Origin of the sequence: Plantibacter sp. CFBP 8798, assembly GCF_014841195.1 — a bacterium.
Taxonomy (GTDB): domain Bacteria; phylum Actinomycetota; class Actinomycetes; order Actinomycetales; family Microbacteriaceae; genus Plantibacter; species Plantibacter auratus.
Genome location: NZ_JACYTS010000003.1, coordinates 112,413 through 573,785 on the forward strand (window position 1 = coordinate 112,413; position 461,373 = coordinate 573,785).

At 67.1% G+C, this 461,373-nt stretch carries 392 protein-coding genes, 3 tRNA genes, 1 other RNA gene and 2 pseudogenes (1 of these 398 cut by a window edge); 216 read left to right on the forward strand and 182 right to left on the reverse strand.

The annotated features are described in order from the left end of the window. Positions 1-613: 613 nt before the first annotated feature. The 5 genes from IFU30_RS20450 to IFU30_RS13265 all read left to right on the forward strand — a co-directional run bounded on the left by IFU30_RS20450 (position 614) and on the right by IFU30_RS13265 (position 11,140). Positions 614-1,909 carry a hypothetical protein gene (locus IFU30_RS20450; RefSeq protein WP_137243548.1) on the forward strand — a complete coding sequence of 432 codons (1,296 nt, stop codon included), beginning with the start codon at positions 614-616 and terminating at the stop codon, positions 1,907-1,909. After that, positions 1,909-4,440 carry a DUF7507 domain-containing protein gene (locus tag IFU30_RS13250; RefSeq protein ID WP_137243549.1) on the forward strand — a complete coding sequence of 844 codons (2,532 nt, stop codon included), beginning with the start codon at positions 1,909-1,911 and terminating at the stop codon, positions 4,438-4,440. The genes IFU30_RS20450 and IFU30_RS13250 overlap by 1 nt, the downstream gene beginning before the upstream one ends. Before the next feature lie 1,241 nt (positions 4,441-5,681). Next, a complete protein-coding gene (locus IFU30_RS20700) occupies positions 5,682-8,126 on the forward strand; it encodes a helix-turn-helix transcriptional regulator (protein ID WP_274598632.1) in 2,445 nt (814 codons plus the stop codon). Positions 8,127-8,488: 362 nt separating this feature from the next. Next, positions 8,489-10,057 carry a SpaH/EbpB family LPXTG-anchored major pilin gene (locus IFU30_RS13260; protein ID WP_137243550.1) on the forward strand — a complete coding sequence of 523 codons (1,569 nt, stop codon included), beginning with the start codon at positions 8,489-8,491 and terminating at the stop codon, positions 10,055-10,057. A gap of 165 nt (positions 10,058-10,222) precedes the next feature. Beyond that, on the forward strand, positions 10,223-11,140 hold the full coding sequence (locus tag IFU30_RS13265) for a class C sortase (protein ID WP_161578622.1): 918 nt from the start codon (positions 10,223-10,225) through the stop codon (positions 11,138-11,140). A gap of 268 nt (positions 11,141-11,408) precedes the next feature. On the opposite strand, the gene IFU30_RS13270 is transcribed toward IFU30_RS13265, so the two are convergent. From IFU30_RS13270 to IFU30_RS13295, 6 genes are all read right to left on the reverse strand, one after another. Next, positions 11,409-11,888 (reverse strand): hypothetical protein, encoded by a 480-nt coding sequence (locus IFU30_RS13270; protein WP_137243552.1) that lies wholly within the window; start codon positions 11,886-11,888, stop codon positions 11,409-11,411. Positions 11,889-11,935: 47 nt separating this feature from the next. After that, positions 11,936-13,795, reverse strand: a complete 1,860-nt coding sequence (locus tag IFU30_RS13275) for a SpaA isopeptide-forming pilin-related protein (protein WP_161578623.1) — start codon at positions 13,793-13,795, stop codon at positions 11,936-11,938. A 998-nt stretch (positions 13,796-14,793) separates the two neighbouring features. Further along, complete coding sequence (locus tag IFU30_RS13280; protein WP_137243554.1) at positions 14,794-15,519, reverse strand: DsbA family protein; 726 nt, start codon at positions 15,517-15,519, stop codon at positions 14,794-14,796. Between the two features lie 163 nt (positions 15,520-15,682). Continuing rightward, a complete protein-coding gene (locus IFU30_RS13285) occupies positions 15,683-16,240 on the reverse strand; it encodes a PepSY domain-containing protein (RefSeq protein WP_137243555.1) in 558 nt (185 codons plus the stop codon). After that, positions 16,233-16,919 carry a hypothetical protein gene (locus tag IFU30_RS13290; protein ID WP_137243556.1) on the reverse strand — a complete coding sequence of 229 codons (687 nt, stop codon included), beginning with the start codon at positions 16,917-16,919 and terminating at the stop codon, positions 16,233-16,235. The genes IFU30_RS13285 and IFU30_RS13290 overlap by 8 nt, the downstream gene beginning before the upstream one ends. A gap of 144 nt (positions 16,920-17,063) precedes the next feature. Then, positions 17,064-17,513 (reverse strand): hypothetical protein, encoded by a 450-nt coding sequence (locus tag IFU30_RS13295; protein ID WP_137243557.1) that lies wholly within the window; start codon positions 17,511-17,513, stop codon positions 17,064-17,066. Between the two features lie 757 nt (positions 17,514-18,270). Here IFU30_RS13295 and IFU30_RS13300 point away from each other — a divergent pair. Together IFU30_RS13300 and IFU30_RS13305 are read left to right on the forward strand one after the other, a co-directional pair. Next, positions 18,271-19,239, forward strand: a complete 969-nt coding sequence (locus tag IFU30_RS13300; protein WP_161578624.1) for a DUF2599 domain-containing protein — start codon at positions 18,271-18,273, stop codon at positions 19,237-19,239. Continuing rightward, positions 19,239-19,514 carry a hypothetical protein gene (locus IFU30_RS13305; protein ID WP_137243559.1) on the forward strand — a complete coding sequence of 92 codons (276 nt, stop codon included), beginning with the start codon at positions 19,239-19,241 and terminating at the stop codon, positions 19,512-19,514. The genes IFU30_RS13300 and IFU30_RS13305 overlap by 1 nt, the downstream gene beginning before the upstream one ends. Positions 19,515-19,816: 302 nt before the next feature. On the opposite strand, the gene IFU30_RS21035 is transcribed toward IFU30_RS13305, so the two are convergent. The 3 genes from IFU30_RS21035 to IFU30_RS13320 form a co-directional block, all read right to left on the reverse strand. Continuing rightward, positions 19,817-20,110 (reverse strand): GNAT family N-acetyltransferase, encoded by a 294-nt coding sequence (locus tag IFU30_RS21035; protein WP_137243560.1) that lies wholly within the window; start codon positions 20,108-20,110, stop codon positions 19,817-19,819. Positions 20,111-20,131: 21 nt separating this feature from the next. After that, entirely contained in the window at positions 20,132-20,944 is an 813-nt protein-coding gene (locus IFU30_RS13315) for a hypothetical protein (protein ID WP_137243561.1), read from the reverse strand. A 232-nt stretch (positions 20,945-21,176) separates the two neighbouring features. Continuing rightward, positions 21,177-21,848 (reverse strand): hypothetical protein, encoded by a 672-nt coding sequence (locus IFU30_RS13320; RefSeq protein ID WP_137243562.1) that lies wholly within the window; start codon positions 21,846-21,848, stop codon positions 21,177-21,179. A 213-nt stretch (positions 21,849-22,061) separates the two neighbouring features. On the opposite strand from IFU30_RS13320, the gene IFU30_RS13325 reads away from it, so the two are divergent. Beyond that, positions 22,062-22,412: a hypothetical protein gene (locus IFU30_RS13325; RefSeq protein ID WP_137243563.1), complete on the forward strand. Its 351-nt coding sequence runs from the start codon at positions 22,062-22,064 to the stop codon at positions 22,410-22,412. Positions 22,413-23,183: 771 nt separating this feature from the next. Here the strand turns inward: IFU30_RS13325 and IFU30_RS13330 are convergent. Next, positions 23,184-23,753: a hypothetical protein gene (locus IFU30_RS13330; RefSeq protein ID WP_137243564.1), complete on the reverse strand. Its 570-nt coding sequence runs from the start codon at positions 23,751-23,753 to the stop codon at positions 23,184-23,186. A 35-nt stretch (positions 23,754-23,788) separates the two neighbouring features. Beyond that, positions 23,789-24,166, reverse strand: coding sequence for a histone-like nucleoid-structuring protein Lsr2 (locus IFU30_RS20915; RefSeq protein WP_342450869.1), 378 nt, complete (start codon positions 24,164-24,166; stop codon positions 23,789-23,791). A gap of 108 nt (positions 24,167-24,274) precedes the next feature. Here IFU30_RS20915 and IFU30_RS20130 point away from each other — a divergent pair, with 108 nt between their 5' ends. From IFU30_RS20130 to IFU30_RS13350, 5 genes and pseudogenes are all read left to right on the forward strand, one after another. Continuing rightward, positions 24,275-24,469, forward strand: coding sequence for a hypothetical protein (locus IFU30_RS20130; RefSeq protein ID WP_137243566.1), 195 nt, complete (start codon positions 24,275-24,277; stop codon positions 24,467-24,469). Positions 24,470-24,609: 140 nt separating this feature from the next. Continuing rightward, positions 24,610-24,810, forward strand: coding sequence for a hypothetical protein (locus tag IFU30_RS13340; protein WP_137243567.1), 201 nt, complete (start codon positions 24,610-24,612; stop codon positions 24,808-24,810). A gap of 802 nt (positions 24,811-25,612) precedes the next feature. Beyond that, complete coding sequence (locus IFU30_RS13345) at positions 25,613-26,308, forward strand: hypothetical protein (protein WP_137243568.1); 696 nt, start codon at positions 25,613-25,615, stop codon at positions 26,306-26,308. A 19-nt stretch (positions 26,309-26,327) separates the two neighbouring features. Next, a pseudogene (locus IFU30_RS21040) lies at positions 26,328-26,452 on the forward strand (recombinase family protein); the annotation flags it as partial. 436 nt (positions 26,453-26,888) lie between these two features. Next, positions 26,889-27,137, forward strand: coding sequence for a hypothetical protein (locus IFU30_RS13350; protein ID WP_137243569.1), 249 nt, complete (start codon positions 26,889-26,891; stop codon positions 27,135-27,137). A gap of 82 nt (positions 27,138-27,219) precedes the next feature. Here the strand turns inward: IFU30_RS13350 and IFU30_RS13355 are convergent, their stop codons facing one another. The 5 genes from IFU30_RS13355 to IFU30_RS13375 form a co-directional block, all read right to left on the reverse strand. Continuing rightward, entirely contained in the window at positions 27,220-27,774 is a 555-nt protein-coding gene (locus tag IFU30_RS13355; RefSeq protein ID WP_192005570.1) for an HXXEE domain-containing protein, read from the reverse strand. Beyond that, positions 27,771-28,070: a hypothetical protein gene (locus IFU30_RS13360; protein ID WP_161578627.1), complete on the reverse strand. Its 300-nt coding sequence runs from the start codon at positions 28,068-28,070 to the stop codon at positions 27,771-27,773. Before IFU30_RS13360 ends, IFU30_RS13355 begins: the two co-directional genes overlap by 4 nt. Further along, on the reverse strand, positions 28,067-28,537 hold the full coding sequence (locus tag IFU30_RS13365; protein ID WP_137243571.1) for a hypothetical protein: 471 nt from the start codon (positions 28,535-28,537) through the stop codon (positions 28,067-28,069). The genes IFU30_RS13360 and IFU30_RS13365 overlap by 4 nt, the downstream gene beginning before the upstream one ends. Beyond that, positions 28,534-28,944, reverse strand: coding sequence for a hypothetical protein (locus tag IFU30_RS13370; RefSeq protein WP_137243572.1), 411 nt, complete (start codon positions 28,942-28,944; stop codon positions 28,534-28,536). Before IFU30_RS13370 ends, IFU30_RS13365 begins: the two co-directional genes overlap by 4 nt. Positions 28,945-29,225: 281 nt before the next feature. Then, on the reverse strand, positions 29,226-29,837 hold the full coding sequence (locus IFU30_RS13375; protein WP_137243573.1) for a hypothetical protein: 612 nt from the start codon (positions 29,835-29,837) through the stop codon (positions 29,226-29,228). A 490-nt stretch (positions 29,838-30,327) separates the two neighbouring features. On the opposite strand from IFU30_RS13375, the gene IFU30_RS13380 reads away from it, so the two are divergent. After that, positions 30,328-30,531, forward strand: coding sequence for a hypothetical protein (locus IFU30_RS13380; protein ID WP_137243574.1), 204 nt, complete (start codon positions 30,328-30,330; stop codon positions 30,529-30,531). A gap of 109 nt (positions 30,532-30,640) precedes the next feature. Here IFU30_RS13380 and IFU30_RS13385 read toward each other — a convergent pair whose 3' ends face one another. Then, positions 30,641-31,456 (reverse strand): TetR/AcrR family transcriptional regulator, encoded by an 816-nt coding sequence (locus IFU30_RS13385; RefSeq protein WP_240044054.1) that lies wholly within the window; start codon positions 31,454-31,456, stop codon positions 30,641-30,643. An 18-nt stretch (positions 31,457-31,474) separates the two neighbouring features. Here IFU30_RS13385 and IFU30_RS13390 point away from each other — a divergent pair, with 18 nt between their 5' ends. The 14 genes from IFU30_RS13390 to IFU30_RS20105 all read left to right on the forward strand — a co-directional run bounded on the left by IFU30_RS13390 (position 31,475) and on the right by IFU30_RS20105 (position 48,778). After that, positions 31,475-33,235, forward strand: coding sequence for an ABC transporter ATP-binding protein (locus IFU30_RS13390; protein WP_137243575.1), 1,761 nt, complete (start codon positions 31,475-31,477; stop codon positions 33,233-33,235). A gap of 8 nt (positions 33,236-33,243) precedes the next feature. Next, a complete protein-coding gene (locus IFU30_RS13395) occupies positions 33,244-35,007 on the forward strand; it encodes an ABC transporter ATP-binding protein (RefSeq protein WP_249404859.1) in 1,764 nt (587 codons plus the stop codon). After that, the gene (locus IFU30_RS13400) at positions 35,004-35,651 is read left to right on the forward strand and encodes an MptD family putative ECF transporter S component (protein ID WP_137243577.1); all 648 of its coding nucleotides are present in this window, start codon (positions 35,004-35,006) and stop codon (positions 35,649-35,651) included. The genes IFU30_RS13395 and IFU30_RS13400 overlap by 4 nt, the downstream gene beginning before the upstream one ends. Continuing rightward, positions 35,648-36,418: an energy-coupling factor transporter transmembrane component T gene (locus tag IFU30_RS13405; RefSeq protein WP_137243578.1), complete on the forward strand. Its 771-nt coding sequence runs from the start codon at positions 35,648-35,650 to the stop codon at positions 36,416-36,418. Before IFU30_RS13400 ends, IFU30_RS13405 begins: the two co-directional genes overlap by 4 nt. After that, a complete protein-coding gene (locus tag IFU30_RS13410; RefSeq protein WP_137243579.1) occupies positions 36,415-37,890 on the forward strand; it encodes an ATP-binding cassette domain-containing protein in 1,476 nt (491 codons plus the stop codon). The genes IFU30_RS13405 and IFU30_RS13410 overlap by 4 nt, the downstream gene beginning before the upstream one ends. A 1-nt stretch (position 37,891) precedes the next feature. Beyond that, on the forward strand, positions 37,892-39,229 hold the full coding sequence (locus IFU30_RS13415) for an MFS transporter (RefSeq protein WP_197977579.1): 1,338 nt from the start codon (positions 37,892-37,894) through the stop codon (positions 39,227-39,229). 14 nt (positions 39,230-39,243) lie between these two features. Beyond that, the gene (locus tag IFU30_RS21045; protein ID WP_428844508.1) at positions 39,244-39,546 is read left to right on the forward strand and encodes a hypothetical protein; all 303 of its coding nucleotides are present in this window, start codon (positions 39,244-39,246) and stop codon (positions 39,544-39,546) included. Between the two features lie 1,024 nt (positions 39,547-40,570). After that, positions 40,571-41,293, forward strand: a complete 723-nt coding sequence (locus tag IFU30_RS13425; protein WP_191941592.1) for a response regulator transcription factor — start codon at positions 40,571-40,573, stop codon at positions 41,291-41,293. Then, a complete protein-coding gene (locus IFU30_RS13430) occupies positions 41,283-42,755 on the forward strand; it encodes a sensor histidine kinase (protein WP_137243580.1) in 1,473 nt (490 codons plus the stop codon). Before IFU30_RS13425 ends, IFU30_RS13430 begins: the two co-directional genes overlap by 11 nt. Before the next feature lie 35 nt (positions 42,756-42,790). After that, a complete protein-coding gene (locus IFU30_RS13435; RefSeq protein WP_192005571.1) occupies positions 42,791-44,002 on the forward strand; it encodes an efflux RND transporter periplasmic adaptor subunit in 1,212 nt (403 codons plus the stop codon). Next, the gene (locus IFU30_RS13440; RefSeq protein WP_137243582.1) at positions 43,999-44,697 is read left to right on the forward strand and encodes an ABC transporter ATP-binding protein; all 699 of its coding nucleotides are present in this window, start codon (positions 43,999-44,001) and stop codon (positions 44,695-44,697) included. The genes IFU30_RS13435 and IFU30_RS13440 overlap by 4 nt, the downstream gene beginning before the upstream one ends. Next, a complete protein-coding gene (locus tag IFU30_RS13445) occupies positions 44,694-45,884 on the forward strand; it encodes an ABC transporter permease (RefSeq protein ID WP_137243583.1) in 1,191 nt (396 codons plus the stop codon). The genes IFU30_RS13440 and IFU30_RS13445 overlap by 4 nt, the downstream gene beginning before the upstream one ends. 62 nt (positions 45,885-45,946) lie before the next feature. Further along, a complete protein-coding gene (locus tag IFU30_RS20705) occupies positions 45,947-46,072 on the forward strand; it encodes a hypothetical protein (RefSeq protein WP_256431135.1) in 126 nt (41 codons plus the stop codon). A gap of 1,983 nt (positions 46,073-48,055) precedes the next feature. After that, the gene (locus IFU30_RS20105) at positions 48,056-48,778 is read left to right on the forward strand and encodes an arginase family protein (protein ID WP_197977580.1); all 723 of its coding nucleotides are present in this window, start codon (positions 48,056-48,058) and stop codon (positions 48,776-48,778) included. Positions 48,779-48,796: 18 nt separating this feature from the next. Here IFU30_RS20105 and IFU30_RS13455 read toward each other — a convergent pair whose 3' ends face one another. Continuing rightward, complete coding sequence (locus IFU30_RS13455; RefSeq protein WP_192005572.1) at positions 48,797-49,270, reverse strand: hypothetical protein; 474 nt, start codon at positions 49,268-49,270, stop codon at positions 48,797-48,799. A 540-nt stretch (positions 49,271-49,810) separates the two neighbouring features. On the opposite strand from IFU30_RS13455, the gene IFU30_RS13460 reads away from it, so the two are divergent. From IFU30_RS13460 to IFU30_RS13475, 4 genes are all read left to right on the forward strand, one after another. Next, positions 49,811-50,344 (forward strand): hypothetical protein, encoded by a 534-nt coding sequence (locus tag IFU30_RS13460; RefSeq protein ID WP_137243585.1) that lies wholly within the window; start codon positions 49,811-49,813, stop codon positions 50,342-50,344. A gap of 366 nt (positions 50,345-50,710) precedes the next feature. Continuing rightward, positions 50,711-51,451, forward strand: a complete 741-nt coding sequence (gene lepB, locus IFU30_RS13465; protein WP_137243586.1) for a signal peptidase I — start codon at positions 50,711-50,713, stop codon at positions 51,449-51,451. 127 nt (positions 51,452-51,578) lie between these two features. After that, positions 51,579-57,146: a DUF7507 domain-containing protein gene (locus IFU30_RS13470; RefSeq protein ID WP_137243587.1), complete on the forward strand. Its 5,568-nt coding sequence runs from the start codon at positions 51,579-51,581 to the stop codon at positions 57,144-57,146. A gap of 219 nt (positions 57,147-57,365) precedes the next feature. Beyond that, positions 57,366-57,983: a flavin reductase family protein gene (locus IFU30_RS13475; RefSeq protein WP_137243588.1), complete on the forward strand. Its 618-nt coding sequence runs from the start codon at positions 57,366-57,368 to the stop codon at positions 57,981-57,983. Between the two features lie 950 nt (positions 57,984-58,933). On the opposite strand, the gene IFU30_RS13480 is transcribed toward IFU30_RS13475, so the two are convergent. From IFU30_RS13480 to IFU30_RS13500, 5 genes are all read right to left on the reverse strand, one after another. Continuing rightward, positions 58,934-59,389 (reverse strand): hypothetical protein, encoded by a 456-nt coding sequence (locus tag IFU30_RS13480; RefSeq protein ID WP_137243589.1) that lies wholly within the window; start codon positions 59,387-59,389, stop codon positions 58,934-58,936. Further along, entirely contained in the window at positions 59,386-59,796 is a 411-nt protein-coding gene (locus IFU30_RS13485; protein WP_192005573.1) for a hypothetical protein, read from the reverse strand. Before IFU30_RS13485 ends, IFU30_RS13480 begins: the two co-directional genes overlap by 4 nt. A 47-nt stretch (positions 59,797-59,843) precedes the next feature. Next, positions 59,844-59,999 carry a hypothetical protein gene (locus IFU30_RS13490; RefSeq protein ID WP_161578629.1) on the reverse strand — a complete coding sequence of 52 codons (156 nt, stop codon included), beginning with the start codon at positions 59,997-59,999 and terminating at the stop codon, positions 59,844-59,846. Between the two features lie 251 nt (positions 60,000-60,250). Beyond that, a complete protein-coding gene (locus IFU30_RS13495; RefSeq protein WP_137243591.1) occupies positions 60,251-64,009 on the reverse strand; it encodes a DUF7507 domain-containing protein in 3,759 nt (1,252 codons plus the stop codon). A gap of 377 nt (positions 64,010-64,386) precedes the next feature. Continuing rightward, positions 64,387-65,892 carry a LuxR C-terminal-related transcriptional regulator gene (locus IFU30_RS13500; protein ID WP_137243592.1) on the reverse strand — a complete coding sequence of 502 codons (1,506 nt, stop codon included), beginning with the start codon at positions 65,890-65,892 and terminating at the stop codon, positions 64,387-64,389. Positions 65,893-67,285: 1,393 nt separating this feature from the next. Here IFU30_RS13500 and IFU30_RS13505 point away from each other — a divergent pair. From IFU30_RS13505 to IFU30_RS13530, 6 genes are all read left to right on the forward strand, one after another. Beyond that, entirely contained in the window at positions 67,286-67,504 is a 219-nt protein-coding gene (locus tag IFU30_RS13505) for a hypothetical protein (protein WP_137243593.1), read from the forward strand. A gap of 88 nt (positions 67,505-67,592) precedes the next feature. Further along, entirely contained in the window at positions 67,593-68,006 is a 414-nt protein-coding gene (locus tag IFU30_RS13510) for a hypothetical protein (protein ID WP_137243594.1), read from the forward strand. Positions 68,007-68,218: 212 nt separating this feature from the next. Then, complete coding sequence (locus IFU30_RS13515) at positions 68,219-68,467, forward strand: hypothetical protein (protein WP_137243595.1); 249 nt, start codon at positions 68,219-68,221, stop codon at positions 68,465-68,467. 251 nt (positions 68,468-68,718) lie between these two features. Next, entirely contained in the window at positions 68,719-69,435 is a 717-nt protein-coding gene (locus IFU30_RS13520; protein WP_137243596.1) for a hypothetical protein, read from the forward strand. Between the two features lie 9 nt (positions 69,436-69,444). Beyond that, a complete protein-coding gene (locus IFU30_RS13525; protein WP_137243597.1) occupies positions 69,445-69,933 on the forward strand; it encodes a hypothetical protein in 489 nt (162 codons plus the stop codon). A gap of 158 nt (positions 69,934-70,091) precedes the next feature. Next, a complete protein-coding gene (locus IFU30_RS13530; protein WP_161578630.1) occupies positions 70,092-71,429 on the forward strand; it encodes an O-antigen ligase family protein in 1,338 nt (445 codons plus the stop codon). On the opposite strand, the gene IFU30_RS13535 is transcribed toward IFU30_RS13530, so the two are convergent. Together IFU30_RS13535 and IFU30_RS21050 are read right to left on the reverse strand one after the other, a co-directional pair. Then, positions 71,389-71,718: a hypothetical protein gene (locus IFU30_RS13535; RefSeq protein WP_137243599.1), complete on the reverse strand. Its 330-nt coding sequence runs from the start codon at positions 71,716-71,718 to the stop codon at positions 71,389-71,391. The two genes, IFU30_RS13530 and IFU30_RS13535, sit on opposite strands and share 41 nt — an antisense overlap. 1,157 nt (positions 71,719-72,875) lie before the next feature. Further along, positions 72,876-73,412, reverse strand: coding sequence for a helix-turn-helix domain-containing protein (locus IFU30_RS21050; protein ID WP_137243601.1), 537 nt, complete (start codon positions 73,410-73,412; stop codon positions 72,876-72,878). An 81-nt stretch (positions 73,413-73,493) separates the two neighbouring features. Here IFU30_RS21050 and IFU30_RS13550 point away from each other — a divergent pair, with 81 nt between their 5' ends. From IFU30_RS13550 to IFU30_RS13565, 4 genes are all read left to right on the forward strand, one after another. Further along, positions 73,494-73,742, forward strand: coding sequence for a hypothetical protein (locus IFU30_RS13550; RefSeq protein ID WP_137243602.1), 249 nt, complete (start codon positions 73,494-73,496; stop codon positions 73,740-73,742). Positions 73,743-73,761: 19 nt separating this feature from the next. After that, positions 73,762-74,751 carry a hypothetical protein gene (locus IFU30_RS13555; RefSeq protein WP_137243603.1) on the forward strand — a complete coding sequence of 330 codons (990 nt, stop codon included), beginning with the start codon at positions 73,762-73,764 and terminating at the stop codon, positions 74,749-74,751. Positions 74,752-74,929: 178 nt separating this feature from the next. Beyond that, positions 74,930-75,559 carry a hypothetical protein gene (locus tag IFU30_RS13560; protein ID WP_192005575.1) on the forward strand — a complete coding sequence of 210 codons (630 nt, stop codon included), beginning with the start codon at positions 74,930-74,932 and terminating at the stop codon, positions 75,557-75,559. Further along, positions 75,559-76,713, forward strand: coding sequence for a hypothetical protein (locus tag IFU30_RS13565; RefSeq protein WP_137243605.1), 1,155 nt, complete (start codon positions 75,559-75,561; stop codon positions 76,711-76,713). The genes IFU30_RS13560 and IFU30_RS13565 overlap by 1 nt, the downstream gene beginning before the upstream one ends. Positions 76,714-76,743: 30 nt before the next feature. On the opposite strand, the gene IFU30_RS13570 is transcribed toward IFU30_RS13565, so the two are convergent. Further along, a complete protein-coding gene (locus IFU30_RS13570) occupies positions 76,744-77,085 on the reverse strand; it encodes a histone-like nucleoid-structuring protein Lsr2 (protein ID WP_137243606.1) in 342 nt (113 codons plus the stop codon). Positions 77,086-77,503: 418 nt separating this feature from the next. On the opposite strand from IFU30_RS13570, the gene IFU30_RS13575 reads away from it, so the two are divergent. The 16 genes from IFU30_RS13575 (at position 77,504) to IFU30_RS13650 (ending at position 90,499) form a co-directional block, all read left to right on the forward strand. After that, positions 77,504-77,860 (forward strand): hypothetical protein, encoded by a 357-nt coding sequence (locus IFU30_RS13575; protein ID WP_137243607.1) that lies wholly within the window; start codon positions 77,504-77,506, stop codon positions 77,858-77,860. Positions 77,861-78,522: 662 nt separating this feature from the next. Then, on the forward strand, positions 78,523-78,861 hold the full coding sequence (locus IFU30_RS13580; protein ID WP_161578632.1) for a helix-turn-helix domain-containing protein: 339 nt from the start codon (positions 78,523-78,525) through the stop codon (positions 78,859-78,861). 86 nt (positions 78,862-78,947) lie between these two features. After that, on the forward strand, positions 78,948-79,256 hold the full coding sequence (locus IFU30_RS13585) for a hypothetical protein (RefSeq protein ID WP_137243609.1): 309 nt from the start codon (positions 78,948-78,950) through the stop codon (positions 79,254-79,256). Positions 79,257-79,330: 74 nt separating this feature from the next. Continuing rightward, positions 79,331-79,936: a hypothetical protein gene (locus tag IFU30_RS13590; RefSeq protein ID WP_137243610.1), complete on the forward strand. Its 606-nt coding sequence runs from the start codon at positions 79,331-79,333 to the stop codon at positions 79,934-79,936. 5 nt (positions 79,937-79,941) lie between these two features. Then, positions 79,942-80,265 carry a hypothetical protein gene (locus IFU30_RS13595; RefSeq protein ID WP_137243611.1) on the forward strand — a complete coding sequence of 108 codons (324 nt, stop codon included), beginning with the start codon at positions 79,942-79,944 and terminating at the stop codon, positions 80,263-80,265. A gap of 65 nt (positions 80,266-80,330) precedes the next feature. Next, the gene (locus IFU30_RS13600; protein ID WP_137243612.1) at positions 80,331-81,254 is read left to right on the forward strand and encodes a hypothetical protein; all 924 of its coding nucleotides are present in this window, start codon (positions 80,331-80,333) and stop codon (positions 81,252-81,254) included. Then, the gene (locus tag IFU30_RS20920; protein ID WP_137243613.1) at positions 81,251-82,756 is read left to right on the forward strand and encodes an SCO6880 family protein; all 1,506 of its coding nucleotides are present in this window, start codon (positions 81,251-81,253) and stop codon (positions 82,754-82,756) included. The genes IFU30_RS13600 and IFU30_RS20920 overlap by 4 nt, the downstream gene beginning before the upstream one ends. Before the next feature lie 80 nt (positions 82,757-82,836). Then, on the forward strand, positions 82,837-84,153 hold the full coding sequence (locus tag IFU30_RS13610) for a helicase HerA domain-containing protein (protein ID WP_161578634.1): 1,317 nt from the start codon (positions 82,837-82,839) through the stop codon (positions 84,151-84,153). Beyond that, complete coding sequence (locus IFU30_RS13615) at positions 84,150-85,928, forward strand: type IV secretory system conjugative DNA transfer family protein (RefSeq protein WP_240044055.1); 1,779 nt, start codon at positions 84,150-84,152, stop codon at positions 85,926-85,928. Before IFU30_RS13610 ends, IFU30_RS13615 begins: the two co-directional genes overlap by 4 nt. After that, the gene (locus IFU30_RS13620) at positions 85,921-86,433 is read left to right on the forward strand and encodes a hypothetical protein (RefSeq protein WP_137243615.1); all 513 of its coding nucleotides are present in this window, start codon (positions 85,921-85,923) and stop codon (positions 86,431-86,433) included. The genes IFU30_RS13615 and IFU30_RS13620 overlap by 8 nt, the downstream gene beginning before the upstream one ends. Then, positions 86,433-87,137 (forward strand): hypothetical protein, encoded by a 705-nt coding sequence (locus IFU30_RS13625; RefSeq protein WP_137243616.1) that lies wholly within the window; start codon positions 86,433-86,435, stop codon positions 87,135-87,137. Before IFU30_RS13620 ends, IFU30_RS13625 begins: the two co-directional genes overlap by 1 nt. Positions 87,138-87,245: 108 nt before the next feature. Further along, positions 87,246-87,548: a hypothetical protein gene (locus IFU30_RS13630; protein WP_137243617.1), complete on the forward strand. Its 303-nt coding sequence runs from the start codon at positions 87,246-87,248 to the stop codon at positions 87,546-87,548. 118 nt (positions 87,549-87,666) lie between these two features. Further along, positions 87,667-88,443 (forward strand): ParA family protein, encoded by a 777-nt coding sequence (locus IFU30_RS13635; protein WP_137243618.1) that lies wholly within the window; start codon positions 87,667-87,669, stop codon positions 88,441-88,443. 149 nt (positions 88,444-88,592) lie between these two features. Next, complete coding sequence (locus IFU30_RS20710; protein ID WP_274598633.1) at positions 88,593-88,727, forward strand: hypothetical protein; 135 nt, start codon at positions 88,593-88,595, stop codon at positions 88,725-88,727. A gap of 70 nt (positions 88,728-88,797) precedes the next feature. Next, positions 88,798-89,496 carry a DUF3800 domain-containing protein gene (locus IFU30_RS13645; protein WP_137243620.1) on the forward strand — a complete coding sequence of 233 codons (699 nt, stop codon included), beginning with the start codon at positions 88,798-88,800 and terminating at the stop codon, positions 89,494-89,496. Positions 89,497-89,707: 211 nt separating this feature from the next. Further along, positions 89,708-90,499, forward strand: a complete 792-nt coding sequence (locus tag IFU30_RS13650; protein WP_137243621.1) for a hypothetical protein — start codon at positions 89,708-89,710, stop codon at positions 90,497-90,499. A 53-nt stretch (positions 90,500-90,552) separates the two neighbouring features. On the opposite strand, the gene dnaE is transcribed toward IFU30_RS13650, so the two are convergent. Both dnaE and IFU30_RS13660 read right to left on the reverse strand, forming a co-directional pair. Beyond that, positions 90,553-93,849: a DNA polymerase III subunit alpha gene (dnaE, locus tag IFU30_RS13655; RefSeq protein WP_191941598.1), complete on the reverse strand. Its 3,297-nt coding sequence runs from the start codon at positions 93,847-93,849 to the stop codon at positions 90,553-90,555. Next, positions 93,846-94,118 carry a hypothetical protein gene (locus IFU30_RS13660; RefSeq protein WP_137243623.1) on the reverse strand — a complete coding sequence of 91 codons (273 nt, stop codon included), beginning with the start codon at positions 94,116-94,118 and terminating at the stop codon, positions 93,846-93,848. Before IFU30_RS13660 ends, dnaE begins: the two co-directional genes overlap by 4 nt. A 271-nt stretch (positions 94,119-94,389) precedes the next feature. On the opposite strand from IFU30_RS13660, the gene IFU30_RS13665 reads away from it, so the two are divergent. Next, the gene (locus IFU30_RS13665) at positions 94,390-94,866 is read left to right on the forward strand and encodes an ABC transporter permease (protein ID WP_137243624.1); all 477 of its coding nucleotides are present in this window, start codon (positions 94,390-94,392) and stop codon (positions 94,864-94,866) included. Between the two features lie 258 nt (positions 94,867-95,124). Here the strand turns inward: IFU30_RS13665 and IFU30_RS20715 are convergent. Continuing rightward, positions 95,125-95,313: pseudogene (locus IFU30_RS20715) on the reverse strand (DUF1349 domain-containing protein); the annotation flags it as partial. Further along, positions 95,312-95,482, reverse strand: coding sequence for a DUF1349 domain-containing protein (locus tag IFU30_RS20720; protein WP_274598635.1), 171 nt, complete (start codon positions 95,480-95,482; stop codon positions 95,312-95,314). The pseudogene IFU30_RS20715 and the gene IFU30_RS20720, both read right to left, overlap by 2 nt. 414 nt (positions 95,483-95,896) lie before the next feature. Here IFU30_RS20720 and IFU30_RS13675 point away from each other — a divergent pair, with 414 nt between their 5' ends. From IFU30_RS13675 to IFU30_RS13685, 3 genes are all read left to right on the forward strand, one after another. Beyond that, positions 95,897-96,382, forward strand: a complete 486-nt coding sequence (locus tag IFU30_RS13675) for a TIR domain-containing protein (protein WP_137243625.1) — start codon at positions 95,897-95,899, stop codon at positions 96,380-96,382. 97 nt (positions 96,383-96,479) lie between these two features. After that, complete coding sequence (locus IFU30_RS13680; RefSeq protein ID WP_137243626.1) at positions 96,480-97,055, forward strand: toll/interleukin-1 receptor domain-containing protein; 576 nt, start codon at positions 96,480-96,482, stop codon at positions 97,053-97,055. Then, a complete protein-coding gene (locus IFU30_RS13685) occupies positions 97,052-97,549 on the forward strand; it encodes a hypothetical protein (RefSeq protein ID WP_137243627.1) in 498 nt (165 codons plus the stop codon). The genes IFU30_RS13680 and IFU30_RS13685 overlap by 4 nt, the downstream gene beginning before the upstream one ends. Before the next feature lie 23 nt (positions 97,550-97,572). On the opposite strand, the gene IFU30_RS13690 is transcribed toward IFU30_RS13685, so the two are convergent. Together IFU30_RS13690 and IFU30_RS13695 are read right to left on the reverse strand one after the other, a co-directional pair. After that, positions 97,573-98,001 carry an HIT family protein gene (locus IFU30_RS13690; RefSeq protein WP_161578636.1) on the reverse strand — a complete coding sequence of 143 codons (429 nt, stop codon included), beginning with the start codon at positions 97,999-98,001 and terminating at the stop codon, positions 97,573-97,575. A gap of 619 nt (positions 98,002-98,620) precedes the next feature. Further along, positions 98,621-101,311, reverse strand: a complete 2,691-nt coding sequence (locus tag IFU30_RS13695; RefSeq protein ID WP_161578637.1) for an AAA family ATPase — start codon at positions 101,309-101,311, stop codon at positions 98,621-98,623. Between the two features lie 459 nt (positions 101,312-101,770). On the opposite strand from IFU30_RS13695, the gene IFU30_RS13700 reads away from it, so the two are divergent. From IFU30_RS13700 to IFU30_RS13710, 3 genes are all read left to right on the forward strand, one after another. Then, positions 101,771-102,481, forward strand: a complete 711-nt coding sequence (locus IFU30_RS13700) for a hypothetical protein (RefSeq protein WP_137243631.1) — start codon at positions 101,771-101,773, stop codon at positions 102,479-102,481. A 170-nt stretch (positions 102,482-102,651) separates the two neighbouring features. Further along, positions 102,652-104,301, forward strand: a complete 1,650-nt coding sequence (locus tag IFU30_RS13705) for a hypothetical protein (protein WP_137243632.1) — start codon at positions 102,652-102,654, stop codon at positions 104,299-104,301. Next, the gene (locus tag IFU30_RS13710; RefSeq protein WP_124769838.1) at positions 104,298-105,038 is read left to right on the forward strand and encodes a hypothetical protein; all 741 of its coding nucleotides are present in this window, start codon (positions 104,298-104,300) and stop codon (positions 105,036-105,038) included. Before IFU30_RS13705 ends, IFU30_RS13710 begins: the two co-directional genes overlap by 4 nt. Positions 105,039-105,115: 77 nt before the next feature. On the opposite strand, the gene IFU30_RS13715 is transcribed toward IFU30_RS13710, so the two are convergent. Next, the gene (locus tag IFU30_RS13715; protein ID WP_124769839.1) at positions 105,116-105,562 is read right to left on the reverse strand and encodes a MerR family transcriptional regulator; all 447 of its coding nucleotides are present in this window, start codon (positions 105,560-105,562) and stop codon (positions 105,116-105,118) included. 67 nt (positions 105,563-105,629) lie between these two features. Here IFU30_RS13715 and IFU30_RS13720 point away from each other — a divergent pair, with 67 nt between their 5' ends. Beyond that, on the forward strand, positions 105,630-106,628 hold the full coding sequence (locus tag IFU30_RS13720) for an arsenic resistance protein (protein WP_240044056.1): 999 nt from the start codon (positions 105,630-105,632) through the stop codon (positions 106,626-106,628). A 459-nt stretch (positions 106,629-107,087) separates the two neighbouring features. On the opposite strand, the gene IFU30_RS13725 is transcribed toward IFU30_RS13720, so the two are convergent. Both IFU30_RS13725 and IFU30_RS20470 read right to left on the reverse strand, forming a co-directional pair. Next, positions 107,088-107,651, reverse strand: coding sequence for a class I SAM-dependent methyltransferase (locus IFU30_RS13725; protein ID WP_192005576.1), 564 nt, complete (start codon positions 107,649-107,651; stop codon positions 107,088-107,090). A gap of 1,008 nt (positions 107,652-108,659) precedes the next feature. Next, positions 108,660-109,766 (reverse strand): TetR/AcrR family transcriptional regulator, encoded by a 1,107-nt coding sequence (locus IFU30_RS20470; protein WP_240044057.1) that lies wholly within the window; start codon positions 109,764-109,766, stop codon positions 108,660-108,662. Between the two features lie 184 nt (positions 109,767-109,950). Between IFU30_RS20470 and IFU30_RS13735 the strand changes: the two genes are divergently transcribed. The 7 genes from IFU30_RS13735 to IFU30_RS13765 all read left to right on the forward strand — a co-directional run bounded on the left by IFU30_RS13735 (position 109,951) and on the right by IFU30_RS13765 (position 118,439). Then, the gene (locus IFU30_RS13735) at positions 109,951-111,225 is read left to right on the forward strand and encodes an MFS transporter (protein ID WP_124769843.1); all 1,275 of its coding nucleotides are present in this window, start codon (positions 109,951-109,953) and stop codon (positions 111,223-111,225) included. Beyond that, positions 111,225-113,042 (forward strand): glycoside hydrolase family 3 protein, encoded by a 1,818-nt coding sequence (locus tag IFU30_RS13740; protein ID WP_137243633.1) that lies wholly within the window; start codon positions 111,225-111,227, stop codon positions 113,040-113,042. The genes IFU30_RS13735 and IFU30_RS13740 overlap by 1 nt, the downstream gene beginning before the upstream one ends. Positions 113,043-113,090: 48 nt before the next feature. Continuing rightward, positions 113,091-114,431: an aspartate aminotransferase family protein gene (locus IFU30_RS13745; RefSeq protein WP_137243634.1), complete on the forward strand. Its 1,341-nt coding sequence runs from the start codon at positions 113,091-113,093 to the stop codon at positions 114,429-114,431. A 432-nt stretch (positions 114,432-114,863) separates the two neighbouring features. Next, positions 114,864-115,697, forward strand: a complete 834-nt coding sequence (locus IFU30_RS13750) for an ABC transporter substrate-binding protein (RefSeq protein ID WP_161578639.1) — start codon at positions 114,864-114,866, stop codon at positions 115,695-115,697. Between the two features lie 56 nt (positions 115,698-115,753). Continuing rightward, a complete protein-coding gene (locus IFU30_RS13755; protein ID WP_240044058.1) occupies positions 115,754-116,761 on the forward strand; it encodes a FecCD family ABC transporter permease in 1,008 nt (335 codons plus the stop codon). Next, positions 116,758-117,537, forward strand: a complete 780-nt coding sequence (locus IFU30_RS13760) for an ABC transporter ATP-binding protein (RefSeq protein ID WP_137243636.1) — start codon at positions 116,758-116,760, stop codon at positions 117,535-117,537. The genes IFU30_RS13755 and IFU30_RS13760 overlap by 4 nt, the downstream gene beginning before the upstream one ends. A 59-nt stretch (positions 117,538-117,596) precedes the next feature. Next, complete coding sequence (locus IFU30_RS13765) at positions 117,597-118,439, forward strand: DJ-1/PfpI family protein (protein WP_137243637.1); 843 nt, start codon at positions 117,597-117,599, stop codon at positions 118,437-118,439. Between the two features lie 277 nt (positions 118,440-118,716). On the opposite strand, the gene IFU30_RS13770 is transcribed toward IFU30_RS13765, so the two are convergent. Then, a complete protein-coding gene (locus IFU30_RS13770) occupies positions 118,717-119,124 on the reverse strand; it encodes a nuclear transport factor 2 family protein (RefSeq protein WP_191941600.1) in 408 nt (135 codons plus the stop codon). Positions 119,125-119,210: 86 nt separating this feature from the next. Here IFU30_RS13770 and IFU30_RS13775 point away from each other — a divergent pair, with 86 nt between their 5' ends. The 18 genes from IFU30_RS13775 to IFU30_RS20930 all read left to right on the forward strand — a co-directional run bounded on the left by IFU30_RS13775 (position 119,211) and on the right by IFU30_RS20930 (position 132,828). Next, positions 119,211-119,624: a winged helix-turn-helix transcriptional regulator gene (locus IFU30_RS13775; RefSeq protein WP_137243638.1), complete on the forward strand. Its 414-nt coding sequence runs from the start codon at positions 119,211-119,213 to the stop codon at positions 119,622-119,624. Between the two features lie 235 nt (positions 119,625-119,859). Continuing rightward, positions 119,860-121,227: an ABC transporter substrate-binding protein gene (locus IFU30_RS13780; RefSeq protein WP_137243639.1), complete on the forward strand. Its 1,368-nt coding sequence runs from the start codon at positions 119,860-119,862 to the stop codon at positions 121,225-121,227. A gap of 104 nt (positions 121,228-121,331) precedes the next feature. Beyond that, positions 121,332-122,213 (forward strand): carbohydrate ABC transporter permease, encoded by an 882-nt coding sequence (locus IFU30_RS13785; protein ID WP_137243640.1) that lies wholly within the window; start codon positions 121,332-121,334, stop codon positions 122,211-122,213. Next, positions 122,200-123,150: a carbohydrate ABC transporter permease gene (locus IFU30_RS13790; RefSeq protein ID WP_162852300.1), complete on the forward strand. Its 951-nt coding sequence runs from the start codon at positions 122,200-122,202 to the stop codon at positions 123,148-123,150. The genes IFU30_RS13785 and IFU30_RS13790 overlap by 14 nt, the downstream gene beginning before the upstream one ends. Next, the gene (locus tag IFU30_RS13795; RefSeq protein ID WP_137243641.1) at positions 123,147-123,494 is read left to right on the forward strand and encodes an L-rhamnose mutarotase; all 348 of its coding nucleotides are present in this window, start codon (positions 123,147-123,149) and stop codon (positions 123,492-123,494) included. Before IFU30_RS13790 ends, IFU30_RS13795 begins: the two co-directional genes overlap by 4 nt. Positions 123,495-123,578: 84 nt before the next feature. Then, entirely contained in the window at positions 123,579-124,541 is a 963-nt protein-coding gene (locus IFU30_RS13800; RefSeq protein WP_137243642.1) for an aldo/keto reductase, read from the forward strand. Beyond that, positions 124,538-125,383, forward strand: coding sequence for an amidohydrolase family protein (locus IFU30_RS13805; protein ID WP_161578640.1), 846 nt, complete (start codon positions 124,538-124,540; stop codon positions 125,381-125,383). The genes IFU30_RS13800 and IFU30_RS13805 overlap by 4 nt, the downstream gene beginning before the upstream one ends. Then, a complete protein-coding gene (locus IFU30_RS13810) occupies positions 125,380-126,231 on the forward strand; it encodes a fumarylacetoacetate hydrolase family protein (RefSeq protein WP_137243644.1) in 852 nt (283 codons plus the stop codon). The genes IFU30_RS13805 and IFU30_RS13810 overlap by 4 nt, the downstream gene beginning before the upstream one ends. After that, a complete protein-coding gene (locus IFU30_RS13815) occupies positions 126,228-127,001 on the forward strand; it encodes an SDR family NAD(P)-dependent oxidoreductase (protein WP_137243645.1) in 774 nt (257 codons plus the stop codon). The genes IFU30_RS13810 and IFU30_RS13815 overlap by 4 nt, the downstream gene beginning before the upstream one ends. Positions 127,002-127,089: 88 nt before the next feature. Further along, positions 127,090-128,280 (forward strand): mandelate racemase/muconate lactonizing enzyme family protein, encoded by a 1,191-nt coding sequence (locus IFU30_RS13820; protein WP_137243646.1) that lies wholly within the window; start codon positions 127,090-127,092, stop codon positions 128,278-128,280. Positions 128,281-128,362: 82 nt separating this feature from the next. Next, positions 128,363-129,037, forward strand: coding sequence for a FadR/GntR family transcriptional regulator (locus IFU30_RS13825; RefSeq protein WP_240044059.1), 675 nt, complete (start codon positions 128,363-128,365; stop codon positions 129,035-129,037). A gap of 83 nt (positions 129,038-129,120) precedes the next feature. Beyond that, complete coding sequence (locus tag IFU30_RS13830; protein WP_240044060.1) at positions 129,121-129,540, forward strand: MarR family winged helix-turn-helix transcriptional regulator; 420 nt, start codon at positions 129,121-129,123, stop codon at positions 129,538-129,540. Positions 129,541-129,583: 43 nt separating this feature from the next. Further along, on the forward strand, positions 129,584-130,087 hold the full coding sequence (locus IFU30_RS13835; RefSeq protein WP_137243648.1) for a hypothetical protein: 504 nt from the start codon (positions 129,584-129,586) through the stop codon (positions 130,085-130,087). After that, entirely contained in the window at positions 130,084-130,440 is a 357-nt protein-coding gene (locus tag IFU30_RS13840) for a hypothetical protein (protein ID WP_197977581.1), read from the forward strand. Before IFU30_RS13835 ends, IFU30_RS13840 begins: the two co-directional genes overlap by 4 nt. After that, positions 130,437-131,090: a DJ-1/PfpI family protein gene (locus tag IFU30_RS13845; RefSeq protein ID WP_137243649.1), complete on the forward strand. Its 654-nt coding sequence runs from the start codon at positions 130,437-130,439 to the stop codon at positions 131,088-131,090. Before IFU30_RS13840 ends, IFU30_RS13845 begins: the two co-directional genes overlap by 4 nt. 60 nt (positions 131,091-131,150) lie before the next feature. After that, a complete protein-coding gene (locus IFU30_RS13850; RefSeq protein ID WP_137243650.1) occupies positions 131,151-131,468 on the forward strand; it encodes a hypothetical protein in 318 nt (105 codons plus the stop codon). 253 nt (positions 131,469-131,721) lie between these two features. Continuing rightward, positions 131,722-132,330, forward strand: coding sequence for an aminotransferase class I/II-fold pyridoxal phosphate-dependent enzyme (locus IFU30_RS20925; protein ID WP_342365718.1), 609 nt, complete (start codon positions 131,722-131,724; stop codon positions 132,328-132,330). A 78-nt stretch (positions 132,331-132,408) separates the two neighbouring features. Further along, positions 132,409-132,828: a hypothetical protein gene (locus IFU30_RS20930; protein WP_342365719.1), complete on the forward strand. Its 420-nt coding sequence runs from the start codon at positions 132,409-132,411 to the stop codon at positions 132,826-132,828. Positions 132,829-132,871: 43 nt separating this feature from the next. Here the strand turns inward: IFU30_RS20930 and IFU30_RS13860 are convergent, their stop codons facing one another. Continuing rightward, positions 132,872-134,638, reverse strand: a complete 1,767-nt coding sequence (locus IFU30_RS13860) for a hypothetical protein (RefSeq protein WP_137243651.1) — start codon at positions 134,636-134,638, stop codon at positions 132,872-132,874. Between the two features lie 346 nt (positions 134,639-134,984). Between IFU30_RS13860 and IFU30_RS13865 the strand changes: the two genes are divergently transcribed. The 4 genes from IFU30_RS13865 to IFU30_RS13880 all read left to right on the forward strand — a co-directional run bounded on the left by IFU30_RS13865 (position 134,985) and on the right by IFU30_RS13880 (position 139,400). Continuing rightward, complete coding sequence (locus tag IFU30_RS13865; RefSeq protein WP_161578641.1) at positions 134,985-135,974, forward strand: LacI family DNA-binding transcriptional regulator; 990 nt, start codon at positions 134,985-134,987, stop codon at positions 135,972-135,974. 251 nt (positions 135,975-136,225) lie between these two features. Next, the gene (locus tag IFU30_RS13870; protein WP_161578642.1) at positions 136,226-137,590 is read left to right on the forward strand and encodes an ABC transporter substrate-binding protein; all 1,365 of its coding nucleotides are present in this window, start codon (positions 136,226-136,228) and stop codon (positions 137,588-137,590) included. Between the two features lie 83 nt (positions 137,591-137,673). Then, positions 137,674-138,471, forward strand: a complete 798-nt coding sequence (locus IFU30_RS13875; protein ID WP_161578643.1) for a carbohydrate ABC transporter permease — start codon at positions 137,674-137,676, stop codon at positions 138,469-138,471. Positions 138,472-138,584: 113 nt separating this feature from the next. Further along, complete coding sequence (locus tag IFU30_RS13880; protein ID WP_192005577.1) at positions 138,585-139,400, forward strand: carbohydrate ABC transporter permease; 816 nt, start codon at positions 138,585-138,587, stop codon at positions 139,398-139,400. Positions 139,401-139,425: 25 nt separating this feature from the next. Here IFU30_RS13880 and IFU30_RS13885 read toward each other — a convergent pair whose 3' ends face one another. Continuing rightward, positions 139,426-139,893 (reverse strand): winged helix-turn-helix transcriptional regulator, encoded by a 468-nt coding sequence (locus tag IFU30_RS13885; RefSeq protein WP_137243656.1) that lies wholly within the window; start codon positions 139,891-139,893, stop codon positions 139,426-139,428. Between the two features lie 65 nt (positions 139,894-139,958). Between IFU30_RS13885 and IFU30_RS13890 the strand changes: the two genes are divergently transcribed. From IFU30_RS13890 to IFU30_RS13900, 3 genes are all read left to right on the forward strand, one after another. Then, positions 139,959-140,807: an SDR family oxidoreductase gene (locus IFU30_RS13890; protein ID WP_137243657.1), complete on the forward strand. Its 849-nt coding sequence runs from the start codon at positions 139,959-139,961 to the stop codon at positions 140,805-140,807. 163 nt (positions 140,808-140,970) lie between these two features. Beyond that, the gene (locus tag IFU30_RS13895) at positions 140,971-141,576 is read left to right on the forward strand and encodes a TetR/AcrR family transcriptional regulator (RefSeq protein ID WP_137243658.1); all 606 of its coding nucleotides are present in this window, start codon (positions 140,971-140,973) and stop codon (positions 141,574-141,576) included. Between the two features lie 58 nt (positions 141,577-141,634). After that, the gene (locus IFU30_RS13900; protein WP_240044062.1) at positions 141,635-144,211 is read left to right on the forward strand and encodes an ATP-binding cassette domain-containing protein; all 2,577 of its coding nucleotides are present in this window, start codon (positions 141,635-141,637) and stop codon (positions 144,209-144,211) included. Between the two features lie 28 nt (positions 144,212-144,239). On the opposite strand, the gene IFU30_RS13905 is transcribed toward IFU30_RS13900, so the two are convergent. The 6 genes from IFU30_RS13905 to IFU30_RS13925 form a co-directional block, all read right to left on the reverse strand. Then, entirely contained in the window at positions 144,240-145,004 is a 765-nt protein-coding gene (locus tag IFU30_RS13905) for an ABC transporter ATP-binding protein (RefSeq protein ID WP_124769860.1), read from the reverse strand. After that, entirely contained in the window at positions 145,001-145,975 is a 975-nt protein-coding gene (locus IFU30_RS13910) for a FecCD family ABC transporter permease (RefSeq protein ID WP_342450870.1), read from the reverse strand. The genes IFU30_RS13905 and IFU30_RS13910 overlap by 4 nt, the downstream gene beginning before the upstream one ends. Positions 145,976-146,054: 79 nt before the next feature. After that, complete coding sequence (locus IFU30_RS20475) at positions 146,055-147,143, reverse strand: ABC transporter substrate-binding protein (RefSeq protein WP_137243660.1); 1,089 nt, start codon at positions 147,141-147,143, stop codon at positions 146,055-146,057. A gap of 351 nt (positions 147,144-147,494) precedes the next feature. Then, the gene (locus IFU30_RS13915) at positions 147,495-148,376 is read right to left on the reverse strand and encodes an SDR family oxidoreductase (RefSeq protein ID WP_137243661.1); all 882 of its coding nucleotides are present in this window, start codon (positions 148,374-148,376) and stop codon (positions 147,495-147,497) included. A 25-nt stretch (positions 148,377-148,401) separates the two neighbouring features. After that, positions 148,402-148,983, reverse strand: coding sequence for a DUF5134 domain-containing protein (locus IFU30_RS13920; protein ID WP_137243662.1), 582 nt, complete (start codon positions 148,981-148,983; stop codon positions 148,402-148,404). Between the two features lie 104 nt (positions 148,984-149,087). Continuing rightward, entirely contained in the window at positions 149,088-150,572 is a 1,485-nt protein-coding gene (locus IFU30_RS13925) for a PepSY-associated TM helix domain-containing protein (protein WP_137243663.1), read from the reverse strand. Between the two features lie 174 nt (positions 150,573-150,746). Between IFU30_RS13925 and IFU30_RS13930 the strand changes: the two genes are divergently transcribed. The 6 genes from IFU30_RS13930 to IFU30_RS13955 are packed head-to-tail and all read left to right on the forward strand — an operon-like array spanning position 150,747 to position 156,888. Continuing rightward, positions 150,747-150,971 (forward strand): heavy-metal-associated domain-containing protein, encoded by a 225-nt coding sequence (locus tag IFU30_RS13930; protein WP_192005578.1) that lies wholly within the window; start codon positions 150,747-150,749, stop codon positions 150,969-150,971. Positions 150,972-150,980: 9 nt separating this feature from the next. Further along, a complete protein-coding gene (locus tag IFU30_RS20935) occupies positions 150,981-153,032 on the forward strand; it encodes a cytochrome c oxidase assembly protein (protein WP_137243664.1) in 2,052 nt (683 codons plus the stop codon). Then, positions 153,029-155,317, forward strand: a complete 2,289-nt coding sequence (locus IFU30_RS13940) for a heavy metal translocating P-type ATPase (RefSeq protein ID WP_275068422.1) — start codon at positions 153,029-153,031, stop codon at positions 155,315-155,317. Before IFU30_RS20935 ends, IFU30_RS13940 begins: the two co-directional genes overlap by 4 nt. Positions 155,318-155,365: 48 nt before the next feature. After that, on the forward strand, positions 155,366-155,785 hold the full coding sequence (locus IFU30_RS13945; protein WP_191941604.1) for a BlaI/MecI/CopY family transcriptional regulator: 420 nt from the start codon (positions 155,366-155,368) through the stop codon (positions 155,783-155,785). 3 nt (positions 155,786-155,788) lie between these two features. Then, the gene (locus IFU30_RS13950; RefSeq protein ID WP_137243666.1) at positions 155,789-156,622 is read left to right on the forward strand and encodes a M56 family metallopeptidase; all 834 of its coding nucleotides are present in this window, start codon (positions 155,789-155,791) and stop codon (positions 156,620-156,622) included. A 44-nt stretch (positions 156,623-156,666) separates the two neighbouring features. After that, entirely contained in the window at positions 156,667-156,888 is a 222-nt protein-coding gene (locus IFU30_RS13955; protein WP_137243667.1) for a hypothetical protein, read from the forward strand. A 119-nt stretch (positions 156,889-157,007) separates the two neighbouring features. Here the strand turns inward: IFU30_RS13955 and IFU30_RS20940 are convergent, their stop codons facing one another. From IFU30_RS20940 to IFU30_RS13970, 3 genes are all read right to left on the reverse strand, one after another. Then, a complete protein-coding gene (locus IFU30_RS20940; RefSeq protein WP_197977582.1) occupies positions 157,008-158,117 on the reverse strand; it encodes an AbfB domain-containing protein in 1,110 nt (369 codons plus the stop codon). A 436-nt stretch (positions 158,118-158,553) separates the two neighbouring features. Further along, positions 158,554-160,041: a family 43 glycosylhydrolase gene (locus IFU30_RS13965; RefSeq protein WP_197977583.1), complete on the reverse strand. Its 1,488-nt coding sequence runs from the start codon at positions 160,039-160,041 to the stop codon at positions 158,554-158,556. Between the two features lie 43 nt (positions 160,042-160,084). After that, the gene (locus IFU30_RS13970) at positions 160,085-161,989 is read right to left on the reverse strand and encodes an RICIN domain-containing protein (protein ID WP_197977584.1); all 1,905 of its coding nucleotides are present in this window, start codon (positions 161,987-161,989) and stop codon (positions 160,085-160,087) included. 469 nt (positions 161,990-162,458) lie between these two features. Here IFU30_RS13970 and arfA (IFU30_RS13975) point away from each other — a divergent pair, with 469 nt between their 5' ends. From arfA (IFU30_RS13975) to IFU30_RS13985, 3 genes are all read left to right on the forward strand, one after another. Continuing rightward, on the forward strand, positions 162,459-163,979 hold the full coding sequence (gene arfA, locus IFU30_RS13975) for an arabinosylfuranosidase ArfA (RefSeq protein ID WP_137243670.1): 1,521 nt from the start codon (positions 162,459-162,461) through the stop codon (positions 163,977-163,979). 37 nt (positions 163,980-164,016) lie between these two features. Further along, positions 164,017-164,940 carry a sugar-binding transcriptional regulator gene (locus IFU30_RS13980; RefSeq protein ID WP_137243671.1) on the forward strand — a complete coding sequence of 308 codons (924 nt, stop codon included), beginning with the start codon at positions 164,017-164,019 and terminating at the stop codon, positions 164,938-164,940. An 82-nt stretch (positions 164,941-165,022) separates the two neighbouring features. Beyond that, positions 165,023-166,081: an NAD(P)-dependent alcohol dehydrogenase gene (locus IFU30_RS13985; RefSeq protein WP_137243672.1), complete on the forward strand. Its 1,059-nt coding sequence runs from the start codon at positions 165,023-165,025 to the stop codon at positions 166,079-166,081. A 48-nt stretch (positions 166,082-166,129) separates the two neighbouring features. Here IFU30_RS13985 and IFU30_RS13990 read toward each other — a convergent pair whose 3' ends face one another. Continuing rightward, positions 166,130-167,203 (reverse strand): LacI family DNA-binding transcriptional regulator, encoded by a 1,074-nt coding sequence (locus IFU30_RS13990; protein WP_161578646.1) that lies wholly within the window; start codon positions 167,201-167,203, stop codon positions 166,130-166,132. On the opposite strand from IFU30_RS13990, the gene IFU30_RS13995 reads away from it, so the two are divergent. From IFU30_RS13995 to IFU30_RS14015, 5 genes are all read left to right on the forward strand, one after another. Next, on the forward strand, positions 167,202-168,929 hold the full coding sequence (locus tag IFU30_RS13995) for an alpha-L-arabinofuranosidase C-terminal domain-containing protein (RefSeq protein WP_197977585.1): 1,728 nt from the start codon (positions 167,202-167,204) through the stop codon (positions 168,927-168,929). The two genes, IFU30_RS13990 and IFU30_RS13995, sit on opposite strands and share 2 nt — an antisense overlap. Beyond that, on the forward strand, positions 168,844-170,289 hold the full coding sequence (locus IFU30_RS14000; RefSeq protein ID WP_197977586.1) for an ABC transporter substrate-binding protein: 1,446 nt from the start codon (positions 168,844-168,846) through the stop codon (positions 170,287-170,289). The genes IFU30_RS13995 and IFU30_RS14000 overlap by 86 nt, the downstream gene beginning before the upstream one ends. A gap of 104 nt (positions 170,290-170,393) precedes the next feature. Continuing rightward, entirely contained in the window at positions 170,394-171,221 is an 828-nt protein-coding gene (locus IFU30_RS14005) for a carbohydrate ABC transporter permease (RefSeq protein ID WP_137243674.1), read from the forward strand. 140 nt (positions 171,222-171,361) lie between these two features. After that, on the forward strand, positions 171,362-172,126 hold the full coding sequence (locus IFU30_RS14010) for a carbohydrate ABC transporter permease (protein WP_197977588.1): 765 nt from the start codon (positions 171,362-171,364) through the stop codon (positions 172,124-172,126). Further along, positions 172,123-172,764: a hypothetical protein gene (locus IFU30_RS14015; protein ID WP_137243676.1), complete on the forward strand. Its 642-nt coding sequence runs from the start codon at positions 172,123-172,125 to the stop codon at positions 172,762-172,764. Before IFU30_RS14010 ends, IFU30_RS14015 begins: the two co-directional genes overlap by 4 nt. Here the strand turns inward: IFU30_RS14015 and IFU30_RS14020 are convergent. Beyond that, positions 172,754-173,680 carry an AEC family transporter gene (locus tag IFU30_RS14020; protein WP_137243677.1) on the reverse strand — a complete coding sequence of 309 codons (927 nt, stop codon included), beginning with the start codon at positions 173,678-173,680 and terminating at the stop codon, positions 172,754-172,756. The genes IFU30_RS14015 and IFU30_RS14020 overlap by 11 nt on opposite strands. A 27-nt stretch (positions 173,681-173,707) precedes the next feature. Here IFU30_RS14020 and IFU30_RS14025 point away from each other — a divergent pair, with 27 nt between their 5' ends. Together IFU30_RS14025 and IFU30_RS14030 are read left to right on the forward strand one after the other, a co-directional pair. Further along, positions 173,708-174,295: a CGNR zinc finger domain-containing protein gene (locus IFU30_RS14025; RefSeq protein ID WP_137243678.1), complete on the forward strand. Its 588-nt coding sequence runs from the start codon at positions 173,708-173,710 to the stop codon at positions 174,293-174,295. A gap of 256 nt (positions 174,296-174,551) precedes the next feature. Next, complete coding sequence (locus tag IFU30_RS14030; RefSeq protein ID WP_137243679.1) at positions 174,552-176,414, forward strand: RICIN domain-containing protein; 1,863 nt, start codon at positions 174,552-174,554, stop codon at positions 176,412-176,414. 265 nt (positions 176,415-176,679) lie between these two features. On the opposite strand, the gene IFU30_RS14035 is transcribed toward IFU30_RS14030, so the two are convergent. Next, on the reverse strand, positions 176,680-179,886 hold the full coding sequence (locus tag IFU30_RS14035) for a right-handed parallel beta-helix repeat-containing protein (RefSeq protein WP_191941605.1): 3,207 nt from the start codon (positions 179,884-179,886) through the stop codon (positions 176,680-176,682). A 553-nt stretch (positions 179,887-180,439) separates the two neighbouring features. Further along, complete coding sequence (locus tag IFU30_RS14040) at positions 180,440-181,066, reverse strand: isochorismatase family protein (RefSeq protein WP_137243680.1); 627 nt, start codon at positions 181,064-181,066, stop codon at positions 180,440-180,442. Between the two features lie 124 nt (positions 181,067-181,190). Here IFU30_RS14040 and IFU30_RS20945 point away from each other — a divergent pair, with 124 nt between their 5' ends. The 5 genes from IFU30_RS20945 (at position 181,191) to IFU30_RS14065 (ending at position 187,733) form a co-directional block, all read left to right on the forward strand. Beyond that, on the forward strand, positions 181,191-182,147 hold the full coding sequence (locus IFU30_RS20945) for a GlxA family transcriptional regulator (RefSeq protein WP_137243681.1): 957 nt from the start codon (positions 181,191-181,193) through the stop codon (positions 182,145-182,147). A 300-nt stretch (positions 182,148-182,447) separates the two neighbouring features. Beyond that, on the forward strand, positions 182,448-183,761 hold the full coding sequence (locus IFU30_RS14050; RefSeq protein ID WP_137243682.1) for an MFS transporter: 1,314 nt from the start codon (positions 182,448-182,450) through the stop codon (positions 183,759-183,761). Positions 183,762-183,821: 60 nt separating this feature from the next. Next, the gene (locus IFU30_RS14055) at positions 183,822-186,248 is read left to right on the forward strand and encodes a glycoside hydrolase family 3 protein (protein ID WP_240044064.1); all 2,427 of its coding nucleotides are present in this window, start codon (positions 183,822-183,824) and stop codon (positions 186,246-186,248) included. A 4-nt stretch (positions 186,249-186,252) separates the two neighbouring features. After that, positions 186,253-186,891 carry a TetR/AcrR family transcriptional regulator gene (locus IFU30_RS14060; RefSeq protein WP_137243683.1) on the forward strand — a complete coding sequence of 213 codons (639 nt, stop codon included), beginning with the start codon at positions 186,253-186,255 and terminating at the stop codon, positions 186,889-186,891. Positions 186,892-186,986: 95 nt separating this feature from the next. After that, positions 186,987-187,733, forward strand: coding sequence for a sulfite exporter TauE/SafE family protein (locus tag IFU30_RS14065; RefSeq protein ID WP_137243684.1), 747 nt, complete (start codon positions 186,987-186,989; stop codon positions 187,731-187,733). Positions 187,734-187,920: 187 nt separating this feature from the next. Here IFU30_RS14065 and IFU30_RS14070 read toward each other — a convergent pair whose 3' ends face one another. Continuing rightward, positions 187,921-188,994, reverse strand: a complete 1,074-nt coding sequence (locus IFU30_RS14070) for an LLM class flavin-dependent oxidoreductase (protein WP_240044065.1) — start codon at positions 188,992-188,994, stop codon at positions 187,921-187,923. Between the two features lie 92 nt (positions 188,995-189,086). Between IFU30_RS14070 and IFU30_RS14075 the strand changes: the two genes are divergently transcribed. After that, positions 189,087-189,677 (forward strand): CGNR zinc finger domain-containing protein, encoded by a 591-nt coding sequence (locus tag IFU30_RS14075; RefSeq protein ID WP_137243685.1) that lies wholly within the window; start codon positions 189,087-189,089, stop codon positions 189,675-189,677. Between the two features lie 324 nt (positions 189,678-190,001). Then, the gene (locus IFU30_RS14080; RefSeq protein WP_137243686.1) at positions 190,002-190,184 is read left to right on the forward strand and encodes a putative glycolipid-binding domain-containing protein; all 183 of its coding nucleotides are present in this window, start codon (positions 190,002-190,004) and stop codon (positions 190,182-190,184) included. A 610-nt stretch (positions 190,185-190,794) separates the two neighbouring features. On the opposite strand, the gene IFU30_RS14085 is transcribed toward IFU30_RS14080, so the two are convergent. Beyond that, complete coding sequence (locus tag IFU30_RS14085; protein WP_137243688.1) at positions 190,795-191,139, reverse strand: hypothetical protein; 345 nt, start codon at positions 191,137-191,139, stop codon at positions 190,795-190,797. A 166-nt stretch (positions 191,140-191,305) separates the two neighbouring features. On the opposite strand from IFU30_RS14085, the gene IFU30_RS14090 reads away from it, so the two are divergent. Continuing rightward, a complete protein-coding gene (locus IFU30_RS14090) occupies positions 191,306-191,935 on the forward strand; it encodes a response regulator (protein WP_205125870.1) in 630 nt (209 codons plus the stop codon). After that, complete coding sequence (locus IFU30_RS14095; protein WP_137243690.1) at positions 191,935-193,014, forward strand: sensor histidine kinase; 1,080 nt, start codon at positions 191,935-191,937, stop codon at positions 193,012-193,014. Before IFU30_RS14090 ends, IFU30_RS14095 begins: the two co-directional genes overlap by 1 nt. 65 nt (positions 193,015-193,079) lie before the next feature. On the opposite strand, the gene IFU30_RS14100 is transcribed toward IFU30_RS14095, so the two are convergent. Beyond that, positions 193,080-193,229 (reverse strand): hypothetical protein, encoded by a 150-nt coding sequence (locus IFU30_RS14100; RefSeq protein WP_161578648.1) that lies wholly within the window; start codon positions 193,227-193,229, stop codon positions 193,080-193,082. 87 nt (positions 193,230-193,316) lie between these two features. Next, positions 193,317-193,625 (reverse strand): hypothetical protein, encoded by a 309-nt coding sequence (locus IFU30_RS14105; protein ID WP_137243691.1) that lies wholly within the window; start codon positions 193,623-193,625, stop codon positions 193,317-193,319. A gap of 128 nt (positions 193,626-193,753) precedes the next feature. Here IFU30_RS14105 and IFU30_RS14110 point away from each other — a divergent pair, with 128 nt between their 5' ends. The 3 genes from IFU30_RS14110 to IFU30_RS14120 all read left to right on the forward strand — a co-directional run bounded on the left by IFU30_RS14110 (position 193,754) and on the right by IFU30_RS14120 (position 196,545). Continuing rightward, positions 193,754-194,950 carry a hypothetical protein gene (locus IFU30_RS14110; RefSeq protein ID WP_137243692.1) on the forward strand — a complete coding sequence of 399 codons (1,197 nt, stop codon included), beginning with the start codon at positions 193,754-193,756 and terminating at the stop codon, positions 194,948-194,950. A gap of 63 nt (positions 194,951-195,013) precedes the next feature. Further along, on the forward strand, positions 195,014-195,412 hold the full coding sequence (locus IFU30_RS14115) for a hypothetical protein (RefSeq protein WP_191941606.1): 399 nt from the start codon (positions 195,014-195,016) through the stop codon (positions 195,410-195,412). 467 nt (positions 195,413-195,879) lie between these two features. Beyond that, positions 195,880-196,545: a hypothetical protein gene (locus IFU30_RS14120; RefSeq protein ID WP_137243694.1), complete on the forward strand. Its 666-nt coding sequence runs from the start codon at positions 195,880-195,882 to the stop codon at positions 196,543-196,545. 89 nt (positions 196,546-196,634) lie between these two features. On the opposite strand, the gene IFU30_RS14125 is transcribed toward IFU30_RS14120, so the two are convergent. The 3 genes from IFU30_RS14125 to IFU30_RS21055 all read right to left on the reverse strand — a co-directional run bounded on the left by IFU30_RS14125 (position 196,635) and on the right by IFU30_RS21055 (position 198,775). Beyond that, positions 196,635-197,528: a DUF4231 domain-containing protein gene (locus IFU30_RS14125; protein WP_137243695.1), complete on the reverse strand. Its 894-nt coding sequence runs from the start codon at positions 197,526-197,528 to the stop codon at positions 196,635-196,637. A 91-nt stretch (positions 197,529-197,619) separates the two neighbouring features. Further along, the gene (locus tag IFU30_RS14130; protein ID WP_137243696.1) at positions 197,620-198,204 is read right to left on the reverse strand and encodes a TIR domain-containing protein; all 585 of its coding nucleotides are present in this window, start codon (positions 198,202-198,204) and stop codon (positions 197,620-197,622) included. A 280-nt stretch (positions 198,205-198,484) separates the two neighbouring features. After that, positions 198,485-198,775, reverse strand: coding sequence for a helix-turn-helix domain-containing protein (locus IFU30_RS21055; protein ID WP_428844509.1), 291 nt, complete (start codon positions 198,773-198,775; stop codon positions 198,485-198,487). Between the two features lie 283 nt (positions 198,776-199,058). On the opposite strand from IFU30_RS21055, the gene IFU30_RS14135 reads away from it, so the two are divergent. From IFU30_RS14135 to IFU30_RS14155, 5 genes are all read left to right on the forward strand, one after another. Then, complete coding sequence (locus tag IFU30_RS14135; protein WP_161578649.1) at positions 199,059-201,047, forward strand: serine hydrolase domain-containing protein; 1,989 nt, start codon at positions 199,059-199,061, stop codon at positions 201,045-201,047. 374 nt (positions 201,048-201,421) lie between these two features. After that, a complete protein-coding gene (locus IFU30_RS14140) occupies positions 201,422-202,366 on the forward strand; it encodes an L-threonylcarbamoyladenylate synthase (RefSeq protein WP_240044066.1) in 945 nt (314 codons plus the stop codon). A gap of 135 nt (positions 202,367-202,501) precedes the next feature. Further along, positions 202,502-203,020, forward strand: coding sequence for a hypothetical protein (locus IFU30_RS14145; RefSeq protein WP_124769876.1), 519 nt, complete (start codon positions 202,502-202,504; stop codon positions 203,018-203,020). 533 nt (positions 203,021-203,553) lie between these two features. Beyond that, positions 203,554-203,760 carry a helix-turn-helix domain-containing protein gene (locus IFU30_RS14150; RefSeq protein ID WP_197977590.1) on the forward strand — a complete coding sequence of 69 codons (207 nt, stop codon included), beginning with the start codon at positions 203,554-203,556 and terminating at the stop codon, positions 203,758-203,760. 71 nt (positions 203,761-203,831) lie between these two features. Beyond that, on the forward strand, positions 203,832-204,911 hold the full coding sequence (locus IFU30_RS14155) for a site-specific integrase (RefSeq protein WP_124769878.1): 1,080 nt from the start codon (positions 203,832-203,834) through the stop codon (positions 204,909-204,911). Between the two features lie 187 nt (positions 204,912-205,098). On the opposite strand, the gene IFU30_RS14160 is transcribed toward IFU30_RS14155, so the two are convergent. From IFU30_RS14160 to topA, 6 genes are all read right to left on the reverse strand, one after another. Then, positions 205,099-205,174 (reverse strand) — tRNA-Thr (locus IFU30_RS14160). 35 nt (positions 205,175-205,209) lie between these two features. Further along, complete coding sequence (locus IFU30_RS14165) at positions 205,210-205,845, reverse strand: TetR/AcrR family transcriptional regulator (RefSeq protein ID WP_175117477.1); 636 nt, start codon at positions 205,843-205,845, stop codon at positions 205,210-205,212. A 19-nt stretch (positions 205,846-205,864) separates the two neighbouring features. Next, on the reverse strand, positions 205,865-207,490 hold the full coding sequence (locus tag IFU30_RS14170; protein ID WP_192005579.1) for an alpha/beta fold hydrolase: 1,626 nt from the start codon (positions 207,488-207,490) through the stop codon (positions 205,865-205,867). Positions 207,491-207,499: 9 nt separating this feature from the next. Next, the gene (locus tag IFU30_RS14175) at positions 207,500-208,633 is read right to left on the reverse strand and encodes a DNA polymerase III subunit delta' (RefSeq protein ID WP_137243700.1); all 1,134 of its coding nucleotides are present in this window, start codon (positions 208,631-208,633) and stop codon (positions 207,500-207,502) included. A 158-nt stretch (positions 208,634-208,791) separates the two neighbouring features. Continuing rightward, positions 208,792-209,427 carry a dTMP kinase gene (gene tmk, locus IFU30_RS14180; protein ID WP_192005580.1) on the reverse strand — a complete coding sequence of 212 codons (636 nt, stop codon included), beginning with the start codon at positions 209,425-209,427 and terminating at the stop codon, positions 208,792-208,794. Beyond that, positions 209,424-212,279: a type I DNA topoisomerase gene (topA, locus tag IFU30_RS14185; RefSeq protein ID WP_159880371.1), complete on the reverse strand. Its 2,856-nt coding sequence runs from the start codon at positions 212,277-212,279 to the stop codon at positions 209,424-209,426. The genes tmk and topA overlap by 4 nt, the downstream gene beginning before the upstream one ends. 161 nt (positions 212,280-212,440) lie before the next feature. Here topA and IFU30_RS14190 point away from each other — a divergent pair, with 161 nt between their 5' ends. After that, complete coding sequence (locus IFU30_RS14190) at positions 212,441-212,686, forward strand: hypothetical protein (protein ID WP_079706888.1); 246 nt, start codon at positions 212,441-212,443, stop codon at positions 212,684-212,686. A gap of 19 nt (positions 212,687-212,705) precedes the next feature. On the opposite strand, the gene IFU30_RS14195 is transcribed toward IFU30_RS14190, so the two are convergent. From IFU30_RS14195 to IFU30_RS14205, 3 genes are read right to left on the reverse strand one after another with little or no spacing between them, the layout of a single operon-like run. Further along, on the reverse strand, positions 212,706-213,128 hold the full coding sequence (locus IFU30_RS14195) for an Rv3654c family TadE-like protein (protein ID WP_192005581.1): 423 nt from the start codon (positions 213,126-213,128) through the stop codon (positions 212,706-212,708). Then, positions 213,125-213,436: a TadE family type IV pilus minor pilin gene (locus tag IFU30_RS14200; protein ID WP_192005583.1), complete on the reverse strand. Its 312-nt coding sequence runs from the start codon at positions 213,434-213,436 to the stop codon at positions 213,125-213,127. Before IFU30_RS14200 ends, IFU30_RS14195 begins: the two co-directional genes overlap by 4 nt. 45 nt (positions 213,437-213,481) lie before the next feature. Next, the gene (locus IFU30_RS14205; protein WP_121293956.1) at positions 213,482-213,694 is read right to left on the reverse strand and encodes a DUF4244 domain-containing protein; all 213 of its coding nucleotides are present in this window, start codon (positions 213,692-213,694) and stop codon (positions 213,482-213,484) included. Between the two features lie 175 nt (positions 213,695-213,869). On the opposite strand from IFU30_RS14205, the gene IFU30_RS14210 reads away from it, so the two are divergent. Together IFU30_RS14210 and IFU30_RS14215 are read left to right on the forward strand one after the other, a co-directional pair. Continuing rightward, on the forward strand, positions 213,870-214,220 hold the full coding sequence (locus IFU30_RS14210; RefSeq protein WP_192005584.1) for a PadR family transcriptional regulator: 351 nt from the start codon (positions 213,870-213,872) through the stop codon (positions 214,218-214,220). Then, the gene (locus tag IFU30_RS14215; RefSeq protein ID WP_249404831.1) at positions 214,217-214,780 is read left to right on the forward strand and encodes a hypothetical protein; all 564 of its coding nucleotides are present in this window, start codon (positions 214,217-214,219) and stop codon (positions 214,778-214,780) included. Before IFU30_RS14210 ends, IFU30_RS14215 begins: the two co-directional genes overlap by 4 nt. Before the next feature lie 46 nt (positions 214,781-214,826). Here IFU30_RS14215 and IFU30_RS20950 read toward each other — a convergent pair whose 3' ends face one another. The 3 genes from IFU30_RS20950 to IFU30_RS14230 all read right to left on the reverse strand — a co-directional run bounded on the left by IFU30_RS20950 (position 214,827) and on the right by IFU30_RS14230 (position 218,114). After that, entirely contained in the window at positions 214,827-215,891 is a 1,065-nt protein-coding gene (locus tag IFU30_RS20950) for a type II secretion system F family protein (protein WP_192005586.1), read from the reverse strand. Beyond that, positions 215,888-216,922 (reverse strand): TadA family conjugal transfer-associated ATPase, encoded by a 1,035-nt coding sequence (locus IFU30_RS14225; protein ID WP_192005588.1) that lies wholly within the window; start codon positions 216,920-216,922, stop codon positions 215,888-215,890. Before IFU30_RS14225 ends, IFU30_RS20950 begins: the two co-directional genes overlap by 4 nt. Positions 216,923-217,034: 112 nt before the next feature. Next, a complete protein-coding gene (locus IFU30_RS14230; protein ID WP_342450871.1) occupies positions 217,035-218,114 on the reverse strand; it encodes a LacI family DNA-binding transcriptional regulator in 1,080 nt (359 codons plus the stop codon). A gap of 151 nt (positions 218,115-218,265) precedes the next feature. On the opposite strand from IFU30_RS14230, the gene uriH reads away from it, so the two are divergent. From uriH to IFU30_RS14245, 3 genes are read left to right on the forward strand one after another with little or no spacing between them, the layout of a single operon-like run. Beyond that, complete coding sequence (uriH, locus tag IFU30_RS14235; RefSeq protein WP_192005590.1) at positions 218,266-219,213, forward strand: uridine-preferring nucleoside hydrolase UriH; 948 nt, start codon at positions 218,266-218,268, stop codon at positions 219,211-219,213. After that, a complete protein-coding gene (gene uriT / locus IFU30_RS14240; RefSeq protein ID WP_441005554.1) occupies positions 219,210-220,646 on the forward strand; it encodes a uridine transporter UriT in 1,437 nt (478 codons plus the stop codon). The genes uriH and uriT overlap by 4 nt, the downstream gene beginning before the upstream one ends. Positions 220,647-220,656: 10 nt before the next feature. Then, positions 220,657-221,580, forward strand: a complete 924-nt coding sequence (locus tag IFU30_RS14245; protein ID WP_192005592.1) for a ribokinase — start codon at positions 220,657-220,659, stop codon at positions 221,578-221,580. Between the two features lie 43 nt (positions 221,581-221,623). On the opposite strand, the gene IFU30_RS14250 is transcribed toward IFU30_RS14245, so the two are convergent. Beyond that, positions 221,624-222,421 carry a hypothetical protein gene (locus IFU30_RS14250; protein ID WP_192005594.1) on the reverse strand — a complete coding sequence of 266 codons (798 nt, stop codon included), beginning with the start codon at positions 222,419-222,421 and terminating at the stop codon, positions 221,624-221,626. Next, positions 222,418-223,062 carry a SatD family protein gene (locus IFU30_RS14255; protein ID WP_192005596.1) on the reverse strand — a complete coding sequence of 215 codons (645 nt, stop codon included), beginning with the start codon at positions 223,060-223,062 and terminating at the stop codon, positions 222,418-222,420. Before IFU30_RS14255 ends, IFU30_RS14250 begins: the two co-directional genes overlap by 4 nt. 411 nt (positions 223,063-223,473) lie before the next feature. Between IFU30_RS14255 and acs the strand changes: the two genes are divergently transcribed. Continuing rightward, positions 223,474-225,465, forward strand: a complete 1,992-nt coding sequence (gene acs / locus IFU30_RS14260; protein WP_192005598.1) for an acetate--CoA ligase — start codon at positions 223,474-223,476, stop codon at positions 225,463-225,465. Positions 225,466-225,635: 170 nt separating this feature from the next. Continuing rightward, positions 225,636-226,466: an endonuclease domain-containing protein gene (locus IFU30_RS14265; protein ID WP_192005600.1), complete on the forward strand. Its 831-nt coding sequence runs from the start codon at positions 225,636-225,638 to the stop codon at positions 226,464-226,466. An 83-nt stretch (positions 226,467-226,549) separates the two neighbouring features. Here the strand turns inward: IFU30_RS14265 and IFU30_RS14270 are convergent, their stop codons facing one another. Then, positions 226,550-227,020: a RidA family protein gene (locus IFU30_RS14270; RefSeq protein WP_079706877.1), complete on the reverse strand. Its 471-nt coding sequence runs from the start codon at positions 227,018-227,020 to the stop codon at positions 226,550-226,552. A 23-nt stretch (positions 227,021-227,043) separates the two neighbouring features. Then, a complete protein-coding gene (locus tag IFU30_RS14275; RefSeq protein WP_162852301.1) occupies positions 227,044-227,199 on the reverse strand; it encodes a hypothetical protein in 156 nt (51 codons plus the stop codon). 108 nt (positions 227,200-227,307) lie between these two features. Here IFU30_RS14275 and IFU30_RS14280 point away from each other — a divergent pair, with 108 nt between their 5' ends. The 3 genes from IFU30_RS14280 (at position 227,308) to IFU30_RS14290 (ending at position 233,457) form a co-directional block, all read left to right on the forward strand. Continuing rightward, a complete protein-coding gene (locus IFU30_RS14280) occupies positions 227,308-229,659 on the forward strand; it encodes a transglycosylase domain-containing protein (RefSeq protein ID WP_192005602.1) in 2,352 nt (783 codons plus the stop codon). Positions 229,660-229,780: 121 nt separating this feature from the next. Then, on the forward strand, positions 229,781-232,333 hold the full coding sequence (locus tag IFU30_RS14285) for a transglycosylase domain-containing protein (RefSeq protein ID WP_192005606.1): 2,553 nt from the start codon (positions 229,781-229,783) through the stop codon (positions 232,331-232,333). Positions 232,334-232,482: 149 nt separating this feature from the next. Then, entirely contained in the window at positions 232,483-233,457 is a 975-nt protein-coding gene (locus IFU30_RS14290) for a metallophosphoesterase (RefSeq protein WP_249404832.1), read from the forward strand. Positions 233,458-234,018: 561 nt separating this feature from the next. Here the strand turns inward: IFU30_RS14290 and IFU30_RS14295 are convergent. The 4 genes from IFU30_RS14295 to IFU30_RS14310 form a co-directional block, all read right to left on the reverse strand. After that, positions 234,019-234,092: transfer RNA gene (locus IFU30_RS14295), tRNA-Pro, on the reverse strand. Positions 234,093-234,215: 123 nt separating this feature from the next. Continuing rightward, positions 234,216-234,755 (reverse strand): hypothetical protein, encoded by a 540-nt coding sequence (locus IFU30_RS14300; protein WP_137243715.1) that lies wholly within the window; start codon positions 234,753-234,755, stop codon positions 234,216-234,218. Positions 234,756-235,063: 308 nt separating this feature from the next. Then, on the reverse strand, positions 235,064-235,609 hold the full coding sequence (locus IFU30_RS14305; protein WP_192005608.1) for a hypothetical protein: 546 nt from the start codon (positions 235,607-235,609) through the stop codon (positions 235,064-235,066). A 123-nt stretch (positions 235,610-235,732) separates the two neighbouring features. Continuing rightward, a complete protein-coding gene (locus tag IFU30_RS14310) occupies positions 235,733-237,532 on the reverse strand; it encodes a DUF4012 domain-containing protein (RefSeq protein ID WP_192005610.1) in 1,800 nt (599 codons plus the stop codon). Positions 237,533-237,711: 179 nt separating this feature from the next. Between IFU30_RS14310 and IFU30_RS14315 the strand changes: the two genes are divergently transcribed. Further along, a complete protein-coding gene (locus IFU30_RS14315; protein WP_124769897.1) occupies positions 237,712-238,149 on the forward strand; it encodes a VanZ family protein in 438 nt (145 codons plus the stop codon). On the opposite strand, the gene IFU30_RS14320 is transcribed toward IFU30_RS14315, so the two are convergent. The 6 genes from IFU30_RS14320 to IFU30_RS14345 form a co-directional block, all read right to left on the reverse strand. Next, on the reverse strand, positions 238,125-239,435 hold the full coding sequence (locus IFU30_RS14320) for a UDP-glucose dehydrogenase family protein (protein WP_079706870.1): 1,311 nt from the start codon (positions 239,433-239,435) through the stop codon (positions 238,125-238,127). The genes IFU30_RS14315 and IFU30_RS14320 overlap by 25 nt on opposite strands. Further along, positions 239,432-240,079, reverse strand: a complete 648-nt coding sequence (locus tag IFU30_RS14325) for a thymidine kinase (RefSeq protein ID WP_192005612.1) — start codon at positions 240,077-240,079, stop codon at positions 239,432-239,434. The genes IFU30_RS14320 and IFU30_RS14325 overlap by 4 nt, the downstream gene beginning before the upstream one ends. 72 nt (positions 240,080-240,151) lie before the next feature. Further along, the gene (locus IFU30_RS14330; RefSeq protein WP_192005614.1) at positions 240,152-241,618 is read right to left on the reverse strand and encodes a malate:quinone oxidoreductase; all 1,467 of its coding nucleotides are present in this window, start codon (positions 241,616-241,618) and stop codon (positions 240,152-240,154) included. Positions 241,619-241,733: 115 nt separating this feature from the next. Further along, a complete protein-coding gene (locus IFU30_RS14335; protein WP_138945030.1) occupies positions 241,734-242,465 on the reverse strand; it encodes an SGNH/GDSL hydrolase family protein in 732 nt (243 codons plus the stop codon). A gap of 34 nt (positions 242,466-242,499) precedes the next feature. Continuing rightward, positions 242,500-243,567, reverse strand: coding sequence for an aspartate-semialdehyde dehydrogenase (locus tag IFU30_RS14340; RefSeq protein WP_192005618.1), 1,068 nt, complete (start codon positions 243,565-243,567; stop codon positions 242,500-242,502). A gap of 113 nt (positions 243,568-243,680) precedes the next feature. After that, positions 243,681-244,967: an aspartate kinase gene (locus IFU30_RS14345; RefSeq protein WP_079706865.1), complete on the reverse strand. Its 1,287-nt coding sequence runs from the start codon at positions 244,965-244,967 to the stop codon at positions 243,681-243,683. Between the two features lie 212 nt (positions 244,968-245,179). Here IFU30_RS14345 and IFU30_RS14350 point away from each other — a divergent pair, with 212 nt between their 5' ends. Continuing rightward, positions 245,180-245,932, forward strand: a complete 753-nt coding sequence (locus tag IFU30_RS14350) for a GNAT family N-acetyltransferase (RefSeq protein WP_064296091.1) — start codon at positions 245,180-245,182, stop codon at positions 245,930-245,932. 265 nt (positions 245,933-246,197) lie between these two features. Here the strand turns inward: IFU30_RS14350 and recR are convergent, their stop codons facing one another. Next, entirely contained in the window at positions 246,198-246,797 is a 600-nt protein-coding gene (recR, locus tag IFU30_RS14355; RefSeq protein WP_192005620.1) for a recombination mediator RecR, read from the reverse strand. 3 nt (positions 246,798-246,800) lie between these two features. Beyond that, entirely contained in the window at positions 246,801-249,569 is a 2,769-nt protein-coding gene (locus tag IFU30_RS14360; RefSeq protein WP_192005622.1) for a DNA polymerase III subunit gamma and tau, read from the reverse strand. A gap of 139 nt (positions 249,570-249,708) precedes the next feature. Here IFU30_RS14360 and IFU30_RS14365 point away from each other — a divergent pair, with 139 nt between their 5' ends. The 5 genes from IFU30_RS14365 to IFU30_RS14385 are packed head-to-tail and all read left to right on the forward strand — an operon-like array spanning position 249,709 to position 253,097. After that, positions 249,709-250,005, forward strand: a complete 297-nt coding sequence (locus IFU30_RS14365) for a hypothetical protein (protein ID WP_124769903.1) — start codon at positions 249,709-249,711, stop codon at positions 250,003-250,005. Further along, entirely contained in the window at positions 250,002-251,411 is a 1,410-nt protein-coding gene (locus IFU30_RS14370) for a hypothetical protein (RefSeq protein ID WP_192005624.1), read from the forward strand. Before IFU30_RS14365 ends, IFU30_RS14370 begins: the two co-directional genes overlap by 4 nt. Next, a complete protein-coding gene (locus IFU30_RS14375; RefSeq protein WP_192005626.1) occupies positions 251,408-252,013 on the forward strand; it encodes a hypothetical protein in 606 nt (201 codons plus the stop codon). The genes IFU30_RS14370 and IFU30_RS14375 overlap by 4 nt, the downstream gene beginning before the upstream one ends. Beyond that, complete coding sequence (locus IFU30_RS14380; protein WP_192005628.1) at positions 252,010-252,468, forward strand: hypothetical protein; 459 nt, start codon at positions 252,010-252,012, stop codon at positions 252,466-252,468. Before IFU30_RS14375 ends, IFU30_RS14380 begins: the two co-directional genes overlap by 4 nt. Further along, on the forward strand, positions 252,465-253,097 hold the full coding sequence (locus IFU30_RS14385) for a hypothetical protein (protein ID WP_192005630.1): 633 nt from the start codon (positions 252,465-252,467) through the stop codon (positions 253,095-253,097). Before IFU30_RS14380 ends, IFU30_RS14385 begins: the two co-directional genes overlap by 4 nt. A 65-nt stretch (positions 253,098-253,162) precedes the next feature. On the opposite strand, the gene IFU30_RS14390 is transcribed toward IFU30_RS14385, so the two are convergent. The 5 genes from IFU30_RS14390 to IFU30_RS14410 all read right to left on the reverse strand — a co-directional run bounded on the left by IFU30_RS14390 (position 253,163) and on the right by IFU30_RS14410 (position 262,561). Further along, positions 253,163-257,146, reverse strand: a complete 3,984-nt coding sequence (locus tag IFU30_RS14390; RefSeq protein ID WP_192005632.1) for a family 43 glycosylhydrolase — start codon at positions 257,144-257,146, stop codon at positions 253,163-253,165. Positions 257,147-257,391: 245 nt separating this feature from the next. After that, a complete protein-coding gene (locus IFU30_RS14395; RefSeq protein ID WP_192005634.1) occupies positions 257,392-259,149 on the reverse strand; it encodes a glycoside hydrolase family 35 protein in 1,758 nt (585 codons plus the stop codon). 117 nt (positions 259,150-259,266) lie between these two features. Further along, complete coding sequence (locus tag IFU30_RS14400) at positions 259,267-260,619, reverse strand: ABC transporter substrate-binding protein (protein WP_124769910.1); 1,353 nt, start codon at positions 260,617-260,619, stop codon at positions 259,267-259,269. 68 nt (positions 260,620-260,687) lie between these two features. Beyond that, positions 260,688-261,638, reverse strand: coding sequence for a carbohydrate ABC transporter permease (locus IFU30_RS14405; RefSeq protein WP_064296051.1), 951 nt, complete (start codon positions 261,636-261,638; stop codon positions 260,688-260,690). Then, positions 261,638-262,561, reverse strand: coding sequence for a carbohydrate ABC transporter permease (locus tag IFU30_RS14410; RefSeq protein WP_064296050.1), 924 nt, complete (start codon positions 262,559-262,561; stop codon positions 261,638-261,640). The genes IFU30_RS14405 and IFU30_RS14410 overlap by 1 nt, the downstream gene beginning before the upstream one ends. A gap of 150 nt (positions 262,562-262,711) precedes the next feature. On the opposite strand from IFU30_RS14410, the gene IFU30_RS14415 reads away from it, so the two are divergent. Together IFU30_RS14415 and IFU30_RS14420 are read left to right on the forward strand one after the other, a co-directional pair. Then, positions 262,712-263,752 (forward strand): LacI family DNA-binding transcriptional regulator, encoded by a 1,041-nt coding sequence (locus tag IFU30_RS14415; RefSeq protein ID WP_249404833.1) that lies wholly within the window; start codon positions 262,712-262,714, stop codon positions 263,750-263,752. A gap of 189 nt (positions 263,753-263,941) precedes the next feature. Next, on the forward strand, positions 263,942-267,850 hold the full coding sequence (locus tag IFU30_RS14420) for a glycoside hydrolase (protein WP_192005636.1): 3,909 nt from the start codon (positions 263,942-263,944) through the stop codon (positions 267,848-267,850). A 362-nt stretch (positions 267,851-268,212) separates the two neighbouring features. On the opposite strand, the gene IFU30_RS14425 is transcribed toward IFU30_RS14420, so the two are convergent. The 8 genes from IFU30_RS14425 to IFU30_RS14460 form a co-directional block, all read right to left on the reverse strand. Further along, positions 268,213-268,482, reverse strand: coding sequence for an HPr family phosphocarrier protein (locus tag IFU30_RS14425; protein ID WP_056014456.1), 270 nt, complete (start codon positions 268,480-268,482; stop codon positions 268,213-268,215). A 79-nt stretch (positions 268,483-268,561) separates the two neighbouring features. Continuing rightward, positions 268,562-270,604: a PTS fructose transporter subunit IIABC gene (locus IFU30_RS14430; protein ID WP_192005638.1), complete on the reverse strand. Its 2,043-nt coding sequence runs from the start codon at positions 270,602-270,604 to the stop codon at positions 268,562-268,564. Between the two features lie 99 nt (positions 270,605-270,703). Then, positions 270,704-271,705: a 1-phosphofructokinase family hexose kinase gene (locus IFU30_RS14435; protein ID WP_192005640.1), complete on the reverse strand. Its 1,002-nt coding sequence runs from the start codon at positions 271,703-271,705 to the stop codon at positions 270,704-270,706. Beyond that, positions 271,702-272,490 carry a DeoR/GlpR family DNA-binding transcription regulator gene (locus IFU30_RS14440; RefSeq protein WP_085512485.1) on the reverse strand — a complete coding sequence of 263 codons (789 nt, stop codon included), beginning with the start codon at positions 272,488-272,490 and terminating at the stop codon, positions 271,702-271,704. Before IFU30_RS14440 ends, IFU30_RS14435 begins: the two co-directional genes overlap by 4 nt. 310 nt (positions 272,491-272,800) lie before the next feature. Further along, positions 272,801-274,240 carry a phytoene desaturase family protein gene (locus IFU30_RS14445; RefSeq protein WP_192005642.1) on the reverse strand — a complete coding sequence of 480 codons (1,440 nt, stop codon included), beginning with the start codon at positions 274,238-274,240 and terminating at the stop codon, positions 272,801-272,803. A 146-nt stretch (positions 274,241-274,386) separates the two neighbouring features. After that, a complete protein-coding gene (locus IFU30_RS14450) occupies positions 274,387-275,412 on the reverse strand; it encodes an HTTM domain-containing protein (RefSeq protein WP_137243732.1) in 1,026 nt (341 codons plus the stop codon). Next, positions 275,409-276,377: a DUF5819 family protein gene (locus IFU30_RS20495; protein WP_192005644.1), complete on the reverse strand. Its 969-nt coding sequence runs from the start codon at positions 276,375-276,377 to the stop codon at positions 275,409-275,411. The genes IFU30_RS14450 and IFU30_RS20495 overlap by 4 nt, the downstream gene beginning before the upstream one ends. Before the next feature lie 116 nt (positions 276,378-276,493). After that, positions 276,494-284,647, reverse strand: a complete 8,154-nt coding sequence (locus tag IFU30_RS14460) for a choice-of-anchor G family protein (RefSeq protein ID WP_192005646.1) — start codon at positions 284,645-284,647, stop codon at positions 276,494-276,496. A gap of 514 nt (positions 284,648-285,161) precedes the next feature. Here IFU30_RS14460 and IFU30_RS20740 point away from each other — a divergent pair. From IFU30_RS20740 to IFU30_RS14485, 5 genes are all read left to right on the forward strand, one after another. Further along, a complete protein-coding gene (locus IFU30_RS20740) occupies positions 285,162-288,050 on the forward strand; it encodes a helix-turn-helix transcriptional regulator (protein ID WP_192005648.1) in 2,889 nt (962 codons plus the stop codon). A 199-nt stretch (positions 288,051-288,249) separates the two neighbouring features. Next, complete coding sequence (locus IFU30_RS14470) at positions 288,250-288,894, forward strand: SipW-dependent-type signal peptide-containing protein (RefSeq protein WP_137243736.1); 645 nt, start codon at positions 288,250-288,252, stop codon at positions 288,892-288,894. A gap of 20 nt (positions 288,895-288,914) precedes the next feature. Then, positions 288,915-289,562 (forward strand): SipW-dependent-type signal peptide-containing protein, encoded by a 648-nt coding sequence (locus IFU30_RS14475; RefSeq protein ID WP_192005650.1) that lies wholly within the window; start codon positions 288,915-288,917, stop codon positions 289,560-289,562. 10 nt (positions 289,563-289,572) lie between these two features. Then, positions 289,573-290,919, forward strand: coding sequence for a signal peptidase I (locus IFU30_RS14480; RefSeq protein WP_342450872.1), 1,347 nt, complete (start codon positions 289,573-289,575; stop codon positions 290,917-290,919). Then, the gene (locus tag IFU30_RS14485) at positions 290,900-291,421 is read left to right on the forward strand and encodes a hypothetical protein (RefSeq protein ID WP_192005652.1); all 522 of its coding nucleotides are present in this window, start codon (positions 290,900-290,902) and stop codon (positions 291,419-291,421) included. Before IFU30_RS14480 ends, IFU30_RS14485 begins: the two co-directional genes overlap by 20 nt. A gap of 13 nt (positions 291,422-291,434) precedes the next feature. Here IFU30_RS14485 and IFU30_RS14490 read toward each other — a convergent pair whose 3' ends face one another. Continuing rightward, complete coding sequence (locus tag IFU30_RS14490) at positions 291,435-292,433, reverse strand: LacI family DNA-binding transcriptional regulator (RefSeq protein WP_192005654.1); 999 nt, start codon at positions 292,431-292,433, stop codon at positions 291,435-291,437. Positions 292,434-292,654: 221 nt separating this feature from the next. Here IFU30_RS14490 and IFU30_RS14495 point away from each other — a divergent pair, with 221 nt between their 5' ends. The 5 genes from IFU30_RS14495 (at position 292,655) to IFU30_RS14515 (ending at position 299,327) form a co-directional block, all read left to right on the forward strand. Then, complete coding sequence (locus IFU30_RS14495) at positions 292,655-293,596, forward strand: carbohydrate ABC transporter permease (protein WP_192005656.1); 942 nt, start codon at positions 292,655-292,657, stop codon at positions 293,594-293,596. A 151-nt stretch (positions 293,597-293,747) separates the two neighbouring features. Continuing rightward, positions 293,748-294,518 carry a carbohydrate ABC transporter permease gene (locus IFU30_RS14500; protein ID WP_228498690.1) on the forward strand — a complete coding sequence of 257 codons (771 nt, stop codon included), beginning with the start codon at positions 293,748-293,750 and terminating at the stop codon, positions 294,516-294,518. A 77-nt stretch (positions 294,519-294,595) separates the two neighbouring features. Beyond that, positions 294,596-295,924 carry an ABC transporter substrate-binding protein gene (locus IFU30_RS14505; protein WP_192005659.1) on the forward strand — a complete coding sequence of 443 codons (1,329 nt, stop codon included), beginning with the start codon at positions 294,596-294,598 and terminating at the stop codon, positions 295,922-295,924. 37 nt (positions 295,925-295,961) lie between these two features. Then, entirely contained in the window at positions 295,962-297,290 is a 1,329-nt protein-coding gene (locus IFU30_RS14510; RefSeq protein WP_192005661.1) for an ABC transporter substrate-binding protein, read from the forward strand. Between the two features lie 174 nt (positions 297,291-297,464). Next, complete coding sequence (locus IFU30_RS14515; protein ID WP_192005663.1) at positions 297,465-299,327, forward strand: glycoside hydrolase family 2 protein; 1,863 nt, start codon at positions 297,465-297,467, stop codon at positions 299,325-299,327. Positions 299,328-299,443: 116 nt separating this feature from the next. On the opposite strand, the gene IFU30_RS14520 is transcribed toward IFU30_RS14515, so the two are convergent. Together IFU30_RS14520 and IFU30_RS14525 are read right to left on the reverse strand one after the other, a co-directional pair. Continuing rightward, a complete protein-coding gene (locus IFU30_RS14520; protein WP_192005665.1) occupies positions 299,444-300,313 on the reverse strand; it encodes a type II CAAX endopeptidase family protein in 870 nt (289 codons plus the stop codon). Next, entirely contained in the window at positions 300,310-300,744 is a 435-nt protein-coding gene (locus IFU30_RS14525; protein ID WP_079706833.1) for a hypothetical protein, read from the reverse strand. The genes IFU30_RS14520 and IFU30_RS14525 overlap by 4 nt, the downstream gene beginning before the upstream one ends. A 291-nt stretch (positions 300,745-301,035) precedes the next feature. Here IFU30_RS14525 and IFU30_RS14530 point away from each other — a divergent pair, with 291 nt between their 5' ends. Then, positions 301,036-301,215, forward strand: coding sequence for a hypothetical protein (locus IFU30_RS14530; protein WP_192005666.1), 180 nt, complete (start codon positions 301,036-301,038; stop codon positions 301,213-301,215). Positions 301,216-301,288: 73 nt separating this feature from the next. Here the strand turns inward: IFU30_RS14530 and IFU30_RS14535 are convergent, their stop codons facing one another. The 3 genes from IFU30_RS14535 to IFU30_RS14545 all read right to left on the reverse strand — a co-directional run bounded on the left by IFU30_RS14535 (position 301,289) and on the right by IFU30_RS14545 (position 304,633). Further along, positions 301,289-301,831 (reverse strand): hypothetical protein, encoded by a 543-nt coding sequence (locus tag IFU30_RS14535; protein WP_192005668.1) that lies wholly within the window; start codon positions 301,829-301,831, stop codon positions 301,289-301,291. A 142-nt stretch (positions 301,832-301,973) separates the two neighbouring features. Further along, a complete protein-coding gene (locus IFU30_RS14540; protein ID WP_192005670.1) occupies positions 301,974-303,698 on the reverse strand; it encodes a DUF4012 domain-containing protein in 1,725 nt (574 codons plus the stop codon). Between the two features lie 185 nt (positions 303,699-303,883). After that, the gene (locus tag IFU30_RS14545) at positions 303,884-304,633 is read right to left on the reverse strand and encodes a CPBP family glutamic-type intramembrane protease (RefSeq protein WP_192005672.1); all 750 of its coding nucleotides are present in this window, start codon (positions 304,631-304,633) and stop codon (positions 303,884-303,886) included. A gap of 151 nt (positions 304,634-304,784) precedes the next feature. Between IFU30_RS14545 and IFU30_RS14550 the strand changes: the two genes are divergently transcribed. From IFU30_RS14550 to IFU30_RS14605, 12 genes are all read left to right on the forward strand, one after another. Beyond that, on the forward strand, positions 304,785-306,167 hold the full coding sequence (locus IFU30_RS14550; protein ID WP_192005674.1) for a polysaccharide biosynthesis tyrosine autokinase: 1,383 nt from the start codon (positions 304,785-304,787) through the stop codon (positions 306,165-306,167). Beyond that, positions 306,164-306,763 carry an arsenate reductase/protein-tyrosine-phosphatase family protein gene (locus IFU30_RS14555; protein ID WP_192005676.1) on the forward strand — a complete coding sequence of 200 codons (600 nt, stop codon included), beginning with the start codon at positions 306,164-306,166 and terminating at the stop codon, positions 306,761-306,763. Before IFU30_RS14550 ends, IFU30_RS14555 begins: the two co-directional genes overlap by 4 nt. Continuing rightward, positions 306,760-307,746, forward strand: coding sequence for a hypothetical protein (locus tag IFU30_RS14560; RefSeq protein WP_192005678.1), 987 nt, complete (start codon positions 306,760-306,762; stop codon positions 307,744-307,746). Before IFU30_RS14555 ends, IFU30_RS14560 begins: the two co-directional genes overlap by 4 nt. 169 nt (positions 307,747-307,915) lie before the next feature. Further along, positions 307,916-309,424 carry a sugar transferase gene (locus IFU30_RS14565; protein ID WP_192005680.1) on the forward strand — a complete coding sequence of 503 codons (1,509 nt, stop codon included), beginning with the start codon at positions 307,916-307,918 and terminating at the stop codon, positions 309,422-309,424. Next, entirely contained in the window at positions 309,424-310,569 is a 1,146-nt protein-coding gene (locus IFU30_RS14570; protein WP_192005682.1) for a glycosyltransferase, read from the forward strand. Before IFU30_RS14565 ends, IFU30_RS14570 begins: the two co-directional genes overlap by 1 nt. Beyond that, the gene (locus IFU30_RS14575; RefSeq protein WP_192005684.1) at positions 310,566-311,516 is read left to right on the forward strand and encodes a glycosyltransferase family 4 protein; all 951 of its coding nucleotides are present in this window, start codon (positions 310,566-310,568) and stop codon (positions 311,514-311,516) included. The genes IFU30_RS14570 and IFU30_RS14575 overlap by 4 nt, the downstream gene beginning before the upstream one ends. After that, entirely contained in the window at positions 311,516-312,592 is a 1,077-nt protein-coding gene (locus IFU30_RS14580; protein ID WP_192005686.1) for a glycosyltransferase, read from the forward strand. Before IFU30_RS14575 ends, IFU30_RS14580 begins: the two co-directional genes overlap by 1 nt. A gap of 98 nt (positions 312,593-312,690) precedes the next feature. Continuing rightward, on the forward strand, positions 312,691-313,932 hold the full coding sequence (locus IFU30_RS14585) for an O-antigen polymerase (protein ID WP_192005688.1): 1,242 nt from the start codon (positions 312,691-312,693) through the stop codon (positions 313,930-313,932). 40 nt (positions 313,933-313,972) lie between these two features. Continuing rightward, complete coding sequence (locus IFU30_RS14590) at positions 313,973-314,971, forward strand: glycosyltransferase (protein WP_192005690.1); 999 nt, start codon at positions 313,973-313,975, stop codon at positions 314,969-314,971. Between the two features lie 54 nt (positions 314,972-315,025). Beyond that, the gene (locus IFU30_RS14595) at positions 315,026-315,922 is read left to right on the forward strand and encodes a glycosyltransferase family 2 protein (RefSeq protein WP_192005692.1); all 897 of its coding nucleotides are present in this window, start codon (positions 315,026-315,028) and stop codon (positions 315,920-315,922) included. A 170-nt stretch (positions 315,923-316,092) separates the two neighbouring features. After that, positions 316,093-317,346 carry a polysaccharide pyruvyl transferase family protein gene (locus tag IFU30_RS14600; RefSeq protein WP_192005694.1) on the forward strand — a complete coding sequence of 418 codons (1,254 nt, stop codon included), beginning with the start codon at positions 316,093-316,095 and terminating at the stop codon, positions 317,344-317,346. Next, positions 317,343-318,827, forward strand: a complete 1,485-nt coding sequence (locus IFU30_RS14605) for a lipopolysaccharide biosynthesis protein (protein ID WP_192005696.1) — start codon at positions 317,343-317,345, stop codon at positions 318,825-318,827. The genes IFU30_RS14600 and IFU30_RS14605 overlap by 4 nt, the downstream gene beginning before the upstream one ends. Positions 318,828-318,890: 63 nt before the next feature. On the opposite strand, the gene IFU30_RS14610 is transcribed toward IFU30_RS14605, so the two are convergent. Together IFU30_RS14610 and IFU30_RS14615 are read right to left on the reverse strand one after the other, a co-directional pair. Then, positions 318,891-320,156, reverse strand: a complete 1,266-nt coding sequence (locus tag IFU30_RS14610; protein ID WP_192005697.1) for an acyltransferase family protein — start codon at positions 320,154-320,156, stop codon at positions 318,891-318,893. A 121-nt stretch (positions 320,157-320,277) separates the two neighbouring features. Beyond that, on the reverse strand, positions 320,278-322,356 hold the full coding sequence (locus IFU30_RS14615; RefSeq protein WP_192005698.1) for an acyltransferase family protein: 2,079 nt from the start codon (positions 322,354-322,356) through the stop codon (positions 320,278-320,280). 419 nt (positions 322,357-322,775) lie between these two features. On the opposite strand from IFU30_RS14615, the gene IFU30_RS14620 reads away from it, so the two are divergent. Then, entirely contained in the window at positions 322,776-324,545 is a 1,770-nt protein-coding gene (locus tag IFU30_RS14620; protein ID WP_192005700.1) for an alkaline phosphatase family protein, read from the forward strand. 310 nt (positions 324,546-324,855) lie between these two features. On the opposite strand, the gene IFU30_RS14625 is transcribed toward IFU30_RS14620, so the two are convergent. Continuing rightward, entirely contained in the window at positions 324,856-325,209 is a 354-nt protein-coding gene (locus IFU30_RS14625; protein ID WP_192005702.1) for a hypothetical protein, read from the reverse strand. A 383-nt stretch (positions 325,210-325,592) separates the two neighbouring features. Here IFU30_RS14625 and IFU30_RS14630 point away from each other — a divergent pair, with 383 nt between their 5' ends. Continuing rightward, positions 325,593-327,284, forward strand: coding sequence for an HNH endonuclease signature motif containing protein (locus IFU30_RS14630; RefSeq protein WP_249404883.1), 1,692 nt, complete (start codon positions 325,593-325,595; stop codon positions 327,282-327,284). A gap of 83 nt (positions 327,285-327,367) precedes the next feature. Here IFU30_RS14630 and IFU30_RS14635 read toward each other — a convergent pair whose 3' ends face one another. From IFU30_RS14635 to pta, 3 genes are all read right to left on the reverse strand, one after another. Next, entirely contained in the window at positions 327,368-328,456 is a 1,089-nt protein-coding gene (locus IFU30_RS14635; RefSeq protein WP_192005706.1) for a hypothetical protein, read from the reverse strand. A 248-nt stretch (positions 328,457-328,704) separates the two neighbouring features. Next, complete coding sequence (locus tag IFU30_RS14640) at positions 328,705-329,928, reverse strand: acetate/propionate family kinase (RefSeq protein WP_192005708.1); 1,224 nt, start codon at positions 329,926-329,928, stop codon at positions 328,705-328,707. A 12-nt stretch (positions 329,929-329,940) separates the two neighbouring features. Further along, positions 329,941-332,109, reverse strand: coding sequence for a phosphate acetyltransferase (gene pta / locus IFU30_RS14645; protein ID WP_064296374.1), 2,169 nt, complete (start codon positions 332,107-332,109; stop codon positions 329,941-329,943). Between the two features lie 241 nt (positions 332,110-332,350). On the opposite strand from pta, the gene IFU30_RS14650 reads away from it, so the two are divergent. After that, a complete protein-coding gene (locus IFU30_RS14650) occupies positions 332,351-333,718 on the forward strand; it encodes an LPXTG cell wall anchor domain-containing protein (RefSeq protein ID WP_192005710.1) in 1,368 nt (455 codons plus the stop codon). A gap of 205 nt (positions 333,719-333,923) precedes the next feature. Here IFU30_RS14650 and ffs read toward each other — a convergent pair. Beyond that, positions 333,924-334,020, reverse strand: an RNA gene (ffs, locus tag IFU30_RS14655) — signal recognition particle sRNA small type. Between the two features lie 154 nt (positions 334,021-334,174). On the opposite strand from ffs, the gene IFU30_RS14660 reads away from it, so the two are divergent. The 8 genes from IFU30_RS14660 (at position 334,175) to IFU30_RS14695 (ending at position 343,623) form a co-directional block, all read left to right on the forward strand. After that, complete coding sequence (locus IFU30_RS14660; protein ID WP_192005712.1) at positions 334,175-334,825, forward strand: SDR family oxidoreductase; 651 nt, start codon at positions 334,175-334,177, stop codon at positions 334,823-334,825. A gap of 472 nt (positions 334,826-335,297) precedes the next feature. Beyond that, a complete protein-coding gene (locus tag IFU30_RS14665) occupies positions 335,298-335,927 on the forward strand; it encodes a hypothetical protein (RefSeq protein ID WP_192005714.1) in 630 nt (209 codons plus the stop codon). Next, positions 335,924-336,967: an AAA family ATPase gene (locus tag IFU30_RS14670; protein ID WP_086475010.1), complete on the forward strand. Its 1,044-nt coding sequence runs from the start codon at positions 335,924-335,926 to the stop codon at positions 336,965-336,967. Before IFU30_RS14665 ends, IFU30_RS14670 begins: the two co-directional genes overlap by 4 nt. 62 nt (positions 336,968-337,029) lie before the next feature. Further along, a complete protein-coding gene (locus IFU30_RS14675) occupies positions 337,030-338,424 on the forward strand; it encodes a DUF58 domain-containing protein (RefSeq protein WP_192005716.1) in 1,395 nt (464 codons plus the stop codon). After that, complete coding sequence (locus tag IFU30_RS14680; RefSeq protein ID WP_192005718.1) at positions 338,411-340,900, forward strand: transglutaminase family protein; 2,490 nt, start codon at positions 338,411-338,413, stop codon at positions 340,898-340,900. Before IFU30_RS14675 ends, IFU30_RS14680 begins: the two co-directional genes overlap by 14 nt. A 141-nt stretch (positions 340,901-341,041) precedes the next feature. Continuing rightward, positions 341,042-341,129 (forward strand) — tRNA-Ser (locus tag IFU30_RS14685). Positions 341,130-341,432: 303 nt separating this feature from the next. Then, a complete protein-coding gene (locus IFU30_RS14690; protein WP_192005720.1) occupies positions 341,433-341,876 on the forward strand; it encodes a MarR family winged helix-turn-helix transcriptional regulator in 444 nt (147 codons plus the stop codon). A 232-nt stretch (positions 341,877-342,108) separates the two neighbouring features. Next, complete coding sequence (locus tag IFU30_RS14695; RefSeq protein ID WP_192005722.1) at positions 342,109-343,623, forward strand: MATE family efflux transporter; 1,515 nt, start codon at positions 342,109-342,111, stop codon at positions 343,621-343,623. A 209-nt stretch (positions 343,624-343,832) separates the two neighbouring features. Here the strand turns inward: IFU30_RS14695 and IFU30_RS14700 are convergent, their stop codons facing one another. Together IFU30_RS14700 and IFU30_RS14705 are read right to left on the reverse strand one after the other, a co-directional pair. Next, entirely contained in the window at positions 343,833-344,333 is a 501-nt protein-coding gene (locus IFU30_RS14700) for a GNAT family N-acetyltransferase (protein ID WP_192005724.1), read from the reverse strand. 46 nt (positions 344,334-344,379) lie between these two features. Beyond that, positions 344,380-344,739 carry a hypothetical protein gene (locus IFU30_RS14705; RefSeq protein ID WP_064294966.1) on the reverse strand — a complete coding sequence of 120 codons (360 nt, stop codon included), beginning with the start codon at positions 344,737-344,739 and terminating at the stop codon, positions 344,380-344,382. Positions 344,740-344,795: 56 nt separating this feature from the next. Here IFU30_RS14705 and IFU30_RS14710 point away from each other — a divergent pair, with 56 nt between their 5' ends. Then, positions 344,796-345,560 (forward strand): DeoR/GlpR family DNA-binding transcription regulator, encoded by a 765-nt coding sequence (locus tag IFU30_RS14710; protein ID WP_192005726.1) that lies wholly within the window; start codon positions 344,796-344,798, stop codon positions 345,558-345,560. Here IFU30_RS14710 and IFU30_RS14715 read toward each other — a convergent pair. From IFU30_RS14715 to IFU30_RS14735, 5 genes are all read right to left on the reverse strand, one after another. After that, positions 345,545-346,249 carry a glycosyltransferase gene (locus IFU30_RS14715; RefSeq protein WP_342450873.1) on the reverse strand — a complete coding sequence of 235 codons (705 nt, stop codon included), beginning with the start codon at positions 346,247-346,249 and terminating at the stop codon, positions 345,545-345,547. The genes IFU30_RS14710 and IFU30_RS14715 overlap by 16 nt on opposite strands. Positions 346,250-346,272: 23 nt before the next feature. Continuing rightward, the gene (locus tag IFU30_RS14720) at positions 346,273-347,709 is read right to left on the reverse strand and encodes a bifunctional PIG-L family deacetylase/class I SAM-dependent methyltransferase (protein WP_192005730.1); all 1,437 of its coding nucleotides are present in this window, start codon (positions 347,707-347,709) and stop codon (positions 346,273-346,275) included. Continuing rightward, on the reverse strand, positions 347,709-348,731 hold the full coding sequence (locus IFU30_RS14725; RefSeq protein ID WP_192005732.1) for an acyl-CoA dehydrogenase: 1,023 nt from the start codon (positions 348,729-348,731) through the stop codon (positions 347,709-347,711). The genes IFU30_RS14720 and IFU30_RS14725 overlap by 1 nt, the downstream gene beginning before the upstream one ends. Positions 348,732-349,059: 328 nt before the next feature. Then, the gene (locus IFU30_RS14730) at positions 349,060-350,070 is read right to left on the reverse strand and encodes a 1-aminocyclopropane-1-carboxylate deaminase (RefSeq protein WP_192005734.1); all 1,011 of its coding nucleotides are present in this window, start codon (positions 350,068-350,070) and stop codon (positions 349,060-349,062) included. A gap of 66 nt (positions 350,071-350,136) precedes the next feature. After that, positions 350,137-350,805 (reverse strand): GntR family transcriptional regulator, encoded by a 669-nt coding sequence (locus IFU30_RS14735; protein WP_192005736.1) that lies wholly within the window; start codon positions 350,803-350,805, stop codon positions 350,137-350,139. Between the two features lie 203 nt (positions 350,806-351,008). Between IFU30_RS14735 and IFU30_RS14740 the strand changes: the two genes are divergently transcribed. Further along, positions 351,009-351,518, forward strand: coding sequence for a hypothetical protein (locus IFU30_RS14740; RefSeq protein ID WP_192005737.1), 510 nt, complete (start codon positions 351,009-351,011; stop codon positions 351,516-351,518). Between the two features lie 102 nt (positions 351,519-351,620). Here IFU30_RS14740 and IFU30_RS14745 read toward each other — a convergent pair whose 3' ends face one another. Next, positions 351,621-352,223, reverse strand: coding sequence for a GNAT family N-acetyltransferase (locus tag IFU30_RS14745; RefSeq protein WP_192005739.1), 603 nt, complete (start codon positions 352,221-352,223; stop codon positions 351,621-351,623). A gap of 418 nt (positions 352,224-352,641) precedes the next feature. On the opposite strand from IFU30_RS14745, the gene IFU30_RS14750 reads away from it, so the two are divergent. Further along, on the forward strand, positions 352,642-353,517 hold the full coding sequence (locus IFU30_RS14750) for an aminoglycoside phosphotransferase family protein (RefSeq protein ID WP_197977594.1): 876 nt from the start codon (positions 352,642-352,644) through the stop codon (positions 353,515-353,517). A 175-nt stretch (positions 353,518-353,692) separates the two neighbouring features. On the opposite strand, the gene IFU30_RS14755 is transcribed toward IFU30_RS14750, so the two are convergent. The 10 genes from IFU30_RS14755 to IFU30_RS14800 form a co-directional block, all read right to left on the reverse strand. After that, entirely contained in the window at positions 353,693-355,696 is a 2,004-nt protein-coding gene (locus IFU30_RS14755) for a helicase HerA-like domain-containing protein (protein WP_192005741.1), read from the reverse strand. Positions 355,697-355,763: 67 nt separating this feature from the next. Continuing rightward, on the reverse strand, positions 355,764-357,275 hold the full coding sequence (locus tag IFU30_RS14760) for a cryptochrome/photolyase family protein (RefSeq protein WP_192005743.1): 1,512 nt from the start codon (positions 357,273-357,275) through the stop codon (positions 355,764-355,766). A gap of 102 nt (positions 357,276-357,377) precedes the next feature. Then, complete coding sequence (locus IFU30_RS14765) at positions 357,378-358,541, reverse strand: Gfo/Idh/MocA family protein (protein WP_192005745.1); 1,164 nt, start codon at positions 358,539-358,541, stop codon at positions 357,378-357,380. Continuing rightward, positions 358,541-359,383, reverse strand: coding sequence for a sugar phosphate isomerase/epimerase family protein (locus tag IFU30_RS14770; RefSeq protein ID WP_192005746.1), 843 nt, complete (start codon positions 359,381-359,383; stop codon positions 358,541-358,543). Before IFU30_RS14770 ends, IFU30_RS14765 begins: the two co-directional genes overlap by 1 nt. An 88-nt stretch (positions 359,384-359,471) precedes the next feature. Continuing rightward, positions 359,472-360,833: an MFS transporter gene (locus IFU30_RS14775; protein ID WP_192005748.1), complete on the reverse strand. Its 1,362-nt coding sequence runs from the start codon at positions 360,831-360,833 to the stop codon at positions 359,472-359,474. Between the two features lie 304 nt (positions 360,834-361,137). Further along, the gene (locus IFU30_RS14780; RefSeq protein ID WP_192005750.1) at positions 361,138-361,731 is read right to left on the reverse strand and encodes a TetR/AcrR family transcriptional regulator; all 594 of its coding nucleotides are present in this window, start codon (positions 361,729-361,731) and stop codon (positions 361,138-361,140) included. Between the two features lie 195 nt (positions 361,732-361,926). After that, positions 361,927-363,435, reverse strand: coding sequence for an arabinosylfuranosidase ArfA (gene arfA, locus IFU30_RS14785; protein WP_137243781.1), 1,509 nt, complete (start codon positions 363,433-363,435; stop codon positions 361,927-361,929). A gap of 89 nt (positions 363,436-363,524) precedes the next feature. Further along, positions 363,525-364,577 (reverse strand): LacI family DNA-binding transcriptional regulator, encoded by a 1,053-nt coding sequence (locus IFU30_RS14790; RefSeq protein WP_192005752.1) that lies wholly within the window; start codon positions 364,575-364,577, stop codon positions 363,525-363,527. Positions 364,578-364,620: 43 nt separating this feature from the next. Further along, positions 364,621-365,673: a substrate-binding domain-containing protein gene (locus IFU30_RS14795; protein ID WP_192005754.1), complete on the reverse strand. Its 1,053-nt coding sequence runs from the start codon at positions 365,671-365,673 to the stop codon at positions 364,621-364,623. A 255-nt stretch (positions 365,674-365,928) separates the two neighbouring features. Beyond that, positions 365,929-366,714 (reverse strand): phosphatase PAP2 family protein, encoded by a 786-nt coding sequence (locus tag IFU30_RS14800; protein ID WP_228501947.1) that lies wholly within the window; start codon positions 366,712-366,714, stop codon positions 365,929-365,931. 152 nt (positions 366,715-366,866) lie between these two features. Here IFU30_RS14800 and IFU30_RS14805 point away from each other — a divergent pair, with 152 nt between their 5' ends. Then, positions 366,867-367,289 carry a YchJ family metal-binding protein gene (locus IFU30_RS14805; protein ID WP_192005755.1) on the forward strand — a complete coding sequence of 141 codons (423 nt, stop codon included), beginning with the start codon at positions 366,867-366,869 and terminating at the stop codon, positions 367,287-367,289. Between the two features lie 22 nt (positions 367,290-367,311). Here the strand turns inward: IFU30_RS14805 and IFU30_RS14810 are convergent, their stop codons facing one another. Next, on the reverse strand, positions 367,312-368,553 hold the full coding sequence (locus IFU30_RS14810) for a multidrug effflux MFS transporter (RefSeq protein WP_205858686.1): 1,242 nt from the start codon (positions 368,551-368,553) through the stop codon (positions 367,312-367,314). A 329-nt stretch (positions 368,554-368,882) separates the two neighbouring features. Here IFU30_RS14810 and IFU30_RS14815 point away from each other — a divergent pair, with 329 nt between their 5' ends. After that, positions 368,883-370,772, forward strand: coding sequence for an HSP90 family protein (locus IFU30_RS14815; RefSeq protein WP_192005757.1), 1,890 nt, complete (start codon positions 368,883-368,885; stop codon positions 370,770-370,772). Beyond that, complete coding sequence (locus IFU30_RS14820) at positions 370,769-373,651, forward strand: hypothetical protein (RefSeq protein ID WP_192005759.1); 2,883 nt, start codon at positions 370,769-370,771, stop codon at positions 373,649-373,651. Before IFU30_RS14815 ends, IFU30_RS14820 begins: the two co-directional genes overlap by 4 nt. Positions 373,652-373,706: 55 nt before the next feature. On the opposite strand, the gene IFU30_RS14825 is transcribed toward IFU30_RS14820, so the two are convergent. After that, complete coding sequence (locus IFU30_RS14825) at positions 373,707-374,687, reverse strand: cyclase family protein (RefSeq protein WP_192005761.1); 981 nt, start codon at positions 374,685-374,687, stop codon at positions 373,707-373,709. Between the two features lie 225 nt (positions 374,688-374,912). Between IFU30_RS14825 and IFU30_RS14830 the strand changes: the two genes are divergently transcribed. The 5 genes from IFU30_RS14830 (at position 374,913) to IFU30_RS14850 (ending at position 380,490) form a co-directional block, all read left to right on the forward strand. After that, positions 374,913-376,265, forward strand: a complete 1,353-nt coding sequence (locus tag IFU30_RS14830) for an extracellular solute-binding protein (protein ID WP_124769976.1) — start codon at positions 374,913-374,915, stop codon at positions 376,263-376,265. Next, the gene (locus tag IFU30_RS14835) at positions 376,262-377,173 is read left to right on the forward strand and encodes a carbohydrate ABC transporter permease (RefSeq protein WP_192005763.1); all 912 of its coding nucleotides are present in this window, start codon (positions 376,262-376,264) and stop codon (positions 377,171-377,173) included. The genes IFU30_RS14830 and IFU30_RS14835 overlap by 4 nt, the downstream gene beginning before the upstream one ends. Beyond that, positions 377,170-378,048 carry a carbohydrate ABC transporter permease gene (locus IFU30_RS14840; RefSeq protein WP_192005765.1) on the forward strand — a complete coding sequence of 293 codons (879 nt, stop codon included), beginning with the start codon at positions 377,170-377,172 and terminating at the stop codon, positions 378,046-378,048. Before IFU30_RS14835 ends, IFU30_RS14840 begins: the two co-directional genes overlap by 4 nt. Beyond that, positions 378,045-379,361, forward strand: coding sequence for an alpha-L-fucosidase (locus IFU30_RS14845; RefSeq protein WP_342450874.1), 1,317 nt, complete (start codon positions 378,045-378,047; stop codon positions 379,359-379,361). Before IFU30_RS14840 ends, IFU30_RS14845 begins: the two co-directional genes overlap by 4 nt. A 64-nt stretch (positions 379,362-379,425) precedes the next feature. Next, positions 379,426-380,490, forward strand: coding sequence for a hypothetical protein (locus IFU30_RS14850; RefSeq protein WP_192005769.1), 1,065 nt, complete (start codon positions 379,426-379,428; stop codon positions 380,488-380,490). Positions 380,491-380,520: 30 nt separating this feature from the next. Here IFU30_RS14850 and IFU30_RS14855 read toward each other — a convergent pair whose 3' ends face one another. The 10 genes from IFU30_RS14855 to IFU30_RS14900 form a co-directional block, all read right to left on the reverse strand. Beyond that, positions 380,521-380,841, reverse strand: a complete 321-nt coding sequence (locus tag IFU30_RS14855) for a hypothetical protein (RefSeq protein ID WP_192005771.1) — start codon at positions 380,839-380,841, stop codon at positions 380,521-380,523. Between the two features lie 93 nt (positions 380,842-380,934). Further along, the gene (gene araA / locus IFU30_RS14860) at positions 380,935-382,452 is read right to left on the reverse strand and encodes an L-arabinose isomerase (RefSeq protein WP_056014267.1); all 1,518 of its coding nucleotides are present in this window, start codon (positions 382,450-382,452) and stop codon (positions 380,935-380,937) included. Between the two features lie 115 nt (positions 382,453-382,567). Further along, positions 382,568-383,275 carry an L-ribulose-5-phosphate 4-epimerase gene (locus IFU30_RS14865; protein WP_192005772.1) on the reverse strand — a complete coding sequence of 236 codons (708 nt, stop codon included), beginning with the start codon at positions 383,273-383,275 and terminating at the stop codon, positions 382,568-382,570. Continuing rightward, on the reverse strand, positions 383,272-384,969 hold the full coding sequence (araB, locus tag IFU30_RS14870; protein ID WP_441005557.1) for a ribulokinase: 1,698 nt from the start codon (positions 384,967-384,969) through the stop codon (positions 383,272-383,274). Before araB ends, IFU30_RS14865 begins: the two co-directional genes overlap by 4 nt. A 233-nt stretch (positions 384,970-385,202) precedes the next feature. After that, complete coding sequence (locus tag IFU30_RS14875) at positions 385,203-386,939, reverse strand: hypothetical protein (RefSeq protein WP_192005774.1); 1,737 nt, start codon at positions 386,937-386,939, stop codon at positions 385,203-385,205. Positions 386,940-386,980: 41 nt separating this feature from the next. Then, on the reverse strand, positions 386,981-388,234 hold the full coding sequence (mmsB, locus tag IFU30_RS14880) for a multiple monosaccharide ABC transporter permease (RefSeq protein ID WP_085512640.1): 1,254 nt from the start codon (positions 388,232-388,234) through the stop codon (positions 386,981-386,983). A gap of 32 nt (positions 388,235-388,266) precedes the next feature. Next, positions 388,267-389,775 (reverse strand): multiple monosaccharide ABC transporter ATP-binding protein, encoded by a 1,509-nt coding sequence (gene mmsA, locus IFU30_RS14885; protein WP_064295024.1) that lies wholly within the window; start codon positions 389,773-389,775, stop codon positions 388,267-388,269. 137 nt (positions 389,776-389,912) lie between these two features. Continuing rightward, complete coding sequence (gene chvE, locus IFU30_RS14890) at positions 389,913-391,025, reverse strand: multiple monosaccharide ABC transporter substrate-binding protein (protein WP_079706775.1); 1,113 nt, start codon at positions 391,023-391,025, stop codon at positions 389,913-389,915. A gap of 107 nt (positions 391,026-391,132) precedes the next feature. Continuing rightward, the gene (locus tag IFU30_RS14895; protein WP_158596666.1) at positions 391,133-391,273 is read right to left on the reverse strand and encodes a hypothetical protein; all 141 of its coding nucleotides are present in this window, start codon (positions 391,271-391,273) and stop codon (positions 391,133-391,135) included. Positions 391,274-391,538: 265 nt separating this feature from the next. Next, positions 391,539-392,558, reverse strand: a complete 1,020-nt coding sequence (locus tag IFU30_RS14900) for a serine hydrolase domain-containing protein (protein ID WP_192005776.1) — start codon at positions 392,556-392,558, stop codon at positions 391,539-391,541. A 134-nt stretch (positions 392,559-392,692) separates the two neighbouring features. On the opposite strand from IFU30_RS14900, the gene IFU30_RS14905 reads away from it, so the two are divergent. Beyond that, a complete protein-coding gene (locus IFU30_RS14905) occupies positions 392,693-393,712 on the forward strand; it encodes a LacI family DNA-binding transcriptional regulator (protein ID WP_064294998.1) in 1,020 nt (339 codons plus the stop codon). Positions 393,713-393,935: 223 nt separating this feature from the next. On the opposite strand, the gene IFU30_RS14910 is transcribed toward IFU30_RS14905, so the two are convergent. Next, positions 393,936-395,132 carry an ROK family protein gene (locus IFU30_RS14910; protein WP_244175610.1) on the reverse strand — a complete coding sequence of 399 codons (1,197 nt, stop codon included), beginning with the start codon at positions 395,130-395,132 and terminating at the stop codon, positions 393,936-393,938. 90 nt (positions 395,133-395,222) lie between these two features. Here IFU30_RS14910 and IFU30_RS14915 point away from each other — a divergent pair, with 90 nt between their 5' ends. After that, positions 395,223-395,660 (forward strand): GNAT family N-acetyltransferase, encoded by a 438-nt coding sequence (locus IFU30_RS14915; protein WP_192005778.1) that lies wholly within the window; start codon positions 395,223-395,225, stop codon positions 395,658-395,660. A 137-nt stretch (positions 395,661-395,797) separates the two neighbouring features. Here IFU30_RS14915 and IFU30_RS14920 read toward each other — a convergent pair whose 3' ends face one another. Continuing rightward, positions 395,798-396,409: a hypothetical protein gene (locus IFU30_RS14920; protein ID WP_192005780.1), complete on the reverse strand. Its 612-nt coding sequence runs from the start codon at positions 396,407-396,409 to the stop codon at positions 395,798-395,800. Between the two features lie 217 nt (positions 396,410-396,626). On the opposite strand from IFU30_RS14920, the gene IFU30_RS14925 reads away from it, so the two are divergent. Next, positions 396,627-397,130 (forward strand): metallophosphoesterase family protein, encoded by a 504-nt coding sequence (locus IFU30_RS14925; protein WP_192005782.1) that lies wholly within the window; start codon positions 396,627-396,629, stop codon positions 397,128-397,130. A 6-nt stretch (positions 397,131-397,136) separates the two neighbouring features. On the opposite strand, the gene IFU30_RS14930 is transcribed toward IFU30_RS14925, so the two are convergent. From IFU30_RS14930 to IFU30_RS14965, 8 genes are all read right to left on the reverse strand, one after another. Next, entirely contained in the window at positions 397,137-397,781 is a 645-nt protein-coding gene (locus IFU30_RS14930; protein ID WP_192005784.1) for a hypothetical protein, read from the reverse strand. Positions 397,782-397,919: 138 nt separating this feature from the next. Continuing rightward, entirely contained in the window at positions 397,920-399,053 is a 1,134-nt protein-coding gene (locus tag IFU30_RS14935; protein WP_342450875.1) for a Gfo/Idh/MocA family protein, read from the reverse strand. 61 nt (positions 399,054-399,114) lie between these two features. Continuing rightward, positions 399,115-399,810, reverse strand: a complete 696-nt coding sequence (locus IFU30_RS14940; protein WP_064295003.1) for a ThuA domain-containing protein — start codon at positions 399,808-399,810, stop codon at positions 399,115-399,117. Positions 399,811-399,859: 49 nt separating this feature from the next. Beyond that, complete coding sequence (locus tag IFU30_RS14945) at positions 399,860-400,813, reverse strand: carbohydrate ABC transporter permease (protein WP_192005786.1); 954 nt, start codon at positions 400,811-400,813, stop codon at positions 399,860-399,862. Next, positions 400,813-401,739 (reverse strand): carbohydrate ABC transporter permease, encoded by a 927-nt coding sequence (locus tag IFU30_RS14950; protein WP_071258845.1) that lies wholly within the window; start codon positions 401,737-401,739, stop codon positions 400,813-400,815. Before IFU30_RS14950 ends, IFU30_RS14945 begins: the two co-directional genes overlap by 1 nt. Positions 401,740-401,746: 7 nt before the next feature. After that, a complete protein-coding gene (locus tag IFU30_RS14955) occupies positions 401,747-403,057 on the reverse strand; it encodes an extracellular solute-binding protein (RefSeq protein WP_192005790.1) in 1,311 nt (436 codons plus the stop codon). 50 nt (positions 403,058-403,107) lie between these two features. Next, entirely contained in the window at positions 403,108-404,298 is a 1,191-nt protein-coding gene (locus tag IFU30_RS14960; RefSeq protein WP_249404835.1) for a Gfo/Idh/MocA family protein, read from the reverse strand. 219 nt (positions 404,299-404,517) lie between these two features. Then, positions 404,518-405,564, reverse strand: a complete 1,047-nt coding sequence (locus tag IFU30_RS14965; RefSeq protein ID WP_192005792.1) for a LacI family DNA-binding transcriptional regulator — start codon at positions 405,562-405,564, stop codon at positions 404,518-404,520. 187 nt (positions 405,565-405,751) lie between these two features. Here IFU30_RS14965 and xylA point away from each other — a divergent pair, with 187 nt between their 5' ends. From xylA to IFU30_RS14980, 3 genes are all read left to right on the forward strand, one after another. After that, positions 405,752-406,942, forward strand: a complete 1,191-nt coding sequence (gene xylA / locus IFU30_RS14970) for a xylose isomerase (protein ID WP_192005794.1) — start codon at positions 405,752-405,754, stop codon at positions 406,940-406,942. A gap of 129 nt (positions 406,943-407,071) precedes the next feature. Then, complete coding sequence (gene xylB, locus IFU30_RS14975; RefSeq protein ID WP_192005796.1) at positions 407,072-408,505, forward strand: xylulokinase; 1,434 nt, start codon at positions 407,072-407,074, stop codon at positions 408,503-408,505. 365 nt (positions 408,506-408,870) lie between these two features. After that, positions 408,871-409,914: an NADPH:quinone reductase gene (locus IFU30_RS14980; RefSeq protein ID WP_192005798.1), complete on the forward strand. Its 1,044-nt coding sequence runs from the start codon at positions 408,871-408,873 to the stop codon at positions 409,912-409,914. A gap of 25 nt (positions 409,915-409,939) precedes the next feature. On the opposite strand, the gene IFU30_RS14985 is transcribed toward IFU30_RS14980, so the two are convergent. Genes IFU30_RS14985 through IFU30_RS15000 form a run of 4 tightly spaced genes read right to left on the reverse strand, consistent with a single transcriptional unit; the run spans position 409,940 to position 415,296 of the window. Beyond that, entirely contained in the window at positions 409,940-411,052 is a 1,113-nt protein-coding gene (locus IFU30_RS14985) for a glycerate kinase (protein WP_192005800.1), read from the reverse strand. A 4-nt stretch (positions 411,053-411,056) separates the two neighbouring features. Beyond that, complete coding sequence (locus IFU30_RS14990) at positions 411,057-412,109, reverse strand: M24 family metallopeptidase (RefSeq protein ID WP_197977595.1); 1,053 nt, start codon at positions 412,107-412,109, stop codon at positions 411,057-411,059. Beyond that, a complete protein-coding gene (locus IFU30_RS14995) occupies positions 412,106-413,275 on the reverse strand; it encodes a Gfo/Idh/MocA family protein (RefSeq protein WP_192005802.1) in 1,170 nt (389 codons plus the stop codon). The genes IFU30_RS14990 and IFU30_RS14995 overlap by 4 nt, the downstream gene beginning before the upstream one ends. Further along, positions 413,272-415,296 (reverse strand): DUF6807 family protein, encoded by a 2,025-nt coding sequence (locus IFU30_RS15000; protein WP_192005804.1) that lies wholly within the window; start codon positions 415,294-415,296, stop codon positions 413,272-413,274. The genes IFU30_RS14995 and IFU30_RS15000 overlap by 4 nt, the downstream gene beginning before the upstream one ends. A 126-nt stretch (positions 415,297-415,422) precedes the next feature. On the opposite strand from IFU30_RS15000, the gene IFU30_RS15005 reads away from it, so the two are divergent. The 4 genes from IFU30_RS15005 to IFU30_RS15020 all read left to right on the forward strand — a co-directional run bounded on the left by IFU30_RS15005 (position 415,423) and on the right by IFU30_RS15020 (position 420,266). After that, positions 415,423-416,391, forward strand: coding sequence for an NAD-dependent epimerase/dehydratase family protein (locus IFU30_RS15005; protein WP_192005806.1), 969 nt, complete (start codon positions 415,423-415,425; stop codon positions 416,389-416,391). A 14-nt stretch (positions 416,392-416,405) separates the two neighbouring features. Beyond that, positions 416,406-417,347, forward strand: a complete 942-nt coding sequence (locus tag IFU30_RS15010; RefSeq protein WP_086474959.1) for a 5-dehydro-4-deoxyglucarate dehydratase — start codon at positions 416,406-416,408, stop codon at positions 417,345-417,347. 2 nt (positions 417,348-417,349) lie between these two features. Continuing rightward, positions 417,350-418,444: a mandelate racemase/muconate lactonizing enzyme family protein gene (locus IFU30_RS15015; protein WP_192005808.1), complete on the forward strand. Its 1,095-nt coding sequence runs from the start codon at positions 417,350-417,352 to the stop codon at positions 418,442-418,444. An 82-nt stretch (positions 418,445-418,526) separates the two neighbouring features. After that, positions 418,527-420,266 (forward strand): aldehyde dehydrogenase (NADP(+)), encoded by a 1,740-nt coding sequence (locus IFU30_RS15020; protein WP_192005810.1) that lies wholly within the window; start codon positions 418,527-418,529, stop codon positions 420,264-420,266. A gap of 894 nt (positions 420,267-421,160) precedes the next feature. Here IFU30_RS15020 and IFU30_RS15025 read toward each other — a convergent pair. From IFU30_RS15025 to IFU30_RS15050, 6 genes are all read right to left on the reverse strand, one after another. Next, positions 421,161-422,666 carry an acetylesterase gene (locus IFU30_RS15025; protein ID WP_206757119.1) on the reverse strand — a complete coding sequence of 502 codons (1,506 nt, stop codon included), beginning with the start codon at positions 422,664-422,666 and terminating at the stop codon, positions 421,161-421,163. Beyond that, the gene (locus IFU30_RS15030) at positions 422,663-424,024 is read right to left on the reverse strand and encodes a Gfo/Idh/MocA family protein (protein ID WP_192005814.1); all 1,362 of its coding nucleotides are present in this window, start codon (positions 424,022-424,024) and stop codon (positions 422,663-422,665) included. The genes IFU30_RS15025 and IFU30_RS15030 overlap by 4 nt, the downstream gene beginning before the upstream one ends. Beyond that, positions 424,021-425,031, reverse strand: a complete 1,011-nt coding sequence (locus IFU30_RS15035) for a DUF6807 family protein (RefSeq protein ID WP_192005816.1) — start codon at positions 425,029-425,031, stop codon at positions 424,021-424,023. The genes IFU30_RS15030 and IFU30_RS15035 overlap by 4 nt, the downstream gene beginning before the upstream one ends. 95 nt (positions 425,032-425,126) lie before the next feature. Further along, positions 425,127-426,440: an ABC transporter substrate-binding protein gene (locus tag IFU30_RS15040; protein ID WP_124767322.1), complete on the reverse strand. Its 1,314-nt coding sequence runs from the start codon at positions 426,438-426,440 to the stop codon at positions 425,127-425,129. Between the two features lie 117 nt (positions 426,441-426,557). After that, a complete protein-coding gene (locus IFU30_RS15045) occupies positions 426,558-427,484 on the reverse strand; it encodes a carbohydrate ABC transporter permease (protein ID WP_079706749.1) in 927 nt (308 codons plus the stop codon). Continuing rightward, the gene (locus tag IFU30_RS15050) at positions 427,477-428,433 is read right to left on the reverse strand and encodes a carbohydrate ABC transporter permease (RefSeq protein ID WP_079706748.1); all 957 of its coding nucleotides are present in this window, start codon (positions 428,431-428,433) and stop codon (positions 427,477-427,479) included. The genes IFU30_RS15045 and IFU30_RS15050 overlap by 8 nt, the downstream gene beginning before the upstream one ends. A gap of 358 nt (positions 428,434-428,791) precedes the next feature. On the opposite strand from IFU30_RS15050, the gene IFU30_RS15055 reads away from it, so the two are divergent. The 4 genes from IFU30_RS15055 to IFU30_RS15070 all read left to right on the forward strand — a co-directional run bounded on the left by IFU30_RS15055 (position 428,792) and on the right by IFU30_RS15070 (position 433,270). Beyond that, complete coding sequence (locus tag IFU30_RS15055; protein WP_192006443.1) at positions 428,792-429,961, forward strand: Gfo/Idh/MocA family protein; 1,170 nt, start codon at positions 428,792-428,794, stop codon at positions 429,959-429,961. Continuing rightward, complete coding sequence (locus IFU30_RS15060; RefSeq protein ID WP_192005820.1) at positions 429,958-431,145, forward strand: dihydrodipicolinate synthase family protein; 1,188 nt, start codon at positions 429,958-429,960, stop codon at positions 431,143-431,145. The genes IFU30_RS15055 and IFU30_RS15060 overlap by 4 nt, the downstream gene beginning before the upstream one ends. A gap of 137 nt (positions 431,146-431,282) precedes the next feature. Then, positions 431,283-432,161, forward strand: coding sequence for a sugar phosphate isomerase/epimerase family protein (locus tag IFU30_RS15065; protein ID WP_342450876.1), 879 nt, complete (start codon positions 431,283-431,285; stop codon positions 432,159-432,161). 59 nt (positions 432,162-432,220) lie between these two features. Continuing rightward, positions 432,221-433,270 carry a LacI family DNA-binding transcriptional regulator gene (locus tag IFU30_RS15070; protein ID WP_085512707.1) on the forward strand — a complete coding sequence of 350 codons (1,050 nt, stop codon included), beginning with the start codon at positions 432,221-432,223 and terminating at the stop codon, positions 433,268-433,270. 296 nt (positions 433,271-433,566) lie between these two features. Here IFU30_RS15070 and IFU30_RS15075 read toward each other — a convergent pair whose 3' ends face one another. The 6 genes from IFU30_RS15075 to IFU30_RS15100 form a co-directional block, all read right to left on the reverse strand. After that, positions 433,567-434,454, reverse strand: coding sequence for a DarT ssDNA thymidine ADP-ribosyltransferase family protein (locus IFU30_RS15075; RefSeq protein WP_124767325.1), 888 nt, complete (start codon positions 434,452-434,454; stop codon positions 433,567-433,569). A 116-nt stretch (positions 434,455-434,570) separates the two neighbouring features. Next, on the reverse strand, positions 434,571-435,137 hold the full coding sequence (locus IFU30_RS15080) for a DUF1648 domain-containing protein (RefSeq protein WP_192005824.1): 567 nt from the start codon (positions 435,135-435,137) through the stop codon (positions 434,571-434,573). A gap of 171 nt (positions 435,138-435,308) precedes the next feature. Further along, entirely contained in the window at positions 435,309-436,769 is a 1,461-nt protein-coding gene (locus IFU30_RS15085; RefSeq protein WP_192006445.1) for an MFS transporter, read from the reverse strand. 206 nt (positions 436,770-436,975) lie between these two features. After that, positions 436,976-438,154, reverse strand: a complete 1,179-nt coding sequence (locus IFU30_RS15090) for a cystathionine gamma-synthase (protein ID WP_071258797.1) — start codon at positions 438,152-438,154, stop codon at positions 436,976-436,978. 133 nt (positions 438,155-438,287) lie between these two features. Beyond that, a complete protein-coding gene (locus IFU30_RS15095) occupies positions 438,288-439,652 on the reverse strand; it encodes a cystathionine beta-synthase (RefSeq protein WP_192005826.1) in 1,365 nt (454 codons plus the stop codon). Positions 439,653-439,847: 195 nt separating this feature from the next. Continuing rightward, on the reverse strand, positions 439,848-440,156 hold the full coding sequence (locus IFU30_RS15100; RefSeq protein ID WP_192005828.1) for a hypothetical protein: 309 nt from the start codon (positions 440,154-440,156) through the stop codon (positions 439,848-439,850). Between the two features lie 171 nt (positions 440,157-440,327). Here IFU30_RS15100 and IFU30_RS15105 point away from each other — a divergent pair, with 171 nt between their 5' ends. After that, on the forward strand, positions 440,328-441,005 hold the full coding sequence (locus tag IFU30_RS15105) for a metal-dependent transcriptional regulator (protein WP_079706739.1): 678 nt from the start codon (positions 440,328-440,330) through the stop codon (positions 441,003-441,005). Between the two features lie 51 nt (positions 441,006-441,056). Here the strand turns inward: IFU30_RS15105 and IFU30_RS15110 are convergent, their stop codons facing one another. After that, positions 441,057-442,310, reverse strand: a complete 1,254-nt coding sequence (locus IFU30_RS15110) for an Nramp family divalent metal transporter (protein ID WP_137243876.1) — start codon at positions 442,308-442,310, stop codon at positions 441,057-441,059. Positions 442,311-442,475: 165 nt separating this feature from the next. On the opposite strand from IFU30_RS15110, the gene IFU30_RS15115 reads away from it, so the two are divergent. The 3 genes from IFU30_RS15115 (at position 442,476) to IFU30_RS15125 (ending at position 444,301) form a co-directional block, all read left to right on the forward strand. Further along, a complete protein-coding gene (locus IFU30_RS15115; RefSeq protein WP_124767330.1) occupies positions 442,476-443,180 on the forward strand; it encodes a DUF3105 domain-containing protein in 705 nt (234 codons plus the stop codon). Between the two features lie 4 nt (positions 443,181-443,184). Continuing rightward, positions 443,185-443,973, forward strand: coding sequence for a DUF305 domain-containing protein (locus tag IFU30_RS15120; protein WP_249404836.1), 789 nt, complete (start codon positions 443,185-443,187; stop codon positions 443,971-443,973). Between the two features lie 118 nt (positions 443,974-444,091). Then, on the forward strand, positions 444,092-444,301 hold the full coding sequence (locus tag IFU30_RS15125; RefSeq protein ID WP_079706736.1) for an antitoxin: 210 nt from the start codon (positions 444,092-444,094) through the stop codon (positions 444,299-444,301). A 93-nt stretch (positions 444,302-444,394) separates the two neighbouring features. Here IFU30_RS15125 and IFU30_RS15130 read toward each other — a convergent pair whose 3' ends face one another. From IFU30_RS15130 to IFU30_RS15155, 6 genes are all read right to left on the reverse strand, one after another. Beyond that, on the reverse strand, positions 444,395-444,904 hold the full coding sequence (locus IFU30_RS15130) for a hypothetical protein (RefSeq protein ID WP_192005832.1): 510 nt from the start codon (positions 444,902-444,904) through the stop codon (positions 444,395-444,397). 157 nt (positions 444,905-445,061) lie between these two features. After that, positions 445,062-445,853, reverse strand: a complete 792-nt coding sequence (locus IFU30_RS15135; RefSeq protein ID WP_124767332.1) for an aquaporin — start codon at positions 445,851-445,853, stop codon at positions 445,062-445,064. Positions 445,854-445,975: 122 nt separating this feature from the next. Beyond that, positions 445,976-446,644: a GntR family transcriptional regulator gene (locus tag IFU30_RS15140; RefSeq protein ID WP_192005834.1), complete on the reverse strand. Its 669-nt coding sequence runs from the start codon at positions 446,642-446,644 to the stop codon at positions 445,976-445,978. 32 nt (positions 446,645-446,676) lie between these two features. After that, positions 446,677-448,098 carry a mechanosensitive ion channel domain-containing protein gene (locus tag IFU30_RS15145; RefSeq protein ID WP_192005836.1) on the reverse strand — a complete coding sequence of 474 codons (1,422 nt, stop codon included), beginning with the start codon at positions 448,096-448,098 and terminating at the stop codon, positions 446,677-446,679. Next, positions 448,095-450,332, reverse strand: coding sequence for an adenylate/guanylate cyclase domain-containing protein (locus IFU30_RS15150; RefSeq protein WP_197977596.1), 2,238 nt, complete (start codon positions 450,330-450,332; stop codon positions 448,095-448,097). The genes IFU30_RS15145 and IFU30_RS15150 overlap by 4 nt, the downstream gene beginning before the upstream one ends. A 192-nt stretch (positions 450,333-450,524) precedes the next feature. Further along, positions 450,525-452,414 carry an ABC transporter ATP-binding protein gene (locus IFU30_RS15155; RefSeq protein WP_192006449.1) on the reverse strand — a complete coding sequence of 630 codons (1,890 nt, stop codon included), beginning with the start codon at positions 452,412-452,414 and terminating at the stop codon, positions 450,525-450,527. Positions 452,415-452,664: 250 nt separating this feature from the next. On the opposite strand from IFU30_RS15155, the gene IFU30_RS15160 reads away from it, so the two are divergent. Continuing rightward, on the forward strand, positions 452,665-453,561 hold the full coding sequence (locus IFU30_RS15160) for a DUF559 domain-containing protein (protein WP_192005838.1): 897 nt from the start codon (positions 452,665-452,667) through the stop codon (positions 453,559-453,561). Between the two features lie 231 nt (positions 453,562-453,792). Here IFU30_RS15160 and IFU30_RS15165 read toward each other — a convergent pair whose 3' ends face one another. The 3 genes from IFU30_RS15165 to IFU30_RS15175 form a co-directional block, all read right to left on the reverse strand. After that, positions 453,793-454,767, reverse strand: a complete 975-nt coding sequence (locus tag IFU30_RS15165) for a carbohydrate ABC transporter permease (RefSeq protein WP_079706730.1) — start codon at positions 454,765-454,767, stop codon at positions 453,793-453,795. Then, complete coding sequence (locus tag IFU30_RS15170) at positions 454,764-455,897, reverse strand: carbohydrate ABC transporter permease (protein ID WP_079706729.1); 1,134 nt, start codon at positions 455,895-455,897, stop codon at positions 454,764-454,766. The genes IFU30_RS15165 and IFU30_RS15170 overlap by 4 nt, the downstream gene beginning before the upstream one ends. 127 nt (positions 455,898-456,024) lie before the next feature. Further along, positions 456,025-457,338, reverse strand: a complete 1,314-nt coding sequence (locus IFU30_RS15175) for an ABC transporter substrate-binding protein (protein WP_192005840.1) — start codon at positions 457,336-457,338, stop codon at positions 456,025-456,027. A gap of 298 nt (positions 457,339-457,636) precedes the next feature. Between IFU30_RS15175 and IFU30_RS15180 the strand changes: the two genes are divergently transcribed. Then, positions 457,637-458,686, forward strand: coding sequence for a LacI family DNA-binding transcriptional regulator (locus IFU30_RS15180; protein ID WP_192005842.1), 1,050 nt, complete (start codon positions 457,637-457,639; stop codon positions 458,684-458,686). Between the two features lie 114 nt (positions 458,687-458,800). Here the strand turns inward: IFU30_RS15180 and IFU30_RS15185 are convergent, their stop codons facing one another. The 4 genes from IFU30_RS15185 to rplL all read right to left on the reverse strand — a co-directional run. Beyond that, a complete protein-coding gene (locus IFU30_RS15185; protein ID WP_192005844.1) occupies positions 458,801-460,099 on the reverse strand; it encodes an MFS transporter in 1,299 nt (432 codons plus the stop codon). Beyond that, a complete protein-coding gene (locus IFU30_RS15190; RefSeq protein ID WP_192005846.1) occupies positions 460,096-460,557 on the reverse strand; it encodes a MarR family winged helix-turn-helix transcriptional regulator in 462 nt (153 codons plus the stop codon). The genes IFU30_RS15185 and IFU30_RS15190 overlap by 4 nt, the downstream gene beginning before the upstream one ends. Positions 460,558-460,697: 140 nt before the next feature. Then, positions 460,698-460,841, reverse strand: a complete 144-nt coding sequence (locus IFU30_RS15195; RefSeq protein WP_153303516.1) for a hypothetical protein — start codon at positions 460,839-460,841, stop codon at positions 460,698-460,700. Between the two features lie 329 nt (positions 460,842-461,170). Then, on the reverse strand, positions 461,171-461,373 hold the 3' portion of the coding sequence (gene rplL, locus IFU30_RS15200; RefSeq protein ID WP_056014124.1) for a 50S ribosomal protein L7/L12. The gene runs 181 nt beyond the window's last position; only the last 203 of its 384 coding nucleotides appear in the window; its start codon lies off the right edge, out of view; the stop codon is at positions 461,171-461,173.

The following is a 461,373-nucleotide window of genomic DNA, read 5'->3' on the forward strand; positions in this document are numbered from 1 at the left end:
CGACGAGCTCGTTCGGATCATCAACCGGCAGTATGACCAGATCACATCTGACAGCAGCACAGCGATAGTCCGGCCCAAACCCGTGGCGATGCAGAGCAATTCGGCACAGGTTTGAGTGGTCGATCGACACATCCCTCGGTCACCCGACGACGCATCACGCACGCGCGGCCACGGAGGCGAACGCCAGGCCACGGCGCGGCTCCTTGCAACCCGCCGGCGGGCGGAGTCCTCTGCGCCAAGGACGACGCGGTGTCCCACACCCGCATCCCGAATTCCTCCCCAGCGACATGGTCGGTCCACTCAATATTTCTCCCCTGGCCCAGAGGAAGAAGTTCACGCGCGACGGTCGTGACATCGAAGATCACGTTCCCGCGGACCTCGTCGCCTCCACCGCCTTGCGCGCAACAGGGACGCATAACCACTTAGAACGGGCAAAACAACCACTCTGAGTGCAACCAACAACACTCAGGACCCGTTCGGCGGGCCAAGACTTAGTAGAGCCGTCGGGGAAATGGTGGTGGGCGTTCTGTGCATTGATCAGTTCCCGGACGAGTGTGTCCGTGGGCGCCGGGAACTTCGACCAGGCGCATGTCTGATTGAGGTCTGGAAGAACATGAAGTCCAAGCAACACAACCGTTTGTTCCGAACGCTCCCGGCGGCCTTCGCTGCCGCGATTCTCGGAGCCATCGTTCTGGCCCCGACCGCGGCGACCGCCGCGGAAACTGATGCGCTGGTGATCACGAGCCGGGCCGGGAGCCTCGAGGCCTTCGCTGGGCTCAACGGCACCGTCAGTACATCGATACGCAATGCGTCCGGCGCTGACCTCGCTGACATCTTCGTCAGCTATGAGCCGACTGTCCTGGACTCGGGGATGACGCTGCCGGGCGTTGGCGAAACCTACTTCGACCCTTCGTGTGCACAAGTCGCCGGAGCCGGGACCACTGTCGTGTGCGGCCCGCTCACCATTCCAAGCGGTCAGTCCGCCAACCACAATCTTGCCTATAACCTGCCAAGTGACTTCCTCCTCGTTCATGGGGACGGACCGACCCTGTTCGGGACGACCGCTACGGTCTCGTCCGCAGCAGCGGGGTATACGTCTGCCGGCTACGTCGATCAGCAGCGTGTCCGTTCGGACATCTACCTGCAGACCACGGTGAACGTGGTCGACGAAGGGGCGGCGCCCGCAAACAGGCCGACAGCGCCACGGAATCCGCAGTTCAGCGCAACGCCGTCGCAGAACAAGGACATCCACATTGTTGTGACGCAGGGCGGACACAGCGATATCCGCGACGTTCGCCTGCGATTCGCCCTGTCTGACGGGCTCTCCCTCCGCTTTGTCCCCAACCAGTGCACCGTCGAAGGCTCCGCGGTGGATTGTGTATGGCCGCGTGCGAACGCCGGCACGTTTGCCACCTTCGTCATTCCCGTTCGCATCTCCCCCACAGCACGTCCTGGAGAGGTCATTCCATTGCTCGATCCAGCCGCGACCGTGCACAGCAGCAACGAGCCAGCCACTGTCTCTGGCGTTTGGACAGCAGCCGTTGTCGGCGGACCATTCAGCGTTCTGATATCCGCACCGACGGACCCCGTCAACCCGGCAGCACCGGTCGACCCCGCAGCACCGGTCGACCCCGCAGTACCCGTCGACCCCGCAGTACCCGTCGGCCCCGCAGCGCCGCTCGACCCCGCAGTACCGGTCGACCCCGCAGTGCCGGTCGGCCCGGTGGCTGTAGATGCAACGGCGGCGACGTCCCTCGCTCTAGCGAAGACTGGTCTGGACGCGATGATGCTGCTGACTCTTGTCGGAGTCGGTGTGCTGTCTCTCGCCGCAGGGCTCACGCTGGTGATGCGGCGGCGGCGCGCGGCGCGCCCTGCACACACGCCGAGCTCTGCTGAGAGGACCTTCTGATGCGCGCCTACACCCGAACACTGACAGCCCTTGCTGCCGCGGCAACGCTGTTCCTTTCTCTGTCGCCCGTGAGTGGCGCCAACGCCCTCAGCAGCCCCGACACCACCTTCTCGGACCTCGCTCTCCGGGGGTGCGTAGCTCAGGCCCTCGGCATCGACGCGCGCGAGCCGATCAGCTCCGAGCAAGCAGCATCTCTCCGAGAACTCAAGTGCAACGGGCACCGAATTGCCTCGCTTGAAGGCATCGAGGCACTCTCGGGCTTGAGCAAGCTCAGTTTCACTGGCGCGCCGCTGACGGCTGGCCTTGCCCCATTGAGTGGCCTGCCAGAGCTGGCATCGGTGAGCGTGACCGACGCGCAACCGCTCGACCTCACCAGTCTCGCGAGCCTGCCGATGCTCACCTCACTCTCCGTCAACCGCTCAGAAGTCCTCGACCTCACGGCACTTTCTGGGATGACGCAACTTACCGAGGTGCGACTCAACTCCGTCAAAAACAACCACATCGAACCGCTCGCAGGTCTACTCAACCTCACCACCCTGCAGTTGAACAACAACGGGATCTCCGATCTGGCTCCGTTGCAGGATCTGCGGGAACTGCAATTCTTCGAAGCGACCGCAAACCAGATCTCGGATCTCTCACCGATGTCAGGATGGACCAAGCTGCAACACGTGAATCTCCGCACCAACCAGATCACGGACGTCACTCCGCTACGAGCTCTCACGCAGCTGCGCACCATCAACCTGGAGTCCAACACGATCGCTGACGTGACGTCATGGAGCAGTCTCACCGGCGTCACCTATCTCTCCCTGGACCACAACAACATCGTCGATCTGGATTCGTTCGTCCCCATGGTCGGCTTGGAGACGCTCACGCTGAGCAACAACCGTGTTGAAGACGTCGCCCCACTCCGCGACCTCATCTTCATCGATCACCTCGACCTGTCCCGGAACCAGATTGTCTCCATCGAACCGATCCGAAACCTGTCGGCCCCGAACTATGTTCTCCTGAACGGACAACGCCTCACCCTTCCCGTCATCCTCACGGGCCACACCCAGCACAACCCGGTGCAGTTCCTCGACGGCAGCCCCCTCCCCGTTTCATCTTCGAGCGCGCGGTACGACGAGAGCACTGCCAGCTGGACGTTCGACACTGCTGGCCAGAACACGCTCACTTGGACCTCTCCTGACCTGGGCATCGGGAGCTACTCGGTGTTCTCCGGCACCATCACCCAGGAATCCGTCACGGAATCCGCATCGCTCACACTCACCAAAACAGGTGCCCTCACAAACCCGACAGCAGGACCGACAGCCGGGCAGCAAGCACACTACGCGTTCGAGCTCACCAACGCTGGAAACACGACGCTGACTCAAGCAACCATTGACGATCCGATGCCAAATCTGTCCACGATCTCCTACTCCTGGCCTGGGACCCCTGGTCAGCTGCTCCCCGGCGAGTCCGCCACCGCCACCGCCACGTACACGCTTCAGCAATCAGACGTCGATTCCGGCTCCCTCACGAACGTCGCAACTGCTGCCGCAACAACCGAAGGCGGGACGCCGGTTGCTTCCGATCCGGCGACTGCAACGATCACCCTCGATGAAGAAGCCACACTGACACTCACGAAAACAGCCGACAGCTCGAAGATTTCCGACCTCGCCAAGCCCGGAGACCTCATCTCCTACACGCTGGGCGTGGAAAACACCGGCAACGTCACGGTGACCAACGTGGCAATCGTCGACCCGCTGCAAGGGTTGTCCGCCATCTCGATCAGTTGGCCTGGTCCTGCGGGCGAGCTACGCCCCGGAGAATCCGCATCGGGTCAGGCCGTATACGCCATCACGCAGGCAGACATCGACGCAGGTGCGGTCGACAACAGCGCATGGGCGACCGGCGAAAGTCTGGCAGGCACACCCGCACAGTCGAACACCGCGTCCGTTCACACCCCCCTGCCGACTCAGGCAAGCCTCAGCCTCGTGAAGACAGCAGACGACGCAGCACTCCAAACGCCCACCCAGCCAGGCGACACGATCCGCTACCAGATCGAAGGATCAAACACCGGCACGGTGACCCTCCACGACATCATCGTCGCGGACGAGCTCGAAGGCCTCACCCCGCTGTCGTTCGACTGGCCGGGAACACCAGGCGAGCTCGCTCCTGGTGAATCCGTGTTCGTGTCGACAAGCTACAACATCCAGCCCAGCGACCTCGAATCATTGATCGTCGTGAACACCGCTATCGGCACGGCCACCTCCGCCAGCGGAACATTGCTCGAGGAGCGCGCGACGGTCACGACCACCCTCCACCAGCCCGATGCGGTCCCGCCTGTTCACCCTGACGATCCGGCTGCCGTAACACCACCCGGAAGCCCGGCAAGCGCCGATCCCACTGAATCATCGGCATCACCCGCGACCGGCCTGCTCGCGCTCACGGGTAGCACGCCAATCATTCCGCTGACGATCGCGACGGGTGTCCTCTTGCTCGGCTTCCTGCTGCGTGCACGTCGTTCCCGGAGTGCCACTTCGCCCGAATAGCCAAGCGACAATCGCCGCCCCGATGCTCACCTCGAGCACCGGGGCGTTCGCGTGGAGCGGAAGTAGGCCTGTGGCGTGGTCCATCGGCTCGGGTTGGGTGACGCACCTGAAACCTGCTCGGGGACGGTACGAGCATCGACGTCCCGGAGCCACGCATGCAACCTCCTCCTGGCCGCCTTCCCACAATCGGACCCGACCCGCTGACAGTCCTGCTGATCGGCATCGTGCTGACCGCGGCCGGCTTGATCTTCGTGCTCCGTCAGCGGCGCAACCGCGCGGCGGCCAGCGGCCCAGGTCGTTGTCTCGTCGCAGGTGGAACGATGGGCTTGGCGCTCACCACGTCCGCTTCCGCGGCCACCACGCGCGCTTGCGCCCCGGCTTTGTCCCCGACATCTGACCTGGTCGTGGGGGCGCTGCACTGGTCCGGACGGCCTCCGGTTCGCGGGAGCTTCACCGAGCTCGCACCTGGTTCACTCAGCAACGCAACGCTCCGTGACGATCCCCTTCTCGCGGTGACGATCCCGAACCAGCCACACGGTCACCGGGCCGTGAACCACAGCTAGGTCTTGCAACCTGACGAGAGCAACATCCGCCCAGACCGACCAGGATCATCACTCACTGCCCGCGTTGAACCAGACGCCGACAACCCGGAAGATCGACGACGAGCACGGCGTTCCCGGCTACTCCTCCCTCATCCTCCGCCGTGACTTGCACCTCACTCTGGCCTGCCCCGAGGAAAACGAGCGTCCAATCGACACTCACGCGGTGAGCTTGCACCACCCTAATGTGTGTGATTAGGGCACCCAGGGCTGGGGCTTCTCTACCCACATCGGCTCGGCGCAGCGCATTGTGGAACACGTGCTCTTCGCAGGTCATCGACTCAACACCACGGTAGGTTTCGGGCCCGCCTCGGTTTTCCGGCATGCAACCGGATAGTCGCGGCCTGTAAGACACGCCATGCCTCTTACCCATCTGGGCGGCATGGCACGGGCGGCGCCCTCTTTTCGGGTAGAGATGGTGCCGCCCCTTCAACTTCACACGCTGCTCGCGAATCCTTCCCCGGCGTCGCGAGTGGGGCGCGCTCTTCGATCGCGTCTGGCTCAGGTGCATCTGAGCTGCGCCCTGGAGGCACTCACCTGACTGTCTCCAGGGCGCTCAATGGAAGACCATCGTCAGCGTCCGCTGGTAGGTTGACATCCACACGAATCGAGCGGACCTCGCCAGCGGAGATGAAGGCGCCCATGTACCTGTTCAAAACGGTAACCCGCGACGTCGTCGAGCATGTCACCAGCGGCCGCAATGTGCTGCTGTTCGGGCCCCTCGGAAGCGGGAAAAGCTCAGTCCTTCGCGAAGTGACCGCGGCGCTTGAAGCACGAGGGGGACGTGTCCTGAGCGCACAGGGAGACCTGGGCGGGCGGCAACTCGGTGGGCAGATCCTTGAGCAGCTGGGATTGCTGCGCCGCTCATCTGACCGGAGCCCTGCGGCGATGTTCACCTCGGCACGACATGCCCTCCTCCAGCAAAACGACGCCGTCCTGGTGATCGATGACTACGAACAGGCAGACCCGCTATCGGTACACTTTCTGAGCTCTGTCACGTCACGGGTGAGGACGGTCCGGTCTTATACCTCGGGCGCGCTCGCGTCCCCCTCCTGGCCAGAGGTATCGATCGACCTCGAACCTCTGGACTTCGAGCAGGTCAGAGTCCTCCTCCACGAAGAACTGGAAAGTCCCGCCTCACTCGCCCTCACCGCGCGGGTGATGAGCAAATCCGGCGGGTTGCCGGAACTCGTTCGTGCGATCGCCGGGAGCAGCCGACTCGAAGGACTCATCGTGCTCGAGAATGGCGTATGGCATCTGTCCTCCTCGTCGCTGTGGAGCACCCACCTACGCTCGTTCGCCCAGCGACACTTGCACGAATTGAACGACGAAGAAACTGCACTGCTCTACCAAATTGCTCAGGGAGAGCAGACTCATGAACCGATAGCTGCTCTTGCCAGCCGACCCCCTCTGCGCTCCCTGCTGCGCCGTCAGCTCGTGCGAATGGCACCAACCAATCAGTCAGAGCCGGTCCTATACGTGTGGCCGCCGATCGTCGCCGACCTCCTCCGCCGGGAAATGCTTCCAGGTTCAAATGTCCCGGCACGTCCGACTTCCGACGCGTCAGCACCCATGGAACAGACGCTGACGGGGCGGATCTTCCAGCAGGACGCAGACGAGCTTGCGCCGCTCATGCTCCAATCCTGGGAAAAGGAGCGCACGCCGGCGCTCGCCCATGCTTATCTGCGAAAAGCAACGGGCAGCCGTTTTCAGCGCGCCGCGATCGAGCGGGTGTTCCACGAAACGGTCACGTCCGGGGTCGACCCACTGGACGCATTCCTGTTCGAATTTCAACACGCGCAATGGGTGGCGCTCGACCTCGGGGATCTCCGCGGCGCGTTGGCCGTTCTGAGAGCGTACGGCGAACAACCGTCGGCTCTGCGCCCAGCCGCCCAAGCCGCCGCGGTCCTGTTGACCGTCTTCCTCGACCGCATCCCGGAAGACTATGGCGACGGGCTCTCCGTCGAACACGACGTGACCGGCCTGACAGGGATTGTGCGGTCCATGATCTTGCTGTTTTCAGGGAAAATCGATCGGGCGCGAGACGCGGCACCGACCGCGGCTGATCAGCTGTTCTCGCCAGCCTTTCATGGCTACATTCTCCCCCTCATCAGTCTCTATGAGGGAAACCTCGAGCTGGCCGCGGAACGTGCCGACGCCTCGCGCGCCTCCGCACTCATTGCGCACGATCGACTCCATTATCTGGGTGCGTCCTACGCACTCGCGTTCACTTACGCGGGTGGCGGCCAGATAGCGTCACTGGATGCGGTGATCGGCGATGCACTGAGCACCGCGAAGGCCACGATGTTGCTCCGCCCGTTCTTCGGGGCAACGTTAGGAATCGCAGCCGTCAACGAGGCGTTCCGGACGGGCACATCAGATAGTTCAGCGGCACTCATCGCCGAGGTCGAATATTACGTTCCTCGCCCAGGTCCGTTGTATGGGATGGGAAGTGACGTCCCCGCCATCGTCGCACATCATGTTCTTGATCCGGTGTCCTTCGACCGCGACATGGCGAACGCCATTCGTCGACGTCGAGAACTCGGCTACTTCGCCGCAGCAGCCAGCCTGACCGTTGTCGCCGGCTGTGTCTATGCCGGCCCGCTCGTCTCCGCAGAAGCGACGCTTCTCGGCCAGCGCGTGCAACTCCCCCTCTACGCTCGGGCGCTCAACCTGATCCCTGCGCTTGCCCGTTCAGATTTCGCCGCAGTCCACGACATTCTGGTTGCCCCGGCAGCGGGAGATATCACGTTGCTGGAACAGATCGTGGGATCTGAGTTGCGTCGGGCTCAACGCAGCGGGGACGACGATATCGTCAGCGCGTTGCAGGGCCCCCTAGCGGAACTCCAGCGCAGGGCCACCGGCTCCTTCCAGCCGATCCGTTCGAGTCGAAGCGCTCTGAAAGTCGCAGAACTCACTCCTCGCGAACGACAGATCGCCAGTTTGGTTGCCGACCTCAAGAACGCCGAGATCGCTGAACAGCTCAACATCAGTGTCCGGACGGTGGAGAACCACATTGCCAGCGCTCTGCGCAAGACCGGCACGGCAGATCGCGTGGCACTGTCCAGACTCGTGCTGAGCAGGTAAAACCAGCCGGCCGGTACCGCGATCGGTCGCCATCGCGTGCATTGTGGACGCGGCGAAGCATTCGCTCGCTACAGGCACCTATCTCACGCTACCTGACCCCCACTTGGCGTGCTCGGCTTGCTCATTTTCGCGCTCTGCCCGCCGACAGTCGCGGCGAGCCCGCGAGCATAACACCGGCGGTTGGCAACCAAACTGCCATCACAACCATCTCGATACCGGGTGTGCTCGGGCTGAGGTGCGACCGGCAGCACGGAACTGGGCCTGTCGCAGCGCGGCCGGCCACGTCGGCCGTTGGGTGATGTCGATGGCTCCGCGGTGGGCCGGCGCTGGTTCCTTGCCATCCATCCAACATTGGAGCAAACATGACAAATCCTGCACAACGCAGGCTGCTGAGGGCAGCTGCCGCCACACTGGTCGGCGGTGCGCTGGCCCTGGGCAGCGTGGGCAGCGCGTACGCAGCGACGAGTTCGACAATCGACGCCACCCAGTCGGGATCGCTGACGATCCACAAATACGAGCAACCAAAGAGCCCCACGGATCTTCCGCACGACGGTCGGGAGCTCTCAGCTGCTGATCTGACGGAGCTCACACCGCTTCCCGGCGTTGAATTCACAGCGACGAAGGTGGCCGGCGTAGACCTCACTACCAACGCCGGATGGGAGTCGGCGCAGGCCATGACGACAACCACGGCCGCTTCCGCTGTCAGCACCGCACCCGCAGACATCCACCGGGGAGTCACCGCCGCGGACGGGACGCTCTCCCTCACCGGGTTGGACCTTGGGCTGTACTACGTGACGGAATCCAAAGCCCCAGCTGGCGTGGTCCCGAGCGCACCATTCCTCGTGACGCTGCCGCTGACCAACCCGCTCGATCAGTCGAGCTGGATGTACGACGTGCATGTGTACCCGAAGAACTTCGCGGCACACACAGAGAAGAGCGTCTCTGACAGCAGCACTGTCGCCGTGGGAGATGACGTCACCTGGACCGTTCGCTCGATCCTGCCGATCGACGGCACGGACGGTTACCAACTTACCGACACGCTCGACAAGCGCCTGACGTTCAAGTCGGCAGACGTCTCGATCAACGGCACCAAGCTTGACGCCGCGGACTACACCTCCTCATCTGTCGTGAGCAGTGTCACGGGGCGCGCGACTGTCCTCGTGAAGCTGACCGACCTTGGCCTCGCGAAGGCAAACCTTCCGGCGAACAAGGGGACCGCTATCGAGTTCGCGTTGGTCACCACGATTAAGGAGCTCGGTGACATCAAGAACGTCGCCGAGATCTACGACAACGCCGACGACATCACGAACAAGACGCCTTCGGGATACACGCCCGGCCACCCGGACGAAGAGAACCCGACGCCCCAGCCGAACGACCCGACCGATCCGAACAACCCGTTCGACCCGATCCCGGGAGACGATGCTCCGGTCACGAAGTTCGGCGAACTGACGATCAACAAGATCAGCGCTGCGGATTCCAAGGTCCTCAGCGGCGCGAAGTTCCAGGTGTACACGAGCCTTGACGCGGCCAAGGCTCAGGATCCTGCCGGCCTCGTCACCATCGGTAGTGAATCCGTGTGGACGTCCGATGCGAAGGGACGTGTTTCCATCGCCGGCCTGCGTTACTCGAACTGGGAGAACAACGCGGCAATCGCCGACCAGAACGCCTGGAAGCACTACTGGCTCGTCGAGACGGCAGCTCCTGCAGGCTTTGAGCTGCTCGCCGAACCCGTTCAGTTCGACATCACGAGCAACGACGCAACAGTCGTCGACCTTGACGTGAAGAACGTTCCCGGCAATGGCGGATTCTTCCTCCCCATCACCGGTGGCGCCGGTGGTTCGTTGCTGATGGGCGCGGGCGTGCTCCTCGTTGTGGGTGCCGTCGTGCTCACGATCCGCAACCGCCGTGCTGACGCAAAGGTCGCACAGTAGCCACATCCCCAGTACGAGGTCGGTCTGGCGCTCACGTGCCAGGCCGACCTCTCTCTGTAGTAGCGATCCATCCTGCCCCCGGAAACTCACCCGCTCGACGAGGTATCTCCCATGAAACACTCCCCCGCGAGCCGCCGGAGACACGCGTCTCGTTCCCGTTCCTCGATGAGGGCGATATTTCGCCGCATACCGGTCACGATCATTGCTCTGGCTGGGGTCGGACTTCTGCTCTACCCTGACGCGGCAAACTGGTTCGCAGCTCGAGCACACGCCACGAGTACCAACAGCTACGCCGAGAAACTCGACGACCTGTCAGCATCGGAACGAGCGGAATCGCTCGAGCGAGCGAGGACCTACAACACCCGAATCGGTGTTCAAACGCTTACGGACCCGTACACCGATGTGGCTGAAGTCGCAGCGACCTCGGATGAGTACCTGGATCAGCTCCATGTTCCAGGAAGCGATGTGATGGCCCGGATCCGGATACCCGCGATCGACATCAGCTTGCCGATCCGTCATGGCACCTCCGATGACAGCCTCCTTGAAGGTGTCGGTCACCTGCAAGGGTCGTCGCTACCGGTGGGAGGGACGAGCACCAACGCCGTGCTCACCGGACACAGTGGCCTGCCCGGCGCCGCGCTCTTCACCCCCCTGCATGACCTGGACGAAGGAGACCTGATCTTCATTGACGTGTTGGGTGAAACGCTCGCCTATCAGGCGTTCGATTTCGCGACGGTCGTTCCCACGGAAACCGATCGGTTGCGGATCGTCAACGGTGAGGACTACCTCACACTCATCACCTGCACACCTATCGGGGTCAATAGTCACCGCATCATCATTCGAGCCTCGCGCGTGGATCTCCCGGACGATACTCGACCCGAGGACACGGTCGCGCCCGACGAAATACCGTTCCCGTGGTGGGTGATCATGCTCAGTGCTGTGAGTGTTACCGCGGGGCTGTACCTGATGTGGCCCGCGATCGCGCGTGGTCGTCTCGCGCGTCGTGGTCGGCTCGCGCGTCGACACACGTTCGTCGAGGTCGACGGCCGAAGCCGCAGCAGACGCCGCCACCTGCTCAGTTAGCCTCGCTACACTGCTGGCCGTGCAACGCTCCTATAGGAGGTTGTCGCGCTGGTTGATTCGTTGCGGAAGTGGTCGGATGGTCTGCGATTGCCGGGTTCCACCTGCGGGATAGGCGGCGCGATAGGACATCGAGGACGCTCTCGGCGGTTTGGCCGATTCGTGCCACCGTAGGTGGTACGGCATGACGCGAAACAGATCGTGGATCATCCTCGGGCGGAGGCGGCTGGATCGCACGAAATCAGGCCGTACGGCGTGCTGATCACACGGCCTACTCTGCGTCGTCGACGATCGACAGGCCAACGAAGTGCATCTGTGGACGACCGTAGTAACAGGTCTGCAGGAGCACGTCGCCAGGTATTCCAACGAGCGCATCTGACGTGACTCCGTATTTGGCTGTGTCCCGGGTGCCCGCCACCCGGTACTGGCGGATGATCCCGTCAACCTCGACGTTGACCAGCTGCCCGATCTCCCACGACAGCACGATGTCTCCCCCGCAATAATTATGTGCCGCCCACAGCGGTGGAACGTCATCCCGGTGTCCGTCCACCATCTCCGAGAAGGTGCCGTCGCAACGATCGAGCAGCGTTTCTGCGCCGGACTGACCGAGCGTGACCGTTGGGATGGCATCACCGGCGAGCGAGCGCGCAACCGTGATCTTGATGTCCCCATACGTTCGTTCCACGGTTTGAGGATCCACAACAGCGATTCCGACGGTGATGAGTCCTGTCCCGATGAGGGCGACGCCCAACGTCGCGAGCGTTCTGCGCCATGCCCTTGAGGCCCAAGACGGTCTCGTCAACGAACGCCGGGCATCTCATCGTGGTGTTCCTTGCCTCGTCGACCCAACCTCCGAGAGACGAACGCAGCACAGAGCGCAAGACTGAGCAGAGTTACTCCCCCCGCGATAAGTGTCCCCGTTCCGGCACCTCCCGTGGCTGGCATGTCGAAGCGAGGGCTGTCAGTCACAACCAGCGCCCCGCTTTCGATGGTCACTTGCGAGTTCAGGGCAGGGTTTGCCAGTTCGAGCGCTCCGCCGGCGGCGACGGTGAAGGGAACTGCTTGCGCAAGGAGGACATGTCCGTCTGGCGCTTTCGATTCACGGATCCAGTAGGCACCGGGGGTGATGCCGAGTACTTCAAATGACCCGGTGGTGCCGGGCACCGCAGAGACGGTGATTCCGTTCAGCGGTTCGCCTGGTACGCCGTCGACATCGGTCAGGATCTCGAATCCGGCTCCGTCCAGTGGGGTGACCTGCCCGTTGACGGTGCCGCGCTTGAGAATCTCCATCCGTGCCGAGACGACGGTGTCGGTCTGGCAAACCGGCGCGGGAGCGGCGCCAGCCTCGCAGGTGGCAGGAGGTGTATCGCCGGTGCCGGCGACGACGTTGTGGAGAACACTGTTCCACGCGTGGTCCGCGACGGTTGCTGTGTAGGTCACCTTTGCCGGGTACCCGGCGATGAGGGTGAAGGGGGGCGTCGTAAGAACCGGTTTGCCGGGAACCGGGTCGGGGATGTTCTTGGTGACTGTCCGAGTGCCCGTGGGGACAAACCACAGGTAGGTTCTCTCTTCGTAGGTCAGCGTCGCGGAACCGGCAACAAACGCGGCGTTGTTCAACACGTTCGTGAGGTCATCGGTGAGGACAACGTTGCCGGTGTCCTCGGTGGAGCGTGCTGTGACGGTGTACGAGACGTTCTCCCCCGGTGAAACGTAGGTTCCGCCCCCAGCCACGGATGCGGCCTTGTCGATGCTCCAGACGGGCCCCTTCGCGATTGCTGTTGTCGTCGTTGACACGTTGTTGGTGTTGTTCGGGTCGCTGTCGATGCCAATCACCGTTGCGGTGTTCTCGACGGACGTACTTTGCGGGGCTGTGACCGTTCCTCGAATGATGATCGGTTCAGCAGAAGCACCAGCCTCGAGAACGACGGGGACCGCTGCGGCACGGTCCCCACCGGCAAGCACAGGGCGGTCCGGGTCGGTCTCGTCAATCGACCACCCGGTCGGCGCGGCACTGCAGGAGAGATTCGGGCCGTCAAGACGGCAGCCCTCAGGACCGGACACCAGCACAGGATCGACGACCGTGGCTGGTATCGCGTCACGGACGATGTATCCGTGCGAGGCCTGATTTGCTGAGTTGTTCGTGACATTCATCGACCATTCGATCTCATCACCGGTGCGTACGGTTGTCGGCGCCGACTTCACAACCGAGAGATCAACAGGCGAGGCCAGAAGACTCACCCCGACGAGCGGCCTCCCCACTTTGACTGCGAAGTTGTCATACGCCAGCGGACCGATGACGACCATCGCTGCATACGAGACCGTGAGCGTGACCGAATGAACGAGACCCGAGATCTGGACGACCGGGATGTTGTGCGAGGTTCCTTTCCTCTGACCGAGCAGCGGAGTGTATGTGAATGCGTTGTCAACGAACCGAACGTCCGTTCCCGGGACGGCCGCTGGATTTTCTGCGTACGTCGTCATGGCTGTGGTGTACGCGGTTGGTGATTCGCCGTTGATCGCGGAGATTCGGGTCTCGCTCCACGATGCGATCGCGCCGAGCTCTGGCAGTGTGTCTTCCGTCGTGGACAGGGAAAGGTCATAAATAGCCAAGCCTGGATTGAGCACCGGCTTGTCGTACGTGATCGTGACGGTGTTCACATCGCCGCATTCGAAACGCTTCCCTACCGCCAGCCACTCGTCCCGTGATCTAGTCCAACTGGCCGGGGGTTCAAGGCAGGCCGCTGTCAGTGGGTCGTCCGCTGTGGTCTGCGCAGAAGGCCCGCCAAGCGGGAACAGCTCGAACGATTGGGCGTAGGGGTTGGGGTTGGACTTCAACCGAAGTTGTCCTTGACCTCCCACCTGCGCACGGGCTGCCCGGTTTCCGAGCTGCATCTCAGCCATTGTGGCGTCAACGAAACTCGATGAACTGACATACGAACTCGAGTTCCCGAGAACAAGAGCAGACGAACCGGCCCCGGCCGCAGAACTGGTCGGCACGAGTCCGAGCGACAGCGTCACCACGAGTAGCGTCACGGATGCACACCACTTCGTCACGCCAGACAACGAATGGTTGCTCGACCGAGCTGTGGCAGGCCCCAACAAGCGCATGGCATCTCCAGAGAATCGACAAGGGAACAGGTACCAGTATCGGGAGCACGTCACTCGTCTCCGTGCACGCGTTGCTTCTGCCTGCCATGACGCACAACAACTCAGGGGGCAATGGGGCAATGGCTAGGTGCTGGCATGCAGCATCGTGGGTGCGTGCACCCGATGAGATCGGCTCCTGAAGGCCTCGACCGACAGGTTGGGGTTCGTGCTCGGCCAATTGTCGGAGGCGTCGAGCACCACCGGGCACGGCGAAGTGCAAGGAGGCGTCGCGATGCGATGCGATCCGAATCCGGGAGGGCGTCTGACGCTCGGTTCGGTGGGAGACAGGACGATAGCCGAAACACACTGCGGGGAGGAGGCGCTCAATCCCGGTCCTTGGTCCAATCCGGCAGCGGGCACGGTGTGAGCCGCGGTCTCGTTCGAAGGCTCCGACCGACAAGCACGGTCAACACCGGGGCACAACCACGTGCACTGCAAACCTGCGGTCGGGCCATCTCGGCTGTTGCTGCGCACGTCACAGCCTGCGGGAGGGGACGCTGGCATTGGCTTTATTGCGTCAGGGAAGCCTGGTAGAACTGTGCAAAGTGTTCAGCGTCGTCGCTGTTTCCGGAGTAGAGATGTCCGTTGACGATGGTGGTGGGAACCGCGGTCAGGGCTAGTGCTTCGCTGGTCGGGAGCGGACCCTGTAGGGCCTGGGCGGTGATGTCCCGCACCCAGGCATGATAGGTGCGGAGCGTGGTTGCGTCGCTCAACGAGACATTGAGCTGGGCGGCAATGCTCATGAGCTCCTGATCGGAGAGACCAGGAGTGTTCTCTGCGGGCTGGTTGGCGAAGACGGCAGAGAGGTAGCCGGGGAGAGCAGAGGGATGGGATGCCGCGACATCGACGATGCTGGCTGCTGCGCGAGTGGAGTAGTTGGTGCCAACCGAGAGCCGGTCAAGGAGCGCCACTGGGTGGATCCGCAGCGTTGCGCGCCCGTCGTCGACCTCGTCGAACAACAGCTGTCCATTACCGGCTTCGAAGATCTTGCAATACGGGCACAGCGGGTCCAGGTAGAGGTCGATGACTGTCGCGCCCGAACCGAGGCTGATGTACCCACCGTCGAACTCCACCGCGCCGACAACACCCGTCAGCGAAGACGTAGGGTATGAGTCCTCCTCCTCGGATGGCATGGCTTCGCTGCCGACACAGCCGCTGAGGATGATCGCACTGATGAGCGCTGCGGGGAAGACTGCACCCCGGCGTCGCCGCGGACTGAGTTGAAAGAACGCCATAAACTGCTCCTCAGGGTATGTCTGGATACTGTGGTTCTCAGGGCTGACCCCTCGTGCAGGGGCTCACGGTCGTGGACGATATGAGTGAACCAGCGAGCCGATGGGTTTGTAGCTGCCCGGTATCGTCTGCCGGACATCTGCGGATCCGTGATCGTTGCGGTGGCTAGTCATCAACGTCTGTGACTGCTCCGGTTTCACCGTCAACAGTGACGGTGATTTGTTGGCGCCCCGTCTCGAAGTCGATTTTCCAGCTTAAGAGAGCGCCTTCGTTTCGAAGATCGATGTTTGTGACGTGGACTGCTCCGCCGACCGATCGGCTGGCCTCTTCGACTGCCTGAGCTGCGGACCAGGAGAGTCCCGGGCCGGTCGCGTCACGATTCGTGTTGAGCCACAGGTCGCTGCGGTTGATCTGTGCTTTCGCGCTGACGAATGACTGCAACGTTTGTCGGAAGTCGTCATCTGCGAACCAGTTGGAGTCGGAGGAACTCGATGAGTGTGCTTCGAGATACTCACGGTATTGCTCCCGCGCGGCGAAGAACACCTCGAGATCGGATGCTGGATTCGTCGACGGTGTGGCCTCGCTGGCGGAAGTAGCGGGCGTGCTTGGGTCTGCGGCTCCGATCGGTGCGCCCGTTCCGGGCGCGGTGCACGCCGATGTCGACGCGATAACGCTCCCGACGACGAGCGCAAGCGACATCCGCCAGATGCGTTCTTTAGTCATCGAGTCTCATCTCCACAATCTGAAAGTTGGTGTCAAGGCGTAATTTGTGAACAAATCCGTCCACGAGTTCGATCCGATAGGGAGCATGTGAGGAAGCGTCCAGCTCCAATTCGGTCAAGTAACTGCCGGGGTATGCCGCCAGTGCAGCAAGAACGGCTGAGTTGATGTCCTCGATGCGCCAGGTGCCCGGGAACCTTCGGTCGTCGGAGCGTTCGGTCTCGATGATGGTGGCCTTGTCGTCGACCACGCGAACCTTGCTTTCCAGACCATCCGCCGTCTCGAAGTGAACGTGCCACGCGCCAACAGGTTCAGCCTCCACGGACCTCAGATCGCTCACATCGCCTCCGACGGCCACGTTGGCCAGGCGGATGACCTCCAACAGCTGTTCAGCGCTGTCCGTACCCTGTGGGCCGGCCGTCCGCGGCGGGTCGTTCGAATCGGGTCGGCCCGGCGTTTCAACGGTTGGACCGCTCGCAGCTGAAGGCGAGCGATCCACGAGACGGGAGCTCGCATCGGTCCTGGGCGTGGACTGGTTGCCATTGACGTTGCCGATCAACAGGCCAACGATCACGGAAGCGAGGACGACCAATGCTGCCAGGAGCGCCAGGGTGAACCAACGCCAACGACGTTTTTCCGGTCGAGGTGACCTGTCCAGATCTATCTGTTGAGAGGGCTTCACGGGGTTCAACTCGGAGTATTCGCTTTCTCAGGCGGGCCGCTGCCGCGGCGGTGGTTCTGGAATCTGGTGGCGTGTTGAGCGTCTCGCCGACCACCCATTGCTTAAAAAACGGACGCTCACGCCGATAGGACCCGGCTCGCCAGGTCACGCAACGTTTTGTCTGGTGCTCGCCGTCGGTGCCGGCGACTCACGGGCAATGACGCGGGCGAGTAAGTTCGGTCCTGATCGACTGTCCCGCACCGTGAAATGGCCGATGTGTAGACGCGTACCGGTGCGTTTAATCTCTCCGACGATCAGGTCCTCTCGTGCAGAGACGACGACAAGGCGATCGCCCTCCTGCACATTTCTGGGATCCGAGAGGGAACGATCAGCCCCCCGGTCGTCCTCGCGTGAAGACTCAGGCAGGTCGGGAACTCGTGCTGCGACCGCGGAGCTCGTCGCGGTTGTCGTGACGGCGGTACCCAGTTTTCGGCCGGCGAAGCGAGCCAGAACTTGCCATTCACCAGCCGCGATAGGAAGGTCGATGGCCCGGTGTACCGAGGTTCCTGTAGCGATGAGGTCTCGAGTGATTCCGGCGATGATCTGGTGAATCACGATGGTTGTCCTTGCGGGTAGTTGGGTTGACTCGGCACTCCGGGAAGACGACGAGGCGAGCTGGCCGCGCCGAGATATCACGCTCCCCGATGGGTCGCATCGTGGATGCTGGATGCTCGGGCCTGCTAGGACAAGTTTCGAACTGGGAGTCTGTGCTCGTTCTGACTTGACACCGTTTTGAGTACTAATCCGCATGAAAACCAGTGATCGGTGGGGTGCCATGCGTGGCTGAGGATCACCATTCAGGGGAGGGCGCGGGGCGCGACAGCGCTACCCGGCTGACGCGGAACCTCTCGATGACCTGACACGCACGATCGATCTGATCGAACTTCGCCCGCGGTGCACTTCTCACTGGGTACGTGCGATGGAGGGCGTGACATCCATCGTTGCTCAAGGAGCGTAGATGCACCTTCGCAATCATCCCCGAAGACCGGGCACAGCGCGCATGGGCGACACCAAAACGGGGCGGCTCGGAAGCCGCCCCGCCTGTGGATAACTACCCGCCTGACATGCGCGTATAACGTTCAACTATGTCAGTAGTCCTGTTTTCGTGACCCGCCGCTCGGTGTGCCATTCCCGCCACATGGCGGGTGTTCATTCCGCTGATCGTCCAAGAGGCTTCCAGCAGTGGCGTCGAGGAGCGTCACGACATCGCAGATTTCATCGGCAACTTCACTGAGGCCTGATTCCGTTCGGCCGGGGGTCGCGGATGCAGACCTTTGAGAGCGACCATGACTGCACTATCGAGGGGGAATACTTGCGCACCACCATGAAACTCGTTGCTACCGTTGGAGCCGCGCTTCTGGCCGCGGGATTGGCTGTTCCTGCTCATGCCGCAGAATCCGAACCTGACCCGTTGGCTGCCATCGCTGCGGCAGCCCCGGAGGTATTGACCGGCGTCGCGGACGCTTCGGTTGACCTTTCCGATAAGTCAGCAGTCGAAGCAAGCACCTCCGAAGCCTCCGCTACCCTTCCAACTGAGGCGGCCGACGGAGTAACACTGACCGATTCTGGAGGCACCGAGATCACTGTGGGCTTGCCGAACGCCACGAATGCGGAGAGCGCCATCGCCGAGGCAGATGGGATCGTGTCCTACGACAACAACGACGGCTCGACAACCGTCCCCGTGCTGAAAGAAGATGCCTCGGTGCAGATCACTACCGTGATTGACGGCGCCAACGCTCCGACCCGCTACGCCTACCCGCTGCAGGTACCCGCGGACGCGACAGTCACCCTGGACCCGACGAGCGGCGCTGTCGTGATCGCCGACGCAGAAGGCAAATTCCTCGCTGGAGTGGCGTCAGCTTGGGCAAAGGACGCGAACGGCACCGACATCGCTACGCACTACGAGCTCGACGGGACCACCCTCACTCAGGTGGTTGAACACGCAGAAGGTAACGCATACCCGATTGTCGCCGACCCGTGGCTCGGCATCGCCCTGGTCGACCGCACGAAATGGTCTGGCAAAACGCTGCAGGTCTATCCGTCATCCTGGGCACGAGTGAACCCATGGGCAAGCGCCGGCGTGGCCGCACGGTGGGCAGGATGGGACGAAGTCCTCAACAAGACACCGGGCAGCCGGGAGAATACCCCGTCAATGCGAGACCAGTACTACTGCCACTTCGATTTCGTTCGATTCCGCGCACCCAACAAGGTGAGCTGGAACCTCGACCTCGGCCGACCTGCGTACGACTACTGGACGCTGATCCAAAGGCAGTGCAACTGATGCGTGCCCTCGCCGGCGGGGCCGCTATCGCCTCTGCAGCCGGGGTACTCACAGCCGTTGGCACACTCATTTACCTCGGGATAACCCTCGGAGACCGCGGCCTAACAGCTGACGCCAACGGAACATCGGGCTACACCACAGCCACCGAGACCACCTTGCTCATCGGCAGCTTCATCGCGATCCCACTCCTGGTCGTTCTCGGAGCGACAAGCCTGGTGTTCTGGATCGCCCGGTACCGGGCCGACCGAACCAGCAACTCGATTACAACGCCCTAAACCAGGGCTGACGCCAACGCACAAACTCGAAGCAACTCACAGGGCCCCGGCCAGTTGGCCGAGGCCCTGTCTGCTGCAAGCGATCGCCGTCGGCAGCACCCGCCCATGCGCTTCATCGGAAGCTACATCCCCGCGTCTGGCTATTCAGTCCTCCGTCCGAGGTCTTCTCAGAAACCTACAGTTTTCCGAGACGCCCTGTCGCCTGTGTCGTATCGAAACCGACTTACGGGACGATCGGTTCGCTCGAAACTTATCGATTGCGGGACGTCGACTAGACCCGCGGTGGCGAGAGCGATGCGCGATCAGGAGACGTCGCGGAAGCGGTACATGCCATCCTCAAGTCCTTCGTCTGCCCACCCGATTGCCTCAAAGAATGCGCGCGCGCCCAGATTCGACGGATCAACAAACGCCACCCAACCCCGAGCCGGTGGGTGCCGAGGCCACGCGGTGGCTGCTGCGAGGACGGTCCGCCCCAGTCCTCGTCGGCGGGCGTGAGGTGTTACAGCAATATCCGTGATGACATGAGCGTCCCCGCTCGGATGCCCGTGCTCGACTAGCCCGCGGTTTGGCGTGTGTGCTCCGTCTGGCAAGACCACCGTTCAGCGCGTGTCTTTCCGTCAGACAGTTGCCGGGCGCCGTGGAGCGCGTTTGAGGATCGACGAGTCGGGTTGGAAGCCATCAGTAATCCAGTTACGCAGCGACTCGGTCGCCCATTCCTGCTCCAATGGGGATACGCAGTACTTCTCGACATCCGGGTGCTCGGCGATGTTTGGACACAGCACGAATCCGGCCAGACGAAGTAACAGAACCATGGCTGGATCCTTCACGAGGTCAATGGCCGCACGGAACGATCGTGCGAGAGCTTTCGTGAGGATCAGTTTGACCGCCTTCGTGAGCAGGAGGTCGTCCGCGAGCGATGCGGCCACGGACTCGGCGATGTCCTCTGCGACGTCATCGGCGAGTTCGTCCAGTTCCCCGATTAGCTTAAGGACCTCGACGCACAACGAGCACAGGAGGTGCAGATAATTGACGGCATCGGTGACCGCCTTGGCTTCTGCATAATCAAGTTCTGCCTTCGCGATCTCGGCGACGAGCGGTTCGACGATCGCTTTCAGCACATCACGGGCGTCCCGTTGCCGGTCCAGCTCGGTGGCGAAGATGAATTCATTGATCACATAGGTGACGGCGAAGTCGGTGCAGGCCTCGCCGATCAGTTCTTTCGCGGCAAGGGCCTCTCGAGCGGCCTTCTTTGCCCCACGGACCTGCGTCTGTGAATACCGCCGACGCTTTTCCGGCGCCCACACTAGCGCACGTGCCCGCTCGGTATGCGGACCACCGTGAAAGTAGCCGTCACAGATGCACTCGCACTGTTCAGCCGTCGTGCGAACCGCATCCGCGCACGTCACACTGTGCCCAGAATCGCGCCCCATGATTCCCCCTACGCGTTCGGGCCGCCCCCCGGCCCGTCCTCGCACTCTACCGGCGACGTTGGCGCGTGCCGAGCGGGACAACCCGACGTTCGGCATCGATGTACCGCCGCATCGCCCCACGCAGCGCTTCAGCATTGTCGACGCTGAACCGGATCGCCTCGCCCCTCCCCCTATGTCACACCCGCTCGAGCTCCATCAGGTGGCGGTTTAGCTCGTCCGGTCGCCCTCGTTCTCAGCAGCTTCCCTCGGTGAGCACACCAGCAGTTGACCAGGTGATTTTCGGGAGAATCTGGCGTGCACCGGCGGCGAACATTCCGACGTCGCAGGTCTGCGGCACGAAGTCGGAAGTGACTTTCACGGTGAAATTCACATAGGCAGCCGCTCGCGGCGAGTATGAACCGATGTTGATACCACCGTCGAGGATTGAATCGTCGTCGAGGAGCAGGCCCTCCGGGTTCGCCGTGTTCGCAACGTAGGTTGTCGCGGCGACGAGTTCCACACCGCGAGGCATCCACCCCTCGATACTGACGTCTTCGACGATTTCGTCAGTGAAGTTGCCATACCGCACCAACACGTCGAATGTCTTCGAGTCGTCCAGCGGAAGCCTCTCCGACCAACACGAGGCCCCGTGCGCGGAGACGCGGATTTCGACTATTTGACGGCCAGCCTCCGCCGCGCTCCACTCTTCCTCGCCCCACTCTGTCGAACAGGATGAGGTGGCACTTGGGGCCGGAGTCGGGGTCAGAGTCAACGTCGCTTCGAACTCTCTCCGCCGATCGTTCGCGAGCTCCGCGAAGAATGAGCTCGCAACGCTGACAATGATGGGCAAGAGGATCAATGTGGCGATGGCAGCCAGCGTTGCCTTCACCACTTTTGCGCGCCGGCTGCTGTTGGGGCCACTCATGCGCTCATCGTAGGGCTCCGTCAAGATGCGGGGGTAGGTGTCACCCCCTCAATCTCGCACGAATACACTTGCACAGACACAGCTGTCACGCTGTTCCCCTAGACCATCGTCGCTGCCACCGCGGCGAACGGGTAGAGGCTGGTGGCGAGTGAACGGGTCGACTCTAGGGAGAGCCCTGCGGTCCGGGCAAGGTCAGTGCACTACCGTCGATGTATGGCTACCGTCTCCGATATTCTCCGCATTAACACGCTCGCCCTCCGCTTCGCTGCCGCCGAGATCCGGATGACTCCGAGCCAGGTAGTCACACTGGCCGAAGGCTCGATTATCGAGAGCATGCTCGAAGTTGCGAAAGACAAGCACGTCGATGACCCCGGGCTGAACCGCTTCGACGCTGACACCAAGCGGCAGCTGGATGAACAGCTCGCGTCTTGGGCAAACGTCTTTGATGCCGATAAGTACGGCTTGGGCTGGAACGATCGACAGAGCGGTTGGGTTGCCTTGGCCTGGGGTATTAGTGAGCTCGTTCAAGACGATGCCGGGAGCCAGCAGCTTCGCTGGAAATAAGCATGGTGCGATCACGCCCTATCTCCGCCCGCTGAAAACGCCAGCTGGACACACGAAAGAGGTGCAGCTGCTCGAACGTGCCGGTGGTGCGCTCACCAATTGTCGATCGGGATCTGGGCCGACGGAACGAGATCCGTGAGTGCCCGGCACCGAAAACGGCTCCTGGCCAACAGGCGGGGGCGTAACAGACCAGGAGCCAGCGACAGACATGGGTCTCTCGCGAGTTCAGCGTACTGACTGCAGCCGGAGTCTCCACTACCGGAATCCGCGCCCAAGCTACGCGATTTTCCGGAGCTCAAAGGTGCTCGCGGATCCGCCTATCGATCTCGAGGCCCTCTGCCTCGAGTAGGAGCTGCCCGACCGCTGCGTCCGCGAAGACCGACTGCTCGAACTCGATTGCGTCCAGCCTCAACACTGACAGCAATCGCTTCAACTCAAGCGGCCCAACCGACGATCGCCCTAGGAACACGCGCCGCAACCGCCACGGACGGATCCGAGTCAACATCGCCACATGCGCGACGGACCACCCTAACCGCGACGCTGATGTCGACAACGCAGCACCAAGAGCTCGGTCGTAGGTCCGCGTATCCACCAAGAAGAGATCCACCCGCCCACGATACCGCCGGCCACCGGCAAAGCTCTCAGCACGCCGCAGCGATGCTACCCAGCAGGTGGCCGGTCAGCGGGCCGCGGCCCTAAGGCCCGGACCGCCCCTCGGCGATCCGCCATTCGACTCAGAGTGCCCTCAGCATCACGCACAACAGCAGAGTGTCACGGCCGCACGCCCCACCGACGCCAACGTCGCTCGCGCACGAGCTGTGCGTTCACCCGATCCGCAAGCAGCCCCCGCGCGATCGCCTCAGCGTCTCGGAAAGGCTCCGCCTCCAGTGCGTTCACGCCCTGATCTCCCTCCTCGTGCGCGATAAACGCAAAGAGATCCAACTGTTGCTCGAACGCTTCCAGGGTCGCCAGCCATCCCGCGAAGGCCTTCGCAACATCAACCGACGCGTAGGCGCTCACGATCGCCCGCGCACGAACCCGCAACGTCCTCTCCGGCTTCGCCGTCTTGCGGTGCGGCATCTCGGTGACATAGTCGTTGTCCGACGTCTCCACCAGGTCATACGTGCGGTCCACCACCCAAAGACCATGAAGCTCAATGAGCTCCATGAGCTCCAGATACATCTCCGCCCGCTTCGCCCGATCATCCCGCAACCGCTGCTGCCGCCCCGACATAGCCGGAACAACCACAGCCAGAAGCGACACCAGCAGCGCCGCAGCAGCCAGCACCAGGGCGAACGGGTCCGCCGGGGCAGCAGTACCCTCCGCCACGACCGAAAGCACTCAGCACCAACCCTTCGCGCGCACCAAGAGCCGCACTACCTGCGCCCTCGCCGAGATCTCAACGCGACATTGCGACGGCCGGCGCCCACGTATGGGGCCAACACCTCACGCAGCTCAGCCGCATTGTGATCACTGAGGTCGATCTCGTAGTCGCGACCATCGAGACCGAAGCGGACCGTCTCACCACTCCCCCGCGCCAACTCAACACCATCGAGGTCATCAATGAGCGTCGTGATCATCCGTTGTGCCATGCCGCCATCATGCCAGCCCACAGCTGACCCCCGACGACCGGCCGATCCTTCCGCATCCGGGCTGCTTGGGGTCGTCAGTAGCGCTGTCGATGGTCCGAGGGAACTCGAACCCGCGGACCTATAGAACGTGCTCGTGGATCCCCCCCCCCCCCCCCCCCCCATCAACCGTGTGCGGGTTCGGGCTCACGGGGCATTGCCCCTGCCAGCCGTTCATCTTCCCGGGCTACCGTCGCACGACCAGTGGTGAGTGACACTGCGGGAAAGGTACACATGACGCTGCACATCGACGGCCCATGGTCAGGGCGGTCCGGACACACCATCGCCCAACTCTCCGACGGCTCACTGTGGCGCCAAGAAGGGCTCTACTACGAGCACCACGACGCCGATCAGCCAGAAGTCAGGATCACTGACGGCCGCATGACCGTCGCGGGGATGCGCCGGTCAGTGCCCGTCCGACGCCTCTAGCACGACCCCCGACTCACCAGCACCACTCCCCCACCACCCCCGCCGGCGGGTGAGATTCCGGCTGACATCCCCCGCCACAGCATCACACCCGGTGAGGACCGCCGTCCCTCAGCTGACCACCACTGAGCGGAAGCCGACCCATGACCACAGCCACGCCTCTCACAGGCACTCAGCATCTCGAGATCTTCACCTCCAAACGAACCGGCGACGGCATCCACGTGCCCTGCTGGTGCTCCATCGCCCATGACCACACCTATGCTGACTGGCAGGCGGCCGGCAGCCCCGACACCAGCGGACGCCACCTGGTTTCCGAACCCGCCACAGCCCATGCAGCAGCCTGAACCGTCAGCCGGCGTCACTTACGTTGACAGCCCAATGACACCGGCCGGGCACTGGGCACTGGGCGCAGCTCGGAGCGTTCATCGGGATCCTCGCCGGCGGAATCCTGACGACCCTCATCGCCACCAGCGGCGCCCTCGCCGCCGCGGTCGCGACGACCGCGATCGCCGGCACCATCCTCATGAGCCTCATCCGCTGAACCACCGCCCCGCGCACCCAGCTCGAGTTCGAGGCGACAGAGGGTGAGATACGAGGGGAATTGTCCTTCCCGTCCACCAGAAGCTGTCAGACTTCCACCATCCGCGGCGCCCCCGCCTCCCCGACGAAGGCGCCGCGGTACCACCATCCAACGCCGATCAGACACCACTCCCCCGGCCACAGATCACAGCCGATCGGCCGCGGACGCCCACGCACGACGACGTGTCCATCACGAAACTCGAACTCGACCCAGACCGCCCGATCCGTCCACCCGAGACCAATCCCCACTCGTGATGGCGGCACTTATCGCCGCCAACAACGCGTCATTTATCAAAGCGATTCACAACGGCGGTCTTGCGGAGCTGGACCCGGGTGGTCAAAAACGATCGTTTTCCGCCGACGATATGGTCCACTCAACGCTGCACACGCAACGGCAGGAGAGGCGACATGGCTAGCGCGGAGCCATGGACGCATGGCCAGTTGCACAAAGCAGCTTCTGCGAGCAGGCGCTCGTATGAAGTCTCCCTTTTGCGAAGTTCGAGCGGCCAGCGCTGATCCTTCGGCAAGACGACTCCCCAGACCGTCGATCCTCATATACTTCAATCTATGGTGCGTAAGAATCGGAACTCTCCCACGCAGCGCGCATGGACGGACGCAGACTCAGCGCTCTGGCACACGTGCAAGTTCGTATCCCAAGTCGAAGCTCGACAATTGCCCGATCTTCAGGTCGACACGCTCTTCGCACTGAGATCAGCCGAGGTCGCCTTCGCGCGGGGGCCGTACTCACTTGATGCCTTGCGCACAGCGGGCAACGGAAGCTACTCACACAACTCGACATTCATCATGGGCAGTGGCGGTTTGGGTCTCGCTCTTGGAGCCGGCACCTTGATCGGCAGCGCAATCGGCAATTCAAACCGTCGCGCGCAGGCAACTGCGGACGCTCAGCTCGCATGGCGTCACGACAGCACCGGCCAGCTCGTCGTCACCAACCAGGGCTTCTACCTGGACACTGGCTCGAATCTTTTCGCCTGGGACTGGGGCAGCGTCGATTCAATGGAAATCATCGCTTTCAACTATGTTCAACTAAGCGGCACCTCGACCAATGGTCCGGTGACTTGGAGGATCGCATCCCCATGGGCAGAACTCGTCTTCGTACTCTGGGCAATGGGCCGACATGCCCGTCATCCACAACTCGTGCAACGAATGTGGATCCCTGCCAATTGGTCTGATTGGGCTCGCGCCCAGGGATATCCGAATCCGCTCTTGCCATCGCGGGTCCCTGTTGGAAAGCACAGCTCATAGAGAAAATGACAACACGATGAAGCTGGCCATCGTGGCCGAAGCCCGCGACGCGGCCGCACGGCAGCAGAAGCCGCCGCACTGGTCGGCTGGAGCAGAGCAACGCTCTACAGACACCAGGCCAGCATCACGGCACGAACACCCTGACGGTTCCGGGGCGGGTTGCACGCGGCAGCCGAAAACGCTCGCTGCAACCGCCAAACGGCAGATCCTTTCGGCAAGACGATGTTGACCGTTCCATTCGAGTCGGCGCCCTACGACTGAGCCTTGGGTTGGCCCGCGCTGATATCCGCGACAATGCGTTCAGTGATCTGAGCGAGGGTTTCGTGAGGGCCGATTCGGCCTTCCTGGACAAACTCGAGTGGCTGCCAGCCGTCGTACCACTCGCGCATCTTTTCGGCGGTGAAGGCGTGGCGCAGGTCCCGCACTGCATGGCGCCTGACCGTCTCATCAAAGCCGACATCGAACTGGTAGATGCGTGTCTGAGATCGTGTTCGCTCCGTCGGAGGGTGGACAGAAGATGTTCTCGAGTTCAGCCGACCGGCGGATGACTCGCCCGCCACCCGGTTTCTACGCTGGATGCATGAGCACACACATCAAGCACACGCCCAGCACCACGCGCCGCTTCCGCATCGACCCCGTCACCATGAGCGCTATGACCGGCGCCGGACTCGGTCTCGGCCTCGCAGCAGCATTCGCCGCCGCAATGCTGCTCCAAGCGCCCTTCGGCCTAGCACTCGCAATCGCACTGCCGGCCGCCATGCTCCTCGCGACCAGCACCGCAATCGCCATCAGCCGCCGACACCAGCACCCCACTACCCCACCCGCGTGAGCATCTTCAGACGCTGGAGCCGCACCTCCTCGCATTCACATCACCCAGAGGGCAGGACGGCCGCCGCCAAGACCGGCAAGGGTCACCGAGCCCTCAGCCGACGTTTGACCACCACACGAGCAATCAGGTGGCAGACGAACGCTGACGGCAACAACACGAGTGCACCCATCGCCCGATCCCGCGCCGTGATCGGCAGGCCTCTTCGGGCGAGTTCTCGTTCCGCCACGATCGCGCCCGGCAACATCACCGGCAGCGCAGACACCACACCCGCGGTGTACCCCTGAGTGAGCAAGCTCGCCAACACATGGCTCCCGGTGTGCGCACCCAACCCCGCAACGACCGCACGATACAACGGCGAGCTGCCGGCAGTGCGCACGCCACGGATACATGCGAATCCGACCAAGCAGCCCATCAAACCAACAGCCAGCCAGGACTGGCGAGCATCCATCCGGAACGCACGAATCCCCGTCCGATCAGCGAGCAGATCGCAGGTGGCCGGGAACGCCGCACCTTCCTCAATGTCGTGCAACACCCATGCAACAAACAACCAGACCGGGCCGCGGAACCGCCCGCCCTTCCTCAACCCTCGAGACGACACCACACGCTCAGTGCCTGCGCCGGTGCCTGTCCTGGTCACGACACCTCTGAACCGCGTCGACGTGCGATGCCGGACCCCAAGCGCAACGCACAGGCGAGCACGGTCGTGAGCCCGGCAGCGACCAGTACTCCGAGCTGCCATGGCCCTGCAAGGGAGAAGCCGGTTCTCAGCAATATGAGCGCGGCGATGACACCGACCGTGCTGTTCAGGAGCACCGTGCCGGCGACAAGCGCGACGATGACCGGGACGTCATGCCGCGACAACTCGAAATCTCGACGAACCGCGCGGTGAGCGTGGGGGTTGAGCTCCGCCGCGGGTTCGGGCCGCGTGGTCATGTGGCGGGTGCGTAGTCGTCGGCTCGCGGAACCGTGTCGTCGCTCCCCGCTAACGACCGGAGTGCGTATTCGACGACGTCGTTGAGCGTCAGTCCTGAGGCTTGTAGGTCCTGCAGCTGCCGCAGCGCACCCGGTTCACTGATCGATACGGTTATTGGGCGGGGACCCTGAGCTGCTTCTTGTAGTGCAAGTCTGCGGCTTGCTCGCCTGGACAGAGAGCTAGCGATCCAATCGCGGCTCGCTTGCACGTCGATGTGCCATCTGCCGTCCTGGAAGGTGCCGACGAGGTCCCCTGTCGTCACATGATATCGCACGACCGCTTGGCTGAGGTAGAGCCGCTTCGCGACGTCCGCGGGATGTGTTGGATCCGGGAAATCGTCGAGGAAATCCTGAACGACTGCCTCCTGGAGCGCACGGCGGCGTTCCAGGAGGTCGGTGGGCGTTGGGCCGGCCGGTTCGATGCTCACACGCGTCCCTCATCTTTGGCACACAGGTAGGTGACAATGTCGACGGTTCGATAGAACGGGCCTGAGTACTCGTCTGCAGGCCGGACGATCAAGGATGTTGCTCGAAGCTCCTGCTCACTCATTTCCATCAGCGCCCTCGCTGACGCGACGGTCAACCGTCCATCAACCTGCCTCCGCGCGTGGACTGAATCGACTTTCACGCCGATGATCTTGGCGACCTCGTGTGGCACGAAGCCAGCTGCGAGGACCGCACCGATGATGTAGCGGGTGTCGCGGAACGCGCCGCGCCGGTGGGTGCCCGACGCCGTGCGTTCCGCGCGACACGCGTTCTCGATCAAACGCACGAGCGCGGGCGTCAACGATCGGCGCTCCAACATGGTGCTGATCGGCGTGCCGGTCCTATTCATGGTCGCTCCTGTATCCGGTATTACTCGTCGTCGTGACCCGGGCGGCCATAGCTGGCCGGGCGGCCTGCGGCTACCCATTCGGTGAACGTGTGCGAGCGGGCGAGCGTGTACGGTCACGGCAGCCTCGTCTGCATTTCGGGTCCCGCTCTCAACTCGTGGCTACCGGCACGTATGGCCTCATCTGTGAGATGGACCGGCACCGGCATCGTGATGCGGGTGTCGGAGTACTTCACCCAACGGCGCCGTCAGAGCACTGAACTCACTAGCAGAACCGGCGACGGTCACACCGAGGCTCGCTGCGCCCTCATCCGATGCGCGGCCGACACGGGAAGGAGCCGAGACACGGACAGCGCACCACCGATGGCGAGCAGCGTGAGTGCGCAAAGACCGGTGGAGCTTCCACCGAATCCGGTCTCGGCGAGTTCTGGAGGAGCGGCAGGGACAGCCGAGGTCGCGGCAGGCGGCATCGAGGCTTCGATTGCCGGCGTGTCGATGGGTTCGACGGGCGTTTCGGGTTCCGTGACCGCCACAGAGCACAGCGTTGGATCGAGGTCGTATGACTCGATGCCGTCGCCGCTGATGAACTGGATGCTCTCAACGACGATCTCGCGAGTCGATCCATCCCCGAACAGCCAGCTCCCTTCGACGCATCGCAGCGCGACCGTGATGGAGCCAGTCGGTGCGACAGGTCCGCCAATCTCCTGGTTGAACTGGACCAGCACCTCCGCAAGATCCAATGCTTCACCCGTGACCGTGAGCGTCGCATGCCCCGCAGCGTCCGTGCCATAGAAAAAAGTCACCGGTACCGCGTTCGCCGAAGACGCTCCACCCAGAACCAGGATCCCGCCGAGCACAGCGCCGAGCACTCCAGTGAGTCTGCGGTTGGTTCCCATGTGATGTTCCCTCTGCGGTGATCGATAATGACACGAATGACGAGGAGCAGAATCCGCCAGAAACCGGAGCGCTCGACTCAGGATGCGACGCACGGGACTCTCCCAACGACCCGCGACCGTGACCTTCACCCGACATTTCACCCGTGAGGCGGCTCCACACCTCTGATACCCGTGTATCCGCGTCGACGCACGGTGATGCGCTGTACGTCAAGCGGGTGAGATTCCGGCTGACATCCGTCGCCACAGCATCACACCCGGCGAGGACCGCCGTCCCCTCAGCTGACCACCACTGAGCGGAAGCCGACCCGTGACCACAGACACGCCTCTCGGAGGCACTCAACATCTCGAGATCTTCACCTCAAAACGAACCGGCGACGGCATCCACGTCCCCGCTGATGCACCATCGCCCATGACCACACCTACGCTGACTGGCAAGCCGCCGGCTGCCCCGACACCAGCGGACACCTCTTGAGCTCCCCCGCCACAACCCATGCAGCAGCCTGAACCGACCACCGGCGTCGCTTACGTCGACAGCCCGCTAACACCGGCCGGGCTCTGGGCGCAGCTCGGAACGTTCATCGGGATCCTCGCCGGCGGCATCCTCGCGACCTTCATCGCCATCAGCGGCACCATCGCCGCGATGGTCGCGACGGCCACGATCGCCGGCACCATCCTCATGAGCCTCATCCGCTGAACCACCACCCCGCGCTCTCATCTCGAGCTCGAGGCAACAAAGGGTGAGATACGACGGAAAGCGTCCTCCCCGACCACCAGAAGCCGTCCGACTTCCACTCGGAGTGTCGTCAACACGCACCGAGCAGCGTCGCGAGCCCGGCGATCGTGGTGTCGACGACGAACCGGAAGTAGCGTTCGCGCAGCTGTTTGGCACCGGGCCCGCCCTCGGCAAAGGGCGTGAGCAGGGATGCCGCGAGTACCTCGACGCCGGGCCGGCCCAGCGCCATGCGGGCGAACTCGTCCATCATCGTCGCGTGATCGCGAGGACCGTCGTCCTCGTGGACCAGCCGGTCGTCGCCGATCGAGATGGTGAGCATCGCGTTGTTCAGGAGAGCGGCATACGCAAAGCCGGCGTCGTCTCCGAATCCTGCGCGCCGCAGAAGGGCTGTACCGGTGTCGATCACATCGAGGGTCGTGCGGAAGGTCGGTCCGTGCAGCAGCAGCCATTTCGCCACACCGGGGTAGGCCGCCACCGGACCATAGGCGGAGAGGAGGAAGGTGCGGAACCACTCATCCCACGGACTCTCGGGCGGCGGAACGCTCAACCCCTCGACGACGCGCTCGACGACGTGACGCGCGAGCAGGTCGCGGCCCCCGACGTGGTGGTATATCACCGAAGGTGAGACGCCGAGGCGTCGGGCGAGATCGCGGATCGACCAGCCCCACAGGTGCGAATCGCGCGTCAGCTCGGCGGCGGCGTCGACGACCGCGTCCGCCGTCATACCGACGTGGAATGCGGTTGCCTGGTCGTCCGTCATCGCGCCCTTCGAGCTCGACGTCCAGTCTTGTCGATAGACGCCGATATTGACAGCAAGTAAGGATGCCCTTACTAATTGGATGAATGCATTTGAACACCGTTCTATTACAGTGAGAACCGTTCTCAAAAACTTGGAGTGCGAAACATGACCGACCAGTCGACCACAGACTTTTTCGCGCCCGTGCGTGGCAGCATCTTTGGCATCGTCGCGCTCGGCGTCGTCGGCGCGGCGAGCGGCGTCGTTCCGTTCATCGCAATTGTTGAACTCGCGCGGATCCTCCTGCCTGCGCCAGGCGGCGAGCCGATCGACGAGGCTCGCGCCTGGACAGTCGTCGTCGTCGCCGTCGTCGCGCTCGTCGTGGCGGTTGGCTGCGCGTTCCTTTCCGGCCTCGAGAGCCACCTCGCAGATGCCGAGCTGCAGGTCGCGCTACGTAGGAGGATCATCCGCCACCTGCAGCAGCTGCCGCTGGGCTGGTTCGGGCAGCGCAGCTCGGGCAGCATCCGCAAGCTGGTCGAGAGCGACGTGACAGCGCTGCATCAGCTGGTGGCGCACTCCATCCAGGACGTGCTGACCGCGGTGACTGTTCCGGTCATCAGCCTGGTGTATCTGTTCGCGACGCAGTGGCAGATGGCCCTTGCCGCTCTCGTACCGCTACTCGGTGTCGCCCTTTGCTACCCGCTCATGATGCGCGGCGCAGGCGAGAAGTATCAGCAGTACGACGAGGCAACACAGTCACTGTCCGGCGCTACCGTCGAGTTCATCCACGGTATCGCGGTAGTCAAACGGTTCGGGCAGCTCGGGCGAAGCCATCGCCGGTACCGGGATGCGACAAAACGCTACGTACACTTCGTCGGCGAGTGGACGCGCGAGACGGCGATGGTATTCACCGTCGTCGAGCTCATCTGCTCCCCCGTGACGGCACTGCTGATCTTACTCGGCGCCGGCGCGTGGCTCGTGAGCGCCGGAGTGGCTACGCCAATCGACGTCCTCCCGGGTGTGGTGCTGGGGCTCGGGCTCACAGCCCCGGTTATGAAGCTGGGGGCATCGGGACAGTTCCTGCGCAACGCATCCAAGGCTCGGCAGGCGCTGGCAGCCTTTTTCGCTCTGCCGCCCCTCTCGCAGCCCACCTCGCCACGGACCACCGTGGGGACAGATGTCGTCTTCGACGACGTGTCGTTCGGTTACGACGCATCGCACCGAGTGCTCCACGACGTCGCCGCCGCGTGCGCGCCGAGCACGATGACCGCCCTGGTTGGCGCCTCCGGCTCGGGCAAATCGACGTTCGCGAAGCTGATCCCGCGGTACTACGACGTCGACACCGGCCATGTCGCCATCGGCGGCGTCGACGTGCGGGACCTCCGATCGCGCGAACTCTATCGCGACGTCGGATTTGTCTTCCAGGACGTGCAGGTGCTCCGCGCGAGTTTGCGGGAGAACATCCGGCTCAGCCGCCCCGGCGCGACGGATGCCGAGATCGAGCAGGCGGCGCGCGCGGCGCAGATCCACGACCGCATCCTCCGCTTCGAGCGCGGCTACGACGCGGTCGTCGGTGACGACGCGAACCTCTCGGGCGGCGAGGCGCAGCGCGTCACGATCGCGCGCGCCCTGCTTGCTGACGCCCCTGTGCTCGTGCTCGACGAGGCCACCGCGTTCGCGGATCCCGATTCCGAGGCCGCAATTCAGAAGGCGCTCAGCACGCTGACCGCCGATCGCACTGTGCTCGTGATTGCGCACCGGCTCCACACGATCACCGGCGCCGATCAGATCCTCGTGCTCGACGGCGGGCGCATCGTCGAGCGCGGCACCCACGCCGAACTGGTGGCAGCGAACGGCCGGTTCGCCCGTATGTGGGCGGAGTACCAGTCCAATCACGCCCGCACTCTGCCGGAAGGAGCAGCGCGATGATCCGTCGCATGCTGCACTATTCATCGGAGAGAGCGCGCAGACTCGTCTTGATCGAGCTTGCTTTTGTCGTGGCATCCGCGGTCCTCCAGGGAGTTGCATTCCTGCTACTCGTTCCCCTGCTGAGGTCACTGTTCACGGGGGAAACGTATGCCGTCGGCGGATGGCTCCTCGCCGAGGTCATCGTGGCGGTGCTGTATTTCGCTACGGCGTGGGTCGCAAGTCAGGTCGGCATGGAGGCCAGCACTGCCGTCCTAGAGTCTCTGCTCAAGCGACTAGGAGATCGTCTCGTCGACCTGCCGATCGCCTGGTTTGCTGCGGACCGGACCGGTCTCACGACGAGCATCGCAACGCAAGGCGCGATGTTCGTCTCCACCGCCCCGCACGCCGTGCTGCGGCCGATCCTGACCGGGTTCGTCACACCCGCGACGGTCCTCGTCGGGATGTACTTCTTGGATTGGCGGCTCGCCCTGGCGATGACCGTGATGGTCCCCGTCCTCGCCGTCGGGTACCGCATGATCCACACCGCGATCGGCCGTGGCGACAAAGTGCACGCCGAGGCTGCGTCGGAAGCGTCGAGCCGTATCATCGAGTTCGCCCGCGTCCAGCCGACGCTTCGCACCGCGGGAGACGGAGCGGTCGCCGACCGGCTCGTTTCGGAGGCGCTCGAGAACCAACACCACGCCTATCGTCGACTACTCTTCGGCGGCGGGGCCGGCATCGCCACCTTCGCAGGGCTTGTACAGCTCTCGATGACGGTCATCCTGGTCCTTGGGACACTCCTCGCCATCGGAGGATCGGTCGAGCCGGCGACCCTCATCGCACTGCTCGTCCTTGGCATCCGCTTCAACGAGCCGATCATGAACGCCGGCGATCTTGGCGGGGGCGTGGCCGTGGCCCGCACCACGCTCGACCACCTCGACGCGCTGTACGCCGTCGAGGCACTGCCCGAGCCGACCGCACCGGCCGTTCCCACCGACTGGAGCATCGAGTTCCGCAACGTCACCTTCGGTTACGGCGGACCGGCGGTGCTCCGCGGACTGAGTTTCACCGCCCCGGCCGGGCGCCTGACGGCCATCGTCGGTCCCTCCGGATCAGGCAAGACGACGATTACGAAGCTCATCGCCCGCTTCTACGACCCCGAGGTCGGATCGGTGTCGATCGGAGGCGTCCCCATTCCAGAACTCGGCACTGCGGTGATCGAAAACGCCGTAGCCCCGGTGTTCCAGGACGTGTATCTGTTCGACGACACGATCCTGAACAACGTCTGGGTCGGCAACCCCGGCCTGTCCCGCGACGAGGTCATAGACGCGGCGAGGCGTGCACGCGTGGACGAGATCGCCGGACGCCTTCCTGGCGGCTGGGACGCGCGCGTCGGCGAGGGGGGCTCGAACCTCTCCGGCGGCGAACGACAGCGCGTGTCCATCGCACGAGCGCTCCTCAAGGACGCACCGATCGTGCTGTTGGACGAAGCGACGTCCGCCCTCGACATCGGTAACGAGATCGCGATCGGCGATGCGATCGACCACGCACGCACGGGGCGCACGATGATCGTCGTCGCGCACCGCCTACAGACGATCATGACCGCAGACCGCATCATCATGCTCGACAGTGACGGGGGTGTTCGCGAGACCGGCACGCACGCCGATCTGCTCGCCGCGGGCGGCGCCTACGCCGACTACTGGCGGGAGCGAGTGGATGCCGCCGGCTGGCGGCTCGCCGACGCAGATTTCCCCGCGCATCCCGTGCACCCGACCCGAGAGGAACCTCAATGACTCAATCCACCGAAGCGAACGCCGCGGGCGCCGCACCTGTATCTGCACCCGCGAAGAGGTCACGGCACTTCAGTGCCCGCGACATCGTCAACGTTGCGATCTTCGCCGTCATCTACTTCGTCGTCGTGTTCGCCATGGCAATGCTCGGCGTCATCAGTCCCATGGTGATGATCGCCACGCTTTCCCTCACGCCGATCGTTGCCGGTATCCCGTACATGCTCTTCCTCACGCGTGTGCGTCACGCGGGGATGGTTTCTCTGATGGGTGCGGCACTGGCCGCCCTCGATCTGGTCATCGGTCACCCATGGCAGTCTGCGCTCCTCATTGTGGCGGTCTCACTCGCGGGCGAATTGATCATGGCTGCGGCGAACTACGGCAGCACGTGGGCCGCCATCTGGACCTACACGGTGTTCTCTGCATGGTTCATTGGACCGTGGGTGCCGTTCCTGATCGATCCTGCGGGATACCTCGCGAACTACGGCCTCGAAGCCTACGGCGAGGACTACGCCCGGGTCTTCCGCGAGCTCGTGACGGTGCCGACGATCCTGCTCATGTTCCTCGCGACCGTCATGTGTGGGTTCCTCGGCGGTCTGCTGGGCACCCGTCTGCTCGCAAAGCACTTCCGCAGGGCCGGCCTGGCATGACCCGCGTCGACACCGACAGCGCTCGTCGCACGGAAAAGCACGCCGTCGACGTCGACATCACGGACCCGCAGCCGCCCCGGGGGCTCGACCCGCGCACGGCCATCCTCCTCCTCGTTGCGACGAGTATCGCGGTCATGCAGGTCGATGGTGCGAGGTGGATGCCGGCGGCGTTCGCCGTGGGCCTCACTCTCACGGTCTGGGAGCGCGCGTGGCGCCGCGCCCTTACCCTGCTCGTCACCGTCGGCGTGCTCGCCGCTCTCGAGTCTTGGCTGCCGATCGTGTGGCCGAACGCGGTCACGACGACCGCTGGCGTCGGGGCCTCCTACCTGCTCCGCTTCGTTCTCGTCGCAGCCATCGGCGCTCACTTGATCGCCACTACCACTCCGACACGTCTGAGCGCCTCCCTGCGCGCGTGGCGGGTGCCCCGCCCGATCGCCGTGACACTCGGCGTCATGGTGCGCTTCTTCCCGGTGGTCGCCAACGAGGCGCACGCCGTCCTCGAGGCCATGCGACTGCGTGGCCTCGTCAACGCGCGCGGTGTCGCGCGGCACCCACTGCGAGCCGCCGAACAGTTCGTCGTGCCGATGATCGCCGCGAGCCTGCGCGCGAGCGATGACCTTTCAGCGGCCGCGATCCTGCGCGGCCTCGGCTCGCATCGCACGCCGGTACCGCTCGTGCCACCTCGCTTCGGGCTCGGCGACCTTCTCGTCGTGCTGTTCGCCGCAGCCCTCGCGACAACCACCCTGCTGTTGAGGGCCGTCACATGATCCCCGTCATTCGTGTTGAGGACGTCACGTGGACCTACCCGCACGCCCATGCACCGTCCCTGCGCGGGCTCGAGCTGTCGGTCCAGACGGGTGAAGTCGTCATTCTCTGCGGCGCATCTGGCTCCGGCAAGTCGACGGCGCTGCGGTTACTCAACGGGCTGGTGCCGCAGATCCACGACGACGGCGTCCTCACCGGCACCGTCACGGTCGCAGGGCTCGTTACGACCGCAGCTGAGCTCGACGCGCTGGGAGTCGTGACCGGCACCGTGCTGCAGCATCCGCGCCGGCAGTTCTTCACCGAGTCCGCCCGGGACGAGGTGTCCTTCGCGATGGAGAACCTTGGTTTCGAACGGGCACACGCGAGCGAGCGTGTGGACGCAGCGCTCGCCGTGCTGGCGCCGTTCGTGCCGCTCGGGCAGTCTCTGCAGCGGATGTCTGGCGGCGAGCAGCAGCAGGTGGCGATCGCCTCCGCCGCCACACACCAGCCTCGCGTGCTGCTGCTCGACGAGCCCTCATCCAACCTGTCGGCCGACGCCGTCGACCGGCTCGCCGCGACGCTCGGCGCGCTCAAAGCGGCCGGTATGACCATCGTCGTCGCCGAGCACCGCCTGCGCTATCTACAGGACGTGCTCGACCGTGTCGTCGTGATGCGCGACGGCGCGATCGACGTCGTCTGGACAGCGTCCGAGTTCCGCGGCATTGCCGACGAGACCTTAGCGGCGGAGGGGCTCCGCGGGGTCGTGCGAGCAGCGGCGCTTCCCGCTATCGCCGCGACCGGTGCGAGCGTCGCCGCACCCGCCGCGCCGGTGCCCGACGCAACGCTCGTGCTGGAAGACATCCGGTGCGCGTTCGACGGACGCACCGTCCTCAGCATCGACCGTGTCGCGTTCTCGGCCGGGCAGGTGACGGCTCTGCGCGGCTCAAACGGCGCAGGCAAATCCACCTTGGCCAGAATCGTGATCGGGCTGCAGCGCAGCACCGGCACCGTCCGATGGGAAGGCATGGCGCTCTCACGACGGGCGCGACAGGGGGCGAGCGCAATTGTGATGCAGGACGTGCAGCGTCAGCTGTTCACCGACAGCGTGGCGGCGGAGATCGCCCTTGCAGACACGGACGCGGCCCTGTCCGACCGTGCCGATATTCTCACCGACATGGATCTCGACCATCTCGCAGAGCGCCATCCGCTGTCGCTATCGGGTGGGCAGCAGCAACGCCTCGTCGTCGCGGCCGTACGTGTCGCCGGACGCCGCGTCGTCGTCTTCGACGAGCCGTCATCGGGAGTCGACCGCAGGCACCTGCAGTCAATCGCCACGCAGATCCGCCGCGTCGCGGCCGACGGCGCGGTCGTCCTGCTCATCAGCCACGATGAGGATCTGCTCACCTTCGCCGCGGACGCCGAACTTGTGCTCGTGCCGCCGCGTCCCGCCGCCGACCCGCGACCCGCGGCCACGTCGAACCCGTCAAGGAGGTGACATGACCTCCTCCGTTTCGGCGGGAACCACTCGGAAGCCTCAGATCCGCCTCGTCCTTGGGGCGGTGTTCGTGATCTACCTGGGACAGATGACGCTGAACCCGATCATCGCGCCACTGGCCCGCGAGGTCGGTCTCGCGGAATGGCAAGTCGGCGTCACGATCAGCACCGCCGCGCTCACCCTCGTCCTCACGAGCCAGTACTGGGGGCGTCGCTCGCAGTCGGCGGGCCGCAAACCGGTGCTCGTAATGGCCTTCGCGATAGCGACTGTCGCTACGGTGCTGTTCGCGGTCGTCGCCTGGCTCGGGATAACGGGCGCGCTGGCTGGAACCGTCCTCTTCCTGCTCTTCCTTGCACTTCGCGGCGTCGGCTTCGGTGCCGCGATCGCCGCCGTCCCGCCCACCGCGCAGGCGTACATCGCCGACGTCACGAGCGACGAGGCGGCCCGCGTCAAAGGCATGGTGGGTGTCGGCGCCGTGCAGGGGATGGCGATGATCGGCGGCGCGGCCGTCGGCGGCACGCCAGTGGGGCTCGACCTCTTGGCGCCGCTCATCGCTGTGCCGATCCTGCTTGGGGCCGGCCTTGTGCTCCTCGCACTCCGGCTGCGCCCGGAGCAGCGGCACGTACTCATCTCCGCTCCTGCCCGTGTCAGCCCGCGCGACACTCGGATCTGGCCGTTCCTCGTCGCCGGATTCGGGATGTTCACCGCCCTCGGCTTCATTCACGTGGTGATCGGATTCCTTGTGGAGGACCGGCTGGGGCTCGGCTCTGCGATGACGGGCGTGGTCACCGGCTGCGCCCTGCTCGCGGTGGGGTTCGGTCTCATCGTCGCGCAGGCGGCCATCGTGCCGCGCATCGGCTGGTCACCGGCGGCGCTCCTGCGCGTCGGGAGCATCGTCGCCCTCCTCGGCTTCGTCGTGCTGGTTCCTGACCTGGGCACCGTTCCGCTCGTCGTCGCGATCTTGCTGGTCGGCCTCGGCCTCGGGATTGCCAGCCCGGGCTACACCGCCGGGCCGTCGCTGCTCCTGCGACGGGAGGAACAGGGCGGACTGGCTGGGCTCATCGGGGGCGACCAACGGCCTCACGTTCGTCGTCGCACCCACGGCCGCTACCGTGCTCTACGGCGTGTGGCCCCCGCTCCCGGTGATCGTCGGTGCCGCGATATTGGCGATCGTCGCTGCGTTCGTAATGATCCATCCACGATTTCGCCGCGCGAGAAGTTCACCCATTTAACGCCAGCGCAAGCGAAGAGGTGCCAGCGGAAATGCGCCCCCCTCTCCTGTCGCCCTTCGTCTAGTAGCCCGAAACGGACTGGGACGACGCCCTGGCAGTCGACCTGACCGCCGCGGTACGCATGACGAAGGCCGCAACTCCGTCGCTCCAACAGACTCGAGGAACCGTCGTCAACGCCTCCTCGATCGGGGCACATCGCGTGGATGGACCGCAGCTCGCCTATAGCGTCGCGAAGACCGCCGTCACTTCTTTCGGCAGACCACGCCGACTAAGCGGCCCGGCGCTTCGCAGATTCGAACCCTATGGAAGATCAGTGGGCATTGAAACGCGCGTATTTCACTCGTCGATACTGAAAGATCAGGTCAGCAACGCGGTTACACCAAGTTCCGACAATGACGCCAAAATTACGTACCGCTGGAGGTAGCCACCCGCCGCCGTGATACAGAAAGAAGCGCTTGGATCGAATCGACACCGTACGTTTGCAAGGACTCAATCGACTCGCCTTCCTTGCTCCGGAATTCGCCACCGTGCGCCGACGCGGGCTCAACAAACGAACACGTCGTTCGCGGTCTGCTCGATGACCCTGATGATGCGGACGCCTCCGGCCTGGAAGGCGTTCTCGTCCTGGCCGAAACCCCGCCCGTCGCGGGCAGCACTAAAGCTGGCGAACAGGGCCTTCGCGGATACAATCGCCGCATTCTTCTGGCTTTCGCCTGCGTAGGTGACGAAGATGTTGTCAGCGTCGGCCCATGCAGCGGGCTGAACCGTCCGTCGGCGTCACCTACCTCGACAGCCCCACGACTCCGGCCGGGCCCTGGGCGCATCACGGGATCCTCGCCACCCTCATCGCCATCAGCGGCATGCTCGCCGCCGCGGTCGCGCCTATGGCAATCGCCGGCACCCTCCTGTGGAGTCTCCGCTTACCCATCCCACCGCGCCGTCAGCACGAACTCGAGACGACAAGGGGTGAGATTCGACGTGAAAGGTACTCCGCCGGCAACCAGGAGCTGTCAGACTCTGGTCATCCGCGGCGCCCACGCCTCCCCGACGGAGGCGCCGCGGTACCACCATCGAATTGTGTGCCCGGTTTCCGTCACCACTGAGGCCGGTTTTGTCGAACCGGTCATCGACCCCGACGTGGATCATCGCACCCGGTCCGGATGCCGATGCCTCAAGGTCTTCATCGGAAGGAACAACCGATACCGGCCCATGCGTGGCGAGTGAGGACGTTATGCTCGGCAAGGCAAAACGTGAAACCTCACCGTCTCGCTCCCGTTCGGTGAGTGAGCAAGCGCTGGAACCACCGCTCATTCCACGACGACCAGCCCGTGCCGTTCGAAGTCCTGCATACTCGTCGGGCGAGACATCAAAACCGGGCACCCCTTCGGCTACCCGGTCCGGAAGCACTCAGCTCATCGACGAAAGATGCAACGAACGGAGAGGTCCCCTTGACCGGTGCACAAGCCACCCAGATTCGCGTTCTCATCGTCGACGATGAGGAGGGCATTCGCGAACTACTCGCCGAGGTACTGACGGGGCAGGGGTGGACAGTCGAAACTGCCAGCACGGGCATGTCAGCCGTCCGTACAGCACTGACGTTCCAGCCAGATATCGCCGTGCTTGACATCGTGCTGCCCGACTTCAGCGGCCTGGACGTACTCGACCGCATACGCACGCAGTTACCCGATATCCGTGTGCTGTTCCTCACCGCGAACGACGCAGTCGAAGACCGCATTCTGGGCATTGATGCCGGTGGCGACGATTACGTCACCAAACCCTTCAGCATCGACGAAGTGGTGTCTCGACTCCGCGGTCTGCTCAGGCGCTCAAGCACCAGCGTTGGAGACAGCCAGAGCTCCGCTCTTCGTCTCGGTGATCTCGAGTTGGTCCCAGAGAGACACTGCGTGCGCCGCGCGGGGGAGGACATTCGCCTGACCGCGCGAGAATTCGCGCTGCTGCACTATCTGCTCGAGAACGCTGGTCGCGTCTTGTCAAAGGAGCAGATCTTGAACCAGGTCTGGGACTACGACTATGGCAGGGGATCAAATCTCGTCGAGCTCTACATCTCCTATCTGCGTCGCAAGATTGACGAGGGCAGACCGCCGATGATCCACACCATTCGACGCGTCGGCTACGTGATCCGAGCCGCCGAGCCGTCCGATGGCCGATAGATCGCTCGAACGCGCCCCGTTACGAGTCGCGATTGTGCGGATAATCGCAGTACTGGTTCTCGGCGCGACCACCGTCGTGACGCTGGGTTCGTTGATCGCGGTCTCTTCGACGCTCAATCGCCAGCTCGATGAGAGCATCGTTCTCGCTCTCAACACCAGTTTGGATTCGATCCACTCGCAGGTCGACGATCCCGAGGCGCTCCCGATGTACCGGTACGACGACTCTTTTCCGATCACCTCCGGTAGCTTCCGAGCCATTCTGGTCGACGACGTGGTGACGACCTCGAATATCTTCACCGGCAAGTACGTGCTGCGAACTCTCAATGCGCGGGAGAATCGGACGCTCGCCGCGAGCACTGAACCCGATGGGGGCCTTTTCACGATCAGCATTGACGGAAACCAGTACAGGTCTCTCGCGACGTACTACGACTACGACTCAAACGGTCGTGGGGCGGGTGGTGTGGTCGTCGTCGGAGTGGAGGAGACCCCGATCGTCTCCACGCTCATCACTCTCCTTGTCACCACGTGTGTGATGTCGTTGGTTGCTGCGACGGTCGCGGCAGTGTTGGGCTATCGCTCCGTTCGACGGGCGATGGTCCCGCTCGAACAGATCGTGGAGATCTCAGACGAGGTCGCGACGATGCCGCTTTCGTCCGGCGCGATCATCATCGGGCGTCGGTTGAATCCGGTAGAGCTGGGTGAGCGGACTGAGGCAGGGATGGTTGGTCTCGCGTTGAACCGCCTTCTGGACAATGTTGAGATGTCGCTCGACGCACGTTTCCAAACGGAAGAAGCGATGCGCCGCTTCGTAGCAGAAGCGAGTCATGAACTTCGTAATCCGCTGGCCTCGATTCGGGGCTACGCCGAGCACAACGCGCGGGCCTCGGACGTGCCAGACGAAGTCCGGCGCGGGCTGTCACGCATCACCTCGGAATCGATCCGCCTGTCGAGCCTGGTCGCAGACCTATTGACCCTCGCCAAACTTGACGCTGGGCGAGACCTTGCCCGATCCCCCACTGACCTTTCGCTCCTGCTCGTAGAAACTGTGGAGGACGCGCGAATTGCGTCTCCTGAACGTGTCTGGACGTTCAAGCTCCCGCCCACCCCGGTGATCGTTGAGAGCGATGAGGCTGCCATCCGCCAGGTCCTCATCAATCTCTGCGCAAACGCTCGCGAACACACCCCCGCGAAGACAGCAGTCACCGTTTCGCTGATTCCGGGCACCGAGTTCGTCGCCATCGAGGTCGCAGATCAGGGGCCGGGTATCGCCCCTGAGATCGTGCCGAGAATCTTCGACCGGTTCAGTCAGGGGCGGGTCGACTCATCGCGGCGTACCGGATCCGTCGGTCTCGGCTTAGCCATTGTCGACGCGACCGTCCAAGCACTCGGAGGCACCGTGAGTGTGCTGAGCTCCGTCGATGGCACAACCTTCCGGGTGCAGATCCCGCGCCAGCGCGCTTAAGTTAGTCCTAACTTCGACCCCTACGGTCAATGTCCATGAGGAAGAAACGCATGGTCATCGTCGTACTGGGGGCTTCGGCCATAGCTATTGCTGCAGCCAGCGTGTTTGCGTTGGGCGGATCGTTTTCGAGTCCCCCGGCCCCAACGTCGACCGTCAAGGTGACGAGGGGCGATGTCACCTCCACCGTCAGCGGCAAAGGTGCGATCTCCGCAGCGCAGACATCGAATGCTTCGTTCGCCCGCCCAGGAACCATCTCCTCCATCTCGGTGACCCTCGGACAAGCAGTCGCCGTCGGCCAGGACCTCGCCGCAGTCGATCCGGCCGACGCCGATCGTGCGTTAGAGAAGGCTCAAGAAGCTCTCTCAGCGGCGGACACCGCAGTCGTGAACGCGCGAAGCAGCTATGCCTCGGCGAAACAGAATCTGACAGACGCACGAGACACCCTCAATGCGATTGCACCAGACGCACCTGAGTATGCGTCAGCGGTGTCGTCGGTGCGCAGCCAGGAAGAATCGCTTCCCGGCCGAGACACGGATGTCGTAAACGCTGTGAAGGCTCGAGATGACGCCGCTCGAGAGATCGCTGCTGCGCAGGCGGCGCGAGACCAGACAGTACTCAAAGCACCGATCGCCGGGGTCGTGACGGCCATCAACGGGACCGTCGGTTCCGTGACCTCTGGCGGAGGCACCTCCAGCGAAGCACCCGCCGCCGACGCCGCAAAGCCGGCCGCTTCAACCGCGCTGATCACCATTTCGGACACATCCACGTTACGGGTCACTGCCCTCATCCCCGAGGCGGATATCGGCCGCGTTGCCCTCGAGCAAATCGCCAGTGTGACGCTGGCAGGTGGGCCATCCGAGGCCCCAACGTCAGGCACCATCGTCGCCGTAGCTCCAACCCCGCAGACATCCACTGACGGAGTCGTCAGCTACCCGGTGACAATCCAGCTGTCCAATCCGCCTGCGACCGTGAAACTCGGCCAGACGGGGTTCGTCGCCATCGTCACAGCCTCTCGGACAGCTGTGCTCACCCTGCCAGCTGCCGCTATCAATCAGTCGGTGCCTGGCAAGACAACGGTCATGAGAGTGCCAGCGGGCAAAAATGCGGCACCACGTTCCGTGCCGGTGACAATCGGCCTATCGGGCAACGGCATCATCGAGATTCTCGACGGTCTCGAACCAGGCGACATCATCGAGCTCCCGGCAGCAGGCAGCGCGGGGAAAGCACCAATGGGGAGCGCGCAATGACAGCCGCGATCGAGCTTCGGAGCGTCTACCGCACCTACAGCAGCGGCAATGGCGACGTGAACGCCCTGGACGGTGTCGACCTGGCTGTTCCGCAAGGCCAGTACCTAGCCATCGTCGGACCGTCCGGATCCGGGAAGTCCAGCCTGCTCAATATCCTCGGATGCCTCGACCGTCCCAGCTCGGGTTCGCTGCACATCGCCGGCACCCAGGTTGATGGACTCTCGGAACGAGAGGTTGCTCGTATCCGCAACACCGAAATCGGATACGTCTTCCAATCCTTCAATCTAATTCCCGCGCTTACCGCCATGGAGAACGTTGAACTCCCGATGGTCTATGCCGGCGTTGCACGCCGCGACCGCCGAGAACGAGCCAGGAACGCACTGCACCTGGTAGGTCTGCACGACCGCGAGCAGCATCGACCGAACCAGCTGTCGGGCGGACAACAACAACGCGTCGCAGTCGCCCGGTCCCTCGTGAACGAGCCAAGTTTCATTCTCGCCGACGAGCCAACAGGAAACCTGGACTCCCATGCAACAAACGGTGTCCTCCAGATTTTCGACGAACTCCATGAAGCAGGAGCAACCATCATCATCATCACTCACGAGGACGACGTAGCCGCTCGCGCACAACGCGTCATCACCATGCGGGACGGCTCAGTTATTCAGAACACCGAGAACGAGACGATGCGCTCATGACACTCGCTGAACTTGCCGCATCTTCTATCCGCGGCATCCGAGGAAACATCACCCGATCGGGACTCACTGTCCTCATGGTCCTCATCGGAGTCAGCTCTGTGATCACCCTGGTAGCCGTTGGCAACGGAACGACGAAACAGGTCAACGACCAAATCGCCTCCCTCGGCGCCAGTGCCATCGATCTGTTCCCCGGATACTCCCAAGACGTCGGACAATCACAGCTCACCCTCGATGACGCGACCGCGCTCTCGGAGAGCCCACTCGGCACAGACATCGACCTGGTGGCCCCCACCGCCGGCGGCTATACGAAGATCATCGCAGGCGCCGAAGCCGCCTCCGCCTCCATCATCGGAACAACCCCCGAGTACTTCACCATCAAGAACTCCCAGCTCGTCACGGGAAGAACCTTCACCCTGTCCGACGCCCTCGGCGGAGAAGCGGTCGGCGTCGTGGACCAGACACTCGCGAGCAAGCTGTTCCCCGAAGGACGCTCCGCGATCGGACAAACAATACTTGCTGGCGGCAGCCCCATCCGAGTCGTCGGAATCCTTGCACCCACCGCCGCCGACAAGAAATTCGGCACCCAAGGTGGAGATGGAACCCTCATAGCCCCAATCGACCGAATGCGCGCGACCATCAGCGGATACGGTCCCCTCGCAAGCATCACCCTTAGCGCACGTTCCCCCACCGCCGTCAACGCGGCAAAGACCCAAGCGGTCAGCATCCTTGCGGCTCGCGGAACACCATCCCCAAACATCTTCTCCTCCGACCAACTCCGCGAAACACTCGGCGGCGCCCAAGAAAGCCTGAACGGGATGCTCTCGAGCGTCGCCGCAATCAGCCTCCTCGTCGGCGGAATCGGCGTCACCAACGTCATGCTGCTGACCGTGCGCGAACGCACACGAGAAATCGGAATTCGAAAAGCTCTTGGCGCTCCAGCCCCCTCAATCGCGGGTCAGTTCGTCATCGAAGCGACCGCTCTCAGCGTGATCGGCGGAAGCCTCGGCGTCCTCACCGCGCTCATCGTCACTAGATTCCCCATCAATGGCGTCATGCCAGTCATCGATGGAACCACCGTGTTGCTGGCCGCTGGCCTTTCCGTAACAATCGGCATCTTCTTCGGAACGTACCCCGCGGTCCAAGCGGCCCGACTCAACCCGGTCGACGCCCTCCGCGTCGGCACCTAAATCAAGCGCTCCATCACACGCTCACCGAGAGGATCACCGTGAAGCATCCCAAGACAACACCCATGTCCGCCTCGTCCACCGAGCAAGAAAGTGCACAGACAACCGTGCTCATCGGAATCCTCGCCACCACGGTGATCCTTCTCGGCCTACTCCTCACACTCGCGTACACGCTCGTCTTCCTACTCTGACATCCCGTACCCTATTCTTTCCTTTCGGTCGGAAAGCACCGCAAACGGAGTACACATCAAACCAAGACCAAGATGCCTCCAATACTCTCCCCCTCCCCGAAGACTCATTCGAGGCACAGACGCGTAAACACCACAAGCGCTGGCATAGGCCGTGTCCAGCTGTCTGAAGGCGATGGATGAAGGGTGATCGCTGGTAGCCGGTGCCGACAAGAGCTCTAATTTCCCTCTAACGGTCGACGTTCGATCTGGAAGCCGTTCTCTAGAGCTGCGCGAATGAATCCACCGGCTCTGAAGCGACATGCGACGAACACTGCCCTTGGGTGCGCCCGTACGTCCTGAACGAACGGTCCCTCGAGCAGCTTAGACGCGGTCCTCGACAAGGTTGATTCGCGCACGGCACAGGAAACGAGCGTCGCCCTTGATGTTCCGCACCTGGGACGGCACCCCTGCCAAATGCAAGCGAGACCACTGAACGCCGCGAATAGCAACAGTCGCTCAACGCGATGCCCGGTATGAACCTGCCGGACTGGGACTGGGACTGGGATCAGCGCTAGCTCAGGAGAAGACCGATCCAAAGGATGGCGAGAAAGGAAGCGGACTGCAAGGGCCGGACTCATGCTCCATATCCTCGCCGTCTACCGTCAGCAGACGACCGTGAGCGTCACGCGAGCGCGACGGCCACAGGAAGACGGCCGGCGAAATCAGTAGTCTGCCGCGTCCGGACGTCGAGGTCGCGGACGACTCGGCTGAGACGTCGAGCGAGCCTCCGGTCAGATCACGGCCCTGTCGCCCATTTCAACGAGGGTCCGCCCCTGAGCGCGAGGTCGACGGCGACGGCCGTCCACCTGGAGCCCTCATTGGTCATGTTGAGTTCGTGGGGTTCGCGGCTCGCGCCCATCACTCCCCTTTCGTCGGAACGAACCCAACAACCTCACAATGAATCCGAAGTGGTCGTCTGTAAGACTGCGCGCCGCGCCGATCCCGGGAGCCGCGGCGAAGCATATTCCGGGGGCATCCCCGTGTGTTCGCTGAAGTATCACGGCGGCTGAGTGTTCGACCGCACGAGCTACGCCATCGAGCCGTTCAGAATCGTAAGAGGCGCTCAGATACAGTTGCCCGACGCCAGACTCGCCCCGTGAAACCTCCCGCATGCTCCGTTCGCTGTCCCGATCGGCAGATCCAGGGGGCAAGCGTCATGCCGTAGCTGCGAGTCTGGCGTGCGGACTGCTGGCGTACCGCGACTCTGCGGCGGCCGGAGTCGAGAGCCGGCACGTAGTGCGTTTCAGTTCCGTCGCGCTCTCGAGTTTCGTCATCCGGGTTGGGCTGCTCGATCTCCGAGACGACCCTTTCCGGCGCCCATTGCGCTCAGGGCTGACCGCCGCGGCCATTGGCTCGGCGCTCGCCACTGCTGAGGTGTCTGACGCCATCGACGCGCGACTGCACCAGATCCTTCTTCGTCGAGGATCGACCCATCCGCGCGTCGTCTTTGCTTGCGCCGCCGAGACAGTGATGGCTCTAGCTCGCTTTCCCGCTCGAAGTACTTCATCACGATCCGAACCAGACAGCCTCGCTCCGGCAGAGGCACGCACGGTCGACCTGCCAGCAGACGTCCGAACCCTAGTAGATGCCCTTCCTCCGGGTGCAGCACCTGCTATCCCGACCATCGCAACCGACATGGTGGCAAGGATCACCGCGAAACCGGCGCGCTTTTTCGTAAACAGATTGGCCCCCGATGAGTATCATCCGACAGCCTCAAGACGAACCGCAAACGGAGAATTCTCGAGGGGGTCGTGCGGGACGGCCCGATGACCAACCGACACGCTCGCTACGTCCAGGAGAGATTCAGACAACGTGCTCCCGTTAGCGCAGCTGCGCGTCAAGTTCGGCGAGTTCGTCCACGATTCGGTGCCGTTCGCACGGCGTGAACCGTCGAATCTGCATTGAAAGAACAGCGGCTGCTGCGACCGGACCCAGATCGAACGCTTGCTCAACAGCCAGCCGGAGGTCATCCACATCGCCCGAGACGGCGGCACAGGCATCGATGAGTTACCCCGGCTGATCGAGCACCGCGATATACACAAGCAGAGTGTCGCAACGCATCAGCTGATCCTGCCGATCGTCAGTCACACCACGAGTTTACCGGCGATCTCGACGCCGACGCCATGGCGCATCCAGTGGTCAACCTTCCCTGGGGCCGCGCTTGCGGCTGCCAGCAGAGTCCTGGCCTCATCGAATTCACGGCCGGACATGCTGCGCGCCGAGCCAGTTTTTCGGGCACGAAGACAGTGCGCAAGGGACATCGAACCGATGGAACACGAGCTCATCGCCGAACGCGACATCGACGTGGTCGGCGTCGAGCACGGTATGGCTGCGCATCTGCAGCACGCGCTGGCAGGGCGACCTCCATACGTGCACATCGATTGCGATGTTCTCGAGCCGGGCACGGTTCCCACGGACTATCGAGTCGCCGCTGGTCTGACCCTCGCACAGCTGACCGCGTGCGCCCACGCCATTGCACGATCCGAGGTCGTCGGGCTCCAGATCGGTGAACTCGAGACCGACGACGCGCCTTCATCCGACTCCCGACGGGACGCGCAATCGATCATGCACGCACTCGAAGCCCTCATGCTCGCGATGGAGCGCAGCACTGCCCTGGTGCCGCTGGGCGGCGGCCCGGGCACGGCTGGTGAAGCGGAGCGCCGGTGACAGCGGCCACGTCCAGAATCAACGCACGGCAGGACCTCTGCGAGGGCGACGGAGCGCTACGACTCCCAGCACCAGCATCACTGCCCCGAGCGCACCTGCCATACCCGGGTCGACCCCGGTCTCCGCCAGTCGCTCCCCCGCGACTGCAGGAGGCTCCTGAGACGGCGATTCCTGCGGGACCGGCGCTGGTGGAACAGCAGGCTCCAATCCCGGCGACGCCCCGCACTTGTCCGTGACGATGAAACCGATCCGCTCGATCGTCCAGTCGGCCGCGACCTCACTGCCGAAGGCGACCGTGAAGAACGCACGCTCGGAGGGCACGGGTTCGCCGAACATCGTCGTTCCGGAGACGGTCTGGGACAGCTCGCTCGGCGGGAGGACACGGGTCAGATCGGACGTCGCACCGGCATCCTCCCGAGTCGGATCCGGCGCGGTGAACGGCGTGACCTGCACAGCTGTCGACGCCCTGCTACCCGCAACCGTCACGGTCATGGTGAGACCGTTGACCAAACGGATGCATCCCGCCTCGGGAGCCGGCACCATCAATCCTGTGCCCGTCACCGTCGGTATCTCTGCGGTCGAGAACGCATACGGGAGAGCGATCGACCCCGGAGCGGTGAGCGGGGCCCGGTCACCCCACACAGCTGCATCCAGCGGCACAGCGATCGCACCGACGACCTCCGACGTCTCGGCTCGAGCCGCCGAAGGAACGAGCATCAGGAGGCACACGGCGATGCCGCAGCCGCTGAGGATGTTGCGCATGGAGTCGGACCTTTCAGACGGATCGGAACATGGCGGAAGCATGTGACCTCACGGGTCAACGGCCTCCTACCGGGGTAGTTTCACAGCTCGACAACCCGAATGGACGGGACGCTCGGGTGATCTTTCGGGTGACCTCTCGAGAGCCGGCCGAGCAACTCGACCAGCATGGCGAGCTGTCCACCGCGTTGGACGACTCCGGATCGGGCGCGCACATCGATATCCCCCAGATGGTCGATGGCGGTCCGGGAATCAGTTCTCTACCGTGACATCGTGACCCACGATGAGACGACGAACCAGCCGTTCCAGACAACGCCGCAGATGCCTGCCGTACGACCGATCGCCGTCCGGCGCGCACGACTCCGCCTCGCCGCTTTCCTCCTCCTCATTCAAGGCCTTGCCATGGAGGGGCTCATCACGCTCGCCCTACCAGTCATGCTCGCCCTGGGCCTGATCCCCGGGGATCTGCCACCCGGCGTCCATGTTTTCGCTCTGCCCGACCTGAACGACAACCTCGCACTGATGATGGTCATGAGCGGCATCTTCGGCGCACTCCGCACCGTCGGCGCGATCGGCGTGCTGAAGAACCGCGCCTGGGGTCTCCACCTCTCCCTGATCAACTGCACCGTCACCCTCGTGCTCATGATCTTCATGCTGCCCGCCGGCATCGTCGACGGCATCCTCTCCGGCGGCGCCCTGGTCCTCCTACTCATGGCTCGATCCGGACGCGACAGCATTCTCCCCTCGACGGACGACTCCGAGGACCGGGCCGCGCAACGGCGCACTCGTTCCGCCGGTGGTCGCTGAGGTTCTGCAGCAGGGCCGCCGAGGAGCACCCCAGGGGACAACACTGGGATGGTCTTCCTGACGAAGCTCGGCACGCCGATCGAGCAGCCAGGCTTTCTCCACGGCAGCGAGCACGTCCGTCAGGTTTTACAAACGCTTCTGCAGCTGCGGTGTCGTCGTCGGCGATGACTTGCCCGGGTCTTACTGTGGTGTTCTGGGCACCGTCTCGTCTCGATGTGACACGCTACTTCCAACCCCACCATCGATGCTCCGTATCCTGGACCACCGGTGTATCTTCGGGCCCCACCGGTGATCGCAAGCCATACGGGTCGCTCACTCCACGTCCGACCCGGAGACGTGTGGCACCGGCCCTGAAAGGGGAGGCACTTGACCGAGACAGCAGCGCCGGACGCCGCCGCCATCCCGCCCCGCAGGAAGTCTGGGTGGTTGTTCACCCGTGATCTCCTGATCATCGTCGCGATCGCCCTCCTGGCATCGGTCCTGATCAAGTCCTTCCTCGTGCGCTCGTTCTACATACCTTCGGGCTCAATGGAGAACACACTGCAGAAAGAAGACCGCGTGTTGGTGAATCAGCTCGAGCCACGGCTTCTACCCATCGAGCGAGGAGACATCGTCGTCTTCACAGATCCTGGCGGCTGGCTAGCCCCGAAACCGGAGCCCAACAAGGAGCCGGCGCAGGCGGCCCTCGACTGGGTACTGCAGGGCATCGGCCTCGCCGCCGATGACGCGAACGACCACCTCATCAAACGGGTCATCGGTCTTCCCGGCGACCACGTCGTGTGTTGCAACCCTCTCGGCCAGATCACCATCAACGACGTACCAGTCGACGAACACAGCTACATCAAACCCCACGGCGAAGGAACCGCGGCCTCCTCGATGACGTTCGACGTGATCGTTCCTCCAAACGCGCTCTGGGTGCTGGGTGACAACCGCAGCAACTCCCAAGACTCCCGCTACCACCCGACGCTGCCAGGGAAAGGCTTCGTCCCGATCGACAACGTCGTCGGGCGCGCCATCCTGACCACCTGGCCAACCAACCGATGGAGCTGGCTCGACAACCACAGCACCGTCTTCCTCGGCGTACCCTCGAGCGTCAACGACCGGTGAAACTGCCCAAGCCGTCCGTCGCGCTCTGACGACACGTCCGAAAGGGTGAACTCCGGGGTGAGTTCGCTAACTCGTTGACCTTCCAGGGCCGTGTGAACCCTAGGTTCATGCGGGGAAGGGTCCACACATGCCTAGAAGTTCACGTCGTCACGCGCGCCCGTTCACCCGTCGCGCCCGGCTCCTGCTGCCGGCGCTACTCGGTGCCGTCCTGGCGGTCGGGACGGTACCGGTCACCGCTGGCAGCGCTTCAGCGGTCGGCCCTGCCATTCTCTCGATCGAGATCACACCTGTCGATACGACGACAGGTGACGTCGTGACGACGGCGGGATTCAATCAGCAGAACAATCGTCTCGGCTACCGCATCGCATATTCCTGCTCGGTGGCGGAATGCACTGATGCGGTCGTGACTCTTCCAGCCGCAGCGCTGGATCCCACCTACGGAACCTTCCGCATCCACCGGTACGAGACGTGGACACCGCCGGCAGGTGGCGGCGCGACCATCGCGAACAGTATCACTGCGGGGGTCACCGTGCGCTTGGGTAACGTCGCAGCCGGCACATCCTCCACCTTCCTGGTGCAGTACGTGCGCGACATCGACACGAGCGCACCCGGCGTGACGGCACCTGCATACTTCCCCGACGGCTACGAGATTCAGAATTCCGCAACGATTGCGTCGCCCAATGCGGTCGCTTCAGCGACCGCCGACGCTCCATCGGTCACCTGGCAGATTAGTTTGCCGACGGCGCCAAGCATCATCAAGACGGGCCCAGCTTCGGTGCGCCCGGACGTCGACCTGACCTACCGGATCGCCATGTCGGACGGATGTTTCTCGAATCGAGGTTCGGGACGGTGGACCGCTGCCGGAAACCTGCAGTGCGCGAAGAACTACACAGTGGTGGACCGTCTTCCCGCGCGGGCACAATTCGTCAGTGCATCTGATGGCGGGACATACGACGCTGCTACGCAGACGGTGACTTGGAGCGGATCGGGTGCAACCGCTGCCGGCGGCTGGGGCGTATCGGCGTTCTCAGGTTGGAGCCAAGGGTTCGGCTACAACCCGCGCTCGGTCACGGTCCGATACCCAGCGAGCGCGTTCCCCGAGAGCGCTGGCGGGGCCGACTTCAGTGTTCCGGTCACGAACAACGCCGATGTCTCAGTGACCTACCTCGACGACGGTGCGACGACCAAGACGGCCACTACCTCGTTCACGCACGATGTAGTGCGCGTCGAGCCGTTCGGACGAGCCGACCAAAGCAAGATCTCAACCTCCGATGCGATCGTCGCTGGCGAGCGATACGTCAACGTACCCCCGAAGGTCGCCGGCCTCACCTGTCCGGTCTCCGGGCGTGACGAGTGGGGGCGGGTATGCTCGCCCGGGCAAACCCTGGCCCCTTTCAGCCAAAACAAGCAGTGGTTTGTGGAGTCCGTCAACCGGGGGAACGCCACCGGCGTCTCGACCATCGTGGACAAGGACCTCGGAGACTCTCCGGCGAGGGTTCGGCGTATCGACACCACCGCAACCAGCCCCGCCGCGAAGATCGCCTATACGGTCACCAACGGGACGACATCCACCTCGGACTCCGCCACGGGCTCATATACAGCCCCTGCCGGAAGCTGGATCACCTCAGCAACCGTGACCTCCGGCAGTCTCGCCGGCCCGAACATCGTGCAAACAGGCACAGCAGGCACGGTCTTTAGAGTCACCTACTCGTACGAAGTCCCGGTGGGAACACCGTTCGTCCAGTGGTCGAACACCGCCACCGCGACGATGACCTACCCAGACCACCCGCAGATCGAGCCGCTCGAGACGATGGCCTCGGGAACCGTGACATTCCGCGAGTGGCCGAAAGTCGTCGTTCCGGTGGCGACACCCGGTTTTTCGGCTGGTTTCGACGGGGCACCGATTGTCGAAGGGGGCGGACAGGTCGTCCCAGCCGGCAAGGTCACATTCAACGTGAGGGGTTCGACGACGAACATCCCAGCGAATCGCAGCGTCTCGCCGCAGTATGTGTTCATCGCCCCCGCTGGCTGGAAGGTACTACCGAACTCGGCGGCCTTCGCCGCGGGGGCGGTACCGCCTGGCGTCAGCTTCACCTACAAGAATGTGACTATTGGCGGTGTCACTCGTCAGGCCGTCATCGCTTCCTGGCCCACTGCAGCGACCTTCGGCATGAATGCGACGTGGCCGACGATGACCGTAGCCGCCAGCCCTACCTCGTCGGTTGTCGCCGGAACCAACAGCCAGGCGAGCGTCTGGGCAGGCGACGCTCGCAACACCTTCGAACCGAACACGACCACCTGGAGCGGCAAGATCGTCGACGCGACGGATGTCGACGGAGACGGCAATCAGACTGAGGCGTTTGCCTCTGCGAACACGAACCTCGTCGTCAGTGGCGTGGCGCGCCTGGATGTTGTCAAGGAGATCTGCTTTGTCACGCCGAAGGGCAGTTGCGATTGGATCTCGAACCCGGACGTCGTCGTCGGTGTCGATCCCGACGCGAGCGACATCCGCTATCGCGTCTCCTTCGTGAACTCCGGCAACACGGTGCTCACCAACCTCGTCGGCTACGACGTGCTCCCACACCTCGCAGACGGCCGTGGCAGCACCTTCGCAGAAACCTTGAACACGATCACCTCGAAGTCCGCGAACCTGACACTCACCTACTCCAGTTCAACCAACCCGTGCCGCGCGGAAGTCCTTCCGAGTAATCCCGGCTGCAAGACCGGGTGGGCCAGCACCGCCAGCGGAGCAAGTGCGATCCGTGCGCAGGTGACCGGCACGCTCGCCCCCGGAGGCTCCACCCGTTTCGAGTTCACGGCGAACGTCGTCCCGGGTGCTCCAGCGGGCGCCGTCGCATGCAACTCGGTCGCGATCGACAGCAGCAGCACACTGCCCGCCGAGCCGCGCCCGGTCTGCGCCACAACGCAGGAGGCAGACCTCAAGGTCTCTGTCCCCGACCGCCTACCGCTTCAAGCCGGCCGGCCGGGCACGGTTCCGTTCACGATCACGAACCTCGGCGGCTCCGCGGCAGCTCCGGCGACCGTAGACATCGCGATCCCCGCTGGCATCCGAATCACCAGCGTGACGCCCATGGGTTGGACCTGCGACGCGAGCGACGTGGCCAGCGACGGAGCAATCCTCGGCCCCGTCACCCTGACCTGCTCGCCGGTGACCGACAGCGGCGCACCCCGAACCCTGATGATCAACACACCCGACGCGTTGAACCTCCCCGCGGTCATCCCCGGCGGCGAGCTGGTCGGCGAAAAAACCTGCTTCGCCGCCACCGTCACCGGCATCATGTCGGACCCGGTCAATACGAACAACAATGACACCGCCTGTTTCGTCGTCGCCCAGGGCAAGAACCTCCTGAAGCTGACGAAAGATGATGGACGAACCAGCGTCGCGATGGGCGAAGAGTTCAGCTACACAATCGATGTCGCCAACCTGCTAACAGGTGAAACCCTCAGCGATGTCGCCGTCACAGACGAACTCCCCAGTACCCTGGCATTCGTTTCAGCGAACGCCGGTGGCACCGTCTCCAACCAGAGCGCCTCGGACAGCGATGGCCTCCGTCCCGGCGGCACCGTCACCTGGCCGGTGTCCACTCTTGCCGCAGCAGGTGTCATTCGCAACGGTGACATCGGGACCGGGGGCGCCGGTTCAACACAGGCACTGACCGTCACTGTTCGCGTCGTACAAGCGGCTGAGACGGACAACAAGATCTCCAACAGTGCACGAGCGACCGCAATCGATCCGACACTGCCGGGGGTGACCCTGTCCGCTTCAGACGACGACACGAACGAGCTCGTGCGCAGCTCCGCAATCTCACTGACAAAAACCACCGACGTCGAAACCGTTCAGGCAATCGACGACACGATCACCTACTCGTTCCTCGTCACCAACACCGGCGACGTCACGCTCAGCGATATCACCGTGGAGGAGACCCAGTTCACCGGGGCAGGCAACGCACCACAAGTCACCTGCATCGACGGCGCGGCCGCACTCGCACCCGGCGACAGTACGACCTGCACCGCCGCCTACCTCATCACGCAGGCCGATCTCGACGCAGGCTCAGTGCAGAACACCGCGACCGCATCCGGCACAGCACCGACGGGCGTGGAGACACCCACATCCAAGCCCTCCACGGCGACGGTGACCGTCGCGCAAACACCATCGATCGCCCTTGAGAAGACGGCGTTGCCAGCCACCGTCCGCGCAGCCGGCGACACCATCGAGTACACCTTCACCGTCACGAACACCGGCAATGTGTCGGTGAGTGACGTCGCGATCACCGAGACTGCATTCACCGGTACAGGTGACGACATCAAGGTGGTTTGCGACGCCACCAATGCGGCCCCGCAACAGTCAGTCGTCTGCACCGGCTCCTACAAAGTCACGCAAGCAGACGTCAACGCCGGACATATCGACAACACCGCCATCGCGACCGCAGTCGCCATCTCCGATGTGAACGTCGCCAGCGATCCGTCTTCAGTAGCGATGACCATCGTCGCTGAGCCCGGCATCTCACTGGTCAAGTCCGCAACACCGACGGACCTCGTGCTACACGACAAAGTGACCTACTCCTTCGTCATCACGAACACGGGCAACGTTTCGATACAGGACATCGCTGTGGCCGAGGGAGCGTTCACCGGAACCGGCGAGCTCTCGGCCATCGATTGCGGCGACGACAGGACACTCGACCCCGACAAGCAATTGATCTGTGAAGCCGACTACGTCATCACCCAGGACGACGTCGACGCTGGCGTCCTGTCAAACACAGCCACCGCCACCGCCACCGCGCCGACCGGCTCGATCAGCTCTGACGCATCGACCGTGGAACTATCCGTCGATCAGCTCCCACAGCTCTCGCTCTTGAAAACAGCCGACGTTGACGGGCTCACGGCTGTCGGAGAGGAGGTTGAGTACCGTTTCCGCGTCACCAACACCGGCAACGTCACACTGACGGAAATCGCAGTCCTCGAGCAGAACTTCTCGGGAACGAACCCACTCCCCTCCATCACCTGCGACGACAATCGTCTTCTGCCCGGCGAATATGTCGAATGCGTCGCACCGTACTCCGTCACCCAGGAGGACATCGACGCGGGCTCGCTAACGAACACGGCGACCGCGAACGCTAACTCGCCTGGCTCTGACCAACCGATCACAGCAGAGCCGTCCACCCTCGTGCTGCCCTTCACCGGAGCAACAGCAATCGGTCTGACGAAAACTGGAACTCCAATCGACGTCAACAGCGATAGCCGCATCACCGCGAACGACCGAATCCGTTGGTCGTTCTCCGTCACCAACGACGGGGCGGCGACGCTGACGGATCTCGCGATCTCCGACCCTATGGCCGGCACCATCACCTGCACAGCAACCGAACTGTCCCCAGGGAAACGCACAGACTGTGCCGCTACAGCGGAGTACGAGATCACAGCGGCCGACGCCACAACCGGCGAAGTGCGCAACGTTGCCACGGCGTCCGCTTCGGGCATTGGCACCGCGACTATCTCGTCGGGCGAAGCACATGCCGTAGTCCAGGTCGGCATGGTTCCACCTGCCAGCACCGGCAGCCTCTCCATTACCGGCAACGACCCACGCATCAATCTCCTCCTCGCTCTCTTCGCCCTCCTTGCCGGCACCTCAGCGATCATCGCCACACGACGCCAATCATCTGCTGGCGTCTCCCGATGAACTTGAGGAAGCCTCACCCGAATGGGGAGGCGCGACGATTCATCGCAGGCTCCCGTCACAACCAGTGCCTCTTGGTCGCCCTCGGGCCGAGTTCGCCCGAGCCGTGAGGGCTGCCCGCCTGCCGCAGAAGTGCACAACGCTGATCGAGGGGGCAGTCAGACGAGCGACATGCTTGGCGATGCCCGAATGTACCCTCCAGCGCCACCCACAAGGAGAACCATGCCTCGCACCGACTTCGACACCAAGAACACCAGTGACGACGAGTTCCACAAACTTCTCACCGCTATCGTCATCCCCCGACCCATTGCCTGGGTGTCCACGACCTCGAACGAGGGTATCGATAACCTCGCACCACACTCGTTTTTCACCGTCGCCAGCGTCAGCCCGCCGATCATCCAATTCACTTCCGTCGGCCGGAAAGACACCCTCACCCACATCGAAGCCACCCGCGAATTCGTAGTCTGCCTGACACCAGAGGTGCTACTCGAAAAGGTAAACGCGACCGGTACGAACTTCCCAGCAACAGAAAGCGAGTTCGACCGCGTCGACATTGAACGCGAACCCGCCGCGAAAGTCCTCCCGCCCCGTGTCAAGCGCTCCCCCGCAGCCCTGGAATGCACTCTGCACACGATTGTCCGAATCGGCGATTGCTTCCTCGTCATGGGACGGGTGGTCCACATCGCTCTAGACGACGACGCTCTCAGCGACGGTCGTCCCGACACCAATAAGCTCCAACCGCTCTCCCGCCTCGGGGACGACGACTGGGGCCTCACCCCTCCCGCGCGGAAGATCACCCGCATCCCCATCGAATCCTGGCCCCGGCGCCTTCAGGACTAATTGGTTCGACACGGAGCACAGGCGCTCAGCTCTCCGCCCAGTCCCGCGGGTGGCATCCGGAGCGGTGTAGGCCGCGCACTCAGCACGATCCCGAAGCCTTGTGAACACCATCAGGTTTTCGTCCCGGCTGCACCGTCGAAGGGAGCACGCATGCAGTTCTCGCAACGCACTTCGATGCTGCTCACGCCTTCAGTTCAGCCCCAACCTCCCGACGAGGTCGTCGAGATCGAGAAAACGTCGGCCCGGAGCCTCCACAGAAGCACAGTCGCCTGAGCAGCTGCCTGCCCATTGAAGTCCTGGCCCTAGATCAACGTCCTCAGCTCAGCCCTCGAACCAGAATCGCAGTACCCGTTGCGGGCGTCACCACTGTAATCACAGTCATGCCAGCCGCCGAGCACGGCGCACTCAGTGACACGATCGAAAGACTCCGCGCATCTCCGCCAATCGCGGCGGACCGGACCATCCGTCGTATTGAACCGGGTGCACTAGCCCCCTTTGATCCAGCTGCGCGATGTTGGGCAGACCTTGAACCAGCTGCTCCCGTTACTCTGGCGCGCCGTCTGAATCACTGACACAGCAGCCGAATCCTTGAGCAGGCGGTGAGCCTCATTCATGGCGGAGCGGTCCTAACGAGGCTGCCGGCTGCGCACGGTCGTCACACACGTGATTGCTGCGCCGCCGAGCGAAGCCAGACCCCATGATCAAGATGCAGGCATGCGTAATCATGAGACAAGTGGCAACCGAGGCGCCGAACTGCCACGGTTTCAGCAGATCGAACCGTGTTATTAGCGATACCAGCCCTGCGGTGACACCGATCCCACAATCAACGAGCATCGTGCCCAGAACGAGTCCGACGAATACCCAGGCGTCATGCCTCAACATCTCGTGTCTCCTAGGAATCGTCGGGTGCGCATGGGCACTGAGCTCTCGCGCGGCCTGGGACCACACGATCATGTGACAGGGGCGTAGTCGTCGGCCCGGAGCGAAGAAAGCGATTGGAGTGCGTACTCGACGACATCGCTGAGCGTCAGTCCTGAGGCTTGTAGGTCCTGCAGCTGCCGCAGCGCACCCGGTTCACTGATCGATACGGTTATTGGGCGGGGACCCTGAGCTGCTTCTTGTAGTGCAAGTCTGCGGCTTGCTCGCCTGGACAGAGAGCTAGCGATCCAATCGCGGCTCGCTTGCACGTCGATGTGCCATCTGCCGTCCTGGAAGGTGCCGACGAGGTCCCCTGTCGTCACGTGATATCGCACGACCGCTTGGCTGAGGTAGAGCCGCTTCGCGACGTCCGCGGGATGTGTTGGATCTGGGAAGTCGTCGAGGAAGTCTTGGACCACTGCCTCCTGGAGGGCACGCTGGCACTTCTGGATATCAATGGGTGTTGCTGTTCCTGGTTCGATACTCATGCGCGTTCCTCATCTGCGGTAGAAAGGTAGGCGACGACGTCAGCGGTCCGATAGAACGGTCCTGAATGCTCGTCCCCTGGATAGATGACCAACGACGTGGCAGCTAGCTGCTGTTCGCTCATCTCCATCAGCGCCTGCGCTGACGCGACGGTCAACCGTCCACCGACCTGCCTGCGGGTGATGACCGACTCGACCTGCACTCCGATGATCTTGGCGAGCTCGTGTGGCACGAAGCCAGCCTCGAGGACCGCGCCAATGATGCACCGGGTGTCGCGGAACGCGCCGCGCCGGTGAGTGCCCGACGCCGTGCGCTCGGCGCGACACGCGTTCTCGATCAAACGCACGAGCGCGGGCGTCAACGATCGGCGCTCCAACATGGTGCTGATCGGCGTGCCGGTCCTATTCATGGTCGCTCCTGTATCCGGTGTTACTCGTCGTCACGGCCCGGGCGGCCCTAGCTGGCCGGGCGGCCTGCGGCGACCCATTCGGTGAACGTGTGCGAGCGGGCGAGCTTGCACCAGCACGGCAGCCTCACGATGTCACCGAGTCGTTTCGCCGAGTAGAACTCGAAGTGACTCGATGGAGGACCGTCCTCGGTGGGTGTCTGCATGATGGGTCCCGCTCTCAACTCGTGGCTACCGGCACATACCGGCTCACCTGGGAGGTGAACCGACACCGGCCTCGTGATGCGGATGGCTGAGCACTTCACCCGTGTGTCACCCGGAGGATAAGGACGGGGCACCCGTTGTGGTGCGGGTGCCCCATCCGAGACGCCACCCGAATGGCGTCTCCTTCCGATCATCGAGGGGATGATCGGGTGCGGGGTGGACTGGGGGCGCAGCCCACCCCGGGCTTGTTCCGCTAGCTCGCGTTCCGTCGGACGCGGCGGAGGATCAGGACGATGCCTCCTGCGGCCAGCAGCAGCAACGCCAGACCGGCGCCGATCGCAGCGGTGGTTCCCGTGTGGGCGAGTCCTGCCGGGTCGACGACCGTGACCGAGGCGTCATCCTTGGCGGTGAGGGTCTCACCGAGCAGGTCCGTTCCGGTCGCGACAGCGACGTTCGTCAGGCCCGTCTGGGTCTTCTCCAACGGCAGGACCACCGTGTGGCTCTCACCCGGCAGCAGGGCACCGACCTTGATCGTCTGCTGCAACTGAGCATCCGTGACGGTCACGTCCGTGAGGGGCGCGTTGCCCGCGTTCGTGACCACGATGCGCCAGTAGGACGCCGCACCGAGCTTCACCTCGGTGGTCTCGGACCACGGACCGGTCTGGTTCGCGGACACCTGCTTCTGCACCTCCAGGCCGGATACGACGCCGAAGTACCAGGAGTCGTCCGCTGCACGCAGCTCCGTCTCCCCACCGGCAGGGTCGGCCGCGGTCGCAGTGACCGTGTTGTGGTACTGCCCCTCGATCGCCGTGCCGGTTGCGGTCAGCACCACGGACGCACCGGGCGCCAGGACGTCGATCACGTCGTTGAACACCTCTTCACCGTCGGCATCGAGGTCCACGACCGTGACGTCCTTCAGCGGAAGGGTGCCGGTGTTGGTGACCGTGTAAGCCCACTCCACGGCGCTACCCGGCTTCAGCGGAAGCCCTGGAGCACTTGTGACGTCCTCACCGTTGGTGGTCTTCGTGATCGTGAGACCCGAATCCCCCGCCAGGTACCAGGACTCGTCCGTGACCGGCGCCGGCTGCTGCGGCAACTGCACACCGGCGCTGTCGACAGCACGCCCCGTCGCGGTCGCGACGTTGTGATACTGGCCGGCGACCGCTGTCCCCGTCGCCGTGAACGTCCGCGTCTGGCCAGGCTGCAGCGGTCCGCTCTCGGTCGAGGTCGGGACGATCGTGCCGGAGCCCGCCTCGTCCGTGAACGCATCACTGATCGACACGTCCGCAAGCGGTGCATCACCGGTGTTCGTGACCTGGTACGTCCACGTCACCGCGGAACCGGTCGCAACCAGCGCACCGGGTGCCTCGGTGTAGCGGACACCGTTGGTCTGCTTCACCAGCTCGAGCGACGGCTTCGCAGCCGCACGCACCACAGCATCGTTCGACGAGAAGTTCCGAGACGAACCCTGGTACGAACCCGTCGCAGTGATGTTGTTCACCGCCTCCTGGTTGTACGACAGGCCCTCCGGAATCGTCGTCGGAGCGACCAGCGACACGTTCTGCGCGTTCGCCAGCGACGGGATCATCACCCGGAACGCCCGAGCACCAGCAGCAACCGTCGTCCACGTACCCGACGTCGCCGAGGTCGCGTTCGTCGAGTACTCGACGGACGCACCGGCCGGCAGACCAGTGACCGGGCCACTGAGCGTGACCGCGAACTCGGAACCACGCGAGTCACCGACGAACGGCAGACGATCGAACACCACGATGTCCGTCACCGTCTGCGGCAACACGTTCGACACGTACACCTGCCAGTCAGCCGCACCCGGCGACGCGGCGACCGCATCGAGGTTCCACAGCTGTGACGCATCAGCCCTCACCTGCTTCCCCAGCAACAACCCACCAGCGGTCGTCACGACCGGCGTCACCGACGACCGGGCGATCCGGTCCAGCGTCGCACTGAAGTTGTACGTGTCGGCCGAGTAGTACGGGCCGTAGAAGTCCATCCGCGTCGACGCGTGGGCGGGGTCGTTCGTGTACGCCCAGGTCGTCGCGATCGTCGTCGTGTTCGTCGCGCTGAACGCCTGCGGCAACACATTCGTCGGAATGTTGTACCGGAACCCCTGATCCTCCCAGCGCTCCTTCACGTCGCCGTTCTTTCGGAGCGACGGCAGGTCGTCGAAGGTGAACACGACCACCTGGTGCTCACCAGCCGTATCCGTGACCGTCTTCGTCGTCACCGTCACACCGTTCCCGACCGTCGGAACCGTCAGCCCCGAGGTCCGGGTCGTGGGCGTCGTCGGACTGGCTCCGATGCTGGCGTCATAGACCACGCCGACCGGCAGGACGACCTCCATCACCGAGTTCTTGTAGTCACGCCCCGCAGGATCCAGGTTCGAGATGTTCGCGGTGAACACCGCCGACGAACCGACGTTCAGCGTCGATGGTGAAGTGATCATTGTGACGATGTTCACGCGATCCTGCACCCCGATCAGCGCATCATCATCTGCGGAGTAGACGGTACCTGCGACCGTGGCGCCGGTTGCAGTTGCGGTGTTCGTCAGTGCGCCATCAGCGGCTGATCCGTCGCTGAAGGCTGCATAGGAGGCGATGTAGCTCGGCGCAACACGGACTTCAGAGCCGGACGGGATACTCGTCGCCGCTTCAGGAGACACGTGGATTCGCCACCCGGTCAGGTGCTCACCGACCGGCACATCGATGCCGGCGACGTATCCGCCCTCTGGGAAGTTCGTTGATCCTTCGGTCTGCACGACGAGCCGCACGTCTTCGGCGGTCGTCTTCCCGGCCGTGTCGTAACTCTTCCAAGCGGCCGACGCGCTGGTGGTGTACTCCAGCGTGTACGGCAACGCCGCGCTCTTGAGGGTGGGATTGAACTGAGCGAGGAACCGGTACACGTCGGCGTGGTCGAAGAACTCAGCGTTCTCCGGCGACTGCGCAGCGGAGTCCTCAATGATCAGATCACCGAGTTGGTCCGAATCGAGCTGGTTCAAGTACGAAGCCTTGACGAGATACTGCGACTGCCACGCACCGCTGGCTGTCTGCGCAGCGTTGTTCCCGCGATCATCGGCATCCTTCGTCAGGAAGATACCCTTCGTGCGACCGTCCACCAGCTCAGGCCCTTGCGTCTGCGCAGAGCTGGGACCGAAAGAACCTCCGGAGTGATCCGTGACGGTGAGATCGACGTTGTTCACCGGCGGACGCGTCCCACCAGGGAAGTTCTCCTGCGGATATTCGACCTGGATCCAGATTCGATTCCCGATGGAATCGAGCGACAGCGTCGAAGGCCCGTAGGTTCCGTCACGCTTCCACACGGCGGTCGTCGAACCGTCGCCGTTTGCAGCGGTTGTCCACTCTCCGAACCCCGTCGATTTCCCGACGATCTGTGCGCCGGCGGGAATGGTGTCGGTCAACGTCTGAGACCACGACGTGAACGTCGTCGTCGTGGAACCGGTGCCGTTGACCGTCTGCACGTCGAAGGAGTACGTCACCAACCGGTTCCCAGAACCCTCCAGGGTGGTGTTCCTCTTGAGGGGCCGGTAGTTGTTGTCACCAGTCACCGCCGTGCTTTGCTTGTCCCCGGGAGTAGCGCCCGACGGCGTCGCGGAACCCGTGATCGAGGTGTTGTAGACCGTCGACGCATCCTTGACGCTGTTGTTGACCTGCTTCACCGAATAGGTGAACGAGGTCAGCTGCTCGGCAAGATCCTTCATCACGAAGGTGACCGTCCGCGTCGCCTCGTCATACGTCACCGACGCCACCGGCGAATCAGCCCCGGTCGGAACCGAATCGAACGTCAGCCCCTCAGCCAGCACCGACGTCAACACCAGACCGGTCGTCGGCTCCCCCGCTGTCGCCTCGGTGGACACCGTCGCGGTATAGGTGAACTGGTCGTAGATCGGCACACTGTCAGGCGCGGTCAGTTCGACCGTGTATTCCCCGGAAGCAGCGAACGCAGCGCCCGCGCCGGTGAGCACGAGGAACGCTGCCATCAGGGATGCCGTCAGCGCTGTCGCGACCGATCTCAGCGCCCTGCGAACCGTGCGTGAACCCGGCGGCAACACCGGTTGTGGACGTGTGAAGAGCATGCTGTTGTGAACCTTCCAATGGATGTACAAGAGAACCGAGGCACCACTCGAGGAGGGTGCCTGTCCTCTGAAGAGACGACAGGGCACGGGTAGGATGACGCACTCAGAGGCAGACGTAGACCGTCTTCACCCGAAAGATCACCTCAGTCATCCTCGGGGGGGGCGAACCGCTCGTCGGCAGCAGAGCTCGACGATCCCGCTGCGACGACACTCCCGGGCAGGACAATGTTCGATCAGCCGGTTCCGGCTATCGGAATGCGCAATGCGATCCACCTCGGCCATCACGATCTTCGGGCTTGATCGCGTCCGAGCCAGAGAGCCTCGTCCCGGTTGTGAGCGCCAAGCTTTCGATAGAGGGTTTGAACGTGAGTCTTGGCGGTGTTGATTGACACGTGCATGGACGCGGCTACCTCTTTCAGGGTCCCGAACTCACGCAATGCTTGGAGGATTTCCCGCTCTCGTTGTGTCAGTTTGATCCGCGTTCGATACTCCCAAGGTGACGGCACCTGCTCCAGCGGTACATCGAGTGTCGGAAAGATCTGGGTTCGTAGCGCCTCCGACGCCCCCATCAGCGCCACCCGTGCACCGCTGTGAGCGACTGCGCTGACAGCGGCCTTGAATGCCCCCTCGTCCCCCTCCCCAGCTATCGCGAGTTCCGCTGAGGCGTAGAGGACGGCACCGCCCGCCCGAAAGCGGGCGGGCGTGATCGTTGCATGCGAGGCTTCGTCGCGCTGGAAGATCGATATTGCCTGATCCGGTCGCCCTAATAGCAGTGACTGCCGAGCCGTGGCCAGCAGGAGATGAGGGCAACTGCTTGGCAGCTCGGGGGAACGCAGCGTCCGCTCGGCAGCCCTCAGGTCGCTAGCAGCCTGGTAGAGGCCGGTAAGGTCCGCGCGAAGCATCGACCCAGGCAACGTCGACGGCGCATACCGCTGCTGATCTGTGACAAGACGACGGTTGATGCGGTGGATGAGCTCCCATGGTTCACTTCGCGCCAGCGCAAGACCTGCCTCGGCGTGCAATACAGCCCACCCAAGGCCGCTCTCCCGGATTGAAGCGTCGGTCTCTCGGAGAAGCACGTCCGCCGCCTGTAGATCCAAACCCCCGACGGCAACCAATAACCGCGCAACCGAACCAGCAGCCATGAAATGTTTGCTGACACCATGCGCGTGCTGCTCGTTCGACCTGGAGAGGAGCTCGGCAGCTTGCAGGAAGTCCTCGTTGAGGGCGTGGACCAGCGCAAGATGCTCCCGTCCAAAACGACCGAGCGGATGTTCAACCAAACTCATCGACCATCGAACAGACTCAGCGAAACACCCCTGCGCCCCATCAAGGTCTGAGGCAAGAAGTTTGACCTTTCCGCACACAAGCAATGCTGCTGGCATCAGATCCTCAAGACCGTCGCTCGCCTGGGGCGCCGAACGAAGCGTCGTCAGAATCACGTCTACTTCCTGCAGCGCATCCTGATACCACCCGCGCCCCAGCAACTCAAGGACACGTACCAGCCTCAGGACGAGGAGATCGGATGCCGGTGTCTCAGCTTGGCCGTCGACCCATTTCGCGAACGCCGCCACCAGCTCGGGCCGGAGGATCAGCTTCGATGCACCGGCCGCATCAAACATCGCACGCGAAATGAAATGGCGAGGATACCGCTCATACCAAGACCCAGGCAACACTGAAAACACTGAGCCAAGAAGCCCAAAGTCCTCAACCAGCAGCCTGAAAAAAGAGCCAGAGAGGATCCGGTCAATCTCATCAAAATCGTGGTCGTGCAGAGCGTCCTGCAACCGTCGTCCTGCTCTCACAAAACACCCATTTCTGCTCGGTGCCACGGGACTCACAGAAAACTACACTCACCCAAGAGCAGAACTCTGCGTCCGCAAAAACCATCCCCTTTCCCACCCTCAAACCTCTTGCAGGGAGACAAACTCACCCTCATTGAAGGGGCAAAAGCGCCGCTCATGAACCATCCGCGGCGCCCAAGCTTCCCCGGCAACGCCGCCGCGAGACCATCATCGATAGTTTCGTCCGACTAGGGACGCCACACCCGCGCCCGACGATGTGTTCCATCGCGTAGTCCGAACTCGAGCCACACTGCGCGATCCGCTCACCGACCCCGCACCGGCTCCAGGTTTTCGGCACGCGTTCTGACACAGGTCGCGGTCAACAGTGCGGTCCCGAACCGGACGCTCCATCACTAAATGGAGAACACTCCGTGCTCGCGGGTTGAACACACGGGTATTTACACGAGTAAAGCAGCCTGGTCTGTCTGGCGATTCGGAGATCAGGACGAGGGAGCGGCTCCCGGCCCCGCTAGGCAGGAGCTCGAGGGGTTCGTTGTTTGCATACCTCGGGAGTTATCCGTAAACAAACAGCGCGCGCATGTTTCAGGGGCTGGCATCCTTCTGCTTCTTCTTTCGACAGGCCTTTGGGGGAACTATGAACACGGCAGGAAAGACGCAGCTAATTTCATCGACGGCGACTCGTTCAGGAGCTGATGATCGGGCACGGACTCGGGGTCCATGGGCGCGGCGTCATCAGCGCACTGCCTTGCCTTGGGTTCTCTGCAGCAGTGGCAGTCACTGCCATCTCGTTGTTCTCAGCGCAACCTGCTTTGGCGGGCAGAAGCATCTGAGGCGGCCGCGACCGCAGGGATTCCGGCAACGTCACCGTCGGGGCTGCCTGTCGACAAGAGCGCGGTGGCGGGGTGGCGAATCGAGGGAGTCGCCACCTTCGTGAGCTACGAACTGCAAGACACTGACGCCAGTTACCGCTCATTTACCGGCGCTGACATCGATGCATCAGGAACAACTGTCTCAACCATCGATGTGGTCGGGTCCGGTGACGCACCACAAGCATGGTCGGACGGTTCGCGAGTTGACATGTCTGCGCAGACCAACGCAGCAAACTCGAGCCAGAGCAACACCGACAGTGCGGGAAGAGCATCTCCCACAACCACGCAGGACTTCTGCTGGTACCTCATTAAGTATGCTGAAGGCTTGATCGCGCTCGGCACTCGGGTCGTTGAGGTGGCGGCATCGCTGCGCTGTTCTCCGGCCCCGTGGGTGCCGCCATTGCCGCCGGGGAAGGCGTAAAAGCGCGCTCGAAGGGATGTACAAGTGGTTGATCTCGCTCTGGTGCGTGTACTAGTCAAGGACCAATCTACAAGGAGCCCAAAACATGCATAGTCTCATCCCGCGATGGCTGCGGCTACTGCTCTGGATCGTCGGAGCAGTCAACGCACACCTCGCCATTGTCAACCTGATCAGTGGAAACGGCACGACTGCGGTCTTGTTCGGGATTGCCGGGGATGTCTGCCTGGTACTAGCCGTGGCCCTTCCCCGGAACAAGGCTGGCTCGACTTCAAGCGCTGCGGCCGGGACCGGGAGCGAAGCCTGACAACCGAGGGTAAGACGGTCCAGCGCTATGGCACCCTGGTAGTCAACAACACAGTGTTCGAACAGATCTACAACTCCGCAGGAGCTGCATGACCTTCTCCCGAATGGTGACGACGACCTCAGGAATTGACGTTGTCGTCACGATCGCGCGCGAGGACGGCGCAGTGACCGCATACGCCGACGCGATCCCATCGCCCCTCACCCGGCAGCACGACGAGATCTACAGCCGAGCAACCCAGGACTACCTCGCGGCCGCAGCAACCCACGGCCCCAGCCGAGCCTTGGAGCCTCCGTTGAGCGGCGCCGAGAAGTACCTTGCTGAGATCCGAATCGCCCTCTCCGAACCGCCCGCCGATGGCGCGGAGCCAGGCATCAGGTACTTAGGTGGCGACGGAACGGAATGGCGATCGGTATGGAAGTGGTCAATGCAGCCGACGCCGACACGGTTCGAGATCCGCACACCGCTCGGCGTTAGCCCTATCGATCTGTCGACTCCAAACTAGCGGCCGGCGCGTCCTCCGAGCTCACTGCGGACGGCCACGATCACTCGTTCGCACGCGTGGCGCCCGAGGCGCCGGTGCCGGTGGATGACACCGCGCTCCTCGTTTGCGCCTGGTCGGCCAGTCGGCTCCGTCCTACGGTGGATATGCGACGAACCCGCAATTCAGCCGACCGGCGGATGCCCCCGACAAGACCTGCTTCATACGCTGGACCCATGAGCACACACGTCAATCACACGCCCCGCACCACTCGCCGCTTCCGCATCGACCCCGTCACGATGAGCGCCATGACAGGCGCCGGAATCGGCCTCGGCCTCGCCGCAGCATTCGCCGCCGCAGCGCTGCTCCACGTGCCCTTCGGTCTGGCACTCGCGATCACACTACCCGCCGCGATGCTGTTCGCAATCGGATCCGCGATGACCATCACCCACCGACGCCACCACACCACTCCCCCAAGCGCCTGAACACGGCTCCACCCAGTAGCCCAACGTCGATGTCCACCTCCGGACTCAAGCGCTCTGGGCGAAGTTCGCCTCGTGCTCTGGTCCCGCCGACAGCGGAAGTGAGACAGAACCGTCGGCGAGCGGATCGGCGGCCGTGATCGCTGGCTTTCCCCGCTGCGCCGTCAGGCGCGCGCGCCCGGTTACCCGCCACTCGGCGGGTGGTTGAAGCCTGGAAGTCCTCAATACGCTCGGAGTTTGACCGAGAGGGATTCATGAAGCTGAGGCACCGCACTTCCGTTCTGTCTATTCGCGTGCTCGTCGTCGCCGCTTTGGCCGTTCCGACAGCAGGAGCTGTGGCGGCCGAGGAGCCGCCGACCTCGGATGCCACGATCACATTCACGGTGTTGGGCGAGGTGGACGCGGAGATAGGCGACGAGGTCTCGTTGGCAGATCTGCAGGATGCTGGCGTGACGGTGGATGAGCTGGATGCGGCAGGTGTCGTGGTTGAACCTGACGGGACGCTCTCGGCCGATCCTGCGGCACCGGAACCTCAGCTGGAAGGTTCCGCGGCGCCGGCTGTCTTCGCGGCGAGACTCGCTTCCGTGCCGACGAACCGTGTCGCGCCGCGCACAGGAACGTACGGTGTGATCGCGACGTGGCGAGCAAAGGACGGCAAATCCGTCACCCTCCGTCGGGCCGCCCACGACAAGATCGTCAACAAGCACAACCTGACCACCGCGGTCGTGAAGCGCGTCACAACCTCCTACTCCTCGCGTCTCGGTGCCGGCTCCGCGACCGCATTCAACTACTTCCTGGAAGCCAAGCAGTTCACCTGCAACATGCTGACTTGCTGGGTGTCCGCTTCCGTGTGGGTGCAGTCGACGGTGGACTACCGTGCGATCACCGGTGGCACCTTCGGCGTCGTCACGACGTACTGTCAGGGCGTGACCTTATGCCCCAACTGGGTCAAGAACGCCCTCAACGTCTAGGACGGCGCCATGCATCCCATACACGCGCAAAACGCGTTCCTCGTCGAACTCGCCCGCGTCGAGAAGTCGCAGCTCGACGAAAGAATCCTCTGCACACGAATTGATTTCACGAACGCTCCCGTCGTCCTGACCACCAGCGGCGGGCGCGTCGCCGTTCCACTGGAAGCAGACTCCGAAGCACTAGCACGGTTGCTCGAGCCGGCTCTCGGGCCGCTTGACGACCCGTCAGAAGCGGCGATGAGCGTGTACCCGAGCAGCGGAACACTGAGCAGCCGGTGGGCGGAACTGCACTACGACCTCGGCCGCACCGAATTTCTCGTCCTCCTCAATGCCGCCGCCGGCACAAGCTACCAGAGCCTGCAACTCGGCGATCGAACCGCGATTCTGACCTTGGGACAGCCCTCCGGGAACCTCACGGTCGAGATCGACATCGACGACTACCCGGTTCACGCTGCCTCCGAAATCGGTGAAGCCATCGACCGCGAAGGCCAAATCTAAGTATCTACCCTTCGGCCGGCGCGGATGAGCTTCTCTCGCAGGGTCGGTAGGGTGTCGAATTCCGTCTGGGATGAACCCAGCGGCTGAAGTTGAAGTGTCGGGGGACGCACTACATGGATTTACCGAGCACTGAGCAAGACACTGGGCGATCACGGATCATGAGTCTGGCCGCGACTTGGGGGCTGTTCGTCGCGTTCGCCGGATCCGCGTGGACGAATCTCCTCACCATCTGGGGATACGGCGTTGTCGCACTCGGCTCCGTCGTTCTGCTCGCCCTGCTGTCGCACCGTTCAGGCCTCACCTTCTCTCCGCGACGTCTGCCGTGGGGGCTGGCGTGTTATCTCGGCCTCGCTGTGGTGTCGATCATCTGGTCGGCCTACCGGCTCGGTACCGTGGTGACACTGCTGGGCCTGTTGATGTGCACGGCGGTCGGAGTCTTCGTCGCACGGCACCTGAGCTGGGCCGACGTGCTGACGGCAATCCAACGGGCGGCAGGCGGTGTCCTGGGGCTGTCGTTGCTGTTTGAGGTGTTCGTTTCCCTCGTGATCCGCCATCCCGTGCTGCCGTTCTTCACTGACTACGGTGACAAGGAACCGCCGCTGCTCGCGTACTGGTCAAGAGACGTTCTCCTCGAGGGAGGCCGGATCCAGGGGCTACCTGGGAATGCGAACTTGCTGGCATTCGTGGCGGCAGTCGCCCTGATCGTCAGTGCCGCACGCCTTGCGACGGCCGCTCATCGGGCGGAGGCACTCGGAAGCGTCCTGCTAGCGCTCCTCTCGCTTTGGCTCACTCGCTCGTCCACCGTCCTCGTCGCGTTGCTCGGGGTGGGAGTAATCCTCGCCGCGATCACCGTCTTCCTCGCGTTACGCCCTGGGCGGCCAAAACAGTTCGGGGCTGCCGCGATCCTGCTCATCACAGCGAGCGGGGTCGGCGCGGCGATCATCCACTGGCGAGTGATCCTCAGCGGGTTCGGGAAGAGTGCCGACCTCACTGGACGCACTGAAATCTGGGCAAAAGTCATCGAACGAATTGCAGAACGCCCGGTCCTTGGATGGGGGTTCTCCAGCCCCTGGGCCAGCTGGGAGCCTCAGTTCTCGGAGTTCGTCATCCGCAACGGCGTCCGCCAGCTCCAAGCGCACAACGCCTGGCTCGACGTGACCATGCAGCTCGGGCTGGTCGGTGCAGTCGTCTTCCTGGCCCTCATCACCCAGACCACTCACGGGACCCTGTCGCTTCTCCCCCACCAAGTGACAAGGTCAACGTTCCGCACCTTCTTCGCGGCCGCCGCACCATTCTCACTGCTCCTGCTCCTGGTGCTGCAGAGCCTGACCGAGAGCCGCCCGCTCATCGAGTCGGGATGGGTGCTCCTGGTGATCCTCGCAATCAAGCCACGTGTGCCCGAAAGTCCGCCGGCGCGTGGACGTGCCGACGCGGAGGCGGCACGCCCACACACACTCAGCAGGCTGCGTAGCCGTTGGGCACGTACCAGTTGGTGACGTTGTTGATGATGGCGGCGCCAGGCTGAATCGTTCGACATGCCGTCGTGGAGCCACTCTGCAAGCCGGCGATCTTGAACTTGCCGTTGATGGGGTAGCTGCACTTGTTGCGCAGCGTCTGCGTGTAGGTGGGGTTCAATCCCCCACTCACGCGCGCATCGCTGTACGCGCAGCAGGACGCCGGGGCGGCGGACAACGGTGCGGCGTTTGCCGGCCCCGCGATACCGGCCATACCGACCACGACAGCCCCCAGAACGGCGAGACGAGCGAAACCAATCTTGATCTTCATGTGTCTTTCCCTTGTTCGATGGCGATTAGTGCCGCGAACAAGGTAAATAGGGCGACATTTTCAATCCAGACACCGCAGCAAGGGAGAAAGTGAGTGACGATGAGAATGGGCGACCAAGAACTGTCGCAGCGAGCACTGTACCTCGAGGCAGCCAGACGCCTTGAGGATGAAATACTCCGTTCGAACTACTGCGATAACGAACGCCTGCCCTCTGTTCTCGATATTGCGTCGAGATTGCAGATCAATCAGGCCACGGCGGCACGCGCGCTTCAGAATCGCTGCGATACCCACATCGCGTTCCGCCGGCGCGGGCTCTGTCACTTCGTCGTTCCAGGAACCTCAGACCGCCTACATGAGACCAGATCGCGCCTGTTCGCTCGAGACCTTCTCCATCCGCTGCTCGCCGAAGCTCGTCTGCTCGGCCTCATCTGCGCACTCAGCCAAGGAGGGCTGGGTAAATCCGTTCCAGACGCATGTGTCGCTGGGCGCCACCGCCCGGCATGCGTTGCCCTCAGAAACCTCGAGCAAGCCGCCACGTCCGTTTTCGACCCTTGCACCAGAAGACAGCCACACGACGACCCGCGTTCTTAGAAACCGAAAACATCGGCATCTCAACGCTCTGCTTTGAAGCAGCTCGCGCCAGCAGTCGTTCGTCCCACTAAGCAACAGGCTTATTTCTGATGGGGTCGACCCTGCGACGTCGACGGGCCGGCTGACCGAGTAGCGTCGCGAGCCCCGCGATTGTGGTGTCTACGACGAACCGGAAGTAGCGTTCGCGTAGCTGTTCGGCGCCGGACCCGCCCTCGGCAAAGAGCGTCAGAAGGGATGCGGTGAGCACATTGACACCGGGCCGGGCCATTGTCATAAACTCGGTACGTGCGTACGTCGCTCGCCACACCGGCTCGCTGCCGGTGTCAGAGCCCGGGCGCGGGCGCGGGCGAACCATGATCGAGAAATTCGAAGATGTAGGCGACGATGCGTCACACGTGATCGTTCTCCTTACTCCTGATGACGTCGGGCAGACCGCAGGAGCGCAAGCGGCGGGAAAAGATCCCAGAACACGGTCGACCAATGTTGAGGAGCTGCTGCGCCCACTCATAGAATCAGGTTGTTCGTATCCTAATATGACAGCCAGGCCGCCGCCGACGGATAGCTACTCAGGCGATGAGATTCCGAGCCGCACCAGGCATGCCGCGGTGGGGTCCGACGCGTCGCCGGGTATCACCAGAGACAGCCATGTGGGCGGGCGCTAACTCTGCGCCCAGATGGTCGGGCAGATCTCCACTCCCAGCCCCGACACTCGCGGCACTTCGTGCGGCCAGGGTGGGCGCGATTCGCGCATAGTCATGAGTACTCACCCTTCCCCGCGACCGGGCTCGAACTACGTGCCCAGGTCGCAGCTCGGGCTCCACCGAGTCGGAAGCACCGACTGCAGGGATGCCACCGGACGCAGGCATCACAGCACATAGTGTCTCTGCTGCCGCCACCACCCGATGGGCCTCCACGGACAGAGCTCCCGACAAGCCATAGAGTGCGCCGATAGGAATAGCACGTTTGCCGTTGAGGTAGCGGAGCACCGTGGTGCGCACCATCCCGGCACGCCGCGCGACTTCATCGATCGTGAGTCCTCGTGCCGCACGTTGGCGACGGAGTTCAGCGGCTACCGCGTCATTGAAGTCGAGAGCGGCGTCCATCCGGCCACCATAGCAAACAAAGATTCATGCACACAAATCTGATATTTGACAAGTCGACCGGATGATTCCTATGGTGACCAAATGGACACCATCCCCCTCTCCCAGCAGATCGCTCAACGCGTCCAACACGCGTTGCTCAACCATGGCCAGACGGATACTCAACTTGCGAACGCAGTCGGGATGCCGCCAGAACAGCTCCAACTGAAGCTCGCCGGTCAGCTCGACTTCACCGTGGCCGAACTCGACCGGATCGGCGCCGCCCTTGGGCTAAGAGGCTCTGAACTCCTGCCATCCTCTGCAGCAGCGGCCAACGGCCCCACCAGTGTCTGAGCCCGCAGAGAAGGGGCCGATGGGTCCTCGAGAGTACTCGATCACCGAGGCAGAGTTCATCCGGCCAGAGTTCGACTTCGAAAGCGAGTTTGCCCAGTTCCGGAACTGGTGGGCGCGTGATCCACGCATCGTCGGGAACGCGTTCTCCCTGATGCTCTACCTCGTCACCCATCGACGCACCTACCGGATCACGCAGTCCCGGGCCCAGCGAGACCTCGGTCTCGGAAAAGACGCCTTCAGAGCAGCTCGCCGCAAGCTCGAGGCCGCCGGATTCCTCCGCGTCGAGGAGCACCGGCATCCAGCGGGGACTGTCGACGCCGCCGGACAATCAATCGCCGGCCACCGCCGCGTACTACTGATCCTCCTGGATCCCCCGCAGCCGGAATCAACAGCCGAGGTTGGCGCTGCCGACACCTTGGCGGGTTTCCCTCCCCCGCTCTTCGACGCCTGGGACGAATCCGGCAGGTCGCCTCTGAGCGGCACAGAATCGGAGGCAGTCTGCGCTGCCGACCATGTCGGGTCTTCCTCCCAGGCCGAACCATCGACGGTTCTCCCGCCACTTAAAGAACATCAATCCCCAGAACATCAATCTTCTTCGACGTCTCCCGGCTTGGAGCTTGCTGCGCAGGCGCTGCACCCTCGACTCAGCCTCGCCGCCGTCGAGCGGTGGCTGACGAAGCACGCGCCATCGGTGGACGTGACCGCGGTCGACGTCCTGGCAGCGAGCGTCGATGCGATCCATGGTTCGTCTCGCCCGGTCGGCGACCCGATCGCATACGTCGGCCGATCCATCGCCAGAGATCCGCATCGCTGGCCCATGAACACCGGTGACTCAGACGACGGAGATCTCGCCCAGCCAGGCCCCAGGCGCATCGTCACTCGACCGCCGACGGTAGCTGAATGCAGCGCGGACGGACATCGCTTCATCGGAACCTTCCGAGAGGTGTGCGGCACCTGCGGCGAAGAGCGTCCGGGCTGGAGAAAGGACCGCGATCGTGAATCAGCATGACCTCGCACAGGCGGTGCCCGCTTCGGCAGCTGCGATCGATGCATCGCTGCTCACAGCATCGTCCGACGCGATCGATCGCATCGGGTTGGATGTCTTCCTCACCGCAGTCGAGTCCACACGTGGCTATGTGACGCGAGTGCTCAATCAGCACGCTCTCCACGGCGAGATCGATGCTGCGATGCAGGAGATCCGCGTCGTCGCATGGCGACGAGCGGAGAGCTTCGACCTGACCCGTGGATCCTTCGGTCACTACGCCCAAGGCATCGCTGCAAAGGTCGTGCTTGCGACGCGGCGCGAAGCTGCAATCCAGTGCGAACGGTTCACCGCGGAGTTCGATGCGGACCGGCCGGCAGCGGGCGGCGACCCGTTGGACCTTCTGGTGCACCGATTCGAGCAGCGCCGGCGGATTGCGTGGGTGCGGGAGACGGTGTCAGAACGGGACTGGACGATCGCCATCGAACTGATGCTCACCGACGAGGCCCGCGCCGACGTCGCGGAACGCATCGGCGTCTCACCCCGCACGATCCGCACCGCGCGGGAGAACATCGCTGCCGCTGCCTGGACCGCCAACACTGCGCTCCGCCTCGCCGACCGTGGGTACCCGAACACTCGGCAGTCCGCGATCGAGTGCATCCCCGAGACCGACGGCCTGCGAGCGATCGCTCTCTTCCAGCCGGCCATGATGCGCGACGCTGCCGCTGTCGCTCGGATCACTGGCCTGAGCAAGCACCGGGTTCACAGCCGGATTGCTCACGTCCGGAAGCTGCTGACACTCGCCGCGCGCATCCTGGATGGAGAGTCCATCTGATGGCGGCGCCGATGCTCGCGGTCAAGGTCGCTCTGGCGATCGGGCCGAAGAAGCTCTTGGGCGGGGCGCTTGCGCTGCTGCTGGGCGGGCTCGTCGCGGCTGCAGCGCTACCCGCGATCGCCATCACGCTATTCGTCCCGACAGGCAGTGCGCTGCGGCAAGCGCACTGCGCGGCGCCTGGGTCGGTGCCGGCGGAACAGCCGACCGGCCCGCTCGTGGTCGCCGAACAGGTCCTCGTATCGGCGATCGTTGACGCGGCGACGGCGATCACTCCGGAGCCGAAGGCCAAGCTGGCAGCGCTCACCGCGGCGTACGCAGCGTCGAACATGACTGCCTCGACGACCGACACGATCACCGATGACACACCACTCGGGGTGTACCGGCGCACTGTCCGCGGTGGGTGGGGAACAGCCGAGCAGCTGCAAGATACCGCCCTCGCCACCGGACTCATCCTGACCGGGGCCGGCGAGAACCGACCAGGGATCATGAGCGACCCAGCCTGGATCGACGAACCCGCTGGGTGGTGGCTGTCGATCATCGGCATTCACGCGGAAGCACCGACCATTGCTGCTGCAGAAGCGTCAGCCCGGAATGCGCTCGCCGTCGTCGAACCAGACCTCCCGGACGAACACTTGACCGTTGGTGCAGCCTGCGGCTACCTGCCGATCGACGGCGACAACCGCGAACTTGCTCTCCGACTGGTCAGTGCGATGCACGAAGGACGCTTGGTCGGGAGCGACTACCTCCAGCAGCTCCGCAACGTCGCGAACGGAACCGCGCTCGCCGACTGCGGGATCGACTCCCGCATCATGCAGATCCTGCTCGTCGCACTGAACACGTTCGAGCAGGTAGCGGTGTCCGACCTCAACCGACGCTGCACCGGCTCGCTCGAGGGAGCCGGCGAGAACTCCTCGCACTACCGCGACGGAGGCGGCATGGCCGTCGATATCTACGCACTCAACGGCAGCTCCGTGACCGGCGGTGATGGCCTGTCACTGAAGTTGTTGGCCCTCCTGGACTCCGTCGTACCGCCCGGATCACGAACCGGGCAGTCCAACTGTCGAAACAGCCCCGGATTCACTCACTTCGACGAGTTCGAGGACACGTGCAATCACGTGCACATCGACGTCGCCTATGCGAATCCGGGGCTGTAGTCCACAGAACGCGGACGGGTAGGCGACTTACTACTTGGCAGCCTCACGGAACTTCTCGAGAAGTGCAGCGGGGATGCGTCCCCGATCGGAGACGTCGTGCCCATTGGCGCGCAGCCAGCTGCGCGCAGCCGCAAGCTCTTCCTTGTTGCTCCGGCTCGAGCCAGCGGAGCTGGCCGTCTTCGATCGCGATACGGTGCGAGAGGCCTTCACATAAGGCTCGAGCGCAGCGCGCAGGCTCTTCTCGTTCTTCTCGGACAGGTCGATCTCATAGGTCGATCCTTCCAGGCCGAACGTGATGGTCTTTCCCTCGCCCTGCTTCAGCTCGGATCCGTCGAGGTCGTCGACGAGGGTGGTGATGACTTTCTGTGCCATGGGGAATCTCCTTCTTCATGTGAACGCATTCGGACCGCAACCGACGATTGTCGTATGCATATGGCCCGGCGGGGGAAGCTACGTTCAGAGCATTGACGAGGATATCGAAGAACCGAGCACTCCGTTTGGAACGGCATATCGATAGCCGCGCCAACAGAAGAGAAGCGGCGCACCCGCTGTTACGGGAGCTCCTTGCAGGCCCAGCGGTCGCACACGTTCACACCGTCTTCCGGAGCGATGGGGATACCGAACATTGGGTGGTTGTCACGGGTAGCGCGAACCGGAGCCGTCGCCTTGGCGGACCAGACAATGAACCGCTGCCGATCGATGCGCGGACCCAAACGCAGACCGAAGCGGCGTCGAGGAGCGACCGCGTTACGACCGGACATCCCCACCCTGCATGAGGCATGCTGTAGACGTGACTAGCGCGAAGCCAACGACACCTTCAAATACACTGTTGGGTGTCAGCGTGGGGCTAACTACCGGCGCCTATGTCTTGTTTCTGCTCATGTACTCGGCTGTCTGGCTTCCAGGGCTCATCCGTGGCTACCCAGGTGAAGCGGCGTACTGGTACCCCATTGTGTACCTACTTCTGCCTGTGCTCTTTGCGATGCTGATCGCGGCCATCGTCGTTGCGGTGGTCAGCATTGCCACCGCCAGGAGCAGCCGGCTGACGACGGTGTGCCTAGCACTCTCTGTGGGGCTGGTGTTGGTCTCTCTACCCCTGCTGTGGTTCGGGCTGCCGATTAGCCTCTTAGATTCAGTGACTGGGTGATGCCGCCCACTGACCAGCGCGCCCAGTCACGACCGAACGAGTACTGCGTTTTGGTGGATACGGTGCAGCCACGCACCGCGGGTTTCGAATTCTCGAACGCTAGGTAGGCTGCCGCATCGAAGTTGCCGCACATTAACCGCCGAGCTGACATCCGGTCGAACCCTGCGCGGAGCCTAGAGCCGCCGCGCTTGTGTTCCAGCGCGGATATATCCGTCACGGCAGCTCGCAACGGCGCTGGTGGGGGGCGCAAGCCTCAATGCACGGGCTCAGTGATCTGAATACTGTCAGCGATGAGTGAGACAAGGACCGCATCAGATCCTTGCGATGCCGGCGTGGCACGGAGGACGCTCAACTCTCCTCGAACAGCGACCTCAATTCCGGACCTCAACGAGCTAGCCGCCTTCGCGGTGTCAGCGGATTGGCAGATGACCTGACACCACGCAACCCGAGCTCGAACGATGAGCCCATCGTCGCTCAAAGCTCGCTGATCGTCCGCCAGCACGAACGAAACCATCGGAGACTCCACCGGGCCAGTGAGGAGGACCTCCCCATCAACGACGCCGATCACTTCAGCTCTTGCAGTCACACACCCTCGATTCATTCGAAGCTGGTTTAACCATCTGCAAATCATGGACCAGTTCGAGACCGTGCACAATGACCCCATGCCCCGCGTCGCTCGCCCCAAGCTCTCCGACGATGCGAGGAGTGCGCTCGCGACTCTCGGTGAACCGGTGAACTTCGCGATCCTGTCGAGACTGCTGGAGGAGGGTCCGCTCACGCGCGGACGGATCGCCGAGCTCGTCGAGGTGAACCGTGTCACGGTGCAGGATCACCTGGAAACGCTGCGCGAACTGGGAGTTATCGAGGCCCACCCGATCCAGGAGCCTGATGGCAAACGGCATCGGTACGAGTACGTCGTCCTCGAGCAGGTCGTTTCCGAGCGCTACCGGGATCTCGGCGTCGAACTTGGCCTGGGTCGGAATCGACCAGCGTCCAAGTAGTCGAGAAGTTATCCACAGACACCCGGCCTCGCTCGAAGCGGGGCCGCTCCCCCGCCTAACATCGACTGCATGACCTGGGCGAACCGATGAAGCTGCGCGGCTGGATGTTCCTGCTCCCGCTGCCGTTCCTGGCGATCGCGCTCGTGGTGGTGATCCTCAGCCGCTGGGGCGGCTGGATCATCAGCCAGGTCGTCGTCTCGTTGTTCGGAACCGCGGTTCTGCTGCACGACGCACATCAGGATCCCGCGACGCGTGCGTTCGTTCTCGCAATCGTGTGGGCTGCTGCTGCCGCGAACGCAACGCTCTACATCAGATACGTCGCTCGGCGGCAACGCACCGTCCAGGCGACATCGAGTACATCCTTCGACCTCACTCCCTACCGCCGCCGGAACTAAGTCCGCAGGTCTGCTCGCGTCACTTCAAGAGCGATCGAGGACGCACACGTCCTCGCGAACTCTCGGGAGGATCGATGCGGCGACCGCTGCTTGTAGGACTGCTTGCCGTCGGGGCCATCGCTCTGACCGGGTGTTTCGATGCCGACGCCGCACCCCAGTCCACAGCCTCCTCCACAGACCGAACAGACCGCTCTACCGCCGCTCCGGATCAGGAGCCAGTCGCTCGCGCTGCCACCTCAGATCTGGGCGTCGCCGTCTACGAACTCGGCAGCTACGTGACGACCCAGGACTCGGGCCTCCTCCGCCAGCCCGGTGGCACAGATCGCTTTCCGGCCGGCAGCTTCGTAATAGTCATCCAGGTTTCGCTCGACGGCTTCGTCCCGTTCGGCGAACTCGACCTCACCGGCCTCACCGTTCGGGAAACGAGCTGGGCCGGCCTCGGCGACGCGGCCGAACTAGACACTAACGAAGGACCGGACTTCGCGGCCGATGCCGGCGTCCCGTGGGGACCAGCCGGAGCTCAGGGGCGCGGGCGTGACTGGTCCCTGCCGAACCACCTGAGCACGAGCTTCGCGCTCGCATACTACGTGCCCTTCGGTGTGTCCACGCTGGACCTCGTCGTCGATGTTCCCTCCCAGCGGGACCCATTGACCCTCTCTGTCCCCCTCCACGCGGAATGAACACTGTGGGCGAACGCATCATCACGGCCATCTGGACCACGGGCCTCGGCGGGTTGGCTTCGAAGACGATCCCCGACATCACGCCGAAGGCCGGCATCGGGTCAAAGGCGATTCAGGACCTCGCGGGCAACATCCTCTTCGTCGTCCTCATCCTCTGCGGCATCGGGGTGCTCCTCGCTGCCGCCTGCATCGCGCTCGGCTGGCTCATCAAGAACGGCGCACTGAAGTCCGCCGGGATCGCGGGGGTTCTCTGCTCCGTCGCCGCTGCAGCAATCGCCGCCGGCACCACCGCACTCATCAACTTCGGCATCGGGCTGCAGATCGTATGAGCGGCTTCCGCACTGACGACTTCGGCGTGCCCCAATTCGGATGCGGGCCAGCCGACATCCCGTGCATGGCTCAGGAGGCGGCGGCCCGATTCGTCGGCGGCGGCATCATCGGCCTCGGCGACTTCATGACCGACATGCTCGCAAACGCCTTCATCGGCAGCCGTCCCGGCGAGTCCAGCTGGACCATCGCCGACGGCCAGTTCTGGTTCTGGGTCGCGACGATGGGACTCGTCATCTCCATCGTCGCCTGCTTCCAGCTCGCGCCGGCGGCGATCATGCGAGACGGCCGGCGGATCGCGCAGGTCGCAGTCGGCCTCGTTGTCGCAGTGCCGTCCAGCGTCGCCGCTGTGTACGTGATGAGGCAGTTCGTGACCTACGGCGGTGAGACGACTGATGCACTCGTCGCAACCGTCCAGGATCAGAGCCTCGGTAATGCGCTGCTGCGCATGTTCGGATACCGCGTGGTCGCTGATGTCTCCGTCCCGGCCGACGATGGCGCGATCGCCCAGGCCATGACCACCGCCAAGCTCGCCCCGAACGCAGTCATCGGCCAGTACACCGTAGTCCTGCTCATCCTCGCCATCATGGCGCTGGCCGCGCTCTTCCTCTACGTCTCGATGTCCATCCGCTCCTTCTCGCTCGTCGCCCTCGCCGCGACGGCGCCGATCGGCCTCATGATGATCGGTCAGCCGAAATTCGCCGTCTGGGCGACGAGGTGGGCGAATCTGACGATCGGCCTCGTCATCGCCGAACCGTTGGCGGCGACGATCCTGGTCCTCTCGATACAGCTGGTCACGAATTCCACCGACCTCGGCGTCGTGATCGTCGCCGCTGGGGTGGTCTTCGCCGCAGCCTTCGCTCCCCTGTGGGCGGTCCGTCTGGTGTCGTTCGCCGGCGACGAGGTCCGCAACTCCCTGCAGCCCCGGCCGCATGTCTCAGGCAAGGCCCAGAACGCCATGCGCATCCTCGGACGGATTCTCGCGAAGTGACCACTTCGCCGATTCTCCCCCACGTCCGCTTTGCACAGCGCGAGCGACGCGGCGCCTTCCTCGGTCTGAGCTGGCCCCAGCTCACCGTCATCTGTGCCACGGCTGCGGCCTCCGTCATGTGGCTCCTGATCGATTGGGACGGCTACTGGCGCATCGGGATCTGGCCTGCCGCGACTTCGATCGCCGTCGGCAGCTGGACCTGGCATCGCGAGTCCGGTCTCGCGCTCATCTGGCGCGTGCTCACGTACGCCGCTCGACGGCATCGCCTCCAGACGAGCTTCAGGCGGGACGTGTGGGACTCACGAAAGGACGAACCCATGAAGATCGGAACGAAGCGGCGCGGGGCTGAAGACCCGCGCGAGGTCCATCGCCATCGCCTCCCCGGCGCGCACGGATCGCTGCGCTTCGTCCAAGTCCCAGGTCGGGGCGGATTCATCCTCGACCCGAAACGATCGCTCGTCTCGTTCTCGGTCGACGTTCTGAGCTCCGCCTGGCCGCTCCTTGATGAAGGTGTCCAGCAAGCGGCCTACGACGGATTCGTCGGATGGATGAGCGGGCTCGAGGCGGTCCCGGGGCTAGTCGACGCGACGGCACGCATCCGCGTCGACGCCAAACCCGCCGACGAACTCGCCCGCTACGCAGCGGAACGCGATCGAACCGATCCGTCGACCGTCAGCCCAGCGGTCCGAGCGGAGTACGACACCCTGATCACCGCGGGTGCCGATCGATCGATGCAGTTCACCAACACGGTGACCGTCTCCTGCGACCTGCGCTCGCTCCGGTCGGCGATCAAGCACTCTGGCGGTGGCCTCGTGGGCATCGCTGCCATCGTGACCGACCTCGTCGAGCAGATGCGTGACTCGCTCGAAGCCATCGGCGTCGAGCTCCGGAACTGGCTCGACACCGAAGCGATCGACGAGATGCTCGCACTCGCCATGAACCCGACGAGCTTTGCAGCAGAGTCGCGGAGTGACGACCCGAACCGACTCGCTCCGGTGATGGGCATCGAGGAGCGCTGGGATCACGTGCAGATCGATGGTTCGGTCCACCGCACGTACTGGATCGCCGAGTGGCCTCGCTCCGAAATCAGCGTGGGGTTCCTGGACAAGTTGCTCTATTCAGGCGACGCGACGCGGGTGCTCATCCTCAGCGTGCGGCCGGTACCGACCCACAAGGCTCTGAGTCAGGTGGGGCGAGCGAAGGTCGACCTCGAGGTCGCACGAGGCTTGCGCCAAAGACGCGGGATGATCACCACCCGTGAGCAGGATCGCGAATACGAGGATCTCGGCGAACGCGAGGATGACATCGTCGACGGGTTCACCGACATGGAGTTCCGCGGGTTCGTGACCGTCTCAGCCGCCGACGTCGACGGCCTCACCCGCGCATCGGCCTCCATCCTGCAGGCAGCGCAGCCGGCCCGCGTCACGCTCGCTGCGATGTACTTCCAACAGGCCGCGGCGTTCATGTCGACCGCACTCCCGACTCCGGTGGGCAAGCGATGAGCCGGCGTCGATCCGGTTCTGTGTCGCGTCTGAGCGCTTGGCGCGATGCAATCGCCGAAGACGCGCTTCCGACGAGTTCGATGCCGGCCGGCGGCTGGAAAGCAACGCACAACCTTCGCGCGCGGCCGGGCGTCGTCGCGCCGGTCCACCGCGCCTCCTCACGCACCCTCGGTGCCGCGCTGCCCTTCCTTGCCGAGAGCGGCGAACCGATGGCCGGCGCGTACATCGGCCCGAACCTGCTGTCTCGGTCCACGTTCTGCTTCGACCCTTGGGAGGCCTACGCCGCGGGTGTCGTTCGCTCGCATTCAATGGCGATCTTCGGGGTGAAGGGCAGCGGCAAGTCCGTGCTCGCGAAAAGCCTCAGCACGCGCCTGTGTCGGCTAGGCAGGAAGGTCGCGGTGCCGCACGATCCGAACGGCGAGTGGACGCGCGTCGCCGCCTACGTGGGAGGTGTGACGATGCGCCTGGGCCCTGGTCAGGCCGCGCGGATCAACCCACTCGATCCGGGACCCCGCCGCGCTGACGTGAGCGATGCCGATTGGACGCAGGAAGTCCTGCAGTTCCAGCGGGCCAAGGTCCGTGCCATGGTCGCCATCCTCCGGAACACGACGGAGCTCAGCGAGATCGAGCACACGGCTATCGATCTTGCTCTTGAGCAGGTGCACCGGTCGAACTCGACCGCGCTGGTGCCGATGGTGTGGGAAGCGCTGCGTCACCCTGAGTCCCACATCGCCGAAGAGATCGGTGCGGGCGGCCAGATGCTCGCCCACACCCTTCGTCGCGTCACGGTCGGCGATCTCGCCGACCTCATGGACCGCCCGTCGACGGTTGCCTTCGACGCGAACACACCGATGCTGACCGTCGACACCTCGGGGCTCCTGCGCGCGAGTGCGGAGACGAAAGCACTTCTCCGCCTGGCGACGACCGATTGGATCGAGCGTGGCACCCCGGCCGGTCCTGGCCAGGCGCGGCTGATCGTGCACGAGGAGGCAGCCGTCGCCCTGCTCAACGAGGTCGCGGGCGGCGGCAATCTCGTCGGACGAGTGAGCGACGAGAAGACCGCTCGTCACAAGAGGCGGTCGAACTGCTACCTCATCCACCGCATCAACGACTTTGATGCGCTTGGCGATCGCGGGTCCGCCTTGCATGCTCAAGCCCTCGGGCTCCTGGCGGACTGCGACACCCGCGTCAACTACGCGCAGCACACCGGCGAACTCGAGCGCAGTTCGCAGGTCCTCGGATGGAACCGGACGCAGACCGAGCTTGTCCGCAAACTCCGCCGTGGCGAAGGCTTCTGGCAGATCGGACCGGAGCGGGTAGCCAAGGTCCGCAACGACTGCACACCTGGCGAACTTGCTGTCTTCCGCACCGACGGGCCCGGAGCGGCACCCCGATGACCGACCGACTCGTGCTCGTTCTCCTGGGCATCATCGCCATCGCGGCGACCGCAATCGGCATCGCCGGCGCCGTGGTGATGGTCTTCGTGCTGCTGACCTGCGGAGAGCTGCCGGCTGGACTCGGTCCGTTCGCCGCAGCTGGGCTGCTGGTCGCCAGCGGTTCGGTTCCCGCAACACCTGGTGGGGGCTGCATCGTCTCCACGGATGGCGCCCGTTGGACGGTCATCGGCATAGTGGTCCTGCTCACGATCGTCGCCGCGCTGTGCCTTGCCGGGTGGCTGTCGTTCCGTGAATCTGACCGCTGGTTCCGGTCGCAGCTCCTGCGGCGCAGTGGGTTGGCGGGACGCAGCGAGGTGCGGCGGCAAGTCTCCGAGCGAGCACTCCGACGCCGGGCGGGAACTCTTCGTCCGACGCTCGCGGATCCCACGGCCGATGATGTCGGCTGGCGGATCGGCACTTCTCGCGGCCTCGACGTCTACGTCTCGATAGAAGACTCTCTCCTCCTCGATGGCCCGCCCCGCTCCGGCAAAGGCTGGCGAGTCATCATCTCCGCCATCCTCGACTGGAACGGCCCGCTGGTCACGACCTCCACCCGCAACGACAACCTCGCCGCGACGATGGCACACCGCGCGCAACGCGGAACCGTCACGGTCTTCGACCCGCAGCAGCTCTCAGGCATCCGATCCGCCCTCCGGATCTCACCGGTGACCGGCTGCGCTGACCCACTCGTCGCCGAGCAACGAGCCCGGACGATCATCGCCGGCAGTGCACTCGGACGCTCCTCCACCAACCAAGAATGGGCCGGGGCATCGGGGACGCTCCTCGCCGCTCTCCTGCATGCGGCAGCGCTCAGCGGTGGTGGCACGACAGCGCTCCGCGACTGGGGCATGAGCCCGGTGTTGGCGGGGCGTGCAGTCGATGTGCTCGCGGACTCGGGTGCACCTGGATGGGCCATGGGTCTCGCGGATGTGATCGAGGGTGATGCGAAGCTGCTGGGATCGAAGTGGTTCGGCGTCGCCGAGGCGCTGCGTCCGCTCGCGATCCCATCAGTGTTCGACGCGATGAACCCTGGACACGACGAGGCGCTTGATGCCGATGAGTTTCTCGCGGGCTCGAACACGATCTATCTGATCGGCACCGGGACTGGTGCGGGAGCGGTCGGTGGATTCCTCGGCGCGGTACTGGACGACATCGTCGAGACCGCTCGCCGCAAAGCGCTAGCCTCCCCCGGGAACCGGCTCGATCCACCACTTGGGCTCATCCTCGACGAGATCGCGAACATGTTCGCCTGGCCGCAGCTGCCGACAATCCTCTCGGATGGTGGCGGTATCGGGATCTCGACAATGGTCGTGCTCCAGTCGCTATCGCAGGCAAAGTCCGCCTGGTCGGAGAGCGAGGCTGACACGATCTGGAACTCTGCCATCGCCAAGCTGATGCTCGGCGGGTCGTCCAACATCAAGCACCTGCAAGACGTGTCGAGCATGCTCGGCCAACGACAGGTGAACCGTGGGTCCGTCAGTCGCAGCGAGACGGGCACGACCCGCTCTGAGCAGCGACAGCTCGAGCCGGTACTGACGGTCGATGAACTCCGCCGACTCCCTGAAGGCATGGGCCTGCTGAGTTACCGAAACCGACGAGGCGTCCTCCTCGACGTCGAGGGATGGACCACGCGACGCGACGCTCGCGAGATCGTTGCGGGCAAGCGAGCGACGGAGGCTGCCCAGCGGCAGGTCTTCACCGAGCAGTCCGAAGCCCGGCGGAAGATGCATGGCTGAGACTGGCGGATGGCGGCAGGCAGCGGAGCGTGAGTTCCGGGCTCCGTTCGCGCTGGACGAAGCGGACGAGGTCGGCGATGGATTCGACACCTGGCCGGCACTGCCCGAGCCCGAGTACTTCGGTGTCGTCAACTGGCGGTCCTTGCCGGACGAACGCGAGCCAGAGGTCTGGCGGCTGCTCGCGGAATGGGTCTCCTGGCTCTGCACCCGGTACACGATCCCGGCCCGGCTCATCCCGGACTGCTGGTACCTCCACGACGGCATTGTGGAGGAACTCTCCGCGCTCTTCAGCAGCTGGGAGGTCTCCTTCGAAGAAGCAGACAGCGGCGGGCACGGTCCCCTCGGCTGGCACGAGCGATTTGAGTACTTCCGCTCCCGCCTTCGCCACTACAAGCCCGAGGGCTGCGCGAACGGACACCTGAAAACGGCGAGCCGAACCATGCCCGAGGACCCTGAGCTCCGCGCGCGCATCGCCCGCGCCGACCGAGACGACACGGTGCCCTGATGCTCGTCGCGGCTCCCAAGACCCTCGACTACCTGGCAGAGGCGAGGGCGTTCTTCAACGGGCTGAAGCAGGCAAGCCCCGAGCGTCTGCAAGCACTGCTAAATGAAGGCGCTTATGACGTCAAGCTCAGCTTCGTGCTGTGGGAGTCTCGCGATTGGATCGCTCGCGAGCACATCCGCGAGGCTCGGGGGCTCGGGTACGGGAGGGAGAAGGCCCTCGCGAAACAGCGCACCCAGTCGTTGCTCGGCCTCTACCGCGAGCACGCCAAGCGGAACTACGTGCCGCTACCGACGCGGGTGCTCCTTCCTCCGCCCCGACTCCACGAGACATCGCCTGCGGAACAGCGACTCGCGGAGCAGCGTGCCAGGAGCTTCTTCTCCGCGTTGAGTCGGGCAAGCCCGGCCCGGCTCGAGGCGCTCTATCAGGAGCGACGTGGTGGCGAACAACTGTGGAGGCTGCTCCATCCGGAACCAGACCGGCCGACGGCCGAGGAGCGCCGGCAGATCTTCGAGTCCCGCTCACGGATCGACCCCGCGATGCGACCCGCGCCGACGACCGGACCGTACAAGCGCGGGAAGGTCACCCCAGTCGGGATGACCCGTGCACGCGCACTCCAGCTGGCCGTCGAAGCGGAGAAGCGCCGGGAGGCCGAGCAACTCGCTCGCCGAGCCAGCCGGGGTCGGAATGGTCCGGCGATGAGCTGACGCGATCACATGGGTCGCAACGCAGAAGTTATCCACAGTCCGACACCTGTCGCCCCGCAGTAGGTGTCGCCGTCCCTACGTTCGAAGCAACGACGGACAGGACACCGAATGACTCGCTTCACCCGCATGATGCTCACCAGCTTCGACGACACCGGACTGCCATCCGAGGCAGCGGCCGAGTGGCAGTGGATCAATCTCGATCACGTCGAGCGTATTCACGAACACGTCCACGAGGAGCCCGTGCGCGAGGCTCCCGGTCGCCCTCCTGGTCAGCCCCGATACCTCGCGTTCTTCGTGCTCACGTTCTGCAGTGGCGCACTCCTCGCGCTCCCGGCAGGCAGATACGACTCAGACGACGCCGCCCTCGACGGCTTGATCCACGTCCGGCAAACACAGCTCGGCGCAGGCTGACGCGTTCGCCGCCTCGAGCACGGAGGCTCATCCCTTCAATACGTCATGACGTATTGAAGGACGGCCGCCCGTCACTCCATCCACCCGTCCGACAAACCATACGAATGGATGTCAACACATGCCCCAGATTCAAGCCATCGGCTCCCGCAAGGGCGGTGTCGGTAAGACAACGGTCCTCCTAGGCCAAGCAGACGCCCTCGCCCAAGAGGGCCGAAAGGTCCTCGTCATCGACCTCGACCCGCAGTCCGACGCGACAACCGTTCTCGGGAGACGCGGTGAGTACACCGTCTTCGATGTCCTCTACGCGGGCGACGCAGGAACGCTCGGCGCAGCGGCGGCTCCGACCGACTGGAGGAACGTCGACCTCATCGCCGGGTCCCCGGATCTCGCGCGGATCGAGTCTGAGTCACTCCTGACGCCTGAGTTGCGGCTCAAAACGTCCGCCTGGGGAAGCGCGCAACTCGACGTCTACGACGACATCCTGATCGACACGCCACCAGCGCTCGGACGGCTCACGCTCAACGCGCTGCTCTGGGCGGACAGCACCATCGTCGTCACCGACCCCACCGCCTTCGGCCTCACCGGCGTCGGACAGTACCTCGAGACGGTGGCGAAGGTGCGGGCGCTCCCGCACCTGAACCCCTCCCTGCGGTTCGCCGGTATCGTCGTCAACCGAGTCACACCCCGACTGACCTCAGAGCACCGATACCGCCTGGAAGAACTCGAGGCCATCTACGGCGAAGTCCTGCTCCGCCCCTTCCTGCCAGAACGCACGGCGATGCAAGATGCGGAGAGCCGCCGTCGGCCACTCAGCGCGTTGACGACTCCCGGTGCACTGGTGCTGACCGAGCGATTCGCTGCACTCACAGAGGCGTTGCACGGAGTGGCAGCTTGAGCGCGGCCGACCGTCACCCCGCGCTCAGGAAAGCGCCGGCGGTCGACGACCTCACAGCGTTGACCTCGCCCGCCGGTCGTCCCGGCGGCCCGTCCTATGACCTCGCATCCCGTCGGCCAGGACCGGGCCGCCCACGCGGTCGCCGCCGGATGGAACCGTTCTCATCGAAGATCGAGATCTCCCTCCGGGACGACCTCGACCGCTACCTCGCGATCCACGACATCAGCATCGTCGACTTCCTCGACGAGGCCATTCGCGACCGCCTCAACCGCAATCTGTCATGACACACGGAAAGACGCACAGACGGCCCGACGGCTATCCCACTGTCTGTCCTGATCGACAGACAGACGGCACATGCTGATCGCGTATCTCGATGAGTCCTACACACGCGACTACTACTACATCGCTGCCGTGGTCATCGATGCGGAGCACGAGGACCGGCTCCGAGAGGCGATCGTGCGCGCGGCGGGCATAGCCGAGGCGTTCGGTCTCCCCCGTGACGTCGAACTGCACGCACACGAGATGACCGCGGGCAAAGGCGCGTGGTCACCTCTCCGCGGTCGCCACCGAGCGGTCGCGACCATCTACCGTCGAGCACTCGAACTGCTCGTCGAGGTTCCTGTCGAGGTTTTCGTGCGGGGACTCGACGTTGCGCGGTTGCACGCGCGGTACCGGTATCCGCGCCGGCCGCACGAGGTCGTTCTGCAGCATATTCTCGAGGAGCTCAGCGATCACGCTGTTGCCCGAGGCACGTGGCTGACCGTCGTCGCCGATGAACTCCCCGACCAGACCGCACTACACACACTCGTCCGCCGATTCCGCGACATCGGAACCCCAGGTTATGCCTCGTCGACGCTCACCGGAATCGAGCTGCCGCTGAGCTTCCGAGCGTCGCGAGGCACTCCTGGCATCCAGGCAGCAGACCTGGTCGCCTACCTGTACCACCGGCTGGACGGGCACCCCGAAGGAGACGCACGCGCACGCCGCTCCGCCGAGCGCTTGTGGGCCGCGATCGAACCGGCGGTCGTTCACGTCTGGGTCTGGCGCCCTTAAGCACGAAAGCCCCGCGAGGCGGGGCGTCCGGCGAACAACGTTCTGGTGACCAGCCCGTCGTAGCTTCAATTCTACGGCACACCGTGCTGCCGGGGAAGACTCATGACGCGCGCAGAGCTCTCCTCAGCCGCAGAAGTTCGAGCTCCGCCCGACCACTTCATGCACACGTCTGATACTCGTTCAACCGCCCAACTAGCGCTAACGTTCGAGCATGGAACCTCACCGCAGCTCCTTTGTATCGACAAGCGTTGCAGCGAAGTTGCTTGGCCTCGACGCCGCCGTCGTCAGGGCAATGATTGAGGCCGGATCTCTACCCGAACCTCAATGGCTGAATCTTGGCCGACGACTGGAGCGGATCTACTCACTTGAATGGTTGAGGCTGGCGAGCGAGTCGGTCGACCTTCAACGGTTGCAGGGGCTGGAACTCGGCTTCGATCCGGCCCACTCAGTCGAATTCGTCCTCAGGTTCGCCAAGCCGGACTGGACACTGCCAGAGATAGCTGACCGGCTGGCCGCAATTGACGATCTATGGATTGTCTGCGCCGCAGCCCTGGATCGGGAAGAAGGCCATGTTCCGAGCCTGAATGTCCGCCGGCTCTCGGCGGGTTCGCCGCTGGACGTGTTCGTCTGGGTTGGCGAACAGTGGGGCGCACTCGGCACCGGCGCCGTTGCGGCCCTGCTGCTCTACGTACTGAAAAATCCGGAGAAGGTGAGTGAAGCTATCCCACGTATGGTCGCCGGGTGGCGCGAGCAGTGGGCACGCGCAGATGATGCGAGAATCGCGCAGATCACCGCGAGGGAGAACCGCAGAGCTTTTGAACGCGACGCCGGCCAGATTCTCAGACGGATGAATTCGCGCCCGACGGGCTCCGCGTTGTCTGGTCTAGGCACCAGCAATCTTGAACTTACCTCCCCCGATCCAGCTATACCCGCGATCACACCGAACGTTGGGGAGCAGGGCATGACGACCGGTGAAACTGAGACGAGCGAAACACCGGAGTGACCTCGCCGGGCTTAGGTGAAACAGGTGTTTTGCTCACACCGTGCACAAAGACCTCACCCGGTCGATGAGGCTAGCCGCCGGAGTGGAGCGACCTGCGAAAGTTGCGCTCCGTTCACCTGGTGCTCACGCTGAACAGCTAGCAGGTCCCAAGCCGCTGCGCCAGTGACAGATACTCCGCGCGCGCCCGACCGCCGGGTCACACCACGAACAAGCATGTGGTGGGTCTGGAAGACGCCTGAACCGGTCTGCTCCTGGACGTCATGGAAGAAGACGACGTTGGAGACCGGGCCAGTGCCGTCGTCGAGTGAGACGAAGACGACGCGCTTGCCGCCTCGCATTGGTGGGGTGTTGGTCGCTCGACGGACGCCGGCGATGAGGACCTCGGTTCCACCGGGCAGGTCTACGAGATCGCGTGCCGGCGTGACGCCCAACTCCCGGAAGAGCGGGTAGAACCGTTCCATCTGATGGCGGTTCACTGCCAGACGCATCTCTTGCAATTCGAGGTCGGTCTGGGTCCGGCCTCGAAGCTCAAGCGAGGTGATCGTGCTCCGCTCTGGAACGGGCAGATCGAGCTCGAAGGCGAGCTGCTCGTCGGCGATGAGCTGGGCACTCGTGGTGACTCCAGCGAGGTGGGCGAGGAGTTCGTGGCGACGTCTCGGGATGTAGTCGATGAACGCATCGAGAGCACCCACTCGAGCGAATGCCTCGAAGGTGCGGCGGCGTGGACGGACTCGGTCTCGGAAGTCCTGGAGTGAGGAGAATGGCTGGTGCCGCGCGATGCGGGCTCGTTCCTTCTCGGTACTTCCCTTCATCTCGACCAGCGACATTCGCACGCCGAGCCGGCCGTCGGGCGCGATCTCGACGACGTACTCAAGCCCCGAGCGCTGCACATCGATCGGCAGGACGGGCACGTCGAGGTGGCGCGCTTCAGCGAGGATGAGATCCTTCGGCCACATCCCCGGGTCATGAGTGAGGAGCCCGGCCATGAACTCGGCCGGGTGATGCCGCTTCAACCAGGCCGACTGGAACGTCGGTAACGCGAAGGCCGCTCCGTGCGCCTTCGCGAATCCGAAGGATCCGAAGCCAGCAAGGATCGTCCAAGCTTTGTCGATCACGGCCGGCCGGAATCCACGTGCCGTCGCACGGTCGCGCACGAACGTTTTGATTCCGGCGAGGCGTCCGCGGTCCGCGAGCTGTCGGCGGATGACGTCGGCGGGCCCGAGACCGCAGCCGGTGAGTTCGTCGATGATCCGCATGACCTGCTCGTGGAACACGACTACGCCGCGCGTCTCTCGGAGAATGGGCCGGAGTCTCGGGTCGATGTAGTCGGGCATCGTCTCGCCGTGCCGAACCTGGAGGTACTGCAGCGGCATGTTGTTCTGCATCGGCCCCGGACGGAACAGTGAGATCTCCACGGTGAGGTCGTTGAAGACCTCTGGCTGCAGCTTGCCGACCAGTTCCATCTGCCCGGGTGACTCGAGCTGGAAGACGCCGAGCGTGCGCGTTGAACGGAGCAGTTCATACGTAGGTTCGTCGTCGAGCGGCAGGGCATCGAGTTCGATGGTCTCGCCGGTCAGCCGTTCGTGCTCGCTGACGGCGTGGGCCATGGCCGACTGCATCCGCACGCCGAGGATGTCGAGCTTGATGAGGCCCATGTTGTCCATGTCGTGCTTGTCGTACTGCGACATCGGAAGGCCCATGCCCGACAGCTGCGTCGGCGTGCGGTTGAGCAAGGAGGTGTCGGACAGGATGACACCGCAGGGGTGGACGCTGATGTGGCGCGGCAGACGATCGAGACGCTCGGTGACGTCCACGAGTAGGTCTAGCTCGCGTGACTCGCGGACCGCGTCGGCGAGGTCGGCCAACTCTGGCTTGTCTCGGAGGGCGTCGCGGAACTCGCGGGCGTTGAACCGCCACATCTGTTTGGCGATCATGTCGATCATCGACTCGTCCATACCGAGAGCGAGGCCGGCGTCGCGGACTGCTCCGCGCGAGCGGTAAGCGTTGGTCATCGACATGAGCGTGACGCGGTCTGACCCGAAACGGGCGAACACCTCGCGATAGACGTCGTGACGGCGGGCGGACTCGACGTCGAGGTCGATGTCGGGCAGGTTGGTGCGTTCGGGCGAGAGGAAGCGTTCGAAGATGAGCCCGTTGCTGATGGGCTCGACCGAGGACGTGTGGAGGGCGTAGTTGAGGACGGACCCGACGCCTGACCCACGTGCCTGAATCCGGATACCCATCTCGCGGATGATGTCGGCGACCTTGGCGACCGTGAGGAAGTAGGACGGCATGCCGAGCTGCTCCACGATCCGCATCTCGTGTTCGAGGGCCCGGTGCGCGTCTTCCAGCGGAGGCATCCCTGGCCGCGCGTACCGTTCATCGACGCCGGCGCGTGCCCGTTCCCACAGGGCCTGGTGCGGGTCGCCGCTGATGCCGATCACCGACGCTTCCGGCATGCGCGGCTGCTTCCAGCCGACATCGGACGCCGGGTCGAGGGTGCACCGTTCGCCGAGGCGCTCGGTCTCCGTCAACAGCCGCTGCGCCGCGTCGTCGTCGTGGGTGCCGGCGCCGACGATCATCCTTGCGATCTGCCGCATCTGCTTCGCGGGCTTCAACCAGGCCTGTCCGTTGACCTGCAGCTCGTTCAGGTCGTCGAGCTCTGCCAGCGGACGCAGGAATCTCGCGGCGTCCGCCAAGTCTGCGGTGGCGGCCTCGTCCGGAAGTCCGTATCGAACGGCGTTGGTGAGCACCGCAGGGACGCCGGCGGACTCCGCGAGGCTGAGCATCCGAGTCGCGGCCGCGACGTTGCCCCGCATCCCTTGCTCGGTGAGGTGACAGACGACCTCGATCACCAGATGGCGCGCTGGTAGCCGTTCCCGCCACCGATCGAGAGCCGCACTGGCGCCGGCGTGATCCCGTTGCTCGATCGCCTGCCCGACATCGGACTCAGGCCCAAGCATCACCGTGAGTGCGGGATCGTCGGCGAGGATCGCGGCGAGTTCATCGCGAAGGATCGCCGGTTTCTCGCGGCGACCATGCGCCGCGCTGACCGTCCGACACAGTTGAGCGAACCCAGCTCCGCGGTTCTGACCATGCGCGAGCAGGACGATTCGGCCGATCGGCTCCTGATGTTCGTCCAGGACGGCGAGGTCGGCCCCAAGCCCCGGCGAGATGCCCGCAGCCAGGCACGCTCCGACGTGCTTCGGCCCACCGTAGAGGCCGTCGCGGTCGGTCAGGGCGAGGAACGATGCCCCGTCTTCCGCTGCGAGGCCGGCCAGGGCGGCGCTCGATGTGACGCCGTAGTGCGCGGAGAGGTGGGAGGCGACGTGGAGGTGGGAGAAGCTCACGTCCAGGCGACCGCGAGGGTCCATCTGCCCGTGGTGTCACGGCGGAGGTCGTACCGGGTCGGCTCCTCGTCGCCTCGGGCCGCGTCGACCCGCCACGTCTCGATGTCGATGCGAGCTGGTGAGGAATCGCCTGTCCACCAGGCTTGGCGGGAGAACAAGGCTTGTGGCTGGCCGACGACCCGGTGTTCGAACCTTTTCCACACGAACGCTAGCGGATCTCCGTCCGCCGCGAGATCCACATCCACTGCTTCGTCAACGATCGTCGCCATGCCGCACCTCCGATATTCGAACACGTGTTCGATGGAGTGAGTGTACGTCGTGTCGGTGACAACGGACGAACCCATTTGCTGTGAACGCTCAACACAAAGAGTCGCTATGCAATCGAAAGTGTCGCTTTCTATGCGGAGCGAGATTGCAGGACGAGATCGCGGCTAGGCGCGTCCCGCGTCCAGCCACTCCTGAACTGTTGCTAGAGGAACGCCGACGGCGACGGCGATGTCTTCCAAGCGGACGCCATTGCGGTGAGCTAGACGGGCGAGCTTGCTCCCACCGTCGGTGCAGCCCGCTGCACCCTCTGACGTCGTCATCTCCCGCCCCTCGAACACCCTGTCGGCCCGCCCCGCCGCCGACGAGGTCTTCACCGGCCTCCTGCTCGCGCTCGGCTCCATCTCGCTCCTCGTTGGCGGGATCGGCGTCGCCAACACAATGATCAGCTCCGTGCTCGAACGCCGACGAGAGACCATACTCCGGCGGGCCATCGGAGCCACCCGACATCACATCCGCCTGCAGTTCCTCGTCGAAGCAGAGCTCCTGTCCGCGATGGGCGGATTCGCAGGCGCGGGCCTCGGAGCTGCCGTCAATGCGGCGATCGCCTCCGGGAAGGGGTGGGCGTCGGTGATCCCGCTCTGGATTCTCGTGGGCGGCGTGCTCGCCACAATGGCTATCGGCGCCTTCGCCGGCCTGTATCCCCCGGTCCGGGCAGCTCGGACGGCGCCATCGGTCGCATCGAGCTCTTAGGGGCCGAGTGCGGGCGGAAGGGTCAAAGCGGAGAGCAATGCCAGCTGCACCGTGAAGGTAGACGGACTGATGGAATCCCATGATCGGGCCGACCGAGAGTCCGCTCATCCCGTGGAGTTCAGCGTGCATCGAGCGAGCCCCGTGCGTCTCGGAGAGATCGCCCGTCTCATCCTCGAGGGGAACATCGCCCGCCGTTGAGACCACTCCCGCGAGAAGGCCCTCATGTGCGCAGCCCAACCGCTTCTTGACCCCAACGGGCTAGTCGTCTGGGTGGAGGCTGGCATCTGCAGGGGTCGTCCGCCAGTAGGTGAAGTGGGCGGTGAGCCCTGCACGAGACGGCGCGCAGCAGAACGGGCCCGCTGTGACTGCGTCGTCCGGGTCGAGGGGTGCGACGCGGACGAGTCGCCATGGTTCGTCGTCGACGCGTGCGCGCACGGTTAGTGCGTTACCCGACCGGCTGCCCGCGGATGGTCACGAGTCGTCCAGCCCAGCTGGGGACTGATGACAGGGACCAGTCCGAGGTGCCCTGAGTCACGACGGCACCGCGGCTCTCTTCGCCGTCACTGAGCTCGAGACCGGCTTGGATCCATGATTTGTCGTCGAGCTTGACCAACATATCTGCTGGTCGAATTGATCGGTGAAGTCGAGGCGGCACTGCACTTCGAGGGCTAATTCGGGTGCCATCTCGGTGAGGAGGGCATGCTCCGAGGCGTGCACGAAAGCGTAGGACGGGTGCCGGGCATCGCTTCCTTCACTGGCAATCTCGGCCACAGATCCCCAGCCCGGCGCGGGCGGGCAATACTGTGTGATAGAAGCCGGAGCGACGCTCTGTGTTGGAAACCCACTGGATCAATGGACGCGCAGCGAGTCTCCGAGGATCCGGTGCCGCGCGTCGCCGGGCTTTGCGACCGGGTCAAAGGTGAGTATTCGGACGTTATTCCAGCGACGTGGTCAAGGGTGGTGTCTGTCCCCCTCGGTACAGTTCTACTTGGGCGAATGGGTCGCCCAAGAACACGCTTGGGGGTACAACATGGCTAAGACTGTTTTCTATTCGTTCCACTACGAACGAGACGTCAATCGCGTGCAACTGGTCAGGAATCTGAACGCCCTCGAGGGGCAGCCGCTACTGAATGCACAAACCTGGGAGACGGTTCGTCGTGGCGGAGCGACGTCCATCGCAAAATGGATCGATGACGAGATGAACTACAAGCGTGCTGTTGTCGTCCTCATCGGGCAGGAGACGGCGTCGCGACCGTGGGTGAAGTACGAGATCGAGAAAGCTTGGGCCGCGAAGAAGCCCTTACTGGGGGTGCGGATCCACGGGCTGTCTTCATTTGGGGTAGCCGACCGGGCTGGTGCCAACCCCTTCGACGTGGCTGATGGGCCCACCGGTGTGCCAATCTTCGACCCCACTGTGAGCGACTGGCGTGGGGTAATCGACACGAAGGCCACGTACGGCGCGCTCGCTCAGAAACTCGAGTGGTGGTCAGGACAGGGTGTTACCCGTGGGTGGTGAAGGCCTGGGCCAAGGTACGGGACAAGCCGAGAGCTACCTGAGAGCAGACAGCCGTAGCTGCGCCGTCCCGCCTCGAGCGGTGAAGGCGGCGTAACGGATGGCCTACTTCACAACGTTCGATCTCCGGCGGAACGCGGGCACGGTCACCTCCAACATTGCAGAAGCCCGTTTGAAGATCGACTCATTGCGGGCGCTCACGGGGTTTGATGTGTTCCTCAGCCACAGCAGTAGAGATGCCCAACTGATCTACGGGCTGCGGGCCCTCCTCATGGCTCAAGGGCTCACCGTCTACGTCGACTGGATAACCGATCCTCAACTCGATCGGTCCCGCGTCTCGTCGTCCACAGCGGCTCTTCTTCGTGAACGCATGCGCGCCTCGAAGTCGCTAATCTATGCGACGTCCAGAGCCGCCAGCAAGTCACGATGGATGCCTTGGGAACTCGGGTACTTCGACGCAGCAAAGGGCGGCGATAGGGTATCCGTCCTTCCGATCGAAGACTTCGGTGTCGGAAGCTTCGACGGTGAAGAGTACCTCGGCTTGTATCGAACGATCGAGAAGTCGTCCTCGCCCTACGGCCCGCGCCCGTACGCGGTGACGCCGGGAAGGCGAGCAGAATCCCTCAAATCCTTCGCCCGTGGCGAGGCGCGATTTGAAAGTGGCGTGAGACTGTGAGTGAAGTGCAGCCGCAGGGAGCCGAGATCGATCGAGCTGACTGGCACAAGCACATGGACTACGTCCAGGCCATCATCGCTCGCCTGGCGAACAACTCGTTCGTCTTGAAGGGGTGGGCACTCACGCTCACCTCGGCGCTGCTTGGGTTCGCGGCGACACGTGGCGATGCCTTGCTAGCGTTCCTTGCGTTGGTGGCAGTGCTAGCGTTCTGGTTCCTCGACGCATATTTCCTTCGGCAGGAGCGCGCCTTCCGCCTGATGTTCGCCGATGTCGCATCAAAGCATGTCACCGGGTTCGCCCTAAGTCCCGTGTCATACGCCAGACAGATCAGATGGTGGCCGACTCTACGCTCCGTGAGTCTCAGTGTCTTCTATGGAGCACTGCTCATACTGAGCTTAGCCCTGGCGATCATCCTGCTCAGCGCAGCCATATCGAGCTTGCCAAGCAGCAAGTTGGCGCCCAGCCCTGGTCCCTCGGCGAGCGCATCTACTTGATTAGCGGAACTCCAGTTCGCGCGCTACCCTAACGTTTCGGACCGTAGCTCCCGCGCAACCGAGTCCAGTTGCGCAGTATCCCAATGCGCATCTTTCGGCCACAAATCGGGCATCCGATCGTCGGCTGTGCGCGGTACGACATGGACATGCAGGTGGAAAACCGACTGTCCGGCTGCAGCCCCGTTCGACTGAATGATATTCAGGCCTGCAGGCTGTAATGCGTCGCGCACAACTCTCGACGTGGCGAGCACATCTGCGCCGAGTGCCCGTGCCTGCTCCTCGTCGAGGTCCCAGAGGTCGCTCACGTGACAACGCGGCACGACGAGGACGTGCCCCAGCACCGCAGGCACGTCAGGAAGGAACGAGACCGAAGTTGGAGTCTCCGCGACTACTCGCGCCGGTGCATTTCCCGCGACAATGGCGCAGAACGGGCAGGTATCGCGGACGATCACGGGGCACCTCGCATCCGTAGGCAGGCAGGGCAGAAACCTAGTGTCTCAGCTTCCTGACGACAAGTTCAGCGTTACTAGGCAAGTGACGCCGTGCTGAAACCGTAGCCCCTCTATGACGACGCGACCGAAGTACGGAACAGGGATCAGCCGCGGAGATACTGTTTCCCGACCACGACGTAAGCATGGATCTGCTACTCGACGGCTACGCCCCCTGGCCCCCGGAGGTGTCGGCCACGGCCGCCGGGGCGCTGTCCGCGTTCCTCGTAGGTGGCCTCCTCTCAATCGCCGCGATTGTGGCTTCGTTCTTCGCTCGCCGACCGACGAGCCCTCTGCCGCCGGAGTCGCCGTCCATTGAGATTCTCAGTCCCGCGGATCCCTGTCCCCCAAGGCAGGCGTCTGCCTCCTCGATGCCGTCTTAAGCAGCCGATAAGGTGTCGCCACCAGATGACCCCATCCCGGCCTCGGATCTGCAAAATTACTCGGACGTGTTCGGAGCGACACTTTGTGCTGGAAACGGCGACACTCTGCGTTGGGAACCCGTCGTTTTGTTGGTTCTCCAACGACAGTTTGCGCGCGCGTTCACATCTGCACGCGTTGGCGGGAGTGCCACACGGGAGCGCTATATGGTCGCCTCGGCTGTGGCCCCTGTGCGCGCCGCACGCTCAAGATCGACCCGCGCCGCGTGCCGTGTGGCATTCACGGTCGCTTCCGTAGCGCCGAGCGCTAGCAGTTCGGCAATCTGCTCACGGAGGTCGAAGACCCTCGGCGGGAGCACCAGGGCGTTCTGAAGCTTCCCGCGAGTGAGACCGACGTAGACGGCCGCACCGTTCACTGCACCCGATGTGTAGCTGACGTCAGCGGTCTCGCCCTGGGCACCATGCGCCGTGGATGCGTAAGCCAGGTGAACGTGCTCAGCGATGTAGCTCGCGGGCACGTTTCGAACACGGCTTGGGTCCGAAACGGATTCGAGCGAGGCGTGCTCACCGGCGATGCTGCGGACTCGCCAGAGCTGACGGTTACTCACGCCCAGGTTCTTCTCGTTGGCTCGACTCTGGACGAGGTCCCCCTCGTAGATGGGTTGCGAGTCCTGCGCGAAGAGCACGGAATGTGGCCGCAGCTCGCCCCGCGAGAGCCGGAGTCGCTGGATCGTGTCATTGATGCGCTGCGCCTCCTCGTTCGTCGCTGTCACCACCGCAACACGTAGCCCTGCCGCGGTGTCTGCGAGATACCGTTCGGCGAGGTAGACCGTCAGATCTTGGCCAGGCTCCAGCTCGATGACGTGCCCGCCGGCGATGAGACGATCTGCAACGGCAAGGCGATCATCTTCGCTCCGTGCATCGCGCAGCGCGACCGTAAGCTGCGCGTACTCGTGGTCGATCGCTCCATCTGGCTTGCGGAAGCGGTGCACGTCCTCGAGATCGACGCATGCTGTCGCGGCTTCGGTCGCCAATAGCATCGCTCCGGAGTGTCCGACTGGGCGCAACTGCATCGGGTCGCCGACGAAGGCCAGGTCGATGCCGGTTTGCTCTGCGGTGATGCAGAGCGCGCGTGCGGCCTCGAGGTCGAGCATGCCGGCTTCGTCGACGATGACGCGGTCGTTGCGTCGGAGTCGGTAGCGGCGAGGGATCGGGTTTGCTGGACGTTCCCACGTCCAGACATCGCGGCCGGCGTCATCTGTCTTCCAGGTCCAGCCGTGGGCTCGGAGCAGCTCATGCACGCTCGCTGCATCTGCGCCCGTCTCGGCACCAGCCACCTGTGCGGCCTTCCGCGTCGGCGCAAGCAGGAGCGGGCGGCGGCCGTTGTGACGGAGTAAGTCGCAGGCGACGCGCAGCATGGTCGTCTTGCCGGTACCTGCTGGGCCGGTCACGGTGACGAGCCGATCGCTGCCCGCGAGCACTGCGGCGGCGGCTCGTTGCCCTTCATCGAGCAAGCTGCCGCTTAGACAGGACGCGCGCTCGGCGCGGGAGACCGCCTCTTCGGTCAGAGACCGTCCGGGGGACGCGAGTTCGACCATGCGGCGCTCTACTTTCCGCTTCAGCGTCGCGGTGTGATTGGAGAGGTAGCCCTTCACTTGCGGAGGTACGTCGCCTGCGCCAAGCAGATCCGTGCAGCCTTCGACGACAGCCCGCTGAAGCACCTGCTCGATCAGTGACTCGAGCTCGGATCGCCCAGCGACAACGCCCGTTGTGGCGAGTGCCCGAAGTACGCCGGCGTGGACGTCGAATCGGCTGAATCGTCCTCCACTCGGGGTCGAGCGTTGGTCAGCATCGGCGACCGCCCGCCTCGCGAGCAGATCGATGTCGAGATCATGAAAGTTGCTCACCACCGGTGCCGCTGGCGCTCGCTTCTCGGCCAGTTTCGGGTCGAGTTCGATGATCTCGTTGCGGATCAGGTTCACCCAGTCAGCCTCATCGATCGCGACAGGTTTCGCCGGGCGCTCGTGCGCGTAGGCCCACTGGTCGAAGGCGGTCAGGTCCTGCGGCGTAGGTTCAACGCCAGGGTGTTCGAGCCGCCACTCGTCGAGTCGGTTGGCTCGGTTCCGCTCGATCTGACGAGACCGCTTCGACAACGGCCGCACGATGTGAGCGAGATGCTCGATCTCGCCGTCGTCGCCGATATTGAAGCCCCTCCTGGCGAGCGCTGCAATCCACTCCGGGTCCGTCCTTGCGGCGAGGTCGCCCTCAGCGTTGATGACGGTCTGGAAGCGGAGTGCTACGCGGGAATCGATGTTGCTCCAACGCCCGTCCTCTCCGAGCACCTTGATGTTGAGCCACAGGTGCCGGTGCTGGTGGGGATCAAGTGCGCGCGACCGCGCGTGACGAAGCTCTACGATCTCGATGCGCGTCAGCGGCATGCGACGGTGGCCGGCTTTCCCACGGCGGGCGTTGAGCTCACGCCGCCAGGCGAGGATGATTCGCTCGCGGAGGCGGTCTTGGAGTGCGTCGTAGGCGGCTGCGATCTCTGGGTCGAGTATCGCCGCGATGGAGAACGACTTCGACGCGTTGATGGTGGCGTCCAGTAGCAGATCTGCTCGTGGTGAAGGGTTCCGGATGCCGCGCATGACCTCGGTGTCGGGATCACGACCGGCGACCCAGGCGGCGAGCTTCTGTCGGTCGAGCTGGTCTGAGGTGATCTGCTCGTTCTCGACGATGAAGCGGGTCACTGTCTCGGGTGCGTAGCCGAGCGCGCGGGCGACGCCAGTGGGGGTGCCGACAGTTGCGTCGCAGGAACCGCCAAGCGCGTAGTCGACGGCCTGCTTCAGCCCTTGCGAAGCGATGCCTCGCTTCCACCTGACCATGCCGCCACGCACGAGCATCTCCTTGCCGCAGGCGGTCGTTCCGCCTCGCTAGCTCTTGCCGCTGGCGGATAGCTGACGCGGACGTGGCCACCCCGGTGCCTGCGTGCATCCCTGACTCGACACCCCTATCCCTGTCGCCTCCGGCCCCGGGTCTGGGGCATGCCCCCCTCGCCCCTCCTTCATTGGCGGCCCCGTCATGGATGCCCGTTGCTGGTCAATATGTGCCAACACTCTGGGCCATGTCGGCCGTTCGAGGGCAAGGCGAGCGGAGCGAGGCGCGGCAGCCCGAATGCGGAACCGAACGTGTGCCCGCGCGCCGCCAGCCTCGACGGCGTTGGGGTGGGGACGGGCCGACGCCGAACAGAGCGCCGAAGTAGCAGGAGGCGTCCGCCTGATCATCCGGCCCTCCACAAGATCAGGAGGTGACGCACCAGCGATCACCTCAACTCGCGCAAGCGACGGAAGGACACCATGGCACTGCCCCTCTCACTGCAACTCGCAGCGACCGCATTGAGTGCGACCGCGCTCGGTACAACCGGTCCAGCGATCCCACTCGACGCGCCAGCACCCGCCGCCGTTGTTACCGCCTCAGGTTCCGCGAGCCCCTCGCAAGCGGAAGTGGGCGACTGCGTCGGCTTCGCACTCGACGTCTCTGGCACCCAGGACGGCATCGCGATCGAACCGATCACCGCGGCGCTCACAGGGCCGTATGACGGCTGGCCATTGGTCGGTTCGATCGCCGACGCAGCGACGGTCGGCTCGTTCTCCGCGACCTGGACAGGCTCCGAGTGGAGCTACGACGGCGACTGCGTCAACGTCTCGGCCGCCGGCGGATACGCCTGGACGCTCGACAACCCGAACGATCCGGAAGGTCTCGACCTGATCGTTCACGATTCGTCCGTCGTCGATGTCGCCGAACCGGCCGTCGTTGACCCGGAGGACGTCGACGAGACCGAGCCACCCGTCGACGACGAGGACGAGAGCGGCGGGACCGCCATCGATGTCGTTGCAGACCGCTCTGGGGGGAGCGTCGGGACCAAGCGTCCACAGCTCGCCGTCACCGGTGCGAACGAAGAACTCCTCATCGCCGGCGCTGTGGGAGGTCTGCTCGCGATCGCGGCGGGCGTGGCCCTCGCCGTGCGGAGCCGACGAAGCCGAGCCCGGGTGGAGGAGGCCGCATGAGCCGGCGCATCCTGAGCGCGGCCGGCGCGTCGATTCTGCTTGCCACCACTCTGAGCTTGCCTGCCCTTTCGGCGAGTGCTTCGGTTCGCGCCGCTGACGACACCTCGGCCACTGCGGACAGCGCCACTCCATCCCCTCGAGCCGCAACCGCATACGGTTGGGGCCAGCTCGTGAACTACGTCACCCCGGACGGCTCGCTCGCGTATTGCATCGACGTCCAAGCCGACTGGCCATCCGGCGCCACCGGCGGCGGGACGCTCGTGGGCGGCATCGGAGCAACAGCCGGAACGCGCGACGTCGGCGGCACGGAACTCGCAATGTTCAACGCCGGCCTCTCTCAGTTCGGGCAGACCACCGACAACGACACCGCCGCAGCAGTCGCCGCGTTCGTCTACGCCTTCACCTCGCAGAACCACCCCGGCTACGACGGCGCCATCCACTACATCGGCCAGAAGGCCGACGGCCACGACGCCGCCGTGATCGCAGCGTTCAACAGCATCTGGGCATGGGTCGGTGAGAACTGGGCTGCCGCAGCTGGCTCGAACACGGCGACCACAACCATCACCATGACCGACAGCACCACCGGATACATTGACGTGACCGTCGACCCCGCAGCCGCGACCGGCACGCTCACTCTCACCGGCGCGCACGAGACCAGCACCGGTGCGACCTCGGTGGTCGTCGGCAATGGATCCCGCATCGACATCACCGGGGATCCCGTCGACGGCGTCGCGGACTACGACATCCGGGCCGACGGTTCCTGGACTACGCCCGGCGGCTACGCGTCCGAGGCGTGGATGTACGAGACGCCCGGCCAGCAGCGCCTCGCCCGCGGCAGCGAGAACCGCTCCCCCATCCCGTTCACCTCCGAAGCCAGCACCACCGCCTCGACCATCTTCCAGCCGATCGTGACGAGCGAGATGCAGCAGACCCTCGTCCCCGTCGGCGGCACCATCATCGACCACGCAACCTGCGACCTCTCCCCCGACAGCACCAGCACCGCCTGGCGGCGCAACCGGGACGGCGAAGGCGTCGAAGTCATCTGGGACGTCGCAATCTACGCCAAGCTCCCCGGCGAGGACGGCCTCCCCGACGTCCCAGAAGGTCGGCCGGCGCTCGGCACGGCCATCGCCACCTGTGACGAGGTCGGCGACGTCATGAAGGCAAGCTTCCCCCGACCTGACGAAGCCGACGGCCCGATCACCGCAGTCTGGTCACTCGACCTCGACAAGCAGTCCGACAGGACGAAGTCCGTCCTGCAGGGATCCTGGCACGACGCGTTCGGGTTGCCCGACGAGACGACGGTCATCCCCCGCGTCACGACGAAGGCTGTGCCGTCGGTGATGGAGGGAGAGCAGTACGGCGACACCGCCCACCATGAAGACGTCGCCCTCTACCCCGATACCGCCGTGCAGACCTTCACCGCCTATCGCATCACCGACGGTCAGCCCGTCTGCGACGCCACGACCGAATACCTGACGGAATCGGCACCGATCATGATCGACGGCCGCACGGATATCCCCGGGCCGACCTTCACCGCCACCCGCGACATGGGCACCGGGGTCAACTGGATCGAGCGCACGTATGCCGATGACACGAAGCAGGTGCTCCTCAGCGAGGGTGTCTGTGGGCAGGAGGGTGAGCAGACGCTCTTCATCGACCGCCCCGGACAGAAGCTCGCGAGCACCGGCTTCGACGGCGCCACGCTCGCCGCCGGCGCTGCCGCCACAACGCTCCTCGGTGCCTCGCCCTTCGTCGTTCGTCGTGTCGTGCGGCGCCGAGCCAGCCGGACCGCCTTGAGCGAGGGGATCGCAGGATGAGCGAGGAACAGACTGGCCCCTCGTCGGACCTGAGCCAGGACCAGAACGAATGGGTGGCGATGTATCGCCACGGGTTACGATTCCGCAAGCCACAGCCGGACTATGACGACGTGCGCGACGACTACGAGGACATTCACGGCGACGGCCCTCGGATGGAGGAGGATATCCAACTGAGGATCGTTGAGACTCAGATGGACCTGCTCCTCCGTTTCACCGGGGCATCGGACTACGACATCCACCGAGACCCTGACTCCTGGCTAGAGACGTACTATGCCTTGGCAGGCAAGTGGCTCGGTCGAGATGCAGGGATCGACGAACAGCTCGAGAGCGTCGACCGAGTCCTTTCGCAGACCGGCGGGCCGCTTTGGCGCCCGGACCTGTACCTCCCGTTAGACGAGGTTCACCAAGCTGCGGTAGAGACCGTGCCTGCGAGCCCACAAACCGCGCCGTCGACCTCCGCTTCTAGCTGGCGAGAGCCTCCCCGTCTTATCGACTGGACTCCGGACGAGGACCCGGCCGCGGGGTACCTTCGGGACCTCCGCGCCAATCGCCAACAGGCACTGGAGTTGGGTCTGCCCGAGCGCTCCGAAGACGTGCAGCCGCAGGATTCGAGGGGACGCCTAACCGAGTTAGCTCGGAAGTTCTCAAGCAGAGTCCTCCGACCGCGCTCAGACGATACCCACCGCGACGCTCACCCGCTGCGCCAGCCCGGGTCTGGCGGGGGTCTGGAGTTCTAGAGCGGCCCGCTCTGCGCGACGGGCAAGATCGACACTCCCCAGGATGTCGACACTAGGTCAACTACTAGCGACTCACGTCAATCGGGCGTCGAGAACCTGCCGGAATTCTCGCCCCGGGCCATGCGTTCAGACGGTTGAAAAACGCATTCCGTCGAGCAGTGTTCGGCTCGATCTGGACAGTTCGCCAGCCCCACATCGGCCTGCTCGAGGCGGGCGCGCAGCTCATCGAGGCGGGCGCGTTTCTCGTCGATCTGGCGCACCCGTTCCGCCAGGAGCGGGCGGAGCTGGTCGCGAACGTCGGTGCAGGAGTCGTCCTCCAGCGACCGGAGATGCCGACCGATGTCAGCGAGTGGCAGGCCGAGTTCTTTGCTCGCTTCGATGAGGTCGAGCCGCCCGAGCACGGCGGCGTCATAGTCGCGGTAGCCGTTGCGGGTGCGGCCGGGGATGATGAGGCCGATGCTCTCGTAGTAGCGCAAGGCGGTCGGTGCGACGCCGGTGCGCTTGCTGACCTCTGAGATGCGCATGCGCCGATCCTACGGCCGGGACCACGGATTGACCTTCCAGCGGCTGGAACGTTTACGGTTGAGCCTCGTGCCCCTCAATGCTCGATCTCAGCTCGTGACGGCGCTCGTGCCGTGGCTGGAACGTCACCAGATCGTCCTCTATCTCGCGGCGATCGCTGCTGGCGGCGTCCTCGGCCTGCTGTTGCCCGGCGCGCACCATCTGGAAGTGGCGATCGAGCCGGTGCTCGCGCTGCTGCTGTTCGCGACGTTCCTCGGGGTCCCGTTCGCCGCGATCGGCCGCGCGCTCCGCGACGTCCGATTCCTCAGCGCGGTCGGGGTCGTGAACTTCGTCATCGTGCCGCTCGTCGCCTACGGGCTGTCGCGGTTCGTCGCGGATCAACCGGCGCTGCTGTTCGGGGTGCTCCTGGTGCTGCTGACGCCATGCATCGACTACGTGATCGTGTTCGCCGGCCTCGCCGGAGGAGCCGCGGAGCGCCTGCTCGCGGCGGCTCCGCTGCTGATGCTCACGCAGATCCTCTTGCTGCCCGTCTACCTGCTGCTGTTCATCGGTCCCAGCGGTGTCGCGGCCGTCGAGCTCGGCCCGTTCGTGCGCGCATTCCTGCTGCTCATCGTGCTGCCACTGACCGCGGCCGCGGCGACCCAGCGGCTCGCCAAGCGGCACCGGATCGGGCGCGGGATCGAACGCACCATGCTGGCGCTCATGGTGCCGCTGATGGTCGCCACGCTGTTCACCGTCGTAGCCTCGCAGGCGGGAGCGGTGAGCACCGCGGCCCTGCAGTTGCTCGTGCTCGTGCCGCTGTATGCGGCGTTCCTCGTCGTCATGGCGTTCGTCGGCACGGGTGCCGGGCGCCTGTTCCGCCTCGACGTGCCGGCAACCCGTGCCCTGGTGTTCAGTGGTGCCACCCGCAACAGCCTCGTCGTCCTCCCACTCGCGCTCGCGCTACCCGCGTCACTCGCGCTCGCGCCCGTGGTAGTCGTCACGCAGACGCTCGTCGAGCTGGTCGGCATGGTCGTGTTCGTGCGGCTCCTTCCACGGCTGGTTCAGGACCGAAAATCGGTCCGCTGATCCGACCGTCACCTGTGAGTAACTCAGGCGCCGAGAGCGCTGATACTTGCGCAATCCGCTGGGGTCACCCGTATGCAGCACAAGCCGCTGGGAGCAGTCACACGACAGCCGAATCAGTGCCCACGGAAAAGGAACCGGCGGCCAGTTACTTCCCGTCCGTTCAGGTATGGGAATCGCCGGTTTGGTTCTGGTTGTCACTGTCGGTCTCCTTCGGAGCCGTCGGCGTCGAACCCGTCGTCGGGTCACACCACGCATGATGGTCGATGCGCGGTGAGCGGACCGACGAGTTACGGCCCGCGCAGAATCTACGTCGCGATACAACCCGTTCCGTCGAGCAACGGCTCCGCGACTTGGAGGTCTAGCGCCCAGTGCAAGCGGTGGCGCCGACCTCCGGGTCGGCGCCATGTTGTGTTTCTCCTGACACGCCTCGTCTGGGAGGGTGGCGCCCAGTGCCAAGGACTACGTCGCTGTGGCACGGATGAGGAAACCGTTGAGGGACTCGTTCTGGTAGTCGACCTCGAACGAGGCTCGGGCGAGGTCGCGAGTCACTGCTCGAGCCGAACCGCCCGATTGCGGGCTGAGGGCCAGCACTAGCGAGGCAGGAGCGCCGTCGATGACGCGTCGGATCTGTTGGAGCGCAGCAGGTCGATCCGCCCAACAGTGGACGTTGTCTATGGCCAGGACAGCATTGAAACGTCCCGTGGCGAAGGGCATCTGGTTCGCCTCACCGACAACGAGTTCGAGACGCCCGCTGCGAACAGCGTCATCATTCCTGGATCGCGCGCGACGGTGCATCAGCAGCGAAGGATCGAGACCGGTGACCTGTCCTCTGGGCACGAGAGCGAGCAGCGCCTCCAAACCCATTCCTGGCCCGAATCCGATCTCCAGCACGTGCGCCGCATCGTGAACATCCAGTGCCGCCGTCGCGAGCTCGCGCAGCGCGGATCCGGTCTTCTCCATAAGATCAGCGCCCCGCTCTCCATCCGCGCCCCTCGGGACGACGAATGTATCGAAGATGTTCATTCCCATCCCTGAGGTCGCTCTAACTCGCCTACTTGGCTCAGCCCATTAGCGCACACGACAGGCCCGTTACGTCAAGTGCACTGTCGGCCCCAAATGTGTCCGCCACAACCGAGTTCCGACCTACCGCCTTCGGAAGCGTTCCCGAGCACCCCTTGCGTGACGAGGCAGAAACGTTCGTTTGCGGCGCGCACTCGCCGCAGGGCTGAGAGGTCTCACGTTTACAGCGACCGGCCCCACCTCTGCATCATCACCCTGGATATGCAACGGTTTGCAGGATTCAGTCCTCTCCGGATCAGGCTGTCATGGTTGCCTTTCGCTATCGGCATCGTCGTGGGCGCAGGCATAGCGCCGAAGCTACTGCTGAGGAGCGGCCCCGCTACGTCGCCGCCCTCGATGCAGTCTTGCGCGATCGGCGTTTTCTGGTTCTCGACGATTGCCGTCGCAGGCGGCTCCTGGACGCTGAAGGCTTCCGCGATACTTCTCGTAGCGCTCGGCGTCGGGCTGGGAACGACCTCGCTCATGCAGGCTGCCGTCTGCGGAGTCGCACCTGATCGAGCTGGCATGGCGTCAGCGCTACTGAACACCGCCCAATAGATCGGTATGGCCTTCGGCCTCGCAATCCTCGCCGGCGTCGCCGACAGCATCACGTCGGTTAGCGGTGGCACAGGCGCACATGTGCTCGTAGACGGGAACAGGACCGCCCTAATCGTCGGCGCAGGCATTCTACTCGGAGCCGCGGTCCTAGCTTTGTTCACCCCCCAACAACGTGGGTGTCGGGGGTGCGCTGAACTTGCAGTTCATTGCACCGGTGCGGTCCCTCGAGCATCTCGCATACATCGAGAGTGGCCTATGGCTGTCGAGCAAGTGCAGCAATGGGCTTACAGCGGGAGTCGTGCGCGGCGGCAAGCGCAGGTGGGGGCAGTTGAACGATCGGCGTCATCTCTCTTGAGCGTCATGGCCCGCCACCACGCGTTCAATCGGCTGGGTTCTGGTGGAGGCGCACGGGGTTCACTGGTGCTGGAGTACCTCCGCGACGTGGGCGTTGAGAATCCGGGGCAAGTCGGAGGCGCTATCGAACCCGATTTCAAGTATCGACTGGTACTGCAGACCGTCCCACAGTGCGATCAGCCGTGTCGCTTCGAACCGTGCATCCAGGTTCAGACTCTGGTCCGAGGCCGCGCGAGCAAAGAGGTTCTCGAAGTAAGCGATCGTCCGGACGAATCGTTCCCGGAAGTACCCATGGACGGGATGTTCGAGCGACACGGCCTCGGTGGACAAGACGGCATAGAGACCGATCAGCCCGCTTTCCGCTCCTGCGTCTCGTGCGGCCTCCACCCCGACGGCGAGTAGTTCCTCCGTCGGATCGAGTACCGCACCTGCTCGCCTCGTGACCATGTCGTTGTCGCGTTGTCGCATGACTTCGGCGAACAGGTCGGTCTTGCTGGGGAAGTGGTGTCGCAAGGTGGAGGGCGCGACGTTCACCCGCTCGGAGATCTCTCTCATGGTGGTGGCCCCGAATCCGTTTTCGGCGAACACTGTCGTGGCATCGGCCACGATCCGCGCCCGGCGCCTATGCCCCGGCTCGTATCCGCTGCGTTCAGTCAAGACGGTGTCGATCGCCAGGGGCCGCGGGCGAAGGGCGGGTACAGAACCGCCCCCATCCCCGCTCGCTGTGTCACGTGCAAACAGCCCGGGAGGATTCAGCTCCGGGAGATACCGGCTGATGACGAGCAGCCCCTCCCACACCGCCACCCGAGTGCGCACCCCGTCAGATATGGGCTTGGACTCATCCGTCAGCAGTCGTCGGTGATGGGAATGCGAGGCGGCCTGATCGCTACCCCCGGTCATGGCACGCGAGAGGAGGATCGCTGACAGAGCGGCGTATCCGTCCACGCTGCGTGATAGCCGGGCCGCCACCTCAACCGTGAGAGGGCTGGAGCCCATGACTTGACCGGTCTCGTCATCGAATTCCTGCGCGACGGCGTCGAGCAGCGCCTCTTTCGACGCGAAGTGCTTCAGGAGACCGGGACGCGAGATTCCGACCCGGTCTGCGATGTCCTGAACCGTCACTGCCAGCAGATCGTCCTCCGCGAAGGCGCGGCGTGATTCGCGCACGATGCTCTGTCGTGTTCGCCAAGCAGCATCGGCTCGGGACACCTGCGTACTACTCACATGCACCAGTTTGTCATGAGGTCGAAACCCAAAAGTTACACTCGGGGCTACTTTGAGTTACATAAGCAACGAGATTCAGTTACATTGAGAGCCATAACTTCCATCTGGCCATCCTGAGGAGCCCGTCGTGACAGAGAAGTCCACTCCATCCCCTACCCGATCCACACCCGTCGGCCCGACATCCGCCGCCTACTTACCCACGCTGGGTCTGGCGAACTTCGGCATCTACCTGGCTGTCCTTACGCCGGTGTTCGTCTCGCTGGCGTTCAAGCTGGAGCACATCACGTCGAGTCGCGAGGAGTCTCTCGGCGCGCTCAGTCTGGTGATGGGCGTCGGGAGCCTGTTCGCGATCATCTTCAACCCGCTGGTTGGGCGGCTCTCAGATCGCACCATGTCCCGGTTCGGGATGCGCCGCCCATGGTTGATCGGTGGAACCGCAATCGGGTTCGGTGCTCTCGTTGTAATCGGCCTCGCGCCCAACGTGTGGGTGGTGCTTGCCGGCTGGTGCCTTGTTCAGGCGTCCCTCAACGGTGCGCTTTCCGCGCTCAATGCCACCATCGCTGACAAGGTCCCTGTCTGGCGGCGCGGGCTTGCATCCGGGATCATCGGCATCACGACATCGCTCGGGATTCTCGGTGGAACGTTCGCGGTCAACTTCCTCGATTCCGATCTCACTCGCTTCGCCGTGCCCGGCGCGGTCGGACTGCTCTTCACGATCCTCTTCGCCCTACTGCTGCAGGACAGCGTGCGTCTGGTTCGTCCCGCCGAGCGGTACGGCTTCAAGGAATTCATCGGCTCCTTCGCGTTCAACCCACGCAAGAACCCAGACTTCGGCTGGACATGGCTTACCACCTTCCTCGTGATGTTCGGATACGCCGGCGTCGCGACATTCCTACCGCTCTACCTGACCGACAAGTTCGGCCAGACCGAGAACGAAGCGATCACGGTCATCCTCATCGCCAACCTCGCCGCAGTCGGAGCGCAGGCGATCTCTGGTCCGCTCGCGGGCTACCTGTCGGACCGGTTGAACCGCCGGAAACCGTTCGTCCTCGCCGCCGGCCTCATCATGGTCGGGGGGCTCGTGGTTCTCGCCTTCGCACCCGATGTGAGCATCGTCATCCTCGGGCAGGGCCTGATCGGATTCGGCATCGGCTCGTTCCTGTCAGTCTCCCTCGCGTTGGCCACCCAGGTGCTGCCCGATGTCGAGGACACGGCAAAGGATCTCGGCGTGATCAACATCGCCAACGCACTGCCGCAGTCCATTGCGCCGGCCATTGCCCCGGCGGTCATCGCACTGGGCGCCTCCACCGCGATCGGCGGGTACTCGCTGTTCTACCTGGTGGGTGCCGCAGCGGCACTCGCTGGCGCACTCGTCGTCTACCGCGTGAAAGGAACCAAGTGATGCAGGAACCCACCAGCCAAGAGGGGACCGAAGTCGACAAGAGCTACTTCGACACCGGCCGGAGCGTCTCGGAGCGCGTCGAGATCCTCCTGAGACAGATGACGCTCGAGGAGAAGGCTGGACTGTTCTTCCACACGATGATCACGATGGGTCCTGACGGGGAGCTCTCGACGGGCGACAGGGAGTTCGATCTCCCTTCCAACAGCGAGTACGTGGTCGGCCGCCACATGAACCACTTCAACCTCCTCACCGGCGGCACCCCGGAGGCGATGGCGACCTGGAACAACAACATCCAACGATTGGCAGCGGAAACCCGGCTTGGAATCCCGGTGACCATCTCCACCGATCCGCGGAACTCCTACAGCGACAACCCCCTGGCCGGCCTTCTCGCCGGATCGTTCTCGGTCTGGCCGGAGGCGCTCGGTCTGGCCGCGACGCAGGACGAGGACCTCGTCGAGCAATTCGCAGACACCGCCCGCCAGGAGTACACGGCCGTCGGTATCCGCGTGGCCTTGCATCCGCAGGTCGACCTTGCGACGGAACCGAGGTGGGCACGGCAACTGGACACGTTCGGTGAAGATGCCGAGCTGACCAGCAGGCTCGTGACCGCATACATCCGCGGCTTCCAGGGAGCGGAGCTTGGGCCCGCCTCCGTTGCCACGATGACCAAGCACTTCCCCGGCGGCGGGCCACAGAAGGACGGTGAGGATCCCCACTTCGCTTACGGCCGTGAGCAGGTCTACCCCGGGGGCATGTTCGACCACCATCTCAAGCCGTTCATCGCTGCAATCGCAGCGGGAACCACCCAGATGATGCCTTACTACGGCATGCCTGTGGGAACCGAGTACGAGGAAGTCGGCTTCGGCTTCAACAAATCGGTCATCACAACACTCCTACGCGAGAAGCTCGGGTTCGATGGCATCGTCTGCACCGACTGGGGGCTGCTCACCGATGCCGTCGTCGACGGCGAGCCGTTCCCTGCTCGGGCGTGGGGTGTCGAACACCTGACACCACGAGAACGGATGCGGAGGGCCATCGATGCCGGCGTCGACCAGCTTGGCGGCGAAGCCACTCCCGACATGCTCGTCGAGCTGGTCGAAGTCGGAGAGATCAGCGAGGCCCGACTCGACGAATCTGCCCGCCGGTTGCTCCGCGAGAAGTTCACCCTCGGACTATTCGACAACCCCTACGTGGACGAGACTCGCGCAGCCCACATCGTCGGAGCACCCGAGTTCCGGGAAGCAGGCCTCCGGGCACAACGCGCATCGTTGACACTGCTCACCAACCGCGAGTCGGCCGGCGACGGGATCCTTCCCCTGGCACCCGGACTCCGGCTGTACGTGGAAGGCATCAATGCGGCTGTAGCGTCCCAATACGGGACCGTTGTCGATGAACCCTCCGCAGCAGACGTCGCCATCCTGCGCATCCACGCCCCGTTCGAAAAGCGCTCGACATCGTTCGAAAACTACTTCCATGCCGGATCCCTCGAATTCCCCGCGGACCTGATCGATCACATCGATCGGGTTGCCGGCGAAGTGCCCACCATCGTCGACGTCTTCCTCGACCGGCCCGCGATGCTCGGTCCGATCGTCGAGTCGGCAGCTGCCGTCATCGCGAACTTCGGCGCCGATTCCTCCGCGCTCCTCGACGTCCTCACCGGCCTCGACGCCCCCAGGGGACGACTTCCCTTCGACATCCCTTCCAGCATGGAGGCGGTCGTGGCATCCCGTTCCGACGTGCCCTTCGACACCGCTGACCCGCTCTTCGCGTTCGGTCACGGACTCACCTTCCCTGCCCGCCGTCGCACCACCCCCTGACCCTTCGTACCCACGAACCTGTCACCGAGACCGACCAAGGAGACCACAATGCTCACGCTCGAATCCGCCACTCGTCGCTTCAGCGAGAAGTTCGCCACATCTGCCCAGCTCACCACGGAGGGACGGGCGGTGATCCCCGGCGGCTACAGCCGCACGTCCTTCAACTTCGGCCCCCACGCCGTCTTCGTCGAGGGCGGCGACGGTGCGTACATCGACACGGTCGACGGACACCGGCTCTTGGACCTGAACAACAACTTCACGGTCAACATCCTCGGTCACGGCAACCAGACGATCAGCGAGGCGCTCATCGCGGCCATTCCTTCGGGCACGTCGTTCGGCAACCCGGTCGCGGAGGAGGCGGCACTGGCCCGGATTCTCATCGACCGCGTCGCCTCGATCGACATGGTGCAGTTCTCGTGTTCGGCATCAGAGTCCGTGATGAGTGCGATTCGCGTTGCACGCGCGTTCACGGGAAGAACCCTGATCGCGAAGTTCGAGGGCGGCTACCACGGCTTCACCGACCCGGTCAGCGTATCCGCCCACCCGCACGGTGGCGAGGAATACGGGTCAGACAGCAACCCCCGTCCGGTCGCCGACAGTGAGGGCATCCCTGACGCGGTCGTCGAGCACGTGGTCATGCTCACGCAGAACGACGAAGCAGGTACCGAACGCATCCTCCGCGAGCACGCCGACGACCTCGCCTGTGTGATCGTCGAACTCGAAAGCGGCGCGGGCGGCCACGTCGTGCTGCGAAAGGGGTTCGTCCAGATGCTGCGTCGGGTCACCGCTGAACTCGGCATCCTGCTCGTCATCGACGAGACGATGACCCTGCGGGCCTCGTTCCACGGCATGCAAAACACATACGGCATCGATGCGGACATCACCGTGATGGGAAAGATCATCGGGGGCGGGCTACCGCTCGGCGCGATCGGCGGCCGCGCAGACGTCATGGGCGTGCTCGCCGACGGCCGTGTGCCGATCTCCGGGACCCACCACGGGCACCGGCTCGCCCTGATCGCCGGCATCGCGTGTATGACCGCACTCGACGAAGCGGCGTACGACCGGCTCAACACGATGGCCGGGCGCATCCTGTCCGAGGTCGGTGAGTGGACCGCGGCGCGGCGGAGTCCGTTCACGATCTTTGGGAGCGGCTACTCATCACTCGCCTACGCGTACTGCCTCGAGGCGGGAATGACCGTGGAGACCCAACGGGATCACTGGCGCAACGTCGACGCCGAGAAGACACAGACCTTCTCGCTCGAACTCGCGAATCGGGGCTTCTTCCCCGTCGCTCGCGGTGAGTTCTCGCTGTCGCTGGCGATGACCGACGACGACATCACGTCGTACATCGAGACGGTGAAGGACATCATCGCCGACCTCGAGGCCTAAACGCGGTCCATGGTTTCAGGCTCGGCGCGGCTAACCACTCCGACCCCCGTTCCGATCGAAAGAGAACCAGCATGAGCCGCCACGCGGTGATCAATCCTGCCATCGGCGAGCGCCTGGTCCAGGGCAATAGCTCGCTCACAGGAGCCCGTCGGACCAACGTGCGGCTTGTCTTCTCGCGAAACGAGCTAGTCTTCTACAAGACGTAGAACCGTGTATCCGCGCTAGTAAAGGAGCCCCATGCGACCCCCTGCCCGACGAATCATCTCCTCGACAGGGGCGGCCTCGGTCTTTCTCCTGGTTGCCACCGCTTGCGCCGGGAGCGGCGCACCGGGTTCGACTGCGCCCACAAGCGCCACTGCCGCGACCGGGTATCCGGTGTCGTTGGAGAACTGCGGCCGGACCATCACCGTCGACTCTGCGCCGGACCGTGTGGTGAGCCTGTGGCAGTCCAATACCGAAGCACTCCTTGCACTCGGACTCCGGGACAAGATCGTCGCGGTCCAGGCGGACTACGCCCCCTACCCGGACTCGGTCGCGAAGGCGGCGGATGGGTTGCAGACCATCGGGAGCATGATGGGGTTCCCGTCGAAAGAGGTTCTGTTGAGCGAGAAGCCGGACTTCGTCACCGGGCAGGTGCTGGAAGGGTTCGCGTTCGACGCCTCACAGGGCTACGCGTCGGTCGAGCAGCTCGAGCAGGCCGGGGCGACCGTCTACGGCGCCAACCTCTGTGGGGCGACCGATTCACAGAGCACGAAGATCTGGAACATCGACTCCGTGTCCAAGACGCTCCGCGACTACGGCACGATCTTCAACGTCTCGGCGAAGGCCGATGAAGTTATCGCTCGGCTCGATGCCGAAAAGGAGGAGGTCGTCAAGGCCGTCCAGGGCAAGCCGACGGTGAAGACCGCGTACTTCAACGGCGGATCCGGCCCCGTGATCGTCCTGGCGGGCGGTATCTACGATGACCTGATCAGCACCGCCGGCGGCAAGAACGTCTTCTCCTCTGACTCCGTCTACGTCAGTAAAGAGGAGTTCGCCGCCTCGGACGCCGACGTCATCCTCGTCGGCACGTTCCCGGGCCAGGACTTCGCGACGCAGAAGGCGTTCCTCGAGGAGAACTTCCCCGACCTCCCCGCGGTGAAGAACGGTCGAATCAGTGAGGTGCCGACGCAGGAGACCGACTCGTCGATCTCGGTCATGGTGGGTCTGACGAAGATCGCCAACGCCCTCCACCCCGATCTGGATCTTCCGGTTCCCTCCTCGTGACAGCAGCTCCCGCACCAGCACGGACGCACACCCGAGCCCGGCGGCACCCGCAACCGGTGATCGCCATCCTCCTTGTCGCCTGCATGGTCGCGGTGGTGCTCTCTGTCGCCGTGGGGAGCGTGGGCATCGCACCGGGGCGCGTCGTCGAAGTGATCGGAGCGCGCCTGCTCCCCTGGGGCGGTGGCCCGGTCGCCGGGCTCGACGACCAGATCGTGTGGGAGTTCCGCCTTCCCCGAGCATTGCTCGGGTTCGTCGTCGGTGCGGCGCTTGCGGTCGCCGGCGCCGTGCTCCAGGCCGTCGTGCGCAATCCGTTGGCGGACCCGTTCGTCTTCGGTGTCTCCTCAGGCGCCTCCGTGACCGCGGTCGCCGCGTTGACGCTCACGAACGGACTGTTCGCCGCCGTGTCGACTCCCGTCGCGGCCTTCGTCGGGGCCTTGATCACCACGGTTCTCGTCTTCGCTCTCGCGCAGCAGGGTGGGCGGGTGACGCCGAACCGCCTGGTGCTCGCCGGAGTGGCGATGTCGTATCTCCTCACTTCGATCACGAGCTATCTCGTCCTCCGATCCAGCGGGGCCAACCAAGGGGTCGGACAAGTCCTGTCATGGCTCGCTGGCAGTCTCGCCGCGGCCACCTGGAGCGACCTCGGCGTCCCGGCCCTCGTCCTGATCATCGCGACGATCCTGCTCGTCCTCCTCGCTCCGATCTTGAACGCCTTCCTCACCGGCGACGAGACAGCAGTCAGCCTCGGCGTTGACGTCGGCCGGATGCGGCTCATGCTGTTCATCATCACCTCCCTGCTCGTCGGCGTCGTCGTGGCGGTCAGCGGATCGATCGGCTTCGTGGGCCTCGTGGTGCCGCACGCCGTCCGCATGGTGATCGGGTCCGACCATCGCTGGGTGCTCCCCGCCTCCGCACTGGCCGGCGGACTGCTGCTGGTGGTCGTGGACATCGGGGCTCGGCTGCTCCTCGCGCCGACCGAGGTCCCCGTCGGGCTGCTCACCGCCGTCGTCGGCGCACCGTTCTTCCTGTGGCTGCTGCGGCGATCCGGTCGGACCCAGCGATGAACGCAGCCGAAGGCACGTCACTTGAAGTCCAGGGCGTCAGCGTGGACATCGCCGGCCGACGAATCATCGAGGATGTCGCCTTGCGGGCGCGTTCGAACGTCGTCGGGCTCGTCGGGCCGAACGGCAGCGGGAAGTCGACACTCCTCCGGACGGTCTATCGGATGCTGCGTCCCACAGAGGGACAGGTTCTCGCCGACGACCACGACGTCTGGACGATGCCGGCCCGGAAGGCAGCGCGGGTGATCGCCGCAGTCGTCCAAGACAGCGCGGCAGACCTCGAACTCACCGTGGCCGACTGCGTCGCGACCGGACGCCTGCCACACGGACGGCTCCTCGTCACCGACAGTGCCGAGGACCGGCAGGTCGTGGAGCGAGCCATGGTGACCGCGGGCGTCGCGGAGTTCGCGGACCGTGATGTCAGCACGTTGTCCGGCGGCGAACGGCAGCGCGTGCAGCTCGCCCGTGCACTGGCGCAGGAACCGCAGATCCTCGTGCTCGACGAGCCCACGAACCACCTCGACATCCGTCATCAGTTGCAGTTGCTCGCACTGGTGCGCGACCTCCAGGTCACCACCCTCATCACGCTGCACGAACTGAATCTCGCCGCGTCCTACTGCGATGAGATCGTCATGCTCGAGCACGGCCGTGTCGTCGCCTCCGGAACCCCGGCTGCAGTCTTCACTCCGCATCTGCTCGACCGGGTGTTCGGCGTCCGAGCCGACACCCTCGTCAACCCACTCACCGGGCGCATGCAGCTCGTCTTCTCCGACAGCTGATCGAACCGGGCCGACAAAAACGACACCGACAACCGACAACCAGGCACAGGAGTATCCGCATGCATGACGACGACCAGACCCCCGAGACCACCGCCCTCCCCGGTCACACGGTGGGGCACGACCCTTCCGCCAGCACCCTTTTCACGGTGATCGGCGATGATCCCGCCAAGCAGCAGGCGGTCGACCGCTGCATCGCCGCCCATCACACGCTCGCCGCACGGCCCGGAGTCAGCTTCGCGACGGACAAGACGATCCTCATCGTCCTGCACCCGGGGTTCGAACTCCTCGACGTCGTGGGCCCGTTCCACTTCCTCGCAGGAACCGGCGCCACGGTGCAGTTCGTGACCACCGGAACCACCCTCGAACCGGTGCCGAGCGGCAGCGGGCCGACCCTTGCACCTGCGCTCACGCTCGACCAGGTGACCGATGCACCCGCCGTCATCCTCGTCCCGGGCGGCGACACCGGCATCCTCCTCCGCGACATCCGCGCCATGGCGAACCTCGAGCGCATCGGTCGGGACGCGGAGTACGTGACCAGCGTGTGCTCCGGCTCCATCGCCCTCGCTGCCGCCGGGCTGCTTGACGGTCGCCGAGCCACCTCGCACTGGTCCGTCCGCCACCTCCTCGGAGGCTACGGCGCGATCGAGGTCGACGAACGCGTCGTCGAGGACGGCAACCGGCTGACCGCGGCCGGCGTCACCGCGGGTATGGACCTCGGCATCCGCCTCGTCTCCTACCTGTCAGGCGAAGAGCTGGCGAAGTTCGCCGTCCTGGGAGCCGAATACACCCCGGAACCGCCATTCGACACCGGTACCCCGGAGCGGGCCGGCGCTGAGCTCACCGATCTCTCACGTGAGTTCCTCGCACCGCTCGTAGCCGAACTCACAGCACCGACGGTCTGACCGACGAGCCCCGCCGCGACCCGGCCGGCGTTCGTCGATACACCGGCGCTGCCCCCGCTCGAAGAGCGGCGCCTTGGGACATCTGGCTCGACTGACCTGTCCGAAGGCGCCGCAAGGCGGAGCCGAAGTACGTCACGCAGGCATACGACCACTGTTCATGCGCACCATCAGTACACGTTTACAGGCATCCTCGATGAATGCGACCGTCTCGACGCCGTTCCGGCTCGTGGTGACGAGCGAGATGTGGGCAGGCAATCGCCCGTCCCGCATCCGAACCTCAGCTCTCAGCAGGCCCCCAGAACATGTCCTCCGCCGGGCCGTCTGCGGAGAACAGGCTCACCTCGACGATGCGCTCGCCACGGACGGTCAGGAGGTCGACACCGGGCATGTCCATGACGACGTCGCCCCGGGTCCCGGTGAACCGGACGGGGACCGCAACGAGCTCGCCGTTCACCATCGCAGGCCCGGTCACAGCAAGTTGGAAGGTGCCTTCGCTCGTGGCCATCATGCCGCCGAGGAGTGCACCAACACCGTCGACGCCGCGGTGGTCACCCGAGAACTGGTTCGTTCCGGGCTGATGCCACACGACCTCGGGGTCGAACTGCGCCATCACCGTCGGAATGTCACCGCGGCCGAGGGCATCGAAGTAGGTGACGGCGACGGCTGCGGGGGTCTGGTCGATCATGGTGTGTCTCCTTCGTGAGGGTGAGTGGTAGGACCATAGTTTCAGACGGTAACCTGTTACCTCAATGTAACTATGGAGGATTCCCGATGAACTCTGATGCGCCTGCCGACACATCCGTCTGGAACGTGATGCTGCCGACATGCCCCTCGCGCACCTCACTCGCCCGGATCGCCAATAAGTGGACCGCGATGATCGTCATCGCATTGAGCGACGGTCCCCTCCGATTCGGGACGCTCCGCGAGACGGTCGGCGGGATCAGCGGCAAGGTCCTCTCGGGCACTCTTCGGGATCTGGAACGCGACGGCATCCTCACTCGCACCGCATACGACGAGATGCCACCCCGCGTCGAGTACACCCTGACGCCACTCGGCCAGACACTGCGCGAACCGCTGACCGCTCTCGGCCAATGGGCGGAGCAGCACATCGCTGAGGTCCTCGACTCCCGCGACACCTTCGACAACGTCGTGCATGGAACCGCGGCCCAGCGCACCGACAGCTAACGACGTCATCAGCACGTCTGCGCGCTCGATAGGGCACCACCCACGCCGGCGGTGATGAGCCGCAATCTCGTCGTATAGGCACCTCAGTCCAGCCCTCGACCCCGGAGCGCGGCAGGCTGTAGGCGGAACCTCGAACTGGGGGTTGGCAATACATACTATGTATGATGAACTGTCTATCAGGCCGAGATGAACTCGGACCCCATCGCCAATGAAGCCGACCCGAAATGGATCCACGATGTCCACACTGCACCGTCGTCACCCCCGTCGCGTTCCACGCGCCCTATCCCTGTCAGCCACCGCTGCCGTCGGTCTCGCCCTGCTCACCGCCTGCACCGCCGGCCCGAGTGCGACGTCGGACAAGTACGGTTTCCCCGCCGCAGAGCAGGACCCCAACGCGGGTCTGACCGTTCTGGTCGACGCTGCCCGCGAGCCGATCGCCAAGGCGTTCCAGTCGGAGAACCCCGACGTGAAGATGACCATCGAGACCTACGACGGCAGCGCCGGCGGCAGCGATTCGTTCAAGACGAAGATCGCCCTGTTCGACCAGTCAGGTGAAGGGTGGCCCGATGTCGTCTTCTCCACGCAGACCAATGACACCGCCTGGGCGGGCGTCGAGCAGAACGGCGTGCAGGCCTTCGCAGCAGTGCTGAACAAGGGGCTGCTCTCCGATGACTTCCTCGACGGGTTCACCCCCGGCGCCTTGGACCCGATGACGATCGACGAGAACGTCTATGGCGTCCGCAACGACCTCGCTCCGGTCGTGTACTGGTACAACGAACCACTGATGACCCAGTTCGGGTATGAGGTCCCGACCACCTGGGAGGACTACCGGGAGCTCAGCGACAAGGTGGCAGCCGAACACCCCGGCTACATCCTCGGGTCCGTCGGAGACGCCTTCACCGGGCCCTTCACCTACTACTGGAGTGGCGAAGCTCCGGTCTTCCAGGTCGACGGCCAGACGTTCTCCAGCGACTTCGCGGATCCGAAGTCGGAGCAGGTGACGGACCTCATCGACCACATGCTCGCGAACGGCACGCTCGTCCAGGACAGCGTGTTCGGGGCCGACTTCGTGTCGAAGTACAGCGACAAGCTGCTCGGGACGCCGGGACCGGCATGGTTCGCTGGAGCTCTCTTCCAGAATCCCGACAGCCTGAACGCTGCGCCGGGCACCGTCGGCGCCGCTGCTCCCCTGCACTGGGAGGGTGAGGCCGAGGTCACCGGCAACGTCGGTGGTGGGATCTGGTACGGCTCGAGCCACTCGAAGAACCTCGACGGAGTCGTGTCCTTCCTGGAGTTCGTGAGCAGTTCCGACAAGGCCGCAGAGCTCGCTACCGGTCTTCCCGCCTACGGCTCCACCGCTGACGCCTGGCTGGGCGCTCAGGCGGCCTCCGGGTACTTCGCGGGCGACTTCCAGGGCGCCATCACCAGTGCCGCGGACAGCGTCTGGGACGGCTGGGGCTTCCCGTCGTTCAGCCCGGAAACCGGGTTCTCCTCGGTCGTGATCCCGGGTCTCGCCGAAGGGAAGACCCTCAAGGAGCTGGTCCCGGCGCTGCAAGCCGAGTACGAGAACCAGGCTCAGGTCCAGGGCTACACCGTCAAGTAACCACCGTTCATCGCAGGTCCCCCTGCGCGAGCAAAGGACACCCCATCACATTCCCAGCACCGACACCCGCCGCCGTCCGCTCCCCCCTCGAGGGGCGGCGGCGGGTGTCCCGCACTCGCCGGCCAGACCGTTCGCAAGCCCGGATCGGAACTGTCTTCACGTCTGGCTACGCCCTCCTGCTGATCGCCTTCGGCGTCGTGCCGACGCTGTACACGATCTTCCTCGCCTTCACGACCGACGGTGCCTTCGCCGGCATCTCGAACTTCACCCGGATCTTCGGCGACTATCGCTTCCTCCCTGCGGTGGCACACGTGGCCGTCTACCTCGTGGTGTACCTGGTGACGCTTCTCGTGTTCGTCGTCTTGCTGGCCTTGCTCGTCCATTCGATCGGGCGACGCTGGCTGGCGAACAGCCTCCGGTTCGTCTACTACATCCCGGGCGCCCTCGCAGGAGCGTCGAGTGTGATGCTCTGGCTGTTCCTGCTCGACCCTTCCGTGAGCCCGGTGGCTGCCATCCTGAACGCGTTCGGCTTCGAGAATTTCGTGCAGACCGTCTCCGTCGACAACCTGCCGGTCATCTTCACCATCGTCGCGTTCTGGACGGGTGCCGGCGGGTGGATCGTGATCATGTACGGCGCACTCAACAACATCTCCGCTGACGTCATGGAAGCTGCACGAATCGATGGCGCTGGGCCGGTCAAGGCCGCCTGGTACATCCAGATCCCACTTCTTCGGAAATGGATCTCGTACACCGCGGTGATGTCGCTGGCCGCTGGCACCCAACTGTTCGTCGAACCCCGCGTCCTCTCCCAAGCATCCAAGGGTGTCGTCCCTCCGGACTACTCACTCAATCAACTCGCCTACCTGTACGCCTTCAGACAGGGCGACTTCAACGGTTCCGCGGCGATCTCGCTCCTGCTCCTTGCAGTTGCGGCGGCGCTGTCGGCGATCTTCGTCTTCCGAGGAGGACTCTTTGAACGCGACTGAAATCCGATCCGCCCGCTCCACCGGGCGCGAAAGCCAGAAGGCGAACCGCTCGGGCGGTCGCGAGTACGTATCTCCTGGCCGATGGCTCGGGCGGGTCACGGTCGTCGCCGTCCTCACCGTCTTCGCCCTCTTCTTCGCGATACCGATCATCTGGCTCCTCCTCGCCCCGACCAAGTCCGCCAGCGATCTCGTTCAGAACGCGCCGTTCAGCATCGGATCGATCGACGTCCTGTTGGCGAACTGGGCGAGCCTCGCCGAGTTCCAGAACGGCATCATCTGGACCTGGCTCGGCAATTCCGTGCTGTACAGCGGCGTTGCGCTCGTGATCACGCTCGTCGTGACGATCCCGGCAGGTTATGCGCTGGCGCTCACCGAGTTCCGCCTGCGGCGGACGTTGCTGGTCGTGACGCTCATCGTGATGCTCATTCCCAACACGGCGTTGGTCCTCCCGGTCTTCCTGGAACTCTCGGCGCTGAAGCTCATCGGCAATCCCCTGGCGGTCATCCTGCCGTTCTCGTTCTTCCCGTTCGGCGTGTACTTGACGTACATCTACTTCACGACGAGCGTCTCGAAGGATTTGCTCAATGCGGCTCGGATCGACGGTGCGACCGAGTTCCGAGTGTTCGCCCAGATCGCCATGCCTCTCGCGACTCCGGTGATCGCCCTCGTCGGCTTCTTCAACCTCGTCGGGAACTGGAACAACTACTTCCTCCCGTTCGTCACCGCTCCGGGACGGAAGTCGCCGATCCAGGTCGGGCTCGTCGAGCTGCTGTCGAACGTTCCGCTCTTCAACCCGACCAGCGCTGCATCGGTGACCATCAGCCTGCCGGTGCTCGCGTTGGCGACCATCCTCTCGGTCGCGCCCGTCCTCGTGATCTTCCTGTTCTCCCAGCGATTCCTCGTCTCGGGGATGACGGCCGGAGGGACCAAGGAATGACCGACGAGCAACAACAGCCGGTCCGTCGTTTCGGGATGGCTGCCCGCCTGGTCGGCTCGAAACGCGACGAGTACATCGAGCTGCATCGCAGCGTCTGGCCGCGAATCGAAACCGCTCTGTCCGCAAGCGGCATCCGGAACTTCACGATCTTCGCGCTGGACGACTACATCCTCGGCTACTACGAGTACGTCGGGTCCGACTACGAGGCCGATCAACGTCGCATGGCGATGGACCCGATCACCCAACATTGGTGGTCCTACACCGCTCCCTGCCAACGCCCCCTTCGCGATGACTCCACAGCTGACAACTGGGAGCTCTTCACCGAAATCTGGCATCTCAACTGATCTTCATTGCCCGCCGACTGACGAGCCGGGCCCTCAACGCTCCCCGCCCCATATGCCTTTCCCTACCTACTGCGAGAAGAACCCATGCGTACGAGACAACTCCGCGGACTGAAGGTCACTGAGATTGGTTTCGGTGCCGCCCAGCTCGGCAACCTGTTCCGTCCGACGACCGACGAAGAGGCGAAGGAAGCTGTCGACACCGCCTGGAAGAGCGGGATCCGCTACTTCGACACCGCCCCGCACTACGGACTCGGCCTCTCCGAACAACGACTCGGCGAGTACCTCCGCAGTCGTCCACGAGACCAGTTCGTCATCTCCACCAAGGTCGGACGCCGCCTCGTTCCAACACCGGAACGCGCCGCAGCAGGTGACTTCGACCTCGAGGACGGCTTCGCTGTGCCCGCAACCCATCGTCGGGAGTGGGACTTCAGCCGCGACGGGGTGCTCCGATCGATCGAGAGCAGCCTTTCGCGACTGCATATGGACCGACTGGACATCGTCTATCTGCACGACCCGGACGACCACTGGGACAGCGCATCGACCACTGGGCTGGACGCCTTGATCGAGCTGCGCGACCAGGGCGTGGTCGGGGCGGTCGGGGCAGGGATGAATCAGGCCCCGATGCTCGCGAGATTGGTCCGCGAACGCGACGTCGATGTCGTCATGGTCGCTGGTCGCTACACCCTGCTCGATCGCTCCGCGGAGGATGAATTGCTAGCCGCGGCGGCCGAGCGCGGCGTCGCCATCGTCGCCGCCGGCGTCTACAACTCAGGACTCCTCAGCCAGCCACAAGTACCGGCAGACGCCACCTACGACTACCAACAGGCTCCATCAGAGATCCTCCGCCGTGCGCGGGCTCTGTCCGCCGCGTGCTCCGAGGTGGGCGTGACGTTGCCACAAGCCGCTGTCCAGTTCCCGCTCCTCCAGCCCAACGTCGCCTCGGTCGTGGTTGGAATGCGCACAGCCGAGCAGGTTGAGGGCACCGTCACCTACTACGACTCGACGATTTCCCCGGAAGCATGGCGACACCTCGGGGTGACCTCATGATCATCGACGCTCACGTTCATGTCTGGGATCTCTCCAGCGCGAGCTATTCCTGGCTCACCGACGCCGTCCACCCCCTCGATCGCACGGTTCTGCTCGATGAGTTCCCCAGCATCCGGCCCGCGACTCGCATCATTCTCGTGCAGGCAGCAGACAACGCGTCCGACACCGCTGTCATGCGGGCGCAGGCCGAGCTCGATCCCCGCGTGGTCGGAATCGTCGCTTGGGTCCCATTGGACCAACCCCACCTCGTGGCCGAGCTCGCCCAGGAGTACGCGAACGATCCGCTCATCGTGGGCGTCCGAAACCTCATCCACGAACGCGCTGCTGGATGGCTGGCTGGTGCTGCGCAGACCGAGTCTCTGAACCTGCTGGCGAACGCCGGGCTGACACTGGACTTCGTCACGGCGGACCACGCCGCACTCTGCGAGGTTCCAGCGCTCGCAGATCGCCATCCGGGTCTGCGCATCGTGATCGACCATCTGGGCAAACCGCCGCTGGCCGGTGACGCCAGGGCTCGCGCGGCCTGGAGGTCGGCGCTCGCTGACGCGGCGACACGACCGACGGTGTTCGCCAAGGCTTCCGGTCTGCTGGGACCCGCGGACCCTCTTTCCCCTGGTGCAGGTCATCCGGCGCGTCCGTTCGTCGACACAGCGCTCGATCTGTTCGGCGCGGACCGGGTGATGTACGGAAGCGACTGGCCTCTCGTCGAACTCGTCGAAGACCACCGCAAGGCCTTCGATCTCGTCGCTTCAGCCGCCGGCGATCGAGGCGGAACCTCACTCACTTCCGTCCTCTCGGACACCGCCGCCTACTTCTACGACATTCACGGACTGGACTCATGAAACTCGGACGACTGAACACCCCCACTGGCCCTCTGCCCGTGCTCTTCGAGCAGGACGTGACCTACGACCTGTCCCCCATCACCACAGACATCGACCGGGGGTTCCACGAACGCGGAGGAATCGACCTCGCGCGTGCAGCGATGATCGCCGGGGACCTTCGCACCGTCGCTTCCGGACTCGGAACTTCGATGGCGGCGCCCATCGCCCGACCGGGCAAGGTGGTCTGCGTCGGTCTCAACTATCGAGACCATGCCGAAGAGACCGGGGCGGCGATCCCGACGGAGCCGGTGGTCTTCATGAAGGATCCGTCCACGGTGGTCGGCCCCTACGACACCATCCTGATCCCCCGACGCTCACGCAAGACGGACTGGGAGGTCGAGCTCGGCGTCGTCATTGGCCGGACCGCTCGATATCTCGACAGCCCCGCGGATGCTCTCGCGACCGTCGCCGGCTACGCGGTGTCTCACGACGTCTCGGAGCGGGAGTTCCAGCTGGAACGAGGTGGGCAGTGGGACAAGGGCAAGAGCTGCGAGACGTTCAACCCGCTCGGCCCATACCTGGTCACGCGCGACGAGATCCCCGATCCACAGCAACTGGGACTTCGCCTCTCCGTCAACGGACGGCAACGGCAGAACGGGAGCACAGCAGACATGATCTTCTCGGTCGAGTACGTGATCTGGTACCTGTCGCAGTTCATGGTGTTGCATCCCGGGGATCTCATCAACACCGGAACGCCCGCGGGCGTCGCCCTCGGACAGGCAGACGACGTGTACTTGCGCACTGGAGACGTCGTCGAGCTTGAGATCGACGGTCTCGGCACATCGCGGCAGACGGTGAGTGCGGCGTGAGCGGCCGGTTCGTCGGGCTCAGCGCGATCGTCACCGGAGGCTCTTCCGGGATCGGAGCCTCGGTCGTCTCGGCGCTCCAAGCCGAGGGCGCAAGAGTCGGTGTCCTCGACATCCAGGTCCTCGGGCTCCCAGAAACGGTTGTCGGTCATGCCGCAAACGTGCGGGATCGGTCGAGCGTCACGACAGCGGTCGAGTCTCTCGCTGATGAGTTGGGCGGCATCGACATCGTCGTCAACTCGGCGGGCATCTCCGCCGTGGGCACGGTCGAGGAGAACGACGACGACGATTGGGCTCGAGTACTGGACGTGAACGTCACCGGCACGGCCAGGGTCGTCGCGGCATCGCTTCCCCACCTCAGGCGGTCCGGCCACGCTTCGATCGTCAATGTCTGCTCCATTGCCGCTCTCAACGGACTTCCGCGTCGTGCTCTCTACGCCGCTTCGAAGGGGGCCATCCTCGCCTTGACCTACGCCATGGCGACCGATCACGTCGCGGAAGGTATCCGCGTGAACTGCGTGAGCCCCGGCACCGTCGCGACTCCGTTCGTCGAGCGCATGCTCGCGGGGTTCGACGATCCCATCACTGAGCGGGCGCAACTGGACGAACGGCAGGCGACGGGGCGAATGGTGACCCCGGACGAAGTCGCCGACGCCATTCTCTACCTCGCCTCGCCCGCTGCCGGCTCGACCACCGGTACCGCTCTCGAGGTGGACGGTGGCGTCACACACCTTCGTCCCCGGCGCCCTGTCTCCAACCAAGCGCACGGCTGATCGAACGACATCGCATGAAACCTCCAGCACGCAAGGCAGCGACGACGCAGCCGAACCGCAACGCCATCGACCTCTCGGGAAGAGCATCATGAAGATCACCGGCTACCGCACCATCCATACCCATCGCGACTGGGGACGGCCCGTGGGCGACGTCAACGGGTTCATCGCTTCGGGTATCACCGACGTCGCGATCGTCATCCTCGAGACCGACGCCGGTGTCGAAGGCATCGGAATGGGCTCTGACCACGCGGTCGAGCTCCTCTTCCCTGCACTCGAAGGCCGCGATCCGAGGGCTGTGACCAGTCTCTATGACGCGATGCTGAGCCATGCCTTCAAGGCCGGGCATGGGGGGACGACCTTCGGCGGTATCGCCATCCTCGATGCCGCGCTCTGGGATTTGAAGGCGAAGCTCGCGGGCGAACCACTCTGGAGACTGCTCGGAGCCGACGACCGTTTCGTGCCCGGATACGCATCCGGCCTCGACATCGCGCTGACGGACGAGGAGCTGGTCTCCTTCTACACGACGATGGCCGAGCGGGGGTACACCGCAGGCAAACTCAAGGGTGGCCGTGACGTCAACGCCGACCTTCGCCGGTTGCTGTTGATCGCCGACACCCTCAGTGTGAACACCGATCGGCCGGCGCTCATGCTGGATGCGAACGAATCGTGGAATCTGAAGCAGGGTGTGCGATACGTGTCAGAGATCGAGGAGCATCTGGACCTCACCTGGATCGAGGAGCCGCTGCGACGCTGGGACGCTTCCGGCCACCATCGCCTGTCGCAGCAGGTGCGTGCGGGTGTCGCCACCGGTGAGAACCTCACGGGGTTGGAACTGTATCGACCCCTGTTCGACCACGGCTCAGTCGACATCGTCCAAACCGGAGCCGTCTGGGGTGTGACGAACTTCCTCCGGCTGGCCGTCGCCGCTCATTCGAGAGACCTCCCCATCAGCCCCGTGGGCCTCACGAGCAATCCGGCCGTTGCACATGCCGCCGCCGCGGTTCCGAATCACCTGACGGCCGAAGTCCAAGATCTGCACGCCCCGTTCGCCGTGACGATCGACCAGACGTACAGCGACGGTGGGATCGTTCTCGGGGACACTCCGGGCGGCGGCATCACCGTGGACGAGGACCTGATCGCTCTGACGAGCGCACAGGGAGACTGGCGGCAGAGCGCCGGACCGCATGTCCGTCCGAAGCGCGCAGGTCTGTCGATGACTCCGGCGGGTGGGCCGGGTGATGAGCTACAGGGCATCACCTATACTGCAGTGGATGAGTGAGCCCGCCACCCGATTGGCCAAGCATGCGATCTTCGCGGACGCTGCGGCGAAGGTGCCCGCTACTCGTCTCGGAGTCGCCGTCGTGCACGACCTCGTCACCGCGATCGTCACCGGCGAGGTCGCCGAGGGGTCCATGTTGCCCATCGAGGCGGAGCTCACGGCGCACTTCGGAGTCAGCCGGACCGTCATCCGTGAGTCGATCAAGCGGGTCGAGGAGAAGGGGCTTGTCAGCGTCGTCCAGGGCAGCGGCACGACAGTCCGCTCCCAGGAGTCGTGGAACGTCTTGGACCCGGTCGTCCTCGAGGTCATGCTCGAACATGACGACTCGCTCGGCGTGCTCGATCAACTCGCGGTCGTTCGCAGCTCGCTTGAAGGTGCCATGGCTGCTGCCACGGCCGTCCGCCGGTCCGCCATCGAGCTGGAGGCGATGGAGCACGCGATTCAGTTGATGTCCGACTCCATGGACGATGAACAGGGGTTCGGCGATGCGGACATGATGTTCCACATGGCCGTCATGGCAGCGTCGAACATTCCGCTGGCCGAAAGCATCAACCGCACCCTGTACACCCGGGCACGAGACACCGCTCGGTTCACGTTGAACGGCACTCGTGAAGCGTTCGAGGCATCTCGAGACGAGCACAGCATCGTGCTGGAAGCGATCCGAGCTGGCGATGCCGATCAGGCAGAGCGCGCGATGCGCCACCACATTCTGGAGTCATGGGGTCGACGTCGACCCCCGACTTCACGGAGGCCCTGACGGCTTCAGCACGGACAAGATTCTCGGCTCCGGCCTCAGCACCCGGCCTCCACTCCACGGGTAGTCTGTGCTCCATGTCTGAGATGCCGCCGTTCAGCCCGACGGTCACCCTCCTCGCCCTGTCCAGAATCTGGGAGGACTCTCTGACCTCAGCACTGAAGCCGCTGGGCCTCACGACGCGCAAGTATGCCTTGCTCGGACACATCCGTAGCACCCCTGGCATCTCGTTCAGCGATCTCGCGCGACGATCGAGGATCACCGTCCAGAGCACACATGTCGCCGTCGGTGGCTTCGTAGCCGATGGCATCGTCGCCGATTCCACCGGCCGCGCCGGCTCAGCGGCACAGCTCGAGATCACACCGGCGGGGCACCGGCTCCTCGCCGAAGCGGCCGGGGTAGTCGCTCGCCTGGACGCGGATTTCGAGACGAGTCACCCTGCTCTGCGCGCGGCGCTCGCTGATCACATGCTGCAGATGATGCAGTCCCCTGGACTGCGTGAGTGAGGAAAGCTTCAGCCTGACTGATACCTTCAGCTAGGCTGAAGGTATGGAATCCATCCTTCTCGCCGCGCACGTGCTCGCGGGCATTCTGTTCATCGGACCGGTTGCGGTGACCGCCAGTCTGTTTCCCCGGTTCGCTCCGATCAGCGGTTCGGCACCGGCAGGCGACATCGATGAACACCTCCACGGCCGAGACCGCGCTAGCGGTCCCACCGTTGTCGCCTCGGACCGAAGCATCGCCGTCGCCAGACTCCTGACACGAATCACGCGGGCCTACGGCCGAATAGCACTCGTCGTCCCAGTACTCGGCCTGATCCTCGCCGCGGTGCAGGGCAGGCTCACGGAGATCTGGATCCTCCTCGCGATGGTCCTGACCGCCGTCGCGGGGGCCCTGCTCGCACTCCGGATCACCCCGATGCAGCAAGAAGCGCTGTCCCAACCGGACGACGGATCACGATTGCGATCGCTACGACCCTTGACCGGGATGTTCAACCTGCTGTGGGCAGTGGTTGTCATCCTCATGATCGTGCGTCCCGGCGCGTCGTCGTGAGCGCGTCGCCACGACTCCTGCGCACTCTTGAAGCGCTGTCCGTCCTCGAGCTCGGCAGCATCGCGGTCCTCTTCGGGAACCTCCTCACCGTACATGTGCCTGGCCTCGCTTCGGTACTCGGACCTGTCCACGGCGCGTTGTACCTGACCGTCGCCGTCACGGCGTTGCTCGGGCGCGGACTCCTACTCCGCACCCGGCTCTTGGCCCTCGTCCCGCTGCTCGGTGGAGTATTCACCTTGATCAACGTCCGGCAAGAGCGACGACGATGCACTTCGGCGTCCCCTCCGCACACGCCCAAGTCCTCCGCGACGCGAGGCGACATCGACAAGTTCAACGCGAAAGGCACCTCATGATCGCTCAGATCATCCTCTTCGAGGGATTCGACCCACTCGACGTGATCGCCCCCTTCGAAGTGCTCTGCGCCGGCTCGGACGCTCTCGGAGGAACCCTTGACGTCAGGCTGGTGGCACTCGACCGCATCGGGCCGGTCGTGAGCGGAACGCGGAATTTGGAGCTCACCGCAACCCATGTGTTGGAGCCGGAGGCTCCTGGCATCGTGATCGTGCCGGGCGCTGCCGGCCCCACCGTCGGCGACCCCGATTTCGTGAGGACGATTCCGGTCATCCTCGCTGAGCTTGGTTCGAGCCGCTTGCCGGCGCTCATGGGCCGCGCGTTCGCTTCACCGGACACCCTGGTCGCCACAATCTGCGGAGGCGGTTTGGCGCTCGGCATGGCGGGCCTCCTAGCGGGGCGGACCGCGGTGACCCATACGTTGGGGAACGACGTCCTCGAGGCCACCGGCACCACGGTGGTGCGAGCGCGGGTCGTCGACGACGGGGACCTGGTCAGTGCCGGTGGAGTCACATCCGGTCTGGATCTGGGGCTCTATCTGCTGGAACGCGAATTCGGCCCGCGGATCGCGCACGCCGTCGAGCAACTGTTCGAGTACGAGCGGCGCGGAACGGTGTGGTCCGCCAGAGGACTCGACGCCCTTCCGCTCTGAATCAGCCCCGCCGCTGGTCCAGCCCACCCAGTCGACAGGCTCATATCGAAGGACACCGTCATGCATCGGATCATCGGCACCTGGGACCTCGCCATTCGCACACCGATCGGCACCCTGAACGCCGTGATGACGTTCCAGGACGAACAGGGGGTCTTGTCAGGCTTCGCCGCCAGCAGGACCGAGGACGTCCCGCTTCGCGATCTGCGAGTCGCCACCGACGCGCAGGAGGACCACGTGATGTGGACGCAGACGATCACCACACCCGTGCGGTTGGAGCTCGCGTTCGACGTGACCATCGACGGCGACCGGATGACTGGCGATTCGCGCGCCGGACGGCTCCCGCGCAGCACGGTGACAGGCGTTCGCAGAGTTCCGTGACAGCGGCCTCCCCTCCGATGGGTGTGCATCGCAGGGGAGGCCAGCGTGCTGCGTCGGACAACATGAAGCCGAGGACCACTACCGTGAGTTCCATCGCATCGGCTGATCGCAGAACGGCCGAAACTGGATGGGAGATCGCGTGTCACTCGCTACGAATCCGTTGGGGCAGCTCGCGTTGGACGAGCTACGCACACGAACCAGTATGAAGTGGCGAACGCACCCCGCAGACGTTCTCCCACTATGGGTGGCGGAGATGGACGTCCCTCTCGCGGCGCCGGTGAAAGATGCGGTTCGGTCCGCCCTCGAGCGTGGCGACACCGGCTACGCGACCGGCATCGGATACGCCTCGGCGTTCCAGCAGTTCGCCGCGCATCGCTGGTCCTGGGCGGGACTCGAGCTGGAGCAAACGGCCATCGTCCCGGACGTGATGCTGGGAATCGTAGAGGCGCTGCGTCTCCTGACAGGACCTGGGGACGTCGTCGTCGTGACGCCTCCCGTGTACGCCCCGTTCTACGCGTTCGTGGAGCACGAGCATCGCTTGATCCTCGAAGCTCCCCTGTCGGGTGAGGGCCGGTTGGATCCTTCCGCCTTGGAGGTCGCGTTCGCAGAAGCCGCGCGACGGTGCCCGTCCCCCACTTTCCTGCTGTGCAATCCACATAACCCCACGGGCACCGTCCACTCGCGGGAGGAGCTGGGGATGGTGGCAACACTCGCCCGTCGCCATGGCATCCGTGTGATCTCCGACGAGATACATGCGCCGCTCGCGCTTGGTGGAGTCGACTTCGTTCCGTATCTGTCCGTTCCCGGTTCCGAAAACGGCATGTCGTTGGCCTCCGCCTCCAAAGCTTGGAACCTCGCGTGACTCAAAGCCGCTCTCCTCGTCGCAGGACCCGAGAGCCTCGCCGATCTTGCACGGCTCCCAGAGGAAGTCGGCCACGGCGTGAGCCACCTCGCGGTCATCGGCCATGCTGCAGCATTCCAGGACGGAGGAACGTGGCTGGACAGCCTGCTGTCCGGACTCTCCGAAAATCGACACCTGCTCGAGGAACTCGTTGCACGCCACCTGCCTCAAGCGAGGTTGCGACGACCGGAGGGATCGTATCTCGCGTGGATCGACTGCTCGAAGCTCGGCTTCAAGGAAGAGCCTCTCCTGGGCCAGCGCGCAACCGTTGCTGAGGTCGAGGGCCCGGCGCAGTTCTTCCTCGACCACGCAAGGGTCGCCGTGAGCTCAGGTCACGTCTTCGGCACGGGCGGCCACGGTCACGTCCGGCTGAACTTCGCGACCAATCCCCACATTCTCGAGCTCGCGCTGCGGCGGATGGGCGACGCTGTCTCCGGTGCCGCGTGGCCGACGTTCTGAGGTCGAATGCACGGCTACAGTCCACGTGGTCGATCGGCTCATTTCACCGTTCGTCGACGGTGATGTATCTCCATCCAGCCGCAGTGCCAAAGCTACGTACTCCGATCGCTCCGTGGCTGAAGGTGCAGTCGCTCACAGACAGATTGGTGGTGGGAGCGGATGATCCGGCCGGCCGACCTTGCACGGTGATGTCGCAGCCATCGATCGCAACAGACAGGTGATACCAGGTGTTGGTTGCCAGCCCGCCCGCTAACGGGGTTGAGCCGAGCTGCGTCCAGTTGTAGTTCTGCCTGCCGATCACGAGCGCCGAGCCGTTCACCCCGATGAAATAGCCCCGAGCTGTGTCTGTTCCTTCGGTCGGATCAGTCACTCGTATCAGGAATCCAGCGTTGCCCGAGGCAGTCGCGATCCTGACGTCACCCTGGAGCGTGTAGTCCTTCCAAGCCGTCGAACCGGTTACAGCCTTGTATCCGCCCTTTGACTCGGATAGGACGTTCGATGCCGTTGACCATGTTCCGCCATAGCGGACCCAACCTGGATCGCCGTTCGCGAAACTCGCTGCGTACGGGAGGACGCTCGTGTTGAAGGAACCGGTGACAGTCGTGCAGCCATGCGCTCCAAAATTCGCCTCGGTCGTATAGCGCACGCTTGCGCCGTTCACGGAGGGGAGGATGAAGGGACTGTAGTTACCGAGACAGGTCTGGGTCCATGATGCCGGTGATGCATAGATCGGCGTAGGTGCCCATCTCCAGGAACCGGCACCATCGTCCGTATTGAGGAACATGACCTGCCCGGTCTCTCCGACCCCGCCCGTCGTGCGAACCTCGCGATACGCCGTCACGATGAATTGCCCGTCCACTCCACCAGCGGGGCTCCAGGCGGCCGTCGGGGTACTGAAGAGGACGCGGCTGTCATCCGTTTGAATGGCGGTCCCGAGATCTGACGCCCCGCTACCCCATGTGAGGCCGTCGCTCGAAGTCTTGAAATAGACCTGGCAGTTCTTGGGTCCGCAGATCTCGTAGGTGCCGATGTAAGTCCCGGTAGCCTCGTTGCGGGCGACCGTCATCATGCCAGGACGATCCTTCTGGCTCGCGCTTGCGACGTCCTGGACGATTCCCGGCGCGTAATTGGTGCTGCCATCAGGATTGGCGCTCCACGAGTCGCCGCCATCGTTGGACACGATGTGACCCAAGTACTGTGACCAGGTTGCGCGCTGCCGCTCGTCGGAGAAGTAGAGCACGAGCTTGCCGCCGATGAGCTCGACCTCGGGTTCCCAGAGTCCTTCACCGTCATCTCCGACGGCGAACTGAACGATCTCCTCTTGCGACCACGTGACGCCATGGTCAGCGCTTCGCCATTGCCGCATGGTCGTCGTTGATCGATCCCCGGGGAGCGTCACGCCCCAGAGCATGAGAGTCCCCGCCGGATACGCCCCGACCGCCTGAGGGAACTCGAAGAGCGCCGGCTGATACGTGTAGGCCTCGCCGGGGACAGTGGAAATGGTGGTCCAGCTCGCGCCGTCATCGGTGCTTCTCTTGATCTCGAAGCCCGACTCGACACCATTGGTGTTAGATCGCTCAGTCGTACTGATCAGCTGACCGTTGTAAGACGCCCCGCTGTTGCTGAGGCGGATCATTCGGTTGTACCCGAGAACCTGAGTGTCGGCCGTGGCCGAGTTGTAGTTATCGCCCCGAACGTTGGCTTGCGCTGAAAGCGCGATCGTGGGTCCGCTCAGCGCCAGAGCGAGAGTGGCGATCGTCGCTGTGAGCAGAACGCGCCGGCGGCCCCCTCGTCGTGCTGCTACTTGCATGCTCTTCTCTCCATTGTCTTCATTGAGAACGGTGCCGCCTCGCTGCGGCGAAATGAACCTGCTGAGTCCGCTCGGACCGGTTTACTCTCGGAGGTCGCGACCAACCACTTGAGACTTTGGCCCTTCACCGGAACGGTGTCAAGAACATATTCTGAACTAGTTCTACCTCTGCCCAGTGGGTCAGATGCTTCGATCAAGCCTCGGCTGAACCTGCAGGTTCGGCGCGCGAAACCCGTATGTTCTATGTTGTTCAGATGATGAACCCCCGCCGCACACGCCGCACACGCCGCACACGCCGAATGGCACCATGGGCGCGTTGAGCCAGCGGCCCGCACGACGCACAACGATGCGTGACATCGCGTCGGCCGCCGGTGTGCCGGTCTCGGCCGTAGCGCTAGCGCTGGCCGACAAGCCCGGGGTGTCTGCGGCGCGGCGAGCGGCCGTGTTCGAAGCAGCCGACGCGCTCGGATACCAGCGCGCGATCCAACCGACGCGGCCGACGTTCGGGCTCGTGATGGAAGAACCCTCCCCGGCAGCACGTTCAGAAGGCTTCATCGACACGCTCCTGCAGGGGGTGTATACAGCTGCGCGAGACATGGACATCCAGGTCGTTCTGGGGATGCATCAATCCCAATCCGACCCCATCGACGAGCTCGCAACCCTGGCGGGTCGTCAGCTCAGCGGCTTGATTCTCGCGAACGGCGGTGATCTCACGCCGGAAGTCATCGGACAAATCCTTGACAGCGGATTGCCGTCCGTCCTGCTCGAGAACAGACTGGGCAATCTCATCCCCTCTGTCAGCGCGGACAACTTCACAGCCGGGCGAGAATCGACCAAGCATCTCATCGACCTCGGCCACCGGCGCATCGGGCTCATTCAGGGCTCGGAACGATACGCGTCCCTGCACGATCGGTACCGCGGATATGTCGTCGCTCTGCTGGAAGCAGGCCTTGCAGTGGATCCATCATTGATAGCGCCCCAGCCAGCACAACTCGCTCTGAAGGGGTATGACCAGGCGCTGCAGTTGCTCGATCTGCCGGACGCACCCACGGCGATCTATGCTGTCAGCGATCGGAGCGCCGCAGGCGCCGCAGCAGCCATAGCTGAGCGCGGTCTCCGGATCGGGCGCGATGTCTCACTTGTAGGAACTGACAACCTCGACTCAAGCGCCTACAGCATCCCGCCGCTCACGACATTCGACACCTCTTCGAGGAGCCTCGGAACCATCGCACTCCGCAGTCTCCTCGCCCTCGTCGACGGCCAGACGACAGTGACCCACACGGTCGTATCCGGCTCTCTGGTAGTCCGCGGGTCCACAGCTCCACCCTCCGCCTGACGAAGCATTGATGCCCGTGACGATCGCGGGCCCCCGACGTGGCCAGCGCAGGACTCATGCGCCCAGGGCTGTTCTTGTTCTGTACAGGAACAAAACCTTGACGTAGTGCGAACGTAATGGGATGCTGTCCGCGTCGATGGTCCACCTCGCAGGAAACCGAACTTCGCGGGCGGAATCACCGGACAAGGAAGTCCACTGACACAGCCGGACCAGGTCTGAATGAGCGGTCGGCAACATCCAAAGGAGGAAACGTGTCTACAGTCCCGCACCGTCCCAAGAAGATCAGCAATACAGCCCGACCAAATCGCCGTGCGCTCCTCATCGCAGCTGTTGCCGCGAGCGCCGTCCTCGCCCTCACCTCCTGCGGCCCATCTGGAAGTAACGCCGAACATGGGACCATCCGGATCGCCACCCTGGACGGCGAGCCCGGAAACGGTGTGAAGGCGCAACTGAAAGCGCTCGAAGCTGCAACGGGAATCAAGGCAGAGCTGTCGGTGTTCCCCCAGGATCAGTTGCGCCAGAAGGTCTCGGCCGATCTCCTGGGCAGCAAGGAGTTCGACGTCGTAATCGAACCATTCACATGGCTCCACGAGCTCGCCACGAATGAGCAGATTCTTCCCCTCGACGACTACATCGCCGGCGACAACGACATCGATGTTGACGACTTCATCCCGGTGCTGCTCGACTCGTACGGAAACTTCGACGGCAAGCAGTACACCCTCCCGTACAAGCCGGACGCCCAATTGTTCTACTACCGCAAGGACGTATTCGCGGATCCCGCCGTGCAGATGGCATTCCAGGCGAAGACGGGTCGGGCGCTGACCGTCCCGACGACGAACGACGAACTCGTCGAGACCGCGCAGTTCTTCACGCAGTCTCTGAACCCGGACTCCCCCACGAAATACGGCTGGTCGTTCTGGGGCGAACAGGTCGGGTCCTTCTGGACATGGGCCATGCGCCTCGGTGGACTAGGCGGCAACTACGTCGATGATGACGGCCATCCCACGGTCGACACGAAGGAAGGACGCGAGGCGATGGCAATCGCCGAGCAGTTGCGTCAGGCAGCTCCTGAAGAGGTCGGCTCGTTTGAGTGGGAGCGCAGCAACCAAAGCTTCCTGTCGGGCGAGGTCGCAATGATCGAGCAATGGCCAGGCCTAGCCACGCTGGCCGAAGCAACTGACGGAACTTCTCAGGTTGCCGGCAAGGTCGGCTACACCGTGCCGGTCGGTGGATCGAGCATCCTCGGCGGATGGGCGGCGGCCGTCAGCGCCGGCTCGGACAACCCCGATGCAGCATTCAAAGCAGTCGCGTGGATGACCGGTAAGGAAGGCGAGCTGCTCAAGGTCGACGCGGGCAACGCACCGACACGCAACTCCGTCTATGCATCACTACCCGCGGAAGGCAAGACGGCATACTTCCCGGTACTCGCGAAAGCGCTGGCGGTCGCGAAGATCAATGCCGACGTCGACTTCCCGCCGATCGGTGGTCAGCTGCAGACCTCTCTTCAAACGGATATGAACGCCGTGTGGACGAATCAGCTCGACGGGGATGAAGCGCTCACCAAGATCAACGAGGCCTGGACCAAAGCACTGCAGGAGGCCGGGCTCTACAAATGAGGACCCAGTCCCGCTCACGCTTTCCATGGGGATACCTGCTTCCGTCGTTGGGGATCCTCGCCGCCATCTTTCTCATCCCTCTGGTGGTGACGATCTTCCTGAGCTTCTTCAGCTACCGGTGGAACGCTCCCGCTCTCGGGATGCGGTTCACTGGTTGGCAAAACTACGTCTCCCTGGCGCAGGACCAAGAAGTTGTGGAGGCGGCCGTGTGGACGGCCGCCTTCACGGCGGTCACGGTGACCGCCGAACTCGTCATCGGCATGGTCATGGCAGTCTTCATCAACTCCCGACGGTTCACCCGACGACTGCGGGCCTTGCGTGGCATCGTGCTCATGCCGCTGATGCTGTCGGGGGTCATCGCCGGATTCATGTGGCGTTTGCTCTTCGACCCGCAGTTCGGTCCTGTCAACGACATCATCACTCGATTGGGCGGTTCTCCGACAGAGTTCTTTATCGCGGACGGACCGACCCGACTTGTGGTGATGCTGGCTGAAATCTGGCTGACGACACCCTTCGTGATGCTCATCTTGTTGGCCGGGATGCAGTCCATCCCGGTCGAATACGACGAAGCAGCGAGCGTCGATGGCGCCGGATCAGCACGACGGTTCTTCAGCATCACCCTGCCTCTCCTGCGTCCGACCATCCTGGTCGTTCTGGTCATTCGAACCATGGACGCATTACGGGTGTTCGACATCATCTACATCATGACTCGTGGCGGTCCGGGAACGAGTACCGCCACCCTCATGCTGTACGACTACAAATTCGCATTCAATCACTACGACATGGGACGAGCGTCCGCGCTCTCTCTCGTTTTCCTCATCGTCATAGCGTTTGTAACTCTCGGGTTCATTCGGCTGCTACGCCGACAGGAGGCATCATGAGTTCGGTTCCCTCAGAGGCAGAGGCAACGGAAAGTAGGGAGATCGGGCGGGCGGCGGGGCCAGGAGACCAGGCCGTGCGAGGCCGCCGTCACCTGCAGGTAAATCGACGTTTCATGAATTCAGTCGGCGGAGTGCTCGGCACGATCCTGTTGTTGGCATGGACACTCGTTCCGCTGCTGTGGATGCTCAGCTTGGCGTTCAAAACAAAGGGACAGCAACTCGCATCGCCGCCTCAGTACATCCCGAGCCCGGCGACGTGGGAGAACTTCGTCAACGTCTTCGCGGAACGCGGCATCCAGGCCTACATCGTCAACAGCATCATCGTGACGCTCGTGTCGACCCCGCTCTCGGTCGCCATCGCCGCGCTGTCGGCGTTCGCGCTCGCGCGGTTCCGCTTCCGCGGACAGAACGTTCTCCTGTTCTCGATTCTGGCAACGCGGATGTTGCCTCCTTTGATCATCGCGCTTCCAACCTTCGTCATCCTGTCGCGACTTGATGCCACAAACAACCTGCTCGTTCTCGCGTTGGTATACGTCGCATTCAACCTTCCGTTCAACATCTGGTTGTTGTACGGATTCTTCGAGGAAATTCCGAAAGAGATCGAAGAATCGGCTCAGATCGACGGTGCCGGCTCGTGGACATTGTTCTCGCGCATCATGCTTCCCCTCGTAGCTCCCGGTCTCGTCGCAGCGGTCATCTTCTCGTCAATCTTCGCGTGGAATGAGTTCGCATTCGCGCTTCTCCTGACGACCACGCCGGATGCCCAGACACTCCCCATCGCGATCGCCGGGTTAACCTCCGATCGAGGCACAGACTTCGGAGCGATGGGCGCCGTTGGCGTCATCGCCACCCTTCCACTTTTCGCCGTAGCGGTGTATGTGCAAAAGTGGCTTGCGCGCGGGCTCACCGCTGGCGCCGTGAAAGGATGATCCGGCAACGGCGCAAAGCGAGAGTTCAGGTCATGTCAGGAGTGTGAGCGACCTGGGTCACGTTCGCCTGTACTCCAACAGCCGAATACTGCCGACTCGCCACCGCCGATCCGACTTCCGAAGCTCTGCCTTCTCCGACACACGATGCCGGAAGCGGTACGGCGTCGTCGACGGGCGTCGGCACCGTGGCCGCCCAGGCGTTCATCGCGTCGAGGACCGACTGCAGACCGTGGCCGACCCCGGTCAGTTCGTACTCGACGCGAGGCGGGAGCTCGCCGTACGCCGTACGAGTGACGATCCCGTACGTCTCAAAGCGGCGCAGGCGATTCGTCAGGGTATGGGCGCTGATGCCTGGGAGTGCCGCCTTCAGATCACCGAAGCGAAGTGGACCACCGAGCAGTTCACGGACGATGAGCGTCGCCCACGGCCCATCCAGCAGGGTCAGGAACCGCGCGATCCCGCATTCCGGCCAGGCTTCCGCAGAGAATGACATGAGTTTCGATCCATCTCCGTTAGTGAACTTGAGGTAACCAGTGCATCATATGCACTAATAGTCACATGACCTATCTCATCCACGGAGCGACCGGTGCACAGGGTGCCCCCGTCGCCGCCGCACTCAGCCGTTCCGGCCACCACGTCACCGCAGCCGTCCGCAATACCGCCGCCTACACCGCCGGGCCGGCGGTCGCCGTCGACACCGCCGACCTCGACTCCCTTGTGGACGCTTACACCGGCGCGGACGGCGTGTTCGTCCACCTCCCGCTCGGTTCCCCCGCCCAGCAACTCGAGCAGGCGACCACCATAGCCACCGCGGTCGATCGGGCACGCCCCGGTCGGGTCGTCTTCTCCACCAGCGGCTATACTCTCGGCGGTGACAACGACGAGGACGACAGCGCGCACGGTGTGCTCGTGCGTCGTCTAGAGGCAAGCGGCGTTCCGACTGCCGTCATCGCCCCGCGCTTGTATCTCGAGAACTTGCTCCTGCCGCCCGTCATCACCGCTACCCGCGAGGAGGGGATCCTCCCGTACCCGATCCGGGAGGATTTCCTCGTCTCGTGGAGCTCGCACCTCGACATTGCCGAGGTCGCCCTCCGCCTCTTCGAAGACCCCTCCGTGACGGGCGTCGTCACCGTCGGCGCCCTCCCGGGACTCTCCGGACCCGACCTCGCCAAGGCGTTCTCCAACCACTTCGGTCGCGAGGTGCGCTTCCACGCTCAGACACCAGACGAGTTCGGCGAGATGATCATCCCCATCTTCGGCGCAGACGGCATCGCGCCCGTCGTCGACTCCTACCGCTGGCGTGCCACCCTCGACGACGAACTCATCGACGAGACGCGTAGCGCTCAGGCGCTTCTCGGCCTCGCACCACGCTCCGTCGAGCACTGGCTGCGCGACATCGGCGCCTGATCCCAGAGACACTGCGGCGGAGCGGACGACCGTCTCCGCCGCAGCGCTGGAGGTTCGGGGCACGGCTACAGTGAGTGAATGGACCTATGGACGTTGTCCTGCAGTACACGGAAGCACGACAACCGAGACCTCGTGATACGCACGGAATCGGTCCGGTGACATGATGCGCGGAACATACCGGAAAACGGAACATCGTCGACGCGACATCGTTGCGGCGGGGCTGACAGTGTGTCGGGCTGGAGAAGGTTCGACCGGCCTCCTCCGAAAGACGGCCGCCCAGGCAGGTTTGAGCGAGGCCGGAGTGCTCCATCATTTCGCCGGAGTAGGCGATCTGCTGGAAGCCATCCTGGACCGCCATATGGCCGAAATTCTCGAGTGTGCAGCATGCGATCGGGTCTCGGGGAGAGCCAAGCTGCTCTGTCTGTCGGATCTCTTGGACTGCAGCCTGCGAGACCCCCACCTGGCGCATCTCTACCTCACGCGCACCAGCGAACCTGGGTCGTCGGCGAACAACGCTCAGCAGGCGTCGAACGCCTACACCGACGCCCTCCGCGAGTGCTCGCGCCTGGGCTTCAAGCAATGCCACGACGAGGGCCAACTTCGATCAGGGGCCGATATGGACGCAGCGGTCGAGTCGCTGATCTCACTGGTCCACGGGCTCCAGCTCCGGGCGCTGCGAGAACCAGGTCTGAATGTGCGTGCGGTGTTGGAGACGCACATCGGCACCTACCTCCGCGACGGACCTCAGATGGCCTCCGCAGCGGGCTGAGCGATCGTTCGCCCCGAGCCGGGTGCACTGGTGGCCGGGCATGGGTCGATCAGCTGGCATGAGACCGAGAACGACGAACGAGACTTCATATCCACGTAATCAGGAGGCGACTATGTCAAAGACTCGGCCAACGGCGATCTTGGTGCGCGGCGCCCGCGTGCACAATCTGAAGAACGTCGATGTGGACATCCCGTTGAATCAGCTCGTCGCAGTCGCGGGGGTTTCCGGCTCTGGAAAATCCTCCCTGGCGCTCGGCGTGGTCTACGCGGAAGGATCACGCCGATACGTGGAAGCACTCTCCACCTACACCCGCCGACGCATGACGCACGCTGCCCGTGCCACGGTCGACTCGGTCACCTACGTGCCGGCTGCGCTCGCACTGCGTCAACGGCCGGGTGTGCCCAGCGTACGATCGACGTTCGGCACGTCCACAGAGCTGCTGAACGTTTTGAGAGTCGCGTTCTCGCGGCTTGGGTCGCACCTCTGTCCCAATGGACACCGTCTCGCCCCGACGATCGATGTCGCTGCGAACCTGGATCTCCAATGCCCAATCTGTGGAGCGACGTTCTATCCCCCCGGTGCCGAGTCCCTCGCCTTCAATTCAGACGGCGCGTGCTCGGTGTGCACCGGGACGGGATTCGTCCGCGACATCGACGACGCGGCGCTTGTGCCTGATCCGACGAAATCGATCAGCGAAGGCGCCGTCGCACCCTGGGGGATGTTCGGTCTGTCCGTGATGCCGCAGGTCGCTGCTGAACTCGGAGTACGCATCGATGTGCCGTACCACGACCTCACCGACGCGGAACGGAGCATTGTCCTCGATGGGGCCTCGGTCAAGCGCGAGATCCGAGTGCCCTCGAAATCCGGGAAGCTCTTCGACCTGAACTTCACCTACCGCAATGCCCGACTCGCGGTCCGCGAAGCAATGGACAAGGCAACGAGCGAAACGGGGCTGGCACGAGTCAATCGGTTCATCACAGCGCAGGAGTGCTGGTCATGCCACGGGAGCCGACTGTCGAACGACGCTCTCGGTAGCGAGGTCGACGGAATCAACCTGGCCGCCGCGACCAGCAAGGACCTCAGCGCCGTCATGGACTGGATGGCCACGATCCCGAGCCTCGTCTCATCCGAGCTTCGCCCGATGGCGAGGCTGATCGCCGAACAATTCGCCGAGATGGGCACGCGTCTCCTCGAGCTTGGTCTCGGGTATCTCACCCTCGACCGGGCGAGCTCGACCCTTTCCACCGGCGAGCGCCAGCGGGTGCAACTCGCTCGAGCTGTCCGTAGCCAGACGACTGGAGTCCTGTATGTCCTGGACGAGCCGTCCATCGGGCTCCACCCGGCGAACATCGACGGTCTGGTCGGGGTGATGCGCGACCTACTGGACGATGGGAACTCGGTCATCCTCGTCGACCATGACGTGCAGGTGCTCCGCGAAGCCGATTGGGTGATCGAGATCGGTCCCGGTTCAGGCGGAAACGGCGGGACGGTGCTCGCTCAGGGAACCGTCGCGCAGATCGGCGCACATCCGAATTCACTGATCGGGGGCTACCTGGTCGGGGATGAGGACGTCATCGGCCGGAAGCGCGCCACAGCCGATGAGATGTTCTCGATGGGCACGATCCAGGTCGCAACGACGCCCGTCCACACGGTCCATGCACTCGAGGTCGCGATCCCGAAGGGGCGACTCATCGCGGTCACCGGCATGTCCGGCTCGGGCAAGACCACGTTGGTGCTCGACAGCCTGGCAGCGGCCATCAATGCAAGCCGGGACGGCACGAAGATACCCGCCCACGTCCAGAGCTTGAGTGCTGCAGGCCTCTCGAGCGCCGAGGTGGTCGACGCGACTCCGATCGGCACCAACGTCCGGTCGACGGTCGCGACCTACAGTGGCATCCTCGACGAGTTACGCAGACTCTTCGCCGCCACCGATGTCGCGCGGGCTCGAGGACTGGGCGCGGGTGACTTCTCGTACAACACCGGGTCCCTCCGGTGTTCCCGATGCGAGGGTACGGGGCAGGTCGTACTCGACGTCCAGTTCCTTCCGGATGTCGAGATCCCCTGTCCGACGTGTGTCGGAACCCGGTACGGGCCGGACGCGGACAGGGTCAGGATCACCACCAGTCGGGGTGACCGAAGTCTGCCGGAGCTCCTCGCCAGCACGGTCGAGGACGCTGGAGACATCTTGGCCGACCGTCCTCGCATCGCTCAGCGGCTCCAGACGCTCAGCTCTCTCGGCCTCGGTTATCTCACGCTGGGCGAGGACACACCGGCACTGTCCGGGGGCGAGGCTCAGCGGCTGAAGCTTGCAACCGAGCTCGGTCGGAAGCATCGAGGCACGCTCTTCATCTTCGACGAACCATCTGTCGGCCTGCATCCTCGCGATATCTCGGTCCTCCTCGGCGTCCTGGATCGATTGCTGGCCACCGGCGCGACGGTGATCGTCATCGAACACGACCTGGACGTGATCTCGAACGCCGACTACGTGATCGACATGGGGCCGGGTGGAGGTGTCGAGGGAGGCAGGGTCGTGGCGACCGGCACTCCTGAGGAGGTCTGCCGCAACCCGGAAAGCGTCACAGGCCGATACCTGGGACCTGCCCTGAAGATCACTGGTGAGCGGACTGTCGGCTGACGGGAAGAACGGATTCGGGCCGGGCAGGTCATGGCGACGCGGTGACGATATGGGGGCGCCCGGTGATGGGGTGGTCGATGATGCGCGAATCGACGTGGAAGACGTCGTTGGTCAGCGACGGGGTCAGCGTCTGAGCCGGCGGACCATCGGCGTGGACACGACCGTCCTTCATGACGATGATGCGGTCGGCGTGGGAGACGGCGTGATCCAGGTCATGCAACACGATGATGCGGGTGAGCTCCACCGCAGCCAGGAGCTCGAGCAGCTCGTGCTGCGCAGTGACATCGAGGTGGTTCGTCGGCTCATCCAGTAGGAGGACAGGCGCGTCCTGTGCAAGGGCACGAGCCAGGAGTACCCGCTGGCGCTCACCGCCCGACAACGTGCTGTAGCGGCGATCCGAGAGGTGAGCGGCTCTGCAGCGCTGCAAAGCAGACTCGATCACATCGCGATCTCGGACCGACTCACCACGAAACCACGGCTGGTGCACATGACGTCCTGTGGCGACGATGTCACTCACGCGGAGACCGTCGTTGTTCGTCTGGTGTTGCGTGACCACGGCCCGCAACTTCGCAGCTTCCCGGGGTGACGCCTCCCACACGTCTGTTGTGCCGATGATGATCTGCCCCGTGTCAGGCTTCAGCGCACGATACAGGGCGCGAAGCAGCGTCGATTTCCCTGAACCATTCGGTCCGACGATCGCGACGAACGCGCCCGGCTCGATATCCAGCGAGAGCTGCTCGATGAACGGCCGTCCTCCCACGCTCACCTGGAGCTCATCGATGGAGAGCTTCATGACCGCCCCTCCGGCGAACGCATCAACCAGAGGAAGAAGGGCCCGCCGACCAAAGCCGTGAAGATCGTGAGTGGATACTCGTTCGGGCTGCCAATGGTCCGCGCGACGAGATCGACGAGGACCAGGAAGACTGCGCCGGACAGCGCGGAGACGGGCAGCAGCCGCCGATGGTCCGCTCCGACCAGCATTCGAACCGCGTGAGGGACGATCAAGCCGACGAACCCGACGCCGCCTGCGACAGCCACCGTGACGGCGGTCAAGAGCGCAGCGACAAGCAGCAGTCCGAGTCGGAATCGACGGAGATCGACTCCCACGGCGACGGCGTCATCGTCTCCGAGAGCAAGCGCATTCAACCCGCGCGCTTGAATGAGCAGCCAAGCACCAGCTCCGAGCAGAGCGACAGTGGGCAAGGCGAGCGTTTCCCAACGAGCCCCTGCTACGCTCCCCATCATCCAGAAGAGGATGCCCCGAACCTGTCCAGGCTCGGCCTGCAACTGCGCAAAGCTGGTTCCGGCCATCGCGACGTATCCCAACGCCACTCCCGACAGCACCAAACGGATGTCCGTGAACGAACCGGACCGCTGAGCGAACGCGAAGACGAGGAGCAGGAGAACCAGCGCACCGATGAAGGCCGCCGCCGGTGTGCTGAGTCCGAACAGCGCGCCGGAGCCGAAGGACATGACCAACACTGCCCCCAACGAGGCCCCGGACGACACACCGACGATATATGGATCTGCGAGCGGATTTCGGAGCAACCCTTGGAGTGCGGCACCGGCCAGTGCGAGGCTGGCGCCCACGACGGCGGCCATGAGAACCCGGGGGACTCGCAGCTCCCAGACGATCTGCTGGTCGAGCGGATCGAGCCCTGCCGCTCGACGGGTGAGGTTCGCACACAACACGGCGATGACCCGGTCTGCGGAGATGTTGACGCTACCGAAACCGATCGCGAGCAGCGCCACCACAACGGTCACGCAGACCGTCGCCGCCAACCACCATGCGAGTGGCGCATTTCCCCCCGAACGATGCGCGGCACTGGCCGCCGGCACCGTTCTAGAACGCGTCGGGATGTGCGGCACGGGCGATCTTGTCGATGGCTGCGGCGTTCGTAGGGCCGACGTACACCCCGTCGGAGACCTTGACGTAGTTGTTGGTCCGTGAAGCCTCCCACTGGGGGTACGCGGCAAAGATCTTTGCGGCCGCGGCGTCGAGGTCCTCCCCCGGCATGAATCCACCGACGACGAGCAGCTGCACATCGGCTGCCGCCAACTGCTCTTCAGTGATGTTCTCGGTCAGGTCGGTGTCCGCGTTGGCGAAGGTACTCGTGACTCCGGCTCGCTCGAGCACATCGTCGAAAATACCGCCGGCCATGACCGCCGGAAGTCCGTTCGCACTCATCATCGACATCCCTGGGAACACGATGAGCCCGGTCGGTCGGTCCGCTCCGTCCACGGCCAGTGAGACGGCTTCGATCTGTTGACGTTGCTCATCGACGAGTGCCTGTGCCGCGGCCTGCACGTCGAACACGTTGCCGACAAGGTTCAAGAAGTCGAAGGACGACTCGATCGTGGCAGAGGCGAACGTCTCTCGTTCGGCGTCAGTCGCATCATCCTTCCCCATGGCACAGTTGGCAGGATTCACAATGGACTCGATACCGAGACCTGCGAGTTCCTCCCGCGTTGCCTGCCCGGCATCCGCGTCGAAACCTCCAGACCAGGTCGATATCACCAGGTCTGGTTTGAGCGCCAGGAGATGTTCCGACGGGATGTCGAAACTCCCCATGTCGAGATTCGCTGTCGGCAGTGCGTCGATCTGCTCGACGAGTTCGGGACTGTCCGACATGCCGTAGTTCTGCGCATTGGCGAGCACAGCATCGCTCAGCCCCAGCATGACCATCGACTCGACTTCGCTGACCGAAGCGCCGTTGAGGAGCACGACCCGCTCAGGAGCTTTCTCGAACGTCTGCTCGTATCCGCAGTTGTCGATCGTGAAGGGATAGCTGGTCGCTCCCCCGGTCAATTTCGTTCCGTCGGTAAGAGCAGCCTCGGGTGCTGCAGCTTGCGCAGAGCAACCAGCCAGTGCCGCCAGGAGGAATGCCGCTCCGACCGCGAGCGCGGTGCGTCGTTGACGGGGAGAGTTCATGAGCGAGATCGCCTTTCACAGGACACGAGTGCGTGGATGGCCCAACCACTGATCGACGGAAGGACCCAGAGCGTGGAGAACACCCGTATAACGCCAAGGTCGAGCACGAGTGCATGATTCACGACGCTACTCTACATCATGTAGAGCAACGATCCATGGAGCTCGCGGGTTTGTTCTACATGTTGTAGAATCAGCTCGGATGCGATGTCGTCACCTGAGGAGCGTCCCATCCAATCGGAGGCCGGCCCTTCCGCTCGTCACGGAGACACACGGGTCGGCCTCCTCCCTCAAGGTGGTGCGCATCAGGGACGATGACCCCGGCCAGGTTCGAAGACACGTCCACGCCGGCACTCAGATACCGAGGTCCCCGAGCCATTCGTGCACCGCTCGAGGCCGCAGGCCCAACAGGCTCACAGCGGACACTGAACCGTCGGTCGCCCGACTCTGAACCTGAGCACGGTGCAGGCGGTCGACGACAGACTGGCCGGACACCGCGCCCCCGTCGGCGAACGCACTGAGCTCAAGGAACGCGTCCTGCGAGATGGCCTCGTAGGCGATCTCACGTTCGAAGTAGCGACTGAAACCAGCCGCGATGTCGGGACCAGACAGCCCCGGAGAGGCACCGACCAATACGCGCCCGCCGACGTGCTGGTGGAAGAGCTGGGTGACGGTGTCCGCGACATCGAGGTGCGAGCTCCAGCGGAGCCTTACGTCACGGTGCATCGGGAGCCGGAGCACCCCCTCGCGAAGCGCTGCGTCGAAGATCTGCGGCGCCAGCAGGTTCTCAAGCGAGATCTGCGGCTCGACGACGGCGAACGGGACACCGATGGCCTGCAGCTCATGATGCAGGATGGCGATGGCCGAACCGGAGCCGGGGCCAATTGCGTGCCCGCTCGTGGACATGACGACGCGCCTGGGTCGAGCGACGCGAATGGCTCGGCTGACCGCCATCATCTGCGCGCGATGGTCCTCCGGTCGTCCCTCAGGGAGGTGGATGAAGACGCCACCCGAACCGCGATAGGCCCGTATCAGAGCTTCGGTGGACGACAGATCTACGACCATGGCCGGGCCTCCGATGCGAGTGACATCTCGGATAGCCCCGATCGCGTTGAAGCCGGCAGCGGTGAGCGCGGTCACGACGGGTGCTCCTTGCGCCCCTGTTGCACCGTGCACGATGTACCTCGGCGACGGACTACTCATCGGCCTCACCCACTTCCTCTGACACTCGCGCATTGGTCGACAAGCGACGTCGGCAGGTTCACCACACCGGCCAGAAGCCGAGGCACATACCGATCGCCATGAGCGCCATGAGGGAGAGGTTCAGACGAACGACAGAGGGAGCCCGTCGTAGGCGGATGAAACTCGCGAGGTACCAGATCGTCGACACACCGAAGGCGACCATGAACGACACACTGATGACGTTCTCGGCCGTCCACATGAGGCCCTGCGGCGGATCCATGTGCCCCTCGTCGTGGGACATGCCGTTCATCAGGACGCCCATGACGACCATCGCTCCCATCATGAACGCATGGAACCCGACCCTGGCCCAGCCAGCGTGATGATGACTCGAGATGGGCGAATCCGGGTCCGTGTGACGAGCCGGAGCGGGAGTGCCGAAGAGCAGCACCAGATAGAACAGGGTGGCCAACGAGAAGACGATGATCTGGATGACCGGAGGAAAAACGGCCATACCCCAGGACCATGGCATCGCGAGCATGGAGAAGCTCATGACCACGTGGAAGATGTCGCTGAGCCGCCCTACTGGGTCGCGATCTCGCGCGGCACGGATGAGGTAGCCGACGCCGGTGACGAAGAACAGGACGGTCATGATGATCGCCACGGGGGTTGGGTACGGCACGGTGTCCCTTCAGAACGTGGATACGGCGAACGTCGAGCAGATGCTGGGGGAGGTGGCAGCTTGGGGTCGAGGTGTTCCTGAAACCATCACGCTCGCGTCGCACGTCGTTGGAATTCCCCGACCAGCACGTCCGTGACGACGAAGGCGGCGAGACTCAGACCGAGCAGCGGAAGGAACAGCCCGATCACCAGCCCCCCGGCCAGGATCGCCAGCACCCCCCACCAGGGTGCACGTGCAAGCACCTGTGAGGCCGGCGGCTTCCCGACGAGGCGCCCGCCGCCCGTTGGACGGCGCTTCCACCACATCAGGTACCCGAAGATGACCATTGCCATGATCCCGGCCGCGAGCACGAACAACGCCAGTTGATTGGGGAGCCCGAACATCGATCCCATGTGGGTGTCGATGCCCCAGCGCGTGAGCTTCGCCGCCAGTGGGAATTCCGAGAAATCCGTGCGGTCCGTCACTCGCATCGTCGCACCGTCGATGGCGACCGCGTCTACTTCCGTCGGAAAGCTGCGTTGAATCTCCTGGACCACCCACGCCGAGCCTGCCTCTGCGGGGGGCCTGATCTCCACCAACCCCGTGTTGACGTTGACGCCTCGGGCGACAGCCAGTGCTCGCTCGAAATCCCCGGGAGAGGGTGCAGGAGCCGGAGTACCGCCGTCGGACGCACCTCCCCCGCCATGCCCAGCGTGTTCTCCGCTTGGGGATGAACCGCCGGAGAGGTCCGTCTGTACTGACGGAGTCGACCAATCGAACGCTTGACGAAGCGTGCTGAAGTTCCCCCCACCCCATTGCGACCACGAGATACCCGTGGCCGAGAGGAACAGAGCGCCGATGAGTAGCCACACTCCGGTGGATGCATGCCAAGAGAAGATGCGGCGATATCCGCGCGCCGAACGATTGGGGCGGAGGAAGTCTCTTTTGGAGCGACTCCTCCGTATACGCGCTATCCACAGCCCGAGGCCTGCCAGGGCGATGATGCCAAGCCAGGATGCGGCGAGCTCGCTGTACAGTCGTCCCGCATCGCCCAGGTGGAGATTGCGATGCAACTGATCGATCCATGTGCGGATCGGGAGAGCGCCACTCGTCCCATAGGCGGTGAGGTCCCCGCGGATCTCCGCGGTCGAAGGATCGACGAAGATCGCTCTCGTCTCACTCTCCCCGAGACGGCCGTCCGCGTACATCACGCGGGTGGTGTCACCCGGGCGAGGTGCCGGCCGCACTGCGACGATGGTCTCTGACCCACCGACAAACGCCTCCGAGGCAGCAATCTGCTCGGCGAGTGGCACGGTGTGACCACGCACCGGCGCATGCAGCTGCTGGGCGTAGACCATCTGCTCCAACTGAGGCGTCAACGCATACAGAGCCCCACTGCCCGCAGCGACGAGGATGAACGGCCCCACGAAGATGGCGGCGTAGAAATGCAGGCGGAGGAGAAAGGACGGAAACCAGCTGCGCCGGCGGGGCAGCCCCGCCGGAGGGCCCGCATCAGCGCCGCGTGCGTCCTGGCGGTCGTGCAACCTGGTCAATACCTTCTCCTTCGGGCGCGTGGAGTCACCGAGTTCCATGAGGATCTGCGGAAACCGAGAGCGTGCTTTCGCATGTGCTCTACAAATAGTAGAGCACATGCGGCGACCCTCCGTGGCAACGGAACATCGGACAGGCGGGATGACATACGCGCGTACTACTGCTTGTAGAGTAGACGAGGGCAGCTGCCCTCCATCGACTGAGAGAGGTACCTCATGTCCGACATCACGACCACCTACTCGGTATCAGGTATGACGTGCGAGCATTGCGTCGCGTCCGTGACCGAAGAGCTCTCCGAGATCTCCACAGTCCACGCGGTGGACGTCCACCTCGAATCCGGATCCGTGCAGGTGTCATCGACCGCGCCGCTCAGCGAAGCCGCCATCCGGAACGCCATCGAAGACGTCGGCTACACCTTCAACGGCCTCGCCTCAAGCTGAGGCGCCTCTGTGAACGACATCGCAGCGCGGGAGCGACCGAGCCATGTGCAGGCGCTTCGGCGTCCTTTGACCGCTGCGGTGGCACTGTCGGCGCTCATCGTGATCGGGGTGATCCTGGCGGTCGGTGATTCGAGTTACGTCGACCTCAGCAGAGGCGACCCGGGGCCAACCGTGTCTCTTGGGACCGGTGTCCTTCGGCTGATCGCCGAGTGGGCGGGCATCCTCTGCGTGAGTGCGCTCGTGTACGTGGCGTTCCTGCAGGTCCGAAGCGGGCGAGAACGAACCGTTGTCGAGAACATTGCCGAGCTCTCCGTCGTTCGGGTGAGCGCACTCGTCTGGACGCTCGCCGGAGGTGGGCTGGTCGTCTTCGACGCAGCGGATGCGAACGGGGTGACGCTCGAGCGCGTGCTGTCTCCCGGCGGCCTGCCCTACCTCGTGAGCGCGATGGATCTCCCGAAAGCCTGGATCCTCGTCACCGTCGCGGCTTTCATCATCTTCTGCGGCGCGTGGTGGACGCGATCCTGGACGACCACACTCGTCTTAGCGGCCGTGGCGGTCCTCGCCTTGATCAGTCCAGTCCTGGTTCATCAGGTCCTGGTCGGGCCCGGCCATGACTTCGGCAGTGATCTCGCAACCTTCGGCGTGCCGGCAGCCGGGATCGTGATCGGTGTGCCGATCGTACTCATCCTCGTCACGGCGAGAGGCTTCGGGCTCCCGCCACGGACGCTGCGGCGCGCCCGAGTCCTACTCCGAGGCACCTGGGCCGTCGCGTTCGCGGTGGAGATCGGTTTGCTCCTCTTCAAGACCGTGTTGCTGAGATTCGCCCTCACACCGACAGCAGGACTGATCGCCGTCCGGCTCCTCGTCCTCCTGCTCGTCGCAGCGCTCGCGTCAGCACTCATTGCTCGGCTTCTGGATGCTTCCTCCCCGGACGCGTCGAGGGCGGTCGCCCTCAGGCACCTCTGGCCGCTTGCCCTGACGGCCGCCGTCTACATCGGCGTCACCGTCGCGATGACGAGAATCCCCCCGCCCCAGTACTTCATGCCCGTCAGCGCCATGGAAGTGCTGTTCGGCTTCGAGATGCTGAAGACCCCGACGCTTGCCATCCTCTTCGGCGAATGGAGAGGCAACATCTTGTTCGCCGTCGTCGGTGCTGTGGCGGTCATCCTGTACCTCGGTGCCGTCATCAGGCTCCGCCGCCGCGGGGACGCATGGCCGGTCGGCCGCACCGTGGCCTGGGTCCTCGGTTGGGCCGTCATCGTTTTCGCGACGTCCTCCGGATTCGGATCCTATTCCGGCCCGTCGTTCAGCATCCACATGATGGTGCACATGGGTCTGAACATGTTCGGCCCAGTCCTCCTCGCGATGGGCGGCGTGGTCACCCTCCTCCTTCGGGCTACGCCGCCCGCCAAGCGACGAGACGTGGCTGGACCACATGAATGGTTGATCGACATCATCGGCAGCCCGATCGCCCGATTGGTGTTCAATCCGATACTCGTGTTCCTGGTATTCGTCGGGTCGTACTACGCGTTGTATCTGTCGCCGTTGTTCGAGGAGGCTATGCGCTTCCACTGGTCGCATCAACTCATGAACATCCACTTCCTGGTCTCCGGGTACCTCTTCTACTCGCTGATCATCGGCGTGGATCGCCCCCCGCGGCCGTTGCCGCACCTCGGCAAACTCGGGTTCGTCCTCGCAGCGATGCCGTTCCACGCATTCTTCGGAGTGATCGTGATGACGAGCACCACGCTGATCGCCGGAAACTTCTACGCCTACATGAGGGCTCCGTGGCACGACGACTTGCTCGCCGACCAGCACCTCGGCGGGGGCATCGCCTGGGCTGCGGGAGAAATCCCGTTGCTCATCGTGGTGATCGCACTGTGCCTGCAATGGGCGCGTCAAGATGACCGAGAAGCGAAACGCAAGGATCGACACCTCGATTCCGGGGTGGACGAGGACTTCGACGCGTACAACGACATGCTGAAACACCTCGCCGACCGGGGTCGGCTCCAGCCCCAGCAGCCGACGGCATCCGCTCAACGAAAGGACACTGGATCGTGAACTTCAGCGACGACTACCTCGAACTGAACGTCAGCGGAATGACCTGTGCCGCGTGCGCCGGCCGAGTCGAACGAAGCCTCAACAAGTTGGACGGCGTGACCGCCTCGGTGAATTACGCGACCGAACGAGCCGTGGTCGCCGGACTCACGCCAGCGGAGTCCGAACGTGCACTCGAAGCCATCACCAAGGCCGGCTACGGTGCGGTGGTCCGCACTGAGGGCGATGACGACTGGAACCGCCGTGCCACGGCGGACCGGATCGCCTCCCTGAGACGGCGCCTCACACTCTCCGCGATACTCACCATCCCCCTCTGCGACCTGACCATCATCCTGGCCCTCGTCCCCGATCTGAGATTTCCCCTGTGGGAACTCGTCTGCATCTTGCTGGCCTTGCCCATCGTCTTCTGGTGCGCATTGCCGTTCCACCGTGCCACGATCAGAAATCTGCGCCATGGCACCGTGAGCATGGACACCTTGGTATCGCTCGGCATCGTCGCCTCCTTCGGATGGGCGGTGACGACTCTCCTCATCGGCGGATCGGACGAGCCAGGCTATTGGCTCGGATTCGGGATGACCCCGGCCGGGGCGGACTCGATCTACTTGGACGTTGCGGCAGGCATGACGACCTTCCAACTCGCGGGTCGATACTTCGAGACGCGTTCGCGCCGACGGGCGGGCGACGTCCTCTCAGCACTCGGCAACTTGGCCGCCACGGAGGCGAGAGTGCTGAGATCTGGCGTGGAACACGTCATCCCGACCATCGAGCTCCGCAAGGGCGACACAATCATCGTCCTCGCCGGCGAGACGATCGCCGCGGACGGCACCGTCGTCGCCGGTTCCGGTGTCGTCGATGCCAGCATGATGACTGGCGAGCCGGTTCCGATAGAGGTCGTCCAGGGATCCCCCGTCGTCGGCGGCACGATCAACACCTCTGGCCGACTGACAGTGGAAGCGACCTCCGTGGGAACCAACACGCAGCTGGCACAGATGGCGTCGCTGGCTGAACAGGCCCAGGAACGAAAAGCCCGAGTACAGAAACTCGTCGACCGGATCATCACCGTGTTCGTTCCAGCGGTCATCTCACTGTCACTCGTCGTCGGATTCGCGTGGCTTGCGTTCGGAGCAGCACCTCGAGACGCCTTCGGCACGGCCATTGCGGTCCTCATCATCGCTTGTCCGTGCGCTCTCGGCCTCGCAACCCCCACCGCGCTCATGGTCGGCGTCGGTCGAGGGGCCCAGATCGGAATCCTCATCAAGGGACAGGACGCACTGGAAGCAAGTGGGCGAATCGACACCGTCGTCTTCGACAAGACCGGAACGGTGACGACGGGCCAGATGCGTGTTGCCGGCGCCGTGATCGCAGGCTCTCACATGGAACGCGAGGTTCTCGCCATGGCGCGGTCCGTCGAATCCGCATCGGAGCATGCGATCGCGAAAGCGCTGGTGGAGTACGCCGATGGACTCGGCGCTCATCATCTCGACGTCACCGACTATGAGACGCTCGCAGGGCTGGGTGCCCGCGGGAGCGTCAACGACAAGGAGGTCCTTGTCGGGAGCGAGAAGCTCGTACGCGCACACGGAGCGAGTCTCGATGACCTGCCGATCGGAGACCCGGAACACACAGCCGTGTACGTCGTCATCGACGGCACTACTGCTGCACGATTCGTGCTGACGGATGAGATCAAGCGCTCCGCTCGACCGACAATCGATCGACTCCGGAACCTCGGACTCCGAACCATCCTCCTCAGTGGAGACGCGACGACCGCGACGGAGCGGGTCGGCGCGCTGGTAGGTGTCGACGAGGTGATCGCCGAGGTCCTCCCGACTGAGAAGGCGGCGACCATCAGTCGACTCCAAGAAGAGGGACACGTCGTCGCGATGGTGGGTGATGGAATCAACGACGCAGCGGCGCTCGCCACCGCAGATCTCGGCCTCGCCATGGTTGAAGGCACCGACGTGGCGATGAAGTCGGCGGACATCATCCTCGTGCGCGATGATCTCGGTGTCGTCGTCGATGCGGTCCAGCTGTCCCGGAAGACACTGAGCACCATCAAGGGCAACCTCATCTGGGCGTTCGGCTACAACCTGGCGGCTATCCCCATCGCGGCAGCTGGTCTGCTCAACCCACTGATCGCCGCGGCCGCAATGAGCGTCTCGTCGATCCTGGTCATCTCGAACAGTCTGCGGCTGCGGAATTACCAGCCGACTCCCCCGACCAGGCCGGAGCGGGGGGTCGCACCGTCCGCTCATGGTCAGCAGAACGCTGCCGGAGCTGGTGTGATCTGACGGATGTGGCCCGCCCCATACCGGACGGGCCGCTTTGAGAAATATAGAATGACTTGGCGAACGAGCGACGGAGGACTCATGGCGGGAGAACGTCTACGAGGGCGCGGCGAGCTGGAGAACACGGTGCTCAGGATCCTCTGGGAGAGTGACGAGGCGCTGCGCGTGCGCGAGATCCAGGAACGTTTCCCCGAGAAGCAGCCTGCGATCACCACACTGCTGACCGTGCTCGAACGGCTGCGGTTGAAGGGGAGTGTCCTACGAGAGGCGGACGGGCCGAAAGGGAACCGCTTCGCCGCGAGCACCAGTGAATCCGGGTACGCCGCAGACGCCATGCTGAGTGCCTTGACCGGGGTCGGCGATCGATCCGCTGCGCTGGTGCACTTCGCTGGAGACCTCGATGACGACGACGTGGAGCTCCTCCGGTCAGCGCTCGACGCCAAAGCACGCCGCTCACGCCGTCAGACCTGAGCGATGTTCCTCGTTCTCGCCCTGTTGGGCTATGCCGCTCTCACGATCGTCATGGCTCCGCTCGTCCTCACACGGGGAATGTGGCGACTTCGATTTCCACGGACGGCACTGTTGCTCTGGCATGGCGCATTCCTCAACGGCATAGCGGCAGCTCTCATCAGCATGGTCGTCGCGGTCGTTCTTGCTGTCGGAGTCCACACCGCTGTACCCGACGGTCGGACCAATGTCCTGGAGCCGACGGTCATCGTCCTTGCTGCATGGCTGGCGCTAGGGACTGTCGGCGGATTGATCGCGCTGGTCTTCGCGAGAGCGGAGCCGCTCTTCGAGCTTGATCGTGAGGCCGAGGCATCGTTCTCGGAATTGCTTGGATCAGGCTTCGCGCGCGTGGAACACGTCGGCAACCTCACCGTGAGGTACATCGACTCCTCCCTGCCGGTCGCGTGCACGACACCGGGACGTCGGCCGGAGGTGATCGTCTCGTCGCGCCTGGAGTATGCACTCACCCCTTGGGAGCTGCGGGCCGTCATCGAACACGAGCGCGCTCATGTCAGACATCGGCATGCATTCGCCAAGCGCCTCGCGCTACTGAACTCAGCCTGTCTCCCGACCGTCCGCGGCGCGACACAGTTCAAGCGTTCCACCAACCTGCTGATTGAACTCATCGCAGACGACAGCGCGGCTCGCGTCTGCGGGAGCGATCAGGTAGCCGCTGCTCTCGCATGCGTTGCGGAGCTGAGCGGAAGTGCCGGAACGGCCGTGAGATCCGAGCGGCTCCTCCAGTTGCCGGCGAAGCGACTGAGTGCCGCTGGCCGTCGGCTCATGGTTGCGGGCGGTTGAGCGTCCTGATCGCAGTCTCCGCCATCCTCTACAATATGTAGAAGTTGTTCGGCATCCACCGCGCGTCGGACAGGGAGGGAAGCCGTATCTCCATACTCCTGGTTCTCACTCAGCTCATCGCCCTTTCTGGACTCATCATCCTCATCGGGTTGGGATCGCCTCCGAGGAACGATGACGTGCCGGACCCCACGTTCGTCGAGGAGATCTCGGGATACGCCGAATCACTTCGCCGATGTCTGGCGCGGCTCAGGAGGCGGGACCACTGAGGTGCGGATCCCATCCTCGAGTCGTCTCAGAGGTCACCAGACTCCTCGGCGCGACCCGTCGAGCTCCCGAGCGGGCCGCGCTGAGTGGTCGGAGATTACTCCGACGGGGAAACTGGCGATCAGTAGACGACGTCGAATGTGGCATCCGCTCGATCAAGCACCGTCGAGATCCGCGTGAGCTCCAGTTGACCGTTGATGTGACGGATGTAGCGATCCGGGTAGTTCACCGACCTGAAGGAGTCCCATCCAGCGTCGGCAAGCCCCGGGACTCTCGTGAAGGTTGCGTCTGCGCGGTAGGCGGCTGTCCCGTCGTTCGGCGCCAGCACCAGCTTGAATCCGGAGTGACGGAGGAAATGCCCCGGGTAGTTCACGGACTCCAACGAGACCGCCGAGGGGTCCGACAATCCAGCGACGATGCGCCATTGCGAGTCAGCCTGAGGGTCGAACGGAACCGCATCGATACGGGCTCTCAGACCCGCATGCCTGACGTACGAGCCGGGGTAGTTGAACGACTTCAGTCGCTCGCTCTGCGATCCGCCGAAGCGTCCGAGCAAGCGATCATAGTCGGCACGGGTGATCGGCTTGATGCTGTTGTGCTTCGACCCGAGCGGTGCGGTGAAGTCGGCACTGCTGACGGCGTTCCATGTTCCAGTCGTGATGTCGCCCTGCCAGTTGACGAACGTGCTGTTGGGGCAATAGTTGTCACCCCACAACGTCCAGGAACCAGGGTCGGTCAACGACCGCACCAGTGTCGGAGCCTCAGCACATCCGGGGAGGTTCGGGGCCTCCGAATATTGACGGAAACTGCCCGGCTCGAGCGTCGATGACCTCGCTCCCATGAGGCCTGCGTCGGGATTCGGCCCTCGATAGTAGAGGTAGTTCTGGCCCCCAACACCCGTCACGACGTCGGAGTCGATCACACCGCCCCGTCCACCGTTGTCGAAGAAGCGGACAGCCGGTGACGCCGTCCGGAAATCGGTGGTGTAGGAGACCATGATGACGCCTTCTGGCCCACCTGCCGGCGAGGCGGAGTAGGTGATCCCATATTGCTGACGAACGGGGTCCCAATGGACCGCCGGCGCCCAGGTGTATGACCCGGGGTTTGCCGAGTTCACGCTCAGCAACCGATCGCCCGACCAGGTGACGAGGTCGGGTGATGTCCAGACATGCAGGTTGGGATTCGCTTGGCCGAAGGGCACACCGACCTCGAGATCTGTCGCGAGGAGCACCCAGGTGCCGTCCTGCAGTCGATGGATGAACGGGTCGCGAATTCCGCCCGTACCGGCCGTCGGGTCGAGGATCGGCCGGTTGTCGTTGAGTGCCTGCCACTGCCTGCCATCGAGACTCACGGCCAGATGGACGTTGTTGGAGTTCCCGGTGCCGTCAAGGCTCTCCCGGAAGTAGGTCATGACGTAGGCCGCATCGGCGTCCGCAGCTGCTGCCGGGGATACCGGGGTTCCGGCTGTCACGAGCCCAGCAAGTATCGCGACGCTGCTGGCGAGCGCGAGGAGGGATCCTCGGCGCAGCCTGGTCGGCAGATGTCCGGTGCGCTGACGCTGTCGCCGAACGTCCGGAGTGTGAAGTGGGAGCATGCTGGTTCCTTCCAAGGAGTTGCGTGATCGAGCGGTGTCGGGTCGAGAGCGCGTCGCGTTCCGACGCTCCTGATCAGTCGATGGCGAACGTCGCATCGGCCGCACCGACCGTGCCGCTCACCCGCTCCACGTACAGGCGATAGTCGCGGTGCCGAAGGTAGGTTCCGGGTGTGGCGATGGACTCGAAGGACGTCTTGGCGGCGTCCGCAAGCCCTGCACGAAGCGTGAACGATGCCGCGGCCGCGAACGTCGGTGTGTTGTTGGATCTGGCCAATGTGATGCCGGACGGTCCTGCGAGCAGGTAGTGGCCGGGGAAATTCGCCGACTCGAGCGAGTTTCCTCCGGCGAGGCCCTCGACGACGCGGAACCAGGAGTCGACACTGGGTTTGGGCGCGGCGTCGAGGCGACCGACGTAGTTGGCGTGACGGACGAAACGGTCAGGGAAGTTGTGAGACCGCAGGCGCGAGGGCAGGATTCCGGCGGCGACGGGGATGCCGAAATCCGGGGTGCCGTCGGCGTTCCAGTACAGGCGCTGCACCCTCGCGTGGCGGTTCGGGTCGAACAGCGGATCTCCCGGGATGTCCCGGTACTCACGCGCGTGGTAGACCAGCACGTCGATCTCCCCACCACGCCCGTCCGGCGCGGTCGTGAAGCAGTTGTGACCGGGTCCGTACTGGCTCGTGGCATCGTTCGACACGAACACCGGTCCTGACGACTTGACCCATGAGTTCGCCGAGAGCAGATCGGCTGAGGCGTTGGCCGTCAGCAACCCGAGGCAGTAGTTCGCGTCGGTTGCGCTCGCAGAGAAGCTGATGAAGACACGGTCGTTGCGGATGATGACCGACGGGCCTTCGTTAACTTTGAACCCGCGGGTCTCCCATGATGCCGTCGGAACCGAGATGCGGGTCTGGGGTCCGGTGAGGGTCGACGGGTCGGACATCTCCGAGATGTAGAGGTTGCTCCCGGCATCGATGCCGGGTTCCCCCTGAGCCCACACGAGGTACTGGCGGCCGTTGTGCGAGAAGGTCGTGGCGTCGAGAGAGAACGTGTCGAACTGGGTGACGATCCGTCCCCGTACCGTCCAGTTGGCGGTCATGGGATCGGGGCCATCTGCCTGGAGCACGTACGGGCGGACGCGGAAGGGTTCGCCGGCATCGCCGGCCGCGAAGTAGATGTACCATCGTCCGCCGACCTGATGGATCTCCGGTGCCCAGATGTACCCACCCATCGTCCCGCTCGGCGGCCGGACCCAGAGCGTGCGCTCAGTCGCGGTGGCGAGCCCGGCCAGGGATGGCGCGGCCCGAAGGACGATCCGGTCGTACTCGGGGACCGATGCGGTGAAGAGGTAGCGACCGTCGGGATGCCGGTTGATGTGCGGATCGGCCCGTTGCCGGATCAGCGGGTTCTGTGCACCGAGCGGGAGAAGCGCGGGCGCCGCCAGGGCGGCGCCGGCAACGCCGAGTGCGGGTAGCGCCAGTCCCGCCGTCAGCCCTGCGGCTCCGATCAGCAAGGTTCGACGCGAGAGTGAGGAGGTCGCTTGGGCGAGAGGGGTGATGTTCACGGGGTGACTCCTTCGTCATCGTGAGGTGGGTTGGTGGGAAACGTCACTTGATGGTGAACCGCTGGCACGCGTTGTCGAGGAGGCTGTACTGCTGCAGCCGCGCGCCGTCGCCGGTTGCGCAGTTGGCGAGGTCGATCGACTTCCCGGTGAGTGCCGACACGAACCGCACGGAGCCGTCCGAGAGTGGCGTGAGGCGCCAGGATGATGCGGTCCCGCAGGCCTCCTGCACGAGGCCGGCGCCGTCAGCAGTGGATCCGCCACTCACGGTGAGGCACAAGGCTGGTGCCGAGGCCGGGTGGATGTGCACCGCGCCACCGACGTCGGAACTGAAGGTGTAGGTCTGGCAGGGCGATCCCAGGTACTGATGCTGTTGGAGGATCGCGCCGATCGCCGTGTCGCAGTTCGGCACGTCGAAGGACTTGCCGGTCGGGACGCTGAGGATCTGGGTCGGTCCGACCGGGCGGATCGACCACTGCTGACAGGCGTTGCCGAGCGCTCTCCACTGCCTCACCTCTCCCCCGGCGGCCGTCGTGCAGTTCGCGACGTCCAGCATCTTGCCGTTGGCGCGGTTCGCGATGGTGAGGTAGCCCTCCGATGCCGGGGCGGGGAGCCACTCCTGGCAGGTGTTCGCCAGCCAGGCCCATTGGCGGGCATCAGTTCCGTCCGCGGTTCCACAGTTCGCGGAATCGAGGACTTTGTTGGTCGAGGCGTTCACGAAACGGTACGCGCCGTCCGCGGTCGAATCCATGACCCAACTGGACGCGGCGGTTGCGCTGTTCGCGCAGGCTCCCTGCACCACGTTGCCGCCGTCGACGGTCGAGCCGCCCGCGACCGTCAGGCAGAGGCCGCTGTTACGATTCACGACTTCGAAGGACGCGCCTTCGACACTGGCGGTGACCGGCCCGCGCTCACCGGAGGGCACCGCAATGGGCGTGCCGGTGGCGATGGGCGTCCCGAAGTCCGGCTCGCCACTCGCATTCCACGTCACCTGTTGTGCCCGCGCCGAACGCTGACGAGCGCATCCACCGTCGGCCCTGGCGTTGCCGTGATAGAGGTTCCACGTCTGGGTGCCGTCGGGTGAGGTGAAGAAGTCGTTGTGCCCGGGGCCGAAGACGCCATTCGCCTTCGAGAAGACGGGACCCGCACTTTTGTTCCAGGATGCTGCGAGCACCGGATCACCGCCGGTGTACCTCAGCGTTCCGAGCTGGTAGTCCTCGGTACCGCAGGAACTGGCCGAGAAGACGATCCACGTCTTTCCGTCCTTCTGCAGTGGCACGGGGCCCTCGTTCACCGGCATACCAATGCGCTCCCAGTCGGCCGTCGGCTGGGACAGGATGTTGATCGGGCCGGTGGCCGTCCACGGGTTCGACATCCTCGCGATGTAGTTGCTCTGCAGGCGATTCGGCTCTGGGGAGAACATGGACCAGGTCACGAACAACTCGCCGTTCAGCTCCAGATACGAGCCGTCGATGTTCCAATCGTTCGTCGGTATCGGCTGTCCTTTGTAGGCGTACGGACCGGTCGGGTCGTCGCCGGCGCTCTCGATCACCTGCAGGTGCTGGCGGTCGAACGTTCCGGCTGTGCCCATGGTGTACATCAGGTACCAGCGCGGACCGTTCGGGCCGGTGAGACGCTTGAGTTCGGGCGCCCACATGTTGGCGTTGCGCCCGGCGGTGGTGTCCGAATAGACCGTGACTGGGGCAGCGGTCTTCAGCCCCTCGAGCGTGGGCGCCTTACGCATCACGACCCGGTTGTCCCAGGTGGTGGCGACGAGGTAATAGTTCCCGTCGAAGAACTCGATCGTGGGATCGGCTCCGTCCGGCAGAACGGGGTTCGTGAACGTCGCCTCGCCGATGGCGTCTGCGGGTGACGTCGGCGCAATCAGCGCGCCGGATAGGACGAACAGCAGACATGCCGCTGCGAGGAGGAAACGACGGAAGAGTGACACGGAGAGCTCCTTCGATCTCGAGTCGCGGCCGAGCGCAGCCACAAGGCCGCACTCAGATGCTGCATCTCTTCGCGTGCCGAGCACGCCAGAGCAGCTGACCGTCCGGGTGCGGGGGCACCCTCTTGACGGAAGTCGGACGGCGTCGTCCGTCACCAACGCTCATGAATTGTGAGCGCTATCAACCGGATCACAATGTGCACCATGTGGGGGGTTTAAGTCAACTGATTGCAGCACAGGCGACCTCGGTCAACCGATGAGAGCGTTCACAGCACACTCTTCGTCGTCGACATACCCGCACCTCAGCGACCGCCGGCCGCAAATGCACGGGTGCCGCGGGAACTACGGGCAGGCCCGTCAGCGATACCGACGTCGAGCACGCACCGCCCTGAAACTGAGCGTTGTGTTCTTTTTTGTTCCGAGATATGTTCTCTGCCGTTGCTGCTCAATCGCAGCGGAAAGGACACCCCCGATGACATCCCGTCAGCGCGCGCTCCTCACGACGTCCCAGGCCCATCCCATCGGAGAGGTCGACAGACGTCTCTTCGGATCGTTCATCGAGCACCTCGGTCGCTGCGTTTACGACGGAGTCCTAGAACCCGGACACCCACTCGCCGACGAGAGAGGTTTTCGAAGCGATGTGCTCGACCTGGTCCAGGAACTCGGGGTTACGACCGTCCGTTACCCAGGAGGCAATTTCGTGTCAGGCTTCCGCTGGGAGGATGCGGTCGGCCCGAAAGAGCAACGGCCACGTCGGCTCGACCTCGCCTGGCATTCGACCGAGACGAACCAGTTCGGCCTCGATGAGTTCATCGATTGGGCGGCAGAAGCCGACGTTGAGCCGATGTACGCGGTCAACCTCGGAACGCGCGGCGTGGAAGAGGCGTTGAACGTGCTGGAATACTCGAACCATCGCTCAGGCACCGAACTCGCAGATGCAAGAATCGCCAACGGGCACCGGAAACCGCATGCCATTCGGATGTGGTGCCTCGGAAACGAGATGGACGGCCCCTGGCAGCTCGGCCACCGCAACGCAACGGATTATGGAAAGATCGCGGCCCGAACCGCGCGCGCGATGAGGCAGTTCGACGAGTCGCTCGAGCTCGTCGTGTGCGGCTCGTCCCACGCGCGCATGCCGACGTTCGGCGCCTGGGAACACGCGGTCCTGTCCGAGACGTTCGATGACGTCGACTTCATCTCCGCCCATGCCTACTTCGAGGAGACGGACGGCGACGCGGCGACATTCCTCGCTTCTGCCGTGGAGATGGACCGGTTCATCGAGGCAGTCGTGGCACAAGCGGACGCCGTTGCCGGCGCCCGCAAGAGCACCAAGCAGATCATGATCTCATTCGACGAGTGGAACGTCTGGTATAGCGCCCGATTCAACCAGGAAGAGAAGATCACGGCTCCCGACCAGTGGCCGGAGGCACCCCGCCTCCTGGAGGACCGTTACTCGGTCCTCGATGCGGTGGTCGTCGGTGGCCTACTGATCTCTCTTCTGAATCATGCTGACCGGGTCAAGGCAGCATCGCTCGCACAGTTGGTGAACGTGATCGCTCCCATCATGACCGAGCCCGGAGGGCCAGCCTGGCGCCAAACGATCTTCTACCCGTTCGCGGCGACGTCTGCGCTCGCCACCGGACGCACACTGCGAACCACCTTCGAAACCCCGACCTACGACACCGAGAAGTACGGAACCGTTCGTACGGTGGATGCGGCAGTCACCTTCGACGAGTCCGCAGGCAGCGGGTCGGTGTTTCTGGTCAACCGTTCCCTCACCGATGAGGTCGACGTCGAGCTCACACTGGACGGCTGCGGCTTCAGCCATGTCGAGTCGACTCAGACGGTCTCGGACGAAGATGTCTCGGCGTCCAACACACTTGAACATCAGGACCGGGTGGTCCCGCACCCGAACGTGACCACCCGGATCGAAGACTCGGTCCTCCGCGTCACGCTCCCCCCCGTGTCCTGGACTGCCATCAAGTTGGTGTGAGGCGAGGCCCGGTACCGAGCGAACGCAGACGAACGTCGTGCCACTGTTGCGACAGACCGAGTCGGCCTATGCGGCGAAGCGGTTTCTTGTCGACCGTGCTTCCAAGGTCACCATCGCACGCGAACTGGGGATGTCCCGGTTCCGCGTCGCCAGGCTCATCGACGAGGCCTACGAGAACGGGCTCGTCGACGTGAAGATCAGCACGCCGGGCGACGTTGATTGGGAACTCTCCAGTGCGATTCAGGAACAATTCGGCCTGGCCTCGGCCTCGGTCGTGCAAGTGACGGCTCAGGACGCAAAGACGGTCCGGAGCGCCCTCGGGCCAGTGGCTGCGCAAGTTCTGCGGGACGAACTCCGAGACGGCGACCTTCTCGGCGTGTCCGTGGGGAGATCGATGCTCGACGTCGCTCTGTCCGCCCGCGGCCTTCCTCATTGCGATGTGGTCCAGCTCACGGGCATCGCCGCCCCCAATCTTGCGTCGGGTCAAGCGATACCGGACATTATGGCGCGAGCCTCCGGAGGCTCTGCCCATCTGCTGCACTCACCGCTGACCCTCCCGGACCCGACAATCGCGGCCGCGATGCGCAACCGCCCGATCAACCGCCGGAGCCTCGCGAAGTTGGATCATCTCGATATCGCCATCGTCACCATCGGCAGCTGGGATCCTCCCCAATCCCAGCTGTTCGAGACTCTGGCCGATGAGGAGTTGCGCCGACGCATCCTGCAAACCGGAGTGCTTGGGGAGGTGGGCGCGACGCTTTTTCTCGGCGATGGCCGACTCTCGGAGGACCTGGCGCCGGTCGCGATCGCCGTGTCCGTGGCACAGCTCGCTCGCGCGCGCTCGGTCATCGCGGTCGCGGGCGGGCCGGGGAAGGCGCGCGCCATCAGGGCGGCCTTGCTGTCGGACATGGTGTCCTCGCTTGTGACCGACGGCCCGACGGCCCGCGAACTTCTCCGATAGCCGCTCACATGAGCGGTGACAAACCCCGGTTCGGCGAACCGCCCTACCGTGTGGAACGCACACTCGACGAAATGGAAACCACATGACCGACCAGGCAGGTACGAAGGAGCACGAAGTAAGGCGGATGCGCGCAAGCGTGCTGACTGGACCGCGACAGCTGGAGGTGCAAGAAGTCCGTGTCCCAGACGTCGGCTCCCGGGACGTACTCGTGCGAGTGGAAGCAGTCGGAGTTTGCGGATCCGATACTCACTTCTATCGGGCCGGACGGATCGGTGATCTGGTCGTCGAGGGACCGATCATTCTCGGTCACGAGACTGCGGGGGTGATCGTCGACGTCGGTGTTGAGGTTGATCGAGCCAGGATCGGGGAACGGGTGTCTATCGAGCCACAGCGGCCGTGTCGTCGCTGCGATCATTGCCGGAACGGCGATTACAACCAATGCTCGGACATCGAGTTCTATGGTGCCTACCCAATCCACGGCTCGTTCGCCGAGTTCGCCGTCATTCCCGATGATTTCGCATACCGTCTCCCCGACGCCATGACGCTCGAGGAGGGCGCCTTGCTCGAGCCGCTCTCGGTCGCGATCTACGCATGCCGCACTGGACGAATCACGGCCGGCTCGAGGGTACTCATCGCTGGCGCTGGACCGATCGGGCTGCTCATCGCGCAGGTCGCTTTCGCATTCGGAGCAGCCGAGGTGTCGGTGACAGACCCCCGGCGGAGCCGCCGAGATTTCGCGGAGGAGTACGCCGAGGTCCGCGGCATGGTCCCCGCCGCGCTCGAGGGAGTGCCGCCCTTCGCAGATGTCTTCATTGATGCATCCGGAGCTCCATCGGCGATCGTCAGCGGGGTGCTAGCGGTGCACCCTCGCGGAAGGGTGGTCCTCGTTGGGATGGGGATGGACGATGTCACGCTCCCGGTATCGGTGATCCAGCATCGAGAGCTCATGGTGACCGGGACGTTCCGCTATGCACACACCTGGCCGCTCGCTATAGAACTCGCTTCGACCGGGAAGGTGCGACTTGCGCCGCTCGTGACGAGCAGGCATTCGCTCGACGACGTCGAGAGCGCTCTTCTAGCGGCATCGACAGATCCATCCAGCGTCAAGTCGGTCGTCGTCCCCACTGCGATGAAGGAGTGACTCACGGAACGGGCTCGGGCTCGCCATGTTCACTGCTGAGCCCGACCGTCAGAGCTTTCGGGTCGAAGCCCGCACGATCAGGGAGCCGAGGAGCGCGGTGCGGGCAGGGCTGACGACTTCTCCGGCGCTGTCCTCAGAACGCTCGATGAGGAAGCGCATCGTCCGAGCGGCTGCTCGACCGAGGTCGAACGTCGGGATGTGATAAGTCGTGAGTGGGGGCGACATGAGCTGGCTCTGGTGGACATCATCGGTCGCGACGATCGAGATGTCCTCTGGAATGCGCAGTCCTGCTTCGGCGATCGCCTGATACGCACCAAAGGCGCTCTTGTCGCTCACGGCATAGATGGCAGTCGGCGGTTCAGACAACGCCAAGAGCTGCACGGTCTGGCGATAGCCCTTGAGGACGTCACCCGGTTCTTGACGAGGCATGAGCCCAGGGTCGGGAGTCAAGCCGGCATCTGAAAGCGCCGCCTGATATCCGTACATCCGGTCTCGGAGGCTCACATATCGTCTGGATCCGAGGAGCATTCCGATACGGCGATGGCCGAGATCCAGCAGGTGGGACGTGCTCAGGTGACCCGCCGTGAAGTTGTCGGCCGTCACGGCATGCGTGCTGGCGTCGTCCTCGAGGTAGTTCTCCAGAAGTACGACGGGTATCGAACTCCGAACGACGCGCCTGACCACATCGCCGTCGACATCACCTCCGTTGGCCAGGATGACGCCGTCGAGGCCGCCTCCGGACATCGAAGCGAGGTCGCGGATCGGATCGTCGCCGACGCGACAGAGTTGAAGCAACATCCGCATGCCGTGCTCTCTGAGTCCCTGCTCGACGCCTGAGACGACCTGCGCCATGAAGCCGTCCTTCGCCGCCTCCGGAGAGATAGCTTCCATGACGAGGCCGACCGTGAGCTTCCGCGCCGTCTCACGCGGCCGCTGCACGTGGACGTATCCGATCTCCTCTATGGCTTGCAGGATCGCCGACCGACGTCGATCGGAGACGCCGCCCTTGCCATTGAGGACCAGAGACACCGCTGAAACGCTTGTGCCGGCCCGCGCTGCCACATCACGCATCGTCGCAACGCTCGCGGCGCCAGCAGCTTTGGCTGGATTCAGGTTCGACATGTGGCTCTTCTCGGTCGAAAGGTGTCCCTCATCTAAACATGCCGTCCAAAAAAAACAAACAAGAACAGGACGCTTTGTTGCGGCACGTTCCATCACGCCCATAGAGTGCTGCCATCAGTCCCGTCGATGCGGACGGGCTCACGGAATCAGGAGAACTTCATCGATGACCACTTCAGCGCGAGCCGACATCAGCCTGGCATCAACGCCGACGACGTACTCCCGGGACATCTTCGGGCACTTCATCGAACACTTCCACCGGCAGGTCTACGGAGGGATCTTCGAACCGGGCTCGCAGCTGACCGACGAGCGCGGATTCCGCCTCGATGTCATCGAGGCGATGCGCGAGTTGCGGCCCTCGGTCGTTCGCTGGCCCGGAGGCTGCTTCGTATCCGGATACCACTGGGTCGACGGAGTGGGACCGGACCGCGTGCCCTTCTACGATAAGGCGTGGCGCGTCACCGACCCCAACACCTTCGGAACGAAGGAGTTCATCGCGTGGTGCGAGGCCATCGGTGCTGCACCCTACATCTGCACCAACGCTGGAACCGGCACGGCCGAGCAGATGAGCGACTGGGTCGAATACACGAACCTCCCGGCCGGGTCCGGGAAGTGGTCAGATCTCCGAGCAGCACATGGCGACCAGCGCCCCTTCGATGTGCGCTACTGGAGTATCGGCAACGAAAACTACGGTGACTGGGAGATCGGGGCCAAGGACGCTCACGAGTGGTCGCGGCTGGTTGCGGAGTCAGCAAAGATGATGCGCCACGTGGACGAGGACCTCATTCTCCTCACCGCCGCTCGAGCCGACCTGGACTGGATGCTTCCGCTACTCAACGAAGCGGGTCAGTTCCTCGACACTCTGTCGATCCACGGCTACTGGGACAAGTTGTCCCAGGTCGACGAGCCCTCCGACTACCTGACCTCGATCGCACAGTCTGTCGCTCCGCAGGACGACATTCAGCGCACTCGCGAGATCATCGGGGCCGCCGGCCTCACGGGGAAGATCTCAATCGCGTTCGACGAGTGGAACCTTCGAGGATGGCATCACCCGAACGGCAACTCACCCGAGAAGCTCGCAGCACGAGACCGCAACGACCTGAACTCGACCTACACGGTTGCCGACGCCCTCTTCTCGGCAAGCTTCTTCAACACGTGTCTTCGTAACGCGGACATCGTGTCAATGGCGAACATCGCGCCCAGTGTGAACACTCGAGGTCCCCTGTACGTCCATGCCGATGGCGTCGTGCGCCGCACGACATTCCATGTGATGGCCATGTATGCCACTCTCCTCGGCGATCGCGCTCTGACCAGTAGCGCTCAGTCCCGAGAGCTCCCGGGAACCGACATCCCGGTCTTCGATCACCTTGCAACGATCGACGAAGCGACCGGTCAGCTGTCGATCGTGCTCATCAACCGTGAGCCTGTCGAAGACCTGCAGGTCACCCTTTCGATCGGGGGAGTCCCCGTGGACGGCACCTTCCCATCCACCGTCCTGTCGGGTCCCGACGTCGACGCCTTCAATGATGTCGACCGGCCGGACGCGGTCGTCCCTATCGAGCGCCAGCTTGGCTTCCACCAGGGCGTCGTCACCCTCGAACCCCACTCCGTGACGATCTGCCAGATCGCACTGCCACTCGCCCATGGAGCAGGCGCCGTCGAAACGCCGGCGCCTGGGCTCGCTTGGGAGCTCGACGGTCGACTCTGGCACCGCAACGCAACCGCTTGACCCGTCATTCGAACCACCATCGATCAAAGGAGATTTCATGGACATCATCACTGGCGGCCCGGTTATCAGCCGGGCGACGCTGCTCCGGGGGATGGGCGCCGCGGCGCTCCTCTCCGTCACCGGCGTTTCCTTGGCAGCATGTGCCCCAGGAGCCGGCCCGAGCGGCCCAACCTCGGGCAAGCTGGTCTTCGTCGTCTACGGAGACGCGGAGGCCCAGAAGACGTACAACCGTCTTTTCGCGGCGTTCTCGAAGCAATATCCGGGCATTCAACTTCAAGCGCTGGCGATCGCGGCCGACACGTGGGCGGACTTCCTCAACACCGTCTCGACACGGATTGCCGGCGGGCAGCAGATCGATGTCATCCAGGTCGCAACCGAGGGGCAGCGGCTGTTCGCATCACGAGATGTCCTCGAGCCACTCGACTCGTTCATCCGCAAGGACCAGTCGCTGGTCGACGAGTACTACGCCGACACGCCGCCGCAGCTTCGTGAATGGTTGAACACCTACGGCTCGCCCGACGGTCGCACCTACTACATGCCGACCGGCTACAACACGATGGCGCTGCAGGTGAGTACGAAGGTGCTCGCGCAGGCCGGAATCGAACTTCCGGACGCCGGCTGGACGTGGGACGAGTTCCGCGCCGCCGGGCAGACGCTGAAGAGTAAAAACGGTGCGTTCATCGGCACTGCCGGAAGCGGATACTTCATCGATGTCATGCCCTGGCTCGTCAACAACGGTGCCAGCACCATGGACGCGGACTGGACGAAGCCGACCTTCTACACCCCGCAGGCTGTGGAGGCGCTCGAGTTCGTCCGGTCACTGGTCGTCGACCAACTCGTGCCGAAGCCCGGCGGCACCTTCGACGCCGCATCGCAGATGCAGAAGGGCAAGCTGGCCACGTTTGGTGGCGGACGCTGGCCGACTGCCGCCTTCCAGGACTTGAAGATGTCAGACCAGGTCACCCTGCGTCCCTGGCCTCGGAACCAGGCTGAAGGGACAGTCGTCGGCTGGGAGGGTTGGCCGATCCTGAAGGGGTCGAAGAACAAGGAGGCGGCGTGGACCTTGATCAAGTTCCTCATGTCGAAGGAGTACGGGGAGGCGATCACGACAGGAGGTGCTTCCTTCGTCCCTGCCCGCGTCTCGATCACCACGGGCCCGCTTTTCACGAAGGACGCACCTTCCAACTCCACGCTGCTGTACGAACAGCTGCCCACCGCGGTGCCGCTCCCCGCGCCGGATCGCTCCACCGAGTTTGCTCGCATCGTCGAGGAGGCTTGGTCACAGGGGGTGACCGGCGCGAAGTCGGCTGACACAGCTCTCCGTGACGCTCAGAAGAAGCTGGAGGGGCTGGTGTCGTGAGCGCTTCTCCAGCTGCCGTACGGGTGGGGACTCCCTCATCTCCACCCGTACGGCGTCACCGCCGACGCAACGGCTGGACCGCGGCCGCCTTCATCGGGCCCGCGATGCTGCTGTTCCTGGTGTTCATCCTCGGGCCACTCATCGCGGCGTTCATCCTGAGCTTCTTCCACTACGACCTCCTGACTCCGCCCGAATACGCGGGTCTGGAGAACTTTCAGGCCCTCGCCACAGATCCGCTCCTCCTCCGCGCGTTAGGGAACACCTTCCTCTTCAGCCTCGGTTCGATGGTGACCCACCTCGTCGGCGGCCTGCTCCTCGCACTCGCCGTGAACTCCGGCATCAACAAAGTGCTCGGATACCTTGTGCGCTCTGCAGTCTTCTTCCCGTTCCTCATCTCCTGGGCAGCAGTCGCGCTCATCTGGCAGTTCGTCCTGGACCCGGCCTTCGGACTCCTCAACCACTACCTCGGAACGATCGGGATCTCAGCACCGAACTGGTTCGCGGATCCTGCCTGGGCGTTGCCCGCGATCATCGGAATCGACTTCTGGCATACCATCGGATACACGTTCCTGATCATGCTCGCTGGCCTTCAGACCATCCCTCGTGAGATCAATGAAGCCGCAACCGTCGATGGGGCCTCTGCCGTCCAGCGGTTCTTCCACATCACGCTGCCACTCATGTCACCGACGCTGTTCTTCGCGACCATCGTGACGTTCATCGGCGCTTTCCAAATCTTCGATCCCATTCAGATCATCACCAAGGGCGGCCCGGACGATGCGACATTGTCCGCCGTCATGTATCTCTACCGAACCGGCTTCCAAGCGTTCGAAATTGGCTACGCCTCGTCAGTCGCGTTGGTGATCTTCGTGGTCATCATGCTCGTCACACTGGTGCAGTTCATCGGACTTCGCAGATGGGTTGACCAGACATGACATCCTCCACAGATCAGACCGGTATCCCGCGGGGCGCCGACGCCCGTGCGACCCGCACCTCTCGGACACGTCGGCGAACGCCCGGTCAACGCGCAGTACGGTGGCTACTCAACCTGGGTCTCTGCCTCATCATCGTGCTCATGGCAGCACCTCTCGTCTGGCTTGTGTCGTCGAGCCTGACCGCTCCTGAAGCAGCCTTCCAGCTGCCGCCCAACTGGATTCCGATCCCGTTCACCCTGGACAACTTCGTGGCGGTCTTCACCGTCGTTCCTCTCGGACGCATGGCGCTGAACAGCCTCATCGTCGCGGTCATCAGTGTCGGCGGATCGCTGATCATCGCGTCTCTAGCAGCGTATGCGTTCTCACGCCTGCAATTCCGTGGCAAGGAAGCGGTCTTCGTCGTCCTCCTCTCGGCTCTGATGATCCCCGGCCAGCTCACGCTCATTCCCGTGTTCATCCTGATGCGCAACATCGGCCTCATCGACTCGCTGGCCGCCCTCTGGCTCCCTGCCCTCATCAACGTCTTCGCGATCTTCTTCCTCCGTCAGTACTTCAATTCCATTCCCCGCGACCTGGACGAAGCCGCTCGGATCGATGGTGCCGGACACGTGCGTATCCTGTTCCAGATCATGCTGCCGTTGGCCACGCCGGCGCTCTCTGCGCTCGCCATCCTCGGCTTCGAAGCATCGTGGAACAGCTACTTCGGACCACTGGTCTTCTTGAACACGCCTGAGAACATGACGCTCCCGATCGGCCTGGTGTCCCTCTCCTCGGGGCTGGGCTCGGCACAACCGACGGTCGTCTTCGCCGGAATCACCCTGGTGGTCCTGCCGATGCTCGTGCTCTTCCTTCTGCTGCAACGGACTTTTGTAGAAAGCGTGGCGGCGGTGGGGGTGCGCGGGTGACGTACAACGCCCTCGCTTCGGTGCCCCGCAACCCCCTCACGAGAGCGGCGGCGGCGATCTGGACGGACCTCCCTGTCCAACTGCTCCTCGGCACCGCTGCCGCCGCTGCGTGGTCCCTTGCGCGCTACTCTGTTCTGTTCACCTTCATTGCACTGCTCATCGTGGTTCCCATTCTCGGACTGCAACTCGCCGTATTCACCGCGTCCTACGACGGTCGGGCAGTCCGGCTGTCTGCGACGTTGGCGCTACTCCCCCGCGCAGCCCTGTCTGCCTGGCTGTTGAGCGGTCCGGGAGTCGCTGCGTTCGCGCTCACCGTCGCGGCGTTCCAGATCTTCGCCGTGAGCGGCCAGTCCTGGATGCTCCTGAGCGGGGGTGCCGGCCTCGCCGTCACGGTCGTCCTGACTGCCATCGGTCTCATGGCGGTACCACCGACGTTGGCCGGAAAGCAACCGCGTAGGTCGGCTTGGGCCGATGCATTCATCCAGTTCGTTTCGAGGCCAGCGTCAGGACTTGCTACCGTCTCGGTGTTCGGTCTCGCCGGTTGGGCCAGTTCCGTGTTGGCTTTCCCTCTCCTCATTCTGTTGTCCCTGCCGCTCGTCGCCCTGTGGCACGCCACCACTCGGCCACTCACGAACTGACGTTCAGGAGCGAGAGGAGAAGTGGGATGGTCACACAAGCGAGGACCGTCTGGACACCGGTGATGGACGCCATCAGCCGCGCGTCTCCGCCCATGCGGGACGCGAGTACATAGGCCGACGGTGCCGTAGGGACGGCCGTGATGAGCAGGATGCTCGTCAGGGTCGGTCCGGTGATCCCGAACGTTATGGCGATGGCGACTGCGCCGAGCGGGAGCGCGATGAGCTTCACGATGGCCGTGATACCGATATCGAGGATGTCTCGTCGGGAAAATGACCAGCGAAGCGCCGCACCGGAGATGAGCGTGCCGCAGACGAGGGCCGGAGCTGCGAGAAGCATGATCGTCGAGGAGACCGGGCCAGGCAGTGAAACCCCGGAGAGATTGACGATGAGGCCGAGGGCGACGCCCTGGATGAGTGGGTTCACGAGCATCTCTTTCCACAGTGGCGGTTTGCGGCTGTCTCCTAGGCGGTCACCGAACCTGGACAGCGCACTGACGGAGATCACGTTGACGAGGGGCACGACGACCGCGCTGGCCAGAGCAAAGGTCGCCGTCCCCTCTGCCCCGTGGAGCGACGAGGCGAAGACGAGCCCGATATAGGTATTGATCCGGATCGAGCCTTGCACGAGTGACGTCAGCTGTGGACCGCCCGCGCGCAGCGGCCGCCGGAGAACGACGATCACTCCTGTTGCGACGAGGATGGGCGCAGCGACGCTCACAGCAAGCGGTCCGAGGGGGACCGATCCGAGGTCCGTCGACGCCACAGAGGTGACGAAGAGGGCAGGGGTGAAGACTCGGTAACTCATCCACTCGAGGCCGCGCCAGAAGCTCGGGTCGCTGACGAACCAACGTCGGATGGCCGCCCCACCTCCCAAGAGCAGGAGTATCGGGACGATCGCCGTTGCCACACCAGTCATGAGAACCGACTGTGGTGCAATGGGTCAGTGCAGTTCAACCATGACAATATGACCGGCGCCTTCCTCGCCGCGGACCTCGTGAACTTGGCCCATCGACACTGGTCGCGATCAGCCCTCCTCGACGTGCTCACCACGCACGAGATACGTCGTCGCGAGGTTACCGAATCAGGTTCGACGTCCCTTCGGGACTGGACGGGTCGCCTGCGACGAGTGTTCGACAGCGGCGAGGCCGACGCACGATGCACGGCAATCAATGATGTTCTCGATGCGGCGGTCTCCCGTGTCTACGTCACCACCCACAACGAGTTGCGCCCGCACCTGCACTTCGTCTCGGACGAGCTGGATGTCGTCGCGCGTGTCAGAGCCGTCACCGCCGGCGGCCTCGCCATGTTCCTGGTCGAAGCGGGAGGCGAACGCCTCGGTCGCTGCGGCCGTGACGGCTGCGGTCTGGTTTTTGTGGACACCAGCAGAAACGGCCGGAGAGCCTACTGCTCGGCGCGCTGCGGGAATGCAGTCGCAGTCGCTCGTCATCGTGGCCGGGTCGTGCCGAAGGCTGAGACCGAGTCGGAACGACAAACACGCGCGAATCCGGGTTGGCCCTCGAGTCCGGCGTGAGGGATGGCTGCACGCGACGGTAGGCAATGTGGACGGAGCTCTTGACGTGCGAACCCACACTCGGGCACTCTCCAACTGCGCGTTGTTAACGCTCACATTTTCTCAATGACGAGGAGTGCCCCATATGGCGATACACAGAATCAAGCGCAGGACGAGCCCCGTGGATGGAAGTCATGCGGACAGCGGAGCCGACGTCCGGTCCGATCGAACACGGTCTTCGACGCGTGCGCGGCGTCGCGTCTACAGCATCCTGTGCATGATCGTCGCTCTCGTGGCGTCGCTGGTCGGACCACTCGCCGTCTCGTCCTCTCCGGCCGAGGCCGTCGGAGAGCCGACGTTCAGGAACCCGCTGGTGAGTGGCGCGGATCCCACGATCGAATACGCCGACGGCAACTATTACATGGCCACCACGACCTACGTCAACCGCGTCACCATCCGCAAGGCTCCTACGCTCGCAGCGCTTGCAACGGCCGTGCCTGCGACGGTCTACTCGGACACCGTGCCGGGACGGAACGGGACCATGTGGGCGCCGGAACTCATGCGGCTGCAGGGCCCGAACGGTTGGCGCTGGTACATCATGTACACGATCGGGGCGACGAACACGTTCGCCCAGCAGCACCTCCACGTGTTGGAGAGCGCTGGCGACGACCCGATGGGGCCGTACACCTACCGAGGCCGGCCGGTCCCCACCGACGAGTTCAACATCGACGGTTCGTACCTGGAGCTGGGCGGGCAGCTGTACATGATGTGGTCGGAGGTCAAGCCCGGCTCGCAGAACAACTACATCGCACGCATGTCGAATCCTTGGACCCTGTCGACGGCGCCGGCGATCTTGTCCCAGCCGACCGAGGATTGGGAGCGCGTCGGCTCGCCCGTCAACGAGGGTCCGGTGGCTCTCCAACGGAACGGGCAGACCTACGTGGTCTACTCCGCGAGCTTCTGCGGGACAGAGGACTACAAGTTGGGCATGCTGACCTACGGCGGCGGAGATCCTCTGGTCGCCGCGTCCTGGACCAAGAGTGGACCGGTCTTCTCGAAGGCGAATGGCGTGTTCGGGCCAGGCCACAACGACTTCTTCACCTCTCCCGACGGGACCGAGGTGTGGAACATGTACCACGGGAACGCGGGGCCGAACGACGGCTGCGGCACCGGTCGCACGAGTCGCGCCCAGCCCGTGTCATTCGCCGCCTCCGGCGTACCGGCGTTCGGACAGCCCGTGTCCACAACCACCGATGTGGCCGTCCCGAGCGGTGAGCGCAGTGGCCGCACGCAGGCCGTCAGAGGTGCGTCGATGGAGCTCGTGAATCGCAACAGTGGACTCTGCGCAGTCATCACCGGTGGGAGTCCCGCTGATGGGGCACTCCTCCAACAGGGTCCGTGCACCGGAGAAGCATCCACGCGGTGGACATGGGATTCGACCGGCGACGGCTTCTTCCGACTGGTGAACGCCTCCTCCGGAAAGTCACTCGACTCTGCCAACTGCGGAACCGCCAACGGCACCGCCGCCCGACAGTGGTCATGGCTCGCCAATGCCTGCCAGCAATGGAGCGCCTCGCCCTCCAACGGAGGCTATTCGGTCATCACGAACCGCGCCAACGGTCGCGTCCTCGACGCCGCGAACTGCAGCACGGCGCCCGGATCGGCAGTCCGTCAGTGGGCGGCGCTCGGAAACGCCTGCCAGGACTGGACGCTCCGACCCGTCGGAGACGTCGCGGTGACCTCGACGGCGAGCGGCAAGTCGGTCGATCTCCCGAACTGCTCGACGGCGGTCGGTGCGGTTCTGCAGCAGTTCGACTGGCAGGCGAGCCCGTGTCAGCGCTGGTCGTTCACTGCGGCGCCGGGTGGCGGTGTGCAGATCCACGCCGCTTCAGCGCCCGAGCTCTGCCTCGCAGTCGCAGGAGGAAGCACGTCCGACGGAGCGGATGTCGCCCAAACCACTTGTGGATCGCCGGGGAGCTCCTGGAGGGTGGATCCTGCATCGGATGGCGCGGTTCGCTTCGTCGCGCTCCACAGCGGGAAAGCCCTCGACCTCGGGAACTGCCGGCTGGACAATGGCGCTCGCATCGGCCAGTGGACAGATCTCGGGAATCAGTGCCAGCGATTCCGTCTGGCTAGCTGACCACCGGTGTGCGGACGGCGGGGTCGTCCGATCGCACTCGGACGGCCTCGCCTTGCGCCATTCCCCGCAGGCGGTGACAGACGGCTTGAGCGGCGAGCACACGTCCAGACTCCCTACCGGGAGGATCTCAATGGGCAGCGCGGAACTACCTCAGGTGCATGGCATCGCGTGAAACCATGCGATTGGGTCGATTCCGTGCCGACGGCGGCACAACGCAGCCCTGGGTGCGGTCCGCAAGACCGCACCCAAGGCCGCGTGCAAGGCCCTACTGGACCGTCGGAACGGTGAACTCATTCACCCCGAAGCGCGAAGGATCGTGGGAGGTCGAGAAGACCCCCGCATCTGGCGCGGTCGCCAGCCCAGGCAGCGTGACGGCACCGCCCACAGCCGCGAAGTTGGATCCATCCGTCGAGTAGTAGCCGGTGACCTGGTTTCCCGACCGAGTCAGCTTCAGCCAGATGGGTCGACTGGTCGTCAAAGCGACTTTGGACTCGGAGTCGATGTATCCGTCTCCGTCTGAGTCCCACTCGAGGACGACGCCGTTCGATGGGGTGACCGCCAGGACCGCGTACCCGGGAGAATACCCAGGACTGGAGATCGAATTCTTCACCATGAGGCCCGACTTGGCCCACGCGCTGCTGTCGGCTTGTGAGACTACCTTGGTCGTCACAGACTTCCCGGTCGTCAGCCCGCCAGGAACGTAGACCGCGCCGTAGCCATCGTCGAACTGGGCGCCTCCCTTGAACACATCGTTTCCGTTCGCGCCCAGCAGGAGCTGGGTTCCGTTCTGTGCGGCTTCACCTCCGCCGGTCATGAACGAAGACAATGGAGCGGCAACACCGGTACTGACCTGCAGGTCGCTGATGAAGTTGGTGGAAGCCCGTGTCGCATCGTGGGATGTGCTGAAGATGCCGCCGTCTGCCGCTCCCGCGATACCCGTCAACGTGACCGCGGAACCGATCTGGCGGTACGAGCTCCCGTCGATGGAGTAGAAGGCTGTGACCTGAGTACCTGACCGCACCAGACGGAGCGAGATCGGACGCTGTGTCTCCACAGCAACCTTGGACTCCTTGTCCAGGTAGCCGTCTGCGTTCGAATCCCATTCCAGTACGACACCGTTGGCTGGGGTGACCGCGAGGATCGCGTAACCGGGCGAGGAGCCGGCCTTTGTCATGTCGTTGCGGATCATGAGCCCGGTCTTCGCCCAGGGGTTCGTGTCGTTCTGCGCATCGACCCGAGCCGACAGCGTGGTGCCCGATCGGACGACCCCGTCCTGATAGACAGCGCCGAAGGCATCATCGGTCTGCGCCCCACCGCGCCATACATCAGCACCCGCCGCGGAGATCGAGAACTGATCGCCGCCCTCCTGCGCGAAGTAGGACGACGTCGCCGAGGTGCCAGTCGTTTGGTAGGGGGCGGCTACATGCGACCCTCCGGCACCGCAGGAGGGGTAGCTGGTAGCCGAGTAGTTGGCGTTCGCGGGTGTCCGCAGACCGGGTGCGACGCCCGCTTCGCACATGATGACCCGAGCGGTCGTCGGCCACGGCCCGGAAACAGCCTGGTCGTTGGTCACCGTGTTGTTTGTGGTGGAGTTGAAGAGGCCCCAGACATCACCCCTGTTGTGATAGTTGTTATCGGCGTTGTTGTCTTTCGTTTCGTTCGGTCCTTGATTGCCATTGGTGTTGGCGAAGATCCACTGGCCGGCGTCCTGGATGACGTTGTACCGCGCCGACATGTAGCGCGAGCCCTCGTCGAGATACAGGCCGATTGTTGACTGCAGGTCATAGATGTAGTTGTTGCGGTAGACCGTGCCCGGACTCGCGGAGAGGTTGTAGATCGAGCCCCCGTCGCTGAAGCCCTTCTTGGTCCCGTGCACCAGGTTGTATGCCACGACGTTGTTGGCCAGGGTCGTCTTGGTCGAGTACTGCGGGTTGAACGCGTAGTAGCCGCGGTTGCGGTAGTCCGGCGATCCTCCTGGGTCGTTCACTCCCCAGCCCCAGCCAGTGTCGATCCCGTCGTAGGGCACGTCTGCGACCTCGTTCTGCATGATGCGGGCATTGGTCACGTAGGTGGTGAGTATCCCGGAGTTGTCCTTATAGTCCTGGCCGATCTTCGTGACGGTGTTGTTCTGGATCAGAATGTCGCGAACGATCATCCTCGGATCCGACGGGTGGTGGGCGTCTTCACGAATGCCTCCGACAACGACGCCACTTCCGGCGAGCTGGGTGAAGGTGTTGGCCGACACTGTGATGTTGGAGGTGCCGAGGCCGACGCCGGTCGCGTGGGCGTTGGCGTCCATGCCGATTCCGAGGCCCGTCTGACCAAGAGCCGTGAACGTGTTCTTCACGAACGCGACCTGGCTCGCCGCCGAAACTTGCACTGCTGCGGGCTCCTGGAACCAGGTGTTGCGAGATCGCTCGAAAGCAGCACAACCCCGATTGCAGGCGGTGAACGCATCGGCCGGTCGGTAGTCGTAGGCGCCCTTGGAGAAGGTGCCGTTCTGCTGGTTCGTGTAGCCGTCAGCGCTGGAGGGGCCGAGCCACGATGTTCCCGAGAACTGGATGCCTTGGAAGGTCAGGTTCGACACAGGTGCGTCATAGGTGCCGCCGATGTGCACGAGAGACTGCAGCCGCGGGAGCTCTACGGCGAGTGATCCCGGGTCGACTCCGTCAGCCGGCTTGTAGTAGAGCTTTCCTGCCACAGGGTCGATGTACCACTGGCCTGCGGTCCGCAGAAAGTTGAGTGAGTTGTTCAGTGTGAGGGTCGGTCCGTGGAAACCGTTCTGGAGCGTGTCCCAGCCCCAGGTGTTGTTGTCCCACCCTGGCTGAGCCATAGCCACCGATGTGCCGGAGATCGAGGCGACTCGGCTGTAACGATCGGTCCATGCTCCGGTACCGTTCAGCTCGATGCGATCCTGCTGCGGAAGGGAACTCAGGTAGTTGAGGGCCGCGTTGTTGATCGTGAGTCCCGTGGCCGTGAGGGTGACGTCGGTCTTGCTGATCGGGATCGAGGCACGCGGAGCGCGCACGCCGTCGACGTACAGCTGTCGTGTATCAAGCCCGATCGGTGTATCGGCAACGTAGATGTTGTTCGCACCGTCGAACTTCGTCCAGCCGCTCACAGGCGTCGCGCCGGTGATGATAGGTGTGCTGCTCGTCTGGTTCTGCCAGACCACATGGCGACCCGGTGAACCGCCGTCCGATGCGCCGAAGTTCAGCGGCGCGGAGACACGGTATGTGCCGCCCCCCAACAGCACGGTGACGTCTTCCGAAGATGACGCCAGCGCCGATCTGGCCGCGACCTGGGCGTCCGTGATCGAACACGGTGCAGCGGCAGAACACGCCGTGCCAGTTCCAGTAGGCGACGTATAGATCGTCGTGGATGCAGCGCTGGCCGACGGAGCGGGTCCGGCGACGACGGCAAGCGCGACGAGGACTGTGGCCGATAGCGCGGCTAGAGGTCCCAGCTTCATTGTTGGTCCTTTGTTCGTGCGATCCCCGCGAGGATCTGCCCTCCCATGGCGACAACGCCGTCGCACGGATCGAGCTTCCGACAAAGATTATACATATGATGAAATGCTGTCAACGCGGTCGATGCGCGCTTCGCACGGTCAAACTCATCCGACCTGGCCCGTCGGGATACCGCGCCAGCCCGATAGCAGGAACGGTGAGCACGAGCCAGTCGGTACCTGGGTTTCGAGAGTTGGGCGCCGAACGCCTCAGCTTGCGACAAGGATCGAAGCTGGTCAGCCCCAGCGCCCCCGTCGATTCTGGACCGGACCGCCCATGCCTGTTGAGAAGCTCATACTCACTGCCGAAGAGGCTGCAGCGTCCCTCGGGGTGGGCCGTTCCACGGGCTACGACCTCAAGAGGCTCGCTGCGCCGTCCGCTGACGGCACTGAGACTCTGGGCGGAGCGACATATCGACGAGGACCTGGAAGCCAGAGACGCCTTCGACGAGCGAGGGCTCGAGGAGGCGACTTCGGCGCTCTGACTCGAGGCGGCTTCGTGCCGCCCCAGGGAGTCTCAGCTATTCGCGCCGCGCGTCGCCGAGCTCGGGAGGTTGTCCTTCGGAAGGCTCGCACCCGCTGCCAAGGCCTCGGTCCAGGCTTCCGTGGTCGAGACCGCCGCGAAGTTGGAGTTGAGCAACGCCATGAGCGTGCCGTGCACGGTCCGGGCGTCCGCAGATCCGGCGTCGTTGGTGATGTTGATGGCCCCGGTCGCGTCGGAGAGGACTTCGGCCTCAAGGCCGAGTGTCTCGGACTGGGCCGCCGACGCGAGGATGCAGTTGTTCGTCATGTAGCCGACGAGTGTGACGGTATTCACATCGTGCTCCTGGAGCCAGTCGAGCAGATCCGTTCCCGCGAAGACCGACCCGTACTGCTTGGTGATCGACTTCCATTCGGGCCGCTGCCGGCGCGCGATCTCGGGGTGCACGTCGAACCCGGTGGTGGCGGGGTTGAAGACCGGGGCGCCCTCGCCCGCCGTGTGCTGGACGACCGCGACGGGCACGCCGGCCGCGACGGCAGCGTCGATCGCCGCGGTGATCCGAGGGAGGGACTCGGCGTGAGGCGGGAATTGGATCTCCAGTGGACCGGAGAAGTACTCCTGCTGGACGTCAACGAGGATCAGCGCGCGTCGTGCGGTACTCATGGTTCATTCCTTACGGTCAGATGGCGCCTTTCTGGCGACCTTCCTAGCCTTCGTTGTCGTCGCATGATCAACAAGTGGCCCAGATACGCAATACTGATGAGATCAGGCCAAGATTGGAGCGCTCGTGAACATCGCTGTCTACGCTTTCGACGGCATCACGCTGTTCCACCTCTCGGTGCCGCAGATGGTCTTCGACGAGGTACGACGACTGGGACTCGGAGACTGGCGGCCAGTCCTGTTCGGCGAGTCCCTTGGCCCGATTCGCACGGCAGAGGGCTACACGATCGAGGGGACTCAGGGGCTGGACGCTGTTGACGCCGCCGACATCGTCGTCATTCCGTCCTGGACGGACGACGCCCGACCCGTTCCGCCGAGCGTGCACGACTCCGTCGTCGGCGCACACCGAAGCGGTGCGATGGTCGTGGGTCTCTGCCTCGGAGCCATCGCTGTCTCCGATATGGGCCTCCTCTCCGGTCGCAGCGCTGCTACCCATTGGCACGCCGTGGAGAGCCTCCGAGCCCGCCACCCCGAGATCTCAGTCGATGCCGACAAGCTCTACGTGGATCACGGCGATGTCCTGACCTCGGCCGGAACGGCGTCGGGTATCGATGCCTGTCTCCACATCGTGCGGACCAGACTCGGCGCGGAGGCTGCCAACCGCGTCGCCCGCAGCCTGGTCGTCGCCCCGCACCGCGAAGGTGGGCAGGCCCAGTACATCGAGCGGCCGATCCCGAGTGACACCGGCGAGGACCCCATCGCCCGGGCGTCCGGATGGGCTCTCGACCATCTCGACGAGGATCTGTCTATCGATCGTCTCGCTGCGGCTGCTCGGATGAGTCGTCGATCATTCGTGCGACTCTTTCGGATGGCGACCGGCGCGACGCCCGCCGCCTGGATCCGCGCGCGACGCCTGGACGAGGCCCGCCGGCTCCTCGAGATGACCGATCTCCCCATCGATCGCATCGCCGCGTCCTGCGGATTCACACCGGTCACCTTCCGGCAGAACTTCGCAGCGACCTTCGGCAGCACACCGTCCCGGTACCGTACCCGGTTCGACGCGCGGCAGGCGGCGGCAGGATAGCCGGCCGGACCCGAACGCCGCGCATCCGGTGACCGTTCACCCACCTCCACCCCAAGCCGCCGAAGTGCTCAGCCGGACCGATCCTCATCGCCTACCGATGAGGATCGGCGAGCCCGTCCGGCTGCCGTAGGCCGTCGCTGAACTCGACTCATCTGATGTCGATCTCGTTTCCACTCTTGACGCGCAATCGGCGCAGGCTTAGTCTCATCTCAAGTACAGACCGTGCGCTCGGTCGGTTCACATTTTGTTCGATAGAGTCATCCATCCGCCCCGCGGAGGGAACTTCAATGAGGAGGTTTCATGTCCATGTCCAACCCGGGCGGTCCGCCGCTCACGGCGGTTGATGCCGTCACCCCAGCACACGAGCGCGTTCCACTGATCGCGCCACCGACCGAGAAGGCGGCGCCGCGCGTGATCGCGGCGATGGTCGGAGCACGCCTAGGACTGATGGTCGCGTTGTCGACGCCGCTGACCGCGGGCCTCGTCCTCAAGCTCCAGACCCTGGTCGACCCGGATGCCATCGTCGGCACCCTCGGCCTCGTCACGTCACTCGGGGCGCTGTCCGCCCTCCTGTTCGATCCCATCTTCGGCCGACTGAGCGACCGGACGACCAGCCGGTTCGGTCGACGCCGCCCGTGGATGCTGATCGGCGCGGCGGGTCTCATCGTCGCTCTCGCGATCATCGCGCTCGCGCCGAACGCCGGAGTGGTCGCACTCGGATGGGTGCTCGGCCAGATGCTCGCTAATGCAGCGGTCAGCGCACACACCGCCACACTCGCCGATCAACTCCCTTCTCGCCAGCGCGGCAAGGTCAGCGGCATGATCGGCATCGCGCAGCAGGCGGCAGCGCTCGGCGCCGCCTACGCCGCCCAGTTCCTGGGGACCCAGCTCCTTCTGCTGTTCCTGGTGCCCGGCGTGATCGGCTTCATCCTTGTGGCCGTGTACGCCTTGGTGCTGCCCGATCAGCAGCTGCCGAAGCGGCCGCGCAGCGAGGGCGGGTTCCTCACGGTCCTGAAGACGTTCTGGGTCAACCCGCTCAAACACCCCGACTTCGCTCTCGCGTGGGGCTCGCGGTTCCTGCTCGTCCTCGCGAACTTCATGTTCATCACCTTCCGCCTGCTCTGGATCCAGAACGAATTCGGCCTGACACCCGCCAAGGCTGCCGAGGTGATGGCCACCGGTGTGCTCTGCTACACGATCTCGCTCATCGTGGCCGGCCAGATCGCCGGCTGGTTGTCAGACAAGATCGGCCGTCGCAAGCCGTTCATCGTGGGTTCCGCGCTGATCTTCGCCGTCGGGACGTACATGCTCACCCATGTCGAGAGCAACCAAGGGTTCTTCCTTGCCGAGGTCGTCCTCGGCATCGGTTTCGGCATCTACGTGGCCGTGGATCTGGCTCTCGTGCTCGACGTGCTGCCGAGCGCGAACGACGCCGCGAAAGACCTCGGCGTGTTCAACATCGCGATGGCGGGGCCGCAGGTGCTCGCCCCTGGCGCGTCGGCGATCCTGATCGGTCTTGGCGCCGGGCAGAACTTCGACCTGATGCTCGTCGTCGCCGCCGTCATCGCGATCCTCGGGGCCGTGATGATCCTGCCCGTCAAAACCGTCAAGTAGATCGAAAGAGCTCACAACATGTCACGAACAGCTGAGGACCTCCGCTCGATGGTCTCAACGATGACCCTTGACGAGAAGGTGCGCCTCCTTTCCGGAGACGGGATGTTCATCCTCGCCGCGGACGAGCGCCTCGGCCTCGAAGCGATCGTCCTGTCGGACGGCCCGACGGGTGTTCGTGGCGAGATCGTCGTCGGGGGCAGGCAGGCGTGCCTGCTCCCCAACGCAAGCTCGATCGCGCAGAGCTGGAATCGGGAAATCCTGGAGGAGGTCGGCGGCATCCTCGCCGAGGAAGCACTGCTGCAGCGGATTCACGTCGTCCTCGGCCCGACGATCAACTTGCACCGCTCCCCCCTCGGCGGACGCCTCTTCGAGGCGTTCAGTGAGGACCCGCTCCTGACCGGCCACCTCGCGTCGGCCTACATCCGCGGCCTGCAGCGCCACGGCGTCGGGGCGAGCGTGAAGCACTTCCTCGCCAATGAATCGGAGACGGAACGCACGACCGTCGACTCCGTCATCGACGAGGCAACCCTCCGCGAGGTGTACCTCGCTCCCTTCGAGATCGCCGTTCAGGATGCCCAGCCATGGACACTCATGGCCGCCTACAACCGGGTGAACGGTGTGCCCTCCACGGAGCAGCAGGAGCTGCTGGCCGACATTCTGAAGGACGAGTGGGGCTACGACGGTGTGGTCATGTCCGACTGGTACGCGACCTCGCGGACCGCAGAGAGCGTGACCGCGGGCCTCGACCTCGTGATGCCGGGGCCGAGCACACCCTGGGCGGATTCCCTGGTCACCGAGGTGCGCGCCGGCAACGTTCCCGAATCCGTCGTCGACGACCATGTTGCGCGCATCCTCCGTCTCGGAGACCGGGTGGGCGCGCTCGGCGAGCAGCGCAGCTGGCCCGCGCACCTCCCCTCCCCGGACGCGCCCGAGCGGCGGGAACAGCTCCGCCGGATCGCCGCATCGGGAATGGTGATCCTGAAGAACAACGATCACATCCTCCCTCTGTCCAGTGACGCTGCGGAGACGCTGTTCGTGACTGGCCGTCACGCCCATGACACGGTCGCTCAAGGCGGCGGGTCCGCTCAGGTGCGTCCTCCGCACGTCGTGTCCATTGAGGCCGGGCTCCGAACCATGTTCGGGTCGCAGCGGGTAACGGTCCTCGACGGCGTGGAGACGCGCGCTACGCTCCCTGCCATTGACGGGAGGTTGATCAGCGATCCTGTCACCGGAGCCCAGGGCATGCGGATCCGTGTCTTCGACGATGCCGGGGCCGTGCTCCACGACCGAGTGGTCGATGTCGCAGAGGTCGAGGACAACAAGACCGGGTGGCTCGAGCACGCTGCGGCCATCGAGCTCAGCGCAAGACTGAACGTGCCGTCCGGCGACTACCAGATCGGGGTGCGAGGACCAGGCGTCTGGGAGGTCCACGCGCCAGGCCACCGGGAGGAGTTCGAGATCCCGTTCCACCCGGGCCCGGGAGGCGGCTTCTTCCGACCCCGCAGTCACTCGTCGGCCATCCGGTTGGAGACCGGCTCGATCGTCACCGCCACCGTGCAGCGAGCAGGCATGGCGAGGATCCTCGGGCTCGTCCTGAGCGATGCCGCTCGTCCGGCTGCCCAAGCGATCGCCGCGGCCGCGGCAGGCGCTCAGCGCGCCGATGTGGCGATCGTCGTCGTCGGCCTGACCCCGGACGAAGAGACAGAGGGACAGGACAAGCGCACCTTGGCGCTCCCCGGCCACCAGGATGCGCTGGTGACCGCGGTGGCTGCAGCGGCCCACCGAACGATCGTCGTCGTCAACGCTGCGACTCCGGTGCTCATGCCATGGATCAATGACGTCGACGCCGTCCTCGTCGCCGGACTTCCCGGACAGGAGGCGGGCGACGCTGTCGCGGCCGCGATCTCGGGCCTGGTCCCGCCGGAAGGCCGACTCGTGACGACGTACCCGGCGGCGAACGGCCAGGGTCCTGCCTGGAGCACCACGCCGCAGCACGGCCGTCTCGAATACCGGGAAGGTGCGTTCGTCGGGTACCGCGGGTGGTTGAGGACGGAGGACGAACCGGCTTTCTGGTTCGGAGCCGGCCTGGGATATACCGAATGGGCCTATGGCTCGATCGAGGTGTCGAGCGCCGGCCCGGCCGGAGTCCAGGAGGTGTCGGTCTCTGTCACGAATGTCGGCGAACACGTCGGCCGCGAGACCGTCCAGGTGTATCTCGAACCCGCTTCGGCCGAGCTCCCCACACGTCTGATCGGTTGGTCCTCGGTCGAGCTGGTCCCCGGTGAGAGTGCATCCGTGTCGGTCGAGTGCGACGTGCGCTTCCAGCGCCGGTGGCAACCGTCGCACCAGGCATGGACGCCACTCGTGGACGGCCGGCTCATCGTCGCCCGGGGTCTCGGAGACGTTCGCGCTAGTCTTCCAATCGGACCCGCCGCAGCAGGCGGTTCACTGAACATGTCGAGAACCAGCGTCACAGCAGAGGTGTGAATCCATGTCGTTTCCCGCGAACTACCTGATCGAAGCCCAGACCGACAAGCTCAAGCGCGACGGTGATCTGACCCGGATCACAGCGCTCCAGGCGGCGGCCGCTCAGATCTCGGAAGTCGGATTCCACAAGACGACCATTTCAAACGTCGCGGCACGGGCGGGCATCTCCCAGTCCGGACTGTTGCACCACTTCCCCTCCAAATCGGCACTCCTGGCAGCGGTCCTCGACCAGCGAGAACAGGACGACAGCGACTTCCTCTTCGGCGAGGGTGTCACACCCATGGGCTGGGCAGCGTTCGACTCGCTCGTCGCGCTCACCGCTCGGAACGCCACGCGACCTGAGTGGGTGAGGCTGTTCGTCCTCGTCGCCGCCGAGGGCACAGCGCCGAGCCATCCCGCGCACGATTGGGTGACCAGGCACTATCGCAGCATGCGGTCCTGGCTCACCGACGCCATCCGTGACGGTGTCGCGAACGGCGAGATCAGTGAAGCGGCGCCCATCGACGCCCTCGCTGCGGGAACCATTGCTTTGCTCGACGGCGTGCAACAGCAATGGGTGCTCGACCCGCAGTCGGTGCCACTCGTGCAGACCGTCCGCGTGCACGTCGAGGGGCTCAAACGCCTCTGGACCCCGGGCAGCTAGGACACCGTTCGCCTGCACGGGAGCCGCATGGCTTCAGAACAGACCGAGCGCTCGGCCTGCCTCCAAGACTCGATCCATAACTCAGAGGACCCCGCATGATCTTCGGCTTGATCGCCTTTGGCCTCCTCGTTGGAGGTCTGACCGGGATACTCGGCGCCGGCGGCGGCATCATCGCCGTCCCCGCGCTGGTCTACATCGTCGGGATCCCCCTGGAGACGGCTATCTCGACATCACTCCTGATGGGCGCGGTCGGACCGATCGCCGCCCTGATCCCACGTATCCGGACTGCCGTCGACTGGCGCATGGTCGGCGCCGTGGCCATCGCGGGAATCCCGATGGCGTTCATTGGAACCGCGGTCGGTTCCCTGCTTCCCGAGCAGGTGATCTTGGTGGTGTTCGCGGCGCTCATGTTCGCGTCGGCCGTCCAGATGCTCCGACGCCGACCCACCGAAGCCGTCGACGACTCCCGGCCGCCGCTCTGGATGCTCCGTGGCTTCGCGGTCGGAGTACTAGTCGGATTCCTGACCGGCCTGCTCGGTGTCGGAGGAGGCTTCATCACGGTGCCGGCCCTCGTGCTCGCGCTGCGCCTCCCCATCAAGAAAGCCATCGGAACGTCACTCGCAATCGCCGTCCTGAACTCCGTCGCGGGGATCGTGGCACACGTCGGGATCACCCGCCCGGACTGGGGGGTCGCCCTGGCCTTCGGACTACCCGCGATCGCCGCATCCTTCGTCACGGCGCGATTTGCCCACCGGATCAGTGGTCGAGTACTGCAGATGGGGTTCGCGGTCCTCTTGTTCGTCGTCGCAGGCCTGACGATCCTCCAAGTCCTGACGCGATAGAACCGCATCGGTAGTCGCCCCGGGGCGACCCGTCCGGCCCCGGGGCACCAGGTCAGACGCCGAGCGCGCGGAGCCACGAGTTCGAGCGCCGCGAGCACTCCTGGCACGTAAGAGCACTCCGGACGCGCACGCCCTCCACACCGCTCGGCGGCCGACCTGGATGCCGCAGCCCACCCATGACGCCGCCTCAGGCGCCGACCGGGAGGGCGAAGCGATCGGCGACGAGTTCCACCGTCCTGGTCTGGATTTCACGGGAGTGGCCGCCAGTAACAAGCATGATCTCGTCGGCGGACGTCTGCTCGTGCAGGCGTTCCAGCGCCAGTCCGACCTCGGAACCGGTTCCGTGCAGGGTGTTCGTCATGTACATGTCGAGCACTTGACGCTCATCGAGTGTGGCCGGATACGCTGCGACCTCGTCCGGGGAGAGCAGAGCGTAGGGCTTGCGCTGGAACATCCGCAGCATTGCCATCGCCGTCGAACTCGTCTGTCGACGCGCCTCTTCCGGATCATCGTGAGCCGCAACCGAGACACTGACCATGACGCGTGGTTCGGCTAGCGCCGGAGAGGGCCGGAAGGCGTCACGGTAGATCCGCAGGGCGCTGGTGACATCAGCCCGACCGAACTGCAGGGCGAACGCGTAGGGGCGCCCGAGCCGGGCAGCCAGATGAGCGGAATACGTGGAGGACCCCAAAGTCCAGAGTTCAGGCAGCCCCTCGGTGTGCGGAACCCTGTTCTGTTCAGCCTGCCAAGGCCCTGGCACGGCATGCACAGCCCGGTACGGGTGCCCCTCCGGGAAATCATCCTCGAGGAAGCCGACGAGTTCCCCGATTTGCTCCGGAAAGCGGTCGTCATGATCGTGCCGTCGGCGCAGCGCGGCAGCCGTTGCTTGATCGGTACCGGGAGCGCGCCCCACGCCGAGATCGATACGACCGGGCGCGAGCGCACTCAGCATGCCGAACTGCTCCGCGATCAGGAGAGGCGAGTGATTGGGGAGCATGATTCCACCGGCTCCTAGCCGGATGCGTTGCGTCTCGCCCGTCAGCCGAGCAAGCATCATCTGGGGAGAGGAGGTGGAGGCGCCAGGCATCGCGTGATGCTCCGACATCCAGTAGCGCTGAAAACCGCGTCGATCAGCCAGCTGCGCCAGGGCGATCACCTCACGGTACGCCTCACTGGCCGAGGTACCGATACCGGTCAGCGCGTTGTCCAACACGGACAGGCCGAACGGTGCGGTTCCAGAAGAGCTAGCAGCAGTCATCATTTGATCTCACTTCTCATGGCAAAAAACCGTGAATAACGTGATCATGAGCCTAACATGTTCTCACGGCATCACTTCTTTGCTACCGTGAGAACATGACGAGGATCACCCTTCCGCCTGCCCCGGGCGAATCTGAGCACCTCAGCCTCGTTCTTGCGAACAGCAGGGTGATGCTCCCCGGCGGTCGCCGAGTCGATGGGCTCGAGAGTCCTGATACAGCCACCGCCTGGCTCATCGAACATGGCCTTGTGCCCTCGGACACCACGCTCCTCCCGTACTGCCAGAACCAGCTAGCTGGATTTCGAGAGGCGCTCCGCGACCTGTTCCGAGCACAGGTGGAAGGGCAGGCTCCTCCAGCTGTCGCGCTAGAACACCTGAACTCGGGGTTGATTGCAGCACCGGCGGTCCCGATCCTCAAGTATGCGCCGAACACGGGCTTCTCCCGCGTGGCGGAGCACCCGACGACGTTGCTGGTTGAGCACGCAATCGCCCAGCTCGCGGAGGATGCAGCGGCGATGTTGAGCGACCAGCAAGTGTCGCGGTTGGCGCAATGCGCCGCAGCGCCATGCGACCGGTTCCTCCTCCGCACGCACGCTCGGCGCCATTGGTGCTCGACCCGGTGCGGCGACAGGGTTCGCGCAGCGCGCGCCTACGAGCGTCGGCAGCGCGCAACCGCGCCGGCGTGAACGGATCGACGCCGCGACTGCGAGCGCGCCATGGCTCGAGAGCGTGGACTAGCCGCGTTGACGACGCCCCTCCCAATCGTCGAAGTTTCGAATCCAACCTGCGGTGCGCGCCACGTGTTCGAGCTCGCCTGCTCGGATGACGTCGCGTGGCGCGTCCATGCAGACCACCGCGATGCCACCGAGATGGCAACCGCCTGGTCTGCCGGAAGCCGACAGTCCGCAATGCGCGGTCGACTCCGGCCTTGGATTGTGCCCGGTCAGCAACACCTTGCCGATTCGAGGCCGAGGTTGCTCGAATAGGAGGTCGACGAAACGCCACTCATCATGGCCTGGGTGCAGATGCCATCTCTGCGCGTCATCCGCAGCGACCAGATCGATGCCTCCAATCCCGAGGGCACCCATGGCCGCGTTCGGCACACGAGCTTCAGCAGGGGCTTCAGCGCCCACCTCACCGTCGATAGTGACGGCCTCGCGATCGACTACCCCACCCTCGCCCGCCGCATCTAGTACGGACTGGGGCCGTTCTGCAGAGCTACGGTGAGGGCTGCACAACGATCTCAATGTCAACATCAGCGTCGGTGAGCTCGGCCTCGGAGGTGCCGTCGAGGCCATCCGGGTCGAGTCCGGAGCAACGCGCCTCGATGTTGTAGGTGCCGGGGGGGGGACGCTGGGTCCAAGAAATCGACCTGTGCGATCGGTCGTGATGCCGATCTCAGTCGCGGACCATCCCCACTTCGTCGGAATGATCACACAGCCAGACATTCGATGGTCGAACCGACGTACTTCGTCGGGGTAGTGCTGCCGAGCATGCCGAAGTAGCCGTAGGTCGATCCGGCGGTGCAGCTGAGCTTCAGCATCGCTCGGTCTGCGTTCGAATTGCCACTGGTAATCCAGTCGCTGCCGACCCATTTCTTCTGCGCTGAGCATCGGACACCGCCGGACGGGATGCCTTGGTTATACGCGGGATAGACGTCCACGAATGGGGCCCACCAATTCCACTTGTTTTGTACACGCAGTGGGCTGCCATCACCAGGAACCTGGCCCCGACCAGGGCGCCGGTGCACTGGTCCACCGGCAGCCAGATGGTGTTCGTCGGTTCCAGGTAGGCGATCCGGCGTTACTGAGCCGTGGCGACATGGACCTGCACCCGGTCGTCTGCATCGATCGGGGATCGGTTGCCGGCGTCCGGATTGTTCTCGGTCTCGTCTTCGAGGCCCTTCGGCACCGCGAAGTCGTAGTCGACGCCTTCGAATCCCAAGTCAGCGAGATCTCCCGCACCCTCACTGGATGAACTCTCGATGACATCACCGATACCCCTGAGTGTTGCCGGGTCGAATTTGACGACTTCGCCCGTGTCGCTGATAGCGGTGGCCGCGGTGCGCTCGAGATCCTGGGAGGCGGGCACTTCCTCGGCGGATGTCGACGTTGCGGCACTCGTTGCCACCAAGATCACGACAGCCAATGCCGCAAGCGGATATCGAATACGGCCACCTAACTAACGTCGCACCGGCAACGCTTTGCCGCTATCGGGCAGGGGACGGGTTCACCCCCGCCGTGTGGGGGGTATGTGTGCCATTGCCGTCCTTCGAACCGTTGCGCACCCTAGTGTGGAAAAACGGAGGAGCAGTGTGCTGAAGGTCGCGATTATCGATGACGAAGCGCTGTTTCGCGCGGGCTTCGAGCTCATCCTCAATGCCTCGCCGGACATTCAAGTCGTAGCATCCGCCGACGGTATGTCCGCTCTCGCGGAGATCGCTCGCTCCACGCCCGACGTCGTGCTTCTCGACATCAGAATGCCCGGTCGCAGCGGCCTCGATGTCCTCCGCGATCTACAAGACTGGCCGCGTCCTCCCGCGACCGCGGTGCTGACGACCTTTGACACTGACGAGTACGTTGCAACGGCACTGCATCTGGGAGCTGCGGGATTCTTAGTGAAGGATACCGATCCGGAACAGTTACCCGCGCTCATTCGGTCGCTGGCAGCAGGCGGCATCGTCCTCTCGCCTGAAGTCTCCCGATCCCTGTTGGTAGCCACACGGTCCACCACGGAGTGGGATAACCGTGTCGATGCTCTCTCTCCACGAGAACGGGAAGTTCTTGCGCTCCTGCACACGGGCGCCTCCAACGCGGCAATCGGCGAAGCCATGCACCTCAGCAGCGCCACCATCAAGGATCATGTCAGTGGCATCCTCACCAAACTTGGCGTCACGACCAGGCTCCAGGCGGCACTCATCGCCGAGCGCCACTCGCCCCTCTGATGCGACACCCGAAGAAGCTCGCGATCGTCGTCGACCTGGCGCTCCTGACGGCAGCGTTCGTGGAGGGACTGACAACATTCGAGTGGGCATCACCGGTCGAGTCGTGGATCGCGGTCGCTGCAGCAGCCGGACTGCTTGTCAGACGCCGATGGCCTTGGGTTTCATTACTCCTCGCATCGCCCGCTTTTGCGCTCGGTCTGGGAGCCTTTGCCGGCCTCATCGCCTTGTATTCCGTTGCTTGCCGCGAACGACGATCATGGGCGCTGACACTCGCTGGCCTCATCGTCTTCACCGTAACGTCGGCGCCATGGCGAGGACTGCCTCCACCGCAGTACGCCATCATCGTCCTTGCCTATGCGCTCCTCTACGCGGGAGGGCCGATCGCACTCGGTCTCCTCACGCGCACACGAGTTGAACTGACCGCCAGACTCGCCGACCTGAACGCCTCACGCGAGATCGAACAACGGCGGCTGACCACGGAGATCCTTCGCGAAGAACGTGTGCACATTGCGCGCGAGATGCACGACGTCGTCTCCCACCAAGTGAGCCTCATCGCAGTCCAAGCCGGCGCGCTACAAGTCAGCACACCCGACGAAGCCACCCGGCACGCGCTGAAAAACATCAGACTGCTCGCTGTCCGAACCCTCGACGAGCTCCGCGCCATGGTCAGCTTGCTCCGAGCCGAGGACTCCTCACAGCCCGTAACACCCCAACCCACCACCGCGGACCTGTACGATCTCATCGCGAACAGCGGGACGCCAGTAGAGATGGTGATGGACCTGCAAGACGACCTCCCACAACCGATTCAACGAGCCGTCTACCGCACCATCCAGGAAGGTCTCACAAACGTCCGCAAACACGCCCCGGGCGCCATTGCACACATCCGCGCAGACGCCACCAAAAACGTGGTTTCAGTAAGCATTCAAAACCAACTCACGCTTCCCGTTCATACCGATGCAAGCCTTCCTGGAGGGCACGGGCTCATGGGTCTTCAAGAACGAGCTGAGCTTCTGGGAGGCACACTGGCGGTGGTTACGGACACCGAAACGTTCACACTCGCCCTCCGTTTGCCCCGCTGATTCAAGGACGGCGACAGCGGCCACAACTGCCTGATATTGACCTGTTCTCAGTGGCACGCATGGAGCTACTGGCGGTTCTGGGCCCCTGGATCGAAATTTCTACGAGCCCGCTGGCGGCGCATGTACTGCACCAAGAACGTGATTCCGACCATGACCGCCACTGCGACCGCCGCGTACATGATGAGGATGCCGATCGCGACTTCGTTACCAAACATGCTTCGAGGGCACCTTCCGTGATGTGATCGAAACAGTCCACGGGACCGACCGGGCAAGATCCGAGCCGGGCCCGTGCGCTGATGGAATCAGTAGGCAGACACTGACGTTCCTGTGACGCGGATGCCGATTGAGCCATATGCATCGGTCAAGGCCCTCGCGTCGGCACTAGCCGCGGAGACTCCGACCAATGAGGACCCGACCACAACTGCCGCGAATGTGACTGTCGCGACTTTGCCTGCAATGAACTTCTGCACAGAACCCCCGGAGTGGCCCGTCAGTAAGCCATCCGCGCGCATCGTCGCCAGGAGCTCGTTGCCGTCGGTGTCGGCGTCGGCGAGCAGCAGAAGGTCGGCGTCCAACACGGTTCGGGCGGTAACGGCAGCTGCTACCAGCATTGCCCTGAATTCGCGTCTCGCTTCTGTTTCCGGGGCGGTACAGCAGTCGCGGATCGCATTGACACCCGCCAGTTAGGGGGCCAGATGCAACCGACCGGCGGATGCGGGGCTGTCCCATGTGCGCCACTGTGGCCGAGGAGGACGTTGTTCTCTCCGATGGCAGCGCTCGCAAAGATCTGAATATCTTCAGCCAGGTTGTTGAACAACGACGGCATGGGGGCATCCGAGCAACGCGGGCGGCGATCGGAGTACCGCATTGGAACAGAACGAACACGGGGGATCAATTGAAGAAACGCACGGCATACATTTTGTCCACAACGCTACTCATCGCGCTGTCGACTGCAGGGTCAGGAGTCGCGCATGCTGATGAGTCCGCATCGGCGGTACTGGACGCTCTTGCGGACGTCACGAGCTCGACAGAATCGACAGTGCTCGAGTCAACCGATGTTCTCGAGAACGTCGCAGCAGTGGAGACCGTTAACTCAGATCCTCTTGCCATCGACGCGGTGGTGAATGACACCTCCGTACAGATTCCTGCGCGTGCTGATCAAGGTATCTCACTGTCTGTCGAATCGCTCGGGATCGATATCGGGGTGGGTCTGCCATTCGCAGACGTAGCGGCTCCAGCCGTCGCCGAAACCAGCGGTGTCGTCTCCTACGACAACGGCAATGGGTCCTCGACCGTTCCAGTGGTCAAGGAGGACGGCTCGGTCCAGATCACGACGGTCATCGAGAGCGCCAATGCGCCTACCGCGTACTCCTACGCGATCAAACTCCCGGAAGGCGGATATCTGGAGGAGCTCGAAGCAGGGATGGTCATCATCCGAGACGCCGCTGGACAATACCGCGGCGGCATCCTCCCAGCTTGGGCCAAGGACGCGAACGGCCAGGACGTCCCGACGAGCTACAGCATTGACGGGTCGACGCTCACGCAGACCGTCGATCACACGGCCTCGACAGCCTTCCCGGTGGTTGCGGACCCCGCAGTCAGCGGCAAACTGCTAGCGGGCTACTGGAAGAACCGGCCCGGCGGCTACGCCTACAAGAATGGCAGCCAGTGGTCTACGCATCTGTCGCCTCAGGGTGCTGCGGTCTACACTCAGGGCGTCATTGGAATCGAAATCATCAAAAACCAGGGTTGGGCTGAGTGGCGGAGCTTCCCGACCACGCCTGAATCCGCAACTATCGAACAGCAGTACAAGTGCCACGCCCAGTTTGGGTACGCCATTTGGAAGGCTGGCATCTGGTGGGACTTCGAGACCGCGCGCGGCTCAAATCCCAACTGGCTGCCAGGCATTCTCCAGCACCAGTGCAACTGGGCATAGAAGCGTGTGCTGAGCGGGGGTCCCCCCAAGGACCCCCGCTCGATCCGCTCGAAAGGACACAACGTGACGAATAAATTGTCGCTCACAGCAGGGACGGTCCTGCTCGTGCTCGCCATGTGTGGCTGCTCCAACTTGTTCGACAGCCGCCGATCAATGGATATCTCGGAAGTGCTCGGCCCCGATGTGTACCTCGCCGAGTCGAAGCAGGACCTCGCTGACTCAACGAAGCCGGTTTGCGATGGGGTGGATCACTGCGTCCAGGCGGTCGAGTCAAAGCGGGTGCGAATCGTGCGCTTTGACGAGCAGTCGGCAGCGGCCGAGTACGTGAGCGCCAGTGGTGGAGACGCGTATCAGTCGGACTGGTTCGCTATTGTCTTCCTCGCGCCCGAATCCACCTCAAAGACCGAGCGATCCTACGTGACGAGCGCAGTCGACGGCACCTGGTCAGATTCGCCCGACTGAACGTCGCCAGAGCAACTTGGCTGTCCTGCCCTGCACAGAAGGTACTTAGTTCCTCAGAGAGAGTTGAGGCTGTCAGACCACAACGCACCTCGTTACTGGCTCGCCTGCCCAGCGAGCTGAAGCGGTTCGTTGGATCAGCGCGTTCAGTATCGACAGGCATCAGCAGTACGTCGCCTTATCGACCTCCTGCAACGTGGCGTGCCGATCGAACAATCGCTACGGCGTCGCCATCGTGAAAACAGCGGATTACGATGAGCCGGCTGCAGTTGCGCGAGTGCCAGCGCATCGCGTCTTGCGCCGATGATCAAGGCCGATCCAGCGGAGAGCTTGGACGAACACCACCCGACCACCGACCAGAACCTGATGAGATGCCGCCGCGGGAGGGCGCTCATCCTGCCCCCCCCCCCCCCGCCCCCCAGACCGCAGGAGATTGCCCGATGCGGCGTCCAGGGCGACAGAATGGATCCATGGAAACGTTCGTGGCTCTATATGGCGCGGCGCTGGCAACGATTCTTGCGATCGCACAAGGGATCAGCTTCCTCCGACGAAGAGCTCGGATCGGCGTCACCACCGGGTTGCGCTACGAGGGTATGGAGGAGAGCGAGCGTGACACATCTCATGGAACACCAGTACTCACGCGCCGCGGTCGCGATGTCGAGTTGCAGGAGGTCCTTGTCCAAATGACCATCAGAAACGAGGGCGGGGTGCCAGTTCAGGTGGTCGCAGTCGTCATCGAGTCTCTCACGCCTTCCGGCGACCTGACCATAAGCCAATTTTCTCCGGAACCGCTCCCCCACGTCCTCGAGCCGGGCACGCGCATCGAGATAATGATGCAAAAAGAACCGCTCGACATGCTCGACAACGTCACGTTCTTCGGAGTCTCGGACGCTCTCGGACGTCGTTATGCATCGAACTCAGACGACGTCCGGGACGTCGTTCTGCAGAGCTGGAACTTGCCCACCAGGGTGGCTAAGTTTGTCCGTCGGGATGACATATCAGCTCCACCGGTACTCGCCTACCAAAGTCGGGAGGAGAGCGCGCTCGTAGAAACTACACGAGTCAGAAAGGGGGTTCGCCCCCTGGTGCACCGCGCGCCCCTGTTGGACGCGCCTCCACCATCAGCCCAGCATTGAGGCGATCACATCGCCGAGGGTCAACCTGCCCGGCCGTCACGTTCATGCCGAAATAGGCAGGAATGCAGGCTGGTCTATGACGGTGCCCGTCACAAGCGCTCGTTTACCTCACCTCGCGAGGCGAGCCACATCGTGTGTTCACGGCTGATCGCTTCCTCAGCGTCTGCCACCGCCTCGGGCCAGTTCTCCTCCGATGTTCGACCCAAGGCACCGACCTGCTCACCAAGCTCAATCGCCGTTAGAGCGTAAGCGGCTCGAAGCGTGGAGTGCTGCTTGAAACTGAGCCAGGCCGCCCCCGCGCCAATCATCGCTGCGAGAACACCCCCAGCATCGATTTCCCAGCCGGCGAATGCAACGCATCCAGCCAGGATAACTGCCACGACCTCAGCGGCGATGAGAAGCGTCCGCCATACTCGGGCGTATTTCTCATTCTCGTCAGCTTTCTTCACGTACCAATCGCGCTGCTTGCCGGTTCGCTCGGCCAAGTAAACTCGTTTTCGATCGACAAATGGGAGAGCGCGTAAAGCAAGCATCTCAGCGGTCGGAGCACTAGCATCTCCGGCAGGAGTTGCAACAGATGCCGAGATCTGCCTAGCGACGTCAGATATGCGGGAGCGAAATAGATCAACCACGTCGTCGTGAGCGAGGTGAATGAAGAATGGGTCAGCGCCAACCGCAAAACGCCAGGACAAGGTCTTGAATGACTCCGCACCGGCGCGCGCCTGATACCAACGCTTCTCCGGGGCACTCTTCGCAAGATACAACTCGGCCATGAGCGCTACAGCGAACGCAAGAAACGCCGCTAGTGCACACCAGTCCATCGAACCAATGATCACGGTGGTCGCTCCAGCTAGCGCAGCCACCACTGCGGAAACTAGTCGTGCACGAACCGCGAACACAGCACTACGCTGCCCCTTAGCCGACGACTTATCGGAAGCAACAAAAAACTTCACAAGAGCATTGTCTGGCAACATATCAGTCATTCCGGATCCTCAGTGCTCTAACCTTGTGTGCGAGAACCGTACCACCACGATCTAGCGCTTTGACACCAGACGTTTTAATACGGGAGGGGCTTCACGGTCGAACGCGCGTCTTTGAGGCAATCGCTGACCCTCGCTTAGCGAACGCCTTCTCGATGTACACTTCCGGCGTTTCGACAAAGTCAGCCCAACGAACCAGGACACAGTAACGGTCATCTTCGGAGTGCGAGCACTTCGAATTTGGAATGTAGTAGTTGTATCCAAACTCCCGGACTACACGGCTGTCGTCAACTCTGACAACGTTGTGCACGCCTCCACATTGCTGACAAGTGTACGTGCCACCATAAATCGAATCATCCATAGAGGGCAAAACAACCCCCAGGATGCCGCTTTTACCGCTAAGCGACGAGGTGGCCAGCGACGCCTGGAGCTCACGCTTGATGAAACGCTGCTCGACTTCCCCCAGGACCTCAGCGCTATGCGTTCCGATCAAAAAAATGGTCACTGTCGAGTCATGTAAATACTGCTCGCGAATAACCCGCATGATGTAGTCATCATCGCTTGAAGCTATTGGCTCGTTGAGCGACTTGTCAACATAATCCAACCCGGGCATCGCTTGAATGGCCTGTTTGAACTCTATATCTTCTGTCTTGAACGAGATGTATACCTTGCGGCCCATAGGTCCCCCTGGTCTTGGTATCTCCCACTGTAGAGACTCTCGACGGGCGGCGTTGACACCCATTGCGGGGTATAGTGCGCTCCTGAGCAGAACCACGACCGCTGAGCTGTTTCGACCGCTTCGGGGTGAATCGTTCCTCGACGCCATGCCTGCCAACACTTCTTTCCGTACGACGGTGTAGCGGCGGGCAAGAGTCACAGCACCAAAACCGTCAGGCCCAGCACCCACGCTAAGCGGGTCCCGTCACGACGTTCTGAAGAATCTGGACGCGACCTCCTCCTCAACGACCAGGTCGCGGACGGAGCCGCACGCCCTCCGCGATCAGCACCCGATGGACCGCACCAAAACTCGAGCCAAGCCGGTCAGCGACAGGCTTGATCGCCAGGCCAGATGTGTAGAGATCAACCGCCTCGGTCCGCTGCTTCGGCGTGAGCGGTTGCCGGCGCATCTGCACCCCCTGCGCGTGAAGCAGACTGAGCATGCTCGGTTTCGAGATGCCATAGTCCAGGCACAGTTGCGGAGTTCCCCGCCCCAGCGCGGTACTTCGACACGATCTCGGAGCCGAGCTCATCGTTGAGCCGTCGACGCACCAGCCAGGACTTCCCGGCTGCCGCCATATCCACTTGTTCCGGTGCTTCGCGGGCCAGATCTGCCAGCTTTTGCAGCTGCTCCAGGGCAGTTGACCCCTGTAGGACTTATTCGAGTACGAGTCACCATGGCCCTGCCTACCCCGACGTCGGACGCTCTCGTTTTGGTGCTGAGGGATGAATGATGGTCGACTGGCTTCTGTGAACGACACCCATCGCGGATCCGGCCGCCCTGTCCTGACGGCTCCTCGATCCCGGGGATGGCGGATGCTCGCCCTCGCGGTCGCGGGGGCGATCGCCTGCGGTGCCGCACCGGCCGCCGGATCGGCACTGGCGGTGGAACCGGCCGAGGCGACGCCTCAGAGTGCGGCGGCGTCCTTGACCTCGCAGGACACGAACGCGTGGCTCGACGGGATGCTGCCCGCCGCCCTCGAACGCGAGGGGATCGCCGGTGCCGTGGTGTCGGTGGTGAGCGGCGGTGAGATCCTGGCTGAGCGCGGCTACGGCGTGTCGAAGGCCGCCACCGGGACGGCCGAGCCCACGACGGTCGACGTCGACCGGACGCTGTTCAGGATCGGCTCCGTGTCGAAGCTGATCACGGCGACCGCGGTCATGCAGCAGGTCGAAGCGGGTGCCGTCGATCTGGACGAACCCGTCCAGTCCTACCTCGACTTCACCCTGCCGGTGACGTTCGACACCCCCGTCACCCTCCGTCACCTCCTGACGCACACCGCCGGCTTCGAGGACCAGCTGGGCGGCCTCATCGCCTCGGCGCCCGCCGTGCCGAAGCCCCTCCGCGACACGGTGTCCATCGATCCACCCGTGCAGCTGTTCGAGCCGGGCACCACGCCGTCCTACTCCAACTACTCCAACGGGCTCGCCGCCTACGTGGTCGAACGCGTCACCGGACGACCGTTCGAGGAGTACGCCACCGAGCACATCCTCGAGGCAGCCGACATGGACGGCGCGACGTACGAACAGCCGCTTTCACCCGAACGGCAGCAGGACATGTCGGCCGGGTACCGGTTCGCCGGATCACCGGAGGTGCCCTTCGAAGTGGTTAGTCCGTCGCCGGCGGGTGCCGTCACCGGAACCGCCGGAGACCTGGCGAACTTCATGAACGCACAGCTCGGTCACCCCGCCGCCGACGGGCGCACCCTCCTCGCCCCTGAGACGCTCGACGAGATGCATGCCCCGGCGCTCGGCGAGGAACAGTTGGGGAACCTGGCGAACGGTCCACAGATGACCCTCGGTTTCTTCGAGCGGGACCGCAACGGACACCGCGTCCTCAGCCACGCCGGCGACCTGACCGCCTTCCACGCTCAGCTCGAGATTTACCCCGACGACGACGCCGGGATCTTCATCTCCCTCAACAGCACCGGTGTCAACGGTGACTCGACGACGGCGATCCGCGATGCGATCACGACCGGGTTCGCCGATCGGTACTTCCCCGAGGATCGCCCGACCTCCGGGGCCGTCGAGACGGCGGCGGACCACGGCGCCGCACTGGCCGGTACGTATCAGCTGTCGCGACGTGGCGAGTCGACGTTCGTGCGCCTGTTCTACATCCTCTCGAGCGTGGAGGTCACCGCCGAGCAGGACGGGGTGGTCATGATCTCCGCGATCACCGACAGCGCCGGGACGCCGCTCCGCTTCACCGAGGTCGAGCCGTGGGTCTGGCAGGAGATCGGCGGTCAGCGCCGGGTCGCCGTTGCGACGGACGGGGACGTCGTCACGGCAGTCGGGTTCGATCCGGCGTTCACGATGCAGCCCATGCCGACCGAGCGCGCGCTGGTCCCGACCGTCGCCGCCCTGTCGCTGATCATCCTCGTCCTCGCCCTGATCGCGTGGCCGCTCGGAGCCCTGCGTCGCGCGGGCCGCGATCAGCCCATATCCTCCGATCGACGTGGACGCGTGCTCACCTGGTGGACGCGGGGATCGATCCTCGCTCTGATCGCCGCGGCACCGTTCTGGGCCGTCGTCGCGCAGGCGCTCATCTCTGACGGACCGGCGCCGTCGGCGATCGTCATCCGGATCGCGCAGATCCTGACCGTCTTCGCGGTGCTCGGGTGTGTTCCGAGCGCTTGGCGGGCGATCCGGGCGGCGCGCGGCGTCGGGTCGCTCGAGGACCGTCGTCACCGTCGGACGTCGACGCTGCTCCGCGTGATCGGCGCGACGCTCGTCTCGCTCGCCTTCATTGGCCTCGGCTTCGTCGCGATCGTCGGAGGGCTCCTCCTCCCCGACCTCAGCTACTGACCACGGCACTCACCAACGAGGTTGGCCTGCCACTCGATGATCCTGAACCATCGGACGTCTGGACAACCGCCGCTGGTCACCGCTCCGTCCCAGTGATGTGAGGCTTCGTCGACAGCTGAATGAAACCCGTTGCGCGACGGTTGGGAGCGAGTCACCCGGAACGACCGTGCGCGGGGTCGACTGGAGCCTGCGCTCGCTCGACGGGCCAGGGTCTCTTGAACCTCTACGAAACGGCGCTCGGGACACCGGCCTGATCTCTCGTTCATCCGAATGCGTCAGCCGAGATGGATGGACCCTCGAAGCACTCGGGGTCCATCAGGGTGTCGTGGGTCTCCTGTCCGTCACAGCACTCCCGGCGAACCTGGGGCTGTGCCATGAAGGACCTGGAGATCCCCCGGCATCACCCTCGCTCTCAGATTGTTGGGATCGACTCAGCCATACGATCGTCTAGCTCAGACGATCGTCTAAGCAAGCCGTATGAGATCAGGAGCATCCGCTCCTGGCCATCCGACGATTCATTGCATATCGAACGGAGCCTCATGAGCACCACGCCAATCCACTGGGCCGGCGGCACCCCAACCGAAGCGGTCGAGCTTCTGTCGGGAGCAGGCGGTATCGCGGTCGTCCCAACGAAAGTCGGGTACATCATCATGACGAGCGATCGTCGAGGGCTCGACCGCAAGTTCGACGCCAAGGAGCGCCACCGGAACAAGCCGGGCGTCGTCCTGGTGAGCTCACTCGACATGCTTCGCGAACTCGCCCAGCTCACCCCGGAGATCGACTCCCTCTACGAGCGGTGCTGGAACGAGGACGTGCTGCTCGGCTGCATTCTCCCGTGGAGCGACGCCGGGAAGAAGGCCATTCCGTCCGATGGGTCCCACCAGCTCATGATGGACGCCCGCGGCACGTCCTGCTTCGTCATCAAGTTCGGTGTTCCCGCCGAGAACGTGGCCCGCCAACTCTACGAAGACCACGGCAAGATCGCATTCGCCAGCTCCGCGAACCCGTCTGGCCAAGGGAACCGCGGGCTCGTCGAAGGAATCGGTGATCGCATCACGGAAGCTGCCGACGTGATCATCGAAGCCGACGACTACGTCGCCTCGATCCAACCGGACACGAGCGTGGACACTCGCTATGAGCAAGGCGTCATGGTGTCCATGGTCGACCCGTCGGGCGCCCTTGTACCCGAACAGAACGGCCAGCGATCGATCGCTCCCTGCCCGACGCTCATTCGCAAAGGACTCGCCGTCGACCGCATCATGATGCTTCTGGCCGACAGCTTCACCAGCTGGGACTATCGCCAAGGCGAGTACTACTAGGCCTGGAACAACGCGGGCCCTTCCGCTCCAGACGACTTACCCATGCGCAGCACATCCGACCATCCTGAGGAGTTCCATGCGACGCTGCAGCCTGCGATCACGAACCGCCGGGATCACCCCGTTCCGGTGGATGGCATGACCGAACCTCAGGTGCCCTCGGGGCCGAGGCTGTCTCGGGAGGACGCCTCCAGCCGGATCACGGCCTACGTCTACGGCAACATCGTGATCCTCGCCACGATCGCACCCCTCACGGCGGTGAACGCCGAGAACGGCGGCAGCTTCTGGTACGTGCTCGCTACGGCGTTCACCACCTTCCTGGCGCACACGTTCGCCGAATCGATCGGGCGACGCGCCAGGAGCGACGAGCGGTTGACGCCTGCGATCATCCGCGCTGAGCTGCGCGACTCCCTCCCGGTGCTGACGTCGGCCTTCTTCCCGGCGGCGGTGTTGGGCCTGGCCTGGGTGAGCAACGTCTCCGGCTTCGTGGCGGAGGTCACCGCCCTGGCTTACCTGATCGTGCGGCTTGCGCTGATCGGCCCGGTCGTCGCTCGGATCCGGCAGGAGCGCCCGTCGTTCCGCACCTTCGCTGCCGGGATCCTGCTCGCCATGGTGGGTGCCGCGGTGGCGCTCGTCAAGGTCGTTCTCGGGTCCTGACCATCGGCTCCCCGATCACGAGCAAGGTTGGATGCCTCGGTATCGCATGTGGTCATGGACCGGCATCGCCGAAAGGGGGTCGCTGTGAGCCTCGGTGACCATCTGAGACGAACGCCGCGGCGCCCCCAGGGCATATACTGACCCGTTCGGACTGAGAACGCACCTCGGCGGGTCAGTGTCCTGACTCTGCGGCACTCGCGCTGCAGTCAGCGCTCGGATCGGCGCGGACGGAGGCAGCGGGCCCAGTCCGCTTTGTGATCCGCCCGGCCAGGAATCGGAACTGCTGCCGGCGATGCCGTCGGTGCATGAGGTTCCGGCAACCTGCCGGAACCGCTGGCGCGCAGCCGCGCGAAGGGCCGGGCGGAACGGCATTCGGTCGAGCAGTCGACTCGATTTAGGCAGCTTCCCCGGAGAAATCGTCTTCGGAGTGGAAGTGGCGTCTGAACGCTCACTAGCTGACGCAATCCGCTGAAGTCCGCCGCTTCGTTCGCTAGGCAGCAAGAGCAGCCAAAGGGCATCCACTCGGCAGCCCAATGACTGATCGGATCATGATGCCAATCGACAAGCTCTTGCTCACCGCCGAAGAAGCAGCGGAATCGCTCGGAGTGGGACGATCCACCGTCTACGACCTCATGAGGTTGGGTCACCTTTCCAGCGTCAAGATCGGTCGCGCCAGACGCATCCCCGTCGCAGCGCTGCACCGCTTTGCCCAGCACCTCGCAGGTGAAGACCAGGCGTGAGTCAGCGGGCAAACGGCGAGGGGTCGATCTACAAGCGCACCGATGGGAGATGGACAGGTGCCACCTATGTGTTGGCGCCGGACGGATCACAGAAGCGCCGACAGGTCTACGGTCGCACCAAGGCAGAGGTCGCGGCCAAGGTCCGTGACCTCATCACGCAGACAGACAGCGGTGTGCCGACGGCAGTGTCGGGCTGGACGATGCAGACGTACGCGGCGCACTGGATGCAGCACGTCGCTCCGACCGCGCTCCGCCCGACGACACGCGCCAACTACGAATGGATCCTTGGGAAGCACATACTGCCCGCGCTCGGGACAAAGAAGCTCGAGCAGATCACGCCAGCGCACGTGCGCGAGATGCACACCGCCATCGCCCGCACCGGCGTATCAGCGCACACCGTGCGACTCGCCCACGCAGTGCTGAGAAGCATCCTCGCCGAGGCAGCCAGAGAACAACACATTGCTCGGAACGTCGCCTCGCTTGTCCGAGCACCGAAACTCGATGACTCAGAGGTTGAGCCCTGGACTGCCGAGGATGCCTCGACCTTCCTCGAGTCCAGTCGTGAGTCGCAGTTCGCCGAGATCTATACCCTGGCGCTCACCCTCGGTCTGAGGCGAGGCGAGCTCTTGGGCCTGCGCTGGATTGACATCAACGCCGAACGAACAGAGCTCCGGGTTCGTCAGACGGCACATCGCGCCGGCGTCGGCCAGGGCATGAGCATCGGCCCCACCAAGACCAAGCGCTCCCGACGAACACTCCCCCTGCCCGAACGTGCCGCCGATGCACTGAGACGGCGGCACGCGATCCAAGACGGCGACCGCCGAGCCGCAGGACCAGCGTGGGACGACACGGGGCTGGTCTTCACGACGAAGATCGGCACACCGATCGAGCCCAGCAACCTGCGTCGAACCTTCGACAAGGACATCGCGGCCGCGGGCGTCCGCCGCATCCGTTTTCACGACATGCGCCACACCTGCGCATCCCTGCTCCTCTCGCAGGGCGTGCAGATGCGAGTCGTCATGGAGATCCTTGGACACTCGAACATGGCGATCACCTCCGACATCTACTCGCATGTTGCCCCGGCGACACTGAAGAGCGCTTCTGCGGCGATGAACTCCGCGCTCACCGACCGAGGCCCGAGCCTCGACTGACCACTGTCGTGCGCCGCGGTTCGTCGGCGTCCGTGGGCGTTGCTGTCAGCCGTTGCTGTCAGCGTTGCTGTCAATCGGGCCCAAAACCACACCTGCCCGCCAGAATTGCGAGGCGATCGTGGATAGATCGAGGCAAGAAAAAAGCCGCTGACCTGGGTTTTCCAGGACAACGGCCGGGTGATGCTAGTGGAGCCGCCCAAGGGAATCGAACCCTTGACCTTCTCATTACGAGTGAGATGCTCTGCCGACTGAGCTAGGGCGGCGCGTGCGATGGTCGCCCGGCGCACGAGTATCCATGTTAGCGCAGCTTTTGGACCGTCGTGTACAGCTCGGCGAAAGAACGACGGATCCGCTCGGCGAGCGACCCGGGGGTCGGCGCATCGGCCCAGCAGCGCCAGGCATGACGCAGGCCTGCGAACCCCACCATCGTCACCATCCAGCAGCGGTCGAACAGCGCCTCGGCGTCCTCCGCGAGCGTCGGGTCGTCGTTCAGCACCCGACGCTCGACGACCTTGTAGAGGCCCTCCTCGAAGCCGCGCATGCTCGCGATCCGCGCACCCAGGAGGTGCGGGTGGTCGCGCAGTACGTCCTTGCGGAGATGGTGGATCTCGACGTCCTCGTCGGCGTCACCGACGGTCCTGGCCAGAAGCTCCCCCAGATCGGTGAGCACGTCGGTGGCGGGGCCGGCGGTGAGGAAGGCGTGCAGGGCGTCGCCGTCGGGGATCAGCGGGATGTCGCCGATCAGCGCCTCCTCCTTCGTCCCGAAGTAGTTGAAGAAGGTCCGCGGCGAGACCTCCGCCCGACGGCTCACCTCCTCGACGGTCACGTTCTCGAGCCCCTGCTCACTCGCGAGCGTCAGCACCGCGTGCTGGATCGCCCGACGCGTCGCGAGCCGCTTCCGCTCGCGGAGCCCGAGTTCAGCCGGCGCCGTCATGGTCATCAGGATCCCGCCGTCAACTGCACATCGGGTCCTTCGACGGCACCGTGCCGTCGATGAGGTACTGGTCGACCGCCTGGTTCACGCAGTCGCTGCCCTTGTTGTAGCCGGTGTGGCCCTCACCCTTGTAGGTGATCAGCTGACCCTTGTCGAGCTGCTCCGCGAGGTTCTGCGCCCAGACGTACGGCGTGGCCGGATCGTTCGTCGTCCCGACGACGAGGATCGGCGCTGCACCCTTCGCGTGGATCTCCCCACGCTCGGTCCGCGTCTGGTACGGCCAGTTGGCGCAGAACGTGTCGCCGTAGGCCATGTACTCGCCGATCACGGGAGCCGCCTCCTCCAGCTGCTTCGCCTCGTCAGCCATCTTCGTCGTGTCGTCGTCGTAGCTGTAGTCGAGGCAGTTGATCGCGTTGAATGCCTCGGTCTGGTTGTCGGCGTACTTGCCGGACTCGTTGCGACCGTTGTAGCCGTCGGCGAACTGGAACGCGATGTCGGTCCCGCCCTGCATGACCTCGGCGAACATCTTGCTGAGGTACGGCCACGCATCGGCCTGGTACAGCGGGTAGATGATCGCCGTCAGCAGGGTGTTGCCGCCCAGCTCACGGCCGTCGTCGCCGGGGATCGGGTTCGCGTCGACCTCGTCGAGGAGCGTCTTGATCTCGGTCATCGCGCTGTCCACCGAACCACTGAACGGGCAGTCCTTGCCCGTCATGCAGTCCTCGAGGTAGGCACGCAGAGCACTCTCGAAGCCCTTGGCCTGCTCCTTGACGACCTCGAAGTTCGACGTCGACGGGTCGATCGCACCGTCGAGCACGAGGCGCCCGACGTTCTTCGGGAAGAGCTCCGCGTACGTCGCGCCGAGGAACGTGCCGTACGAGTAGCCGAGGTAGTAGAGCTGCTTGTCGCCGACGGCAGCGCGCAGCATGTCGAGGTCCTTCGCAGCGCTCTGCGTGTCGACGAACTCGAGCATCTTGCCCGTCTCCTCCGCACACGCGTCGCCGAAGTCCTTGGCGGCCTTCTCGTTCGCGGCGATCCACTCGTCGGAGCCGCGCTTGCCCGGCGTCACGTCGTACAGGTACGCGTCCATCTCCGAGTCGGTCAGGCAGGTCACCGGCGTCGACTTGCCGACACCGCGGGGGTCGAAGCCGACGACGTCGAAGTTCTCCTGGAGGTCCTTGTCGACCGCGAAGTCGAGGCTGTCGGCGACGAGACTGTAACCGGAACCGCCCGGGCCGCCGGGGTTCATGAAGAGCGAACCGATCGGCTTGCCGTTCGTCGCCTGGTGACGCACGAGCGCCAGGGAGAGTTCGCCGTCCGACGGGTTGTCCCAGTCGATGGGCGCCTTCGCCGTGGCGCACTCGAAGCCGTCGGCACAGCCGCTGGTCTTCCAGTCGAGCTTCTGCTCGTAGAAGGGCTTCAGCTCGGCGGCGACGTCGCTCGTCGCGGGCGACGAGGACGACGTCGTCGGCTCGGCGGCCTTCGGCGGCAGGAAGGCCGTCACGCACCCGCTCAGGGTGAGCGCCGCGACCGCGAGACCGGCCACCAGGGCGACCCGCGCCGTACGGCGCGCACCGGGACCCCTGCGACGGGGCGCACCGGTCGATCCCGTCGAGTCCGACGGCTGCTGCCTGGGCGAAGTCACAGAGGCTCCCTACCGGACCGCCGACACGAGCATGGCCTCCAAGGCCAGCGCCGGGGCGACGTTCCCTTCGATTCGTGTGCGGGCGACGGAGATCGCCTCCAAGGTTTCGATCGTAACCGCAGGCGTCGTCCGGCGAGCGGCTTCCTCGAGTTCCGGACGCAATTCACGGTTGATGATCGTGGCGTCGTGCCCCAGTTGCAGGAGCACGATGTCGCGGTACAGCGAGAGCAGGTCGACCATGATGCGGTCGAGCCCGTCACGCAGGCTGCGGGTGGCGCGCCGCTTCTGGTCCTCCTCCATCGCCCGGACCTGCGAGCGGAGGGCCGGCGGGACCGACTGACCGGGCTCGACGCCGAGTGAGCGCAGCGTGCTCTCCCGCTCGGCCTCGTCGCGGAGCGAGGTGTACGCCTTCGCGTCGTCGCCCGCCAGCTCCAGGAGGCGGCCAGCGGTGACGACAGCCTGCCCCGCGCTCCTGATGTCGAGCACGGCACGGAGCGTGGACTCACGGCGCTGCCGAGCGCCGGGGTCGGTCGCGAGACGGTGGGCCATGCCGACGTGGCTCTGCGCCTCGCGAGCGGCGCGTTCGGCGAGTTCGGGCGCCACGCCGTCGCGCCGTTCCAGCAGCTCGGCGACGTCGTCGATGGTGGGGACGCCGAGGCGGACCGAGCGGACGCGCGACCGGATGGTGGGCAACAGGTCGGCCTCGCTCGGTGCGCACAGCACCCAGATCGTGCTGCTCGGCGGTTCCTCGAGCGACTTCAGCAGCAGGTTGGAGGTGCGCTCGGTCATGCGGTCGGCGTCCTCGACGACCATGACGCGGAAGCGACCGACGGACGGCGCGCGGTAGGCGTTCCGGACGAGGTCGCGGACCTCGTCGATCGTGATGATGACGCGATCGGTGCTCAGCGCGGAGAGGTCGGGGTGGGTTCGTGCCTCCACCTGACGACGGGTGACGTCGTCGCCCCCGGGCTCGCGGCTGAGCAGCGCGGCGGCGAACGCGTAGGCGAGGGTCGACCGGCCGGAACCGGGCGGCCCGGTGATGAGCCAGGCGTGGGTGAGGCCCTTGGGCGTGACCGGGTCCGACGCCGACTGGAGGAGCTCGATCGCGTCGCGTTGACCCGTCAAGTCGGTCCAGGAAGCCATGCCTCTACGATACCGGGCGGTACCGACCTGAGCCGGCGGGGTGCCCTTCGACAGGCTCAGGGACCGGGAGGATGTGGGCTCAGGGGCCGGAACGGTGTGGGCTCAGGGACCGGAAGGGTGTGCCCTTCGACAGGCTCAGGAACCGGAGTGGGGTGCGCTCAGAGGAGAGGTGCGATGCGGGCCCGGATGTCGGCGGCCAGTTGCTCGGGCGGCAGCGCGGCGTCGACGACGAGGAACCGCTCGGGCTCCGCTGCCGCGAGGGCGAGGAACGACTCCCGCACCCGGGTGTGGAAGTCCTTCGCCTCGGCCTCGAGCCGGTCGAACCGCTTGTTGGCGTTGTCGAGGCGACCACGGGCGACCGCGACGTCCAGGTCGAGGAGCACCGTCACGTCGGGCAGGAGGTCCTCGGCGGCCCAGAGCGAGATGCCGCGGATCTGCTCGGCGTCGAGCACACGGCCGCTCCCCTGATAGGCGACCGACGAGTCGAGGTACCGGTCTTGCAGGACCACCTCGCCCCTCGCGAGGGCAGGGCGCACCACGGTGGCAATGTGGTGAGCGCGGTCCGCCGCGTAGAGCAAGGCCTCGGCACGCGGGCTGATGTCGCCTCGGTGATGCAACACGATCTCGCGGATCTCGACACCGAGCTCGCTGCCGCCCGGCTCACGGGTTCGGACGACCGTCCGCCCCTGCTGCTCGAACCAGTCGCTCAGGAGTCGCGCCTGCGTCGACTTCCCGACACCGTCGCCGCCCTCGAGGGTGATGAACAGGCCCCGGGGGAGTCCTCCCTCGCTCACGTGACGGCGTCGGCCTTCGCCGCAGCCGCCTTGTTCGCGGCGCGGGTCGCGGCAGCCTTCTTCGCCGCTTCCGAACGGGCGGTCGACGTGGCCGTCGCGGACTTCGTGGCCGCCGTCTTGGCGGTCCCCGTCTTCGCCGCGGCGGTCTTCTTGGCCGGAGCCTTCTTCGCAGGGGCCTTCTTCGCGGGAGCCTTACGACCAGCCTTCGGCTTCGCCGGGCCCTTCGCGCGCTTGTCCGCGAGGAGCTGGACCGCTCGCTCGAAGTCGACGTCGTCGACCTCCTCGCCACGAGGGATCGTCGCATTGGTCACGCCGTCCGTCACGTACGCGCCGAAGCGGCCGTCCTTGATCTTGATCGGCTTCCCGCTCTCGGGATCGGCCTCGAACTCTTTGAGGGCGCTCGACGCCTTCCGGGCTCCGTACTTGGGCTGTGCGAACAGCTCGACGGCACCGGCGAGGTCGACCGCGAAGATGTCGTCCTCGGAGGTGAGCGACCGGGTGTCGGTGCCCTTCTTCAGGTACGGACCGTAGCGACCGTTCTGCGCGAGGATCTCTTCGCCGGACTCAGGATCGGCACCGACGACGCGAGGCAGGTCGAGGAGCTTGAGCGCGGTCTCGAGGTCGATGGTCGCGAGGTCCATCGACTTGAAGAGCGACGCGGTGCGGGGCTTCTCCGCCGCCGCCTTCTTCTTGGCGGGGGCCTTCTTCTTGGCACCCGCAGCAGGCTCGGTCACCTCGCCGGTCGCCGTGTCGACGGAGAGCTCAGCCTCGGGCTCAGGGTCGACCTCGGTGATGTACGGGCCGAAGCGTCCGTCCTTCGCAACGATCTCCTTGCCGGTCGTCGGGTTCACACCGATGACGCGATCGCCGACGACGGGTGCGTCGATGAGCTCGTGCGCCTTCGCGGGCGTCAGTTCGTCGGGCGCGAGATCCTCAGGCAGGTTGACCCGACGCGGCGTCGGGGCTTCCTCACCCTCGGCCGGCGGCGGACCGTCGGGCGTGACCTCGAGGTACGGGCCGTACTTGCCGATGCGGAGCGTGACCCCGTCGTCGATGACGATCGAGTTGATGCGGCGGGCGTCGATGTCACCGAGGTTGTCGATGACCTGACGCAGGCCGCGACCCGAGTCGTCACCGAAGTAGAAGCCCTTGAGCCAGTCGACGCGGTCCACCGAGCCGCCGGCGATCCGGTCGAGGTCGTTCTCCATCTCCGCGGTGAAGTCGTACTCGACGAGTTCCTCGAAGTACTCCTCCAGGAGACGGACGACGCTGAACGCCACCCAGCTGGGGATGAGCGCCTGGCCGCGCTGCGTCACGTAGCCGCGATCGATGATCGTGGAGATGATCGATGCGAACGTGGACGGTCGGCCGATGCCGAGCTCCTCGAGCCGCTTCACCAGGCTGGCTTCGGTGTAGCGCGGCGGCGGCGAGGTTTCGTGCCCCTTCGCCTCCGGGTCCTCGATGCCGAGCTGCTGGCCTTCGGTGAGCGGGGGCAGCTTCGCCTCGGACGCGTCGTCCTGGGAGTTGCGGTCCTCGTCCTGGCCCTCTTCGTAGGCGGCGAGGAAGCCGCGGAAGGTGATGACGGTGCCGGACGCGGTGAACTCGGCGCGGCCGACGTCGGTCTTCGACTCGAGCGTGATCGTCGCGGTGGAGCCCTTCGCATCGGCCATCTGGCTGGCGACGGTGCGCTTCCAGATCAGGTCGTACAGCTTGAAGTCGTTGCCGCGGAGCGTCGAGGCGAGCGAGGACGGCGTGCGGAACGTGTCGCCAGAGGGACGGATCGCCTCGTGCGCCTCCTGCGCGTTCTTGCTCTTGCCGCTGTAGAGGCGCGGCTTGTCGGGCACCGTCTCGGCACCGTAGAGGGCAGCAGCCTGCTTCCGGGCCGCGTCGATCGCCTGCTTGCTCAGCGACGGCGAGTCGGTACGCATGTACGTGATGTAACCGTTCTCGTACAGTGACTGCGCGACACTCATCGTCTGGCGAGCGGAGAACCGGAGCTTGCGCCCGGCCTCCTGCTGGAGCGTGGAGGTCGTGAAGGGAGCCGCCGGCCGGCGGGAGTACGGCTTGGACTCGACGGAGAGGACGGTCGCCTTGGACTGCTCGAGTGCTGCGGCGAGCGCCGTGGCCCGCTGCTCGTCAAGCGGGACGGCGCTGCCCTTGAGCTGTCCGAGGTCGTCGAAGTCGCGGCCGGTGGCGACGCGGTCGCCGTCGAGCCGGACGAGACGTGCGGTGAAGGGTGCTCCGGTGGCGTCTGCTTCGGGGAGGAAGCGGGCGATGACGTCCCAGTAGGAGGCGGCGCGGAAGGCGAGGCGCTCGCGCTCCCGGTCGACGACGAGTCGGGTGGCGGCGGACTGCACGCGTCCGGCGCTCAGCCCGGGGCCGACCTTGCGCCAGAGCACGGGCGAGATCTCGTACCCGTAGAGGCGGTCGAGGATGCGGCGGGTCTCCTGGGCGTCGACGAGGTCGGTGTCGAGGGGCCGCGTCTTGTCCTTCGCGGCGAGGATGGCGTCCTTGGTGATCTCGTGGAAGACCATGCGACTGACGGGGACCTTGGGCTGCAGGACCTGCAGGAGGTGCCACGCGATGGCCTCGCCTTCGCGGTCCTCATCAGTCGCGAGGAGGAGTTCGTCGGCGTTCTTGAGTGCGCGCTTGAGGTCCGCGACGGTCTTCTTCTTCGCGTCGGAGACGACGTAGTACGGCTCGAAGCCGTTGTCGACGTCGACCGAGAACTTGCCGAGCGAGCCCTTCTTGAGCTCGGCGGGAAGGTTCTTCGGCTCGATGAGGTCGCGGATGTGACCGACCGAGGACAGCACCTCGTAGTCGTCACCGAGATATCCGGCGATCGACTTCATCTTGGTCGGTGACTCTACGATCACGAGTTTCTTGCCTGCCACGAGGCTCCTTCCATCAGGCACACCATACACACGTGCACAGCAGGCTTGTCCAATCGTGGGGCGGCCACGCGCGTGTCCATCCCCTTGCGTTCTGCGGCGTTCGGAGCAGAATGTCTGCCATGAGTACCCAGACGAACTACACCGTGAAGTTGACCGACGGTCCACTGGAGGGCAAGACAATCAGCGCCCGACTCAGCGACCACGGATCACCGACGCCCACCGTCGACGTGCCGAGCGGCACCGCCGGCAAGGTCTACCGGTACGCCCGGACGACCGGCGAGGAGTACGACGACTCCGGTGCCCCGAGCGCCGTCGACTACCGCTTCCTGGAGGCGGTCTTCACGACCGACTCCGGTCAGGGCTGACCGATCGCACCGCTACCTCTTAATAGGTGGCGGTCGCGGGCACCCCGACGACGGCGCCGGACGCCTCCGGAGGAGGTCCGGCTCTCGCGGCGACCGTGATGGCGCCGAAGGCCGTGTCGACAGTGGCGTCGACGAGGACGGTGACGCCCTCCACACTGCAGGTGCCGAGCGACGCCGCATTGCGCGCCGCGACCATGCGAGCAGTTTCGCAGGGGAAGCCTGGGAGACGACCGGACGCGGTGTCGGCTGCCGCCAACGCGGCTGCGTCGGCCGCGTTGGCCGCTCGCTGATGAGCGGCGAACAGCGTCACCACGGGCAGCGTCGCCAGGAGGACGGCGACCAGCGCCCCGAGGATGCCTGCCGCCAGGACCGACCCGGCTCCGGTCTCGTCGCGCAGGGATCTCACCGCGCTGAGTGCGGCGCGGGACGGTTGCACGCTCATCGGCCGCCGCCCATGGCGCACGAGGATGCCGACACCGGGACGACGCCGGCCAGGCCGGATCCGCCCACCGCGTCGACCCGTACGCAGACGAGGTCCCGCTCCACGCCACTCGTCATGGTGGCCCCCGGCAGGACGCGCGCGACCCGACCCGCCGCGGTCCCGACGTCGTCGCCTCGCCCCAGGCTCCGTGCTGCGTCCGCCGCGGCGTCGGTCGCACGGAGCTGGGTCAGCCCGACCTGCACCGCGGAGAGCCCCATCGCCAGCACGAGGACGACGGCCGGGACGACGACCGCGAACTCCGCCGTCACCGCGCCGTCCTCCGAACGGCACGTCGTTACCTTCAGCCGCACGGTTCAACCGTTCGCCGTCAGTGCTCGTCGGATGAGGTCGGTGAGGATGCCCCGCACCTCGTCTCCGCGAAGGATGGCGACGAGCAGTCCGGCGAACCCGACGGCCGCCATCGTGGCCACCGCGTACTCCGCCGTGGCGGACCCCCGTTCGTCCTGCAGGACGCGCCGCACCTCGCGCGTGACACGCTGCTCGACTCGACGACCGATCGTGATCATGATGTTCCTTCCCCGCACCGGAGTGCTGCGCTCGTGGCACGAACACCTCCATGTTCGGCGACCGCGTCCAACGACGCGCGGGCGGATCCGACGTCGGCGACGGGCCGGGTCGACAGGCCGGTTGTGGAGCGAACTCGCCTTGCACCCAGCGGCTATTCATGCTTGAGTAATAGTCATGGATGAACAGCTGGCGGCGCGCGAATCGCAACTCCTCCGGGGCGTGTTGCCGATGCTCATCCTGTCCACCATGCACCGCGGCGAGACCTACGGGTACGAGCTCGTCGAACGCCTCCGAGCCCTCGGTCTGGTCGATCTGGCGACCGGAGTCGTCTACCCGGTCCTCAGCCGGTTCGAACGCGACGGACTGGTGACCGCGCGTCGGGTCGCCTCCTCGGGCGGCCCAGCACGGAAGTACTACGCGATCACCGAACGTGGAGACGCGGCGAGGCTCGACGCCATCGCCCGCTGGAGGGCGATGACCGACATCGCCGAACGAGGAATCGACCCTGAAGGAGCATCAGCATGATCGACCAGAAGCACCCCGCCCCGGACGATCTGCTCGCCGAGCGCGCTGCACGCGGACTGAGCGTCGCGGACCGCTGGCGACGCGACTCGTACCTGCAGCGCCTCGACTGGCACCTCGAGGCCGTGGTCACGGGGCGGGAACGCCGTTCGATCATCCGTTCACTCCGGGACGAGCTCTCGGTCGATCAGCGACCGATGACGATCGCCGTGGCCGACCTCGGCTCACCACGCGCTCTGGCCGCCCGCTACGCCGACGACCCGGCCCGCTTGCGACCGACCTGGTCGATCGGGGTCATCTGGGGCGGTGTCGCGATCCTCGCCTACTGGTTCTCGTTCGCCCTGTTCACCCTCGGGATGCTCTCGGTGGTCGAGCAGTCGACACTCGATGAAGCGCACGCACGGTTCTTCTTCGTCGACGTGCTCGCCTTCGCCAACGAAGACGGCATCGGCGTCGGCTGGTCCGGCGACGTCGCGTGGATCCTCGTGCCGATCGTGATCATCGCCGTCGCCGTGCTCGTCGGTGCACGCTGCTGGCGCGCACTGCCACGCTCGCGCGACTGAAGCAGCAACGCCACTGCAGCAAGGCGGGTCTGCGGCGAACAGTTCGTCAGAAGCCGAGCGTCGTCGACGTGACGACGCTGAGGAGGAGCGGAGCCACACCGACGAGGAGGAAGGCCGGCAGGATGCATACCCCGAGCGGGATCATGAGGCGGGTCGCGAGGATCGCGGCTGCCCGCTCACCGTCGGACCGCGCCTGATCACGCTGCTGCTCCGCCTCGCTGCGCAGCAGCTCACCGGCGGGGATGCCCGCCCTGGCCGACAGGGCGAGGACGCTCGTGATCGTGGCACCGTCGTAGGGGACGGCGAACCGCTCGCACGCCTCCTCGACGATCGACCGGGCCGCCGGCGCCGCTCCCCCACCCGCCATCGCCACCGCGACGAGGTCGAGCGACAACCCCGGTGCCGGGTCGCGCCTGGCCGCCCGTGCACTGAGCGCCGAACTCCAGCGCGCACCGACGACGAGGAACGCCACGCCCGCCGCGAGACAGCAGAGCCCAGGAGGCGTCGCGAAGAGCGTCCGCAGTGTGTCGAAGCCGAGGGCCATCCCGAGGAGGACGGCGACGAGCGGCAACCAGAGCACCAGCCTCGCCGTCGCGGACGGTCCGGCGAGCGCTGTGCCGACGTCGCGACCGATGCGGTCCAACTCGCGCAGCGACCCGGCGAGGTCCCGCAGACAGACACCGAGTGGTGCGCCGCTGATCGCAGCGACCTGCCAAGCGGCTGCCAGGCCCGCCCAGGCTGTGCGCGCGCCAGCACCCGTCTCCTGATCAGCGATGGCGGCGATCGCCGCCGGCAGGTCGCCGCCGTGCGCTGCAGCATCGGCCACCGCTGACAGCACCGCCGCGTCGGTCCGATGATCGCTCGTCGGGCCGCCTTCGTCGTCCGGTTCATCCGTCGCGAGGCCGACGGACACCGTGGCTGATCGGGTCCGCGCATCGGCGTCGGCTTCCAGGGCGAGATGCCTCCAGGCGCTGCCGGGTGCGACACCGGCACCCAGCAGCACGGCCAGACGACGAGTGGTGCGCGCCACGCGGGCGGGACCGTCGTCATCGGGCGGCGCCGCGCCGGGAAGCGCCGCGAGCACCCGCCGCAGGACCCGTAGCCGGGTCACGGCAACTCCTCGACGGAGAGGCGGTCGTGTTCGTCGATCAGGAGGCGGCCGACCGCCACCACCTGCCGGCCGACCGGGAGCCGTGCCAGATGCACGACGAGTCCGATCGCGCTCGTCGCCTGACGGGCGACGGCCTCCTGACTCATGCCGGCGAGCGCACCGAGCGCTTCCAAACGGGCGGGCACGTCGGTCACGGAGTTCGCGTGGAGGGTGCCTGCACCGCCGTCGTGCCCGGTGTTGAGCGCCGACAGCAGCTCGCGCACCTCGGGCCCGCGGCATTCGCCGAGGACGAGCCGGTCGGGACGCATGCGGAGCGCCTCGCGCAACAGGCGTTCGAGGTCGATGCCGCCGGCCCCCTCCAGGTTGGCCTGGCGCGACTGGAGGGCGACGACATGTGGGTGGAGGATCCGCAGCTCCGCGACGTCCTCGATCACGACGAGCCGCTCGGCGGGCGAGGCGAGGCCGAGCAGGGCGCCGAGGAGCGTCGTCTTCCCGGAGCCCCCCGCGCCGGTGATGAGGATGTTCGTCCGTGCCGCGACGGCGTCGCGCAGCAGCTCGGCGACCGCCGCCGGGAACATCCCAGCGGCCTGCAGCGCATCGAACCCGAGCGCTTCGTCCCGCGGCACCCGGATGGACAGCAACGTCCCCCGGGTCGACACCGGCGGGAGGACCACATGGACCCGCACCCCGTCCTGCAGACGCACGTCGACGCAGGGGGTCGCCTCGTCGACGTGCCTCCCACCCCTCGCCACCAGGCGCACCGCGAGCGCTCGGATGGTCGCCTCATCGGAGCGCCACCCCGCCTCGCGGACGAGCCCGGCACCGTGGTCGAGCCAGAGGCCGGACGAACCGTTCACGAAGAGATCGGTGACCCCCGGATCGGCGAGGTAGGGAGCAAGAGCCCCGAAGTCGGCGAGCGCCGTGACCCCGCGCGACTCGGCCGCACCAGCGGGTTCGGCGTCGACCGTCGCTTCCGGAGAATCAGGAGGGGCGGCATCGGGCGGGACGGAGACGACGAAGCGATCGGACATGCGGCGAGCGTAGGCGCGCCCTTACGAGCACCGCAGTGTGGAGGCGCGGACCACACGACGTCACGCGAACGGTCGCGGTTGTGGAGCGGGGTCAGGCGGACGTCGCCCCGCCTCAGCGACCGATCGTCGAGGCGCGGATGACGAGGTCCGCAGCGATCACCGGGGCGGGTGCCACCGTCCGGCCCTCGATCCGGGCGAGGAGTTGCTCGGCGCCCGCGCGACCGAGCGCCTCACCGGGCAACCGCACACTCGTCAACGGCGGATCGCTCACCACCGACGACGCCAGGTCGTCGAACCCGACCACCGCGAGCTCCCCCGGCACCGGCATGCCCATCGCCCGCGCCGACTGCAGCACCCCGTACGCGTGCGTGTCGGTTGCGCAGACCAGCGCGGTCACCCCGGAGTCGCGCCACCGCGGCCAGCTGTCGACGAATGCCGCGGCCGCCGCTTCGAGGTCGATGATGCTCTCCGCGCGATCGTCGGCGTGCACCCGCATCCCGCGCACGGCAGCCTCGCGCTCGAGCAGCAGCCGACGCAGGAGGAACGTGTCCGTCGCCGTCCGCCCACCGAGGTACCCGAGCTGCCGGTGGCCCAGGACGTGGAGGTGGTCGAGGAGCGCTCGGACACCGCCGAGGAGGTCGAAGTCGACGGAGACGGCGCGTCGGTCGGTGACGACGGCACCGGACGCTGCCGCCGCCGTCGTCGTCGGGAGGCGGGGTGCGTCGAGCAACACGAGCGCGGTGTCGAGCCGGAGCTCGTCCAGGAAGGCCTCGCTCGGCGCGTCGACCACGACCCCGGCCGGTCGGAGGGCCGCGAGTCGGCCGAGCGCCGCCGCCGTCGGCACGTCGCCCTCCCCGGTCACCGACACGAGCAACTGGTACGCGTCGCCGAGGCCGGCCCGGAGCCCGCGGATCACCGCACCGAAATAGGGGTTCGACGCATCCGGCGTCACGAAGACGACCAGGTTGCTGGACCCGCTCGCGAGCGCCCGCGCGGCGTGGTCGGCGACGTAGCCGAGCTCCGCGATCGCCTGGCGCACCCGTTGGGCGTTCTGTGCCGAGACGTGCCCGGCATCCTTGCCGTTGGCGACGAGCGACACGGTCGCGACCGACGTCCCGGCTCGCTCCGCGACCATCGCCGCCGTGACGCGACGGGCGGCGCGCGGCTGGCGATCGTTCGGTTCGAGGGGCACCCGTCGATCGTATCGGGGCCGCGGAACCCTGGGCCGAACAACCCGGTTTGGCGAACCTAAAGCGCTTGACGTAGGCTGCTCCCGGCGGACCTGAAGCGCTTTACGTGCCGTGTCGCCCGCTTCCCCCAGCACCCCAACGATGTGGAGAACCATGCCCCGCAAGATCATCCTCGACTGCGACCCAGGCCACGACGACGCGATCGCGATCCTCCTGGCACACGGCAACCCCGAGATCGAGCTGCTCGCCGTCACGACCGTCGTCGGCAACCAGACGCTCCCGAAGGTCACCCGGAACGCCCTCGCCGTCGCCCGCATCGCCGGGATCACCGACGTGCCGTTCGCCGCCGGTGCCGACCGCCCGCTCGTGCGCCCCCTCGAGAACGCGCCGGACATCCACGGCGAATCGGGCATGGACGGCCCCGTCCTCCCCGAACCCGCGATCACCCTCGACGACCGTCACGCGATCGACCTCATCATCGACCTCGTCATGTCGCACGAGCCGGGCGAGATCACCCTCGTCCCGACCGGCGGCCTGACGAACATCGCCCTCGCAGCCCGCAAGGAGCCGCGCATCGTGGAGCGCGTCAAGGAGGTCGTCCTCATGGGCGGCGGCTACCACGTCGGCAACTGGTCGGCGGTGGCCGAGTTCAACATCAAGATCGACCCCGAGGCCGCGCACATCGTCTTCAACGAGAGCTGGCCCGTCGTCATGGTCGGCCTCGACCTCACGCACCAGGCCCTCGCCACCCCGGAGGTCGTCGAGCGGATCGCCGCGATCGGCACCGGCCCGGCGCGCTTCGTCGAGGAGCTGCTCGAGTTCTTCGGCACCACCTACAAGGACGCGCAGGGCTTCGACAGCCCGCCCGTGCACGACCCGTGCGCGGTCGCCTACGTGATCGACCCGACGATCGTGCGGACCGTCAAGGTGCCGATCGACATCGAACTCACGGGCACACTCACCCTCGGCATGACGGTCGCCGACTTCCGCAGCCCGGCTCCGGACGACTGCAGCACCTGGGCCGCGACCGAGCTCGACCACGCACGCTTCTGGGGCCTCGTCACCGACGCCCTCGAGAACATCGGGGAGATCGAGCTGTGAGCGACCTCCTGAGCTCCACGAAGCCCGCCGTCCGCATCGGCGCCCTCATGACGGCGTTGCTCGCCGCCTGCGTCGCGTTCCAGTTGAACGCCAGCATGCTGAGCCCCGCGCTCGTCAGCATGGCGCGCGAGCTGCAGACCGACGACGCCACCATCGGCCTGTCGCAGACGATGTTCTTCACCACGGCGGCGCTGTTCTCCGTCTTCCTCCCGCGCCTCAGCGACATCATCGGACGGAAGCGTGTCCTGACGGGCATGCTCGTCATCATGCTCGTCGGCACCGTCGTCGCAGCCCTCGCCGTGAACGTCGAGATGCTGTTCGTCGGCCGCATCATCCAGGGCGTGTCCGGGCCGGTCGTGCCCATCACCCTGCTCATGCTGCGCGCCGAGGTCACCGACCCGAAGCGGTACGGCGCCATGATGGGCCTCATCACCGCGGTCAACGGCGGCATCGCCGGGATCGACGCCCTCGCCGGCGGCTGGCTCGTCACGAACCACGGCTTCCGGTCCGTCTTCTGGACCATGGCCGTCGTCGCAGCCGTCGCGATCGTCTTCGTCGTCCTGTGGGCCGCGAACTCGCAGCCTTCGAAGGGCACGAGGATGGACTGGTGGGGCGTGCTCCCGCTCGTCGTGTCGATCGCCGCGTTGCTCACCGCGTTCAACGAGGCCGGCAAGCTCGCAGCGGCGAACTGGTTGCTCGTCGGCGGGTTCATCGTCCTCGCCCTCGTCGCGTTCGCGATCTTCTGGACCGTCGAGAACCGCGTCGCCGAACCGTTGGTCGCCACGAAGTACCTCCGCCAGCGCAGCACCTGGGCACTCCTGCTCACGACGCTGCTCACGATGACCGGTGTCTTCGCCGTCGCCAACGGCCTCGTCACCTCGATCGCCCAGAACGCCGACGCGGGATTCAGCATGGAGGCCGACCTCGCCTCCCTCGCGTTCCTGACGCCGTACGCCCTCGTCGGCTGGCTCGTCGGCCCGTTCGCCGGTCGTCTCGCGCCCACGCTCGGCTACCTGAACGTGCTCCGCATCGGCCTCATCGGCAGCATCGTCTCGATCGTCATCATGGCGCTCGTCGGTGTGCACTCGCTCCCCGTGCTCATCGCGACGACCGTCCTCATCGGTGCGACCTACGCGGGCATCGGCAACATCATGCTCAACGGGCTGGGCATCGTCCTGTCGCCGAAGGAGAACCCAGGCTTCCTGCCCGGACTGAACGCGGGCGCCTTCAACCTGGGCGCCGGCCTCAGCTTCGTCGTCCTCCCCGCCGTCCAGATCGCCGTCGCACCCGCCGGAGGCACGTCGACGGCCGGGTACACGAGTGCCATGCTGGTCGGCGCGGGCATCACCGCGGTCGCCCTGCTGGTGTCGTTCCTCATCCCGAAGCCCGCGGGCGCCGAGGTCCGTCCGGCCGAGACCGCCTCGGCAGCCTAGGAAGGTCACCATGCAGAGTCCACGCATCGTCGTCGTCGGGTCCTTGAACGCGGACCTCGTCGTCCGCACGGCCCGCTTCCCGCAGCCCGGGGAGACGCTCACGGGATCCGAACTCGCCGTCATCCCCGGCGGCAAGGGCGCCAACCAGGCGGTCGCCGCGGGCAGACTCGGCGGCGACGTCACCATGGTCGGCGCGGTCGGCGACGACGCGCACGGATCCCTCCTGCTCGATTCGCTCTCGAGCTCCGGGGTCGACGTCACCCGGATCGCCCGACGTGACGACGTCGCGACGGGCACCGCGGTCATCACCGTCGACGACGCCGGGGAGAACACGATCATCGTGTCGCCCGGGGCGAACGGCACCCTCACGCCGGATCGGATCGGCGAGGCGTGGACGGCGCTCGACGGTGCCGGTGTCGTCTGCCTGTGCCTCGAGGTACCGATCGACACCGTGCTCGAGACGGCCCGGCGGGGCGCCGCGGCCGGCGCGCTCGTGCTCCTCAACCTCTCCCCCTACGGTCCGGTGCCGGAGGAGCTCCTCCAGGCGACCGGCGTCCTCCTCGTGAACGAGCACGAGGCGGCCGACCTCGCAGGGGTCGACCCGGAGGAGGCCGGGTGGGAGGCGACCGCCACGGCGCTGCGCAGCCACGGCATCCGACGAGCCGTCGTCACGACCGGGGCCGCGGGCAGTGTCGTGATCGACGGCGAGGCCGACCCGACGTCGGTTCCGTCGCCGACGGTGGACGCCGTCGACACCACCGGCTGCGGCGACGCGTTCATGGGTGCCCTCGCGCTGCGACTCGCTGCCGGAGACGAGCTCGTCGACGCGGCTCGATTCGCCTCGACCGTCGGCAGCTACGCGGCGACCGGGGCCGGCGCCCAGGCGTCATACCCCGATGAGGAGCAGCTCGCGGCGTTCCTCGAGCAGCGATGAGACACGGGGTCCCGCGTGAACCGATGCGGGACCCCGTGGCGCCTCACCCGGCCGCGATCACCCAGAGGTAGAGCACCGCAGCAGCGGCGATGGCCCAGCTCGTGAAGCTGCCGACGAGGAACTCCTCAGCCTTGCCGCCGACACCGCGATCCTCGGAGATCTCCGGGAAGCGCACGATCCCCTTGGCCGCGACGAGGGCGGCGATCACCATGCCGGTACCACTCAGCGCGAGGACGACGATGAAGACCCGTTCGAGCGGGCCGATGAGTCGGCCACCGAGCAGCTGCATCGTCGGACGCCGCGGCGTGGCGCCCTGCTCGACGCTCCCCAACTCTCGACCGCGGATCCTGACCGTCCAGGCGGAGGCGGGTGCCGCGGCCGGTTGCGGCTCATCGTCCTCACGTGCGCGGCGCAGCGACGCCCGCACGATGAGGTTGCTGCTCCGCGTGAGGAAGACGAGGGTCGACCCGGCCGCGACGGCGAGGGCCAGGGGCACCTCCTGCAGCACGCCGAGGTCGAAGCCCGCGTAGACCTGCGCTGCGGCGCTGTCGGCCGTCCCGCCCGCCCCGAACACGAGCGTGGAGCCGACGACGAGGAGACCGAGCAGCAGCACGGGCCAGAGTCCGCGTGGTCGCGAGGTGTCCGAGGACGGCATGGTCACGATCCACCCGAGGGCGACGAGGCCGGTCAGCGTCGGCCACCACCAGTCGAGCCCGAGGCCCAGCACGGCGAACAGCCAGACCACCACCAGCCCGATGGCCGGGGACCAGCGCGGGCCACGGATCAGACCACGACAGATGTCGGCGACCCCGATCATGAGCAGCAGGACGGCCGTGATCATCGAATCGGCGCTCCGGCGAGCAGGTCGAGGGCCGAGACGAGCGCGGCGCCGCCCGATCGTTGCAGGTTCTGCGACACCGCGGACTGCGAGATGCCGACCTCGGCCGCCATCGACTCCTGCGATCGGCCGAGGAGCGCACCCGCGGCGAGCTGTCGCTGTCGAGGGTTCCGCATCTGATCGATCGTGTGATCGCGCAGGGTGAGGAGTGCGTTCACGATGGCGTCTCCGTCCTGGGGCGATTCGCCCTCGAACCACGATCGCAGGTACGGCTGACGTTTGTCCTCCCGCCGATGCGCCTCGTCGATGGCGGCTCGGGCCCGCCACCAGGCGGAACCGTCCTGGATGAGCGCGTCCTGCCCGGCGTCGATGTCCGTGACCTCACCCCAGCCGAGGCCGAACCGGCAGTCGACCTCGGCAGGGAACAGGAGTCGCGCGAGGGTGGTGGCACGCAGTGCGGTCGCGACGTCCGCGTAGACGACCTGGAACTCGTCGCCGACCGTGGGACGCAGCGGCTGCTCGGCGGGCCAGGTGGCCTCCACCTGGAGGAAGACGTCCTGGATCGCGCGTTGAGCTCGGGTGCGATCGTCGAGACGGCGGGAACCCACGATGTCGACGACGACGGCCAGGAGGAGATCGGTCATCTCAGAAGCATAGAGCTGATAGTGGCAGAACTATAAGCAATATTCGAATACTCACCACGGGCCGCCTGCAGCCGACGCCGGAGACAGAAGAAGGCGGCACCCATTGGGGGGAATGGGTGCCGCCTCTACAGTGCCGGATTGGGGGGAATCGCTGGCACTGCATGCACGAATGTGTATTCGGCCGGGTCCAAGTGTACGCCAGTGAACGGGGAACACAAGCACTCAGACGACCCCAGATCGAGTGGTTTCCCTACCATGCCCAGATCATTCACAGACTGGCCCCACGAGTTTGTTCGGATGAATGACAAATCCGCAACCGAGAACGCGCTACGCTCGTGCATGGCACGGACTCGACCCGCCTCGGCAGGTCGAGTCAGGAACGCGGATTCGCAAGGGAGCGAGACACACACGATGAGCACTCAGATCGACAGCCTGCTGCACGAAGACCGACGATTCCCACCGTCGGAGGAGTTCGCCGCGCAGGCGATCGCCAGCGCCGAGCTCTACGAGCGGGCGTCGAGTGACCGGCTCGCCTTCTGGGCCGAGCAGTCCCGCGAGCTGCTCACGTGGAGCAAGCCGTTCACGAAGACCCTCGACTGGTCGAACCCACCCTTCGCGACCTGGTTCGACGACGGCGAGCTGAACGTCGCGTACAACTGCCTCGACCGGCACGTCGAGGCCGGCAACGGCGACCGCGTCGCCCTCCACTGGGAGGGCGAGCCCGGCGACACCCGCACGATCACCTACGCCGAGCTCACGGCAGAGGTCAAGCGCGCGGCCAACCTGTTCACCAGCCTCGGCGTCGAAGCCGGCGACCGGGTCGCCATCTACCTGCCGATGATCCCGGAGGCGATCGTCTCGATGCTCGCCGTCGCGCGCATCGGCGCGGTCCACTCGGTCGTCTTCGGCGGGTTCAGCGCGGACAGCCTGCGCTCCCGCATCGACGACGCGGAGGCCAAGCTCGTCATCACCGCCGACGGCGGCTACCGCAAGGGCAAGGTCTCCGCACTCAAGCCCGCCGTCGACGCGGCGCTCGCGAGCCGCGGCGAGCTGCCCGAGCAGGCGACCGTTGACCATGTGCTCGTCGTCCGTCGCGGCGAGAACGAGGTCGACTGGACGGCCGGACGCGACCTCTGGTGGCACGAGGCCATCGCCGACGCCGAACCCGAGCACGACGCGCAGCCGTTCCCCGCCGAGCAGCCGCTCTTCATCCTCTACACCTCCGGCACCACCGGGAAGCCGAAGGGCATCCTGCACACCTCGGGTGGCTACCTGACGCAGACGGCGTTCACCCACAAGAACGTCTTCGACCTGCACCCCGAGACCGACGTGTACTGGTGCACGGCCGACATCGGCTGGATCACCGGTCACAGCTACGTCACCTACGGACCCCTCGCGAACGGCGCGACGCAGGTGCTCTACGAGGGCACGCCGGACGCCCCGCACCCGGGACGCTGGTGGGAGATCATCGAGAAGTACGGCGTGAGCATCTTTTACACGGCTCCGACGGCGATCCGCTCCTTCATGAAGCTCGGGCGGAAGATCCCGAAGCAGTTCGACCTGTCGTCACTCCGCCTGCTCGGCTCGGTGGGTGAGCCCATCAACCCCGAGGCGTGGATGTGGTACCGCAAGATCATCGGCAACAAGGTCGCGCCGATCGTCGACACCTGGTGGCAGACGGAGACCGGGGCGATCATGGTGTCGGCCCTTCCCGGTGTCACGTCGACGAAGCCCGGTAGCGCGCAGGTCCCGATCCCGGGCATCGCCATCGACGTCGTCGACGACGCCGGTGACGCGGTCGGTGCCGGCGGCGGCGGACTCCTCGTCGTGACCGAGCCCTGGCCGTCGATGCTCCGCGGCATCTGGGGCGACCCCGAGCGCTTCAAGGAGACCTACTGGGAGAAGTTCTGGGACGTCGAGGGTGGCCCGTTCTACTTCGCCGGCGACGGCGCCCGACTTGACTCGGACCGCGACGTCTGGCTGCTCGGCCGCGTCGACGACGTCATGAACGTCTCCGGGCACCGACTCTCGACCGCTGAGATCGAGTCGGCACTCGTCGCCAACGAGATGGTGGCCGAGTCCGCCGTGGTCGGTGCGGCCGACGAGACCACCGGGCAGGCGGTCGTCGCGTTCGTCATCATCAAGGAGTCCCACCTCGAGCAGGCGTCCGGACTCGCGGACATCACCGGGGCGCTCCGCAGCTGGGTCGGCGAACAGATCGGTCCGATTGCCCGCCCGCGCGAGGTCTACCTCGTGAACGAACTGCCGAAGACGCGCTCCGGCAAGATCATGCGCCGTCTCCTGCGCGACGTGGCCGAGGGCCGCGAGGTGGGCGACACCACGACGCTCGCCGACACCACGGTCATGCAGATCATCACCGACAAGATGGTGAAGAGCACGTAAGTCCTCGCAGCGTCGCAGCAGGAGATCCGCCCCGCAGCAGGAGAACGTAGTCACGTTGGTCCTGCTGCGGGGCGGATCTCCTGTGCTCCACAGGGCAGACTCGCGGGCGCCTCATCCCCAGCACTCCTGAGTGGGGCATGTGGCCGCGCCCGGCCCGCGAAGCTGAGGTGATGGACCTCACCCCGTGGATCGACCGGCGCGACGGGATCGTGCATCGTCTCGACGCGCTCGATGCCGGAGCGACCAAGCACGGCATCGAACGAGCAAAGCAATCAGGCTCGGTCCGAGTCGTGAGACGTAACTGGCTCGTGACCGCAGCGTGTGATCCTCAACTCCTCTTCGCGGCGACGCGCGGAGGACGATTGACGTGTCTGACGATCGCCGGTCGTCGCGGCTGGTGGAACCTGGCTGACGGGTTCGTCCATCTCTCCGTCCCTTCGACGTCTGCGGCGACGACTGAATCAGGGCTGCGGCTCCATTGGAGCGCGACACCGGCGCCGGTGTCCACCCGCACGCTGGTGCAGCCACCGGTGAATGCGCTCGTCCACCTCGCCGAGTGCCAACCGTTCGAACGCGCGCTCGCGGTCTTCGAATCGGCTGTCCGCGTCGGAGATGCCGACCTCGACCGGCTCAGACTCATGCCGATCCGTTCCCGACGGTTCAGAAGAGTGATCGACCGCGTCAGCCACCTCTCCGACTCAGGCATCGAGTCGATACCGTGCATCCGTCTCGCGCGGATCGGCATCCAGATGCGCCAGCAGGTCGTGGTCGACGGTCACCGGGTCGACGGACTCATCGGCGAACGCCTCATCCTGCAGTTCGATGGACACGCTCCTCATCAGGATGCGTCACAACGGAGCCGCGATCTCGCGCAGGATCGCCGTCTCGCGCTATCCGGCCACACCGTCCTGCGGTTCAGTTACCGGCAGGTCATGCACCAGTGGACACTCGTCGAGCGCGAGATCTCAGACGCGATCGCGCAAGGCAGGCATCAGTGGTGAACGCAGGAGATCCGCTCCGCAGCAGGATGAACGCGGTTACGTTCTCCTGCTTCGGAGCGGATCTCCTGTTGTGGCGCCGCGCGCTAGGCGAACTCGACGATGAGCTCCACCTCGACGGGCGAGTCGAGCGGGAGCACGGCGACGCCGACGGCGGATCTGGCGTGCACGCCGAGGTCGCCGAAGATCTCGCCGAGGACCTCTGACGCACCATTGATGACGCCGGGCTGGCCGGTGAACGCCGGGTCGGAGGCGACGAAGCCGACGACCTTCACGATGCGGGTGACGCGGTCGAGCGAACCGATCTGGCTCTCCACCGCGGCGAGCGCGTTGAGGGCGCACGTCCGGGCGTAGGTCTTGGCGTCCGCGGGCGAGACGAGTCCGTCGCCCTCACCCACCTTGCCGGTGGCGGGGAGCTTGCCGTCGGTCATGGGCAGCTGGCCCGAGGTGAAGACGTGCTCGCCGGAGACCACCGCGGGGATGTAGGCGGCGACGGGCGGGACGACGGTGGGCAGGGTGATACCGAGCTCGGCGAGTCGGTCGGCGATCTGGGACATGGGGGTTCCTCCGGGACGTCGGGTCAGTCGGCGATGGGGCGCTTGAGGTAGGCGACGAGCCCACCCTCCGGACCGGTGACGACCTGGACGAGCTCCCAACCCTCCCCGCCCCAGTTGTTCAGGATGGCAGCCGTGTTGTGGATCATCAACGGCGTGGTGAGGTACTCCCAGCGGGTCATGTCTCTCCTCGATCGGGCGCTCCGCACGGAGAGGCGGAGGCGCAGGGGATGTTCATGGCGAGCCCCAAGTGAAGCTCGCTCACAGTTTCCCCGCTTACCTTCGATCCTATGCCTGAACCACGTACCCCCGCGAAGACGGTCGCGCAGAGCGTCCTCGGCTTCGTCGGCTTGAGCGTCGCCGCCGGTGTGCTCGCTACCGCCGCGGTCACCCCTGCCATCGCGATGACCGGTCTCGCCACCTCCACGGGCATCTCCGTCTTCGACGGCCTCCCCGACTACCTCCAGCTCGACTCGCTCGCCCAGAAGTCGAGCATCTACGCCAAGGACTCCGCAGGCAACCCGGTGCTCCTCGCCTCCTTCTACGACCAGAACCGGATCGAGGACAGCTGGGACCAGATCTCCCAGTTCGCGAAGGACGCCGCGGTCTCGGCTGAGGACCCCCGCTTCTTCGAGCACGGTGGCATCGACCTCGCGGGCACCGTCCGCGCGGTCGTCAACAACGCCGCCGGTGGATCGACGCAGGGTGGTTCGTCGATCACGCAGCAGTACGTGAAGAACGTCCTGGTGCAGAAGGCCGAGGCGATCCCCGACAAGAAGGAGAGCGACGCGGCCTATGAGGAGGCGACCGCGACGACCCCGGAGCGCAAGCTCAAGGAGATGCGACTCGCGATCGGGCTCGAGAAGACCTACGGCAAGGAGGACATCCTCCGCGGGTACCTCAACATCTCCGGCTTCGGCGGACGCGTCTACGGGATCGAGGCCGCGTCCAACTACTACTTCAACACCACGGCGGCGAACCTCACGCTGGAGCAGGCGGCGACGCTGCTCGCGATCGTCAACAACCCCGAGAACCTCAGGATCGACAAGCCCGACAGCGCCGACAACGGCGCGGCCAACGGCTACGCCCTGACGAAGACGCGACGGGACTACGTCCTCGACCAGATGCTCAAGGAGCAGAAAATCTCCCAGGAGCAGCACGACGCCGCGGTGGCGATCCCGATCACGCCGACGATCGTGCCTCCCGTCACCGGCTGTTCCGCGGCCGGGTCGTCCGCCTACTTCTGTGATTACGTGACGAACGTGCTGCAGAACAACGAGATCTTCGGCGCCACACAGGACGAACGGTGGACGAACTTCAAGCGCGGCGGGTACAGCGTCTTCACGACCCTCGACCTCGACCTCCAGAGCGCCTCGCAGGCGGCGATCGACGAGTACGTCCCGAAAACGACCACTGAACTCGACCTCGGTGCCGTTTCAGTGAGCGTGCAGCCGGGGAGCGGGCGGATCCTCGCCATGGCCCAGAACAAGGACTACTCGCAGGATCCCGACGTCCTGGCGACGGGCTCGAACTACAGCGCGATCAACTACAACACCGACCAGGCCTACGGCGGCTCGGCCGGCTTCCAGCCCGGGTCGACGTACAAGATCTTCACCCTCACGGACTGGCTGAAGTCGGGCAAGGGCGTCAACGAGTCGATCAACGCGAACCGCAGATCCGACTGGGGCACCTTCACCAACAGTTGCGTCCCGGGTGGGACGGAGCAGGCGGAGGCCGGCTGGAGTCCGCGGAACGACGAGGGCGAATCGGGGTCCTACACCGTGAGACGCGCCACGCAGCAGTCGATCAACACCGCGTTCATCGCGATGGCGCAGGAGCTGGACCTCTGCGACATCAGCAAGACCGCTGAATCGATGGGCGTGCACCGTGCCGACGGCGCACCACTGAACAACTCCCCCGCCACCGTGCTCGGCACGAACGAGGTCGCCCCGCTGAGCATGGCGACCGCCTTCGCAACGCTCGCCGCGGGCGGCAAGACGTGCGACCCGATTGCGATCGACTCGATCACGAAGCCCGACGGCTCCACCGCCGAGGTCCCCTCCGCGAACTGCCGTCAATCCGTCGATGCGAAGGTGGCGGCCGCGGCCGACGACGTCCTCCAGGGTGTCGTGTCGAGCGGTACCGCGTCCGCCTCGGGCGCCCGCACCGACGGGGTCGGCGAGCTGATCGGCAAGACCGGGACCACGGACAACGCCGAGGCGACCTGGATGAGCGGTGCGAGCACGACGGTCGCGACGGTCGTCGGCACCTTCAACGTCAGCGGACACGTCAACCTCCGCGACACCTACATCGACGGCACCCAGGTGGCCTCCATGCGGCACTACATCTGGCCGGAGGTCATGTCGGCCGCGCTCGCCAAGTACCCGGGCGGCGACTTCCCCGAGGCCGACCGCGCCACGCTGCAGGGCGACGGTTCCGGCAGCAGCGGCGAGGACTCGACACCTGCCCCGACGCCCACGGCCGACCCCACGCAGGCACCGAGCGAGGCGCCGACACCGGCTCCGGGTGATGGCGGGGACACAGATGGGACCGGCGAGGACGGCGGGCCTGCCGCCCCGGGGAACGGCAACGGGAACGGCGGAGGCGCTGGGAACGGGAACGGGAACGGCTCGCCCGGATGATCGGATGCGGCTGCCGGACACTTCGTCGCCGGCAGCCGCAGGTGATCGCGTGGCGGCAACGATCCGGTTTCAACGCGGCGCTGAGCGGGCCTTTTTCAGGATTGTCGCTTAGCATCGATCCATGCCTCAACAACATCGCACGGCCACCGGTGTGCTCGGCGGCTTCCTCGGCTTTCTCGGCCTGAGCGTCGCCGCGGGTGTCCTCGTCACCGCCACGGTCACCCCGGCCCTCGCCGTCACGGGGATGGCGACCAACAGCACGATCAACGTGTTCGACGGTCTGCCCGACTACCTGGCCCTCGACGAGCTGGCGCAGAAGTCGAACATCTACGCAACCGACAGCGCCGGTAACCCACAGCTGCTCGCGTCCTTCTACCAGCAGAACCGCATCGAGGTCGGCTGGGATCAGATCAACCAGTTCGTCAAGGACGCGGCGGTCTCCGCTGAGGACCCGCGCTTCTACGAGCACGGCGGTGTCGACCTCACCGGCACGATCCGAGCCGTCGCGATCAGTGCGACGGGCCGCGACTTGCAGGGTGGTTCGTCCATCACCCAGCAGTACGTGAAGAACGTGCTCGTGCAGAAGGCAGAGGCCATCACCGACGAGGCCAAGATGAAGGCCGCGTATGAAGAGGCGACGAAGGCGACCCCTGAGCGCAAGCTCAAGGAGATGCGCATGGCCATCGGCCTCGAGAAGCGCTACGGCAAGCAGGACATCCTCCGCGGGTACCTCAACATCGCCGGCTTCGGCGGCCGCACCTACGGCATCGAGGCCGCAGCCAACTACTACTTCGCGACCTCCGCTGCGAACCTCAACCTCGAGCAGGCCGCCGCGCTCATGGCGATCGTCAACAACCCGGAGACGCTGCGTCTCGACCGTCCCGAGAGCGAGACGAACGGCGCCGCGAACGGGTACGCGCTCACCCTCGACCGGCGGAACTACGTCCTCGATCAGATGATCAAGGAAGGCAAGATCACCCAGGAGCAGTACGACGTCGCGATCGCGACGGCGATCACGCCCACGATCAACCCGGCGAGCACGGGTTGCCAGACGGCCGTCAACGTCAGCCCCGGCGCGGGGTACTTCTGCGACTACGTCACACGGGTGTTCCAGAACAACCCGATCTTCGGTGCCACCGAGGACGAGCGTTGGGCGGCATTCAACCGTGGTGGGTACAGCGTGTTCACGACGCTCGACCTCGACGTCCAGTACGCCGCGCAGACGGCGATCGACGAGCTCATCCCGCGGGTGAGCGACCAGCTCGACATCGGTGCGGTCTCGGTCACGGTCCAGCCCGGTACGGGCCGCATCCTCGCGATGGCGCAGAACAAGGACTACTCGAACGATCCCGACGTCCTGGCCACCGGTGCCAACTACTCCGCGGTCAACTACAACACCGACGTCGACTACGGCGGATCGACCGGCTTCCAACCCGGATCGACGTACAAGACCTTCACACTCGCCGAATGGCTCAAAGAGGGGCACGGCCTGAACGAGGGCGTCGACGGCCGGAAACGGTCCCCGTGGGGCACGTTCAAGGACTCGTGTGCCGATGGCGGCACGGTCTACGCCGGTTCCGACTGGAACCCCGGTAACGACGAGGGCGGCAACGGTGGCCAGTACACCGCGCTCCAGTCGACGAAGCAGTCCATCAACACCGGCTTCATCGCGATGGCGAAGCAGCTCGACCTCTGCGGTATCCGCAAGACGGCCGAGTCGATGGGTGTGCACCGCGCCGATGGCGGCCCCCTGCTCCAGTCTCCCGCGACCGTCCTCGGCACCAACGAGGTCGCACCGCTCAGCATGGCGACGGCCTTCGCGACCTTCGCCTCCGGCGGTATCACCTGCGACCCGATCGCGATCGACCGCGTCGTGAAGCCCGACGGCACCGAGATCCCTGTCCCTCCGGCGAACTGCCGCCAGGGCCTCGAGGCGAACGTCGCCGCGACAGCGAACGTCGCGCTCCAGGCGACCTTCAACGGCGGTACGACGAGCTCGTCCCGCATCGGCGACGGTGTCCCCCTCATCGGCAAGACGGGCACCACCGACAACAACGAAGCGACCTGGATGAGCGGCGCGAGCACGAAGGCGGCGACCGTCGTCGGCGTCTTCAACGCGACGGGCCACGTCAACCTCCGTCGGACGTACTTCGACGCCGGCCAGGCTGCGACGATCCGTCACAAGATCTGGCCGCGGGTCATGGCGACCGCCAACGCGAAGTTCGGCGGCGACGCGTTCGGCGACCCCGACCCGTCGCTCATCAACGGCCAGTCGGTCCAGGTGCCCGATGTGGCCGGGAAGACGATCGAGGAAGCCCAGAAGCTCCTCGAGGACGCCGGCTTCGGCTTCGAGAACGGTGGCGCCGGCGACTCTGCGCTGCCGGCAGGTCAGGCCGCCAGCACCAACCCGTCGGGCACGGTGCCGAAGGGCTCCATCGTCACGGTCTACACGAGCAACGGACTCTTGGGCGTCATCCCCGATGTCAGCGGAGCCGGCAACTTCGATGCAGCGAAGGCGGCTCTCCAGGGTGCCGGATTCACGAACGTGGGTCAGAAGTGTGCGGTCGATCCCGCTGCAGCGACACCGAAGGTGACCGGCGTCGATCCGCCTGCAGGAACCGCGGCGCGCAAGGACGGCAAGGTGACGGTGACGGTCTCCAAGACCAGCTGTTAGCGTCCTGACGCCAGCACGGAGGGCCCGATCGGATTCGATCGGGCCCTCCGTCGTCTCCGCGGGGTTCGGCTCCGGGCGTCTTCGGAGGGGGCACCGGGTACGCTCGGGGGACGGTCGAGACCACTCGACGACCGAGGAGGAGACGATCGATGGCGGCACCGATGAGCACCGGCGGCAGACTCGGCACGGCAGCGGCCGTCGTGGCAGGCCTCGGGGCCCTCACCTTCGGGTACGCGTCGGTGATCGAGCGCAACGCCTTCACGCTCCGCAGGGTGACCGCTCCGGTCCTCCCACCCGACGCCGAGCCGATCACCGTGCTGCACCTCTCCGACCTCCACATGGCCCCCTGGCAGCGCCGGAAGCAGGCCTGGCTGCGGTCGCTGGCGGATCTCCGGCCGGACGTCGTGATCAACACGGGCGACAATCTGGGCCATGAGCAGGGCATCGACGGGATCCGCGCTGCACTCTCGGTCTTCGCAGGTGTTCCGGGGGCGTTCGTGCACGGTTCGAACGACTACTACGGCCCGACCGCGAAGAACCCGTTCAAATACTTCACGCAGACCTCGTCGAAGCACGTCTCCCCGACGACACTCGACACGGGCGCGCTCGAGCGGTTCTTCATGGACGAACTCGGCTGGATCGACCTCAACAACGCGGTCGGTGAGATCTCGGTGGGCAGGACCCGCCTCGACCTGTTCGGCGTCGACGACCCGCACAAGCACTTCGACCGCCTGGACACGCTCACGGCACTCATCGACGAACGATTGGACGCAGAGACCTTGGACACCGACGACCCGTCGCTGGCGCATACGGTGACGGTGGGCGTGATGCACGCTCCGTATCGGCGGGTGCTCGACGCGTTCGTGACGCAGGGTGCGCAGTTCATCTTCGCGGGGCACACCCACGGTGGGCAGGTCTGTGTGCCGGGCTACGGCGCGCTCGTGACGAACTGCGACATCCCTCGCAAGCAGGTGAAGGGGCTCAGCGTCTGGCGGCATGCCCTCCGCTCGGCGTACCTGAACGTGTCGGCGGGTGTCGGGACGTCCATCTACGCGCCCGTGCGCTTCGCCTGCCGGCCGGAGGCGTCGCTCGTGACGCTCCTCCCCCGTCGCACGGTGGTCTGACCGGGCCCGACTGCCCTTCGACAGGCTCAGGGACCGAGACTCTCCGGCCCGAGCACCCTCCGCCAGTACCGAGCGCCTGCCGCGGGTCACTGAGCACCCGCCGCGGGTCGCTGAGCACCCTCCGCCGGTCACTGAGCACCCTCCGCCGGTCACTGAGCTTGTCGAAGTGCTGCCCTTCGACAGGCTCAGGGACCGGGACTCTCCCCGGAGAAACAGAGAAGCCCGGTCAGACGATTTCTCGTCGGACCGGGCTTGTACTGTCGGGGTAGCGGGATGTGCAACCCGCCAGCCCAGCGGACCGCCAACCCGGGAAACAGAGAAGCCCGGTCAGACGATTGCTCGTCGGACCGGGCTTGTACTGTCGGGGTAGCGGGATGTGCAACCCGCCAGCCCAGCGGACCGCCAACCCGGGAAACAGAGAAGCCCGGTCAGACGATTTCTCATCTGACCGGGCTTGTACTGTCGGGGTAGCGGGATGTGCAACCCGCCAGCCCAGCGGACCGCCAACCCGGGAAACAGCGAAGCCCGGCGGATACTTACGTATCTGCCGGGCTTGTACTGTCGGGGTAGCGGGATTTGAACCCACGACCTCTTCGTCCCGAACGAAGCGCGCTACCAAACTGCGCCACACCCCGATGGCCCGAAGGCCTTGTCTAGGATAGCCGATTTTTCAGCGGCTGTTCGCCACTTCCTGGAATCGGTGGATCCCGGACCGGATCAGCCGGGCGCCGCCATCGCCGCCCGGCCGATCCGTGATCTCACGCCTGCTGGCGGCGACGCACGACCACGGTACCGAGCGCAGCAGCACCGACGGCGAGGAGCCCTCCGGCCACCCACGGGAGGGCGGTTCCGGCGAACCCGGTGTCGGCGAGGGCGTTGCCCCCGGCAGACGGGTCGGAGGCCGATGCAGCGGCCGCAGCGGCGTCCGCGGGGTCCAGAACGGTGAAGTCGGACGAGTCGGTCACGGCACCCTGGGTCGCGGTCAGCGTGTAGGTGCCTGCGGGGTCAGCAGCCGTGTCGATGGAGACCTGGATGTCGCCGGTCTCGCCCGCGACGGTCGACAGCGTGCGAGCGGAGACACCGGCTGCGGAGGACTCGATGGTGATCGACACCGTCTGGTTCGCCGCCCAGAAGTCCGAGCACGAGTAGGAGACCGCCGCGCCGCGCGCGACGCTCGCCGGCGTGATCGAGTTGCAGCTGCCAGGACCGTAGCTGTCGCCCTCGAGCGCGTTGGCTGCGGTGGGCAGCGCGACGACGGCGAGGAGGACGAGTGCGGCGGCGGAGAGAGTTCGTTTCATATGCGGGCCCCTTGGTGTGCGGATGGCGCATGCGCTGCGTGATGCGACATGCGGACAGGGCCTGGAGCCGAGCGCTGATCACTCGTGGCCTCCATGGCCGTCATCATGCTAGGGCAGCCGCCATCTCGCCAGGGCTGGAAAACCGCGGAATTCCGCGGATGTGACCACCTTTGGGGGTACGACCTGTCCGCCTGACGCCAAGCCGGGCGAGGACCGTGCCACGCCGAAGCCCAGGAGGGTGAGATGCCCTCCGGTCAGGCCGTGGTCCGAGCGGACGACCGCTCGGACCACGGATCCCGACTGACGGATCAGGCCGTCTTGCGGCGACGGATCGTCATCGCACCGACGACGCCGGCACCGACGACGAGGAGGCCTCCGCCGATCCACGGCAGGGCTCCACCGTCGAAGCCGGTCGAGGCGAACTCACGCTCCGAGACCTGGAAGGAGGCGCTCTCGGTGGTCGCGCCCTGGGTCGCCGTGACCATGCAGGTGCCGGAGGCGGTCTTGCTGGTTTCGATCGTCACCGCGAACGCACGGGCGGCGTCGGCGCTGAACGTGCCGGACGTCGGCACGGCGCTCTGCTCGGCGGCCTGCTCGGTCGCGCCGGCGGTGTTCGGCTTCGCAGCGGGAATGCTGCAGCCGGGCCCGGCGACGGTGACCGTCACCGGAGTGCCGGGGTCGAAGGTGCCGTCGCAGCGGAAGACGGTCGACTCCCCCTGGGTCACCGACACCGGCGTGAGGGTCGCACAGCCGGCAGGGCCGTAGGTGGACGAGTCGGTCGCTGCACTCGCGGCGGTCGGGGCCGCGAAGACTGCCAGGAGGCAGAGCGATGCTAGGGCAAGGGTGCGCTTCATGTTGATATCCCCAAGGAACGTCGAATACCCCCTGCGTCCGCCGATTTCGGGTGGGCGTCCGCGCGAGGTTCCTCAGGGTCACGAATTCGGGTGCGTGGCTTCCTGAGGTGTTGTCATGCTATGTCAGGAGCCGCACCGAGGGAAGGCTGAAATGGTCGTTTTGCCCGTGATTCCGGGGGTTGTGACCAGGTTTGGGGGTACGTCGGAGGCCTTCGGAGCGAGCACCGTGAAGACGAGTTCCGTTGTCGCCCCCGGAGTGAGGGTCACGTCGGTCTGGGCGTAGAGACGACCGTTCGGGTCGGTCACGGCCTTGACCGGCAGGTCCTCGCCGTCGCTCGCACCGAGCAGGGTTGCGCCCAGCGGACCGTGGATCACGACGCGCGTCGCGATGTCTCCCGCGGGGGTGCCGAAACGCCCGCCCGCGGTCACGTAGTCCGGCAGGGAGGTCGCGGCATCCGCCGGCGCAGTGGACGTCAGGGTGACGGCGACGACGTACTCGGCGCCGTGCTTCGTGCATCGGGCGTCGCGGATGTCGACGTTCGTCTCCAGGTAGTAGTCCATCTTCGCGCGGGTCAGGTCCTCGAGGTAGACCCCGGTGTAGACCGCCGCGTCGTCGGTCGTCGGCGGGATCCCGGCGAGGCTCGTCTGGGCGATCAACGCCTGTTCGGCGGGGACCGCACTCCAGACGTGGAGACGGTTCTCCGCGCCGGACTCGGACAGGGCCTGGACGAGGGCGCCGGGGTCGGGCGAGCGGGAGATCATGCCCTCGAACACCGCACCCGAGACCGCGGCGAAGAACGCGTCTTGCACGAGCCGGTCCGGGAACCGGGCGTAGACGTCGCTCAGCAGCGTCTTCGCCGCGTTGTCGGCGGTGAGCTCGGTGCCGTCCGGGAGGGCGACGGGCCCGGTCGCCTCCAGCAGGTGCGCGAGGACGTAGGGGTCGACGGCGACCACGGTGTCGATGGGCACGCCGAACACCTGGGTCCCCATGGCTGCGGCGAGCTCCCCGGTGCGACTGAAGTCGACCGTGAGGTTGGTGTCCTGGATGTATCGGCCGAGGTTGTCGGTGTAGACGTTCTGCTCGAACGGGGTGAGCGGCAGCACGGGGGCGGGGAATCCGGAGAAGTCGTCGCTCCCCCGGGTGCCGACGAAGGAGATGACGCCGTTCTCCGCGTGGATGAGGGCCACCGCCCCGGCGATGCCGCCACTCGAGCGCAGCTCCGCGTTGTTCTGGATCATCACCATGATGTTCCGAGGCCCGGCCCCACCCGCCATGTCCGGCAGGAGCGCCGTGGCCCGCGCCGCGGTGTCGAGCATCGTGGACGCACCGGCAATCGTGCGGGTGAGCTTCTCGACGGCGTCGGCGACTACCGGCAGCGCACCGTCCGTGCCGATCGTGTCCACGCGCTCGGCGATGGCGTCAGCCGCTGCAGCCGCGTCGGCCACGGTCGGCGCGACGGTGCGGAGCGGCTCCGTCGCGATCGAGCCGTCCCCGGGGAGCAGGGACGACAGGTTGACCTGATCGGCGATCTCGACGACCTTCGGCACGACATCGACCGCGACGTCGTCGGTCGCAGCGGCAGCCTGTCGCACCGCGGAGAAGTTCACGCCGAGGAACGGGACCGCCTCGGCCGCCCGCCAGACGGGATCACTCGTCAGCGACACCGCCTCGCCGGTGTGCTTCGTGAGGGCACGCTGCGTTGCCTCGGTGCCGCTCGCGTCACCCTTGAGTACGGCCGACTGGAGCGACTTCGCCTCCGACTGGGCGGCTTCGAGCGCGTTCTTCGCCAGCGACGCCCGGACGCCGAGCCAGGCTCCGAGCGCGAGGACGACGAGGAGGACGGCGAGTGCGATCCACCACAGACGCGAACGCCGATGGCCGGGCAGGCGGATGCCGGCCGTCGCCGGGCGTGGGTCAGCCAAGAGTGCTCCTTGTTCGGGTAGGCACAGCCTAACCGCCGGATGACGGCCTCCGAGGGTCCCTGCACGCCCCCTTTCAGGGGTGGACGGCGCACGCGACAACCGGGCTCACGGCCACTCATGGCCTACGATTGCGGGATGCCGTCAGCACGCTCGTCGACCGATCTGGAGCCGCACCGCAGATGACCCGCACGCCGCGCATCGTGATCGGGATCCTGCTGCTGCTCTGCCTGTGCGTCATGCTCGGCATCGCGTTCTGGCCCACGCCCGTCGACGCCGACGGCCGCACGACGCTGCTCGCGATCCTCGACCGATTACAGGCCGCGGGCGCGCCGGACTGGTTCGACTACCGCTTCGTCGAATCGGCCGCGAACGTCGTGCTGTTCATCCCACTCGGCGCCCTGCTCGCCCTGGAGCTGCCCCTGCGGCTCTGGTGGATCGCACCGCTGACGACGACCCTGTTCTCGGTCGCGATCGAACTCGGACAGACCCTGCTCCCCGAGCGCGTAGCGACGATCGCCGACGTCTACGCCAATGCGGCCGGAGGTCTGCTCGGCGCGACGATCGTACTCGTCGTCCGGCTACTCGTCGCCGGTCACGGGCGACCGAGACCGACGTAGCGCCACCCGGCGCCCCGCCAGGCGTCCACGTCGAGGCAGTTGCGTCCGTCCACGATCGTCTTGCCCGCGGTCAACTCGGCGACGGCCGAGGGGTCCAGGGCGCGGAACGCCTTCCACTCGGTCACGACGACGACGATGTCCGCGTCCGTCACGGCCTGCTCGGCCGAGTCTGCGAACGTCAGCTGCGGGTGGAGTCGACGCGCGTTGGGGACCGCTTCCGGATCGAAGGCGAGCACCTCCGCACCCAGGCCGTTGAGTCCGACGGCGACGTCGAGGGCCGGCGAGTCGCGGACGTCGTCGCTGTCGGGCTTGAAGGCGAGCCCGAGCACCGCGACCCGCTTCCGGTAGGCGCTCCCGCCGAGCTCCTCGACGACGAGGTCGATGACGCGCTGACGGCGACGCAGGTTGATCGCGTCGACCTCCTTGAGGAACGCCACCGACTCGCCACGACCGAGCTCCTCGGCACGAGCGGTGAAGGCCCGGATGTCCTTCGGCAGGCATCCGCCGCCGAACCCGACACCGGCGTTGAGGAAGCGGCGGCCGATCCGGGCGTCGTAGCCGATCGCGTCGGCGAGCTCCGTGACGTCGGCGTCCGTGACCTCGGCGATCTCCGCCATCGCGTTGATGAAGGAGATCTTCGTGGCGAGGAACGCGTTCGCCGCGACCTTCACGAGCTCTGCGGTCGAGTAGCCGGTGGCGACGAGCGGCGTGCCGGTCGAGAGCGCCTGGGCGTAGACCTCGTCGAAGGCGGCTCGCGCGACGGCGGCGTCCTCCGGAGCCGGCGGCAGCCCGTACACGAGTCGGTCGGGCGCGATGGTGTCCTGCACGGCGAAGCCTTCCCGCAGGAACTCCGGGTTCCAGGCGAGCACGGCGCCGGTGGGGGCGACGAGTTCCGCAAGGCGCGCAGCGGTGCCGACGGGGACGGTCGACTTGCCGACGACGACGTCACCAGCCGACAGGTGCGGCAGGAGGGCCGTCACCGCAGCGTCCACGTAGCGCAGGTCGGCCGCGTTGGAGCCGGCCTTCTGCGGCGTACCGACTGCGACGAAGTGCATGGTCGCCCCGGCCGCGTCGGCCATGTCCGTGCTGAAGCGCAGGCGGCCCGACTCGACGCCGGCCAGCAGCAGCTCCGGCAGACCTGGCTCGAAGATCGGCGAGCGTCCGGCGGCGAGCGCCTCGATCTTGGCCGGGTCGACGTCGATACCGACGACCTCGTGCCCGATCGACGCCATGGCGGCCGCGTGCACGGCCCCGAGGTAGCCGCAGCCGATGACGGAGAGCTTCATGCGTGTGATCCTTCGCTGATGGGACGAACGGTGGGTGTGCTGGACAGTCGACCGCCGGACTCCTGCAGGTAGCAGACGCCGCAGAGCGATTCGTAGGTGACGGTGGTGCCGTCGATGGCGACCTGGTCGCCGTCGAACACGAAGGTGTCGCCGAACCGGCGGCCGTTGAAGATCGCCTTCCGACCGCACCGGCAGATCGTCTTGAGTTCTTCGAGGCTGTGGGCGACTTCGAGGAGACGCCGGCTCCCGGGGAACGCGACGGTCTGGAAGTCGGTCCGGATGCCGTAGGCGAGCACCGGGATGCCCTCGAGCAGCGCGATGCGGAGGAGGTCGTCGACCTGCTCCCCGTGGAGGAACTGGGCTTCGTCGACGAGGAGGCAGCTGACGTCCTCTCCGGTCTCCTGCACGACGCGGCGACGGTGCTCCGCGAACACCCGGACGGCGTCGTCGTCAGGACCGAGCAGGAAGTCGGCGTCGCGGGTCACGCCGAGGCGACTGACGATGGCGGCGTCGCCCTTCGTGTCGAGGGACGGCTTGGCGAGGAGGACGCGGTGGCCGCGCTCCTCGTAGTTGAACGCCGCCTGGAGCAAGGCGGTGCTCTTGCCGGAGTTCATCGCCCCGTATCGGAAGTACAGTTTCGCCACCAGGCAAGCTTAGGGTTCCAGGGCTGCACCTGTCGCATCCGACGAGGGGCCGGGCGAGCACCCGTGCGGCGGCTACAGCGAGATGTCGAGGGCCTCGGCGGTGCTCTCGAGGACCTTCGCGGCCGTCTCGGGGACGTCGTTCAGCGTCGAGCCGTAGGTCGGGATCATCTCGCGGAGCCTCGGCTCCCACGCGGTCATCCGGTCGGGGAAGCACTTCCGCAGGACGTCGAGCATGATCGGCACGGCCGTCGACGCGCCGGGGGAAGCGCCCAGCAGTCCCGCGATCGTGCCGTCCGCACCCGTGATGACCTCGGTGCCGAACTGCAGGACGCCGCCCTTGGCCTTGTCCTTCTTCATGACCTGGGCGCGCTGCCCGGCCTCGATGAGGTACCAGTCCTCGTCCTTGGCCGTCGGCAGGAACTCGCGGAGGCTGTCCATCTTCTGCTTCCGGGACTGCAGGAGCTGCCCGACGAGGTACGTGATGAGACTCGGGTTGTCCTTGGCGACCGCCAGCATCGGGAGCAGGTTGTGCGGGCGCACCTGGGTGACGAGGTCGAGCATCGATCCGCGCTTGAGGAACTTCGGGCTGAACGTCGCGTACGGGCCGAAGAGGAGGCTCGCCTGACCGTCGACGACGCGGGTGTCGAGGTGCGGGACCGACATCGGCGGGGCACCGACCGAGGCCTGGCTGTACACCTTTGCCTGGTGCTTCGAGACGACCGCGGGGTTGTCGGTGCGGAGGAACTGGCCGCCGATGGGGAAGACGCCGTAGCCCTTGATCTCGGGGATGCCGGACTTCTGCAACAGCTTGAGCGCCCATCCGCCGGCACCGACGAAGACGAAGCGGGCGTTGATCTCCATCGGTGAACGACCGAGGGTCTGGCGGCCACGGATGCGCCATGTGCCGTCCTTCAACCGCTTGAGCGACCGGACCTCGTGGTTGGTGCGGACGTGCGTGTTCGGTGCTGCACCGAAGAGCTTGTGCGTGAGCGAACCGAAGTCGACGTCGGTGCCCGCGGTGATCCGGGTGGCCGCGATGCGTTCGCCGACGGCACGACGGTTGATGAGGAGTGGAGCCCACTCGGCGATGACGGCCGGGTCCTCCGAGAACTCGATGCCGGCGAAGAGCGGCTGATCCTTCAGCGCCTCGTAGCGCTTCCGCAGGTATTCGACGTCCTTCTCGCCGCGCACGAAGGTCATGTGCGGGGTCGGGTTGATGAAGGTGTCGGGTGCGCCGAGCAGGCCCTCCTCGACGAGGTGGGACCAGAACTGGCGGCTGAGCTGGAACTGCTCGTTGATACCGATGGCCTTCGCTGGGTCGACGTGGCCGTGGGCGTCCTGCGGCATGTAGTTGAGCTCGCACAGCGCGGCATGGCCCGTCCCGGCGTTGTTCCAGGGGTTGGAGCTCTCGAGTGCGACGTCGCTCAGGCGCTCGTACACCTCGACCTTCCAGTCAGGCTGCACCTGGTGGATGAGGGCGGCGAGCGTGGCGCTCATGATGCCACCACCAATGAGGGCTACGTCGATGGTTTCGGTCACCAGAGCAGTCTAGTCGCGGCGAGGCCCGAGCTCTCCACCCGCGTGCTGTCGCTGATCGCGTGCCGTGAGATCGCTCGATGTCGAGACACTTCGGGCCGCCTGCGGTGACGCGGACTCAGCGTCCGGGGAGCGCGGGGGTGAGGGCGTCGAGCTCCTCGAGCATGCGCTGCGCGAGGTGCGCATACCCGGCGTCGCTCGGGTGGAGGCCGTCGGCGGAGATCCACGTCGCCGGGTCCTCGTCCAGCCAGTGCGACGCCCCGGAGATGTAGTCGGCCCCGATGGTGTCGGCGGCGTCGTGCACCCACCCGATGATCTGTTCGACGGACGCCGGTCGCTCAGCGGTGTACCACCAGGGCTCCACCACGATGATGCGGGTGCCGGGCAGCCCGTCACGCAGCCGTTGGAACTCCGGCAGGATCGCCTCCTGGATCGCCTGCTCGTTGCCGGTCCACTCAAAGTTGTCGTTGATGCCGAGCGCGACGATGAGGACCTCGGGGTGCTGCGCGATGACGTCGGCCGTGACGTCACCGACCTTGTCGCGCTTGCGGACGAAGCCGAGACCCGGGTAGCCGGCGTTGTACTCCGTCCAGCCTTCAGCCTTCGCGACGAGCGAAGACCAGCGCGCGGCGGGCGACGACGCTGCCGAGCCCTTGGTGTACGAGTCGCCGTAGAACGCGACGAGTGGTCCGACGGCGACCTCGGACCCGGAGGTGTCGGCGCGGGCGACCGTCGTCTGCTGGACGTCGGCACGCAGGCCGCTCACGGTGATCACCGCGGTGACGGCGATGGCCGCCGCGATGAACGCGGCCAACCACCGTCGGCGCAGGCGTGGTCGCTGGCGGGCCATGTCGTCGTCCCCGATCGGGTGGAGGGAGGGCCGGTCAGACCGCGGCGGGCTGTGCGAGCAGCTCGGCGGCGACGATCTCGGCGATCTGCACCGCGTTGAGGGCGGCGCCCTTGCGGAGGTTGTCGTTCGAGATGAACAGGGCGAGACCCTTGCCGGCCGGCGCGCTCTGGTCCGGACGGATGCGCCCCACAAACGACGGGTCTGCACCGGCGGCCTCGAGCGGCGTCGGCACGTCCGACAGCTGGACGCCCGGGGCGTCGCTGAGCAGTTCGATCGCGCGTTCCGGCGACAAGTCGCGCGAGAACTCGGCGTTGATCGACAGCGAGTGGCCCGTGAACACGGGCACGCGCACGCAGGTGCCCGACACGAGCAGCTCGGGGAGCTCGAGGATCTTCCGGCTCTCGTTGCGGAGCTTCTTCTCCTCGTCGGTCTCACCCAGGCCGTCGTCGACGATCGAACCGGCGAGCGGGATGACGTCGAAGGCGATCGGGGCGACGTACTTCTCGGGAGCCGGGAAGTCGATCGCCGAACCGTCGTGGACGAGTCGGGTGAGGTCGCCCTGGGCGACCGCGGCCTCGATCTGGCCGGCGAGTTCAGCCGCGCCGGCGAGCCCGGACCCGGAGACGGCCTGGTAGGTGTTGACGATGAGGCGGGTGAGCCCGGCCTCGGCGTCGAGGACCTTGAGGACCGGCATGGCCGCCATGGTCGTGCAGTTGGGGTTCGCGACGATGCCCTTGACCGCGTCCTTGATGGCGTGCGGGTTCACTTCGCTGACGACGAGCGGGACCTCGGGGTCCATCCGCCACGCGCTCGAGTTGTCGATGACGAGCGCACCCGCAGCGGCGAACCGCGGAGCCTGCGTGCGGGAGCCGGTCGCGCCGGCCGAGAACAGGGCGATGTCGATGCCGCTCGGGTCGGCCGTCTCGACGTCCTCGACCACGATGTCCTGGCCACGGAACGGGAGCGTCGTGCCCGCCGAGCGAGCCGTCGCGAAGAAGCGGATCTCGCTGATCGGGAACTCGCGTTCCTCCAGCAGGCGGCGCATGACCTTGCCGACCTGACCGGTCGCTCCGACGACTCCGACACGTACACCGTTGCTCATGGGGATTCCTCTGGTTTCAGGGGGTTGTTGTGAACCATCTTGCATCAGGATCGGCGGGATCCCGCCCGTCGGTCCGTGGTCGGCTTGGTTCCGGAGCCTGTGGACGAGCCTGCTCAGCGGCCGGTGCCGCCGTGGACGACGGCTTCGTCCTCGCCGTCGAGACCGAACGCGGAGTGGACCACGTTGGCGGCCTTGTTGAGGGTGTCGGCACGCGTCACGACCGAGATGCGGATCTCGCTGGTGGAGATCATCTCGATGTTGATGCCCGCTGCGCTGAGCGCCTCGAAGAGCTTCGCCGAGACGCCGGTGTTCGTGCGCATGCCGGCCCCGACGAGGGCGAGCTTGCCGATCTGGTCGTCGTGCTGGATGGCCGAGAAGCCCACCCGCTCCTGCTCGGCCGCGAGCGCGCGGAGGACCTGCTGCGCTTCGGGCTTCGGCAGGGTGAACGAGATGTCGGTGACGCCGGAGACGGCGGTCGACACGTTCTGGACGATCATGTCGACGTTGCCGCCAGACTTCGCGACGATCGTGAAGATCTCCGCCGCCTTACCCGGCAGGTCGGGGACACCGACGACGGTGATCTTGGCTTCGCTGAGGTCGGTCGCGACTCCGGCGACGATGGGCTGCTCCATGGGTGCCTCACCTGCTCCTGGGTTGTTGCGGCTCGCGTCGTTGAGGACGAGCGTGCCTTCGTTGTTGTTGAAGGACGACCGGACGTGGAGCGTCACGCCGTGGCGGCGTGCGTACTCGACGGCGCGGATGTAGAGGACCTTCGCGCCCGAGGCCGCGAGCTCCAGCATCTCCTCGCTGGAGATGCGGTCGATCTTCCTGGCTTTCGGGACGACGCGGGGGTCGGAGGTGAAGATGCCGTCGACGTCGGTGTAGATCTCGCAGACGTCGGCGTCGAGGGCTGCGGCGAGCGCGACGGCCGTGGTGTCGGAGCCGCCGCGACCGAGCGTGGTGATGTCGCGGGTGTCGCGGTTGAAGCCCTGGAAGCCGGCGACGATGACGATGGCGCCGTCGTCGAGGGCCTCGCGCAGGCGCACGGGGGTGACGTCGACGATGCGCGCGGCGCCGTGCTGGGCGTCGGTGATCATGCCGGCCTGGCTGCCGGTGAAGGAGCGTGCGACGTAGCCCATGCTGCTGATCGCCATCGCGAGGAGCGCCATCGAGATGCGCTCGCCGCTGGACAGCAGCATGTCGAGTTCGCGGGGCGCCGGGATGGGCGTCACCTCGTGGGCGAGGTCGAGCAGTTCGTCGGTCGTGTCGCCCATCGCCGAGACGGCGACGACGACCTCGTTGCCCGCCTTGCGGGTCTCCACGATGCGCTTCGCCACGCGCTTGATGCTCTCGGCGTCCGCGACGGAGGACCCGCCGAACTTCTGCACGATCAATGCCATCGGATCTCCTGGGGAAGTCGGTGCGGGCACGAGCGGCCCAGCGATCATCCTACCCATCCGGGCATTCCGCGCCGTTCATGTGACGAAGGGCACCCTCACCCGCTCCGGGGCAGGAGATCCGCCCCGCAGCAGGACGCTTCGGCCCGTCCGGTCCTGCTGTCGGGCCGATCTCCTGCGGTGGGGAGACGGGCGGGCCTCGGTAGGGTTGGCCTATGCAGCAGGAAGACGCGCGGGTGCTCGCGACGGTGCGACGCCTCTGGCAGGGGCTCGCCTCGCCGACCGCGCGGTTCTCCGCCGGCCGGGTCGCCGTCGTCGTGAACGCCGGCTCGATGGCGTGCCCGCCCGGATGGATCGGCGTCGTCGAGATCGACGGGAGCGCCCTCGCGATCGTGCCCGACGAGGACACCGCCAGGCGGCTCGCCATCGAGGACGAGTCACCGAGGAGCGTCGGAACGGTCGAGTTCCTCCGCTCGCGGGTGCAGGTCGCCGAGGTGCTCGGGCCGGCGACCCTCGACTACCTGCTGCCCGGGCGGTTCCGACCGGCCGAGGAGATCGACGTCGTGGCGAGCAAGGCGAGTGACCCCGCCATCGAGTCGCTGCTGTCGAAGGTGGGCGACGACGAAGCCTCGGAGAGCGGGATCTTCGGCATCACCTCGCCGCTGTTCTCGGTGCGCGAGCACGGGCGGGTCCTCGCCGTCGCCGGCTACCGGTCGTGGCCGTTGGGCGTCGCGCACGTGACCGCGTTGACCGCCCCGGAGGCTCGCGGGACCGGTCTCGCGACCCGTCTGGCCTCGACCGCGGTCGAGCACGCCCTCGCGGCCGGACTCCTCCCCCAGTGGCGGGCCGCCGACACGAACCCCGGCTCACGCGCCGTCGCCCGCAAGCTCGGCTTCTCCGCGATCGGCCGACAGCTGTCGGCCCGGCCGGTGGTCGCCGAGTGGCCGGCGCCCTCAGCCGACGCCTGAGGCGCGCCCGGCTGCCCCAACTCAGGAGTCCCTCGGCACGGCGGAACCCACCAGCCGCGACACACCGGCCGACTCCTGAGAAAGGGACCGACCGGACGCAGACCCCTCGCCCGGCAAGCAGACCCGAGCCTGACGGCGGCACGGCTGCCCCAATTCAGGAGTCCGTCGGCACGGCGGAACCCACCAGCCGCGACACACCGGCCGACTCCTGAGAAAGGACCGATGGCAAAAAAGGGGTGGAGGGGCGGGCGACGAGGCGGGGTGGTCAGCCGCTGACGACGGTGCGACCCTCGAAGGCACGACCGAGGGTGACCTCGTCGGCGTACTCGAGGTCGCCGCCGATGGGGAGGCCGGAGGCGAGGCGAGTGATGCGGATCCCCATCGGGAGGAGCAGCCGACTGAGGTAGGTGGCGGTCGCCTCCCCCTCGAGGTTCGGGTCGGTCGCGATGATGACTTCGGTGACGGTGCCGTCGGCGAGGCGCTGCATGAGACGACGGATGTTCAGGTCGTCGGGACCGACACCGTCGATCGGGCTGATGGCGCCGCCGAGCACGTGGTAGAAGCCGCGGAACTCACGCGTGCGCTCGATGGCGACGACGTCCTTCGGTTCTTCGACAACGCAGATCAGGGCCGGGTTGCGACGCGGGTCGCGGCACACGCTGCAGAGGTTCTGCTCGGAGATGTTGCCGCAGATCTCACAGAACTTGACCTTCTCGCGGACGACGGTGAGCAGCTCGGCGAGCTTCGACACGTCGAACGACTCCGTCTGGAGGATGTGGAACGCGATGCGCTGCGCCGACTTCGGACCGATACCGGGCAGCCGCCCGAACTCGTCGATCAGATCTTGGACGATTCCCTCGTACATGGCCTACCGCCCTCCGGAGCGCGGCTCGTGCGGCTGCTCCTCGATGAATGTGGCGCCGAGAAGCTCGCGGACGACGCTCTCGCCGTACCGGTTGTCGCCCGCGGGGTGGGACGTCGGCACCGGGGGCGCCTGGCGCATCCGGACCGGGGGCTGCGGGCGCTGCTCGGCGACCGGGGCCGCAGGCGGTGCGGCCTGCGGGGAGCCTGCAGGAGCTGCGGATGGCGCGACGGCCGCTGGGGATGGAGCAGGGGCCGACGACTCGAACGGGTCGGGGTAGGGCGGCTCGTCGTCCGGCGGCGGTGCGTCGTCGTCGGACGGGATCGAGACGACGTCCCACGTGACGGTACGCGAGCCGAGCGCGTCGCCGTTGGACGGGCCTCGGGCGGGTGCCTGCTGGCGCGGCGGGGTCGACGGCTGGCGCTGCGCGGGTGAGCCGGCCGGCGTCTCAGGTGCCCCGGATCCGGCGGGTCGCCCGGGCTGCCCTTCGACAGGCTCAGGGACCGGAGACGGCTGAGTGGACGAGGCAGGCTCGGACGCGGACGTAGGCCCATCGACAGGCTCAGGGACCGGAGACGGCTGCGTCGACGAAGCGGGCGCGGGCGATGACGTGGGCCCTTCGACAGGCTCAGGGACCGGGGACGGCTGGGTCGACGAGGCAGTCGCAGCAGACGACCTGGGCCCTTCGACAGGTTCAGGGACCGAGGACGGGCGGGTCGCCGGGGCAGACACCGAAGACGAGTCGGGTCCGCCGACCGGCTCGGGCTCGTCGGCCGGCGGCGCGACCGTCGCCCACGAGGAGGCGGAGACGGAGGTCTGCTCCTCTACCGGGGCGGCGACCGACGACGCGGGTGCCGATGGCGCAACAGCTGACGACTCGGCGTCGGACGGCGCAGCGGAGGTGGGCTCGCCGCCGGCGGGAGTGACGGTGGGCCACGAGGATGGGGATGCCGACCCGCCACTGCTGTCTGACGACGACGGGGCTGCAGGGGCGGGGACGGTCTGCGGCAGGCTCGGGGTCGACCAGGCGGACGACTCCGACGAGGGAGCGCCGGTGGCGGGCGCAGTGGCCCGCGGTGCCTGCGGCTCGTCGGCACCGGCGACCTTGGCGAGGTACTTCACCCGCACGCCGAGGACGTCGAGGACCGCCGTGCGCAAGACCTCCGCGACACCGGTACCGGGCGCATGACGCGCCTTGAAGTCGTTGAGGTCGCTGTTGTTCGCGAAGACGAGCGTGAGGACGTCGTCCTCCGAGTAGCCGCCGACCTGGGTGTTGACGACGATCATCCACGCCTTGCGGTCGGCCTTCTCGACCCGCGCCACGATCTCGGGCCAGGCGTCGCGGATGTGCTGCAGGGTGACCGGGCCGACCCGAGGGGCGGCGGGGGTCGGTGCGGTGGTCTGCGCGTGGTCGGACTCCTGCGCCGGTCGACGGTCGGGGGCCGCGGATGCTGTCGAGGCAGCGGCCGGGGCGGGAGCAGGGGTGGAGCTCGCCGCAGTGCTCGCGGGGACAGCACCGGCAGAGACAGGAGCGCCGGCAGAGGCAGGAGCGCGGTCGGTGACCACGGGCTGCGCCGAGACCGCGGTCTGGCCGCCCTCGGCGACAGCACCCTCGACGCCGATGCGACGCTCGAGCCGCTCCACACGGGCGAGCGCACCACGAGCGGAGTCGTCGGCTGCTGGCACGAGGATGCGCGCCATCATGAGCTCGAGGTGGAGCCTGGGCGACGTGGCGCCCGTCATCTGAGTGAGCGCCTCGTTCACGACGTCGGCCGTGCGGGACAGCTCGGCGATGCCGAACGCCCGCGCCTGGGCGAGCATCTTGTCGAGTTCGTCCTGCGGGAGCCCGCGGAGGACCGCCGCCGCGTTCTCGCCTGTGGCGGCCACGACGATGAGGTCGCGGAGTCGCTCGAGCAGGTCGTCGACGAAGCGGCGTGGGTCTTGGCCGGTCTGGATGACGCGGTCGACGGTGCTGAAGGCGGCACCGGAGTCGCGGGCGGCCAGGGCGTCGACCACTTCGTCGAGCAGGGCCGTGTGGGTGTAGCCGAGCAGGGCGACCGCGCGCTCGTAGTCGACGGAGTCGCCCTCGGAGCCGGCCATCAGCTGGTCGAGCAGGGACAGGGTGTCGCGGGCGGAACCGCCACCGGCCCGGACGACGAGCGGCAGCACGCCGGCCTCGACACCCACGTGCTCGCTCTCGCACAGCTGCTGGACGTAGTCGAGCATCTGCGCCGGCGGGATGAGTCGGAAGGGGTAGTGGTGGGTGCGGGAGCGGATCGTGCCGATCACCTTGTCGGGCTCGGTCGTCGCGAAGATGAACTTCACGTGCTCCGGCGGCTCCTCGACGATCTTCAGCAGGGCGTTGAACCCCTGCGGGGTGACCATGTGCGCCTCGTCGAGGATGAAGATCTTGTAGCGGTCGCGCGCGGGGGCGAAGATCGCGCGCTCGCGGAGGTCGCGGGCGTCGTCGACACCGTTGTGGCTGGCCGCGTCGATCTCGACGACGTCGAGCGAGCCGGAGCCGTCGCGGGAGAGGTCGACGCAGCTCGCGCAGACGCCGCACGGGGTGTCGGTCGGGCCCTCGGCGCAGTTGAGGCAGCGGGCGAGGATGCGAGCGGACGTCGTCTTGCCGCAACCGCGTGGACCGCTGAACAAATACGCGTGGTTGACGCGGTTGGTGCGCAGGGCCGTCATGAGGGGATCGGTCACCTGCGCCTGACCGATCAAGTCGGCGAACGTCTCGGGCCGATACCGGCGATACAGAGCTGTGACCACCCACCAATGGTAGCCGTCGCCCCCGACATCGGAGCCGGCTTCCCGGCAGGACCGGTCGGCCCCGCACGGTGGGGAGTTCTCCCCATCGAGGCCGTCCCCGTCGCTTCCTAGAATGGTCAGCGCCACCAGAGAGGACCAGATGGAACAGTTCACGGTCGACACGGCCCTCATCAGGGACACGACAGCCAACCTCACCGTCATCCAGAGCGAGTTCGACGCCGCGGAGAAGCACACCGCGTCGGCCGCCGACGTGATCCCCCACGAGCTCCTCGCCCGGACCCTCCAGGAGTTCTCGAGCGGCTGGGACACCAGGCGCTCGGAGTTCTCGGAGGCGATCACCACCCTGAACGGGATGGGCACGGCGATCGCCGACCACTTCGAAGGCTGGGAGGCCGACCAGGCCGCAGCCGCCGGCGGAGACGGAGACGAAGGATGAGCCCGATCCCCGGCGACCCCGGTTCCATCCGCACCTGGGCGACCACCTACGGCGGGATCGCCGACACCATCGTCGAGGCCTCCTCGCAGCTGCAGTCGCTGGAACTGGGCGAACAGACGAGCATCGCGGTCATCGAGTACCACGACAACGCGCAGTACCTCGGGGAGAACATCGCGCTCACGGAGCCCCGCTACCGCGCGGTCCACGAGGCGCTCACGTTCTACGCCGACGAGCTCGAGGCAGCCCAGCAGACCGAGCGCGACGCGATCGCCGCCGCGGAGGCCGCGGAGACCGAGCACGCGAGCGCGAACAGCGACTACCTGACGAAGTGGGAGGCCGCGGACACGGCGGCCCACGATCCGGCTGCGACCGACGCCGCGGAGACGAGGACCGCCTCCGACGCCGCCTGGTACCGATTGGAAGAGGCCCGCATCGCGCAGGGGCAGGCCCAGGTGGACCTCGAGAACGCCCAGATCCGCGCCGAGAACGCCGGACGCACCGCCGCCTCGATGATCACCACGGCCGTCGACGGCGACGGCATGAACGACACCTGGTGGGACGACTGGGGGAAGGGCCTCTACGACGTCCTCTCGGTGGTCGGCATGGTCATCGTCGGAGTCGTCGCCGTCGTCGCGATCGTCGGCCTCGTCCTCGCGACGATCGGTACCGCCGGTATCGCGCTTCCGGCCGCCGTCGTCGCCGCCGTCGGGGTCGTCGCCGCTGCCGGTGTGGGCATCGCCGCCCTCATGGGCCTGATGACGGGCGGTGCGATGCTGTCGGGCGAGAAGGGCTTGGAGAACCAGCTCATGTGGGACGCGATCGGGTTGCTGCCCTTCTCGAAGTTCCTCAAGGGCCCGATCGCGAAGGTGCTGCGGAACATGGACCTGCCGGCGACCGGGCCAGGCTCGCTCGCCGGTGCGCCCCGCATCTCCGGCACGACGCCGACCACCAACCGCTTCATCGACGCCGCAGGGCGTGGTGGCGAGACGCAGAAGGCCGCCGTCGAGTTCTACCTCGACAACCAGGTGGACATCTTCGCCTCGGTCGGGCTGGAGGCAGGTCAGAACATCACCGCGGGAACGCCGTCCCTGCTGCCCGACCTCACCCCGAACGACCAGGCGCCGAACGCCCACCAGGAGGGATGGCACCCCGGCGACTCGCAGTACGTGCCGCCGGACGAGTACCGCCTCGACCCGTTGGTGCCCGACTTCGGCACGCCGTCGACCGTGTTCGGTGGTGGCGGCAATGGGACCGGTGTACAGCCGCCGCCGACGGTCAGCCCGTACCCGCTCACCCTGCCGGGCTCCTCGCCGGTCGTCCCCGGCGGTCAGACCTACGGCCCGGCGAACCCGACCGTGCCGGACACCGGCACTGGCACGGGCACGGGCACGGACGGTCAGGGATGAGCGCGCCGACCCCGTCCGTGATCACCGTCCGCCTCGACGGCGTCGACCTCGACCGCTGGATCTGGGTTCCGCACGCCTGGCCCTACGAGGGGTTCACCGACCCGCGGGGCTGGGCGGACGCCGCGGCGAAGCGTGTCGCACGCCGGTCGCGGTTCGCCTTCGTGAAACGAGCCGCGCTCCGCGACGACCTCATCGAGATGTCGAGGAGCCGGGACAGCGTCGGCGCTCATTGGACGGTCGCCTACGCCCCGGACCTCAGCCGCCCGGCGCGCATCGCCCGCATCGAGGTGCACGACAGCCGCGTGGGGACGTACCGGAGTCTCGAGCAGTTCATGCAGCTCGACACCCCGGGTCTCGAGGGCCCACCGGTCGTCGAACCGTTCGTGTCGCCCCACCTCGGCGAGGGCATCACGGCGATCATGCACCAGCGGAACACCGACCGGACGCTCTCCGCAGTGCGCTCGTACGGCTGGACCCTCCCCACCTGCTGGGTGTCGATGTACTACGCCGACTTCGACCTCGGGTTGATGGAGCGCCTGCGGCCCGAGTTCGATGCGCTGGCACGGGCGTTGCAGGTCGACGAGCAGGTCGTCGACTCGTGAGTTCGACGCGACCCTCCCATCCGAGCGGTGCGGGCGTCCGAGCGGTCCCGCGGCGGACACAGCTCGCCCTCGCCGTCCTCGGCCTGACGATCGTCGGCTGGCTCGTCGGCTGCGTCGTGCCGCTCGCGTTCTCCAGCGCGGGGTCCGTCCCCTGGACGCCGTCGCCGGTCTGGTACCTGGTCGTGCCCGTCCTGTTCCTGGTGGCCTCGATCGAGTTGTCCTGGTGGGCTCGACACCGACGCACGGCTCAAGCGTTCGCAAGCGTGATCAGTGGCCTGCAGCTGGCGGCGATCCTCATCTGCCTGCGGGTCGCGGACGCACGCCCGCTCGACGCCGCATGGCCGCACGACCTCAGCACGGCGGTCTGGATCGGCATCGGGTGCATGATCGTCGGCCAGGGGTTCGCGTACCTCGCCGAGCGCTCGGCCGCTCGTCACCGCGGGGTGGTCTCGTGAGCGTTGCTCGTCGCTACCGGTTCGTCCTCCCGGCCGGTTGGGGGTATCTGGCTGCTTCGGAGAGCGTGGAGGCCGCCCTCGCCAGACTGGTTCCGGACGACGGACCCACCGCCGGACGGGCCGCCCTCGCCAAGCTCCGCCCCGTCCTCCGCCAACAGTTGCGATCACTCCGCGGTCGAACTGTCGCGAGCGGCGGCGTCGACATCCTGCTGCCGGTCGCCCCTCGTGCCGGCGCCATCATCCCGGCGAACATCGTGATCGCACGGCCCGGTGCCGAGGAACGGTCGGAGTACGCATCCGGCGGGCTCCCCACCGGATGGGCGTCGGCGGAGGGAGGCGCTGATCGCTCCGAACGCCGCGCCGACCTCATCGGCGAGCTGCCCGTGACCCGCCACCTCCGGGTGCGCCGGGAACAGACCGACGAAGCCGGCACGACCGCCGACCTCATCCGAGTCGACTACTTCATCCCGGTCTCGCCCGAACGCGAGCGCGAGCTCGCGCTCATCGTCAGCGCGACGGTGCTCGGCCGGGTCGGCGACGAACGCCTCCCGCCGTCGACGGTCGAGGTGCTCGTGACGCTCGTCGACGCGATCATCCACACCTTCCAGTGGGAGGAACCGCCCCGCTGAACCGCCCCGTGGCCGGATGGCGGACGTTCGTCCCCTCGCCCGGGCACGGGCGAGGGGACGTGGAGTCAGCGTCGGACGATCATGATCCAGGAGAGCTGCACGTCGGTGCCGCCGCCCGAACCGACCGGATCGAGGGTGATCGACAGGCGGCCGCCCGCGTCCGGCTGCACGGACGACAGCGTCGCCACCGTCGGAGTGCCGGTGATCGGTTGCGCGCTGAGCAGCGTCGCACCGTTCGCCCCGATGTCCGCGCGCCGGTTGTCCGCCCACTGCGACCACGGGTCGTACAGCCCGACGTACACGTCGTAGCTCCCCGCGTCGAGGGAGTCGAACGCGTACTCCAGGGTGCGGTCGGTCGCGGAACTCGCGACGTAGCGGAGCGACTCCGAGAACGGCCCGTCGGTCGTGCCCGTCTCCGCGCCGACGACGCCCCAGTTCGCGCCGGTGGCCGCGTCGGCCCCGAGCGTCCGGTCGGACGTCGAGTTGAGCAGGGTGCCGTCGGCGTCCGCCACCGAGCGGATCGCGTCGTACTCGGGCGACGCCGATCCCCCGGCGTCGACGAGGTAGACGAGGTCCTTCGGGACGGCCGTCACCTGCCGGGTCACCGGGCGGGACACGCCCTCGACCGCGCCGGTGAGCGAGACCGGACCGGGGACGGCGAGCGCAGCGGTGTCCCAGGTGATCGTCCGGGTGGTCGTCGTGCCGCCCTCCGTGACCTGCGCCTCGCTCGGCAGCGTACTCGCATCGCCGAGTCGGACGGTCGTCGGCACGTCGACGTCGACCGCGACTTTGCCCTTCCCCTCGAGGTCCGCGAGCGTCCACTCGTCGTACCACTTCAGGGACAGGGATCCGTCGTCGCCGAACTCGAGCGGGAGCCAGACGGCCGGCGCGTTGCGGAGGTCGGACGGCGTCCAGCGGTCACCCATGTAGATGAACTTGCCGGCGGCCGCGTCGATGGGGATCACGGACGTGCTCTGGCTGCCGTGGGTCGTCGACGCACCGGAGCCGCTCACCGGGTTACCGTGGTCGGTCCACTCCCCCAGCATCGAGTCGGCGGTGGCGTACTTGGCCGGGTTGGGGTTCCAGCCGGTCGCGCCCGAGGTGATGAGGTAGTACGTGCCGTCGTAGACGAACACCGCCGGGGCCTCGCGCTGCCCACCGATGTAGGTGCGGGTGAAGTCCTCGCCCTTCACGGCGCGGTCGACGGGTGCCGACAGGAACATGAAGTTCGACGACAGCTTGGAGATGAAGAGGGTCAGGTTCTCCTCGCTCGCGTAGATGATGTAGCCGGTGCCGTCGACGTCGGTGAAGAGGTTCATGTCGCGGGCCATGCCGGGGCTGTCGGGCTGGTAGTTGGGCTCGCCCTCCGGCGCGACGTTCAGGCGGTAGCTGTCCACGTAGCGGAACGGGCCGGTCGGTGAGTCGGAGACCGCGACGCCGGCGGTCGCCTTCGCGTACTGCGCGTCGGACGTCGCGCTCGGGCCGTCGGTGTGGATCCACATGACCCACTGTTCGGTTGCGGCGTTGTACATGACCTTCGGCCGCTCGAGGATCGCTGCGGGGACGACCGGGTCGCTCGGGACCGTCAGGAGGTCGCGGACGACCGCCGCGCGTTGCCGGGCCGTGTAGTCGGCGTACAGCTCGGCTGCGGCAGGATCGGTCGTGAGCTGGTCGACGGTCGACAGGGCCTGCAACGCCAGACCTTCGTCGGTCCAGTTGTAGAGGTCGCGCGAGGAGTACACGTGCACCCCGCGGCTGCTCGCGTAGCCGTTCCACCGGTCTTCGCCGTACCAGTAGTAGATCGGCTGGCCGTCGGCATCCGTCGACGGCACGACCTGCCCGCCGTGCGCCTGGATCGGGTTGCCCTGATCGTCGACCCAGGCCTGGCCCGGGCGGAACGAATCGTAGGTGACGATCGGCCGGAGTGCGGTGCGTGCGGCACCGAGCACGTCGTAGGCGGCGGTGAGTGCCGCGGTGTCGGTCGACCCGGCGTCCACGAGCGCCTGGGCGTCGGCGATCGCCGCGTCGAGGACGGCGAGCGAGTCGGCGACGTAGCCGGCGCGCTGCCCCTCGTCGAGCGTGACGGCTCGGATCTTCGCCGCGAGCACCTCGGTGGACGCCGTGTGCGGCGCTCGGATGACGAGGTAGTTCACCGCGGGGTCGGTGTAGGTGTTGGTCCGACCCGCCGGGCTGTGGACCTCGAGGTCGAGGGTGCCGTCGTCGACGCTCACCGTGAGCTGCTGCTCGAGGAGCGCACCGGCCGGCGCGGTGACCTGGGCGAGCGTCTCGCCCTCGGCCTTGAGGTCGAGCGGTCGTGCCGCCCAACCGCTCGGCAGGTTGAACCCGAGGGTGACCTCGTACTTGCCGGCCGGGAGGTCGAAGGCGTAGTCGACCGACCGCGTCGGGAGGGAGCTGCCCGCTGGCGGTGCGTCGTACCGGAGGGAGGCGGTCTTCTCTGTCCCGGAGGAGCTGTTCGCCGTCGGGTTGCTGTTCGCGTCGGCGACGAATCCCCAGGACGCGCCGGTGGCGGCGTCGACCCCGTAGGACTGGTCGGTGCGTGACTGGTACAGCCCGATGTGGTCGCCGGCGGAGACCGCGTCGGTCACCGTGCTGCCGGCGTTCGCGAAGTAGAGGACGAAGTCGTTGGCGACGAGTTCGTCGACCGTCGGGCTCGGGTAGCTCGGTGCGGCCTCGGCACGTGGTGCGTCCGCCGTGACGAGGGCGCCGGAGAGCCCGAGCGCGAGGACGACCGCGCCCGCGACGCCACTGCGTCCGACACCGCCGCTGGAGGAAGCGTCTTCGGCGGCGCTCGAGGCCACGACCCGACGACGGCGGAGGATGAGCAGGGCACCCGCGAGCAGGAGCACCGCAGCCACGATCACCGCGGCGGCGATCGAGACACCCGACACGGCGAGCCCACCGGCACCGGCCGCATTCGTGCCCGAGCCCGGCTGACCAAGCCCCGGGTCCGCCCCGGGCTCGCCGCCCGGCCCGGTTCCGGGATCGGTGCCGCCGGGCAGGGAGTCGACGGTGTTGCCCAGGCCCCCGTTCGTGCCACCGGCGACGGGGACCGCACCGGCCGCGGCGACGGCACCCGTCTCGCCGAGCGCGACGCCGGCGGCCAGGAGACCGTCGGGCAGTGCCGCGCGGGCGTCGGCAGCACCCCAGACGGTGACCGATCCGTCGGCGGCGATCGCCCCGGACAGGTACGGACCCGCGAAGACACGGACGACGTCGACCCCGTCGAGGGACGCCGGCACCTCGGTCTGGCCGGAGCCGTCCGCGCCCCAGGCGAGGACGGTGCCGTCGGCGGCGAGGGCGAGTGTGTGGTCGGTGCCGGCGGCGAGCTGCACGACGTCCTCGTCGGCGAGCGCCGTCGGGAGCTCGAGCTGCCCGGCGTCGCTCCGCCCCCAGGGGACGACGTCACCGTCGTCGGTGAGGGCGACGGTGAAGCCGGATCCGATCGCGACGCCGGTCACGCGTGTACCGTCGAGCGCGGTCGGGAGGTCGTTCTGTCCGAACGCGTCGTCACCCCAGAGCGCGAGCGTGCCGTCGGCGCGGACGGCGGCCGAGTTCGGTCCGCCGGCGGCGATGCGGAGGACCCGGTCGAGTCCTGCCGGGACCGTGGCCTGGCCGTCGGCGTCGCGGCCCCAGGCGGTGACGGTGCCGTCGGCGGCGAGCGCGAGCGAGTGGTTCGTGCCTGCCGCGACCTGGGTGATCGTCCCCGTGAGGCTCGGGACGGTCGACTGGCCGAAGCCGTCGGCGCCCCACGCGAGCACGGTGCCGTCCGCGCCGAGCGCCACGGCGTGGCCGAGACCGGCGGCGACACCGGTGACCGGAGTGCCGACGAGCTCCGCGGGAGCCGCCGGGTCGCCCCAGCTGAGCAGGGCCGCCGCGGGCGCCTCGGCAGCGGCCGCGCTCCCCGCCGTCAGAGTGGTGGTGCCGACGATGGCGACCGCCAGGAGCCCGGCGGCGAGACCACCCCGCCGCAGGACGGCGGCACCTCCATCCGGTGTCGATCGGTCGGGTCGTCTCGTCGCTCGTCGCATGCTGCGGCGTCCTTTCACGTCATCGTGGGGTGCTGCGGAGGTGGTGCTCAGGTGCTGCGGCCCTTCGACAAGCTCAGGGACCGGGGTTGAAGTCGGGGACCGGGGTGGAGGTGCTGGCGTTTGGATCGGTCCCTGAGCCTGTCGAAGGGCGGGGAGCGGACCTGTGACCCTTCGACAAGGTCAGGGACCGGGTGGTGCGGTCGGCGCCGCGTCTGTGCGGGCGACGCCGACCGGATCGTGGGCGGCTAGAACTCGGTCGGGCCGAGCGAGGGGCGGGCGAGGAAGGAGAGCGTCGGCGTCGTGAGCGCATGGAACTCGAACACCGTGAAGCGGTTCTCCCCGGCACGGAGCTGGCCGCCGGGGACGTACAGCGTGTGCTGCGGCCCCCGCGACCAGTAGCGGCCGAGCAGGAAGCCGTTCACCCAGACGAGCCCCTTGCCCCAGGCTGCGGTGTCGAGGAACAGGTCGGTGGGCGCGTCGAGCGTGACGGTGGCGGTGAGGAGGACCGGCCCGGCACCGCTGATCGTGGCGCCGGACGTGCGCGTGGCTGCGGCGTCGACGACGGCGTCGAGCCGGTCGAGGGCCACGGGCGCGATGCCCCACGACGTGAGTTCCACGCCGTCGAGCGACACGGGCCCGATGATCCCCTTCGGCTCCCCCAGGCGCTTGCCGTAGTTGACACGGCCCTGGTTCTCGAGGAGGAGTTCGAGCGTCTCACCCGCAGGGATGACGATGGAGCGCTCCTTGAACTCGCGGGTGAGTGCACCGACCGGAACGCCGTCGACGGAGACGACCACGCGGTCGCGCACCTCGGCGAACCGGAGCACCCCGCCGCGTCCACCGAGCGACGCCCGGTAGCGCGCCAGACCGCTGAACGCTCCGAGTTCGTCCATCGTGGGGATCCGGTCGAACGCCTGGAGCGGTGCGATCTCGTCGGCCACGTCCGCGAACGGGACTTCCTGCTCGAAGGACACGGTGAACGCCGGGGCGTCCGTCGCCGCGGGTGGGATCTCCGTCGGCACCTCGGCGTACTTCGCGATCACGTCGCGGAAGGCGAAGAACTTCTCCGTCGGGTGACCCGCCTCGTCGAGGGGCGCGTCGTAGTCGTAGGAGGTGACGTGCGAGCGGTACTGGCCCTTGTCGTTCGCGCCACCGGTGAACCCGAAGTTCGTGCCGCCGTGGAACATGTAGATGTTCACGGACGCGCCGGCAGCGAGGAGGGCGTCGAGGTCCGCCGCCGTCTCGGCGATGGGCGTCGTGTGGTGGTGCTCGCCCCAGTGGTCGAACCAGCCGTCCCAGAACTCGGAGCACATGAGCGGCCCGGTCGGCTGGTGCTCACGCAGGGTCGCGAGGCGTTCGAGCGAGCGGCTGCCGAAGGAGCCGGTCTTGTGGAGTTCGGGGATGCTGCCGTCCTCGAGCATCTGGGCCGTGGGCTGGTCGACGGTCGTCAGCGGCACGGTGATGCCGAGCTCGCGGGTCCAGTCGGTCAGCGTGCGGAGGTAGTCGTGGTCGTCGCCGTAGGCGCCGTACTCGTTCTCGACCTGCACGAGGATGACGGGACCGCCGCGGTCGATCTGCAGCGGGGCGACGATCGGCAGCAGCGCCTCGAAGTACTCGCGGACGGCGGCCAGGTAGCGAGGCTCGCTGCGACGGAGGCCGAGTTCGGGGTCGTGCAGCAGCCAGCCGGGGAGGCCGCCGTTGTCCCACTCGGCGCAGATGTAGGGGCCGGGACGCACGATCGCGTACATGCCGGCGTCGGCGACGAGGCCGAGGAAGCGTTCGAGGTCGTTCACGCCCGTGGTGTCGAACACGCCGCGCTCGGGGCTGTGCTGGTTCCACGCGACGTAGGTCTCGATGGTGTTGAGGCCCATGAGCTTCGCCTTCGCGATGCGGTCCGCCCACTGCTCGGGGTGCACCCGGAAGTAGTGGAGGGCTCCGGAGATGATCCGGAACGGCTGACCGTCGAGCAGGAAGTCGTCGTCGCCGATGGAGAAGGTGGGCATGCTGGGGCTCCGTGATGAAGGGGTGCGGATGGAGCGACCACGGCCGGCCGGAGCGGATCCCGGAGGACCCTCCGACCGGCCGCGGTCGATGGTGCTGGTGCTACAGGTGCCGTTCGGCTACTTCTCGGTGACCGTGAAGCCCTGCGTGTTGCCGTACTCGACGAGCTGCTTCTGCCAGTCGGCGAGACCGTCGTTCAGGTCGGCCTTGTTCGCGTAGGACTGTCCGACGGTGTCGGCGAAGATGCTGTTCGCGTAGACCTGGTACGGCAGGTACTGCCAACCGGTCGACACGTCCTTCGCGCCCTGCACGAGGACCTCGTTGATCTTCTGGCCACCGAAGTACTCGGGAGCTGCGGAGAGGAACTCGTCGGAGTTGAGGTCGGCGGTCGTCGCCGGGAAGCCGCCGTTGTCGAGGAAGACCTTGACGCTGTCCTCGTCGTTGTTCAGCCACTTGAGGAAGCCCGCGGCGAGCGCCGGGTTCTTGCTCTGCTTCAGCACGACCTGGCCACCGCCACCGTTCTCGGCGTTGGCGGGCTTGCCGTCGTAGGTCGGGATCGGTGCGACGCGCCACTGACCGGAGGCCTCGGCGACGGACGACTCGAGCACACCGGGCATCCAGGCGCCCGTGATGAGCGTCGCGATGCTGCCGTTGCCGAGCGACTTGTACCAGTCGTCACTCCATCCCGGGACCTCGGAGAGGAGGTCGCCCTCGACGAGCTGGTTCCAGGTGTCGGCCCACTTCTTGGAGCCCTCGTCGGCGAGGTTGACGCTCACCTTGGTGCCGTCGGCGGTGAACGGACGTCCACCGGCCTGCCAGATCATGCTGGTCGCGAAGCCGGAGTCACCGGAGTCGTTGGTGATGTACTTCGACGGGTCGGCCGTGTGCAGCTGTGCGGCTGCCGCGATGTACTCGTCCCAGGTGGTCGGCACGGCGATGCCGTACTGGTCGAACACCGTCTTGTTGTAGAACATGGCCATGGGGCCGGAGTCCTGCGGGAGGGCGTAGAGGCCGTCGCCGATGTTGACGGAGCTCCACGGGCCGGGGCTGTAGTCGTCCTTCAGGTCGCCGAAGCCGTAGGCGTTGAGGTCGACGAGGGAGTCGCTGAGCGCGAACTGCGGGATGGCGTAGTACTCGACCTGCGCGACGTCGGGGGCACCCTTACCGGCCTTGATCGCGTTCTGCAGCTTCGTGTACTCGGTGGTGTTGGTGCCGGCGTTGACGAGGTTGACCTTGACCTTGGGGTAGGCCTTCTCGAACGCGGCGACCTGCGCCTCGGCGGAGGGCGTCCAGGACCAGTAGGTGATCTCGCCACCGGCTTCGAGGGCGGACTCGATGTCCTTGGCGTCGCCCGAGGCGGTGCTGCCGCCGCCGGACGAGCAGGCGACGAGCGAGGCTCCGATCATCGCGGACGCGACGGCCGCCGTGGCCGCGCGGCGCAGAACCGTGCGAGACGGTGAGATGCGCTTCATGGGTGTTTCCTTTCACTGCGTTGGGAGGAGGAGGTGATGCGGGTGGTGCGGGTTGGGAACGGCGGGGATCAGCCCTTGACGCTGCCGGCACTCAGGCCGGACTGCCAGAAGCGCTGCAGGAAGAGGAACGCGATGACGATCGGGACGATGGTCAGGAGCGATCCGGTGATCACGAGGTTGAAGATCGGCTGCGCGGCGACACCGGTGGCCTGGGCGCTCCACTGGCTGAGGCCGACGGTGAGCGGATACCAGGTGGGTTCGGACAGCATGATCAGCGGCAGGAAGTAGTTGTTCCAGGTCGCGACGATCGCGAAGAGGAGCACCGTGACGATGCCGGGGCCGAGGAGTCGCAGCGAGATCGTGAAGAAGGTGCGGAACTCCCCCGCGCCGTCCATGCGGGCGGCCTCGAGCAGCTCGGTCGGGACCGCGTCCACCGCGTACGTCCAGATGAGGTACAGGCCGAAGGGACTGACGAGCGAGGGCAGGATGACCGCCCACGGCGTGTTCGTGAGGCCGAGTTGGCTGAACATCAGGAAGGTCGGGACGGCGAGGGCCGTGCCCGGCACCGCGATGGAGCCGAGGATGATCGCGAACACGGCGCGCTTGCCGGGGAACCGGAACTTGGCGAGGCCGTAGCCGCCGATCGTCGCGAGGAGCGTCGCCCCACCGGCACCGACCACCACGTAGAGCAGCGTGTTGCCGAACCAGCCGACGAACTGCCCGTCGCGGTAGGTCAGGGTGTCGACGATGTTCTGCCAGAGGTTGAACCCGCCGTCGCCGAACCAGAGGCCGAAGGAGGTGAAGAGGTCGGGCTGGGACTTCGTCGCGTTGATGACGAGCCACAGGATCGGGACGACCGAGTAGATGAGGAAGACGGCCATGACGATCGTGAGGACGATCGAGCGCTTGCGGCGCGGGTCGTGGCGCTTCCGGGTGGGCCGGTCGAAGGCGCGCGGGTTGCGGGCGGTCCGGGTCGACACGGTCTGCGGGCGGACGGTCGGGTTCGAGACGGTGGCCATCAGCTGTTCTCCTGTCGGGAGCCGCGCACCTGCACGACGTAGGCGATGACGGCGGTGATGACGCCCATGATGATCGCGACCGTCGCCGCGAGGTTGAACTGCTGGCCGGCGAAGGACAGGTTGTAGGCGTACATGTTCGGGGTGAAGTTGCTCGTGATCACGTTGGGCGCGAGGTTCTTCAGCAGGTTCGGCTCGTTGAAGAGCTGGAAGGACCCGATGACGGAGAAGATCGTCGCGATGACGAGCGCTCCGCGGAGGGCGGGGATCTTGATGCTGAAGACGGTGCGGAACTGTCCGGCCCCGTCGATCTCGGCAGCCTCGTAGATCTCGCCGGGCACGACGCGGAGGGCGGCGTAGAAGATGAGCATGTTGTAGCCCATGAACTCCCACGTCACGATGTTGCCGATGGACGCGAGGACGGCCTGCGAGCTGAACGGCTCGAGGATCTGGGCACCGACGAGGTCGTTGAAGCTGCCGGCGAGACCGAACTGGTCGCCGTAGATGAAGCCCCAGATGAGCGCCGCGACGACGCCCGGGACGGCGTACGGCAGGAAGAGCGCGATGCGGAAGAAGGCGGCGCCGTGGAGCCTGGCGCTGTCGAGCGCGAGCGCGGCGGTGAGCGACAGGGCGAGCATGATCGGCACCTGCACGACGAAGAACAGTGCGACGCGACCGAACGGCTCCCAGAACTTGGGGTCCTGGAGCACCTGGGCGTAGTTCTCGAAACCGACGAAGGCGTTGCCGCCGATGAGCTTCTCCTGGAAGAAGCTGAGGTAGAGCGCATAGACGAGCGGCGCGATGATCATCAGCGCGAAGACGATCATGAAGGGGGCGATGAACGCCCAGCCCTTCCAATCCCGGCGGTCGCGTCGGTGGACACGGACCGCTGGTGGCCGGCCGGTGCGAGCGGTCGTAGTGGTCATGGGCAGCTTCCTTGCTGGGATTCGGGCGGAACCGTCGTGCGGTGGAGCCGTGCGGGGGTGGGATCGCGGTAGATGTTTACGTCAACATCTGATCGGTACCATAGCATGTTCACGTCAACATGCAAGGATGGATGCGACGATAGGGAGACCATGACGGACACCACCCGGAGAGCGCCTGGCCGCGCCAGGCGAGCGCCGTCGATGGCGGACGTCGCGGCGCACGCCGGCGTCTCCTCCCAGACCGTCTCCCGCGTCGCGAACGGGCTGACCAACGTCGACGACGGCACCCGCGACCGCGTGCTGGAGGCCATGAACGAGCTCGGCTACCGCCCGAACAAGGCCGCGCGGGCGCTGCGATCGGGGCGCACCCGCAGCATCGGGATCACGATGTTCACGCTCTCCTCCTACGGCAACATGCGCACGCTCGACGCGATCACGGTCCAGGCCGCACGGGCCGGCTACTCAGTGACGGTCGTGCCCGTCGAGTACCCGACGCAACGCGACGTCGCGGTCGCACTCGACAGCCTCCGCGAGCAGGACGTCGACGGCCTCATCATCGTCATCGAGTCGCACATCGTCGACGGCGCCGACGTCGAACTCCCCGCAGGTCTCCCGGTCGTCGTCATCGACTCCGCGGCACGCACCGACTACCCGGTCGTCGACAACGACCAGGCGCAGGGCGCGGCGCTCGCCACTCAGCACCTCCTCGACCTCGGGCACCAGGGCGTCTGGCACATCGCCGGCCCCCGCACCTCGTACTCGGCGGCTCGTCGCGAGCAGAGCTGGGCCGACACGCTGCGCGAGGCCGGCATCACGCCGCCGCCCGCGTTCCGTGGCGACTGGTCGACGACCTCGGGGTACGAGATCGGCCTCGAGATCGCCGAGCGCCCGGAGATCACGGCCGTCTTCGCCTCGAACGACCAGATGGCGCTCGGACTCCTCCGCGCCCTGCACGAGCGCGGCCGTGCCGTGCCGGAGTCGATCAGCGTCGTCGGCTTCGACGACACCCCGGAGTCGGACTCGTTCTGGCCGCCGCTCACGACGGTGCACCAGGACTTCGACGAGATCGGACGCCGGGCGATCACGACCCTCCTCCGCGAGATCGAGGAGGGCCCGCAGCTCTCCACTGAGCCCCTCACGCCGACGTCCCTCGTCGTCCGCGCGAGCACGGCTCCCCCGCCCGCGGTCTGAGCCTGCCGGGCTCCTGATCCGATCATTGAGCCTGTCGAAATGCCCACGGTGCGCCGTCCCATCGCTTGACACCCGAGCGAGGGGTCGCCCATACTCGTCGGAAATGTTGACGTGAACACGGTGGTTCGACGCCGCTGAATGTTCACGTGAACATCCCCTGCACCACGGCCTCCAACGAAGGAACCACCGATGACACTGCCGTCACCAGTCCGCCGACGAACGATCGGAGCGACCGTCGCCGTCGCCCTCGGCATCGCCGCGATCGCACCAGCACTCGCCACCGTGGACGCCGCACCTGCGGCCGCCGCGGAGAGCACGCCCCTCACCATCACCCCCAACCCCGCCTACCAGAACGAGGCGTTCGAGGGCTGGGGCACGAGCCTCGTCTGGTTCGCCAACGCGACCGGCGACTACCCGGCGGACGTCCGCCAGGACCTGTTCGACAAGGTGTTCGGCGAGGACGGCCTCAACCTCAACATCGCGCGCTACAACATCGGTGGCGGCAACGCGAGCGACGTCCCGCCATACCTGCGGGCCGGCGGCGCGGTCGACGGCTGGTGGAACCCGGACCTCGCCGCGAGCGACGCCGACGGCCCCATCACCTCCGACTACGCCGACCGCGACCGATACGCCGCCGCCTGGGACGCCGACGACCCGGCCTCCTACGACTTCGACGCCGACGAGACCCAGCGCTGGTGGCTCACGGCGCTCAAGGACAAGATCACCAAGTGGGAGGCGTTCAGCAACTCCCCGCCCTACTTCATGACCGAGAGCGGTTACGCGTCAGGCAACTTCAACGCCGCCGACGAGCAGCTGAAGCCGGAGAGCGTCGACGACTTCGTCGCGTACCTCACCACGGTCGTCGACCACCTCGAGGCCGACACGGGCATCGACTTCGACACCATCGACCCCTTCAACGAGCCGAACACGAACTACTGGGGCACCCAGATCGACGAGGCCACCGGTTGGCCGAAGGGCGGACGCCAGGAGGGTGCGCACATCGGCCCGGCCATGCAGGACACCGTCATCAAGGCCCTCGCCGAGCGCCTCGCCGCCGAGGGCACCTCGACCGAGGCCGTCATCGCGGCCATGGACGAGACCAACCCCGGCATCTTCGCGACGAACTGGAACGGCTGGTCGCAGACCGCCAAGGACCTCGTCACGCAGCTCAACGTCCACAGCTACGGCCAGGGCGGCAGCGTCGTCGCGCGCGACATCGCGAAGACCGCCGGCAAGCCGTTGTGGATGAGCGAGGTCGAGGGCAACTGGGACTCCAGCGGCAAGCACAACCTCACGAACATCGACAACGGCATCGGTATGGCGACGCACCTCATCGACGACCTCCGCAACCTGGAGCCGACCGCGTGGGTGCTCTGGCAGCCCGTCGAGGACCTCTACAACATGGAGAAGGTCGAGAAGCTCAACTGGGGCAGCGTCCTCATCGACTTCGACTGCAACGCCGAGGGCGACTCCGAGCGACGCATCGCCGACGGCGACGCCGACCCGAGCTGCTCCGTGAAGACGAACGCGAAGTACAACACGCTCCGCAACTTCACCCACTACGTGCAGCCCGGTGACCACCTCATCCCGTCCACCGACACGCAGACCACCACGGCGCTCCGTGCCGACGGCACCGGTGCGACCCTCGTGCACGCCAACCCGTCGACCTCGGCTCGGACGATCACCATCGACCTGTCGAAGTTCGCGGACATCGCTCCCGGCGCGACGGTCACGCCGATCGTGACGACGGAGTCCCCCGCGGACGACGTCACCGCAAACGCACTCGTGCAGGGCGACGCCGTGTCGATCGACCCGGTGACCAAGCAGGCGACGCTCACGGTCCCGGCGAAGTCGGTCACCACCTTCCTCGTCGACGGTGCGACCGGTGTCGCAGCCGACGCGGCGCCGTTCCAGGACGGACACGCCTACCAGCTCGTCGGCAAGCAGAGCGCGAAGGCGTTCACCGCCGCAGCCACGACCGGGACCGTCCCGGCCGGCACGATCACCCCGCGTGCCTCCGACGCCACGACCGGTGCCGCACAGGTGTGGACCGCTGAACTCCTCGCCGGCGGCGGCACGAACACCGACCGCTACGCCGTCCGCAGCTCGTCCGGGGCACTCCTCTCCGCGAACTCCGCCGGCACCTCGCTCGTCGCTGCGACGCGGGAACAGGCTGCGGCCGACCCATCGCTGCAGTGGATCCCGACGACGACCAACGGCTCGGACTGGAGCCTCGTGAACGTCGGGACCAGCCAGGCCCTCGAGGTCGGCGGGCAGTCCACCACGACGGGCGCCGCCGTCGGCGTCTACCAGTCGAACAACGGCGCGAACCAGACCTGGAACTTCGTCGACACCGCCCTCACGGGCGTGCAGCCGGTCACGGTGCAGACCGTCGCCGGTGTTCCGGCGGCGCTGCCCGCGACCGTGGTGCCGCTGTACGGCGCGGTCCAGGGCGCGCCGGTGCCGGTCACCTGGGACACCTCGGCCGTGGACTGGAACACGCCGGGCACGATCGTCGTGAACGGTTCCGGCACCGACGGCTGGGGTGCGGCGTTCACCGCGCAGGCCACCGTCGACATCGGTGGCTTCACGACCACCGAGCCGGTCTCCCTGACGGTCGCCGCGGGGTCCCCGGCAAGCGCCGTCATCGCTGCGGCACCGACCACGGTCCCGGCGCAGATCGGTGCGAGTGTCAACCGCTTCGACACGCCCGTCGCCTGGGACTTCAGCACCCTCGACGACGCCGACCTCGCCGACACCGGTGTGGTGCAGGTGCGCGGCACGGCTGCCTCGAACGACCCGGCCGCGGCACCGATCGACGCACTCCTGTCGATCATCGTCACGGCGCCCGGCGAGCGGAACATCGCGCCGGACGCCACGACCGTCGCGAGCGCGACGTCCACCGAGTCCGGCTATCCCGCGAGCAACACGAAGAACGGTGTGCGGAACGACAAGGGCTGGTCGAACTGGCGTTCGTCGAACAAGCCGGCGAGCGACACGCTGAGCTACGAGCTCGGCGGTGAGCACACGATCGAGCACGTCACCTTCTACGCCTACAAGGACGGGAGCACCAACAGCTGGCCGAGTGCACTGACCGTGCAGGTCCGCGACGCCGACGGCGCGTGGATCGACGCTCCGGGTGGGGCGGTCGCCGTGCCGGTCCCGACCGATGGGACGGCTCCGATCGTCGACGTCGACCTCGGTGGCGTCACGACGAGTGCGGTGCGCATCCTGATGACGGCGTACGCGAACACCCACATGGTCGTCTCGGAGGTCGAGATCTACGCGCTCGCACCGTCGGTCGCGACCGAGGCGAGCCTCGCCGCGCTGCGGGTGAACGGCACGCCGGTCGAGGGCTTCGACGCAGGCGTCCTCGAGTACGAGGTGCCGCTCGCCGGGTCCGCCGACCCGGTGGTCGACGCCGTCCCGGCCGACCGCGACGCGACGGTGACGATCGAGCCGCTCGAAGCGGCACCGGCGGCTGACGCTCGCGCTGCGGCTGACGCGACCGACGGTGTCGTCATCACGGTGACGGCGGCTGACGGTGTGACCACACAGTCGACGACCATCACCTTCGTCCGGACGGCGGTCGCGACCGCGACGCTGTCGAGCGTGGCCCGCGAGGGCGTGCCGACGACCGCGGCAGTCGTCGTGGACCCGGAGGACGCGGCCGTCGTCTACGCGTGGCTGCTCGACGACGAGGTCGTGGACGGAGCCGACACGGCGACGTTCACGCCGCCCACCGGCAGTGCTGGTGCAGCGCTCGCGGTGCGGGTCACGGTCTCGGCGGAGGGCTTCGCACCCGTCGAGACGACGTCCACGCCGGTGACGGTGCTCGCCGCCGCGGTGGACCCGGGGACCGATCCCGGCACCGACCCGGGGACGAACCCCGGGACCGGTCCCGGCACGGGCTCCGGCGGCGGCGCGGTCGGCGGTGGTGACGGCACGAGCTCGCCCTCGGGCGGTTCGGCCACCGGCGCCGACTCGCTGTCGCGCACGGGTGTGGACGTGTCGAGCATCGGGCTCGTCGCGCTGCTCCTCGGCCTCGTCGGCTTCGCGTCGGTGCTGCTCGCGCGTCGCCGTCGCACCGCAGAGTAGGTCGCTGCTGATGAACCCCGTCACCCGTCGTCCCGGGTGGCGGGGTTCGTCGCGTGTCGGCAGACGCGCGGTTCCCCGAGGGCACTTCGACAAGCTCAGTGACCGGAACGGTTCCACGCACGACACGAAACGGTTCCCCGGGGGCACTTCGACAAGCTCAGTGACCGGAACGGTTCCACGCTCCCTGAGCCTGTCGAAGGGCTCACGAACAACCACACCCGACACGACACGGTTCCCCGAGGACACTTCGACAAGCTCAGTGACCGGAACGGTTCCACGCTCCCTGAGCCTGTCGACGGGCCCACGAGGAAGCCCCGCCGTCCGAAATGACTCGGGCGGCGGGGCTTCGTGGTGCGGGGTGACTACTCGGCGTCGAGGTCCGTCTCGAGGAGACCGGCGAGCTCGGCGAGCGCCTCATCGGCGCCCTCGCCCTCAGCGCGGAGGGTGACGACGTCGCCGTTGGTGGCGCCGAGGCTCATGATCGTGAGGATGCTCGAGGCGTCGAGCGGGCCCGAGTCGCCCAGCTCGATCGTGACGGGCACCGGCTGGCGCTTGACCGTCTCGATGAAGAGCTTGGCGGGGCGGGCGTGCAGCCCGACGCGGCTGGCGATGGTGGCTTGGCGTTCGGCCATGATGATGCTCCTTCTGCGGTTCGGTTGGTGCCGGCCGGACCAGTGGATCAGGTCAGGCTGTGGATCGGACGGGTACGGATCAGACGGTCGCGGGCTCGGTGGTGACCGCGGGGGCCGCCGTGTCGGCGCCCTCCACCGGACGACGACGGGCGAACCGCTTGAGCAGGATGACCGCGACGGCGGTGATGACCGTGCCGACGGCGACCGACAGGATGAACATCCCGATGTTGCCGATGGCGAAGAACACGAAGATGCCACCGTGCGGTGCCTGCGAGGTGACGCCGGTCGCCATGATGAGCGCACCGGTGGCGGCACCACCGAGGATCGACGCCGGGATGACGCGGAACAGGTCGGCCGCGGCGAACGGGATCGCACCCTCGCTGATGAACGCGGCGCCGAGCAGCCAGGCTGCCTTACCGTTCTCCCGCTCGACCGCGGTGAACGAACGACGGCTGAGGACGGTCGAGGCGAGTGCCATCGCGAGCGGCGGCACCATGCCGGCGGCCATCACGGCGGCCATGATCTGCCACGGTGCCTGGTTGGCGAGCGTTCCCGCACCGAGACCGGCGACGGCGAACGAGTACGCGACCTTGTTGACCGGACCGCCGAGGTCGAACGCCATCATCGTGCCGAGGATGACCCCGAGCAGGATGGCGGAGACGCCGGTGAGACCGGACAGCCACGAGTTGAGGCCGTTCATGAGCGCGGCGATCGGGCCGCCGAGGACGAGGATCATGAGGCCGGAGGCGACGATCGATCCGAGGAGCGGGATGATCACGACGGGCATCAGGCCGCGCAACCAGCGGGGCACGTTGAGTCGGCCGAGGCCGTAGGCGACACCGCCGGCGAGCAGACCACCGACGAGTCCGCCGAGGAAGCCGGCGCTCATGAGGAGGGCGACGGCGCCGGCGACGAACCCGGGCGCGATGCCCGGTCGGTCGGCGATCGCGAAGGCGATGAAGCCCGCGAGGGCCGGGACGAGGAAGCCCATCGACGCGGCACCGATCGAGAACGCGACCGCACCCAGGTAGGTGCCGAGGCCGCCCGCCGGGAGGTTCGCGAGGCTGTTCTCGACGATGATCTTGCCGGCGTTCTCGGTGATGTTGTATCCACCGAGGAGGAAGCCGAGGGCGATGAGCAGACCGCCACCCGCGACGAACGGGATCATGTAGCTGACGCCGGTGAGCAGCCAGCGCTTGATCGACTGACCGACGTTGGCGTCCTTCTTGTCCGACGTCGACGCGGAGGCGTCACCGGCCGCTGCGGCGACCCGCGGGGCGTTCGGGTTCGCGATCGCGGCGACCGCGTCGTTGATGAGCTGTTCCGGGGCGTCGATGCCGCGCTTCACGGGAGCCTTGATGACAGGCTTGCCGGCGAAGCGGGTGACGTCGCGGACGTCCACGTCGACGGCGAAGATGACCGCCTGCGCCTTCGCGACGACGTCGGCGGGCAGCGGGGTCGCACCGGAGGCGCCCTGCGTCTCGACGTGCAGCTCGACACCGAGGCGCTTGGCGGTGGCGGCGAGCGAGTCGGCCGCCATGTAGGTGTGGGCGATGCCCGTTGCACACGAGGTGACCGCGATGAGCACGGGCCGTGCGGCCTGGTCGCCGGCCTCGACGGGAGCCGTCGCGGCACGCTCGGCTGTGGGAGCCGACGCCGGCTTGGGTGCATCGCTGAGTGCACCATCGACGAGGGCGACCACCGCGGCGGCGTCGGGCGCCTCACGCAGCGAGGTCACGAACTCGGGCTTGATGAGCGAGCGGGCGAGCTTCGACAGGAGGGCGAGGTGCGCCTGGTCGGCGCCGTCCGGAGCCGCGATGAAGAAGAGGAGGTCGGCCGGGCCGTCGTCAGAGCCGAAGTCGACGAGCGGCGAGACGCGGGCCATCGCGAGCGTCGGCTCGGTGACGGCGGCCGAACGGCAGTGCGGGATCGCGATGCCGCCGGGGATGCCGGTGTCGGTCTTGCTCTCCCGTGCCCAGGCGTCGGCGAAGAGGGCCTCGGTGTCGGTGGCACGGCCGGCGCGGACGACGAGCTCGGCGAGCGCGCGGATGACACCCGCGCGATCGGAGCCGAGGTCGGCGTCGAGGGCGACGAGCCCTGGGGTGATGAGTGGGGTGGACATCTGGGTTCTCCTTCGAAACGGATGCTGGTGCTTCGGGTGGTCGGGGCGGCCCTTCGACAAGCTCAGGGACCGGGGTGGGCGGTCAGGAACCGGGGGCGGTCAGGGGGCGGAGGGGATCCGCTGCGGGAGCTGGGCGACGTCGATGGCGGCGGCGTCCGTCCCGCTGAGCGCCGGCACGTCGCTGCCCGGGAGTGCCGCGGCTGCGGCTCCGTGGGCGACGGCCTGCGCGAGGCGTGCTGCAGGTGCGTGACCTGCGGTTCGGGCGATCAGGTAGCCGGCGAGGGAGGAGTCCCCCGCACCGACGGTGCTGCGCGCGACGATCTTCGGGGCCCGGGCCGACCAGGCGGTGTCACCCTCCACCAGCACGGCGCCTCGGGAGCCGAGCGTGACGAGGACGGCGGCGACCGGGCCGGGTCGGTCCGTGGTGCCGATGAGCGTGGCGGCGACGGACGCGGCGAGCGCCGGGTCCGCCTCGATCTCGTCGCCGGACGCCGTGCCGGTGAGTTCGGCGAGTTCGGCACCGTTCGGCTTGATGAGGTCGACGCGTTCCCCGGTGACGGCGAAGGCGGCGAGGAGGGCGGCGAGCGGCTCCCCCGAGCTGTCGACGGCGACGAGCGGGCGAGTGCCGTCGGTGAGGGCGCGAGCGGCCCGGACGATCCGTGCGTAGAAGTCGGCCGGCAGCCCGGGTGGCAGCGAACCGGCGATGACGAGCCATTCGGCACTCGCGGCGGCACGGGCGGTCGCGTCGACGAGGCGTGCAGCGTCGTCCTCGGTGAGGAGCGGACCCGGCTCGTTGATCTTGGTCGTGGTGCCGTCGGGCTCGGTCAGCGTGATGTTGCGGCGCACGGGGTGCCCGGTCGGGACGGCGAGGACGTCGATGCCCTGCGCGCGGAGCGACTCGATCATCGGGTCGGTCGATTCGCCGGGGAGGACGGCGATGGTCGCCAACTCGGCGGCGGCGATCGCCCGCGAGACGTTGACGCCCTTGCCGCCCGGCTGCTCCCGGCTGGCGAGTGCGCGGAGGACCTCGCCGCGCTCGACGATGCCGGGGAGCTCCACCGTGTGGTCGAGCGAGGGGTTGGCGGTCAGGGTGATGATCATGCGACGACCACCTCGACACCCGCAGCCTCGAGGGCGTCCCCGAGCGTCGTCGGAACGACCTCGTCGGTGATGACGGTGTCGATCTCGTCGAGGGCGGCGAAGCGGATGAGCGCTTCCTCACCGAGCTTGGCGGCGTCGGCAAGGACGACGGCCCGTCGCGAACCGCGGACGATCGCCGACTTCACGGCGCCCTCGAGTTCGTCGGGCGTGCTGAGGCCGAAGTCGGCGCTGACCCCGTTGGCTCCGACGAAGGCGATGTCGGGACGGAAGCGACCGAGCTCGTCGACGGTCGTGCTGCCGACCGCCGCGCTCGTGATGCCACGGACGCGGCCGCCGAGGAGGTGCAGTTCGACGTGGTCGCAGTGGTGGAGCGTCGCGGCGATCGGCACGGAGTTGGTGATGACCGTGAGCGTCTGGCCGGCGGTGGCCGGGCGCCAGGTGACGAGGAGGTCGGCGAGGTGGGCTGTGGTCGTGCCGGCGTCGATGACGATCGAGCCACTGAACGTGGCCGGGATGAGCCGGAGGGCCGCACGGGCAATCGTGGCCTTCGCGTCGCTCCGCTGGCCCTGGCGATCGGCGAGGCTGGCCTCGGCGACGGAGGCACGTGCTGCGGAGACGGCGCCGCCGTGGACGCGGCGCAGGACGCCGGAGGTTTCGAGCTGGTCGAGGTCGCGACGGATCGTCTCAGCGGTGACGCCCAGCTCGCGGGAGACGTCGGCGACGGAGACCCGTCCGCTCGTCTTCACCCGGCTGGTGATGTGCTCGTGCCGCTCCGTCGCGTACATGCGTCGTCCTTGACCTTCGTTTCCGGTGTTGCAGGCTTGCAGTGCGAAGAAAGTATCACACAAACACAGAGAAACACAGATCCACGTCTTTTCCGGTCCCTGAGCTTGTCGAAGGGCAGCAACCATCCCCGGTCCCTGAGCTTGTCGAAGGGCGCAACCATCCCCGGTCCCTGAGCTTGTCGAAGGGCGCACTTCGACAGGCTCAGTGACCGATCAGGGAGGCCGCTCAGCGACCGATCAGGGAGGTCGCTCAGTGACCGATCAGGGGAGGTCGCTCAGCGACCGGTCAGGTGGGCGGGTCGGCAGCGGGTCAGGGCGCGAGGGACGGGATCGGCAGGCGGAAAGTATGCCGCAGGGCGGATTCCGCCGCCAGGAACCCCGCCATCCCGTGCACGCCCATCCCCGGCGCGGCCGAGCTCGAGCAGAGGTAGACCCCGGCCGCGGGCGTCCGCCACGGTTCGCGACGCACCACCGGGCGCCGCAGCAGCTGACGCAGCGACGGCTCGCCCCCGGAGATGTCGCCACCGATGTCGTTGGGGTTCTCGCGTTCGACGACGACGGTGTCGCGGCCCGCCTGCGCGATGATCGTGTCGCGGAAGCCCGGCGCGAACCGCTCGATCTGGTCGATGATCGCCTCCGACATGCCCGCCCGGGACCCCTTCGGCACGTGGCAGTACGCCCACACCGTGTGCTTCCCCACCGGCGCGCGACTCGCGTCGAACAGCGAGGGCTGCGACAGCAGCACGTACGGTCGATCCGGATGGCGACCCGCGGCCACCGCGTTCTCGGAGGCGGCGATCTCCTCGGCTGTCCCACCGAGGTGCACGGTGGGGGCGTCGAGCAGTGGCCGGTTGGTCCACGGGATCGGCTCCGAGACCGCGAGGTCCAGCTTGAAGACGGCGTTGCCGTAGCGGAACCGATCGAGCGCACGGACGTAGTCGGTGGGGAGCCGGGACCCGACCGCCGCGACCATGTCCCGCGGGCTGGTGTCGAACAAGACCGCTGCGGACAGGGGCAGATCCGAGACGGCGGTGACCCGGTGTCCGGTGACGACGCGGCCGCCGTGCGCCTCGAGGTCGGCCACCATGGCGTCGGCGAGCGACTGCGCTCCGCCGATGGGCAGCGGCCAGCCGTCGGCGTGCGCGTTCGCGGCGAGGACGAGTCCGGCGCCCGCCGCCGGGAGCCCGGGGAGCTTCGTGATCGTGTGCGCCATGACCCCCGTGAGCATGCCGGGCGCGACCGTGCCCTCGAACCGCCGCAACCAGGCCGGGGATCCCTGTTCGAGCACCCGCAGGCCGAACGGGACTACGTCGAACAGCCGCTTCGGGATGGGCAGCAGCGGGTTGAGCGTGAACTCGGTCACGGCCTCCATGCGGTCGACGACGGGCTGCAGCAGCTCCCGCCACGCGATGCCGTCGACGCCGAGCGTGCCCACCGTCCGGTCGAGGTCGCGGTAGGCGATGCCGGCGCGGCCGCGGTCGAGCGGGTGCCCGTAGGAGGCCTCCGGGATCAGGTAGTCGACGCGCTCCGTCGCCTTCCACGCTCGGAAGAACGGTGAGGTCAGGACCATCGGGTGGATCGCCGAGCAGACGTCGTGACGGAAGCCCGGTTCGGTCAGCTCCTGCGTCCGCAGACCGCCGCCGATGGTGTCGGCTGCCTCATGCACCTCGACCTCGAGGCCGGCGCGCGCGAGGGTCACTGCAGCGGCGAGACCATTCGGCCCGCTCCCGACGACGACCGCATCCACCATCGCTCCAGCCTAGGTCGTGGGCGATGGACATGGGATGACGGGTTCCGCGACGCCCGCGCCGGCTGGGATGGAACGGGTGGCGGTCGGCGCAACCGTGGCGCCGACCGCCGGTTCGTCTCGCACCCGAACGCGCGAGACGGCTGTGGTCACGACGGCGAACCGGCCGACGTCGTGACGGGTCTTTCGGTCCTCTGGCGCTCCGGCAGCAGCTGGCGGAGCACTCCCCCGGCGTGCGACGCCCACCGACCGACGGCGACCCAACTGCGGTCGCGGACGAAGAGCAGGTCGAGGGCGATCATCGCGAGCGAGAACGGCCACAGCCCGAGGAAGAGGCCGATGCCGAGGTGCATCAGGATCGTGAAGCCGAGCGCGAGGATCCGCGTCGGCCGCCACAGGATCAGCACCGGGAACAGCAGCTGCACCCAGACCGACAGGAACGTGGCGACCCAGACGAACGGACCGACCTGCCAGGCGAGGTCGCTCAGCGCCGGGAACGGCCGGAACACGTCGAGGACGAGCGAGTAGTAGAACGCCGTGCCCTCCCGCCACTCGGGACCCATGAGCTTGTAGATGCCGGAGTTCACGTAGACGAGCATGATCTGGTACGCGCAGAGGAGGACCGCGGTGTTGTTGGCGGCGTTCGCGAGCCAGGCCGGGATCGCGAACCGACCGCGCAGGATCGGCCGCAGCGCTCGCCCCCGCCGCTTGGTGAGCCACGCGTCGACCGACCAGTGACGCGACAGGTCCGCGAACACCAGGAACAGCAGCGTGATGCGGATGATCGTGTCGCCGCCATTGGTCAGCACCGTGCTGTTGGTCGCGAGCCCCACCCAGAACACGAGCAGGACTGGCGTGACGAACCGGGTCTGCCAGCCGACGAGGAAGAGCAGCCCGAGCACGATGAGCACCCCGTAGGCGAGGTCGAAGACGAAGGCGCTGTCCTTCGTGAAGACGAGCTCGAACAGCGGGAACCACGCGCGACGGTTCGCCTCCGGGTCGACCCACTTCGACGCGACGCCCCAGAGGTAGTGGCGGTCGGCGAGGCTCGTGAACAGGAAGCTGACGATCGCGACACCGTAGAGGATCCGCAGGGCGGAGAGGCTGTAGCCGGCGTGCTTGGCACCCGTGACCCAGCCGGCGAACCGGTCGAACGATGCGCGGACGGCGTTCATCGTGCACCTCCGTAGCGGGTGACGACGTCGCGGTAGACGGCGAGGGTCTCCGGGTCGATGACGTCGTCGACGTGCCGCCAGCCGAAGGTGACGGCGGTGTCGTCGAACTGCTGCTCCTCGGAGAAGCGGTTCTCGAAGTCGTTCGGGCGGGTGCGGTCGATCCGCCACCGGACGCGCTCGACGTCCTGGTCGAAGTACGCCGTGGAGAACGCGGTCGCGTACTCCTTGAGCATGTAGTCGTAGCGGAGGAACCGGACGACGTCGCCCTGCCCCGAGCCCGGCGTCGTGCTGACGGCATCGAGGTCGGCGATGAGCGACTCGGCCGACTGGGCGCGATACCCGCCACCGTCGGCTCGCTGGATGAAGGTGTCGCGGACGATCTCACGCTGCTGGGCATCGAGGGCGAGGTAGCGGGCGTTGTAGGCGAGCATCGCGTTCCACGAGGACTTCTGGATGCGCGACGGCTCGGCGTGGCCGGGGACGGCCTGCTGCTCGAGCTTCGTGACGTTGACCCAGTCGGACTTCACGAGCGTCCCGTCGGCGTCGCGCCACTGGGCCTGGACGGAGAAGGTGATGTTCGTCTTCATGATGCTCGGCGCGAAGACGTTCCACTTCTGCGTGAAGTACGGGCCGGCTGCGGCGACGACGGCACCACGGACGGGTGTGGTCGGTGAGACGATGACGAGGGTGCCCGCGACGTAGACGCCGACGAGGGCGATCGAGACCGCGGCGGCGATGCGCGCGGCCCGCTTCGGCGGGGCGGTTTCGTCCCGAGACGATCCCGCTCCCCGGTCCTGCCGACCGGACGCCGGTGCCTGATCGCCGTCCGGTCCCTCGGCGCCGTCTGGTCCCTGAGCCCCTTCTGGTCCCTGAGCCCCTCCCGGTCCCTGAGCCCCTTCCGGTCCCTGAGCTTGTCGAAGGGTGTCAGAACGGCCCTCCACGGGTGTGCGTGTGATCGGAGTCACGGTTCCTCCTTGGTGCTGGGTGGTGATGAAACCGCGGGGCACCGGTTCGGCGGTGTCTCCGCGGGAGAAGGAGCAGGCCGTGCCGACCCGAATGCGGCACGGCCTGCTCGGCGAGGTCACTCCATACGCGCCCGTCGCGTGGCCACGAAGGCGCCTCCGAGGAGGAGCATCATGGCGCCGAGCCCCCCGAGCCACAGGCCGTCGAAGCCGGTGCTCGGGAGACCGGGGCGTGACCCCGGTGCGGTGGCGGCCACCGCGGTGACCGTGAAGGCGGTGGCCTCACGATCGAGCGGCAGGTCGCCGGTCACGGATCCGGAGAGTTCCACCCGGTGCGCACCCAGCCCGAGCGACGAGTCGATCGGGAAGGTGAACGTGGCGTTCCCGGAGACGTCAGCGATGACGGGCGTCAGTGCGAACGGGGTCGAGAAGACCGTGGCCGAGATGGTCTCGCCGGGCTCGAAGCCGGTGGCGTAGACCTCCTGGATCACACCCGTGTCGCGGACGATCGTCGAGTACTTGACGGTCGCCTGACGCTCGTCGCCGGCGTCGGTGTCGCCATCGGCGTCAGCGGCGGTGTCGGCAGCAGCGTCCACGTCAGCTGCAACATCGGTGTCGGCAGCGGCGTCAGTGTCGGCAGCAGCATCGACGTCAGCCGCAGCATCCACATCGGCCGCAGCGTCAGTGTCAGCGGCGGCATCCGTGTCGGCAGCAGCATCGACGTCAGCCGCAGCATCCGTGTCAGCAGCAGCATCCACGTCAGCCGCAGCATCGGTGTCCACGTCCGCGTCCGCGTCCGCGTCAGCATCCACATCAGCCGCAGCATCGGTGTCGGCAGCGGCGTCCACGTCAGCAGCAGCATCCGTGTCGACATCAGCCGCAGCATCCACGTCAGCCGCAGCATCCGTGTCAGCAGCAGCATCGACGTCAGCAGCAGCATCCGTGTCGGCAGCAGCGTCCACGTCTGCGGCAGCATCCGTGTCAGCCGCAGCATCCACATCAGCAGCAGCATCCGTGTCGGCGGCAGCGTCCACGTCTGCGGCAGCGTCCGTGTCAGCCGCAGCGTCCACATCGGCAGCAGCGTCCACGTCAGCCGCAGCGTCGACGTCAGCGGCAGCGTCGACGTCGACGTCGACGTCAGCGGCAGCATCCACATCAGTCGCAGCATCCGTGTCAGCCGCAGCATCCGTGTCGGCAGCAGCGTCCACATCTGCGGCAGCGTCCGTGTCAGCCGCAGCATCCACATCAGCAGCAGCGTCCACGTCAGCCGCAGCGTCGACGTCAGCGGCAGCATCCACATCAGCAGCAGCATCCACGTCTGCAGCAGCATCCACATCAGCAGCAGCATCCACGTCTGCAGCAGCATCCACATCAGCGGGGGCATCGACGTCCACGTCGGCGTCCACGTCAGCAGCAGCATCCACATCGACCGCAGCTGCGTCGGTGTCGACGTCGACCGCTCCATCCTCGATGGTTACCTCGGACTCGGCCGGCGTCACGGAGACATCGCCCTCGGCGGTCACCGTGACCGGTCCGGGCGTGTAGTCGTCCGGGATCGGCAGGTCCACGGTGAAGGAACCGTCAGGGTTCGTCACCACGGTGACGGACGGTGCGCCCGGGATGGACACCGTGACCGTCTCGCCACCGGCGAAGCCCGTCCCGTCGACCGTGACCGTCTCACCCGGCAGCGCCGAGGACGGGTCGACCGTGATGGCAGTGTCGTACGCGAGGATCTCGATGATCGTCGTCGCCGGTTCGTCCGATGCTGCACCGAGTGCCGTCACCGTGACGTCGCCGAGTGCGTAGCCGTCGGGGACCGGCAGGGTCACCGTGAAGCCGCCGCCGACGTTCGTCACCTGCGTGACGACTGGGGCGCCGGGGATCGACACCGTGACCGTCTCGTTGGCTGCGAAGCCCGATCCGGTGATGACCGTCGTGTTGCCGGCGATCAGCGCGTCCGGGGAGGCGGTGATGACGGGCGAGAACACGATGGCGGTGACCGTGACGGTCGCGGTGGCCGGCGTCTGCGACACCGCTCCCTCCGCCGTGACGACCAGCGGGCCGACGGGCGCGTTCGCCGGGACCGTGATCCCAACCGAGAACTCGCCGGCACCGTTCGTGGTCGCCGGGACGGCCGTGCCACCGGGCACCGTGACCGTGACGGACTCGTTCGGCGCGAAACCGGTGCCCGTGACGAGCGTCGCTCCGCCGGCCGCGACCGTGCTCGGGTCGGCGGTGATCGCCGTCTCGTAGGCCTCGACCGTGAGCTCCGCCTCGGCGGGCGTCGCCGAGGTCTCGCCGACCGCGGTCACCGTGACCGGCCCGGCGGGCGTTCCGGGCGGCACCGGCAGGGTCGCGGTGAAGCCGCCGTCGCCGTCGGCCGTCACCACGACGGGGTCGCCGCCGGGGATCGAGACGCTGACCGACTCGTTCGGCTGGAAGCCGGTACCGGTGACCGTGGTGGTCTGGCCCGGGTTCACCGTGTCCGGTGTGAGGGTGATCGCCGTGTCGTAGACCGTGGCCTCGACCGTGACGGTGGTGGTCGCCTCGGTCGCCGAGACGACGCCGAGTGCGGTGACCGTGACCGGACCGGTCGCGAAGCCCTGCGGGACGGCGAATGTCGTGGTGATCTCGCCGTCGGCGTTCGAGGTGATCGTCACCGGCGCGAGGCCGGGGAAGGTGACCGTGACGCTCTCGGTCGGAGCGAAGCCGCTACCCGAGATCTCCGTCGAGGTGCCGCCGGGGACCGTCGCCGGGTCGGCAGTGATCGTCGGCGTGTAGACCACGTCGACCGTGAGGTTCGTCGTCGCAGGGGTGTCGGACGTCGCACCGAGCGCGGTCACGACGACCGTTCCCTCGGCGTAGTCGGCCGGCACGGGCAGCGACACGGAGATGGTGCCGGTCGCCGTCGCCGTGGTGGTCACCGGGTCGGCGCCGGGGATCGAGACCGTGACGCTCTCGGTCGGCGCGAAACCGGTGCCGGTGACGAGGGTACTGGCACCCGCGACGACGGTGGTCGGGTCGGCGGTGATGGCGGTGACGTAGGTCGTGGCCTCGACGGTGAGCGTCGCCGCGGCGGGGGTCGCCGAGACGGTACCGGTGGCGGTGACCGTGACGTCACCGATCGGGAAGTCCGCGGGGAGCGTGACGCTCACGGAGATCTCGCCGTCGGCGTTCGCCGTGGTCGGGAACGGGTCGACGATGCCCGGGACCGTGACACTCACGCTCTCGTTCGGGGCGAAGCCCGCACCGGTGACGGTCGTGCTGCCACCCGGTGCGATGGTCGCGGGATCGAGGGCGATCGCCGTCTCGTAGGCGAGCACCGTGACGGTGGTCGTCGCGTCGGTCGCCGAGAGGACACCGGTCGCCGTGACGATGAGCTCCCCTGCGGTGGTGCCTGACGGGATCGGCAGGGCGGCGGTGAAGCCGCCGTCGCCGTTCGCCGTCACGACGCCCGGTGTGCCACCGGGGATGGAGACCGAGACGGACTCGTTCGGTGCGAACCCGGTACCGGTGATCGTCGTCGAGGTGCCGGGGAGCAGCGTGTCCGGGTCCGCGGTGATCGCGGTCTCGTAGGGCACCACGGTCACGTCGGCGTCGGCGGGCGTGTTCGACGTGTCACCGGTCGCGGTGATCGTCAGCGGACCCGCGGGTGTTCCCACCGGGATCGTCACGGGCTGCGTGAAGTCGCCGTCGCCGTTCGTCGTCACGGTGACGGGGTCGCCGCCCGGGATCGTGATGGTGACGGTCTCGTTCGGCGCGAAGCCGGTGCCCGTGACGGTGGTGGTTCCACCCGGGTTGGCCGTCGTCGGGTCCACCGTGATCGCCGTGTCGTACACGACCGCTTCGACGAGGACCGAGGTCTGCGCCGGCGTGAGCGACAGGGCGCCCGTGGCCGTGAACGTCACCGTCGAGGGGACGAAGTCCGCCGGGAAGGCGACGACCTGGCTGATCTCGCCGAGCCCGTTGGCGGTGGTCACGACGTCTTCGAAGCCGGGCGCCGAGATGGTCACCGACTCGTTCGCGACGTAGCCGGTGCCGGACAGGATCGTCGAGTCACCGGGGTTCAGCGTCGACGGCGTGGCCGTGAGCGTCGTCTCGAATGCCTCGACGGTGATCGTCGCAGTGGCGGGTGTGTTCGACACGGCTCCGACGGCCGTGACGACGACGGGGCCGGCGGGGGTGCCGGGCAGGATCGGCAGGATGGCGGTGATGTCGCCGTCCGGGCCGGCCTCCACCACGACGGGCGTGCCGCCGGGGATGGAGACGGAGACGGACTCGCCGGGCAGGAAGCCCGTTCCGGTGACGGTGGTGCTGCCGCCGGGGAGGAGCGTGTCGGGGTCCGCGGTGATCGCCGTGTCGTAGACCGTCGCCTCGACCGTGACCGTGGTCGCCGCCTCGGTCGCGGAGACGACGCCGAGGGCCGTGACCGTGACCGGACCGACCGCGAAGTCCTGCGGGACGTCGATGGTGGTCGTGATCTCGCCCGCTGCGTTCGACGTGACGGTGATCGGGTCGAGGCCCGGGAAGGTGACTGTGACGCTCTCGCTCGGCGCGAAGCCGGAGCCTGAGATCTCGGTGCTGGTGCCGCCAGGGACCATGGCCGGGTCGGCGGTGATCGTCGGGGTGTAGACGACGTCGACCGTGAGGTTCGTGGTGGCCGGGGTCTCGGAGACCTCACCGAGCGCGGTCACGACGACCGCGCCCTCCGCGTAGTCCGCCGGAACCGGGAGCGACACGGAGATGGTTCCGGTCGCCGACGCCTGCGTGGTGACCGCGGGCGCACCGGGGATGGAGACCGTGACGGTCTCGTCGGGCTCGAAGCCGGTACCGGTGACGAGCGTGCTCTCCCCCGCGACGACGGTCGTCGGGTCGACGGTGATGGCCGTGACGTAGGTCGTTGCCTCGACGGTGAGCGTCGCCGTGGCAGGGGTGGCCGAGACGGCGCCGGTGGCGGTGACGGTGACGTCGCCGAGCGGGAAGTCCGCGGGGAGCGTGACACTGACCGTGATCTCACCGTCGCCGTTCGCCGTGGTCGTCACGGGCGTGGCGAGGCCGGGGATGGTGATCGTGACGGTCTCCTGAGGAACGAAGCCCGAGCCGGTCACGACCGTGCTGCCGCCAGGGGCGACGGTCTGTGGGTCGAGCGCGATCGCGGTGTCGTACGCCTCGACGGTGATGACCGTCTCGGCCGGCGTGGCGGAGACCGCGCCGGTGGCGGTGACCGTGAGCTGGCCGGCGGGCGTGCCGGAGGGGATCGGCAGGTCCGCCGTGAAGCCGCCATCGCCGTCAGCCGTCACGACGACGGGCGTGCCGTCCGGGTAGGAGACGGAGACCGACTCGTTCGCGGCGAAGCCGGTGCCGGTGATCGTGGTCGAGTTGCCGGGGAGGAGCGAGGCCGGGTCGGCGGTGATGGCCGTGTCGTACGGCAGCACCTCGAGGTCGGCGGTCGCCGGGGTTGCGGAGGTCTCGCCGGTCGCGGTGACGACGAGCGTGCCGGCCGGCGTGCCGTCGGGGACGGGCAGGTCGACGGTGAAGCCGCCGTCGCCGTCCGCCTCGACGGTCACCGGGGTGCCGCCCGGGTAACCGACGGTGACCGTCTCACCGGGCAGGAAGCCGGTGCCGGTCACGGTCGTGGTGTTCCCAGGGATGAGCGACGTCGGGTCGAGCGTGATGGCGGTGTCGTAGACCGTCGCGGTGACGGTGACGACGGTGGTCGCTTCGGTCGCGGACACGGCGCCGAGGGCGGTGACCGTGACGTCACCGACCGCGAAGTTCTGCGGGACCGCGACGGGGGTGCCGATCGCGCCGAGTGCCGTGGCGGTGACGGTGATCGGCTCGAGGCCGGGGAACGTCACGACGACGTCCTCGCCGGGCGCGAAGCCGGCGCCGTTGATGATCGTGGTCGTGCCACCCGCGACCGTGGCCGGGACGGCGACGATCGCGGTCTCGTAGACCACGGTGAGGTTGGTCGTGGCCGGGGTGTCGGACGTCTCGCCGAGCGCGGTCACGACGACCGGGCCTGCGGCGTAGTCCGCCGGGACGTCGAGCTCGACCGAGATCGTGCCGGTTCCGGTGGCCGTCGTGGTGACCGGGTCGACGCCGGGGATCGAGACGGCGACGGTCTCGCCCGAGGCGAAGCCGGTGCCGGTGATCGTCGTGGTCCCACCGGCGACGACACTGGCCGGGTCGGCGGTGATGGCGGTGACGTACTGCGTCGCCTCGACGGTGACCGTCGTGGTCGCGGGGCTGGCCGATGAGGCACCGGTCGCCGTGACCGTCACGGGGCCGAGCGGGAAGTCCGCCGGGAGCGTGAGGCTCGTGGAGATCGTGCCGGTACCCGTCGCGGTGGTGACGATCGGGTCGGTGAGGCCGGGGACGGTGATCGACACCGACTCGCCGGGCAGGAACCCGGTGCCGGTGATCGTGGTGCTGCCGCCCGGAGCGATCGTCGCCGGGTCGGCGGTGATGGCGGTCACGAAGGGCGCGACGATGAGGTCGGTGGTGGCCGGGGTGGCGGAGGTCGCACCGGTGGCGGTGAACGTCAGGGTCGCCGGGGTGAAACCGGCGGGGATCGCGACGCTCTGGCTGATCACACCGGCGGCGTCCGACGTCGTGGTGACCGGGTCGAGCCCGGGCGCGGTGATGGTGACCTGCTCGTTCGCCGCGAAGCCGGTGCCGTCGATCACGGTGGACTGGCCGGGGTTGACCGTCGCGGGCGTGGCGGTGATGGCCGTGTCATAGACGACGAGCGTGCCGCGCACCGAGGACGACGCGAGGTTGACCGTCGCAAGCGAGATCGCCGGGACGAGGGAGATCTGCACGGCTCGGACGGTCGCCGATCCCGCCCCGAGGTCGCCGGTGGCCGGTTGCACGTTGGCGGTCACGTCGGCGACGAGCCGCACGATGTTCAGGATGGGGCCGACGACGTTCGCCGCCAGGCCGCCGGTGATCCCGTTGAGACCGGTGTTGAGCGTGTTCAGACCGGTGAACGCGGTTCCGACGACGCCCTTGACGAGGTTGAGGACGAGGTTGACCACGCCATCCAGCGTGAGTCCGAGGGTCGCGAGGATCGGGTTCAGCACGTTCGGGAGGAGCCCGGCCGAGGTGAAGGCGGCAGTGCCGTTCTGGACGGCGCCGAGCGTCGAGTCGAGCGACAGGGAGATGACCGGGACCTGCGTGACGACGACGTTCGTCGTGACGTTGCCGGTGACCTGGATACGCGTATTGTTCACGGCCGCCTGCAGGCCGGCGGACACGGCCGTGACCTGTGCGGTCACCGCTGAGGTGATGGCTGCGGCGATGGCGGCACCGATCGGGCCGGACAGCAGCGAGGTGTTCGGCGGCAGGTCGTTCAGGTCCGGCAGGTTCGGGTCGTTCGCGAGCAGGGTCGCGAGATCGACGGTCACCGCGCCGGTGAGCAGGTTGACGGAGACACCGGTCGCCGCCGACTGCGACGCCTGGGTGGTGAGGATCGTGTTGACCACGGTCGACAGGTTCGGCGGGGTGACCGTCCCCGTCGCAGCCACTCGGAGCACGCCGATGAGGTTCGCGTTCAGCGCCGTGTTGAGCGCCGACGTCAGCCCGTTGAGCGTCGTCTGCAGCGGCGGGAGGAGGCCCGTCACCTGCGTCCCGACGTTCTGCACGAGCGGGCTCTGGAGCGTGAGCGTCGCACCGGAGATCTGGTAGTCGGGAACAGCCGTGGCGCCGCCCGTCTGCGAGATCGTGGAGGCGAGGGCGCCGAGGCTGAGGGAGAGGTCGCTGAGGATCCCGCCGGTGGGCGTCCCGACCCGGCCGAGCAGACCGGTCAGGTCGAGTTCGGCGTCCGCCGGCGGAGCATCGGGTCCACCGATCGAGACGCCACCCTGGTCGGTGACCGCGCCTGAGCCGGCGATCGCGTCGCCGTTGTCGGCGGCGGACCCGTACTGAGCGACGGCACCGAGCTCGATGACGCCATTGGCACCGAACAGTTGGAGCGAGCTGCCGAGGTCGACGCCGAGGGTGTTGAGCACCTCGGCCGACAGCGGGTTCGCGGCGACGGGGTGGACACCACTCGGGTTCTCGGCGCGGGCACCGGCGACCGCGGCGAGGGCGTCGAGGTTGATCCCGGCCGCCTGTCCACCGAGGAACCGGCCGAAGCCGTCGGAGACATCGGTCGGGGCCGCTGTGGCCGCCGTCGTCGACCCCATGGCGATGACCGTGCCGACCACGGCCATGGCCGCGACCTTCCACGCACGGCCTCGGCCGAGGATGCTTCGCTGCTGTTCCCCCACGGTGGAACCCTTTCTTCGGTGCACGGGCGAACCCGCGACTGGCGTCGATCCCGGCCAATCTATGGGCGGGCTTCCCTGTCCCCCAGAGGAGGGACCCCAACCTCCGTAGTGCCGGATGGAAAACCGGTACTGGCCTCCGCAGTGCGATGCGGCGCCGCGCGACGCCGGGTTTCGATCGGTCCCGGAGACCCTCCGACGCATCATCGGTGGCGGGGCTCCAGTGCAATTGGTTCCATCCGTGCCATGTCATCGATGACGGTTGAGAGATAACCCGCACTGGCCGGGGGTTTACACCCGAATGGGGTGCGTAGTTTCTACTGAGAACGCTCTCTTAGGGCTGCGGGAGCACTCAGGGATTACGGATAATGGGGCATCCGACGGAGTATTCGCAGCGTCCCTAGTGATGCGGATCCCGTCGTCCTGACGGAGCTTGAGGGGGCTGCGATATGGAAGAACCGGTTGCGACGGCAGTGGAGCGAAAGCCACATCCGAGGTCGGCCGAGCAGGTCATCCCATGAACCCGGGTGCGCATCGGTTCAGTGGCGGCGCGCGGTCCGCCGCGTCGCCCACCCGTCGCTCCGGCGAGTTCCGCCAATCCGCCACCCGCGCTCCCGCCCAACCGAGCGGTCGAGCGGCCGCGATCGCCCGGATGACGGCGCTCATCGCGAACCGGACCAGCACGCTCCTCGTCGGACCACACGGCTACGGCAAGACCTTCACCGCGGACGCGATCGGACGTCGGATGCACGAGGACGGACGCCCGGTCATCCACGTGTCGGGTGCGTCACGGGACGCCTCGCACACGCTGAGCGACTGGCGCACGGTACCGAGCGGTGCCGTCTTCATCGTCGACGACGGGGCGAACCTCCACCCGGCGAGCCTCGCCGACATCATCGAACTCTCGCGGTCGCGTGAGCAGGTCGCCCTGGTGACGCTGGAACAGGAGCTCGCCGGACTGCAGGGGCGCGGCGACGAGTCCGCCGATCGGCTCCTCGCCGTCTGGCGGACCGGGTCGCTCACACGGATCGACCTCCCGGCGCTCGACGGGTTCGAAGCCTCGGCGATGGTGGACGAAGCCGCCGACGACGCGGTCCTCGACGACATGGCCAAGGCCGTCATCGTGCGGTTGAGCAACGGCTCGCCACGGCTCGTGCATGAGCTCACGAAGGACGCGCTCGAGACGGGTGGGGAGTTCTACCTGCCGCGCAGCATCCTCTCGCTCGGGGTCGCGGGGGTCTCACCGCGAGTGCACGACCTCACGGAACCCCAGCTCTCCCGGCTCGAGGACGAGGGCCGGTACGCCTTGGTCATGTTGGCGAAGCTCGGCCCGGTCCCCTACTCGCGCGCGATCCGCCTGCTCGGCGAGCACCAGTTGCACGCGCTCCTCCGGCTCGGACTCGCGCGGCACGACGGCTCAGGCCAGGACCGCATCGTCGCCGACGAACTGCACGCGTGGTCGGCACTCGCGGAGTGGCGCCACAGCGGACGACTGCACCGCCACGACCGCGTCCAGCGGACGCTCATCTCGGACCTGCGTGGCGGTGCCCGTCTCACGCCGAACGAGTCCTTCATCCTCGGCCGGTACTGGCTGACGGCTCCGCACACCGAGCTGGACGAGGGGTTCGAGTCCCTCACGATGGCCCGCACCTTCCTCGAGGCGGCGCACGTCGCGAACGTCTCCGGCCTCGCCGAGGACGGTCGTCTGCTCGCCGAACGCGCGTACACCTGGCGCCCGTCCGTGGCAGCGGCGCTCCAGTGGTCACGGTCGCTCGCCATGCTGGGCGACGGTGACGGGGCTCAGCGGGTCCTCGAGGTCGATCCCGCGGCCGATTCCGACGAGGACATGCAGGCGGAGGTCGTGAGTTGGCGGGCGACCCTCGATCGCTGGTCCGAACGCACCTGCGCGCAGGAGCTGACGGAGCAGGAGGAGCACAGCCGCCTGCTGTCCCAGCGCATCCTGATGGTCGAGACCTGGCGCGACCAGGATCGGCAGGAGCCGACCGAAGGCGATGCCGTCTTCTGGAAGGTCCTGCGCGACACCGACGCCGCGCAGTCCTCGCGACTCTATGCCGCCGCTGCGCTCGTGACCAGGCTCGGCCTCAGGCTGCCACCGTCCGAGCTGCGGGAGCTGCTCCAGCTGGGTGACGCCGTCTACCGGTCGGTGCCCTACAGCGCAGCGCGGCCGTTGTCGCACGCCCTGCGCGACGCGAGCGCCATGTACGTCCTGTCGGCCGGCACCATCCGCCTGCTCACCGGACTCTCCTGGGCCGGCTTCGCGCGCTACATCGACGAGTTCGTCGCTCGTGCCGAGCGCGGGACCGGGCGCCTGGCGACGACGGACCAGTGCATCGTCGGGATCCTCGGAGCCCAGTTGGCGTTCTTCGACGGCCGCCCGGACCGAACCGTGGCCGACCTCCGGGTCGTCGAACGGCTCCTCGACTCGACCGTTCCGCCCGAGGTGCACACGCAGACCGCGCTCCTCCTCGTCGGTGCTCTCGCTCAGACCGGCGAGCTCGAGGAGGCGACGGAACGGCGAGCTGCCGAGGACGAACGCCTCATCGCCGCCTCCACGGTCCTCTCCTATCTGGCCGACATCGCCGACTTCGGTCTGCTGATGGCAGGCGGTCGCGTCATGGACGCCCGGGATCACCTGCGTCGGCTCGCGCAGGACATCCGGAAGCCGCTGACCCAGCGGATCTACTCCGCGAGCCTGGCCGCCGCGGCCGGCGCCGACCTGTCCGAGACCCTGTCCTGGGTCGTGGACGCTCGATCGCAGGAGCTCACGCCCCTGCAGGCGTCGCTCATGCTGCTCCTCGAGGCCGGCGCCGCCGGCGACGCGAGCCGCGCCGAGGAGGCCGCCTGTTCGCTCGAGGAGGTCGGAGCGCGGCACCGGGCGATCGGTGCCCATCTGCTCGCAGAACGGCTCCACGAGACCCAGGGGCGACTGCAGCACGCCCGCCGTTGCGCGGAGCGGGCCGCCGAACTCGTGGGTCCCACGCCAGGCGCCGCTGCGGATGCGGAGGCCCGATGGTCCTCGGTCGTGTCTCCGTCGCCCGTGTTCGCCACCTACCGGGCGGAGACGACCGATGAGACGGTGCCGGTCGAGCGCACCGTCCCCGTGGAGCCGCCCTCGACACACGCTCCGCTGGCCTACCTCTCCCGCGGGCAGACGGACACCGGCCAGGAGACCGCCGGGGCCGACTTGAGCGCGCTCACCCGGCGGGAGCTGGAGGTCGCCCTGCTCATCGCGCAAGGACTGAGCAACCAGGAGATCGCGACGCGGCTCTTCCTCAGTGTCCGCACCGTCGAGTCGCACGTGCTCCAAGCGCGGACGAAGCTGGGCGCGGGGAGACGGCGCGACCTCGGCCGCCTCGTCGCGCAGTCCTCGCAGCGTCAGGCCTGACCCCCCCTGAGCGGGCGACGCAGCGCGGTTCAGCAGTTTTCTCGGTAGCGTCCGGCGATCCCAGTACCCCACTACTGGTTACAACCGTCAGCCTGCTGCCTATCGTCCTGAGGGTGTCGTGAGACGCGCGGAGGTCGTCTCCGCACGCCCGACACCTGTGGTGACGCGAGCCGTCACCGGCGGACTCCAGGGGGCTTCCATGACCATCGACACCAGCACCGAGGCCTCAGCGGCCACCGGCACCGACGCGCCCGTCCGCGGCCAGCGCAGCAAGCGGGCGAAGGCGATCCTCGCCGGCGGCCTGGTGCTCGGCGTCGGTGCGGCCATCACGCTCGCTGCCTGGAACGACTCCGAGTTCGCGACCGGGATCTTCGCCGGTGGTGGGTTCGGCATCGAGGGCAGCACGGACGGCACCGCGTTCACCGAGCACCCGACCGAGGCTGCGGCCGCCCCGCTCACCTTCGCGGTGGAGGCGGACAACCTGGCGCCCGAGGAGCCTGTTTACGCCGGCTTCGCCGTCCAGCTGACCGCCGCGTCGACGTACGCCGGCACGGTCGACATCACCGCCACGAGCGGAGCCGCCATCGCCTCCTCGCTCAGCTACTCCGTCGTGGAGACCACCACCTTCGGCTGCGACGCCGCGAGCTTCGCCGCCGGCGACCCGCTCGTGACGGATGCCGCCACGACGTCGAGCACGGCCGCGGACATCTTCACGCTCGGTGCCGTCACCACGCCGGTGTTCCTCTGCTTCGAGGTCACTCCGGCGGCGAGCCTCCCGCAGTCGTCGCCGAGCGGCACCGTCGTCTGGGAGTTCGCGGCCGAGTCCACCACCCCGCTGCCGTAACCCGCGGCGGGACGGCGATCATGGGACGGCACACCCCGGCGGCAGGCAGACACCACCGCACCGACGAACGACGGAGCACGTCGCGTTACACGAAGGCCAGGGCGGCCCTCGCGGCAGCGCTCGTGTTGGGCGTCGGGACTTCGCTCACCCTCGCGGCCTGGAGCGACGACGAGTTCGGGACGGCGACCTTCGCGGCGAGCACCTTCGCCGTGGAGTCGCAGACCTCGTCGTCGACCTGGGCGGCGCACGAGGCGGCGAACCCGGCCACGCTGGTGTTCAACGCCACCGCCATGTCGCCAGGGCTCTCCCAGTTCGCCTACATCGACATCCGCACGACCGCTGCGACGAACATCGGCGGGACGGCGGCGCTGTCTGCAGTCTCGGCGGCGACGGGCACCCTCCTGCCGCAGCTCGAGTACCGTGTCGTCACGACGGCGGCGGGCACGGCGTGCAACGCCGCCGCGTTCACCTCGGCGACCGTCCCCGCGTACACCGCGTCGCTCTCGACGGGCACGGCTCCACCGACCGCGACCGGCGCGCTCACCGCGGCGGGCAACTCCACCGTGCGCTTCTGCTTCGACGTGCGGGTGAAGACCGGCACCGCCTCCAGCTTCCAGGGCGGGACGGCGTCGGCGACGTGGCAGATCACCAGCACCTCCAGTTCCTGATCGGAGCACCGTGACCCGACCCTCCACGGAAGCGATCGACGCCACCGAGCGGCAGCACCCCCGCCGCTCGGTGGCGTCGATCGTCGGCAGCACCCTGCTGAACCTCGCCGCCGTCGGCGGGGTGGTCTGCATCGTGCTCGTCATCCTCGCGACCTGCTTCAACATCACCCTCATCATGTTCAAGACCGGTTCCATGAGCCCGACGATCCCCACCGGCTCACTCGCGCTCGTCCGCGAGATCCCCGCGTCCGACATCACGGTCGGCGATGTTGTGACGGTGGATCGCGCTGGTCAGTTGCCGGTCACCCACCGCGTCACCTCGGTGACCGCCGGTGTCGACACCGCAGGACCACAGCGGACGATCACCATGCAGGGCGATGCGAACCTGTCGGAAGACCCCGAGCCGTACACCGTCTCGACGGTCCGCATCGTGCTCGCCTCGGTGCCCGGGCTCGCGTACCTCGTCGTGTGGCTGTCCAACCCGTGGGTGCTGGCCGGGCTGACGCTCAGCTGTTCGGCCCTCGTCATGTGGGCGTTCTGGCCGCGCTCCGACCGCAAGCGCCCGCCAGGTGGCTCGGGAGGGACCGGCGGAGACGGTCGTGCTGCTTCCCGACACCGATCCTCCACGGCCGGCACCGAAGGCGACCGACCACGACCGGCCCGCCACGCCGCGCTCCGCTGCTCACCGGTCGCCCTCCTCCTCGGAGCCGGCCTCGCGATCGGCGGCGCCGCTCCCGCGCACGCCGAGCCGATGGTCGACGTCATCGCCGGGGAGGCGGTCGTCCTCACCTCGATCGGCGACCCGTCGGCCATGCGGTCCCTCACCCCCGGTCGGTCGACGCCTTGGGAGGTGGGCATCAGCACCAAGCCCGAAGCCACACCGGGCTCCATCGACGTGTCCATGGTCGGCTCCGGCTCGTCGGAGCTCGGGCTCGTCATGGTGGTCGACGCCTGCTCCGTCCGCTGGACCGCGGCCGGCTGCGTCGGCACCGTCACCCACCTGTTCGACGAGATGGCGGTGCCCGTCGACGGCGTGGAGCGTGCGGTCCTCTCGATGCGCAGCTCGGAGGCGTGGTGGCTGAAGTTCGACGTCCGGATGCCGTCCGGTGCAGCCGTGGTGGACGCCTCGGTCGCCCTCACGGTCACGGCCGAGGGCATCGGCGACGACGTATCGGTCTCGCCCGGCCCGATCACCACGCTCCCTCGCACCGGCGCGAGCATCGAGTTCGCCGTGTGGGCGGCTGCGGGCGCGATCCTGATCGGTCTCGTCGGCGCGTGGTTCGGCGCGCTGCGTCAGCACTCGCGCTCCGCGAGGAGCACGACGATCCTGCGGGCCGATGATGCGACAGCGGGGTGAGGACGGCGGCCGTGTCCTCCCGTGGCACCGCCGGACCGCCGCGACGGTCATCGCCGTCGCGATGGGACTCCTCCTCGCGCACCCCGCACCGGCGCCGGTCGACGCGGCATGGGCCGATCCCGAATTCGGGACGGGCAGCTTCACCGCGGCCACCGTGCCGACGCCGACGTTCTCGAGTTGCACCTTCAATCCGAACGCCGTCGGACTGCTCTCCTCCTACACCGTCGTCTACACGATCCCCGCCGGGTACACGATCAACTACGCCTACTCGGCGAACGCATCCTTCACCCCCAACTCGGTCATCACACCGACCTCGACGAGTGGCACCACGACGGTCACCTCGACATTCAGCCTCGGACTGCTCGGAGGTCTCCTCGGCTCCAACGTCTACATCGGAGCCCGACTCACCATGCCGTCCACGAGCTGGTCCTCGCCGTACCGGGTCGTGAGCGGCACCTCGAACGCGCTCGGAACGAACGGCACCTGCGCGGTCGTCCCGTAGCGAGCGCGCCGCGTCACCCGGCCGAGGACTCCCGCACGACGAGTTCGAAGCCCGCGCGCACCCGCCGCCCCGGCCCGACGTGCCCGGCCACGCGTTCGACCAGCATCGCGACGGCCTCGCGGGCGATGGCCTCCTTGTCGGGCGCGACCGTCGTCAGTGACCGCATCGCGTACCGACCATCCTCGATGTCGTCGAAGCCGACCACCGCCAGGTCGCGAGGGATGTCGACACCGCGATCCCACGCGGCACGCATCGCGCCGAGCGCCATGAGGTCGTTGAAGCAGAACACGCCGTCGGGAGGATCGCCGGCGTCGAGCATGCGCCCCATGACCGCCGCTCCGCTCGCGCGATCGTATTCCCCTTCGGCCATATACCGGTTCGGGTCGAGTCCGGCCTCGTGCATCGCCCTCGTGAACCCGTCCACGCGCTGCTTCGCGGTGCCCGTGGAATGGGCCTGCCGACCGATGGCGCCGATGCGCGTGCATCCACGTTCGATCAGGTGCCTGGTCGCCAGGTAGGCCGCTTCGGTCCCGTCGATGGCGACGTGGTCGGCACTTGCGCCGTAGTCGCGCTCGCCGAGCAGGACGATCGGCTGGGTCGCGGCGGCTGCTTCGACGTCGGCGGCCGTGAGGTTGAGTGCGTTGAGCAGCACGCCGTCGAAGGTCGAGGACACCGCTCCCCCGGTGAGCACGGCGCGCTCGCGTTCCGGGTCGCCGTTCGTCTGGTCGACGACGAGGGTGAGCGAGCGCTTCGTGAGTTCGGGGATGAGGCAGCGGGCCAGGTCGGAGAAGTACGGAACGTCGAGCTCGGGGACGACCAGGGCGATGAGTCCGCTGCGGTTGTTCCGGAGACCTCTCGCGTGCGGATTGGGCCGATAGCCGAGCTCGTCGATGACCGCCTGCACGCGCTTGCGGGTCTCGGCACCGACCCGTCCCGGCAGGTTCACGACGTCCGACACCGTGCGCTGGGAGACGCCGGCCGCCTGCGCGACATCCCGTGCGGTCACTGCCATCCGTGCCTCCCCGTCGGTCGCGCGCGCTCCACCGTGCGTCGGTACTGACGCAAGCGTACCGACTCCACGACCGCCGGATACCAACGGAAACCGATTTCCAAATCCGTCTTGTGCTACGTAGCACAAGCGGTTAGCGTGTCTCCCTGTCAGCACGGTCGCAGCGAGTCGAAGGAGATGCGCAGCATGTTCGAGAGCCCACCACCCATCACCCGAGCCGCCACATGAGCGCGCTCAACGAGCTGCGCGCGCTGCGGACGCCGAAGGGGGCGATCAAGCATCGCGACGCCTCCGAGTTCCGGGACAACCGCGCGGCGCTCCTCTTCCTCGGCCCCTGGATCATCGGCTTCCTCGTCATCACGCTCGGGCCGGTCGTCGTCTCGCTCTACCTGTCGTTCACCGACTACAACCTCCTCCAGAACCCGAACTTCACCGGGCTGGAGAATGCGCAGCGGATGGTCGAGGACCCCCGCCTGCACCAGTCCCTCGGGGTGACGATCACCTACGTCCTGGTCTCGGTGCCGTTGCAGCTCATGGTCGCCCTGGCGATCGCGGTCCTCCTGGACCGCGGCCTGCGCGGACTCTCGTTCTACCGGTCGGTGCTGTACCTGCCGTCACTGCTCGGCGGCAGCGTCGCGATCGCCGTCCTCTGGCGCCTCGTCTTCGGTTCGAGCGGCCTCGTCAACGCCCTGCTCGCCGTCTTCGGTATCCAGGGCCCCGGTTGGATCTCGGAGCCCGACACCGCGCTGTCGACGCTGATCATCCTGCACGTGTGGACGTTCGGTGCTCCGATGGTGATCTTCCTCGCCGGGCTCCGCCAGATCCCGCGGCAGTACTACGAGGCTGCGTCGACGGACGGTGCCGGCCGGTGGACGCAGTTCCGGTCGATCACGCTGCCGCTGCTCAGCCCGATCATCTTCTTCAACCTCGTGCTCGGCATCATCGGCGCGTTCCAGTCGTTCACGCAGGCCTACGTGGTGTCGAACGGATCGGGCGGGCCGTCCGACTCGACGCTGTTCATCACGCTCTACCTGTACCAGAAGGGCTTCGGCAGCTTCCAGATGGGGTACGCGTCGGCGATCGCGTGGCTCCTGCTCATCATCATCGCCGCCGCCACGGCCATCAACTTCTGGGCCTCGAAGTATTGGGTGTTCTACGATGACTGACCTCAAGACCCGCCCCTCGTCCGAGGACCGCCTCTCGCCCGATGCGGCAGCCCGTCGCGAGCGGGGCGACGCACAACGCGCCAAGCTCCTGCGCCGTCAGCGGATCTCGAGCATCGGCAAGCACGCGCTGCTGATCCTGCTCGGGCTGCTGATGCTGTACCCCGTGCTGTGGATGGTGGTGTCGTCGCTCCGCCCGAACGGCTACATCTTCGACAACCCGGGCCTCGTGCTCGACACCTTCGAGGCGTCGAACTACACGAACGGCTGGAACGCTCTGGCACAGCCGTTCGGCAGCTACCTGGCGAACTCGGCGATCGTGGTCGTCGGCTCGATCATCGGCAACCTGCTCACCTGCTCGCTCGCCGCGTACGGCTTCGCCCGGCTGCGGTTCCGGTTCAAGCGCTTCGCCTTCGCGGCGATGCTGCTCACGATGATGTTGCCGATCCACGTGCTGATCATCCCGCAGTACGTCATCTTCGCCCAGCTCGACTGGATCAACACCTACCTGCCGCTCATCGTTCCGAAGTTCCTCGCGACGGACGCGTTCTTCATCTTCCTCATGGTGCAGTTCATCCGCGGCATCCCCCGGGAGCTCGACGAAGCGGCGCGCATCGACGGAGCCGGCCACCTGCGGATCTTCGTGCAGATCATGCTCCCGCTCATGACCCCGGCTCTCGCGACGACGGCGATCTTCACCTTCATCTGGACGTGGAACGACTTCTTCGGCCAGCTGATCTTCGTGACCGACCCCGACAAGTACACCTCGTCGGTCGCCTTGCGATCGTTCGTCGACACCCAGTCGCAATCGGACTACGGCGCCCTCTTCGCCATGAGCGTCGTCACCCTGCTGCCGGTGTTCCTCGCCTTCCTGTTCGGTCAGCGCTTCCTCCTGCGAGGCATCGCGACCACCGGAGGCAAGTAGCCCCCGAGCTGCACTTGGTCCCCGAGCCTGTCGAAGGGCCCATCCCCAATCCGTTCCATCCCTCTCGAAGGAGAACCATGCGACGCCACCCACGGTCCCGCTCCCGCATCCTCGGCTTCACGGCCGCCACCGCCGTCTCCGCGCTCGCCCTCACCGGCTGCGCCGTGGGCGGCGGGAACGGCGGCGCGTCCCTCAGCGACGAGGACGTCACCATCTCGTTCGCGTGGTGGGGAGCGGGTGCGCGCGACGAGCGCACTCGGGCCGCGATCGACCTGTTCGAGGAGCAGTACCCGAACATCACCGTGAAGCCGCAATCCACCGAGTGGGGTGGGTATTGGGACAAGCTCGCCACGACCGCCGCCGGCGGCAACGCACCCGACGTGATGCAGTTCGACCAGACGCACCTCTCCTCCTACGCGCAGCGCGGAGCGCTCGCCGACGTCGACGAGTACGCCGACGTCCTCGACACTTCGGAGTTCCCGGAGCCGCTCCTCGATCAGGGCAGGGTCGACGGCAAGCTGCACGGCGTCCCGGCCGGCGTGGGGTCGACGGGCGTCCTGGTGAACACGAGCGTCCTCGCGCAGTACGGCGTCGACCTCCCCGATCCGACGACATGGACGTGGGACGACCTCACGGCGACGGCACTCGCCGTGACGGAGGCATCCGGTGGCGCGGTGCACGGCATCACCCCCTTCGGCGGGGACATGCCGACGCTCACCCTGTGGGCCAGGCAGCACGGCAACGACGTCTACGACACCGAGGGCGAGCTCATCCTGGAGGAGTCGGTCCTCACCGACTACTGGGACTACGCGCTCGCGCAGATCGACAGCGGTGCCGCACCGACGGCATCGCAACTGGCTGAGCAGGCCGGTTCTGCGCTCGACCTGTCCGACATCGCGACGGGGAAGACCGCGTTCACCTTCGCACCGTCGGCCCTCGTCACCGCCTACCAGGCCGCCGCGCCCGACAGCGCCTTCGACCTCGTCCCCATCCCGGCGGATGCGGACGCGACCGACGGCTACATGTACGTCCGCCCGTCCATGTACTGGACGGTCTCGTCGCAGTCCGAGCACCCTGCCGAGGCGGCGCTGCTCATCGACTTCCTGACCTCGGAGCCGGCGGTCGCCAAGCTGTTCGGCACGGAGCGCGGCATGCCGGCCACACCCACCTTCCAGGAGGCGGTCGCGCCGGACCTCACGCCCGGCGATCAGATCGTCGCCGATGCGATCGAGTCCGCGACCGCACTGTCGGGCGACGCACCCGGCATCACGCCGGTCGGTGCCGAGGACGCGGAGTCCATGCTCGCCCGGTACAACCAAGACGTCCAGTTCGGCAGGAAGACCACGGCCGAGGCCGCGAAGGCCTATATCGACGAACTCCGTACGGCGATCAGCGCCGCGAGCTGAGCCCCTCCCAACCGATCCACCCATGCAAAGGAGCATCATGCAACGCCAACCACGATCCCGGTCCCGTCTCCTCGGCTTCGCAGCCGCAACCGCCATCTCGGCGCTCGCCCTCAGCGGCTGCGCCGTCGGCGGTGGGAACGGCGACGCGGCCCTCAGCGACGAGGACGTCACCATCACCTTCAACTGGTGGGGTGCCACGGCCCGCGACGAGCGCACCCGCGCGGCCATCGACCTCTTCGAGAAGAAGTACCCGAACATCACCGTGAAGGGTCAGTCCACCGAGTGGGGCGGCTACTGGGACAAGCTCGCCACCACGGTCGCCGGCGGGGACGCCCCCGACGTCATGCAGTTCGACCAGCTCTACCTCGCCTCGTACGCCCAGCGCGGTGCCCTCGCCGACCTCGGTGCTCTCGACGAGTTCCTCGACACCTCCGACCTCAGCGCCGAGGTGCTCGACCAGGGCAAGGTGAAGGACGAGCTCTACGGCGTGCCGATCGGCGTCGGCACCGTCGGCCTCATGGTCAACCGGTCCATCTTCGAGCAGTACGGGATCCAGCTGCCCGACGCGACGACCTGGACCTGGGACGAGCTCAACGAGGTCGCCCTGCAGGTGACCGAGGCCTCGGGCGGGGCCGTCCACGGCATGTCCCCGTTCGGCGGCGACATGCCGACCCTCACCCTGTGGGCCCGGCAGCACGGCAACGACATCTACGACAAGGACGGCAAGGTCATCCTGAAGCCCGAGGTCGTGGAGAGCTACTGGCAGTACGCGCTCGACCAGATCGAGAGCGGCGCGGCCCCGAGCGCCTCGCAGCTGGCCGAGGGCAACGGTGTGGCGATCGACCTCATGGACATGAGCACGGGCAAGGTCGCGATGACCTTCCAGCCGTCGTCGGTGCTCACCGCCTTCCAGGCCGCTGCGCCCGACCACCAGCTCGACCTGCTGCCGTTCCCGGCGGCGAAGGACTCGTCCGAGGGATTCCAGTACCTGAAGCCGTCGATGTACTGGTCGGTCTCGTCGAAGTCCGAGCACCCTGCTGAGGCGGCGTTGCTGGTGGACTTCCTCACGACGGACACCGAGGTCGCGAAGCTGTTCGGCACCGAGCGCGGCATGCCCGCGAACCCGGACTTCCAGGAGGCGATCGACCCCGACCTGACGCCGACGGACCGCATCGTGGCCGGCGTGGTCGACGCCGCGCGCGAGGAGTCCGGCACCCCGCCGGCGATCACGCCCGTCGGTGGCGGCGACAGCGAGAAGATCCTCGGCCGCTACAACCAGGACGTCCAGTTCGGCAAGACGACGCCCAAGGAGGCCGCTGAAGCCTTCGTCGCCGAGCTGACGAAGGCCGTCGACGACGCCCGGTAGCAACTCCCCCGCCCTTCGACAGGCTCAGCCCCCTCGATCCCTGAGCTCGCTCCCGGTCCCTGAGCCTGTCGAAGGGCCTAACCGCCCTCGGTCTCTGAGCCCCACCCCCGGTCCCTGAGCCTGTCGAAGGGCCGACGACACCTCCACCCATCACGACGCATCGGAACGACACCCATGACGCACCCTCTCCTCTTCCCCGCCCCGCTGCCGAGCGGCCGCGCCGACTCCACGCCGCAGCCGCGCCCGGAGTACCCGCGGCCGCAGCTCGTCCGTGACGGCTGGGTCAACCTCAACGGCCTGTGGGAGTTCGAGATCGATGCTGGCGACAGCGGGCTCGAGCGCGGGCTCCTCGGCCGCGAACTGACCGACCGCATCCTCGTCCCGTTCGCGCCGGAGTCGGCCGCATCAGGCGTGGAGCACACCGACTTCATGGAGGCCGTCTGGTACCGCACGCGGTTCACGGTGCCGGCCGGCTGGCAGGGGAAGCACGGTGTGCTGCACTTCGGTGCCGTCGACCACGACACGACCGTGTGGGTGGACGGGGTCGAGGCGATGCGGCATCGGGGTGGCTTCACGCCGATCCGCGTGCCGCTCGGCGCGGTCGAGCCGGGCCAGGAACTGGAGATCGTGGTTCGCGCCCGCGACACCCGTCACGAGCCGAAGGCCGGTGGGAAGCAGGCGACCTGGTACGGCAACACCGACTGCTACTACACCCGCACGACCGGGATCTGGCAGACGGTCTGGGTGGAGGCCGTCGACGAGCTGCACCTGCGGCGGTTCACCGTGGTCCCCGATGCAGACGCCGCGCGCTTCGACTGCACGCTCATCCCCAGTCGCAACGCAGCCGGTGCGACCGCGACGGTGACCCTGTCCGCCGACGGCGTGGTCGTCGCGAGCGAGATCGCGCAGCTCGGCTCGACGATGTCGCCCTCGGTGCGGCTCGAGGTCCCAGCGGACCACCAGCGACTCTGGAGTCCCGCCGACCCGTTCCTCTATACCCTCGACATCGAGATCCGCGGTGGAGCGGGCGGCGTCACCGACCGCGTCTCGAGCTACGCCGGGCTGCGCAGTGTCGCGATCGACGGCACCGCGGTGCTGATCAACGGCGAGCACGTCTTCCAGCGGCTCGTGCTCGACCAGGGCTACTGGCCGTCCTCACTCATGACCGCGCCGGACGACGACGCACTCGTGGCCGACATCACGCTCGGGATCGACGCCGGGTTCAACGGTGCGCGGCTCCACCAGAAGGTGTTCGAGGAGCGGTACCTCTATCACGCGGACCGGCTCGGGTACCTGGTGTGGGGCGAGTTCGGCGACTGGGGCGTGTCGGGTGCGGGCACGGTCGGTCACAACCAGGGGCCGACGGCGTCGTTCATCACGCAGTGGGTCGAGGCGTTGGAGCGCGACGTCAACCATCCGTCGATCATCGGCTGGTGCCCGTTGAACGAGACGCACCAGACCCTGCACGACCGCGTGACCGTCCTCGACGACGTCACGCGCGGCATGTTCCTCGCGACGAAGCTGATCGACCCGAGTCGCCCGGTGATCGACGCCTCGGGCTACGCGCACCGGGTGCGGGAGACGGACGTGTGGGACGCGCACTCGTACGAGCAGGACCCGGCGGCGTTCGCCGTCGAGCAGGGCGGGATCGCGGACGGTGAGCCGTTCACGAACCTCGAGGACGGACGCACCATCTCCTTGCCGTACGAGGGGCAGCCGTTCTTCGTGTCGGAGTTCGGCGGCATCTGGTGGAACGCGGAGCTCGCCGCCGCAGACACCGGCGGTGGCTCCTGGGGCTATGGTGCGCGGGTGGCGTCGGTCGAGGAGTTCCACAAGCGCTTCACGGGGCTCGTCCGGGTCCTGACCGACGACGAGAACATGTTCGGTTACTGCTACACGCAGCTCACCGACACGTTCCAGGAGCAGAACGGCATCTACGACTTCGATCGCGAGCCGAAGTTCGACCTGGCCCGCGTGCGCGCGGTCCTCGCGGCCGACGCCGCCTACGAGCGCCGCGTCCGCCCTTCCGCGCCCTGACCCCTCGGTCCCCGCCGGTCCCTGAGCCCCCCGCCGGTCCCTGAGCCTCCGCGGCTCCCTGAGCCTGTCGAAGGGCCCACGGGCTCCCCGCTTCGCCCAGGGACCGGCGCCCGGGTTCAGCTGCCGCTGCGTGCCAGCGTCAGCAGCACTGTGAAGGTGTTGAACCACACGTGCGTCCAGATGCCCGGTCCGAGGCGTCGGGTCGTCGCGGCGTAGACACCGTTCACCGTGCCGAGCACGAGGATGGTGAGTCCGAGCGTCACCATGGTGACCGGGCTGCCCCAGCCCTCGTAGAGGTGGACGATGGCGAAGATCAGTGCGCTCGCTCCCACCGAGACGATGGCCGCTGTGCGACGTCGAGCGGTCGACGGCGTCGCCGCACCTCGGCGCACGCCGTTCGCCGTCCGTCCGCGGAGGATCGTGTTCCGGAACCCGCGGAGCAGGAGCCCGCGGAAGAGCGCTTCCTCGCAGAACGGCGCGACGATCGCGGTGACGAACACGGTGTTCACCAGTACCCAGACGAGCTCTGGCGACGGCGGGGCGATGTTCGACTTGGGTGTCTCGCCGGTGAGGGCGATGACGAACTGGCCGATCATGCCGCCGATCAGCTGGATGCCGACGGCGGAACCGAGCCCGATGAACACGTCGAACCAGCGGAAGCGGAGTCCGAAGTCCTTCGCCCAGGACCCGCTTCCCCAGGTGCGGCAGACGATCGCGAGGGCGACCAGGATGCCGCCGTCGAAGATGATCCACATGATCATCGTGCCGACCTCGCCGGACAGGACGCCGAAGGTTCGCGCGAGTTCGACGACGACGAGGAGCGCGATGATCGCGACGAAGGTCACCAGCGCGGTCGGGGTACCCCACCGGGTGTCAGGCGAGGGGGCGTAGAGCAGGCGCGCCTCGGCGCGGCGGGCTTCGGCCCGTTCCTGGCGCGAGCCCGGGCGCGGGGCGGTCTCCGCCGGTGCAGCGGAGTGGTCGCTCATCGCTTGTTCGCGGCGAAGTACTCGCGTGCTGCCGGCACGTACATCTGGACGATCGCGACGACGGTCACGATGACGAAGATGAAGGAGAGCGGGTTGAGGGCGATCAGCCCGGTGATCGAGCCGAGGACGGAGAGGATGCCGACCACGGTGAGAACGATCCGAGCCCAGTTGCGACCGCGGAGCATGAAGAAGGCGAACAGCACGTGCAGGGCGCCGACGATGAACGCGCCGACGGCGGTCGAGATCAGGAGCACGCTCGAGGAGAGCACGCCTCCCGAGGCCGACTGTTCGGCTGCGGCCTCGGCGACGGTTCCGGCCGACATCGCGGCGGTGACACCGGAGATGACGGAGAGGACGGCGGAGACGACCCACAGCCAGAAGGAGATGACGATCGGCGTGGGGGCGGTCTTGGTACCAGCGGTCGTGGCCATGATGCTCGTTTCGGTCGTGGAGGATCCGACGTCCGGACCCTGGTTGCTCGAAGGGTATTGCCGCACCCCTGTCCCCCGGAAGGGAGGTATGTCCCGGCCTATCCGTTTTCCGCAAGATAGTCGGTTCCCTTGGTCCCTGAGCCTATCGAAGTGCCCGGTCCCCTTGGTCCCTGAGCCTGTCGAAGGGCCCGGTCCCCTTGGTCCCTGAGCCTGTCGAAGGGCCCAGAACCGCCGCCCGCGCACCCTGTCAAGCCTGCTCACGCGCGCTCGCGTACCTCTTAACCTGTCCCCATGACGAACGACACGAACAACACCGACCAGAACAGCAGCGAGGGAACGCCGAAGCCGGGCGGCCTGGGCGAGAACCAGACCATCCCCAACAGCGAGGACGGCCTCGCGGTCGGCCACGACCCCGACGCCTCGAACTTCAACCAGGAGGAGGACCCCGACCACCCGAGCGACGACGCGTAGGGTCTCGGACAAACAAGAACGGCCGGTGCAGATGCACCGGCCGTTCTTGTTGACCCGAAGGTCGAGAGACTTGTTACGCTGCGACGCCTGCGCGCTGGCGGCGGATCATCACGAAGACCGCGATGAGCGCTGCGCCGAGGACGACTGCGCCGGCAGCACCCCACACGAGGAAGGCCGGGGTGTTGAAACCGGTGTCGGCGAGCCCGCCGTTGCCGGCGCCGTCACCTGCAGCAGCCGCCTTCACGGTGACCGTGATGGTGCCGATGAGCTGCGAGGAGAGGCCCGTGCCGGTGACCGTGTAGGTGCCAGTCGCGTTGGTCGGAAGCGTGACGGTCAGGACGACAGACCCGGTGGCCGAGGCGGTCTTGACGAGCGTCTTGGTGTCGACGGCTGCGAGCGTCGCACCGGTTGCGTTCTCACCGGTGAGGGCGAGGGACACGTCCTCGTTCGGCTGGAACGCGCCATCCGTGAACGTGACATCGAACGTTCCACCGGGGGCGACGTTACCGGTAACGACGATGTCGGCGCCGGGAACGTAGGAAGCGTTTGCAGCGAGCGGAGCGACGAACAGGCCAGCGAGGGCCAGCGCGAAGACCGCGGTGATTTTCTTGAGCATGTGTGTTCCCCTTGGAGGCTTGTCAGTTAGCGGTGCTGTGCTGGCATAGCTGTAGCTACCGTCACAACCAGCGGCGTCGTGACGAAGAATGTTGCGCCGACTCTGATACCCCCCGAAAACGGCTCAAATCCGACAACACGCATCACTGTACGGCAAATTTGCAGGTAGGCACCAGTTGTTGTGTTTCGGAAAGATGAAGTTTCGGGGTCGAGACGACAAAAGGCTGCTTCGACACGCCGGACGTTGAAACCCCCACATCGATCGTCGTGCTCTCACCTGGAGCCAACTCGAGCCTGAATTGGGACACCGGGAAATCACCGTCGAGCCCCGGTTGCACCGAGAGATCAGCGCCATCACGCTGAACTCCCTCGGTGTACGACCCTGGAGGCGAGTAGACCGCGACCTTGAAGTTGAAGTTGCCCGGCGTGACGCCATAGATGCCGCCACCGGTGATGTAGTCACTCAGCGAGGTTGCGGCGTCGGCCGGAGCCGTGTTCGTAATCTTCAGACGCAAACCCAAGACCTGTCCTCCGGCACCGCACTGTGCTATACCGCTCTGGGTCTCCACATCGAGGTAGTAGCCCATCTTGCTGCCGGTCGTGTCGTTGATGTACACGCCGAAGGCGTCGGTCCGCTGTTCCTCGGTCGGGAGCATGTCGGTCAACGTGGTGCCGGCCAGGAGCGCTTGCTCCGCTTCAGCGGCGTTCCACACCAGAACACGTCGCTCGTCGCCTGACTTGGCGAGTGCCGCCACCAGTTTCGTGGCGTCGAAATTGCCGGTCGAGATGCGGTCGAAGACCGCTGCCGACGCTGCCGCGAAAAAGGCATCCTGCTCGGCCCCGGCGGGGTAACGCTGGTACACCTGGTTCAGCAAGAGATCCGCGGCATTCTCGGTCGTGAGCTGATCACCCGAGGGGAGGTCGATCGGTCCCGTCGCCGCGAGCAGGTATCCCAGGGCGACCGGGTCGATGCTGAGCACGCCATCGACGCGGGTCCCGAACCGTTGGAACCACATCTCCGACGCAAGCTCGGCGGACACATCGAACCGAGGCGTCAGTGTGACGTCCTGGATGAAGCGTCCAGTGATGTTGCCGTAGATGCCGGCGGTCTCCGTCGACAGCGGCAGGACCGGTTCTGGAAACCGCGGGAAATCGCCTGATGTCGCCTGCTGCTGGAGCGAGATGCGGCCCCCGTCCGTGCCGATCAGGGCCAGGGCCCCAGGGTTGCCGCCGCTCGCACGCGGCTCGGCCGGGTTCTGGAACATGATCAGGTAGTTGCGGGGCCCGTCGGCGCCGAGCATCGTCGGCAGCAGGTCGATCGCGCGCCGTGCCGCATCGACCGTGTCGGCGGTCTCGGTGAGGACCGGTCCGAGCTGGTCGACCGCCGACGACACCTGGCTGATGAGGCTGGCCTGGTCGATCCCTCGGACGCGCTTGGCCGCGCCCTCGAGAGCATCGTCGGCCGAGCGGACGTCCTGCTGAGCATCCATCATCGGCTGCAGCGGCACCGCACCGTCAACAGGCTTGAACAGATCGGGGCGAAGCGATCCGGAGAGGTTCACCAGCGGAGCGATCGCTCCGACTGCAACCTCATCGGTCGCACCCGCCAAGTTCCGGACGGCCGCGAGGTTCGGCCCGATCCACGGCACGATCTCGGCGGCGCGCCAGATCGGGTCGCTCGTCAGCGCGGCGGCCTCCCTCGCATGGGATGCGAGCTCACGAGCGGTCTTGCCCGCAGCAGCTGCGTCTCCGCCGAGCACTTGCTCGCGGACCTGCTGGGCCAAAGGCACCGCCGCTTCCAGCTCCCCCTTGGCGAGGAACGCACGGACACCGATCCATGCAACGACCGCCAACAACAGCACGAGCACACCGGAGACGATGAGCGCGGTCCTCCGGCGTCGAGCACGCAGCCGCTCGGGGTCCGCGTTCTCCCGACGTCGAGCTCGGGAGCGCGCGCTCGTGGCTCGCCGGCTTGCGGACCCCCGGGAAGAGGTTCTCGATGAGCCTGAAGAAGGCGAACGACGATTGTCGGATTCGGGTGCCGGCATGGGGGTTATTCAATCACGACGCCGGTGCCGCCGGTTACGGCGGACAGGCCGAGCGCGAGGATCGACCCGTTGAACACGACGTGCGTCACGATCGCGGGGCCCAGCCGACCGGTCAGCACCGCGAGGCTTCCCGCGCCCAGTCCGACGAGGAGGGTCCCGACCCCGACGACGATCGCCTGTGCGACGGTGGTGACGGCGAGGAGGTGCAAGACGGCGAAGAGTAACGCGCCGATCACGACCGCGATCCATCGCCCGCCGCGGAGTATTCCGATGATCGACGGGAGGACGAGTCCACGGAAGAAGGATTCCTCAATGACCGGCGCGATGAGGACCACTGAAAGCAGCGTGACGATGACGTACACCACGTCGTCAGCGGTCGCGAGGGTGACAGCGTTCCCAGCTGTGGCGGGAAGCCCGCCATAGGAAAGGACCTCGAGCGAGCTCACGATGATCCGCAGAAGGAGACCCGCCGCAGCACCCCAGAGGAGGTCGATGGGGCGGACGCTCCACCGCACTGCCATCGGAACCGTCGGGCGCCGGCTCGAAACCAGCAGGACGATGAGGAGCGCGACCACCAGTGGGAGCCACACGAGCAAGTAGCCACCGAGCGGCGAGAACGGTCCAACAATCCGCACACCACCTGGGAACCCCAGCGCGATCACGACGGTCGCGACGAATCCGATCGTCGCGATGACGAGACGCGTTCGCGCCGTTTGTTGATCGTCGCGCGGCGTGGTCTCATCTGGGATCGTCACGAGAGCAAACTACGGCAATCGGCCGCGCACATGACACGGTCGCTCGGGAACAGGCGTCGGTTTATGGCAGCATGGCTCCCGACGCCCTGTTCGGGGCACGCCTTGGCAGCAGGGTGAACCGCTCTCCTCCTGATTGATCGGAAGCCACCGCGTGGAGCTCAGTGACTATCTCCGTATCCTCCGCAAGTACTGGGCGCTCATCCTCGCCCTCGCCCTTACGGGGCTTGCCGCCGCGGCACTGTACTCGCTCACGAAGACTCCGGAGTACAGCTCGTCGTCCAAAGTGTTCGTATCGACCCAGTCGAGTGACAATCTCTCGGAGCTGACCCAGGGCAACACGTACTCGCAGCAGCGCGTCAAGACCTACGTCAACCTGGTGAGCACCCCGATCGTCCTCCAGCCCGTCATCGCTGCGCTTGAACTCAATGTGACTGCGAGCCAACTTGCCGGCCAGGTGTCTGCCTCATCGACCGCCGATACGACGATCATTGAGATCACCGCGACGAACGCAGACCCGGTGCTCGCGGCAGAACTCGCGAACACCACCGCGGAGAGTCTGACGGGAGTGGTCTCGAAGATCGAGACTTCCGAAGACGGCACTTCGAGCCCTGTTCGGCTCACGCGAGTGCAGGAAGCGAACGTCCCGAATAAGCCGGGGAGCCCGAACGTCCCACTCAACCTAACCCTGGGGACGATTCTCGGCCTCGCACTCGGCATCGCCTTCGCCGTACTGCGGACGACGCTCGACACGCGTATCCGCAATGAACGCGACGTCGAATCAGTCAGCGATCTGCCACTCATGGGCGGCATCGCGTTCGACCCCAAGGCGAAGCAGCGCCCCCTGATCGTCCAAGCCGATCCGAAGAGCCCGCGCGCCGAATCCTTCCGCAGCCTGCGAACTAACCTCCAGTTCCTCGATGTGACCGACCAGCCGCGCAGCTACGTCGTCACCTCGTCGATCCAGAGCGAGGGCAAGAGCACGACAGCGGCGAACCTCGCGATCGCCCTGTCGGACGCCGGCCACCGCGTGATCATCATCGACGCCGACCTCCGTCGACCGAAGCTCGCGACCTACTTCGACATTGAAGGGGCCGTCGGCCTCAGCGACGTCCTCATCCGTCGCGCGACCCTCGAGGACACCATGCAGCCGTGGGGTCGCGGTGCGCTCACCGTCCTCCCTGCCGGCGCGATCCCGCCAAACCCGAGCGAGCTCCTCGGCTCGAGCGTCATGCAGAAGCTCATCTCCGGTCTCGAGAAGCAGTTCGACTACGTGCTCATCGACGCGCCGCCGCTCCTGCCCGTCACGGATGGCGCACTGCTGGCTCGCCACACCGGCGGCGCATTGGTTGTCGTCGCTGCCGGTAGGACCCACAAGAACCAGCTGAAGGGTGCGCTCGAGGCGCTCGTCCATGTGAACGCCTCGGTCGCAGGTCTCGTCATGACCATGGTCCCGACGAAGGGCCCAGACGCCTACGGGTACGCGCGCTACGGCTATGGCGCCGGCTACGGCTACACCGAGGACGTGAAGGCGTGACCGACGCCACGACGGCGGTTACACGTCCGTTCTCGGTGCTCTTCGTCTGCACCGGGAACATCTGCCGGTCGGCGCTCGGCGCACAGCTCCTGAAGGCGCGCCTCGATGGTGCTGGCATCACCGCGGGTGGCCACCTCATCCGCGTGTCGAGTGCAGGCACGGGGATGCAAGCTGGGCTGACTATGCCGTCAGAGGTCGTCGAGCAGTCACGACGTTTCGGCGGAGATCCGAGCAACCATGTCGCGCGGCAGCTCGACAGGGACATCGTCGCAGAAGCGGATCTCATCCTCACTGCGACGCGGGAGCACCGGAGCGATGTCGCCCGTCTCCTCCCCCGCGCCTCACGAGTGACGTTCACCGTTCCGCAGTTCGCTCGCTTGGTCGCGGAGACCGAGCCCGCCGCCGATCTCTGGGAGCTCGTCGCCGAGGTGGCCGCGGAACGCGGTCTCGTCCCACCGCCGGCGAACGCCGACGACGACGACATCGAGGATCCCTACCGTCGCAGCGCCGAAACCTACGCACGGGTCGGGGCGCAGATCGACGCGCTCATCGAGGTCATCGTCACGCACCTGGCGCGGTCCGGTGACCGCCGGTGAGCACCAAGCGCGGTCGTTCCACCTATCGGTCGGCACCGGCTCGCCCGCGGTGGCGCGACTCGCTGAGTTCCAGTCAGCGGGTCCTCGTCCTCGTCGGACTCGCGCTCTTCCTCATCGTCGACGTGATCCTCGTCGGGCTCGCTCTCACGGCCAACCGGGCGCCGACGGCCGATCGCACGCCGCGCCCCCTCGTCACCTTCAACTCGACGCCCCAGCCCGCGCCGTCACCTGGGGCTTCGGCCGAGCCGACGGACGCCACGGCGGTCGACGGCAAGCGTTTCATCACGACCATCGATGGCCAGACGCTGTGGCGCGCCACAGCCGGCGCGTGCGCGTCCACGTCGGCCGTCGTCGAGCGGAGTGTCGACGCCGGCGCGACCTGGGCTCCACTGGCGACGAACGCGTTCGACCTTCGTCAGGTGCTCGCCCTCACGACTGGCGAGGACGGGAAGCTCGAGATCATCGGAGCCACCGGCGACGCTTGCGCGGTCGGTGGCTTCTCCTCAGAGGACGCCGGCGACACCTGGGCGCCTGATACCGCGTTGCCGGGCGAGGTCGGCTACCTGACGCCGGACGATAGCGCAGCCGTCGTCTCGGGTCAGGGTATCGGCCTGCCCTGCCCGGCAGTGGACGTGCTCAGCTCGACTTCTACACGGACCGTGGCCGCCTGCGCCGCCGTCCTCGCCGAGTGGAATCCCGCCGCGGGAACGTGGGAGGCGACGCCCTATGCCGGGGTGCATGGCCTCGCCACCGAGGGAGATCGACTGATGTTCATCGCCAGAGGCGTGCCCGGCTGCAACGGCCTTGGAGCACTTGCGACGACGGGTATCCCTGCTCCGTTCGCGAACGCATCACTGGTCGGTTGTGCCGAAGGCGCCGACGTCACAGCGCCCGCCGCACTCGCGATCGCCGGGACTGGAGCCTGGTTGTGGGTCGGCGACACCGTTCTCCGTTCGGGCGACGGCGGCGTCACCTGGGGCTAGGGTTATCCCTACATTTGTCACCAATCCGGGGGTCACCCGCAAAAAGGAGGACAGATGTTGCGCATCTTCACCGATAGTCTCAGCAGCAGTCCCGATACATCCGCGTATCGAACCACCAAGCTCTTCCCTCGTCACCCGTAGTAATTACGTGTTCCACCACGGAGACCGCATGCTGTCGCAGCCTTCCGTGCCGCTGCCAACGACGCCTGCGAGCACTCCACCCGACCCAGCTCGCGCTGTCGCGCGCGATTGGCGCCGGGTCTACGCTCGTCGTCTCGCGGTCACCGATGCGATCGTCCTCATCTGGATCGTCTTCGGCACCCAGCTGTTCTGGTTCGACTTCGATCAGGAGACGACCTCGGTCGGTTTCGACATGACACGCGTTGTCGTGAACTACACCGTCATCTCGATCACCCTCATCGTCGCCTGGCTCGTGACGCTTCGCATCTTCGGCACTCGGGAGTACCGAGTGGTCGGGAGTGGGAACGCGGAGTACCGGCTCATCGCCGACGCGAGTATCCGCCTCTTCGGCATCATCGCGATCATCGCCTTCCTCGTGAAGCTCGATCTCGCACGAGGATACTTCCTGCTGGCCTTCCCCCTGGGAATCCTCGTTCTGCTGCTTTCACGGTGGATGTGGCGCCAGTGGCTGTCCGTGCAGCGCGCCCACGGTCGCTATGCATCGCTGGTGCTGCTCGTGGGATCGGCTGATTCGGCCGAACACATCGCCAAAGAACTCACCCGCAATACGGACGCCGGTTACCGAGTGGTCGGCGCCTGCGTTCCGACGGGCAAGGTCGGCGGAACGCTCGGTGACACGGGCATCCCCGTGTCCGGAACGGTGGACACCGTGCTCGAGGCGATCTCGGTCACTGGCGCTGACACGATCATCATCACGAGCTCCGACGAGCTCACCCCGGTGCGCGTCCGAGAGCTGAGCTGGAGCCTCGAACCAGGACGTCAGCACCTCATCGTCGCCCCGAGCCTGACCGACGTCGGCGGCCCGCGCATTCACACCCGCCCAGTGGCGGGTCTCCCGCTCATCCACGTGGAGACGCCTCGATACGAGGGTCGCAAGCGCTTCTCCAAACGCGCCTTCGACATCCTCGGTTCCGGCCTCATCCTGCTCGTCGCCTCGCCCATCCTGCTGGTGGTCGCCCTCCTCGTGAAGTTCACCAGCCCCGGCCCAGTCCTGTATCGACAGGAGCGCATCGGCTTGAACGGTGGGCCGTTCAACATGCTGAAGTTCCGCTCGATGCGGGTGAACGCCGACGCCGAGCTCGCCGCGCTGCTCGCAGAGCAGGGCACCAGCGACCGCCCGTTGTTCAAGGTGCAGAACGATCCGCGCCTGACCCGTGTCGGCGCCACGCTACGGAAGTTCTCGCTCGATGAGTTCCCCCAGCTCATCAACGTCTTCCGTGGCGATATGAGCCTCGTCGGCCCGCGTCCACAGCGTGAGGGCGAGGTCGCACTCTACGACTCCGCCGCCAAGCGGCGCCTCATCGTGCAGCCCGGCATGACGGGCCTCTGGCAGGTCAGCGGTCGCTCGGCGCTCAGCTGGGAGGACGCGATCCGACTGGACCTGTACTACGTCGAGAACTGGTCGCTGACCGGTGACGTCATCATCCTCTGGCGGACGATCCGGGCCGTCGTGGCTCCGGGCAAGGAAGCTCACTGATGCCGGGGCTGATCATCCACGAGTGGATCGAGCGGCACGGCGGCTCCGAGAACGTCGTCGATGCGATGGCCGCCGCCTATCCCGACGCCGACATCCACTGCCTGTGGAGCAACGCGCCCGACCGCTTCCCCGGCCACACCGTGAGCGAATCCTGGATCGCCCGAACGCCCCTGCGGAAGAGCAAAGCGGCCGCGCTGCCGTTCATGCCGACCACGTGGGCGAGGACCGACGTCTCCGACGCCGACTTCGTCCTCATCAGCTCGCACGCGTTCGCGCATCACGCCGGCGGGCGACAGCCTGCCGACGGACCGCATCGGTTCGTGTACGTCCACACGCCTGCCCGATACCTCTGGGCCCCCGAGCTGGACGTCCGTGGCGGTAACGTCGCTGCCCGCGCACTCGCGCCCGCACTCCGTCGAGTCGACCGCAAGCGCGCGCAGGACGGCGCGACGTTCGCCGCCAACAGCGACTACATCCGCCAGCGGATGGAACGTTCGTGGGGCGTCGAAGCCGAGGTCATCCATCCGCCGGTCCGCGTCGAGTACCTCCAGAGCGTGCCGTCCTGGGCTGACCGGCTAAGCGCCGAGGACGCCTACCTGTTCTCGACGCTGCCGTCCGAGTACATCCTCGGCGCCTCCCGCTTCGTCGACTACAAACGACTCGACGTCGCCATCCGCGCCGGCGAACTCGCCGGTCTGCCGGTCGTGCTCGCGGGCGCTGGACCGCAGCATGCCGAACTGCAAGCACTGGCAGACGCCGCGACGGTGCCGGTCATCATCATGACGAGGCCGAGCGACGAGCTGCTCTTCGCGCTCTACCAGGCGGCATCGCTCCTGGTGTTCGCAGCCGTGGAGGACTTCGGCATCATGCCCGTCGAGGCGATGGCCCTCGGCACGCCCGCGCTCGTGTTGTCCGAAGGTGGCGCGTCCGAGAGCGTGCTCGCCATCGACGGCGGTGTCGTCGTCGATGCGCTCGACGACGCGACGCTGCGTGAGGCGGTCGAGCGCGCCCTCCTCGTCGACATGGCACCGGCTCAGGAGCGCGTCAATGCACTGTTCGGCTCCGCTGCCTTCGCCACCAAGCTCACCGGCTGGGTCGGTCATTCCGCCCGCACTGACGGAACCGATCGGACCCTCGCCTCATGATCCTTGCCGACACCAGGTGGAGCGGCGTCCACGGCATCGGTCGTTATGCGTCCGAAGTACTCCCGCGGTTGAGCCTCGAATGGTCGCCGCTCGAGGTGGGCGGCAAGCCGTCCGATCCGCAGGACTTCCTTCGCGTGCGCCGGACACCCGGCGGCGAGACGATCTACTCCCCCGGCTACAACGGATTCCTCGCACGCTCACCACAGGTGGTGACCGTCCACGATCTGATCCATCTGCATCCGACGACCAATCGTCGTGCCGTGTACCTCGCGCACTATTCGGCTGTCCTGCGCCCGATCATCCGCAGGAACAGACTGGTGCTGACCGTGTCGGAGACGTCGAAGCGCGCGATCGAGGAGTGGGTCGACGACGATCGCGTCCGAGTGGTCAACGCCGGCAACGGACTGTCGGAGGCGTTCCACCCGGACGGTTCATCAGCTGCTCAAGACTCCGCTCCCTACTTCCTCTATGTCGGCAACCTGCGGGCGCACAAGAACGTCGATGTGGTGTTCCGCGCCTTGGCTCGTGTTCCCGAAGCGAAGCTCATCGTCGTCATGAACGACCGTGAGGGCGCCGAGCGTCGTGCAGCGGAACTCGGTGTCGCCGATCGCGTCGAGGTGCGAAGCGGGCTGACGGATCCGGAGCTCGCCGACCTCTACCGGGGCGCGGTCGCTACGGTTTTCCCGTCGTTGGTCGAAGGGTTCGGCCTTCCTGCGGTCGAGAGTATTGCCTGCGGAACCCCGGTGATCTTCTGGGAGGGCTGCGAGTCGATCGCCGAGATCTCGAGCGGGCAGGGATTCCCGGTCGGTGACGCGCACGACGACCTTGGCTGGGCCGAAGCCCTGCGCGCAGCCCTTACTGAGCGCCCCCGTGCCACCGCTTCGGTGACGAGCTACAGCTGGGACCGGACGGCCGAGATCGTCTCACAGACACTGCGGGAGCACTGATGGCCGAGCCGCGACCGCTGACGATCGTGTTCGTCAGCCACACCGACGCGTTCGGGACGTTCCGCGTGGGCAGCCACCATCTTGCGCGCGAGTTCGCTCGGTTGGGCCACCGGGTGCTTCACATCTCGACGCCAGTATCGCTCGTGCACCGCGTCTTGCGGCGCGGCGAGGCGTCGCGCGAAGAAGCATCGCGTCTAGGCGTCATCGTGGACGCGGACGGCGTATCGCACCTCGTTCCGAGAACCGTCCTGCCCGCGGGCGCCGGCGGATTGCCGTTCGCCCGGATCTTCGAGCGTGTCTTCGGTGAACGATGCGTCGACCTGGTGCTGGTCGATCAGCCGACACTCTGGACGAGCGGTCTGAGACACCTCGTGAGGACGATGGTCTACCGGCCGACGGACCTGTACGAAGACGGCGCGAAAGCCCGGTTCCAGCGGAACGCGTTGCGCACCGCGGATGCCGTGGTCGCTACGTCGACCGCCGTCTTGGACGCCCTACCGATCCCCACCGGTGTTCCGTCGATGTCGCTGCCGAACGGGGTTGAGCTCGATCGTTTCGCGCACGCGGACGTCGCGCCGCGCAACGACCGTGCGGTGTATGTCGGCGCCCTAGACGACCGGTTCGATTGGGATGCCGTCCGTTCCATGGCGGCATCGGCGCCCGCGTGGTCGTTCGACGTGTATGGACCGGGTCGTCCACCTGCCGAGCCGCTCCCCAGGAACGTCGCGCTGAGGGGCACGATCTCCTACGACGATGTGCCGGCTGTGCTCAGATCGGCTCGAATCGGTGTGCTGCCGCTCTCCAACGCCCCTGTAAACCGCGGACGGAGCCCGATGAAGTTGTACGAATATCTCGCGTCCGGGCTCACCGTCGTCACACGGGAGACCGAGGTGCTCCTAGATCGTCCGCAGCTGGGGGTGTTCGGGTACGGCAACACTCGGGATGCCGGCGAAGCGATGGCAGCCGCTGTCTCCGCCGATTCACCGAACCGGCCCGGCATGGTGGCTGCCGACGAGGAAGGCTGGCCCGGCAAGGCCCGACGCCTTCTCGACTTCGCTTTGGAAGGGCGACGATGACGGCCATGATCGACCGACCGGCGTCGTCCCACCGCGCTCGCGTTGCTGCACTAGCGTTGGATACGGCTGTGCCGTCCGTCGTGGGGAAGGAGACCGGCGTGTTGAGACGTCTCCTGACGAACCCGCTGTTCTATCTGCTGGCGCCGGTGATCGTCAGTGCGCTGATCTGGTCAGTTCCCGGCACGTCGGACCAGCTTCGCGGGTTCACTCAGCGGGCGGAGGGCACCTTCGAGGGTTGGGTCCTGATCGTCTGCTTCTACCTCGTCGCCGCGTTCGCCGTCTGGCTGGGCTTCCGGCTCGGCGTTCTTGCCGGTCCGAGCGAGCGCCTCATCCAAGCGACGAGTACCGAGCGGTTTGACCGCCGGTTCTCACTCACACTCACCGTGTTCGCCACGATCGGCGTGCTGTACTCCCTCTTCCTCGTGCAGCAGCAAACCAACATCCTCGAGGTGCTGGGAGCCTCCCAGGGGAATCAGCTCAAAGAGTCGATCGGAGGCTCCGCCGGAATTGCTACGTTGAGGTACACAGCGGCCATCTCGGCACCTGTCGCTCTATACGTCTGGCGCTTCCGGTCAGGTCGATTTAGCCTCGCCATCTGGAACGTGCTCCTCCTCATCATGAGCGCCCTGTTCTCGAGCCGACTCTCTTTCATCATGGCAGTCGTCGTGCTCATCTTCATCGTGATCAACCTGAGGAGCGGGATACGGTTCAAAACGGTTACCGTTGCGATCGCGGGGGCGGTGATCTTCGGTGCGCTCGTCGCTTTCAACTACTTCCGGAACGCCGGTTTCTACGAGAACCTCGGCATCACGGACCCGGTATCGATGAATTTCTATCAGGTCGCCGCCTACCTGGGTTCGCCCTTCCAGGCGTCGCTGGGCGTCGCGGACGGCATCGCTAACGGTGGATACCGCCAATCTGTCGATGTGGTCTCGGCCGCGGCTATCGTGGTTCCGACGTTCCTCCGTCCGGAGAAGTTTGGCTCGTACGGTTCCTTCGATAGCTTCGTCCAGGTCGCGTCCAACCTCACGACGAACTCCGCGTTCGCCGACACCTACGCGGACTACGGCTGGTGGGGTCTGGTCTACGTGATCCTGACGCTGTTCCTCGCGAGCATGTTGGCCGGCTACGCATCGCGGTTCCGTTCCCTGGTGATCGTGGCCGGTGCAGTAGTCGCGTACGGCCTCGCCGAGATGTGGCGGATCTTCCTCTTCGCGCAGGGTTTGGTGCTGTACCTGCTGATCGCCGTCTTCGCGGCGACGGTCTTTGGGCTGTTCGGAAGCTCGACTCGCCAGGAATCGCGCGTAATCATGAGAGGACCCGACCGCAATGGCAAATGACCAGGGCGGCAGACCGCCCCGGGGGAGGTACCGTTCGGCAGTGCGACCGATCAGGGTGCTACTCTCCGTGCGAGAGTCCGCGACCAAGATCAACCCCTTCGTGACCCTGCTCGTCGACGCCCTCCGGCAGGACGGCAGGGTTGAGGTCGAGTTCTTCTCGTGGCCTGCAGCCTTCTCCGGCCGGTACGACGTGTTCCACATCCACTGGCCCGAAGCGATCACCCGTGGTCCCAGTCGTTTCCAGCGCGCCGCTTCACTCGTCCTGAGCTCTCTTTTGCTGCTCCGCCTGCGCCTCACCAGGACCGGGATCGTCCGGACCGCGCACAACCTGAACCCGCACGAATCCGGTTGGCCGGGAGAGCGGCAGATCCTCCACGCATACGACCGGGCGACCGCCGAGTGGATCACAATGAACCGGCATACTCCGGTCCCCGCGCACGGACGTCGCTCCGTGATCCCGCACGGGCACTACCGCGATCGGTATCACGTGTCCTCGCCCGCCTCGGGTTCCAGTCGCACACTCCTTTACTTTGGGCTGGTGCGCTCGTACAAGGGCGTCGACACGCTCGCTACAGCTTTCTCCGATGCCGTGGACCTCGACGAGTACCGACTGCGCATCCTCGGCAAACCCGACCCGTCCGGGATCTCGCCTGAACTGCGGCGACTCATCGAGGACGATCCGCGCATCGAACCCGATTTCCGATACATCCCGGACGACATCCTCGCGACCGCGATCGTCGACTCCCGGCTCGTCGTGCTGCCCTACCGAGCGATGCACAACAGCGGCGCCGTACTCCTTGCGCTGTCCCTCCACACTCCGGTCCTCGTGCCGGACAACCCGATCACGCGGGACCTCCGGGAAGAGTTCGGCAGCGAAGTCGTGAAACTGTTCCCCGATGAACTCACGAGCGACTCGCTCAGTTCCGCGGTGGCCGAGCTCGCGGAGGCCGGCTTCGCGCCGATCAACATGGATTCGCGCGATTGGAACACGATCGCGGATTCCCACGTCGATGTCTACCGAAGGGCCAATTCATGGTGACCGAGGATCTCCTCAGCCAATACCCAATCTCCACCGAGGGCTAGGACGACCACCTTGCACGCTCTCATCGCCATCGCAAGCTTCCGTCGACCGGACGATCTGCGAGTGCTGCTCGACTCCTTGCTCGTATCGGCTGCCGAATCTCAACACACGATGGACATCCTCGTCGTCGATAACGACCCGTCAGGCTCGGCTGAGCCCACCGTCCGCGCGTTCGGTGATGACGTCCGGTACGTCCTCGAGCCGCAACCCGGCATCGCCGAGGCACGCAACCGGTCCCTCGATGACTTCGCGGGTGATGCAGGCTACGACGCCATAGTCTTCGTCGATGATGACGAGTACGTCAGCGCGAGCTGGTGGGATGTCCTAGCGACCGCGGCGGTGAACACCACGGCCGGCGTGGTGACCGGCCCGGTCACGTCGATCTTCCCGGACGCCACTCCGGACTGGATCCGCCGCGGTGAGTTCATGCAGCGGGCGGGACACCGGGATCGCGAACGGTTGACCGCCGCAGCGACGAACAACACGCTGTTGAAGCGGTCGGATTGGGAGCGAGCAGGCTCGCCGCGCTTCGACAGATCGTTCTCGTCGACGGGAGGGAGCGACGCGCGACTGTTCGCGGACCTCCTCGCCGCCGGTGTCACCATCGAGTTCTGTCTGGCCGCGGAGGTCTTCGAACCTGTGCCCCGCGACCGGATGACCCAGCGTTGGGTGGCGCGCCGCGCGTTCCGCAACGGTGTCGTGTTGGCGCGGATCGGCGTGACCAAGCGCAGTGCACTGCTCACCTTCGCGCACGGCGGGTTCCTCGCCGTCACCGGGTTTGCGCTCGCTCTCGTCGACCTCGTCCGCGTCCGTGGGTTGCACGCGCAGTCGTTCAACCGGACCCTCCACGGCCTCGGGGTCATGTCGTCGTTCTTCGGCGCACGAGTGCACGAGTACAAACGAGGATAGGCCGGATGATGCCCGACCGAATTAAGCCACGCCAGATCGAGGAAACACATATGAATCACGACAATAATCCGCGGCCCAGGCGCCGCAGCGACCCCGCCGACTGGTCGATAGGCTCGACTGCCGCCGATCAACCGCACCGTGAACACCCAAGCGATTGGTAGGGACCGCCGATGAATCTGTTGTCCCATCTCAAGCGTCGCCTGGTCGCCAGTCGCGCCTTCTTCGCGGCTGAGCGACGGCTGTCTGACCTGCTCGTCAGACGATGGAATGCCGCTGGCCCCAGGGTTACCCATCCGACGACCCACCTGCTGTTGGCCGCTCCGGGAAGCGGAAGCGTCGGCGACCAAGCGATGTTCGAAGCGTTCGTCGCCGGTGTGACTGGCAAGGTCGTCGTGATCGTTCGGTCCTCTGACACGCTCCTCCGCATTCGGCCCGAGTTCGAGGCCCGCATCTCCGTACTCGTCCTGCCGGAACTTTTGTATGGGTCTACCCGCGCCTACTTCGGCGACCTCCGAGTCTTGGTCGACCGCTTCGCGAGCGCCATCTCGTTCTCGGTGATCGGAGCGGACATCATGGACGGCGCGTACAACGCACGCGCGTCGAGCCGTCGTTTCTGGCTGGCCGCTTTCGCCGCACGAGCCGGGCTCTCCAGTCGAGTGCTCGGGTTCAGCTGGAACACGCATCCCGCGCCGAGCACTCGCGATGCCGCGCGGTGGGCCTCGCGTTCGGTGGACCTCCTGGCTAGGGATCCGCGGTCGGGTGAACGGCTGCGGGCCCTCGGAGCACGGAATGTACGCGACGTCGCCGACCTGGCGTTCCTGGTTCCGACTTCAGCGACCGTGCCGGAGCATATCGCAACGTGGTTGAGCATGCAGCGCGACCTCGGCCGGAACGTTGTCGTCGTGAACGCCAACTACCTGCTCGAGAAGGAGATCGATCAGGTGGGGATCATGTCGACGCTTATCAGCTCGCACCTCTCGCAGAGCACCTCGTTCGTCCTCCTCCCCCACGACTCTCGCAAGACACCGAGCGACGAGACCTTGGCCGCCGCCATCTCGGCGGCGACGGGTCTCTCTGACCATCTGCTGCTCGTCGATCGCGTGCTGATGCCCGACGAGGTCGTTGAGCTGACATCGAGAGTCGATTTCGTGATCACGGGGCGGATGCACCTCGCGATCCTCTCGGCGATCGCAGGGACCCCCGCCATCGCCATTTCCTACCAGGGCAAGATCGAGGGTTTATATCGGAACCTCGATCTGGACTGTTTCCTCACCACCGAGGGCGACTTCGCCCGAGCCCTCGAGGTCCAGTACCAGACGGTGTCTGCCGATATCACATCGGTTCGGGCGCGGATGATCGAGCGGGTGCCGGCCATGAAGGCGCTGGCGGCGGAGAATTTCTCTGGTCTGCGTGGGCAGGATTGAGTACGCCGGAACTCCCGCCGGCAACGGAGCCGCCGGCGCGCTCGCTCGGCTCGATCGCGGCGCGCGGCGCGGTCACGACGATCACCGGCCAGGTCGCCCGGATCGGGATCCAGCTCGGTGGGCTACTCATCCTCACCAGGCTTTTGTCGATCGAAGATTACGGAGTCTTTGCCATGGTCACCGTGGTGATCGGGATCGGCGAAGTGTTCCGCGACTTCGGACTCTCGACTGCGGCCGTGCAGGCGTCAACCTTGTCGCGCTTCGAGCGTGCCAATCTGTTCTGGCTGAATTCAGCCCTCGGGCTAGCGCTGGCACTCGTCGGGTTTCTCCTGGCACCGTTGGTCGCCTTCCTGTACGGCGATGACCGGCTGCTCGTGGTCATGCAGATCCTCGCGTCAACGTTCCTCCTCAACGGTCTCTCCGCGCAGTACCGGGCCGACTTGAACCGATCGATGCGGTTCGCCGCGCTCGCAACAGTAGATGTCACGGCCGCCGCTCTCGGACTCGGTACAGCGATCGCTCTGGCGCTGCTGGGCTTCGGATACTGGTCGCTCGTCGCCCAGCAGGTCGTCTACGCGCTGCTCGCACTCATCCTCGTCGCGATCCTGGCCGGTTGGTTCCCAGGGTGGGTGAACCGGAAGACGTCCATCCGACCGCTGGTCACCTACGGCTCACACCTCGTCGTGTCGCAGCTGATCACCTATGTCGGGCGGAACGCCGACACCGTCATCCTCGGCGCCCGCCTCGGCGCAGCGCCCCTGGGTCTGTACAACCGCGCCTTCCAGTTCATCCTGCTTCCGCTTAACCAGATCAACGCTCCGGCGACGAAGGTCGCGGTCCCCGTCCTCTCTAAGCTCAGACACGACAAGGAGCGCTTTGACACCTTCATCCTGCACGGCCAGACGGTGCTTCTCCACGTGCTGGTCGCTGCCTTTGCCTTCGCAGCAGCGGTCGCCGAACCGCTCATCGTGCTGGTCCTGACCGAGAAGTGGGCTCCACTAGTCCCAATCTTCCAGGTGCTCACCGTAGTCGGAGTCGCTAGGGCAGCCAGCTACCCCACCTACTGGGTCGCACTGTCTCAGGGCCTGACGAAGGTGAGTATGCGGCTGTCCATCATCTCGGCTCCGCTGCTCGTGCTCGCCGCGTTCATCGGGTCGTTCTGGGGTGTGATGGCCGTTGCCGTCTCGGTCGCCGTCGTTACGCTCGCGCTGTGGCCTCTCGGGCTATGGATCTACGGCCGCCACTCCGACGCGCCCGTCAAGCGCCTCTTCGTCAACGGATGCGTCGCCATCGTCGGCTACGGCGTCTGTGCACTCGGGGCGTTCCTCGTCATGCTGCCGTTCGGGCAGCTCATCGAGATCGCCCGGTTGGGTATCGGTCTCGGCGGGTACACGACCACGTTCGCGCTCGTCCTCCTCATCTGGCCCGCCTTCCGGAAGTCGGTCATCTCTGTCGTCAGGAGCCGGTCGTTGCTCCGCTGATGCGGAAACGCCGTGTACCCCGCAACTACAACCGCCCTGAGTAGGCATGGCCGTGCGCTCGTCTCACAACACCGAGCGAACTCCCGTGACGACCGGCGTACCGGTGCGCTTTTTCAGACGGAGCGCAGGAGCCTCCACGAGGAAGTAGGTGGCTGACGCGAGTGCCAGGCTCACCAGGAACACGATCACGGAGTTTCCTAGGAGACCGATTGGCGTGTCCGGGAGGATTAGGCCACGGTCGTTGAGCAACCAGATGACCGGCACGTGCCACAAGTAGAAGCTGTAGGAGACGAGCCCGGTGTACCGAAGCGGCGCCGACTCCAGCGCTCGCGAGACGGCCGAATGCGTGCCGCGTCCGTTGGGCAGGACGACGACGAGCAAGAGGGCGCCGCAGGCGATACCGACGAGCGAATCGGTCAGGAAGCGCCCGAACCCGCTGAACCCGACCAGCGCGAACGAGATCGACACCCCGATCGAGACCCGAACGATGAGTCGGATGGTCTCAGGGCGGATCTTCTGACTCTGCGCCAGGACGACGATGACGGCTGCCGCCATCCCGTAGGCGAACAGGTCGGCATGGACAAGAATGCTGCGGTTGAAGACCGATACCCAGTTGTCGCCCCACTCGAGCGCGAAGTGCAGACGCTCGGGATATGACTTTGCGATGATTGTGGAAACGAACTTCCCACAGACGCCGAGCCCGAAAAGGAGCAGCGGAGCGCTCGCCACCGCGATGAGTGGACGGTTTGATCGCTTGAGGATCGACCCGGCCAGCATGGCGAGCAGCGGCAGGAGGATGTAGAAGGTGAGCTCGACACTCAACGACCACGCGACCCCGATTCCAAGCCGGTTCGTGGCTGGGAACATAGTCTGCACCATGAAGAGGCTGGCGATGAATCCGGCCGGGTCATGAAGGAATCCGATACTGGCGTCCGTGCGACCGAATCCGTCGTCGCCCCACGTGGGCGCCCGGGTGTTGGCTGCGCCAATCACGAAGCTCACGAGCACGAGGATGACGATGTAGCCGGGGTAAATCCTCAACAGCCGGTTGACGGCGTACTTCCCGGTCGCCGGTCTCGCGGTTCCGTTAATCAACGCTGCGGCGAATGGTCTGAAGAGCAGAAAGCCCGACAGGGCGAAGAACAACGTCAAACCGTGATTGGTGAAATCGAACACCTTCTCCCAAGGACCGCTGACCGCTGCCTGGCCCAGCTTTCGCTGCACGTGAGTCACCATGACCGCAACTGCAGCGAACGCGCGCAGTCCCTCGATCCCGAGCAGGCGTCGCCCCCAAGACGGAGGTGAGGCACGCTTCCAGAGTCGGGTCATGTTTCGACAGTAGCGTTAGGGCGCATCGGACATCGGTCAATGAGCACACCTGCGGGCAAGCTGAGCTCGGTTCCGTCTTCGGCACGGCCTCGAGCTACTGGAGGCCGGCGACGGGTCGCCCTCACGCGGCCGTCTCAAGCATCCGCGACAGCCATCCGCCCAGCAGCGGCACGAGCGACTCGCTGTACTCGACCGTCAGGTGGGTACGGTCGCGTCGCACGATCGTGCCGTCGACGACTGCAGGACACACACCATCGAGCGTGCAGAACCAGGCTGCTGTGTCGATGACTGTGGCATCGAACGGTTGCGCTGCAGCCGACGTGGTCGACAAATTGGCCAACCAATCGGTCGAGACGCCGGTGCCGCAGTCGGCGGGTCCGTTGAACCGGTTCGCGCAGACCGCCGTCTCGGGTCCGTCGACGGGCGGGGTCAGGATGGCCACCGGCCCGACCGAAGAGACGCGCTCCAGCGTCTTCGTCCACCCCTGCGCCAGGGCCTCTTGCGGCTTGAGGTCCGAACCAGGTGCGAGGTTGAAGTCGCGCGCGGAGGCCATGAGGATGAGGTCGGGTTGCAGGCGCTGCACTTCGTCGAGCGCCTGGCTACGGAAGTCGTCGCACTGTGAATAGACGGAGCCGTCCGTGGACAGCACGGTCATTTCAGCGGCAGGGCACCCGGGTTTTGCGAAGATGCGGAGGGTGAAGTCCATCTCCGTCGCGAGTTTCCGAAGCGCCGAGGAATACGTCATCGCGATCGAGTCGCCCAGGAGGACGACGGACCGGGTAGCACGGGGGTCGCCGAGCTCGCACGAAGCGAGTTCTCCGACCCTCGGCGTCCAGCAGTCCAGCATCGCATCGGGCACGATCGGGCCGAGCGCGTCGATTGCAGGGCTGACGTCGTTCCAGGTGGCTGTTTTTTCGGAGTCACCTATCTTGACCTGTAACGCATCGACTCGAGCAGCCACGGCCGCGGGCTCGTCAGCCGATCTTTCGAAGGCCTCGGTAGGGGTCTGGGCGGCCACACGTGTCACGATCGAGGCACCACCAACAAGCGCGGCCGAGGAGACGACGCCTATCACGAGCATCGCGCTACCACGCCGGATCCACGGATGCTTCGTCGTGTCTCGGGTCTCTCGCTGGAGCCATGAGGACCGCAACACCGCCTGTTCGACGAAGCGGTAGGACAGGACAGACAATCCGAGCGTCACTACGAGCGCAACGGCCACAGCGGCCGCCTTCGATGGGATGGTGCTCCGCGCGATGACGATCACCGGCCAATGCCAGAGATACAGCGAGTAGGAGATACCGCCGAGATAGCTCACAGGTCGGCTCGTCAGCAGAGGGATCCGGAGTCCGCCGATTCTACCCGTACCGGCCGCGATCACAAGGAGGGTGCCGACCACGGGAAGGATCGCCGCCGGGCCGGGGAAACCCGACCCCGGGTCGACCATCCAGACGGACAGGACGAGCCCGACAAGGCCGAAGCCCGCCATCACGAGCCGAGCTCCTTGCGGGAGACGGGCCAGGGAGGCTGCACCGATCGCCAGGACAGCACCGGCGGCAAACTCGAACGCCCTCGACGACGTCGAAAAATATGCCGCCGTCGGAGCGACGTTCGTCTCAAAGCACGCCCACCCGAACGACAGCAACCCCACCGCGGCTGCGGTCAAACCGATCACCAGACGTGGTCTGCGCACCTTAGCTGCGAGCACTCCTCCTAGCAGGATCACGAACGGCCAGACGATGTAAAACTGCTCCTCCACAGAAAGCGACCAGAAGTGCTGGAAGATCGACGGCGCGGACGACGCGAAGTAGTCCGTGCCGCTGATCGCGAACGCGATGTTGGAGATGAACAGCAATGACCAGACACCGTCCAGCGCATACTGATTCGCTTGCGACGTCCAGAAGAGCACATACGAGATCAACATGACGACGACGACGACGACGACCGCCATCGGGAGGATTCTGCGGGCTCGCCGCTCGTAGAATTTTCGGAACGATATCTTGCCGGTGGTTAGCCGCTCGTTGACAAGATGTGACGTAATCAAGAAGCCGGATATCACGAAGAAGATGTCCACCCCGATGAATCCGCCTCGCGGGCTCCCAGGTAAGCGCTGCAATAGAGCGGCATGGTCCAGGATTACGAGGCCCACGGCGATCACCCGCAGCATTTGGACGTCAGCTCGGAAGTTTGCGCGCGCCATGAGTGTTCTCCTTGTCGGCCGCAACAGCGACGATCGCGACATCAGCAGGTCGGAAGTGCGGGAACGCTGGTCCAGCGCGACAGTGAACTGGAGCGGAGCACGCGGCTGTGACCACGGCCGGCCCGCCATGTCGTGACGAAATCCGGATCGTGTTCAGTTCTGCATTGGCCTGGACGTGCTTCGCTGCCACTATTCAAACACGTGCAGCTCAGATGCGGCGAGAGTATGCGGTGGCGCGCGGCGCTTCCGGCCGAATGAGTGTGCGGCACATTCACGGAAAGTAGGCCGTCCCAACGAGTGGGGTCCGGTACACAGCACCTGTTCTGACAGCTCGTCGCGCGAGCCCCGTACGCTAGGTCCACGCACGGGCGCCGCTCTCAGCTCGAGTTTGGCGCCGCTTCGGAACTCGGGAGGCGGAGATGTCCAGGAACGACGACTACGACGTCGACCACGGCTCGCACCAGACCGATAACACTCTCCACCCCAAACGCCCAACCTCGCGCCGCGACTTCTTCCGCGCCGCAGGCTTCGGCGTCGCCGGTCTCGCTGCCGGGGGTGCCGTTGCCGGGGGCATCGCAGCCGCCACCGCGTCCAACCCGCAGGAGGACTACGGCTTCACGCCGCTCCCCAAGCGCAGCGAACCGGGCTTCGACCACGTCGTCGTCGTGATGTTCGAGAACCGCTCGTTCGACCACATGCTCGGATGGCTGTACCCAGCCGGAGGCGAACCGGCCGGCCAGACCTTCGACGGCCTCGCCCAGGGCGACTACAGCAACCCCGGCGAGTCCGGCGAACCCGTCCCCGCCCACGTCTACACAGGTCCCACCGACCAGATCATGGCCCAGCCCGACCCGGACCCCGGCGAGTTCTACCCGCACGTCAACACGCAGCTCTTCGGCACCATCGACCCCGAGAGCAACGGCGACCTCCGCAATCCGCTGCAACCACCGTGGAACCTCCCGGCCGACATCTCCTCGCCCAAGAACGACGGCTTCGTCAAGGACTACATCGTCAACTCGACGCTCGCCCGCGGCCGCAAGCCGACGCCCGAGGAGTACTCCACCGTGATGGGTGGCTTCTCCCCCGAGATGCTGCCGGTGCTGTCCACGCTCGCCAAGAACTTCGGCGTCTACGACCACTGGTACGCGGCGGTCCCCTCCCAGACCTTCTGCAACCGCTCCTTCTTCCACGCGAGCACCTCCCACGGCTACGTCACCAACATCGAGGGCGACGGCATCGGCAAATGGCTGAGCGCACCAGCCGTCCCCACCGTGTTCAACCGGCTCGAGGAGGCCGGCAAGACCTGGCGCGTCTACTACGACGCCCAACAGGTCGTCTCCCTCACCGGCCTCCTGAGTGCACCGTCGATCGAGCAGTACTGGAAGAGCAACTTCCGCAGCATGGAGCAGTTCCACGAGGACGCGGCGAACGGTGACCTGCCCGACTACGCCTTCGTCGAACCACGCATGGTGTTCGACCACAACGACATGCACCCGCCGGTCGTCCGTCCCGACAACCCGAGCCGGGACGACGTCGACCCGGAGCTCGACTCCGCCTACTCCGACATGCGCGCCGGCGAGCAACTGCTCGGCGAGGTCTACACGGCGATCAAGCACGGGGCGTCGACCACCGGCTCGAACGCGATGAACACGGTCATGCTCGTCACCTTCGACGAACACGGCGGCATCTACGACCACGTCGCACCGCCCAAGGCGACCCCGCCGTCGGGCGAGCCGGAGGCGGGCGAGATGGGCTTCACCTTCGACCGCCTCGGCCTGCGGGTGCCGACCATCGTCATCTCCGCGTACACGAAGGCCGGCAGCGTCATCAACGAGGAGATGCATCACGGCTCACTCATGAAGACCCTCGCCGAACTGCACGGGCTCGACCCGCTGACCGAACGCGACCGCACCGCCACGAGCATCTTCAACGCCGTGAACCTCACCTCACCGAGGCAGCCGGTGCTGTGGCCGACGGTGACGCCCGCCTACGTGCCGCCGAACCCCGAGGCGAACGCGCGGGCTGACACGGACAAGGACCGCAAGCGACCACTCACGCCGCCGGCCCTCGGACTCATCGGGATCCTCCTCGCGAAGTACGAACCGGGAGCCCCGCTACCGGACAACTACGCCGACGCGTACGAGGTGCTGACGAAGCACGGCGAAGGGCTGTTCGGCACGCGGGACTGAGCGGGCGGTGGTGCCCTTCGACAAGCTCAGGGACCGGACCGGATCGTGACGGCTGCGAACGCTCCGGTCCTCTCCGCACCGCTCCCGTCCCCGAGCGCCTCCCCGGTCCCCGAGCACCCCTCCCGATCCCTGCGCACCCCACCCAGTCCCGGCGCACCCTTCCCGGTCCCCGAGCGCCCCACCCGATCCCTGCGCACCCACCCAGTCCCGGCGCACCCTTCCCGGTCCCCGAGCACCCCACTCGGTCTCTGAGTACCTTTCCCGGTCCCTGAGCTTGTCGAGGGGCGGCGACCCCCGCCGAGGTGCGACCTCAGAACTCGACGTCTGCCACCAGCGGGAACTCCGTGATCGGCTCATCGCCCCACGGGGCGAGTTCCAGGTACGTCGGACGGTCACCCTCGATGAAGAGAAGCAGGCTTGCGGTCGAGGTACTCGCTTCGAGGACGGTCTGTCGCGCCGCGGAGGGCCGGTCGTCGCTCTCAGGGACAAGGTCGATCGAGGGACAGCTGCCGCAACCGCACGTCCCGTGCACCGCGATGTCTGCGAGTTGTCCCGCCCACCGTTCCCGATCGGAGGCGGCGATCACCCGATCAACACCGTCCTCCGTACCACGGGCGACCATGGCGACCAGGAGGTCGCGCTCGCGCACGGAGAGGGGGCGCATATGGCGAGTGTACGCGGGCCATGCGAGAAGTCGCTCACCGCTCGCAGGGCCTGGAGAGGCACTCGCGCGCAACAGATGTTGGCTAAATATCCCAGATCAGCGGGAGAATCGGTCTCGGTTCGAATGTCAGTGGCTCATGTTTGGATGGTCCCATGTCCAGCAGCCCACGCGTTCCCCTCGGTCAGGTCTCCACCGACCCCTTGGGCACGCTGAGCAAAACGGTCTCCGAGCTCCTCCGCACGTGGTCGGGCGCGCTCGACCCGATCCGGCCAGGCGACGACGCCATCGAGCAGCTCGCCGGCATGAACAACGCGGGCGTGGTCCGCGTCCTCGACCAGCTGGGTGCCGTGCAGCACGTGGTCGAGGTCCTGGCAGCACGCGTCATGGGTTCGGTGTCGGAGCGCTCCCGCAGCGGCATCGTCGGCCACGACCCGTTGGCCCGCAGCCACGGGTACGCGACGCCAGCCGTCATGCTCTCGGAGCGGTGGCGCATCCCGCGCGGACGCGCCGCCACGATCACCTCGGTCGCCCAGGCGATCACCCCCAAGCGCGCCCTCACCGGCGACGTCATCGAATGCGACCGCCCCGAGATCGCCGCCGCCATCGAACCCCGGCCCTCGGTCGATGCTCCCTGCCTGCCGCTGTCTGAAGGTGACAACCCGACGTGCACGGTCGACCACGACGAGGCGACCACCCCATCCGGCTTCGTCCGGTCCGCGCTCAGCGTCGAGGGCGCGGGCATCCTGCTGCGCGAGCTGCGACTGGTGGGCTCCGGTGTCGACGACGAACGCGTCCACCGTGCCGTCAGCGCCGGCATCGAGCACTGCGACGGTGCGCCGCTCGCCGAGGTCAGCAGCCTCGCCAAGCTCGTCCGCACCAGCCTCGACCAAGACGGCCCCGTGCCACGGGAGATCGCGCTCCGGAAGCAGCAGCGCTGCACCCTCCGCGAACTCCCCGACGGCATGACCGAGCTCCGCGCCTTCCTCGCACCCGAGGCGGCGGGATGGGTCCGCGCGACGATGGACGCCGTCGTCGGCAAGCAGCTGCGGCAGGTCCGGTTCATCGATCCCTCCGATGAAACGGCCGCGGCGGCAGCAACCAGCAGTGAGCTGCCCTCAGCCGATCCCCTCGACGACGCCTACGTTCCGGCCGCAGAGATGCCCGACACTCGCACGATGGACGAACGCCGGGTGGAAGCCCTCGTCGGAGTCTTCCGTCACGCCGCAGGTTGCGAATCGGCGGTCATGGAACTCGCGCCCGTCTCCCTCATCATCCGCATGGACGAACCCGATCTGGCCGACGATGGCCACTGGTCCGACGGCAAGGCCTACATCGACGGCGTCTCCGAACCGATCTCCGCCGGCACCGCACGGTGCATGGCGGCCGATGGCCGGATCATCCCGATGGTGCTCGGCGGGCCGTCGCAGGTGCTCGACCTCGGAGTTGGCACACGATTGTTCACCAAGGGGCAGAAGATTGCCCTCGCCGAACGCGACGGCGGCTGCGCCTGGACCGGCTGTACCCATCCACCGTCGTATACCGAGGCCCATCACCTCGTCTGGTGGTCACGAGGCGGACCGACCGACCTGTCCAACGGCATCCTGTTGTGCAGCTTCCATCACCATCGCATCCACAACGACGGATGGGAGGTCATCGTGCGCGACCACGTGCCCTGGTTCATTCCGCCCGCGCATATCGATCCGCATCGCATTCCACGCCGCGGCGGCAAGCCGAGGTTGCGCGCCGCCTGGCAACACCATCGCAGTCCTGGGGCCGACCCGGGCGTCGATTCCGACCCAAACCGGTCTGCGGGGTGCTCCGAAGTATGGGTTCCGGTCATTTTCGTTACCCGAACGCGCAAATGGCCGGCGCGCATGGCCTGGGCCGAGCGGTCCCGGCACATGCGATCGGGCGGAGTGCAGCAATGGAGCTGCCGCTCCGCCTTCCTCCCCCGCGGGCACGAACCGGGTTCGACAGGCTCAGGGGCCGGAGACCCGGTCATTGAGCCTGTCGAAATGCACACGAGAAACCTTTCCCTTCGACAAGCTCAGGGAACGGGGTCTATCGGTCACTGAGCCTGTCGACGTGGCAGCACCCCGGCGGCAGCACGAAGCCCCGCCCTCGACCGGAGTCGAGGACGGGGCTTCGAAGGTTGAGACTAGGCCGTGACCTGCGCGCCCTTGCGGCGAGCTGCTGCGAACAGCATGCCGGCAGCACCGAGGAGCAGCAGCGCGGCAGCGCCACCGACGAGGACACCCGAGTCCGAGCCGGTGTCAGCCAGCGTCGGGACGGCCGGGGCGCCAGCGGCGACCGGGTCGGCGATGACGGCGATGGAGTCAGCGCGGGCGTTGCCAGCGGTGTCGGTCACGGTGAACGTGTAGGTGCCGACCTGGATGCCTTCGCCCTGCAGGGTGAGGCCCGAAGCTGCGAAGCCACCGGTCTCGTCGGCGATGACCGTGTTGGCGCCATCGGCGGAACCGAAGATCTCACCGTTCGGGTCGGTCACTGCGAACGACAGGGTGTCGCCCGGGGTGAAGCCCGTGACGGTCACGCTGAAGCCGGCGCCGCCGGGGCGGACGTCGGAGAAGTAGATCGTGTCGGGGTCGACGGAGACCGCCGGGTTGAAGACCGGAGCGACGACCGGAGCGGCGAAGTTGTACGTGTCAGCACCGAAGGTCACCGACTGCAGCGTGTCGACCGTGCCGGCGTTGGCGAAGACACCGAACGCGAGCAGGTTGAAGTCGCCGAGCGCTTCGCTGAGCTCTGCAGGCGTGTAGGTCGCGTCGGTCGCGAGACCCGGAACGTCCTGGCTGACGACCCAGTCGCCACCGAGGTTCTCGACGCCCGGCGCCACAGGACGCAGCGTTGTGAAGGTGTCGGAAGTGCCGTCGGCGAAAACGGGGATCTGGAAGTACAGGTCGTCTTCGACAGACGCGTAGCTGATGCTCGCCGCTGCCTCGAGGAAGCCGCCAGCAGCGACCGGGACACCGCCGTCGTTGTTGAAGCCGTAGATGATCTGCGAGTCACCGGTCATGGTGAGACCGGCGTCGCTCAGGACGGCCGGGGCACCAGGCGTGGCGACACCCTCGTGCCAGCCGGCGTAGTTCGTCTCATCCGGAGCGATCTGGTCTGCGGTGACCTGGATCTCCGCAGCGGACGCGGGTCCGGCGATGAGGAGGGTGGATCCGGCGACAACTGCGAGGCCGGTGGCGAGAGCCGCAGTGCGGCGTGACGTCTTCAAATTCACTGAGGTGAGTACTTTCGTCTAGGGGTCCGACAGGCGCGGCGTACCTGTTGGTTTTCTGAGACTAAGCGGATTCTCAGGGAAAGTTAATAGGGGGAACCACTCATTCTTTTGTCCTCCGCAGAGGGGACATGGGAGCCCTTCGACAAGCTCAGGGACCGGAAGAGGTGCTCGCGGACCGGAGAGGCACTCAGGCATGCCCTTCGGTCACTGAGCTTGTCGAAGTGCGCTCAGGGACCGGAGCGCCGGGACTACGCCAGGGCGGCGACCGTCTGACGGGCGATCTCGAGTTCCTCGTTCGTCGGGACGACGAGGACGGTCACCGGGGAGTCGTCCGTCGAGATCACCCGGATGCCACGCGCACGCTCGGCGTTACGATCCTCGTCGAGGATGATGCCGAGCCCCTCGAGCCCCTGCACCGCAGCCGCACGGATGAGCGGCGCGTTCTCGCCGACGCCCGCCGTGAACACGACCACGTCGAGACCGCCGAGGACCGCGAGGTACGCCCCGAGGTAGTGCCGCAGGCGGTGGACGGTCACGTCGAGCGCGAGCTGCGCCGCTTCGTCGCCCTTCGACGCGGACTCGGTGACGTCGCGCATGTCTCCGGTACCCGACAGCCCCAGCAGACCACTGCGGCGGTTGAGCAACGTGTCGAGCTCGTCGAACCCGAGCCCCGCCTTGCGATGCAGGTGGAACAGCACCGCGGGGTCGAGGTCGCCGGAGCGCGTGCCCATGACGAGTCCTTCGAGGGGCGTCATACCCATCGAGGTGTCGACCGAGCGGCCGCCGTCGATCGCGCACGCCGACGCCCCGTTGCCGAGGTGGAAGACGATCTGCTTCAGCTCACCGAGCGGGCGGTCGAGGAAGGCCGCAGCCGCCTCCGACACGAACTTGTGCGAGGTGCCGTGGAAGCCGTACCGACGGACGCGGTGCTTCGCGGCGAGCTCCGCGTCGATCGCATACGTGTACGCCGCGGCCGGGATGGTCTGGTGGAACGCCGTGTCGAACACCGCCACGTGCGGCACGTCGGGGAACGCGACCTGCGCCGCATTGATGCCCTGCAGGTTCGCCGGGTTGTGCAGCGGCGCGAGCTCGGAGATGTCCTCGATGTTGATCTTCACGAGGTCCGTGACCACGGTCGGCTCGAAGAAGCGCTTCCCACCGTGCACCACCCGGTGGCCGACCGCGATCGGCGCGTGCTCGTCGAGTGACGGCCCGTGCTCGGCGAACGCATCGAGCATGACCCGGAACCCGGCCGTGTGGTCGGGGATCTCACGCTCGATGACCCAGCGCTCCTCGATGGGCGGCGTCGTCGCACCCGCGGCGTCCGGGAGGTAGGACCGGTGCTCGGCGGCACCCGTCGCGTCGCCGATGCGTTCGACGAGTCCGCTGGCGAGCGTCCGCTCCGTCTCGACATCGATGAGCTGGTACTTGAACGACGAGGAACCGGAGTTCACCACGAGGACGGTGGGCATGTGTGTCTGGACCTATTCCTGTTCCTGCGCCTGGATGGCGGTGATCGCGACGGTGTTGACGATGTCCTGCACGAGCGCGCCGCGCGACAGGTCGTTGATCGGCTTGTTGAGCCCCTGCAGCACCGGACCGATCGCGACGGCGCCAGCGGAACGCTGCACCGCCTTGTACGTGTTGTTGCCGGTGTTGAGGTCGGGGAAGATGAACACCGTCGCGCGGCCGGCGACCTGCGAGTCGGGCATCTTCGTCGCAGCGACCGCGGCATCGGCAGCGGCGTCGTACTGGATCGGCCCCTCGACGAGGAGGTCGGGCCGACGCTCGCGCACCTGCCGGGTCGCTGAGCGGACCTTCTCGACGTCGGCGCCCGCGCCAGAGTCACCGGTGGAGTACGACAGCATCGCGATGCGCTGCTCGATCCCGAACTGCTCCGCCGTCTCGGCCGAGGAGATCGCGATGTCGGCGAGCTGGGCGTCGGTCGGGTCGGGGTTCACCGCGCAGTCGCCGTAGACGAGCACGCGGTCGGCGAGCGCCATGAGGAACACGCTCGACACCACGGAGACACCGGGCTTCGTCTTGATGATCTCGAACGACGGCCGGATGGTGTGCGCCGTCGTGTGGGCGGCGCCCGAGACCATGCCGTCGGCGAGCCCGAGGTGCACCATCATCGTGCCGAAGTAGGAGACGTCGGTGACGGCGTCGCTCGCCATGTCGATCGTGACGCCCTTGTGGGCCCGCAACCTGGCGTACTCCTCGGCGAACTTGAGGCGCAGCACCGCGTCGAAGGGGCTGACGATGGTCGCCTTGCTGAGGTCGATGCCGAGCTCGATGGCCCGCGAGCGCACCTCGATCTCCTCACCGAGGATGGTGAGGTCGGCGACCTCGCGAGCGAGGAGGGTGCCGGCCGCGCGGAGGATGCGGTCGTCGTCGCCCTCCGGCAGCACGATGTGCTTGCGGTTCGACCGCGCGCGCTCCAGCAGGCCGTACTCGAACATGAGCGGCGTGACGACGTCGGCGCGCGCCACGTTGAGCAACTCGAGCAGGAGCGGTGCGTCGACGTTCTGCTCGAACAGCGCGAGCGCGGTGTCGTACTTGCGCTGCGAGTCGGCGGCCAGACGGCCACGGGTGTTCATGACGCGGACCGCGGTGTCGTAGGTGCCGAGGTCGGTGCTGACGATCGGCGGGATCTCACCGAGACCGGAGATGAGCTCCTCCACGACCTCGGGCAGCGGGAACCCACCGTTGAGCACGATGCCCGCGATCGACGGGAACGTGCCGGAGGCGTTGGCCATGAGCGCGGCGAGCAGCACCTCCGTGCGGTCTGCCGGGATCACGATGACGGATCCTTCGGTGATGCGCGGGAGCACGTTCACCATGGACATGCCCGCCACGACGACGCCGAGCGCCTCGCGCGTGAGCAGTTCCTCGCTGCCCTTCACGAGGGTGCCGTCGACGGCCTCGAGGATGCTGTCCATGGTCGGGGCGATGAGGAAGGTGTCTTCAGGGATGGCCCAGACGGGGACCATCGCGGCACCGGCGGCGTGGCCGGCCGGGGCGACGACGGAACCGTTCGCGGAACCGTTCGGGTGGATGGCGTCGCTGATCGCAGCGGTGATCTCGAGGAGCTTGTCGGGATCGGCGCGGTTCGCGACCACGGCGAGCAACTGGGCGTGGGCGTCGGCGAGCTCGCCCAGGGCGAGTTCGGCGATGTTGCGCATGTCGTCGGGTGTGCGGGCGACGGACTGGCCGAGTTGCTCCCCCGCACCCTGACCGGCGCGACCGCCGAGCACGAGCAGGACGGGCGCGCCGAGGTTGGTGGCGATCCGGGCGTTGTAGCCGAGCTCCGTCGGGCTGCCGACGTCGGTGTAGTCGGAACCGAGGATGACGACAGCGTCGCACTGCGCCTCGATGTGCTTGTACCGCTGAACGATGCGCGAGAGCGCCGCCTCGGGATCGGTGTGCACGTCGTCGTAGCTGACGCCGATGCAGTCCTCGTAGGCGAGGTCGACGCCGTCGTGCTCGAGCAGCAGCTGAAGCACGTAGTCGGGTTTCGTCGTGGACCGTGCGATGGGGCGGAACACCCCGATTCGCTCGATCTGATGGCTCAGGGTGTCGAGGACCCCGAGGGCCACCGTCGACTTCCCGGAGTGTCCTTCGGCAGAGATGATGTAAATGCTTCGCGCCACGGTTTCCAGCCTACGGGGGCGGGCTCTGCGGGGGCTGGGTAAGCGCACAATGTCGTGGTCGCCACGGCCGATGCGTGCTCGTGCGGAGCCGCACATCGGGACGATCGCGAATCCGTGTCAGAAGAGCAGGGAAAGCCCCCATACGCACTCTCAGGAAACTGATAGCTTTTGTCCAACAGCTGTCATACACGTCCTGCTTCGGCCTCCGCGCCGCGGCGGGACTTTCTCTGGGGGGAACACCTTGCCACGCACCACGTCCTGGCGGAAAGCGCTCTCGCTGCCCGTCGTCATCTCGCTCGCCCTCGGTGGCGCACTGCTCACCGCCGGGCCCGCGTCCGCTGCGACCGAGCCGGTCCCGTCGGTCTCCGAGACCGCCACGCCGACCGAGTCGCCAGCACCCGCCGAGTCTCCTGCGCCGTCCGAGTCTCCTGCGCCGTCCGAGTCGCCCGCGCCGACTCCCTCCGAAGTACCCGCGGATGAAGCGCCGTCCGACGACGCGTCCGCCCGCGCCGCCGCACCGAAGTTCGACATGCTCACGCCCACGGCGGGCGAGGTCCTCACGAGCCAGACCGTCACGTTCTCGGGTGTCGGCGAGTCCGGCACGGTCGTCGACATCGCCGCAGACCAGGGCGACGGATTCCTGACGGTGTACGCCGACGACGTCCCGGTCGTCGATGAGGCCTGGACCACGACCATCACGATCCCCATGGTCGATTCCGTCACGATCGTCGCGATGTCCACCCAGCAGGTCGACGGCTCCAACGAGTCGATCGAGCGACAGGTCGTCTTCCCGAGCCAAGCCGAGGTGTGGAACTTCGAGATCCTGTCGCCGACCGCCGGCCAGGTATTCACCGATCGCACCGTCACCTTCTCGGGAACCGGGCAGGACGGGCTGAACGTCTACCTCAACATCTCCGAGGGCGGACGACTCGAGACGACCGTGGTCGACGGGACCTGGAGCATCACCGCGACCTACGGCGAGGGGACGCGCGCTCTCGTGAGCCAGCCCATCGTCGCGACGGATGGTCGTCGGGTCGCTTTCGACAGCGTCTTCTTCACCCTTCCGGCGCCCCCGCTGCTGCCGGCACCGGTGATCGAGACGCCGACGCAGGGCCAGGCCCTCACGGGTGATGTCGTGACCTTCTCGGGAACCGCGACACCGGGCACCTACCTCGGTGTCGCCCTCCTGCCGACCGCGTTCTACAACGCACTCCAGGAGGAACTCGAAGACCTCGCGAACGGTGCCGACGCGAACGCCCGTGTGGCCCTGCCCGAGGGCCAGGACGCCGCTCCGGCCGACCCGCGCGCCCCGATCCTCGTCGACGACAACGGCCGCTGGTCGGTCACCGTGGCCGTCGCGCCCGGTGACTACACCGCCGTGGCGACGCTGATCGCCGACCCGAGCGAGGCCGTTCCGACGCCCACCTCGGCTCCGTCGGCACCGGTGCAGTTCACGCTCGCCGCTGCAGCACCCGCGACGTCCGGCCAGGGCCCGACCCTCGCGGAGACCGGCGCCGACACCACTGCACCGCTCGGCTTCGCCGCGATGCTGCTCCTCGGCGGCCTCTCGCTGGTCGCCGTCCGGAAGCGTCGCGCCCAGCTCAGCTGATCTGACGTGCTCGCAAGCCCCGGAGTCCTGCCACCGCAGGGCTCCGGGGCTTCGTCGTCGGCGGGCGACGGGAGACCGGCGCGGGATCAGGAGATCCGCGCGAGAGCAGGAGGAACCGGCGCCGGATGTCCTGCTGTGGGGCGGATGTCCTGCTGCGGCGCGGGCGGGGTCGATCGTGCAGGGCCGGAGACAGGCACCGCGGGCACGAAAAGACTCCCCGCGCACCCGCCAGAGCCCGGTTACCCTTGCTGCGTTTCCGCCCTGGGGGAGTTGGCCTGGATGGCGCCACGCGGGGAGCCGTCACCTAGTGTACCCGAGCCGCGACCGGGTTGCGTACGCCCCGGTTGAGGCGTTGACTGGCGGATCTGGGACCACTGGATCCAGACCACCGATCGACCACCGTCCCCACGAACGGACGGCGCACCGATCGGGACCGCATCGAACGAGAGGACTCACATGACCGACGTCGTCATCGCCGGAGGACACGGACAGATCGCCCTGCACCTGCAGCGACTGCTCGCCGAAGCAGGACACTCCCCCGCCGGCATCATCCGCAACCCCGAACAGGTCGGCGAACTCCAGGGCATCGGCTCCCGCGCCATCGTCCTCGACCTCGAGCACTCCTCGGCAGCCGAACTCGCCGACGAACTCACCGGAGCCGATGTCGTCGTGTTCGCGGCGGGAGCCGGCCCGAACAGCGGCGCCGACCGCAAGCTGACCCTCGACCGCGACGGCGCCATCCTGCTCGCCGAGGCGGCCGAGCTCGCCAAGGTCCCCCGCTACCTCATGGTGTCGGCGATGAGCACCGACGACTTCGACCCGGAGTCGGACGACGTGTTCCAGGTCTACCTGCGGGCGAAGTCCGAAGCCGACGCCGACCTCCGCGGGCGCGACCTCGACTGGACGATCGTCCGTCCGGGCGGCCTGACGGACGACGCACCGACCGGCACGATCACCGCCGCGACGACCACCGACCGCGGCTCGATCCCACGCGCCGACGTCGCGGCCGTGCTGTTCGCACTCATCGAGTCGGGCGCGGCGTCCCGCACGCAGTTCGAGGTCATCGGCGGCGAGACCCCGATCCGCGAGGCGCTCGCGGCACTGTAAGTCAGTCCGGTCCCTGAGCGGGGACGGGCAACCAACACCGGTCACTGAGCCTGTCGAAGTGCACACGGGACACCCCACCCTTCGACAAGCTCAGGGACCGTGGAGGGCTTGAAGGACCGGAACAGGGACGGGCAACGAACACCGGTCACTGAGCCTGTCGAAGTGCACACGGGACACCCCACCCTTCGACAAGCTCAGGGACCGGAGAGGGCCTCAGGGACCGGAGAGGGTTTCGGGGACCGGAAGACGTCTCACTGACCGGGTACGTGCTCAGTGCTCGGGTCCTCACAACCGATGGGCACGACGGCTCCGAAGAGTTCCCTGACCCGCACCGGCACCGTGTGTGTGAAACCTGGCGCACATATGGAGTTCCTGTGGGCGACACGTCCAGGGGTGTTACCTGTTCGTTATCAGTCCTAGGATCGGGCAACGGGTTCCGGCCCGGACGATGAACGCAGCGCGACGGAGGCCGATGATGGACCAACGCTACGACCCCGCGTTCCAGCGCGGACACACCGACGAGCGCACGCGCCCGAACGCCTCCGACACCGGCCGCCGCAGCCACCTCGCCTCGCTCGAGGAGATCGCCCCGCAGCTCATCCAGCCGCCCACCGACGGTCGCCCCGTCCGCCCGCCGACCGACGACCGGTTCGACGACGGCCCGCGCGCCCAGCCGTCCCGCGGCATGCACTCACAGACCGATCGTCGCATCCACCCGTTCGAAGCCCGGACCGGCGATACCGCCGCGGCCGCCGATCAGCCTGGGGTGGCGGGTCCCGACGCGCAGCAGACCCAGCTCGACCAGGAGCGGTACGACGAGTACCTCGACGCCGCCGAGGCCCACCGGGTCCGCGCCGTCGTCTGGGAACGGGTCCTCTGGATCGTCGGTGTCGTCCTCACGCTCGGCGGCGGTGTGGGACTGTGGCAGTCGTTCACCCTGCTCTACCGCGGGTTCGTCGGCGACAGCGGCCCGACCGACAACTACCTCTGGATGCAGTTCCTCGGAGCGCTCGCCCCGACCCTCATCACGATCGGCCTCGCCACCATCGTCGCGCTGCTGTTCAAGCGCATGCTCGACCACGACCGCAGGAGCCGACCATGACCGAGCAGAGCAACACCAGCCGCGCCCCGCGGGACACCGTCGCCGAGCTGAAGCCAGCGCTGAACGCCGAGGAGTTCCAGGTACTGGCCGAGCGCATCCTCGACAACGTCGAGCGCGTCCTCGACGGCAAGCCGTTCGCTGCCCGCATGGCCCTCATCGTGATGCTCGCCGAGGGTCACCTGCTCATCGAGGACGTCCCCGGCGTCGGCAAGACGGTCCTCGCGAAGGCCCTCGCCGCTTCCGTCGGCAGTACCGTCCGCCGCATCCAGTTCACGCCCGATCTGCTCCCGTCGGACGTCACCGGCGTCTCGATCTTCAACCAGGTCGACCGCGAGTTCGAGTTCAAGCCCGGAGCGGTGTTCGCGAACATCGTCATCGCCGACGAGATCAACCGCTCCTCGCCGAAGACCCAGTCGGCGCTGCTCGAATCGATGGAGGAGCGTCAGGTCACGGTCGACGGCGAGACGCACGCCCTCCCGTCGCCGTTCACGGTCGTCGCCACGCAGAACCCGCTCGAGATGGAGGGCACCTACGCCCTGCCGGAGGCCCAACGCGACCGGTTCATGGCGCGTATCTCGATGGGATACCCCGACGCGTCAGCGGAACTCGCGATGCTCCGCCAGCGTGACACGGTCAACCCGCTCGACACCATCGGACCGGTCGCCTCACGCGGCGACGTCGAGCGCCTCATCGCCTGGGCCCGCGGTGTCTTCGTGTCGCCGATCGTCGAGCAGTACTGCGTCTCGCTCGTGCAGGCGACCCGCGTGCACCCCGAACTCCGACTCGGCGCGAGCCCGCGCGCCACCCTGCAGCTCGTCCGCGCGGCCAAGGTGCTCGCAGCGCTCGACGGCCGCGAGTTCGTCCTGCCCGACGACATCGACCAGCTGCTCGCTCCGGTCCTCGCCCACCGGCTCATCCCCACCCGCCGCGCGGTGAGCGCCCACGACCGATCGGGCGTCCAGGCGGTCTCCGAGGTGCTCGTCGAGCTGCTGGAGCGGACACCCGTGCCGCACTCCGGTCGCACCGAGCTGAGGTCCTGATCCGATGGCCCCGCACCGCGACCGCCGGATCGCCGTGATCCGGCACCGGAGGTCCTGAGCCCATGAAGCGTCGCGTGCCGTTGACGAGACGCGCGGTCGGCGTGCTCATCGCGGCCGGCGTGTGCCTGATCTTCGCGCGCGGGATCGGCTCGCCGGAGTTGCTCGCAGCGGCCGGCCTGCTCGTCGCGCTCGTCGCCGCCAGTTTCGGCGCGGTCTACCTCGAGCGGCCGTCGCTCCGGGTCGACCGCACCACCCGGCCCGACCTCGTCGCGGTCGGCGGCCGGATCTCCGTCGAGGTCACGATCGCCGAGACGAGCGCGCTCCCCCACGTCCACACGGAGTGGAAGGACCGCGTGCCGGCCGGGCTCGCCGGCAGCGCCGAGGGGACCCTGCCGAGTACCGGCGTCGCGGGCATCGGATCGCGCCGTCGGACGGCCGAGTACACCGTGACGGCGCTGCGTCGAGGACAACACGACCTCGGCCCGCTCGGGCTGACCGTGAGCGACCCGTTCGGACTCGTCGTCCGTCGTCGCGACGTGGGCGGGACGCATGCGGTCGTCGTCCTGCCGGAGGTCGTGGTCCTGCCGGAGATCCCCGCACTCACGGCCAGCCGCGACGGTTCCACGCGCCCGTCGTCGCTGCATGTCGGCGCCGGCGAGGACGACATCATCGCCCGTCCCTACCTGCCGGGGGACGCGATCCGCCGACTGCACTGGCGGGCGAGCGCGCACCACGGTGAGCTGATGGTGCGGCAGGAGGAGCAGCGCAACGACCCCGAGGCGACCGTCCTCCTCGACACCGCCGCAGCCCACTGGGCCTGGCCCGACGACGATCCGTCGTACCTGCCGGCGTTCGAGCAGGCCGTGTCGCTGGCGGCCTCGATCACCGCCCACCTCGTCGACGCCGACTACCGCGTCAATCTGGTCGGTGCCGGCACCGAGGGGCTCTCACGCGAGATCAGTGCGAGATCCGCGGCTGGTGGACTGCGGTCCAGTCCGGTGGGCGACATGGGCGACGCACTCGCCCGCGGCGGACAGCACCTCGAGGAGGACGACCTCGACGCCGCCCTGCTCGACCTGGCCCTCCTGCGTCCATCGGTCCGGCCCGATCGGTTCCTCGACCTCTCACCCGTCATCGCCGCGCGCCGGTCGCAACCGGTCATCGCGATCCTCGGCGACGTCGAGGAGGGCGACCTCGGCGAGCTGACCGCGGTCGCGCACCTGTCACCACTCCCCGTCGCACTCCTCCCGGCTGGCGCGCGGCGTCGGTCCATCGAGCTCCTGGAGTCCGCGGGCTGGCGCTGCCACGTCGGCGAGCGCGGCGCATCGTTCCAGGCGCTGTGGTCCGGTACGAGCGGTCCGGCGACCACCACGCTGGCTCCGCAGTCGGCCGGCCGTGGTGGTCGGGGCGGCCAGGGCGGTCGTCGGGGTGCCGGAGGTGCGTATGTCCGTCGCTGAGGAACGCCGTGCGGCAGCGGCCGCCCGTGGCCGTGTGCCGTCTCGCGGAGGGGTGCCCTCGGGCGTCCGTCCTGGTGCCGGCTCGTCGAACCCCCGACGCCCGTCCCGTGGCGGAACCAGCGGCGGGTCGTGGTCGGGAAGCGCCGGCGGGCGCCGGGACGACCCACGCGACACCGCGAACGTCGGCGACCTGCGTCTGGGCCTCGCCGCCTTCCTCCTCCTCGCGACGGGTGGCCTCGGATTCGGGCGGGTGCTCGACGCGCTCGACTGGTGGTTCGTCACGAACCTCGTCATCGCGATCGTCCTCGCCACGGCGATCCTCCTCCGGCGCACGAGACTGCCGGCGGTGTTCGTGTGGCTCGGCGCCGGCATCGCATGGCTGCTGACGATCACGCTGTTCTTCGCCAGTGAGACGGCGATCATCGGCATCGTCCCGACCCCGACGACGCTTGGCGCCTTCGAACGGTTGCGTGACGCCGGGTTCCAGACCTTCCACGACGGCTCGGCCCCGCTCGACACCGACGCTGGCGTGGTCTTCGTCATGGCCGCCGGCGGCGGCCTCGTCGCGCTGGCGGTCGCCTGGCTCGTGCTCGGCCGCCACGCACCGGTGCTCGCGGCCGTCCTGGTCTTCGCCGTGTACGCCGGGCCGACCGTCGCCGTGTCGTTCCCCCTCGATCCGTGGGTGTTCGCGTTCGTCGCACTCTCCTTCCTCTGGCTGCTCCGTGAGGACGTCCGGCGCCGCGAGTTGCTGCGAGCCCTCGCCTCGGCCAGGGCCGCCGGCGATGGACGCGGCGCCGGCCCGTCGGCGATGACCGGTGCCGGTCGCTTCGGAGGCCTCGGCCCGGCCGTCCTGGTCAGTGCCGTGGCCGTGGTCGTCGCCCTCCTCACACCGGCCGTGCTCCCCGACCTCGCCGTCCGAGATGTCACCGCCGGCGCCCGTGGCAGCGGTCCGTTCGTGAACGGCATCAACCCGCTCATCTCGCTCGGCCAGAGTCTGCGGCGCCCCGCGAACACGACCGCCCTCGAGTACACGACCACCGCCGACGACGCCCCCTACCTCAAGGTCACCGACCTCAGCGACTTCACGGGTACGGTCTGGGGACCGGACAATTCGGGCTACAACGACGGCAACACGCTCGACGCCTTCCCCGCGCCTGCCGGGCTCAGCGAGGCGATCCCGGTGGAGACCTTCGAGACGACGGTCACGGTGGACTCGCTGTCGAGCCCGTGGCTCCCGCTGCCGTACCCGACGCAGAAGGTCGACGGGCTCCGCGGCGACTGGCGGTTCGAGGCCGCCGGGCTGACGGCGATGGCGGAGCGTGGATCCACCCGCGGGCAGACGTACACGGCGACGAGCACCGCGATCCTGCCGACCGCACAGCAGATGCGCGACGTCCCGCCGGTCGCCGACCCGGCGTCAGCCGCCCCGTACCTCGAGCTGCCCGACGACCTGCCGCAGATCATCCGTGACACCGCTGCGGACGTCACGGCGACCGCCTCCACCGACTACGACCGCGCGATCGCCCTGCAGCGCTACTTCCGCAGCACCTTCGAGTACTCGGAGTCGGCGCCCGTCGAGGAGGGCTTCGACGGCAGCGGAGCCGAGGTCATCGCGACATTCCTGGAGCGCAAGGCCGGCTACTGCATCCACTTCTCGTCCGCGATGGCCGTGATGTCGCGCGTCCTCGGCATCCCCGCGCGCATCGCCATCGGGTACCTGCCGGGCACGACGATCGACAACACCCCGGCGAACCGCGACACCTACATCGTCACCTCGGACCAGTTGCACGCGTGGCCGGAGCTGTACTTCGAGGGTGTGGGCTGGGTGCCGTTCGAGCCGACGGCCAGCCGTGGGGTCGTGACCCAGTTCAGCGACGCGAGCACGGCGACGCCCGGCAGCGGATCGGTGAGTCCCGACAGCCGTCCGGCTCCGACCGCGGCGTCGACGCCCACGCCCACCGCGGACGCGCTCGGCGGACCGACCTCGACCCGGTCCGGCGGGGCGTTCACCGCGGCCCTCGTCCCGCTCGCGATCCTGCTCGGCGCGCTGATGCTGCTCGCCACCCCGTCGATCGCCCGGGGTCTCCGGCGTGCGGTCGGGCGTCGGCGTGCACTCGCCGAGGGGACCTCGGCGGGCTGGGCCTGGGCGGAGTTCCTCGACACCGCCCGCGACCTCGGATTCCCCGTGACGTCGGCGGAGTCACCACGCGGGTTCGCATCGCGGCTGCGCGGACAGTTCCGGATCGAGTCGCCGGCCGTCGACCGACTCGTGGCGGCGGTCGAGCGGGAGAGCTATGCGCCGAGCGCTGGTGGTGCGGCGAGCGCCGGTTCGGTCGACGCAGCGTTGGCTGAGGCGAAGGCGGCCCTGCGGTCGGCGAGTCAGCCGCTCGAACGCGTCCTCGCGGCAGTCCTCCCGCGGTCGCTCGTGCTGCGGCGTGATCAACGGGTGGACTGGCGGCCGCCTGCTGCGAGCTGACGCGAGTGGCGCCTCGAGCCGATGTCCGACCGCGGGCGTTCGTACTCGGCCGGGCTCGGAGCGCGGCGGCGGGGCCGGGTGGCGCGCGGCGGTCCGGGAACCAGGTATGCTGCTATCTGGCCGTTTTTCACAAACAGCCATGGAGAATTCGCCTAGTGGCCTATGGCGCACGCTTGGAAAGCGTGTTGGGTTAACGCCCTCGGGGGTTCGAATCCCCCATTCTCCGCCAGCTTCACCACGAACGCCCCTCGCCCGCCGCGAGGGGCGTTCTGCGTTTCCAGGGGCAACCCAAGTGACGTATTCCCGTAGTGCCAGCGCGGTGCGCTGACGTGAGCGCGGGTCACACGCGTGAGCGCGGGTCTCCAGAGGGGCGCGCTCAGGGCTACGACCCGCGCCCACGCCGAACTGGTCGGTTTCGTGCCAGCGCACCGCGCTGGCACCGAGTCCGCACATCTGACGTCGGCGCGGTGCTCTCCGCGCTCTAATCATTCGATGGTTGACAGTTAGAACTCAAAGCGTTAGTGTTCTAACCATGGACGACGAGACACCCACCCTCAGCAGCACACTCGAACTGGTCCGCTGGATCGGGTGGGCACAGCGCAAGGCCGGCGAGGACTGGATCCGAGCCCGCGAGCTCAGTCACGAACAGGCCTTCGTCCTCGGCCACCTCGTCCGGCATCCAGGATCGAGCCAACGCGACATCGCCGAGGTGAGCCGGACGAGCGCAGCCAGCGTCTCGAGCCTCCTGCAGGGACTCGAACGTCGGGACCTCGTCGAACGCCGCACGGAGGACGGCAACGCACGCACCAAGCGCGTCTACGCCACCCCGCTCGGTACCGACCTCATCGCCGGGTTCGAGACCGCGATGGCCGAGGCCGACGACGTCATCCTCACCCCGTTGGACCGGAGCGAACGCGACACCCTGCACGCTCTGCTCACGAAGCTCACGGCGCACCTGCCACAGCCGACCCGCTGATCACGGCTCGGGGAACCCGAGCTCACTGACCACGCGCCGAGCCCCCTCGCCGCGTCCTCCACCGACCGCCGAACACGATGGCGACCGCGAACGCCACGACGGCGCTGTCCGTCGCGCCCGGACGCCTGCTGAGCCCGTCCGCCCAGCCCGCGCCGGACGCCCCTCATCACCGAACCTTCGCCGCGCCGGCGCTCATCGTCGCGCCCGGAACCTGCCCGAAACGGAGCCTGCCATGCACCCCGAAGACCACATCGATCCCACCACCGGAACGCCCGTCCCCAGCGGCACCGCACCATCGACAGCCAACGCGCCATCGACCGACACCCCACCCCCGACCGCCGCGGACACGATCGGCAGCAACCGCTGGTACCTGTCGACCGCCCCGATCATCCGGGCACTGATCCACCTGTGCATCCCGATGGCAGCGGCCCTCGTCGTCAGCGCCGTCTACAACCTCATCAACGCGGGCGTCGTCGGCTCACTGCACGACACCACCCTGCTCGCCGCGATCACGCTCGGAGCCCCGATCCTCGGACTGATCATGGCCATCGGCGACCTGTTCGGCGTCGGCGGCGGCGCGCTCATCTCCAGACTCCTGGGCGCCTCCGAACACGACCCGGCACAGGCCGGGGACATCAAACGGGCCGCTTCCTTCTCCGTCTGGGGCGCGTTCCTGACGGGCGCCGTCCTGGGCGGGATCGGCCTCGTGTTCCTCAGCCCACTCGTGTCACTGCTCGGGGCGGACGCGGTCACCGCCCCGGCGACCTCGGCGTTCATCGGTGTCATGCTCGCGTTCGTCCCCGTCATGGCGACCGCGTTCTGTCTGGAACAGCTCGTGCGGGCCGAGGGTGCCGCCCGTCAGGTGATGATCGCCCTCATCGCGTCGGCGGTGGCGAACCTCGTCCTCGATCTCGTCTTCATCCTCGGGTTCGGCTGGGGCGTCGCCGGCGCAGCGCTCGCGATGGGTCTGGCGAACCTCGGTGTCCTCGTCTACTTCGTGGCGTGGTTGCAGCGCAACAGCGAGCACGTCAGCCTGGCACCGCGCTGGTTCACGCTGTCGCCGACCATCCTCAAGCCGGTCCTCGGTGTCGGCGTGAGCACGCTCCTGCAGTCGGGGTTCCTCATCGTCACCGCGCTCGTGTTGAACACGTTGGCCGCGGCCTACGGAGACGCCCCACTCGCGGCCATGGGCGTCGCGGTCCGGATCGCCCAGGTGCCCGAGTTCCTGGTCATGGGCGTCACCTTCGGCGTGCTCCCGCTGCTCGCCTACGCGTTCGGCAAGGGCGACGGCGCACGCCTCCGGTCCGCTCTCCGCGCCTCGGCGCTCACGGTCGGTGGGATCTCGGTCCTCTTCGCCGGCGTCGTCTTCGTCCTGCGTGAGCCGATCGTCTCCGCGTTCATCGCCGATCCCGCCGTCCTCGGTCTCGGCGTCACGATCCTCGTCGCCCAGCTCACCGCGATGATCGCCAACGGGTTCACCGGGCTCATCACCTCGCTCTTCCAAGCGACCGGTCGAGCACTCCCCGCGGCGGTCATGGCGGTCACCCAGGGCGTGCTGTTCGTCCCGATCGTCCTCCTCGGCAACCTGTGGTTCGGACTCAGTGGCATCGTCTGGTCGCTCACCGTGACGGAGGTCATCGTCTTCCTGGTCGGTGTCCTGCTCTGGCTCGGCTCGCGACGTGCCATCGACCGTGGCCTCGCAGCCGGTTCCCCGGAGCGTGCCGACGCCCAACTCGCCGACGCCTGACGGACTGCCAGCGCGGTGCGCTGACGTGAGCGCGGGTCACACGCGTGAGCGCGGGTCTCCAGAGGGCCGCGCCCACGTCCATGACCCGCGCTCACGCCGATTGCAGCGACCTCACGTCGGCGCACCGCGCCGGCACCCACACCACCGCGCTCGGGTCGGCGCACCGCGCTGGCGACACCTCGCCTGGTGCGCAGACCGTCCCGGGAGCATCACCCCGCAGGGGCGTCCAGGGGTATCCGCATCACTGCGTTCTCGATGAGCACCCCGCGACGCTCGACCCGCTGCTCGCGGACCACGACGAAGCCGTGGCGCGCGAACACCGGCTGCGCCGTCCGACTCGCCTGCACGGTCACCTCCCGGAGCCCCACCGCTCGGGCTTCGTCGAGCACGTGACGGATGAGCGCGGACCCGACGCCGCGTCGTCCCGCGTCCGGATCAACGAACAGCATGTCGAGGTAGCCGATCTTGACGTCCAGGTCGGTGAATCCGACCACCGAGTCGTCGAGCTCGGCCACCCACGTCGTGACCGCGGCACGTCGGGCGGCCCAGTCGTCCAGCACGGTGTCTGCCCGGTCCTCCGGCACCCAGGCCGCGAGCTGCTCGGCCGTGTAGTCGGCGGCAGCCGTCACCCGCACCGCGCGTTCGAAGATCGACCTGGTAGCCCGCGCATCGGTGTCGCGGTAGCGGCGGATCCGGGCGTCGTCGAGCACGCGCGTCAGCCTAGCCGGAGCGCCGGGACGTCGCGGGCAAGCGACCTCAGCCCTCGAGCGCCGGGATCTCCGAGAGGTCGGTGTACACGGGGATCCCGCGCTCACGGGCGATCGCGACGTCGGTGTCGGCACCGGACGACTCCCCCGGCAACCGGAGCACGGCGTCGCAGTGCTGGAGCAACCGCCTCGCCGTCTCGTACATGACGTCGCCGTCGCCCGACGCGGTGTCGATCCCACGCAGGATCGGCAGCGCGACCCACTCCCCGATCATCGGGACGTGACCGAGCGCGTAGATGGGCGCCGCTGCGGCTTCGAGTCGTTCCAGGTTGCGGGCGATGGCGTCGGGATCACCGCCGGTCCCGGAGCGGTAGGGGCCGGCGATGAGGATGAGGAGTGGCGTTGTCATGTCCAGCACTGTAGCGTTAACCGTGCACAATCGTGCAAGATGATGAAGGAGCACGCATGCTGAGCGCACAACGACGATCGCACCTGCTCGACCTCCTCGACCGCGACGGGCGGATCGTCGCGAAGGACGCCGCCGCGGCGCTCGGACTCTCCGAGGACTCGATCCGCCGAGACCTCCGCGAGCTGGCGGAAGCCGGACTCTGCGTCCGCGTCTACGGCGGCGCGCTCCCGGTCCCCGCAGCCGATCGCCCGTTCCGGGATCGACTGTCCCTCGGGACGGAGAGCAAAGAGCGCGTCGCCCGCATCGCCGCCGAGCGGATCAGAGCAGGCAGCACCATCATCATCGACGCCGGCACCACCGCGCTCGCGCTCGCGCGACTCCTCCCGGACGATCCGACCCTCACCGTCATCACCCCGAGCCCGGCGGTCGCCCTCGCAGTCGCGGAGCACTCGCCGGCACGCGTCATCATGATCGGCGGCGAACTCGGACGTCACTCCATGGTCGCGGGCGGCGCCCTCGCCGCAGAGGCCATCCGTCACCTGAGCGCCGACGCCTGCTTCCTCGGCGTCACAGGCTTCCATCCCGAACACGGCCTCACCACCGGCGACCTCGACGACGCCGCGACGAAGCGCGCCCTCGCCGAGCGCAGCACCGACGTCTACGTGCTCGCGAGCGAGGAGAAGGTCGGGGCCGTCTCCCGGTACCCGGTGCTCGATGTCGACGAGGTCACCGAGGTCATCGTCGACCCGCAGTCGGACGGACCTGATCCGTCGACGCGGGCCGGGGGTTCAGACGCGCGGGATCGTCAGGATCGCGGGTAGGTCTCGGCGAGGAACGCGGCGTAGCCACCCGGGGTCCGGCCACGTCGCCGACCCGAGGTCTCGACGGGCGCATCCGGCGTCGGCACGACCCGGAGACCCGCCGCCCGGGCACGCTCGACGAGGTCGACGTCCTCATGCTCGGCCAGGTCACGGAAGCCGCCGAGTTCGTCGAGCCGATCGGCCCGGACACCCAGATTGGCCCCGTGCACGTTGCCCGGCAGATGTCCGGGCGGGTGGGTCTCCATCCAGCGCTCGATGTCGCGCTCGGAGAAGTCCGTGAAGTCGGGACGGACGGTCCCCAGGAGGACGTCGACACCGTCCTCGAAGGCATCGGCGTGCACGGAGAACCATTCCTCCGGAACGCGCGAGTCGGCGTCGGTGTTGGCGATCCACCGTTCTGAGACGTCGGCAGCGCCTGATCCCGCAGCACCTGATCCCACAGTGGCCGCGACACCGGCCCGACGGGCCGCTCCGACGCTGCGCTCGTCGATGACGACGGAGACCGCCTCCTCAGGACCGAAGCCCGCCAACCGCTCCCGGACGATCCGCGCCGTGTCGTCGCGACAGTCGTCGAGCACCACGACGATCCCCACCTGCAGCTCGGGACGGAGACGCAGCACGGCGGCACGCGCGACGAGGAGGGCATCGAGGCATGCCCCGATCAGCTCCTCCTCGTCGTGCGCGGGCACGACGGCATCGATCCGTCGCAGCATCAGCCCGTCAGACCGTCCACTGCGGCGACGCTCGCCTCATCGGCGGGCACGAGGACGTCGAGCAGGAAGTCGTCCTCGACGTGCTGGATCGACCGACGGCCGGGCCAGCGTTCGAGCAACCGGTGATGGACGAACTCGGCCGAGGTCGTGGAGTGGTCATCGGGGTGCCGCCAGTGACACGCGACGATGCTCCCGCCGGGCGTGAGTGTGCCGAGGAGGTGGTCGATGACCCGATCGAGGTCGGTCGCCGACAGGTAGTAGCCGACCTCCGACATCACCACGAGGTCGAAGGAGCCGCTCGGCCAGTCGTCCGGAAGCGTGCCCCGTTCGAACCGGGCAGCGGGCACCCGTCGACGGGCGATCTCGAGGGGCGCCTCGGCGATGTCGACCCCGAGCACGTCGTCGCTGCGGTCCGCGAGCCGCTCGGTGAGCACACCCGTCGCGCAGCCGAGTTCGAGCACCGAACCGTAGCGCTGGCGCGGCAGAGCGGCGAGGAGGACCCGACGTTTGCGCTCCTCGTACCAGGACCCGAAGTCCCAGCCGTCGGGGTGGTCGCGGTAGTGGTCCTCGAAGGACTCCTTCGACCGTGACGCAGCGTCGGCCGTCGCGGTGTCGTTGGCGGTGTCGGTGTCCGCCGCACGAGCATCCGCGTCGGTACCCGGCGCGAGGTCCAGCGCACGTCCGTTCGGGAACAGGACCTCGAACCGCCGCGCGTAGTGCTGCAGGTGGTGGTGGTCGACGATCGCCTCGTCGCCCGGCGCATCCGAGAGGGGCTCCGTCTGCGAGGGGTAGGCGTCCATCGCGGCGATCTTCGCCCCGTGCGCCGCCGCGTCGAGCGGGACGATCCGCGCCTCGGCCCATGGCAGGGTCGCGTCGTCGGTGTCGGCCCAGTGCCAGAGCCAGATCGGGAACTCCACGAGTGCGAGGTCGAGCTCGGTCGCGAGGGCCGTGGCGAGTTCGCCCGCGATCCGGTGGTCGCGGTGCCCGTCGCCGCGCCAGGGGGCGACGATGAGCGGTCGCGGTCCGGCGGTGGCGACGGCTGCACGCAGTCGCTCCGCGATGCCCGCGCGTTCGGCGTCGAGGCCGCCGTCCGGGATGTGCAGGACGTCGTACCCGACCGTCGGGTGGAGACGACCGACCGCGTCGACGAACTCCGTTTCCCGGCGCGGGGCGAGTTCCTCGGGCGTGGTGGTCGGTGAGTCGGGGTGCGATCCCTCGCCGAGGGTCACGAGGAGGACCTCGACCGGGATCCCGGCGGCTGCGGCAGCCGCGATCAGCCCGCCGGCTCCGAGCGACTCGTCGTCGGGGTGCGGTGACAGGACGACGACGCCGGTGGCGTGCCGCCAGCTGTCCCAGGCGGGCAGGTCGAGCTCGTGCAAGCGGGTCGCCCAGGCGGCTGCCGACGTGCCGGGGTCGCGGTGGTCGAAGGCGGGCATCAGTCGGCCTCCACCAGCATGCGGCCGTAGCGCGCGAGGTCGCGGTCGCCGTGGTCCTGCTGGATGTAGAGCTCGAGGTCGGACATCCGCGCGAGGTAGGCGGGCTCGGAGGTGAGCGGGCCGGGGCCGAGTGCTCCGAGCACCCCGGCACGGATAGCGTCGACCCGACCGCGGACCGTGGAACGCACGCGCTGGGCGAGGCGCGGGCCGGCCGTGTCGTCGGCGTGACCGTGCTCGATGGCCTGGGCCGCGTCGGCGATCGCCTGCTCGGCGATCGAGAGGTCGATGGCCGCGGCGCCGAGCGTGCGGAGGAGGAGGTCGGCGTCGGGTCGCGTGCGTGCCGCGGCGAGCAGGCGGTCGACGAGCGTGATCGCGCCGCCCCACCAGCAGGCGGCGACGCCGATCCCGCCCCAGGAGAAGCCGGGGCGTCGCAGATACCACCCGTCGTCGCCGACCGGGGAGGCGGGGACCCCGTCGAAGCCGACCGGGCCACTCGGCACGAGCGGAAGTCCGCGGGCGAGCCACGCACTGTCGTCCGTCGTGACCCCGGGGTCGGTGAGTGCGACGGCGAACAGCCGCCGCTCCCCCGGCGCGGTGTGGGCGGTGACGAGGGCGTCGCTCAGGTGGGAGGCGAGGGAGCACCACGGCTTGGTGCCGGTCAACTGCCAGGCGTCGTCGACCAGGGTGGCGTCGAGACGCAGCCCGGGTGCTTCGGCCGCGAAGACGCCCCAGGTGGAGACGGCCGGCGGTTCGAGGTCGGCCTGATGCAGGATGGCGAGAGCGTCGAGGTGCGGTTCGACGACACGTGCGAGCGTGACGTCGACCGCGGCGATCGCGCCGAGTCCCGCGAAGACCCGCCCGGCGGTGTGCTGTTCGAGCGGGCCGACGAGTCGCACGGCTGTGGAGGTGAAGGCCAGGCGCGACTCGATGCTCGCCAACGATCCGGTCGCCGCATCGTGCAGAGCGTCGAGGTCGAGGGAGCTACCGCTGGTTGGCCAGGCGGTCGACTGCAGACGGATCATGCGATCCGCGTCTGGTGTGGGGGTTCCATCGGTGCGCGCATGCGACCTCCTCGCGTCGTGGAGGTCCAAGTCTCGCACCGCCACGCGCCGCCGCCCGCCCCTGGACCGCGACCATCGACCCTGGTAGTGCGTCAGCGCGGTGCGCTGACGCGAGCGCGGGCCATGGACGTGGGCGCGGGTCTCCGGAGGGGCGCGCTCGGTCGCCTGACCCGCGCTCACGCCGGTTCCCTCGGGTTCGCGTCAGCGCACCGCGCTGACGCCAGGTTTCGGCGACTCAGCCCAGCGCACCGCGCCGGCACCCCGCTCGGGCGAGGCGCCGGGCACCGGCTCAGTCGCGGAAGAGGGCGCTGTAGGCATTGATCGCCGGCTGCCCACCGAGGTGCGCGTAGAGGACATTGCTGGACTCCGGGATGTCACCGCTCGTCACGAGGTCGATGAGCCCCGCCATCGACTTCCCCTCGTAGACCGGGTCGATGATGACGCCCTCGAGCCGACCGGTCAGGCGGATCGCCTCCATCGTCGACTCGACCGGGATCCCGTAGAGGTCGCCGGCCCAACCCTCCAGCACCGTGATCTCGTCGTCGCGGAGCTCGCGTTCGAGCCCGATGAGCTCCGCCGTGTTGCGGGCGATGCGTGCGACCTGGTCGCGGGTCTCCTGGATCTTCGCCGACGCGTCGATGCCGATCACCCGGCGCGGTCGGTCCTGCCCGGCGAACCCGGCGATCATGCCGGCGTGCGTGGACCCGGTGACGCTGCAGACGACGATCGTGTCGAAGAACACCCCGAGTTCACGCTCCTGCTGCTCGACCTCGGCGGCCCAGTTCGCGAATCCGAGACCACCGAGGCGGTGGTCCGACGCCCCGGCCGGGATCGCGTACGGGGTGCCGCCGCGTTCGCGCACGTCGTCGAGGGCGCGCTCCCAGCTCGACTTGAAGCCGATGCCGAAGCCCGCTGGGTCGAGACGGACCTCGGCGCCCATGATCCGCGACAGCATGATGTTGCCGACCCGGTCGTTCACGGAGTCGGGCCAGTCCACCCAGTTCTCCTGCACGAGGACGGCCTGCATCCCGAGCTTCGCCGCGACCGCCGCGACCTGACGCGTGTGGTTGGACTGGTAGCCGCCGATCGACACGAGCGTGTCGGCACCCTGCGCGATCGCGTCGGGGATGAGGTACTCCAGCTTGCGGGTCTTGTTGCCGCCGTAGGCGAGACCGCTGTTGACGTCCTCGCGCTTGGCCCAGATCGTCGCGCCACCGAGGTGGGCGGTGAGGCGGTTGAGTTCATGGACGGGACTCGGCCCGAAGGTGAGCGGGTATCGGGAGAAGTCGCTGAGGGACATGTGGTGGCTCCTGGGTCTCGGTGGTGCGGCGGAATGTCGGGGAACGGGGCGGGTGGTGGGCGCTGCTCAGTCCTCGTCGAGGTGGGCGAGGACGAGGTCGGCGAGGGTCGTCCAGTTGCCTCGGACGAGCGCGGCCGCCGCATCGACGTCCCCCGCCGCACAGCGCTCGATGACGGCGTCGTGCTGCGCGATCGACCCGCGCGCGGCGACGGAGGAGAACCGCAACCGTTCGATCCGCCGCAGCAACGGGGTGACCGCCTCCAGCGCGTCCCGGATGAACGGATTCCCGGCGACGTCCACGGCCACGGCATGGAAGGCGTCGTCCGCTGCGAGCGCCGCGTCGGCGTCGTCACGTTGCAGCGCGGCTGCGAAGTCACGGTTCGCCGCGCGCATGCGGTCGAGGTCGGCCGCACTCAGGTGCGGCACCGCCTCACGGACGGCGAGTTCGTGCATGGCGGCGGCGACCGCCTGCGCCTGCAGCGTCGCCCGGCTGTCGAGCGGGGCGACGACGGTCGACCGTCCGGGTTTCGCAATGACGAGCCCACTCCGGGCGAGACGCAGGACGGCCTCGCGGATGGGCGTGCGGCTCACGCCGAGCCAGCGTTCGAGTTCGGTGTCGACGAGTTTCTCGCCCGGGGTGAACGTCCCGTCGACGATCGCGTTGCGGAGCGACTGATAGACGTCGTCGCGGAGGAGCGCTCGGCGCTGCGGGTTGGCTTGAGCGGGAGCGGGCATGCAATATATTGCACATCGCAACGCCGAGAAGTCAAGCGTATCGGCGCAACCGGTCGGACCGGCTCGAAGAGTGGGGTATTCGTCCTACTTGTCCCCCAGATGGCGGATTGTCCACCCACTGAAAGCAGGCCACGATGATCTGCGGGGGTGAGTGCGTGGTGCGACGGGGTGATGAGCCGGTGACGGTCAGACCGCATCCGCGCGTGCTCTGGAGAGCCGTCCTGAGCGCCGCAATCGTCGTCCTCCCCGTGTGGGGCGTCTCACTCTGGCTCGTCGGCCCGACCCCGAGTGTCGAACGCACGTGGGTCATCACGCTCGGTGTCATCGGCATGGTCGTCCTGCTCGGCGTCGCCGTCCTCTCCCGTCGCCAACGCATCGTCGTGCGGCATGACGGGTTCGTCGAGCAGCCCATCGTCGGGCGGCAGCGGTTCGTTCCACGGGAGGCGATCGGCCGCAGTCTGCTCTTCGAGTTCCGGGGTCGAGGTCTGCATGCGAGCTCGCAGTTCTTCGTCTGCGACGCCGAGAACCGCCCACTCCTCCGCATGCGCAGCAACCGGTGGAGCACGGACAGCATCGCGGCCGTCGTCGCGGCGTACGACGGCCCGGTGGAGCGACCTCGCCAGCCGGTCTCGCTCGACGACCTCCGCGAGGACCACCCCGACCTGCTCACCCCGCTCGAGCGTCTGCGCTGGGCGCGCGCCGAACTGCTCTAGCCGAACTGCTCTCGCTGAGTCGGCCTGCCCCGGCTACCGCGACGGAGCGCGAGGGCGTCGTCGCACCCCGCGGGATCCGGCTCGAGGCGGATACCGCCCGGGTCAGAGCGCCTTCGCGTACCAGTGGGCGCCGGGATCGCCGTCGACCCGCGTGAAGCCCGTCCGCTGGTAGAACTGCTGGGCCCCGGTGTTCGCGACACCGACGCCGAGGTGCACGCCCGGGACGCCGCGCTCCGCGAGGAGCTCGCAGAACGCGTCGATGAGCCGTCTGCCGAGGCCCATCCCCTGCGTCTCCGGCAGCAGGTCGATGTGCAGGTGCGCCGGATACTGCGCGAGGAGCTCCGGGGCCAGTCCGCCACGGTCGGTCGCGGATCGGATGATGCCGCGTTCGCCCTCCGAAGCGGCTCCGGAGGCCGCGGCCGCCGTGTACTTCGCCTCGACGGTCGGCCACCAGCGCTCGACGAACCAGCGGTCGAAGGCGGTCGTGTCCGCCGTGCCCAGGATGTACCCGATCGGGCCGGTGCCGGCGTCGACGAGCAGCGCCAACTCGGGCTCGTGCTCGACGTAGGGCAAGGCATAGATGTCGGGCAGGAGGTCGTCCGTGCTGAACTGCCCGGTCGCGTCCGCCCCCGAGTCGCCCGTTCGGGTGCAGATCGCCGCCACGGCGTCGCGGTCGGACGGTCGGTACGCGCGGATGTCGGTCACCGCGCCAGCCTAACCGGCGTTCCCCGGTCCCAGAGCCCCATCCTCGCCGGTCCCTGAAGCCCACCCTCCCGGTCCCTGAGCCCCGCCCTCCCCGGTCCCTGAGCCCCACCCTCCCGGTCCCTGAGCCCCACCCTCCCGGTCCCTGAGCCCCACCCTCCCGGTCCCTGAGCCTGTCGAAGGGCGGCGTTCCTTCGTCTGCCCTTCCACCACCCTCCGGTCCCTGAGCTTGTCGAAGGGCGATGTTCGCCCGTGTGCCCTTCGACAAGCTCAGGAACCGACCGAGGTGCGGCCCGGGGGGCGACCAAGGGTCCGATCGAGGCGGCGATCGAGGCGCGACCCAAGGACAGAGGCGCGATCACGAGACCGCCCGAGGCGCGACCCAGGCACCGGTCCGACCGGGGTGCCTAGGCTGAGTCCCGTGACATGGCGACCAGGAGGCATCGACGCGGCCGTCGAGCAGTGGCGGCTCGTGCCCGACGGCGAGCTCATCGTGACGCCGTCGAGCCGGCTGCTCCCCGTGACGCACCACGGTCGACCGGCGATGCTCAAGGTGCCGCTCGTCCACGAGGAGGCGCTCGGCGGTCAGCTGCTCGCGGCGTGGGACGGCGCCGGGTGTGCAGCGGTGTTCGCGGGCGATGACCACACGATCGTCCTGGAACGCGCGACGGGCGGCCGTGATCTCGCCTCACTGACCCGCGCAGGTGACGACCTCGGAGCCGTCGCGATCCTGTGCTCCGTGCTCGCCACCCTGCACGCGGCGATCCCCACCCCGGCGCCGACCGATGCCGGTGATGTCATCGCCGAAGTCCCCACGCTCCGCCGGTGGTTCCGCGAGCTGCTCGCCGACGACGCATCCGCCCTCGGCACCCTCCTCGGCGATCCAGCGAGCGCCGCGTTCCTCGAGCGTGGGCGGGAGCTCGCCGGTCGGCTGCTCGACACCACGACGCCCGCCGACGTCGTCGTGCTGCACGGCGACCTCCACCACATGAACGTGCTCGAGTTCGCACCCGCCGACTGGCGGGCGATCGATCCCAAGGGCATCGTCGGTCACCGCGCCTTCGACGCCACAGCGCTGTTCAGCAACCCCGATCCCGCGACGGCGCGGAACCCGCAGCTGTTCGCCGAGCGGGTGGGGCTGGTGAGTCGATCGCTCGGCCTGTCGCGAACCGCGCTCCTCGAGTGGGTGGTCGCGCGCTCCGCGCTGTCCGCCGTGTGGTCGCTGCAGGACGGGTTGCTCGACGACGCCCTCGCCACCGTCGAGCTCGGTCGCCTCGCCGAGGACGGCCTCCGGTAGGTTCGCGCCCTTCGACAAGCTCAGGGACCGGGAAACCGCTCAAGGGACCGGGAGCCGCTCAGGGACCGGGAAACCGCTCGGAGGAACGGGGAACCGCTCAGGGGAACGGGACACCGCTCAGGGAACGGGAAACCGCTCAGGGGACGGGACACCGCTTGAAGACCGGCGCGGCAGCTCAGCGGCGGCGACGCGTCCCGAAGATGCCCTCGACGACGCCGGTGAGGATCGACCGTGTCGCCTTCGACCCGAGGATCTCCTCGAGCGGACTCTTCGACGACGTCGACGACGACCTCGTCGACGTCCGGCGGGTCGTGCCGGCGGTCTTCCGGAGCAACCGTTCGTACTCGGCGTCGGCCTGCTTCTGTGCCGCGGCCTGGGCCTTGTCGGCGGCGGCCTGCTGCTTCGCGAGTTCCGCCGCGATGCGCTGCCGCTCGAGTTCGGCCTCGGCGGCGAGCGCGGCCTGGTTGGCCTCCTCGAGCTTCGCCGTCAGGATCTCCCTCGCCGACTCACGGTCGACGGGCGTTCCGTACCGCGCGAGCAACGGTGACGCCGCGATCGCCGCGTCGATCGCGGTGTCGGCACTGGGCGACATGAGTCCCTGCGGCGCCCGCAGTCTCGTCCACGCGACCGGCGACGGCGCCCCTTTCTCGTTCATCACGGTGACGACCGCTTCACCGGTGCCGAGGGAGGTGAGGACCTCGCCGAGCTCGTAGCCGGAGGTCGGGTAGGTCGATACCGTCGCTTTGAGCGCCTTCGCGTCGTCCGGGGTGAAGGCGCGGAGGGCGTGCTGGACGCGCGAACCGAGCTGCGCGAGCACCTCGCCCGGGACGTCCTTCGGCGTCTGCGTGACGAAGAAGATGCCGACACCCTTCGACCGGATGAGCCGGACCGTCTGCGTGATCTGCGCGAGGAAGTCCTTCGACGCGTCGCGGAACAGCAGGTGCGCCTCGTCGAAGAAGAACACGAGCTTCGGCTTCTCGGGGTCGCCCACCTCGGGGAGGGTGTTGAAGAGGTCGGCGAGCAACCACATGAGGAACGTCGAGTAGAGGGCCGGCTGGTTCTGGACGCCCGGCACCTCGAGCAGACTGACGATGCCCTTCCCGCTCGGGTCGAGGCGGATGAAGTCGGCGGTGTCGATCTCGGGTTCGCCGAAGAAGACGTCGGCGCCCTGGTCGGCGAAGGTGATGAGCTCCCGCAGGATCACCCCGACGGTGGCGCCCGACAGCCCGCCGAGCTCCTGCAGCTCACCCTTGCCGTCGTCGCTCGCGAGGTAGGTGAGGACCGCGCGCAGGTCGCTCAGGTCGAGGAGCGGCAGGCCCGCCTTGTCGGCGTAGTGGAAGACGAGACCGAGGCTGGACTCCTGCGTGGCGTTGAGGCCGAGGACCTTGCTCAGCAGCAGCGGGCCGAAGGCGGCGATGGTGGCGCGGATCGGGACGCCCTTGCCGACGCCGCCGAGCGCGAAGTACTCCGTCGGGGTGGCGGCCGGCGTCCAGTCCTGACCGATGCCGCGGGTGCGGTCGAGGAGCTTCTCGTTCGACTCCCCGGGGGTCGCGATGCCCGAGAGGTCACCCTTGATGTCCGCGGCGAACACGGGGACGCCGGCGGCCGAGAGCTGCTCGACGAGGCCCTGGAGCGTGCGGGTCTTCCCGGTTCCGGTGGCGCCGGCGACGAGTCCGTGCCGGTTCATGACACTGAGCGGGATGCGGACCTGCACCCCCGGCAGCGGTTCCCCGTTGACCAGGGCGCCCATCTCGAGCGCCGGGCCGTGCACGAGGTAACCGTCGCGGATCTTCAGCACGTCGTCGAGGCCGAGCGGGCCCGGACCGATGGTGTCGGCGCTGAGCTCGTCGGAGCTGCTGGTGTCGGCAGTGCCAGTGCCGGCGGTGCTGGTGTCGGCACCGACTGCGTCGTCGGTTGGGACGTCTGCTGGGGCCTCGGCGGCCGGCGCATCACTCGCGGAACCGGGGTCCACCGGCTCGACCGGTGACGCTGCTCCGGTGGCCCCGCCCGACGCCGTGATCCCGGCCCCGGCAAGCGCCGCTGCCGCCTCGGCCGCCTTCACTTTGGCTGCGGCGAGTGCCGCCTGCGCCTGGGCGGCTTCGAGCTCGGCCTGGGCTTGGGCGGCGGCAGCCTGGAGTGCGGCGATCTGCGGGTCGGATGCTGCATCACTGGGCGTCATGTGCCGAGCCTAGCGACGCGTTCCCCACCGGTCGAGGGGTCGCGCGAGGGCTGGACGACTGCTCCGATCACCACTGTTCGCGGGTGTGCTCCTGGTCGACGACGGCGCGCAGGTCGGACAGTCGGCGCATCCCGGCCAGCGGTTGCGCCATACGGGTGTTGTGCCGGATGCGCGGTTCCACGCGGTCGAGGAAGGCCCAGTATCCGGCGGTGAACGGGCAGGCGTCCTCACCCAGCCGCACCTTGGGATTGAAGACGCACCCACCGCAGTAGTCGGACATCTTGTCGATGTACGCGCCACCCGAGGCATAGGGCTTCGTCGCGACGATGCCGCCGTCCGCGTGCTGCGACATGCCGATGACGTTCGCGGGCATCACCCAGGGGGTGCCGTCGACGAACATGTCGATGAACCAGTCGTTGAGTGCGACCGGGTCGTACCCGTGCTGCAGGGCCCAGTTGCCGAGCACCATGAGCCGCTGGATGTGATGCGCCCAACCGTGGCGACGCATCCCGTCAATCGTCTCGCGGAGACAGTTGGACTGGATGACGGTGGCGTCGAGTTCGCGGAACTGGCGCGGGAGCGGCTCGTGTGCTCCGAGGGCGTTGTGACTCGTCCGGTACGGCTCGCCGAGGTGCCAGTAGAGATGCCAGACGTAGTCGCGCCAGCCGATGATCTGGCGGGTGAAGCCCTCGACACTCGACAGCGGTGCGCGACCGGCGTGATACTCGGCGACCACGGTCTCGACGGCGTCGCGCGGGTCGAGCAGGCCGAGGTTGAGCGGCGCGCTCAGCAGGGAGTGCGCCATCGTCCAGTCACCGCCGAGCATGGCGTCCTCGAACGGGCCGAAGTCGCCGAGCCTCGTCTCGATGAAGTCCGCGAGCGCCGCCTCCGCCTCGGCCGCCGTGGCCGCGAAGCGTCGGGGCCCGTCATCACCGACAAGCTGGACCAGTCCGTCGCGCTGCCACCGGTCGAGGTCCTCCCGGACCTCCGCGTCGATGTCGTCCTCCTCGGGCCAGAGCGGCTCGGGCAGACCGAGCCGGGCGGCACCCTTCGGCGGCGGGTTCCGGTTGTCGTGGTCGTAGTTCCAGCGGCCACCCTCCGGCTGGTCGCCGCGCATGAGAATCCCGGTCCGCTCCCGCACCGTGCGGTAGAAGTCCTCCAGGAGGAGCCGCTTGCCGTCCCGCGTCGACGCCCAGGCTGCGAAGTCCGGTTCCGACGTCACGAAGCCGCGGCTCGGGAGCACCCGGAGGCCACGCTCGCGGACGAAGCGCCGAGCCGTCCACGAGGGTGGGTCGATCACCTCCAGGTCGGCGCCGACCTCGACGACCTCCTCGTAGCGGTCGACCTGGTGGAACTCCGCCCGGTCGCCGAGTTCCGCCGCTCGATGTCGGATGGCCGAGAGGAAGAGGTGTGCCTTCGCCCGGTGCATCGGTCGCTTCGTGAAGGTGGACTTCGATTCGATGAGCAGGATCGGTCCGCCGTCGTCGAACGCCGGGCCGAGCTGGCCGGTGAGGATCCACCGTCGGCGAGGAGTCGCTTCATCGGGGTGCTCGGCGGCGCTCCGGCCGGTGGTGTCCATCGCCTCAGCGTACGTGGGGCGACGGACACCACCGGGGGCTTGCTCAGCCTGCTCCGATGCTGCTCGGTTCTGTTCGGCGGTGCCCCGTTCGGTTCACAACGCTCAGAGCGTCGCGGCGAACGGGTCCCAGTCCTCGGCGACGAGCGGGACCGGCGCGACCCGGCTCGCCACGTCGACGGTCTGGCGGGACACCACGGACTCGTCGATCGAGACGAGCGTGTCGAGCACGTGGTAGCCGAGGGCACCGGAGGCGAGCGGCGTGCCGCCGGAACGGATCGCCCGCGCGAGGTCGAGGACCCCGGTCCCGCGGCCGGCGAGGACACCCTCGGTCGGCACGACCTCCCACTCCGGGTCCTGCTGCATCCGCTCGATGGGAGCGGCGCGGGTGATCCGCACCTCGCCCGTGAACATGTTCGGGTCGGGGATCACGAGCGTCCCCTCGGTGCCGGTGATCTCGACGACGCCCATCTTCGCGAGCGGCGACTCGAAGCTGAAGACGCTCTGGCTCACGCCGCCGTCCACGAAGCGGGCGATGGCGCTGACGTGCGTCGGCACCTCGACGGCGAACTCGGTGCCGACGCGGTCGCCCTGCTGGATCGTCCGCGTCGCACGCCCACGGGAGCCGGCCGCCGACACCGAGGCGACCGAACCGAACACCTGCACGAGCGTCGTCAGGTAGTACGGCCCCATGTCGAACAGCGGCCCGCCACCCTTCGCGAACAGGAACTCCGGGTTCGGGTGGAAGATGTCCGGGCCGGCGTACTGCATGACGGTCTGGGCGGTGAGCGGCTGACCGATGTCTCCGCGGGCGATGGCGCGACGCGCGGACTGGACGCCCGGGCCGAGCACCGTGTCCGGCGCGATGCCCACGAGGAGTCCTGCGGCGTCGGCCTGCTCGAGGAGCGCGAGCCCGCTCGCACGGTCGACGCTGATCGGCTTCTCCGTCCACACGTGCTTCCCGGCGGCGAGCACCTGCGAGGCGACCTGCGCGTGGACGGCGGGGATCGTGAGGTTCACGACGAGCTCGACGTCCGGGTGCGCGAGGACGTCGTCGGCGGTCCCCCACTCGCCGACGCCCCACTTCTCGGCCTGGGCCTTCGCGCGGTCGACGTCGAGGTCGCCGAGGATCACGACGCGGACGTCGGGGAACGAGGTGAGGTGCTCGAGGTAGGTGTCGCTGATCATGCCGGTGCCGATGAACCCGACGCCGACCGGGCCGCTGCCCTGCGGTGCGCGTGCCGTCGTGCCGTGCACTGCCGCGGCCATCAGCGGACCGCCGCTTCGGTCGAGACGAGCTGTTCGGCGACGAGCGCGTCGACGCTCGCCTGGATGCCGTCGAAGATGTCGCCGGCGCCGTAGTGGTCGAACTCGATGATCGCGAACCGCGCCGAGGGCGCTGCGGCGAGGGACTCACGCAGCGGGACCTCGCCCTGCCCGAACGGTCGCTGGTCGAGACTCGTCGGCACGAAGGGGGCGGCGCCCGGTGCGAACGGGTCGGCGGGCAGCAGGCCGTCCTTGACGTGGAGCGCCTGGACGCGGTCGCCGAGGCGGCCGAGCAGCGCGGGGACGTCCTGGCCGGCGGTCGCCGCCCAGAACAGGTCGATCTCGAGGGCGACGTCGTCACGCAGCTGGTCGGCGAAGACCTCGAACGCGCTGCGTCCGCCGAACGATGCGACGAACTCCTGGGAGTGGTTGTGGTAGCCGACGCGGAGACCGTGGTCGGCGGCGCGCTCCGCTGCGGCGTTCAGGCGGGACGCCGTGTCGGCGACGGCGGCTTCGTCGAGCCAGCGGTCGGGGCTCACGAACGCGTCGATGACGATCTCGAGGCCGAGCGTCTTCGCTGCCGCGAACACCTCCTCCGGTGGGGCGACCGGCATGACCTGGTCGCCGAAGCGGATCTCGTCGGAGAGGAGGGTCGCGTGCCCGGTGCGGGCGGCGAGACCGTGGCGGTCGAAGGCCTCGCGGAGCTCGGGCGCGCGGGAGACGAAGTCGAAGGCTTCGACCTCGCGCAGGCCCATGCCGGCGAGCCAGGCGAGGGCGTCGTCGAGTCCCTGGTCGAGGTGCTCCTTGATGCTGTAGAGCTGCACGGAGAGCGCTGGTGCGGTCATGGTGTTGCCGTCCGTTCTGACGCCGTCCTTGGCGTCGCTGGGTGATGGAGTGGAGCTGGTGATCGGGGTGCGGGAGGCGTGACCAGGGTCACCCACGGGTCGCGATCGATCCGGTGATGGTCCCGTCGGCGTTCCGGGTCATGCGGTGTCGGACCGGCAGGATCGTCAGGGCGCCGAGCACGGCGATCACCCCGGCGCCCCAGAACAGGGCCGTGTAGTTGTTGCCGACCGCGCCGAGTCCGAGGAGGAACGCACCCACCGCGCCGGCGAGCGACTGCGGCAGGGCGTTCGCGATGTTGAGGACACCGAGGTCCTTCGCCGCGTCGTCGGGGTTCGGCAGGACGTCCACGACGAGGGCGGTGTCGACCGCGACGTACACGCCGTACGCCGCCCCCATGATCGCCTCGACGACGTAGAACATGGGCACCGTCGTGGTGTGGGCGAGCAGGATGAGTCCGACGGCGAAGACAGCCGTCGACCCGATGACGAACACCTTGCGGTTGAGCATCCGGTCCGACAGCCAACCGCCGAGCTTCGCGGTGATGACGAGCGCGATCGTGTAGATCAGCACACCCATGGTCAGGGTGTCGACGGCGCCCTGCTGCGACAGCCCGACCTCCTCCTGCAGGAAGAACAGACGGAACGCGACGAAGAGGAACGACGCGAGCGTCAGGAGGAACCGTGAGAGCCAGACCCAGCCGAAGTCCGGGTGCTTGAGCGGGTTCACCCAGAAGGTGAAGAGCAGACCCTTCCATCCGCCGACGTCCGGACGGGTGGTGATCGCGCGGTCGGGCAGGACGAAGCAGTACAGCCACACGGTGATGAGTGCGAAGACGGCCGGAGCGACGAAGAGCAGCAGCATGTCGGTGACGAACCAGCTGGCCACGAAGGCCGCCGCGAGGATGCCGACGTTCTGCATCACGCCGACGTTCGCGGAGACGCTCCCGCGCTGCTCGGGCGGGACCTGGTCGGCGATGGTCGCGAGCAGCGGGCCGAGGATGGCGTTGCCGGTGAGTTGTGCGAGGCACCAGCCGGCGATGAGGACCGGGACGTTCGGAGCGAGGGCGACGATCGTGAGCGAGGCGACGAAGCCGATGGCGCCGAGGAACATCCACGGGCGGCGGCGACCGAAGCGCGAGAGCGTGATGTCGGACAGGCGGCCGATCACCGGGTTCGCGACGAGGGCGAACAGGGCGGCGATGGAGAGGACGTTGCCGTTGACGACCGCCGCCTGGTCACCGGGGACGAGCTGCTGCGTCTTGAGGGCCAGGCTCACGGTGACCGGGGCGAGCAGGGCCACGAACAGACCGAACTGGGCGAGCGCCATGGTGGTGACGACCCGCTTCGACGCCCGTTCCGTCGGTCCCGACGGGCCGGTGACGAGGCTGACGTAGGGGCCGCTCGAGGCACGCTGGCCGGTGGGTTTGGGCTGGCGGGGTGGGCTGGACATCCGAGTTCCTCTCAACGCTGAGCTGCGGACCGGCTCTGGCCCGCGGGTGGTGCTGTCCCGGCAGGATCGGGAAACCGATCACTGCACGGCTTTGAGTATAGGCGCGAAACCCGAGTGGTCAATAGGTTTTCACGAAACCTGTCGGTGTGGCTGCTGCCAGCGCGGTGCGCTGACGCGAGCGCACCCCAGCCGCGTGAGCGCGGGTCTCCAGAGGGTCGCGCTCACGCGCCCGGGGCGCACCCACGCCGATTCCCCAGCGCTCGCGTCACCGCACCGCGCCGGGCCCCACAGACCCGCGCTCGGGTCAGCGCACCGCGCCGGCGTCGCCGACGAGGAGAGCCCAGGCGCGCTCGAGGTCACCGGCCATGTCGACGGAGGGGTCGAGCGTCCACTGCACCTGCAGCCCGTCGGCGAGGGCGACCATGACGCGCGCCACGTGCTCGGGATCGATGCCCGCGGCGACCCGCCCGGAAGCCTGGCGATCACGGACGACGTCGGCGATGCTCCGGCGCACCGCCGTGACGTGATCGACGAAGAACCCTCGCACCGGGTGTTCCGCGTCACCGGAGGCGGCCGCCATCGTCAGGTACAACTCGACGAGGCCAGGGACATCGCTGTTGTGGCGCATGACGGCGACCAGACCCTCGATCGCGTCCTGGGAGCCGGCCGCGGCGAACTCCTCGTAGTCGACGGCGTCGCGCTCCCGCAGGATCGCCGCGAACAGGTGCTCCTTGGATTCGAAGTAGTGCATGAGCCCCGGCAGGCTGACGCCGACCTCACGCGCGACCTCACGGAGCGACGTGCCGCGGTACCCCTCGCGCGCGAACACCGCGAGCGCGACGCGCAGGATCTCCTCGCGGCGCGCAACACCTTTCGCGTAGGAGCCCCGTGCCGTCATGTGCCGATTGTAGGGCCGCGCGATGTCGGCGGTGGGTGGGATTCCTCCACCCGCCGCCGACGCCGATACGTGCATCACTCAGGACGGGTCCGGCACGCCGTCCCGCGATCGCCGCGAGCGCGGCAGACCCGCCGCGATCGTCCTGAATGATGAACGTCGAGACCCCTGACCCGCAGCCCGCTCCCGCTTCCCGACTCAGGCGCCGAGTGCGACCGCCGTCCACGACACGGGCGGGAGCGTGATCGTGAGGGTGCCGTCGGCGAGCGACGCGCTCTCGTTCGCGATGAGGCCGACGCGCTCGCGGTCGTCGATCGTGTTCTTCGCGTAGACGTCCTCGTCGTGGATGCCGTTCGCCTCGACGATCGAACCCACGCCGAGCGCCGAGACGTCGACGGTCACCGTGATCGCCTCGTCCTGGTGACGGTTCACGAGGAACACGGCCGCGGTCCCGGCCTCGGCGTCGTACGTCGCGACCGAGTCGACGAGCGGTGCGTCACCGTGGACCTTCGTGGTGTAGCTGCCGACCTCGATGCGCGGCGCGAGCACGACACCCGACGCGAGCCGGCTGGTGACCGAGAACGGGAAGAACGTCGTCTGCCGCCAGGCTCCGCCACCCGGCTCGGTCATGATCGGGGCGATGACGTTCACGAGCTGCGCGAGGCTCGCGGAACCGACGCGGTCGCTGTGCTTGAGGAGCGTCATGAGGAGGTTGCCGAACACGACCGCGTCGGCGACCGAGTAGACGTCCTCGATGAGACGAGGCGCGTAGGCCCACTCCTCGATCGTGCCCTCGATCGCGTTCCACTCGTCGAGGTACCAGACGTTCCACTCGTCGAACGAGAGCTGGATCTGCTTGTCGGAGTGACGCTTGTGCTGCACGTGGTCGGCGGCCGCGACGACCGTCCGGATGAAGTACTCCATGTTGAGCGACGAGGCGAGGAACGACCCGAGGTCGCCGTCGCGCTCCTGGTAGTACGCGTGGCAGGAGATGTAGTCCACCGAGTCGAAGCTGTGCTCGAGGACGGTGCGCTCCCAGTCGCCGAAGGTCGGCATCGAGGAACTCGACGATCCGCAGACGACGAGTTCAAGCTTCGGGTCGACCATCTTCATCGCCGACGCGGTCCGGGCGGCCAGCTTGCCGTAGTCGTCGGCGGACATGGCGCCGACCTGCCACGGCCCGTCCATCTCGTTGCCGAGACACCACATGCTGATGCCGTAGGGCTCGGGTGCGCCGTTCGCGATCCGCTGGTCGGACAGCGCCGTTCCGCTCGGGTGGTTCGTGTACTCGAGGAGGTCGAGCGCTTCGAGCACCCCGCGCGTTCCGAGGTTGACGGCCATCATCATCTCGCTGCCGGTGAGCTTGCACCACTTGGCGAACTCGTCGACGCCGACCTGATTGGTCTCGAGCGAGTGCCAGGCCAGGTCGCGGCGCACGGGGCGGTGCTCGCGCGGCCCGACGCCGTCCTCCCAGCGGTAGCCGGAGACGAAGTTGCCGCCGGGGTAGCGGATGGTGCTCGTGCCGAGCTCCGTGACGAGGTCCACCACATCGCCTCGGAAGCCGTCGGCGTCGGCGGTGGGGTGGCCGGGCTCGTAGATGCCGTCGTAGACGCAGCGGCCCAGGTGCTCCACGAACGAGCCGAAGATCCGGCGGTTGACGGGTGCGACCGTGACGTTCGGGTCGATGGCGATGCGTGCGGTGGTCATTGGGTCCTCTCGGGGACGTCGTCATCCAGGTTTCTACAACGTTGAAGGTAAACGTTGTAGAAGCAGTCTCGTGCGCCGATCGGCGGCTGTCAAGACACGTCTGGAGATGGGGAATCGGCGCCGACAGGCGAGGACGCGGTCGACTCACGTCGCACCAGTTCGAAGTCCGCGTAGACGCGACGGGGTGGCACGTCATCGACTCCCCCGGCGATCCGCTCGACGAGCAGCGACACGGCGGTCCGGGCGATCTGCTCCCGCCCCGGCGCGATCGTCGACAGCGACGGCAGGGAGTACCGACCCTCGTCGATGTCGTCGAAGCCGATGACCGCGACCTCATCGGGCATGGCGACGCCTCGTTCGCTCAGGACGCGCATGGCTCCGAGCGCCAGGGCGTCGTTGAACGCGACGATGCCGTCGAACGCGACACCCTCATCGAGCATCGCGCGCATCGCGACCGCTCCGTCGAAGCGACCCCAGACCGGGACCTCGCGGACGAGCGCCGGATCGAACACCATGCCGGCAGCCTCCAGCGCGGCTCGATACCCGGCGAGACGCAGACTGGCCGAACCGACGATGTCGGCGCGGTGCGCTCCGAAGGCGGCGATCCGCGTCCGACCGAGCGCGATCAGATGCTCCGTCGCGGCACGCGCTCCCTCGGTGTTGCGCATCGTCACGTGGTCGTTCGGGGCGTTGAACATGCGCTCACCGAGGAGCACCATCGGGATGGTGACCTCCTCCACGACGGCGAGGTCCTCGTCGCCGAGGTGGAGCGCGCTGTAGAGGACACCGTCGACCGCACGGAGTCGTGCGCCGCGCAACAGCTCGGCCTCGCGTGCCCGGTCGCCGCCGCTCAGCTCGATCAGCACCGACAGGCCGAGCTGGTCGGCGGCGTGCATGACGGCGTCGGCGAGTTCGGCGAAGTAGGAGTTCCGGAGGTCGGGGATGATCAGGCTGATGACGCCGGAACGACCGGAGCGGAGCCCGCGTGCGGAGAGGTTCGGGCGGTACCCGAGCTCGGCGATCGCCGCGAGCACCCGCTCCTTGGTCGCCTGCTTGATGTGCGGGTAGTCGTTGACGACGTTCGAGACGGTCTTGGCGGACACCCCGGCGAGCTTCGCCACGTCGTGCAGGGTGGTCGCCATGATCCTCCTCGGCGGCGGCATACCCGGCCGCCCTGTACGCACTCTACAACGTTGAAGGAGCGGCCCTGGATCCGGGCGTTTGGGCGATCACGGAGCCAGTGGACTCCCTCGGGACGACGCGGAAGCCGCTGACGATCGCGCGCGGTGCCTCCGGCTGCCCGGGTGCGGCGATCCGCTCGATCAGGAGCTCGACGGCGCGCTCGGCGATCTCCTCCCGGCCGATGTCGACCGTGGACAGGGTCGGGAGGGCGTAGCGCGTCTCGTCCAGGTCGTCGAAGCCGATGATCGCGACGTCGTCGGGGATGCTGAGCCCGGCGTCTTGGAGGACGCGCATGGCACCGAGGGCCATCGCATCGTTGAAGGCGACGACGCCGTCGAACGGCAGGCCCGCGGCGATGACCTCGCGCATCGCGTTCGCCCCGTCGCTGCGGTGCCAACTGACGACGGTGCTGACGTAGGCGGGATCGGCCGGGATGCCGGCGGCTTCGAGCGCCTCGCGATACCCCTGGAGGCGGAGGGCGGCCGGCCCCAGGGTGTCGTGCGGGTCGGTGCCGAGTGCGACGATGCGGCGCCTGCCCTGCGCGAGCAGGTGTTCGGTCGCCGCGCGGGCGCCGTCGACGTTGGCCATCGTCACGTGGTCGCGGTCGCCGTCGAACAATTGCTCACCGAGGATCACCATGGGCCCGTCCGGGAGGAGCGCGCTGTCGTCGCGGTCGAGGCTGAGCGGACTGTAGAGGATGCCGTCGACGAGCTGCATGCGCGGCCCACGGAGGATCTCGAGCTCGACGTCGCGACCGCCGGCCACCTGCTCGATGAGCACCGAGAGCCCGCGCGCACGAGCCTGACGCATGACCGCGTCCGCGAGCTCCGCGAAGTAGGCGTTGCGGAGGTCGGGGATGATGAGGCTGATCACGCCGGACCGGCCGGAGCGGAGGCTCCGGGCCGAGAGGTTGGGGCGGTAGCCGAGCTCGGCGATCGCGCGCTCGACCTTGGAGCGGGTCGCGTCGCTCACGTGCGGGTAGTCGTTGACGACGTTCGAGACGGTCTTGATCGAGACGCCCGCGCGTGCGGCGACGTCGTGCATCGTGATCGACACGCGTCTCCTCCCCCGGCCGGCTCCCGGCTGTCAGCAGACTACCGCTCCGCCGGCACAGGGTGTCGTGGCCGCCAGCGCGGTGCGCTGGCGCGAGCGCGGGTCTGTGGCGTGAGCGCGGGCCTCCGGAGGGGCGCGCTCACGCGGTGGACCCGCGCTCACGCCGATCCGGGCGGTCTGGGATCAGCGCACCGCGCTGGCGTCAGGACGGAACACGAACGACGAGCGGTAGACGACAGGCGACGGGCGTCCGCTCGATCAGCCGTCGGTGAGCGGGACCCGTTTCTTCGGTTCGGTCGACATCCGGTGCAGCAACGGCACCGCGATGATGAGCGCGACACCGGCACCGAGCAGCAGCCCACCGATCGTGTCGCTCACCCAGTGGGCGCCGAGATAGGTCCGCGACAGCATCATCAGCAGCGTGTAGGCGACACCGATCAGCCACACCCAGACCCGCGGGAAGATGATCCCGAACGCGACGGCGATGGTCGCCGCGTTCGCACTGTGCCCCGAGGGGAAGGAACCGAAGTCCGCGTGGACCAGGATGTCCTCGGGCCGCGATCGACCGACGATGTTCTTGATGATCTGCACCGCTCCGGCGCTCAGGGCGGAGACGATCGCGAAATACAGGGCCGCCCACGGTCGGCGAAGCAGCAGGAGGACGGCGATCCCGAGCAGCGGCACGACGAAGATCGCGACGACCCCGCCGCCGAGCCAGTTCATGACGAGCGCAGCCTGGACGAGCCACGGCGACCGCTCCTCGAGGACCTCCTGCATCCACTCCTCGTCGAAGCCGAACGGGGCGTTCGGGCCGCGCTGGAAGAGCAGCACGCCGAGCAGGAGGACGAGGACCACGGCGATCGCGCCGCTGATCAACGGCCACCGCCGGGAGACCTTCGCAGCGAGCTTCGGATCGGGCCGGATCGACGCCGGGTCCGGATCCATCGCGAGCGCACCCGACTCGTCGAGAGCTGGCGAGACCGCCTCGTGCACCTCGGGAGCCGGTGCAGCTGCTGGGTCGTCGTGGTCGTCGGGTGCCGTCATCGTCCCATCATGCCGTGTCGGGTATGCCTCACGCGTGGGCTTGCGCCAGGAGGATGACGCGTTGATCGCCGCGCCGATACGCCGCCGGATATGCGCTGGCGACCGACGGCCGACGAGCACGAGCTGCGGGCCTGGCGGGCGATACTGGAGCAGTGACCCACGACGCCCGCACCGCTCCCCTCGCCGACGACGCGCGGTGCCCCTGCCTGTCCGGTGAGACCTACGGCGCCTGCTGCGGGCGCCTGCACCGAGGTGAGTCGTCGGCGGCGACCGCGGAGGCGCTCATGCGGTCGCGGTTCTCGGCCTTCGCGGTCGGTGACGCGGAGTACCTGCTGCGCACCTGGCATCCGTCGACCAGGCCGGCGTCGCTCGAGTTGGACGACTCCCTCCGCTGGTACCGGCTCGACATCGTCGCGACCTCCCGCGGTGGGCTGCTCGACACCGAGGGGATGGTCGAGTTCGTCGCGCACCACAAGGTTCCCGGCGTGCGGGGCTCGGCGGGGAGCCAGCACGAACGGAGTCGGTTCTCGAAGGACACCGGCGCGTGGACGTACCTCGACGGCGTGGACCGGTGACCTGACGGCGCGAGCCACCAGGTCAGCCGGCGAGGGCCGGGACCTTCTTCGGCTGCACGATGAACCAGAGCGCACACACCGACACGACCGAGGTCGCGGCCATCACGGCACCCATGGGGATCGCGGTACCGATCCCGAGCACACCGACGATGGGCGAGATGAGTCCCGCAAGCCCGAAGTTGAGCGCCCCGAGGAGCGACGCCGCCGTCCCGGCCTCGTGCCCGTGGTTCGCCAGGGCGAGCACCTGCACCGCCGGGAAGCCGAAGCCGCACGACAGGATGAAGAAGAACAGCGGCACCAGCACACCGAACAGCCCGACGTCGGCCATCGTCAGCGCGACGATCGTCACTGCGGAGATGAGCTGCACGATGGTCGTGCACGCGAGGATCCACTGCGGCCCGTACCAGCGCATGAGGCGCGACGAGATCTGCACCCCGGCGACGATGCCGAGCGAGTTCACCGCGAACAGGAGACCGTACTCCTGTGCGTCGAAGTCGTAGACCTCCTGGAAGAGGAACGACGAGCTCGAGAGGTAGGCGAACAGGCCCGAGAAGCTCATGCCACCGATGAGGGCGACACCGACGAACACGCGGTCGCTGAACACCGAGCGGTAGCGGTCGCGGACGGTGCTGTGCCCGGCGTCGCGACGCCGCGCGGGCGGCAGGGTCTCGACGATCCAGAGCGACACCGCGATGACGACGAACAGCCCGTAGGCGGCGAGGAACACGAAGAGTCCGCGCCAGTCGAGGACGAGGAGGAGCTGCGACCCGATGACGGGAGCGGCGATCGGCGCGAGCCCGTTCACGAGCGCGAGTCGCGACAGCATCCGCACGAGCGGCTTCCCGCCGAAGAGGTCGCGGACCATCGCCATCGCGACGACACCACCGGCCGCCGCACCGGCACCCTGCAGCACGCGGAACACCATGAGCCACCCGATGTCGGGCGCGAACGCGGCGCCGACCGAGGCCAGGATGTGGATGCTCGTCGCGAGGATGAGCGGGAGACGCCTGCCGACCTTGTCGCTCCAGGGCCCCATGAAGAGCTGACCCACCGCGAAGCCGATCGTGGTCCCGGTGAGGGTGAGCTGGATGAGGCTGACCGGGACGTCGAGGTCCTGTTCGAGGATCGGGAACGCCGGCAGGTAGAGGTCGATGGTGAACGGCCCGAGCGCGGTGAGCGCGCCGAGCACGAGGATGTAGACGAGGCGCTGCCTGCCCGAGAGCGAGTCCCCGGGGTGGACGACGGTGATTCCTGCGGTGTGCACTGGTGAACGGATTCCTAGCGAGGTGCGGGGGGTGGGAGGAGTGGTCCAAATCGATGTCGAATCGATTCGAGAAGCGGCGTTAACGCTAGCAGCCGGGGACGCGTTTTCGCGACACCCCCGGACGACCGATCGGCGTCGACCTCGCTCCACAGCCCATGGGGAGCAGCGTCGCCTCGACGACCCTCAGGCGACCGCCCAGCATCCGTTTCACGACGTTCGCTAGGCTGATCCGGCTGCAGGCGAACCGGTCGCGGGCCGCCTGTCCGGAGCCCGATCCACCCTGCATGCACCCCCGATGCAGGCCCCGTAGCCGCCGACGGAAGAGAGCCATGCCAGACCACTCCCGAGCCCCGCTGCCGTTCCAGGTCGATCTCCGCGGAGTCGTCGACCTGCTCAGCCGCCACATCTACTCGGGACCGCGCGTCTACCTCCGCGAGCTCCTGCAGAACGGACGCGACGCCGTCGCAGCCCGTCGCGCCGACGACCCGACGGCGCCTCCCGGCAGACTCCTCATCACCCCGCACGTGCCACCGTCCGGCTCGGAGGCGGGTACGCCGTTCCGATTCCGCGACGACGGTGTCGGGCTCACCCGCGACGAAGCCGCCGAGCTGCTGGCGACGGTCGGCCGCAGCTCCAAGCGCGGCGACCTCGACGAACTCCAGCGCGGCGACTACCTCGGCCGGTTCGGCATCGGGCTGCTGAGCTGCTTCATGGTCGCCGACACCATCACCGTCCGCAGCCGCTCGGCTCGTGGCGGTCCGGCCATCGAGTGGATCGGCGACGCCGACGGCACGTTCACGATCCGCGAACTCGACGACGCCACGACCGCCGCCATGCCGATCGGCTCGGAGGTCGTACTCGACCCGCGCATCGACGGCCCACTGCACGACGGCAGTCTGCTCGGGCACGGCACGGTGCTCGGCCTCGCCACCACCTTCGGACGGTTCCTCGACCTCGACGTCGAGGTGGTCGACCCCTCCGCACCCGACCACCCGGTGCGCATCAACGTCGACCCGGTGTTCCGGACGGCTGAGGCGACCACTCGCGAGGCGCTCCTGGCGTTCGGGGAGGACCTCCTCGGGACGCGCCCGTTCGACGCCGTCGAGATCGTGGTGCCAGGCACCGGCACCCGCGGCACCGCCTTCGTCCTCCCCTCACCGCCTCCGCCGGGCGCCCGGCAGGCGAGCCGGGTCTACCTCGGCGGCATGCTGCTGAGCGAACAGATCGACGACCTGCTGCCCGAGTGGGCGTTCTTCGTCCGCTGCATCGTCGACACGACGGGGCTCCGACCGACGGCGTCGCGCGAGCAGCTCGTGCAGGACGACGCATTGGAGTTCACCCGCGAGGCCATCGGAGCAACCCTGCGACGGTGGATCCTCGACCTCGCCCGCCAACGGCCGCACCGACTCCAGGAGTTCATCGGCGTCCACCAGCTCGGCATCAAGGCGATCGCCGCGCACGACGACGACCTCGCGAGCGCCGTCGTCCGGTGGCTCCCGATCGAGACCTCCGCCGGCACGATGACCATCGACGAACACCTGTCGCAGACCGGCGTCATCCGGTACACGGCATCCCGTGACGAGTTCCGTCAGATCGCCGCGGTCGTCGATCCGGCCTCACCGATCGTCAACGGCGGGTACGTGTACGACCAGGAGATCCTGGAGCGACTACCCCACCTGATCGACGGCGTGCGGGTCGAACGGGTGACGGTCGCCGACGAGCTCGACAACCTCGAGCCGCCGCACCTGGACGACCTCGCCGTGACGACGGCACTCGAGGACCGCGCCAGCCGCGTGCTCGCCGAGGTCGAGTGCCGGGTCTCGGTGCGCCGGTACCGGCCGGACGACCTCGCCGCGCTGTACGTCGCCGACCCGTCCGTGCTCCGACGGCTCGAGCGGCACCGGGCCGCCTCGGTCGCGCCGGGTATCTGGTCGCAGGTCGTCGGGGCCGTCGACTCCCTCCTCGCCGACGCCGGCCCGGGAGGCATTGAGGCCGACACTGCAGCCCGGCTCTGCCTCAACTGGAACGCGGCGCTCGTCCGCCGCTTGGCGACCCTCGACGACGACCTCGTGTTCGAGCGCAGCATCCAACTGCTCTACGTCCAGGCGCTCCTCGCCGGGCACCGCCCCCTCGAAGCACGCGACCGCCGCATGCTCGACGCAGCCATGACCGACCTGATCGGCCTCAGTGTCGGTCTCGACGACAAGGAACTCCGATGACCGACACCACCGCCACCCCTGTGAACGACATCGACCCCGACGCGAGCGTCCAGGACCTCCTCGAGGAGGCCGACACCCTGCCATGTGGTCCCGCCGAGCGCGCCCTGCTCGACGAGGCACTCTGGCGGGCTGAGGCCGCCGGCGACGAGGAGGCCGCGTACGCGACCCGCATGCGGTTGACCCAGTCGGCACACATGACGGGCGACACCGACGCCATGTTCAGCTCCTTCGGCTGGTGCGTCGGCAAGCACGACGCGGACCCGGAGCGCTTCCCGATCACGGTCGACGGCTGCGACCTGCTGTTCCAGTACAAGTGGATGGCCGGCCGGCTGTCGACGAACCCGACGTTCTCGCTCGCGCAGATCGACGCGATGCACGAGGACATGCGGGCGAGGTACGCGGCAGCGGGCGCCACGATGAGCGGCGTGGTGCAGTCGCAGTTCCACATCGCGACGGTGACCGGTCGCCTCGACGAGGCCGCCGCGTTCCTGGAACGCCGCTCGACCATCGAGGACGACCGCTACAGCCACTGCGAAGCGTGCGTGCGCAATGAGGACGCCTGGTTCCACCAGCTCCGCGGGCACGACGACGACGCGATCCGGATCTACGACGAGATGTTCGAGAACCGCATGAGCTGTGGCGAGGAGCCGGAGACGAGCGAGGCACAGGCGCTCCTCCCCTACCTCCGCGCCGGCCGATTCGACGATGCCAAGGCGGCGCACCAGCGCAGCTACCGGGTCGCCCGTTCCAACGCCGACGGGTTCGGCATCATCGCCGACCACCTCGTGTTCTGCGCCGTCACGGGCAACGAGGCGCGCGGCCTGGCGATGCTCGAACGCCACCTGCCGGCCCTCGTCAACGACCCCATCAACCTGTCCGGGCACGCCGACGGGCTCATCGCGGTCGGCGTCCTGCTGGATGCCGTCGCCCGAGCCGGTCACGGTGATCTGCCCGTCCGCGGTGCCGACGCCCCGGACCTTGCCCGGTACCTCGGCACCGAGTCGACCGACGCCGCCGACTGGACCGTCAGCGCGGTCGCGGCGCGCGCCTGGGCAGCAGCCGAGCACCTGACCCGTGCCTTCGACGAACGCAACGGCAACGGCTTCCGCACCGAGCGGCTCGAGGCCGCGCGGGCACTCGCGACGGAGCACTGGGACCTCCCGCTGTCGGTCGAGGGGTTCGCAGCCCCGGTCGCCGAGCCGGAACCGGCGACCACGGCCGCCGAGTGGCGCGAACGGACCTCCGCGCTCCTGCAGAGCGCCGACCCACGCGGTGCGATCGTCGCCGCCGAGCAGGGCCTCGCGCTCCTCGCGGACGACGCGGATCCCGACGAGAACCTCCGCGCCGGGCTCCTCGGCGCGATCGCGCAGGCAGCGGTCATCGAGGGTGACGACGACCGCGCGAGCGGGGCCTGGGCCGACCGCGACACCGCGCTCCGTGCGGCAGGACGCATCGCGGTCGCCGACGTCGAGGCACGCTTCGGTGTGGCCCTCCTCGGAACGGCGACCGAGGACCGACTCACCCTCCTGCTCGCCGAGCTCGACGACGCCCGTCTCGTCCCCGTCGACGCGGACCGGCTCATCCACACGCTCGTCGTCACCGCACGCCATGCGTTCGAGCTGGCGGGAGCGCAGACCGAGCAGGAGTCCGCGGAACGGTTCATGGGGATCGCCGACCGGCTCGCCGGTGAGGCCGTGCTCGCCGCCGCGGTCGACGACCCGGGCGAGGCAGGCCCGCCGGCCCGTCTCCTGCACGCGCACCTCTTCGCCGTGACCGGCCGGATCGAGGAGGCGGCAGAGCTTCTCGACCCACTCCTCGAGCCCGGGCAGCGGGCGTCGGTCCGCCTCCCCGCGCTGACGCTCCGCACCCGGATGCTCGGCGGGGCCGGGGCCTTCGCCGAAGGGGTCGCGCTCGCCGACGAACTCGTCGCCCTCCAGACACTCCTCGGCAACCGGCTCGGCATCATCCAGGCGTGCTCCCTCTCGGCGGCCCTCCTGAGCGACGCCGACCGTGACCGCGAGGCCGCGGCCCGCATGCAGCTGGCGATCACCCACGCGAAGCGGGCGGAGTACGACGACCTCGACTCGCTCACCCTCCAACTCGCGCGGTACCTCCAGTTCGCGGGCGACGCCGCCACGGCGCTCGAGCACTACGACGAGGTCTACCAGGCGAAGCGCGAGCACGCCGCGCCGGGTGAGCTCGCGGACCTGCTCGCCAACATGGGCGAGGCCGCGCGCATGATCGGCGAACACGGCATGGCGTACGGCGTGTGGCGCGCAGCGATCGACGACGCCGCGTCCGTCGGGAACGACCAGGTGGTCATCCGCACCGGCTTCGGGTTGAGCACGCTCCTCGTCCAGTTCGAGGACGACGACGCGATCGAGGTCATCGACCAGGCCCTCGCCGCCGCTCGCCGGCTGGGCGACCCGCAGCTCCTCGTCCAGGCACTCCAGCGTGCGGCGAGCGCACGGGCGGCCTTCGGCGACGACACCGGGCTGCCGCTCTACTCGGAGGCTCGTGACATCGCCTCGGCGCACGAGGCCGCGTGGCTCGTGGCCGACATCAGCGATTCGGAGGCCCGCTCGCTCGGTGCGCTCGGACGCGCCGACGACGCGACGGCGACGGCTCGGCTCGCCGCTGCGGGGTTCGTGGCCGCCGGCGACGAGAACGGCGCGGCGGTGGCCGAGGTGTTCGCGGCGAGGTCGCGGGTCGCCGTCGACGACCACGCCGGTGCCGTCGACCTGTTCCGTTCGGCTCGCGGACGCCTCCCTGCCGGCTCGCCCGACTGGACGACGGTCACGGCCGAGCTCGCGGACGCATACGAGCGCTTGGAGCAGCACACCGATGCGGCACTGCTGCGGGCCGAGATCGAGGAGTGATCGGAACCGTCCTCAGCGCGCCGACGGCACCGCGAGGACGGTCTTCCGACCGCGCCTAGGGCAGTCGCGCGAAGGCGCGGACGGGGAAGGTCGCGAAGTCCTCGACGAGCGGCGGCGTCGCGGTGAAGGCGGCGCCGCTCGCGGGGAGCTGCTCGAGGCCGGTGAGGTGCTCGACCACCTGGATCCCGGCTTCGAGGAGCAGCGAGTGGGCCGGACGCGCGCCACCGGATCCCGGCTCGGTGTCGTCGATGTTGATGGAGTCGATGCCGACCAGCACCACGCCCTGCTCGACGAGGTACCGCACCCCGTCCTCGGCGAGGTAGGGAGCGTCCTTCGTGTAGGCCTCGGTCGCGAAGTGGCGGTCCCAACAGGTGTGCAAAAGGACGGCGGTCCCGCGCAGCTCGCGCTCGAGGAAGACGTTCGCGCCGATGCCGCGTTCGGTGGAGTCCTGGAGGTGGAACACCTCGGCCGGGAGGTCGACCAGCTGCTCGAGCGTCAGGCTCGCGAGGTCGCCGCCGCCGGCGTAGCGGTGGTACGGGCTGTCGAGGTAGGTGCCGGTGTTGCCCACCATCTCGATGATGTCCATCGCGAACTCGGTGCCCTCGGCGTACTTCGGGCGCGAGTCCTCACGCGTGAGGAACGGACGGATCACCGGCTCCGGCAGCCCCGGGTAGGTGCGGAGGCCGGCACGGATCGGGTGGCTGAGTTCGACGAGCGCGCCCTCCGGACGGGGGCGCACGGTGTCCGCATGCGCTGCGGCGTCCGGGATCTCGAGTCCGGCTGCCGCTGCCGCCGCCAGGATCCCGCGGGAGCCCTTGTGCTGCTCGCGCACGATCTCGAGCTTGGTGATCCGGATCTCGCCGACCATCGCGAGACCGAGGTGCGTGACGAGCAGCCGACCGACCTCCTGCTGCTGCGCCTTCCCCTTCGCCTGCGCGATGGCGGGCGGCAGGTCGAGACGGAAGTCCTCGACGGCGAGACCGCCGCCGTTCAGGAAGCTGACGGTGGCATCGAGGACGGCGCGTTGTTCGGTCATGCCCTCATTCTGACGGGTGCTGCGAACCCTGCCGAAGGATTCCCGGCCATGGGCCACCGATATCCGGCCATGACCATGGGGCTCCGTCGACTGGACGGCTGAGTGCACTCCACAAGCAGCCCTCATGAGGCTTTTGTACACAGGGCTTGCATATCACATACCTCATGCTTATCCTCGATATGCAAGGACGGTTGACGAACCCGTCCGCGGACGAGGAGAGCCCCCATGAAGCACCAACGAACCCTGTCGATCGCCGCTGCAGCCGCCACGCTGGCCGTGCTCTCCGCGTGCACGAGCGACGCCGGGGGCGAGCGTGTCGGTCGCTGCGCGATCGCAGACGAGTTCGCCGCTGGCACGCCGGTCGACGCGACGCCGTCCGGCGAGATCACCTTCCAGACCACCGCGCTGAAGGCCTCGTTCTCCGAGTACTTCACCGAACTCATCGAGGACTTCGAGGCCGCCTACCCCGGCACGACCGTCACCTGGGAGGACGACCCTGGCGACGGCAGCTTCGCCACCCGGCTCGTCGCGGACGCGCAGGCGTGCTCGCTGGCAGACGTCGTGAACATGCCGCTCGCCACCGCCGGCGGGCTCCGCGAACAGGGCTTCCTCGCCGACCTCGACGCCGCGTCACCGGGCATCGGCGACGACTTCATCCCGAGCCTGTGGGACAGCCTGGTCCTCCCCGGCGACGACCACCACTACGTGCTCCCCTGGTACTGGGGCCTCATCGGCCTCCAGACGTACAACACCGAGCTCATGCAGCGCGCCGGGCTCGACCCGGAGCAGCCGCCGACCACCTTCGAGGAACTCTTCGACGCGGCCGATCAGGTCGCCGAACGGTCGAACGGCGAGTTCAGTGCCTTCTCCGCGAGTCTCGGTCTGCGACTCCCGCTCGAGTGGCAGCTGCAGGAGGCCGAGGTCATCGCCGACGACGGTTCGGCGTTCGTCTTCGCCGACGATCCGGCCGTGCAGGAGTGGACCGAGCGCATGACGCGACTCGCGCTGGCCGGCGGCATCCCGAAGGACTCGATCGCGTCCGACGACGAGCCCACCGCCCTGTTCACCCAGGGCGCGACCGTCTGGGGCTCACCGAACGCCTCGTCGCTCCGGTACGTGCAGGAGGGCAACCCGGGCGTGTACGAGCACGTGGGCGTCTCGTCCCTCCTCGACCGCCGCGGCACCGCGATCGCCGAGGTGCAGACCATCGGTGTCCCGAGCACGAGCACCAACCCGGCCACCGCCATCGCTTTCGCGCGGTTCCTCCTCGCCGCCGAGCAACAGAGCCGCTTCATCAGCGACCCACGCATCCAGAACTTCCCGAGCACCACCGAGTCGCTCGGCATCCCGAAGCTCACGGACATCACCGGTACCGCACCCATCGACGAGGCGAACCGTCTCGCCGTCGACCTCGCCGACGAAGCGGAGATCGTCACCATCGTGCAGTGGAGCGACGCGGTCGCGAACGCGGTCAACGCCGAGCTCCAGCTGGCGCTCACCGGGAAGAAGGCGCCGCGTGAGGCACTCCAGGCCGCCCAGGACGCGGCCAACCGGGTCATCGGAGCCGATGCTCGATGACGACCGCGATCCACCTCAACGGGGCGGCCCGCTATCGACCGCCCTGGGTGCCGCTGCTGTGGTGCGCACCCGCGCTGCTCATGATCACGATCTGGAGCGTCGGGCCCTTCGTCGGGACCATCGCGCTGTCGTTCACCGACACCTCCCCGCTCGGCATGGGTGGAGCGTTCGTCGGCCTCGACAACTACCGCTCGATCCTGCAGGACCCCGCGTTCTGGTCCGCGACCGGCAACAGTGTGCTGTACGCGATCATCGCCGTCCCGTTGCTGGTCGTCCTCCCACTGCTGCTCGCGCAGCTCGTTCACACCCGGCTCCCCGGGATGGGGTTCTTCCGCTCCGCGTACGCGGCTCCGATCGTCGCCTCCGTCGTCGCGGTCGGACTGGTCTGGCAGAACCTCCTCGGTGAGCAGGGGCCCGTCAACACGGTGCTCCAGCGGGTCGGTCTCGTCCAGCAGGCGGTGCCGTTCCTCTCCGAGGGGTCACTCATCCTGCTCAGCGCCATCGCCCTCACGGTGTGGCGCGGGCTCGGGTGGTACCTGATCTTCTACCTGGCGGCGCTCTCGAACATCCCCCGTGAGCTCTACGAGGCGGCCGAGCTCGACGGCGCCGGCCCGACGCGACGGTTCCTCACCATCACGGTGCCGGGCACCCGCCTCACGATGCTCCTCGTCGGGCTCCTCGCCGGCATCGGGTCGCTCCGCGTGTTCAGCGAGGTCTACCTGCTCGGCGGCGCCACCGGTGGTCCCGGAGGCGAGGCACGGACACTCCCCTTCTTCATCCGCGACGCAGCGCTCGACCCGATCACCGGGAACGCGGGCTACGGTGCAGCCGCGAGCGTGGCACTCTTCGCCCTCACCGCGGTGTTCGCCGTGCTGGCGCAGCGCTTCGGCGGGGAGAAGGACGCATGAGCGCGCGCATCGAGCAGTCGCCCGCACGACCGCTCCTGCGGTGTCGGCGTCGGCGATGGTCGAGGACGACACCGGTGCGGTACGCGCTCCTGCTCCTCGTCCTCGTCATCTCCGTCGGCCCGCTGCTGTGGCAGTTCCTGTCGTCGCTCAAGGGCTCCGGCGAAGCACTCTTCGGGCGCGACGCCACCCTGTTCCCACAGCTGCCGACGTTCGACGCCTACGTCACGATCTTCCGGCAGATCCCGATCGACGCCTACCTGACGAACAGCGCGATCGTCTGCGCGCTCACCATCGCCTCCCAGGTGGTGCTGCCGACCGCAGCCGGGTACATGCTCTCCCGACGCGGCTGGCGCGGGCGGCGGGTCACCTTCACCGTGCTGATCGTGTCGATGGTCGTGCCGTTCGAGTCGATCATGGTGTCGCTCTTCCTCATGACCCAGGAGCTCGGTCTGCTCGACACCCTCGTCGGCGCGTGGCTCCCCGGTGCGGTCTCCGCGATGAACGTCCTCATCATGCGGGCCTCATTCACGGCGGTGCCCGACGAGATCGAAGACGCCGCGTTCCTCGACGGAGCCTCGGAGTGGCAGCGGTTCACCGCCCTGTTCCTGCCGTCGTCCATCGGCGCGATGCTGGTCGTCGTCGTCAACTCGTTCATCACCGCGTGGGACGACTTCCTCTGGCCGCTCCTCGTCCTGCGGAGCGAGTCGTCGTTCACCGTCTCGCTCGGACTCGCACGACTTTCGGCGTCGTCGTTCGGGTTCGACCCCAGGGTCGTGATGGCCGGATCCATCATCGCCGTCGTCCCCGTCCTCGTGGTGTTCATCGTGCTGCAACGATGGTTCCACCGAGGCGTCGCAGCAGGAGGAGTCAAGTGAGTCGACAGCCGCACCACCACGAGCATCGTCCCGTCCCGACCGAGGGCCAGTTGCGTTGGCAACAGGACGGCTTCGGCGTGTTCTTCCACTTCGGGGTCAACACCTTCGCCGGCAAGGAATGGAGCGACGGCACCCTGCCCGCCTCGAGCTTCGATCCGAGCGACCTCGATGTGCGGCAGTGGGTGCGCGTCGCGGCCTCGATCGGCGCCGGATACGTCATCCTCACCGCGAAGCATCACGACGGGTTCTGTCTCTGGCCGACCACGACGACCGACTACAGCGTCGCATCCTCACCGTGGCGGGACGGCCACGGCGACCTCGTGGCCGAGCTCGCAGCAGCCTGTCGCGAAGCGGGTCTCGGACTGGGACTGTACCTCTCGCCGTGGGATCGCCACGCTCCCGAGTACGCCGACGAGGCGCGCTACGCCGAGGTGTACGCCCGGCAGCTCACCGAACTGTGCACGAACTACGGCGAGCTCGTCGAGCTGTGGTTCGACGGCGCCGGGTCCGAGGGGTACACCTACGACTGGCCCGGCATCACCGCCATCATCGAACGACTCCAGCCGCAGTCGATGGTGTTCAACATGGGCGCCCCGACGATCCGCTGGGTGGGTAACGAGAACGGTCTCGCCGAAGACCCGGTGCGGTACGTCGTCGACCACACCGACTTCAGCAACTACACCGTCGTCACCAGCCGGTTCGAGGAGGCCCTGTACCTGCCGCCGGAGTGCGACGTCTCGATCCGCCGCGGCTGGTTCTGGCACCCGGACGACGAGCCGAAGACGATGGAGCATCTGCTCGCGATCTTCTACCGGTCCGTCGGACTCGGCGCGAACCTGCTCCTCAACCTCCCACCCGACACCCGCGGGCTCCTCCCCGACGCCGATGTGGAACGCGTGACCGCCTGGGCCGCGGAGCGCGACCGCCGCTTCGCGCGGCCGATCCCGGGAACCCTGACCGCCGACGGGTCGACGGTCACCGTCACGTTCGCGGAGCCGGTCACCATCGATCACCTCCGGCTGCACGAGGACCTCACCGCCGGGCAGCTGATCGACCGCCACGAGGTCCGGACACCGGACGGCCGCACGCTCGTCGAAGCCGGTTCCGTCGGCGTCTCGAGGGTGCACGTGTTCGAACCGGTCACGACCGATCGGCTGACGATCGGGCTCGTCCCCGACGTCGTCGATGAGGCGGGCCGCTCTGCGGAAGCGCCGACACCGATGCTCCTCGCGGTCACCGCGTTCCACACTGGCTCGAGCACCGTCCCCGAGCTGCCGGTCGGGTACGAGGCTCCGACGGAGGCCCCCGACTGAGCCGGCCGCGCCTCGACGCGGAACTAGGCTGGAGGGCGTGCAGGCGCTTCCCGAACCACTCGACATGAGTGCGCTCACCCGGCCGCTTCCCCGACACGAGGTTCACGAGCAGTGGCGAGCCTTCGTCAGGGAGGACCCCGGCGCCCGCGATCGCATCGGGCGAGTCCGACGGCTCACCACCACCCTCGGCGCGATCGGCGGACTGTTCGGCATCTTCTTCTTCGGCCTGGTCGGCCTGCTCGCCTACGCTCAAGGCGGCAGGAACGCGGGAGGGATCGCCTTCGGCATGGGCACGCTCGTGGTGGTCATGATCCTCCTCGCCGTGATCCTCGTCCGCATGACGATCCGGGTCTGGTCGCGTAGGACCCTGCGGCGCACACACCTCCGCCTCGCCAGCTTCGCCGAGGCCAACGGGTTCGACTACCGCGTCGGTCCGATCGCCCTCCAGCGCGACATGCCCTGGCGGAGCCGCGGGTCGGTGAACCTCCACCGAGTCCTCCGGAGCCGGGAGCCGCGCGGCATCGAGATCGCCGACTACGAGGTCATCGGCAACCGCAAGAACCTCGCGGCCCCCTTCGGTGGCTACTGCGCACTCCGGATGCCCGTCGCCCTCCCCCACATCCTGCTCCGCGCCCAGGACGGCCGCCGCCGAGGGATGACTGGCGCCGGCGCCCCGGCCGATGCGCAGCGGCTCAGCCTCGAGGGCGGGTTCGACCGCCACTTCCAGCTGTACTGCCCGGTCGGCTACGAGGCCGATGCCCTCTATCTGTTCACGCCCGACGTGATGGCGCGACTGCTCGACCACGTGCGCGGCTTCGACGTGGAGATCGTCGACGACTGGCTCCTGCTCGTGACCAGCGACGATCTCGTCACGACGAAGGTCGACGATTGGCAGGACATCGCCGCCGCTGTCGACGCCGTGGACGACCGCGTCGAACGCTGGGCACGGTGGCGGGAGACCCGAGGTGACCGGCGAAGCGCCAAGACGGACCAGTCGGCCTCGACCGCGGCGGCCGGCCGCGTCAGCACCCGTGGTCGGCGCCTCAGCGTCCGGATGAGCGTCGACGACATCCTCATGTGGAGCGCGCTCGGGCTGTTCGTCGTCGGCACGATCATCGGGCTCCGGTAGCGCGCTCGAACGCTCCCGAACCGATCCTGGTCAGTCGCCGTACTCGTCGAGGAAGGTGTCCGACTCGGCATCGAGCGCACATCCCTCGGCGGCGGCCTCCGCCGGGGTGCGGTCGCCGACGTCGACGATGCGGCTCGACTGCTCCTCGATGCACCGTTCCATCGCCCGCTCGGCGGCCGCTGGGTCGGCGGCGGTGAACCCGCCGGTCGCTGCGACGATCGCGAGGACCGCTCCGACGCCGGCGACGAGGACGGTCCCACCGATCGCGAGCTTCCACCCGAGCCTCGTCGGCTCGGCCGTCCCCTCATCGCCCGGCTCGTGCTGCTCCGTCTGCGTGAACACATCCGTCATCGGTCGACCCCCGTCGCTCAGCGCACCACCCCCGGCACGTCGCCCCAGGCTAGCAAGCGCCGTCGTCGCACCGCACGATCGACGACACCACGNCTAGAACCCCTGGGCGAGTCGGTAGTACGCGTTGTTCCAGCGCACCTCGCGCTGGAAGTCGCGCGTCGTGGTCGACTCGTCGATCACGAGGAGCTCGGTCTTGGCGATCTCCGCGAAGTCGGCGAACACCTCGACCCCCACGGCGGTCGACATGACGGTGTGGTGCGCGGCGCCGGCGGTCAGCCAAGCGGCGGCAGACGTCGCGAAGTCCGGAGCCGGCTTCCACACGGCGCGCCCGACGGGCAGCTTCGGCAGGGCCTCGATGGGCTGGACGACCTCGACGACGTTCGCCGTCAGCCGGAAGCGGTCGCGCATGTCACTCATCGCGACGACCACGGCGGGGCCGGAGTCGGCCGTGAAGACCAGGCGCACCGGGTCCTCCTTGCCGCCGATGCCGAGCGGGTGCACCTCGAGGGTGGCACGAGCCGAAGAGAGCGTCGGGCTGACCTCGAGCATGTGCGCCCCGAGGATGAGCTCGTTGCCGGGCTCCATGTGGTACGTGTAGTCCTCCATGAGCGACGCGCCACCGGGGAGGCCGGCACCCATGACGGACGCGGCGCGCACGAGGACGGCGGTCTTCCAGTCGCCCTCCGCACCGAAGCCGTAGCCGTCGGCCATGAGGCGCTGGACGGCGAGGCCCGGCAGCTGACGCAGCTCACCGAGGTCTTCGAAGCTCGTCGTGAACGCGGCGAAGTCGCCGGCCTCGAGGAAGGAGCGCAGGCCCAGTTCGATCGCGGCACCGTAGCGGAGCGACTCGTGCCGCTCGCCACCCTTGCGCAGCTCGGGGACGACGTCGTACAGCTCCTCGTACTCGGCGACGAGCGCGTCGATGTCGGCGTCCGTCGACGCGTGCACGGCCTCGGCCAGCTCGTTGACGCTCCACGTGTTGACCTGCACGCCGAAGCGCAGCTCGGCCTCGGTTTTGTCGCCCTCGGTGACGGCGACGTAGCGCATGTTGTCGCCGAAACGCGCGAGCTTGAGCTCGTGCGTGGCCGCCCAACCCGCAGCGGCGCGCTGCCAGGTGCCGACCTCACGCTGAACGCGCGGGTCGGAGACGTGGCCGACGACCGTCTTGCGGGCGACGCCCAGACGCGTCTGGATGTACCCGAACTCGCGGTCGCCGTGCGCGGCCTGGTTGAGGTTCATGAAGTCGAAGTCGATCTCCGACCACGGCAGCTCGACGTTCGCCTGCGTGTGGAGGTGGAGCAGCGGCTTCTGCAGCGCGTCGAGCCCGGCGATCCACATCTTGGCCGGGCTGAAGGTGTGCATCCAGGTGACGAGACCGATGACACTGTCGTCGGCGTTCGCGTCGAGCATCGCGCGACGGATCGACTCGGAGTCCTTGAGGACGGGCTTCCACTCGATCCGCACGGGGACGTCGGCGGCGGCGCCGAGCTCGGCGGCGATGGCCTGGGACTGCTCGGCGACCTGACGGAGGGTCTCCTCGCCGTAGAGGTTCTGGCTGCCGGTGAGGAACCAGACGGTGTAGTGGTCGAGCGTGGTGGTGGGCTTCGGCATGGGTGGGTTCTTTCTTGAGGTCGTTTCGGTCCCTGAGCCTGTCGAAGGGCGGGACCGTGGTGGGGTGGCCCTGCGACAAGCGCAGGGACCGGGATCGGACCGGAGGTCAGTCGGGTTAGAGCGCGCCCTGCGGCGCCTGGCCGTAGACGTTCTGGTAGCGGTCGAAGAGGGCGTCGATCGCCTCGGTCGGCATGGGCTTCGGCTCGCCGAGCTGACGCGAGATGTGCACGGTGCGGGCGACGTCCTCGACCATGACCGCGGCCTTCACGGCGTCGCGGGCGTCCTTCCCGATCGTGAACGGGCCGTGGTTCTGCATGAGCACCGCGCGCGACCGGTGACCGGTGAGCGTCTCGACGATGCCGCGTCCGATCGAGTCGTCGCCGATGATCGAGAACGGACCGATCGGGACCTCCCCGCCGAACTCGTCGGCCATCGCCGTGATGACGCACGGTATGGGCTCGGCGCGTGCCGCCCAGGCCACCGCGTAGGTGGAGTGGGTGTGCACGACGCCGCCGACCTCGGGCATATGCCGGTAGACGTATGCATGTGCCGCGGTGTCGCTCGACGGCGACCGCTCAGCACCGGGCGTGCCCGGGATGACGTTGCCGTCGAGGTCGCAGAGGATCATGTTCTCGGGCGCGAGGTCGTCGTAGTCGACGCCGGAGGGCTTGATGACGAAGAGGTCGGCTCCCGGCACCCGCCCGGAGACGTTGCCGCCGGTCCAGATGACGAGCCCGTACCGGACGAGCTCCCCGTGCAGCTTGGCGACGTCGGACCGGATGCGCGCGATCGCGACCTCGATCTCGGGCGAGTAGGTGTTCACGCGGTTGCTCCTTCGAGGGCGGTGGTCTCGGTGTCGGTCGGCAGGCTGTCGACGCCGCCACCGAGGGCGGCTCGGCGGATGCGCTTCAGGCGCTTCATGACGTCGTTGGCGCCACGACCGAAGTAGTCGTGGAGCGTCGCGTACTCCGCGTAGAGCAGGTCGTACGCGTCGGCCGCGGCCTCGTTCGGCGTGTAGACGGCGCGGTTCACCTTGCCCATCGCGGCACTGGCGGCCGGGACGTCCGGGTAGGCACCCGCGGCGACGGCGGCGTGGATGGCCGAGCCGAGCGCCGGCCCCTGGTCGCTCGCGGTGATCGAGATCGGCAGGCGCAGGATGTCGGAGTACGTCTGCATGAGGAAGGGGTTCCGCTGCAGACCGCCAGCGACGATGAACTCGGTGACGGGGACGCCCGAGGCGTTGAACGTCTCGACGATCTTCCGGGTGCCGAACGCGGTCGCTTCGAACAATGCGCGGTAGACCTCCTCGGTGCGGGTCGTGAGTGTCAGGCCGAGGACCGTGCCGGAGAGCTCGTGGTCGACGAGGACCGAGCGGTTGCCCGAGTGCCAGTCGAGGGCGACGAGCCCGTGCGCGCCGACGGGCTGGTCCTGGATGAGCGAGGTGAGGTACTCGTGGATGCTGACACCACGCGCCGCGGCCTCCTCGGTGTATCGGGCGGGGACCTGGTTCGCGACGTACCAGGCGAAGATGTCGCCGACGCCCGACTGCCCGGCCTCGTAGCCGTAGAGCCCGGCGATGATGCCGCCGTCGACGACACCGCACATGCCCGGGACCTCGCGGAGGACGTCGCCGTTCATGACGTGGCAGGTGGAGGTGCCCATGATCGCGACCATCTGGCCGGGCGAGACGGCCTGCGCCGCGGGTGCTGCGACGTGCGCGTCGACGTTCCCGACCGCGACCGCGATGCCCTCGCGAAGACCGGTCCACGCAGCGGCTTCGGCCGACAGGGTGCCGGCGGCGGCGCCCAGTTCACCGATCTCGTGGGCGACCTTGTCGTCGGCGAACCGCTCGAACGCGGGGTTGAGAGCCGCGAGGAACTCGTGGCTCGGGTAGTCACCGTCCTGGTAGATGCCCTTGTAGCCGGCGGTGCAGGCGTTCCGCACGTAGGTGCCGGTGAGCTGCCAGATGATCCAGTCGGCCGCCTCGACCCAGTGGTCCATGCGCTCGTAGAGTTCGGGGTCCTCCTCGAGGAGCTGGAGTCCCTTGGCGAACTCCCACTCGCTCGAGATGAGGCCGCCGTACCGCGGCAGCCAGGACTCGCCCCGCTCGGCGGCGAGCTCGTTGATGCGGTCCGCCTGCGGCTGCGCGGAGTGGTGCTTCCACAGCTTCACGTAGGCGTGCGGGCGGTCGGCGTACTCGGGCAGCTCGTTGAGCGGCGTCCCGTCGGCGATGACGGGGACCATGGTGCAGGCGGTGAAGTCGGTGCCGATGCCGATGACGGCGGCGGGGTCGATCCCGGCGGCCTCGACGGCGCGCGGCACAGCGGATTGCATGACGGCGACGTAGTCGGCCGGCACCTGCAGCGCCCAGTCGGGCGGCAGCGCGGCGCCGGTCGAGGCGAGCTCACGGTCCATGACGGCGTGCGGGTAGTCGAGCACCGCCGACCCGAGTTCGGCACCGTCGGACACACGCACGACGACGGCTCGGCCGGACAGCGTGCCGAAGTCGACACCGATCGTGTAGGTCTCTGCGTGCGTGGCTGTCGCCTGCTCGGGGGCGCTGGCGGCCGGGTTCTGCTCGGTGTTCACCGGTGGGACTCCTTCGTCGATCTGGTGCTCGGTTGATTCGCGATGCTGTGGTGCAAGCGGGTGGGGGCGGATGCTCGGCCGGGTGGATCAGGGCTGGGCCGCGCTCCAGTGTACAACGTTGTATATTGCCGTGGCCATGGACAGGGCGATGCGATTTCGACTCATGCGAGACCGCCCATCGCCTCGATGACGGCGCGGGTGTCGAGCGGCTCGGAATCCGGCGCCTCAGCAGCGCCCACGGTCCCCACGATCCGGCCCGCGCGGACGGCGACGACCCGGTCGCAGACGGCCGCGAGCGCCGCAGGGTCCTCGCTCGAGACGACGACCGCCCGGCCGGACGCCGCGAGCGATCGGATCAGGGCGTACCGCTCAGCCCGCCGACGTCCGTCCTCGGAGCCGGGGGCGCCCGCCCGACCGAACGGTTCGGCGAGCAGCACGGCGCGCGCCCCCGTGTCCGCGATGATCCGGAGCGACTCCGTGAACTGGTCGGCGTCCGGTCCGCGGTGCACGCCGGGGAGCGCGGCGACCAGGCCGCTCGGCACGGTGGTCGCCCGGTAGTCGCGGCGCGGGTCGGCCACACCGAGCCTGACCATCCTCGTGAGGGCGTCCGGGGAAACGCTCGACGGCACCCCGCCGAGGAAGGAGAGGTCGAAGCGGATCGGATGCTCGGTCGTGTAGAGGACCCCCGCGGCGCGCGCCAGATCCGTCGTCGAGACGTCGACCACCGCACCGTCGAGCGCCACCGAACCACGGGTCCGTGCGCCGTACGACCGCCCGAAGACGCTCAACAGCACCTCCCCCGCACCGGAGTCGGGCGGACCGAACAGCCCGAGCACCTCCCCCGGCGCGCAGTCGAAGGACAGGTCGTCGACGACGATCCGCTCGGGGTCCGCCGGGTGGCTCGCGGTCCAGTGTTCGACGGTGAGGCCGGCAGCCGTCACCGACGATGCGATCACCGAAGCACCGTCGAACGTCGATGATCCGCCGGCGACCGGACGGAACACTTCGACGCCGCCCACCCCGGCGGCCAAGGCGTCGAGCACCTCGCGTTCACCGTCCACGGCCGACAGGCCGATCGAGGGCGACAGGACACCCCCGACGGCGAGCACGGTCGCCGTCGACGCGACGACGCCGAGCCCGGTCACGGCCCCGGTCGCGAGCAGGACACCGGGTGCGGGGTCGGCGGTTCGAGGAGCTCGGGCCACCTCGACCATCGCTTGCCGCCAACGCTCGACCTCGTCCGCTCGGAGTGCGGGGCCACTGTCGTCGATCACGATGAGCGACGCCTCCGCGGCGACCGCCCTGGCGAGCTCCACGAGCCGACGCTCCAGGACCGACAGGGCACCGGCGGAGTCCGTGGGTGACCGGTCGAGCCCGACGACGCCCAGGGCGCGGTGGATCCGCTCGGCATCGCTCTGCCCCACAGACGTCCGGTCGGCGAGCGGCCCTCGGAGGAGCCGCATGACCGCCTCCCGCAGTCCCACCCCACGCTCGGACCCGAGCAGCACGTTCTCACCGATGGTCTGCGACCAGCTGATGGCCTGCCCGGCCGTCACGACGGCCACCCCGGAGGCACTCGACGCGGCCCGGGACGACAACCGCGCCGGCCTGCCGTCGACGAGCACCGTCTCGGAACCGGACACCCTGGCCGCGCCGCGCGGTCCGGTGGACGTCCCGGACAACTGCGCGATCAGGTGCCGGAGGAGCGGCACCGGTCCGAGCACGGCGTGCACCGTACCGAAGGGCACCTGGAGCAACGGCCGGCCGTCCCGCAGGATCGCGAGCGCCGCCGGCGGGACCCGCGAGGAGTCGGGCTCAGCGGTCGCTTCGCCACCACGCACGGAGGCGAGGGCACCGGCCAGGTCGCCGGTGCTCTCGCCTCCGTGGTGGATGTCCATGCGTCGGATCGATCCGGGTTCCGCGGTCGCGGACCTCGGGATCAGCGTCCGCCGCTGCGGCGCTTGTTGTAGACGTCGAACGCGACGGCCAGCAGCAGCACGAGGCCCTTGACGGCCTGCTGCCACTCGATGCCGAGGCCGATGATCGACATACCGTTGTTCAGCACACCGATGATGAGACCACCGATGATCGCGCCGCCGATGGTACCGACGCCACCCTGCACCGCGGCTCCACCGATGAAGGCCGCGGAGATCGCCTCGAGTTCGAAGCCGTCACCGGCCTTCGGACCGGCGAGGTTCAGGCGGGCCGTGAAGATGAGGCCGGCGAGCGCCGCGAGGAAGCCCATGTTGACGAACAGGAAGAAGTCGACCTTACGGGTCTTGATGCCGGACAGCTCCGCGGCGTGACGGTTGCCACCGATCGCGTAGATGTGACGGCCGAAGACCGAGCGGTTCATGACGATGCCGTAGACGAGCACGAGGACGGCCAGCACGATGAGCGTGACCGGGATGCCCTTGTACGCGGCGAGGGCGTACACGAAGAAGCCGATGCCCGCGATGATGAGGACGAGCTTGGCGACGAACCACGGGAACGGCTCGGTGTCCTGGCCGTACTTCTGTCGGCCGAGACGCGTGCGGACCTGCTGCACGACGAGGCCGACCACGGCGATGACGCCGATACCGAGCGTCAGCGGGTCGATCGGGAAGTCACCGAACACGTCGTTCAGGAAGCCGTTGCCGAGCGCGCGGTACTCCGCCGGGAAGGAACCGATGTTGGCGTTGCCGAGCACCACGAGCGCGAGGCCGCGGAAGATGAGCATGCCGGCCAGCGTCACGATGAACGCCGGGATCCCGACGTAGGCGATCCAGAAGCCCTGCCAGACACCGACGAGCGCGCCGATGGCGAGCGACAGGATGATCGCGATCCACCACGGCATCTGCATCTGCACGGCGAACACACCGGAGACCGCACCGACGAAGGCCGCGACGGAACCGACCGACAGGTCGATGTGGCCGGCGATGATGACCATCACCATGCCGATCGCGAGGACGAGGATGTACCCGTTCTGCACGATCAGGTTGGAGATGTTCTGCGGCCGCAGCAGGATGCCGTCGGTGATGACGGCGAAGAACACGACGACGAGCAGGAGGGCGATGAAGATGCCGTTCTTGCCGAGGTCGCTGAGGATGTGGGTCAGCCAGCTCGTGAAGCGGTTGGTGGCCGGGTTGACGAGGCCGCCGGCGGCGGTGCCGTCGCCTGCCGGGACGGTGGGTTTGGTGTCCAGATCGGACATTGCGGTTCTCCTTCGATCCGTCCGCGCCCGCGTCAGCGGGGCTTCTCCATGGTCATGAGTTTGAGGAGCGCTTCGGGGTTCGCTTCCTCGATCGGCAGTTCGCCGGTGATGCGGCCCTCGCTGAGGGCGTAGATGCGGTCGCAGATGCCGATGAGCTCGGGGAGCTCGGAGGAGATGACGATGACGCCCTTCCCCTCGGCGGCGAGGCGGTTGATGATCGTGTAGATCTCGTACTTCGCACCGACGTCGATGCCACGAGTGGGCTCATCGAGGATGAGGACGTCGGGGTCGGAGTAGATCCACTTCGAGAGGACGACCTTCTGCTGGTTGCCGCCCGAGAGCTTCCCGGTCTTCGCGAGCACGTTCGGAGCCTTGATGTTCATGCTCTTCCGGTACTCCTCGGCGACCTTGTACTCCTCATTGTCGTTGACGAGTCCGCCGCGTTCGAGCTTCTTCAGCGAGGCCATCGAGATGTTCCGCTTGATGTCCTCGATGAGGTTGAGGCCGTAGTACTTGCGGTCCTCCGTGGCGTACGCGAGGCCGTTGTCGATCGCCTCCGACACCGTGCGGGTGCGGATCTCGGTGCCGTTCTTGAAGACTTTGCCGCTGATGCGGCTACCGTACGACTGACCGAACAGGCTCATCGCGAACTCAGTGCGTCCGGCGCCCATGAGGCCGGCGATGCCGACGATCTCACCGGCGCGGACGTTGAGGTTGACGGCGTCCACCATCACGCGGGTCGGGTCCTGCGGGTGGTGGGCGGTCCAGTCCTCGACGCGCAGGATCTCCTCGCCGATGTTCGGCGTGTGGTCCGGGTAGCGGTGCTCGAGGTCGCGGCCGACCATGTCCTTGATGATGCGCTCTTCGGTGACGTCGTTCTTCACGATCGTCTCGATGGTCTTGCCGTCGCGGATGACGGTGACGGTGTCGGCGACCTTCTTGATCTCGTTGAGCTTGTGGCTGATGATGATCGACGTGATCCCCTGCTCCTTGAGGTGCAGGATCAGGTCGAGCAGGTGGTCGGAGTCCTCGTCGTTCAGTGCGGCCGTCGGCTCGTCGAGGATGAGGAGCTTCACGCGCTTCGAGAGGGCCTTCGCGATCTCGACGAGCTGCTGCTTGCCGACGCCGATCTCGAGGATCTTGGTCGTCGGGTTCTCCCGCAGACCGACCCGGGCGAGCAGTGCTGCCGCCTCCTGGTTGGTGCGGTTCCAGTCGATGAGGCCGAGCGGCCCCTTCAGCTCGTTGTTGAGGAAGATGTTCTCCGCGATGGAGAGGTAGGGGCTGAGGGCCAGCTCCTGGTGGATGATGACGATGCCCTTGGACTCCGAGTCACGGATGTCCTTGAACTCCATCGTCTCGCCCTCGAAGACGATGTCGCCCTCGTAGGTGCCGAACGGGTAGACGCCGGACAACACCTTCATGAGCGTCGACTTGCCGGCGCCGTTCTCACCGCAGATGGCGTGCACGGTACCGCGCTGCACATCGAGCGTGACGTTCGAGAGGGCCTTGACGCCGGGGAAGGTCTTGATGATGTTGCGCATCTCGAGGATGCTCGTGGTCTCGCCTGACACCGTGTCTCCTTACAGGTGATCGTCGTTGAACCGGGCCCTCCGACAGGCTCAGGGATCGGAAGTGATTCCGTTCCCTGAGCCTGTCGAAAGGGGTGTTGCAGGACTGACTAGCCCTTGATCTCGTCTTCGGTCCAGTAACCGGAGTCCACGAGGACCTCCTGGATGTTGTCCTTGACGACGATCTGCGACTCGAGGAGGAAGGACGGGACGACCTTCTTGCCGTTGTCGTAGTCCTCGGTGTTGTTGACCTCGGGCTTCTCACCGTTCAGCACGGCGACGGCCATCTTGACGGCTTCGCTCGCCAGCTGGCGGGTGTCCTTGAAGATGGTCGCGTACTGCTCGCCGGACTCGATGGCCTTGACCGAGTCGAGCTCGGCGTCCTGGCCGGAGATGACGGGCCAGCCGTCGCCCACCGAGTAGCCGGCGTCGGTCAGCGCCGAGATGATGCCTCGCGAGATGCCGTCGTAGGGCGACAGGACCGCGTTGACCTTGCTGCCGTCGGAGTAGGTCGACGTGAGGATGTTCTCCATGCGCTTCTGCGCGGTCTCACCGTCCCAACGGAGCGTTGCAGCCTGCTCGAAGGAGGTCTGGCCGCTGGCGACCTTGAGGGTGCCCGCGTCGATGAACGGCTTCAGGGTGTCCTGAGCGCCGTCCCAGAAGAACGTGGCGTTGTTGTCGTCGGGCGAGCCGGCGAACATCTCGATGTTGAACGGACCGGCGGGTGCGCCCTCGGTGGGCTTGCCCTCGAGGTCGACGAGGCCGAGGCCGTTGAGGACCGAGTTGGCCTGCTGCACGCCGACCTTGTAGTTGTCGAACGACGCGTAGTAGTCGACGTTCTCGCTGTCGCGGATCAGGCGGTCGTAGGCGATGACGGGGATGTCGCCGTCCTTGGCCTCCTGGAGCACGCTCGTGAGCGTGGTGCCGTCGATCGAGGCGATGATCAGGACGGAGGCGCCCTTGGTGATCATGTTCTCGATCTGCGAGACCTGGGTGGGGATGTCGTCCTCGGCGTACTGCAGGTCGACCTTGAAGCCCTCCTTCTCCAGCTGCTCCTTGACGGCGTTGCCGTCCTGGATCCAGCGCTCGGAGCTCTTGGTGGGCATCGCGACGCCGACGAGCTTGCCGTCGCCTTCGCCGCCGCCCGATCCGCCGCTTGCGCCGCCGGAGCAGCCGGCGAGCGACACGACCATCGTGCCTGCGGCCAGCGTGGCGAGGAGCATTCTCTTCTTCACTGTGTGGTTCCTTCCCTAGGGAGTTGCTTGGACGTCATTGTCATGCGCAGGTCTGTCGGCTTCGATGTGTCCAGCTCATCGAGGCCGCTCGTCGGTTACGTGGCGTTCGCGGGTGCGGGTGCGGACGCCTCGTCGTGGTGCCGGCGAGGGTGCAGGGAGAGGTGGCCGGCGGAGAGCCGGGCCGAGAGGGAGCTGTGGTCGGATCGATCGGTGCCGTGGATCGGGAGGCGGCTCATCGCCGACCTGCTCGCTCCATTGCGCTTCGTTCCCACGTCGACTTCCTCGTCACTCCGAATGTGACCGTTCACATTGTGTGTCACACGATAGCCCCAGACCTCCACCTGATGTCAAGTCGGGATGGGTCTCATTTTCATAACCGGCGACTGTCGGGGCATGGTCGCGCTCTCAGTGAGCCCGTGCGGGCACGTGCCGGGGGCGCAGGTACGCCCCGATCGGCGTGGCCGGAACCCGGGGATGTGCCCCGGCGATCCCAGTAGGGGCCTAGAGCTCGGCGTCGATCGCGCGGATGACGTCCCACGCGCCGTCCTCGGAGTTCGACAGCACGACGACGTCGATGGCGTCCGCGGCCGTCGGGCCGAAGTAGGTGCGCACGATGCCGCTCACGCCGGGGTTGACACCGTCGAGGTACATCGATCGCACCTGGCCGTCCTCGTCGACGTCGAACTCGAAGCCGAAGCCGTAGGAGATCTCCTCGTCGACCTCGATCTGCGGGGAGGTGAACTCCTCGGTCAGTTCGGCGGTGAGGATCTTCGCGTCGCGGGCCGCGCGCAAGAAGGTGATGAGGTCGGCCGCAGTGGACTGTGCACCGGCGTCCGGGCCGCCGAGCGGCGGGAAGGCGTCGGCGTTCGAGTGCCAGACGCCGTCGTCGTCGACGTCGCCGCCCTCGGCCAGGCCGGGCTCGCCCGTCCGGCGGTCGACGAAGCCCGAGTGGTCCATGCCGAGCAGCGCGAACACCTGCTGCTCGATGAGCTGGCGGTAGGGCAACCCCGTCACGCCCTCGAGCGCGAGCCCGAGCAGCACGTAGCCCGCGTTGACGTAGTTCGCCTCTTCGCCGGGGGCCGCGAGCGGCTCCTTGTCGGCGAAGAGCGGTAGGAGGTCGGCTGTCTCGCGGATCGACGAGGCCGGGCGCTCGGCCCAGAGGTCGTCGTAGCTCTCGCCGGCGGTCTCGTCGGCGTCGTCGGCGATGCCGGAGGTGTGGGTGAGCAGGTGGAGCAGCTGGACGTCGCGGCGGATGGTGGTGCCGTCGAGGTCGACGTACTCGTGGATCGACTCGTCGAGGTCGATGTGTCCGGCGTCGACCTGCTGGAGCACGGCGGCGGCGGTGAAGAGCTTCGTGATGGACGCCGTGTCGAAGCGGGTGTCGAGCGTGATGGGCTCGTCGCGCTCCCGCGAGGCGAGGCCTCGGGCGGCCTCGAAGAGCGTCTCGTCACCGCGCTTGACGAGCACGACGCCCGAGAAGTCGGTGGCTTCGATGACGCGGGCGACGCTTTCGGTATCCATCCCCCAACGGTACCGTCGCGGACCCCTCCGTGGCTCCACGCACCCTGGGGGACCCGATCCGTCGGGGGCCTGAGGCGTGTGCATAATGGGTGCAGCACGAAATGTGACCGTGCACATCGAGGTCCGAGGAATCCGTGAGCGACGACGCCGAACGGGGGCGAGCCCCCAATATCCGTGATGTCGCGCGCCTTGCCGGGGTCTCCCACCAGACGGTCTCACGAGTGCTCAACAACCACCCGAGCATCCGCGACTCCACCCGCGACCGGGTCCTCGCTGTCATGGACGAGGTCAACTACCGTCCGAACCGCGCGGCCAGGGCGCTCGTGACGAGTCGGTCACGGACCATCGGCGTGCTCGCGAGCCAGCGGTCGCAGTACGGCCCGGCGAGCATGATCCAGGCGATCGAGAACGCGAGCAAGGACGCCGGATACCTCGTCAGCACGGCGAACCTGCCCGACGTCTCCGACGCGTCGATCGTCGCCGCCGTCGAGCATCTGCTCGCGCAGTCGGTCGACGGCATCGTGGTCATCGCGCCGCAGGTCCGGGTGTTCCGGGCGATCGAGGAGCTGCAGGTGCGGGTGCCGTTCATCGCGGTGCAGTCCGGCGGCGACCTCGACGACCACTCGATCGGCGTCGACCAGGTCGCCGGTGGACGATTGGCGACGCGGCACCTCATCGAGCTCGGGCATCGGAACATCTACCACCTCGCCGGCCCGCAGGACTGGATCGAGGCGGAGGCGCGCATGCACGGGTTCCTCGCCGAGATGAGCGCGCAGGACGTGCCGACGACCGCGCCGATCCTCGGTGACTGGACCGCCGACTTCGGGTATCGCGCCGGGATCGAACTCATGCGGGTGCGCGACTTCACGGCGATCTTCTCGTCGAACGACCAGATGGCGCTCGGCCTCATCCACGCGATCCGCGACGAGGGGTACGACGTGCCCCGGGACGTGTCGATCGTGGGGTTCGACGACATCCCGGAAGCACCGCACTTCTGGCCGCCGCTCACGACGGTGCGGCAGGACTTCGACGAGCTGGGGCGTCGTTGTGTCGCGCGATTGCTCGGCAACCTCGAGGTCGACGCCGTCGGGTACCGCGGAACGATCGAGCCGGAGCTGATCGTGCGGAAGTCGACGGGTCGCCCGGCCTTCTGACCCCTCGTGGTCGTGTGTGGTGGTGGCGCCAGCGCGGTGCGCTGACGTGAGCGCGGGTCACACGCGTGAGCGCTACCCTCCGGAGACCCGCGCCGACGTCCATGCCCCGCACCCACGCCGATTCGGGCGATCTCGCGTCAGCGCACCGCGCCGACGCCGGGTGACCACGTCTCACGCCAGCGCACCGCGCTGGCCACCAGGCCGACAGCACCCAGGGCGACGATCACCAGGCGGCGGGGTCCGCGATGAGTCGATCGAAGGCGAGTTCCGCGGCACCGATGAGCAGGAGGTCCTGGCCGAGCGCCGCACGCACGATCGCGACGTCCTCGAACGGCGGGACGAGCGCCCGCTCACGGACCGCGTCGTGCAACTCCTCCGATGCCAGTTCGAGCACGATCCCGAGATGTCCACCGAGGACGACGAGTTCGGGGTCGAGGATGTTCACCGTCCCGGCGAGCGCCCGCCCGAGCGTCCTGGCCTGCCGGACGACCTCCTCCCGCATCGCCCCAACCGGATCGGCAGCGATGCCCTCGGCAAGCGCCGCTTCGAGGACCGCGTCGTCCCCGGCGGTGAGGCCGGCGACGTGCAGCAGCTCACTGCGCCGGACGGCGTCTTCGAGCGCGTTGCCGGCGGCCGTCGCCGAGGTGTGACCGAACTCCCCCGCGTACCCGCGCGCACCACCGACGGGTCGACCACCGGCGATGATGCCACCACCGATACCGCTCGCGCCACCGTTCAGGTAGACGAGGTCGTCGATGCCGCGGCCCGCCCCGAAGGTCCGCTCCGCCCGAGCGCCGAGACTCGCGTCGTTGGCAGCGAACACCGCACGACCGGTCGCGGCACGCAGCCGTTCGACCAAGGGCTCGTCCACCCACCCGAGGTGCGGTGCGAGCCGGACGACGCCGTCGGCGTCCCGGACGAGACCGGGGATCGCGAGCCCGATCCCGCCGCCACCGCGCGCTTCGTCGGGCAGTCGATCGGCGAGTTCCTCGACCAACTCCGCGATGATCGCCGTCGCCTCGGCCGCCGTCGGTGTCGTGTCGACCTCGCGACGCACGCGCTCGAGGACCTCGCCGCCGAGTCGCACGGCCGCCACCGTGATCGCGTCGAGTTCCGGGTTCGCCGCGAAGGCGACGGCTCGCGGGCCGGCTGAAACGAGTGGCGACGGCCTGCCGACACCCTGTCCGCCGACCGGGACCGACTCCTCGACGATGCCGATCGAGGCGAGTTCCGTGACGAGCGCGGCGACCGTGGACCGGTTGAGGCCGGTCGTCCTCGTGAGCGCCGACCGCGACTGCACCCCTCCCTGGTGCACGAGCTCGACGATCCGCCCGAGGTTGCGACGGCGCACCGAGTCGAGTCCGCTCCCCATGCCGGATCCGCCCGCCGGACCCGCCCCGACCGCTGTCGACTCGCTCACACGCACACCCTCTGCTCGATCCCTCCAGTGTTCCCTATCCGGGCACGCGCAGGTTCACCCGCCGTCAGCCGTGGATGGTTGACTGGACGGATGCCCGCCGCCTGGACACTCCGCCCCGCCACCATCGACGACTCGACCTGGATGGCCGAGTTGCGCGCCGTCGTCATGCGGCCCGACCTCGAGCGCCTCGGTCGCTACGACGAGACCCGCGTGCGCCAGCGCTTCCTCGACGGATATCGCCCGGAGCACACCTCGGTGATCGAGGTCGACGGCGTCACGGCCGGGCTGGTCGCCCTCCGTCCGGAAGCCGGCGAGCGGTGGGTGGAGCACTTCTATCTGGCGCCCGAGCACCAGGGCGCTGGCCTCGGCACCGCGGTGCTCTCGCGGCTCCTGTCCGATGACGGCGATCCGCGCCCGTTCCGTCTCAACGTCCTGCAGGGCAGCCCGGCCCGCCGCCTCTACGAGCGCCACGGCTTCACGCTCGAACGCGAGGACGAGGTCGACGTCTGGATGGTCCGCCGAGCCTGAACACCCAGCGGCACGGCAGCAGGAGATCGGCACGGCAGCAGGACGCCCGGCTGAGGAACGTCCTGCCACCGAGCGGATCTCCTCCTGCCACGACGCCGGCACCGGCTAGCGGGTGAGCCGCGCGACCCCGGAGCCGCTCACACCGGCTGGCGGACCGTGGTGACGATGTCGACGAGGTGCGGGTCGGCCGGCGCGGAGCCGAAGCCGAAGCGCACGGGCGGGTCGAGTCGGGCGAGGGTGCCGAGGTCCGCACCGGACCAGCTCGCGGTGGCGGCGGTGATGCGGCGAGCGCCGGTCACGCCGTAGTACTCGCGTCGACCGTTGCCGGCGGAGCCCGCCGTCCGGGCGCCGGGTTGGAGCACGCGGGCGAGGGGGTCGATGGTCTGCAACCAGACGGGGTTCACGGCCACCGGTTTGGGGACGACCCGGAGCGCACGACCGAGCGGCGAGCTCCCACCGATGCGGAGGGTCGTGTCGAGCGGACCGCCCACGAAGCGGAGCCCCGTCGGCAGGCGCGTCCAGCCGACGGTGCCGATCTCGACGTCGTCGAAGGTGTACGTGGTGGAGATGAAGTCGGCGATCTCCTGCGTCGGCGCGAGCAGCAGGCGTTTGCCGCGGGAGTCCTCGATCATCGCGTCGGCGAAGGAGCCGAACGGGGACGTCGACCAGAGCCCGAGGACGATGCGGACGCCGCCCGTGGTGCCGTAGCCGGCGATCCTCCCGGAGAAACGAAGGTCGGTTGCGGGCATGGGATCACCCTAGTCGCCCACTCTGCGGGAGTGTCCGTGAACGGCGGTCCGCGGCCCGCTCCCCGAGCCTGGTCCTGTCCCTGGGCCCGGTCCGGTCCGGTCCGGTCCCTGAGCCTGTCGAAAGGCGCCGCTCGACAAGCGCCGGTCCCGAGCGGGTCGACGGGCGCGGGAGCACCAGCCGGTTGACGGCGTCGGCGCGATCCGCTTCCGTGGGAACATGCCGACCTCGCTGCTCCTCCTCGCCGACACCCACCTGCCGAAGCGGGCGAAGGTCCTGCCGGACGCGGTCTGGGCCGCCGTCGACGCAGCGGACGTCGTCGTCCACGCGGGTGACTGGGTCGACGAGGCGACCCTCGACGCCCTCGATGCGCGCGCCGCCCGCCTCGTCGGCGTCTTCGGCAACAACGACGGCCCCGGCCTCCGCGCGCGTCTTCCCGAGGTCGCGCGCTTCGAGCTCGACGGGCTGCGGTTCGCCGTCGTCCACGAGACGGGGGCGGCGACCGGGCGCGAGCGACGTGCCGACGAGGCCTTCCCCGACACCGACGTCCTGGTCTTCGGGCACAGCCACATCCCGTGGGACTCGGTCTCCCCCGCCGGTCTGCGTCTGCTCAACCCCGGGTCGCCGACGGACCGCCGTCGTCAACCGGAGTGCACGATGATGACCGCTCGGGTGGAGGACGGCGCGCTCAGGGACGTCCGGGTCGTCCCGGTCGCCCGCTGAGGCGGATCAGCCGCAGTACTCGCTGTCGATCTTGGCTTCGTCGCGGACGACGATGCCGTCGACGAGGTCGTCGGTCACGGAGAAGTTGATCCAGTGTCCGGCGTCGTCGGTGACGGCGTAGAAGACGGCGTACTTGCCCTGCTGCTCGGTGAGCGCCGGGTAGGCGGCCCGGAGTTCCTCGAGGGTCGATCCGACGCCCACGCCCTCAGCGGTCGTCGGCGAGGAGGCGACCGCCGCAGACGCGGGCCCGCCCCACGCCTGCAGGACGATCTGGTTCACGACCCCGGTGCTCTGCGGATCGGGGAGCCAGACCGAGGGCAGCCCGTCGGCGGCGTAGGCGGTCACCCACGGGCAGGCCTCCTGCGTCGCCACGGTGAAGGCGGTCATGAACGACGCCGTGCCTTCGATCGGCGCGCCGACCTCGATGGGGCCGAGCCCGGTGAACGACACGATCCAGGACGCGGGATCGGCGAGGTCGGGACCGGTGGGCGTCGGCGACGGTGTCGGCGTGGCCGTCGTGGTCGCGGTCTCGGTCTCGGTCGTTACGGGCGTCGATGCCCCAGCGCCGCCCGAGCATCCGGCCAACGCCAGTGCTCCTGCGATCGCCAGGGCGGTGACGACCGGACGTCGGTGTGCTCGTGTGAACGACATCATTCCCCCAAATGTGTCCTCGGATCAGGCCATCCTCGCACACCGACCGGTCCCACCCTTGCCCGCGAACTGTCACTTCGGCACAGTTCCAGCCGCCCGGACCAGCGCCGAGTGACAGTTCGCGGGCAGGGGAGGAACTCAGGCGACGGTCGCGGGCTGCAGCACCGGTGCGGGGCGGGGGACGGTACTGGTCAGTTCCACGACGCGGTGCTCACGACCGGCGACGATGATCGCCTCCATGATCTCCAACACGTGGAACGCGAGGTCGCCCGAGGCCCGATGCGGTCGGTCCTGCTCGATCGCCTCGGCCAGGTCGGACAGGCCCACGCCGCGGCCGGCGTCGACGAAGCCGGCGCTGTCGGGGACGGCACGCCAGGTGCGGTCGTCGGCCGTCGCGATCTCCACCGGGTCCGAGAACCGGTTCGGGTCGGGCACGGCGACCGTCCCGCCCGTCCCGTAGACCTCGAAGAGCGGCACGCGGCTCGCCCACACCTCGAACGAGACCGTCACGGTCGAGACCACCCCGTTCGCGTGCTCGAGGATCGCAGTGACGTGCGTGTCGACCTCCTCGTGCACCGGGATCGGCGTCCCGGCCAGCGCCCCCGTCGCCACCGACCGCTCGCGATCCGACCGTGCGACCGCCCCCGACACCCGCACGACGGGACCGAAGAACGACACGAGGCTCGTCAGGTAGTACGGCCCCATGTCGAGGAGCGGCCCGCCACCCGGCTGGTAGTAGAACGCGGGAGCCGGGTGCCACAGCTCGTGTCCCGGGGCGCTCCAGGCGACCGCCGCGGCGATCGGCCGACCGATGGCGCCGCTGTCGAGCACGGCGAGCGCCGTCTGGACGCCCGACCCGAGGACGGTGTCCGGCGCGCTGCCGACGCGGAGGCCCTTCGCCGCCGCGAGCTCGAGCACCGGTCGCGCCTCGGCAGTCGACAGCGCGAGCGGCTTCTCCCCGTAGACGTGCTTGCCGGCCTCGAGGGCTCGGAGCGCGACCTCGGCGTGCGCGGCCGGGATGGTGAGGTTCAGGACGACGTCGACCTCGGGGTCGGCGAGCAGCTCGTCGACGCTCGACGACCGCACGCCCTGTTCGGCGGCGACCTCAGCGGCGCGGGCGAGGTCGAGGTCCGCGACGACGATGAGCTCGAGGTTCGGCAGCTTCGGGAACTCGGCGAAGTACTGCTTCGAGATGTTGCCGACGCCGATGACGCCGACCCGGAGGACGGATCCCCCGGCGGTCTCGGACACTCCGTTCAGCGTGCTGCCCACAGCAGCCCCCTTTCGATCATGGCGCGGCCGGCGTTCTGGCACCGGTCTTCGACGATCCCGTTCAGCGTGCTGCCCACAGCAGGCCCCTTTCGATGATGGTGCGGACGTTCGGGTCCTCGACGATCTCGATGCGGTGGCCGGGAGCGGACACGAAGATCCGACCCTTCCCCCACTGCCGCGTCCAGATGGCGGGCGCCGTGACGGGACGGTTCCATGCGTCCCAGGGCCGTACCTCCTGCGTCGTCGTCGCGAGGACGTCGTTGTACTCGTCGCTCAGCACCCAGTACTGCTCGGTGACGAGGTCGAAGTCCTCGATGCCCTCGGTGATGGGGTGCGTCCGGCCGTACTCGGTGATGTGGACGGTGTAGGGGATGTAGTTGTCGGACTGCTCCCCCGTCCGCTCGGCCGGGTCCTTGCCGGCGTGGTGCGCGAACTGGCCGCCGATCATGTGGAGGTAGTCGGCGTTGTTGCGGTAGGAGTCCGCGATCCCGCCGTGCCAACCGGCCATGCCCGTCCCGTTCAGGACGGCGCGTTGCAGGCCGGCGAACTCCTCCGGCTCGATCGTGTTCATCGTGTTGATCTGCACGATGAGGTCGACCGTGTCGAGGTAGTCGGTGTCCGTGTAGACGGTGGTCCCGTCCTCGACGCGGACGGTGAACCCGTTCGCCTCCAGGAAGGGGATGAAGGCCGCGGTCGTCTCGACGGGCATGTGTCCGTCCCAGCCGCCTCGCACCACGAGCGCCTGCTTGTCAGTCATGTGTTCCTCTCAAGGGATGGTCGGGTGTCCGGTCGGGTCGCGACCGGCACTACTTGCTGAAGCCGGCGGTCATGCCGCTGATCAGCTGGCGTCTACCGAACAGGTACAGGATGAAGATCGGCAGGGTCGACAGCACCACGGCGGCGAGCACCGCCGGCACGTTCACGCTGAACGAGCCCTGGAACGTCCACAGCGACAACGGCAGCACCCGGTTGCTCGGCGACTGCGTGAGCACGAGTGGGAACAGGAAGCCGTTCCACACGTTGAGCGCGTTGTAGAGCGCGACGGTGACGATCGCCGGCCGGGCGAGCGGGAGGACGAGGGAGACGAGGGTCCGCCAGCTCGACGCCCCGTCCACGGTCATCGACTCGAACAGCTCCTTGGGGATGTCGCGGATGAAGTTCGACAGGATGAGCACGGTGACGGGCACCGCGAAGCCGATCGACGGCAGGATCAGCGCCAGGAGGGTGTCGTAGAGCCCCGCCTTGCTGAGCATGTAGAACAGCGGGATGATCGTCGCCTGCAGCGGGATCGCGAGGCCGAGCAGGAAGAACGAGAACGCTCCCCGCGTGAACCGGGAGTTGGTGCGCACGATCGCGTACGACGCCATCAGGCAGACGAACACGGTGACGGCGACGCTCGCGACGGTGATGATGACGCTGTTGCCGAGGTACAGGAAGAAGTCGCTCTGCAGCACGAGGGCGTAACCGTCGAGGGTCGGGTCGGTGGGCGGGATGAGCTGGTTGCTCGAGAAGAACCCGGCCTGCGGGCGCACGCTCGTAATGACGATGTAGTAGATCGGCAGCACGATGATGAGCAGCCAGATCCAGGCGCCGATCCCGCCGAGGATGTTCGGTTTGCGGCGGGCACCCCCGGGGCGCTTGCCTCGCGTCTCGTGCTCGCCGGGGCGTCCTCGCTTGGACCCGGCGGTCGAGACGCTGACCGTGTCGAGGCTGCCCGTCGGGAGCGCGCCGGGCTTTGTGAGTGGGTTCGTCGCTGACATCAGAGGCCCTCCTGCTGACTGTCCATCTTGGCGAAGCCGCTCAGCTTGGTGAGCAGCAGGGCGATGGCGAGACCGATGACGGCCAGGATGATCGCCATGACGCTCGCCTGCCCGAACTGACTCGCGGAGAAGCCCGTCACGTACATGAGGATCGGGAGGATGCGGGTGCCGGCGCTCGGAACGCCGCCGGTGAGCACGAAGATCACGTCGAAGTAGGTGAGCGAACCGATGATCATGAGCGTGGACGACGTCACGAGCGTGTACCGCAGCTGCGGGAGCGTGATGTGGAAGAACTGCTTGACCGTCCCGGCCCCGTCGATCTCGGCCGCCTCGTAGAGGGACGCCGGGATCTGTCGCACGCCACCCTGGAACAGGAGCGTGTGGAAGGGCACGAACTGCCACGCGATGATGAAGATCACGACGAAGAGCACGAGCTGCTGGTTGCCGAGCCAGTCCTGCTTGAGGAACGGGATGCCGAGCGACGCCGACAGGCCGAAGTTCGGGTCCAGGATCGCCTTGAACGCGATGGCGGTTGCCGCCGACGACAGCAGCAGCGGCAGGAAGAAGATCGCGCCGAGGACGGCCCGGTTGCGCTGCTTGCCGGCGGTCCAGGTCCCGAGCAGCAGGCTGATCGGGGTCTGGACGATCCAGGAGATCACGATGACCTTGAGGGTCAGGACGAGGGCGTCGATCGCGACCGGGTCGACGAGGACGGATGCCCAGTTGTCGAGGCCGACCCACGCGGGGTCGGTGATCGCGTCCCAGCGGGTGAAGCTCAGGTACAGGGCGACGATGAGCGGGATGATCGCGAAGACGAGGAAGAAGCCCAGCGCCGGCGCGACCATCCAGCCGCTGGGGCCGGTGCGGCGGCGCATCGCTGCCGCACCGGCCCCTCGGGCCCCGTTCAATGGACGGGTGACGGTCATCGGGAGATCACTGTCCGATCGTCTTGTTCATGTTGTCGGAGAACTCCTGCGGGGTGATCTGCAGGTTGAACAGCTGGTCGAGGTTCGTCAGCAGCGCGGTCGCCTGTGCGGGCGGGAGCGCCTGGTCCCACGACATCTGGAAGTTCTTCGCGTTCTTCGTCAGGTCGTAGACGGTCGTGCCGAAGTCGCCGCCGGCGTCCGCGATCTGGTCGTCGATACCCGTGATCGGCGGCACCTGACCGGCCTCGACCATGCGGTCGATGTAGCCCTTGTCGAACACACCCTCGGTGAGGTACTTGAGGGCGCTGGCCTTCTGCTCCTTCGTCGCCGAGGCGGAGATGGAGAAGTACCCGGACGGGTTGCCGACGATGTTCGACGGGTCGCCCTTGCCACCGGTGACGGCGGGGAAGGTCGTGTAGCCGAGCCCCTTCTCGGCGAACTCGGCCGCCTGCTGCTTGAAGGTCGTCATGACCCAGGCGCCCTGGAGCATCATCGCGGCCTTGCCCGTGTAGAGCAGGGCGACGTCGGCGTTGCTGTCGGCCGTGACCGAGGCGTAGCCGTCAACGAACGCGCCGGCCTTCACGAGCTCCTGGATCTTCTCGTTCGCCTCGATGATGCCGGGGTCGCTCCACGCGTCGGCTTCACCGGCCATGATCTTGTTGAAGGCCTCGGGGCCGGCGACGCGGTCGACGAGGTACTCCTCCCACATGAGCGACGGCCACTTGGACGCACCGGCGAGCGAGAACGGGGCCACGCCTGCGGCCTTGAGCTTGGGGATGGCGTCGACGATCTCATCGAAGTTCGTCGGGACCTCGACGCCGGCGGCCTTCAGGACGTCCTTGTTGTAGTAGAACATGATCGGCGTGGTGGCGTTCATCGGCACCGCGTAGACCTTGTCGTCGATGACGCCCTGGTTCCAGACGGACTCGAGGAACTTGCCCTTGGCGTCCGCGGTCTCCGAGGTGATGTCGGCGACCTTGCCGGCGTCCACATAGGAGTTCAGGGTGCCGCCCGCCCAGCTGTAGATGATGGTCGGAGCGCTGCCTGCGCCGACTGCGGTGCGGATCTTGGTCTTGTAGGCGTCGTTCTGGAAGTAGGTCGCGGCGATCTGGCCATCGGCGTTGGCGCCGTTCCACTCCTTGAGCGACGGGCCGAGGACGGTGTCCTCGTCGGTGCCGGTGAGGCCCCAGAGGGTGGCACTGCCACTCGGGGCGCCGCCGCCGCTGGAGCAGGCGGTCGCGCCGAGCATGAGGGCCGAGACGCCGAGGGCGACTGCGGCCAGTCGGGTCCGACGGCGGGATGAAGTACGAAGCGTCATTGCGTTCTCTCCTTGGTGGGTGCTGCTGCTGATGGTGCGATGGGGACGGATCAGTCGGTGGGTGTCCAGGCGCTGCCGTTCGCGGCGCTCGACTCGACGGCGCGCAGGACCCGCTGGACCTGCAGCCCGTCGGCGAAGGACGGCTCGGGATCGGTGCCGCCGGTGATGGCCTGGACGAGGTCGCGCACCTGGTGCGAGAACGGGTGCTCGTAGCCGATACCGTGGCCGGTCGGCCACCAGGCGGCCATGTACGGGTGCTCCGGCTCGGTGACGACGATGCGCGTGAAGCCCTGCTTGCCGGCGGGAGCGGTGGCGTCGTAGACCTCGAGCTCGTTCATCCGCTCGAGGTCGAAGGCGATGGCTCCGCGGGAGCCGCTCAGCTCGATGCGGAGCGCGTTCTTCCGTCCGGTCGCATAGCGGGTGGCTTCGAAGGCGCCGATGGCGCCGTCCGCGAGCCCGCCCGTGAGTTTCGCGGTGAACCAGGCGGCGTCGTCGACGGTGACCGCGGCGCGTTCCTCCGAGGCGGTCCCGCTCAGGCCGACGGTCTCGCCGAGGAGTGGTCGCTCGGTGACGAAGGTGGCGAGCGTCCCGCTGACGGCGTCGAGTCGGGCACCGGTCAGGTGCTGCACGAGGTCGATGGCGTGCGCGCCGATGTCGCCGAGCGAGCCGGAGCCGGCCTGGTCCTTGTCGAGGCGCCAGGTCATCGGCCCCCCGGCGTCACTCAGCCAGTCCTGGAGGTAGAGCGCGCGGATCTGGCGGACGTCGCCGAGCGCGCCCTCCGCGATGAGCTGGCGGGCGTAGCCGATGGCGGGCACACGACGGTAGCTGAAGCCGACCATGGAGCGGACGCCGCGGGCCCTCGCCGCCTCGGCCGCGGCGACCATCAGCTCCGCCTCCTCGACACTGTTGGCGAGCGGCTTCTCGCAGAGGACGTGCTTGCCGGCTTCGAGGGCGGCGATCGCGATCTCGACGTGCGAGGACCCGGGCGTGCAGACGTCGACGATGTCGATGGACGGGTCGGCGATGACGCTCCGCCAGTCCGTCGAGGCCGACTCCCAGCCGAACTTCACGCGGGCCGCCTCGAGTGCCTCGGCGTTGCGGCCGACGATCGTCGCCATGACCGGTTCCGCGTCGAGGTCGAAGAAGCGCGGTGCGGTGCGCCAGGCCTGCGAGTGTGCGGCTCCCATGAAGCCGTATCCGATCATCGCGACCCGGAGTTCCGGCCGTCCGCTTCCCGCCATGTGCAATGCTCCCGAGATGCTCGCGCAGCTGCGGCCCCGGGGTTCCGGATCGCTTCGCTGCGGTGCCCTGAAGCTAGCCCCGCCGCCTGTCTCCCCGCAACTTCCCTCTCCCGCATTGGAAACTTTTCGCACGCGCCCGCACCCCCCACCCCTGCCCGCGAACTGTCACTCCGACACAGTCCCGCTCGCCGGGACTAGCGGCGAGTGACAGTTCGCGGGCTACGGGGTGGGCGGGGCTGCGGTCGAACCCCGGACGACGAGGGAGGTGGCGAGGTCGAGGCGGATGTTGTCGACCGTCTCGGACCGGAGCTTCAGCACCAGGCGGGTCGCCTCCTCGGCCATCTCGATGAGCGGCTGCCGGATGGTCGTGAGGGCCGGACCGACCCACTTGGCCGGCGGGACGTCGTCGTACCCGACGACCGACAGCTGCTCCGGGATCGAGATCCCGAGCGAGCGCGCCGCCTCGTAGACGCCGAACGCCTGCATGTCGTTGCCGGCGAAGATCGCAGTCGGTCGGTCCTCGAGCTGCAGCAGTTCGAGCGCCAGGACGCGTCCGGCCTCCGGGATGAACTCCCCGCGGCGCAGGATCGTCTCGTCGAGCGGGATCCCGGCCTCCTCGAGCGCGGACCGGTAGCCCGAGACCCGCGCCCGCGAACACATGAGGTCCTGCGGACCCGAGATCAGCCCGATCCTGCGGTGTCCGAGCTCGATGAGGTGGCGCGTCGCGGCCATCCCGCCGGACCAGTTCGTGGAGCCGATGGCGGCGACCTCCGGGCCAGGGTCCCCCGCCGGGTCGACCACGACGACCGGGATGTTGCGCGTGTGGAGCTGGCGCCGGTACGCCGGGTCGATGTCCGAGAACACGAGGATGACCCCGACCGGCTTCCGCGAGATGATGCTCTCGACCCAACCCTCGCCGGTCGAACGCCGGGCGCCCGTCTCGGTGAGGGTGACGCTCATGCCGTGCTGACGCGCGACCTTCTCGACACCGCGGATGATCTCGAGCGACCAGGAGCTGTCGATGTACTCGAAGACGAGCTCGATGAGCGAACCTTGCGCGAGCTCGGCACCGCGGCGACTGTAGCCGTGGCGGTCCAGAAGTCGCTCGACGATCTCCCGGGTGTCCGGCGACACCCCCGGTCGCCCGTTGAGCACCTTCGAGGCGGTCGACACCGACACGGAGGCCTCCCTGGCGATGCGCGACAGGGTCGCGCGCCCGCCACCGGCACCGGGTCCAGCGGTCTGCGCCGCGGGGTCGTCGCTCATCCGAGTCCTCCGATCCCGCTCCGTCGGGCCGGACGGCCGTCTCTGCAGCGAGAAGTTCTGCCCATGCTAACGAAATATTTCGCGACACTCGACCGGTGACGCGCGGCCGACGATCTGCTAGTCTCGACTATAAGTTGTGGTTAACAACAAATCATCCGCTCACCAACGACGTTGAAGGACTGCACGCATGAGCCTCACCCCCACCAAAGCCGATCGGTTCTCCTTCGGCCTCTGGACGATCGGCTACAACGGGACCGACCCGTTCGGTGGCCCCACCCGCCCCGACCTCGACGTGGTCGAGGCCGTCACCCGCCTGAACGAGCTCGGCGCCTACGGCCTCACCTTCCACGACGACGACCTCTTCGCTTTCGGTTCGACCGACGCCGAACGCCAGAAGCAGATCGACCGTCTCAAGCAGGCGCTCGCCGACACCGGCGTCATCGTGCCGATGGTGACCACCAACCTGTTCAGCGCGCCCGTCTTCAAGGACGGCGGTTTCACCTCGAACGACCGCGCCGTCCGCCGCTTCGCCCTCCGCAAGGTGCTCCGCAACCTCGACCTCGCCGCCGAACTCGGCGCCAAGACCTTCGTCATGTGGGGCGGCCGCGAGGGCGCCGAGTACGACTCCGCGAAGGACGTGCAGGCGGCCCTCGAGCGTTACCGCGAGGCCGTCAACCTCCTCGGTGATTACGTGACCGACAAGGGTTACGACATCCGCTTCGCGATCGAGCCGAAGCCCAACGAGCCCCGCGGCGACATCCTGCTCCCGACCCTCGGCCACGCGATGGCGTTCATCGAGACCCTCGAGCGCCCGGAGCTCGTCGGCATCAACCCCGAGGTCGGCCACGAGCAGATGGCGGGCCTCAACTTCACCGCCGGCATCGCCCAGGCGCTCTACCAGGGCAAGCTCTACCACATCGACCTCAACGGCCAGCGGGGCATCAAGTACGACCAGGACCTCGTCTTCGGTCACGGCGACCTGCAGAACGCGTTCTCGCTCGTCGACCTCCTCGAGCACGGTGGCGTGAACGGCGGCCCCGCGTACGACGGCCCCCGTCACTTCGACTACAAGCCGAGCCGCACCGAGGACATCACCGGTGTGTGGGACTCCGCAGCCGCCAACATGCGCATGTACCTGCTGCTCAAGGAGCGCGCCGAGGCGTTCCGCGCCGACCCCGAGGTGCAGGAGGCGCTGGCCGCCGCCCGCGTGCCCGAGCTGCGCGAGCCGACGCTCAACCCCGGCGAGACCGTCGACCAGCTGCTCGCCGACCGCTCGTCGTACGAGGACTTCGACGCCGACGCCTACTTCGGCGGCAAGGGCTTCGGGTTCGTCCGCCTGCAGCAGCTGGCCGTCGACCACCTCATGGGCGCGCGCTAACCGACACCCGCGAACCTGGCGTTCCGTCTCCTGATCCGAGAGGATCGGGGGCGGAACGCCGTTCCGCGTTCCACCCCACAGCAGACCCGGCGGTCACCCGACCGCCCACCACCGAGAACAGGGAGAGCGATGACGCTCGTCGCCGGCATCGATTCGTCCACCCAGAGCTGCAAGGTCGTCATCCGCGACGCCGAGAGCGGGGCGCTCGTCCGCGAAGGACGCGCGGCGCACCCGGCCGGCACCGAGGTCGACCCGGCCGCGTGGTGGCAGGCGCTGCAGGAGGCGGCCGCCGCCGCCGGCGGGTTGGCGGATGTCGCCGCGGTGTCGGTCGCGGCCCAGCAGCACGGCATGGTCGCGCTCGACGTCGACGGACGCGTCATCCGTCCGGCGCTCCTCTGGAACGACACCCGGAGCGCGCAGGCCGCGACGGACCTCATCACGGAGTTCGGCGCTGCGGAACTCGCCCAGCGGACCGGGTGCGTCCCCGTCGCCTCCTTCACGATCACGAAGCTGCGCTGGCTGCGCGACGCCGAACCCGGGAACGCCGCCGAGGTCGCCGCCGTCGCACTCCCCCACGACTGGCTGACGTGGCGTCTGCGCGGCTTCGGTCCGGCCGACGAGAGCCCGCTCGGCGCGGACCTCGCCGAGCTGACGACCGACCGCTCCGACGCCTCCGGCACCGGGTACTGGTCCCCCACCGACGGCGAGTACGACCGCGAGCTGCTCGTCGCAGCGCTCGGCCACGATGCGATCCTGCCGCGCGTGCTCGCGCCGGAGCAGTCGGCCGGGACCGGTGTCGACGGTGGCCTCATCGGGCCGGACACGGTCATCGGGGCGGGTGCCGGAGACAACGCGGGAGCCGCCCTCGGGCTCGGGGCGACGGCCGGCGATGTCGTCGTGTCGATCGGCACGAGCGGGACGGTGTTCGCCGTGACGCCGGCCGTGGTCCGTGACAGCTCGGGCACCGTCGCCGGGTTCGCCTCGGCCGACGGCGCGTTCCTGCCGCTCATCGCGACACTCAACGCCGCCCGGATCCTCGACGCGGTGGCCGCGCTGCTCGGCGTCGACCACACGGAACTCGGTCGACTCGCGCTCGAGGCCCCGGCCGGGGCACGGGGACTCGTGCTCCAGCCCTACTTCGAGGGTGAGCGCACCCCGAACCGTCCGGACGCGACGGCGACCCTCTTCGGCATGACCCTGGAGTCGACGACGCGCGAGGGCCTCGCTCGAGCGGCGATCGAGGGGCTGCTCTGCGGACTCGCCGACGGCCTCGACGCGGTGCTCGCGCAGGGCGTCACGGCGGAGCGCGTGCTCCTCATCGGTGGTGCGGCGCAGAACCCGGCGGTGCAGGCGATCGCTCGCGAGGTCTTCGGCGTGCCGGTCGTCGTGCCGGCACCCGGGGAGTATGTGGCGGACGGCGCAGCCGTCCAGGCGGCCTGGGCGCTGAGTGGCACACGCCCGGCGTGGGCTGCAGTGGGGGCCGGCGTCCGCACCGACCAGGCGGACGCGGTCGCTGCGGACGCGTCCGGCATCGCACGGGAGCAGTACGCCGCCCGAGCCTGAGGCGGTCTCGGGCGCCGGTCACTGAGCCTGCCGAAGTGCCACACACCGGAGCCTCCCGACCTACAACGCTCCCCGGGGGCCCTTCGACAAGCTCAGGGAACGGGCATCCCTTCCCCCGTCACCGAGCACCACCCGGTCACTGAGCGAACATCCTCCGGTCACTGAGCCTGTCGAAGTGCCACACGCAGAAGCCTCCCGGGACGCAACGTCACCCCGGGGGCCCTTCGACAAGCTCAGGGAACGGGTATCCCCTCCCCGGTCGGTGGGCCGAACCCTCCCGGTCACTGAGCGAACCCCTCCCGGTCACTGAGCCTGTCGAAGTGCCACCGCGGAATCTTCCGCGCGGCGGAGACGTTGGCCCCGGTATGCGATCGATCGTCTACTCCACCAACGGTGACCCGTCCGTCCTCCACCTCGTCGAGCGCGAGGTCCCCGAGCCCGGCCCCGGCGAGGTCCGCATCAAGCTCGCGTTCTCGGGCGTCAACCCGACCGACTGGAAAACCAGGCGCGGCGGCGGCCCCTCGGGTGGCATGCCCTTCCCCGAGGTCGTTCCGAACCTCGACGGCGCCGGCGTGATCGACGCGGTCGGCCCGGCCGCCGGCGACGCGGCGACCACGACCACCTTCGCCGTCGGCGACCGCGTCTGGGTGTACCTCGCGGCGCACGAGAGCCCGCTGGGCACGGCCCAGGAGTTCACGGTGCAGCCCGTCTCCCGTGTGGTCCCCCTGCCCGACGCCGCGTCATTCGAACTCGGTGCCAGCCTCGGTGTCCCCGCGATGACCGCGCACCGCGCCCTCACCGTCGCGCAGGACGGCCCGGCCCGGCTCTCCCCCGGTGCCCTCGACGGCCGGACGGTCCTCGTCCAGGGTGGTGCCGGCGCCGTCGGCAACGCCGCGATCCAGCTCGCCCGCTGGGCCGGCGCGACGGTCATCACCACCATCAGCAGCGACGAGAAGGCCCGCCTCGCGACCGCCGCGGGAGCACACCACGTCGTGAACTACCGCGAGGGCGACACCGCCGCGGCGATCCGCGAGGTGGCACCCGACGGCGTCGACCTCGTCGTGGAGGTCGCGATCGCGCAGAACCTCCCCCTCGACCAGGCGGTCCTCGCCCCGCGCGGCACGGTCGTCAGCTACGCCAACAACGGCGGTGACCAGGTCACGCTCGACATCCGTCCGCACATGGGGCTCAACACGCGGCTCCAGTTCATGCTGCTCTACACGGTCGGCGACGCCGCGCTCCACGCCGCCGCTGAGGACATCACCGCCGCGATCGAGGACGGCGCGCTCGCCGTCGGCGAAGACCACGGTCTGGCGCTGACGGTGTTCCCGCTCGCTGAGACGGCTGCGGCCCACGCCGCCGTCGAGGACGACACGGTCGGGAAGGTCCTCATCGACGTCACGGCATGACCGCCGGCGCGTCGACGTGAGGTGATCAGGGGCGGTACTGGGTGGCCAGTGCCGCCCCTGCCGCACGCAGGTGGACGAGCGGTTCGGCCATCGCCGCCTCGACACCGCCGGCCAGCGCCGTGAGCGATGCCGCCGCGAGGAAGATCCCCTCAGTGGGCGCCTGGATCGCCCCGGCGACGAGCATGGTCCGGTCCGCCGCGAGCCCGGCGACCCAGGAGGCGACCTTGCCGTCGGCCGTCTGGTCGTCGAAGCGGCCCTCGCCCGTGATCACGATCGACGCCGTCGCGGCCGCTTCCGGGAGGGCGATCGCCTCGCCGACACCGCGCGCGCCCGAAGTGGCGGTGGCGCCCCACAGCAGGAGGCCGTAGCCCGCACCGCCCGCGGCACCGGCACCGGGTTCGGCCGCGGCGCGTTCCGCACGGTCCGTCCCGAAAACCTCCGCAGCGCGGCTCACGAACCGGGCCAGGTTGGTGTCGAGGACCGCGACGTCCGCGGTGGTCGCGCCCTTCTGCGGGCCGAAGACCGCAGCGGCACCGCGGTCGCCGAGCAGCGGGTTGGTGACGTCGCTGAGGATGACCGCGCCGTCCGGCGGCAGCGCGCGGAGTCCGGCGGTGTCGATATCGCGGAGCGTCGCGAGTCCGGCGTTGCCGGGCGCCACCGGTCCACCGTCGGCGTCCACCAGCCGCGCTCCGAGCGCGGTGAGCAGCCCGGCTCCACCGTCCGTGCTGGAGCTTCCGCCGATCGCGAGCAGGATGCGTCGCGCACCGTGGTCCAGGGCGGCCGCGATGGCCTCACCGAAGCCGACGGTGTGCGCCGCGAACGGCTGCAGGGGGTCGAGCAGGGTCAGCCCGCTCGTCTGGGCGAGCTCCACGACCGCCGAACCGTCGGGCAGCTCGAGCCACTCGGCGTCCACCGGGTCGCCGACCGGGCCGGTGACCGTGATCAGGTGCCGACGCGCCCCGGGCACGGCGGCCGCGAAGGCGTCGAGCGTGCCCTCGCCGCCGTCGGCCATGGGGAGCGAGTGCAGGAGATCGTCGGGCCGGACGGTCCGCCACCCGTCGGCGATCGCCTCGGCGACCTCAGCGGCGGTCGCCGTGCCCTTGAACGAGTCCGGTGCGATCACGATGTGCCGGGTCATGTCTTCAGCCTCCCACGGTGGACGGGGTCGGGTGGGTCGAGGCCGTGCTCGTCGTCAGCACCTCGACACCGTCCGGCGTGACCACGACGGTGTCCTCGACCTTCACGCCGGGGGCGGTCGGGTTCCAGGCGAAGGCTTGCCAGAGCTGGACGACGTCGGTCGCCTCAGGCGTGGCGCGCGGATCGCGTCCCGCGTAGCCGGCCGCACCGCCCTGATGGTGCCTCGTCCACTCGTCGGCGTCGAAGCCCTGCTCGGCGTACGCCGCACTCCCCGTGCGGAGGATGTCGGCGAGCGAAGCACCTGGCACGGTGGCGTCGAGATAGGCGCGTTCGACGGCGCGGATGCGCTGCATGTCCGTGGCGAACGGCTCCGCCGGGGTGCCGCCCTCGTCGAACCACCGCGTGAGGTTCACGATGAGCCCGTCGCGGCGGCCGCAGGCGACGAGCATCGCCCGGGAACCGAGTCGCCCCTCGGTCGGCAGCGGGTGCCGGTGGGCGAGTCTGCCCTCCCCGGCGACGAGGAGGACGAGCGGGTCGATACCGGCTGCGACGAGGCGCCCGGCGAGGTCCGCAGCGACCGCGCGTTCCGTCCGGGCGGGGTCGAGCTCGTCGACGAGCGTCTCGAGCGCCGACGTCGTCTCCCGCCCGAGCGAACGGAAGCGCGCGAGTTCGGCCGGGAGGAGCGACGCACGTGCGGCGCGCAGCTCGGCGGCGATGTCGGCCTCCTGCAGCACCCCGTCCCCACTCGGCAGCAGCGCGTCGATCGGCGTGTGCCACGGCACCGTCCGAACGCGGATGTCGGGCAGCTCCTCGGCCTGCAGCCGGTCCACCTCGTTGGAGGTCGCGACGAGCCACGCGTCGCCCGGCGAGACCACGACCGCGACGATCGGGTCGGCCGCGAGGCTCACGTGGACGCGCGAGCCGTCGAGGTACCAGCTGACCGCTGCGGCGGACCGCAGCACGATCGTGCCTGCTCCGCGGGCCTCCAGGAGCGACGCGAGTCGGGCGTGTTTGCGACGGCGGTCGTCCTCGTCCGGACCGGGCCGCTCGTGGTTCATCGCCGGGCCCAATCGGTCCCGAGCTCGGCGAAGGTGCTGCCGGAGGCGGCCGCTTCCGCGACGAGCTCCTCGATCCTCGGAATGACGGGGCGGCGCTCGTCGCCCGCCCCGAGCCACTCGACGAGATCAGCGGGGATGCGGTGTGGCGCTGGGGCCGACCGGACCGCGTCGAGGACGGCGGTGAAGGCGGACGCGTCGGCCAGGGAGCTGACGAGTGCGGCATCCTCACCAGCCCGGACCGCCTCGCGCGCGCGGAGGAGGTCGGGGAGCAGGTCGGTCCGGCCCGTCGTCCAGCGTCGCAGGGTGACGCCGTCGACGACCAGCTCGACCTCGTCGCGTGTGTAGTGGAACCGGATCGAGCCGAGCTCTCCGTGGACCGTGACCACCGGGTCGGTCGTCTCCTGTGCGCACAGGGTGAGCGCCGCGGTCATGATCGGACCGCGCTGTGGGGTGATGCGGACGACCGAGGTGTCATCGGCCTCGATGTCGTTCGCCCGGTACTGGTCGAGGTCGATGGTGGCGATCCCCGCGCGGTCGGTCGTGCCGCCGAGTCGGAGCATGGTCTGGACCGCGTGCGCGAAGGGGTTGGTGACGACGCCGTCCACGACGGGTGTGCCGTCGAGCGTGCGCCTGCCCGACCACGCGGCACGCGTCCAGTAGCCGACGGTGCGGACCCAGGTGCCTCTCGCCTCGAGTGCTGTCACGGCCCCGATCTCCCCGCCGGCGACGACGTCCGCGATCTCGCCGATCGCGTGCGATCCGAGGCTCTGGAACCCGACCTGCACGAGCCCGCCGGTCCGGGCGGCGGTGGCCTGCAGCCGGTCGAGTTCGTCGTTCGAGGTCACCGGGGGCTTCTCGAGCAGGACGTCGGCGCCGTGCTCGAGGGCGGCGACGGCGAGGTCCAGGTGCGTGTGGATCGGGGTCGAGAGGATGACCACGTCCACCCGCCCGGCGGCGAAGCACTCCTCCAGCGAGTCGCGGAGCGGCGCATCCCCGGCAGCGCGGTCCTCCTCGGTGAAGGTCCGATCGACGAGTCCGACGAGGCGGATCGCGCCGGTCGCGGCGAGCGCCCTGGCTGCCGCCACGTGACTGGCGCCATGGCCGTGGATCCCGACGACCACGACGGTCGGGGCGGTGGTGGCGGTGGCGTGGTCGGTGCTGGTCATGCGTCACTCCCTGTGCTGCGCGGTTCAATGCTGCGCGGTTCGGTGCTGCGTTCCTCGGCGGTGAGGAGCGCACGGTGGATGGCGTCCGCCTGCTGCGCGTCCAGAGCGCCGTCGACGACGACCGCCTCCAGACCGGTGACGAGCGGGGTGTCGGCGGTGATGGTGGTGCGGCTGGTGGCGGCGAGCGAGACGCCGATACCCGGGTACTCGGCCGCACGGACGAACCAGGGGAAGGCGTTCGCTGCGGGCTGTCGGAACAGGACCGTGGTGGGGCGTCGAGGCGGCGTCGGGGCGGGCTCGGTGGTGTCGCCCGTCTGTGTGTCAGCGCTCCCGTCGGCGTCGAGGACGAAGGCGACCCAGGCCGCACGCGAGCCGTGCGCGGTCGACTCCCCCGGTCCGTCAGCGCTGAGGACGGACCGGTGGGCGTCCGCGGGCAACCGCCAGAACCATCCGCCGTACCCGGCACCTTCGCGGCCGTTGGTGGCCGGCGATCCGATCGTCACCGTCGATCCCGTCGTCCGGAAGACACTGGAGACGGCGACGCGGAGCGCCGACCTCCCGCTCCCGACGCCAGGCACGGCGAACTCCTCGACGACCGTGCGGCGCGACTCCCTCAGCTGCGTCGTCCCGTCGCGTCCGATCCAGTCGAGCCACTGACGCAGCACACCGGCGTCCACCACGGTCTCGGTGACGCGCTGGACACCGTGGTTGTCGAGCATCGTCGACCCCTGTCCGGCGACGTAGGTGCGACCGCCCCAGTAGGAGACACCGTCGACGTCGGCGACGGCCATCGAGAGACCGACATGGTGGGGGTGGTCGTCGGGAGCGGATTCCGTGACGACGGTCCCGCCGAGCGAGGTGACGGGGTGCGCGAACGGTCGCGGGGCGTCGGTCGGTTCGAGGCCGCTGCCGTCGTGAAGGACGAGGACCTCGCGGTCGCCGAGCCGGGCGGTCAGCTCAGGTGAGGTGGGGTGCTGCTCGGTTCCGTGCCAGACCGGTGGACTCGCGGCCGGGCGGGCGGCGGTGCTCTCCCGGGCGACGAACCGCGGTCGGAAGACGAGCGGGTGTCCACCCTCTGCGCCGCCGATGGTGTCGCGCAGTCTGGTCCACGCCTCGGCGCCGAGCTCGCGTCGTGGGACGGACACCGTGCTGAGCGCCGGCACCGCGAACGCCGCGAACGGGATGTCGTCGAAGCCGACCACACTGAGCGCCGAGGGGACGGACACACCGGCACCGCGGAGCGCCGAGACGAGCCCGAGGGCGACGAGGTCGTTGAAGGCGACCACGGCGGTCGCGTCGTGCTGCACCACCGTCTCGACGACCGCGGCGCCGTCCACCAGCGCTGACCCGGCCGGCACGATGTCGACGGAGAGGTCGTCGTGGTCCGAGCGTGCGCGGGCGATGCCGACCCGTCGGAGGCGATCGCCCTGACTCGCGGCGGGCCCCGCGAGGTACAGGATGTGCCGGTGCCCGAGTGCGTGCAGCTCGGCGAGCACCTGCTCCATGCCGCTGGCGTAGTCGATGGACACCGACGGCACGGGCGAGTCGGCGAGCTCGCGGTTGACGAGCACGACCGGGTGCAGCTGGGCGAGCAGCGCTCGAAGCTCCGGTTCGGCCAGACGGGGTGAGCAGAGGACGATCGCGTCGCAGCGACGACGGGCTTCGCGGGCCGCCGCCGCCTCGTCGGCCGGGTCCTCCTCGGTGTCGGTCACGAGGACGCGGTAGCCGTCGGCCGCCGCGGCCCGGGTGACCCCGCGCAGGATCTCCTGGAACATCGGGTTCTCGAGGTCGGGCACGACGACCCCGATGGTGTTCGTGCGGCCGAGCGACAGGCTTCGGGCGAGCATGCTCGGGCGGTAGCCGAGGGCGTCCACCGCGGCGAGCACGCGGTCGGCGATCGCCGCGTCGACGGTCGCCTTGCCGTTGAGGACGCGCGACACGGTGGCCTTCGAGACGCCTGCCTGCTCGGCGACGTCGGAGATCGTCGGTGTCTGTCCAGCGCTGGGGAACCGGTTGCTCATACGTCCTCGTTCGACTCGTCACAGGTGGTGCCGTCATCAATCATCCTATAGGCTCGCATCAAGAAACCGGTTTCTCGGTTTTCGTGGTCGGCCTCGTCGACCCGGACGTGGTCAGAGAGGACACCGATGCGCATCATCGTCACCGGCGGCGCAGGACGACTCGGGCGGAGCGTCGCGAGCGCCCTCGCCCAAGCAGGCCACGAGGTCGTCTCCGTCGATCGGGCCGACCCCGGACTCCCCGGTGTCGAGGGCCGGACCGCAGACCTCCTCGACCACGATGCGACCCACGAGCTCTTCGCCACCCTGCGGCCCGACGCCGTCGTGCACCTGGCGGCGATCGCGGTGCCGTTCAGCGCGCCGGAGCACGTCATCCTGGCGACCAACCAGGCGCTCGCCTTCACCGCCCTCACCGCCGGGATCGCCGCCGGGGCGACCAGGCTGCTGGCCGCGAGCAGCCCGACCGTCATCGGCTACGGCGCCCCGCACGGGTGGACGCCCGAGGCGCTCCCCATCACCGAGGAGCACCGGGTCGCCCCGTGGAACGCCTACGCACTGTCGAAGGTCGCGATCGAGTCGACGGTCGCGATGCTGGCCCGAGCCCACAGTGACGCCGTCATCACCGGTGCGTTTCGGCCGTGCTTCGTCGTCTCCCCGGAGGAGTGGGAGGGCGCGCCGACGCAGCAGGGGCACACCATCGTCGACCGGCTCGCCGATCCCGCACTCGCGGCCGTCTCCCTCTACAACTACGTGGATGCGCGTGACGCCGGCCGGTTCGTCGCCGCCTGGATCGATCGTGCCGAAGCCCGACACTCCGGCGAGGTGTACTTCGTCGGCGCCGACGACGCCCTGGCGCTCGCACCCCTGTCCACCCTGCTGCCCGCGCAGGTCCCGAGCACCGCCGGGTTCGCCGACGGACTCGTCGACCGAGCCGCCGCCTTCAGCAGCGCGAAGGCCACCGCCCACCTCGGGTGGCGCCCGGAGCACGACTGGCGATCCGCACTCAGCCCTGCCGAGGCGGCCCGCCTCACCGACCTGCTCGCCGCCGACACCGGCCGGCCGGCCACCACTCCTGTTCCAGCCCCAGCCCCACGATGACGAGGACCTCCACCATGCCAGCACCGCTCGCCTTCGACGGCGTCCTGTACTTCCCGATCACCCCCTTCGACGCCGCGGGCGAGGTCGACCTGGGGCTCCTCGGCACCCACCTCGAGTCGCGACTCGAACACCGCCCGGGAGGGGTGTTCCCCGCCTGCGGCACCGGCGAGCTGCACGCGATGTCGCCGTCGGAGGCCGCCCGCGTCGTCCAGCGGACCGTCGAGGTCGTCGACGGCGCCGTCCCGGTCATCGGTGGCGCCGGAGGAGGCGTGGCGACCGCCAAGGAGCTCGCCGTGGCGGCCGAAGAGGCGGGCGCCGACGCGATCCTGCTCATGCCGCCGTACCTCGTCTCCGGGCCGGCGGCCGGGCTGCAGGCGTACGTCGAGGACGTCCTCTCGGCGACGAGCCTCCCGGCGATCGTCTACCACCGGAACAACGCCCGGTACACGACGGCGACGATGCGTCACCTCGCCCGCAACCCGCAGGTCGTCGGCTTCAAGGACGGCGTCGGCGACGTCGCGGCCGCCCAGGACATCGTGCTGGCGGTGCACGAGGAGGGACGCGACGATTTCGCCTTCTTCAACGGCCTCCTCACCGCCGAGCTCACGCAGGCCGCCTACCGCGGCATCGGCATCCCGCTCTACTCCTCTGCCGTCTTCGCCATGCTGCCGGAACTCGCGACGCTGTTCTACCGCGCGTACACCGAGCACGACGAGCCGCTGCGCGAGCGCCTGCTCCGCGAGTTCTACCGGCCGCTGGTCGCCCTCCGCGACGAGACCCCCGGCTTCGCCGTGTCGCTCATCAAGGCCGGCGTCCGGCTCGGCGGCCTGCCGGTCGGTTCCGTGCGGTCGCCCTTCGTCGACCCGACCCCCGAGCAGACCGACCGCCTGGAGGCGCTGCTCGCGACCGGTGCCGACCTCGTCGCCGAGCACGCGACGCTGGCCGCAGGGCGCTGACGATGCCCGGGATCGCCTCCATCACCACCTCGCTCGGCCGGTTCACCATGCCGCGCCCCTGGGTGCCCGAGGCACCGTGGCTGCATCTCATCCGTGTGGACGTCGTCGACGACGAGGGGGCGACCGGGTCGGGCTTCACGTGGACGCCGACCATCGGGGCCACGGCCGTCCGGGCGTTGCTCGACGACGACATCACCGCCGCCGCCCTCGGATCGACGACCGACCCCGAAACGCTCTGGCCGCGGCTGTGGACGCATCTGCACGAGGCCGGTGGCGGCGGTATCACGACGATCGCGCTCGCCGGGCTCGACACCGCACTCTGGGACCTCCGTGGACGACGGGCCGGTCTCGGGCTCGCCGACCTCCTCGGCCGTCGACGCGACACGGTCCAGGCGTACGGGAGTGGCGTGAACCTCCACCTCGACGCCGCCTCGCTCGCCGCGCAGGTCGAGCGGTGGATCGCGGCGGGCTACGACGCCGTCAAGATCAAGGTCGGCAAGCCCGACCTCGCCGAGGACGTCGACCGGGTGACGATGGTGCGCGAACTGCTCGGACCGGACCGCCGGCTCATGATCGACGCGAATCAGCGCTGGGACGTCGACCAAGCGGTCTCGTCCCTGGACCGGCTCGGCGTCGTCGACCCGGCCTGGATCGAGGAGCCGCTGCGCTCCGACGACACCGCGGGATACGAACGGCTGCGTCAGGCGACCGACATCCCGATCGCTCTGGGCGAGAACGTGCACACGATCCACCGGTTCCGCGACCTCGTCGACCGTGGCGTCGCCGACGTCCTGCAACCGAACGTAGTCCGCGTCGGTGGCATCACCCCCTTCCTCGCGATCGCCGCGCTCGTCGACGACGCCGGGCTGACGCTCGCGCCGCACCTGCTCCCCGACCTCTCCGGACAGCTCGCCCTCGCCCTCCCGCAGCGCACCGAGGTCGAGGACGTCGAGGACGCGGGCTTCGTCGCGATCGGCGCCATCGACCCGCCCGGGCCGGTCACCATCGCCGAGGGCCGGGTGCAGGTCGAGCAGCGACCCGGCCTCGGCTTCGTGATCCGAGACCGGGCCGCGGAGACCACTGCCGTCGCGCACTGACCCCGTCCGCCCGGCCGTCCGCCGGCCGGCCACACGCCCCGATCATCACCAGCCGTACCCGCATCCCCGAGGAGTCATCACCATGCACGACACCGACCACAGCACCGGCACGATCGACCACACCACCCCCGCCAGGGCGCGCACCGACGACCCGAACGGCGTCGGCGGCCGTATCGACGACAACGACGGCAACGACGGCAACGACGGCAACGACGGCAACGACGGCAACGACGGCAACGACAACGGTACCGACGGCCGCGGCAACGGCAACGGAAGCAGCAGCAGCAGCAGCAGCGTGGGCCCCGGCGGCGGCACCGTCACGCCCGCAGGTCACGCTGGCGACGCCGCGTCCGACACGGGCCGTGCCGCCGTTCCGGCCGTCGACGAGGTCGCCGCGGCAGCAGCCGCGGCCTCCTCCGAGCTCGCATCCACGGTGCCCTCGACCCGGGCCGCCTGGCTCGAGGCCGTCGCCGACGCCCTCGACGCCCGGGTCGACGAGCTCGTCGCACTCGCCGACGAGGAGTCCCACCTCGGAACCACGCGCCTCACTGGCGAGGTCGCGCGGACGACAGGCCAGCTGCGACTGTTCGCCGCCGTCCTCCGCGACGGGGCCTTCCTCGAGGTCGTCATCGACCACGCCGACGCCTCCGCCACCCCGCCCAAGCCGGAGCTGCGACGGATGCTCCGGCCGACGGGACCGGTGGCGGTCTTCAGCGCGTCGAACTTCCCGTACGCGTTCTCGGTCGCCGGCGGCGATACGGCGTCGGCGCTGGCGGCCGGATGTCCGGTCATCGTGAAGGCGCACTCCGCCCACCCGCGACTCTCCCGGCTGACCGCGGCGATCGTGGTCGAGGCGTTGCGCTCGGCCGGCGCCCCGGACGGCACGTTCGCGCTCGTCGAGGGTCGTGAGCAGGGCACCGCCCTCGTGCAGCACCCGGCGATCACGGCAGTCGGGTTCACCGGCTCACTCGTCGGCGGGCGCGCACTGTTCGACCTGGCGTCGCAGCGGCCGGCCCCGATCCCGTTCTACGGCGAGCTCGGCAGCACGAACCCGGTCGTCATCACCGCGGCCGCGCTGCAGGGCGAGGCGGCGGCGGACCTCGCGCGTGGGCTGGCGGCGTCGTTCACCCTCGGCGTGGGGCAGTTCTGCACGAACCCCGGTCTCGTCCTCGTACCGAGCGGCAGCGGGTTCGCCGAGCTCGTCGCGCAGGCCGCGGCGGACACCGTCGCCGGGCGCATGCTGACGCCGGGCATCGCCGAGGCGTATGCCGCGGGCACCGCTCGCGCCGCCGGCCATCCCGGGGTGCGGACGCTCCTCGGCGGCGAGACGGCGGCTGCGGATTCCGGCGTTCCGACCGTCCTCGCGACCACCGCCGCGACGGTGCTCGACGCGCCAGAAGTCCTGCTCGAGGAGATCTTCGGGCCGGCGACGCTTGTCATCGAGGTCGCGGACGACACCGAGCTGCACGCGGTCCTGGCCGAGGTCGGTGGCGCGCTCACGGCGACCGTGCACGCGGCGCCCGGTGAGGACGTCACCGGTCTCGTGTCACGGCTCGAGCCGATCGCCGGCCGGGTGCTCTTCGGTGGCTGGCCGACGGGCGTCGCGGTCGGCTGGGCGCAGCACCACGGCGGACCGTGGCCGGCGACGACCTCGCTCCACACCTCGGTGGGTGCGTCGGCGGTGCGCCGCTTCCAGCGTCCGATCGTCTACCAGGACGCGCCCGAGCGCGTGCTCCCCGAGGCCCTGCACGAGGCGAACCCGCTCCGTCTCCCCCGCCGAGTCGACGGCGTCCTCGAGCTCCCCGCCGCAGCCCGCGCCTGACCACCGTCCGGTCCGTCCCCAACTCAGGACTCCCCCGGCGTGCCACCGCAACCCAGCCCCGACACACCCGAGGTCTCCTGAGTTGGGGACACCCCGACCAACCACACCCACCCCTGTTCACAACTCAGGACGCACCCGGCGCGCCACCCACCCAGCCCGGTCCCACACCCCAACACGCCGCAACCATCCTGAATTGCGAACACCGCAACCACCGTCCCTAACTCAGGACTCCCCCGGCGTGCCGCTCCAGCCCGGGCACGACACACCCGAGGTCTCCTGAGTTGGGGACACCCCGACCAACCACACCCACCCCTGTTCACAACTCAGGACGCACCCGGCGCGCCGTGCGCCACAGCACCCGCACCGGGCCCAACACGCCGCACCTGTCCTGAATTACGAACACCGCAACCACCGCCCCCCAACTCAGGACTCCCGCGGCGCGCCGCGCCAGCCCGGGCACGACACACCGGACATCTCCTGAGTTGGGGACACCCCGACCAACCACACCCACCCACGTTCACAACTCAGGACGCACCCGGCGCGCCGTGCGCCACAGCACCCGCCCCGGTCCCAACACGCCGCAACCGTCCTGAGTTGCGAACACCGTGACCACAGTCCCCAACTCAGGACTTCCCGGCATGCCGCCCCAGCCCAGCCCCGACACACCGGACATCTCCTGAGTTGGGGACACTCCACCGCCTACGTTCACAGCTCAGGACGCACCCGGCGCGCCGTGCGCCACAGCACCCGCCCCGGGCCCAACACGCCGCAACCGTCCTGAATTGCGAACACCGTGACCACCGTCCCCAACTCAGGACTCCCCCCGGCATGCCGCCGCAACCCAGCCCCGACACACCGGACATCTCCTGAGTTGGGGACGAATACCAGGGCGAGTCAGGCGAGGGCGGCGGCGAGCCAGGCGCGCAGCCCGGCCTGCATCGGTGCCGACCAACTGTGCGGTTCGTCGTGGAACGTGCCCGTGTAGGCCGAGTGCTCGGCGCCGACCCGGTACCGCTCCGTGAGGATCGCGTGCGCTTCACGCATGCCCGCCGGCTCGAAGAGCTCGTCGCGCTCGGCGTACTGGACGAGCAGCGGCAAGCGGGGGCGCAGGGATGCGAGCTCCGGCCAGTCACCGACCCGCGACAGCCCCGGTGAGAGGAACGACCACGAGTGCTGATCGGCGTGCCCGTCGAGCACACCGTCGAACGTCGACATCATCGCGACCACGCCGGCAGCACGGATCCGGTCGTCCATGGCTGCGAGCAGAACGGCCCGGGCACCGCCACCGGAGAGACCGAAGCACGCGACGGCTCCGGAACGGACCCCGGGCGCGGCCGCCAGCTGGTCGAGCGCGATGAGGTCGTCGCGGAGGATGAGACCGGCGAGCGAGGTGCCCAGGACGCCCAGTTCCTTCGCGAGCTGCGGCTCGTTCGCCGCCGCGAGGAGCTCGGACCGCTGCCCAGGCGACACCGCTGCGGCCTCCTTCCCGCGCTGTACCGATGCGGCCCGACGACCGGCGCGCTGCAGGTCGACGGTCCGATGGAAACGTTCGGCGACGGCCTCGTCCGGGATCCGACGGGAGCCCCACCCGAACGCATCGTGGACGAGCACGGCGAACCCGTCGCGCGCGAGGTCGGACGCGACGGCGCGGCCTCCGTAGTAACGGTCGCGGAACGCCTGCAGCTCCTCGCGCGTGACGGTCGAGGTGGCAGGGACACCGTCGGGTCCGTCCGCGAGTTTCTCCCGCCCGACGCGCGTGAACCCACCGTGGTCGTGCAGGGCCAGCGCACCCGGGAGCACGCCGGTCTCGCCGGCCGGCCGCAGGAGCCACGCCGACGTCGGCGCGCCGAACCCGGTCGACCAGCGGAGTTCGACCCCGTCGACGCCGTCGCGGGTCCAGCTGCCGAGATCTTCGGGCGGCTCGGGCTGCGCCGGTCGCGGGAGGACACCGAGGACCTCGGCGAGGCGCGTGCGCGTGGCGCCGAGCGACCGGTCGCCCGGGTTGCTCTGGTACGGGGATGCGCGGAACCGAGCGGCGAGCGAACGCAGACCTGGGTCGCGCGCAGGTGGCGGTGTGACCGGTCGGGACCGCACTTCGACGGGCTCGGCGACCGGGACATGGTCCACGACCGGGACGTGGCTAGCGACCGGGACGCCGACCGGTACGGGACCGTCCCGCAAGGCAGCATCCGGGACCGGGACCGACCCTGTCCGGGACCGGACCTCGACAGGCTCAGCGACCGGGACGGGCTCGGCGACGGGAACAGGCTCAGTGACCGGAACAGTCTCACCGGCCGGGACGGACCCGGTGATCGGGGCGGGCTCGGTCACCGGCTCAGCGGCCGGGGTCGACCCGACGTCCGCGTCAGCGCCGGTGCCGGCCTCCGGGCCGGAGCTCACGGCGCGATCGTCGCGACCGGACGCCCGGTCAGCAGCGACTCGTTCCCGGCGATGCCCACCGAGATCGCGCGCACGCCGTCGTCGTAGCCAGCGGGCCGTCCCAGTTCGTCCTCGGTGACGCGGTCGAAGAGGTGCCGCAGCAGGAATGCGTCGCCGCCGCCGTGTCCGCCGACGCCCTGGGGGATCTCGATCTCCCGGGCCTCCTCCCAGTGGCGTTGCAGCACGAGGCGTTCCCCGCGCGAGCGCACCGGCGCGACGGACGCGGCGCCGTCCGCGGTCTCGCCGTCGCCGCTCAGGCTCGGGTCGAGGACGACGCGCCCGTCGGCCCCCACGAGCACGGCGGCGCGCTCCACGACCTCGAGCTCGACCCTGCCCTCCGTCCCGTTGATGGCGACGCGATACCCCTCCCACGGTGCGTGGGCGTTCAGGGAGTAGCTGAGCGAGGCGCCACCGTCGTACTCGACGAGGACGGACAGGTTGTCCTCGATGTCGATCCCGGGCGAGAAGACGTCGCGGTCGCGCAGGTACCCGTCGTGCTGCTCGGCCCGCAGGTAGAGCGACTCGAGCCGCGGGTCGTCACGCAGGTCGAGGGCGAACGGGTCGTTCGAGCGCCCGCGAGCCGCCGCCTCGGCGTCGTCCGGCACCGATCCACGCCCCGGACGCGCCGCGAGCCCGCGCTCGGCCGCGTTGGCGTCACCGTAGAAGCGGAGTCCTCCGGTGGCGTAGACGGAGGCCGGCCGAGCCCCGATCCACCAGTTGACGAGGTCGAAGTGATGCGACGCCTTGTGGATGAGGAGCCCGCCGGAGTGCTCCTTCTCGCGGTGCCAGCGACGGAAGTAGTCGGCGCCGTGCACGGTGTCGAGCACCCACTCGAAGTGCACGCTCGTCACCCGTCCGATCCCACCGTCCTGCACGATGCGGCGCAGCTCCGAGTTCCGCGGGCTGTAGCGGTAGTTGAAGGTCGTCACGACGTTCCGGCCGCTCTCGGCGACGGCCGCTGCAATGCGCTCGACCCCCTCACGGTCGATGGTGAGCGGCTTCTCGACGACGACGTCGGCACCGGCGAGGAGCGCGCGCGAGACGATCTCGGCGTGCGTGAAGTCGGGGGTCGTCACGATCACCCGGTCGACGCGTTGCTCGGCGATGAGCCGCTCGACGTCGTCAGGGCCGTATCGAGCCGGCAGCGGGACGCCCTGCTCGGCGAGGACCCCCTCATAGTGGTCGAGGCGGCCGGGGTTGCTGTCGCTCCAGGCGACGAGCTCGGCGACGTCTGCGTGCGGGCCGACGATGGCGTCGAGGTACATCTGCGAGCGGTGTCCGGTGCCGATGAGGGCGTAGCGTTCGCGGGTCGTGGTCATGCGTGTGGGTCCTTCCGGGTCGGTGCGGCGGGCGCTGTGGTCGGCGCGCTGTCGTGGTGATCGGTACGGCCAGAACGCGACCGTTCGAGCGTGTCTCGACCGGATGCGGCGAGCGCAGCTGCCCGGCCGTCACCGGCTGCACCGTCGGCGACGACGACGGCGTATCGGAACGCGAGGGTCTCGTCGGCGCCGAAGGGCAGTTCCTCGCTGAAGAACGGAGCCGGGCAGAGGCCGGCGAACTCCTCGGTGCGCGCGAACCACTGCGGCGGGTGCGCGGGGTTCCGCACGTCGTCGACGATGACGACGCTCGACGCCGCGGCCGTTCCGTCGTGGAGGCCGGTGAACCCCATCCACGCGTGGCGGGTGCCGCGGAGCTCCTCGCCGCCGCTCCCGGCGGGGGTGTGCAGGGTGCCTCCGGTGAAGGATCGTGGGCCGCGCCAGAAGAGCCCGCCGTAGCCGGCGTTCTCCCGGCCCTTCGTCGTGGGCGACCCGATGGACAGGTCCCGGCCGGAGACGTTGCGCATCCGGGTCTCGAAGGTCAGCGTCCAGTCGCCGGCGGCCGGTCGCACCGTGAGCGCACGCTCCTCGTCGACGACGTGCCGACCGTCCTCCGTGATCCAGGCGAGCGTGTGCGCGAACCGCACCTCGTCCGGGTCGGCACGGACGTCCGTGATCGCGACGTGCTCGGAGCGGCCGTTGTTCGCGAGTTGTTCGTAGGCGGTCCCGGTGAAGGTCGGGCCGCCCCAGAAGTTGTCGTCGCCGACGTGCGGCAGGGCCCAGGCGATCCCGGTGTGCCAGACGTGGTCGTGCGGTCTGGCCAGCGTCACGAGTGCTCCGCCGGCGGTCCGCACCGGGTGGAGATACGGCTTCGGCGATTCGCGCTGGACCGTGTCCGGTCGGTAGGTGTACCGCAGGATGTCGATCCCGTCGAGGTGCACGGTGATGGCCGAACCGACCTCGTGCGTCAGCGCGAGACCGGTCGGACGGGGGCGGTGGTCGGTGGTCACGGGATCCCCTCGAATGAAGCGGTGGTAGAGCTGCCGATCGACCGGCCCGGGGAACGGACGTCGTTCCCTGAGCCGGTCGAGGGGCTGTGGCTGGGTCAGCCGGCTGCGACCGCGGCCTTGAGGTCCTTGATGAACCCCTCGGCGGCCTGGTCGGGCGTGTTCTTCCCGAAGAGGACCTGCTCGGTGTACTGCTTCACGAGCGCCTCGATCGCGCTGCCACCGGCGGGCGTGACGGTCGGCGGCTCACCGATGTCGTCGGCGAGACCGTCGAGGAACTCGACGACCGCCTGGTCGGTCTCGGCCAGCTTCGGCGTGATGTACTCGCGGATCTTCGTGTTGGCCGGGACGCCGCGCTCGGTGAGGAGCGAGTCGGCCGCGGTCTCGCTGTTGGCGAGGAAGTCGATGAACAGCGCAGCCTCGGCGGGGTGCTCGGTCCGGGCGGACGCCGACCAGTACATCGACGGCTTGTAGTACGCGGAACCATCGGCGCCGCCGTCCACCGTCGGCACCCGCAGGAGCTCGAGCGGCGACCCGCTCGCCTCGGTCAGGGCCGTCAGCTGGCTGTTCCACCAGGGGGCGAACGCAGCCGAGTTGGTCGCGGTGAAGGACTCGGCGAGCCCACCGGCCTGCTTCTCGATGATCGCGGAGGGCGACGGCGTCGCTCCCGCGTTCACGAGGTCGAGGAGGTAGGTCCACCAGGAGGACAGGGTCTCCGGCTTGATGGACACCTCGCCCTTGTCGTTGTACAGCTCGTCGCCGTGCTGACGGGCCCAGTTGTTGAGGCCGCCGTCCTCGAAGCCGAAGGGCTGGAAGCCGTAGATCGATCCGCCACCGGCTGCCGAGACCTGCTCGCTCAGCTCGGTGAAGTCGTCCCACGTCCAGGTCTCGTCGTCGGGCATCTCGATGCCGGCCGAGGCGAGGAGGTCGGGGTTCACGACGAAGGAGTAGCTCGTGATGCCCGAGGGGACGCCGTAGAGCGAGTCGTTGACCGTGCCGGACGTCAGCGTCTCCTTGGGGAAGTCGCCGAGGTCGAGCTGGTCGGTGACCGTGTTCAGGTCGAGGAGCGCGCCCCGGTCGCCGTAGGTGGCGATGTACTTCTCGTCCATCTGGATGATGTCGGGGGTGTCGTTCGCCGCCGTCTCGGTGGCGAGCTTGTCCCAGTAGCCGGCCCAGTCCGTGAACTGCGGCTCGATGGTGATGTTCGGATACTCCTTCTCGAAGGCCGCGATGACCTCCTGGGTGGCCGCCGTGCGGGCGTCGTTGCCCCACCAGGTGAAGCGGAGGGTGACGGGCTCGTCGGACAGTTCGGTGGCGGCGTCGCCCCCGGCGCTGCAGCCGGCGAGGAGGAGGGCTGCGACGGCTCCCGTCGCGATGAAGCCGGCGGCTCTGCCGTGCTTGCTGATGCTCATGCTGTTCCCTTTCGAATCGATCGATCCGGATCCGGAGCTGCTGGATCCGGTGGTGCTGGGTCTGGTGCTGGTGGTCTGGTGCGGGTGCTGCGGTGGTGCTGGTCGGTGGGTCGGGCCTCACTTGCCGCCGGTCGTCGCGATGCCCTTCAACAGGAACCGCTGACCGAACAGGAAGACGAGGAAGATCGGCAGGAGCGAGACGACACTCATGGCGAACATCGGCCCCCACGAGGTGGAGGATTGCGCGTCCATGAACGCCCGGAGGGCGAGCGGCACCGTGTACATCTCCGGTTTCGTCAGGTACAGGAGCTGACTGAAGAAGTCGTTCCAGGTCCAGATGAAGGTGAAGATGGCGGTCGTCGCGAGCGCCGGCACCATGAGCGGCAGGATGATGACCCCGAAGATGCGGGCGTGACCGCAGCCGTCGATGCGTGCCGCCTCGTCGAGTTCCTTCGGGATGCCGCGGATGAACTGCACCATGAGGAACACGAAGAACGCGTCGGTGGCGAGGATCTTCGGCAGGATCAGCGGCAGGTACGTGTTCACGAAGCCGAGCTGGGAGAACATGATGTACTGCGGCACGATGATGACGTGGATCGGCAGCATGAGCGTCATGAGCATCGCCGCGAACCACCAGCGCTTGCCGCTGAACTTCAGACGGGCGAAGGCGTAGGCGGCCATCGAGCAGGACACGAGGTTGCCGACGATGCACCCGAGGACGATGAGCACGGAGTTCAGCAGGAACACGTGGAACGGCTCGGAGAGGGTGTTCCAGCCCTCGCTGTAGTTGCTCACCTCGAAGCTGTCGAGGACGATGCCGGGGTTCCGGAAGATCTCCTCCGTCGGGCGGAGCGAGGAGACGACGAGCCAGATCACCGGGTAGAGCATGATGAAGCCGACGAGGATCAGGCCGATGTGCTTCAGGACCGACTTCCAGGGCGACCACCCACGAGCCCGGCGGTACTGGCGTTCGGCCTCCTTGGCCTCGCGACTGCGGTTCTTGCTGTCCGTCGTGATGGACCGTGTGGTCAGCGTGTCAGTCATCGTAGTTCACCCAATATTTCGAGGCCCAGAAGTTGATCGCGGTGAAGACTCCGATGATGAGGAGCAGGAACCAGGCCATGGCCGAGGCGTAGCCCATGTCGAAGTTCGAGAAGCCGCGGTTGTAGAGGTACAGCGTGTAGAACAGCGTCGAGTCGGCCGGGCCGCCCGTTCCGCCCGACACGATGAAGGCCTGCGTGAAGGCCTGGAACGCGTGGATGATCTGCAGCACGAGGTTGAAGAAGATGATCGGGGTGAGCAGCGGCAGGGTGATCTTGGTGAAGCGCTGCCACTTCGTCGCGCCGTCCATCTGCGCCGCCTCGTGGTACATGACGGGGATCTGGCGGAGACCGGCGAGGAAGATCACCATCGGTGCACCGAAGGTCCACACGTTGAGCGTGATGAGCGTGGAGAGGGCGGTCGACGGGTCGGCGATCCAGCTGCGTCCCTCGATCCCGAAGATCGCGATGAACTGGTTCACGAGGCCTTCGCCGCCGAACACCTGCTTCCACAGCACCGCGATGGCGACGGAGGAGCCGAGGAGCGACGGCAGGTAGTACACGGACCGGTAGATCGCGAGGCCACGGAGACCGCGGTCGAGCAGGGCGGCCAGGGCCAGTGCCGCGGCGAGCTGGAGCGGCACCGACACGAAGACGTACACGAACGTGACACCGAGCGAGTTGTGGAGCCGCTCATCGCCCATCATGCGGATGAAGTTGTCGAGGCCGATGAACTTCGGCGCCTGCAGCAGGTTGTACTTCGTGAAGGACAGCGCGAGCGAGGCGACCATCGGACCGACGGTGATGACGGCGAGTCCGATGAGCCACGGGAGGAGGAACAGGTAGGCGGCCTTGTTATCGCGGCGGTTGTCCTTCTTGATGAAGGCCTTCTCGGCCGCCGTCTGCGGGCGTTTGCCGGCGCTGAGCTTGCGGAGCTCGCCGAGCGCGCTCACCGAACACCCCTCGCGAGTGTCGTCCTGGGCGCCCCTGGAGTTGCACGGACCACGTCGGACCTCCTTGTCGATCGTCGTTGATGACTTCCCGGAAAGCGTTTCCCGGCTGAGCTGCATCAAGTTCTATCACGGCCCCGTCGGACGATGCAACGATTCAATCCGCATCCGTGTCCGATCTGTGATCACTTGCGACCGAATCGGTTCGAACGCTTGCCTTGACCGCGCGCGCCGTTCTACAGTGACCCGGTAAACGCTTTCCGGATGGCCCGCGGCCGCCGGGACCGGAACACGAACCAGAGGAAGAGCCACCGTGTCAGAGCAGACCATCGGGATCATCGTCAACGGCGCCACCGGGCGCATGGGCTACCGGCAGCACCTCGTGCGCTCGCTGCTGGCCATCCAGGAGCAGGGCGGTGTGCAGCTGTCCGACGGCACCCGACGCCAGATCGAGTTGATCCTCGTCGGCCGCAACCAGGCGACCCTCGACGAGCTCGCCACGCGTCATGGCATCGAGCACACCTCGACCGACCTCGACGCGGTCCTCGCCGACCCCCGCTGGGACATCTACGCCGACTTCCTCGTCACGAAGGCCCGCGCCACCGCGCTGCGCAAGGCGATCGCGGCCGGCAAGACCATCTACACCGAGAAGCCGACGGCGGAGACCTTCGAGGAGGCGCTGGAACTCGCACGCCTCGCCGCCGAGGCGGGCGTGAAGAACGGCGTCGTGCACGACAAGCTCTACCTGCCGGGGCTGCGCAAGCTCAAGCGCCTCATCGACTCGGGCTTCTTCGGTCGGATCCTCTCCGTCCGTGGCGAGTTCGGCTACTGGGTGTTCGAGGGCGACTGGCAGCCGGCGCAGCGCCCGAGCTGGAACTACCGGGCCGAGGACGGCGGCGGCATCGTCGTCGACATGTTCCCGCACTGGAGCTACGTGCTCGAGAACCTCTTCGGTCGGGTCGAGTCGGTGTATGCGAAGGCGACGACGCACATCCCCGAGCGCTTCGACGAGCGGGGCGAGGCCTATGCGGCCACCGCCGACGACGCCGCCTACGGGGTCTTCGAGCTCGAGGGCGGCGTGATCGCCCAGCTCAACTCCAGCTGGACGGTGCGCGTCGACCGCGACGAGCTCGTGCAGTTCCAGGTGGACGGCACGCATGGCTCCGCCGTCGCCGGTCTCTTCGGTTGCAAGGTGCAGCCGCGGAACGTCACCCCGAAGCCGGTGTGGAACCCCGACCTCGCCGACGACCACGACTACGCGGGCGACTGGCAGGACGTGCCGACGAACGACGTGTTCGAGAACGGGTTCAAGACGCAGTGGGAGGAGTTCCTCCGCCACGTCGTCGAGGACGGCCCCTACGAGTACGACCTGCTCGCCGGCGCGCGCGGCGTCCTGCTCGCGGAGCTCGGCCTCGAGAGCTCGCGCACCGGCCGCCGCCTCGACCTGCCCGAGGTGACGCTCGGAAGCGCGGGCGACACCGCCGGCGCGGACGAGGAGCTGGCGTCGCTCGAGGCCTCGGTCGCACGATGACGTCCGTCCCGCTGCTCTCGACCGACGGCACGGTCACCGCGCTGGAGCTCCGCGAGCCCGTCGTGGCCGAGCGGCCGACCACTCCCCTGACGAGCCGCACCGCCTACGCCGCGGCGCACGTCGTCCCGACGGCCTGGGGCGACAACGTGCCGGGCGCGCCCGCCGAGCTCGACTGGGACGCGACGCTCGCCTACCGCCACCACGCGTGGTCGTACGGCCTCGGCGTCGCGGACGCGATGGACACCGCCCAGCGGAACATGGGGCTCGACACCGCCGCCACGCGCGAGCTGATCACCCGGAGCGCCGCCGAGGCCGCCTCCGTCGGCGGCGCGCTCGTCGTCGGCGTCAACACCGACCACCTCGCCGACGAGACCGTCTCGCTCGACGCGGTCGCCGACGCTTACCTCGAACAACTCGCGTTCGCCGAGGACGCGGGCGCCGGTACCGTGCTCATGGCCAGCCGACACCTGGCGAGGGCCGCGCAGTCCGCCGACGACTACCGTCGCGTCTACGACCGGGTCCTGTCGGCCGCGCAGTCGCCGGTGGTCCTGCACTGGCTCGGCACGGCGTTCGACCCGAGCCTGGAGGGCTACTTCGGCTCCAGTGACGTCGCCGAGGCCTCGGACACGCTGCTGCGCATCATGACCGACCACGTCGACCACGTCGCCGGGGTCAAGATGAGCCTCCTCGACGCCGACGCGGAGATCGCCGTCCGACGTCGCCTCCCGACCGGCACGACGATGTTCACCGGGGACGACTTCAACTACGTCGACCTCATCGCCGGAGACACGGTCGGACACTCCGACGCCCTGCTCGGCGCGTTCACCGCGATCGCTCCGGCCGCGTCCGCCGCGATCCAGGCGCTCGACGCCGGCGACCCGGCCGCCTACGAGCGGATCCTCCGACCGACCGAGGCCCTGTCTCGGCAGATCTTCGCCGCGCCGACCTACTACTACAAGACGGGCATCGCCTTCCTCAGCTGGTTGAACGACCACCAGCCGGCGTTCTCGATGGTCGGCGGCTTGCACGCTGCCCGGAGCCTGCCGCACCTGTCGGAGATCGTGCGCCTCGCCGACGCGGCCGGCGCACTCGAGCACCCGGAGCTCGCCGCCGAACGCTGGACGGGCCTGCTGCGCACGGCCGGTGTCGTCGGCACGCTGACCACTGCGGGAGGAACCCGATGAGCACCACCGCCCTTCGACAGGCTCAGGGACCGGCGGGACAAGGTCAGGGACCGGCGGGACAAGCCGAGGGACCGGCGGGACAAGGTCAGGGACCGGCGGGACAAGCCGAGGGACCGGCGGGACAAGCTCAGGGACCGGTGAGCGGCCACCTCACCCCGCACCCGCGACTCTCGGTCAACCAGGCCACGATCAAGTACGCCACCCTCCCGGAGGCGGTCGCAGCCGTCACGGCGGCCGGTGTCACGAGCTTCGGCGCCTGGCGCGAGCCCGTGCAGGAGTGCGGCGTCGCCGCCTCGGCGAGCCTCCTCACGGACAGCGGCCTGCGTGTCTCGAGCCTGTGCCGTGGTGGCTTCTTCACCATGCCCGAGGGGCCGGCTCGCCGGACGTCGATCGACGACAACCGGACCGCGATCGACGAGGCCGCCGCCCTCGGCGCACCGGCCCTCGTCCTCGTGGTGGGCGGCCTCCCGGCCGGATCCCGTGACCTCATCGGCGCCCGCGAACTCGTCCGAGACGCGATCGGTGAGCTCACCGACCACGCGCTCGAGTCCGGCGTGCAGCTCGCCATCGAGCCGTTGCATCCCATGTACGCCTCGGACCGCGCGGTCGTCTCGACGCTCGGTCAGGCCCTCGACATCGCCGAGCAGTTCGCTCCGGAGGCCGTCGGAGTGGTCGTCGACACCTTCCACATCTGGTGGGACCCGCAGGTGCTCGAGCAGATCGCCCGCGCGGGCGCGACCGGTCGGATCTCCAGCTACCAGGCGTGCGACTGGTCGACGCCGCTCGCCGCGGACGTCCTGCTCTCCCGGCACTATCCAGGTGACGGCGTCGTCGACTTCGGATCGCTCACCCGTGCCGTCGAGGCGGCGGGGTACACCGGCGACATCGAGGTCGAGCTCTTCAACCAGGACATCTGGGACAGCCCGTTCCAGCAGGTGGTGGATCGCACCGTCGACGCGTTCCAGGCGACGGTCGTCCCGCACCTCGACCACGACGACGCGATCCACCACCCCTGATCGCCGCGGCCGCCCTGTGGCAGAGTGTGTCTCAGCAGCCGCCAGTACGAAGGAGCGCCATGTCGGTCGACGAGCACCGGGCGACGCCGGTCCCACCGACGCTGCACGACGTCGCCCGTGAGGCGGGGGTCTCCCTCGCCACCGCGTCGCGCGCGCTCAACGGGAGCACCCGGACGGTCAACGAGACGTTCCGTCGGCGGGTCCTCGACGCCGCGCTCCGGCTGAACTACACGCCGAACCTGTCGGCCCAGGCAGTCGCGAAGGGGCTGTCGTCGACGATCTCGTTGCTCGTCAGCGACATCGCCGACCCGTACTTCTCGTCCATCGCGGCCGGGGCCATCCGCGCGGCCGACGAGCAGCGCATCGCCACGACCATGGCCGTCACGCACCGCGACCACGAGCGCGAACTCGAACTCGTGCGGGTGCTCCGCGGGCAACGGCCACGCGCCATCATCCTGACGGGCAGTCGCTGGGACGGGGTGGCATCGGAGCACCGGCTGTCGGATGAGCTCGCGGCCTACGAGTCGACGGGCGGACGCGTCGTCCTCGTCTCGCAGCGGACGCTCCCGTTCGCCACGGTGCAGCTCGGTAACGCGACCGGTGCCCGCGAGCTGGCCCGGGAGCTCGTCGGTGCCGGGTACCGCCGCTTCGCCGTCATCGCCGGAGACGACCGCCTGCTCACCTCCCGCGAGCGGGTGAGCGGGTTCGCGGAGGGTTTGGCCGAGCACGGCATCGCGATCCATCCGTCGAGGATCGTCCGGGCCGAGTTCACCCGCGACGGCGGGCGCCAGGGTGCCGCCGAACTCCTGCAGCTGGGACTCGACGACGTCGACCTGGTCTTCGCGGTCAACGACGTGATGGCGATCGGCGCGATGTCGGCGTTCCGCGCGGCCGGACTCCGCCTTCCCGAGGACCTCGCGGTCGCCGGCTACGACGACATCGCGACCTCCCGCGACGTCACCCCGGCTCTCACCACGGTCGCCGTGCCGCTCGAGGCGGTCGGTGAGCACGCCGTGCGGCTGGCGCTTGACCCGGCGACGGACAGCACGACGACGGAGCCCGTCGGCGCGACGGTCCTCCTCCGCGAGAGCACGCCGCCGCGCGCCTGACTCGCCAGCCGGTCTCCTCCCCCGGGGCGTTCACCGGGGCACAACTCCTGCAGCTCGCCCCGATCGGGGTGTGCAGCGTCCGACTCAGTGGCCCTGGGGCCATGCAGCAGGAGTTGCGGACAGCAGCACGCCCTGAGCCTGGTGTCCTCGGAAGGGGACGCGTTCGCCTCCGCACAGCCGAGGTGCGCACTCGTTCCCGCGCACAACTCCTGCTGAGGGCGGCAGGGCGGCCTGACACGGCGCCGGCAGCCGGGTTCCGGTGCCGTCCAGCAGGAGTTGTGAACGCGAGACAGCTGCTAGTCGGCGACGTGCTCCTGGAACCACGGCGTGTAGGCGGCGACCTTGGTGCGGTGGCCGGCGCCGGCGACGAGTCGCTTGACGTGCTCACGGACATTGACCGTCGCGACACCGATCACGGTGACGCGGTCGAACGGCACGGCGTCGGCGACGAGCACCTCCGCGCGTCGGAGGGCCGCGGGGTCCTCGTCGGTCGCGAAGCGCTGCACCATGCGGTCGGCGGTCATCGCGTTCGCGCCGATGCTCGTGAGCACGTGGGAGGCGTCACCGTCGGCGACCACGACCCGCGCGCGGGAGGGCCGGCCGGTGTCGGCGTCGAACTCGCCCGGGTGCACGGCTGCGCCGTCGATCGTGGTGACGAGCACGACGTAGTCGTTGACCGATGACGCGAACGCCTCGGCGGACAGGCGGACGTCGTGCTCGCCCGCGCGGATGCCCGCCCAGAGGTCGGCGTCCGGGGTCAGGAAGAACGGGACGAAGTCGGCGGGCGTGAGGTCGTCGGTGCCGGCGAGCACCATCGTGCGTCGCGCCTCGCGGTGGCTCGCGGCGGCGATGTCGACGACCGGCCCGTCGGGGAGCGCCGGGGAGGCCACCGGCAGGATGCTGCCGGTCTCGAGGATGCGCTCGAGATTGCGGATGTGGGTGACGTGGTACAGCCGCTGCTCACCGACGCGCACCACGGGCAGCGCTGCCGCCGCCTTCGTCACCGTCTTCGTGGTGGCCGCGGTCCGCACGCGGGTCGGGGCCGGCTCGCGGAGCGAGGGAGCGACCGTCGACCGACGGACCTTGGGAGCGGGTGGTTCAGCGACCGGCACCTCGCGGGGCGGCGGCGGGAAGCAGGTCGCGCAGAGGCCGTTGTCGAAACCGTGTTTGCATTCGTCGCTCAAGAGAGTCCTTCTGCAGTCCGGCTCCGAGACACGAGGAGCGGGTCACTGGGGGGACGAGCCGAGACGTACGCATCAAGGGTACGCGGCTTCCGCACCCCTCGTGCACGCGGGCACCCTCAGGCCAGCCCGCGCTGCGCCCGGAACACCCGGACGCACGACACGGCGAGTGATCCGAAGAACGCCGCCATCAGCACCGGGAGCAGCCAGGGCGCCATCCACGCGGGCACGCCGAGCCAGGTGGTGAGTGCGACGACGGAGATGAGCGCGGCGGTCGCGATCGTCAGATTGCCCAGCAGTCGCCCGGTGGCGTCCAGCGTGGCAGCCGTCACCTCCGGACGAGGCGACAGTTGCGTGGACCACGTCGATGCAGTGGTCGGTGGGTGGGGGTCGACATCCGATCGGGTCGTGCCGGCGAGCGGCAGGCAGGCGGCGACGATCCAGAAGATCGCCACGACCGCGGCCCCGATGATGACCGGGAGCAGGAACCCGCCGAGACGCTTGTCCGACCAGGCGTCCGGCTGGAGTGCGGCGTCGAAGTGCACCGGCATCGGATCAGGAGCAGACGGATACACCACCAGGCCGACGACCAGCGTCGCAGCGACGATGACGAGTGCGACGAGATGCGGCCAGACCGGCGGTCGGCGAGGGGGCCACTCCGGGCGAGTGGTCGTCGGGTCCTGCATCCCACTCCTCATCTGCGCGAGCACCCTGGCGCGCACCCCAGGAATATCTGCATCAATCATACCCGATGCCCTGGTTCTCCACCTCGGGCCCGCCGCCTGGACACTGCAGCGATGCGTGGGCGACGCTACCCCCCACGCACCGCAGCACTATCCAGGCGGCGTCGTCTCGGCTCACCCGGTCGCGGCTGGCTCCGCTGGTCGACTCACCCGACGCGCGACGACCACCGCCACGACACCGGCGACCAGCGCGATGGCGAAGCATCCGGCGAACGCGATCCCGCCGGGAGCGACCCAGGCCAGCCCTGCGAACGCCCCGGAGCCGTCGAGTGCCGTGAACGCCAGCCCGGTCGCCGCGAGCGCGAGGGCACCGCCGATCGCGTCGCCGATCGACATCGCCGCACTGTTGAACCCCTGCGAGCGCTCGTCGGAGTAGGCGAGCGTCATGACGCTGAGGCGCGGGAACATGAGGCCCATGCCGCCGCCGCTCACCACCCAGGCGACGATCGGCACCACCGGCGGCAGGCCGACGAGGGCGGCGGACAGGGCGATCGCGACGGCGACCGTGACGAGTGACGACCCGATCTGCACGGCGTTCGCATTCGACAGCCGGTCCCCGAGGCGCCCCTGCAACCAGGACGACAGCGACCACGCGATCGCCCCACCGGTGAGCGCGAGTCCGGCGAGCGCCGGCGTGAGCCCGTGCTCGCGGGTCAGCAGGTACGGCACGTACACTTCGGCACCGAAGAACGCGGCGGAGGTCAGTCCGCGCACCAGGATGACCGTCGGGAGCCCGCGGCGTGCGGTGAGCGTGCCGAGCGGAATCAGGGGGCGGAGGGCGAGGATCGCGACCACGGCACCGACGACCGGGAGCGCCCAGGCGGTCCATCCCGAGAACTCCGTCGAGAGGTTGACCGCGAGGACCGCCGCCGCGACGAGCACCGCCCACCCGAGTCGACGCAGCTCCGCGCCCGTGCGCGCGACGGTGGCCACCTCGCCGCTCTCCTTCGCCGACTGCTGCTCGGCGGCCTGCCGCTCCGCGCGTTCGGTGGCGGAGGCGCGCAGCATCCGGAGGGCCGGCAGGAGGAGGAGCGTCGCCACGACCACGAGGCCGACGACCCCGAGGAAGACCCAGTGCCAGCTGAACCGCTCGGCGACCACCCCGGCGAGGAACGGCCCGATCAGGGAGGGGACCACCCAGGCGGCTGCGAACCCGGCGAAGATCCGCGGGTGCAGGGCCGGTGGGTAGATGCGGGCGACGAGGACGTACAGGGCGACGGTCATCGCTCCCGAACCGAGGCTCTGGACGAGGCGCCCGGCGACGACGGCCCACATGGTGGTCGCGGTTCCGGCCAGGAGGAGACCGACGAGGAACAGGACGACTGACGCGAGCAGCGGCTGGACCGGACCGATGCGGTCGGCGACCGAGCCCGCCGCGACCATGCCGATGACACTGACCGCGAGCGGGCCGGCGAAGGCGAGCGCGTAGAGCTGCTCGCCGTCGAGTTCCCCGCTCACGAGCGGCATGATCGTCGTGACGGCGAGGGACTCGAAGGCGCCGAGGAACACGAGCGCGCACGCACCGATGGTGACGAGGACGAACCGGCGGCTGAAGATCCCGCGGTCGCGGGGCATCGGGTCGGCTCCGGTCGTGGGCTCGGGGGTCGTCGCTGTGGTCACGATTCCGAGCCTAGAACCTCAACGTGACTTGAGGTCAAGCGCTGACGAACCCCTGCCCGTTCACCATTCAGGACGTGCCCGGCGCGCCGTCGCCGATCGACGGGTTCGGGCGCAGGGCGCGCCGCAGCCTTCCTGAATTGCGAACGAGCCGGGACCGCCCGCTAGTGCTTGGCGCTCGCCTTCAGGACCTTCGCGAGCGCGCGGTCGAGGTCGGCGATGAGGTCGGCGACGTCCTCGATGCCGACCGACAGCCGGACGACGTTCTCGGGGACCGCCAGCTCCGTGCCCTTCACCGAGGCGTGCGTCATCTGCGCCGGCAGGCCGATGAGCGACTCGACGCCACCGAGCGACTCGGCGAGCGCGAAGAGCTTCGTCTTCTCGACGAGGCGCGTGGCTGCAGCCGGGCCACCGACGAGCGCGAGCGACAGCATGCCGCCGAACCCGGACATCTGGCGGGCGGCGAGCTCGTGACCGGGGTGGCTCTCGAGGCCCGGGTAGTAGACGCGCTCGACGGCGGCGTGGCCGTCGAGGAACTCCGCGATCGCCTGCGCGTTCGCGCTGTGCTGGCGCATGCGCACCGCGAGGGTCTTGATGCCGCGGGTCGTGAGCCACGCGTCGAGCGGGGCCGAGACCGCGCCGGCGGCGAACTGCACGAAGCCGAGCTGCTCGGCGAGCTCGTCGTCGTTCATGATGATGGCGCCACCGAGGACGTCGGAGTGACCGCCGAGGTACTTGGTCGTCGAGTGCACGACGATGTCGGCCCCGAGCGAGAGCGGCTGCTGCAGCGCCGGCGAGGCGAAGGTGTTGTCCACGACGGAGAGCACCTCGTGGCGGTGCGCGAGGGCCGCGAGTGCCGCGATGTCGCTGATCTTCATGAGCGGGTTGCTCGGCGTCTCGACCCACAGCAGCTTCGTGCGGCCCGGGATGATCGCCGCTTCGACGGCCGCGAGGTCGCCGAGGTCCACGACCGTGTGCTCGATGCCCCAGGCGCCGTGCACCCGGTTGATCAGCCGGTAAGTACCGCCGTAGACGTCGTTGCCGATGACGATGTGGTCGCCGGGGCGGAGGGCCGTGCGGATGAGCGCGTCCTCGGCGGCGAGGCCGGAGGCGAAGGAGAAGCCGTGCTTCGCACCCTCGAGCGCGGCGAGCTGCGTCTCGAGCGCCGTGCGGGTCGGGTTGGCGGAGCGGCTGTACTCGTAGCCGCCGCGGAGCCCGCCGACGCCGTCCTGGACGAAGGTCGACGTCTGGTAGATCGGCGGGATGATCGCCCCGGTGGTGGGGTCGAACTCCTGTCCGGCGTGGATGCTGCGGGTGGCGAAGCCGTGGTCGTGCTTGCTCATGGGTGACTCTTTCGGTTCAGGATTCGGGGAGGTGTCGGGGTGGGCGACCGGTCGGACTGGCCCGGTCACCGGGGTCGGGCGTGGTCGGGACATCGCCCGGACTCCGCCCACACGACCTGCATGCCGCCCACGCTCAACCCGCCAGGTAGGTGAGGAGGTCGTGCCGCGTGATGACGCCGATCGGCTTGCCACCGTCGGTGACGAGGAACGCCGGGGCGGAACCGAGTGCCGCGCGCGCCGCCGGGATGGACTCACCGAGACCGATGAGCGGCAGCGGGTCGCCGACGAACGCGCTCGCGGCGTCGTTCATCTTGGCCGCGCCGCTGAAGACGGCGTCCATGAGGCTGGCCTCGTCGATCGCACCGACGACCTCGCCCATCACCACGGGCGGCTCGGCGCTCAGCACCGGGAGCTGCGAGACGCCGTACTCGGTCATGATGTCGACGACGTCGCGGACGGTGTCGCTCGGGTGCACGTGCACGAGGTCCGGCATCTCCGAGCCCTTGCCACGGAGGATGTCGCCCACCGTGCGGTCGTCGGCGACCTCGCTGAAGCCGTAGGACTGCAGCCAGGAGTCGTTGAAGATCTTGCCGAGGTAGCCGCGCCCGCCGTCGGGCAGGAGGACGACGACCACGGCCGACGCCGGGAGGTCGCGCGCCGCGACGAGAGCGGCCTGGACCGCCATGCCGCTGGAGCCGCCCACGAGCAGTCCCTCCTCACGGGCGAGGCGACGCGTCATCGCGAACGACTCGGCGTCGGTGACGGCGATGATCTCGTCGGGGATGGAGGGGTCGTACGCGGTCGGCCAGAAGTCCTCGCCGACACCCTCGACGAGGTATGGACGCCCGGTGCCGCCCGAGTAGACGGAGCCCTCCGGGTCTGCGCCGATGATGCGCAAGCCGCCCTCGGAGACCTCCTTGAGGTACTTGCCTGTCCCGGAGATGGTGCCTCCGGTGCCGACGCCCGCGACGAAGTGGGTGATCTCGCCCTCGGTGTCGCGCCAGATCTCGGGACCGGTCGACTCGTAGTGGCTGCGCGGCCCGTTCGGGTTCGCGTACTGGTTGGGCTTGAACGCGCCCGGGATCTCGGCGGTGAGGCGGTCGGACACGCTGTAGTACGAGTCGGGGCTGTCGGGAGCGACAGAGGTGGGCGTGACGACGATCTCCGCACCGTAGGCGGTGAGCACGTTCCGCTTGTCCTCGCCGACCTTGTCGGGCAGGACGAACACGCAGCGGTACCCGCGCTGCTGGGCGACGAGGGCGAGGCCGACGCCGGTGTTGCCGGAGGTGGGCTCGACGATCGTGCCGCCCGGCTTGAGGTCGCCCGACGCCTCGGCGGCGTCGATGATGCGCGTCGCGATGCGGTCCTTCGAGGAGCCGCCCGGGTTGAGGTACTCGACCTTGACGAGCACGGTGGCCGCGATGCCCTCGGTGACCCGGTTGAGCTTGACGAGGGGCGTGTTCCCGATGAGATCGAGGACGGAGTCTGCGTAGTTCATGTCTGCAATCTGTTCCTGTGGTGCGTCACCGCACGACTCTCGCGTGCGTCACCGGATGGCTGGGGCGGCTGAGGCGGCATCCCGGGCAGGGACGGCTCAGCGGGGACAGCAGGAACACGACAGGCGGAGACGCATGCTGACCACCCTACCCGGCGAGTGCAGGGAACGCAGCCGGATGACGGGGCCGATCCGACGTCAGTGGATCGCGACGAGTCGCTGCCGCGGACCGAGTGCCGAGACAGCCGAGGACACCAGCCGGACGGCGAGGGTCAGCACCATGAGGACACCGATCGCCGTGAGCACGACCGCGGCGAGCAGCAGCACCGCGACGAGCGCCGGGAGCCGGCGCAACGCGAGCTCGACCGGGCGACGACGGGGTGCCCCGTCCGCCCCGGGCGCGTACAGGTGGCCTTCGCCCGCCATGGCCGCTGCAACGAGTTCGAGCGTGGCGCGCGCGCCGGATCCGAGCTGTGCGGTCGAGGTGCGCAGCGCCTGGGACATCACGTGGCCCTTCTCGTCGGATGGATCGGTGTTCGCGGGTGCGAGGACTCGACCGTAGCAGTCGGGTGCCCCGTTCGGGGGTGCCGATGCCCATTCTGCCAGGCGGGCGTGAACGCGCGGTGGCCTGCCGGCGGCCGCATGATGGACGCGCACCGCGCTCCCTAGACTGGAGGCATGACCGTCTCCGGCCTCTCCGCCGTCTCCCAGGACTACCTCAAGACGATCTGGACGACCTCCGAGTGGGCCGACGAGTCGGCCACCGTCAAGCTGCTCGCGGATCGCATGGGTGTCCGTCCCGCGACCGCCTCCGACGCCGTGAAGCGACTCGCGGCCCAGGGACTCGTCGTGCACGAACCCTACGGCAGCATCGAGCTCACCCCCGCCGGGCAGGCGCACGCGGTCGCGATGGTCCGGCGACACCGGCTCATCGAGACCTTCCTCGTCGAGATGCTCGGCTACGGCTGGGACGAGGTCCACGACGAGGCGGAGATCCTCGAGCACGCGGCGAGCGACACGATGATCGAGCGCATCGACGCCGCCCTCGGCCACCCGATCCGCGATCCGCACGGCGACCCGATCCCCTCTGCCGACGGCACCCCGCACCGCCCGGACGCGGTCCGGTTGAACGAGGCGCCGTCGGACAGCCCGCTGACGGTGTGCCGCATCTCGGACGCCGACCCGGAGACCCTCCGCCATCTGAGCACCCTCGGCATCGTCCTCGACACCGAACTCAGCGTGGACGACCACCGGGCGTTCGCGGGCGAACTGGAACTCCGGCTCACCGCCACCGGCACCCGCCTCACGCTCGGTCGCCTCGCCGCCGACGCCGTCTGGGTGACGGTCGTCGCCTGATCGCCGGCATCTCCGTTCGCCGATGTTCCGGCGAGCGAACCGCCGGGCTGATCACCCGAAGAACGTCAGCACGATGAGCGCGACGTTCAGCGTGACGATGAGCGCGACCACGATCCAGGCGAACACGCGGGTGGCGAGCTGGTCGACGTGGACACCCATGATCCGCCGGTCGCCCGTGTAGCGCACGAGCGGGATGAGCGCGAAGGGGATGCCGAGGCTGAGGAACACCTGGCTGAGCACGAGCGCGGTGGTCGGGTCGATGCCCGCAGCCAGGATGACGAGTGCCGGGATGAGGGTGATCACGCGTCGGGCGAGCAACGGGATGCGCACCTTGAGGAGCCCGCCCATGATCGCCGCTCCCGCGTAGGCGCCCACCGAGGTCGAGGCGAGCCCCGATGCGAGCAGGCCGATGGCGAAGATCACGCCGATGACCGGCCCGAGCGCAGCGGTGATCGCCGCGTGCGCCCCCTCGATCGAGTCCGTCCCCTCGACACCGCCGAGCGACGCGGCCGCGAGCAGGAGCATCGCGATGTTCACCGCTCCGGCGAGGACGAGTGCCGCCGCGACGTCCCAGCGGGTCGCCACGATGAGCCGACGGATGGCACCGTCGCTCGTCTGGACGCCGTGCCGGTCCCGACTCAGCGAGGAGTGGAGGTAAATCGCGTGCGGCATGACCGTCGCGCCGAGCATGCTCGCGGCGAGCAGGACCGTCGCCGTGCCCTCGAACCGCGGCACCAGCCCACCGGCCGCGGCACCCCAGTCGACGGGACTGACAAACAGACCGGCGAGGAAGCCGACGGCGATGACGGCGAGGAGCGTCAGGATCGCGAACTCGAAGTGCCGCTGGCCGTACCAGTTCTGCACGGCGAGGAGCACGATCGAGAAGACCCCGACGATGACGCCGCCGAGCACGAGCGGGATCCCGAACAGCAGGTACAGCGCCACGGCGCCGCCGATCACTTCGGCGAGGTCGGTCGCGGCGGCGACGAGCTCCGCCTGCACCCAGTAGAGCCGACGCGGCCCGGTGCGCAGTCGCGAGCCGAGCAGCTCGGGCAGGCTCTGCCCGGTGACGAGGCCGAGCTTGGCGGAGAGGTACTGGACGAGCACGGCCATCGCGTTCGCGGCGACGAGCACCCAGACGAGCAGGTAGCCGTACTGGGCTCCCGCCGTGAGGTTGGCCGCGACGTTCCCGGGATCGACGTAGGCGATCGCCGCCACGAAGGCGGGCCCGAGGAGGAACAGGAGTCGTGGTCCGCGCGGCGCGCGGGTCGTCGGAGCGGCGAGGTCACTGGTCACGTCGGCCATGTTAGCAAGACCGAGCTACATTTGTTAGACGAGTCTAACTCTTGGATTCACCGGCTGTCTGCTTGGATGAGCCTGAGAATCGACTGCGCATCGTCAGGCGCCGGAACGGCACCCGTAAGCCGATCTGGTTCGATAGTTACGCATACAACTTTTCGAGAGGCCCCCGTGACCCCTGCAGCAGATCGCCCCAAGAACACCCCCGTCCCGCCCGCCGTCAAGCAGCAGAGCGTGAAGCAGGAGCGCGAAGCCCAGCGTCAGGCCAAGGTAGCCGCCTTCAAGCAGGCCCAGAAGCGGAAGAACCGCAACCGCCGCATCGGGATCTGGGCCGGTGTCGTGGGCGGTGTGGCCGTCATCGCGGTCCTCATCACGAGCGTCGTCCTCACCCTGCCGAAGAACGCCAGCTACCCCGGCGGTGGCACCGGCACCGGCCAGGACATCGCGGGCGTGGAGCTGTTCCAGAACACCTCGGAACACGTCGAGGGCACGGTCGACTACCCGCAGAATCCGCCGGCCGGTGGCCCGCACAACCAGTACTGGCTGAACTGCGGCATCTACACCGAGGAGCAGACCAACGAGAACGCGGTCCACTCCCTCGAGCACGGCGCGATCTGGGTCACCTACGACCCGTCTCTCAGCGACGCGGAGCTCACGAAGCTCAAGGAGCTGCTCCCCACCACGTACGTCGTCCTGTCGCCGAAGTCCGACCTCCCCTCGCCGATCGTGCTGAGCGGCTGGAACTCCCAGCTGCAGGTCAACAACGCGAGTGACGCGCGCATCGCCGACTTCTTCGAGGAGTTCTGGAAGAGCAACAACGTCCCGGAACCCGGCGCGGCCTGCACCGGCGCGATCGACGGTCCCGGCAAGGTCTGATCCGTTGACCCCGGCGAGCACACCCGACGCACCGGCGACCGGTGAACCGGCCGACGGCGGCGTGACCGACGAGGAACTCGCCGCCTGGGAGGCGCAAGGCTCCCCCGACGGCTCCAGCCGGACGCGCATCGTCATCGCCGCGATGGCCGTCATCGCGATCATGGTCGCCGCGGCGATCGGCTTCTCGGTCGGTCGACTCAGCACGCTCGCCGACCCGACACCCACCACGACGAGCGCCGAGGCAGGCTTCTCGCGCGACATGCAGGTGCACCACAACCAGGGCGTGGAGCTCGCCATGATCATCCGCGACCGGACGGACGCGGTCGACGTGCGCACCCTCGCGTACGACATCGCGACCACCCAGGCGCAGCAGTCGGGCCAGCTGTACGACTGGCTCGTCCAGTGGAGCCTGCCGCAGGGTTCACGGCAGCCGGACATGACGTGGATGACGCTCCCCACGCTCACGGGCGCGAGCGGCCATGCGCACGGCGGTGACACGGCGACCCCGGGATCCACCCACACCCCGGGCGACCCGATGCCGGGCCTCGCCACCCCCGCCCAGATCGACCAGCTGACGGCAGCGTCCGGTCTCCAAGCCGAGCGGGTCTTCCTCACGCTGATGATCGCCCACCACCAGGGCGCGGTCGAGATGGCCGAGGCGCTGCAGCCGCGGACCACGAACGCGACCGCGCTGGCCTTCACGCGCGCGGTCATCGCGAGCCAGCAGGCGGAGATCGAGCTCATGACCAGCATGCTCGACGACCGGGGCGGACCGGTCGACCTCGCCGGCTGACGCCTCCCGTCGACCGCCCGGGCGAGCTGCGGGCTCCGACAAGGGGCTAGCCAGAACACCGGCTGACGGCGAAGAATGATCCCGACGCCCGAACGGGCCCGATGAACAGGAGCGACGAATGGCACTCGACGACATCACCAAGAAGGCTCAGGAATTCCTGAAGGACAACAAGGTCAAGGACGCGCTGAAGAGCGAACAGGCCGAGGACATCAGCGACAAGCTCCTCGGCAGCGTGGCCGACGCGGCCAAGAAGGTCACCGGCGGCAAGTTCGACGAGCAGATCGACGGCGCCCGCGACGCGGCGGACAAGGCCGTCGGCAACGAGTAGTCCCCGGCTCGAAACGCGAGACGGCCGGGTCCCGATGGGCGCCCGGCCGTTCACGTCTGTGCCGGTCAGCGCTCGATCGTCATTCCGGGTCGATCAGTGCCCGTCGACGCCGGCGTCGACGGGGTTGCTCCGGAACCGGTCGAGCGCGATGGCCACGAGTTCGGGAGCGGACAGGTGCGTGTCCTGCATGAGGTCCGAGAGGACTTCTGACGCGCGTCCGCTGAGCGTCAGTTGCACGGACGCGGAGCGGTCTTCATCGACACCGCTCAGCGCACGACGACGTTCACCCAGGCTGAGGATGGCCGACCGCAGATAGGTGCGGCTCGCGACGGTGTCGATCTCCCAGCGGCCGGCGCGACGGTTCGCGACGACATTGCCACGACGGATGTTGGTCATGAGGGACGCTCGGCTCACATGGAGCCGCGCGGCGAGTTCCGCCGTCCGGACCGGACGCGGGAGGTCGTCGATGAAGTCCTCGACGAGCGCCTCCCGGAGGAGTTCCCAGGCGACGTCCGGAGGGAGCGGCGCATCGGGCATGCTGCCGCCGTCCTGCAGCGGACCCACCCACGCGGTCGTGGGGGCGTCGCGTTCGGTCATCGTCATCGCCCCTCCAAGGTTCCGGCGCTCGAACCTCAAGCATGCTCGGTGCCCGTGGAAAGCGCGTCCCCCAATGCGGGTTGCCCGCGTTCGCGGGGTGCCGGCCCGAAACGACGCACCCCGTCCACCAGGGCGGACGGGGTGCGGGCGACGCTCGGACGACTCAGCTGCGGTTCGCGACCGGTCGGGAACCCACCGGGCGGGTCCCCTCGAACAGGATCCGGTAGCTGAATCCGGCGATCAGCGCGCCGATGATCGGGAACACGATGAACACCCAGACCTGCGCGAGCCAGTCGGCCCCGCCGAAGATGGCGGTCGCGATGGAGCGCGCCGGGTTGAGCGAGCCGTTGTCGATCGGGATCGCGATCAACAGGAACAGCGTGAGCGTGCCGCCGATGGCGATCGGCGCGAAGCCCGCGGCGGCCCGCGTGTGCGTGACGCCGAGGATGACGTAGAGGAAGAGTGCGGTGATGACGACCTCGATCACGATCGCCGAGACGAGTCCGAATCCGCCGGGCGAGAGCTCACCGAACCCGTTCGAGACGAAGCCGCTCGCGACGGCCTTGTCGAGGAATCCTGCCGGTCCGCCGGCCGCGAGGCCGAACACCGCGAGTGCGCCGAGGAACGCTCCGACGAGCTGCGCGAGGATGAACGTCCACGTCGCACGCCAGGGGAACCGGCCGGCGGCGGCGAGCCCGAGCGTCACCGCCGGGTTGAAGTGCCCGCCGGAGATAGGGCCGAACGCGTAGGCGGCGATGGTCACCGAGAGGCCGAGGGCGATCGCCACCCCGAGGAAACCGACGCCCAGGGGGTTGGAGGTCTCCTCGCCGAAGAATGCGGAGAAGGTCGCCGTCCCGACGAGACCGAAGACCAGCAGGAAGGTGCCGGCCAGCTCTGCGAGGAGTTGCGACGCGGTGGTCGGTTCGACGGAGGGTGGGACTTCCGGGGAGGACATCTGGGCTCTTCTCGCTCGAGGTGACGACGTGGACGCGGAGCTCTGGCGAGCACCGCGCCATCAGCAGACTATTGCCCCGCGTCCCACCGGCGACAGCCCCGAGGGCAGCATGTCGCCGTCGCTCAGTGCACCTCCAGGTCGTGGAGCGGGACCTGGAGCCGGAAGACGTGCTCGATCGCGAGCTCCGCGCCGACGGCGTCGCCCGAGGCGATCGCGGAGCGGAGGTGCGGGTACCCGACGCGCAGATCCGACCAGTCCACCGTCTCGGCCGACCGCGTCGCCGCGACGCGGTAGATCAGGGCGCCGATCACGTCCTTCGTCGCCGTGACGAGGACCGGGTTCTCGCAGTGCTTCAGGAACCGGTCCACGAGCCCCCAGACGCAGCGGCCGTGCGCATCCGCGTCCTCCGCCGTCACCGTCGTCATCGTGTGCTCGACGAACGCCAGGAGCTCCGCCCGTTGCCCAGCGGTCAACGTCGGGACGGTGACCCGGACGACGCCGCTGACGAGCGCTCCGAGGGTCTGCAGGACGGCTGTCCGGTCCTCGGCCCGTGGCTGCGCGACCCGGGTGTGCCGCTGCGGTGCCGTCTCGACTAGTCCGACGCGCTCGAGTTCCCGGAGTGCTGCGGCGACTTCCTTACTCGGAGCGTCGAGCCACTCCCGGAGCTCCTCCTCGATGAGCAGCTCGCCCGAGGGGAGCGTCCCGTCGTAGATCGCGTTGCGGATCCGCTCGGTCGCGGAATCGCCGACAGGCGACGGCCGCGACCCGGACGGTCCATCGGGGTTCGGCATCGGTTCCTCGCTCGGCTGGGGACGGCTGCTGGCTACCGGCCGATCGTACCGCGGACGATCCCCGCCTCGGCGAGCGCCGCCTGTGCCTGCCGGTGCTTGTTGTCGATCGAGGCACCGATCTCCTGGGCCAGGCGGGGCTTACTGCGAACGAGCTGGTCGATGGTGGACAGCGGCATCCGCAGGACCAGGGTCGTGCCGTCGGCGATCGCGGCGGCCATGGCGACCTCCCTCGTCAGCGCCGTCTGGCCGATGAAGTCGCCGACGCCGAGTCGTTGGAAGGTGATGAGCCCGTCCGTCGTCGGCACGGCGAGATGGACGCCACCCTCGACGAGGAACCGCATCGCGCCGGGGATCGTGCCCGCCTGCTGGATGGTCTCCCCCGGCCCGTACCGCTCGAGTGTGCACGTCCGGGCGAGCTCGTCGTAGTCCTCCTCCCGCGCGTGGAGGGTCGGCGCCAATTCGGCGATGGCACTCCGCAAGCGCTCCGGCGTCGCGACCGGGTCGGAGCCGTCGCCGTCGAGCGCGAGACCGCGGCGCCGCGAGGCGTACCAGAGCCAGGCGCGGAACAGGGCGACGGCGGCGTCGGCGGTGGAGGGCCCGGACACGGGCAGGGTGACGGCGAACCGCGCTGCGCCGAGGTAGGACGCGGACACCACGTCCCCCGGCTCGAGCATCGGCAGTCCCGATCCGACCTCGCGGAGCAGCCGGAGCACATCGTCCGGCGGGTCGTCGGTCGAGAAGGTCACCTCGACGCTCGCGGTGTACGCACCCACCGGTTGGCTGAGGTTCGTGAACGACGCCCCCGCGAGCGAGGAGTTCGGCACGATCTGGATGCCGTTGCCGGTGTCGAGGTGGACCGCACGCCAGTTCACCTCGACCACGCGACCGCGGACGCTTCCCGTGTCGAGCCAGTCGCCGAGACGGAACGGCTGCTCGAACAGCAGCAGCAGTCCCGAGATGACCCCGCCGACCGCGTTCTGCAGGGCGAGGCCGATCACGATCGACGTCACGCCGAGCGCGGTGACGAGGCCACCGATGTCGGCTCCCCACACCCAGGAGAACAGGATCGCGAGGCTGATGAGGATGAGGGCCAGCCGCGCGAGATCGACGAAGATCGACGGGATCCGGTCACGCCACGACCCCTCCTCGGCGTTCGCGAACAGGGCGACGTTGAAGGCGGAGAGGATGAGCAGGATCACGAGGAACCCGAGGAGGGTGCCGACGATCCGCACCCAGGTGCTGTCGTCCGCCCGCGCCGTGGCGAACACGAGGAGCGCGAACACCGCGCCGACCGGCACCACGTAGTTGCGCAGCAGACGGATCGGTTTCGCCGCAGCGTGCTTCCGGCGGTTGAGCGCACCGAGCACCTCGGTCAGGACGATGAGCAGCACGGGGACGCCGACGGCCAGCGCCACAGCCCAGGGGAACCACGCCTCCTGCCACACCTGCGTCATGACTTCGGCCCCGAGACGACCTGCCAGACGGCCTGCGGACCGCCGCGCGTCTCCACGGTGCCGGCGGCCTCGAAGGCGACAGTGTCCTGCATGCGGTCGCGGACCCGCTGACTGACGAAGATGCCGGCCGTCCCGGAGACCGACTGCACCTGGTTGGCGAGACTGACCGCGTCACCCCACATGTCGTAGGCGAGGCTCGTCCGGCCGACGAGGCCGCTCGTCACGACACCGGCGTCCACGCCGACCCGCAGGGTGAGGTTCGCCTGGTGCTGCGCATTGAAGCGTTCGACGATCGTGCGCATCTCGAGCGCGAAGTCGAGGGTCCGACGCACGTTGTCGACACGTGGGACGATCAGCCCGCAGCTCGCGAGATACCCCTCCCGCAGCGTCCGCACCTGCTCGATCCCGAGCCGCTCGGCCGCCTCGTCGAAGCTGCGGACCAGCGCGTTGAGCATCGACAGCTCCCGCTCCGGATCGAGGCCGCGGGTCAGGTCGTCGAACCCGACGAGGTCGGCGAAGATGACGGACACGTCCTGGTGGACCTCGGAGATCGTCTCCTCACCGTCCTTGTAGCGCTTGGCGACCGACGCCGGCATGAGGGTGAGCAGCAGCTTCTCGTTCTCCGCTCGCTGCTCCTCGATGAGCTCCTGCTTGAGTCTCAGGCTGCGGCTCATGTCGTTGAAGGCCGTGCCCAGGTCACCGAACTCGTCGCGTCGGGTGTTCGGCACCTCGACGCTGTAGTCGCCACCGGCCACCCGCCGCACCGCGCCGACGAGTGCCCGCACCGGCCGGGCGAACACCTGCGCCAGGAGCAGGGAGAGCAACGACACCACGACCACGATGGCGAGCACCGAGATGACGAGGTTGCGGGTGAAGTCGGTCACCGGTGCGAAGGCCTCGGCGGCGTCGACCCGGGCGACGAGCACCCACTGGAGCCCGTCGATGTCGACCGGGGTGTACGCCGTGAGGTTCTCCTCACCGAGGTAGCCGCGCCCGATGGTGGTGCCGGTCTCGCCCGCGAGCGCACGCTCGACCGAGACGGTGCGGGTCGGTTGGATCTGGATCGTCCCCGCGACGGCAACGGCACGCGCGGCCGTCTCCGGCGGTGTGCCGGCGGCGACCGCGGCCCGCTCGTACGCCTTCGGATCCTCGATCAGCAGACGGGAGGTCGAGCGCATGAGTTGATCGGGCCCGGCGAGGTACGTCTCGCCGGTCTCCCCCAGGCCGTCCTGCTCCCACTGGCCGGAGCCGGTCATGATGTCGTTGATCGCCTCGATCGGGACCTGCAGCGCCATCACCCCGTCGACCCGACCGTTCTCGCCGACCGGTGAGAAGATCCACTGCGTCGGGACGTTGAGCGACGGCTGGTAGCGCTCGAAGTCGGTGATGCCCACGTAGTCGATCGCGTTCGACCGGAGCGCCGCGGTGAAGCCGTCCTCGAGCACGCCGCCCTTGTAGGGGCCGGTGAGGACGTTCGTACCGAGGTCCGGACCCTTGTAGGCGCTGTAGACGACGTCGCCCTCGTCATCGATGAGCAGGGCGTCCTCGTACCCGAAACGGTCGATGATCTCGCGGAAGTAGTCGTGGTACTGCGCGTGCACGGACGACCAGGCGCTCCCGTCACCGGCATCGTCGACGGTGATGGCGGTGTCGTAGTCGAGGTCGCCCGGCGTGTACACCGACTGCAGGTAGGTCTCGGCCGGGTTCGTCGGGATGAACGCAGCCGGGTCCGCCTCGTCACCGGTGCGTTCGGCGAGCTCCGGAGCGAACGTGTCCTCGTAGAACGACGTCACCGTCGACGCGCGCGCCGGGTCCACCGGCTGCTCCTCCAACTCGTGGAAGGCGTCGTGGAAGCCGTTCATCGCGTCGACCACGGTGGTGCCGCGGGTGTAGACGACGAGCGAGTCGCGCGTCTGGTCGTAGTAGTTCGTGATCTCACGGGCGCGGGACTCCCGGACCTCGGTCAGCCGCTCGAACGACGCCTGGCGCAGCGAGTCACTGCCGGACAGGTACCCGACGATCCCGGTCACGATCGACGCTCCCACGCTGACGAGCAGCAGCATGACGAGCAGCTTCGACTGGATGCTGAAGCCGGGGCGACCGAACCGTCCGCGACCGAACCGGCGGGACCTGGCGGCCGAAGAGGGTGCCGGCGGAATCAGTGGGACTGTCGGGCCCGTCGGCGCGGCGCCGTCTGGCGAGGATCCGGATGGTGCGTCCACAGCTGCGGTCATCGACGAGTCCCCTACTCGATCCGGCGGTGCGCGGTCACCCCCTCCTTCGGGGGTCACGATGGCGCTCACTCTAGCCACCCGTGCCGCGCGCCCACAATGGCTGGGCCGCGATTCTTCGCCGGCCGGACTGCGCCGTCAGGCCTACACACGTCAGCGCGTCGTCGACGTGCCCGACCCGACGCGACGTCCTGCTCAGACGGTGACGGCCTGCTGGGCGTAGAGGGTCGCGTACACGCCGCCGGCGGCGAGCAGGTCCTGGTGGGTGCCGCGCTCCACGATGCGCCCGCGGTCGAGCACGAAGATGACGTCGGCGTGCACGATGGTCGACAGGCGGTGCGCGATCGACACCGTGGTGCGTCCGCGGGTCGCGTCATCGAGGGCGACCTGGACGACCCGTTCGGAGATCGTGTCGAGGGCGCTCGTCGCCTCGTCGAGGATGAGCACCTCCGGGTCCTTCAACAGCACGCGCGCGATGGCGATGCGCTGCTTCTCGCCGCCGGACAAGCGGTAGCCGCGCTCCCCGACGAGCGTGTCGTAGCCGTCCTCGAAGCGAGCGATCGTCTCGTGGATGTTCGCCGCGCGGCAGGCGGTCTCGAGCTCCTCGAGGGTCGCGTCGGGCTTCGCGTAGCGGAGGTTCTCGGCGATCGTCGCGTGGAAGAGGTAGGTCTCCTGACTGACGATGCCGATGCGGGAGACCAAGGACTCCTGCGTGACGTCGCGGACGTCTGCGCCCGCCACCATGACCCGTCCGCCCGACACCTCCTGGAAGCGCGGGATGAGGTAGGAGATGGTCGTCTTGCCGGCACCCGACGGTCCGACGAACGCGGCGAACTGTCCGGGTTCGATCGTGAAGGAGACGCCGTCGAGGGTGGGTGTCGAGTCGTCCTGGGCGTCGGCGTAGCGGAAGGTGACGTCGTCGAAGCGGATCTGCGGTGCGACGCTCGAAAGCGGTGCGGCGCCGGGGCGGTCGGCGATCGCGGGCTTGAGGTCGAGGTACTCGAAGATCCGCGCGAAGAGGGCGCCGGAGGTCTGCAGGTCGAGAGCGACGCGCATGACGCCCATGAGCGGGAACAGCAGGCGGGCCTGGATGGTGGTGAAGGCCACGATCGAGCCGGCGGTGACGTCCACCGCCCCACCGGTGATGAGCCAGCCGGCCACCAGGTAGACGATCGCGGGGATGGACGACAGGAAGATGTTGACCATCGCGAAGAACCATTGGCCGCTCATCGCCTGGCTGACCTGGAGGCGGATCTGGGTGCGGTTCTCGGCGCTGTAGCGCTCGACCTCGGTGTCCTGGCGGTTGAAGCTCTTCGCGAGGAGCACGCCGGAGACGCTCAGGGCCTCCTGGGTGATCGCGGTCATCTCCGACAGCGACTCCTGCGTCTTCGTCGCGATCCGTGCCCGGACCTGACCGACGCGGCGCTGCGCGATCACGAGGATCGGCATGAGGATGAGGGCGACGATCGTCAGTTGCCAGTTGAGGATGAGCATCGCGACGAGCGCCGAGATGACCGTCACGGTGTTGCCGAGCACGCTCGAGACGGTGTTGGTGAGGACGTTCGCGACGCCGCCGACGTCGTTCTGGAGGCGCGACTGGATGATGCCCGTCTTCGTGCGGGTGAAGAAGCTCAGTTCCATCGCCTGCAATTGCGAGAACAGCTTGATGCGCAGGGCACCCATGACACTGTTGCCGACGGTCGCCGTGAGGTAGGTCTGCCAGACGCCGAGCAGGGCGGCGATGATGAACAGCGCCACCATCACGCCGACGATCTCCGCGAGGGCGACGAGGTTCGGGCTGCCACCGTCGGTCGGGAACAGGCCGACGTCGAACGCCTGCTTGACCAGCAGCGGAGGGAGCACCGCGAGGGCGGCACCGATGACGACGAGCACCATCGTGAGGATGATCTTCGCGCGGAACGGCACGAACAGTGCGACGATGCGCTTGCCGAGGTTCGGGATCCTCGGTGCCTCGGCGTTGAGCGCCTTCTGCGCCGCCATGTCGCCACCGCTGACGCGGCTGCCCGCTCGAGGCCCGCCGCCCCCGGGTGCACCGCCGCGTGGCCCGCCCCGTCCGCCGTGCATGCTCATCCCGCCACCCTATCCCCGCCCACCGTCCTCCCCGCCCTTGTCCCCGTCCCCGTATGCTTCCCGCTCCGTGTCCTTTCTCAGGAGTCCGCTGGCGCGTCGCCTCGCCCGCTCCCCGACCCGCCACAACTGTCCTGAGAAAGGGTCACCGCCGCGAGTCCGCTCCCCAGGTCCACTGCGGGGCGGATCATCCCCAAATCAGCAGCGTGGCTCGGCGGTCCGGCGACACCGGGTGGACGATCGACCGATGACCGGAGGAACCGACGCCTTACGCCCGGCGTACGGTATCGCCACGGTGCATCAGCTTCGGGCTCGCGGCCACTCCAAACGGTCGCTCCGACTCGCGGTCGAGATGGCCGAGCTGATCAGGGTGAAACGAGGCTGGTACGCGGACCACGGTGCACCCCCGGAGATCGTCCAAGCCGTTCGGGTCGGCGGGAGACTCGCGTGCATCTCGGCGGCCGCCTGGTTCGGCTGGGCCACACCGGAAGACCGGCGCATACACGTTGCCGTCCCGTCGAACGCGGGACGCCTCCGCGATGTGAGCGACCGCCGATGTCATCCGCCCGCGCAGGACCGGGACGACACTGTCCTGCACTGGGACGACGATCAACCGGTGGTCCCTCGGGGCGGTTCGATCGCGCCGCTCCTCGTGGTGAGCCGTGAGTCGGCAGTTCGTCAGATCGTCACCTGCCAGCACCCTGACGTCGCCGGCGCGATCTTGGACTCGGTGCTGCACCGAGAACCCCACCGCGGGCGGGCGCTCCGCGCGTGGCTGGACGAACTCCCGCACGCGCGCAGGCGCAGACTCCCTCGGCTGGAGTCGGGATGCGAGAGTTTTCTCGAGAGCATTGGTCGCATCCGGCTCGAACGCGCTGGGATCGTCGGTCGACATCAGGTCGAGATTCCGGGCGTCGGACGCGTCGACGAGCTGATCGACGATTGGTTGGTGGTGGAGTGGGATGGACGTGCGTTCCACGACACCCCGGACGCCCATGAACAGGATCGCTGGCGCGACGCCCAGTTGGCGATCCTCGGCTATCGCTCTCTCCGCTTCACGTATCGCATGGTGATGGACGACTGGTACGCGGTCATCGGAGCGGTCCGCGCAGCGCTCGCGCGGGGCCGTCCGAGGCCCCGCTGAGCGGATCCGATCACCCTCGCACCTGCCAGCCTGCACTCCGTCCCTTTCTCAGGACTCCCCCGGCGCGCCGGGCGCACGCCGACACGACGCACCGCAACTCTCTGAGAAAGGGACATCGGGACCAGGAGAACGAACGACCGGCAGACGCACGGACGCCCCGGGAGCGTGAGCTCCCGGGGCGTTCGCGCACCGACGACGCTGTCGATCGGAGGATCGAACCGCGGCGTCGGGTCAGCCCTTCGTCGAACCGGCCAGGAGCCCGCGGACGAAGTACCGCTGCAGCGCGAAGAACACGACGAGCGGGACGAGGATCGAGATGAACGCGCCGGCGGTGAGCAGGTGCCACTCATTGCCACGCGTTCCGGTGATCTCCGCCAGCAGCTTCGTGATCGGTGCGACCTCGCCGTCCGCGAAGATGAGCGCGACCAGCAGGTCGTTCCACACCCACAGGAACTGGAAGATCGCGAACGACGCGATGGCGGGCATGGTCAGCGGCAGCACGATCCGGAAGAAGATCTGACCGTGACCGGCGCCGTCCACGCGTGCCGCTTCGATGACCTCACCGGGGATCTCCGCGACGAAGTTGTGCAGCAGGAAGATCGCCAGCGGCAGCGCGAACATGGTGTGGGCGATCCACACCTGGGCGAAGGTGCCGCTCGCGTCCAGTCCCTCGCCGACCTGTAGACCGAAGATGTTCAGGCCACGGGAGAAGGTCGACAGCAGCGGGACGAGCGCCATCTGGATCGGCACCACCTGCAGCGCGAACACGAGGATGAACAGGAAGTTCTTGCCGCGGAAGTCGATCCACGCGAACGCGTACGCCGCGAGGCTCGCCACCACCAGCGGGATCAGGGTCGCCGGGACCGCGATGGCGATCGAGTTGACCCACGAGCCCGCGAGGTTCAGCGTCGAGTTGCCGGCCTGCAGCACCTGCACGTAGTTGTCGATGGTGACCTGGAAGTCGGAGAAGATCGTCCACCAACCGGTGGTCTTCACCTGCTGCTCAGGCCGGAACGAGGAGACGAAGAGACCGAAGGTCGGGATCGTCCACAGCACAGCGATGACGACGGCCGCGATGGTCGCGCCTCGGCTCGTGAGCCGCTTCTTCGTCCGTCGGCTCGCAGCCTCGATGCCGCGTTCACCCTTCGCGAGCTGGTCCTTCGTGGACTCGTCGATCGGTAGTTCGATCGGCTGCACAGCACTCATCGGATCTCCCTCTGCTTCTTGATCTGCCGTGCGTTGTAGATGACGATCGGCAGCACGAGGATGAACAGGATCACGGCGAACGCCGCACTCCGGCCGTTCTCGAAGTTCTTGAACTGGGTGTACATCTCGTTCGCGATGACCGAGGTGCCGTTGTTGCCGGCGGTCATGGTGCGGACGATGTCGAAGACCTTCAGCGACGCGATCGAGATCGTCGTGACGACGACGACCAGCGAGGAGCGGATGCCGGGGACGATGACGTTGGTGAAGCGCTGCCAGCCGTTCGTGCCGTCGAGCTCGGCGGCCTCGATCTGCTCGGTGGGGACACCCTTGATCGCGGCGGACAGGACGACCATCGCGAACCCGGTCTGCACCCAGATGAGCACGACGATGAGGAACAGCGTGTTCCACGGCTCGTTCTGCAACCACTGCACCGGGGTGCCGCCGAACCACACGACGATCTGGTTGAGCAGACCGATCTGGGTCGCGCCGGCCTCACGGTAGGCGTAGATGAAGCGCCAGATGATGGATGCGCCGACGAAAGAGATCGCCATCGGCATGAAGACGAGGATCTTGAAGTACTTCTCGCCGCGGGACTTGTCGATGAACACCGCATAGGCGAGGCCGAAGGCCGTCGACAGCGCCGGGACGAGGAGCACCCAGATGATCGTGTTGATCACGGTGCGGATCGCGCTCGGCTGCGTGAACAGCCAGATGAAGTTGTTCAGCCCGACGAAGTTCTTGCCGGACGCCGACATGAACGCGGCGATCGTCGTGTTGATCGACGGCAGGATCAGGCCGATCAGCAGCAGCAGGAAGGCCGGTGCGAGGAAGCCGACGAGCTGGACGAGGTACCCGACGCCCTTCTTGGACCGGTAGTCGAGGAGGAAGAGCACGCCACCCAGGACGGCTGCGACAGCCGCGGCCCACAGGAACGAGCCGAAGAAGAGGACGACGATGACGGGCACCAGGACGCAGAACGCCAGACGGATGACCGTGTAGAGGGTGCCCTTGCGTGGCGCGATGTCCACGAAGAAGAGGAGGAGGGCCACCACCGCGCCGAAGGCGATGACGACGATCGGGATCTGGGCGAGCGGTGGCAGTCCGCCCAACCAGTTGAGGAAACCTGACATAGCTGGCCTTTCGAGTACGGCGTTGGACCCTGAGTGAACCCTAGGGGGTTCCACTGCCGAGGCGGAAGCGCCGGAGGGTGATCACCCTCCGGCGCTTCCGCTCATGAGCAGCAGTTCCGGATATCGATTACTCGCTGGAGGGCCAGCCGGCTTCGATGTCCTTGAGGACCTGGTCGGTCTCGTCGCCGTTGATCCAGTTCACGAGGCCCTTCCAGAAGGTTCCGGCACCGACGGCACCGGGCATCAGGTCGGAGGCGTCGAAGCGGAACGTGGTCTTCTCGTCCTGCAGGATCTCGATCGCCTGGCTGAGGATCGGGGTCGAGGCGTTCGCCGGGTCGAGGCCGTTGTTGGCCGAGATGACGCCGCCGAGCTTGACCCGCTTGTTCGCCCACTCAGGGCTCGAGAGGTACTCCTGGACCTTGACGGTGCTCTCGTCGTCGCTGAAGGCGCCGACGATCTCGCCACCACCGGTGACAGCGGTCTCGCCCTCCTTGATGCCGGGGGTCACGAAGGCCCACACGTCACCGTCGGGAGCGACGGTCGCGCCGGCGTCCTCGAGGAAGCCGGAGAAGAACGATGCCTGGTGGTGCAGTGCGCAGGCGCCGGAGGCGAGCGCCGGAGCGACGTCACCGAACTCGGTCGAGTTGATCGAGGACACGTCGCCGAAGCTCGCGTTCACGTACTCCGGGTTCTTGAGGATCTCGCCGACCGAGTCGAACGCTTCCTTGATCTTCGGGTCGGTGAACTTGACCTTGTTGGCCACCCAGTCGTCGTAGACGTCCGGACCCTGCTGGCGCAGGACGAGGTCTTCGATCCAGTCGGTGCCGGGCCAGCCCGAGGCGTCGCCGGAGCCGAAGCCGGCGCACCAGGGTGCGGAACCCGTCTTCTCCTGGATGGTCTTGGTCAGCGTGAGCAGCTCGTCCCAGGTCTTCGGGACCTCGACGCCCCACTCCTTGAACTTGGCCGGCTGGTACCAGACGAGGCCCTTGACGCTCGCCATGAGCGGCGCGCCGTAGACGGTGTCGTTGACGGTGCCGTAGGCGGCCCAGTCCGTCGACCAGTACTTCTCGATGTTCGCCTTGACGCTGTCGGGCGCGGGCTTCAGGTAGTCGCGCGTGGCGAGGTCGGCCAGGAGGCCGGGCTGCGGGAAGATCGCGAGGTCGGGCGGGTTACCGCCCTGGGCGCGGATACCGATCTGCGACTCGAACTCCTTGGAGGACTCGTACTTGATCGTGATGCCGCTGTCCTTCTCGAAGTCGGCCCAGCTCTCCTCGAGCAGCTTCGCCTCGGTGTCGGCGATCGTCCCGTAGATGGTGACGGTCTTGTCGTCGTCGCCACCGCCGCTGCTGCCCGATCCGCCTGAACAAGCGGTGAGCGCGACGCCCGCGACGGCCAGGACGGCCAGCGGCAGGGCCGTCCGGCGGGTCCGAATGAAACTCATCTGTGTCCTCCTCATTGAGTGCTGCAGGTTCGAACGTCTCCAGGGTCGAGCCGTTCCGATGATGCACTGGTGCGGAATCGGTCCGGATGCGGAACCGTTTCCATGCGTCAAAGTACTTCACCCGGCGACAGGATGCAAGCACGAGAACATAACGAAATAGACAGTGAGAGCGCTCCCACCGAAATCATGCGGCCGGGGGGACCATTCGTGTTCCAGATGTTATGGATCAGTTCCAGTCGGCAGTTCCAGGTCTGTTCCAGATTCGCTATGGTGGTGCTACCCAACGGAGGGAGTCGGCATGAGTGGTGCCATCAGTGATGTCGCGGCCCTCGCCGGCGTCTCGAAAGCGACGGCCTCGCGAGCGCTCACCGGGCGCGGATACGTGTCGGCCGAGACCCGGGAACGGGTCGTGCAGGCCGCGGCCACGATCGGGTACGTCGCCTCGCCCATCGCCGCGAGTCTGTCCACCGGACGCACGCTGGCCATCGGCGTCCTCACCTCGTTCCTCAACCGCTGGTACTTCGGCGAGGTCCTGGAAGGCGCCGAGGGAGCCCTCCGTGCGCGGGGCTACGACCTGACGCTCCACCATCTGCCGCCCGACTCCCCGGAACGCGATCGGATCTTCGACGCCTACCTCACGAACAAGCGCTTCGACGGCATGATCTCGATCGGGATCGAGGCCTCGCAGGACGAGATCGCGCGCCTGCTCGCCAACCCCCGTCCACTGGTGTCGATCGGCGGCAACATCCGCGGGGCCCACTCCATCAACATCGACGACCAGGCACTCGGGCGCGAGGCGACGGAACACCTCATGACACTCGGGCACACGCGCATCGCCCACATCACCGGTCACGACGCCGAACTGCAGACGGACACCGTGCACGGCAGGCGCCTGGCCGGCTACCTCGCAGCGATGGAGGACGCAGGGCTCACTTCGGCCGTGCACGTCCTGCCCGCCGTCCACTCGCTTCCGGGCGGGTACGAGGCCGCGGCTCAGTTGCTGCGGGACGCGAGGATCCGCCCGACGGCGGTGTTCGCCTCGACGGACGAGGTGGCGATCGGCATCATCATCGCCGCACGACGCCTCGGGATCACTGTTCCCGCGGAGCTGTCGGTCATCGGGATCGACGGGCACTCCTACGCGGAGATGTTCGCGCTCACCACCTTCGAGCAGGAGCCCCGCGCGCAGGGGCGGCATGCCGTCGAGATCCTCCTCCAAGACCTGGAGGACGAGCAACGCGCGCAGGCCCCGGACTCCGGGGAGCCGGGCAGCACCGTCTCCGAGGTGCGCTGGCCGACCCGTCTGGTGATCCGACAGACCACGACGCGCCCCGAGTCCGCCGAGTAGACACCCCCGGCTGCACTCCCAGCGCGGCGCGCTGACGCGAGCGCGCCCCACTGACGTGAGCGCAGGCCCCCGGAGGGGAGCGCTCGCGTCAGTGGGGCGCGGTGACCGGTCGGATCAGCTCGCGTCGGCTGCGGTGATCGCGATGGCCTCGTCGAGCTCGCTCTCCACCGGGCCGTCGACCCGGGCGAGGTGCTTGCGTCCGAGGACCACGATGAGGACCGCGACGATGAGCGAGCCCGCGGCCACGTAGTAGGGCGCGGCAGGCGAGATGAGCTTCGCGATCTCCGCGGCGGCCGGCGGCGCGATGGCCCCACCGAGGAACCGTACGGACGAGTACGCCGAGGATGCGACGTTGCTCGGCAGGTCCGTCGCCTCCATGACCGACTCGGTCAGCACCGTGTTCATGACGCCGAGCAGCAGCCCGCCGACGACGATGCAGACGATGAGGCCGGTGGTGGACTGGACGAGGAGTCCGGCCGCGACGAGGTCCAGTGCCAGCAACGGCAGGACCAGCTTGATCACGGAGGTGCGACGCATCCGAGCCGTGAGCAACGGTGCGACGAACACGCTCGTGACCGCCAGCGCGACCCCCCAGCCGAAGAAGGTGAACCCGAGACCCATCGCATCGAGGCCGAGCGGGAACGGCGAGTAGGCGAGCAGGGTGAAGAAGCCGATGTTGTAGAACAGGGCGGCTGCCGCGAGGATGCCGAGCGACGGGATCGCCAGCGCCTTGAACGGCGCGGACAGCTTGAGCGGCTCAGGCTTCGGCCCCTCGGTCTTCAGCAGGGTGACGATCGCGATGAACCCGACGGCCATGAGCGTCGCGGTGCCGAAGAACGGCCACTTCCAGCCGATGCCGCCGAGGAGACCACCGAGGAGTGGACCGATCGCGATGCCGAGCCCGAGTGCCGCTTCGTACAGGATGATCGCGTTGGCGCGGCCGCCCGCTGCAGCACCGACGATGGTGGCGAGTGCCGTCGAGATGAAGAGCGCGTTGCCGAGGCCCCAGCCGGCCCGGAAGCCGATGACGGCTCCGACGGAGTCGGACAGGCCCGCGAGGAGGGCGAACAGGACGACGAGTGCGAGTCCGATGAGGAGCGTGCGTTTGGCACCGATCCGGCTCGACAGCCAGCTCGTGAAGAGCATGGCCACGCCGGTGACGAGCAGGTAGCTCGTGAAGAGCATCTCGGCCTGGGTCGGCGTCGCCTGGAGGTCTTCGGCGATCGCGGGGAGGATCGGGTCGACGAGGCCGATGCCCATGAAGGCGATGACGCTCGCGAAGGCGACCGCCCAGACGGCCTTCGGCTGGTGCAGGATGCCGCCGAGGTCTGCACTGTGGCCGGCGCCGTGGCCGTGGCTCGACGCCGTGGGCGTGGGCACGGAGGACGTGCGTGCGCTGGTGTCGGCGCTCATGCCGTCAGCTCCGAGGCGACCTCGACGGCCACGCGGGCCTGGATGATCTCGACCGTCCTGGCGATCGCAGCGAGGTCGTCGTCCTCGAGGTCGGTGAAGGCCGGCTCCAGGGCGTTGGTGAGCTCGTCCAGCCAGGCGAGGAGGGCGGCCGTCCCCTTGGGGGCGATGGCGATGAGCCACGCGCGGTGGTCGTCGACGTCGGCGATCCGTTTGATCCAGTCGCGCTCGTCGAGGCTCTGCACGAGCTTCGTCATCGTGGGTTGGGACACCCGGCTCTGGCGGGCCAGTTCGCCGACCCGGACGGGGCCGACCGTGGTGAGCACGGAGAGCGTGCGCCAGACGGCGGGCGATTCGGAGGATCCGGTGGCCTGGGCGGCAAGGCGGGTGAGCCGGTGCGATGCCGTGATGAGGTCGCCGAGGATGGTGTGCAGGGGTGAATGCGTACGGTTCTCGGTCATGATCCATCCAGTATACATAGCTAAGCTATGCACTTGCACCCTCAGTCCGGTGATCACCATTCAGGAGGCTCCCGGCGCGTCGGCACCGGGAGCCTCCCGCAGGGCGGGACTCGCCCAGGCGGACCTGAATTGTGAACCGGTCAGCGCATCCAGGTGGTGAAGGACTGGCTGACCCGCGGATCGGGCGGATGGGCGTCGCTCGCCCGTTCCGACTCGGTGAAGGCGGATGCGAGCTGGGCTCGGATCCAGGTGATGGTTGCACGCCAGCGTGCGTGGGTGTTCATGGTGGTGGGTTCTCCCGATTCGGGCACCGCACCGACGGCCCGCGCTCACACGGAGCGGGACGACGACGCGGATACCTGCGTGAACCGTCGACGAACGTCGTCGACGGGTGCAGAGCATCCGCGTCCGTGTGGAGTGAAGCGACGAATCGCAGGCCCTCCGATTAACTGACGGAGGGCACCGCTCCCGAACGAATCGGGGGCGATGCCCTCCGATCACGGATGTCTCTGCCGAGTGCGTGCAGCACTCGTCTCAAGAAGATCCGCGATCGTCAGCGGCGACCGACCGGAGTCGGTCGCCAGCCCAGTGGTTGTCCCCCGCAGGGGACCGACTACTTGAGCGTGACGGTGGCGCCGGCAGCCTCGAGGGCTTCCTTCGCCTTGTCAGCGGCTTCCTTGTTGGCACCTTCGAGGACGGCAGCCGGAGCGCCGTCGACGAGAGCCTTGGCCTCGCCGAGGCCGAGCGAGGTGAGCTCGCGGACCGTCTTGATGACCTGGATCTTCTTGTCGCCAGCAGCCTCGAGGATGACGTCGA

Excerpts from the sequence above, each read along its gene's own strand:
- IFU30_RS20450 (WP_137243548.1), top strand. The coding sequence starts at position 614 with ATGAAGTCCAAGCAACACAACCGTTTGTTCCGAACGCTCCCGGCGGCC.
- IFU30_RS13250 (WP_137243549.1), top strand. The coding sequence starts at position 1,909 with ATGCGCGCCTACACCCGAACACTGACAGCCCTTGCTGCCGCGGCAACG.
- IFU30_RS20700 (WP_274598632.1), top strand. The coding sequence starts at position 5,682 with ATGTACCTGTTCAAAACGGTAACCCGCGACGTCGTCGAGCATGTCACC.
- IFU30_RS13260 (WP_137243550.1), top strand. The coding sequence starts at position 8,489 with ATGACAAATCCTGCACAACGCAGGCTGCTGAGGGCAGCTGCCGCCACA.
- IFU30_RS13265 (WP_161578622.1), top strand. The coding sequence starts at position 10,223 with ATGAGGGCGATATTTCGCCGCATACCGGTCACGATCATTGCTCTGGCT.
- IFU30_RS13280 (WP_137243554.1), bottom strand. The coding sequence starts at position 15,519 with ATGGCGTTCTTTCAACTCAGTCCGCGGCGACGCCGGGGTGCAGTCTTC.
- IFU30_RS13285 (WP_137243555.1), bottom strand. The coding sequence starts at position 16,240 with ATGACTAAAGAACGCATCTGGCGGATGTCGCTTGCGCTCGTCGTCGGG.
- IFU30_RS13305 (WP_137243559.1), top strand. The coding sequence starts at position 19,239 with ATGCGTGCCCTCGCCGGCGGGGCCGCTATCGCCTCTGCAGCCGGGGTA.
- IFU30_RS13315 (WP_137243561.1), bottom strand. The coding sequence starts at position 20,944 with ATGGGGCGCGATTCTGGGCACAGTGTGACGTGCGCGGATGCGGTTCGC.
- IFU30_RS13320 (WP_137243562.1), bottom strand. The coding sequence starts at position 21,848 with ATGAGTGGCCCCAACAGCAGCCGGCGCGCAAAAGTGGTGAAGGCAACG.
- IFU30_RS13325 (WP_137243563.1), top strand. The coding sequence starts at position 22,062 with ATGGCTACCGTCTCCGATATTCTCCGCATTAACACGCTCGCCCTCCGC.
- IFU30_RS20915 (WP_342450869.1), bottom strand. The coding sequence starts at position 24,166 with ATGGGGGGGGGGGGGGGGGGGGGATCCACGAGCACGTTCTATAGGTCC.
- IFU30_RS20130 (WP_137243566.1), top strand. The coding sequence starts at position 24,275 with ATGACGCTGCACATCGACGGCCCATGGTCAGGGCGGTCCGGACACACC.
- IFU30_RS13340 (WP_137243567.1), top strand. The coding sequence starts at position 24,610 with ATGACCACAGCCACGCCTCTCACAGGCACTCAGCATCTCGAGATCTTC.
- IFU30_RS13345 (WP_137243568.1), top strand. The coding sequence starts at position 25,613 with ATGGTGCGTAAGAATCGGAACTCTCCCACGCAGCGCGCATGGACGGAC.
- IFU30_RS13350 (WP_137243569.1), top strand. The coding sequence starts at position 26,889 with ATGAGCACACACATCAAGCACACGCCCAGCACCACGCGCCGCTTCCGC.
- IFU30_RS13360 (WP_161578627.1), bottom strand. The coding sequence starts at position 28,070 with ATGACCACGCGGCCCGAACCCGCGGCGGAGCTCAACCCCCACGCTCAC.
- IFU30_RS13370 (WP_137243572.1), bottom strand. The coding sequence starts at position 28,944 with ATGAATAGGACCGGCACGCCGATCAGCACCATGTTGGAGCGCCGATCG.
- IFU30_RS13375 (WP_137243573.1), bottom strand. The coding sequence starts at position 29,837 with ATGGGAACCAACCGCAGACTCACTGGAGTGCTCGGCGCTGTGCTCGGC.
- IFU30_RS13380 (WP_137243574.1), top strand. The coding sequence starts at position 30,328 with ATGCAGCAGCCTGAACCGACCACCGGCGTCGCTTACGTCGACAGCCCG.
- IFU30_RS13390 (WP_137243575.1), top strand. The coding sequence starts at position 31,475 with ATGACCGACCAGTCGACCACAGACTTTTTCGCGCCCGTGCGTGGCAGC.
- IFU30_RS13395 (WP_249404859.1), top strand. The coding sequence starts at position 33,244 with ATGCTGCACTATTCATCGGAGAGAGCGCGCAGACTCGTCTTGATCGAG.
- IFU30_RS13400 (WP_137243577.1), top strand. The coding sequence starts at position 35,004 with ATGACTCAATCCACCGAAGCGAACGCCGCGGGCGCCGCACCTGTATCT.
- IFU30_RS13405 (WP_137243578.1), top strand. The coding sequence starts at position 35,648 with ATGACCCGCGTCGACACCGACAGCGCTCGTCGCACGGAAAAGCACGCC.
- IFU30_RS13410 (WP_137243579.1), top strand. The coding sequence starts at position 36,415 with ATGATCCCCGTCATTCGTGTTGAGGACGTCACGTGGACCTACCCGCAC.
- IFU30_RS13415 (WP_197977579.1), top strand. The coding sequence starts at position 37,892 with ATGACCTCCTCCGTTTCGGCGGGAACCACTCGGAAGCCTCAGATCCGC.
- IFU30_RS21045 (WP_428844508.1), top strand. The coding sequence starts at position 39,244 with ATGACGAAGGCCGCAACTCCGTCGCTCCAACAGACTCGAGGAACCGTC.
- IFU30_RS13430 (WP_137243580.1), top strand. The coding sequence starts at position 41,283 with ATGGCCGATAGATCGCTCGAACGCGCCCCGTTACGAGTCGCGATTGTG.
- IFU30_RS13435 (WP_192005571.1), top strand. The coding sequence starts at position 42,791 with ATGAGGAAGAAACGCATGGTCATCGTCGTACTGGGGGCTTCGGCCATA.
- IFU30_RS13440 (WP_137243582.1), top strand. The coding sequence starts at position 43,999 with ATGACAGCCGCGATCGAGCTTCGGAGCGTCTACCGCACCTACAGCAGC.
- IFU30_RS13445 (WP_137243583.1), top strand. The coding sequence starts at position 44,694 with ATGACACTCGCTGAACTTGCCGCATCTTCTATCCGCGGCATCCGAGGA.
- IFU30_RS20705 (WP_256431135.1), top strand. The coding sequence starts at position 45,947 with ATGTCCGCCTCGTCCACCGAGCAAGAAAGTGCACAGACAACCGTGCTC.
- IFU30_RS13455 (WP_192005572.1), bottom strand. The coding sequence starts at position 49,270 with ATGACCGTGACGGTTGCGGGTAGCAGGGCGTCGACAGCTGTGCAGGTC.
- IFU30_RS13470 (WP_137243587.1), top strand. The coding sequence starts at position 51,579 with ATGCCTAGAAGTTCACGTCGTCACGCGCGCCCGTTCACCCGTCGCGCC.
- IFU30_RS13475 (WP_137243588.1), top strand. The coding sequence starts at position 57,366 with ATGCCTCGCACCGACTTCGACACCAAGAACACCAGTGACGACGAGTTC.
- IFU30_RS13480 (WP_137243589.1), bottom strand. The coding sequence starts at position 59,389 with ATGAGTATCGAACCAGGAACAGCAACACCCATTGATATCCAGAAGTGC.
- IFU30_RS13485 (WP_192005573.1), bottom strand. The coding sequence starts at position 59,796 with ATGAATAGGACCGGCACGCCGATCAGCACCATGTTGGAGCGCCGATCG.
- IFU30_RS13490 (WP_161578629.1), bottom strand. The coding sequence starts at position 59,999 with ATGCAGACACCCACCGAGGACGGTCCTCCATCGAGTCACTTCGAGTTC.
- IFU30_RS13495 (WP_137243591.1), bottom strand. The coding sequence starts at position 64,009 with ATGGCAGCGTTCCTCGTGCTCACCGGCGCGGGCGCTGCGTTCGCTGCT.
- IFU30_RS13505 (WP_137243593.1), top strand. The coding sequence starts at position 67,286 with ATGCATAGTCTCATCCCGCGATGGCTGCGGCTACTGCTCTGGATCGTC.
- IFU30_RS13510 (WP_137243594.1), top strand. The coding sequence starts at position 67,593 with ATGACCTTCTCCCGAATGGTGACGACGACCTCAGGAATTGACGTTGTC.
- IFU30_RS13515 (WP_137243595.1), top strand. The coding sequence starts at position 68,219 with ATGAGCACACACGTCAATCACACGCCCCGCACCACTCGCCGCTTCCGC.
- IFU30_RS13520 (WP_137243596.1), top strand. The coding sequence starts at position 68,719 with ATGAAGCTGAGGCACCGCACTTCCGTTCTGTCTATTCGCGTGCTCGTC.
- IFU30_RS13525 (WP_137243597.1), top strand. The coding sequence starts at position 69,445 with ATGCATCCCATACACGCGCAAAACGCGTTCCTCGTCGAACTCGCCCGC.
- IFU30_RS13530 (WP_161578630.1), top strand. The coding sequence starts at position 70,092 with ATGAGTCTGGCCGCGACTTGGGGGCTGTTCGTCGCGTTCGCCGGATCC.
- IFU30_RS13535 (WP_137243599.1), bottom strand. The coding sequence starts at position 71,718 with ATGAAGATCAAGATTGGTTTCGCTCGTCTCGCCGTTCTGGGGGCTGTC.
- IFU30_RS21050 (WP_137243601.1), bottom strand. The coding sequence starts at position 73,412 with ATGGACGCCGCTCTCGACTTCAATGACGCGGTAGCCGCTGAACTCCGT.
- IFU30_RS13550 (WP_137243602.1), top strand. The coding sequence starts at position 73,494 with ATGGACACCATCCCCCTCTCCCAGCAGATCGCTCAACGCGTCCAACAC.
- IFU30_RS13555 (WP_137243603.1), top strand. The coding sequence starts at position 73,762 with ATGGGTCCTCGAGAGTACTCGATCACCGAGGCAGAGTTCATCCGGCCA.
- IFU30_RS13560 (WP_192005575.1), top strand. The coding sequence starts at position 74,930 with ATGCAGGAGATCCGCGTCGTCGCATGGCGACGAGCGGAGAGCTTCGAC.
- IFU30_RS13565 (WP_137243605.1), top strand. The coding sequence starts at position 75,559 with ATGGCGGCGCCGATGCTCGCGGTCAAGGTCGCTCTGGCGATCGGGCCG.
- IFU30_RS13570 (WP_137243606.1), bottom strand. The coding sequence starts at position 77,085 with ATGGCACAGAAAGTCATCACCACCCTCGTCGACGACCTCGACGGATCC.
- IFU30_RS13580 (WP_161578632.1), top strand. The coding sequence starts at position 78,523 with ATGCCCCGCGTCGCTCGCCCCAAGCTCTCCGACGATGCGAGGAGTGCG.
- IFU30_RS13585 (WP_137243609.1), top strand. The coding sequence starts at position 78,948 with ATGAAGCTGCGCGGCTGGATGTTCCTGCTCCCGCTGCCGTTCCTGGCG.
- IFU30_RS13590 (WP_137243610.1), top strand. The coding sequence starts at position 79,331 with ATGCGGCGACCGCTGCTTGTAGGACTGCTTGCCGTCGGGGCCATCGCT.
- IFU30_RS13600 (WP_137243612.1), top strand. The coding sequence starts at position 80,331 with ATGGCTCAGGAGGCGGCGGCCCGATTCGTCGGCGGCGGCATCATCGGC.
- IFU30_RS13610 (WP_161578634.1), top strand. The coding sequence starts at position 82,837 with ATGCCGGCCGGCGGCTGGAAAGCAACGCACAACCTTCGCGCGCGGCCG.
- IFU30_RS13615 (WP_240044055.1), top strand. The coding sequence starts at position 84,150 with ATGACCGACCGACTCGTGCTCGTTCTCCTGGGCATCATCGCCATCGCG.
- IFU30_RS13620 (WP_137243615.1), top strand. The coding sequence starts at position 85,921 with ATGGCTGAGACTGGCGGATGGCGGCAGGCAGCGGAGCGTGAGTTCCGG.
- IFU30_RS13625 (WP_137243616.1), top strand. The coding sequence starts at position 86,433 with ATGCTCGTCGCGGCTCCCAAGACCCTCGACTACCTGGCAGAGGCGAGG.
- IFU30_RS13630 (WP_137243617.1), top strand. The coding sequence starts at position 87,246 with ATGACTCGCTTCACCCGCATGATGCTCACCAGCTTCGACGACACCGGA.
- IFU30_RS13635 (WP_137243618.1), top strand. The coding sequence starts at position 87,667 with ATGCCCCAGATTCAAGCCATCGGCTCCCGCAAGGGCGGTGTCGGTAAG.
- IFU30_RS20710 (WP_274598633.1), top strand. The coding sequence starts at position 88,593 with ATGGAACCGTTCTCATCGAAGATCGAGATCTCCCTCCGGGACGACCTC.
- IFU30_RS13645 (WP_137243620.1), top strand. The coding sequence starts at position 88,798 with ATGCTGATCGCGTATCTCGATGAGTCCTACACACGCGACTACTACTAC.
- IFU30_RS13650 (WP_137243621.1), top strand. The coding sequence starts at position 89,708 with ATGGAACCTCACCGCAGCTCCTTTGTATCGACAAGCGTTGCAGCGAAG.
- IFU30_RS13660 (WP_137243623.1), bottom strand. The coding sequence starts at position 94,118 with ATGGCGACGATCGTTGACGAAGCAGTGGATGTGGATCTCGCGGCGGAC.
- IFU30_RS20720 (WP_274598635.1), bottom strand. The coding sequence starts at position 95,482 with ATGTTGGTCAAGCTCGACGACAAATCATGGATCCAAGCCGGTCTCGAG.
- IFU30_RS13675 (WP_137243625.1), top strand. The coding sequence starts at position 95,897 with ATGGCTAAGACTGTTTTCTATTCGTTCCACTACGAACGAGACGTCAAT.
- IFU30_RS13680 (WP_137243626.1), top strand. The coding sequence starts at position 96,480 with ATGGCCTACTTCACAACGTTCGATCTCCGGCGGAACGCGGGCACGGTC.
- IFU30_RS13700 (WP_137243631.1), top strand. The coding sequence starts at position 101,771 with ATGGCACTGCCCCTCTCACTGCAACTCGCAGCGACCGCATTGAGTGCG.
- IFU30_RS13710 (WP_124769838.1), top strand. The coding sequence starts at position 104,298 with ATGAGCGAGGAACAGACTGGCCCCTCGTCGGACCTGAGCCAGGACCAG.
- IFU30_RS13715 (WP_124769839.1), bottom strand. The coding sequence starts at position 105,562 with ATGCGCATCTCAGAGGTCAGCAAGCGCACCGGCGTCGCACCGACCGCC.
- IFU30_RS13725 (WP_192005576.1), bottom strand. The coding sequence starts at position 107,651 with ATGAACATCTTCGATACATTCGTCGTCCCGAGGGGCGCGGATGGAGAG.
- IFU30_RS13740 (WP_137243633.1), top strand. The coding sequence starts at position 111,225 with ATGCAGGAACCCACCAGCCAAGAGGGGACCGAAGTCGACAAGAGCTAC.
- IFU30_RS13745 (WP_137243634.1), top strand. The coding sequence starts at position 113,091 with ATGCTCACGCTCGAATCCGCCACTCGTCGCTTCAGCGAGAAGTTCGCC.
- IFU30_RS13760 (WP_137243636.1), top strand. The coding sequence starts at position 116,758 with ATGAACGCAGCCGAAGGCACGTCACTTGAAGTCCAGGGCGTCAGCGTG.
- IFU30_RS13765 (WP_137243637.1), top strand. The coding sequence starts at position 117,597 with ATGCATGACGACGACCAGACCCCCGAGACCACCGCCCTCCCCGGTCAC.
- IFU30_RS13770 (WP_191941600.1), bottom strand. The coding sequence starts at position 119,124 with ATGATCGACCAGACCCCCGCAGCCGTCGCCGTCACCTACTTCGATGCC.
- IFU30_RS13775 (WP_137243638.1), top strand. The coding sequence starts at position 119,211 with ATGAACTCTGATGCGCCTGCCGACACATCCGTCTGGAACGTGATGCTG.
- IFU30_RS13780 (WP_137243639.1), top strand. The coding sequence starts at position 119,860 with ATGTCCACACTGCACCGTCGTCACCCCCGTCGCGTTCCACGCGCCCTA.
- IFU30_RS13795 (WP_137243641.1), top strand. The coding sequence starts at position 123,147 with ATGACCGACGAGCAACAACAGCCGGTCCGTCGTTTCGGGATGGCTGCC.
- IFU30_RS13800 (WP_137243642.1), top strand. The coding sequence starts at position 123,579 with ATGCGTACGAGACAACTCCGCGGACTGAAGGTCACTGAGATTGGTTTC.
- IFU30_RS13805 (WP_161578640.1), top strand. The coding sequence starts at position 124,538 with ATGATCATCGACGCTCACGTTCATGTCTGGGATCTCTCCAGCGCGAGC.
- IFU30_RS13810 (WP_137243644.1), top strand. The coding sequence starts at position 125,380 with ATGAAACTCGGACGACTGAACACCCCCACTGGCCCTCTGCCCGTGCTC.
- IFU30_RS13820 (WP_137243646.1), top strand. The coding sequence starts at position 127,090 with ATGAAGATCACCGGCTACCGCACCATCCATACCCATCGCGACTGGGGA.
- IFU30_RS13830 (WP_240044060.1), top strand. The coding sequence starts at position 129,121 with ATGCCGCCGTTCAGCCCGACGGTCACCCTCCTCGCCCTGTCCAGAATC.
- IFU30_RS13835 (WP_137243648.1), top strand. The coding sequence starts at position 129,584 with ATGGAATCCATCCTTCTCGCCGCGCACGTGCTCGCGGGCATTCTGTTC.
- IFU30_RS13845 (WP_137243649.1), top strand. The coding sequence starts at position 130,437 with ATGATCGCTCAGATCATCCTCTTCGAGGGATTCGACCCACTCGACGTG.
- IFU30_RS13850 (WP_137243650.1), top strand. The coding sequence starts at position 131,151 with ATGCATCGGATCATCGGCACCTGGGACCTCGCCATTCGCACACCGATC.
- IFU30_RS20925 (WP_342365718.1), top strand. The coding sequence starts at position 131,722 with ATGGACGTCCCTCTCGCGGCGCCGGTGAAAGATGCGGTTCGGTCCGCC.
- IFU30_RS13860 (WP_137243651.1), bottom strand. The coding sequence starts at position 134,638 with ATGCAAGTAGCAGCACGACGAGGGGGCCGCCGGCGCGTTCTGCTCACA.
- IFU30_RS13865 (WP_161578641.1), top strand. The coding sequence starts at position 134,985 with ATGCGTGACATCGCGTCGGCCGCCGGTGTGCCGGTCTCGGCCGTAGCG.
- IFU30_RS13880 (WP_192005577.1), top strand. The coding sequence starts at position 138,585 with ATGAATTCAGTCGGCGGAGTGCTCGGCACGATCCTGTTGTTGGCATGG.
- IFU30_RS13885 (WP_137243656.1), bottom strand. The coding sequence starts at position 139,893 with ATGTCATTCTCTGCGGAAGCCTGGCCGGAATGCGGGATCGCGCGGTTC.
- IFU30_RS13890 (WP_137243657.1), top strand. The coding sequence starts at position 139,959 with ATGACCTATCTCATCCACGGAGCGACCGGTGCACAGGGTGCCCCCGTC.
- IFU30_RS13895 (WP_137243658.1), top strand. The coding sequence starts at position 140,971 with ATGCGCGGAACATACCGGAAAACGGAACATCGTCGACGCGACATCGTT.
- IFU30_RS13900 (WP_240044062.1), top strand. The coding sequence starts at position 141,635 with ATGAGACCGAGAACGACGAACGAGACTTCATATCCACGTAATCAGGAG.
- IFU30_RS13905 (WP_124769860.1), bottom strand. The coding sequence starts at position 145,004 with ATGAAGCTCTCCATCGATGAGCTCCAGGTGAGCGTGGGAGGACGGCCG.
- IFU30_RS20475 (WP_137243660.1), bottom strand. The coding sequence starts at position 147,143 with ATGAACTCTCCCCGTCAACGACGCACCGCGCTCGCGGTCGGAGCGGCA.
- IFU30_RS13915 (WP_137243661.1), bottom strand. The coding sequence starts at position 148,376 with ATGCGCGAGTGTCAGAGGAAGTGGGTGAGGCCGATGAGTAGTCCGTCG.
- IFU30_RS13925 (WP_137243663.1), bottom strand. The coding sequence starts at position 150,572 with ATGGAACTCGGTGACTCCACGCGCCCGAAGGAGAAGGTATTGACCAGG.
- IFU30_RS13930 (WP_192005578.1), top strand. The coding sequence starts at position 150,747 with ATGTCCGACATCACGACCACCTACTCGGTATCAGGTATGACGTGCGAG.
- IFU30_RS13945 (WP_191941604.1), top strand. The coding sequence starts at position 155,366 with ATGACTTGGCGAACGAGCGACGGAGGACTCATGGCGGGAGAACGTCTA.
- IFU30_RS13950 (WP_137243666.1), top strand. The coding sequence starts at position 155,789 with ATGTTCCTCGTTCTCGCCCTGTTGGGCTATGCCGCTCTCACGATCGTC.
- arfA (WP_137243670.1), top strand. The coding sequence starts at position 162,459 with ATGACATCCCGTCAGCGCGCGCTCCTCACGACGTCCCAGGCCCATCCC.
- IFU30_RS13985 (WP_137243672.1), top strand. The coding sequence starts at position 165,023 with ATGACCGACCAGGCAGGTACGAAGGAGCACGAAGTAAGGCGGATGCGC.
- IFU30_RS13995 (WP_197977585.1), top strand. The coding sequence starts at position 167,202 with ATGTGGCTCTTCTCGGTCGAAAGGTGTCCCTCATCTAAACATGCCGTC.
- IFU30_RS13990 (WP_161578646.1), bottom strand. The coding sequence starts at position 167,203 with ATGTCGAACCTGAATCCAGCCAAAGCTGCTGGCGCCGCGAGCGTTGCG.
- IFU30_RS14000 (WP_197977586.1), top strand. The coding sequence starts at position 168,844 with ATGGAGCAGGCGCCGTCGAAACGCCGGCGCCTGGGCTCGCTTGGGAGC.
- IFU30_RS14005 (WP_137243674.1), top strand. The coding sequence starts at position 170,394 with ATGCTGCTGTTCCTGGTGTTCATCCTCGGGCCACTCATCGCGGCGTTC.
- IFU30_RS14010 (WP_197977588.1), top strand. The coding sequence starts at position 171,362 with ATGGCAGCACCTCTCGTCTGGCTTGTGTCGTCGAGCCTGACCGCTCCT.
- IFU30_RS14020 (WP_137243677.1), bottom strand. The coding sequence starts at position 173,680 with ATGACTGGTGTGGCAACGGCGATCGTCCCGATACTCCTGCTCTTGGGA.
- IFU30_RS14030 (WP_137243679.1), top strand. The coding sequence starts at position 174,552 with ATGATCGTCGCTCTCGTGGCGTCGCTGGTCGGACCACTCGCCGTCTCG.
- IFU30_RS14035 (WP_191941605.1), bottom strand. The coding sequence starts at position 179,886 with ATGAAGCTGGGACCTCTAGCCGCGCTATCGGCCACAGTCCTCGTCGCG.
- IFU30_RS14040 (WP_137243680.1), bottom strand. The coding sequence starts at position 181,066 with ATGAGTACCGCACGACGCGCGCTGATCCTCGTTGACGTCCAGCAGGAG.
- IFU30_RS14050 (WP_137243682.1), top strand. The coding sequence starts at position 182,448 with ATGTCCATGTCCAACCCGGGCGGTCCGCCGCTCACGGCGGTTGATGCC.
- IFU30_RS14055 (WP_240044064.1), top strand. The coding sequence starts at position 183,822 with ATGACCCTTGACGAGAAGGTGCGCCTCCTTTCCGGAGACGGGATGTTC.
- IFU30_RS14060 (WP_137243683.1), top strand. The coding sequence starts at position 186,253 with ATGTCGTTTCCCGCGAACTACCTGATCGAAGCCCAGACCGACAAGCTC.
- IFU30_RS14065 (WP_137243684.1), top strand. The coding sequence starts at position 186,987 with ATGATCTTCGGCTTGATCGCCTTTGGCCTCCTCGTTGGAGGTCTGACC.
- IFU30_RS14070 (WP_240044065.1), bottom strand. The coding sequence starts at position 188,994 with ATGATGACTGCTGCTAGCTCTTCTGGAACCGCACCGTTCGGCCTGTCC.
- IFU30_RS14075 (WP_137243685.1), top strand. The coding sequence starts at position 189,087 with ATGACGAGGATCACCCTTCCGCCTGCCCCGGGCGAATCTGAGCACCTC.
- IFU30_RS14080 (WP_137243686.1), top strand. The coding sequence starts at position 190,002 with ATGGCCTGGGTGCAGATGCCATCTCTGCGCGTCATCCGCAGCGACCAG.
- IFU30_RS14095 (WP_137243690.1), top strand. The coding sequence starts at position 191,935 with ATGCGACACCCGAAGAAGCTCGCGATCGTCGTCGACCTGGCGCTCCTG.
- IFU30_RS14100 (WP_161578648.1), bottom strand. The coding sequence starts at position 193,229 with ATGTTTGGTAACGAAGTCGCGATCGGCATCCTCATCATGTACGCGGCG.
- IFU30_RS14105 (WP_137243691.1), bottom strand. The coding sequence starts at position 193,625 with ATGCTGGTAGCAGCTGCCGTTACCGCCCGAACCGTGTTGGACGCCGAC.
- IFU30_RS14120 (WP_137243694.1), top strand. The coding sequence starts at position 195,880 with ATGGAAACGTTCGTGGCTCTATATGGCGCGGCGCTGGCAACGATTCTT.
- IFU30_RS14125 (WP_137243695.1), bottom strand. The coding sequence starts at position 197,528 with ATGACTGATATGTTGCCAGACAATGCTCTTGTGAAGTTTTTTGTTGCT.
- IFU30_RS14130 (WP_137243696.1), bottom strand. The coding sequence starts at position 198,204 with ATGGGCCGCAAGGTATACATCTCGTTCAAGACAGAAGATATAGAGTTC.
- IFU30_RS21055 (WP_428844509.1), bottom strand. The coding sequence starts at position 198,775 with ATGAGCTCGGCTCCGAGATCGTGTCGAAGTACCGCGCTGGGGCGGGGA.
- IFU30_RS14135 (WP_161578649.1), top strand. The coding sequence starts at position 199,059 with ATGCTCGCCCTCGCGGTCGCGGGGGCGATCGCCTGCGGTGCCGCACCG.
- IFU30_RS14140 (WP_240044066.1), top strand. The coding sequence starts at position 201,422 with ATGAAGGACCTGGAGATCCCCCGGCATCACCCTCGCTCTCAGATTGTT.
- IFU30_RS14145 (WP_124769876.1), top strand. The coding sequence starts at position 202,502 with ATGACCGAACCTCAGGTGCCCTCGGGGCCGAGGCTGTCTCGGGAGGAC.
- IFU30_RS14150 (WP_197977590.1), top strand. The coding sequence starts at position 203,554 with ATGACTGATCGGATCATGATGCCAATCGACAAGCTCTTGCTCACCGCC.
- IFU30_RS14165 (WP_175117477.1), bottom strand. The coding sequence starts at position 205,845 with ATGACGGCGCCGGCTGAACTCGGGCTCCGCGAGCGGAAGCGGCTCGCG.
- IFU30_RS14175 (WP_137243700.1), bottom strand. The coding sequence starts at position 208,633 with ATGGCTTCCTGGACCGACTTGACGGGTCAACGCGACGCGATCGAGCTC.
- topA (WP_159880371.1), bottom strand. The coding sequence starts at position 212,279 with ATGAAGTCGATCGCCGGATATCTCGGTGACGACTACGAGGTGCTGTCC.
- IFU30_RS14190 (WP_079706888.1), top strand. The coding sequence starts at position 212,441 with ATGAGTACCCAGACGAACTACACCGTGAAGTTGACCGACGGTCCACTG.
- IFU30_RS14195 (WP_192005581.1), bottom strand. The coding sequence starts at position 213,128 with ATGAGCGTGCAACCGTCCCGCGCCGCACTCAGCGCGGTGAGATCCCTG.
- IFU30_RS14205 (WP_121293956.1), bottom strand. The coding sequence starts at position 213,694 with ATGATCACGATCGGTCGTCGAGTCGAGCAGCGTGTCACGCGCGAGGTG.
- IFU30_RS14210 (WP_192005584.1), top strand. The coding sequence starts at position 213,870 with ATGGATGAACAGCTGGCGGCGCGCGAATCGCAACTCCTCCGGGGCGTG.
- IFU30_RS14215 (WP_249404831.1), top strand. The coding sequence starts at position 214,217 with ATGATCGACCAGAAGCACCCCGCCCCGGACGATCTGCTCGCCGAGCGC.
- IFU30_RS14225 (WP_192005588.1), bottom strand. The coding sequence starts at position 216,922 with ATGTCCGATCGCTTCGTCGTCTCCGTCCCGCCCGATGCCGCCCCTCCT.
- uriH (WP_192005590.1), top strand. The coding sequence starts at position 218,266 with ATGCCCCGCAAGATCATCCTCGACTGCGACCCAGGCCACGACGACGCG.
- IFU30_RS14245 (WP_192005592.1), top strand. The coding sequence starts at position 220,657 with ATGCAGAGTCCACGCATCGTCGTCGTCGGGTCCTTGAACGCGGACCTC.
- IFU30_RS14250 (WP_192005594.1), bottom strand. The coding sequence starts at position 222,421 with ATGATCACGGCCGTCCTGCTGCTCATGATCGGGGTCGCCGACATCTGT.
- IFU30_RS14255 (WP_192005596.1), bottom strand. The coding sequence starts at position 223,062 with ATGACCGATCTCCTCCTGGCCGTCGTCGTCGACATCGTGGGTTCCCGC.
- acs (WP_192005598.1), top strand. The coding sequence starts at position 223,474 with ATGAGCACTCAGATCGACAGCCTGCTGCACGAAGACCGACGATTCCCA.
- IFU30_RS14265 (WP_192005600.1), top strand. The coding sequence starts at position 225,636 with ATGGACCTCACCCCGTGGATCGACCGGCGCGACGGGATCGTGCATCGT.
- IFU30_RS14270 (WP_079706877.1), bottom strand. The coding sequence starts at position 227,020 with ATGTCCCAGATCGCCGACCGACTCGCCGAGCTCGGTATCACCCTGCCC.
- IFU30_RS14275 (WP_162852301.1), bottom strand. The coding sequence starts at position 227,199 with ATGACCCGCTGGGAGTACCTCACCACGCCGTTGATGATCCACAACACG.
- IFU30_RS14280 (WP_192005602.1), top strand. The coding sequence starts at position 227,308 with ATGCCTGAACCACGTACCCCCGCGAAGACGGTCGCGCAGAGCGTCCTC.
- IFU30_RS14285 (WP_192005606.1), top strand. The coding sequence starts at position 229,781 with ATGCCTCAACAACATCGCACGGCCACCGGTGTGCTCGGCGGCTTCCTC.
- IFU30_RS14290 (WP_249404832.1), top strand. The coding sequence starts at position 232,483 with ATGGCGGCACCGATGAGCACCGGCGGCAGACTCGGCACGGCAGCGGCC.
- IFU30_RS14300 (WP_137243715.1), bottom strand. The coding sequence starts at position 234,755 with ATGAAACGAACTCTCTCCGCCGCCGCACTCGTCCTCCTCGCCGTCGTC.
- IFU30_RS14305 (WP_192005608.1), bottom strand. The coding sequence starts at position 235,609 with ATGAAGCGCACCCTTGCCCTAGCATCGCTCTGCCTCCTGGCAGTCTTC.
- IFU30_RS14315 (WP_124769897.1), top strand. The coding sequence starts at position 237,712 with ATGACCCGCACGCCGCGCATCGTGATCGGGATCCTGCTGCTGCTCTGC.
- IFU30_RS14320 (WP_079706870.1), bottom strand. The coding sequence starts at position 239,435 with ATGAAGCTCTCCGTCATCGGCTGCGGCTACCTCGGGGCCGTGCACGCG.
- IFU30_RS14335 (WP_138945030.1), bottom strand. The coding sequence starts at position 242,465 with ATGGCCCGCCAGCGACCACGCCTGCGCCGACGGTGGTTGGCCGCGTTC.
- IFU30_RS14340 (WP_192005618.1), bottom strand. The coding sequence starts at position 243,567 with ATGAGCAACGGTGTACGTGTCGGAGTCGTCGGAGCGACCGGTCAGGTC.
- IFU30_RS14345 (WP_079706865.1), bottom strand. The coding sequence starts at position 244,967 with ATGGCATTGATCGTGCAGAAGTTCGGCGGGTCCTCCGTCGCGGACGCC.
- IFU30_RS14350 (WP_064296091.1), top strand. The coding sequence starts at position 245,180 with ATGCAGCAGGAAGACGCGCGGGTGCTCGCGACGGTGCGACGCCTCTGG.
- recR (WP_192005620.1), bottom strand. The coding sequence starts at position 246,797 with ATGTACGAGGGAATCGTCCAAGATCTGATCGACGAGTTCGGGCGGCTG.
- IFU30_RS14365 (WP_124769903.1), top strand. The coding sequence starts at position 249,709 with ATGGAACAGTTCACGGTCGACACGGCCCTCATCAGGGACACGACAGCC.
- IFU30_RS14370 (WP_192005624.1), top strand. The coding sequence starts at position 250,002 with ATGAGCCCGATCCCCGGCGACCCCGGTTCCATCCGCACCTGGGCGACC.
- IFU30_RS14375 (WP_192005626.1), top strand. The coding sequence starts at position 251,408 with ATGAGCGCGCCGACCCCGTCCGTGATCACCGTCCGCCTCGACGGCGTC.
- IFU30_RS14390 (WP_192005632.1), bottom strand. The coding sequence starts at position 257,146 with ATGCGACGAGCGACGAGACGACCCGACCGATCGACACCGGATGGAGGT.
- IFU30_RS14395 (WP_192005634.1), bottom strand. The coding sequence starts at position 259,149 with ATGCCCACCTTCTCCATCGGCGACGACGACTTCCTGCTCGACGGTCAG.
- IFU30_RS14400 (WP_124769910.1), bottom strand. The coding sequence starts at position 260,619 with ATGAAGCGCATCTCACCGTCTCGCACGGTTCTGCGCCGCGCGGCCACG.
- IFU30_RS14405 (WP_064296051.1), bottom strand. The coding sequence starts at position 261,638 with ATGGCCACCGTCTCGAACCCGACCGTCCGCCCGCAGACCGTGTCGACC.
- IFU30_RS14410 (WP_064296050.1), bottom strand. The coding sequence starts at position 262,561 with ATGACCACTACGACCGCTCGCACCGGCCGGCCACCAGCGGTCCGTGTC.
- IFU30_RS14415 (WP_249404833.1), top strand. The coding sequence starts at position 262,712 with ATGACGGACACCACCCGGAGAGCGCCTGGCCGCGCCAGGCGAGCGCCG.
- IFU30_RS14420 (WP_192005636.1), top strand. The coding sequence starts at position 263,942 with ATGACACTGCCGTCACCAGTCCGCCGACGAACGATCGGAGCGACCGTC.
- IFU30_RS14425 (WP_056014456.1), bottom strand. The coding sequence starts at position 268,482 with ATGGCCGAACGCCAAGCCACCATCGCCAGCCGCGTCGGGCTGCACGCC.
- IFU30_RS14430 (WP_192005638.1), bottom strand. The coding sequence starts at position 270,604 with ATGTCCACCCCACTCATCACCCCAGGGCTCGTCGCCCTCGACGCCGAC.
- IFU30_RS14435 (WP_192005640.1), bottom strand. The coding sequence starts at position 271,705 with ATGATCATCACCCTGACCGCCAACCCCTCGCTCGACCACACGGTGGAG.
- IFU30_RS14440 (WP_085512485.1), bottom strand. The coding sequence starts at position 272,490 with ATGTACGCGACGGAGCGGCACGAGCACATCACCAGCCGGGTGAAGACG.
- IFU30_RS14445 (WP_192005642.1), bottom strand. The coding sequence starts at position 274,240 with ATGGTGGATGCGGTCGTCGTCGGGAGCGGGCCGAATGGTCTCGCCGCT.
- IFU30_RS14450 (WP_137243732.1), bottom strand. The coding sequence starts at position 275,412 with ATGAACGCCGTCCGCGCATCGTTCGACCGGTTCGCCGGCTGGGTCACG.
- IFU30_RS20740 (WP_192005648.1), top strand. The coding sequence starts at position 285,162 with ATGAACCCGGGTGCGCATCGGTTCAGTGGCGGCGCGCGGTCCGCCGCG.
- IFU30_RS14470 (WP_137243736.1), top strand. The coding sequence starts at position 288,250 with ATGACCATCGACACCAGCACCGAGGCCTCAGCGGCCACCGGCACCGAC.
- IFU30_RS14475 (WP_192005650.1), top strand. The coding sequence starts at position 288,915 with ATGGGACGGCACACCCCGGCGGCAGGCAGACACCACCGCACCGACGAA.
- IFU30_RS14485 (WP_192005652.1), top strand. The coding sequence starts at position 290,900 with ATGATGCGACAGCGGGGTGAGGACGGCGGCCGTGTCCTCCCGTGGCAC.
- IFU30_RS14490 (WP_192005654.1), bottom strand. The coding sequence starts at position 292,433 with ATGGCAGTGACCGCACGGGATGTCGCGCAGGCGGCCGGCGTCTCCCAG.
- IFU30_RS14495 (WP_192005656.1), top strand. The coding sequence starts at position 292,655 with ATGAGCGCGCTCAACGAGCTGCGCGCGCTGCGGACGCCGAAGGGGGCG.
- IFU30_RS14500 (WP_228498690.1), top strand. The coding sequence starts at position 293,748 with ATGCTGTACCCCGTGCTGTGGATGGTGGTGTCGTCGCTCCGCCCGAAC.
- IFU30_RS14505 (WP_192005659.1), top strand. The coding sequence starts at position 294,596 with ATGCGACGCCACCCACGGTCCCGCTCCCGCATCCTCGGCTTCACGGCC.
- IFU30_RS14510 (WP_192005661.1), top strand. The coding sequence starts at position 295,962 with ATGCAACGCCAACCACGATCCCGGTCCCGTCTCCTCGGCTTCGCAGCC.
- IFU30_RS14515 (WP_192005663.1), top strand. The coding sequence starts at position 297,465 with ATGACGCACCCTCTCCTCTTCCCCGCCCCGCTGCCGAGCGGCCGCGCC.
- IFU30_RS14520 (WP_192005665.1), bottom strand. The coding sequence starts at position 300,313 with ATGAGCGACCACTCCGCTGCACCGGCGGAGACCGCCCCGCGCCCGGGC.
- IFU30_RS14525 (WP_079706833.1), bottom strand. The coding sequence starts at position 300,744 with ATGGCCACGACCGCTGGTACCAAGACCGCCCCCACGCCGATCGTCATC.
- IFU30_RS14530 (WP_192005666.1), top strand. The coding sequence starts at position 301,036 with ATGACGAACGACACGAACAACACCGACCAGAACAGCAGCGAGGGAACG.
- IFU30_RS14535 (WP_192005668.1), bottom strand. The coding sequence starts at position 301,831 with ATGCTCAAGAAAATCACCGCGGTCTTCGCGCTGGCCCTCGCTGGCCTG.
- IFU30_RS14565 (WP_192005680.1), top strand. The coding sequence starts at position 307,916 with ATGCTGTCGCAGCCTTCCGTGCCGCTGCCAACGACGCCTGCGAGCACT.
- IFU30_RS14570 (WP_192005682.1), top strand. The coding sequence starts at position 309,424 with ATGCCGGGGCTGATCATCCACGAGTGGATCGAGCGGCACGGCGGCTCC.
- IFU30_RS14575 (WP_192005684.1), top strand. The coding sequence starts at position 310,566 with ATGATCCTTGCCGACACCAGGTGGAGCGGCGTCCACGGCATCGGTCGT.
- IFU30_RS14580 (WP_192005686.1), top strand. The coding sequence starts at position 311,516 with ATGGCCGAGCCGCGACCGCTGACGATCGTGTTCGTCAGCCACACCGAC.
- IFU30_RS14600 (WP_192005694.1), top strand. The coding sequence starts at position 316,093 with ATGAATCTGTTGTCCCATCTCAAGCGTCGCCTGGTCGCCAGTCGCGCC.
- IFU30_RS14610 (WP_192005697.1), bottom strand. The coding sequence starts at position 320,156 with ATGACCCGACTCTGGAAGCGTGCCTCACCTCCGTCTTGGGGGCGACGC.
- IFU30_RS14615 (WP_192005698.1), bottom strand. The coding sequence starts at position 322,356 with ATGGCGCGCGCAAACTTCCGAGCTGACGTCCAAATGCTGCGGGTGATC.
- IFU30_RS14620 (WP_192005700.1), top strand. The coding sequence starts at position 322,776 with ATGTCCAGGAACGACGACTACGACGTCGACCACGGCTCGCACCAGACC.
- IFU30_RS14625 (WP_192005702.1), bottom strand. The coding sequence starts at position 325,209 with ATGCGCCCCCTCTCCGTGCGCGAGCGCGACCTCCTGGTCGCCATGGTC.
- IFU30_RS14630 (WP_249404883.1), top strand. The coding sequence starts at position 325,593 with ATGGGTTCGGTGTCGGAGCGCTCCCGCAGCGGCATCGTCGGCCACGAC.
- IFU30_RS14640 (WP_192005708.1), bottom strand. The coding sequence starts at position 329,928 with ATGCCCACCGTCCTCGTGGTGAACTCCGGTTCCTCGTCGTTCAAGTAC.
- IFU30_RS14660 (WP_192005712.1), top strand. The coding sequence starts at position 334,175 with ATGACCGACGTCGTCATCGCCGGAGGACACGGACAGATCGCCCTGCAC.
- IFU30_RS14665 (WP_192005714.1), top strand. The coding sequence starts at position 335,298 with ATGATGGACCAACGCTACGACCCCGCGTTCCAGCGCGGACACACCGAC.
- IFU30_RS14670 (WP_086475010.1), top strand. The coding sequence starts at position 335,924 with ATGACCGAGCAGAGCAACACCAGCCGCGCCCCGCGGGACACCGTCGCC.
- IFU30_RS14675 (WP_192005716.1), top strand. The coding sequence starts at position 337,030 with ATGAAGCGTCGCGTGCCGTTGACGAGACGCGCGGTCGGCGTGCTCATC.
- IFU30_RS14680 (WP_192005718.1), top strand. The coding sequence starts at position 338,411 with ATGTCCGTCGCTGAGGAACGCCGTGCGGCAGCGGCCGCCCGTGGCCGT.
- IFU30_RS14690 (WP_192005720.1), top strand. The coding sequence starts at position 341,433 with ATGGACGACGAGACACCCACCCTCAGCAGCACACTCGAACTGGTCCGC.
- IFU30_RS14695 (WP_192005722.1), top strand. The coding sequence starts at position 342,109 with ATGCACCCCGAAGACCACATCGATCCCACCACCGGAACGCCCGTCCCC.
- IFU30_RS14705 (WP_064294966.1), bottom strand. The coding sequence starts at position 344,739 with ATGACAACGCCACTCCTCATCCTCATCGCCGGCCCCTACCGCTCCGGG.
- IFU30_RS14710 (WP_192005726.1), top strand. The coding sequence starts at position 344,796 with ATGCTGAGCGCACAACGACGATCGCACCTGCTCGACCTCCTCGACCGC.
- IFU30_RS14720 (WP_192005730.1), bottom strand. The coding sequence starts at position 347,709 with ATGCCCGCCTTCGACCACCGCGACCCCGGCACGTCGGCAGCCGCCTGG.
- IFU30_RS14725 (WP_192005732.1), bottom strand. The coding sequence starts at position 348,731 with ATGATCCGTCTGCAGTCGACCGCCTGGCCAACCAGCGGTAGCTCCCTC.
- IFU30_RS14730 (WP_192005734.1), bottom strand. The coding sequence starts at position 350,070 with ATGTCCCTCAGCGACTTCTCCCGATACCCGCTCACCTTCGGGCCGAGT.
- IFU30_RS14735 (WP_192005736.1), bottom strand. The coding sequence starts at position 350,805 with ATGCCCGCTCCCGCTCAAGCCAACCCGCAGCGCCGAGCGCTCCTCCGC.
- IFU30_RS14755 (WP_192005741.1), bottom strand. The coding sequence starts at position 355,696 with ATGACGCCCAGTGATGCAGCATCCGACCCGCAGATCGCCGCACTCCAG.
- IFU30_RS14760 (WP_192005743.1), bottom strand. The coding sequence starts at position 357,275 with ATGGACACCACCGGCCGGAGCGCCGCCGAGCACCCCGATGAAGCGACT.
- IFU30_RS14765 (WP_192005745.1), bottom strand. The coding sequence starts at position 358,541 with ATGGCCGCGGCAGTGCACGGCACGACGGCACGCGCACCGCAGGGCAGC.
- IFU30_RS14770 (WP_192005746.1), bottom strand. The coding sequence starts at position 359,383 with ATGACCGCACCAGCGCTCTCCGTGCAGCTCTACAGCATCAAGGAGCAC.
- IFU30_RS14775 (WP_192005748.1), bottom strand. The coding sequence starts at position 360,833 with ATGTCCAGCCCACCCCGCCAGCCCAAACCCACCGGCCAGCGTGCCTCG.
- IFU30_RS14780 (WP_192005750.1), bottom strand. The coding sequence starts at position 361,731 with ATGACGGCACGGGGCTCCTACGCGAAAGGTGTTGCGCGCCGCGAGGAG.
- arfA (WP_137243781.1), bottom strand. The coding sequence starts at position 363,435 with ATGACCACCGCACGCATCGCCATCGACCCGAACGTCACGGTCGCACCC.
- IFU30_RS14790 (WP_192005752.1), bottom strand. The coding sequence starts at position 364,577 with ATGGCGACCACCCTGCACGACGTGGCGAAGCTCGCCGGGGTGTCCGCC.
- IFU30_RS14800 (WP_228501947.1), bottom strand. The coding sequence starts at position 366,714 with ATGACGGCACCCGACGACCACGACGACCCAGCAGCTGCACCGGCTCCC.
- IFU30_RS14815 (WP_192005757.1), top strand. The coding sequence starts at position 368,883 with ATGCCAGACCACTCCCGAGCCCCGCTGCCGTTCCAGGTCGATCTCCGC.
- IFU30_RS14820 (WP_192005759.1), top strand. The coding sequence starts at position 370,769 with ATGACCGACACCACCGCCACCCCTGTGAACGACATCGACCCCGACGCG.
- IFU30_RS14825 (WP_192005761.1), bottom strand. The coding sequence starts at position 374,687 with ATGACCGAACAACGCGCCGTCCTCGATGCCACCGTCAGCTTCCTGAAC.
- IFU30_RS14830 (WP_124769976.1), top strand. The coding sequence starts at position 374,913 with ATGAAGCACCAACGAACCCTGTCGATCGCCGCTGCAGCCGCCACGCTG.
- IFU30_RS14835 (WP_192005763.1), top strand. The coding sequence starts at position 376,262 with ATGACGACCGCGATCCACCTCAACGGGGCGGCCCGCTATCGACCGCCC.
- IFU30_RS14840 (WP_192005765.1), top strand. The coding sequence starts at position 377,170 with ATGAGCGCGCGCATCGAGCAGTCGCCCGCACGACCGCTCCTGCGGTGT.
- IFU30_RS14850 (WP_192005769.1), top strand. The coding sequence starts at position 379,426 with ATGAGTGCGCTCACCCGGCCGCTTCCCCGACACGAGGTTCACGAGCAG.
- IFU30_RS14855 (WP_192005771.1), bottom strand. The coding sequence starts at position 380,841 with ATGACGGATGTGTTCACGCAGACGGAGCAGCACGAGCCGGGCGATGAG.
- araA (WP_056014267.1), bottom strand. The coding sequence starts at position 382,452 with ATGCCGAAGCCCACCACCACGCTCGACCACTACACCGTCTGGTTCCTC.
- IFU30_RS14875 (WP_192005774.1), bottom strand. The coding sequence starts at position 386,939 with ATGGACATCCACCACGGAGGCGAGAGCACCGGCGACCTGGCCGGTGCC.
- mmsB (WP_085512640.1), bottom strand. The coding sequence starts at position 388,234 with ATGTCCGATCTGGACACCAAACCCACCGTCCCGGCAGGCGACGGCACC.
- mmsA (WP_064295024.1), bottom strand. The coding sequence starts at position 389,775 with ATGCGCAACATCATCAAGACCTTCCCCGGCGTCAAGGCCCTCTCGAAC.
- chvE (WP_079706775.1), bottom strand. The coding sequence starts at position 391,025 with ATGCTCCTCGCCACGCTGGCCGCAGGCACGATGGTCGTGTCGCTCGCC.
- IFU30_RS14895 (WP_158596666.1), bottom strand. The coding sequence starts at position 391,273 with ATGAGCCGCCTCCCGATCCACGGCACCGATCGATCCGACCACAGCTCC.
- IFU30_RS14900 (WP_192005776.1), bottom strand. The coding sequence starts at position 392,558 with ATGGATACCGAAAGCGTCGCCCGCGTCATCGAAGCCACCGACTTCTCG.
- IFU30_RS14915 (WP_192005778.1), top strand. The coding sequence starts at position 395,223 with ATGCCCGCCGCCTGGACACTCCGCCCCGCCACCATCGACGACTCGACC.
- IFU30_RS14920 (WP_192005780.1), bottom strand. The coding sequence starts at position 396,409 with ATGCCCGCAACCGACCTTCGTTTCTCCGGGAGGATCGCCGGCTACGGC.
- IFU30_RS14925 (WP_192005782.1), top strand. The coding sequence starts at position 396,627 with ATGCCGACCTCGCTGCTCCTCCTCGCCGACACCCACCTGCCGAAGCGG.
- IFU30_RS14930 (WP_192005784.1), bottom strand. The coding sequence starts at position 397,781 with ATGTCGTTCACACGAGCACACCGACGTCCGGTCGTCACCGCCCTGGCG.
- IFU30_RS14940 (WP_064295003.1), bottom strand. The coding sequence starts at position 399,810 with ATGACTGACAAGCAGGCGCTCGTGGTGCGAGGCGGCTGGGACGGACAC.
- IFU30_RS14945 (WP_192005786.1), bottom strand. The coding sequence starts at position 400,813 with ATGTCAGCGACGAACCCACTCACAAAGCCCGGCGCGCTCCCGACGGGC.
- IFU30_RS14950 (WP_071258845.1), bottom strand. The coding sequence starts at position 401,739 with ATGACCGTCACCCGTCCATTGAACGGGGCCCGAGGGGCCGGTGCGGCA.
- IFU30_RS14955 (WP_192005790.1), bottom strand. The coding sequence starts at position 403,057 with ATGACGCTTCGTACTTCATCCCGCCGTCGGACCCGACTGGCCGCAGTC.
- IFU30_RS14960 (WP_249404835.1), bottom strand. The coding sequence starts at position 404,298 with ATGGCGGGAAGCGGACGGCCGGAACTCCGGGTCGCGATGATCGGATAC.
- IFU30_RS14965 (WP_192005792.1), bottom strand. The coding sequence starts at position 405,564 with ATGAGCGACGACCCCGCGGCGCAGACCGCTGGACCCGGTGCCGGTGGC.
- xylA (WP_192005794.1), top strand. The coding sequence starts at position 405,752 with ATGAGCCTCACCCCCACCAAAGCCGATCGGTTCTCCTTCGGCCTCTGG.
- xylB (WP_192005796.1), top strand. The coding sequence starts at position 407,072 with ATGACGCTCGTCGCCGGCATCGATTCGTCCACCCAGAGCTGCAAGGTC.
- IFU30_RS14980 (WP_192005798.1), top strand. The coding sequence starts at position 408,871 with ATGCGATCGATCGTCTACTCCACCAACGGTGACCCGTCCGTCCTCCAC.
- IFU30_RS14985 (WP_192005800.1), bottom strand. The coding sequence starts at position 411,052 with ATGACCCGGCACATCGTGATCGCACCGGACTCGTTCAAGGGCACGGCG.
- IFU30_RS14990 (WP_197977595.1), bottom strand. The coding sequence starts at position 412,109 with ATGAACCACGAGCGGCCCGGTCCGGACGAGGACGACCGCCGTCGCAAA.
- IFU30_RS14995 (WP_192005802.1), bottom strand. The coding sequence starts at position 413,275 with ATGACCAGCACCGACCACGCCACCGCCACCACCGCCCCGACCGTCGTG.
- IFU30_RS15000 (WP_192005804.1), bottom strand. The coding sequence starts at position 415,296 with ATGAGCAACCGGTTCCCCAGCGCTGGACAGACACCGACGATCTCCGAC.
- IFU30_RS15005 (WP_192005806.1), top strand. The coding sequence starts at position 415,423 with ATGCGCATCATCGTCACCGGCGGCGCAGGACGACTCGGGCGGAGCGTC.
- IFU30_RS15010 (WP_086474959.1), top strand. The coding sequence starts at position 416,406 with ATGCCAGCACCGCTCGCCTTCGACGGCGTCCTGTACTTCCCGATCACC.
- IFU30_RS15015 (WP_192005808.1), top strand. The coding sequence starts at position 417,350 with ATGCCCGGGATCGCCTCCATCACCACCTCGCTCGGCCGGTTCACCATG.
- IFU30_RS15020 (WP_192005810.1), top strand. The coding sequence starts at position 418,527 with ATGCACGACACCGACCACAGCACCGGCACGATCGACCACACCACCCCC.
- IFU30_RS15030 (WP_192005814.1), bottom strand. The coding sequence starts at position 424,024 with ATGACCACGACCCGCGAACGCTACGCCCTCATCGGCACCGGACACCGC.
- IFU30_RS15040 (WP_124767322.1), bottom strand. The coding sequence starts at position 426,440 with ATGAGCATCAGCAAGCACGGCAGAGCCGCCGGCTTCATCGCGACGGGA.
- IFU30_RS15045 (WP_079706749.1), bottom strand. The coding sequence starts at position 427,484 with ATGACTGACACGCTGACCACACGGTCCATCACGACGGACAGCAAGAAC.
- IFU30_RS15055 (WP_192006443.1), top strand. The coding sequence starts at position 428,792 with ATGGGCTACCGGCAGCACCTCGTGCGCTCGCTGCTGGCCATCCAGGAG.
- IFU30_RS15060 (WP_192005820.1), top strand. The coding sequence starts at position 429,958 with ATGACGTCCGTCCCGCTGCTCTCGACCGACGGCACGGTCACCGCGCTG.
- IFU30_RS15070 (WP_085512707.1), top strand. The coding sequence starts at position 432,221 with ATGTCGGTCGACGAGCACCGGGCGACGCCGGTCCCACCGACGCTGCAC.
- IFU30_RS15080 (WP_192005824.1), bottom strand. The coding sequence starts at position 435,137 with ATGCAGGACCCGACGACCACTCGCCCGGAGTGGCCCCCTCGCCGACCG.
- IFU30_RS15085 (WP_192006445.1), bottom strand. The coding sequence starts at position 436,769 with ATGCCCCGCGACCGCGGGATCTTCAGCCGCCGGTTCGTCCTCGTCACC.
- IFU30_RS15090 (WP_071258797.1), bottom strand. The coding sequence starts at position 438,154 with ATGAGCAAGCACGACCACGGCTTCGCCACCCGCAGCATCCACGCCGGA.
- IFU30_RS15095 (WP_192005826.1), bottom strand. The coding sequence starts at position 439,652 with ATGAACTACGCAGACTCCGTCCTCGATCTCATCGGGAACACGCCCCTC.
- IFU30_RS15105 (WP_079706739.1), top strand. The coding sequence starts at position 440,328 with ATGACCGTCTCCGGCCTCTCCGCCGTCTCCCAGGACTACCTCAAGACG.
- IFU30_RS15110 (WP_137243876.1), bottom strand. The coding sequence starts at position 442,310 with ATGGCCGACGTGACCAGTGACCTCGCCGCTCCGACGACCCGCGCGCCG.
- IFU30_RS15125 (WP_079706736.1), top strand. The coding sequence starts at position 444,092 with ATGGCACTCGACGACATCACCAAGAAGGCTCAGGAATTCCTGAAGGAC.
- IFU30_RS15130 (WP_192005832.1), bottom strand. The coding sequence starts at position 444,904 with ATGACGATGACCGAACGCGACGCCCCCACGACCGCGTGGGTGGGTCCG.
- IFU30_RS15135 (WP_124767332.1), bottom strand. The coding sequence starts at position 445,853 with ATGTCCTCCCCGGAAGTCCCACCCTCCGTCGAACCGACCACCGCGTCG.
- IFU30_RS15140 (WP_192005834.1), bottom strand. The coding sequence starts at position 446,644 with ATGCCGAACCCCGATGGACCGTCCGGGTCGCGGCCGTCGCCTGTCGGC.
- IFU30_RS15145 (WP_192005836.1), bottom strand. The coding sequence starts at position 448,098 with ATGACGCAGGTGTGGCAGGAGGCGTGGTTCCCCTGGGCTGTGGCGCTG.
- IFU30_RS15150 (WP_197977596.1), bottom strand. The coding sequence starts at position 450,332 with ATGACCGCAGCTGTGGACGCACCATCCGGATCCTCGCCAGACGGCGCC.
- IFU30_RS15155 (WP_192006449.1), bottom strand. The coding sequence starts at position 452,414 with ATGCACGGCGGACGGGGCGGGCCACGCGGCGGTGCACCCGGGGGCGGC.
- IFU30_RS15160 (WP_192005838.1), top strand. The coding sequence starts at position 452,665 with ATGACCGGAGGAACCGACGCCTTACGCCCGGCGTACGGTATCGCCACG.
- IFU30_RS15165 (WP_079706730.1), bottom strand. The coding sequence starts at position 454,767 with ATGAGTGCTGTGCAGCCGATCGAACTACCGATCGACGAGTCCACGAAG.
- IFU30_RS15170 (WP_079706729.1), bottom strand. The coding sequence starts at position 455,897 with ATGTCAGGTTTCCTCAACTGGTTGGGCGGACTGCCACCGCTCGCCCAG.
- IFU30_RS15175 (WP_192005840.1), bottom strand. The coding sequence starts at position 457,338 with ATGAGTTTCATTCGGACCCGCCGGACGGCCCTGCCGCTGGCCGTCCTG.
- IFU30_RS15180 (WP_192005842.1), top strand. The coding sequence starts at position 457,637 with ATGAGTGGTGCCATCAGTGATGTCGCGGCCCTCGCCGGCGTCTCGAAA.
- IFU30_RS15185 (WP_192005844.1), bottom strand. The coding sequence starts at position 460,099 with ATGAGCGCCGACACCAGCGCACGCACGTCCTCCGTGCCCACGCCCACG.
- IFU30_RS15190 (WP_192005846.1), bottom strand. The coding sequence starts at position 460,557 with ATGACCGAGAACCGTACGCATTCACCCCTGCACACCATCCTCGGCGAC.
- IFU30_RS15195 (WP_153303516.1), bottom strand. The coding sequence starts at position 460,841 with ATGAACACCCACGCACGCTGGCGTGCAACCATCACCTGGATCCGAGCC.